This window comes from Rhizobium sp. ZW T2_16, assembly GCF_044987325.1.
GTDB lineage: Bacteria > Pseudomonadota > Alphaproteobacteria > Rhizobiales > Rhizobiaceae > Neorhizobium > Neorhizobium cellulosilyticum.
Map to the genome: position 1 here is coordinate 338330 of NZ_JBJDRG010000002.1, position 450099 is coordinate 788428.

Annotated in this window: 452 protein-coding genes, 2 tRNA genes, 2 pseudogenes, 2 riboswitches and 1 other annotated feature (2 of these 459 only partly in view); of the genes and pseudogenes, 234 read left to right on the plus strand and 222 right to left on the minus strand. The window is 59.4% G+C overall.

All coding sequences use genetic code 11. The annotated features are described in order from the left end of the window. A protein-coding gene (locus ACI3K0_RS07110; RefSeq protein WP_183822800.1) for a YihY/virulence factor BrkB family protein crosses the window boundary here: on the plus strand, window positions 1-23 show its final stretch. The gene continues 994 nt to the left of window position 1, outside the view; 23 of the gene's 1017 nt are visible here — the last part of the coding sequence; the start codon falls outside the window, past its left edge; it ends in the stop codon at window positions 21-23. Between the two features lie 141 nt (window positions 24-164). Then, on the plus strand, window positions 165-554 hold the full coding sequence (locus ACI3K0_RS07115) for a hypothetical protein (protein ID WP_148143979.1): 390 nt from the start codon (window positions 165-167) through the stop codon (window positions 552-554). A gap of 42 nt (window positions 555-596) precedes the next feature. On the opposite strand, the gene ACI3K0_RS07120 is transcribed toward ACI3K0_RS07115, so the two are convergent. Further along, window positions 597-1133: a hypothetical protein gene (locus ACI3K0_RS07120; RefSeq protein WP_404945162.1), complete on the minus strand. Its 537-nt coding sequence runs from the start codon at window positions 1131-1133 to the stop codon at window positions 597-599. A 515-nt stretch (window positions 1134-1648) separates the two neighbouring features. Here ACI3K0_RS07120 and corA point away from each other — a divergent pair. Next, a complete protein-coding gene (gene corA, locus ACI3K0_RS07125; protein WP_183822798.1) occupies window positions 1649-2683 on the plus strand; it encodes a magnesium/cobalt transporter CorA in 1035 nt (344 codons plus the stop codon). 78 nt (window positions 2684-2761) lie between these two features. Here corA and ACI3K0_RS07130 read toward each other — a convergent pair whose 3' ends face one another. Then, window positions 2762-4687 (minus strand): methyl-accepting chemotaxis protein, encoded by a 1926-nt coding sequence (locus ACI3K0_RS07130; protein WP_404945163.1) that lies wholly within the window; start codon window positions 4685-4687, stop codon window positions 2762-2764. A gap of 405 nt (window positions 4688-5092) precedes the next feature. Here ACI3K0_RS07130 and ACI3K0_RS07135 point away from each other — a divergent pair, with 405 nt between their 5' ends. Then, window positions 5093-6058, plus strand: a complete 966-nt coding sequence (locus ACI3K0_RS07135; protein ID WP_404945164.1) for a YiiG family protein — start codon at window positions 5093-5095, stop codon at window positions 6056-6058. 77 nt (window positions 6059-6135) lie between these two features. Here ACI3K0_RS07135 and ACI3K0_RS07140 read toward each other — a convergent pair whose 3' ends face one another. The 5 genes from ACI3K0_RS07140 to ACI3K0_RS07160 all read right to left on the minus strand — a co-directional run bounded on the left by ACI3K0_RS07140 (window position 6136) and on the right by ACI3K0_RS07160 (window position 11484). Further along, on the minus strand, window positions 6136-7443 hold the full coding sequence (locus ACI3K0_RS07140; RefSeq protein WP_404945165.1) for an alpha/beta hydrolase family protein: 1308 nt from the start codon (window positions 7441-7443) through the stop codon (window positions 6136-6138). A gap of 165 nt (window positions 7444-7608) precedes the next feature. After that, window positions 7609-8178: an RES family NAD+ phosphorylase gene (locus ACI3K0_RS07145; protein ID WP_404945166.1), complete on the minus strand. Its 570-nt coding sequence runs from the start codon at window positions 8176-8178 to the stop codon at window positions 7609-7611. A gap of 91 nt (window positions 8179-8269) precedes the next feature. Further along, the gene (locus ACI3K0_RS07150) at window positions 8270-9097 is read right to left on the minus strand and encodes an aldo/keto reductase (RefSeq protein ID WP_404945167.1); all 828 of its coding nucleotides are present in this window, start codon (window positions 9095-9097) and stop codon (window positions 8270-8272) included. Window positions 9098-9237: 140 nt separating this feature from the next. Then, window positions 9238-10275 (minus strand): aldo/keto reductase, encoded by a 1038-nt coding sequence (locus tag ACI3K0_RS07155; protein ID WP_404945168.1) that lies wholly within the window; start codon window positions 10273-10275, stop codon window positions 9238-9240. A 21-nt stretch (window positions 10276-10296) separates the two neighbouring features. Next, window positions 10297-11484, minus strand: coding sequence for an MFS transporter (locus ACI3K0_RS07160; RefSeq protein WP_404945169.1), 1188 nt, complete (start codon window positions 11482-11484; stop codon window positions 10297-10299). Window positions 11485-11883: 399 nt separating this feature from the next. Between ACI3K0_RS07160 and ACI3K0_RS07165 the strand changes: the two genes are divergently transcribed. After that, window positions 11884-12777, plus strand: a complete 894-nt coding sequence (locus ACI3K0_RS07165; protein ID WP_404945170.1) for a LysR family transcriptional regulator — start codon at window positions 11884-11886, stop codon at window positions 12775-12777. Window positions 12778-12798: 21 nt separating this feature from the next. Here the strand turns inward: ACI3K0_RS07165 and ACI3K0_RS07170 are convergent, their stop codons facing one another. The 3 genes from ACI3K0_RS07170 to ACI3K0_RS07180 all read right to left on the minus strand — a co-directional run bounded on the left by ACI3K0_RS07170 (window position 12799) and on the right by ACI3K0_RS07180 (window position 15576). Continuing rightward, complete coding sequence (locus ACI3K0_RS07170; protein WP_183822780.1) at window positions 12799-14295, minus strand: phospholipase D-like domain-containing protein; 1497 nt, start codon at window positions 14293-14295, stop codon at window positions 12799-12801. Between the two features lie 63 nt (window positions 14296-14358). Next, window positions 14359-14601 (minus strand): hypothetical protein, encoded by a 243-nt coding sequence (locus tag ACI3K0_RS07175; protein ID WP_183822778.1) that lies wholly within the window; start codon window positions 14599-14601, stop codon window positions 14359-14361. A gap of 207 nt (window positions 14602-14808) precedes the next feature. Beyond that, the gene (locus tag ACI3K0_RS07180; RefSeq protein WP_183822776.1) at window positions 14809-15576 is read right to left on the minus strand and encodes a gamma-glutamylcyclotransferase; all 768 of its coding nucleotides are present in this window, start codon (window positions 15574-15576) and stop codon (window positions 14809-14811) included. Between the two features lie 490 nt (window positions 15577-16066). Between ACI3K0_RS07180 and ACI3K0_RS07185 the strand changes: the two genes are divergently transcribed. Next, the gene (locus tag ACI3K0_RS07185) at window positions 16067-16954 is read left to right on the plus strand and encodes a branched-chain amino acid aminotransferase (RefSeq protein ID WP_148143966.1); all 888 of its coding nucleotides are present in this window, start codon (window positions 16067-16069) and stop codon (window positions 16952-16954) included. A gap of 348 nt (window positions 16955-17302) precedes the next feature. Then, the gene (locus tag ACI3K0_RS07190; RefSeq protein ID WP_183822774.1) at window positions 17303-18286 is read left to right on the plus strand and encodes a hypothetical protein; all 984 of its coding nucleotides are present in this window, start codon (window positions 17303-17305) and stop codon (window positions 18284-18286) included. A 12-nt stretch (window positions 18287-18298) separates the two neighbouring features. Here ACI3K0_RS07190 and ACI3K0_RS07195 read toward each other — a convergent pair whose 3' ends face one another. The 4 genes from ACI3K0_RS07195 to ACI3K0_RS07210 form a co-directional block, all read right to left on the minus strand. After that, window positions 18299-18916, minus strand: coding sequence for an alpha/beta hydrolase (locus tag ACI3K0_RS07195; RefSeq protein WP_183822772.1), 618 nt, complete (start codon window positions 18914-18916; stop codon window positions 18299-18301). Between the two features lie 196 nt (window positions 18917-19112). Further along, complete coding sequence (locus ACI3K0_RS07200) at window positions 19113-20861, minus strand: putative bifunctional diguanylate cyclase/phosphodiesterase (RefSeq protein ID WP_404945171.1); 1749 nt, start codon at window positions 20859-20861, stop codon at window positions 19113-19115. 94 nt (window positions 20862-20955) lie between these two features. Continuing rightward, complete coding sequence (locus tag ACI3K0_RS07205) at window positions 20956-21579, minus strand: hypothetical protein (protein ID WP_183822770.1); 624 nt, start codon at window positions 21577-21579, stop codon at window positions 20956-20958. A 105-nt stretch (window positions 21580-21684) separates the two neighbouring features. Next, complete coding sequence (locus ACI3K0_RS07210) at window positions 21685-22008, minus strand: hypothetical protein (RefSeq protein ID WP_183822768.1); 324 nt, start codon at window positions 22006-22008, stop codon at window positions 21685-21687. A gap of 263 nt (window positions 22009-22271) precedes the next feature. Between ACI3K0_RS07210 and ACI3K0_RS07215 the strand changes: the two genes are divergently transcribed. Next, entirely contained in the window at window positions 22272-22874 is a 603-nt protein-coding gene (locus ACI3K0_RS07215; RefSeq protein ID WP_183822766.1) for a superoxide dismutase, read from the plus strand. A 93-nt stretch (window positions 22875-22967) separates the two neighbouring features. Here ACI3K0_RS07215 and ACI3K0_RS07220 read toward each other — a convergent pair whose 3' ends face one another. Next, window positions 22968-23582 (minus strand): L,D-transpeptidase, encoded by a 615-nt coding sequence (locus ACI3K0_RS07220; RefSeq protein WP_394353640.1) that lies wholly within the window; start codon window positions 23580-23582, stop codon window positions 22968-22970. A 267-nt stretch (window positions 23583-23849) separates the two neighbouring features. On the opposite strand from ACI3K0_RS07220, the gene ACI3K0_RS07225 reads away from it, so the two are divergent. Continuing rightward, window positions 23850-24692, plus strand: coding sequence for a metallophosphoesterase (locus ACI3K0_RS07225; protein ID WP_183822764.1), 843 nt, complete (start codon window positions 23850-23852; stop codon window positions 24690-24692). A gap of 381 nt (window positions 24693-25073) precedes the next feature. Next, window positions 25074-25664, plus strand: coding sequence for a cytochrome b (locus ACI3K0_RS07230; protein WP_148143958.1), 591 nt, complete (start codon window positions 25074-25076; stop codon window positions 25662-25664). 57 nt (window positions 25665-25721) lie between these two features. On the opposite strand, the gene ACI3K0_RS07235 is transcribed toward ACI3K0_RS07230, so the two are convergent. Then, window positions 25722-26411: a helix-turn-helix transcriptional regulator gene (locus tag ACI3K0_RS07235; protein ID WP_404945172.1), complete on the minus strand. Its 690-nt coding sequence runs from the start codon at window positions 26409-26411 to the stop codon at window positions 25722-25724. 131 nt (window positions 26412-26542) lie between these two features. Between ACI3K0_RS07235 and ACI3K0_RS07240 the strand changes: the two genes are divergently transcribed. The 3 genes from ACI3K0_RS07240 (at window position 26543) to ACI3K0_RS07250 (ending at window position 28778) form a co-directional block, all read left to right on the plus strand. Then, complete coding sequence (locus ACI3K0_RS07240; RefSeq protein ID WP_183822760.1) at window positions 26543-27181, plus strand: LysE family translocator; 639 nt, start codon at window positions 26543-26545, stop codon at window positions 27179-27181. A gap of 161 nt (window positions 27182-27342) precedes the next feature. Continuing rightward, window positions 27343-27783 carry a c-type cytochrome gene (locus ACI3K0_RS07245; protein ID WP_404945173.1) on the plus strand — a complete coding sequence of 147 codons (441 nt, stop codon included), beginning with the start codon at window positions 27343-27345 and terminating at the stop codon, window positions 27781-27783. 83 nt (window positions 27784-27866) lie between these two features. After that, window positions 27867-28778, plus strand: a complete 912-nt coding sequence (locus ACI3K0_RS07250) for a c-type cytochrome (RefSeq protein WP_404945174.1) — start codon at window positions 27867-27869, stop codon at window positions 28776-28778. Window positions 28779-28790: 12 nt separating this feature from the next. Here the strand turns inward: ACI3K0_RS07250 and ACI3K0_RS07255 are convergent, their stop codons facing one another. From ACI3K0_RS07255 to ACI3K0_RS07270, 4 genes are all read right to left on the minus strand, one after another. Then, entirely contained in the window at window positions 28791-29360 is a 570-nt protein-coding gene (locus ACI3K0_RS07255; protein WP_404945175.1) for a type 1 glutamine amidotransferase family protein, read from the minus strand. 41 nt (window positions 29361-29401) lie between these two features. Continuing rightward, entirely contained in the window at window positions 29402-29980 is a 579-nt protein-coding gene (locus tag ACI3K0_RS07260) for a GNAT family N-acetyltransferase (protein WP_404945176.1), read from the minus strand. 135 nt (window positions 29981-30115) lie between these two features. Then, window positions 30116-30532: a helix-turn-helix domain-containing protein gene (locus ACI3K0_RS07265; protein WP_404945177.1), complete on the minus strand. Its 417-nt coding sequence runs from the start codon at window positions 30530-30532 to the stop codon at window positions 30116-30118. Window positions 30533-30637: 105 nt separating this feature from the next. After that, window positions 30638-31162, minus strand: coding sequence for a hypothetical protein (locus tag ACI3K0_RS07270; RefSeq protein ID WP_404945178.1), 525 nt, complete (start codon window positions 31160-31162; stop codon window positions 30638-30640). A gap of 147 nt (window positions 31163-31309) precedes the next feature. Here ACI3K0_RS07270 and dmeR point away from each other — a divergent pair, with 147 nt between their 5' ends. Both dmeR and dmeF read left to right on the plus strand, forming a co-directional pair. Next, complete coding sequence (dmeR, locus tag ACI3K0_RS07275) at window positions 31310-31582, plus strand: Ni(II)/Co(II)-sensing transcriptional repressor DmeR (RefSeq protein ID WP_148143949.1); 273 nt, start codon at window positions 31310-31312, stop codon at window positions 31580-31582. A 61-nt stretch (window positions 31583-31643) separates the two neighbouring features. Then, window positions 31644-32624 carry a CDF family Co(II)/Ni(II) efflux transporter DmeF gene (gene dmeF, locus ACI3K0_RS07280; protein WP_404945179.1) on the plus strand — a complete coding sequence of 327 codons (981 nt, stop codon included), beginning with the start codon at window positions 31644-31646 and terminating at the stop codon, window positions 32622-32624. Window positions 32625-32715: 91 nt separating this feature from the next. On the opposite strand, the gene ACI3K0_RS07285 is transcribed toward dmeF, so the two are convergent. Beyond that, window positions 32716-32976 carry a hypothetical protein gene (locus ACI3K0_RS07285; RefSeq protein ID WP_404945180.1) on the minus strand — a complete coding sequence of 87 codons (261 nt, stop codon included), beginning with the start codon at window positions 32974-32976 and terminating at the stop codon, window positions 32716-32718. Between the two features lie 377 nt (window positions 32977-33353). Then, the gene (locus ACI3K0_RS07290) at window positions 33354-35462 is read right to left on the minus strand and encodes a S9 family peptidase (RefSeq protein ID WP_183822740.1); all 2109 of its coding nucleotides are present in this window, start codon (window positions 35460-35462) and stop codon (window positions 33354-33356) included. A gap of 239 nt (window positions 35463-35701) precedes the next feature. Between ACI3K0_RS07290 and ACI3K0_RS07295 the strand changes: the two genes are divergently transcribed. Beyond that, entirely contained in the window at window positions 35702-36088 is a 387-nt protein-coding gene (locus tag ACI3K0_RS07295) for a DUF930 domain-containing protein (RefSeq protein ID WP_404945181.1), read from the plus strand. A gap of 46 nt (window positions 36089-36134) precedes the next feature. On the opposite strand, the gene ACI3K0_RS07300 is transcribed toward ACI3K0_RS07295, so the two are convergent. Further along, the gene (locus ACI3K0_RS07300; RefSeq protein WP_206824419.1) at window positions 36135-37301 is read right to left on the minus strand and encodes an AI-2E family transporter; all 1167 of its coding nucleotides are present in this window, start codon (window positions 37299-37301) and stop codon (window positions 36135-36137) included. Between the two features lie 117 nt (window positions 37302-37418). Next, entirely contained in the window at window positions 37419-38285 is an 867-nt protein-coding gene (locus ACI3K0_RS07305) for a VOC family protein (RefSeq protein WP_404945182.1), read from the minus strand. A 205-nt stretch (window positions 38286-38490) separates the two neighbouring features. Between ACI3K0_RS07305 and ACI3K0_RS07310 the strand changes: the two genes are divergently transcribed. The 4 genes from ACI3K0_RS07310 to ACI3K0_RS07325 all read left to right on the plus strand — a co-directional run bounded on the left by ACI3K0_RS07310 (window position 38491) and on the right by ACI3K0_RS07325 (window position 40787). After that, on the plus strand, window positions 38491-38901 hold the full coding sequence (locus ACI3K0_RS07310) for a universal stress protein (RefSeq protein WP_148143942.1): 411 nt from the start codon (window positions 38491-38493) through the stop codon (window positions 38899-38901). Between the two features lie 137 nt (window positions 38902-39038). Beyond that, the gene (locus ACI3K0_RS07315) at window positions 39039-39707 is read left to right on the plus strand and encodes a hemolysin III family protein (RefSeq protein ID WP_404945183.1); all 669 of its coding nucleotides are present in this window, start codon (window positions 39039-39041) and stop codon (window positions 39705-39707) included. A gap of 84 nt (window positions 39708-39791) precedes the next feature. Next, window positions 39792-40301 carry a GNAT family N-acetyltransferase gene (locus tag ACI3K0_RS07320; protein ID WP_183822734.1) on the plus strand — a complete coding sequence of 170 codons (510 nt, stop codon included), beginning with the start codon at window positions 39792-39794 and terminating at the stop codon, window positions 40299-40301. 75 nt (window positions 40302-40376) lie between these two features. Further along, entirely contained in the window at window positions 40377-40787 is a 411-nt protein-coding gene (locus ACI3K0_RS07325; RefSeq protein WP_183822732.1) for a cupin domain-containing protein, read from the plus strand. On the opposite strand, the gene ACI3K0_RS07330 is transcribed toward ACI3K0_RS07325, so the two are convergent. Further along, window positions 40747-41685: a LysR family transcriptional regulator gene (locus ACI3K0_RS07330; protein WP_183822730.1), complete on the minus strand. Its 939-nt coding sequence runs from the start codon at window positions 41683-41685 to the stop codon at window positions 40747-40749. The genes ACI3K0_RS07325 and ACI3K0_RS07330 overlap by 41 nt on opposite strands. Before the next feature lie 124 nt (window positions 41686-41809). Between ACI3K0_RS07330 and ACI3K0_RS07335 the strand changes: the two genes are divergently transcribed. The 3 genes from ACI3K0_RS07335 to ACI3K0_RS07345 all read left to right on the plus strand — a co-directional run bounded on the left by ACI3K0_RS07335 (window position 41810) and on the right by ACI3K0_RS07345 (window position 44488). Then, window positions 41810-42640: an SDR family oxidoreductase gene (locus ACI3K0_RS07335; RefSeq protein WP_183822728.1), complete on the plus strand. Its 831-nt coding sequence runs from the start codon at window positions 41810-41812 to the stop codon at window positions 42638-42640. A gap of 203 nt (window positions 42641-42843) precedes the next feature. Next, window positions 42844-43713 (plus strand): aldose 1-epimerase family protein, encoded by an 870-nt coding sequence (locus ACI3K0_RS07340; protein ID WP_148143933.1) that lies wholly within the window; start codon window positions 42844-42846, stop codon window positions 43711-43713. Window positions 43714-43804: 91 nt separating this feature from the next. Then, the gene (locus ACI3K0_RS07345) at window positions 43805-44488 is read left to right on the plus strand and encodes a hypothetical protein (RefSeq protein WP_183822726.1); all 684 of its coding nucleotides are present in this window, start codon (window positions 43805-43807) and stop codon (window positions 44486-44488) included. Here ACI3K0_RS07345 and ACI3K0_RS07350 read toward each other — a convergent pair. Both ACI3K0_RS07350 and msrB read right to left on the minus strand, forming a co-directional pair. Continuing rightward, window positions 44485-45507 carry a queuosine salvage family protein gene (locus ACI3K0_RS07350; RefSeq protein ID WP_183822724.1) on the minus strand — a complete coding sequence of 341 codons (1023 nt, stop codon included), beginning with the start codon at window positions 45505-45507 and terminating at the stop codon, window positions 44485-44487. The two genes, ACI3K0_RS07345 and ACI3K0_RS07350, sit on opposite strands and share 4 nt — an antisense overlap. Window positions 45508-45726: 219 nt before the next feature. After that, on the minus strand, window positions 45727-46137 hold the full coding sequence (gene msrB, locus ACI3K0_RS07355; RefSeq protein ID WP_148143930.1) for a peptide-methionine (R)-S-oxide reductase MsrB: 411 nt from the start codon (window positions 46135-46137) through the stop codon (window positions 45727-45729). Window positions 46138-46296: 159 nt separating this feature from the next. Between msrB and ACI3K0_RS07360 the strand changes: the two genes are divergently transcribed. The 11 genes and pseudogenes from ACI3K0_RS07360 (at window position 46297) to ACI3K0_RS07410 (ending at window position 55030) form a co-directional block, all read left to right on the plus strand. Then, window positions 46297-48627, plus strand: a complete 2331-nt coding sequence (locus tag ACI3K0_RS07360) for a putative monovalent cation/H+ antiporter subunit A (RefSeq protein ID WP_148143929.1) — start codon at window positions 46297-46299, stop codon at window positions 48625-48627. Further along, complete coding sequence (locus ACI3K0_RS07365; protein WP_148143928.1) at window positions 48624-49070, plus strand: Na+/H+ antiporter subunit B; 447 nt, start codon at window positions 48624-48626, stop codon at window positions 49068-49070. Before ACI3K0_RS07360 ends, ACI3K0_RS07365 begins: the two co-directional genes overlap by 4 nt. Continuing rightward, a complete protein-coding gene (locus ACI3K0_RS07370; RefSeq protein ID WP_148143927.1) occupies window positions 49070-49447 on the plus strand; it encodes a Na+/H+ antiporter subunit C in 378 nt (125 codons plus the stop codon). Before ACI3K0_RS07365 ends, ACI3K0_RS07370 begins: the two co-directional genes overlap by 1 nt. Before the next feature lie 63 nt (window positions 49448-49510). Next, complete coding sequence (locus ACI3K0_RS07375) at window positions 49511-51082, plus strand: Na+/H+ antiporter subunit D (RefSeq protein ID WP_183822722.1); 1572 nt, start codon at window positions 49511-49513, stop codon at window positions 51080-51082. Next, a complete protein-coding gene (locus tag ACI3K0_RS07380; RefSeq protein ID WP_183822720.1) occupies window positions 51079-51552 on the plus strand; it encodes a Na+/H+ antiporter subunit E in 474 nt (157 codons plus the stop codon). The genes ACI3K0_RS07375 and ACI3K0_RS07380 overlap by 4 nt, the downstream gene beginning before the upstream one ends. Before the next feature lie 11 nt (window positions 51553-51563). Continuing rightward, window positions 51564-52046 (plus strand): cation:proton antiporter, encoded by a 483-nt coding sequence (locus ACI3K0_RS07385; RefSeq protein ID WP_183824056.1) that lies wholly within the window; start codon window positions 51564-51566, stop codon window positions 52044-52046. Next, complete coding sequence (gene mnhG, locus ACI3K0_RS07390) at window positions 52043-52384, plus strand: monovalent cation/H(+) antiporter subunit G (protein ID WP_148143924.1); 342 nt, start codon at window positions 52043-52045, stop codon at window positions 52382-52384. The genes ACI3K0_RS07385 and mnhG overlap by 4 nt, the downstream gene beginning before the upstream one ends. A 437-nt stretch (window positions 52385-52821) precedes the next feature. Next, window positions 52822-53253 (plus strand): MucR family transcriptional regulator, encoded by a 432-nt coding sequence (locus tag ACI3K0_RS07395; protein WP_148143923.1) that lies wholly within the window; start codon window positions 52822-52824, stop codon window positions 53251-53253. Window positions 53254-53726: 473 nt separating this feature from the next. Next, window positions 53727-53786, plus strand: a pseudogene (locus ACI3K0_RS07400) (hypothetical protein); the annotation flags it as partial. After that, window positions 53770-54144 (plus strand): helix-turn-helix domain-containing protein, encoded by a 375-nt coding sequence (locus ACI3K0_RS07405; RefSeq protein WP_246436011.1) that lies wholly within the window; start codon window positions 53770-53772, stop codon window positions 54142-54144. The pseudogene ACI3K0_RS07400 and the gene ACI3K0_RS07405, both read left to right, overlap by 17 nt. Beyond that, entirely contained in the window at window positions 54137-55030 is an 894-nt protein-coding gene (locus tag ACI3K0_RS07410) for a DUF6456 domain-containing protein (RefSeq protein ID WP_404945184.1), read from the plus strand. Before ACI3K0_RS07405 ends, ACI3K0_RS07410 begins: the two co-directional genes overlap by 8 nt. 5 nt (window positions 55031-55035) lie before the next feature. Here the strand turns inward: ACI3K0_RS07410 and ACI3K0_RS07415 are convergent, their stop codons facing one another. The 3 genes from ACI3K0_RS07415 to ACI3K0_RS07425 all read right to left on the minus strand — a co-directional run bounded on the left by ACI3K0_RS07415 (window position 55036) and on the right by ACI3K0_RS07425 (window position 56747). After that, a complete protein-coding gene (locus ACI3K0_RS07415; protein ID WP_148143922.1) occupies window positions 55036-55458 on the minus strand; it encodes a SufE family protein in 423 nt (140 codons plus the stop codon). Window positions 55459-55621: 163 nt separating this feature from the next. After that, window positions 55622-56056 carry an Imm50 family immunity protein gene (locus ACI3K0_RS07420; RefSeq protein ID WP_183822718.1) on the minus strand — a complete coding sequence of 145 codons (435 nt, stop codon included), beginning with the start codon at window positions 56054-56056 and terminating at the stop codon, window positions 55622-55624. A 259-nt stretch (window positions 56057-56315) separates the two neighbouring features. Continuing rightward, window positions 56316-56747: a DUF5330 domain-containing protein gene (locus tag ACI3K0_RS07425; RefSeq protein ID WP_148143920.1), complete on the minus strand. Its 432-nt coding sequence runs from the start codon at window positions 56745-56747 to the stop codon at window positions 56316-56318. A gap of 507 nt (window positions 56748-57254) precedes the next feature. Here ACI3K0_RS07425 and ACI3K0_RS07430 point away from each other — a divergent pair. Together ACI3K0_RS07430 and ACI3K0_RS07435 are read left to right on the plus strand one after the other, a co-directional pair. Then, entirely contained in the window at window positions 57255-58820 is a 1566-nt protein-coding gene (locus ACI3K0_RS07430) for a sensor histidine kinase (protein WP_404945185.1), read from the plus strand. Beyond that, the gene (locus tag ACI3K0_RS07435; RefSeq protein ID WP_183822714.1) at window positions 58792-60021 is read left to right on the plus strand and encodes a peptidoglycan-binding domain-containing protein; all 1230 of its coding nucleotides are present in this window, start codon (window positions 58792-58794) and stop codon (window positions 60019-60021) included. The genes ACI3K0_RS07430 and ACI3K0_RS07435 overlap by 29 nt, the downstream gene beginning before the upstream one ends. 125 nt (window positions 60022-60146) lie before the next feature. Here ACI3K0_RS07435 and ACI3K0_RS07440 read toward each other — a convergent pair whose 3' ends face one another. Then, on the minus strand, window positions 60147-60611 hold the full coding sequence (locus ACI3K0_RS07440; RefSeq protein WP_404945291.1) for an SRPBCC family protein: 465 nt from the start codon (window positions 60609-60611) through the stop codon (window positions 60147-60149). Between the two features lie 6 nt (window positions 60612-60617). Continuing rightward, window positions 60618-60926, minus strand: a pseudogene (locus ACI3K0_RS07445) (ArsR/SmtB family transcription factor); the annotation flags it as partial. A 91-nt stretch (window positions 60927-61017) separates the two neighbouring features. On the opposite strand from ACI3K0_RS07445, the gene ACI3K0_RS07450 reads away from it, so the two are divergent. After that, on the plus strand, window positions 61018-61365 hold the full coding sequence (locus ACI3K0_RS07450; protein ID WP_404945186.1) for a DUF1491 family protein: 348 nt from the start codon (window positions 61018-61020) through the stop codon (window positions 61363-61365). A 3-nt stretch (window positions 61366-61368) separates the two neighbouring features. Here ACI3K0_RS07450 and ACI3K0_RS07455 read toward each other — a convergent pair whose 3' ends face one another. Next, a complete protein-coding gene (locus tag ACI3K0_RS07455) occupies window positions 61369-62439 on the minus strand; it encodes a DUF2336 domain-containing protein (protein WP_404945187.1) in 1071 nt (356 codons plus the stop codon). Window positions 62440-62859: 420 nt separating this feature from the next. After that, the gene (locus tag ACI3K0_RS07460) at window positions 62860-63078 is read right to left on the minus strand and encodes a hypothetical protein (RefSeq protein ID WP_148143914.1); all 219 of its coding nucleotides are present in this window, start codon (window positions 63076-63078) and stop codon (window positions 62860-62862) included. 29 nt (window positions 63079-63107) lie between these two features. Here ACI3K0_RS07460 and ACI3K0_RS07465 point away from each other — a divergent pair, with 29 nt between their 5' ends. Next, the gene (locus ACI3K0_RS07465; protein WP_148143913.1) at window positions 63108-63296 is read left to right on the plus strand and encodes a hypothetical protein; all 189 of its coding nucleotides are present in this window, start codon (window positions 63108-63110) and stop codon (window positions 63294-63296) included. A 130-nt stretch (window positions 63297-63426) separates the two neighbouring features. On the opposite strand, the gene ACI3K0_RS07470 is transcribed toward ACI3K0_RS07465, so the two are convergent. The 3 genes from ACI3K0_RS07470 to ACI3K0_RS07480 all read right to left on the minus strand — a co-directional run bounded on the left by ACI3K0_RS07470 (window position 63427) and on the right by ACI3K0_RS07480 (window position 66974). Next, a complete protein-coding gene (locus ACI3K0_RS07470; RefSeq protein ID WP_404945188.1) occupies window positions 63427-64038 on the minus strand; it encodes a DUF1254 domain-containing protein in 612 nt (203 codons plus the stop codon). Continuing rightward, window positions 64031-64618 (minus strand): DUF1214 domain-containing protein, encoded by a 588-nt coding sequence (locus tag ACI3K0_RS07475; protein ID WP_148143911.1) that lies wholly within the window; start codon window positions 64616-64618, stop codon window positions 64031-64033. The genes ACI3K0_RS07470 and ACI3K0_RS07475 overlap by 8 nt, the downstream gene beginning before the upstream one ends. Before the next feature lie 103 nt (window positions 64619-64721). Continuing rightward, window positions 64722-66974, minus strand: a complete 2253-nt coding sequence (locus tag ACI3K0_RS07480; RefSeq protein ID WP_404945189.1) for a transglycosylase domain-containing protein — start codon at window positions 66972-66974, stop codon at window positions 64722-64724. 193 nt (window positions 66975-67167) lie between these two features. Between ACI3K0_RS07480 and ACI3K0_RS07485 the strand changes: the two genes are divergently transcribed. The 9 genes from ACI3K0_RS07485 (at window position 67168) to ACI3K0_RS07525 (ending at window position 74363) form a co-directional block, all read left to right on the plus strand. Further along, entirely contained in the window at window positions 67168-67629 is a 462-nt protein-coding gene (locus tag ACI3K0_RS07485; protein ID WP_206824468.1) for a YcgN family cysteine cluster protein, read from the plus strand. Between the two features lie 158 nt (window positions 67630-67787). After that, window positions 67788-68894 (plus strand): helix-turn-helix transcriptional regulator, encoded by a 1107-nt coding sequence (locus ACI3K0_RS07490; RefSeq protein WP_404945190.1) that lies wholly within the window; start codon window positions 67788-67790, stop codon window positions 68892-68894. A 107-nt stretch (window positions 68895-69001) separates the two neighbouring features. Further along, a complete protein-coding gene (locus tag ACI3K0_RS07495; protein ID WP_404945191.1) occupies window positions 69002-71512 on the plus strand; it encodes a heavy metal translocating P-type ATPase in 2511 nt (836 codons plus the stop codon). After that, entirely contained in the window at window positions 71509-71985 is a 477-nt protein-coding gene (gene cueR / locus ACI3K0_RS07500; RefSeq protein WP_404945192.1) for a Cu(I)-responsive transcriptional regulator, read from the plus strand. The genes ACI3K0_RS07495 and cueR overlap by 4 nt, the downstream gene beginning before the upstream one ends. Window positions 71986-72051: 66 nt before the next feature. After that, window positions 72052-72252: a heavy-metal-associated domain-containing protein gene (locus tag ACI3K0_RS07505; protein WP_183684993.1), complete on the plus strand. Its 201-nt coding sequence runs from the start codon at window positions 72052-72054 to the stop codon at window positions 72250-72252. Window positions 72253-72277: 25 nt separating this feature from the next. After that, on the plus strand, window positions 72278-72709 hold the full coding sequence (gene nudI, locus ACI3K0_RS07510; RefSeq protein WP_183822693.1) for a nucleoside triphosphatase NudI: 432 nt from the start codon (window positions 72278-72280) through the stop codon (window positions 72707-72709). A gap of 181 nt (window positions 72710-72890) precedes the next feature. Then, entirely contained in the window at window positions 72891-73340 is a 450-nt protein-coding gene (locus ACI3K0_RS07515; protein ID WP_183822691.1) for a hypothetical protein, read from the plus strand. 50 nt (window positions 73341-73390) lie between these two features. Next, on the plus strand, window positions 73391-73930 hold the full coding sequence (locus ACI3K0_RS07520) for a GNAT family N-acetyltransferase (RefSeq protein ID WP_404945193.1): 540 nt from the start codon (window positions 73391-73393) through the stop codon (window positions 73928-73930). Between the two features lie 79 nt (window positions 73931-74009). After that, entirely contained in the window at window positions 74010-74363 is a 354-nt protein-coding gene (locus tag ACI3K0_RS07525) for a hypothetical protein (protein ID WP_183822687.1), read from the plus strand. A gap of 23 nt (window positions 74364-74386) precedes the next feature. On the opposite strand, the gene ACI3K0_RS07530 is transcribed toward ACI3K0_RS07525, so the two are convergent. Beyond that, a complete protein-coding gene (locus ACI3K0_RS07530) occupies window positions 74387-74722 on the minus strand; it encodes a hypothetical protein (protein ID WP_404945194.1) in 336 nt (111 codons plus the stop codon). Window positions 74723-74914: 192 nt separating this feature from the next. On the opposite strand from ACI3K0_RS07530, the gene ACI3K0_RS07535 reads away from it, so the two are divergent. Together ACI3K0_RS07535 and ACI3K0_RS07540 are read left to right on the plus strand one after the other, a co-directional pair. Next, window positions 74915-75388 carry a VOC family protein gene (locus ACI3K0_RS07535; protein WP_183822683.1) on the plus strand — a complete coding sequence of 158 codons (474 nt, stop codon included), beginning with the start codon at window positions 74915-74917 and terminating at the stop codon, window positions 75386-75388. Window positions 75389-75591: 203 nt separating this feature from the next. After that, the gene (locus ACI3K0_RS07540; RefSeq protein ID WP_183824052.1) at window positions 75592-76509 is read left to right on the plus strand and encodes a DMT family transporter; all 918 of its coding nucleotides are present in this window, start codon (window positions 75592-75594) and stop codon (window positions 76507-76509) included. A gap of 53 nt (window positions 76510-76562) precedes the next feature. Here the strand turns inward: ACI3K0_RS07540 and ACI3K0_RS07545 are convergent, their stop codons facing one another. The 4 genes from ACI3K0_RS07545 to soxR all read right to left on the minus strand — a co-directional run bounded on the left by ACI3K0_RS07545 (window position 76563) and on the right by soxR (window position 79325). Further along, window positions 76563-77174 carry a hypothetical protein gene (locus tag ACI3K0_RS07545; RefSeq protein ID WP_183822681.1) on the minus strand — a complete coding sequence of 204 codons (612 nt, stop codon included), beginning with the start codon at window positions 77172-77174 and terminating at the stop codon, window positions 76563-76565. Between the two features lie 30 nt (window positions 77175-77204). Continuing rightward, complete coding sequence (locus ACI3K0_RS07550; RefSeq protein WP_404945195.1) at window positions 77205-77774, minus strand: GNAT family N-acetyltransferase; 570 nt, start codon at window positions 77772-77774, stop codon at window positions 77205-77207. A 274-nt stretch (window positions 77775-78048) separates the two neighbouring features. Beyond that, entirely contained in the window at window positions 78049-78684 is a 636-nt protein-coding gene (locus ACI3K0_RS07555; protein ID WP_148143896.1) for an outer membrane protein, read from the minus strand. A 170-nt stretch (window positions 78685-78854) separates the two neighbouring features. Beyond that, window positions 78855-79325, minus strand: a complete 471-nt coding sequence (gene soxR, locus ACI3K0_RS07560) for a redox-sensitive transcriptional activator SoxR (protein ID WP_183822675.1) — start codon at window positions 79323-79325, stop codon at window positions 78855-78857. A gap of 99 nt (window positions 79326-79424) precedes the next feature. Between soxR and ACI3K0_RS07565 the strand changes: the two genes are divergently transcribed. After that, the gene (locus ACI3K0_RS07565; RefSeq protein ID WP_183822673.1) at window positions 79425-80873 is read left to right on the plus strand and encodes an MFS transporter; all 1449 of its coding nucleotides are present in this window, start codon (window positions 79425-79427) and stop codon (window positions 80871-80873) included. A gap of 3 nt (window positions 80874-80876) precedes the next feature. On the opposite strand, the gene ACI3K0_RS07570 is transcribed toward ACI3K0_RS07565, so the two are convergent. Continuing rightward, complete coding sequence (locus ACI3K0_RS07570; RefSeq protein WP_404945196.1) at window positions 80877-82265, minus strand: PLP-dependent aminotransferase family protein; 1389 nt, start codon at window positions 82263-82265, stop codon at window positions 80877-80879. Window positions 82266-82427: 162 nt separating this feature from the next. Between ACI3K0_RS07570 and ACI3K0_RS07575 the strand changes: the two genes are divergently transcribed. Beyond that, entirely contained in the window at window positions 82428-83303 is an 876-nt protein-coding gene (locus tag ACI3K0_RS07575; RefSeq protein ID WP_183822669.1) for a DMT family transporter, read from the plus strand. Window positions 83304-83456: 153 nt separating this feature from the next. Here the strand turns inward: ACI3K0_RS07575 and ACI3K0_RS07580 are convergent, their stop codons facing one another. From ACI3K0_RS07580 to ACI3K0_RS07590, 3 genes are read right to left on the minus strand one after another with little or no spacing between them, the layout of a single operon-like run. Then, window positions 83457-84464 carry a TRAP transporter substrate-binding protein gene (locus ACI3K0_RS07580; RefSeq protein ID WP_404945197.1) on the minus strand — a complete coding sequence of 336 codons (1008 nt, stop codon included), beginning with the start codon at window positions 84462-84464 and terminating at the stop codon, window positions 83457-83459. A gap of 37 nt (window positions 84465-84501) precedes the next feature. Beyond that, entirely contained in the window at window positions 84502-85770 is a 1269-nt protein-coding gene (locus ACI3K0_RS07585) for a TRAP transporter large permease (RefSeq protein ID WP_404945198.1), read from the minus strand. Beyond that, window positions 85770-86399, minus strand: a complete 630-nt coding sequence (locus ACI3K0_RS07590) for a TRAP transporter small permease (protein WP_183822663.1) — start codon at window positions 86397-86399, stop codon at window positions 85770-85772. Before ACI3K0_RS07590 ends, ACI3K0_RS07585 begins: the two co-directional genes overlap by 1 nt. 92 nt (window positions 86400-86491) lie before the next feature. Here ACI3K0_RS07590 and ACI3K0_RS07595 point away from each other — a divergent pair, with 92 nt between their 5' ends. The 10 genes from ACI3K0_RS07595 (at window position 86492) to ACI3K0_RS07640 (ending at window position 93564) form a co-directional block, all read left to right on the plus strand. Then, a complete protein-coding gene (locus ACI3K0_RS07595) occupies window positions 86492-87151 on the plus strand; it encodes a GntR family transcriptional regulator (protein WP_183822661.1) in 660 nt (219 codons plus the stop codon). A gap of 499 nt (window positions 87152-87650) precedes the next feature. Further along, on the plus strand, window positions 87651-87860 hold the full coding sequence (locus ACI3K0_RS07600) for a cold-shock protein (RefSeq protein WP_148143885.1): 210 nt from the start codon (window positions 87651-87653) through the stop codon (window positions 87858-87860). A gap of 225 nt (window positions 87861-88085) precedes the next feature. Beyond that, window positions 88086-88289: a hypothetical protein gene (locus ACI3K0_RS07605; protein WP_183822659.1), complete on the plus strand. Its 204-nt coding sequence runs from the start codon at window positions 88086-88088 to the stop codon at window positions 88287-88289. Window positions 88290-88365: 76 nt separating this feature from the next. Then, complete coding sequence (locus ACI3K0_RS07610; protein WP_404945199.1) at window positions 88366-88680, plus strand: hypothetical protein; 315 nt, start codon at window positions 88366-88368, stop codon at window positions 88678-88680. A 62-nt stretch (window positions 88681-88742) separates the two neighbouring features. Further along, entirely contained in the window at window positions 88743-89054 is a 312-nt protein-coding gene (locus tag ACI3K0_RS07615; RefSeq protein WP_286194197.1) for a YkgJ family cysteine cluster protein, read from the plus strand. Between the two features lie 288 nt (window positions 89055-89342). Beyond that, on the plus strand, window positions 89343-89855 hold the full coding sequence (locus tag ACI3K0_RS07620; protein WP_404945200.1) for a GNAT family N-acetyltransferase: 513 nt from the start codon (window positions 89343-89345) through the stop codon (window positions 89853-89855). Window positions 89856-90155: 300 nt separating this feature from the next. Continuing rightward, window positions 90156-90365, plus strand: coding sequence for a hypothetical protein (locus ACI3K0_RS07625; RefSeq protein ID WP_404945201.1), 210 nt, complete (start codon window positions 90156-90158; stop codon window positions 90363-90365). Window positions 90366-90740: 375 nt separating this feature from the next. Next, window positions 90741-91775: an ABC transporter substrate-binding protein gene (locus ACI3K0_RS07630; RefSeq protein ID WP_404945202.1), complete on the plus strand. Its 1035-nt coding sequence runs from the start codon at window positions 90741-90743 to the stop codon at window positions 91773-91775. Window positions 91776-91960: 185 nt separating this feature from the next. Next, complete coding sequence (locus ACI3K0_RS07635; protein ID WP_183684998.1) at window positions 91961-92749, plus strand: ABC transporter ATP-binding protein; 789 nt, start codon at window positions 91961-91963, stop codon at window positions 92747-92749. Further along, the gene (locus tag ACI3K0_RS07640) at window positions 92746-93564 is read left to right on the plus strand and encodes an ABC transporter permease (protein ID WP_404945203.1); all 819 of its coding nucleotides are present in this window, start codon (window positions 92746-92748) and stop codon (window positions 93562-93564) included. The genes ACI3K0_RS07635 and ACI3K0_RS07640 overlap by 4 nt, the downstream gene beginning before the upstream one ends. Window positions 93565-93621: 57 nt before the next feature. Here the strand turns inward: ACI3K0_RS07640 and ACI3K0_RS07645 are convergent, their stop codons facing one another. The 3 genes from ACI3K0_RS07645 to ACI3K0_RS07655 form a co-directional block, all read right to left on the minus strand. Continuing rightward, entirely contained in the window at window positions 93622-94629 is a 1008-nt protein-coding gene (locus ACI3K0_RS07645) for an aldo/keto reductase (RefSeq protein WP_404945204.1), read from the minus strand. Between the two features lie 26 nt (window positions 94630-94655). Further along, a complete protein-coding gene (locus tag ACI3K0_RS07650) occupies window positions 94656-94961 on the minus strand; it encodes a putative quinol monooxygenase (protein ID WP_404945205.1) in 306 nt (101 codons plus the stop codon). Between the two features lie 168 nt (window positions 94962-95129). Next, the gene (locus ACI3K0_RS07655; RefSeq protein WP_148145569.1) at window positions 95130-95927 is read right to left on the minus strand and encodes a type 1 glutamine amidotransferase domain-containing protein; all 798 of its coding nucleotides are present in this window, start codon (window positions 95925-95927) and stop codon (window positions 95130-95132) included. 133 nt (window positions 95928-96060) lie between these two features. On the opposite strand from ACI3K0_RS07655, the gene ACI3K0_RS07660 reads away from it, so the two are divergent. After that, complete coding sequence (locus ACI3K0_RS07660; protein WP_404945206.1) at window positions 96061-96963, plus strand: LysR substrate-binding domain-containing protein; 903 nt, start codon at window positions 96061-96063, stop codon at window positions 96961-96963. 246 nt (window positions 96964-97209) lie between these two features. Further along, a complete protein-coding gene (locus tag ACI3K0_RS07665; protein ID WP_404945207.1) occupies window positions 97210-98193 on the plus strand; it encodes a GGDEF domain-containing protein in 984 nt (327 codons plus the stop codon). Window positions 98194-98197: 4 nt separating this feature from the next. On the opposite strand, the gene ACI3K0_RS07670 is transcribed toward ACI3K0_RS07665, so the two are convergent. Beyond that, window positions 98198-99070 (minus strand): LysR family transcriptional regulator, encoded by an 873-nt coding sequence (locus ACI3K0_RS07670; RefSeq protein WP_183822642.1) that lies wholly within the window; start codon window positions 99068-99070, stop codon window positions 98198-98200. 104 nt (window positions 99071-99174) lie between these two features. On the opposite strand from ACI3K0_RS07670, the gene ACI3K0_RS07675 reads away from it, so the two are divergent. After that, the gene (locus tag ACI3K0_RS07675; RefSeq protein ID WP_148145566.1) at window positions 99175-100503 is read left to right on the plus strand and encodes an aspartate aminotransferase family protein; all 1329 of its coding nucleotides are present in this window, start codon (window positions 99175-99177) and stop codon (window positions 100501-100503) included. Between the two features lie 230 nt (window positions 100504-100733). Here ACI3K0_RS07675 and ACI3K0_RS07680 read toward each other — a convergent pair whose 3' ends face one another. Beyond that, window positions 100734-101765, minus strand: a complete 1032-nt coding sequence (locus tag ACI3K0_RS07680; protein ID WP_404945208.1) for an acyltransferase family protein — start codon at window positions 101763-101765, stop codon at window positions 100734-100736. Window positions 101766-101926: 161 nt separating this feature from the next. Between ACI3K0_RS07680 and ACI3K0_RS07685 the strand changes: the two genes are divergently transcribed. The 3 genes from ACI3K0_RS07685 to ACI3K0_RS07695 all read left to right on the plus strand — a co-directional run bounded on the left by ACI3K0_RS07685 (window position 101927) and on the right by ACI3K0_RS07695 (window position 103774). Then, on the plus strand, window positions 101927-102115 hold the full coding sequence (locus ACI3K0_RS07685; protein WP_404945209.1) for a hypothetical protein: 189 nt from the start codon (window positions 101927-101929) through the stop codon (window positions 102113-102115). Window positions 102116-102294: 179 nt separating this feature from the next. Further along, entirely contained in the window at window positions 102295-103458 is a 1164-nt protein-coding gene (locus ACI3K0_RS07690; protein WP_404945210.1) for a pilus assembly protein TadG-related protein, read from the plus strand. 91 nt (window positions 103459-103549) lie between these two features. Beyond that, on the plus strand, window positions 103550-103774 hold the full coding sequence (locus ACI3K0_RS07695; RefSeq protein ID WP_148145562.1) for a hypothetical protein: 225 nt from the start codon (window positions 103550-103552) through the stop codon (window positions 103772-103774). 92 nt (window positions 103775-103866) lie between these two features. Here the strand turns inward: ACI3K0_RS07695 and ACI3K0_RS07700 are convergent, their stop codons facing one another. After that, a complete protein-coding gene (locus ACI3K0_RS07700; protein WP_162713894.1) occupies window positions 103867-104034 on the minus strand; it encodes a Thivi_2564 family membrane protein in 168 nt (55 codons plus the stop codon). 193 nt (window positions 104035-104227) lie between these two features. On the opposite strand from ACI3K0_RS07700, the gene ACI3K0_RS07705 reads away from it, so the two are divergent. After that, a complete protein-coding gene (locus ACI3K0_RS07705) occupies window positions 104228-105700 on the plus strand; it encodes a protein adenylyltransferase SelO (RefSeq protein ID WP_404945211.1) in 1473 nt (490 codons plus the stop codon). Here the strand turns inward: ACI3K0_RS07705 and ACI3K0_RS07710 are convergent. Then, the gene (locus ACI3K0_RS07710; protein ID WP_404945212.1) at window positions 105697-106599 is read right to left on the minus strand and encodes a dihydrodipicolinate synthase family protein; all 903 of its coding nucleotides are present in this window, start codon (window positions 106597-106599) and stop codon (window positions 105697-105699) included. The genes ACI3K0_RS07705 and ACI3K0_RS07710 overlap by 4 nt on opposite strands. A gap of 331 nt (window positions 106600-106930) precedes the next feature. Between ACI3K0_RS07710 and ACI3K0_RS07715 the strand changes: the two genes are divergently transcribed. Next, the gene (locus ACI3K0_RS07715) at window positions 106931-107500 is read left to right on the plus strand and encodes a hypothetical protein (protein WP_404945213.1); all 570 of its coding nucleotides are present in this window, start codon (window positions 106931-106933) and stop codon (window positions 107498-107500) included. Continuing rightward, entirely contained in the window at window positions 107451-108977 is a 1527-nt protein-coding gene (locus tag ACI3K0_RS07720; protein ID WP_404945214.1) for a DNA-packaging protein, read from the plus strand. Before ACI3K0_RS07715 ends, ACI3K0_RS07720 begins: the two co-directional genes overlap by 50 nt. 48 nt (window positions 108978-109025) lie before the next feature. Here the strand turns inward: ACI3K0_RS07720 and ACI3K0_RS07725 are convergent, their stop codons facing one another. Both ACI3K0_RS07725 and ACI3K0_RS07730 read right to left on the minus strand, forming a co-directional pair. After that, window positions 109026-109361: a hypothetical protein gene (locus tag ACI3K0_RS07725; RefSeq protein WP_404945215.1), complete on the minus strand. Its 336-nt coding sequence runs from the start codon at window positions 109359-109361 to the stop codon at window positions 109026-109028. A gap of 27 nt (window positions 109362-109388) precedes the next feature. Further along, the gene (locus ACI3K0_RS07730; protein ID WP_281422902.1) at window positions 109389-109511 is read right to left on the minus strand and encodes a hypothetical protein; all 123 of its coding nucleotides are present in this window, start codon (window positions 109509-109511) and stop codon (window positions 109389-109391) included. A gap of 173 nt (window positions 109512-109684) precedes the next feature. Between ACI3K0_RS07730 and ACI3K0_RS07735 the strand changes: the two genes are divergently transcribed. From ACI3K0_RS07735 to ACI3K0_RS07790, 12 genes are all read left to right on the plus strand, one after another. Continuing rightward, window positions 109685-110353: a hypothetical protein gene (locus ACI3K0_RS07735; protein ID WP_183822626.1), complete on the plus strand. Its 669-nt coding sequence runs from the start codon at window positions 109685-109687 to the stop codon at window positions 110351-110353. Window positions 110354-110390: 37 nt separating this feature from the next. Next, window positions 110391-110699 (plus strand): Dabb family protein, encoded by a 309-nt coding sequence (locus tag ACI3K0_RS07740; RefSeq protein ID WP_183822624.1) that lies wholly within the window; start codon window positions 110391-110393, stop codon window positions 110697-110699. Window positions 110700-110729: 30 nt separating this feature from the next. After that, window positions 110730-111935 carry a phage portal protein gene (locus tag ACI3K0_RS07745; protein ID WP_404945216.1) on the plus strand — a complete coding sequence of 402 codons (1206 nt, stop codon included), beginning with the start codon at window positions 110730-110732 and terminating at the stop codon, window positions 111933-111935. 56 nt (window positions 111936-111991) lie between these two features. Beyond that, complete coding sequence (locus ACI3K0_RS07750; protein ID WP_148145553.1) at window positions 111992-112282, plus strand: CopG family ribbon-helix-helix protein; 291 nt, start codon at window positions 111992-111994, stop codon at window positions 112280-112282. After that, window positions 112282-112590 (plus strand): type II toxin-antitoxin system RelE/ParE family toxin, encoded by a 309-nt coding sequence (locus tag ACI3K0_RS07755; protein WP_183822617.1) that lies wholly within the window; start codon window positions 112282-112284, stop codon window positions 112588-112590. The genes ACI3K0_RS07750 and ACI3K0_RS07755 overlap by 1 nt, the downstream gene beginning before the upstream one ends. Window positions 112591-112837: 247 nt before the next feature. Next, on the plus strand, window positions 112838-113164 hold the full coding sequence (locus tag ACI3K0_RS07760; RefSeq protein ID WP_183822615.1) for a DUF6107 family protein: 327 nt from the start codon (window positions 112838-112840) through the stop codon (window positions 113162-113164). 10 nt (window positions 113165-113174) lie between these two features. Then, window positions 113175-113336 carry a hypothetical protein gene (locus ACI3K0_RS07765; RefSeq protein ID WP_404945217.1) on the plus strand — a complete coding sequence of 54 codons (162 nt, stop codon included), beginning with the start codon at window positions 113175-113177 and terminating at the stop codon, window positions 113334-113336. Window positions 113337-113484: 148 nt separating this feature from the next. Beyond that, window positions 113485-114090 carry an HK97 family phage prohead protease gene (locus tag ACI3K0_RS07770; protein ID WP_148145549.1) on the plus strand — a complete coding sequence of 202 codons (606 nt, stop codon included), beginning with the start codon at window positions 113485-113487 and terminating at the stop codon, window positions 114088-114090. Further along, a complete protein-coding gene (locus ACI3K0_RS07775) occupies window positions 114087-115370 on the plus strand; it encodes a phage major capsid protein (protein ID WP_183822611.1) in 1284 nt (427 codons plus the stop codon). Before ACI3K0_RS07770 ends, ACI3K0_RS07775 begins: the two co-directional genes overlap by 4 nt. A 132-nt stretch (window positions 115371-115502) precedes the next feature. Continuing rightward, window positions 115503-116072: a head-tail connector protein gene (locus ACI3K0_RS07780; protein ID WP_183822609.1), complete on the plus strand. Its 570-nt coding sequence runs from the start codon at window positions 115503-115505 to the stop codon at window positions 116070-116072. Next, a complete protein-coding gene (locus tag ACI3K0_RS07785) occupies window positions 116072-116404 on the plus strand; it encodes a phage head closure protein (protein WP_394353638.1) in 333 nt (110 codons plus the stop codon). The genes ACI3K0_RS07780 and ACI3K0_RS07785 overlap by 1 nt, the downstream gene beginning before the upstream one ends. Continuing rightward, complete coding sequence (locus ACI3K0_RS07790; protein ID WP_183822607.1) at window positions 116401-116799, plus strand: DUF3168 domain-containing protein; 399 nt, start codon at window positions 116401-116403, stop codon at window positions 116797-116799. Before ACI3K0_RS07785 ends, ACI3K0_RS07790 begins: the two co-directional genes overlap by 4 nt. Here ACI3K0_RS07790 and ACI3K0_RS07795 read toward each other — a convergent pair. Then, window positions 116780-118003, minus strand: coding sequence for an MFS transporter (locus ACI3K0_RS07795; protein WP_183822605.1), 1224 nt, complete (start codon window positions 118001-118003; stop codon window positions 116780-116782). The two genes, ACI3K0_RS07790 and ACI3K0_RS07795, sit on opposite strands and share 20 nt — an antisense overlap. 109 nt (window positions 118004-118112) lie before the next feature. On the opposite strand from ACI3K0_RS07795, the gene ACI3K0_RS07800 reads away from it, so the two are divergent. From ACI3K0_RS07800 to ACI3K0_RS07895, 20 genes are all read left to right on the plus strand, one after another. Next, entirely contained in the window at window positions 118113-118520 is a 408-nt protein-coding gene (locus tag ACI3K0_RS07800; protein ID WP_183822603.1) for a phage major tail protein, TP901-1 family, read from the plus strand. Then, window positions 118520-118882: a gene transfer agent family protein gene (locus ACI3K0_RS07805; protein ID WP_183822601.1), complete on the plus strand. Its 363-nt coding sequence runs from the start codon at window positions 118520-118522 to the stop codon at window positions 118880-118882. The genes ACI3K0_RS07800 and ACI3K0_RS07805 overlap by 1 nt, the downstream gene beginning before the upstream one ends. A 20-nt stretch (window positions 118883-118902) precedes the next feature. Further along, window positions 118903-119166: a rcc01693 family protein gene (locus tag ACI3K0_RS07810; RefSeq protein ID WP_343062382.1), complete on the plus strand. Its 264-nt coding sequence runs from the start codon at window positions 118903-118905 to the stop codon at window positions 119164-119166. A 26-nt stretch (window positions 119167-119192) separates the two neighbouring features. Next, window positions 119193-119729, plus strand: a complete 537-nt coding sequence (locus tag ACI3K0_RS07815; protein ID WP_183822599.1) for a phage tail tape measure protein — start codon at window positions 119193-119195, stop codon at window positions 119727-119729. Between the two features lie 26 nt (window positions 119730-119755). Then, window positions 119756-120394: a DUF2460 domain-containing protein gene (locus tag ACI3K0_RS07820; protein WP_183822597.1), complete on the plus strand. Its 639-nt coding sequence runs from the start codon at window positions 119756-119758 to the stop codon at window positions 120392-120394. Next, window positions 120391-121266 (plus strand): DUF2163 domain-containing protein, encoded by an 876-nt coding sequence (locus ACI3K0_RS07825; RefSeq protein ID WP_404945218.1) that lies wholly within the window; start codon window positions 120391-120393, stop codon window positions 121264-121266. The genes ACI3K0_RS07820 and ACI3K0_RS07825 overlap by 4 nt, the downstream gene beginning before the upstream one ends. Beyond that, window positions 121263-121706 carry an NlpC/P60 family protein gene (locus ACI3K0_RS07830; RefSeq protein ID WP_183822594.1) on the plus strand — a complete coding sequence of 148 codons (444 nt, stop codon included), beginning with the start codon at window positions 121263-121265 and terminating at the stop codon, window positions 121704-121706. Before ACI3K0_RS07825 ends, ACI3K0_RS07830 begins: the two co-directional genes overlap by 4 nt. 327 nt (window positions 121707-122033) lie before the next feature. Further along, window positions 122034-125828 (plus strand): glycoside hydrolase/phage tail family protein, encoded by a 3795-nt coding sequence (locus ACI3K0_RS07835; RefSeq protein ID WP_404945219.1) that lies wholly within the window; start codon window positions 122034-122036, stop codon window positions 125826-125828. 18 nt (window positions 125829-125846) lie between these two features. Continuing rightward, entirely contained in the window at window positions 125847-126077 is a 231-nt protein-coding gene (locus tag ACI3K0_RS07840) for a hypothetical protein (RefSeq protein ID WP_183822590.1), read from the plus strand. A gap of 107 nt (window positions 126078-126184) precedes the next feature. Then, window positions 126185-126448, plus strand: coding sequence for a hypothetical protein (locus ACI3K0_RS07845; RefSeq protein WP_183822588.1), 264 nt, complete (start codon window positions 126185-126187; stop codon window positions 126446-126448). Between the two features lie 102 nt (window positions 126449-126550). Beyond that, window positions 126551-127222, plus strand: a complete 672-nt coding sequence (locus ACI3K0_RS07850; protein WP_148145533.1) for a response regulator transcription factor — start codon at window positions 126551-126553, stop codon at window positions 127220-127222. A gap of 28 nt (window positions 127223-127250) precedes the next feature. Next, entirely contained in the window at window positions 127251-128657 is a 1407-nt protein-coding gene (locus tag ACI3K0_RS07855; protein WP_183822586.1) for a sensor histidine kinase, read from the plus strand. A gap of 228 nt (window positions 128658-128885) precedes the next feature. Then, window positions 128886-129317 (plus strand): hypothetical protein, encoded by a 432-nt coding sequence (locus tag ACI3K0_RS07860; protein WP_148145531.1) that lies wholly within the window; start codon window positions 128886-128888, stop codon window positions 129315-129317. Window positions 129318-129511: 194 nt separating this feature from the next. Further along, the gene (ccmI, locus tag ACI3K0_RS07865; protein ID WP_183822582.1) at window positions 129512-130693 is read left to right on the plus strand and encodes a c-type cytochrome biogenesis protein CcmI; all 1182 of its coding nucleotides are present in this window, start codon (window positions 129512-129514) and stop codon (window positions 130691-130693) included. Beyond that, complete coding sequence (gene ccmE / locus ACI3K0_RS07870; RefSeq protein ID WP_183822580.1) at window positions 130690-131214, plus strand: cytochrome c maturation protein CcmE; 525 nt, start codon at window positions 130690-130692, stop codon at window positions 131212-131214. The genes ccmI and ccmE overlap by 4 nt, the downstream gene beginning before the upstream one ends. Further along, the gene (locus ACI3K0_RS07875; protein WP_183822578.1) at window positions 131211-133199 is read left to right on the plus strand and encodes a heme lyase CcmF/NrfE family subunit; all 1989 of its coding nucleotides are present in this window, start codon (window positions 131211-131213) and stop codon (window positions 133197-133199) included. Before ccmE ends, ACI3K0_RS07875 begins: the two co-directional genes overlap by 4 nt. 140 nt (window positions 133200-133339) lie before the next feature. Beyond that, on the plus strand, window positions 133340-133795 hold the full coding sequence (locus ACI3K0_RS07880; protein ID WP_343062446.1) for a cytochrome c-type biogenesis protein: 456 nt from the start codon (window positions 133340-133342) through the stop codon (window positions 133793-133795). A 166-nt stretch (window positions 133796-133961) separates the two neighbouring features. Continuing rightward, entirely contained in the window at window positions 133962-135536 is a 1575-nt protein-coding gene (locus tag ACI3K0_RS07885) for a Do family serine endopeptidase (RefSeq protein WP_183822574.1), read from the plus strand. A 119-nt stretch (window positions 135537-135655) separates the two neighbouring features. After that, a complete protein-coding gene (locus tag ACI3K0_RS07890; RefSeq protein WP_281388726.1) occupies window positions 135656-136414 on the plus strand; it encodes a response regulator transcription factor in 759 nt (252 codons plus the stop codon). Further along, the gene (locus ACI3K0_RS07895) at window positions 136414-137838 is read left to right on the plus strand and encodes a HAMP domain-containing sensor histidine kinase (protein WP_183822572.1); all 1425 of its coding nucleotides are present in this window, start codon (window positions 136414-136416) and stop codon (window positions 137836-137838) included. The genes ACI3K0_RS07890 and ACI3K0_RS07895 overlap by 1 nt, the downstream gene beginning before the upstream one ends. A gap of 168 nt (window positions 137839-138006) precedes the next feature. Here the strand turns inward: ACI3K0_RS07895 and ACI3K0_RS07900 are convergent, their stop codons facing one another. Continuing rightward, entirely contained in the window at window positions 138007-139401 is a 1395-nt protein-coding gene (locus ACI3K0_RS07900) for a gluconate:H+ symporter (protein ID WP_148145524.1), read from the minus strand. Window positions 139402-139635: 234 nt separating this feature from the next. Between ACI3K0_RS07900 and ACI3K0_RS07905 the strand changes: the two genes are divergently transcribed. Then, a complete protein-coding gene (locus ACI3K0_RS07905) occupies window positions 139636-142596 on the plus strand; it encodes a bifunctional [glutamine synthetase] adenylyltransferase/[glutamine synthetase]-adenylyl-L-tyrosine phosphorylase (protein ID WP_183822570.1) in 2961 nt (986 codons plus the stop codon). 56 nt (window positions 142597-142652) lie between these two features. Here the strand turns inward: ACI3K0_RS07905 and ACI3K0_RS07910 are convergent, their stop codons facing one another. Together ACI3K0_RS07910 and pepN are read right to left on the minus strand one after the other, a co-directional pair. Continuing rightward, a complete protein-coding gene (locus ACI3K0_RS07910; protein WP_404945220.1) occupies window positions 142653-144998 on the minus strand; it encodes a PAS domain-containing sensor histidine kinase in 2346 nt (781 codons plus the stop codon). A gap of 290 nt (window positions 144999-145288) precedes the next feature. After that, entirely contained in the window at window positions 145289-147937 is a 2649-nt protein-coding gene (pepN, locus tag ACI3K0_RS07915; RefSeq protein WP_183822566.1) for an aminopeptidase N, read from the minus strand. Window positions 147938-148291: 354 nt separating this feature from the next. On the opposite strand from pepN, the gene ACI3K0_RS07920 reads away from it, so the two are divergent. Then, window positions 148292-149230: a DMT family transporter gene (locus ACI3K0_RS07920; RefSeq protein WP_183824038.1), complete on the plus strand. Its 939-nt coding sequence runs from the start codon at window positions 148292-148294 to the stop codon at window positions 149228-149230. 183 nt (window positions 149231-149413) lie between these two features. Here the strand turns inward: ACI3K0_RS07920 and ACI3K0_RS07925 are convergent, their stop codons facing one another. The 4 genes from ACI3K0_RS07925 to ACI3K0_RS07940 all read right to left on the minus strand — a co-directional run bounded on the left by ACI3K0_RS07925 (window position 149414) and on the right by ACI3K0_RS07940 (window position 152801). Further along, window positions 149414-149605, minus strand: coding sequence for a hypothetical protein (locus tag ACI3K0_RS07925; protein WP_148145520.1), 192 nt, complete (start codon window positions 149603-149605; stop codon window positions 149414-149416). A 177-nt stretch (window positions 149606-149782) separates the two neighbouring features. Next, the gene (locus ACI3K0_RS07930; RefSeq protein WP_404945221.1) at window positions 149783-150664 is read right to left on the minus strand and encodes a uracil-DNA glycosylase; all 882 of its coding nucleotides are present in this window, start codon (window positions 150662-150664) and stop codon (window positions 149783-149785) included. A gap of 38 nt (window positions 150665-150702) precedes the next feature. After that, window positions 150703-151995 (minus strand): Hsp70 family protein, encoded by a 1293-nt coding sequence (locus ACI3K0_RS07935; RefSeq protein WP_404945222.1) that lies wholly within the window; start codon window positions 151993-151995, stop codon window positions 150703-150705. Between the two features lie 266 nt (window positions 151996-152261). Beyond that, complete coding sequence (locus ACI3K0_RS07940) at window positions 152262-152801, minus strand: TetR/AcrR family transcriptional regulator (RefSeq protein WP_404945223.1); 540 nt, start codon at window positions 152799-152801, stop codon at window positions 152262-152264. 20 nt (window positions 152802-152821) lie between these two features. Here ACI3K0_RS07940 and ACI3K0_RS07945 point away from each other — a divergent pair, with 20 nt between their 5' ends. Further along, window positions 152822-153877, plus strand: a complete 1056-nt coding sequence (locus ACI3K0_RS07945) for an SDR family NAD(P)-dependent oxidoreductase (protein ID WP_404945224.1) — start codon at window positions 152822-152824, stop codon at window positions 153875-153877. Between the two features lie 9 nt (window positions 153878-153886). Beyond that, entirely contained in the window at window positions 153887-154384 is a 498-nt protein-coding gene (locus ACI3K0_RS07950; protein ID WP_404945225.1) for an RICIN domain-containing protein, read from the plus strand. Window positions 154385-154517: 133 nt separating this feature from the next. Here the strand turns inward: ACI3K0_RS07950 and ACI3K0_RS07955 are convergent, their stop codons facing one another. After that, window positions 154518-155228: a hypothetical protein gene (locus ACI3K0_RS07955; protein ID WP_404945226.1), complete on the minus strand. Its 711-nt coding sequence runs from the start codon at window positions 155226-155228 to the stop codon at window positions 154518-154520. A 231-nt stretch (window positions 155229-155459) separates the two neighbouring features. Between ACI3K0_RS07955 and blaOXA the strand changes: the two genes are divergently transcribed. Further along, entirely contained in the window at window positions 155460-156284 is an 825-nt protein-coding gene (gene blaOXA / locus ACI3K0_RS07960) for a class D beta-lactamase (RefSeq protein ID WP_404945227.1), read from the plus strand. Between the two features lie 44 nt (window positions 156285-156328). Here blaOXA and ACI3K0_RS07965 read toward each other — a convergent pair whose 3' ends face one another. The 3 genes from ACI3K0_RS07965 to ACI3K0_RS07975 all read right to left on the minus strand — a co-directional run bounded on the left by ACI3K0_RS07965 (window position 156329) and on the right by ACI3K0_RS07975 (window position 158330). Then, window positions 156329-157042, minus strand: coding sequence for a DNA helicase (locus tag ACI3K0_RS07965; RefSeq protein ID WP_183822556.1), 714 nt, complete (start codon window positions 157040-157042; stop codon window positions 156329-156331). A 157-nt stretch (window positions 157043-157199) separates the two neighbouring features. Further along, complete coding sequence (locus tag ACI3K0_RS07970; RefSeq protein WP_183822555.1) at window positions 157200-157403, minus strand: hypothetical protein; 204 nt, start codon at window positions 157401-157403, stop codon at window positions 157200-157202. A 138-nt stretch (window positions 157404-157541) separates the two neighbouring features. Then, window positions 157542-158330 (minus strand): SDR family oxidoreductase, encoded by a 789-nt coding sequence (locus tag ACI3K0_RS07975; RefSeq protein ID WP_183822553.1) that lies wholly within the window; start codon window positions 158328-158330, stop codon window positions 157542-157544. Between the two features lie 399 nt (window positions 158331-158729). Between ACI3K0_RS07975 and ACI3K0_RS07980 the strand changes: the two genes are divergently transcribed. The 3 genes from ACI3K0_RS07980 to ACI3K0_RS07990 all read left to right on the plus strand — a co-directional run bounded on the left by ACI3K0_RS07980 (window position 158730) and on the right by ACI3K0_RS07990 (window position 162105). Then, window positions 158730-160394 (plus strand): electron transfer flavoprotein-ubiquinone oxidoreductase, encoded by a 1665-nt coding sequence (locus ACI3K0_RS07980; protein ID WP_183822551.1) that lies wholly within the window; start codon window positions 158730-158732, stop codon window positions 160392-160394. A 330-nt stretch (window positions 160395-160724) separates the two neighbouring features. After that, window positions 160725-161381 (plus strand): pentapeptide repeat-containing protein, encoded by a 657-nt coding sequence (locus ACI3K0_RS07985; protein ID WP_394353642.1) that lies wholly within the window; start codon window positions 160725-160727, stop codon window positions 161379-161381. Between the two features lie 112 nt (window positions 161382-161493). Further along, window positions 161494-162105 (plus strand): L,D-transpeptidase, encoded by a 612-nt coding sequence (locus tag ACI3K0_RS07990; RefSeq protein WP_148145509.1) that lies wholly within the window; start codon window positions 161494-161496, stop codon window positions 162103-162105. 58 nt (window positions 162106-162163) lie between these two features. Here the strand turns inward: ACI3K0_RS07990 and ACI3K0_RS07995 are convergent, their stop codons facing one another. The 3 genes from ACI3K0_RS07995 to ACI3K0_RS08005 all read right to left on the minus strand — a co-directional run bounded on the left by ACI3K0_RS07995 (window position 162164) and on the right by ACI3K0_RS08005 (window position 165035). Beyond that, entirely contained in the window at window positions 162164-162589 is a 426-nt protein-coding gene (locus tag ACI3K0_RS07995; protein ID WP_183685004.1) for a DoxX family protein, read from the minus strand. Between the two features lie 92 nt (window positions 162590-162681). Next, entirely contained in the window at window positions 162682-163698 is a 1017-nt protein-coding gene (locus tag ACI3K0_RS08000) for a zinc-binding alcohol dehydrogenase family protein (protein ID WP_183822547.1), read from the minus strand. 113 nt (window positions 163699-163811) lie between these two features. Next, window positions 163812-165035, minus strand: a complete 1224-nt coding sequence (locus ACI3K0_RS08005) for an MFS transporter (protein ID WP_183822545.1) — start codon at window positions 165033-165035, stop codon at window positions 163812-163814. Window positions 165036-165300: 265 nt separating this feature from the next. On the opposite strand from ACI3K0_RS08005, the gene ACI3K0_RS08010 reads away from it, so the two are divergent. Continuing rightward, window positions 165301-166239, plus strand: coding sequence for a diacylglycerol/lipid kinase family protein (locus tag ACI3K0_RS08010; protein ID WP_404945228.1), 939 nt, complete (start codon window positions 165301-165303; stop codon window positions 166237-166239). Between the two features lie 6 nt (window positions 166240-166245). On the opposite strand, the gene ACI3K0_RS08015 is transcribed toward ACI3K0_RS08010, so the two are convergent. The 3 genes from ACI3K0_RS08015 to ACI3K0_RS08025 form a co-directional block, all read right to left on the minus strand. Next, window positions 166246-168594, minus strand: coding sequence for a mechanosensitive ion channel family protein (locus tag ACI3K0_RS08015; protein WP_183822540.1), 2349 nt, complete (start codon window positions 168592-168594; stop codon window positions 166246-166248). Window positions 168595-168705: 111 nt separating this feature from the next. Continuing rightward, window positions 168706-169452 carry a GGDEF domain-containing protein gene (locus ACI3K0_RS08020; RefSeq protein ID WP_183822538.1) on the minus strand — a complete coding sequence of 249 codons (747 nt, stop codon included), beginning with the start codon at window positions 169450-169452 and terminating at the stop codon, window positions 168706-168708. Between the two features lie 180 nt (window positions 169453-169632). After that, window positions 169633-170964, minus strand: a complete 1332-nt coding sequence (locus ACI3K0_RS08025) for a glutamine synthetase family protein (protein ID WP_183822536.1) — start codon at window positions 170962-170964, stop codon at window positions 169633-169635. 79 nt (window positions 170965-171043) lie between these two features. On the opposite strand from ACI3K0_RS08025, the gene ACI3K0_RS08030 reads away from it, so the two are divergent. Continuing rightward, window positions 171044-172426 (plus strand): aspartate aminotransferase family protein, encoded by a 1383-nt coding sequence (locus ACI3K0_RS08030; RefSeq protein WP_404945229.1) that lies wholly within the window; start codon window positions 171044-171046, stop codon window positions 172424-172426. 3 nt (window positions 172427-172429) lie between these two features. Here the strand turns inward: ACI3K0_RS08030 and ACI3K0_RS08035 are convergent, their stop codons facing one another. From ACI3K0_RS08035 to ACI3K0_RS08045, 3 genes are all read right to left on the minus strand, one after another. Continuing rightward, complete coding sequence (locus ACI3K0_RS08035; protein ID WP_404945230.1) at window positions 172430-173971, minus strand: ArnT family glycosyltransferase; 1542 nt, start codon at window positions 173969-173971, stop codon at window positions 172430-172432. A gap of 32 nt (window positions 173972-174003) precedes the next feature. After that, window positions 174004-175377 (minus strand): ArnT family glycosyltransferase, encoded by a 1374-nt coding sequence (locus ACI3K0_RS08040; protein WP_404945231.1) that lies wholly within the window; start codon window positions 175375-175377, stop codon window positions 174004-174006. A gap of 121 nt (window positions 175378-175498) precedes the next feature. Continuing rightward, complete coding sequence (locus ACI3K0_RS08045) at window positions 175499-176518, minus strand: glycosyltransferase family 2 protein (RefSeq protein WP_183822528.1); 1020 nt, start codon at window positions 176516-176518, stop codon at window positions 175499-175501. Between the two features lie 99 nt (window positions 176519-176617). On the opposite strand from ACI3K0_RS08045, the gene ACI3K0_RS08050 reads away from it, so the two are divergent. Beyond that, entirely contained in the window at window positions 176618-177574 is a 957-nt protein-coding gene (locus ACI3K0_RS08050) for a lysylphosphatidylglycerol synthase domain-containing protein (RefSeq protein ID WP_404945232.1), read from the plus strand. 5 nt (window positions 177575-177579) lie between these two features. On the opposite strand, the gene ACI3K0_RS08055 is transcribed toward ACI3K0_RS08050, so the two are convergent. The 5 genes from ACI3K0_RS08055 to ACI3K0_RS08075 form a co-directional block, all read right to left on the minus strand. Then, on the minus strand, window positions 177580-177969 hold the full coding sequence (locus ACI3K0_RS08055) for a PIN domain nuclease (RefSeq protein WP_183822516.1): 390 nt from the start codon (window positions 177967-177969) through the stop codon (window positions 177580-177582). Then, window positions 177966-178196: a type II toxin-antitoxin system VapB family antitoxin gene (locus ACI3K0_RS08060; RefSeq protein WP_183822514.1), complete on the minus strand. Its 231-nt coding sequence runs from the start codon at window positions 178194-178196 to the stop codon at window positions 177966-177968. Before ACI3K0_RS08060 ends, ACI3K0_RS08055 begins: the two co-directional genes overlap by 4 nt. Before the next feature lie 60 nt (window positions 178197-178256). Beyond that, on the minus strand, window positions 178257-179759 hold the full coding sequence (locus ACI3K0_RS08065; RefSeq protein WP_183822512.1) for an AMP nucleosidase: 1503 nt from the start codon (window positions 179757-179759) through the stop codon (window positions 178257-178259). 74 nt (window positions 179760-179833) lie between these two features. Next, window positions 179834-180004: a hypothetical protein gene (locus tag ACI3K0_RS08070; RefSeq protein WP_183685008.1), complete on the minus strand. Its 171-nt coding sequence runs from the start codon at window positions 180002-180004 to the stop codon at window positions 179834-179836. Between the two features lie 188 nt (window positions 180005-180192). Then, window positions 180193-180531: a DUF2147 domain-containing protein gene (locus ACI3K0_RS08075; RefSeq protein ID WP_183822510.1), complete on the minus strand. Its 339-nt coding sequence runs from the start codon at window positions 180529-180531 to the stop codon at window positions 180193-180195. A 497-nt stretch (window positions 180532-181028) separates the two neighbouring features. Between ACI3K0_RS08075 and ACI3K0_RS08080 the strand changes: the two genes are divergently transcribed. Then, window positions 181029-181295: a sel1 repeat family protein gene (locus ACI3K0_RS08080; protein WP_148145493.1), complete on the plus strand. Its 267-nt coding sequence runs from the start codon at window positions 181029-181031 to the stop codon at window positions 181293-181295. A gap of 104 nt (window positions 181296-181399) precedes the next feature. On the opposite strand, the gene ACI3K0_RS08085 is transcribed toward ACI3K0_RS08080, so the two are convergent. After that, entirely contained in the window at window positions 181400-182521 is a 1122-nt protein-coding gene (locus ACI3K0_RS08085; RefSeq protein ID WP_404945233.1) for a pyridoxal phosphate-dependent aminotransferase, read from the minus strand. A gap of 203 nt (window positions 182522-182724) precedes the next feature. Here ACI3K0_RS08085 and ACI3K0_RS08090 point away from each other — a divergent pair, with 203 nt between their 5' ends. Then, a complete protein-coding gene (locus ACI3K0_RS08090) occupies window positions 182725-183006 on the plus strand; it encodes a hypothetical protein (RefSeq protein ID WP_148145491.1) in 282 nt (93 codons plus the stop codon). Window positions 183007-183048: 42 nt separating this feature from the next. Here the strand turns inward: ACI3K0_RS08090 and ACI3K0_RS08095 are convergent, their stop codons facing one another. Beyond that, window positions 183049-183405: a hypothetical protein gene (locus ACI3K0_RS08095; RefSeq protein ID WP_246435909.1), complete on the minus strand. Its 357-nt coding sequence runs from the start codon at window positions 183403-183405 to the stop codon at window positions 183049-183051. Between the two features lie 223 nt (window positions 183406-183628). On the opposite strand from ACI3K0_RS08095, the gene ACI3K0_RS08100 reads away from it, so the two are divergent. The 6 genes from ACI3K0_RS08100 to ACI3K0_RS08125 all read left to right on the plus strand — a co-directional run bounded on the left by ACI3K0_RS08100 (window position 183629) and on the right by ACI3K0_RS08125 (window position 190202). Next, complete coding sequence (locus ACI3K0_RS08100) at window positions 183629-184846, plus strand: NAD(P)/FAD-dependent oxidoreductase (RefSeq protein WP_404945292.1); 1218 nt, start codon at window positions 183629-183631, stop codon at window positions 184844-184846. 58 nt (window positions 184847-184904) lie between these two features. Then, window positions 184905-185705, plus strand: a complete 801-nt coding sequence (locus ACI3K0_RS08105) for an aldolase/citrate lyase family protein (protein ID WP_404945234.1) — start codon at window positions 184905-184907, stop codon at window positions 185703-185705. A gap of 133 nt (window positions 185706-185838) precedes the next feature. Then, window positions 185839-185929: transfer RNA gene (locus ACI3K0_RS08110), tRNA-Ser, on the plus strand. A 397-nt stretch (window positions 185930-186326) separates the two neighbouring features. Then, window positions 186327-187463, plus strand: coding sequence for a porin (locus ACI3K0_RS08115; protein ID WP_404945235.1), 1137 nt, complete (start codon window positions 186327-186329; stop codon window positions 187461-187463). A 281-nt stretch (window positions 187464-187744) separates the two neighbouring features. Continuing rightward, entirely contained in the window at window positions 187745-188881 is a 1137-nt protein-coding gene (locus tag ACI3K0_RS08120) for a porin (RefSeq protein ID WP_404945236.1), read from the plus strand. A gap of 208 nt (window positions 188882-189089) precedes the next feature. Then, window positions 189090-190202, plus strand: coding sequence for a porin (locus ACI3K0_RS08125; protein ID WP_404945237.1), 1113 nt, complete (start codon window positions 189090-189092; stop codon window positions 190200-190202). A 112-nt stretch (window positions 190203-190314) separates the two neighbouring features. On the opposite strand, the gene ACI3K0_RS08130 is transcribed toward ACI3K0_RS08125, so the two are convergent. Further along, window positions 190315-192432: a lytic transglycosylase domain-containing protein gene (locus ACI3K0_RS08130; protein ID WP_183822496.1), complete on the minus strand. Its 2118-nt coding sequence runs from the start codon at window positions 192430-192432 to the stop codon at window positions 190315-190317. 228 nt (window positions 192433-192660) lie between these two features. Here ACI3K0_RS08130 and dapA point away from each other — a divergent pair, with 228 nt between their 5' ends. The 3 genes from dapA to ACI3K0_RS08145 all read left to right on the plus strand — a co-directional run bounded on the left by dapA (window position 192661) and on the right by ACI3K0_RS08145 (window position 195469). Further along, window positions 192661-193545: a 4-hydroxy-tetrahydrodipicolinate synthase gene (gene dapA / locus ACI3K0_RS08135; protein WP_404945238.1), complete on the plus strand. Its 885-nt coding sequence runs from the start codon at window positions 192661-192663 to the stop codon at window positions 193543-193545. A 235-nt stretch (window positions 193546-193780) separates the two neighbouring features. Beyond that, the gene (gene smpB, locus ACI3K0_RS08140) at window positions 193781-194257 is read left to right on the plus strand and encodes an SsrA-binding protein SmpB (RefSeq protein WP_148145483.1); all 477 of its coding nucleotides are present in this window, start codon (window positions 193781-193783) and stop codon (window positions 194255-194257) included. 243 nt (window positions 194258-194500) lie between these two features. Further along, window positions 194501-195469 (plus strand): YbhN family protein, encoded by a 969-nt coding sequence (locus ACI3K0_RS08145; RefSeq protein ID WP_183822492.1) that lies wholly within the window; start codon window positions 194501-194503, stop codon window positions 195467-195469. Window positions 195470-195473: 4 nt separating this feature from the next. On the opposite strand, the gene ACI3K0_RS08150 is transcribed toward ACI3K0_RS08145, so the two are convergent. Together ACI3K0_RS08150 and ACI3K0_RS08155 are read right to left on the minus strand one after the other, a co-directional pair. Further along, window positions 195474-196529: a bifunctional transcriptional activator/DNA repair enzyme AdaA gene (locus tag ACI3K0_RS08150; RefSeq protein WP_183822490.1), complete on the minus strand. Its 1056-nt coding sequence runs from the start codon at window positions 196527-196529 to the stop codon at window positions 195474-195476. Between the two features lie 80 nt (window positions 196530-196609). After that, window positions 196610-197185 (minus strand): NYN domain-containing protein, encoded by a 576-nt coding sequence (locus tag ACI3K0_RS08155; protein ID WP_112511088.1) that lies wholly within the window; start codon window positions 197183-197185, stop codon window positions 196610-196612. Window positions 197186-197653: 468 nt separating this feature from the next. Between ACI3K0_RS08155 and rpoZ the strand changes: the two genes are divergently transcribed. From rpoZ to ACI3K0_RS08195, 8 genes are all read left to right on the plus strand, one after another. Continuing rightward, a complete protein-coding gene (gene rpoZ / locus ACI3K0_RS08160; protein ID WP_148145480.1) occupies window positions 197654-198058 on the plus strand; it encodes a DNA-directed RNA polymerase subunit omega in 405 nt (134 codons plus the stop codon). A 219-nt stretch (window positions 198059-198277) separates the two neighbouring features. Further along, a complete protein-coding gene (locus ACI3K0_RS08165; protein WP_148145479.1) occupies window positions 198278-200536 on the plus strand; it encodes a bifunctional (p)ppGpp synthetase/guanosine-3',5'-bis(diphosphate) 3'-pyrophosphohydrolase in 2259 nt (752 codons plus the stop codon). Between the two features lie 143 nt (window positions 200537-200679). Further along, complete coding sequence (locus ACI3K0_RS08170; RefSeq protein ID WP_183685010.1) at window positions 200680-200988, plus strand: hypothetical protein; 309 nt, start codon at window positions 200680-200682, stop codon at window positions 200986-200988. 221 nt (window positions 200989-201209) lie between these two features. Then, entirely contained in the window at window positions 201210-201425 is a 216-nt protein-coding gene (locus tag ACI3K0_RS08175) for a DUF982 domain-containing protein (RefSeq protein ID WP_404945293.1), read from the plus strand. 247 nt (window positions 201426-201672) lie between these two features. Next, window positions 201673-201882, plus strand: coding sequence for a cold-shock protein (locus tag ACI3K0_RS08180; RefSeq protein ID WP_148145477.1), 210 nt, complete (start codon window positions 201673-201675; stop codon window positions 201880-201882). Between the two features lie 111 nt (window positions 201883-201993). Beyond that, a complete protein-coding gene (locus ACI3K0_RS08185; protein ID WP_148145476.1) occupies window positions 201994-202278 on the plus strand; it encodes a cold-shock protein in 285 nt (94 codons plus the stop codon). A 25-nt stretch (window positions 202279-202303) separates the two neighbouring features. After that, window positions 202304-202549: a 30S ribosomal protein S21 gene (gene rpsU / locus ACI3K0_RS08190; protein WP_148145475.1), complete on the plus strand. Its 246-nt coding sequence runs from the start codon at window positions 202304-202306 to the stop codon at window positions 202547-202549. Window positions 202550-202648: 99 nt separating this feature from the next. After that, a complete protein-coding gene (locus ACI3K0_RS08195) occupies window positions 202649-202846 on the plus strand; it encodes a hypothetical protein (RefSeq protein ID WP_148145474.1) in 198 nt (65 codons plus the stop codon). Window positions 202847-202972: 126 nt separating this feature from the next. Here ACI3K0_RS08195 and ACI3K0_RS08200 read toward each other — a convergent pair whose 3' ends face one another. The 3 genes from ACI3K0_RS08200 to ACI3K0_RS08210 form a co-directional block, all read right to left on the minus strand. Further along, on the minus strand, window positions 202973-203806 hold the full coding sequence (locus ACI3K0_RS08200; protein WP_183822486.1) for an undecaprenyl-diphosphate phosphatase: 834 nt from the start codon (window positions 203804-203806) through the stop codon (window positions 202973-202975). A 296-nt stretch (window positions 203807-204102) separates the two neighbouring features. Continuing rightward, entirely contained in the window at window positions 204103-205053 is a 951-nt protein-coding gene (locus tag ACI3K0_RS08205; protein ID WP_183822484.1) for a DUF3829 domain-containing protein, read from the minus strand. Between the two features lie 460 nt (window positions 205054-205513). Next, window positions 205514-206557, minus strand: a complete 1044-nt coding sequence (locus ACI3K0_RS08210; RefSeq protein WP_148145471.1) for an SMP-30/gluconolactonase/LRE family protein — start codon at window positions 206555-206557, stop codon at window positions 205514-205516. A 381-nt stretch (window positions 206558-206938) separates the two neighbouring features. Here ACI3K0_RS08210 and ACI3K0_RS08215 point away from each other — a divergent pair, with 381 nt between their 5' ends. The 10 genes from ACI3K0_RS08215 to ACI3K0_RS08260 all read left to right on the plus strand — a co-directional run bounded on the left by ACI3K0_RS08215 (window position 206939) and on the right by ACI3K0_RS08260 (window position 218502). Next, window positions 206939-208861: a methyl-accepting chemotaxis protein gene (locus ACI3K0_RS08215; protein WP_148145470.1), complete on the plus strand. Its 1923-nt coding sequence runs from the start codon at window positions 206939-206941 to the stop codon at window positions 208859-208861. Between the two features lie 454 nt (window positions 208862-209315). Then, on the plus strand, window positions 209316-211259 hold the full coding sequence (locus ACI3K0_RS08220) for a methyl-accepting chemotaxis protein (RefSeq protein WP_404945239.1): 1944 nt from the start codon (window positions 209316-209318) through the stop codon (window positions 211257-211259). 368 nt (window positions 211260-211627) lie between these two features. Next, entirely contained in the window at window positions 211628-213571 is a 1944-nt protein-coding gene (locus tag ACI3K0_RS08225; RefSeq protein WP_404945240.1) for a methyl-accepting chemotaxis protein, read from the plus strand. 268 nt (window positions 213572-213839) lie between these two features. After that, window positions 213840-213995, plus strand: coding sequence for a DUF3563 family protein (locus tag ACI3K0_RS08230; protein ID WP_148145467.1), 156 nt, complete (start codon window positions 213840-213842; stop codon window positions 213993-213995). Between the two features lie 276 nt (window positions 213996-214271). Beyond that, window positions 214272-214796 (plus strand): DUF2062 domain-containing protein, encoded by a 525-nt coding sequence (locus ACI3K0_RS08235; protein ID WP_404945241.1) that lies wholly within the window; start codon window positions 214272-214274, stop codon window positions 214794-214796. 16 nt (window positions 214797-214812) lie between these two features. Next, window positions 214813-215217 carry a holo-ACP synthase gene (gene acpS, locus ACI3K0_RS08240; protein ID WP_206826485.1) on the plus strand — a complete coding sequence of 135 codons (405 nt, stop codon included), beginning with the start codon at window positions 214813-214815 and terminating at the stop codon, window positions 215215-215217. Window positions 215218-215342: 125 nt separating this feature from the next. Further along, window positions 215343-216092, plus strand: coding sequence for a signal peptidase I (gene lepB, locus ACI3K0_RS08245; RefSeq protein WP_183827463.1), 750 nt, complete (start codon window positions 215343-215345; stop codon window positions 216090-216092). Then, window positions 216092-216802 (plus strand): ribonuclease III, encoded by a 711-nt coding sequence (gene rnc / locus ACI3K0_RS08250; protein ID WP_183685013.1) that lies wholly within the window; start codon window positions 216092-216094, stop codon window positions 216800-216802. Before lepB ends, rnc begins: the two co-directional genes overlap by 1 nt. 10 nt (window positions 216803-216812) lie before the next feature. Then, the gene (era, locus tag ACI3K0_RS08255) at window positions 216813-217757 is read left to right on the plus strand and encodes a GTPase Era (protein ID WP_148145463.1); all 945 of its coding nucleotides are present in this window, start codon (window positions 216813-216815) and stop codon (window positions 217755-217757) included. Between the two features lie 229 nt (window positions 217758-217986). Continuing rightward, the gene (locus ACI3K0_RS08260) at window positions 217987-218502 is read left to right on the plus strand and encodes a PAS domain-containing protein (RefSeq protein WP_183685014.1); all 516 of its coding nucleotides are present in this window, start codon (window positions 217987-217989) and stop codon (window positions 218500-218502) included. A 56-nt stretch (window positions 218503-218558) separates the two neighbouring features. On the opposite strand, the gene ACI3K0_RS08265 is transcribed toward ACI3K0_RS08260, so the two are convergent. Continuing rightward, complete coding sequence (locus tag ACI3K0_RS08265; RefSeq protein WP_183827461.1) at window positions 218559-218951, minus strand: hypothetical protein; 393 nt, start codon at window positions 218949-218951, stop codon at window positions 218559-218561. 178 nt (window positions 218952-219129) lie between these two features. On the opposite strand from ACI3K0_RS08265, the gene recO reads away from it, so the two are divergent. Beyond that, window positions 219130-219885, plus strand: coding sequence for a DNA repair protein RecO (gene recO / locus ACI3K0_RS08270; RefSeq protein ID WP_148145460.1), 756 nt, complete (start codon window positions 219130-219132; stop codon window positions 219883-219885). A gap of 4 nt (window positions 219886-219889) precedes the next feature. Here recO and ACI3K0_RS08275 read toward each other — a convergent pair whose 3' ends face one another. Next, window positions 219890-221128, minus strand: a complete 1239-nt coding sequence (locus ACI3K0_RS08275) for an MFS transporter (protein ID WP_404945242.1) — start codon at window positions 221126-221128, stop codon at window positions 219890-219892. 39 nt (window positions 221129-221167) lie between these two features. Beyond that, complete coding sequence (locus ACI3K0_RS08280; RefSeq protein WP_183827559.1) at window positions 221168-221434, minus strand: hypothetical protein; 267 nt, start codon at window positions 221432-221434, stop codon at window positions 221168-221170. On the opposite strand from ACI3K0_RS08280, the gene ACI3K0_RS08285 reads away from it, so the two are divergent. Further along, window positions 221433-223112, plus strand: coding sequence for a flagellin (locus tag ACI3K0_RS08285; protein ID WP_404945243.1), 1680 nt, complete (start codon window positions 221433-221435; stop codon window positions 223110-223112). The two genes, ACI3K0_RS08280 and ACI3K0_RS08285, sit on opposite strands and share 2 nt — an antisense overlap. Before the next feature lie 28 nt (window positions 223113-223140). Here ACI3K0_RS08285 and ACI3K0_RS08290 read toward each other — a convergent pair whose 3' ends face one another. The 16 genes from ACI3K0_RS08290 to ACI3K0_RS08365 form a co-directional block, all read right to left on the minus strand. Further along, window positions 223141-224037, minus strand: a complete 897-nt coding sequence (locus tag ACI3K0_RS08290; RefSeq protein WP_183827455.1) for a DMT family transporter — start codon at window positions 224035-224037, stop codon at window positions 223141-223143. Between the two features lie 212 nt (window positions 224038-224249). Further along, the gene (locus ACI3K0_RS08295; RefSeq protein ID WP_183827453.1) at window positions 224250-225101 is read right to left on the minus strand and encodes an MOSC domain-containing protein; all 852 of its coding nucleotides are present in this window, start codon (window positions 225099-225101) and stop codon (window positions 224250-224252) included. Between the two features lie 27 nt (window positions 225102-225128). After that, window positions 225129-225785, minus strand: coding sequence for an HD domain-containing protein (locus ACI3K0_RS08300; protein WP_183827451.1), 657 nt, complete (start codon window positions 225783-225785; stop codon window positions 225129-225131). Next, window positions 225782-228502 carry a DUF2339 domain-containing protein gene (locus ACI3K0_RS08305; protein ID WP_183827549.1) on the minus strand — a complete coding sequence of 907 codons (2721 nt, stop codon included), beginning with the start codon at window positions 228500-228502 and terminating at the stop codon, window positions 225782-225784. Before ACI3K0_RS08305 ends, ACI3K0_RS08300 begins: the two co-directional genes overlap by 4 nt. 361 nt (window positions 228503-228863) lie before the next feature. Continuing rightward, complete coding sequence (locus ACI3K0_RS08310) at window positions 228864-229697, minus strand: mechanosensitive ion channel family protein (protein WP_183827449.1); 834 nt, start codon at window positions 229695-229697, stop codon at window positions 228864-228866. 108 nt (window positions 229698-229805) lie between these two features. After that, window positions 229806-230342: a tyrosine phosphatase family protein gene (locus ACI3K0_RS08315; protein ID WP_148145455.1), complete on the minus strand. Its 537-nt coding sequence runs from the start codon at window positions 230340-230342 to the stop codon at window positions 229806-229808. Then, window positions 230339-230920, minus strand: coding sequence for a YfbR-like 5'-deoxynucleotidase (locus tag ACI3K0_RS08320; protein ID WP_183827546.1), 582 nt, complete (start codon window positions 230918-230920; stop codon window positions 230339-230341). The genes ACI3K0_RS08315 and ACI3K0_RS08320 overlap by 4 nt, the downstream gene beginning before the upstream one ends. 44 nt (window positions 230921-230964) lie before the next feature. Continuing rightward, window positions 230965-231807, minus strand: a complete 843-nt coding sequence (locus ACI3K0_RS08325; RefSeq protein WP_183827447.1) for a folate-binding protein YgfZ — start codon at window positions 231805-231807, stop codon at window positions 230965-230967. Between the two features lie 72 nt (window positions 231808-231879). After that, window positions 231880-232965 (minus strand): siderophore-interacting protein, encoded by a 1086-nt coding sequence (locus tag ACI3K0_RS08330; RefSeq protein ID WP_343062589.1) that lies wholly within the window; start codon window positions 232963-232965, stop codon window positions 231880-231882. 114 nt (window positions 232966-233079) lie between these two features. Beyond that, window positions 233080-235278 carry a TonB-dependent siderophore receptor gene (locus ACI3K0_RS08335; protein WP_246436314.1) on the minus strand — a complete coding sequence of 733 codons (2199 nt, stop codon included), beginning with the start codon at window positions 235276-235278 and terminating at the stop codon, window positions 233080-233082. Between the two features lie 145 nt (window positions 235279-235423). Then, window positions 235424-236308: an AraC family transcriptional regulator gene (locus tag ACI3K0_RS08340; RefSeq protein ID WP_183827442.1), complete on the minus strand. Its 885-nt coding sequence runs from the start codon at window positions 236306-236308 to the stop codon at window positions 235424-235426. Between the two features lie 121 nt (window positions 236309-236429). Next, the gene (locus ACI3K0_RS08345; protein WP_183827439.1) at window positions 236430-238145 is read right to left on the minus strand and encodes an ABC transporter ATP-binding protein; all 1716 of its coding nucleotides are present in this window, start codon (window positions 238143-238145) and stop codon (window positions 236430-236432) included. Window positions 238146-238353: 208 nt separating this feature from the next. Beyond that, window positions 238354-239139 carry a hypothetical protein gene (locus tag ACI3K0_RS08350; protein ID WP_183827436.1) on the minus strand — a complete coding sequence of 262 codons (786 nt, stop codon included), beginning with the start codon at window positions 239137-239139 and terminating at the stop codon, window positions 238354-238356. Window positions 239140-239153: 14 nt separating this feature from the next. Further along, complete coding sequence (locus ACI3K0_RS08355) at window positions 239154-239411, minus strand: hypothetical protein (RefSeq protein ID WP_112457080.1); 258 nt, start codon at window positions 239409-239411, stop codon at window positions 239154-239156. Between the two features lie 116 nt (window positions 239412-239527). Beyond that, window positions 239528-239965 (minus strand): TIGR02301 family protein, encoded by a 438-nt coding sequence (locus tag ACI3K0_RS08360; RefSeq protein WP_246436312.1) that lies wholly within the window; start codon window positions 239963-239965, stop codon window positions 239528-239530. A 73-nt stretch (window positions 239966-240038) separates the two neighbouring features. Then, window positions 240039-240455 carry an NUDIX hydrolase gene (locus ACI3K0_RS08365; protein ID WP_148145450.1) on the minus strand — a complete coding sequence of 139 codons (417 nt, stop codon included), beginning with the start codon at window positions 240453-240455 and terminating at the stop codon, window positions 240039-240041. Between the two features lie 115 nt (window positions 240456-240570). Here ACI3K0_RS08365 and ACI3K0_RS08370 point away from each other — a divergent pair, with 115 nt between their 5' ends. Genes ACI3K0_RS08370 through ACI3K0_RS08390 form a run of 5 tightly spaced genes read left to right on the plus strand, consistent with a single transcriptional unit; the run spans window position 240571 to window position 242952 of the window. Beyond that, the gene (locus tag ACI3K0_RS08370) at window positions 240571-240831 is read left to right on the plus strand and encodes a type II toxin-antitoxin system ParD family antitoxin (RefSeq protein WP_148145449.1); all 261 of its coding nucleotides are present in this window, start codon (window positions 240571-240573) and stop codon (window positions 240829-240831) included. Next, on the plus strand, window positions 240812-241129 hold the full coding sequence (locus ACI3K0_RS08375; RefSeq protein WP_148145448.1) for a type II toxin-antitoxin system RelE/ParE family toxin: 318 nt from the start codon (window positions 240812-240814) through the stop codon (window positions 241127-241129). Before ACI3K0_RS08370 ends, ACI3K0_RS08375 begins: the two co-directional genes overlap by 20 nt. 6 nt (window positions 241130-241135) lie before the next feature. Continuing rightward, window positions 241136-241462 (plus strand): YnfA family protein, encoded by a 327-nt coding sequence (locus ACI3K0_RS08380; protein WP_183827433.1) that lies wholly within the window; start codon window positions 241136-241138, stop codon window positions 241460-241462. 54 nt (window positions 241463-241516) lie between these two features. Beyond that, a complete protein-coding gene (locus tag ACI3K0_RS08385; protein ID WP_183827430.1) occupies window positions 241517-242281 on the plus strand; it encodes an SOS response-associated peptidase in 765 nt (254 codons plus the stop codon). Window positions 242282-242328: 47 nt separating this feature from the next. Further along, on the plus strand, window positions 242329-242952 hold the full coding sequence (locus ACI3K0_RS08390) for a LysE/ArgO family amino acid transporter (RefSeq protein WP_183827427.1): 624 nt from the start codon (window positions 242329-242331) through the stop codon (window positions 242950-242952). 5 nt (window positions 242953-242957) lie between these two features. Here the strand turns inward: ACI3K0_RS08390 and ACI3K0_RS08395 are convergent, their stop codons facing one another. From ACI3K0_RS08395 to ACI3K0_RS08405, 3 genes are all read right to left on the minus strand, one after another. Then, window positions 242958-243095 carry a hypothetical protein gene (locus ACI3K0_RS08395; RefSeq protein ID WP_183685015.1) on the minus strand — a complete coding sequence of 46 codons (138 nt, stop codon included), beginning with the start codon at window positions 243093-243095 and terminating at the stop codon, window positions 242958-242960. 200 nt (window positions 243096-243295) lie between these two features. Beyond that, complete coding sequence (locus ACI3K0_RS08400; RefSeq protein ID WP_148145582.1) at window positions 243296-244108, minus strand: phosphatidylcholine/phosphatidylserine synthase; 813 nt, start codon at window positions 244106-244108, stop codon at window positions 243296-243298. Window positions 244109-244135: 27 nt separating this feature from the next. Continuing rightward, complete coding sequence (locus ACI3K0_RS08405) at window positions 244136-244834, minus strand: phosphatidylserine decarboxylase (protein ID WP_183827538.1); 699 nt, start codon at window positions 244832-244834, stop codon at window positions 244136-244138. A 336-nt stretch (window positions 244835-245170) separates the two neighbouring features. Between ACI3K0_RS08405 and ACI3K0_RS08410 the strand changes: the two genes are divergently transcribed. Then, window positions 245171-245296, plus strand: a complete 126-nt coding sequence (locus ACI3K0_RS08410) for a hypothetical protein (protein ID WP_281388852.1) — start codon at window positions 245171-245173, stop codon at window positions 245294-245296. A 373-nt stretch (window positions 245297-245669) separates the two neighbouring features. Next, complete coding sequence (locus ACI3K0_RS08415; protein ID WP_183827556.1) at window positions 245670-245933, plus strand: hypothetical protein; 264 nt, start codon at window positions 245670-245672, stop codon at window positions 245931-245933. 73 nt (window positions 245934-246006) lie between these two features. Here the strand turns inward: ACI3K0_RS08415 and ACI3K0_RS08420 are convergent, their stop codons facing one another. After that, on the minus strand, window positions 246007-246141 hold the full coding sequence (locus tag ACI3K0_RS08420; RefSeq protein ID WP_280518249.1) for a hypothetical protein: 135 nt from the start codon (window positions 246139-246141) through the stop codon (window positions 246007-246009). Window positions 246142-246183: 42 nt separating this feature from the next. Then, the gene (locus ACI3K0_RS08425) at window positions 246184-248088 is read right to left on the minus strand and encodes an ABC transporter ATP-binding protein/permease (protein ID WP_183827424.1); all 1905 of its coding nucleotides are present in this window, start codon (window positions 248086-248088) and stop codon (window positions 246184-246186) included. 325 nt (window positions 248089-248413) lie between these two features. Between ACI3K0_RS08425 and ACI3K0_RS08430 the strand changes: the two genes are divergently transcribed. Beyond that, window positions 248414-248656, plus strand: a complete 243-nt coding sequence (locus tag ACI3K0_RS08430; protein WP_148145442.1) for a hypothetical protein — start codon at window positions 248414-248416, stop codon at window positions 248654-248656. Between the two features lie 106 nt (window positions 248657-248762). Next, window positions 248763-249059, plus strand: a complete 297-nt coding sequence (locus ACI3K0_RS08435) for a hypothetical protein (RefSeq protein WP_404945244.1) — start codon at window positions 248763-248765, stop codon at window positions 249057-249059. A gap of 152 nt (window positions 249060-249211) precedes the next feature. On the opposite strand, the gene ACI3K0_RS08440 is transcribed toward ACI3K0_RS08435, so the two are convergent. After that, window positions 249212-249622 (minus strand): DUF5086 family protein, encoded by a 411-nt coding sequence (locus tag ACI3K0_RS08440; protein ID WP_183827418.1) that lies wholly within the window; start codon window positions 249620-249622, stop codon window positions 249212-249214. Between the two features lie 98 nt (window positions 249623-249720). Next, on the minus strand, window positions 249721-250359 hold the full coding sequence (locus ACI3K0_RS08445; RefSeq protein WP_183827414.1) for a hypothetical protein: 639 nt from the start codon (window positions 250357-250359) through the stop codon (window positions 249721-249723). 24 nt (window positions 250360-250383) lie between these two features. On the opposite strand from ACI3K0_RS08445, the gene ACI3K0_RS08450 reads away from it, so the two are divergent. After that, entirely contained in the window at window positions 250384-250602 is a 219-nt protein-coding gene (locus tag ACI3K0_RS08450) for a hypothetical protein (RefSeq protein WP_183827411.1), read from the plus strand. A 367-nt stretch (window positions 250603-250969) separates the two neighbouring features. Here ACI3K0_RS08450 and ACI3K0_RS08455 read toward each other — a convergent pair whose 3' ends face one another. Continuing rightward, a complete protein-coding gene (locus ACI3K0_RS08455; protein WP_206826446.1) occupies window positions 250970-252658 on the minus strand; it encodes a LysM peptidoglycan-binding domain-containing protein in 1689 nt (562 codons plus the stop codon). Between the two features lie 158 nt (window positions 252659-252816). Here ACI3K0_RS08455 and ACI3K0_RS08460 point away from each other — a divergent pair, with 158 nt between their 5' ends. Further along, a complete protein-coding gene (locus ACI3K0_RS08460; protein WP_404945245.1) occupies window positions 252817-253434 on the plus strand; it encodes a TIGR00730 family Rossman fold protein in 618 nt (205 codons plus the stop codon). A 131-nt stretch (window positions 253435-253565) separates the two neighbouring features. Here the strand turns inward: ACI3K0_RS08460 and ACI3K0_RS08465 are convergent, their stop codons facing one another. Together ACI3K0_RS08465 and rarD are read right to left on the minus strand one after the other, a co-directional pair. Next, the gene (locus ACI3K0_RS08465) at window positions 253566-253895 is read right to left on the minus strand and encodes a DHCW motif cupin fold protein (RefSeq protein WP_148145435.1); all 330 of its coding nucleotides are present in this window, start codon (window positions 253893-253895) and stop codon (window positions 253566-253568) included. A gap of 32 nt (window positions 253896-253927) precedes the next feature. Next, window positions 253928-254854, minus strand: a complete 927-nt coding sequence (gene rarD / locus ACI3K0_RS08470) for an EamA family transporter RarD (RefSeq protein WP_148145434.1) — start codon at window positions 254852-254854, stop codon at window positions 253928-253930. A 215-nt stretch (window positions 254855-255069) separates the two neighbouring features. Between rarD and ACI3K0_RS08475 the strand changes: the two genes are divergently transcribed. Together ACI3K0_RS08475 and ACI3K0_RS08480 are read left to right on the plus strand one after the other, a co-directional pair. Then, a complete protein-coding gene (locus ACI3K0_RS08475) occupies window positions 255070-255945 on the plus strand; it encodes a protein-L-isoaspartate O-methyltransferase family protein (protein WP_404945246.1) in 876 nt (291 codons plus the stop codon). 137 nt (window positions 255946-256082) lie between these two features. Next, window positions 256083-256703 carry a pyridoxamine 5'-phosphate oxidase family protein gene (locus tag ACI3K0_RS08480; protein ID WP_183827399.1) on the plus strand — a complete coding sequence of 207 codons (621 nt, stop codon included), beginning with the start codon at window positions 256083-256085 and terminating at the stop codon, window positions 256701-256703. Here ACI3K0_RS08480 and ACI3K0_RS08485 read toward each other — a convergent pair. After that, the gene (locus tag ACI3K0_RS08485) at window positions 256700-257608 is read right to left on the minus strand and encodes a LysR family transcriptional regulator (RefSeq protein ID WP_404945247.1); all 909 of its coding nucleotides are present in this window, start codon (window positions 257606-257608) and stop codon (window positions 256700-256702) included. The two genes, ACI3K0_RS08480 and ACI3K0_RS08485, sit on opposite strands and share 4 nt — an antisense overlap. Window positions 257609-257714: 106 nt before the next feature. Here ACI3K0_RS08485 and ACI3K0_RS08490 point away from each other — a divergent pair, with 106 nt between their 5' ends. Then, window positions 257715-258683 carry an alpha/beta fold hydrolase gene (locus ACI3K0_RS08490; RefSeq protein ID WP_183827393.1) on the plus strand — a complete coding sequence of 323 codons (969 nt, stop codon included), beginning with the start codon at window positions 257715-257717 and terminating at the stop codon, window positions 258681-258683. Window positions 258684-258826: 143 nt separating this feature from the next. After that, window positions 258827-259408, plus strand: coding sequence for a hypothetical protein (locus ACI3K0_RS08495; protein ID WP_183827390.1), 582 nt, complete (start codon window positions 258827-258829; stop codon window positions 259406-259408). A 3-nt stretch (window positions 259409-259411) separates the two neighbouring features. Here ACI3K0_RS08495 and cimA read toward each other — a convergent pair whose 3' ends face one another. The 10 genes from cimA to ACI3K0_RS08545 form a co-directional block, all read right to left on the minus strand. Continuing rightward, window positions 259412-261031 (minus strand): citramalate synthase, encoded by a 1620-nt coding sequence (gene cimA, locus ACI3K0_RS08500; protein WP_183827387.1) that lies wholly within the window; start codon window positions 261029-261031, stop codon window positions 259412-259414. A gap of 236 nt (window positions 261032-261267) precedes the next feature. Then, the gene (gene pip, locus ACI3K0_RS08505) at window positions 261268-262227 is read right to left on the minus strand and encodes a prolyl aminopeptidase (protein ID WP_183827384.1); all 960 of its coding nucleotides are present in this window, start codon (window positions 262225-262227) and stop codon (window positions 261268-261270) included. Next, window positions 262224-262715 carry a GFA family protein gene (locus tag ACI3K0_RS08510; RefSeq protein ID WP_183827381.1) on the minus strand — a complete coding sequence of 164 codons (492 nt, stop codon included), beginning with the start codon at window positions 262713-262715 and terminating at the stop codon, window positions 262224-262226. Before ACI3K0_RS08510 ends, pip begins: the two co-directional genes overlap by 4 nt. Next, window positions 262712-263221 carry a GFA family protein gene (locus tag ACI3K0_RS08515; RefSeq protein ID WP_246436310.1) on the minus strand — a complete coding sequence of 170 codons (510 nt, stop codon included), beginning with the start codon at window positions 263219-263221 and terminating at the stop codon, window positions 262712-262714. Before ACI3K0_RS08515 ends, ACI3K0_RS08510 begins: the two co-directional genes overlap by 4 nt. Then, window positions 263218-263709 carry a GFA family protein gene (locus ACI3K0_RS08520; RefSeq protein WP_183827378.1) on the minus strand — a complete coding sequence of 164 codons (492 nt, stop codon included), beginning with the start codon at window positions 263707-263709 and terminating at the stop codon, window positions 263218-263220. Before ACI3K0_RS08520 ends, ACI3K0_RS08515 begins: the two co-directional genes overlap by 4 nt. Further along, window positions 263706-264125, minus strand: coding sequence for a type II toxin-antitoxin system VapC family toxin (locus tag ACI3K0_RS08525; protein ID WP_343062587.1), 420 nt, complete (start codon window positions 264123-264125; stop codon window positions 263706-263708). Before ACI3K0_RS08525 ends, ACI3K0_RS08520 begins: the two co-directional genes overlap by 4 nt. After that, the gene (locus ACI3K0_RS08530; RefSeq protein ID WP_183827375.1) at window positions 264122-264394 is read right to left on the minus strand and encodes an antitoxin; all 273 of its coding nucleotides are present in this window, start codon (window positions 264392-264394) and stop codon (window positions 264122-264124) included. Before ACI3K0_RS08530 ends, ACI3K0_RS08525 begins: the two co-directional genes overlap by 4 nt. Window positions 264395-264451: 57 nt before the next feature. Next, window positions 264452-265849 carry a cysteine--tRNA ligase gene (cysS, locus tag ACI3K0_RS08535; RefSeq protein WP_404945248.1) on the minus strand — a complete coding sequence of 466 codons (1398 nt, stop codon included), beginning with the start codon at window positions 265847-265849 and terminating at the stop codon, window positions 264452-264454. 204 nt (window positions 265850-266053) lie between these two features. Continuing rightward, window positions 266054-267151: an AbrB family transcriptional regulator gene (locus tag ACI3K0_RS08540; protein WP_183827368.1), complete on the minus strand. Its 1098-nt coding sequence runs from the start codon at window positions 267149-267151 to the stop codon at window positions 266054-266056. Window positions 267152-267158: 7 nt separating this feature from the next. Beyond that, entirely contained in the window at window positions 267159-267716 is a 558-nt protein-coding gene (locus ACI3K0_RS08545; protein WP_404945249.1) for a hydrolase, read from the minus strand. Window positions 267717-267874: 158 nt separating this feature from the next. Between ACI3K0_RS08545 and ACI3K0_RS08550 the strand changes: the two genes are divergently transcribed. Further along, a complete protein-coding gene (locus ACI3K0_RS08550) occupies window positions 267875-268489 on the plus strand; it encodes a TetR/AcrR family transcriptional regulator (RefSeq protein ID WP_183827362.1) in 615 nt (204 codons plus the stop codon). Window positions 268490-268507: 18 nt separating this feature from the next. Here the strand turns inward: ACI3K0_RS08550 and ACI3K0_RS08555 are convergent, their stop codons facing one another. The 6 genes from ACI3K0_RS08555 to alr form a co-directional block, all read right to left on the minus strand. Next, window positions 268508-269098 carry a DedA family protein gene (locus ACI3K0_RS08555; RefSeq protein ID WP_246436308.1) on the minus strand — a complete coding sequence of 197 codons (591 nt, stop codon included), beginning with the start codon at window positions 269096-269098 and terminating at the stop codon, window positions 268508-268510. A gap of 99 nt (window positions 269099-269197) precedes the next feature. Continuing rightward, window positions 269198-269938 (minus strand): SDR family NAD(P)-dependent oxidoreductase, encoded by a 741-nt coding sequence (locus tag ACI3K0_RS08560; RefSeq protein WP_148145419.1) that lies wholly within the window; start codon window positions 269936-269938, stop codon window positions 269198-269200. A 110-nt stretch (window positions 269939-270048) separates the two neighbouring features. Further along, window positions 270049-271551, minus strand: a complete 1503-nt coding sequence (gene purF, locus ACI3K0_RS08565) for an amidophosphoribosyltransferase (RefSeq protein WP_183827359.1) — start codon at window positions 271549-271551, stop codon at window positions 270049-270051. A gap of 138 nt (window positions 271552-271689) precedes the next feature. Next, the gene (locus ACI3K0_RS08570; protein WP_148145417.1) at window positions 271690-272277 is read right to left on the minus strand and encodes a CvpA family protein; all 588 of its coding nucleotides are present in this window, start codon (window positions 272275-272277) and stop codon (window positions 271690-271692) included. Window positions 272278-272391: 114 nt separating this feature from the next. Further along, a complete protein-coding gene (radA, locus tag ACI3K0_RS08575) occupies window positions 272392-273807 on the minus strand; it encodes a DNA repair protein RadA (protein ID WP_183827356.1) in 1416 nt (471 codons plus the stop codon). A 104-nt stretch (window positions 273808-273911) separates the two neighbouring features. Continuing rightward, window positions 273912-275084, minus strand: a complete 1173-nt coding sequence (gene alr, locus ACI3K0_RS08580; RefSeq protein WP_183827353.1) for an alanine racemase — start codon at window positions 275082-275084, stop codon at window positions 273912-273914. A gap of 234 nt (window positions 275085-275318) precedes the next feature. Between alr and ACI3K0_RS08585 the strand changes: the two genes are divergently transcribed. Together ACI3K0_RS08585 and ACI3K0_RS08590 are read left to right on the plus strand one after the other, a co-directional pair. After that, a complete protein-coding gene (locus tag ACI3K0_RS08585; protein ID WP_183827351.1) occupies window positions 275319-275831 on the plus strand; it encodes a ClbS/DfsB family four-helix bundle protein in 513 nt (170 codons plus the stop codon). A 98-nt stretch (window positions 275832-275929) separates the two neighbouring features. Continuing rightward, window positions 275930-276125, plus strand: a riboswitch (cobalamin riboswitch). Between the two features lie 33 nt (window positions 276126-276158). After that, window positions 276159-276836 (plus strand): energy-coupling factor ABC transporter permease, encoded by a 678-nt coding sequence (locus ACI3K0_RS08590; protein WP_183827348.1) that lies wholly within the window; start codon window positions 276159-276161, stop codon window positions 276834-276836. A 52-nt stretch (window positions 276837-276888) separates the two neighbouring features. Here ACI3K0_RS08590 and ACI3K0_RS08595 read toward each other — a convergent pair whose 3' ends face one another. From ACI3K0_RS08595 to ACI3K0_RS08630, 8 genes are all read right to left on the minus strand, one after another. Continuing rightward, window positions 276889-278391 carry a replicative DNA helicase gene (locus ACI3K0_RS08595; RefSeq protein ID WP_183827345.1) on the minus strand — a complete coding sequence of 501 codons (1503 nt, stop codon included), beginning with the start codon at window positions 278389-278391 and terminating at the stop codon, window positions 276889-276891. 308 nt (window positions 278392-278699) lie between these two features. Continuing rightward, complete coding sequence (gene rplI, locus ACI3K0_RS08600) at window positions 278700-279275, minus strand: 50S ribosomal protein L9 (RefSeq protein WP_148145411.1); 576 nt, start codon at window positions 279273-279275, stop codon at window positions 278700-278702. Between the two features lie 21 nt (window positions 279276-279296). Next, complete coding sequence (locus ACI3K0_RS08605) at window positions 279297-280274, minus strand: DUF2232 domain-containing protein (protein ID WP_183827342.1); 978 nt, start codon at window positions 280272-280274, stop codon at window positions 279297-279299. Window positions 280275-280436: 162 nt separating this feature from the next. Further along, entirely contained in the window at window positions 280437-280685 is a 249-nt protein-coding gene (gene rpsR / locus ACI3K0_RS08610) for a 30S ribosomal protein S18 (RefSeq protein WP_112457119.1), read from the minus strand. A gap of 24 nt (window positions 280686-280709) precedes the next feature. Then, entirely contained in the window at window positions 280710-281174 is a 465-nt protein-coding gene (rpsF, locus tag ACI3K0_RS08615; protein WP_148145409.1) for a 30S ribosomal protein S6, read from the minus strand. Window positions 281175-281433: 259 nt separating this feature from the next. Then, the gene (locus tag ACI3K0_RS08620) at window positions 281434-281931 is read right to left on the minus strand and encodes a hypothetical protein (protein ID WP_183827339.1); all 498 of its coding nucleotides are present in this window, start codon (window positions 281929-281931) and stop codon (window positions 281434-281436) included. Between the two features lie 11 nt (window positions 281932-281942). After that, window positions 281943-283475, minus strand: coding sequence for a hypothetical protein (locus ACI3K0_RS08625; RefSeq protein WP_404945250.1), 1533 nt, complete (start codon window positions 283473-283475; stop codon window positions 281943-281945). Between the two features lie 168 nt (window positions 283476-283643). Then, window positions 283644-284687, minus strand: a complete 1044-nt coding sequence (locus ACI3K0_RS08630; RefSeq protein ID WP_183827333.1) for an aldo/keto reductase — start codon at window positions 284685-284687, stop codon at window positions 283644-283646. A 265-nt stretch (window positions 284688-284952) separates the two neighbouring features. Between ACI3K0_RS08630 and fabD the strand changes: the two genes are divergently transcribed. From fabD to gmk, 7 genes are all read left to right on the plus strand, one after another. Further along, window positions 284953-285897 carry an ACP S-malonyltransferase gene (gene fabD, locus ACI3K0_RS08635; RefSeq protein ID WP_183827330.1) on the plus strand — a complete coding sequence of 315 codons (945 nt, stop codon included), beginning with the start codon at window positions 284953-284955 and terminating at the stop codon, window positions 285895-285897. Between the two features lie 16 nt (window positions 285898-285913). Next, window positions 285914-286651: a 3-oxoacyl-[acyl-carrier-protein] reductase gene (gene fabG / locus ACI3K0_RS08640; RefSeq protein WP_148145404.1), complete on the plus strand. Its 738-nt coding sequence runs from the start codon at window positions 285914-285916 to the stop codon at window positions 286649-286651. Window positions 286652-286937: 286 nt separating this feature from the next. Further along, on the plus strand, window positions 286938-287174 hold the full coding sequence (locus tag ACI3K0_RS08645; protein ID WP_003502080.1) for an acyl carrier protein: 237 nt from the start codon (window positions 286938-286940) through the stop codon (window positions 287172-287174). A gap of 117 nt (window positions 287175-287291) precedes the next feature. After that, a complete protein-coding gene (gene fabF / locus ACI3K0_RS08650) occupies window positions 287292-288554 on the plus strand; it encodes a beta-ketoacyl-ACP synthase II (RefSeq protein WP_183827327.1) in 1263 nt (420 codons plus the stop codon). Between the two features lie 127 nt (window positions 288555-288681). Continuing rightward, the gene (gene mltG, locus ACI3K0_RS08655; RefSeq protein ID WP_183827324.1) at window positions 288682-289938 is read left to right on the plus strand and encodes an endolytic transglycosylase MltG; all 1257 of its coding nucleotides are present in this window, start codon (window positions 288682-288684) and stop codon (window positions 289936-289938) included. A gap of 52 nt (window positions 289939-289990) precedes the next feature. Beyond that, the gene (locus ACI3K0_RS08660) at window positions 289991-290878 is read left to right on the plus strand and encodes a YicC/YloC family endoribonuclease (RefSeq protein WP_183827321.1); all 888 of its coding nucleotides are present in this window, start codon (window positions 289991-289993) and stop codon (window positions 290876-290878) included. Between the two features lie 3 nt (window positions 290879-290881). After that, window positions 290882-291556: a guanylate kinase gene (gene gmk / locus ACI3K0_RS08665; protein WP_183827318.1), complete on the plus strand. Its 675-nt coding sequence runs from the start codon at window positions 290882-290884 to the stop codon at window positions 291554-291556. On the opposite strand, the gene ACI3K0_RS08670 is transcribed toward gmk, so the two are convergent. From ACI3K0_RS08670 to ACI3K0_RS08690, 5 genes are all read right to left on the minus strand, one after another. Beyond that, window positions 291557-292336 (minus strand): class I SAM-dependent methyltransferase, encoded by a 780-nt coding sequence (locus tag ACI3K0_RS08670; protein WP_183827315.1) that lies wholly within the window; start codon window positions 292334-292336, stop codon window positions 291557-291559. A 9-nt stretch (window positions 292337-292345) separates the two neighbouring features. Next, complete coding sequence (locus tag ACI3K0_RS08675) at window positions 292346-293107, minus strand: ABC transporter ATP-binding protein (RefSeq protein WP_183827526.1); 762 nt, start codon at window positions 293105-293107, stop codon at window positions 292346-292348. A gap of 8 nt (window positions 293108-293115) precedes the next feature. Further along, on the minus strand, window positions 293116-294069 hold the full coding sequence (locus ACI3K0_RS08680) for an iron ABC transporter permease (RefSeq protein ID WP_183827520.1): 954 nt from the start codon (window positions 294067-294069) through the stop codon (window positions 293116-293118). 74 nt (window positions 294070-294143) lie between these two features. Then, window positions 294144-295157, minus strand: coding sequence for an ABC transporter substrate-binding protein (locus ACI3K0_RS08685; protein WP_183827523.1), 1014 nt, complete (start codon window positions 295155-295157; stop codon window positions 294144-294146). 78 nt (window positions 295158-295235) lie between these two features. Beyond that, window positions 295236-296255, minus strand: a complete 1020-nt coding sequence (locus tag ACI3K0_RS08690; protein WP_183827310.1) for an ABC transporter substrate-binding protein — start codon at window positions 296253-296255, stop codon at window positions 295236-295238. 145 nt (window positions 296256-296400) lie between these two features. Next, a riboswitch (cobalamin riboswitch) is annotated at window positions 296401-296598 on the minus strand. 127 nt (window positions 296599-296725) lie between these two features. Between ACI3K0_RS08690 and zigA the strand changes: the two genes are divergently transcribed. Continuing rightward, window positions 296726-297931, plus strand: a complete 1206-nt coding sequence (gene zigA / locus ACI3K0_RS08695; RefSeq protein WP_183827307.1) for a zinc metallochaperone GTPase ZigA — start codon at window positions 296726-296728, stop codon at window positions 297929-297931. Window positions 297932-297966: 35 nt separating this feature from the next. Here zigA and rsmA read toward each other — a convergent pair whose 3' ends face one another. From rsmA to ACI3K0_RS08725, 6 genes are all read right to left on the minus strand, one after another. Then, on the minus strand, window positions 297967-298812 hold the full coding sequence (gene rsmA, locus ACI3K0_RS08700) for a 16S rRNA (adenine(1518)-N(6)/adenine(1519)-N(6))-dimethyltransferase RsmA (RefSeq protein WP_183827304.1): 846 nt from the start codon (window positions 298810-298812) through the stop codon (window positions 297967-297969). Continuing rightward, window positions 298812-299852 (minus strand): 4-hydroxythreonine-4-phosphate dehydrogenase PdxA, encoded by a 1041-nt coding sequence (gene pdxA / locus ACI3K0_RS08705; protein ID WP_183827301.1) that lies wholly within the window; start codon window positions 299850-299852, stop codon window positions 298812-298814. Before pdxA ends, rsmA begins: the two co-directional genes overlap by 1 nt. A gap of 22 nt (window positions 299853-299874) precedes the next feature. Further along, complete coding sequence (locus tag ACI3K0_RS08710) at window positions 299875-300807, minus strand: SurA N-terminal domain-containing protein (protein WP_394353680.1); 933 nt, start codon at window positions 300805-300807, stop codon at window positions 299875-299877. A gap of 140 nt (window positions 300808-300947) precedes the next feature. Continuing rightward, a complete protein-coding gene (locus ACI3K0_RS08715; RefSeq protein ID WP_148145392.1) occupies window positions 300948-303281 on the minus strand; it encodes an LPS-assembly protein LptD in 2334 nt (777 codons plus the stop codon). Continuing rightward, the gene (gene lptG / locus ACI3K0_RS08720; protein WP_148145391.1) at window positions 303281-304369 is read right to left on the minus strand and encodes an LPS export ABC transporter permease LptG; all 1089 of its coding nucleotides are present in this window, start codon (window positions 304367-304369) and stop codon (window positions 303281-303283) included. The genes ACI3K0_RS08715 and lptG overlap by 1 nt, the downstream gene beginning before the upstream one ends. Then, window positions 304366-305544 (minus strand): LptF/LptG family permease, encoded by a 1179-nt coding sequence (locus ACI3K0_RS08725; protein WP_148145390.1) that lies wholly within the window; start codon window positions 305542-305544, stop codon window positions 304366-304368. Before ACI3K0_RS08725 ends, lptG begins: the two co-directional genes overlap by 4 nt. A 248-nt stretch (window positions 305545-305792) precedes the next feature. Between ACI3K0_RS08725 and ACI3K0_RS08730 the strand changes: the two genes are divergently transcribed. Together ACI3K0_RS08730 and ACI3K0_RS08735 are read left to right on the plus strand one after the other, a co-directional pair. Beyond that, window positions 305793-307277 carry a leucyl aminopeptidase gene (locus ACI3K0_RS08730; RefSeq protein WP_148145389.1) on the plus strand — a complete coding sequence of 495 codons (1485 nt, stop codon included), beginning with the start codon at window positions 305793-305795 and terminating at the stop codon, window positions 307275-307277. Beyond that, a complete protein-coding gene (locus ACI3K0_RS08735) occupies window positions 307277-307726 on the plus strand; it encodes a DNA polymerase III subunit chi (protein WP_183827293.1) in 450 nt (149 codons plus the stop codon). Before ACI3K0_RS08730 ends, ACI3K0_RS08735 begins: the two co-directional genes overlap by 1 nt. Window positions 307727-307750: 24 nt before the next feature. On the opposite strand, the gene ACI3K0_RS08740 is transcribed toward ACI3K0_RS08735, so the two are convergent. The 5 genes from ACI3K0_RS08740 to ACI3K0_RS08760 all read right to left on the minus strand — a co-directional run bounded on the left by ACI3K0_RS08740 (window position 307751) and on the right by ACI3K0_RS08760 (window position 314648). Beyond that, window positions 307751-308623 (minus strand): polysaccharide deacetylase family protein, encoded by an 873-nt coding sequence (locus tag ACI3K0_RS08740; protein ID WP_183827290.1) that lies wholly within the window; start codon window positions 308621-308623, stop codon window positions 307751-307753. A gap of 177 nt (window positions 308624-308800) precedes the next feature. Next, a complete protein-coding gene (locus ACI3K0_RS08745; RefSeq protein WP_183827286.1) occupies window positions 308801-310843 on the minus strand; it encodes a prolyl oligopeptidase family serine peptidase in 2043 nt (680 codons plus the stop codon). 184 nt (window positions 310844-311027) lie between these two features. After that, window positions 311028-312914 carry an ABC-F family ATP-binding cassette domain-containing protein gene (locus tag ACI3K0_RS08750; RefSeq protein WP_183827284.1) on the minus strand — a complete coding sequence of 629 codons (1887 nt, stop codon included), beginning with the start codon at window positions 312912-312914 and terminating at the stop codon, window positions 311028-311030. Window positions 312915-312975: 61 nt separating this feature from the next. Next, window positions 312976-314010: a GGDEF domain-containing protein gene (locus ACI3K0_RS08755; RefSeq protein ID WP_183827281.1), complete on the minus strand. Its 1035-nt coding sequence runs from the start codon at window positions 314008-314010 to the stop codon at window positions 312976-312978. Between the two features lie 125 nt (window positions 314011-314135). Then, window positions 314136-314648: a DinB family protein gene (locus tag ACI3K0_RS08760; protein WP_183827277.1), complete on the minus strand. Its 513-nt coding sequence runs from the start codon at window positions 314646-314648 to the stop codon at window positions 314136-314138. Window positions 314649-314798: 150 nt separating this feature from the next. On the opposite strand from ACI3K0_RS08760, the gene ACI3K0_RS08765 reads away from it, so the two are divergent. Then, the gene (locus ACI3K0_RS08765) at window positions 314799-315491 is read left to right on the plus strand and encodes a glutathione S-transferase family protein (protein ID WP_183827274.1); all 693 of its coding nucleotides are present in this window, start codon (window positions 314799-314801) and stop codon (window positions 315489-315491) included. Between the two features lie 128 nt (window positions 315492-315619). Next, on the plus strand, window positions 315620-316042 hold the full coding sequence (gene ndk / locus ACI3K0_RS08770; protein WP_148145381.1) for a nucleoside-diphosphate kinase: 423 nt from the start codon (window positions 315620-315622) through the stop codon (window positions 316040-316042). Between the two features lie 54 nt (window positions 316043-316096). On the opposite strand, the gene ACI3K0_RS08775 is transcribed toward ndk, so the two are convergent. Continuing rightward, the gene (locus ACI3K0_RS08775) at window positions 316097-316600 is read right to left on the minus strand and encodes a hypothetical protein (RefSeq protein WP_183827271.1); all 504 of its coding nucleotides are present in this window, start codon (window positions 316598-316600) and stop codon (window positions 316097-316099) included. Then, on the minus strand, window positions 316597-317142 hold the full coding sequence (locus ACI3K0_RS08780; protein ID WP_183827268.1) for a CGNR zinc finger domain-containing protein: 546 nt from the start codon (window positions 317140-317142) through the stop codon (window positions 316597-316599). Before ACI3K0_RS08780 ends, ACI3K0_RS08775 begins: the two co-directional genes overlap by 4 nt. A 65-nt stretch (window positions 317143-317207) precedes the next feature. Here ACI3K0_RS08780 and ACI3K0_RS08785 point away from each other — a divergent pair, with 65 nt between their 5' ends. Then, window positions 317208-318104, plus strand: a complete 897-nt coding sequence (locus ACI3K0_RS08785; RefSeq protein ID WP_183827265.1) for a branched-chain amino acid ABC transporter permease — start codon at window positions 317208-317210, stop codon at window positions 318102-318104. A gap of 12 nt (window positions 318105-318116) precedes the next feature. On the opposite strand, the gene ACI3K0_RS08790 is transcribed toward ACI3K0_RS08785, so the two are convergent. From ACI3K0_RS08790 to uvrC, 4 genes are all read right to left on the minus strand, one after another. After that, window positions 318117-318581 (minus strand): molybdenum cofactor biosynthesis protein MoaE, encoded by a 465-nt coding sequence (locus ACI3K0_RS08790; RefSeq protein WP_148145377.1) that lies wholly within the window; start codon window positions 318579-318581, stop codon window positions 318117-318119. Between the two features lie 4 nt (window positions 318582-318585). Beyond that, on the minus strand, window positions 318586-318843 hold the full coding sequence (gene moaD, locus ACI3K0_RS08795) for a molybdopterin converting factor subunit 1 (RefSeq protein ID WP_183827262.1): 258 nt from the start codon (window positions 318841-318843) through the stop codon (window positions 318586-318588). Between the two features lie 10 nt (window positions 318844-318853). Continuing rightward, a complete protein-coding gene (pgsA, locus tag ACI3K0_RS08800; protein WP_148145375.1) occupies window positions 318854-319441 on the minus strand; it encodes a CDP-diacylglycerol--glycerol-3-phosphate 3-phosphatidyltransferase in 588 nt (195 codons plus the stop codon). Between the two features lie 142 nt (window positions 319442-319583). Next, window positions 319584-321650: an excinuclease ABC subunit UvrC gene (gene uvrC, locus ACI3K0_RS08805; protein WP_183827259.1), complete on the minus strand. Its 2067-nt coding sequence runs from the start codon at window positions 321648-321650 to the stop codon at window positions 319584-319586. 582 nt (window positions 321651-322232) lie between these two features. Here uvrC and ACI3K0_RS08810 point away from each other — a divergent pair. Further along, window positions 322233-322871 (plus strand): outer membrane protein, encoded by a 639-nt coding sequence (locus ACI3K0_RS08810; protein WP_183827255.1) that lies wholly within the window; start codon window positions 322233-322235, stop codon window positions 322869-322871. A gap of 74 nt (window positions 322872-322945) precedes the next feature. Here ACI3K0_RS08810 and ACI3K0_RS08815 read toward each other — a convergent pair whose 3' ends face one another. From ACI3K0_RS08815 to ACI3K0_RS08830, 4 genes are all read right to left on the minus strand, one after another. Next, window positions 322946-323935 carry a tripartite tricarboxylate transporter substrate binding protein gene (locus ACI3K0_RS08815; RefSeq protein WP_183827251.1) on the minus strand — a complete coding sequence of 330 codons (990 nt, stop codon included), beginning with the start codon at window positions 323933-323935 and terminating at the stop codon, window positions 322946-322948. 262 nt (window positions 323936-324197) lie between these two features. Beyond that, on the minus strand, window positions 324198-324326 hold the full coding sequence (locus ACI3K0_RS08820) for a hypothetical protein (protein ID WP_281388851.1): 129 nt from the start codon (window positions 324324-324326) through the stop codon (window positions 324198-324200). Between the two features lie 160 nt (window positions 324327-324486). Further along, a complete protein-coding gene (locus ACI3K0_RS08825; RefSeq protein ID WP_148145371.1) occupies window positions 324487-325083 on the minus strand; it encodes a glutathione S-transferase family protein in 597 nt (198 codons plus the stop codon). A 23-nt stretch (window positions 325084-325106) separates the two neighbouring features. Beyond that, the gene (locus ACI3K0_RS08830; protein ID WP_394353677.1) at window positions 325107-325805 is read right to left on the minus strand and encodes a ribonuclease T2 family protein; all 699 of its coding nucleotides are present in this window, start codon (window positions 325803-325805) and stop codon (window positions 325107-325109) included. Between the two features lie 134 nt (window positions 325806-325939). Between ACI3K0_RS08830 and ACI3K0_RS08835 the strand changes: the two genes are divergently transcribed. Beyond that, window positions 325940-326923, plus strand: a complete 984-nt coding sequence (locus ACI3K0_RS08835) for a lysylphosphatidylglycerol synthase domain-containing protein (protein ID WP_148145370.1) — start codon at window positions 325940-325942, stop codon at window positions 326921-326923. A gap of 15 nt (window positions 326924-326938) precedes the next feature. On the opposite strand, the gene ACI3K0_RS08840 is transcribed toward ACI3K0_RS08835, so the two are convergent. Beyond that, window positions 326939-327808, minus strand: a complete 870-nt coding sequence (locus tag ACI3K0_RS08840; RefSeq protein WP_183827249.1) for a 23S rRNA (adenine(2030)-N(6))-methyltransferase RlmJ — start codon at window positions 327806-327808, stop codon at window positions 326939-326941. A gap of 83 nt (window positions 327809-327891) precedes the next feature. Between ACI3K0_RS08840 and ACI3K0_RS08845 the strand changes: the two genes are divergently transcribed. From ACI3K0_RS08845 to ACI3K0_RS08855, 3 genes are all read left to right on the plus strand, one after another. After that, on the plus strand, window positions 327892-330024 hold the full coding sequence (locus ACI3K0_RS08845; RefSeq protein WP_183827246.1) for a molybdopterin-dependent oxidoreductase: 2133 nt from the start codon (window positions 327892-327894) through the stop codon (window positions 330022-330024). A 40-nt stretch (window positions 330025-330064) separates the two neighbouring features. Further along, complete coding sequence (locus tag ACI3K0_RS08850; protein WP_183827243.1) at window positions 330065-330676, plus strand: NUDIX domain-containing protein; 612 nt, start codon at window positions 330065-330067, stop codon at window positions 330674-330676. A gap of 98 nt (window positions 330677-330774) precedes the next feature. Continuing rightward, window positions 330775-331944: an alpha-D-ribose 1-methylphosphonate 5-triphosphate diphosphatase gene (locus ACI3K0_RS08855; protein ID WP_183827239.1), complete on the plus strand. Its 1170-nt coding sequence runs from the start codon at window positions 330775-330777 to the stop codon at window positions 331942-331944. Window positions 331945-331953: 9 nt separating this feature from the next. Here the strand turns inward: ACI3K0_RS08855 and ACI3K0_RS08860 are convergent, their stop codons facing one another. The 4 genes from ACI3K0_RS08860 to purM all read right to left on the minus strand — a co-directional run bounded on the left by ACI3K0_RS08860 (window position 331954) and on the right by purM (window position 334440). Continuing rightward, window positions 331954-332358 (minus strand): type II toxin-antitoxin system VapC family toxin, encoded by a 405-nt coding sequence (locus tag ACI3K0_RS08860; protein ID WP_183827236.1) that lies wholly within the window; start codon window positions 332356-332358, stop codon window positions 331954-331956. Next, window positions 332358-332603, minus strand: coding sequence for a type II toxin-antitoxin system Phd/YefM family antitoxin (locus ACI3K0_RS08865; protein ID WP_183827233.1), 246 nt, complete (start codon window positions 332601-332603; stop codon window positions 332358-332360). The genes ACI3K0_RS08860 and ACI3K0_RS08865 overlap by 1 nt, the downstream gene beginning before the upstream one ends. 71 nt (window positions 332604-332674) lie before the next feature. Next, window positions 332675-333340 carry a phosphoribosylglycinamide formyltransferase gene (gene purN / locus ACI3K0_RS08870; protein WP_183827230.1) on the minus strand — a complete coding sequence of 222 codons (666 nt, stop codon included), beginning with the start codon at window positions 333338-333340 and terminating at the stop codon, window positions 332675-332677. A gap of 26 nt (window positions 333341-333366) precedes the next feature. Further along, on the minus strand, window positions 333367-334440 hold the full coding sequence (gene purM, locus ACI3K0_RS08875) for a phosphoribosylformylglycinamidine cyclo-ligase (protein ID WP_183827227.1): 1074 nt from the start codon (window positions 334438-334440) through the stop codon (window positions 333367-333369). A gap of 197 nt (window positions 334441-334637) precedes the next feature. Here purM and ACI3K0_RS08880 point away from each other — a divergent pair, with 197 nt between their 5' ends. The 4 genes from ACI3K0_RS08880 (at window position 334638) to ppx (ending at window position 340305) form a co-directional block, all read left to right on the plus strand. Then, window positions 334638-335804 carry an AI-2E family transporter gene (locus tag ACI3K0_RS08880; protein WP_183827201.1) on the plus strand — a complete coding sequence of 389 codons (1167 nt, stop codon included), beginning with the start codon at window positions 334638-334640 and terminating at the stop codon, window positions 335802-335804. Between the two features lie 5 nt (window positions 335805-335809). Then, window positions 335810-336517, plus strand: a complete 708-nt coding sequence (hdaA, locus tag ACI3K0_RS08885) for a DnaA regulatory inactivator HdaA (protein ID WP_183827198.1) — start codon at window positions 335810-335812, stop codon at window positions 336515-336517. A 63-nt stretch (window positions 336518-336580) separates the two neighbouring features. Further along, window positions 336581-338779: an RNA degradosome polyphosphate kinase gene (locus tag ACI3K0_RS08890; RefSeq protein ID WP_183827195.1), complete on the plus strand. Its 2199-nt coding sequence runs from the start codon at window positions 336581-336583 to the stop codon at window positions 338777-338779. Window positions 338780-338784: 5 nt separating this feature from the next. Further along, window positions 338785-340305, plus strand: coding sequence for an exopolyphosphatase (gene ppx, locus ACI3K0_RS08895; protein ID WP_183827192.1), 1521 nt, complete (start codon window positions 338785-338787; stop codon window positions 340303-340305). A 51-nt stretch (window positions 340306-340356) separates the two neighbouring features. On the opposite strand, the gene ACI3K0_RS08900 is transcribed toward ppx, so the two are convergent. Continuing rightward, a complete protein-coding gene (locus ACI3K0_RS08900) occupies window positions 340357-340800 on the minus strand; it encodes an SRPBCC family protein (RefSeq protein WP_183827189.1) in 444 nt (147 codons plus the stop codon). A 305-nt stretch (window positions 340801-341105) separates the two neighbouring features. Between ACI3K0_RS08900 and ACI3K0_RS08905 the strand changes: the two genes are divergently transcribed. Further along, window positions 341106-342050, plus strand: a complete 945-nt coding sequence (locus ACI3K0_RS08905) for a DMT family transporter (protein ID WP_183827186.1) — start codon at window positions 341106-341108, stop codon at window positions 342048-342050. Between the two features lie 60 nt (window positions 342051-342110). Here the strand turns inward: ACI3K0_RS08905 and ACI3K0_RS08910 are convergent, their stop codons facing one another. Then, window positions 342111-343469 carry an esterase-like activity of phytase family protein gene (locus ACI3K0_RS08910; protein ID WP_183827183.1) on the minus strand — a complete coding sequence of 453 codons (1359 nt, stop codon included), beginning with the start codon at window positions 343467-343469 and terminating at the stop codon, window positions 342111-342113. 132 nt (window positions 343470-343601) lie between these two features. Then, entirely contained in the window at window positions 343602-344393 is a 792-nt protein-coding gene (locus ACI3K0_RS08915) for an AraC family transcriptional regulator (RefSeq protein WP_246436304.1), read from the minus strand. A gap of 100 nt (window positions 344394-344493) precedes the next feature. Here ACI3K0_RS08915 and ACI3K0_RS08920 point away from each other — a divergent pair, with 100 nt between their 5' ends. Continuing rightward, entirely contained in the window at window positions 344494-344901 is a 408-nt protein-coding gene (locus ACI3K0_RS08920; RefSeq protein ID WP_148145355.1) for a DUF2000 family protein, read from the plus strand. 26 nt (window positions 344902-344927) lie between these two features. Here ACI3K0_RS08920 and rnd read toward each other — a convergent pair whose 3' ends face one another. The 4 genes from rnd to ACI3K0_RS08940 form a co-directional block, all read right to left on the minus strand. Then, window positions 344928-346073 (minus strand): ribonuclease D, encoded by a 1146-nt coding sequence (gene rnd / locus ACI3K0_RS08925; protein WP_183827177.1) that lies wholly within the window; start codon window positions 346071-346073, stop codon window positions 344928-344930. Window positions 346074-346153: 80 nt separating this feature from the next. Then, complete coding sequence (locus ACI3K0_RS08930) at window positions 346154-347392, minus strand: MFS transporter (protein WP_183827174.1); 1239 nt, start codon at window positions 347390-347392, stop codon at window positions 346154-346156. Between the two features lie 212 nt (window positions 347393-347604). Further along, window positions 347605-348060, minus strand: coding sequence for a DUF411 domain-containing protein (locus ACI3K0_RS08935; RefSeq protein ID WP_394353678.1), 456 nt, complete (start codon window positions 348058-348060; stop codon window positions 347605-347607). Between the two features lie 45 nt (window positions 348061-348105). Continuing rightward, window positions 348106-348477, minus strand: a complete 372-nt coding sequence (locus ACI3K0_RS08940; protein ID WP_183827171.1) for a hypothetical protein — start codon at window positions 348475-348477, stop codon at window positions 348106-348108. Window positions 348478-348722: 245 nt separating this feature from the next. On the opposite strand from ACI3K0_RS08940, the gene aspS reads away from it, so the two are divergent. From aspS to ACI3K0_RS08960, 4 genes are all read left to right on the plus strand, one after another. Continuing rightward, window positions 348723-350513, plus strand: coding sequence for an aspartate--tRNA ligase (gene aspS, locus ACI3K0_RS08945; RefSeq protein ID WP_183827168.1), 1791 nt, complete (start codon window positions 348723-348725; stop codon window positions 350511-350513). Between the two features lie 197 nt (window positions 350514-350710). Further along, entirely contained in the window at window positions 350711-352816 is a 2106-nt protein-coding gene (locus ACI3K0_RS08950; RefSeq protein ID WP_404945251.1) for a methyl-accepting chemotaxis protein, read from the plus strand. A 173-nt stretch (window positions 352817-352989) separates the two neighbouring features. Next, window positions 352990-353310, plus strand: coding sequence for a DUF1236 domain-containing protein (locus ACI3K0_RS08955; protein WP_148145350.1), 321 nt, complete (start codon window positions 352990-352992; stop codon window positions 353308-353310). Window positions 353311-353426: 116 nt separating this feature from the next. Next, window positions 353427-353484 (plus strand) — a sequence feature (sul1 is cis-regulatory element that is thought to sense ions involved in sulfur or methionine metabolism; They are found in Alphaproteobacteria). A gap of 67 nt (window positions 353485-353551) precedes the next feature. Beyond that, window positions 353552-355033, plus strand: coding sequence for a SulP family inorganic anion transporter (locus tag ACI3K0_RS08960; RefSeq protein WP_210303803.1), 1482 nt, complete (start codon window positions 353552-353554; stop codon window positions 355031-355033). A 54-nt stretch (window positions 355034-355087) separates the two neighbouring features. Here ACI3K0_RS08960 and ACI3K0_RS08965 read toward each other — a convergent pair whose 3' ends face one another. After that, a complete protein-coding gene (locus tag ACI3K0_RS08965; RefSeq protein ID WP_404945252.1) occupies window positions 355088-356278 on the minus strand; it encodes a hypothetical protein in 1191 nt (396 codons plus the stop codon). A gap of 193 nt (window positions 356279-356471) precedes the next feature. Here ACI3K0_RS08965 and parC point away from each other — a divergent pair, with 193 nt between their 5' ends. Beyond that, window positions 356472-358727, plus strand: coding sequence for a DNA topoisomerase IV subunit A (parC, locus tag ACI3K0_RS08970; RefSeq protein WP_404945253.1), 2256 nt, complete (start codon window positions 356472-356474; stop codon window positions 358725-358727). A gap of 52 nt (window positions 358728-358779) precedes the next feature. Here the strand turns inward: parC and ACI3K0_RS08975 are convergent, their stop codons facing one another. The 6 genes from ACI3K0_RS08975 to hemB form a co-directional block, all read right to left on the minus strand. Further along, window positions 358780-359022 carry an AbrB family transcriptional regulator gene (locus ACI3K0_RS08975; RefSeq protein ID WP_148145346.1) on the minus strand — a complete coding sequence of 81 codons (243 nt, stop codon included), beginning with the start codon at window positions 359020-359022 and terminating at the stop codon, window positions 358780-358782. A 75-nt stretch (window positions 359023-359097) separates the two neighbouring features. Next, entirely contained in the window at window positions 359098-359232 is a 135-nt protein-coding gene (locus tag ACI3K0_RS08980) for a hypothetical protein (RefSeq protein WP_404945254.1), read from the minus strand. Between the two features lie 263 nt (window positions 359233-359495). Continuing rightward, window positions 359496-360368: a DMT family transporter gene (locus tag ACI3K0_RS08985; RefSeq protein WP_404945255.1), complete on the minus strand. Its 873-nt coding sequence runs from the start codon at window positions 360366-360368 to the stop codon at window positions 359496-359498. A 9-nt stretch (window positions 360369-360377) separates the two neighbouring features. Beyond that, the gene (locus tag ACI3K0_RS08990; RefSeq protein WP_183827150.1) at window positions 360378-361148 is read right to left on the minus strand and encodes an arginyltransferase; all 771 of its coding nucleotides are present in this window, start codon (window positions 361146-361148) and stop codon (window positions 360378-360380) included. Window positions 361149-361293: 145 nt separating this feature from the next. After that, a complete protein-coding gene (locus tag ACI3K0_RS08995) occupies window positions 361294-361752 on the minus strand; it encodes an RDD family protein (RefSeq protein ID WP_148145341.1) in 459 nt (152 codons plus the stop codon). An 80-nt stretch (window positions 361753-361832) separates the two neighbouring features. Then, window positions 361833-362843, minus strand: coding sequence for a porphobilinogen synthase (hemB, locus tag ACI3K0_RS09000; RefSeq protein WP_404945256.1), 1011 nt, complete (start codon window positions 362841-362843; stop codon window positions 361833-361835). A gap of 124 nt (window positions 362844-362967) precedes the next feature. Here hemB and ACI3K0_RS09005 point away from each other — a divergent pair, with 124 nt between their 5' ends. Next, window positions 362968-363411, plus strand: coding sequence for a DUF6163 family protein (locus tag ACI3K0_RS09005; protein ID WP_246436298.1), 444 nt, complete (start codon window positions 362968-362970; stop codon window positions 363409-363411). 233 nt (window positions 363412-363644) lie between these two features. Beyond that, on the plus strand, window positions 363645-364157 hold the full coding sequence (gene ldtR / locus ACI3K0_RS09010; protein WP_148145573.1) for a transcriptional regulator LdtR: 513 nt from the start codon (window positions 363645-363647) through the stop codon (window positions 364155-364157). A 147-nt stretch (window positions 364158-364304) separates the two neighbouring features. Here ldtR and ACI3K0_RS09015 read toward each other — a convergent pair whose 3' ends face one another. Next, a complete protein-coding gene (locus ACI3K0_RS09015; protein WP_148145338.1) occupies window positions 364305-364505 on the minus strand; it encodes a hypothetical protein in 201 nt (66 codons plus the stop codon). Between the two features lie 517 nt (window positions 364506-365022). Between ACI3K0_RS09015 and ACI3K0_RS09020 the strand changes: the two genes are divergently transcribed. The 5 genes from ACI3K0_RS09020 to ACI3K0_RS09040 all read left to right on the plus strand — a co-directional run bounded on the left by ACI3K0_RS09020 (window position 365023) and on the right by ACI3K0_RS09040 (window position 370528). Further along, window positions 365023-366351 (plus strand): murein L,D-transpeptidase, encoded by a 1329-nt coding sequence (locus ACI3K0_RS09020; protein ID WP_148145337.1) that lies wholly within the window; start codon window positions 365023-365025, stop codon window positions 366349-366351. A 687-nt stretch (window positions 366352-367038) separates the two neighbouring features. Continuing rightward, window positions 367039-368328 carry a serine hydroxymethyltransferase gene (glyA, locus tag ACI3K0_RS09025; RefSeq protein WP_206826340.1) on the plus strand — a complete coding sequence of 430 codons (1290 nt, stop codon included), beginning with the start codon at window positions 367039-367041 and terminating at the stop codon, window positions 368326-368328. Between the two features lie 9 nt (window positions 368329-368337). Then, on the plus strand, window positions 368338-368829 hold the full coding sequence (gene nrdR, locus ACI3K0_RS09030; RefSeq protein ID WP_148145335.1) for a transcriptional regulator NrdR: 492 nt from the start codon (window positions 368338-368340) through the stop codon (window positions 368827-368829). After that, window positions 368826-369914 carry a bifunctional diaminohydroxyphosphoribosylaminopyrimidine deaminase/5-amino-6-(5-phosphoribosylamino)uracil reductase RibD gene (gene ribD / locus ACI3K0_RS09035; protein ID WP_404945257.1) on the plus strand — a complete coding sequence of 363 codons (1089 nt, stop codon included), beginning with the start codon at window positions 368826-368828 and terminating at the stop codon, window positions 369912-369914. Before nrdR ends, ribD begins: the two co-directional genes overlap by 4 nt. Beyond that, entirely contained in the window at window positions 369914-370528 is a 615-nt protein-coding gene (locus ACI3K0_RS09040) for a riboflavin synthase (protein WP_404945258.1), read from the plus strand. The genes ribD and ACI3K0_RS09040 overlap by 1 nt, the downstream gene beginning before the upstream one ends. Before the next feature lie 12 nt (window positions 370529-370540). On the opposite strand, the gene ACI3K0_RS09045 is transcribed toward ACI3K0_RS09040, so the two are convergent. Then, on the minus strand, window positions 370541-371695 hold the full coding sequence (locus tag ACI3K0_RS09045) for an HD domain-containing phosphohydrolase (protein WP_404945259.1): 1155 nt from the start codon (window positions 371693-371695) through the stop codon (window positions 370541-370543). Between the two features lie 288 nt (window positions 371696-371983). Between ACI3K0_RS09045 and ribH the strand changes: the two genes are divergently transcribed. From ribH to ACI3K0_RS09065, 4 genes are all read left to right on the plus strand, one after another. Further along, window positions 371984-372445: a 6,7-dimethyl-8-ribityllumazine synthase gene (ribH, locus tag ACI3K0_RS09050; protein ID WP_148145333.1), complete on the plus strand. Its 462-nt coding sequence runs from the start codon at window positions 371984-371986 to the stop codon at window positions 372443-372445. Then, entirely contained in the window at window positions 372445-372918 is a 474-nt protein-coding gene (gene nusB, locus ACI3K0_RS09055) for a transcription antitermination factor NusB (protein WP_148145332.1), read from the plus strand. The genes ribH and nusB overlap by 1 nt, the downstream gene beginning before the upstream one ends. A 13-nt stretch (window positions 372919-372931) precedes the next feature. Continuing rightward, a complete protein-coding gene (locus ACI3K0_RS09060) occupies window positions 372932-374155 on the plus strand; it encodes an MFS transporter (protein ID WP_183827133.1) in 1224 nt (407 codons plus the stop codon). Window positions 374156-374343: 188 nt separating this feature from the next. Beyond that, a complete protein-coding gene (locus ACI3K0_RS09065) occupies window positions 374344-376485 on the plus strand; it encodes a sodium-translocating pyrophosphatase (protein ID WP_183827130.1) in 2142 nt (713 codons plus the stop codon). Between the two features lie 72 nt (window positions 376486-376557). Here the strand turns inward: ACI3K0_RS09065 and ACI3K0_RS09070 are convergent, their stop codons facing one another. Beyond that, window positions 376558-377073: an outer membrane protein assembly factor BamE gene (locus ACI3K0_RS09070; RefSeq protein WP_183685073.1), complete on the minus strand. Its 516-nt coding sequence runs from the start codon at window positions 377071-377073 to the stop codon at window positions 376558-376560. A gap of 219 nt (window positions 377074-377292) precedes the next feature. Here ACI3K0_RS09070 and ACI3K0_RS09075 point away from each other — a divergent pair, with 219 nt between their 5' ends. The 7 genes from ACI3K0_RS09075 to ACI3K0_RS09105 all read left to right on the plus strand — a co-directional run bounded on the left by ACI3K0_RS09075 (window position 377293) and on the right by ACI3K0_RS09105 (window position 382526). Next, window positions 377293-377832 carry a ubiquinol-cytochrome C chaperone family protein gene (locus tag ACI3K0_RS09075; RefSeq protein ID WP_183827127.1) on the plus strand — a complete coding sequence of 180 codons (540 nt, stop codon included), beginning with the start codon at window positions 377293-377295 and terminating at the stop codon, window positions 377830-377832. A gap of 19 nt (window positions 377833-377851) precedes the next feature. Continuing rightward, window positions 377852-378418, plus strand: a complete 567-nt coding sequence (locus tag ACI3K0_RS09080; RefSeq protein WP_148145327.1) for a DUF177 domain-containing protein — start codon at window positions 377852-377854, stop codon at window positions 378416-378418. A gap of 145 nt (window positions 378419-378563) precedes the next feature. Beyond that, a complete protein-coding gene (plsX, locus tag ACI3K0_RS09085) occupies window positions 378564-379610 on the plus strand; it encodes a phosphate acyltransferase PlsX (RefSeq protein ID WP_148145326.1) in 1047 nt (348 codons plus the stop codon). A gap of 19 nt (window positions 379611-379629) precedes the next feature. Then, a complete protein-coding gene (locus tag ACI3K0_RS09090) occupies window positions 379630-380601 on the plus strand; it encodes a beta-ketoacyl-ACP synthase III (RefSeq protein WP_404945260.1) in 972 nt (323 codons plus the stop codon). 118 nt (window positions 380602-380719) lie between these two features. Next, complete coding sequence (locus ACI3K0_RS09095; protein WP_139673127.1) at window positions 380720-381058, plus strand: integration host factor subunit alpha; 339 nt, start codon at window positions 380720-380722, stop codon at window positions 381056-381058. A gap of 332 nt (window positions 381059-381390) precedes the next feature. After that, window positions 381391-381927: a MerR family transcriptional regulator gene (locus ACI3K0_RS09100; protein WP_183827121.1), complete on the plus strand. Its 537-nt coding sequence runs from the start codon at window positions 381391-381393 to the stop codon at window positions 381925-381927. 116 nt (window positions 381928-382043) lie between these two features. Next, a complete protein-coding gene (locus ACI3K0_RS09105) occupies window positions 382044-382526 on the plus strand; it encodes a BA14K family protein (RefSeq protein ID WP_183827118.1) in 483 nt (160 codons plus the stop codon). Window positions 382527-382728: 202 nt separating this feature from the next. Here ACI3K0_RS09105 and ACI3K0_RS09110 read toward each other — a convergent pair. The 9 genes from ACI3K0_RS09110 to ACI3K0_RS09150 form a co-directional block, all read right to left on the minus strand. Then, window positions 382729-382805, minus strand: a tRNA-Pro gene (locus ACI3K0_RS09110). Between the two features lie 157 nt (window positions 382806-382962). Beyond that, window positions 382963-383307 carry a hypothetical protein gene (locus ACI3K0_RS09115; RefSeq protein ID WP_183827115.1) on the minus strand — a complete coding sequence of 115 codons (345 nt, stop codon included), beginning with the start codon at window positions 383305-383307 and terminating at the stop codon, window positions 382963-382965. A 182-nt stretch (window positions 383308-383489) separates the two neighbouring features. Next, a complete protein-coding gene (locus ACI3K0_RS09120) occupies window positions 383490-383678 on the minus strand; it encodes a hypothetical protein (protein ID WP_112457211.1) in 189 nt (62 codons plus the stop codon). 93 nt (window positions 383679-383771) lie between these two features. Next, on the minus strand, window positions 383772-383921 hold the full coding sequence (locus ACI3K0_RS09125) for a hypothetical protein (protein WP_404945261.1): 150 nt from the start codon (window positions 383919-383921) through the stop codon (window positions 383772-383774). Window positions 383922-383992: 71 nt separating this feature from the next. After that, window positions 383993-384283: a helix-turn-helix transcriptional regulator gene (locus ACI3K0_RS09130; protein ID WP_183827112.1), complete on the minus strand. Its 291-nt coding sequence runs from the start codon at window positions 384281-384283 to the stop codon at window positions 383993-383995. Window positions 384284-384313: 30 nt separating this feature from the next. Then, window positions 384314-385576 carry an O-antigen ligase family protein gene (locus ACI3K0_RS09135; protein ID WP_404945262.1) on the minus strand — a complete coding sequence of 421 codons (1263 nt, stop codon included), beginning with the start codon at window positions 385574-385576 and terminating at the stop codon, window positions 384314-384316. Next, window positions 385573-387117, minus strand: coding sequence for an undecaprenyl-phosphate glucose phosphotransferase (locus ACI3K0_RS09140; protein ID WP_183827106.1), 1545 nt, complete (start codon window positions 387115-387117; stop codon window positions 385573-385575). Before ACI3K0_RS09140 ends, ACI3K0_RS09135 begins: the two co-directional genes overlap by 4 nt. 77 nt (window positions 387118-387194) lie before the next feature. After that, window positions 387195-388352, minus strand: a complete 1158-nt coding sequence (locus tag ACI3K0_RS09145) for a glycosyltransferase family 4 protein (RefSeq protein WP_183827103.1) — start codon at window positions 388350-388352, stop codon at window positions 387195-387197. Between the two features lie 6 nt (window positions 388353-388358). Then, complete coding sequence (locus ACI3K0_RS09150; RefSeq protein WP_148145317.1) at window positions 388359-388949, minus strand: polysaccharide biosynthesis/export family protein; 591 nt, start codon at window positions 388947-388949, stop codon at window positions 388359-388361. Window positions 388950-389120: 171 nt separating this feature from the next. Here ACI3K0_RS09150 and ACI3K0_RS09155 point away from each other — a divergent pair, with 171 nt between their 5' ends. Then, a complete protein-coding gene (locus ACI3K0_RS09155) occupies window positions 389121-391397 on the plus strand; it encodes an exopolysaccharide transport family protein (RefSeq protein ID WP_183827100.1) in 2277 nt (758 codons plus the stop codon). A 7-nt stretch (window positions 391398-391404) separates the two neighbouring features. Here the strand turns inward: ACI3K0_RS09155 and ACI3K0_RS09160 are convergent, their stop codons facing one another. Both ACI3K0_RS09160 and ACI3K0_RS09165 read right to left on the minus strand, forming a co-directional pair. Then, on the minus strand, window positions 391405-392625 hold the full coding sequence (locus ACI3K0_RS09160) for a GNAT family N-acetyltransferase (RefSeq protein ID WP_183827096.1): 1221 nt from the start codon (window positions 392623-392625) through the stop codon (window positions 391405-391407). A gap of 109 nt (window positions 392626-392734) precedes the next feature. Continuing rightward, window positions 392735-392947: a DUF2842 domain-containing protein gene (locus ACI3K0_RS09165; RefSeq protein ID WP_183827509.1), complete on the minus strand. Its 213-nt coding sequence runs from the start codon at window positions 392945-392947 to the stop codon at window positions 392735-392737. Between the two features lie 206 nt (window positions 392948-393153). Between ACI3K0_RS09165 and ACI3K0_RS09170 the strand changes: the two genes are divergently transcribed. After that, entirely contained in the window at window positions 393154-394254 is a 1101-nt protein-coding gene (locus ACI3K0_RS09170) for a COX15/CtaA family protein (RefSeq protein ID WP_394353681.1), read from the plus strand. Here ACI3K0_RS09170 and ACI3K0_RS09175 read toward each other — a convergent pair. The 4 genes from ACI3K0_RS09175 to ACI3K0_RS09190 all read right to left on the minus strand — a co-directional run bounded on the left by ACI3K0_RS09175 (window position 394244) and on the right by ACI3K0_RS09190 (window position 397430). Further along, window positions 394244-395122, minus strand: a complete 879-nt coding sequence (locus ACI3K0_RS09175) for an aminoglycoside phosphotransferase family protein (protein WP_183827090.1) — start codon at window positions 395120-395122, stop codon at window positions 394244-394246. The genes ACI3K0_RS09170 and ACI3K0_RS09175 overlap by 11 nt on opposite strands. Beyond that, a complete protein-coding gene (gene argC / locus ACI3K0_RS09180; RefSeq protein WP_183827086.1) occupies window positions 395122-396054 on the minus strand; it encodes an N-acetyl-gamma-glutamyl-phosphate reductase in 933 nt (310 codons plus the stop codon). The genes ACI3K0_RS09175 and argC overlap by 1 nt, the downstream gene beginning before the upstream one ends. Before the next feature lie 73 nt (window positions 396055-396127). Next, window positions 396128-397078: an agmatinase gene (speB, locus tag ACI3K0_RS09185; RefSeq protein WP_183827083.1), complete on the minus strand. Its 951-nt coding sequence runs from the start codon at window positions 397076-397078 to the stop codon at window positions 396128-396130. A gap of 7 nt (window positions 397079-397085) precedes the next feature. Beyond that, complete coding sequence (locus ACI3K0_RS09190; protein ID WP_148145310.1) at window positions 397086-397430, minus strand: antibiotic biosynthesis monooxygenase; 345 nt, start codon at window positions 397428-397430, stop codon at window positions 397086-397088. Window positions 397431-397698: 268 nt separating this feature from the next. Between ACI3K0_RS09190 and ACI3K0_RS09195 the strand changes: the two genes are divergently transcribed. Beyond that, window positions 397699-398955: a TadE/TadG family type IV pilus assembly protein gene (locus ACI3K0_RS09195; protein ID WP_183827080.1), complete on the plus strand. Its 1257-nt coding sequence runs from the start codon at window positions 397699-397701 to the stop codon at window positions 398953-398955. Between the two features lie 151 nt (window positions 398956-399106). Here the strand turns inward: ACI3K0_RS09195 and rpsI are convergent, their stop codons facing one another. Then, window positions 399107-399574 carry a 30S ribosomal protein S9 gene (rpsI, locus tag ACI3K0_RS09200; protein WP_148145308.1) on the minus strand — a complete coding sequence of 156 codons (468 nt, stop codon included), beginning with the start codon at window positions 399572-399574 and terminating at the stop codon, window positions 399107-399109. Window positions 399575-399576: 2 nt separating this feature from the next. Further along, window positions 399577-400041 (minus strand): 50S ribosomal protein L13, encoded by a 465-nt coding sequence (gene rplM, locus ACI3K0_RS09205; RefSeq protein ID WP_148145307.1) that lies wholly within the window; start codon window positions 400039-400041, stop codon window positions 399577-399579. Window positions 400042-400559: 518 nt separating this feature from the next. Here rplM and ACI3K0_RS09210 point away from each other — a divergent pair. Continuing rightward, the gene (locus ACI3K0_RS09210; RefSeq protein WP_148145306.1) at window positions 400560-400988 is read left to right on the plus strand and encodes a CoA-binding protein; all 429 of its coding nucleotides are present in this window, start codon (window positions 400560-400562) and stop codon (window positions 400986-400988) included. An 82-nt stretch (window positions 400989-401070) separates the two neighbouring features. Here ACI3K0_RS09210 and ACI3K0_RS09215 read toward each other — a convergent pair whose 3' ends face one another. Next, window positions 401071-401499 carry a DUF6455 family protein gene (locus tag ACI3K0_RS09215; protein WP_206826180.1) on the minus strand — a complete coding sequence of 143 codons (429 nt, stop codon included), beginning with the start codon at window positions 401497-401499 and terminating at the stop codon, window positions 401071-401073. A 117-nt stretch (window positions 401500-401616) separates the two neighbouring features. Here ACI3K0_RS09215 and ACI3K0_RS09220 point away from each other — a divergent pair, with 117 nt between their 5' ends. From ACI3K0_RS09220 to ACI3K0_RS09230, 3 genes are all read left to right on the plus strand, one after another. Continuing rightward, window positions 401617-402903: an O-acetylhomoserine aminocarboxypropyltransferase gene (locus ACI3K0_RS09220; protein WP_183827074.1), complete on the plus strand. Its 1287-nt coding sequence runs from the start codon at window positions 401617-401619 to the stop codon at window positions 402901-402903. A gap of 276 nt (window positions 402904-403179) precedes the next feature. Continuing rightward, on the plus strand, window positions 403180-404100 hold the full coding sequence (locus tag ACI3K0_RS09225; protein WP_343062577.1) for a cation transporter: 921 nt from the start codon (window positions 403180-403182) through the stop codon (window positions 404098-404100). 134 nt (window positions 404101-404234) lie between these two features. After that, the gene (locus ACI3K0_RS09230) at window positions 404235-404645 is read left to right on the plus strand and encodes a response regulator (protein ID WP_183827068.1); all 411 of its coding nucleotides are present in this window, start codon (window positions 404235-404237) and stop codon (window positions 404643-404645) included. Between the two features lie 68 nt (window positions 404646-404713). Here the strand turns inward: ACI3K0_RS09230 and ACI3K0_RS09235 are convergent, their stop codons facing one another. Both ACI3K0_RS09235 and bdcA read right to left on the minus strand, forming a co-directional pair. Continuing rightward, window positions 404714-406291 (minus strand): TerC family protein, encoded by a 1578-nt coding sequence (locus ACI3K0_RS09235; RefSeq protein ID WP_183827506.1) that lies wholly within the window; start codon window positions 406289-406291, stop codon window positions 404714-404716. A 371-nt stretch (window positions 406292-406662) separates the two neighbouring features. Then, window positions 406663-407376, minus strand: a complete 714-nt coding sequence (bdcA, locus tag ACI3K0_RS09240) for an SDR family oxidoreductase (RefSeq protein ID WP_183827064.1) — start codon at window positions 407374-407376, stop codon at window positions 406663-406665. An 84-nt stretch (window positions 407377-407460) separates the two neighbouring features. Here bdcA and ACI3K0_RS09245 point away from each other — a divergent pair, with 84 nt between their 5' ends. From ACI3K0_RS09245 to ACI3K0_RS09255, 3 genes are all read left to right on the plus strand, one after another. Beyond that, window positions 407461-408072, plus strand: coding sequence for a TetR/AcrR family transcriptional regulator (locus tag ACI3K0_RS09245; protein ID WP_343062575.1), 612 nt, complete (start codon window positions 407461-407463; stop codon window positions 408070-408072). A 35-nt stretch (window positions 408073-408107) separates the two neighbouring features. Further along, the gene (locus tag ACI3K0_RS09250; RefSeq protein WP_183827061.1) at window positions 408108-408452 is read left to right on the plus strand and encodes a cupin domain-containing protein; all 345 of its coding nucleotides are present in this window, start codon (window positions 408108-408110) and stop codon (window positions 408450-408452) included. A 104-nt stretch (window positions 408453-408556) separates the two neighbouring features. Next, the gene (locus ACI3K0_RS09255; RefSeq protein WP_148147335.1) at window positions 408557-408796 is read left to right on the plus strand and encodes a hypothetical protein; all 240 of its coding nucleotides are present in this window, start codon (window positions 408557-408559) and stop codon (window positions 408794-408796) included. A 24-nt stretch (window positions 408797-408820) separates the two neighbouring features. Here ACI3K0_RS09255 and ACI3K0_RS09260 read toward each other — a convergent pair whose 3' ends face one another. Continuing rightward, a complete protein-coding gene (locus ACI3K0_RS09260; protein WP_183827058.1) occupies window positions 408821-409294 on the minus strand; it encodes a MarR family winged helix-turn-helix transcriptional regulator in 474 nt (157 codons plus the stop codon). 166 nt (window positions 409295-409460) lie between these two features. On the opposite strand from ACI3K0_RS09260, the gene ACI3K0_RS09265 reads away from it, so the two are divergent. Continuing rightward, the gene (locus ACI3K0_RS09265; RefSeq protein WP_183827055.1) at window positions 409461-410258 is read left to right on the plus strand and encodes an SDR family oxidoreductase; all 798 of its coding nucleotides are present in this window, start codon (window positions 409461-409463) and stop codon (window positions 410256-410258) included. Here the strand turns inward: ACI3K0_RS09265 and ACI3K0_RS09270 are convergent. The 5 genes from ACI3K0_RS09270 to ACI3K0_RS09290 all read right to left on the minus strand — a co-directional run bounded on the left by ACI3K0_RS09270 (window position 410255) and on the right by ACI3K0_RS09290 (window position 415920). Further along, window positions 410255-410953, minus strand: a complete 699-nt coding sequence (locus ACI3K0_RS09270; protein WP_148147338.1) for an LrgB family protein — start codon at window positions 410951-410953, stop codon at window positions 410255-410257. The genes ACI3K0_RS09265 and ACI3K0_RS09270 overlap by 4 nt on opposite strands. After that, window positions 410940-411359, minus strand: coding sequence for a CidA/LrgA family protein (locus ACI3K0_RS09275; protein ID WP_148147339.1), 420 nt, complete (start codon window positions 411357-411359; stop codon window positions 410940-410942). Before ACI3K0_RS09275 ends, ACI3K0_RS09270 begins: the two co-directional genes overlap by 14 nt. A gap of 132 nt (window positions 411360-411491) precedes the next feature. After that, complete coding sequence (locus ACI3K0_RS09280) at window positions 411492-412757, minus strand: cytochrome P450 (protein WP_404945263.1); 1266 nt, start codon at window positions 412755-412757, stop codon at window positions 411492-411494. Between the two features lie 56 nt (window positions 412758-412813). Continuing rightward, window positions 412814-414568, minus strand: a complete 1755-nt coding sequence (ggt, locus tag ACI3K0_RS09285; RefSeq protein ID WP_183827049.1) for a gamma-glutamyltransferase — start codon at window positions 414566-414568, stop codon at window positions 412814-412816. Between the two features lie 104 nt (window positions 414569-414672). Further along, a complete protein-coding gene (locus ACI3K0_RS09290) occupies window positions 414673-415920 on the minus strand; it encodes a GGDEF domain-containing protein (RefSeq protein WP_183827046.1) in 1248 nt (415 codons plus the stop codon). 374 nt (window positions 415921-416294) lie between these two features. On the opposite strand from ACI3K0_RS09290, the gene clpP reads away from it, so the two are divergent. From clpP to ACI3K0_RS09335, 9 genes are all read left to right on the plus strand, one after another. Continuing rightward, window positions 416295-416927, plus strand: a complete 633-nt coding sequence (gene clpP / locus ACI3K0_RS09295) for an ATP-dependent Clp endopeptidase proteolytic subunit ClpP (protein WP_148147343.1) — start codon at window positions 416295-416297, stop codon at window positions 416925-416927. A gap of 279 nt (window positions 416928-417206) precedes the next feature. After that, the gene (gene clpX, locus ACI3K0_RS09300; RefSeq protein WP_148147344.1) at window positions 417207-418484 is read left to right on the plus strand and encodes an ATP-dependent Clp protease ATP-binding subunit ClpX; all 1278 of its coding nucleotides are present in this window, start codon (window positions 417207-417209) and stop codon (window positions 418482-418484) included. A gap of 417 nt (window positions 418485-418901) precedes the next feature. Next, window positions 418902-421322, plus strand: coding sequence for an endopeptidase La (gene lon / locus ACI3K0_RS09305; RefSeq protein WP_183827043.1), 2421 nt, complete (start codon window positions 418902-418904; stop codon window positions 421320-421322). Window positions 421323-421513: 191 nt separating this feature from the next. Continuing rightward, window positions 421514-421792, plus strand: a complete 279-nt coding sequence (gene hupB, locus ACI3K0_RS09310; protein ID WP_112457241.1) for a DNA-binding protein HupB — start codon at window positions 421514-421516, stop codon at window positions 421790-421792. 468 nt (window positions 421793-422260) lie between these two features. Beyond that, complete coding sequence (locus tag ACI3K0_RS09315) at window positions 422261-424324, plus strand: autotransporter domain-containing protein (protein ID WP_183827040.1); 2064 nt, start codon at window positions 422261-422263, stop codon at window positions 424322-424324. Between the two features lie 151 nt (window positions 424325-424475). Further along, a complete protein-coding gene (locus tag ACI3K0_RS09320) occupies window positions 424476-425075 on the plus strand; it encodes an inorganic diphosphatase (protein WP_183827037.1) in 600 nt (199 codons plus the stop codon). Window positions 425076-425249: 174 nt separating this feature from the next. Next, window positions 425250-427439 (plus strand): esterase-like activity of phytase family protein, encoded by a 2190-nt coding sequence (locus tag ACI3K0_RS09325; protein ID WP_183827034.1) that lies wholly within the window; start codon window positions 425250-425252, stop codon window positions 427437-427439. Between the two features lie 112 nt (window positions 427440-427551). Then, window positions 427552-428787, plus strand: coding sequence for a DNA repair exonuclease (locus ACI3K0_RS09330; protein ID WP_183827031.1), 1236 nt, complete (start codon window positions 427552-427554; stop codon window positions 428785-428787). Window positions 428788-428789: 2 nt separating this feature from the next. After that, a complete protein-coding gene (locus ACI3K0_RS09335) occupies window positions 428790-432242 on the plus strand; it encodes an AAA family ATPase (RefSeq protein ID WP_404945264.1) in 3453 nt (1150 codons plus the stop codon). Here ACI3K0_RS09335 and ACI3K0_RS09340 read toward each other — a convergent pair. Then, complete coding sequence (locus ACI3K0_RS09340; protein ID WP_404945265.1) at window positions 432219-433067, minus strand: DUF6030 family protein; 849 nt, start codon at window positions 433065-433067, stop codon at window positions 432219-432221. The genes ACI3K0_RS09335 and ACI3K0_RS09340 overlap by 24 nt on opposite strands. A gap of 362 nt (window positions 433068-433429) precedes the next feature. On the opposite strand from ACI3K0_RS09340, the gene ACI3K0_RS09345 reads away from it, so the two are divergent. The 4 genes from ACI3K0_RS09345 to ACI3K0_RS09360 all read left to right on the plus strand — a co-directional run bounded on the left by ACI3K0_RS09345 (window position 433430) and on the right by ACI3K0_RS09360 (window position 444441). Next, window positions 433430-434608: a polysaccharide biosynthesis/export family protein gene (locus ACI3K0_RS09345; protein ID WP_404945294.1), complete on the plus strand. Its 1179-nt coding sequence runs from the start codon at window positions 433430-433432 to the stop codon at window positions 434606-434608. Between the two features lie 176 nt (window positions 434609-434784). Beyond that, window positions 434785-442215 carry a beta-ketoacyl synthase N-terminal-like domain-containing protein gene (locus ACI3K0_RS09350; RefSeq protein ID WP_404945266.1) on the plus strand — a complete coding sequence of 2477 codons (7431 nt, stop codon included), beginning with the start codon at window positions 434785-434787 and terminating at the stop codon, window positions 442213-442215. 68 nt (window positions 442216-442283) lie between these two features. Next, window positions 442284-443639 carry an aminotransferase class I/II-fold pyridoxal phosphate-dependent enzyme gene (locus tag ACI3K0_RS09355; RefSeq protein ID WP_183827496.1) on the plus strand — a complete coding sequence of 452 codons (1356 nt, stop codon included), beginning with the start codon at window positions 442284-442286 and terminating at the stop codon, window positions 443637-443639. A gap of 16 nt (window positions 443640-443655) precedes the next feature. Continuing rightward, a complete protein-coding gene (locus ACI3K0_RS09360) occupies window positions 443656-444441 on the plus strand; it encodes an SDR family NAD(P)-dependent oxidoreductase (RefSeq protein ID WP_183827018.1) in 786 nt (261 codons plus the stop codon). 18 nt (window positions 444442-444459) lie between these two features. Here the strand turns inward: ACI3K0_RS09360 and ACI3K0_RS09365 are convergent, their stop codons facing one another. Together ACI3K0_RS09365 and ACI3K0_RS09370 are read right to left on the minus strand one after the other, a co-directional pair. Then, entirely contained in the window at window positions 444460-445245 is a 786-nt protein-coding gene (locus ACI3K0_RS09365; RefSeq protein WP_183827015.1) for a metallophosphoesterase family protein, read from the minus strand. Between the two features lie 100 nt (window positions 445246-445345). Continuing rightward, window positions 445346-446107: a DUF6030 family protein gene (locus ACI3K0_RS09370; protein WP_404945267.1), complete on the minus strand. Its 762-nt coding sequence runs from the start codon at window positions 446105-446107 to the stop codon at window positions 445346-445348. 407 nt (window positions 446108-446514) lie between these two features. Here ACI3K0_RS09370 and katG point away from each other — a divergent pair, with 407 nt between their 5' ends. Continuing rightward, window positions 446515-448704 carry a catalase/peroxidase HPI gene (katG, locus tag ACI3K0_RS09375; RefSeq protein ID WP_183827009.1) on the plus strand — a complete coding sequence of 730 codons (2190 nt, stop codon included), beginning with the start codon at window positions 446515-446517 and terminating at the stop codon, window positions 448702-448704. Window positions 448705-448811: 107 nt separating this feature from the next. On the opposite strand, the gene ACI3K0_RS09380 is transcribed toward katG, so the two are convergent. Both ACI3K0_RS09380 and ACI3K0_RS09385 read right to left on the minus strand, forming a co-directional pair. Further along, window positions 448812-448958, minus strand: coding sequence for a hypothetical protein (locus tag ACI3K0_RS09380; protein ID WP_183827006.1), 147 nt, complete (start codon window positions 448956-448958; stop codon window positions 448812-448814). A gap of 145 nt (window positions 448959-449103) precedes the next feature. After that, on the minus strand, window positions 449104-450099 hold the 3' portion of the coding sequence (locus ACI3K0_RS09385) for a UDP-glucose/GDP-mannose dehydrogenase family protein (RefSeq protein WP_183827003.1). 312 nt of this gene lie beyond the right edge of the window; only the last 996 of its 1308 coding nucleotides appear in the window; its start codon lies beyond the right edge, outside the window — the gene reads right to left on this strand; the stop codon is at window positions 449104-449106.

The window sequence follows — 450099 nt, forward strand, 5'->3', positions numbered from 1 at the left end:
CATTGGGAGAAACGCGGGATTGATCGGTGGCGGCGATTAAGCACTTGCGCTGCCATCCCTGGATCGCGAATAACAATGTTCCAATCTCCCGTCATGGCTGGTCTTGCCGTGGCTGAATGTGTATTACTTTGACGTCAACGTCAGAATTTTGAGGAGACATCCTGATGAACGAACTGGTTTCCCGCGTCGCCGACAGCGTCGGCATCACGCCCGATGTAGCCGCAAAGGCGATCGGCATGATGCTCGGCTTCCTGCAGCGCGAGGCCGATGATGGCGCGGTAGCAAAGATGATTGAAGCAATCCCGGGCGCTCCCGAACTGGTGGCCCAGTTCAACGGCGAAGGCGCTGGCGGCGGCGGCCTGCTTGGAGGCCTGATGGCAAGCTTCGGCGGCGGCGTCATGGCGCTTGGCCAGCAGCTCATGTCCCAGGGCCTCGGCATGGGCGAAATCACGGCACTTGCCAAGGAAACCATGGCAGTTGCCCGCGAACATGCCGGCGATGAAGTGGTCGACACGGTTATCGCCTCGGTGCCGGGCCTGTCTCAGTTCGTTTGAGCTATCGTATGGAAGAGGCCGTCCCGATTTCTGAGGCGGCCTCTATTCGACCTCTTCTGCGCGCCCGGCTTCGACTACGAGATGCGGTGCGCCTCCCGTTTTGAAAAAGCGCCAATCCTCACTGCTTGCTCCGCTTGGGAAGAGCTGAAGATTGTATCCCCCAGAGAGCGATAAATCCAATCCGCCGAATTCATCAACCTTGATGGAGAGCACAGCGAAATTATTGGTTGAATTCACGATGCTTCTCGCGGCTTCGTCATAACCCTCCAGAATGTGGAAGAGGCGCGCACGCTGGAGAGTACCTGAACGATTGTTCTCCTCATCAAGCTCTCTATTTTCTTGGGGTGGTTCATAACGATCGAATGAACCGGTCAGGATCATTCCCTCGGATACGATTCTCCAAGGGCACTGAACATGTAGTGCATAGGTTCCGACCGAACCTTTGCCAGATGGTGACAGGTAGATGTCGCCAAAGTGAAACATCTTCATGTCCAGCGCGTCGCGCACTATACTGAGTTGCAGCCCGACGAGAGCGTCAAGTCTGCTCTGAATATGGTTTTTGAAACTGATTCCGGTCATTCGTTTTCGCGGATTAATGAAAGTCACAGTAATTGCATGTGTCTTTTACCCAATCTACTCTGCCTTTTGGCCATTGCGATCAAAACAAAAAGGCCGCCGGTTCCTGTTCCGGCGGCTTTTTTGTCGGGTGGCCAATCGGGGGAATGCCAAGCCGAATAGGGCAGGGGTGTGCCCGGCCGAAGATTGTGCTTCGGACCATCGCCGGTTGATCTGGGAAATGGCGACAAGATGAATTTATATTAGATTAGCCTAATTTACAAGTGATGATTGCTGGCAGCGAGGTCGCATCCTTGCCATTTTTCGACCGCCATCATTCCCATTGACTTTCCGGTGCGACAGGCCCATGTGAGCCTCAAAGCGGCTGCCCGTCCGGGCGTCGCTCTTTCAAAGGACAAACCGAGATGAACCCCGACAGTCGAAGTTCGACGTCAACAGATAGACCTGCCGCTTCGGGGCTCTGATCCGTTCTCTCGGTGATGCGCTCCGGGGACCAGATGGTCCGAAAAGGAGCCGTCATGCTGCGCATCCACGCCTATGACCTTGACCGCCTTGTACCTGCAGCCTTCGACCAATCGTTCGAAGGCGAAAAAGCTGTTGCGCAGACCGAAATTCAATCCGCTGAACGTAGCGCCTCCGTCGTCTGGTACGATCTGATCAGCCCGACCGCAGAAGAAGAACGCCAGGTCGGAGAATGTCTCGGCCTCGTCATACCGACCATGGACGAGATGGAGGATATCGAGCTTTCCGCCCGGCTCTATCAGGAGGACGGCGCCGAGTTCATGACCATGACCGTGCTGATACGCCCGGATGCCGGCACGCCGATCAAGGTGCCGGTCACCTTCATCATCAAGGGGCAGATCCTCGTCACCGTCCGTCATGCAGAACCGCGTCCGTTCGATGCCTTCATGGCGCGTGCCCGCAAGGCAAACGGGCTCGGCACGCATACGGCCACCGGCGAGCTGATCATGAGCGGTCTGGTCGAGGCGATCATCGACCGCATGGCCGATACGCTGGAAAGGCTCGGCGCCGATATCGACCAGATCTCCCGCGACGTCTTCGAAGCCAAAGCCTCGAAGGCCAACAAGAAGCAACGTGACCTGCAGGAACTGATCCGCGCAATCGGCCAGAAGGGCGAGTTCATCACCGTCGTGCGCGAAAGCCTTGTCAGCGTTTCCCGCGTCGTCGCCTATTATGCGGCGCTTGATGGCGTTGACCGCAAGCTTTCAAAGGAAGTCCGCCAGCGGCTGAAGCTGCTGCAGCGGGATGCCACCTCGCTTGGCGATCACTCGGCCTTCATGTCGAACAAGATCAATTTTCTGCTCGATGCGACGCTCGGCCTGATCAATCTGGAGCAGAACCAGATCATCAAGATCTTCTCGGTCGCCTCGGTCATGTTCCTGCCGCCGACGCTGGTCGCTTCCGTCTACGGCATGAACTTCGCCTATCAGCCGGAACTGCAATGGCATTACGGATATCACTCGGCGATCATCATGATGATCTTCTCGATGGCCGTGCCCTATCTCTATTTCAAGCGAAAAGGCTGGCTGTAACGCCGGCCTTGAAATGAAAGAAGGCGGGGCATCGCTGTCCCGCCTTCCTGTCGTCTGGATTGTGCTGAACCGTGAGGCTTAGAATTCTTCCCAGTTCTGCGCCACGGCTGCATTGCCGGAAAACGCGCCTGCGACCTTGCGGGCGAGTGACCGGGCCGGCGAAGCGGCCGGGGCATCGTTTCTTGCCGCGGGGCGAACCGCTGCCGGCGCATGGCCATCGGCCAGCTTGAATTGCGCCAGCAGCGAATTCAGAGACGCGACTTCGCGGGCCAGGCTATGGCTGGCGGCAGTGGATTCCTCGACCATCGCCGCATTCTTCTGCGTGTCCTGGTCCATCTGGTTGACGGCGGTGTTGATCTGCTGGAGACCGGATGACTGTTCCTGCGAGGATTCGACGATCGCCGCGACGTTGCGGTTGATCTCCTGAACTTCAGAAACGATGTTCTTCAGTGCTTTGCCGGTCTCTCCGACCAGTTCCACGCCATTGCGAACCTGCTCGTTCGACGTTGTGATCAGCGCCTTGATTTCCTTGGCTGCATTGGCCGAGCGCTGCGCAAGTTCGCGAACTTCCTGTGCGACGACGGCAAAGCCCTTGCCGGCTTCACCGGCGCGTGCTGCTTCGACACCGGCGTTCAGTGCCAGCAGGTTGGTCTGGAAGGCGATATCGTCGATGACGCCGATGATGTTGCCGATCTCGCCGGAGGACTTTTCGATCTCCTCCATCGCCTTCACGGCGGTCTGGACGACTTCTCCGGACTTTTCCGCACCTTGACGGGTACGGGCGACAAGCGCACCGGCTTCGGAAGCACGCTTGGCGGCATCCTTTACCGTGGTGGTGATCTGTTCAAGTGCTGCGGCCGTTTCTTCCAGCGCTGCGGCCTGCTGTTCGGTACGCTTGGCCAGGTCGTCGGCGGCCGACTTGATTTCGTTGGCACCGGCATCGATGCCGCGGGCATTCTGGGCAACGCCGCGCATGGCTGCCTGCAGCTTGTCGGCTGAGGCGTTGAAGTTGTGGCGCACGCCGTCGAGCGTTTCGGTGAACGGCTTGCCGATCCGGTAGGCAAGGTCGCCGTCTGCCAGATGCGAAAGGCCGTTTGCCAGGTTGTCGACCGCAAATTTCACGTCGGCAGCTTCCTTCGCCTTCTGCTCTTCGCGGGCGGCGCGTTCCTGTTCGGAAAGGCTGCGGTTGGCGCGGGCCTCTTCCTCGAGCTTGGCGCGCTCGATCGCATTGGTGCGGAACACGGCGACTGCTTCGGCCATATGGCCCACTTCGTCCTTGCGGCCGAGGCCCGGAACCTCCTGGCTCGTCTGACCGCCGGCAAGTGACGCCATGCGCTGGCGCAGCATGTCGATCGGACCGGAAATGCCGCGCGAGGCAACGAACAGCGAGGCGGCGATCGCAGCGGCAAACAGCACTCCGAGCGTCGTGATCAGGGTGATGAGGGTTGAATTGATTTGCGCTGTGATTGCGGCACTGTTGTCTAGTACCGTTTTGGTATTGGCAACATTCCAGTCCTTGAAGTCATCGCGGATCTTGGCGATGTCCGGATCGACCTGTGCAAGAACGACTTGTGCATCCTGCATCTGGCCCTGCTCGGTCAAGGCGACAGCCTTGTCCGTCATCGCCGTGATTGCAGCTGCGCGTGTCTCGAACGCCGACAGGTCATTCGCCTGCTCGGGGATAAGCTGCTTGGCCGAACCTAGCAGCGTGCCGATAACCTTCTTGCCGCTTTCATAGTTCTTCTGCGCAACGGCGCGGAATGCGGAACCCTGCGGATAGACCGTCAGCTGATAGGCGCTGTAGGCAACCGAGTTCATCGAGGTCGATGCGCGCGAAACCTGTGTCGCAGCGACGCTGTCTTCCGCGATGAAGGCTGAATATTGGCCGTCCGCCTGCTTGAAACTGTAGGCAGCCACACCAATCCCGGCCACACCGATCAGACAGACCGGCACGATCAGAGACAGTATCTTGGTTCTAATTGTCGCGTTTGAAAGAAAACTCATAGCATGCACCGTGAGAATGGACCGCGTGGACGCAGGTCGCCTGGGACGATCGGACAGGGGAGGGAAGGCACGAGTGGAAGCTATCGAGGCCGGGGAGGCGCGGGCTGGGCTTTCATGCAGGCCTGTCATGGGCTTGGCCGCACGCTATGGCAAGGTTGCTTAATCGCAATTTAATCAAATGCGCATGAAGCGAAAAAAATGTTGCGAAACTGAATATTTGTCAGGAAACAAAGTTGAAATTCTGCAGCGATGCAAATTGAGATTGATATGCGCAGCTTCGCTTCGGATTGACGGCACTCATTGTCTTGTAGATCCGCTATAAGTGCGAATTTTTGCAGTTGACGTTCTCGGCTTGAGCCTCAAATTCAGTCAGTTAATATTCTATGTCTTTCGGGGGTAATCAGAATGCGCATTTTCACGTCGAGGGCGTTTGCCGTCGCCGCGGTTTCGCTTTTGCTGCAGGTGCCGACGATGGCGCCGGTTCTCTCCGGCACGCCTGCTTTTGCCCAATCCTCCACAGCGCCTGAAGCGGAGGTTGACGTTTCCGACGCGGCGATCGTCAAGATGAATGCCTATGTCGAATTCTTGAACCGCTCCATTCGCGCCTCGGAATCGCTCGAGCGTTACGGGAGCTGGGTCGATATGAAGAAGGGGCCGACCGGCAAGGAGAGGGTCATTTACGGCCTCTACTCGCTCTATGACGTGCGCGACGAGATCGCAGCCGTCGAGCAGGCAGCCAAGGCCGATCCGAAAATGCCGGAACTCGATGCAGCCATGCTCGCCTATGTCGAGACCTACCAGAAGCTCGCGCCGGTGATCGAAAAAGCCAACAAATATTACGAGCGGCTGGACTACAAGTCCGACAAGATGGAAGGCGCCAAGGCCTACCATAAGGATATCGCAGCACTTGCTCCGACCTATGGGGAGCGCCGAGACACGGCCGACCTGACGCTGCGGGCGGAAAAGGTGAAGCTCGACCTGGCGTCGCTCAAGGCTCTCGAACAGGCAGAGGGGCGCAAATCCCGCTGGCATGTCCGCAACGTCATGATCCGCGCCGAAGCGATGATGGACCTGATGCCGGACAACGAAAAACCGGTGGTCGACATGGCCGTTTTCAAGGGTGAGCTCGACGCCTATGCAAGCGCGGTGCGCGAATTCGACGACTATGCCATCGATCACCCGGACAGTTTCCACGTCTTCGAAAGCCGCCCGGCTTCGCTTCTTTCCAAACTGCGTGATCTCGACGAACAACTCCGAAAATTCAAGGGCGACGCCCGCAAGGCCGGCGGCAACGACATCGAGTGGATCGTCTCGGACTATAACACCATGGTAACGACCTCGCAGACGGCGACGACCTTTGCCAAGGACTGACTAGATCATTCCGCGCAAGTGCAAGCCGGCCCCCTCTGGCCGACAGGGCAGAGGGGTATCGGCAGGCTCCGGTTTGCTTATTCCACCGCGGGCTCAAATTCCGGCAGCAGCTTGCATGCCTCGTCATAAGTCTTGCGCTTCTCCTCGCAGAGCGCCGCGACGGACTGCTTGGTCGGCTTTTCGTTTCTGTCAATCCAGCTCAGCATGGCGGAAAACAGTGCCGCATATTGTGGCGTAGACAGTTTCGAATGCTCCGCCTCGTCGGAAAAATTCTGCTGCAGCAGGTCGCCATTGCCGGCCTTTTCCACCGTCTGGCGATAGATAGCCTCGTGATTGACGAACACCGTCGGGTCTTTTCTGGCGTGCAGCGTAATCGTCGGCAGGACGATCTGGCCGGTGAGATCGGCGTCGTAGACCATCGCCCGGTGCGCTTGCGGATCGGCCTTGAACCTCTCGACCCCCTTGTTCAGCGCCGCATCGTCATCCGATCCCTTGTACTGAACCTGCGAATTGTCGAACGGATTTTTCCCGTCCAGCCGTCTCCAGACGATATCCTGAAACATCCCCGTCGCCCAGGCGAGATGCGCCACCAGGGTCTTTTCCGGCACATGGGTGACGGCAAGAATATTGGCGAGGTTTCTTGCCTGCTCCGATGATCGCTTATCCTTGGCAAGCGACAGGCCCGTGCATTCGTCGACGCGTTTTTCCAGCTCCTCGCGCTTCATAGATGCGCCCTTTGGAAGTCCCTGCCAGACCGGATATTGCACCTCGTCGGCACGCGGATGGTTCATGCAGTAATACTGGTAGACGGCGCGCAGATCGGCGCGGAAGTCATAGCCGCGGCTTCCGCCTGCAAGGAGCCCGCTGGTCAGCACCACACCGTCGTAATTCTTGTGTCCACGCCAGTCGAGCGCATAAAGTTCGGCGGTCTTGGCGGCCACATTACCGCCCCATGATTGGCCATGCAGTAGCACGGTCTTCGGTTCCCCAAGCAGCCGCTCGGCGATGCGACGTACATTGTCGGTGTCCGCTGCGGCCATCCGCACGCCATAACCCTGTCGGCGATAGTTGGACCCTGCCCAGGCATAACCCTCCTGAACCGTCACGGCGAAACGCTCCAGATCCTCCACCGGATCGTCGGGTTTCGGCTTGGCCGTCCGCGGCCCGCCATGGGCATGGACGACAAGAACGCCGTTCCAGTTCTTCGGCTTGGCGATCCAGTAATAGGCGCCGCGCATATCCCGGCCTGCGAAACACTTGGTGCCGGCGGGCAGGCTTTCGGGGCAATCCTTCGGTGTTGGTTCATCACCTCGCCGTTGTGCCGCAGCAGGCAGGCTTGTTGTGGCGATCACCGCCGCAGAGAGCAATAAGGTTCTGAAAAGCATGGAAAATTCCTCCTTCTCCAGCCCGCTTGGAAAACTATGGCGATGGCCGGGGGAGGCAATGGTTGACCGAAACAGTCCGGCACAATGATGGCCTCTACTTGCCCGGATGGGTGATTTCTTTCCCAAATGCGAAACGAAACGGGTGCTTCCCCACCCATCCTGTCCTCAGTCGGTTCGGCTCCTGTCCCATGTCGGCTCTCCGGCGAGGAGAACGATCTCCACTGGCTCGCCGCATATCTCCACCTTCGGACCACCGCTTTCATTCCAGTAAAACAGGTTGAGATGCCATCCGCCCGGCATCTTGCGGGATCGATCGATGATCCCTCCCGCACCTGCGGCGCGGGCGATATCGGCGTTGCGCCAGGAAGCAGGCTCGCGACCTTCCGCAATCGCTGCCTGCCACGGTTCGTTGGAAAGATCGCGCTCTATGCCGAATGCCCGGCATGCCTCTTCGTTATGCTGGTCGAGCACGAAGGCCTCGCCGATCTGGAGCGGCACCATCATTCGCGGCAGACCATCCTTTCGCATATAGCCGGAGACAGCCGCGATAGCGGATTCGAATGTCGCGCTCGTATAGAGAATTCTCTCGCCGGGACGATGATAACGGCCGGCACTTTTGGGATCGGGCGGATCGAGAATTCTGTCCAGCCGTTCTGTCGGCACCGAACGGAAGAAGCGGCCTTCCACCCGACGCAGGAGCGGATGCGCGGCGGCCGGATTTTTCTCTTCATTCATACGCCTGATACTCACAATCACCCGGACAAAAAAGCTCCGGAGATGTTCTCTCCGGAGCGTCGATCATTCAACCCGAAACTGGGATCTGGATTTACTTATCCCATTCCGGCGCCAGATGGCCCGGATTGACGATGCGGCCGTCCGGGCGGGCAAGTTTGTGAACTGCTGCCATCTCGTCTTGCGAAAGCGCGAAGTCGAAAATGTCGAAATTCTCCGGCAGACGGCTTTCCGTGGCGGTCTTCGACAGCGCGATCACGCCCTTCTGCTGCACGGCCCAGCGCAGCACCACCTGTGCGGCGGTCTTGCCATGCTTGGCGCCGATATCCTTCAGCACCTCGTCCTTCGGCACGGCGCCGTCGGCCATCAGGTAATAGGCTGTCACCGACATGCCGGTCTTTGCCGCTTCCGCCAAAACCTTGGTCTGGTCGAGATAGGGGTGATATTCGATCTGGTTGTTGACGATCGGTGCATCCGACAGTTTTACCGCTTCCGCCATCAGCGTGGTGGAGAAGTTGGAGACGCCGATATTCTTGACCTTGCCGGCCTTTCGCAGCTCGTTCAGCGCTCCGATCCGGTCAGCCAGCGGCATCTCGCTCTGCGGCCAGTGAAGCAGAAGAAGATCGACATGATCGGTCTTCAGCTTGGTCAGGCTTTCATCCACCGACGCGATGAAATCCTTGTGGCCGACACGATCGACCCAGACCTTGGTGGTGAGAAAGATGTCCTGCCGGGCAATGCCCGAAGACTTCAGAACATCGCCGACGGCGGCTTCGTTCTTGTAGATCTGAGCGGTATCGACATGGCGGAAGCCGAGCTTCAGGGCTTCCGGCAGGACGCGATGCACATCGGCATCGGGCATGCGGAAAGTACCGAAACCGAGGGCGGGGATGTTTGCGCCGTTTGCGCTGACGTCGAACATGAAAACTCCTTTGAAAAGCGAAGCCCGGCCGAGACTAGACGAAAAGTGGCCGAGCCAGAAATGAAGCCCACTCTACATGGGCTGTTTGACGGACGGATCAACTGCGAGATTTTGTCGGATACAGATCCGTCCGGTGGTAATCACCCGGCAAGCGGTGGATTGAGCTTCGCGAACCCGTCCTGCCTGTAATAGGGGAAATGCGGATAGGGCACCGTCACGGCGCTTGCCGTGTCCAGCTTTGCGATCTGCTCTTTCGTCAGTGACCAGCCCACTGCGCCGAGGTTCTGCCTCAGTTGTTCCTCGTTGCGGGCGCCGATGATGACCGAAGAAACGGTCGGACGGGATATCAGCCAGTTGATCGCCACCTGCGGCACGGTTTTTCCCGTTTCGGCGGCCACGTCCTCCAGGGCGTCGACTACCCGGTAGAAATGTTCGTCCTCCACCGGCGGGCCGAAACTTGCTGTCTCATGCAGCCGACTTCCCGCCGGGATAGGTTTTGAACGGCTGATCTTGCCGGTCAGCCTTCCCCAGCCGAGCGGGCTCCACACCAGTGCGCCAAGGCCCTGGTCTTCGCCGAGTGGCATCAGGTCCCATTCGTAATCGCGGCCGATCAGCGAATAATAGACCTGATTGGCGACATAACGCGTCCAGCCGTTCTTCTCCGCCGCCGCCAGCGACTTCATGATCTGCCAGCCGGAGAAGTTTGAAACGCCGATGTATCGCAGCTTGCCGTCTCGAACGAGCCGGTCAAGCGTCGACACCACTTCTTCCACCGGGGTCGAAGCATCGAAAGCATGCAGCTGGAAAATGTCGATATGGTCGGTGCCCAGCCGTTTGAGCGCTTTCTCGACGGCTCCGATCAGCCGGGACCGCGACGAGCCCCAGTCGTTTGGCCCATCGCCGGCCGGCAGGCTGGCCTTGGTGGAGATCAGCACGTCGTCACGACGGCCCTTGATCGCCTGTCCCAGCACCTCTTCCGATGCGCCGTTCGAATAGACGTCCGCCGTATCGAACAGGTTGACGCCGGCTTCGAGGCAGATGTCGACGAGGCGTCGGGCCTCTTCGACATCCGTATTCCCCCATGCGCTGAACAGCGGGCCGGACCCGCCGAATGTTCCGGCGCCGAAGGAGAGAACCGGCACTTTCAAACCGGATTTTCCAAGTGTGCGATAATCCATGACCGTCATCCTTGCTAACTGTTATTCTGCCGGTGAAAGCTGGGCGGCATTGCCGCTGCGGCTCTTGTCCATGCGGATCGCGATAAGGGCGACTGCAAGGGCTGCGATCGGAACGAGGCCGGCAACCAGGGTAACCGATCCGAGACCGGGGCCATGGTCGATGACGGCGCCGCCGAGCCATGCGCCGATCGCATTGCCGAGGTTGAAGGCGGCAATGTTGAAGGACGAAGCGAGGCCCTGGCCAGCGCCTTCGGCCTTGGCAAGCACCCACATCTGCAGCGGTGCCACGGTGGCAAAGGCAGCGGCACCGAACAGGGCAATCGCGATCACCATAAGCACAGGCTGGTGGATGACGACAGTCATGGCGAGAAGCACGACGGCAAGTGCGATCAGGCTGCCGACAATGGTCGGCATAAGGTGACGGTCCGCCAGCCAGCCGCCGGCGAGATTGCCGATCACGAGGCCGCCACCGAAGACAAGCAGGATCGGCGAGACTGCCGCTTCAGAGAAACCGGTAATCTGTGTGAGGATAGGCGCGATATAGGTGAAGCCGGCAAAAACACCCACCCAGGAGAGCACGGTGGTCAGAAGGCCGAGAAGAACGGCGCGGCGACCGAGCACGGCAAGCACGCCCTGCGAGGCTTCTTCCTGTGTGTCGGATGCCTTGTCCTTCGGTACCAGAAGCGCGATCACCGCAAATGCTGCGACGCCGATCAGTGTCACGGCCCAGAAGGTCGAGCGCCAGCCATAGGCCTGACCGAGCCAGGTACCGAACGGCACGCCGAGAATGTTCGCGACCGTGAGGCCGGTGAACATGATGGCGATGGCCGACGCCTTCTTGTTCGGCGCGACGAGGCTGGTCGCAACCACCGAACCGACGCCGAAGAACGAGGCATGGGCAAAGGCGGTCAGCACGCGGGCGGCCATCAGCGTCCAGTAGTCTGGCGCGATGGCGCAGGCGAGATTGCCGATGGTGAACACCACCATCAGCGCCATCAGCAGGGTCTTTTTCGACCACTTGCCGGAAATGGCGCCGAGGATCGGCGCACCAATGACGACACCGAGCGCATAACCGGAAATAAGCAGGCCGGCAGCCGAGATCGAAACGCCGAGATCCTTGCTGACATCGATCAGCAGACCCATGATGACGAATTCCGTGACGCCGATGCCAAACGCACCGGCCGTCAACGCATAAAGAGCGAGAGGCATTGGGGGTATCCTTGTCCTGATCCCTTGGGAGGAGGGGGCCAAGGGAAGATCATTCGATGCGCCGCAATATCGTTGCTGGACACTTGCCTGTGTAGCGACATAAATTGATAATCATCTGTGAAATGAAATCACAGGTGATGTCTTGGATAATTATCCTTTGGTTCAATCAAATTCCACGCTGAGTGCTTGTGCCTGGATCCTCGGGTCAAGCCCGAGGATGACGAGTTTGAGGACCCCTTCACCCAAGAATACCATCCCTTTTCGCGCGGTGTTCTCAATGAGGTACTTTCGGCACTCCCTCTCATCCGTCATCCTCGGGCTTAACCCGAGGATCCAGACACAAGCCTGCCAACCTCGCGAGGGCAACAGAGGGTGGCCAAGGCAAGCGGAGGCATGCTGATGGACAACCGCGCCGGAGAAATGGAAGTCTTCGTCCTCGCCGCCGAGCTGAAGAGCTTTTCGGCGGCAGGCCGACGGTTGAAGCTGTCACCCTCGGCAGTCAGCAAGCTCGTCACCCGTCTGGAAGACCGGTTGGGTACGCGGCTCGTCGTGCGTTCCACCCGTTTGCTGCAACTGACGCCGGAAGGCGAAACCTATCTGGCCCGCGCCTCGCGCATCCTCGCCGAGATCGCCGATACGGAAGAGATCGTTTCCGGCGGCGGGCGGGCATTGCCGCGCGGTCCGCTGTCGGTCAATGCCTCCGTCGGCTTTGGTGAACTCTACATCCTGCCGATGACCCGCGAATTTCTGCAGCTCTTTCCGGATGTCCAGCTGGATGTCACGCTGACCGACGATACGGTCGATCTCATCCGCGAGCGGGTGGATATCGCCATCCGCCACGGACCGTTGCGCGACTCCTCGCTGATGGCGCGAAAACTCGGTCAGACCCGCCAGGTGGTGATTGCCTCGCCCGCCTATATTGCCGAACACGGCTTGCCGCAATCGCCGGCCGACCTTGAAGGGCACAACTGCATCAACTTCAATTTCCGCCGATCGGTCGAAGGCTGGCCGTTCCGCGATCCGCTGACCGGCAAGATCGATCTGCGCCCCGTATCCGGAAGCCTTAAGGCCTCAAGCGGTTCGATCATCCGCCAGTTCTGCGTTGATGGTCTCGGTATCGGTCGCGTCGGCCGCTTCCATGTGGAACCGGACATCCAGGCCGGCCGCCTCGTTCCCATATTGGAGGATTTCAACCCGGAAGATATCGAAGACATACACGCTGTTTACGCCGGGCATGAACATCTGGCGGTGCGCATCCGCGCTTTCATCGATTTTCTCGCGGAACGGTTCTGAACGCATCCTGCACGATGGCGTTCAGAGCGCTTTTTTCACCTTGTGCCCGAACTTCCGCTTGAGGAAGCTGGAAGTCCGATAACGCACGCCGGCAGGCCGCTCCGGATCGGCAATGTCGGATTCGGCAATCAGCTCCTCGTCCGCCGTCAGATCTCGCATCGGCACAGGCACAAGCCCGCGTCCACTGTCCCGGTTCAGCGCTTCGATTGCAGCGATGATCGACCCGCCATGGGCCGCGATCGCTGCCGAAACCTCCGACACATCGCGTCCCAGATGCTCGGCAATCAGGTCGTCCCGCGTGGCGATGATCTTGTCCGTGAGATCCGTCTGCCCTTCAGAAGCCTCCAGAATGAGGTCGCATTCTGTGTCATAGCCCATTGACCGGTTGTTCAGATTGGCCGAGCCGATCTTCACGATCCGGTCGTCGGCAAACATCATCTTGGCATGGACATAGATCGGCGTGCGCGCCGCATTGACCGGATAATAGAGGCGGAAACGGTTGTGGACGTCCGCCTCTCTGACCAGCTTCATCAGCCGGATACGTGCGCCGTCCATTGCCTTCGCTTCCAGAAACCCTTCGCAGCCTTCCGGATTGATCAGCACGATCTCCGGGCCGTCCGGTTCTTTCAGGCGCTCGGCCATGGCTTCCGCGATCCGCCGGGAAGCGAAATACTGGCTTTCCACATAGAGCGTCTTTTTCACCGCTGCGATGATCGCAAGCTTGGCGGTCTCGATCTCGACGACCTGTTCGCGACTGTCATATTCCGGTGCGGTGCGCGCAATACCGATGGCGATGTCGCGGAAACCGACATCGAGCCCCTCCGGCCAGGGTGTATCTTTCTGCGCCAGATCACGCGGCTCAGGCAGTTTCTCGTCCGTTGCGCGTTTCCATCGCATCCGCGCGATTTCGCCGAGCGCCCGCGCCGCCTCGCCGGAAAGACACGTTGTTGCATCATGCCAGGGGCCTTGCGCGAAACCCATGGGAGACTTGCGCAACGGTTCGTTTTCCGCATGGTCGCGCGTATCCCAGCGCCCGACCGTCATGTCGATCCCGCCGCAGAACGCCACCTCGTCGTCGATCACCAGCAGCTTCATATGATGCGATGAAATCGATGGATGCGCGCCGTCCAGCTTCAGGTTGATGCGTTTGTCGAACATCCATTTGAGAATGTAGAACGGCGTCTCTCCACGTGTGATCGAGTTGATCAGCCCGATATCCCATTTCAGGATGCGGATATCGAGATTTTCATTGCGCGCGGCGATCGCGTTGAGAAACTTGCCGAGCTGGTCGGGCAGTTCGTCGGAGGCCTTCCGGTTCCGTTGCCTGTCGTCGCCATTGCCAGGTATCAGGTCGATCCGCGTGTCGAAATCCCAGCCGATCAGGTAGATAGAGCGTTGTGCCTTTGCCATGGCGCTCTTGGCGTAACGAAAGAAGTCGGCGGCATCGATGATGATCGAAAGCCTGTCTGCCTGTGCGATCCGCCAGCAGGTCTCGCCTTCCTTCAATATGCTCTGCATCTGCCCCGTTGCCCGCCGTCAATTGATATCGACGGGCGCATATAGGGCGATGGCACAGGTCTTCTATGGGCAGCTGGCGGTGTTTCGAGGATCGGGGTCTTGCGCTGTCTTCTTGCTGCTCCGGCGGCTGGCAATGGCGACTGCGATTATGAGAAAGGGCCATGCAGTGGTCAGCAACAGCCCCGAAAACCGAGCCGCCGTCCACGGAAGGTTGCGCAACGCGCCCTCGATCAGGGTGATGACGAAGAAGATTTTCGCAATCAGCAAATAGAGGATAAGCGCCGTCGTCGTCACAGTTTCTGCCATTCTTTCTTCATGTATACGTATGGCTGGCCCTCTCGTGGAGTGCCCCGAACAGGTTTGTCGAGGGAGCCAGCCATTTCAGTCAAGGGCTGACAAGGCCCCTCAAGCGTTCAATCACGATCGAAGCGTGAGGTCTTCACCCATTTGAGGGATAGTACGCCGGGATGCACAGTGCGATGAGCCTCGATGCGAAGAGTGGAACCGCTGCCGTCAGGTAAGGCGCGCAGATGTGTAAGGCGACAGGGTGCCGGCCGCATTGGTAGGAGCTTGGAAGGCCGAGGCCCCGTGGACTGCTTCCACTTCCTTCGCCACCAGTTCCTGCAGCCGCCAGAGATTGCGGTCGCGAATGCCGAATTCCGCCAGATGGACCACGGTATTATAGAGATATTCGGCGCAGGAACCGCGATGCCCGCAGGCACGCGCCAGAATGGGGGCCACTTCTTCCAGCGGCAGTAGCGGCTTGACGATCCGCGGACTGTCTCCTCCCGCCCAGAATGTCAGGGCCGGGATCGTGCCGCCATCCTCCGTCCTGACCGGCAGAAAACGAAACGTCGACAAGCTGTCCTTATTGCTGAGTTCGCGCCTAAGCGCGCTTTCGATCTGCTCGCGCTTGTCGTGGTCGGCCACCCTGTAGATCAACCCGTCGCAACGTCCCCCGCGCGATAACATCATCATCAGCCCAGGTTGAGCGGGAGAGCCGCGTCCGCGCTCGATACGCAGCGAAAACGATCGGTGCCAGCCATAGGCGGTTGCGCGCTTGCACGCGATGGATGCGAAACCCGGTTTCCAGATCAGCGAGCCATAAGCGAAGATCCACAACGGCTCGTCACCGATTTCCTCGACCAGGCGCTCGGTCAGCGCCGTATAGTCGGCGTCGGTCAGCGGGGTCCAGGCCGCGGGCAACCCCGGATCTTCCTCCTCGCGAAAGCAAAGGTCGACCATCTGCTGGGTCAGTGACATTGGAGATGATTTGGGCATGGCGTTTATAGTGTCTAGACTTGTGGGATAGCAGCGAAGCTCAAAATTGCGCTGCCTTTACAGGCCTGTCAACGCAGTGCCGTCCCATGTTTATTCTTATTGCCGCATAGACGCCCGATTGTTCTGGTGAAAGATCACGGATCATGTCGGTCGATATAGATCCGTGAACGAAATGAAGAGGTGTCCCGTTGCGTTGGCTGTTTATCCTTGTTCTTGGCCTTTTGGTTGCATGCGTGCTGAGCATTATCTGGATGAATGATGCCAATCGATTTCCTGCTGGCGGCCATCTGCAAGGCGCAGACCCGACACAGCAGAACCCTTTGACCGGGCAGCCTCCCACGCCCAGCCAGCCCGGCGCCAATCCCTGATCGGTAATTGACGAAGAAACATCAATTTTTGTGATGTTTCATCTCAGATTATCGCTTGACCTTCCGTCGTCTGAAGCCTTCATTCGCGCCATTTTTCGTGCCTGCTTTGAAGGAGACTGATCATGGCCGTCGATACATCCCCCCGCTCGATCACCTGGACCTATGTGGACGGGGAATGGATTGATGGCAATCCGAAGCTCATTGGCCCGACCTCGCATGCCATGTGGCTGGCCTCGACAGTCTTCGATGGCGCCCGCTGGTTCGATGGCATCTCGCCGGACCTTGACCTGCATTGCCAGCGCGTCAACCGCTCCGCCACCAATATGGGCATGAAGCCGACGATGACCCCGGAACAAATCGAGGCGCTCGCACTCGAAGGCGTCAAGAAATTCGACGGCAAGACGGCGATCTACATCAAGCCGATGTATTGGGCCGAACATGGCACATCCTACAGCGTCGTCGCGCCTGATGCGGAATCGACCCGCTTTGCGCTCTGCCTGTTCGAGGCGCCGATGGGAACCGCAAAGCCCTCTTCACTGACGCTGTCGCCCTTCCGTCGCCCCAGCCCGGAAGTCGCCATGACCATTGCCAAGGCCGGTAGCCTTTATCCCAACAGCGGCCGCATGATCATCGAGGCCCATTCGCGCGGCTTCGACAATGCGCTCGCGCTCGACATGAACGGCAATGTCGCGGAAACCGCGTCCTCGAACATCTTCATGGTCAAGGACGGCGTAGTCATGACGCCGATCGCCAACGGCACCTTCCTTGCCGGCATCACCCGCTCGCGTGTCATTGGCCTGCTGCGTGAATCCGGTTTCGACGTTCGCGAAGTAACGCTGACGGTAAAGGATTTCGAAACTGCCGACGAGATATTCACCTCGGGCAACTATTCCAAGATCGCACCTGTCACGAAGTTTGAGGAACGCTCACTGCAGGAAGGACCGGTCGCCCGCAAGGCTTTGGAGCTTTACATGGACTGGGCTCGATCAGGCGGTCGCAACGACGCCTGATCGTCCGGAAAACCAATGAAAGCTGAGATCGTTATAGGTATAGGCTTTCATGGAAACAAAGACTTAGAGGTTTAGAGTAAATTGTGCCTGCAGTTGAAATAATCCAAGTCGGATATCGCCAATGCTCGGGTAGAATAGTGCCCGGGCATTGATCTTGTTTGCCGTATTATTTATCGAATAAGATAGAGTATTATATAGTTATTTCTGTCAATTGTATTGCGGCGTAGAAAGTATATGCTGAATTGACCTCATATTTTTGCCGCATTGCAGCAAAAATATGCCAAATGAGTTCAGGTAGTATCTGCATCCTCTCTCCCCCTTGGGAATACAGGCCCCTTAGGAGTGGCAATGTCAGTAGACGTATCATCATCGAGTGCATCGCAGCCCACCGACCTTGAGACAATCGCCCGAAATGGCAGCCGGTTTCGCCGGATGGCGGTTAGAATTCCAACCTATCTTGCGGACGTGAAGGAAAATCCGGCCTGGTTGCCGATGTTCATGCTTGCCCGCACGATGCCCGGCCGTCGTGCCCATTGGGCCCTGTCGGCAAAATACAAGCCCTCGGGTAAGCCGCAGCCATCCCTGTTCGGTAGGCTGGATGCAGCCGCGATTGCTGATGCCCTGCGCGGCGACGGTATTTTCACCGGCCTGCAGATGCCTGCCGAGATCCAGCAGGAGATCGGCCGCTTTGCGTTGATGATGCCGTGTTTCGGCAATTTCGACCGGTCTCTCGAATTTGTCGCGCCCCGGCATAAGGAGGCCGAGCAGAGTTTCGGTCGCTCGCTGCTGAGCGGCCATTTCTTCGAGCGATCGCTGAAAAGCCAGGGTGTACGCGCCATCCAGGCCGACCCTTTGCTGATGGATGTCGCAAAACATTATCTCGGCGCCAGCGCCCGGCTTATAACCACTCGCATCTGGTGGAGTTTCCCGACTCAGGCCTCTTCTGAAGCCGACCGCAGCCTTGCGTCGCTCGACAAGTTCCATTTCGATCTCGACGACTGGCGAATGCTGAAATTCTTCTTCAACCTCGTCGATGTCGATGAAGGCACCGGCCCGCATGTCTTCGTCAAAGGTAGTCACAACCGGCGCAAGGCAAAGCACCAGTACACGCTGCTCGTCGGTCATCCGGCGGATGAAGTGCTGGATTATTACGGTGCCGATCAGGCAGTCACGTTGACTGGCCCGGCCGGCTCCGGTTTCGTCGAGGATCCTTTCGGCTTCCACATGGGCACGGTACCGGTAACGAAGCCGCGGCTGATGATGGAAGTCGGCTTCGGCGTATCCAAACCGTCCCGCCGCCGTTTCCACGGCGAGCCGATTATCAGGAAATAAGCCGCCCGGCGCTCAGTTCCGGGCGATGCCTTCCAGGAAATCCGCAGCGCGGTCGACACCGCCGATCGAGATCGTATGGCCGAGGCCCGGCTCGATGACCGTCTCGACGCCCACGCCTGCCGCTTTGAGTTCGGTTTCCGCCTTCTCTGTTTCCCAGGAAGGGATGACCGGGTCGGACGTGCCGTGCACCAGCAGAACTTTGGTTGCTGTCGATGGCGCCAGCGGCTTTTCGGTCGCCAGCCGCCCGGAAAAACCGACGACAGCTGCGACCGGCCAGCGGCCGCTCGCGACAGCATCAAGCGACATGATCGTGCCTTGCGAAAAACCGACCAGCACCACCCGGTCGAGACGCCCGTTGAAACCGTTTTCCTCGATGATGTCGGAAATCACCGTATCGAATGCGGGGCGGGCCGCGGTAATGCGGGCAGGGCGGTTTTCTTCGGTCACGCCGGCAACGCTGAACCACTGGTAACCTGTTCCGAAGCTCGACCGTTCCGGTGCATTCGGTGAAACGAAAACGGCATCCGGCAGGCGCGCTTTCCAGTTTTCGCCGAGCGGCGCGAGATCGGCGCCGTTGGATCCAACACCGTGAAGCAGGATGACAAGAAGGGAATTCTGCAGGGCGGTCATGACAATACCTTATGCGCAAGGGATACGGATCGTCCGCATCAAAGGAAGATCGGTCTACGACAGGAACCGGAAAGGAGCTAGGCCGCAGCCTGTGACCGCTCCGTTCACCGATAGCATATCTGGATGACGATCGGTTCGCGTGGCTTGGATGATCCGACTTATGTCATGCCATGAGGCATAGTGATCCCGCAGCGTTTCAGCGCCGCCGTGATGTCTGCTTTACGTGAAATCCATCCGTGTCGATCTGCGGAAGAGACGGGTTGTCCTCCGCCCCGGTCAGGCCGGCATATTGCGCGATCGGGCCTGCCCGGCCGATCAGGTGGCCCTGCAGGTTCTGGCACTGCGCGTCTTCCAGAAACGCGCGTTGTTCTTCCGTCTCCACACCTTCCGCCACGATCGGAATGTTCAATCCGCGCCCGAGCCCGATCACCGCGCGCACGATCTCGTCGGCGCTCGAGTCGGCCACCAGCTTGGAGGTGAATGACCTGTCGATCTTGATCGTATCGAAGGGGAAGGATTGCAGATAGGAGAGGGACGAATACCCTGTACCGAAGTCGTCCATGGCAATCCGCACACCAAGTGCCTTGAGGCCTCGCAGGATTTGCAGCGCCCGGGCGAAATCTTGTACCAGCACGCCCTCGGTGACTTCAAGTTCCAGCCGGTCGGCGGAAAGCCCCGTTTCCAGAAGCATCGTATGAACGTCGCTAACGAGGCTGTCCTGGCGAAACTGGATCGGTGAGATGTTTATGGCGATCTTGAGCCGGTTCGGCCAGCTTGCAGCTTCACGCCCGGCTTCGTTAAGCACCCAGCGGCCGATTTCGACGATCTGGCCGCTTTCCTCAGCCAAGGGCACGAATTCGTCGGGCGTGATCAGGCCGCGGGTTGGATGATGCCAGCGTAAGAGTGCCTCGAAGCCAAAGATCTCGCCGGTAACGGCGGCCTGTGGCTGATAATGCAGCATCAGTTCGCCACGTTTGATCGCATGGCGCAGGTCATGCTGCAGCACGCGCCGGTCATGCATTCGGCGGTCCATGCGGGAGTTGAACGCACAGAAGCGACCGCGCCCTTCTGCCTTGGCGCGATAGAGCGCCGCATCCGAATTGGCAAGCAATGTCGCGGCATCGGCGCCATCCTGCGGAAACATCGCGATTCCGATGCTGAGGCTCACCCGAAGCGAGCGCCCGTCCACTTCAATTTCCTCTTCCATCACCCGCGTCAGCCGCTCGGCAAGCCGTGTCATCGTTTCCGGCTGGTCGTCACCAACGCTGATCACGGTAAACTCGTCACCGCCAAGGCGCGCAGCCACGTCGTCTTCATCGATCACGCTCTTCAGTCGCCTGGCCAGTTCCGCCAGCACGGTATCGCCGGCTGCATGGCCGAACACGTCGTTGATATCCTTGAAACGGTCGACGTCGAAACTCATCACGCCAAACTGGCGGCGCAGCACCCGGCTTTCCGCAATCAGCTTGGCAAGCTCTGCCGCAAACCGCATGCGATTGGGTAGGTCGGTGAGCGGATCGTGATGGGCGAGATAGGAAACCCGCTGTTCCGCCGTCACCCGCGCAGTAATATCCTGCTGTGTGCTCAGCAGATATTTCCCGTCAAGCAGCACATCCTGGACGTCGATGATCTTGTCGCCGATCTCCACCTGCGTCACGGAAGAGCCTTCTTCGAGCAGCTTGCGGATAAGACGCTCGAAATAGGCGATTGGGTCCTCTTTCCAGTCGGCCATCCGGCCATCGGCAACGACATCGGCGAAAGTCTCGTCCTCGTTGTGCCATCGGCTGTCGAGGTCATGCAATTCCTGGAAGCGACGATTGGCGTAGAGCGGCCGTCCTTCCAGCTCAAAAATGCCGACGGCGACCGGCAGGTTGTCCATTGCCGCCATCACCGCCTGCAGCATTGCCCTGTCGTTTGCAAACCCGCGCGTCTTTGCCGTGGTCATGCCTTGCTCCCGTGGTCCGGAAAACTGTAGGCCTCACGGCTTAAATATTAGATAATCAAAATATATCAAATCCGACAATATCGGTGGAGATGGTTCAGGAGGCGCCAAATGTATGTGCGCTGTTCTCTTCCTTCACCCTCATGATTGCCGTTTCCAATCGTTCGAATGCGATCAGTCCCCGGGACCCGATGGAGCTTGCTGCACGCCGGATCGCCGATAGCGTCAGGGCAAGATCCTCGATCGCCAGATTTCGTTGAGCCGAGCCGTCCAGACGCCGCTGCCTGTCGGCAAAACGAAAGGCTTCTTCAGCCAATGTAGTGAAAAGCCGATCGGCCGTTGAGACGCGGTTCCCGTTATCGTCCACAGCCCGCCATATCGGTGTATGCGTATCCAGGCGATAGCCGGTAAGCGTGCGGAAGAGGATTAGTTCGCTTGTAGAATACCCGCTTCCAGATGCGGCAGCGGTCGCATTGAGCGCAATCGGGGGCGAACCCGCCTTGTCTGTCGTGTCGGAAACCTCAGTGGTATCCGGCACGAACAGATCGACCGAAGAGAGGTCGAGGGCGGGCAAGGGTGTAGCCGTATCATTTGCATCGTCCAGACAGGCGATATCGGAAGCTCGCCTGTCCAATTCATCGGTCACCATGGCCTGAAGAATATGATGATCGGTTTCGCGCATCAAAAATTGCGGAACTGCTGGAATATCGTTGGTGATCACATTGCTCTCATCGGTCAAATGTCAAAATCGCAAACGGAAACGCAAACAATGACCAACCATAGAAATGCAATCCTGCGCGAAGCTGATTGTTGATCGCATTTTGGCTTACGGCTTCACCGCCAGCTTTTCTGCACTGATCTCACCGCCGATTTCGGCCGTTTTTTTCTGCTTGTCGTAGACGCAGATGGTGCTGATCCTGGTTTTCGCACCGACAGCCTTCCCGGTCACGACGGCCATCCCGTAATGTTGGCTGCCATAGGGATCAACGACTGTATTGCCTTTTTCGATCAGTCCCTTGGAAGCCTTTACGCAGGCTCTGGAAACATCCGTCTGGAACTTTGCCCAGGCATCATCCGTGGATGCATGAGCAACACTGCCGGTGATGAGAAAGATGCTCAGCGCGGCAAACGGCGCGGTCGTGATTGTCATCGAATCAAATCCTCCTTTTGGAATGTTCCGATTGCCACCGATTGGCGGCAGTCCTGTGACGCGCCGCTAAATTCAGGTATTGGCGGAGCAATTTCCGGATCGCTGGAACGATGTTCCACGACATGGCGTTACCAAGCAAAGCTGCTGCGCTGCATCTTTGATTTTTGCCATAATTTTGGCATCGGGGCGTTGCCTCTTCTCCGGTCCGCTCCTATGTTCCCGCACGACGATTACCCAAGGTTTTGCCTAAAAGGAGTAGACCAATGGCCTTCGAACTTCCCGCACTTCCCTATGATTACGAAGCGCTCGTTCCCTTCATGTCGAAGGAGACGCTCGAATATCACCACGACAAGCACCACAAGGCCTATGTCGACAACGGCAACAAGCTCGCAGCGGAAGCTGGCCTTGCCGACCTTTCGGTCGAGGAAGTCGTCAAGAAGTCCTTCGGCACCAACCAGGGTCTCTTCAACAATGCTGCCCAGCACTACAACCACATCCATTTCTGGAAGTGGATGAAGAAGGACGGCGGCGGTAACAAGCTGCCCGGCAAGCTGCAGGCTGCAATCGACAGCGATCTCGGCGGCTACGACAAGTTCAAGGCTGATTTCATCGCAGCCGGCACCACGCAGTTCGGCTCCGGCTGGGCTTGGCTTTCGGTCAAGGACGGCAAGCTTGCCATTTCCAAGACCGCGAACGGCGAAAACCCGCTGGTTCACGGCGCATCCCCGATCCTCGGCGTCGACGTATGGGAACACTCCTATTACATCGACTACCGCAACGCCCGTCCGAAGTATCTCGAAGCCTTCGTCGACAGCCTGATCAACTGGGATTACGTGCTGGAAATGTACGAAGCCGCTTCCAAGTAAGCTTCAGCCGTTTCAGTCATCGGAAAACACCCGGCGTCTCGCGGCGCCGGGTGTTTTCTTTTGTGTTTGGAAGGTTTCCCCTCACTGCCGTTTCTAGACGGCTTCGGGCATGAAGCCTTCTCGTGGACCATCCTGCAGAACGACGACGCGGGTGCCATCTGGAACGCGGCGATAAAGGTCGACGATGTCCTGGTTGAGCAGGCGAATACAACCGCTCGAAACTGCCTTGCCGATCGTCCAGTCCTCCGTCGTGCCGTGAATGCGGTAGAGCGTGTCGCGACCGTCTTTGAAAAGATAGAGCGCGCGCGGCCCAAGCGGATTGAGCACGCCCGGCTCCATGCCGGCGGCAAGCGGACCGTAACGTTCCGGCTCGCGGGCAATCATGTCCTGTGTCGGCGTCCAGCGCGGCCACTGGCGCTTGTATTGAACCCTGCCGACGCCTTCGAATTCCAGTCCGGCCTTGCCGACGCCAATGCCATAACGCAACGCCTGGCCGTTTTCCTGAACGAGGTAGAGGTACCGGTTTCTAGTGTCGACGACGATCGTTCCGGGTCGTTCGCGCGTCGGATAGGCCACCTCGCGGCGATAATATTGCGGATCGACGCGTTTCAGGTCCGCGGCCTTGATCGGAAACTGCTCCCCCTCGATCGCGGCATACATGGCCGTATAGTGAGGGTCGACGGACGGCTTGAGGGCGATGGGCTGCACCGCTGATGTTGCGCATCCTGCCACAAACAGGGGAGTTGCGATGAGAAGGGTTCGGCGGGTGATTGCTGGCAAATCGTTCTTCCGGAATAATCAGGCAAAAGAGCGTATCTTCGCGATGACGCGCATGCAGTTCCTCTTACCCGCAATGACCGCGAGACCGGATCACAATGCCGACGATTATGTTCACGTCGTCTTTATCGCGGGTGAGCAGCCAATCTGCATGCCGTCCGTCACACCTCTGTCACAGATCGAGCCTAACTGCGCGCCATGTCTTCTGAAAAAACTCTTCTCCGCTTCGGCGTCATCGCCGATCCCCAGTATGCAGATGTCGAACCGAGGCTGGAATACGACCGGTATTACCGCAACAGCCCGAAGAAGCTGGCGGACGCGATCGATACGCTGAACGGCGAGGATCTCGCTTTCGTCGCGACGCTCGGGGATCTGATTGATCGCGACTGGGAAAGCTTTGACCCTATTCTTTCCGTCTATGAAGGGCTGCGCCACGAGAGCATCCTGCTTCCCGGCAACCACGATTTTTCCATTGCGCCGCAGCGGCTGACAGAGGTTCATGCGCGTCTCGGCATGCCTGCCCCCTGGCATCATTTCTTGCGCGGCGGCATCCGCTTCGTAGTCATCGACGGCAATGAGGTGAGCCTGTTCTCCACTCCGGAAGGGCATGCGCGTCACGCCGAGGCACGCAGTCGTCTGGCCGCACTGGAAGCTGCCGGCGCCATCAATGCCATGCCGTGGAATGGCGGCATCGGCGATGGGCAGTTCGCCTGGCTGGACCAGATGCTTGCCGACGCGCGAGAACGCGGCGAGGCGGTCATCGTCATGGGGCACTATCCGCTCTATCCCGAGAACCCGCATAATCTCTGGAATGGCGAGCGGGTTACCGAATTGTTCGAGCGCTCGGGCAACGTCATCGCCTATCTGAATGGCCATAACCATGTCGGCAATCTCGGACGCACTGGCTCCACCTGGTATGTCAATTTCAAGGGCATGGTCGATACCGAGACGGAAAACACCTTTGCCGTCGTCGAGGTCTACAAGGACCGTATCGAGGTGATCGGCTACGGCCGCGAGGAAAACCGCAGCTTGGCTCTCTGAGTAATTCCGGCTGAGGCGGAAACGCCTCTCGGTGAATTGCCGGCTCAACCCTGGGTGAGGCAAAGCGCCGCGATTGAAGATGGCGCCACAGACGCAGTCAAAACAGAAAGCCTTTCATTGGAAACGGTTTAAGCCGGTTTTCCCTGCCTCTCGTTGAGGTAACGAGGGATATCTTCGCGCGTTCTGCGACACTCTGTGTACTTGGATAAACTGACTTCGATCTGTTTCCTCACAATCGCAAGTAACGGCCCGAATGACTTATGTTATTTGTCAATTTTTGAACTGATTTGAAGAACCATCCAAAACCTATTTATTGATTTTCCGCAGGAAATGTTCGGGCCGTCTTCGCGAGTGTATTCAACTGGGAACGAGCGAAACGACATGGCCAGCACAACAGACACGGGAACCCTGACGCGACCCGGATCGCGGAATTTCAATGCAACCTCAAAATTTCTTCACTGGCTTATGGCGGCCATCATCGTGGTCGCCTGGGGCGTGGGATATTACGGCGGCGCCATGCTGCATTACGGTGTCAGCGACGGCGAGACGGCACAGAAGATCTGGGCCATTACCCTGCACAAATCGATCGCCACCACGACGCTTTTCCTCATCGTCGGGCGTATCATCTGGCGCGCCTATAACCGCCCGCCTGAACTGACGGACATGCCGGCAATCATGAAGACGGCCACCCATCTCGGCCACTTCGCCCTCTACTTCCTGATGGTCGCAGTGCCTGTTTCCGGCTGGTGGAACAGTTCTTCTGCCGGTTATGCAATCCCGGTTGCCGGTCTCTTCACCATTCCCGGCCTCGGCGGAAAGAACCCGGAACTGACGCCCTATCTCGTCTCTGCCCATTTCTACCTCTCCTGGGCGCTGGGCCTCGTCGTCGCCGGCCATGCCGCCTTCGCGCTGAAGCACCACTTCATCGACAAGGACGAAACGCTGACCGCCATGCTGCCGAAAAAAGACTGAGCCTTAATGCGGCACCGGATGCATGAGAGGTGCCAAAACGCCCCATGCATTCGGGTATCAGGCGATCGGTTGCTGCCATCCGTCGATCCAGACCTGGCGTAACCGGTCGCCTTGCCCCGGAAAGAAATCGTCCCTCGCTTCGCAATGCGTCACGCGGTCCGCACGAAAATTGCGGATCGCGTTGCGCAATTCGCACCAGGCGACGATGTTGGCAGTTTGCGAATAGTAGATGAGTGCAATCGGCCGGATCGCCCGATTCGTCAGATTGCCCGGCTCGTCACGATAATCGATCAGCAGCTTCTGCTCGTCACGGATCGCACGGCGCACAAGGGCCAGATCCACCGCGTCCGGGGCAGGGGCAATCGTTCCCCAGGCATGCAGTGCATCTGCCGAAAATGTTCGGGCAAGCGGCTCAGGAACGACCGCTGCGATCTTGCGGTTCACCCGCTTGGCGGCGCGTCTCAACTCGGTATCTCCGGTGCGGTCGAGAAGCGCCAGAGCCAGCACGATTGCCTCGGTTTCCTCGATCGACAGCATCAGCGGCGGCAGCGTGAAGCCGGGCCTCAAGATATAGCCGATGCCGCGCTCGCCTTCTATCGGCACACGCATGGCCTGAAGCGCTGCAATGTCCCGGTAAATCGACCGTATCGTGACTTCCAGTTGCGCGGCGATTGCCGCCGCCGTCACCGGCTTTCTAGCCGGCCTCAGGATCTGGATGATCTCGAACAGCCGCGACGCCTTGCGCATCAGATTTCTCCGTCATCATCGATTCAACTGACAGAACGCTGTCAGTTGCACTGGCTTATAGCGCCTCCTACCGGCCTGAAAAACAAGGGTAACCGGCGAATTTTCAAAAACGGGATGGCGCGACAACTGACATGAGTTACGGCGAAAACCTCTGGCTCTTCTTCACCCTTCTCTTCGGTATCATCATCCTGCCGGGCATGGATATGATATTCGTCCTGGCGAATTCGCTTGCCCGTGGCCGGGCGGCAGGGCTGGCCGCCACAGCAGGCATGATGCTGGGTGGCCTGGTCCATTCTGCCTATGGCGCCCTAGGCGTTGGCCTGCTGGCAAAACTCCTGCCCGTCCTGTTTACGCCGCTGATGCTGGTCGGCGCGCTCTATATGGCCTGGATCGGGTTCACCCTGATCAGAAGCGCTATCGTCGTCGATGATGTCGGGCGTGCCGATACGAAAAGCAATTGGGAGGCCTTTCGTCGTGGCGCCATTACCTGTCTCATCAACCCCAAGGCCTATATGTTCATGCTGGCCGTCTATCCGCAGTTTCTCAAGCCCGAATTCGGTCCGCTCGCGCCGCAGGCCCTCGTCATGGCCGCGATGACCGCGGCAACCCAGCTGGCTGTTTATGGCGCAATCGCTGTCGCGGCCGGTCGGGCAAGAAACATGCTCGTCGGAAATCGCACAGGCACAGTATGGATCGGCCGCTGCTGTGGCGGGATCTTGTTGCTGATCGCCGCCCTTGCTTTATGGGAAGCACTGCATCGGCAGCTGTAATCTGTCTGTCACTGTGCTGTATTTGTGAACACTGTGTTCAATGCAGGGTCCACAGCATTCCGCAATCCTGACAGGAACGTGATTTCTTTCAAACGGATAAGCCGGTCCAATATCCTCGCGCAATTGCCGGCTGTCTTGCCGCATAACGAGGAGACTTCTTCATGAAGATCAGGATGACCGCCATCACCACTGCCGCACTCTGTCTTGGCTTGGCGGCTGCAGCCGTCGCTCAGGACAATCCTGTCGCCAAGCGCGAGCAGATGATGAAGCAGGTCGGCGCCTCCGTGGGCGCGCTTGGCGCTATCGCCAAGGGTGAAAAGCCTTATGATGCGGAGGCGGTCAAGGCCGCTCTGACGACGATTAGCACCGACATGAAGGTCTTCCCGGATCACTTCCCGGCCGGTTCCGAAGTCAATTCTGCAGCTGCCCCGGCAATCTGGGACAACATGGATGACTTCAAGGCAAAGTCCATGAAGCTCGCCAGCGATGCCGATACGCTTCTCGCCTCCATGCCTGCGGATCAGGCCGGCGTGCAGCAGGCGGTGCAGACGCTCGGTGCCAATTGCGGTACCTGCCATCAGACTTACCGCCTGAAGCGATAAGCGAACCGGTTGAGGGATCGGCGCAGTCTCGGCTGCGCTGATCCGCTTCATGAACCTGAAGAACGGATGTCCGGAGACTTGCCATGGCCTCGACCTGGTCGAAGATAGCGGCGGCTGGCGTCGCGGTAATAGGTTTGGGAGCGGTCACCGCATGGGCGCTGACAAAACCTGAGCCGCATCCGGAAAGCTTCTGGGCGAATGCCGGCACGCCGGATCTGGCCCATGGCGAGCAGTTGTTCTGGGCCGGCGGATGCGCCAGCTGCCATGCTGCAACCGGGGCCGAAGGCGATGCGCTGAAGGTCATGTCCGGCGGGAGGGCGCTGCCAAGCCCGTTCGGCACCTTCCATATTCCCAATATTTCTCCCGATCCTAATGTCGGTATCGGCGGCTGGACGCTGGCTCAGTTCGGCAATGCCATGACCCGCGGCGTCGGGCCGAATGGCGAGCATCTCTATCCGTCTTTCCCCTATGGCTCCTATGCGCGCATGTCGCCGAAGGATATCGGCGATCTCTTTGCCTATCTGAAGACCCTGCCGGCAAGCTCCAATGTTGCCCGGCCGCATGAGCTGGGCTTCCCGTTCAATATCCGCATGGCGGTCGGCGGCTGGAAGCTCCTCTATTTCAGCGAGGCACCCCGGGTTGAACTCGCGTCAGCCGACGAAAAGATCCGTCGCGGCCAGTATCTCGTCGAAGGCCCGGGACATTGCGGCGAATGCCATACGCCGCGCAACGCCCTTGGCGGCTTCGAGTCAGGCAAATGGCTCGCCGGCGGTCCCAATCCGGAAGGCGAGGGCAAAGTGCCCGGCATCACCCCGTCAGGCCCGATCGGCTCGTGGAGCGAAGCCGATATCGTCAATTACCTCGAAACTGGCTTTACCCCGGAATACGATTCCGCTGGTGGCGCGATGGTCGAAGTCCAGAAGAACATGGCTCATCTGCCGAAAAGCGACCTGGAAGCCATTGCGGCCTATCTGAAAGCCGTGCCAGCGCCTTGATGGTCTCGAATATTACCTATGCTCGGCGGAAAACGGCAATAATTCCTCTTGCGCCGTCGCATCCCACAGTCCGAGACCTTTCAGGATTTCGACCGTGAATGTGAAGGGTGCGGTTCCAGCAGCTGTCACCACGCCATCGGCAGACACCGCCTTCGGGCCGTCCACATAAAGCTTTTCGCCACTATAGCCCGGGTATTCCTGATGCGAGGCAACCCGGTTGCCGGTATGCTTCACGTCGTTCAACACGCCGGCGCCGGCCAGCATGCTGGCGGCAGCGCAAATGCCGGCCGCCATCTTGTTCTTGTCTCGGAATGACCGCACAAGATCATGCAGGTCTGCGGGCACGCGCTTGTTTTCCCAGGCGAGTCCGCCGGGCACCACGAGCGCATCGAAATCTTCCGGCCTTACCTGCGCGAAAGAAAGGTCGGGTGTCACGTTCAGTCCGCCCATCGAAGTCACGGGACTGCCATCACCTGTCGCAGTCTTCACTGTCACTCCGAGATAGCTGCGTGCCACCGCCATCAGCAGCGCGCATTCCCAATCGGCGAATTCCGGTGTGAGCGCTACCACGATCGCTGTCATCTTTCGGTCCTTTCAAGGCCGCCAAGGGTCGGATTGCGCGCTCAGGTGAGCGCCTGTGTATAGCGCATGCCGGTCACCGGCCGCGGCTTGAATTCCAGATGTTCGTAGAAACGGTGAGCGGCCGAATTGCCCGTCGTGGCGCTGACGGAGAGGTAACCGCAGCCGGCGCCTTTGGCGATGTCGCGGGCGCGCGCCACCAGATGCTGGCCGATGCCGTGCCCACGCTGGCCGTCGCGCACGAAGAGATGATGCAGGTCCATGCCGCGGGTGCCTTCCTGGGCGCGGTAGAGCGGCACGAGAATGGCGTATCCGATCAGTTCCGAACCGGTATCGGCCACAAGCACGGTGATCCATGGCCGATCGCCGAACAGGTCGCGTTCGAGAATATCGGGCGTCATGGCAGAGGCATCATGGTGATGCGCTGCAAGTGCCGCGATCATCCCGTTGAGTTCGGGCAGGTCGTGGCGCTTGGCATGACGGATGGTCAGCACAGCTGGGCGGGGAAGGGATATTTCGCTGTCTTCGAGAAGAACTTGCGGCATTTCGGCATCCTTTGATCTTGTGGTGCCGTCAGGTGCCGTCTGAAACAACAAAGCCGCCTGACGGCGGCTTGTTGACATGATGATCTGTCGAGCCGCCCTTTACAGGTAGGCCCAAAAATACGTTGCGGCGGTGGTCAGGCGCGTATTGATCATGGCAGCTCTCATGCGCCTGTCCGAAAAACTTGTCAAGGGTGTCCTGATCGAGAAGAAGCCTCAATGCTCACTGTCGCAAAGTCCGTGATCTGAAAGCGAGCGGATCACGTAGCAGTCCTCGATTGCGTGATCGCCGTCGCAATGCGAGACGATGCGTGCCAGCTCCTGTTCCAGCTTCTTCAGTTTCTCGATCTTGTCGCGCACGCTTTTCAGGTGATCGCTGGCGATCCGGTCGGCATTGCCGCAGGGCTGGTGCGGATGCTGGCTGAGTGCAATCAACTCGCGGATGGCGGAAATGTCGAGCCCCAGGTCGCGCGCATGGCGGATGAAGGCGAGCCGCTCGAGATCCTGCCGCTCATAACGTCGCTGGTTGCCCTCGGATCGTTCCGCCGCGGCAAGCAGGCCCATCTGCTCGTAATAGCGGATAGTCGGAACCTTTACGCCGGTCCGTCTTGAAAGATCGCCAATCGACAGCATGAAACACTCCAAACCTATAGTCTCTGGAGATATCTAATCGGCGATCCCTTGCTGTTCAAGGTTTTGTACACCGGATCTGAAACGGTCGGGTCGCAACCTGTGCCGTTACAACTGTGTCTCGTCTTCCGCGTTTTTCGCAACGAAGTCGGTTGCATTCGGGACGTTGATGGTGACCGCTATGGCCTGCTTGTCCTCGTTGACGCCCATCGCCTCGAGAATTGCATTGCGGATATCGTCTTCTACCGCTTTGCGGTCCTCGGGCGACATCGCATTGACATCATCTTCGGTCAGGTCGTTATCCTTCAGGTACTGTTCTCGGATCCGTTCAGCGAGCGTCTTGTCGGCAAGATCCATGAATTCCTGTTCGTATTGGCTGTAGGCGCTCTTTTCGGTTCCCGTTTCGCTCGCATCCTTGGCTGTCTCTGCTTCTGGCCTTTCAGGCACCAGGAACATGGCTGCCAGCTTGGCGCTGAACGATGTGTCGCTGCCGGTCAAGGCATTGCCCTGACTGTTGCTGCCACTTCCCTGCTGCCGATTCTCATCCAGCACGAACATGTCGGTCCCATTCTTCGCGGACCTGTCGGTGTAGCCTGCATAGGCACTGGAACTCGAACTTGATGTAACGATCATGGTTGTCTCCTCAACTTTCTGACTAAGGCTTAGAAAGCGGGGCTTGCTCGGGGCTAGAGCTGACCTGCGGCAAGGTGGCTCAATGGTAGATTGCACCTTTGTGATCTTATGATAGTATACCCCCCTACACTATATTTGAGGTGAGACGTGTCGCACACCGTTCGAGACAAGGCAAAACTCCTGGCGCGCGTGCGCCGTATGAAGGGGCAGATGGAAGCCGTCGAGCGCGCGCTGGAGGCGGAGGCGCCCTGCGGCGACGTCCTGCAGCTTCTGGCTTCTATCCGCGGTGCGCTGGCCGGCCTGACCGGCGAGGTCATAGAGGGCCATTTGCACGAGCACGTGGTGCATGCCGAAAACGATGCCGAGCGGGACAAGGCGGCCGCCGAACTCGCCGATGTCCTGCGTACCTACATTCGGTGAGAACGGCCGCTCACAGTTTGAATGCGGCTTCGGCCGTTGATGTTTGGAAATGGAGCCTGTCATGGCAAGCAGTATCGATAGTCTGAAGCATGAACACGTGTTTCTCGGCGCGGATCATGAGCGCAACGAGCGTAAGGTCTGGCTGGTCATTGCGCTGACCGCCTCGATGATGGTAGCGGAAATCGTCGCCGGCTCGATCTTCGGGTCTATGGCGTTGACGGCCGATGGCTGGCACATGTCCACCCATGCCGGAGCCATGTTGATCTCGGCGCTGGCCTATATGTATGCAAGGCGCAATGCGAAGAACCCGCGTTACACCTTCGGTACCGGCAAGCTGGGTGATCTCGCCGGTTTCGCCAGTGCTGTGGTGCTGGCGCTGGTGGCGCTGTTCATCGCCTGGGAAAGCTTCGTGCGCCTGGCAAATCCGGTGGCGATCGATTTCGATCAGGCGATCTTCGTGGCCGCCATCGGCCTGGCCGTAAACTTGCTCAGCGCCTGGCTGCTGCGCGATGACCACGATCATCATCACGGCGGCCACCATGGACATCATGGCAGCCATAGTCACGCCGGTCATCATGGCGATCACGCTCATTCTGGTCATCACGCGCATGTTGGCACCGAAGATAACAATCTTCGCGCCGCCTATCTCCATGTTCTCGCTGATGCGCTGACCTCGGTACTGGCAATCGCCGCACTTATCCTCGGTCGGCTCTATGGCTGGAATGCGCTTGATCCGATCATGGGCATCGTTGGCGGCATTGTCATAGCGCGCTGGTCCTTCGGGCTTCTCCGCGCCACGTCCCGCGTGCTGCTCGATGCGCAGCCGGATGACGGGGATCTGGCGGTCAGGATCAGGAAGGTCATGGAAACGCCCGATGATACGGTCATGGATCTGCATGTCTGGCAGCTTGGTCCTGGGCACAATGCAGCGATCGTTTCAGTCGCGACGACAGTTCCCAAGGCGCCTGCGTCCTATAAGGAAAAGCTGAAATCCATCCCCGGCCTGTCGCATGTGACTGTGGAGGTAACCGCTCTCGGTTGATTGCCTCAACCAGGTTCCGGCAGACCAAAAAAGAAAGGCCCGAAACCGGATCCGGTTCGGGCCTTTTTTGTATCTGGTGTTGCAATGCCCGTCAGGCAAATTCCTGGTAGAGGTTCTGCACCCAGGCTTGCGGTGCTGCGGCCGCACTAAAGCTTGGGCCGGCGTCTTCCGCGTCCATTGTCCAGAGCGCGCTTGCAAGCGAGCTGGAAAGCTGCGTGCTGCTGCCGGTCAAGGCATCCGCGAAACGTGTCGACGAAACGGCGGTAGCTTGAGGCGCTTCCTCAGCCGTGCGCTCCACTTCAACGGTTCGGTTCGGATATTGATAGCCACTCAGGCCGCTATCGATCTTCATCGCTTTGGTCCACGTCCAGTTAGTTAACGAAGGGTTAACGCTGGAACCTTGCGCGAAGCTTGCGTCGGGCTGATGTGGGGACTGAAGAGGGCTTGACAGGCTGAAACATGCTTGTTCGAACCGGTAAAACGCCTGTAAAAGCGCAAGCTTGCGCGATTTCGCTCAGCTTCGCCGCCGCCAGGAAAATATGAACCCATGTCTGGAATTTAACTGTTACGGCGCGCCCTGATTATCAGCGCACCGTTTTTCCGCCTCTCCGTCAGTGTGGGGCGGCATGGTCTGAAGAATCATGCAAGGCGAGGCCCCATTGCAATTCGGGCCAGCAAGATGCTGGCCCGATTGTCAATTATCCGGTTAAGGTGGGTACCCGTATTCGCTTACATCTTGCCCGCCACCTTGATCGCGAATGCATATTCGAACGCGATTTCTTCAAGCCTCTGGAAACGGCCCGACTTGCCGCCATGGCCGGCCGCCATATTCGTTTTGAGCAGGATCGGCGCCGTCCCGGACGTATGCTCGCGCAGCTTGGCCACCCACTTGGTCGGTTCCCAATAGGTCACGCGCGGGTCGGTCAGTCCGGAAATCGCTAGGATCGGCGGATAGGCTTGCGCCGTGACGTTGTCGTAAGGCGAATAGGCCGCGATCCAGCGATATTCCTCCTCGGACTCGATCGGGTTGCCCCATTCCGGCCATTCCGGTGGAGTGAGCGGCAGCGTGTCGTCGAGCATAGTGTTCAACACATCGACGAAGGGCACTGCGGCGATGATGCCGGCGAATTTTTCCGGCGCCATGTTGGCAACCGCGCCCATCAGCATGCCGCCGGCGGAGCCGCCCTCGGCAATGATCCGGTCATACGAGGTAAAGCCGGTCGCAACCAGATGGTCGGCCGCCGCGATGAAGTCTTTAAAGGTGTTCTGCTTGTTCTCCATCTTGCCGTTTTCGTACCAGGCGAAGCCTTTGTCCTTGCCGCCACGGATATGGGCGATGGCATAGACGATGCCGCGGTCTGCAAGCGAAAGCGCATTGGTCGAGAACGACGCCGGGATGGTTATGCCATAGGCGCCATAACCGTAGAGCAGGCAGGGCGACGAACCGTCGAGTGGCGTCCCCTTTTTGTAGAGCAGTGAGACCGGCACCAGTTCGCCGTCATGCGCCCGTGCCATCACCCTGCGGGTGACGTAATCATCCGGGTTATGCCCCGATGGCACTTCCTGGGTCTTCAGCAGCACCCGTTCGCGCGTCACCATGTCGTAGTCATAGAGCTGGGTTGGCGTGGTCATCGACGAATAGGAGAACCGGATCATATCGGAATCGTATTCGGCTGCGCCCGAAAGACCGAGCGAATAGGCTTCCTCATCGAAGGCGATCGCATGTTCTTCGCCCGTCCGCCGGTCACGGATGACGATCTGCGGCAGACCGTCCTTGCGCTGCAGCCAGATCAGATGGCGTGCATAGGCCATGTGCGAGATGATCAGCCGGCCCGGTTCATGCGGCACGACGGGCTTCCAGTTCTCCTTGCCGGGAGCGGAAATCGGCGCCTCGACGATTTTGAAATCCTTGGCGTCGCCATCATTGGTCATGATGTAGAAAACGTCGCCGCCCTCGGTCATCGAATATTCGATGCCCTCTTCGCGCTCCGCCACCAGCTTCGGCTCGGCAGTCAGATCGGAAGTCGGGATCAGCCGGTATTCGGACGTCTCGTGGTCGTGGATGTCGATATAGATGAAGTCGTCGAGCAGCGAGCCTCCGACACCCATGAAGAAGCCTGGATCAGTCTCCTCGAACACCAGCCGATCGGAAGACTGCGGCTCACCGACGATATGGTGGAAGACTTTCGACGGGCGATGGTTCTCGTCCTGCAGCGTGTAGAAGAAGCTCTTGCCATCGGGCGCCCACACGCCGTCGCCAGCAGTGTTCTCGATCACGTCATCGAGGTCCACGCCGGTTTCAAGATTGCGGATGCGCAGGGTGAAATATTCCGACCCCTTGTCGTCATAACCCCAGATGCCGTGGCTATGATCGGTCGAGTGGTCCATGCCGGCCAGCCGGAAATAATCCTTGCCCGCCGCTTCCTTGTCACCGTCGAAAAGCGTCTGCTTGTCGCCGCCGTCACGCGGCGTGCGGAAATAATGCGGCTGCTCGCCGCCGGTCACGAACAGGGAACCATAGGCGTAAGGTCCGTCCTTCGTCGGCACCGAACTGTCGTCTTCCTTGATGCGGCCGCGCATTTCGGAAAACAGGGTTTTCTGCAGCTCTTCCGTATCGCCGAGTGCTGCTTCCATATAGCTGTTTTCGGCTTCCAGATGCTTGCGGATTTCAGGGTCGAGGATCGACGGATCCTTGAACATCGCCTGCCAGTTGTCGGCCCGCAGCCAGGCATAATCGTCCGAACGGGTAATTCCGTGACGCGTGTCGCTGACCGGCTTCTTGGGCGCTACAGGCGCTGTAGGGAGATTGGCGAAAGGCGATTTAGGGGAGGGGGCCAAGGGAGCACTCCGGTATGAAAGGAAGGAGTGCCAGAGATAGGTTGTGGGCGCCTGAGAGGCAAGCAGTGATGACGCCGCGCGTTACTTCTTCTTTGCATCCGAAAGCACCTGTTCAGCCATTTTTCTCCGCTCACCACCTCGTCTGTTCACATCATGGTATTTCGCGCCTTGGTTGGTGGTCAATTGACTGCACGTCTCCTAGTTTCCGCGCCATCCAAGTCGATATGAGTAGGGATCACATGAAGAAACAGCTGTCGGTGATGGCTCTTGTCCTGTTTTCCGCGTCTGCGGCACATGCGCTGGATACGCGCGTTACCAGGCAATTGAACGCTCTGGACCCCGATGAACGTCGCGAGCAGCGTTGCGACATGGAAGCGATGGACCAGATTCGCAAAACCGGCGAATTCCGCCCCGACAAGGTCATCGCCTACACCTTTTCCGATACGATCGAGGACGGAAACAAACTGAAGGCACCAGGCGCCGTCTTCCGCAGCGCGGGGGATTGGTACCGCCTCAAGTTCAAATGCGAAACCGGTGAGGCCGGCCTGAAGATCATGTCCTTCGACTATACGATCGGCTCCAAGGTTACCCGTGACCTTTGGGACAAATATTACCTCTACGACTGATCCTGTGTCGCCGCAGCATCGATAATGCTGCGGTGCTTCTCCAGCCTCAACCCGGCAGGTTTGGCGTTGCCTTACGCTCGGGAAACAGTTCCGCCAGCACCGTCATGAGGATCAGCGAAAGTGGCAGTGCCAGCATCGCGCCGACAGCTCCCCACATCCAGGTCCAGAACAGGATGGCGAGGAAGACGACGAAGGGATTGATCTCCCACTGACGCCCCATCACCGCCGGAAAGATCAGGTTTTCCATCGCGAGATGCACGGTGAAAAACAGGAAGGCCGGCAGCAGCGCCAGGAGAATGGCGTCATGGGTGAGAATGCCGGCAATCGCCACCGAGATCGTCATCAGCGTGATCCCGAGGAACGGGATGAAGCTTGAGAGAAACGCGAACATGCCCCACAGCACTGGCATGCTCAGTCCGCACAGCCAGGCGATTATCGTCATTACGATGCCGAGGCAGAAATACATCACGCTGGCTGTCGCGAAATAATAGCCCAGAACCTCATCGATCGAGTTCAGTATCCGGATTGTGATCAGACGCTGTCGGCGGTTGGGAAACGCCATGATCACGGTTCTGCGAAGCCTCAGACGTCCATAAAGGAACAGCAGCAGCGCAGCAAAGAAGATCATCCCCTGAATGATCGCAGGCGTCAGGCTGGCCGTTACCACGCCCAGAATGTTGGTGGAGTTTTCCAACAGCTTGTCCATCGACATCGTACCGGTCTGGAACCTAGCCGGCGAGATGTTCAGCCAGTGCTGACGTTCCAGAAAAGGCATGAGGCGATCGTAGGAGCGTTCGACGAATGTCGGCCCCTCCCGCATGAGCGTTGCAACCGGTTCCGCCAGCGCATTGGCGATCACGAACAGTACGAGAAACACAAGGGTCGACAGGATTACGGCAATGCCGAAACGCGGCACGCCCGCCCGGCCGAGCTTGTCTGCCACAAGCCCGAGGATCAGTCCCACCACGACTGCAAGTGTGATGGGGATGAGGATCAGCGCCATATAATGAAGGATGGCAAAGAAGATGATCGCAAATATGCCGATCACGGCCCAGGCCATGGCCACATTGAGTGCGTCACGTCCCAGCGGGACATCCTCGGCCGAGCTCAGATCTTCTTCCTCGACGACAGCGAATGCCTCGCGCCGACGCGACGAAAAATCTACGAAATGCTTCTTCGGCTTGCCGCTGCCGCGCGCGCTGGTCGTTGTCATGTGTTTCCTGAGTGCCCCGAGCCTGCGACAAAACGCAAAAACGGCACTCCGGTTCCGGAGCGCCGAGTGTTTATTAGCTTTCTGGTAATCCTGCCAAACAGGTCGATACTGGAGGCCTTAAGCTGCCAACGTCAGGCCGATACCCCACGGGTCTTTCAGCGCATGTCCTTCGGCTGTCTTCGTCGTTGAGATTTCCTGGGTTTTTAGCGCTGCGAGTGCCTTGGAAAGTGCTTCCTTGTCGTTGAAGCGCACCGTGTAATCGGAAAGGCCGGTCATGTTGTCTTGGCGTGGCTGAGCGCCCCGGCTGTTCCAGATATTGGCCGCGATATGATGGTGGTAGCCGCCGGTGGCAAAGAAGCTCGCACCCGGATAGCGCGCCATGATTTTCAACCCCAGCACGTCGCGATAAAATGCGTCCGCTTGCGGAATGTCGCCGACCTGCAGGTGGATATGACCAACGGATGTGCCCGGTGCCATGCCGTTCCAGTCGCTCTTTGGCGCCGAGTCGTAAAGCGCCTGGAGGTTCAGCCGGTCGGTTGCCATCTGCACCGTTCCATCCGGAAAATAGGTCCATTCATCCGGCGTGCGGTCACGATAGATCTCGATACCGTTGCCTTCCGGATCCGACAGATAGAGTGCTTCCGAGACCAGATGGTCCGACGCGCCGTCGAGCTGCACGCCCTTGTGCGCCGCATTCGCCAGCCAGTGGGCAAGTTCCAGACGGTTCGGCATCAGAAACGCGGTGTGAAAAAGACCTGCAGCCTGGCGCGGTGCGCGAGTAACAGTGCTGTCGGTCGTAAGCTGCAACAGAGGCAGGCCATGGGCGCCAAGCAGCACGCCGCTGGCACTCTTTTCCAACACCGACAGGCCGATGATCTCTTGATAGAATTTCGATGTGGTATCGAGATCGGTAACCACCAGATGCGCGCGGTCCACATGAGCCGGGCGTGTCAGGGCGAAAGCTGCTTCAGAAGAATTGCTCATTGATACTCTCCGGGGCGAGTTTGCATCGCCGCAGACGTCTGCGGCGGCAAAGCCGCGATGCCGAAATATCGCCCATTCTCATCGTTCACGAAAGTCGAAAAATGAGAGAAGCTTCGTTCTTAAAAGGTGAACAATGAAGCTTGATGCGAATCAAGGCGGTAGGTGTAAGCTGGGCAAAAATGCTGGACAGTTGAAGGAGATTGAAATGTACAAAACGATCCTTGTAGCAGTCGATATAGCCCAGGCGGAAAAGGCTGAACGTATATTGAAGCAGGCCGCACAGCTGTCTGCTGCAGGTGGCCGCATTCTGATGATCAACGTCGTCGAGGAACTGCCGGCCTATGTCGTGTCGGATCTGTCCATCGACATGCTCGTCGATGCCCGCAAGCGGGCTGAAACAGAACTGACCGAACTTCGCAACACGGCCGGAGTCAAGGCCGATATCGAAATCCGCCAGGGCGCGCCGGCGCGCGAAATACTGGCCGCCGCCGAAGACGCAAAGGCCGATCTCATCATCGTTGCCTCGCATGTTCCCGATCTCAGCAACTACATTATCGGCGCCACTGCCGACCGCGTCGTCCGCCACGCAAAATGCTCGGTGCTGATCGACCGCTGAAATCATGACGTCGCACGGATAGACGGATACTCCGATCTTACGGCTTTAAACCGAATGTGAGGCGGTACTCGCCTCACAAGTCTTGCCTTAACCGGCGACGCCAAGCATTCTGTCGTCGGACGGAGACGGCTTTTGGAATGAGTGAACTCTTCAACTTCGGACGGCGTTACGATCTGCACGAGGTCATCGCGGACGGTATTGTCCACGGGATCGGGATAGTTTTTGCCCTCGTTGGTGCCACAGCCCTGATCTTTTATGCCACCGTCTGGTCGAGCTATGGCGAACTCGCCGCAGCCTGGATCTATGGGCTGGGGCTGATCCTCTGCCTGTCGGTCTCTTTCACCTACAATATCTGGCCGCATTCGCGCACCAAATGGATACTGCGCCGGCTTGATCATTCGGCGATCTTCATCCTGATTGCCGCCACCTACACGCCTTTCCTGCAGCGCGGTGCGGCTCACGATACCTGGATTGCCGCAATGCTGGCGGCCATATGGATCACCGCCATCGTCGGCGTATCGCTGAAATGCCTCTTCCCCGGCCGCTACGACAGGCTCGCCATTCTGCTTTACCTTGCAATGGGCTGGAGCGGTGTGGTGGTGATGGAAGAGGTCTCGCAATATCTCCCGACGGTCACCACACTTCTGATCGTCATCGGCGGGCTGATCTACTCGCTCGGCGTCATCTTCCATGTCTGGGAAAAGTTGCGTTTTCAGAACGCAATCTGGCACGGCTTTGTCGTTGCCGCCGCCGCGGTCCATTATGGTGCCGTGATGACCTGTTTCAGCCTGACCGGCAGCATCTGAACAGTGAGCCCTGTCGCTGACAGCCCTCGACAGATAGATGCCGTCTGCTAAGGTGGATGAAATTGTAATATAGTGGACAAGGCAATGAGCAATACCCCGATCATCCGCGACGCAGATGAGGCCGACCTGCACGGCATCATGGAGATTTATAACGACGCGGTTCTCAATACGACTGCGATCTGGAACGAGACGCTGGTTGATATCGAAAACCGCCGCGCATGGTTCGATGCCCGTAAGGCGAAGGGTTTTCCGGTTATCGTCGCGCAGCTCGATGGCGACGTTGCCGGTTACGCCTCCTATGGCGATTGGCGTGCCTTCGACGGTTATCGTTTCACCGTCGAACATTCGGTCTATGTCCACAAGTCCTTCCGCGGCCACGGTCTTGGCCGCAAGCTGATGGAAGAACTGATCGCCCGCGCCGCCTCGAACGGCGTGCATGTGATGATCGCCGCGATCGAAGCCGAAAACCAGGCCTCGATCGCGCTCCACAACGCGCTCGGCTTCCGCATCGCCGGCAAATTCTCCGAGGTCGGCACGAAATTCGGCCGCTGGCTGGACCTGACCTGCATGGAGCTGAAACTCACTAAGGTCTGAACTGTCCAGCGTATTCTGCGTTTCCATCCAACACCCTACATTGCCGGCGATACTTGGAAGCAAAGGACACCCGAAATGGATATCAGGCGCAGCGGCTCACAGGCCTCGAAGAAACAGCCGGCGGATTATTTTACCGGCACGGTGCGGCTCGACCCGCTGATGGAGGCGCCGGAACCGGCGCGGGTGCGCGCCGCAAGCGTCACCTTCGAACCCGGTGCCCGTACCAACTGGCACACCCATCCGCTCGGCCAGACGCTGATAATCACCGCAGGTTTCGGCCGCGCCCAGACTGAAGGCGGCCCGGTCAGGGAATTGCGTCCGGGCGATGTGGTCTGGTTTTCTCCGGGCGAAAAACACTGGCATGGCGCAGGCGTCGAAACGGCCATGACCCATATCGCCATCCAGGAGGCGCAGGATGGCGTCACCGCCGACTGGCTGGAGCCGGTCAGCGACGTGGATTACTCGCGGCCAGTCGAGAAGGACTGAGCTTTCCGTCGATCTCCTTCAATATGTCGATGAAGGCCCGCAATCCGGTCGGCACATGCCTGTGCCCCGGATAATAGAGGCAAAGGCCGTCGATCTCCGGGCACCAGTCGGAAAGTACGGCAACCAGCCTGCCTTGCCGGATATAGTCTTCCGCCACATGCTGCGGCACATATGCGATGCCGAGACCCGCCGCGGCAGCCTTTGCCATCAACTCGGTATCGTCGAGCGTCAGCGGACCGGAAACATCCACGACAATCTCTTCGCCGCGCCGTTCGAATTCCCACCTATAGAGCTTGCCGCTCGGCATCCTCAGCCGGATGCAGTTGTGCCCTGAAAGATCCTGCGGCGTCAAAGGTTCGCCACGGGTGGCTATATAATCCGGCGAGGCCACCGTGATGAAGCGGGCAGGGCCGCCGAACGCGATGGCGATCATGTCCTGCGGCACGCTCTCGCGCAGCCTGATCCCGGCATCGAACCCGTCTACGACGATATCGACCAGCCGCCCGTCGCTGACCAGATCCAGCGCCACGTCCGGATAACGGGCGAGAAATGCCGGAACCGCATTGTCCAGCAGCCTGCGAATGACGATGCTGCTGGTGTTGATCCTGACCGTGCCGCTCGGCCCGCCGCGAAAATCATCGACCGCTTCCAGTGCCGCATCGAGTTCGCGCAGCGCCGGCCCGAGCCTTGCCACCAGCCGCTCACCCGCCTCGGTGGGCGAAACGCTGCGTGTCGTTCGGTTGAGCAGGCGCACGCCCATCCGCGCCTCCAGCCCGCGCATCATGTGACTCAGCGTCGAGGGCGAAAGCCCCAGTTCCTCTGCCGCCCTGCGAAAACTGCGATGCGCGATAATCGCCGTGAAGGCCGCAAGGTCATTGAGCGTCGGCTTTTCATTCATGGGGAAATTTCACCAGCTTATGCAGGATTGAACTGCTTATAGCATGAATTGGCAAGGGCTATCTTCCCTGCAGAAACTCCGGCTTCGAAAAGCTCGGCAAGCCGCAGAACGAAGGAGAAAGATCATGTCCAGAACCTGGTTCATCACCGGCACATCCTCCGGCTTCGGCCGCCTGCTCACCGAAAAGCTTCTGGCCCGCGGTGATCGCGTCGCCGCCACCCTGCGGCGCATCGATGCGCTGGACGATCTGCGCCAAACCTATGGCGACCGGTTGTGGATCGCAAAGCTCGACCTCACCGATCAGGATGCGATACGCGCCACCGTCGACCGCGCATTCGCAGAACTCGGCCCTATCGATGTCGTCGTCAACAATGCCGGCTATGGCCTGTTCGGTGCGGCGGAAGAGTTGAGTGACGAGGAAATCCGCCGCCAGATCGACACCAACCTGATCGGCTCGATTCAGATCATTCGCGCGGCGCTGCCGCATCTTCGCGCCCAGGGTGGCGGGTTGATCCAGCAGGTCGCGTCCGAAGGCGGGCAGATCACCTATCCCAGCTTCTCCCTCTACCACGCCACCAAATGGGGTATCGAAGGTTTCGTCGATGCCGTTGCCAAGGAAGTCGCACCCTTTGGCATCGGGTTTACGATCGTCGAACCGGGGCCGACGCGCACCGATTTCGCCAAGGGTCTGTCCATCGCCGCGCCAATGGATATCTACGCCGATACGCCCGCAGGACAGGTTCGTCACGCCATCTTCAATGGTGGTTTCGATATCAAGGGCGACCCGGACAGGATGGCGGAAGCGATGATCGACTATGCCGGCCATGAAAATCCGCCGCTCCGCCTGGCCCTTGGCGGTGCCACCTATCCGTCGATAAAGGCAGCACTTGAGGGGCGTCTCGCTGAACTGGAGGCGCATAAGGCGACGACACTTGCCATGGATTTTACCGACTAATCGGCATGAAGCGATCCGGATGTTCAAGTCGTCATTGAACGTCAACGCATGTCGGGCAAATATGTCGCACCGATTCCACGGCATGTCTCCCGAAAGCGGTCACCGGTTTCGGGAAGAAGACATGCGCAAAAACAAAGAGCTAAAACACGGCAGGCAAATCTGAAAGATTGCGACGTGTTTTAGCGTGCCGGAGGAACAGCAGCATGCCCGATATCGTCCGTATAACCAGCGATGAACTCGTCGCCGAGATTTCTTCGCTCGGCTCCGAAATGCAGTCGCTGCAGACGACCGATGGCCGGGACTGGTTGTGGAACGGCGATGCTGCCTTCTGGACCGGCCGTTCCCCGATCCTGTTCCCGATCGTCGGCAAGGCGCCCGGCAACCACATTGCCGTCGATGGCGTGCCCTACGAAATGGGTCAGCACGGCTTTGCCCGAAGGGCCGAATGGGTGCTGGCCGACGCCAGCACCTCCACTTGCCGTTTTGAACTTGAAAGCTCACAGGACACCCTGAAAACCTATCCTTTCGCGTTCCTGCTTTCGCTCACCCATTCACTCGAAGGCCACAGCCTGACGGTGACGGCCGAAGTCGAAAACCGCGACAGTCGTCCGATGCCCTTCGGCCTGGGCTATCATCCGGCCTTCCTCTGGCCGCTGCCGGGTGGAGAAGGCAAGCCACATACGATAACGCTCGACAATGGCGCAGAGCCGCTCCTGACCCGGCTTGAAGACGGGCTTGTCACAAGGGACAAGCTGCCGTCACCCTTTTCGAAAGGGCATCTCACCCTTTCCCATGACCTTTTCGAAGCCGATGCGATGATCTTTGCCGAAGGTGCAGGCAAGGGGCTGACCTATGCAGCCGAGGGCGGCCCGAGCCTCAAATTCGCGTTCGACAACCTGCCTAACCTGGCGCTCTGGCAAAAGGTCGGCGCGCCGTTTCTTTGCGTCGAACCCTGGCATGGCACTGCGGCAGAGGCGGGAGGTTCGGCCGAAATGGCAAAACGCCCCTACACCACAATTTTGCCTGCAGGCGAGAAGGTGCGCTTTACCTTTTCGGTTTTGGTAACTGGTTGATCCGGCAGTTGGTTTTCCGGCATCCCAGCCCTTGACGAGTGAGCAACGCAGAGTTGATATCCCCATGTTAAATCAATAATGGGGATAGGAAGTGACGCCCACTTTTTTCGACAGTTGCAATTGGATTTTTCCGTTTTTCTTTTTCTGCAAGCCAGCCGTTTCTGCCCTTTCGGACACAAGTTCCACGAGCTGGTGGAACATGGCTGCGACGATAGCTAGCGTGGTTTCGGCGGTAGCAGCAGCTATTGCCGCAGTCGCCGCCTATTTCACGATCCGCTCCACTAAAAGCGAACGGCGTGTATCGGCACTCGTCACCATCAAGGAGTGGTATAGTCGCAGCCACGAAAAGTTTGGAGATGTGACGAAGGAGCTGGATTACGGCACAATTGTCTACGATCCATTTACGCGAGAAAGCAAGAAGGAAGGGCAGTTGCTAAGCTTCCTCAGCACGCTCAACGAGGTTGCCTTTCTCGTGGAAATTGGTCATGCCACTGCGGAAGATATTCGTAAGACCTCGCTGGGATACTGGTTTACGGCCGCTCTGAGCGACGGCGCAACGGTTGCTGCCCTCGCCAAGTTAATCGTAGCCGACAAGGCGCGTGGGTATGAGTCCAGCGTGTTTCCGTTCCTGACGCAAATAGGCCCGAAGATAACCGGAAATAAAGCGCATGAGTTGGTGGAAGTGCGGGCAAAAGCCATGTCCGAAGACAAGAGCTTCAACGACAAGGTTCTCAGCGTGATCCGGCCCGCGTCTGGCGGCACGGTTGCCCCTTAATAAGCGATCGTCCGGCACATATGCCGTCGCATGGATGGCCTGCGAAACTCCGGCTCGTGGGAAACATCCCAGAGGTAATGGTCGATTTCCAGTATCGTCGACCATTTCCGCTCGGCCGCCAGTGTCTTTTGCAGAATGTTTCCTGCAATCACGGACGCTGCCCTAATTTCGTTTTCGGCGCGCTCTCCCGCCTCCAGGTATTCGCCCGCATCGATGCGCGCGGCAAGACGGTCAGAATAGACCAGAACGCCGAGCTGGCGAAGAACATGCGCGACCGCATTGTCGGCAAAAATAGTCAGGCGCTCGAGCCCGACCGTATTCCACCAGCCGAATTCGCGGCCGACGCGCGCCAGATCCGCGATCAGCAATTGCGCGCGTTTGTAATAGTAGATTTGTTTGTTGTCGTAGAGCGATACGTCCTCGAACCGCTTCATCCGCAGCAATGACTGCAGCATTGTATGCGTCGAGCGCGTATCGTCGATCACGGCGTCCAGATCGTCGTCATACCGGTCGATGAGCCAGTGACCGAGTTCGTTGAGGCTCAGCCTGAACTGCGCCATCAGTTCCGTGGCCCGGGGGTTGTCATTACCCGCCTGGCCGAAAAGCTCCCGCACCTCTTTCATCGTCAGGGCAATCAGCCTCTGCGAAGACACGATCTCCGGATCGCGCGTGACCGCATCCTTCAGCAGGCTTGCAATCGTATAATATGTGGAATTGGGCACAGACCGGATAAGATCGTGCGCATAACCCGATCCGAAATTGATTGCTCCGATGCAGAGCACATAACGAAGGGTCAGGGATTCTTCGCCGGTATAATGATGTCTTCCGGAAAATTGCCATGCGACTTTTCCGTTGCGCGGCATTGTCCGGGCAAAATGCGAAAGGGCATTGTCGTCGATTGCGACATCCCGGGCATTGTCGACTACGAAGGAACAGCTCGATATGACTTTCGAGAACGGGTCATTCGACCTGTTGTTGTCCGTTTGTCCAACTGGCATCTTCAAGGCTATATCGGTCATGTTGCGCCCGCTAACCATCTCGCTGACGTCACGAGATCAGACTCGTGCACGAAAGCCGACCATAATACCACGTCATCAACAAAAAAGTTGCATTTTCGTAAGCGTCTTGGCCTGTGCCGTCAACCTTTTGCGCGTTTGCTGATATGTACGGGGCGCGTTTTGCCGCCTCCCGGAGAAATTGCACCCGTCAGGAAATGCCCCGCCGGGTGCCTTGGCGGCTTATTCCACCGGCGTAAAATTCATCGCATGGCCGTTGATGCAGTAGCGCAGGCCGGTCGGCGGCGGGCCATCGGGGAACACGTGGCCGAGATGGCCGCCGCAATTGGCGCAGCGCACTTCGGTGCGTACCATGCCATGCGACGTGTCGCGGATTTCGGTAATGACATCCGGCTTCACCGCCTCGAAATAACTCGGCCAGCCGCAGCCGGAATCGAATTTCGTGTCGGAGACGAACAGGTCTTCGCCGCAGCCGGCACAGCTGTAAATGCCCTTTTCCCTGGAATTCCAGTAGGGGCCGGTAAAGGCGCGTTCGGTGCCTGCCTGCCGCAGGATGTAATACTGTTCCGGCGTCAGTTCTTCGCGCCACTCGGCGTCGCTCTTTGAGGTCTTTGGGGTGCTGATCGAGGACATGACCGTTCCTTTCGTTTGCTCCCTAGATAGGCGTCGTGATGCTGTGAATAAAGATGCATGTCACAGCCTTGTGCCCGGTTGAGCTTGAGGCAACTGCCCGTTTCACTTAAGACGATCACACGCGTTCGATGATCGACCGTGTGGGGGGTAGGAGAGATTATGGCCGCAGCCGCGCCGGCATGGACGTTTATTGCGCTCTTCCTGCCGTTCCTTGCCGCCATTCTGGCACCATTCCTCGTTTCGCGCCTCGGCGACAGGGCCGCCTGGATCGTTGCGCTCGCGCCTGCACTGTCCTTTCTGCATTTCTGCGGTTTTCTGTCGGAAATCTCGGCTGGTGAGGTCGCGACCGGCGGATATGCGTGGGCGCCCAGCCTCAACCTGTCGTTCTCCTGGTTCATCGATGGCCTGTCGTTGACCTTCGCGCTGCTGATCACCGGCATCGGCACCCTGATCGTGATCTATTCCGGCGGTTACCTGAAGGGGCACCGGCATCTGGGAAGGTTCTTGTCCTTCATCCTCCTGTTCATGGGTGCGATGCTCGGCCTTGTCGTCTCCGACAGTTTCCTGATGCTCTTCGTCTATTGGGAGCTGACCTCGATCGCCTCCTTCCTGCTGATCGGTTTCGATCATGAGCGGGAGGCCGCAAGGCGTGCCGCGCTGCAGGCGCTGGTCGTCACCGGGGCAGGCGGGCTGTCGCTGCTGGCTGGCCTCGTTTTCCTCTGGAACGTCACCGGTGTGACCCAGCTGTCGCTGCTCGTCCATCTCGGCGATGCGCTGCGGATGAGCCCTTTCTATCTGCCGGCCCTGTTTCTCGTGCTCGGCGGTGCCTTCACCAAATCGGCGCAGTTCCCGTTCCACTTCTGGCTGCCGAACGCCATGGAGGCGCCCACACCCGTCTCCGCCTATCTTCATTCGGCAACCATGGTAAAGGCCGGCGTCTACCTGCTGATGCGGCTCAATCCGGTTCTGGGCGGCACGCCGGCCTGGGAAATCCTGCTTCCCTTTTTCGGTGGCGTGACGCTGGTTGCGGGAGCGCTGATCGGCATTCGCCAGACCGATCTCAAGCTGATGCTCGCCTATACGACCATGGCCTCGCTCGGCCTGCTCACCATGCTCACCGGTTTCGGCTCGCCGCATGCCATCGAGGCGGCGGTACTCTATCTTGTCGCCCATTCGCTCTTCAAGGGCGCCCTGTTCATGGTTGCGGGCGCGGTCGATCACGGGACAGGCACGAGAGAGCTGCCGCTCCTGGGCGGTCTTCGCCGCGCCATGCCGATCACCTTCGTAGCCGCATTTCTGGCGGCCTGCTCGATGGGAGGACTGCCGCTTTTCGCCGGTTTTCTCGCCAAGGAAGAAATCTACGCAGCCCTTGCCACCGGCAATCCGCGCGCCGTCTTCTTCACGGCTGCGGCGCTTGTCGGCAATGCGCTGATGTTTGCCATCGCCCTTGCCGTCGGCCTGAAACCCTTTGTCGGAAAAGGTAATCAAACACCGCTGACGCCGCATGAGGCACCGGTCGCGCTCTGGCTTGGCCCCGTGATATTGGCCGCGCTCGGCCTCGTCTTCGGCATATTTTCGCCGCTGCTTCACGCTTACCTGACATCGCCCATGGCAAGCGCGGTCATCGACGAACCGACGGTGATCACGATCGGCACGATGCCGCATTTGGGCTTGCCATTCGGCCTTTCGCTGCTCACCGTGACGCTCGGCATCCTTGTCTATCGGGAGCTCGACCGGGCTCGCGCTCTGGCTGCGCAGATGCTGGAAGGCCTCGGCCCCGGCCCGGATCGCTGGTTCGATCAGTTTGTCAGCGGCCTTGTCCGTTTTTCCGCGCGCCTCGTCCGCATCATCCAGCCGGGACGGCTGGAAATCTATATCACCGCAACTTTCATCGCCGTGGCGGCAACCCTGCTTGTGCCGCTTTTCCTTTTTGACGAACTCCCCGCCATGCCGTCAGGGCCGGCCGGAGCCCTCGTGCAGGAAATCGCCTTTTTCGTCATTGCAGCACTCGGCATCGTCACCGTCTTGCGCGCCGCCGACCGCCTGACCGCGATCGTTTCACTCGGCATCCAGGGATTTGCGGTCGCGGTGATCTTTCTGCTGTTCGGTGCGCCGGATCTCTCCTTCACACAGTTCATGGTGGAAACGCTGTCGGTCGTCATCCTGACCCTGGTGATGACGCGGCTCAGGCTGTCGGTCACCGATCACCGCCCGCCAGGGCAGATCCTGCTGGACGGGACGATCGCAATTGCCTGCGGCCTCGGTTTTGCCCTGATGCTGCTGAAGGCGGTCGGCACGCCCTTCGATCCGTTCATGACGGATTTCTTCAACACCTATTCCAAGGCGATCGCTCACGGCGCCAATGTGGTCAACGTCATCATCGTCGATTTCCGCGGCACCGACACATTGGGCGAGATCGCCGTGGTGATGGTCACCGGCCTTGCGGTTCTGGCGCTGATCAAGCTGCGGGTCGGGAGGCGCGCCTCATGAATACCCTTATCCTGCGCACGGTCGCGCCCGTCATCACCGCCCTGATGCTGCTTTTTTCCGTCTTCGTCCTGCTGCGCGGCCATAACGAGCCGGGCGGCGGTTTTATCGGCGGGCTGATCGCGGCCTCGGCGCTGGCAATCTTCGGCATCGCGCATGGACCGGGTGCGGTGCAGCGGGCAATCCGGTTTCATCCGATGGCGATCGCCGGTGCCGGCCTGGCCCTCGCGGCCGTCTCCGGCCTCGTTTCGATCGCAGCCGGCGTTCCCTTCATGAGCGGGCTGTGGATCTATCCGGATATTCTCGGCGCAGAAGTGCCACTCTCGACGGTCATGTCCTTCGATATCGGAGTTTATCTCGTCGTGGTCGGTTCAGTCACGGCGATTGCGCTCGCACTGGAGACCGAGCCGGATGGCGGCGCGGGCGAAGGCGAGGGAGGTGGCTGATGGAAATCCTGTTCACCGGGCTCATCGGCCTGTTCTTCGCCGCCGCCGTCTATCTCATGCTGTCGAAATTCACGATCCGCATCCTGCTCGGCATCGTGCTCCTTGGTAACGGCGTCAATCTTCTCCTGTTTACCGCCGGCCGCATCACCCGCGAAGTTCCTCCTATCATCCCCGCAGATGCGTCGACGCTCGGTTCCGTCGCCGCCAACCCTCTGCCGCAGGCGCTGATCCTGACGGCGATCGTCATCTCGTTTTCCTTTTTCGCCTTCCTTCTGGTGCTGACCTGGCGCGCCTTCGAGGAACTTGGCACCGACAGCACCGACGAAATGCTGCTCGCAGAACCACGCGATGAACCGCTTCCGCCGACGGGGTATTGATTTGATGCATGTGCCCCAACCCGCTCCCCGCCGACATTTGCCGACACAGGGAGGCCAGCCCTGATGGCCTCACCATCAACCCCCGTAGATCTTGCCGCCGCCATGGTCACGACGGTCCCGGCGCTCGCCGACTGGCTCGTCATCCTGCCGACCGCGCTGATGATCCTTGCGGGCGCGGCTCTGATGATGATCCGCAAGTCGGTCCGCCTTCATGCGGTTATTGCCATCGCAGCGCTGGTCTTGCTCGTCCTCATTGACGCGCTCCTGCTCTGGCAGGTTTCATCAAGCGGGCCGGTCACCATGACCATGGGCGGCTGGTTGCCGCCTTTCGGCATATCCTTCACCGCCGACATGTTCGGAGCCGTCATGGCGCTCGTTTCGGCGCTCGCGGCTCTGTCGGCGGCGGTCTATTCGCTACGCGATATCGATGCGAGCGGATTGCGCCACGGCTTCTTCGCCTTCCTGCTGCTCCTGATGGCCGGCGTCTCCGGCGCCTTTCTGACCGGCGATATCTTCAACCTCTATGTCTGGTTCGAAGTCCTGCTGATCTCGTCTTTCGGCCTGCTCATTCTGGGCTCCGAGCCGAAGCAGATCGAAGGGGCGCTGAAATACGCAATTCTCAACCTCATCGGCACGACGCTGTTTCTCATTACTGTCGGTTATCTCTATGCGATCTTCGGCACGCTCAACATGGCCGATATCGCCCGAAAGGCTGGCGCGCTGCGTGGCGTGACCGAAAACGCGCCGCCGCTGATGACGCTGACGGCACTGTTCGTGCTCGCCTTCTGCATGAAGGCGGCAGCCTTCCCGGTGAATTTCTGGCTGCCTGCCTCCTACCACACGCCGCGCATTACCGTATCGGCATTGTTCGGCGGCCTGCTCACCAAGGTCGGCATCTACGCCCTGATCCGTGTGACGATCATGCTTCTGCCGGTCGAGCGGGAAGCGATCAGCCTCGTCGTTGCCGCATCCGCCGTTCTCACCATGATCCTCGGCGCGCTCGGTGCGCTTGCCCAGAACGACCTGCGCCGCATGGTCGGTTACGTCGTCATCGTCGGCATCGGCAACATGCTGGCGGGTGTAGCAATCGGTTCGCCGGCCTCCGTCAGTGGCGCAATCCTTTATGCGCTGCATTCGATCGTCACCATGACCGCGCTTTATCTGGTGGTCGGCGAGGCAGGGCGGCTGGCCGGCACGTTCGAACTGTCGCGCCTCGGCGGCCTTTGGAGCCGTGCGCCCTGGTTTTCCTTTGCGTCCCTGGCGCTGATGCTCGCCGCGGCCGGCCTGCCGCCGCTTTCCGGCCTCTGGCCCAAGGTCATGCTGTTGAAGGCATCGCTGGATATCGGCGCCTGGTGGCTGGCCATCGCCATTCTCCTATCTGCCTTCCTCGTCACGCTGGCGCTCGCCCGTGTTTTCCTGCTCGCCTTCTGGCGGCCGGCGCCGGACGGGATGGATCAATCCCTGCCTGAAACGGACTGGCGTTCGGTTTTGCCGATCGGCCTGCTCTCGGCCCTCGTTCTGGTTTTCGGTGTTTATCCCGAACCGCTTCTGGCGCTCGGCCAGGCCGCCGCCGATGGCCTTGCCGATCCGTCCGCCTATATCCGCTCGGTGTTTCCAGAAGGGGCAGCGCCATGATCATCTATGTCCTGTCATTGATGATGGCGATCATCTGGGCCGCGATCACCGGCAGCGCCACGATCCACAATCTGATCTTCGGTTTCCTACTGTCGGCTGTGGCCCTGTGGATCGTTCGCGACGAGATGAGCGCGACCGGTTATCTCCTGCGTCTTGGCCGCATCCTGTCGCTGCTGCTGCTCTTCTTCAAGGAGCTGGCTCTGTCGGCCTGGAAGGTGGCGGTGCTCGTCACGCGGCGGAAGATGCAGGTAAAACCCGGCATCTTCGCCTTTCCCTTGACCGTGGACAGGGATTTCGAGATCACGCTTCTGGCCAATCTCATCACGCTCACCCCCGGCACCATGTCGGTCGACGTGTCGAAGGACAGGAAGTTCCTCTACGTCCATGCCATCGATTGCTCCGATGTCGAGGCGACGAAGCGCGAGATTGCCGAAGGTTTCGAGCGCAAGATCATGGAGGCGTTCCGATGAACATGTCGGGCATGACCTTTGAGCAGGCGATCCTCCATGCCTCGATCTGGATTGCGCTTGCCGTTCTCGCCGTTGCCTTCCTGCTCACGGTCTGGCGGGTGGTCAAAGGTCCGACATTGCCCGATCGTGTCGTGGCGCTCGATATGCTGGTGGGCATCGTCATAGGCTTCATCGCCCTGATCGCCATCCGGACCGGCTTTACACTCTACATTGACATCGCCATAGCACTTGGACTTGTCGGCTTTCTGGCAACTGTCGCTTTCGCTCGCTTCATTCTCGCTGGTGCGGCAGGGCAGGCCGGCGCCATTTTGGCGGACGGGCCTGGAGAAAAGGTCAGCAAACTCGGCGGCAAGGCGCGCAAAGTTTCGACGAAGAAGATCGTCGATAGCGACAGCAAGTCGGCTTCGAAACGCTCCGGCAAGCCCGTAAGGCCAGTAAAACCGGAAAAATCGGCCCCATCCGTCAAATCGCCCAAGCCGGGAAAGGGGAAGTGATGCAGCTTGTTCTGGCAATACTGACTTCTGCTTTGATCCTTGCCGGCGCGGCATTTGCCCTGGTTGCGGCAATCGGTCTCAACCGGCTGCCCGATATCTACTCAAGGATGCATGCCGCATCCAAGGCCGGGACGGTCGCTTCGGGGCTTCTACTGCTCGCCGTTGGGCTCCAATCAGGCGATATCGCAGTGCTTGCACGGGCACTCGCCGGCTTCTTTTTCTTCGTGCTGACCGCCCCGGTATCTGCGCATTTGCTGGCTATGGCGTCGTTGAAAGCGGGATATTCAATGGCGAATCAGTCTGTCTGCAACGAAATGCCAGTGGTCAACAATGAATAATATTTTTCAGACGGTATTTATAAGCGCGCGATGATTGTAAAATCGCCTTATTGCCAGCAATAAATGTCAGAAATATGCGATATTCGTTGAGAAACCACTCGGCATTACTAGATTTCGCAATTGGACTTTCCTGATTGTAGTGATAATTGAATAGAAGTAGAGCAATGATGCTGTTGTAGACTAACGTTTTACCGCGTATTTATCTGAATTAGATCGGCCTTGATAAGGCCGCTTCGGATAAACTGGACGAATATGCGGTTTACGGAGGCTACATGCAGCATCTGGTGACGATCCGTTTTTCTCGCAGGAAGCTTAGGGGTAGGCTTCTGTCCTTGGACGCTGTGCGAAGGTTGGGTTCTCGTCGCCATCGCTCGACTACGGAAGAAGCCGCGGAGGTCGCGGCTGGCTCCGTATATAAGTCGAACAGGAGACCGGAAATGACAGATATGGCACTGGGCAAGGGTCCCGAGCTGCTGGTGGAACTCACCGCAGATATCGTGGCTGCCTATGTGAGTAACCACGTAGTTCCCGTCGGCGATCTCTCCAACCTGATTGCAGACGTACATACCGCATTGAGCGGCACATCTTCCCCGACCCCGGTCGTCGCAGCGGTTGAAAAGCCGAAGCCGCCGGTGCCGATCAAGAAGTCGATCGAGGACGATTATCTGATCTGCCTCGAGGATGGTCAGAAGTTCAAGTCGCTGAAGCGCCACCTGATGACCCATTACAACATGACGCCGGATGAATACCGCGAGAAGTGGGGCCTGCCGGCCGATTATCCGATGGTTGCTCCGGCCTACGCCGAAGCTCGTTCGCGTCTGGCGAAAGAAATGGGCCTCGGTCAGCGCCGCAAGCGCACCCGTAACTGATTTGTAGAGACTGGCCGGGCTTCGTCCGGCCAAAAGCAAATCCAGCCAGAAGCCACTTCGGGCGAGAGCCGCCTTGTGGTGAGCCAATGCCCGCGCGCTTCTGCATAGGAATTGGGTCGGAAATCAAAGCTTGAGCAATGGCTGTGATCTCTCTTAGCCAGTCTGCTTTGGTAAAATGCGCGCCCTGAGGCGCCACGAAAAGCCGGGCTGTCGCTCGGCTTTTGCGCATCCGGCCCATGTCCGAATGCTGGTCCTGATCTGCTTTTTGCCGGAAAACGGGGATGAATTGAGGAAATAAATCCTATTTCCGCACAGAGAAATCAAAAAAACATAAGCATTATCAATGTTTCTGTAAGAAGCTGCTCTTGCCTGCATTCCCCGTTAGCGCTCAAGGTGTATGAATTAATTCCTATTTAAGAAGGAGTTGTCATGCCTTTTGAGACTTCGACCAAACAAGAGGGGCCGACGAACGGGAGACGCTCCGATACGCTTGCTTGCAATATAGGTGCGGTTCCTCTGGTTGCCGACGCTAAGCCCGTCTACCCGGCAAGCCTTCCTGCGCGTATCGTCTGCCGTATCGTCAGCCAGATCACGGCGGAAACGATCTCGCTTCTGAGCGACCGGGTGATGGTGCGCAACGAGCGGCGCCGGCCTTCCTGCCATGTGCGGCAGATTTCCATGTATGTCTGCCATGTGGCGCTGCGAATGTCGTTCAGCGATATCGGCGCGGCTTTCGGCAGGGACCGCACCACTGTCGGCCATGCCTGCCATGTCGTCGAAGACCGGCGAGACGATCTGGCCTTTGACGAATTCGTCTCGGCGATCGAACGCATGGCGACGGCAGTCTTCCAGTCCTCGGACCTTTTCGGACGCGAGGGTGGTCATGACTGAAGGATCGAGGCGTGACCGTTCAGTGCAGCCGGGGTCGTCCACAACATCGGGGCGGGCCGTATCCGTCAAAGGTCTCACGCGCCTGGTGCGTCACGCCGTCAGTGCCGGAAAGGCCGGGCTGGTGATCGCGAACGGCTCTGCCGGTACCGTTCACCTTGGCGAGGAGCGTCGTTGTTATCCCGAGACGGTGCTGAGACAAGCCGTTTCGCTCGGCCTTGTCACTCGCGCAGCCGGCCTCGTGCAGGCATCAGCCGAAGCCCGCAACTTCCTGCGCCGCGCGCTTGCTGCAGCGGGGATGGAAGGTGAGGGTGGATTTGCCGGGCAGCATGGCGAGATCGTCAGGACGGAGGTGGAAATCGACGGTGCGCGCCAAAATGTCAGTCGCAATCTCGATGATACGCCGCTTTCCAGCCTGGCGCGCCTGAAGGACAAGGCCGGCACCCCTTTCTTTCCCTCCGAGGCGCTTGGCGCCGGCGAAAAGCTGCTGGATGATTTCACTCGCGGTCAGTTGCAGCCGCGTATCACCTCGTCCTGGGAGCCGCGCCTGTCTTCGCGCGGCAAAGGCGAGGCGGGCGGCCTTGCCGATATCGCGACAAGCGCGCTGGAAGCGCGCCGGCGTTTCGGCCGCGCGATGGAGGCGATAGGACCGGAGCTTTCGGGTGTAGCAGCCGATGTCTGCTGTTTCGGCAAGGGGCTGGAACTGGTTGAGCGGGAACGGCAATGGCCCGTGCGCTCCGCCAAGCTTATGTTGAGGACGGCGCTTCTTGCCCTTGCCCGTCATTATGCCCCGCCGCCGCGTCATGCGCAGAGGCGCCACAGCCATCATTGGGGCACGCAGGATTTTCGCCCCGCCGCCGAGTCTTACGGCAGCAGCGGGTCGTCGTAGATCTATCAGGCAGCAGCTTTCAAACGCGCCTCTTCGCGGATGCGCTTAACCATCGAGCGCAGTCCGTTGGCGCGTTGCGAGGAAAGATGTTCGACAAGCCCGATCTGGTTGAAGATGTCGATCGCATCGGTCGCCACGATTTCCGAGGCGTGCTTTCCAGAATAGGTGGCCAGTACGATGGCGACGAGCCCGCGCACGATATGGGCATCGGAATCACCTTCGAATGTCATCACCGGATCGGCGCTTGCATCCTTCACATGGCTTACAAGCCACACCTGGCTGGCGCAGCCCTGCACCTTGTTTTCAGCCGATTTCTGCGCCTCCGGCAGGTCGGGCAAAGCCTTGCCGAGTTCGATCACATACCGGTAGCGATCTTCCCACTCGTCCAGGAAGGCGAAGTCGTCGATGATCTGGGAAAGCTCTGCCATGGTCTCGTCCGGTGTTTTTCTGTTTTCTCCATATAGGTATTTTGCGCGCCGATAACAGAAAAAACTGAATAGATGCAGGCAAGAGGTGCGGCGGCGTCCCGCATCATTCCGAATTGGCTGAACGGCTGGCGTGCAAGCTTTCGCAACCGAAACCCTCAAGGCGTCAAACCCGTTTCTCTTGTTCGTATGGAACGAGGGATATCGCCACAGTCTTTGCCCGGATGAAGCCGTCCAGGCCGTAGCAGGGCAAAAGTTCGATCTCGATATCAAGCTCATCCTGAGGCAGTGCGTAATAATCGGATCGGCCTCGATCGGTCGCGCGCTGGAGCAAAAGCCCGCCGATTACATTTTGACCGCTGAAGCCATCCAGTTGCAGGTCCATGATGCCTTCCAGAGTGAAGGTCACGATGGCATGTTTGTCGAGTTTGATGAACCCGTCAGAATCGACTGCATCGGTCATGATCCAGCCATGTATCTTCAGCTCGCTGGCTCCGCTTCTGTTGAGGGACAGGCTGATAATCTCGGCATCGTGGAATGTTGGCAGTTCTCCAAACCATGCCAGCAATTCCTTTCCGCCCGCAACATCTTCGTAAATCATCGATCATCCCGCGCCCGACCCGGTTGTATTTCACAATAGCCGGCCGCAGGCGCCTTGCAACGTGCCCGGTCAACCCATCGGTCGAGTGCCGCGCAGGGTGGCGGTGTCCTGAAAGCCGGGATCCCATGCAAAAAAATCGCCGCAAGGAGTTTCTTCCTTGCGGCGTCAGCAGTTGCTGAATTCAGGGCGGGCAGTCAGGCGCCGGGAACCGTTGGCTGTGGGGCCAGGCGCAAGTCGTAAAATGCAAGGAATGGTCCGTTTATTGCGCGGGGCGTTTCAGCGGCAGCGGCACGGAACCGGTATGGACCGGGGCGGAAGGGGCGATCGACTGAGTCTTGACCGCATCTCCCGGGAAAGGCGTCGGCTCGGGATCCTGTTTCAGCGCCACATCGGCGGGATTGGCGGCAGGCTTGTTGTTGAAATGGCTGTCGAGTAGTTCAAAGGCGACATGCGCGCCTTCGGCAGCGCGCACGCCGAGAACGGAAAGCGTCTCCGCGCCTTTTGCACAGACATCCGGCTTTTCGGCGCATAGACCAGAAATATAGCTGTAGGCACCTGTCGCAGCCGAGATTGCGTCGCCCATCTGTACGGCGCCGGCACCCTCGCTGACCTCAAGCGGCCTGTTGCTGAAGTATGAAAGCACCACCAGCACGGCTGCGAAGAAGATACTTCCCTTGATCAGAAACCACATTGCCCTATTCCGTCCGACCTGGCCTGTCCCACCCTCGGGTCCGGCTTCGCCACTTGTTTTTTCCACAGCAGAGTATTTCTGCCGGGCGTCGGTCTGTGCCGCTCTTGAACACCACCGTACCGGGGGGAAGCAAATACCCCTTTGACGCGACCGCTCGGATTTATCTAAAATTTGATCTAAATCGACACACGCCCCGCATTTTCGCCGTCCAGCGCGGCATTTGTCTCAAACTTTAGCGAATGCCGTTAAGCATAAATGGGGCGGCGGTTCGAAAGGCAAGGCGTTTTGCCCGGCCCGTTCTGCCACAATCATTAACAGCACGCGAAAAATCGAGATAAATCCATCGCTTACCTGTCGTTAACTACGATTGCAGATGGGTGTCCGATTATGTGCCAAAGCCGGAAGACCCGGCTTCTGACAGAGTGTCGAATCGCGCATCCTTAGCCTTTCTTTAAGTCGCGGAAGCCTAATGTGACCGCGTAAAACGAGTTCGTGTCAGGGTATTGAGTGCGCGTATTGGGTAACATTGCCGGGAAGGCTGTTGAGGTAGTCGACAAGACCGCCGAACGCTGGCTGGCGCGCCTTGGTGGCGAAGTGGTTCGGGGAACCGACATCACGCTGCTGCGCCGTATGGTGCTGACCGCCGCCGTATCGCTCGTCGCGATCCCGATGGCTTTGACCGCTCTGCTGCGTCCGGTTCTGGCGCTGCCTGTCGGTGTTGCGATCGCCGCCTCGGCTTTCCTTGTCGCCGCTGCGATCGCCTTTTCGCGTCCCCGCCCGCTGCCGCAGCCGGCAGCCAGTGAAGATCTTTCTTTCGATGCATGCCCCGGCCTGATGTTGTCGCTGGATGCCCAGGGACATGTGCACAGGGTCGGCGGCCGTGATGCCCATTCGTTTCCCGCAACGATCCGTGATTGCGCAGGCGTAACGCTCGCCGAGCGCGTTCATGTTTCGGATCAGATCGCGCTACTCCAGGCTTTCGACATGCTGCGCCAGGGCGCATCGCGGGCCGAGACGGACGTTCGGGTGCAGAAGACGTTTTCGGTTGCCGATGGACGCCAGTTCGTTCTCGTCCGTTTCGATTTTACCGCCATCCGCGACGGCGAGGGTAGCCTTGTCCAGGTAATCGCCCAGGCGCGCGATGTCTCCGAATACGATGCGCTGAAGCGCGAGGCCGAGCGTCGCCAGGAAGAGGCCCGTTCCGCCCACGAGACGAAGTCGCGCTTCCTTGCGGCCGTCAGCCATGAGCTGCGCACGCCGCTTAATGCCATTCTTGGTTTTTCCGACGTGCTGGCCGGTGAATATTTCGGCAAACTGGCAAACGACCGCCAGCGCGAATATGTCGGGCTTATCCGCCAGTCGGGCGGTCATCTTCTTTCCGTCGTCAATACAATGCTCGACATGTCGAAGATCGAGGCCGGCCGCTACGAACTGCTGATTGAGCCCTTCGCGGCATCGGAAGCGATCGAGACCTGCCGCGCCATGCTGGACCTGCAGGCCCGCGACAAGGGTATCACGCTGACGGCGCGCGTCTCCCGCGCCCTGCCGGAAGTGCAGGCCGATCGCCGCGCTCTGCAGCAGATCCTTATCAATCTCGCCGGCAACGCCATCAAGTTCACCGAGCGCGGCGGCGTGGTGTCGATGGATGCTGCGGTCCGTGGTCGCGATCTCGTCGTCACAGTCAGCGATACCGGCATCGGCATCGCGCCGGAGAAGCTCGGCACGCTCGGCCAGCCTTTCACCCAGGTGGAAAATGGCTATAGCCGCAATTACGAAGGCACCGGCCTCGGCCTGGCGCTGACAAAGGGACTGGTTGCGCTCCATCGCGGCACGTTCGCGATTGCCAGCAAGCCGGGCGAGGGCACCGTCGTGACGATCACCTTGCCGATGGGCGGCCCCGATACGGCCGATGCCGACGAGCCGATGGCGGAAACGGTGGAGTTCCCGCCGCGGCTGAGGACCGTGCAGTTGAAGAATTCGGATGAAAAGGCCATGATGGAAGGGTCCGCGATGGAGCGGTCCGAAATTCAGCTGGGATGTGTAAATGACCACGCGGAAGCGAAAAGCGCCTAAGGGGCGACGGACAGCGAAGGAGCAAAGCCTTCCGTCCCGCATCCTTGCGGGCACGGGCTCCGCCGTGCTTTACGGCGCGACCGGTTCCGCACGCGGTATCGGCGGCGCCATCGTCCGCAATCCCAAGGCCACTCTCTACGCCACGACCTTCATCGTTGCTTTCTCCTTCGTTGCAGCCAATGCGCTCTGGTATCAGCCGGGTGGCCATCCGGCCCCTTTCCTTGCCACGCGTGATGCTCACGATCCAAACGCGATTGCCGGTTATCGCCAGTTTCGCCAGGCCGATCCCGCTGACGTGACCACTTTCCGGATCGAGCGCGCGCCGGCAGGCGGGCAGACTGCGCCTGAAAGATCCGCCGCCCGCCCGCCTGCTTCTCTACAGACGGTGGCCTCACCCGCGACACAGCCAGTGACGACGGCACCCGCGGCAGCACCCATGGAAGCACCCGCTGACGACATCCGTTCGATCATCGCAGGCCAGACGCCGGCGGCGCAGTCCGCGCCCGGCACGACGACGGATGCGGAGCTGGTTGCAGGCATCCAGCGCGAGCTTGCGCGCCGTGGTATCTATCAGGGCACCGATGACGGCCTGATGGGCCCCCGCACCGAAAGCGCCATTCTCTTCTTCGAGGAAGCCTCTGGCCTTCCGCAGCGCGGTAAAGCCACGCCGGAACTTCTGGCCGTTCTTCAATCGCAGTCCGGAAGTCGGAGCCAGGCTCAAGCACAGGCCACGGCCGCGCCGTTGCCGATCCCGCGCCAGGCTCCAAGAGCGGATGCATCCAGAGCCGAGGCGCCGAAGGCTGAGGCGCAAAGAACTGCGGCTCGACCCGCGACCCAGCCTGTCGTCCAGCAGATAAAGGCTCCGGCCCGCAACGAAGATCCGGTCACGGCTGCAATCCGTTCCTCCGAGCGTCAGCCGGGCATGATGCCGCCGGCTGAAATTCCGGGCGCGCGCCGGGCCGCTGCTGCGCCCGTACAGGCCGCCGCCAGACGATCCGATCCACTGCCCGCCTCGCAGATGGTGCTGCAAATCCAGAAGGGCCTGTCGAACATCGCCTATACCGATGTCGAGATCGACGGCGTCGCCGGCACACAGACCAAGGCCGCCATCCGTCGTTTCCAGAAGCACTACCGCCTGCCGGAAACCGGCGAGCCCGACGAAGTCGTGCTGCAGAAGCTGAAGGCGATCGGCGCGCTTTAGGGGGGAGGGGTCATCCGCCGGCGGTCACTCAGACGGGCAGGAAGATGAAGGCACCGTCGAGCTGGCAGCATTAAAGACAGCCAATCGGGCAAACGCCATTCCGCCGATCTCCTTTCGTTGCCCCATCATCCGTGCATGGGAGCAGCTATGTAAAAAGGCTCGCCTGTTTCTGCGAGCGTCTTCAGCCGCGACAGGGCTTCGGGCCATCCGCCACCAACCGCCTTGCTTGTGGCGGTGTCACCGCCGAAATCGTCGTGTGTCAGCGTCAGCTTGCAGGCATTTTCCCCGACAGCCTCGATGAGCCAGGTGACGCGCGAAGCCGGATCAACAGCGACATCCGGCGACCATTGGGCGCTGAAGGAATGTACGAAGCGGTGCGGAGGATCGATCTCCAGGACCTTGCCGACAATCATTTCGCGATCTCCGACAAAGAATGTGATCGCGCCGCCTACGACCCATTCCGTTCGTGAGGTCATGTTGAAGTGTTGCCAGAGCGGCGTTTTCTCATCATCCGCGAGAAGGGCCCACACATCTTGCGGTGTGGCACGAATGAACATTTCCCAGACGTGCTTCGGTATTGCTGATGCCATGGTTGCGTCCCTTTTCTCGGCGATAGCTTTGATGTCGTTTATCGTTTGAGCAAACGGTGCGGCAAAGCGCGAAATCCAGCGATCCGCGATCTCCTGGACGGGAAGCGGATTGAGGTAATGCAGCTTTTCCCGGCCGATCTTGCGGGTCACTATGAGATTGGCGTCTTCGAGTATGTTGAGATGTTTCATAACCCCGAAACGGGTAATGGACTGACTACGCCCAAGTTCGTTTAACGTCTGGCCATCTCGTTCACGGAGATGGTCTAGAAGTTCGCGCCGGAGCGGATGTGCCAAGGCATTGAAGATATCATCCATGCAGATGAATAGGTGACCAAGTGGTCACCTGTCAAGATGTGGCCATTTCGTATCATTTGCCTCCGCCGCCAATCCATCCTATTCACTCCCCATGCGCCTCCGTTCCGATATCTATGTCTCCGCTCTCATTCGCCGCGTCTATGGTCTCGGCGGTTTTGCGGCTGTCGAGCACAAGGGGGCGGACGCGGCGGGGGCGATTTTTATCCGGCAGCGGTTTCGCGACGGGCTGGAGAGCCTCTATGCTCCGGCACCGCAGAACTTCTTTTCAAGTGAGGATGACGGCAGCCGTAAGTTCGAGATGCGGCTTGAGCGTGCCGAGCCGGATCTCATGCGCGACGCGCTCGACAGGGAACTGCGTTTCGATCCCGATCTTTGGCTGGTCGAGCTGGAGATCGACGACATCGGTGATCTCTTCCCGGTGGTAAAGCCGGATCCCTGATCCTCAGCGGATACTGAAACCGGAGGCGCTTCTGCGCAGTGTAGCCGAGGTCCGCACGGACCTCTCCTCGATATCGGCTTCGGCTTGCGTTGTGTCGGTATCTGCGCCGGAAAACAGTCTGGAAGCAGCCTGGTCCGCACCATAGGTGTAACGATCGGCCCTGCGCCAGGCTTCCACACGCGCATTGCACTCTTCTTCGTCCAGTGACTGCCACAGGCTTTCTGCCTCCGACACGCCATCTTTCGCTTCCGCCAGATGGCCGTAGAGGCGGGTAAGGATATAGGTCGCGTCCGCCGATTGCATGCCGAGGCTCTTCAGCACGGTGGCAAGCTGGCGGCCGGAGAGATCGAGCAGGATACGTTCGGCCAGCCAGCGGCTGGTCGTCAGGATGTCCGAAAGCGCGGTGACGAGAAAGGTCGCTTCACGGTTGCGAGCAAACCGCACCAGAAGCGCTTCCTGCACTTCCGAAAGGCTGCGCAGGCCGAGACGATCGCCTTCGACCCGTTCCACATGGCCGGCAAGCAGCTTGATCCGGCGGCGCAGATCTTCTTCACGCGCACGTTTGTCGGTATCGATGGACGTGTCGACTTCCGCCGTCGGCATCTCCACGGGCGCCGAACCGGGATAGGGCTCGGCGGTGGCGCTTCTGGCCTGCCGGGAAATATCGGGACGCAGGCCTACCAGCGCATCGATGACTGTCGGAGAGAGCGCGGCACGGCTCACGATAGCGCGCGCATGCTCGGTGCCCTGGCAGCGGGCGATGGTGACCAGCGCCTCGTCGGAGAGGCAGGTCGATGTCATCAGGAACGGAGCTGCGACGGCGATCGGCTGGCTACCGAGAAAGAAGGCGACGGCGGCAGGAACGTTGGGAGATTGCGCAAGGGCGGCGACCGCCTGCCGGCGCGCCTCGTCGGATGAAGCGGAAAAGATCGGCATGAAGAGTTCGGCGAACTGCCGCAGCTCCGAACGCGTCGGATGGGACAGCGCTTCAAAGCTCGTCACCGTTGCCATCAGCACGACGTCCTTCCTGCGCAGCGCCTGCGGTCTCTCAAGGTCTCGAAACTCACTCGTCACGGGCAAACTCTTCGAACGCAATACAAACAGAGGTGCCGACAAACGCGTTTGGCCGCCGCAGGGCAGCCGACACGTCATCTACCTTACCTTGGAAACTCCCGGTGGGCGGGCAGTATCAGCCGGCGTTTCCGCCGGTTTCGTCACCCGCTCAAGGTCGATTTGATGCTAGGCTCAATAGGGTTAATGTCTGGTGAAGACGGCTCGTTTTGGGACATCCTGTCCACAGCCGATATGCTGGCCAGCGACAGGTCCGCATCCCGCCAGCTGGCCTCGGTCGCTGCGCCGTTCGCGGATAAATAGAGAAATCTGAATTCTGTGGCCCTGATAATGAACCAAATCTGCAACACCGCGTTAATGATCCGATCTTGAAAGCGGATTTCCAGCGGGCGCTACTTTAGCGTTAATATCTCGTTAACCGTCTTATGGCTGAATTTCAGCAATGACCGGCAATAAAGCCGGAAAGGGCAGTAGACTTGATTGTTGCTGCAGCTGCTGGTTCAGGCGGAACGGGCAGGTGAAATGTCGCAGCGTCTGGCAAAAAGACGCTTTGACGAGAAAGACGCGGATGTCCGTGAACCCTTCGGGGCAGGCACGGGCGCGTCGGCCCAGTTGGGCAGGATGAAATAGAGCCGCCTTCATCCCTCTCGATCCCTTGATTGGAGACGAGCATGGCAGAGATAGTGGTAATGAATCTATGGCGTGATCGGAAAGGCCGAAAGGTTTCGAGCCCGACGGATGCTTCCAACCTTGCTCTTGCGGGTGAAATCGTGATGTTCACCGGCGTGCGTTACGAACGCTTTGACGATCGCATGGACCGCAAGGCCGAAAATCACGCTGTCCGTATCGAACAGAAGTGAATTCAAAAACCTGATCTTGTGAGATGCTGAGGAATGCTGCGCAAAGACGCACGGCGGCATTGGTTTCAAGGCACGCGAGGAATACGGTGACCCCAGACGTCGCGAGCGGATCCGGACGATCGAGACGCGCTTAGAACTGGACCCTGGTTCTCCACTGGAATGGAGCACAGGTCGCCTGATCGAGAAATTTCGATATGACCGGAACGACGCTTTTATGCGTCACGAAACTTCTCAAGACCGCATAGCCCTCCGTCTGCTGCGCCTCGACCAGCACGGTCTGTGAAAAGCCTCTCGGCAGGCTCTTTCGAAGAGCGGCAAGTTGTGCCGGCGTTCCCACGACTACATCCAGAACATGATCCGCCGATGTGCGGTCGTTGATCGAGAATATTTCGTCGGACGAAGCATCGAACACGCCGAGCGACCAGAACGGAACACCGCTGTTCGGCGCCGTCAGTCTCACCGGTGTTTCGCTTATGTCGAATGAACAGACCGACATCTCCATCATCGGATCTTCCTTGGAAAGCCCGGCGCGGTCCGGCTGCTCGCCCAGACGATAGAAGCGGTGGCTCTCTCCCTCGGCAATGATGCGCGTATAGGCGTCCCGCTGGGAAAACTGCGGCAGCGAAAAGACGATGATCAGGTGCAGCAGGGCTGCACCCACAAGCCCGGTGAAGATCGCAAACAGAATCTTCAGCCACAGGAAGCCGCGTCGCAGCGAAAGGAAACTGAACAGCCTAGACATTGCCGCATCCGATCCTGCGGATGGCCGGCATGGAAAGGTCGATCAGGCCGGAGCTTCCAGCCGCCGGCGTATCGAGCAGGGTCAGTGTCAGGCGAAACTGGCCTTGCTGAGGGCTTGCCAGCCAGTTGCCGGGGCGGGCGCGCGAGGCGATCGTGATGTCGAGAGAACCATCCGGTTGTCGCCCCACCATGCGGGAATTGAGCGAAGAGGGCAGGTCCGCATCCGCAGCCGGTGGACGGCCGTCCGGTCCTGTTGCAAACAGCGTCCAGAAGCGCGCGGTCGGCGTCTGTCCGGTCAACTGATAGGTGCAGCTTCCGGAAAGTCTTGCGCCGCTGTCATCGGTCGTTGCCGTGAAGCTCAATCCTTCCGCCGTGGCATAAAGAAGCTTGCCTGCATTGGCGCGGTGAGACTTGGCATAAGGATCCGCATCCGCCGTCTGCGCCTCCGGGAAGGCTTCCCAGGAGCCGAGCTTGATCGCGCCGAAACCGATCGTGGCATCGAGCGCCAGCCGGGTCGACCAGATCCCGCCTCCGAAGGCGATGGCAAGCGCGATTGCGACGAGAAAGGGAACACGGAACACGAGCAGTCTGGGTCCTCGGCAGAACGGTGCAGGGAGGATTAGCATTGATTCTTTTGTGGGGAAATGCCGAGATGCCATTCCGTTGTGGGGAGCGTAAGTCCTCTCACGGTATCGAATTCGTCACCACCGGGCTTACGGTCGCCGTACCCTTGCGCAGATCGCTGGCGGAACCCTGTCGCAGGCCTGCTGCGGGTCTCGTGGCTTCGGCAACCTTTTCGACACCCGCCACCAGCGGCGGTGCGGCCTTCAGCGCCTGTGCCAGTTGCTTCAGAACGCGGGTCGATTCGCCCGAGAGCGAACGCGGGCGCGTCAACGCCATCAGTGCCGGATCCTCTTGGCGTTGCTCGGCCGGCGTATCGCCCTTTTTGTGGTTCCCCGTCGGAAGCGGATTTTCGATGCCGGGAATGGGTCTGAGTTCAATGCCCTGATGCGCATAGTCCATCAGCTTCTTGAACGTCATCGCCGGCAGTGCGCCGCCGGTCATGTTGTTCATCGAGGTGAAGTCGTCATTGCCGAACCAGACGGCAGTCGTGTAATTCCCGGTAAAGCCGATGAACCAGGCGTCGCGATAGCTCTGCGACGTACCGGTCTTGCCGCCGGTGACAATGCCGCCGTCAAGCGCTGCACGCCGCGCCGTGCCGATCACCGGGATCTGCGTCAGGATGCGGTTCATCGACGACATTGCCTTTTCCGAAAGCACGCGGTTGGCAGGCATCTCGTCACGGTTGAAGTCGTAGAGAACCTCACCGCCATAACCCAGAACCTGTTCGATCCCGTGGCGACGCGATTGCATGCCGCCTGCCGGCATCACGGCATAGGCGGTCGCCTGGTCGAGCACGGTCACTTCCGAGGTGCCGAGCGGAATGGTCTTGTCCATGCGCAGCGGCGTCTCGACGCCCATTGCCTTTGCCGTTTCGACGATCACCTTGGTGCCGAGCACATCCTTGGCAAGCCGCACGGGCACGGTGTTGAGCGATTGCGACATGGCCGTCAAAAGCGACACGCGGCCCTTGTAGGAGCGGGCATAATTCTGCGGTGACCAGCCGCGCCAGGTGATCGGCGCGTCGGAAATCATCGTTTCCGGCGTCATGCCGTGTTCCATCGCGGCCGAATAGGTGAACAGCTTGAACGACGAACCCGGCTGGCGCAGTGCCTTGGTGGCACGGTTGAACTGGCTCTCGCCATAATCCCGACCGCCGACCATGGCGCGAACGGCACCGCCGTTCTCGATCATCGCCATGGCGCCCTGCTTGACCTTGTAGCCCTCGCCAAACTCGCGCAGGCTGGATTCCATGGCCGCGTCGGCTGCCTGCTGCAGGCCCATATCGACAGTGGTACGAACCACGACCGAATGTTCCTTGATCTTGCCTTCCTTGGCCAGCTGCTGCACCTCATCGAAGGCCCAGTCGAGGAAATAGTCGGGAGATTTCACGTCGGCGCGGTCGATAGCGGTTGCCGGGTTGCGCCGCGCGCCGATCACCTGGCCTTCCGACATAAGCCCGCTCTGCACCAGATTGGACAACACGTCGTTGGCGCGGGCGCGCGCTGCCGGCAGGTTGACATGCGGCGCGTATTTCGCCGGCGCCTTGAACAGACCGGCCAGCATTGCGCTTTCCGCCAGGCTGACATCGGTGATCTTCTTGCCGAAATAGAATTGCGAAGCCGCCGCCGCCCCGAACGTGCCGCCGCCCATATAGGCGCGGTCGAGATAAAGCGACAGAATCTCCTTCTTCGACAGGTTGGCCTCCAGCCATACCGCCAGAAAGGCTTCCTTGATCTTGCGCTCGATCGAACGCTCGTTGGTCAGGAACAGGTTTTTCGCCAGCTGCTGGGTCAGCGTCGAACCGCCCTGCACGACGCCGCCCGCCTTGGCGTTTTCCGTCAGTGCCCGGCCAAGCCCGATGAAGTCGATGCCGTAATGGTCGAAGAAACGTCGGTCTTCGGTTGCCAGAACCGCCTTCATCAGGTGATCCGGCAATTCGTCGATCGGCACTGAATCTTCATGGATAATGCCGCGATGGCCGACCACATTGCCGTAACGGTCGAGAAAGGTGACGGCAAAATCGCCGCGGTTCTTCCAGTCTTCCTTGGTCTCTTCGAAGGCGGGAAGTGCCAGCGCCAGAAGGACGACAAAGCCTGCCGTGCCGAGCGTCATGGCCTCGCCGGCCACCTCGAAGGCGAGTTTTTTCCAGCCACGCACGCGAAAACGACGGAAGAATATGGTGATCTCTTCCCAGGCTTCGGCGAGTTTGAAGCCAAGGTTCCAGACGGTGGAATCGATCCAGCTGTCGACACGCAGCAGGATGTGGCGCTTCTTGCGCGGCCGGCCCTCGGGTGCTTTGGGTTCGTCCTGCAATCTTTCCTCCCGTCCGCAATGCCATTATTTTAGCTTTTGCGTTTGGCTTGACGTAGCCCCTGACAACGATCAAGAGCATAAGCTGGCCACGGTTAATCAGCATTAGCTGACAATTGGTTGATGCGCGATTGTAAAATCGCAACGTGAAAAGGGCGGCCGACACGAATTGTATCCGACTGCCGCAAAAGTGATGATGAACGACGTACCTTTCTGGAAACTGAAGTCCCTCGACGAGCTGACGCCGGGCGAATGGGAAAGCCTGTGCGATGGCTGCGGCCTCTGTTGTCTCAACAAGCTGGAGGATTGGGACACCGGTGATGTGGTCTTCACCTCGGTCGCCTGTCGCCTGCTGGACGGCACGACCTGTCGCTGCAGCGACTATCCCAACCGCCAGAAAACCGTACCCGACTGCATCCAGCTGACACCGCAGGAAGTGCGCGAGATCCACTGGCTGCCGCCGACCTGCGGTTATCGCCTGGTTCGCGATGGCGAGGATCTGTACTGGTGGCATCCGCTTGTCTCGGGCGATCCGGAGACCGTACATCAGGCGGGAATTTCGGCGCGCGGACGCACGGTCAGCGAGGTCGAAGTCGACGTGGACGATTTCGAAGACTATGTCGTCAGCTGGCCGCTGCATGTGGGGTCTGAGCGTTAAATCGAGGCAAACCACAGGTTTCCGATACGGGTGTACGATACCGTACAAAGCATTCCGCGTGACTAAGACGCCATTCATCTATGTTGTTTGGCGCATATATAGTCTATTGAACTGCTGATATGTATCGTTGCAACTGTCGAAAGCCGTGATTTCACTCGATGAATGCTCAAAGCACTCTGGCAGATCGCCTTTACGAGGCAGCCCTTGTCCCCGAACTCTGGACGGAGACTTGCGAGCGGCTGGCGATTGAGGCGGGGTCTTCTACCGCTTCGATCTTCACAGTCGATGCCAGCGGCAATCATCGTTACGTCACTACCCCCAATATCGCCGACCTGTTCGCCAAGTTCGTTGCCAGCGATCTGAGATTTCAAAACCCGCGCCCGGCGCGCGCCATGCAGGCTTCGCCCTTTTCCTTCGTACGCACCTCCGACATCCTGACGCCGGAAGAGATGCAGGGCGATATCATTGCGCGCGAATTCTTGAAGCCGCATGGTATCGACTGGGAAGCCGGCTGGGCCTTCCAGGAGCCGACAGGCCATGTGATCGTGATCACCCTGATGCGCAAGACCGGGCTCGACAATTTCTCCCACGCGCAGATTGCCAAGCTCAATCACCTGAAACCGGATCTGGCGCGCGCTGCCTATATGGCCTCGAGGCTTGCCTTCAATGAAGCGCGCTCGATGACGGAGACCTTGTCCATGCTGGGCCTTCCGGCCGCCGTGATCGGCGATGGTGGTCAGATGCTCGCCTCCAATCCGGAACTTGAAGCACTTTCGCCGCGTATCCGCACTGGCGCAGGCGACAAGATCCTGCTCGAAAGCCCGGGGGCTCGCGCACTGCTCGACGACGCGATCGAGCGCTACAAGGCGCAGGCGGTGCCGACCGTCCAGTCGGTGCCGATAATTTCTCGCGATGAGCTGCCGCCTCTTATCCTGCACCTTCTGCCGATCCGCCGCGCGGCACGCGATATCTTCTCGCGCTCCATGGCCGTGCTTTCAGTCACCCAGGTTGGCCAGGTCGGGCCGCCGGATATGCGGGTTCTCTGCGGCCTCTTCGATCTGACGCCCGCCGAAGCCAAAGTGGCGCGCGGCATTGCTATGGCCCATACGCCGGAAATGGTCGCCGCATCCCTTAACATCTCGCTTGAGACAGCGCGCTCGCACCTTAAGCGCATCATGCAGAAAACCGGCACGACCCGGCAGGCTGAACTCGTCCTGCTTCTCTCCGGCCTCAACGCGCCGGGCGTCGGGCAAGGCGGGCGTTAGGCAGAAGTTCGGCCCGTGCGTTTTCGTCGCTGCGAAATTATCTCGTTCTGTCCTTGACCTTCCCATCATGGGAAGCCTTACATGCGGATGCGAAAGGATCGCATCTCATGAATCAGCACCTTGGACATACCCATTCCGGTATCGCCGAACCTTTGACCATTCCCGTAGAGGGCATGACCTGCGCCTCCTGTGTGCGCCGGGTTGAGACCGGCGCTGCCAAGCTGCCGGGCGTTAAGACGAGCGCCGTCAACTTCGCGACGAAGAAGCTCACCGTCGAAACGGGCGAGGGGTTTGATCCGCAGGCGCTGGAAAAAGCGATCCACAAGCTTGGTTATGAAGTACCGGCGGGTGCGATGGAACATGCATTGCGCGAGGCGGGAAGGGTGGTGACAACCGCTCCGCCGGAGGCTGCCCCTCACCCTAACCCTCTCCCCGTGAACGGGGAGAGGGGACGTGGCCCACGCAAGGGCGCGGTGGATGAAGACGGTGCGGCATATCCCTTCTCCCCGTCAGAACGGGGAGAAGGTGGCGGCAGCCGGATGAGGGGCAGCGCCGCAGACCACGCTCACCACCATCACAAGTCTCACTCCACCCACGACCACGCCCATATGCACCAGGGCGAAGAGGCAGCGCTGAAGCGGGATCTGGCGATCGCCTTCATCCTCACCCTGCCGCTGTTCGTGCTCGAAATGACCGGCCATGCCTATGAACCGTTCCATCACTGGCTGATGGGCGTCATCGACCCCCAGACCCTCTATTATCTGTATTTCGTGCTCGCCACCGCGGTGATCTTCTGGCCCGGTCTGCGCTTCTTCAGAAAAGGCCTCCCCGCGCTTTTGCGCGGCCACCCGGAAATGAACTCTTTGGTCGCGGTCGGCGTGGCAGCCGCCTACGGTTATTCGCTCGTTACCACCTTTGCCCCCGGCCTGCTGCCGGAAACCGCCCGCTATGTTTATTACGAAGCCGCCACCGTCATCGTCACGTTGATCCTGTTCGGCCGCCTGATGGAGGCACGCGCCACCGGCCGCACCGGTGCCGCGATCGAAAAACTTGCAGGCCTGCAGGCAAAGACCGCCCGCGTCGAACGCGATGGCCGCGAGATCGATGTTCCGACGGCAGATGTCGTTCCAGGCGATATCGTCGTCATCCGTCCGGGCGAGCGGATTCCGGTCGATGGGACTGTGCTCGACGGCCAGTCGAATATCGATGAATCGATGATTTCGGGCGAACCGATCCCGGTCGCAAAGTCCGCAGGCGCCACCGTCATCGGCGGCACGGTCAATACGACGGGCACGCTGCGGTTTACGGCGGAAAAGGTCGGTCGCGATACGATGCTCGCCAGCATCATCCGCATGGTCGAGCAGGCCCAAGGGGCAAAGCTGCCGATCCAGGCGCTGGTTGACCGCGTAACCGCCTGGTTCGTGCCGGCGGTCATCGTGCTCGCTATCATCACTTTCGCTGTCTGGTACCTTGTCGGCCCCGATCCGAAGATCACTCATGCGCTGATTGCGGCGGTCGCCGTGCTCATCATTGCCTGCCCCTGCGCCATGGGGCTTGCCGTGCCGGTCTCGATCGTCGTCGGCGGCGGCCGTGCAGCCGAGCTTGGCGTTCTGTTCCGCAAGGGCGACGCGCTGCAGGGCTTGGCTGACGTCTCGACCGTCGTCGTCGACAAGACCGGCACCGTCACCAAGGGACGGCCGGAACTCACCGATTTCATCACCGCCGAAGGTTTCGATGAAGCCGAAACTCTGGCAATGGTTGCAGCCGTCGAGGCTCGTTCCGAACACCCGATCGCCGATGCCATCGTCAAGGCTGCAAGGGCGAGGGGGCTTGAAGCCGCGAGCGCCGAGGACTTTTCTTCCGTCACCGGTTACGGCATCCGCGCGCGTGTCGGTGGCCATGAGGTGGCGGTCGGCGCCGACCGTTACATGCAAAAGCTCGGCGCTTCAGTCGACACATTCGCCGACGTCGCGAAACGCCTCGGCGGCGAAGGCAAGACACCGCTCTACGCCGCCGTCGATGGAAAACTTGCCGCCATCATCGCCGTTGCCGACCCGCTGAAACCGTCGAGCGTCGAGGCCGTCCGCGCCCTGAAGGCGATGGGCGTCGAGGTCGTCATGGTCACCGGCGACAACCGCCGCACCGCAGAGGCGATTGCCGCCCAAGTCGGAATTCACAAGGTCGTTGCCGAAGTGCTGCCCGAGGGCAAGGTCAAGGCGATCCATGGCCTGCGGGCCGACGGCCGCAAGCTCGCCTTTGTCGGCGACGGCATCAACGACGCCCCCGCACTTGCCGAGGCCGATATCGGCATTGCCATCGGCACCGGCACGGATGTGGCGATCGAAAGCGCCGATGTCGTTCTGGTCGGCGGTGAACTTACCGGCGTCGTCTCGGCAATCGCCGTCAGCCGCGCAACGATGAAAAACATCCGCCAGAACCTGTTCTGGGCCTTCGGCTACAATGTGGCGCTCATCCCTGTTGCCGCAGGCGCGCTCTATCCGGTCTTCGGCCTGACTTTGTCGCCGATGATCGGTGCCGGCGCCATGGCGCTGTCTAGTGTTTTCGTGCTCGGCAATGCGCTGCGGTTGAAAACCTTCAGCGCGGAGGATCATGCATGAATATCGGTGAAGCATCGGGCGCATCCGGCGTCTCGGCCAAGATGATCCGTTATTACGAGCAGATCGGCCTGATCGCGCCGAAGGGGCGCACGGAAAGCAATTACCGGGTCTATGGCGCCGAAGAGGTGCATGTGCTGCGCTTCATCAAGCGGGCGCGCTCGCTCGGTTTTTCGCTGGAAGAGACCGAGACGCTTCTAAAACTCTGGCAGGACAAGAGCCGCACGAGCGCTAGCGTCAAGGAAATCGCCACGACCCATATCAACGACCTCGAACGCCGTATCGCCGAAATGCAAGGCATGGTGAAGACGCTGAAACATCTTTCCCATTGCTGCGGCGGCGACCACCGGCCGGATTGCCCGATCCTTGATGATCTAGCGGGCGAGAGCCCTGCCAAGGGCGAACGCGCCGCATCGGGCGAGAGCCCTGCCAAGGGCGAACGCGCCGCATCGGGCGAGAGCCCTGTTAAGGGCTAAAGCGTCGCATAGCCAAACACGATATCGAACACGCATAACCAAACCAGCTACCAAGGAGCTTTTCAGATGACCGCCATATTCACCGTAGCCGACATGACCTGCGGCCATTGCGAAAAGACTGTCCGCGCCGCCCTTTCCGAAGCCCTGCCGGGCGCTGCCGTCACCATCGACCTGCCGTCCCACAAGGTCACGGTAGAGGGCGACAGGGCAAAGGCCGAAGAAGCAATTCGCGAGGCTGGCTACACGCCGGAAACCGCAGCCGCCTGAGCAGCTCGAGTTGGGGGACGGGACCATGAGGCAACGGATCATCGTATGTCCGCTGATCGAAAATGACGGCGCTTACCTCATTTGCAAGATGCCCTCCGACCGGGGTGTGTTTCCGGGCCAATGGGCGCTTTCCGGCGGTGGAATGGAAGCCGGAGAAAAGATCGAGGAGGCGCTGCGGCGTGAGATCCGCGAGGAACTGGGCGAGGGACTGACGATTGCGGAAGTCACTCCCTGGACTTTTCGCGATGACGTCAGGACCAAGACTTATCCGGATGGCTCGACCGAGGAGATTTACATGATCTACCTCATCTTCGACTGCCGCGCGGTTAGTCGCGACATAACCATCAATGACGAGTTCGAAGACTACGCCTGGGTGCAGCCCGGCAAGTTCGAAGCCTATGACCTGAATGCCGCGACGCGGGTGACGTTAGCGGCGAAGGGTTTTCTGTCGGATTGATATGTGTTTTGGCCGGTCCATGTGCACTTTGTTTGCGAATGAATAGCTGATTGGCCGGTCTGCCCGCTGCCGTCCACAATCACGGGATCCAAGAGATGTTGAGGTTCAAAGCCGAGTGGGAACGTTTTCATGGTAACACGCCCCCTATAGCCTTTATGCTGAGGGACGTTGCAGGAAAGCCATGGGTTCGTTTTCACGCATTGCCGGCTCCGTCCGATACGCCAAAACCAGGCAAGAGCAGGACGAGATCCGGCGAAGAGCGGCTGTATTGGCTAACGAAACGCTTGAGAAAGGCTCCGATTGCTGGCTGGTTCAGTCTTGGCGCGAAGAGGATTCTAAACCCTCAAACAGCATTTCCGATTGCGAAATCCGGTACCGTGAAGATGGCGACGAATTTCAATGGGTAAGCTCGGCATCCCGCGTCCGATGTCACCAATACGCATTTGGCGATCTTCTGGGAGACATTGCGGAAGATAGCACCGGGCCAACGCTCTGGTTTGATGGCAAGACAGGAAAGGTCTTTGCACCTTACGATGGCGGGTTCGATCTTTTTCTGACTTCGGTGGAAGAGGTCCGCGAGTTTGAGAAGCGACATGAGGGGTGGCTATCTTCTCATCCGTCCGGCCTCTAAGAATACCTCGTCGCCGTTCTTCCCACCCATCCCTTAAAAGCCTCGCCATCATGCTCACCTACCGCCCGGCGGTCCCGTCCGACGCTCAGATGATCATCGACCTGCACGTGTCGATGAGCCAGAGCGTGTACGCGCATATCCTGCCGCAAGCCTATCTGAAGGAGGTTCTTCCGGCTGAAAAGCAGGAGCTTTGGAAAACGCGATGCGCCGAGCTGCCATCTCCCGATCACCTCGTCATCATTGCCTGCAACCGGGCGGAAATCGCGGGTTTCTGCTGCTTCGTCTTCAATGAGGAAACCGAATTCGGCACCTATCTGCACAATCTCTACGTATCGCCGTTTTTCCAGGGAAAGGGCGTAGCGAAAACGCTTCTCCGCGAGGCACTCTCCAGCTTCGAGAATTCGCGAAAAGACCTGCCGGTCCATCTTGTCGCCTTCGCGAAAAATATCCCGGCGACAGCCGTCTATGACCGGCTTGGCGGTTTGGTGATCGAAAGGCGGGAGGTCACACGGGCGGGCAATCCGGGCGTGGAACTGGTGCGCTATCAATGGCCCACAGCGCACGACATTCTGGAAAAGCTTGCGGCTTGAATGATGTCGTCGGCCCATAACCGACGCATTCCGGTGCCAGACAGCCCGCCACCGAAATCCATGCAGGGAGAACCATCCGATGAACGATAGCTGTCCCGTCCTGACCCCGGTAGAGAGGCAATATATGGAGATCGACGAGAAGGCCCGGCATGCCATGATGGCCAGGATTTACAAGGCGATCGAGGATGCGACAGCGCAGGCGGCCGAAGAACTGAAATCGACCGAATGGACGAACGCGCCGCCGGCCTACGAATATTTCGTCTCGGTCGCCCACCAGAAGCTCTTCGTCCACCTCTGCGGCGGTGATCCCGAAACCTTTCAGGGCGGCGATCCCGAACTGGCCGCCCATATCCTGAAGAACGGCCAGAAGATCGTCGATCATTATTTTATCGGCGCAAAGGCGGACCCCGGTGCAGATAGATCTACGGCCTGAAGAAGCTTGGCCGCAGGTGGATATCAACGCCCCTGCATCACCCTTATCATGTTGGGAGTGGGCGTGCTCCAGACAGACTTCACATCTTCATAGGTGATGCGGCCGCTCGCCAATCCGCCGTGCAACCTGTTGCAGAATGTCGATTTCGCCTGCTTTTCCTGCACGTTCATCAGCTTGGCCAGATTTCCGGTTCTTTCCGAAGACCAGTGCCTCTTCGTGCAATCGGCAATTGCCTGCGCACGCACCTGGGGGCTGCCTTCAAGCGTCGTCTGCAGCGCATCGTATTGCGCGCGCGTAGGCGCACAGGCACTTAAGGCAGCAACCAGCGATATTGTTGTCAAGATATTGATAAATCTCATTATATCCCTCGATTCTATAGATCGTGCGATAATCCTTCAAGCGAACGGCCGCAACATCGCCGATCAATATTTTATCGGAAAAAACCAAACCTGCTGTCGGATCGGCGATCAGCCCTACGTCTTCAATGCGAGATGGACCTGCGATCCGCCCGAAGAGGAAGAGCCGGACGCAACAGCAACGGGAGGCCTGCCATGAACAAGAACACAATCTGCCTTTGGTACAACAAGGATGCCGAGGACGCGGCGCGGTTCTACGCCGAGACGTTTCCCGATAGCGCGGTCGGTACGGTGATCCGTGCTCCCGGTGACTATCCGGATGGCGTCGAGGGCGATGTTCTAGTCGTCGAATTCACCGTCGCCGGTGTCGCTTGCGTCGGGCTGAATGGAGGCCCCCATTTCAAGCACAATGAATCCTTCTCCTTCCAGATTTCCACCGAGGATCAGGAGGAAACGGACCGCTACTGGAATGCCATCGTCGGAAACGGCGGCGAAGAGAGCGAATGCGGCTGGTGCCGTGATCGCTGGGGCATTTCCTGGCAGATCACGCCGCGCACGCTGATGGAGGCGCTTAAAGTTGGCGGCGCCGAGGCCAAACGTGCTTTCGATGTGATGATGACGATGAAAAAGATCGACGTTGCCGCAATCGATGCTGCGCGCCGGGGTTGAGGCAGGTCTCTGTCGGCTCTGGCCCTGATTGCCGCAGGACAATATGACGTCCTGCTTTAATATCCCTTGCAATCAGGTTGGCCCGAGGAGTATGGAGCGCCCATTCCAACAGGTATCGAGACGATCCCGGTATGGCTCGGGGTCTTTTCCCCGGCGTAATCCCGGCCGCCATCGAAAATGGCGTCGCGGAGCGCCGAAAGATCATGAAAGCAACAACGGCTTATGCCGTCGGCGGCAACGCCATTCTGGCCGGCATTCTTCTTATGTTGCTCGGCGACCTGATGTTCGCCCTGAACGATGCCATGGGCAAATGGCTTGTCGCCAGTTTTTCCGTCGGCCAGGTCCTGCTGCTGCGCTCGCTCGGTGCTTTTCTGGTTCTAGGGCCGCTTTTGGCCCGCAGTTCGACAACCTCGCTTTTCAAGGTCGAAAAACCGGGCCTGCAGTTTGCCCGTGTGGTCATGGCAACTGCCGATACCGGCCTGTTCTACGCCGCCGTGGTCTATCTGCCGCTCGCCGACGTGATGACTTTCTATATGGCCGGACCGATCTATGTGGCGGCGATCTCGCATTTCTTCCTTGGAGAGCGGATCGGCTGGCGGCGCTGGCTGGCGGTCCTGATCGGCTTTGTCGGTGTCATCATCGCGCTTCGCCCGTCGGAAGCCATGCTTTCGTGGCCATCGATGTTCGCCCTGGTCGGTAGCCTCTCCTTCGCTCTGTCGCTTGTGCTTGGCCGCGTGCTGCGCTCGACGCCCGACGTGACGCTGGTGACCTGGCAGACACTCGGCGCCCTTGTTGCAGGCATCTTCTTCAGCGTCGGCAACTGGAGCCCGTTTACCGGCCAAGAGCTTTTCGCGCTCCTGCTGCTCGGCGTCGTTTCCTGCTCGGCGCATCTGCTGATCACCCGCTCGCTCAAGCTCGCGCCGGCCTCGGTTCTCGCGCCGCTGCAGTATACGCTGCTTTTATGGGCGATCGTTTTCGGCTGGGCCTTTTTCGGTGATTTCCCCGATGCGCAGACGCTTGTCGGCGCCGCCATCATCGTCATTGCCGGCATGTTCATCTTCCACCGCGCCAAGGTGAAAAAGGTCGAACCCGTCGTGCCGAACAATTCCAGCCACGGGTGAGGGAAGGGATGCAGATCGACCGCTTTTGAGGTCGATCTCCTGTCTTTTGAACGTCAGCCATAATCCAGCGATGCGATAAACGCATCGAATGCGCTGATATCGTAGCGGAGCGGGTTGGTGGTGATGGAGCCAAGCGAAAGCCCGGTTTCCGGCAGTCCCCAGCGCACACGACCCGCCAGTATTTCGCCCATCCGCGTGTACCAGCGCAGAAGCGATGGCTGCAGCTGTACATTGAGATCGAACCGGTCCCGCGATTTTGACCTGTCGCCGTCACGCTGCTGCCGGGCTATGGCGGGATCGATGGCCTTGACGAAATAGGCATCGGCGAAGCCGAGCCGCTTTTCGGCAAATGCCGCGCGGCACGTCTCGAGTTGCAACCGCCATTGTGATTCCGGCAGAACACCGAGCTGAAACATGCCCCAGTTGTAGTGCAGTTTCTGCGGGTCGGTGTCGCAGATGGCATGGCCGGTTGCCTCTTCCATGGCAAGCGCATCGCCCCACCGCTTGGCATTCCAGTTCGTCCAGTAAAGTGCCGTCGCCAGTCCCGTCTCGGGCTGTTCCCTGCGATCTGCCGGATAACTCTCGCGGATCAGATGGGATTGTGCATGCTCCCGGCACCAGGTGGTTTTTCCCGCGGCGCTGATGCCCTCTATGACGATGATCATTCTGCCCTCCCTTGTGCTTTTCCGGGTCAGCTATCCTTCAGGCGAACCCGTTCGGTCATCCGCGTCATTGATCCGCGCTGTCAGCACATGGTCGCGCCATGCTCCGTTGATCTTGAGATAGTCCCGGGCGAGCCCTTCCACCTCGAAGCCGAGGCGCTTGAGCAGCGCACCGCTTCTTTCATTCTCGGGAATGTAATTCGCCATCACCCGGTGCAGTCCATAGCTGCCGAACACATGCGGGATCAGCCTGTCGAGCACTTCGAACATCAGGTTTTTGCCCTGCATGTCGTGGTCGATCGAATAACCGAGATGGCACGCCAGAAATACGCCCCGAATGACGGTGGTGAAATTCGCTACCGCGATAATCTTGCCGCCTGTCTCGAGCCTCACGACATATCGATAGGCAAAACCCTTGAGCGCCTCGCCGGCGAAATCCCTTGCCCGGTCCTTCCATGCGTCGGCCGAGTGATAGCCCTCCTCGCGCAACGGTTCCCAAGGGCCGAGATGCTCGGCATTGCGCAGGTAATAGGCGGACAGATCATCCGCATCGTCGGCGCGGACGAGGGTGATGAGCGTTCGTCCCGTTCTTATCGGTTGCATCTTGCTGTCCGCAATTTTGACGCTTCGGATGACCGGCCTGCGATCTATGGCGTGTCGTCGCTATCGTGCCTCGCATCCGCCAAGTCAACCTTTCCCCGCGCGGCCGGCGTCTACCGCTCGCTTGGCTGGGGCAATGCGCAGGATATCGGCAGCGCCGATATCCGTCTGACCAAGCACCGTAATAGAAGAGCCGCATAGGCTCCGGTGCGCACAAAAAAGCCGCCCGCACAGATCGTGCGGACGGCTTCTCCTCGTGCCTTGGCAGGCGGTATTCCTAGAACTTTACACCCACGCCGACCTGGAAGACATGCTGGTTGAAATCGACGTCCAGTCCGCCGATATCGCCGTTGCCGTAATCGTTGTAACGGTATTCCAGCCGGCCGAAGATGTTGTCGGTAAAGGCGTGGTCGACGCCCGCGCCGATCGTCCAGCCATGCAGGGTGTCGTCGTCGTTGAAGCCGGCAGGCCCGTTGACCTCGACATTTGTCGCAGTCCAGCCGCCAGCCGCATAAACCAGCGTGCGGTCGAAGGCGTAACCGACACGGCCGCGAACGGAACCGGAGAAGCCGCTCTCGGCATCGAAGCCGGCGCCGATGTCTTCGTTGTTCCAGTCGTAGTTCACGTCACCTTCGATACCGGCGACGAAACCGTTGGAGAACTGCCAGTTATAGCCGGTAAACGCGCCGAGACGCCATCCATCGAAATTATCCGAGCCGACGCCTTCGAGATCGCCGTCACCCCAGCCGTAACCGGTATGAGCGCCAAGATAGAAGCCTTCCCAGGTAAACGACGGCGCCATTTCAACGGCGACCGGCGCGGTCGGGATCTGCTCCACAGCGTCTGCTGCGTAGGCTGCGGTCGATGCGCTGAAAGCGGCGACGGAAGCGGCGAGAATGAAAAGACCCTTCATGGATTTTCCCTCCATAAGCATTGCGTGATGAGATGGCATGTAGGAGCGATTGCTGAAAAGGCAGTAGCAAAAATGTCACATGCTGAAAAATCGATCATTGACTGCCGATAGATTGGTCTTTGTGCCTTCTATTTGCGCGTCGATTGATCTCTTTCGAGGCCGGATGCAAATCAGGAGTCGACCCTGCCCGAAAGCAGGATTGGGCCACTTCCGCCGATAGCCAACTGGTCGCCAGGATTGCGCAAGGGGCAGGCCTTCAGCGACAGGCAGCCGCAGCCGATACAGCCGGTCAACTCGTCGCGCAGCCGCGTCAGCGCCTCGATCCGGGCATCCAGCTCGGACTTCCAGCGGGCAGATAACCGTGCCCAGTCCTTTGCGTTCGGCGTGCGCTTTTGCGGCAGGGTTTTCAGCGCTTCGGCAATCTCCTTCAACGGCACGCCGGCCCGTTGCGCCACCCGGATCACCGCGATGCGTCGCAGAACGTCGCGGCTGTAGCGCCGGTGGTTGCCGCCATTGCGCCAGCTTTCGATCAGCCCCTCCGCCTCGTAGAAATGCAGTGCCGAGATCGCCACGCCGGAGCGTTCCGCGACTTCTCCCACACTCAAACCCTGAAGTTCTTTGATCTTTTCCGATTTCGTCATTTTTGCCGTTGACCTCAACCAAGGTTGAGCTTTTACGGTGCCGATCCTGAAGAGAAAAGGCCTGGCTGAAGCAGGCGTGCATGAAAAGGTTTAAGTGGCATGACGGAATTGATCGGGGAGCGGGACGGCCCAATGGGGGATATCAGGCGGGATGGAGCGCCGGCGGAAGACGAAGCCTTGGGTTATGCAAGCCTTTTGAGCGGAGAAAGCGGCCGCATGCTGGCGCTGATCTCCAGCGGCATCGGCCTGCATGCCTTCAACCAGTTCGCCATCGTCGCCGCCATGCCGCTTGCAGCGGCAGAACTTGGCGGGCGTGATTGGTACAGCTGGGTCTACAGCCTCTATTTCATCGGCTCGATCGCTGGCGGCACGGCGGCCGCCTCCATCCGCGACCTGCTCGGCGTGCGGCGGGCTCTTGCCCTCTCGTCTCTCTTCTTTGCCCTCGGCGGGTTGAACGCCTTTGTCGCACCCGATTTTGGCTGGATCGTCTTCGGGCGCTTTCTGCAGGGCGTCTCCGACGGCCTGATCGTGGCGATCTGCTACAGCCTCATCCCGGCGAATTTTTCGTCTTCCTTGATCGCCCGTGTCTTTGCCGTCGAAGCGACCGTCTGGGCGGTAACGGCACTGCTCGGGCCGCTGATCGGCGGGTTGATGACCGAGGCGATCTCCTGGCGTTTCTCCTTCCTCGCGGTCACGCCTTTTCTCCTGACGCTGGTGTTGTTCACTTTTCTGACCGAGCCGAAGACCGGTGAGGGCAGGGCGGCAAGTTTCGCGCCCGTCTCCGTCGGGCTCTGCGTTGTCACCGCGCTCATCTTTGCGTTCTCCTCAGCCAGTGGGCAGCCGATTTGGCAAGCCACGCTACTGGTTTTCGGTATTCTGTCGCTGCTCTCGGTCGTCACCCTTGATGGCCGTTTCGGTTCGCCGCTCTTCCCGGTCGGCACCTTCCGCTCCGGCTCGGTGCTCGGCCGCGCCTTCGCGATGCTGTTTCTGATGTCGGCCGGGCATTCGGCCGGCAGCACCTATCTGGCTCTGCTGGTCAGCGAGGTATTCCGCCTCAGTCCCGCGGTCGTCGGCTATATCGTCGTCACCATGGCGCTGGTCTGGAGCGTCGTCGCGATGTTCGCCAGCCGCTACGAGGCCTTCGCATGGCGGCATGCGACCATGTGGCTTGGGCCACTCTTCCATCTCTCCGGTTTTATCGCGCTGGCAATCGCCATCGGCCTGCAATCACTGCCGCTGGTAATCTTCGGCCAGATCCTGATCGGCATCGGCTTCGGCCTCGCCTGGGCCAATGTCAACGAAGCGGCGATGTCTGCGGCCGAAGGAGCGGAGCGTGATCGCGCCAGTGCGCTTCTGCCCACCATGTCGACGGCAGGTTATGCAGTCGGCGCCGCACTCTCCGGCACGATCGCCACAGCAACCGGCCTGACGGCAAGCCTTGCAACGGGAACCGCCGGCGACACAGCCGCATGGCTTTATGGCACAGCCGCCCTCGGCGCACTGGTGAGCTTCGTCCTCGGCTTCGGCGTGAAGCTCAAGTCCACCTGATCGTCAGGCCTTCAATGCGCTTTTCAGCGTCTCGAAAATACGCGGATCGAGCGTTTGCGAGACGTTGAAACGCATGCAGTTTTTCGCCGATTGCGACAGGCTGAAGGCATTGCCGGGCGCAAGCACGATCTGCTTCTGCAGGCAGGCGCGCGCCACCTCGGCGGCATCGGTCTCACCGGGAAGCCTGCACCATAAAAACATGCCGGATTGCGGATGCAACACCGGCTCGATGCCGATTGCCGCGAGCTTCTTGGTCACCTCCGCCATCGCCTTGGAAAGCCGTGCCCTCAGCGCATCGAGATGCTTGCGATAGCCGCCGTCCGAAAGGGCGGCATGAACAACCTCCTCGGTCATCCGCCCGCCGGCAAAGGATGTGGCGATCTTGAGATCCGTCAGCCCCTCGATCCAGTCCGGCCTTGCCGCGATGAAACCGCAACGCGCCGCAGCCGACAGCGTTTTCGAAAAACTGCCGATATGGATCACCCGCTCCAATCCATCGAAAGCCGCAAGCCTCGGTGCCGCAACCGTCTCGAAATCGGCAAAGATATCGTCTTCCACGATCGTCAGGTCGAACTCCTCGGCGATCTTCAAAACCCGATGCGCCGTGACCGGCGAAAGCACTGCCCCGGTCGGATTGTGGATCGCCGAATTGGTGATGTAGAGCCGCGGCCGATGCTCGGAGACGATTGCGGCAAAAGCCGCAAGGTCCGGCCCGTTTGCCGTATAGGGCACGCCGACGATCTTTGCCCGGTGCGCCCGCAGAAGGGCATGGAAATTGAAATAGCAGGGATCGTCGACCAGTACGGTATCGCCCGGCTCGATCAGGAAGCGGCAGAGAAGATCGATCGCCTGCGTGCCGGATTCGGTCAGCATGATCTGTTCCGGTGAGGCTTCTATGCCGCGCTCGCCCATCCGCCGCGAAATCAGCCGCCGCAGCGGATAAAGTCCCAGCGGCGTGCCGTAATCGGCCAGCGATGAAGGCTCTGCGCGGGAAAGTGTTCTGAGCGACTTGCGCATCGCCTCTTCCGGAAGCCATGAAGGCGGCAGCCAGCCGCAGCCGGGTTTCAGACTGTCTTCGCTGCTTTCCAGCGATTGCCGCGAGATCCAGAACGGATCGACCGCCCGATCCAGTTTCGGCCCGGCCTCGGCGGGCGAAAAGGGCGCGGCCTGGTTGGCCACGTAAAACCCCGACCCCGGCCGCGAAACGATCGCGCCTTCCGCCACCAGCCGCTCATAGGCATCGACGACCGTGGAGGTGGAAACCGAAAGAGTGCCTGAAAGCGAGCGCACCGAAGGCAGCTTCGCCCCCGGCGTCAGCACGCGCCCGGTGAGCCGCTGCCGGATCACGCCCATCACCATCGCCGCCTTGGACGAGGTTGCCGATAAATCCATTCCCCAAATCTCCTGACTGTACTGCTGCATGAAGCATAACAGTTTGTCGAAATCGTATCAGACCGTTTCTGGCATGGCCATGCTGAAAAGAGCATAACGCAGCCATTGGAATGCCTGAAACAGCGCCCACGGATTGACCCTGTGCGGCGAGGGGAGAATGACATGGATCGCAGTCTGTCGGGTTGGCTCAACGGGTTTATCGGCGTGCTGATCTTTTCCGGTTCGCTGCCGGCCACAAGGCTGGCGGTGATCGGTTTCGACCCGCTGTTCCTGACCGTCGCCCGCGGCACGATTGCCGGTCTTTTGTCACTTCTGCTGCTCCTGGCCTTCCGGCAGAAACGGCCGCAAAGCAGCGAGATCTTTTCCCTCGTCATCGTGGCGCTTGGCTGCGTCGTCGGCTTTCCGCTGCTCACCGCACTGGCGCTGCAGCACATCTCGTCTGCCCATTCGGTCGTCTTCATCGGCCTGCTGCCGCTTGCCACCGCCATCTTCGGCGTCATTCGCGGCGGTGAACGCCCCAAGCTCGCCTTCTGGGCTTTCGCCATCCTCGGCAGCCTGCTCGTCACCGGTTTCGCGCTGGCGCGGGGCGGCACGGCTGCCTCGATTGGCCTCTCCTTCGGTGACTGGCTGATGCTGGCGGCAATCATTGTCTGCGGTCTGGGTTATGCCGAAGGTGCTGCTTTGTCGAAGCGGCTCGGCGGCTGGCAGGTCATCTGCTGGGCGCTGGTCATCTCGCTGCCGGTCATGTTGGTCGGCGCGCTGGCGCTGATGCCGGAAACATTTGTAGGCGTCGGCGGCTCTGCCTATGCAGGCCTTGCTTATGTCTCGCTCTTCTCGATGCTGATCGGCTTCATCTTCTGGTATCGCGGCCTTGCCCAAGGCGGCACCGCGACAGTCGGCCAGCTGCAGCTCATCCAGCCATTTTTCGGTCTGGCGCTGGCAGCGCTCCTGCTCGGCGAGCAGGTAACCTCATCCATGTTCATCGTCACCCTCGGCGTCATCCTCTGCGTTGCCGCGGCGAAGAGGTTTGCTCGGTAGGTAAGGAAGGGCGATGACGTAGCGTCTGGCTGATCTCCCCGACAAGGGGGGAGATCATTAGGAGCGCTCGGCACCGACAGCAAGAAAAACGGCGCGCCCCCAATCGGAGACGCGCCGCATAAAGCCCTCGTCAGGCCTCCTCGAAATTGAGCCTTAAAGCGTCGCGCCCAGCTTGCGCAGGTCGGCGAGGATCGGGGCCTTGGGCAGCCAGATCTTGTCGTATTCGGCAATCACCTTGCCGGCGTCCGCCACCTGCACGTCCTTGACTGCGATGACCTTGCCGAACTCGTCGAGCAGTTTTGCTTCGTTGGCGACGGTCGCGTCGATCTGGGCGTCGAGCGCTTCCTTGGTCAGCCTGGTGATCAGCTCGCGATCCGAGGCAGGTACATCCTTCCAGACGCGGCCCGAGGCGAGCGCGACGCAGGGCATGAAGATCGCGTTCATCTTCAGCATCGTCTTCGAAACCTTGTCGAAGCGCTGGTTCCACGAGAAGTCGAGATCGGCCTCGAGCCCGTCCACCTGGCCGTTCGACATGGCGTCGAACACTTGCGGCGTCGGGATCGGGGTCGGGGCGGTGCCGAGCAGCTGGTAGAAATCGCGATAGGCCGGCGTCGTATTGATGCGAAGCTTCATGCCGTTCAGATCGTTAAGCCCGCCGATCTCCTTGGCGGTGAAGACGACGCGCATCGTGGTGATGCCCCAGGCAAGACCCAGCGTGCCGGTTTCCTTCGGCAGCACGTCGAGCATCTTCATGGCCAGCGGATCACGCACGAGCTTGGCCACCTTTGCGGTGGAATCGACGACGTAAGGCGCGTTGATCGCCGCGATCGAGGGAATGCGCGAGCCGAGTTCGGCGGTCATGATCCAGCCGAAATCGAGCGAACCGGCCTGCATCTGCTGCATCATCACGGCTTCGGTGCCGAGCTGGTTGGCCGGGAAAACGGCGAGGTCGAGACGGCCCTTGGTCTCGGCCTTCAGCATCTCGCCAACCTTCAGCGCCGCATTGTTCCACGGATGGCCGGGCGGCGTGGTGATGCCGAGACGGAAGGTTTTGGCCTCCTGCGCGCGCAGCACGTTCGGCATCGAAAGCGTGCCGGCGGCAACGGCGCCGGCTGCAGCCATCGTTGAATTGCGGAGGAATGATCTGCGGGAAATTGTCATGGTCTAATCCTCTGGAGTTTTATTGTTGTGGTTACGGTTACTTGACGAAGAAGGTCGACAGGATCGGGAAGATCGAAAGCAGCACGAGCAGCACGCAGGAGGCGAAGAAGAAGGGCAGGGTGACGATGAACATCTTGCCCGGTTTCGCCCCCGTCACCGCCGAGGCGACGAAGAAGCACAAGCCCACCGGCGGCGACAGGAAGCCGAGAACGAGGTTGACGGTGACGACGACGCCGAAATGGATCGGGTCGATGCCATAAACCTCCGTCGCAATCGGAAGCAGGATCGGCACCGTCATGATCAGTCCCGGCGCGCCATCGATGACGGTGCCGATAACGAGCAGGATGACGTTGACGAGAAGCATGAAGGTGATCGGGTCGGATGCGATCGTCTGCACCCAGGCGGCGACATTCTGCGGCACCATGCCGTAGACCAGAACCCAGGAGAACACGGCCGCGGCCGCGACCAGCAGAAGCACGACGGCGGAATAGATCCCGGCCTTCAACAGCATCATCGGCAGGTCGGAGAATTTTAGATCCCCGATCCAGTAGCGCCCGACGAGAACCGCAGCGACCACGCCGACGGCGGCTGCTTCCGTCGCATTGGCAATCCCCGCCATGATCGAGCCGACGATGATGATCGGGATGGAAAGCGTCGGCAGTGCGCCGAGCACGATGCGCACACGCTGTTTCAGCGTCATCACGTCGCCGCGCGGATAGTCATAAACGAACCAGCCCATGCCGGCGATGACGACGCAGAAAATCGCGGTCAGAAGAATGCCGGGCAGCATGCCGGCCGTCAGCATGTCGCTCACCGGCACCTGTGCCAGAACCGAATAGACGACGAACATGATCGATGGCGGAATGATCGGCCCGAGCATGCCGGCGTAAGCTGTCAGCCCCGCCGCAAAGGTCTTGTGATAGCCCTTCTTTTCCATCTCTGGCACCATCATCTGCGCCATGATGGCGACCTGCGCGGTGGCCGAGCCGAGGATGGAGGAGACGAACATGTTGGCGAGCAGGTTCACATAGGCGAGCCCGCCCTTCATCGAACCGACAAAGGCCATCGTCATGTTGATGATCCGGCGGGTAATGCCGCCGCCGTTCATCACCTCGCCGATCAGCACGAAAAGCGGAATGGAAATAAGGCCGTAATTGTCGACCCCGCCGAAAAGCTGAACCGGAAAGCTGGCGAACAGAAGCGTATTGCCGGTCGCCCAGATATAGACGGCGGCGGCCATGCAGAGGCAAAGTCCGATCGGCACGCCGACCAGCATGAAGAAGGTGAAAAATGCGGTCGTGACCATCAGTTGACCCCTTCCGCATTGGCGAATGCAAGCCGCTGTCTTTTGGGAGCGAACTTCATCTCTTCAAGCAGATTGGCGGCGGTATGGATCGTCATGGTGACGGCAAACAGCGGCACAACGAGGCTGATTGCCCAGACCGGCCAGTTCAGCGTCTGGGTGTATTCGGTATAGAGGAAGTTGAAGCTCTCACCGGCATATTCCTTGGCGTCGAATCCTGCGGCTGCGATGCCGATCGGGTCCATCCAGTTCCAGCACATCACGCCGAGCCCGATGGAAAACAGCATCGCGAGAAAGGTCGCGAAGGCCTGCAGTCGCTCGGCATTCTTCTTCTGCAACTTGTCGCTGATCAGCGTCACGGCGAAATCGAGCCGCAGGCGTGTCAGTGCCGAACCTCCGATGAAGGTGAGCCAGACCATGGCGTAAACTGCCGCCTCATCCACCCAGTAGAGCGGCATGCCGCCATAACGGGTGACGACATTGAGCAGGATGAGGAAAAGCACGAGTGCCATGAAAAATCCGACGAGGAGCTTTTCCACGGCAAGCACGCCTTCCGACAGTCCGATGATCGCGCGTGCGGCAAAGGAAGGCGAACCGGGCGGCAGCCCGTCCTCCGTCAAGGCAGTCGTCATAATTTCAGTTCCCTCTTTGTTGGGTATAATGTAGATTTTATACATTTCGAGAGTCAACTGGCTTTTCGACGGAAATGGTGTAGCGGGGTTGCATGGCCTTAAAACTGAAACACAAGACGCTTTCGGGCGCCCTCATCACCGAAATCCGCCAGGCGATCCTGTCGGGAAAATATGCCGGCGGCACGCAGCTCAGGCAGGATGCATTGGCGGAAACCTATGGCGTCAGCCGCATTCCGGTGCGCGAGGTATTGTTCCAGCTGGAAGCGGAAGGGCTGGTAAAGATCCTGCCGCAGAAAGGCGCGATCGTCTCGGAACTGTCGCGTGCCGAAATCGACGACGTGTTCGACTTGAGGATCATGCTGGAGCCGCGGCTGCTTCTGGCCTCCGCCCCGGCCTTGAACGAGAAGGATCTGGCCGAACTCGATGAGCATCAGGCAAATTACGTCAAGGCGATAGCATCTGGCGAGCGGGATGATTACGGCCGGCTCAATGCCGACCTGCACATGGCCATGTATCACCGCGCAGACATGCCACGAAGCCAGCAGATCGTTGCCTCGCTTCTGCAGACCAGCGACCGCTATACCCGCCTGCAGCTGTCCAACGAGGCCGCAATGGAAAAGGCGATGTTCGAACATGCCGAACTGATCGGCCTGATCCGCGCCCACCGCTTCGAAAAGGCCGGCGAGCTGCTCGCCACCCATATCGGCTCCGTCCGCGAAGACCTGATCAAGGTCGTCGAGGGCAGGGGATAAGAAAAGTCGGGAATTTAAAGCGTGTCTCCCGAAAGTGGTCACCGGTTTCGGGATGAAGACATGCGCCAAAAACAAAAAGCGAAAGTACGGCCAGCGAATCTCAACGATCGCGAAGTGCTTTAGCGGACGGCCAGCGTGATCTCGCGGCAACGACGTGACGTCAATCTATCGCCCGACCCCGTTCTAAAGTTAACGGCAGTCGCGTCCGGTGGGGCTTGTGGCAGAACGGGACCGATAAGTCCAATCGTAAAGCTATCGGTCGTGCCTGGCTAGCCGATTGCGCCCGGTTACGGTCATCAACTTCGGCTGCGCGAAGACTGGAGTTTGACTTTGGGCGTTCGGTGTACTATCTGAGGTATATCGATATTTTTCTTGCCGAGATTTGGTTACTGCGCGAGTGGCACCGCGTATTGAACGACACTCCCTTTAAAGCATCGTTATCATCATCCGCGGCGCTTTTGCGCAGCGGTCCCTCTATGTTGCTATGAAAGGGTTCATCATGACCACTGGCACAGTTAAATGGTTCAATTCCACCAAGGGCTTCGGCTTCATCCAGCCTGACAACGGCGAAGCTGACGCATTCGTCCATATCTCCGCTGTCGAGCGTTCGGGTATGCGTGAACTCGTAGAAGGCCAGAAGGTCTCCTTCGATCTGGAGCGCGACCGCAAGTCTGGCAAGATGTCGGCCTGCAACCTTCAGGCTGTCTGAATTGGTATCCGCTTTCGTGTGACCACGGATGTACTGGCACTGTCGAAAGCATGGGACCACAGGAGGTCAGGCAGCCGCCTGGCCTTTTTTTATTGCCGTTGAAGAGCGGATCACGCTGTCGATGGTGCTCAAATGGCGCTGTAGCAGTTTCAGGTCTGCACATCCTGCTTTGCGAAAGTCCGGACTTCTGATCGAAGCGCCGGCGCGCACAAACCGAGGAAGACAATGACCGAGCAACACAGCAAAGCGCGACAGGTTGCCGAAAAGGCATTCGACAAGACACAGGCCTCAAGTGCTGCCGGCGACCGTGCCCGCGATGAGGTCGATGCCGTTACTAAGGCGCGTCAGGAAAAGACGTCCCGGTTGCGCGAAGCGCGTCTCGCCATGGAGGCGCAAAACGCGGCCGATGTGTCCGTCAGGAAAACCTGAGCGATTTCGAAACGGACCTGCTTGAAAGCGGCAGTGAGCGGCATTGACGCCTGTTGCGAAGAGAAAGAACAAAGACATGAACAGCACGACAACTGCTGCGCTGACCATTGAATTGACGCCAACCCAGATCAGGGGATTGAAGCTCGCAAAACTCGGCGACCTCCACCCCCAGGGCGGGAACCGCTGGACCCATCTTGGCGCCACCGAGACCTACGCAAAATCCGATCGCTTCAAGGAGCGGCCGCTGAAGGTGAAGTTCGCGACGACCGCCACACTCGAACAGCTTACGGGCTACGGCCTTCTCAAAGGACTTGACCCCGATGCCGAGGCCGGCGAAACCCCACATGGAATAACCATGGCGGGCAAGATGTGGCTGCTGAAGCACAAATGATGACAGGCGGCGCCTCATCAGGGCGCGGGGGGCGGGATTTTGATTACGCCCTTGACGATGATCTGTCTTCAGGCGATCAGGGCGCTGCTGACCTTCCGGATTGCCAGGCCTGTGGTGCCTGCTGTTCCTATTCGTCCGAATGGCCGCGCTTCACCACGGAAACCGATGAAGCTCTCGACTTGGTTCCGCCGCAGTTCGTTGCTGCGGACCAGCGAGGCATGCGGTGTGAGGATCAGCGATGTTCGGCGCTGTCCGGCCGTGTCGGTGAGAGTACCTCATGTCTGGTCTACGAGGTTCGTCCCGATGTATGCCGTGCTTGCGCCCCCGGAGATCCCGAATGCAGAACCGCCCGCTGGGCTTTCGGTCTGAAATAGGCGCAGTCAGGTCGATCAGGGTCAGTTGATCGGCCGAAAGCCAGTGTCGAGTGCCTTGATGAGCGCCGCGCTCCTCACGCTTCCCGATATGCCCATCCGGTTCAGGCGTTTCTTGATCCGCCAGTCGCTGACCTTGAAAAATCCGCCGAAGAAGAACAGTGCCACGGACCCGATGACACGGGCGTCCGAAGACGCTTCAACGTGGCGCGGATATCGAGCGTCTTGCCTTAAGTCGCCCGTAACGGATAGCTGCCAATGGTATGGGAAATATCGTCCAGAGGCCGTTTCATGTCCATTTCGCAAGATGATCCGAACAGGGCTGCGGCCCGCATCCGCCTCTTGCAGGAACATGATGCATCGCTGCCGCGGCTGGCGGTATTGATGGAGGAGATGCAGGCTCACTATGAGGTGCCGTGTCCTGCGCGCGCGGAAATCATTGCCGGGCTGCAGGCGAGGCCGCAAGGGGCAGAAATTCTGGTTGCCGAGCAGGAAGAAAGCGTGATTGCCTTATGTGCATTCAGTGCGATCTATCCGGGGCCGGGCTTGAAACCGGGCATTTTCCTCAAGGAGCTGTATGTCGGCAGAATGTCTCGCGGTCTCGGCGTCGGGCGGGCCCTGATGCGGGAACTCGCCGCCTTCGCCGGCCGGCGGGGGTTGTCCAGAATAGACTGGACCGCCGACGCGCAGGACGACAGGCTTCTTGCATTTTATGATGAGATAGGTGGCGTCGCAAAACCGGAAAAACTGTTCTACCGGCTGGATGGCGAGGCGCTGGCAAGGCTCGGCGGCGAGGCGTCCTGAAAACGCGTGGCGGGGCCTGGGGTTTCCGGTCTCAAGCCGCTTCCCGTCCCGCATCGACCTATATTCCCCCTGCAAGGCGGCGATTCCGCCATGTGCGTATTCCTTCGCGCGGGTTGATCGTCTCCATCGCCCGAATGCGCTTAATCCGGGCTTTAACGATAGAGCGTTGCTGTGCCTCGAACGGGCGGTGCGGGTGGATAAACGGTGCTTCGATGATTCGAAGCAATATCCCTCATATGGGGTATGCCCTGTCTGCAATATAAGGTATGGTTAACTTCCGGTTAACTCTTGGAGTGGCGCATGGAAAAGCTTTTTCGTCACCTTCAGCTGCCTTGCGGTTTCCTGAAGATGCTGCTCGCGTCTGCTTTTGTTGCTTGCGCTAGTCTGATTTCAGGCGATGGGGCGTGGTGGGCTGCCGGCTTTGGTGTCGCCTCTCTCGTCTTCATGCAGGTCGGCTACTTCGGTGCCGTCGTCGTCCTGTCTTTTGCGGAAAAAAGCCGTAGAAGATAATTTCCGGCTTCAGAACAGAGACCATACGAGTGCAAAAAGGCCTGTAAGCCAAGCTATGGTCAAAACCGCGACGCAGACCAGAAACAGCTTTATGCGCATTCTTCGTCCTCCAGTTGGAGAAAATAGGCCAAATGCCCGGCTCGGCAAATCTATTTTAGAATCCGCTTTTATTCTTTTCCGTCACAGTTAACCGACAGCTGATGATAGGGCGTGTTTTCCGCGCCAGGCTGCGGGAACGGCTGGCTCAAAGCCAATGTCTCCAGAATTGTGATTTGAAAATAAGCACGCGAAATATTGATGATAAAATGTGCAGGGATACTTGCGCGGTTGGCGATTTGTCGTTTTCTATGGGTCAATAACAACCAGCAGGGGAACATGATGCTGACTCGTAGATATCTGACTAAATTGGCCGCCCTGGCCACGGTGGCCTTGGGCACCGGTTTCTCCGGCGCGGCCTTTGCCGAAACCAACATCAAGTTCACGCTCGACTGGAAATTCGAAGGCCCGGCCGCCGGCTTCCTGCTTGCCGTGGACAAGGGATATTTCAAGCAAGAGGGTCTGAACGTCACCATCGACACCGGCAATGGCTCGGTGGAGGCGATCCCGCGCGTCGCGACCGGCACCTACCAGATGGGTTTCGGCGACATCAACTCGCTGATCAAGTTCCTCGACGAGGATCCGTCGCAGAAGGTCAAGGCGGCGATGATGATCTACGAGCGCCCGACCTTCGCGGTCGTCGGCCGCAAGTCGCTCGGCGTCACCACCGATCCGAAGTCGCTGGAAGGCAAGAAGCTCGGCGCACCGCCGCCGGATGGCGCATTCGCCCAGTGGAAGGCCTTCAAGCAGGTGGCAAAAATCGACGACAGCAAGATCACCATCGAGTCGATCGGCTTCCCGGTGCGTGAGCCGATGCTGGCCAAGGGCGATGTCGATGCCGTCTTCGGTTTCGCCTTCTCGGTCATCCTCAACCTGAAGGCTCAGGGCATCGCCGATGACGATATCGCGACCATCCTGATGGCCGAACACGGCTTGAATCTTTATGGCAACTCGGTCCTGGTAAATACCGATTTTGCCAAGGAAAACCCGGAAGCCGTGAAGGGTTTCATGAAGGCGCTGGCCAAGGGCTTTGCCGCCGCTGTCGCCAACCCGAAGGAAGGCGTCGATGCCGTGTTGAAGCGCAACGAGACGCTTAACCCGGATATCGAGATCCAGCGCCTGAACATGGCCAACGCCATGAACATCAAGACGCCTTACGTCGTTGAAAACGGTTTCGGCGGCGTCGACATGGCAAGGCTCTCCGCTTCGATCGATACGCTCAAAATCTCGATGGGCCTCAAGGGCGCTGTCAAGGCCGAGCAGGTCTTCGACGGCAGCTTCCTGCCGGCAAAGGCGGAGCGGATGCTGCCGTAAGGACAGAGGAAAGTCCCCGCCCCAACCCCCTCCCCACAAGGGGGAGGGGCTTAACCCGGCCGCACCCTCTACGCTTGATTTTGCCGGTCGTGGTGCCGCGTGTTCAACCCTCCCTCTTGTGGGGAGGGTGGCCGGCAGGCGGGAGGGGTTTTCGCGACAAGATTGTTCGATCAAGGAAATTCTGATTGGCACACCTCGTTTCCATCGATGATGTCGACATGCGTTATGGCGGCGCGGAAGGCACGCTTGCTGTTTCCGGCCTCACCATGCGCGTCGACAAAGGCGATTTCGCCGCCGTTGTCGGCCCGTCCGGCTGCGGCAAGTCCACGCTGATGAAGCTCGTCACCGGCCTGCATATCCCGCAGGTCGGCACGGTTATCGTCGCCGGCCAGCATGTGACGCAACCCGTCTCGATCGTCGGCATGGCCTTCCAGAACCCCACCATGCTGCCTTGGCGCACGACGCTGGAAAACATCCTCCTGCCGCTCGAAATCGTCGAAAGGCACCGCCACCGTCTGCGCGCCAACAAGAAGGAATACGTGGAGAAAGCCGAGCATCTGCTTGAACTCGTTGGCCTCAAGGGGTTTGGCGAAAAATTCCCCTGGCAGCTTTCCGGCGGCATGCAGCAGCGCGCCAATCTGTGCCGCGCCCTCATCCACGAGCCGGAACTCCTGATGCTTGACGAGCCTTTCGGCGCGCTCGATGCCTTCACCCGCGAGGAGCTGTGGTGCGTCATCCGCGATCTTCACGCGGCACAGGGCGTCACCATTGTGCTCGTCACCCATGACCTGCGCGAAGCGGCCTTTCTTGCCGACAAGATTTTCGTCATGAGCGCGCGGCCGGGCCGTATCCTGAAAGAGCATCGCGTGCCCTTCGAGCGGCCGCGTGATCTCGAGATCATGTATGAGACGAGGTTCAACGACCTCGTGCACCAGCTGCACGGCGAGATCGCGCAGGCGAGGGCGGTAGCATGACCACCACGACAGAGAATTCCAACCCTCCAGCGGTCGTCGCAAAACAGCCCGCCCGCATCAACTGGGTCAAGGCGGCACCGTGGCTTTTCACGCTTGGGCTGTTTCTCTTCTGGGAACTATTGGTGCGCGGCCTCGGCACGCCGGTCACCATCCTGCCTGCCCCGAGCCGCATCTTTCAGGCCGTGGTGCAATACTGGTCGCCGCTTCTGAAAAACTCGGCCCAGACGCTGTTCACCACCACGCTCGGTTTCGGCCTGGCGGTGGTCGGCGGTCTGGCGATCGGTCTGTTCATCGGCTGGTCGAAGACCATCTATGCCGGGCTTTACCCGATCATGATCGGCTTCAACGCCATCCCCAAGGTCGCCGTCGTGCCGATCCTCGTCATCTGGTTCGGCATCGGCACCATTCCTGCCGTCATCACCGCCTTCCTGATCTCCTTCTTCCCGATCGTCGTGAATGTCGCGACGGGTCTGGCGACGATCGAGCCGGAGACGGAGGATGTGCTGCGGGCACTCGGAGCAAAGAAGCTGGACATCATGCTGAAGGTCGGTATTCCGCGCTCGATGCCCTATTTCTTCGGCTCGCTGAAGATCGCTATCACGCTTGCCTTCGTCGGCTCGGTCCTGAGTGAAACCGTCGCCTCCAATTACGGCCTCGGCAACATGATGGCCTCGGCCCAGAGCCAGTTCAACGTGCCGCTGGTGTTTGCCGGTCTGCTCGCACTCGCAGTCGAAGGCATCGCCATGTATTCGCTGATGGCGTGGATCGAACGCCGCATGACCGGCTGGGCGCATCGCTCGACCATGGCCAACTGAGAATAAGGAATGCCCCAACGGAGACCTGCCGGGGCATGAACTTCAAGGCTATGCGGCTCAGACCGGCAGCGGTGCCGCGGGGTTCACCAGCTTTTCCGCCCGCAATTCCTGCCAGAAATCGGCCGGTATGGCCTCCTTCAAGGCCGCGCTGTCCTCGGCGATGCGCGAGGGCTGGCTGGCCCCGGGAATGACGGCGGCAACGGCCGGGTTGGCGAGTGAGAACTGCAGGCCGGCGGCCTTCATGCTCACCTGATGGCGGTCGGCAATCGCCTTGATCTTCGCGATCTTCGCAGCCATGTCAGGCTTGATCGGCGCATATTCGAAATTCGGTCCGCCAACCAGAGCGCCCGAGCTATAAGGCCCGCCGACGACGACACCCAGGCCCCGCTCTGCCACCATCGGCATCACCCGCTGCAAGGCCTTGTCATGGTCGAGCAGCGTGTAACGGCCGGCAAGCAGGAAGGCATCGGGCTTCGGTTCGTCCAGTTCGAGCACCAGTTCGATTGGCTCGACCTTGTTGACGCCAAGTCCCCAGGCCTTGATCACCCCTTCGTTGCGCAACCGGTCGAGTGCCTTGAAGGCACCATTTCGGGCCTCCTCGAACTTTTCCAGCCACCGGTCGCCCCAGAAATCCTGCGCCAGATCATGCACGAAGGCGATCTCGATATGGTCGGTCTTCAGTCTTTCCAGGCTCTGCTCGATCGAACGCAACGTGCCGTCATGGCTGTAGTCGTTGACCACCTTGTTCGGCAGACCGTGGCTGAACACGCCGGCCTTTTCGCCCTGCTCGCGGGCGCTGACATCCTCGATCTCGTCGAGAATGTAGCGGCCGACTTTGGTCGAGATCACATACTGGTCGCGCGGCTTGTCCTTGAGCGCATCGCCCATGCGGATCTCGGCAAGGCCCGCGCCATAGAAGGGAGCGTTATCGTAATAACGGATGCCGTCGGTCCAGGCGGCTTCCACCGTGGCGCGCGCCTCATCCTCGGGAATATCGCGAAACATGTTGCCGAGCGGGGCTGCGCCAAAACCGAGCCTGCTCGGCAGAATATCCTTGAGTGCCATGGGGTCTATCCTTCTTTTCAGGGGTGTCAGCCGAGATTGACGGGAGTGACCACATAGGCGGACCGCTCGGCCAGGCTGTTGATCTTTGAGGCGTAGTTTTTGAAATGGGGCGTCTCGCGATGCGCTTCAACCGCATCCGCATCGATATAGAGTTCATCGAGGATAAAGCGTTCGGGGTTCGCCCGGTCCTGCCAGACATCCCAGCGCAGATTGCCCGGCTCGGAACGGCAGGAAGGTGCGGTGTCGGCAAGCAGCGCCCGTAATTCAGCGGCCTTGCCGGGCAGGGCGGTGAGTATGGCGATGATTTTGGCATTGTTGGTTTCGGTGCTCATGGCGTGTTCCTTTGGGTGAGCCGTCGCGCGTTTAAAAAGTCCCCTCCCAACCCTCCCCACAAGGGGGAGGGCTTAACCCGGTCGACCCGCCGTGGCTTAATTGGGACAGGCGGTCGCCCCAGGAAAGCCGGCAGGCCAGAGGGGTATTTCTGCCAAGTATGTTTACTGTCACGCAGCCAGCCTGCGATCCAGTGCCTCGATCAGTGCTGCGGCGATCGGGTGGTCGGAACGCGGGTTCTGGCCGGTGATCAGTTCGCGGTCGATGACGACATTCGGTTCGAAATCGATCTTGGTCTTGCTTACATCACCACCTGCCGCCGTCAGCGCCTCGATCATGTTGAAATAGAGTTTGGCGTGTAGAACATAGTCCTCGACGACCTTTTCTTCCGTGTCGGAAAAGACTGTCATCTTGTAGCCCGCATATTGCCAGCCCTTGGCCCATTCGCGCGCCTTGGCCTCATCGCCTGCCACCAGTGCCGAGCGGAATTCGCGGGCATGCGGCATGGCGGCGACAGTCGCTATCGGGCCGTGGCACAGATAGGCGGAAGGCTTGCCCTTTTCGTGGAAATGCCTTGCGATTTCGCCCATGTCGGGGTCGATCATCAGGTCGACAACCGGGCCCTGGCCGCCGGGAACGAAGATAGCCGCAAAATTGTCGAGCCCCTGTTCTATTGCGCCGCGCAGCGTCAGGCCGCTGTTCATCGACGTGTCGTTTGCCCAGAAGGCCTTGGCCTTTTCGTAAGCCGCGACATCGCCACCGAAATGCTCCGCACTGTCGGATGCCTCGTCCATATGCGGCTTCGCTCCGTTCGGCGTCGCCAGCACGACCTCGTAACCGGCATCGATCAATGCCAGCATCGGCACCACGGTTTCGTTGAGATATTGACCGGTCGCACCCGTGCGGCCGTCTTTGGTTTCGATCCGGGTCGCATTGGACCCGATGACCAGTACCTTGCCCTTGCTCATCGTCTCTCTCCTTCGAGTTGTGTTGTCCGTTTTGGACAGCCTGACGATGCGCCATCTCGACACATTTCGGAAATTTATTTAATTTATTCCAGACATAATCAATGCGTTATAACTGAATAGGCGTTGTGTTTGAATGAGATACGACCTCAACCTGTTGCCGGTCTTCGTCGTGCTGATGGAGGAGCGCAATGTCACCCGCGCCGCTGAACGCCTCGGCATCACCCAGCCGGCGCTGTCCAACACGCTCAACCGGTTGCGCGAGACCTTTCGCGATCCGCTTTTCGTACGCGAGCGATATGGCATCCGGCCGACGGAACTCGCAGAAGAGATCGCCCCTGCGATTGTGGAGGCGCTGGCGAAGCTGGATGATGTCATACTCGGCCAGCAGAACTTTGACCCGCTGACTGCCGAGCGGCTGTTCACCATCGCACCCAACGATTATGTGGAATTCGTGCTGGTGCCGGCCATCGTCGAGCGGCTGCGCCAGGTGGCGCCTGGCATCCGGCTGCGGCTCACTGCCTTCGGCAGCGATATCGCCGAGACGGGCGTGATGTCCGGCACGACGGCAATGGTGCTGGGAAGGCTCACCGATCCTCCGGATAATCTCGTCGTCCAGCATCTGATGGAGGATGGACTTGCCTGCGTTGTCCGTGCCGATCATCCCGATATCGGCGACAGCATCTCCAAGGAGCAATATGAGCGGCTGAAACATGTCAACATGCTGCCGCCCGGCCGGTTGCGTGCCGGCCTGTTCCAGTCTCTGGAGCGGCAGGGGCTGAAGCGTGAGGTGGCGGTGTCCGTCACGCATTTCCTCTCCATTCCGGAACTTGTCGCCGTCACTGATTACTGCACCACGCTTCCGGCATTGATCTGCCGGCGTATTGCGCTCGATCCGCGGCTGAAGGTGCTTCCCCCGCCAGTGGATCTCGGCACCTTTCCCGTCCAGATGGCCTGGCATGTCCGCCACCGCAACGACCCGGCGCATCGCTGGCTGCGTGGGTTGATCGGTGACGTTGCCAGGGAGTTGGCGCGCTGAATATCAGCTATGCCTTCATTCGAATTCTGAATACTGCGGATATCTATATCAACGAGAAGCGACATATGTCCGAAAGGGTCGCTGTGTGACTGTCCGGGCTGCCTATCGGAATGGTTATTTGGCGAAAGCAATATGGCCATATCCTGCCCTAGGCAGACCCGCAGAAACTGACGATAATCCAAAAGATTGCAGAGATGAGGGGCTGAACCCGCCATAACCGATCTTTCATAGGTATCGGATATACCGATGCCGACCAGTTACACTATTCCTGAGGGCATGAAGGCCTTGGACGACGACAAAACGATGTTGCAGGCCGTCCGGCTGATGGAAGCCGCTGACGTCTGCGTGGCGCTCTATGACGACCAGGATCGGCTGCGTTATGCCAACCGTGCGTTTCGTGCGGCATGGTTCATCGAAGAAGGTGAACATCCGCTCTGGTCGGAGTTGATGCGTCGAAATTTCCACGCAAGGCGCGGCACCGTCATCAAGGTCGAAAATTTCGAGGCATGGCTGGCGTCCACCATCTCCCGGCGCGGCAAGGCAGGTTTTCGCGCCTTCGAAACGGACCTCCACGATGGCCGCTGGTTGTGGATGACGGAGACGACGCAGGATGATGGCTGGATGCTCTGCGTGGCGAGCGACATCACCTCAATCCGCCCCGACGAGCGTGCCTTGCGGCAGGACCGCGACGACGCGATCAAGGCTTCCCATACCGACGAACTGACCGGTATTCCGAGCCGCCGTTTCGTCATGGCAAAGCTCAACGATCTTCTCGCTATGCGTGACGAGGGTAACGTCAACGGGCTGCATTGGGGGCCCGTAGGCTGTATCGCCGTGCTCGACATCGACAATTTCAAATATATCAACGACCGTTTCGGCCATTCGGTCGGGGATGCGGTGCTGAAGGATTTCGCCGCCACCTTGCAGAGCTACGTCCGCAAGACGGATGTCCTCGGCCGTGTCGGCGGAGAGGAGTTCGTTCTCATCCTTCCCAATACCACCGCGGAAAATGCCGAGGTGATCGTCGGGCGCATGCTTGAGGCAGTCAGGCTGTCTCGGCCTCTGCCGGATCAGGTCAGTTTTCGCTACACGTTCTCCGCCGGCATCGCCTGCGCCGAAAGAAACGAGAAGGCTGACGACCTCTATCGCCGTGCCGACCTCGCGCTCTACGCCGCCAAGATGCGCGGTCGCAACCAGATCAGCCTCGATACGGCGGCGCGAGTGGGGTGAAAGATCAAAGACCCCGCACCGTCGCCGCAGGATCCCTGAGCGATGGCAGGTGACGGCGGATATGCTCTCCCAGCATCGCGGCAGCGGAGGACGGGCGGCTTTCGGAAAACTCAAGCGCTATACCGATCGTCGGCAGACGCGGCAGCCCATGCTCGATGATGTGAAGGTCAGGCGGCACCGCCGTTTTTGTCAGTACGCTGACCGCATGGCCTGCGCGAGTAATCGCGATCAGCCCAGCAAGACTGTCGCTGGCAAACGCTACTCGATAACGGCGGTTGACGGCCTCCATCGCGTCACAGGCGGCGCGGTAATCGAGTGTTGTCGGTGCCGATAGCGCCAGCGGCAGGATCTCGTTGGACAGCAGCTGCGTATCCGGCCTGTCCGCCACCCAGACGAAGCGCTCCTGCCGGATCACCGCGGCATCATCCGCATCGGGCAGCGATACCAGCGCCATGTCGATCTGCCGGCGCTGGATGAGCGGCCGAAGCCCGATCGTCGGAGCGCAGACAAGCCTCAGCTCCACTTGCGGATTGGCAGCGCAAAAGCGTTTCAGCAGCTCCGGCAGGAAAGCGATCGAATAATCCTCCGGACATCCGAGGCTGACCGCCCCCTTCAGCGCCAGCCCGCCCATATCTGCCAGGATCTCGTCATGCCGCGCGATCAGCTGTTCGGCATGGGCCAGCAGTCTCTCGCCTGCCGCAGTCAACCGCATGCCGGCGCCGGTGCGCTGCAGAAGCGGCTGACCGACCTCGGCCTCCAGCCGCTGCATCTGCATGCTGAGTGCGGATTGGGTGCGCCCGACTTGGTTGGAGGCAAGGCTGATCGAACCCGTGCGGGCAACGACGACGAAGTTTTTCAGAAGCGCGAGATCAAGCATGGCAATATCAGGAAAATGGATATCGGATTAAAATACTATCAATTGGACTGAGGTGCCAGTGGCTTGTTACCCTCCCGGCCAATCAATCACAATGGGGAACCGTCATGGAAAACGCCGCCAGAAACCTCACGTCGCGCAATGACGATCCGGCCTTCTGGGCCGATGCCGACAAGCACCTGACCCGTTACGGGCCGGCCTTCGAGGACGTCATCATCGAACGCGCTGAGGGCAGCTTCGTCTACGATGCCGATGGCCGCGCGATTCTCGACTTCACCTCCGGCCAGATGAGCGCCGTGCTCGGCCACACCCACCCGGATATCGTGGCGACGGTAAACCGCCAGATGGCCTCGGTCGCGCATCTGTTCTCCGGCATGCTGTCACGTCCGGTGGTGGAGCTGGCTGCAAGGCTCGCCGCGCTCGCCCCGGGCCTCGACCGTGTCCAGTTGCTGACAACGGGTGCCGAATCCAACGAGGCGGCCATCCGCATGGCGAAGCTCGTGACCGGCGGGCACGAAATCGTTGCCTTCGCCCAGAGCTGGCATGGCATGACCGGAGCTGCGGCTTCCGCCACCTACAGTGCAGGTCGCAAGGGATATGGTCCGGTCTCGGCCGGCTCCTTCGTCATCCCGGCACCGAATGCCTATCGCCCGCGCTTCAGGAACCCGGACGGATCGAACGACTGGCAGGCCGAGCTAGACGATGCGTTCCATCTGATCGACAATCAGTCGACCGGCAATCTCGCCGCCTTCATCGCCGAACCGATCCTGTCTTCCGGCGGAATTCTCGAACTGCCGCTCGGTTATCTCGCGGCCTTGAAGAAGAAGTGCGAGGAGCGCGGCATGCTGCTTATCCTCGACGAGGCACAGACCGGCGTCGGCCGCACCGGCAACATGTTCGCCTTCCAGCGTGACGGCGTGACGCCCGATATCATGACGCTGTCGAAGACGCTCGGCGCCGGCCTTCCGCTTGCCGCTGTCATGACAAGCGCGGAAGTGGAGCAGAAAGCATTCGAGAAGGGGTTCCTCTTCTACACGACCCACGTATCGGACCCGCTGCCGGCTGCTGTCGGTGTGACCGTGCTGGATGTGATGGCACGTGACAATCTGGTCCAGCAGGCGATAACGCGCGGCAAACGCCTGAAGGACGGGCTGTTGGCGCTTCAGCAGCGTTTCGAATGCATCGGCGACGTGCGCGGCCGCGGTCTTCTGCTCGGGCTGGAAGTGGTGACCGACCGCCACACCAAGGCGCCCGGTTTCGAGCTTGGCGCGAAGATCATGGAAGAAGCGATGGTTCGTGGCCTTTCTATGAACATCGTCAAGCTGCCCGGCATGGGCGGCGTCTTCCGCATCGCTCCGGCGCTAACCGTTTCGGACGCCGAGATCGACCGCGGCGTCGAGATCATGGCGGACGCGATCGTGGCGGCTCAAGGATAGCCGATAGACGGAAGACCGCTCGGAGACACGGCCGGGCGCAAACCTCCAAATGACGAATATCGACCGTATCCTGCCCATGCGGCAGGATACGGCATGAGGGCTGATGAGCCGCGGGCCTAATCTATTCGGCATCCTCAAGGGGGCGTTTCACACAAAGTGCCACCCTCGCCATTACTTGGTTCTGAGTATCCTCCCAGTGCAACCATCGTGCTTCTGGATGGATGAGGCGATCACGTCTTTATCGTTTTCGGTGACCTGCGGAGGAATGGCCGTTCCACGAGGATCCAGCTGAAATAACCAGCCATATAGGCCAAGGGCAGGCTCAGCGCGATCATCATCGCTGGCGATTGGACACCAACGAAATAGAGAAGGGTGCCCGAAATCGGCCAGCCATATAGATACACTCCGTAGGAAACGTCGTCGTCAGCGTTTATCCGCGATATCGCCTCTGATTTTACTGCAAAGGAGAACCAGAAGATCAGATAGCCGCCAAAGACGGCGAAGGATGCGATTTCGAATTGTTCAAGGAACATCATCACGACCAGAGCGGTGGTGCTGGCAATGGCAAGGGTATTGGTGAACGGAATTTCCCGGCGGAACAGATAGAAGCACGCGCCGACAGAGAAGTTTGCAAACAGACGAACGCTTTCGGAATAATAACCGGTGAAAAATGCGATCCTGTTCGGGATCTGGATATCCAAAGGCATCATCGTCATGAGAAGCAGTGCCGCCGATATCGCAGCAAAGGCAAAGCGTTTTCGGCTCAGACCGACGAGGCCGACGAGCAAGGCGAATATGTAGCAACGGAATTCGTAAGAGATCGTCCAAAGCGAACCGTTCAGGATTTCATAGGGTAATCCTATGAAGCCGGGTTGCGAGGGGCCGTGAAGTGTTACGATTTCCAGGGTGAGACGAAACAGATCACCCATCCCGTAATAACCGATTGCAGCGCCTGTCAAAGGTGCAAGCGCCAGGCAAATAAAGACCGCAACCAGATAACCCGGATAGATACGCAAAGCGCGTTTTTTCAGAAATGAAATTGGGTTGCTGGAGCGGTCGTAACTCTGAGTGATCAGATAACCGCTAAGAAGAAAGAACCCGTCCACAGCAAGCTCCGCGAATGTCCGCGCTCCAAGCGCGCCAGACAATATTTCTCGGGATCTATTGCCGTCGATGATCTCTGACGCGTGAGAGACTATTACGAGAGAAGCAAACAGCAGTCGAAGAAAACCAATGTTGTTGGCATGCAGTGTCTGTTGCATAATATACCCGCTTCATTAATAATATAAATTCTTATTGTTTTGCGGGCTGAAAGTGTCAAGTTCAGTATACAAAATCCTTTTTATAGCATTAATGCCGGTGCCCTGAGCTGCGTCAGCTTGTGAGCCGGGCCGGTTTCAGCATGCTTTCGAGGAGGGCGGCCATGATGGCCGAAAGCGTCATTGCTGCGGGAGATATCCTGATGATCCGGCGTGTCTATTGCCAGCTTCGGGCGGAAGGGTGGGAGGACGCGGGCGATCCACGGCGTCTGGCCGCCAATCTCATCTATCTCTACAAGATCGGAGTGAGGCAGGAAAAGCAACTGCTTGAGCTTGCGCCCTATCTCACCTGAGGTGGCCGGGAGCCCGGTATTCCCATTGCAGAACAACGTCTTGAGTTCCGATTATCTTTAATTAAGCAAGTTTGAATGTATGGCGACACGAATAACGCTTCTTTGCGTTAAATGCCGTCATGCTAATATTCGATAGAGCCAATCACAGCATCGTTTCCGACCCGGCTGGCAACTTCGGGATGATGACTGCGCTCATCCTGCCCATGTTGCTGGGAGGCGCCGGGCTGGCGGTCGACACCGCCAATCTGATGGTTTCGAAACGCCAGTTGCAGGAGGCGACGGATGCCGCAGCCCTTGCCGTTTCAGGTGCCATGGCCAACGGTTCCGATACCGCGGCCGGCCAGAAGCTCGGCAAGGACTTTCTGGCGGGCCAGTTAGCCAATTATATGAACACCACCGACACCGCGACGATCAAGAACGCGACGACGGTGGTAATCGTCACCAACACGGATGCATCGACGGGGGCCAAGAGCTATTCGGTCTCGGTAACCTCCTCTGCCGATATTCCGCTGACGCCGCTTACCAGTTTTTTCGCCGGGCGAACCTATCCCGTAAATGCCTCGAGCAACACGATATCGGGCACCGGAAGCGGTACTGGTGCTGACGGAGCGGCTGCGGCAAGCAACGGCATATCGATGGAAATCCTGCTCGATGAATCGGCTTCGATGGCGGAGAACACGACGACGGTGAAGGGCACGAAATGCGTCATCAACCTGCTCGGCATCTGTATCGGCCAGCAGACTGTTTATGTGACCAAGGTGGAAGCGCTGAAACAGGCTGCAGCCACGATGTTTGACGCCCTCGACAAATCCGATCCCAAGACCCGCTTCGTCCGCACCGGCACGATCTCCTATACCAACGGCATCAAGGGCCAGTCGGCGGTCGCCTGGGGAACGACGGCTGCAAGGAACTACGTCAATGCCATGACGCTTAACCCGGTTGGTGGAACGGACGCGACGGCGGCGGTGACCACCGCGACCTCCAACATCAAGAGCAACATCTACGGCACCGATACCGAGAGCGTCGAGCAGGCCAAGAAAGGCAACAAGACATCGGATCGCATCATGATCCTGATGACCGATGGTGATATGACCGGCAATAGCGTGGACTGGAGCCAAAGGCTGGACCAGAACGTACGTGACGGATGCGCGGCCGCAAAGACGGCGGGAATAAAGATCTACACCGTCGCCTTCATGGCGCCGCCCAAAGGGCAGGAACTGTTGAAATACTGCGCCTCTGCCGCTGGCAACTATTACGAACCCAACACGATGGAAGCCCTGGTTGCATCGTTCAAGTCGATTGCCGACAACGCGATCAAGCCGGTGAACCGACTGACCAACTAGCCTGCCTTTAGCATTTCCTCCCGCGTCACGCGGGAACCGGACGGCGACCTTCCTGTTCTAACCTTCAGAGGCACAAAGGAAAGGGATGCATATGGTTGAGGCACATGGAGAAAAGACGCAGGCTCTGGAACTGGCCGAGGAATATCGCAGGCTCGGCGGAACGCGGCTTGCCAAGCTCGACGATAATTTCGTCACCACCCGAAAGTGGGAAGACGAACCTGAGGAGGCATCACGCTTCTGGCACGACCGGGTGGAAATTCTCGATGACAAGCGTCAGGCGGAGGTCGTCACCCATCTGAAATCCATGAATTCCTGACATTTCGAGATAGCAGGCTCCCAAGGCGAAAGCCGCCATTGCCCGGGCGGACCCAAGTGATCCGTCCGGGCAAGTGGTTCGGTCGGGAAGGGCTAGAACACCGCCAGATATTTCAGAAGCGAAATGATGCCGATGATGATGACGACAACCCGCACGATCTGGCGGACCTTTGCGTCAAGCGGCAGCATGTTGACAAGATAAAGTACCAGCACGATCACGAGGAAAGTGATCAGGATGCTGATCAGAAGCGACAAACCCATAGCCCCAGTCTCCATAATTTGCGGCGCGTCCTGCGCCGATCACGAAACTGTAATTATGAGACGATGCGGAAAAGGAAAGGGTGCTCAATAAGATAGTGTGAGCGCTTTATCATTCGGTCCGGACAGGCACAGATGTTTCGGCTTGTTCCTCGCCTGCTATTTCCCATATTGGGCGAAAAGGCCCATATGCCCGATGGAGACATGCTTGTTCCACTTCGACAACTCCTATGCCCGTCTGCCCGACAGGTTCTACGCTTCGGTTTATCCCGAGCCGGTCGAGGGGCCGAAGCTGATCATGTTCAACGAGGCTTTGGCGAAAGAGCTTGGCGTCGAGGCCGATCTTTCCGATCCGGATCGGCTGGCGGCGACATTTTCCGGCAACGTGGTGCCGCAAGGGGCGATGCCGCTTGCGATGGCTTATGCCGGCCACCAGTTCGGCAGTTTCGTGCCGCAGCTCGGCGACGGCCGTGCGATCCTGCTGGGCGAAGTGGTGGATCGAGGCGGTATTCGTCGCGATATCCAGCTTAAAGGCGCAGGCCCGACGCCATTTTCACGCCGTGGCGACGGCCGTGCGGCTTTGGGACCAGTACTGCGGGAATATATCGTCTCCGAGGCCATGGCTGCGCTCGGCATTCCTGCGACACGGGCGCTGGCGGCGGTGACGACCGGCGAGCAGGTCTATCGCGAGACGGTGGAGCAGGGTGCGGTCTTCGTTCGTGTCGCGGCAAGCCATGTGCGGGTCGGTACCTTCCAGTTCTTTGCTGCGCGCGGCGACACGGATGGCATAAGTGAACTGGCCGACTATGTTATCGACCGGCATTATCCCGAGTTGAAGGCCGCCGAGAACCCGTATGCGGCACTGTTGCAGGCCGTGGCATTCCGGCAGGCGGAGCTGATCGCGCGCTGGCTCGGCGTCGGTTTCGTCCATGGGGTGATGAACACCGACAACATGACCATATCGGGGGAGACGATCGACTTCGGCCCTTGCGCCTTTCTCGACGAATATCATCAGATGAAGGTGTTCTCCTCGATCGATCATGGCGGCCGTTACGCCTATCGCAACCAGCCGGGTATCGGCCAGTGGAATATCGCCAGACTGGCGGAATGCCTGCTGCCGGTAATCGACGCGGATCAGGACAGGGCAGTCGACGCGTCGAACGAGGTTCTGAGAGAGTTCGGCGAGCGGTTTCAGGCGGAATGGATCAAGGTGTTCAGGGCCAAGATCGGGCTTTCGAGTGAAGCCGATGATGATGGAGAACTGGTACAGCAGCTGCTTTCGGCAATGCAGGATCAAGAGGCGGATTTCACGCTTGTTTTCCGTGGTTTGGCGGATGCGGCAGAAGGGCTGGACGAACGGTTCCTGAGCCAGTTCGCCGATCCTTCCAAGGCTGCGGAATGGCTGGGACTGTGGCGCGATCGGCTGGCGCAGGAGCCTCAAGGTGACGCTGGCCGTGCCGACGCGATGCGGGCCGTCAATCCGGCGATCATCCCGCGCAACCACCGCATTCAAGAGGCGATTTCGGCTGCCAATTATGGCGACTTTTCCTTCTTCACCCGACTGCTCGCAGCACTCGAAAAGCCCTATGAGGAGCGTCCCGGATTTGCCGATTACATGACGCCGCCAACACCTGAAGAAAGGGTGACGCGAACCTTCTGCGGGACCTAGTCCTTCAGAAGTGAGATGGCTGCTTCGATATCCCGAACGGCCTCCGAACCCAGCGGCAGGACGGGGCGCGGCGGCTGGGCTTTGGTGATGCCCATGAGGTTCGCGGCCGCATAGACCACGCGCAGGCTGCCATGCGTCTTGAACAGCTGCCAGAGAGGGTGGAAGGAGGTATCCAGCCGCTTCGTTTCTTCCGCGTTGCCGCTGATCGCCGCGCGGGTCAGGGCCAGCGCGGGCTTGGGGAACAGACCGGCGACGACGCTGTACCAGCAATCCGCACCGGCCAGCAGTGCATGCGGGCACTCCCAGTCACCGCTATAGCCAATGGCGAAATTGGCCGGTGTGGCGGCTCTCAATCGAGCGATCTCGCCTGAAAAATCGCCGCCCTTCGGCAGCGGCATTTTCACCGCGCTGACATTGGCAAGGCCAGCCAGGCGCCCGATCAGTGCCTCGCTGAAAGAAAAATGCGTGGTTGACGGGTTGTTGTAGATCGAAAGCGGCAGATCGGTTGCGGCGGCGACCGCTTCGAAATGGCGAAACGCCTCTTCCTCGGTGAGCGGCGTGTATGAGACCGGCGCAAGAAGCAGCGCGTGGGCGCCGGCTGCTGCCGCATCGCGGGCAAGCGCCACCGCATCGTCGGTGCGCAGAGTGCCGACGCCGACGATCAGCGGGAGCTTGCCGCCAACGCATTCGACCGCGGCTCCCACCGCCCGGCGGCGTTCCTCGCGGGAGAGGTACATATAGGTTCCGGTGCTGCCGAGAAGACCGATCGAATTCGTCTTCGCTTCGACAATGCGCGAAAGCAGTCGCTGCAGGGCATCGGTATCAACGCGGCCGGCTTCGTCAGCAGGCGTCAGCGGGAAGGCGGAAAGGCAGGTAAAGGCGGGCGGTGTGGTCGGCATCGAATTCTCCGGCGAAACGAATGGGTGGCCACTATGAGCGATTGCACCACGATCGCAAGGGCTTAAGACGACAGGGCAGAGAGCGTCTCCGCCTATTTATGAAAAATACCAAGATAGGAAAATAATCCTTGACGGCGTAACGGTGCTTTGATAGGGTTCAGGCATAGTCGAAGAACTGCGCTTGAGGGCGGGGGGCTTCGAAGGGTGCGCGCCTATAGTTGAGCGCGCCAGGTCTTGAGCAACATTCTAATCCCACATTGCGATACGGGAACGAAACGCTGCAGCCGAAGAGGCTGGCGGCGATTTGCCTGTGCGCTTCATGGAGCCTGCCATGGATGAATTCGACAGTTTCGATCCGGGCCTGTTCGGCATCTGGCGGGATCGACCGGCCTATGGCGACGAGATGCCAACGGAGGATGCCGTGCTGGCGGATGAAGTGCGGATTGCGCTGGAGATCAAGTCGGCGGATGGCGGCGTTTCTGCGAGCGACGAACTGCGCAAGCTATTAAACGACATGACGGTGGAGATGCGCGAGCAGTTTTCCACCTTCCGCAAGATGCGCGAGAGCGCGGCGGGCGCTCTGACGGATGGCGACGAGGCGGCGCAGAAGCTGGCGCGCGCCGACGTGAAGGCGGCGACCGACGCCATGAGCCTGATCGTGCGCACGCTCGAAAAGGTCGACAGTCTTCAAAGGCAGCTGGCGCGGGATCGCGAGATCGAGGCCGAGCGCGTGGCCGATGAGGGCGGCTATGGAGAGGCGAAAGACCGCCTTCAGCGGCTGATAGCGGACAAGGCGGATGAACGGGCCAAAAGTCTTCTTGCTACCTGGATCCGAAACGGCGCTGCCTCTGATGCCGAGCCTCGACGAGCGGGCACCGATCCGCCATCGGGCACGGGCTGAGCGTCGTGCACGGGCATCCGACGCGAGGCGTCTCGCCAAGCAGAAAAGTCGTATCGCTGCCCAACATCAGGCAGGCATGCAGGGTATCGACGAGCAGCATGAGAGTGAATGCATGGCGGTCACCAGCGCGGAAAACATATTGGCGCGAGGGGCAAGCCATGCGCATGAAATAGAAACGGCTGAAGCATCTTCGACAGCGGCGACGCAACCTTCCGCGGTCGTCGAGGTGGAGGGGCTTGTCGTACCGGCACGGTTCGTCTCTCGCTATGAACGGGACTGGGACGTCAACGGTCGACCGGAACAGAGGCCGCCCGCAGGTGACTGGCGCACGTGGCTGGTCATGGGCGGACGCGGATCGGGCAAGACGCGGGCCGGGGCCGAATGGGTGCATAAGCTGGCTTCTGCCGGGGAGCGGTCCGATCTGAGGATCGCGCTGGTGGCGGAAACGCTGGGTGACGCCCGCGAGGTGATGATCGACGGCGTATCCGGTATCTGCCGGATTGCGCGCGACAAGTCTCCGGACTTTGAAATCTCGCGGCGCCGGCTTGTCTGGCCGAACGGGGCGGTGGCGCAGATATTTTCCTCCGAGGACCCGGAGGCGCTGCGCGGGCCGCAGTTTCATTATGCGTGGTGCGACGAGATCGGGAAATGGAAACATGCCGAAGAGACTTTCGACATGCTGCAGTTCGGCCTGCGGCTGGGCAACGATCCGCGGCAGCTGGTGACGACGACGCCGCGGCCGGTGCCGGTATTGAAGCGGCTGATCGCCGATCCTTCGACGCGGCTGGTTAAGATTGCCACCGGCGACAACCGGCAAAACCTGGCGCCGGGTTTTATCGAGGCGCTGGAGCGCCGGTATGGCGGCACGAGGCTGGGCCGGCAGGAACTGGCTGGCGAGCTGATCGAGGACCGCGAGGACGCGCTGTGGCGCCGCTCGGAGATCGAGGCCTGCGTGATCCGGGTCATGCCGGCCTTAAGGCGGATCGTCGTTGCGGTCGATCCGCCCGCAGGCATAGGACAGAATTCCTGTTGCGGCATCGTCGTGGCCGGGCTGGAGCCGGAGGGGCGGGCCGTTGTGCTGGCGGATTGTTCCGTTGAGGGCGCAACGCCTGCCCAGTGGGCGCAGTCTGTCGTGAGGGCCTATCGGCGCTTTGCCGCCGACAGGATCGTCGCCGAGGTCAACCAGGGCGGTGAGATGGTGACGGCGATGCTCCGAAGTGTCGACGTGGCGCTGCCGATCACCATGGTCAGGGCGACGCGGGGAAAGTTTCTGCGGGCCGAGCCGGTGGCGGCGCTCTACGAACAGGGAAGGGTGGCGCATGCAGGACGGTTTATCGAACTGGAGGACCAGATGTGTGATTTTGGTCCCGATGGGCTGTCATCGGGGCGTTCACCTGACAGGCTGGATGCGCTGGTCTGGGCGCTGACGGCGCTGGTTCTGGAAGGGCAGGGCGAACCGCGGGTACGGGGGATATGATGCAATGCGCTTTAGGGTCAAAACTCAATCAGGATAGGGGTTTTAACCCTAGAGCGTGCAGCTTTCGGCAAGGTCCTTGTAAAGCCGAGCCTCGGTCTGCCTTCTCAGCGCTTCACCGTTGCGGCCCGGCCCGAAACACCGATCGCCGGGTCTTATCTGTTCGGCAATGAGCGCGGCGCGCTCGCGATAGAACAGGCATTGTTGGTTTCGCGGCAGTGATGACAGCCGCAAGAGAGTTTGTTCGGATTGCTGCATTCGGCGTGAATGCTCGGCTTGTCGCGGAGCGCAGGATGGATCTATGGCCACCCTGACCAGCATGCTTGCACCAAACAAAAGCACCGTTCCCATAAGGACCGGTGCCACGTAGTTACGCCATCCGGACATCGGCGATATCCGGATGGGTTATATGGCTCAGCGCTGGTTCGGCTGGCGGGAATTGTTTTCCTGCATCTGCTTCCATTCGGATTCCATGCGATCCAGAACTTCCTGCGGGATCGGTTTCGAAGGGGCTGCCTGAGCGGGCTGCGGCATCATCATGATCTCCTTTTTTGTTGCGCTGCACCATCATGGAAAAGCGTCGACATAACGTCGCATGGCCATATTGGTTCCATAGCTCGAGACAAAAGTAAATTAGCCTTTAAGTCGTTAAAACGATTTAGTTTTCTTAAACCGATTGAAAGTCGCAACACGGTGAAGGCGAGCGGTAAATGGGTAAGCTTAACAATGCGGCGGAACGTCGCATTTTCTTCGACGAGGTGCGCAAGAGCCTGTTTTCCGGGTGTCTGAAGCAGCGCGAGGTTAACGGGCTCAATACGATTCTCGACGGATGGACGAAACTGAGCGTGGCCGTTCGAAAGTCTGCAGGTGGCGACGATGCGCTGGCCTATGTGCTGGCGACAGCCTTCCATGAGACGGCGGCGACGATGCAGCCGGTGCGCGAGACGCTGGCGCTCAATGATGAGGAAGCGATTGCCCGGCTGGAAAAAGCCTTCAAGGCGGGTCGGCTTCCCGCGGTGAAGACACCCTATTGGCGGCCGGATGCCGAGGGCAGGACCTGGCTTGGCCGCGGCTTCGTGCAACTGACACATCGGAGAAATTACGAGGCGATGTCGGCACTGACCGGGATCGATCTCGTTTCCGAGCCTGGGCGTGCGATGGAGATGGGCGTTGCGGTCGCGATCCTTGTCAGTGGCATGCTCGAGGGCTCGTTTACCGGCCGCAGGCTCGGCGATTATTTCGCTGACGGCAGGAGAGACTGGACCGATGCGCGAAAGATCGTCAACGGAACGGACCGGGCGGAACTTGTGGCCGGATACGCCAAGGCATTCCGGCTGGCTTTGCCGAGGCGCATTGATGCGGGCGGGGACGCGTGTTAGCAGGCAGCTTGTCTGAATGAGGTGCTGCGGAGTTTCGATGATACGCCATATCGTGTTTTTCACGGCCACGTCCGAAAATCTCGAGGATGTCCGGGCAGGGCTTTCAATGCTGACCGCAAACCCGCATGCATCGCTTCTGGAAATCGGCACGAATGTAAAAACCGACCAGTGGGACCGGGAAGTCGACTTCGTCGTCTACGGCGAGTTCGAAAACGAGGCGGCGCTGGCAGCCTACAAGGCGCATCCGATCTATCATAAATCGACTGAAACCGTGCGGCCGCTTCGCGAGATGCGCATTGCTGCAGACTATGACAGCGACAAGGCGGTAAAGACGCCGCTCAGGTAGGCTCAGTCTTACCCAAAAAGGATCACCGTAATGAAATCTCCTTTTCGCCTGCCGTGGCTTTCCACGGGGGAACGCAAAGCCGTGTCTGCAGATCAAGGGAAGGGCGGTGCGGCCGTGGCCGAGGTGAAGATGGCGGCGGGCGTCGCGTCCGCCTTTGCGGTGCTTGCCAGCGAGGGAACGGCGCATTGGTCCGGCAGGTCTTATGCGGCGCTGGCGCGGACAGGGTTCATGCGCAATCCGGTGGCATATCGGGCGGTGCGGATGATTGCGGAGGCTGCAGCCGCTGTGCCGTGGCCGGCTTACGAAGGTGTTGCGGAGGTTGCGGATCATCCGGCGCTGGCGCTGCTTCTGCGTCCAAACGGACGGCAGGGCGGACCGGATTTTTTCGAGGCGCTCTACGGGCATCTGCTCCTGTCCGGCAATGCCTATGTCGAGCCGCTGGCGATCGGCGGATCGTTACGGGAACTGCATCTGCTGCGGCCCGACCGGGTGAGCGTCGTCGAGGGGCGCGATGGCTGGGTGACGGGGTATGATTATCGCGCCGGCGGGCGAACGCGCAGGCTGGCGGCTGAAGCAGAGGATGGGCGGCTTTCGCTGTTGCACTTAAAGCTGTTTCACCCGCTCGACGACCATTCTGGCTTTTCGCCGCTTGTGGCGGCGGGGGCAGCACTCGATCTCTCCAATGCGGCGGCGGGTTGGAACAAGGCTTTGCTCGACAATTCGGCAAGACCTTCCGGCGCGCTCGTCTATCAGCCGAAGGATGGCGGCAATCTTTCGGCCGACCAGTATCAGCGGCTGAAGGACGAGTTGGAGGCAGGCTATTCCGGTGCCGTCAATGCGGGGCGGCCCTTGCTGCTCGAGGGAGGGCTAGACTGGAAAGCGATGGGGCTTTCGCCGAAGGACATGGATTTCATCGAGGCGCGCAATGGCGCCGCAAGGGATGTCGCGCTGGCGCTTGGCGTGCCGCCGATGCTGATCGGTATTCCCGGCGACAATACCTATGCCAATTACCAGGAGGCCAACCGCGCCTTCTACAGGCTGACCGTGCTGCCGCTGATTGCGCGGACTGCCGCGAGCTTTTCCGCCTGGCTGTCCGAGATCTACGGGGAATTACGGCTGGAGCCGGATCTCGACCGGATTGCGGGGCTGAGTGCCGAGCGTGAAGCGCTGTGGGCGCGGGTCGGGGCGGCGGGTTTTCTGACCGACGACGAGAAACGCGAGGCAGTGGGATATTGAGCGAATGGCCGCATGGGTGTAATTTGTAATACGTCGTATTACAAATGGAGGCTCCTTTGGCTGACAAAAAGAACGCCGACAAATCGGCCGACAAGCCGGTCCTGTCCGATCCGATCACGCTGCGTGTGCCGCAAGACATTCTCGAGGATATCGAGAGGATTGCCGAAACTGCCGATCGCAGCCGCAGCTGGGTGATTGTGCGGGCGTTGAAATATTACCTGATCAATGAGGGCAGCGATCTGCTCGAAATTAGGCAGGGGCTAGACGATGTGAAGGCCGGTCGCGTCCACGACGCCGAAGAGGTTTTTGCCGAACTTGAGCGCCTTTCTAGAGAAGACGCCGCCTGATGAAAATTCGCCTTTCGGATCGAGCTTTGGCCTATCTGAAACGTGAGCAGGGCTATCTGGCGAAATTCGATAAGCGTGTCGCTCTTGCCGTTGTTCGGCAAATCAGGGCCGCGACCAAACTGATTGGCGAGCATCCGCAGATCGGACCTGTCATCGATGGTGCTAAAGGGGTTCGGCGTTATATCTCCGCGCCCTACCAGATCGATTATCAAGAAGACGACGTGGGGATCATGGTGGTTGCCATTCGTCACGGAAGACAAGCCCCGAGAGAGGTCGAGGCAGAGTACCCGCAGTTCAAGCTCGACTGAGCGTTGAGAAGGCAGGTATCGGCTGCAGCTTTCAAGCTTCAGCCTCTCACGCAACCTCCGAAGCGTCGGACTCAACCTCTCAAGGCTTCTCTACAAGCGATTCTGAAAGTTGACCAATATCCGCCTGCGCTCGCGGTAACACGGCGCCGCAATTGTCCGAAGGTGCTGTGGGTACACGCCTTTCCGAGATGCGCCTGATTGGGATCTCGACTGACTGCCCCCCTCTCTAACCGACAAGGGATTAACTATGGCAGACCTTGGACATGATCCGGGCGCGATCATCGGCGTCTGGGCGGCGAAGACGGCGGGGGCTTTTGCAGGTGCCGGCGTGTCGCTGATCTACCTTCTGCCCAAAAGCAGGCGCGAGGCGGCGAGCCGGTTTGCGACGGGCGTGACATGCGGGTTGATTTTTGGCGGACCGACGGGGCTGTGGCTGGCAGAAAGGCTCGGCATTTCCGGCATGCTCTCGGGAGCGGAAACGATGCTGGCGGGGTCGGCTGCGGCGAGCCTCTGCGCCTGGTGGGTGCTGGGCGCGTTGTCGCGGGTGGCAGAGAGATATGGCGGTCGACGTTAGGTGGTCAGCTGTGGCTGCCACCACCGCCACCTTCATCGGTGCCGGTATACATGACCGCGTCTCCCAGGGCGTGATCCGCTCTTTCGAGGGCATCGGCCAGAAGTGGCTTTCGGAAAATGGCTGGTGGATGCAGGGCAAGGCCAACTGCTCCAGCTATCACTGCCGTGCCTGAGATGAGACCGAGTGCGATGAGCATCAACGTCTGCATGGCGCGCTCCATTCAAGGACCCGTGCTCCGAATATAGTGCGGCTCGCACGGGGCTTCAACTCAGCCAAGAGCGCACGCCGAGCCGTTCGCTAAGTTCATTCAGGAGATTTCCATGCACGCTTACCGCGGGCATCGCGCCCCCATGCGTATTCCTTTGCGCCCGACGGCCCGAAAATTCGCCAATCTGGAACTGGCCGGGATTACCGGCGACGGCACCTTTTCCGGTTATGCCAGCGTCTTCGGCGAGGTCGATCTCGGCAAGGACAAGATCGAGCGCGGGGCGTTTCTGAACTCGCTTGTCGCCCGCGGCGCGGATGGCGTGCGGATGCTTTACCAGCATGATCCGAACGAGCCGATCGGCGCCTGGAAGACGATCCGCGAGGATGCCCGCGGGCTTTTTGTCGAGGGCGTGTTGTCGCCGGGCGTGGGCCGCTCGCGCGAGGTGTTTTCACTGATGAAAACGGGTGCGCTGGACGGGCTTTCGATCGGGTTTCGGACCGTCAAGGCGCGCACCGATGCCAAGACAGGGGTGCGGCGCATCCTCGAAGCCGATCTTTGGGAAATTTCCGTCGTGACCTTTCCGATGCTGCCATCGGCCAGGGTTTCCGACGTCAAGCATGCCCGGTTCTTTCGAGATCGGGAAACAGAACTCGTCCGCCAGATGCGGCGGGCGGCGAAGATGATGTTCACCTCAAGCTTCAAGGGAAAATCGATATGACGGAGCAGGTTATGCAGGCAAACAAGGTGGCGCCCGAAGTGAAGGCCATACCCGAGACGGTAACGGCGGCTTTCGACGAGTTCATGGAGGCGTTCGAGGCCTTCAAGGATGTCAACGACCGCAGGCTCGGCGAAATCGAGCAGAAGCTGACATCGGATATCGTCACTCGTGACAAGGTCGACCGTATCAACCGGGCAATGGACGACCAGAAGAAGGTTCTCGACCAGCTTGTTCTGAAGAAGGCACGGCCGCAGCTCGGATCGGCCCGTGCCAATACCCATGGAGGAGCCGAGCTGTCGCCGGACGTGGCGGAGCACAAGGCCGCCTTCGATGCCTATGTCCGCCGTGGTGACGAGGCGGGGTTGCGCGAGCTGGAAGCCAAGGCGATGTCGGCAGGCAGCGGTGCGGATGGCGGTTATCTCGTGCCGGACGAGACGGATAGCGAGATCGGCAGGCGGGTTGCCGTCGTCTCGCCGATGCGGGCGCTTTCGACCGTGCGCACCGTCTCGACCGCGGTATTGAAGAAGCCGTTCGCGACGACCGGTCTTGCCACAGGCTGGGTGGCTGAGACAGCGGCGCGGCCGCAGACCAATGCGCCGCAGCTTGCCGAACTGTCGTTTCCGACCATGGAACTTTACGCCATGCCGGCGGCAACGCAGGCGCTGCTTGACGATGCCGCGGTCGATATCGAGGCCTGGATTGCCGGCGAGGTGGATATCGTCTTTGCCGAACAGGAGGGCGATGCCTTCATCCGCGGCGATGGCGTCAACAAGCCGAAGGGATTTCTGTCCTACACAGCGGTGGCCGACAGCGTCTGGACCTGGGGCAATCTCGGCTATATCGCGACCGGGGCCGCGGGCGCCTGGAAATCCACCGGACCATCGGACACGCTGGTCGACGCGATCTATTCGCTGAAGGCGGGGCATAGGCAGAACGGCACCTTCATGCTGAACCGCAAGGTGCAGGCCGATATCCGCAAGTTCAAGGACGCCGACGGCAACTACATGTGGCGCCCGCCGGCATCTGCCGGTCAGCCGGCAACGCTGATGGGCTTTCCGGTGGCGGAAGCCGAAGAAATGCCGGATGTGGCGGCGGGTTCGCTGTCGATCGCGTTCGGCGATTTCCGTTCGGGTTATCTGGTCGTCGACCGGGCGGGAGTGCGTATCCTGCGCGATCCCTATTCGGCCAAGCCTTACGTCCTGTTCTACACCACCAAGCGTGTCGGTGGCGGGGTGCAGAATTTCGAGGCGATCAAGCTGGTGAAGTTTGCGGTGAGCTGATGCTACCGCGAAGCGAATAGGGAGTGGCGAATAGCGAATGGAGGGGCGGACGCGACCGCTTTCTCCCATCGCTACAAGCCATCTCCCTATTCGCCACCCTCAATTCGCTATTCGCTTACCCAAGGGATTTCCATGACCTATGCACTGATCGATCCGCCACTGGCGGAACCGCTGACGCTTGCCGAGGTGAAGGCGCATCTGCGGCTTGATGGCGGTGAAGAGGATGCGCTTCTCCTGTCGCTGATCACGACCGCCCGCACGTTTCTGGAGAGCGAGACGGGGCTTTGCCTGATCGCGCAAAGCTGGCGGCTCTATCTTGATCGATGGCAGACGGACGGAGTGATCCCAATCCTCAAGTCGCCGCTGCAAGCGATTCTATCCGTTACGATTTATGATGCCGATGGCGCAGCCGTTGATGTTTCGCTTGAAGACCATCTGCTCGACGGTGTGGGGCGTCCGGCACGGCTCTGGCTGCGTGAACCACCTTCTCCGGGCCGGGCCGTGAATGGTATCGAGATCGATTTTTCGGCCGGTTATGGTGAGGCGGGAACGGATGTGCCGGACACGCTGAAACGGGCGATGCTGATCCATATAGGCCACATGTTCGCTTTTCGCGGCGTCATCTCGGCAGAGCAGCAGCCGGCCGGTGTTCCCGACGGCTACGAGCGGCTGATCGCGCCGTTCCGGATGCGGAGGCTCTGATGGTGGTCTTCTTCGACCCCGGCCAGATGACGGCGCGGCTGTTGCTGGAAGGCCCGGTCAGAATACCGGACGGGCAAGGGGGCGCGACGGTGAACTGGACCGAGACCGCCGCCATGTGGGCCAAGGTCGAACCGGTATCGGCAAGCCTTGCCGAACGGGCCGGTGCCGAGATCGGCACGATTACACATCGCATCTGGCTGCGGTTTCGCAGCGATGTTTCTGCTGGACAGCGTTTGCGCAAGGGTGCTCGGCTGTTTGCGGTGAAGCTGGTCCAGGACCCGGATGAGACCGGGCGCTATCTGACCTGTCTTTGCGAGGAGGGCGCGGGATGAGTGCGGCAAATGCACTTCTGAGTTCTATCCATTTGCGGCTTGCCGGCGATGCGGTGCTGACGGCGCTGATCGGGCCGGATGGCATTCGTGATCGCCTGCAGACGCGGCCGAAACTACCCGCAATCGTGATCGGCGAAATGGAGACCCGCGATCTTTCCACCGTGACCGAGGCCGGCGAGGAGCATCTTATCACACTGGAGGTCTGGTCAGAGGGAGACGGACGGCGGCAGGCACTGGAGATTACGGCGAAGGTGACGGCGCTGCTCGACAATGCGGATCTGGCGCTCGACGGTGCCCTTCTGGTGAACCTGCTCAGGATCAGTGCGCGAAGCCGTCGCGAGCCGAAGACCAGATATTATCTCAGCGAGATACGTTTCAGGGCCGTGACGGAGTGACGATGCTGGCCGTTCGGCGCGCTTTTCTGACAAGCGAGATCAAAAGGATGACCGAGCAGAGAGCGACAAGCGTGAGCAGGATTGAAATGATGAGTGCGGTTGACACCCCTGTTCGGTCAAGCAGGGCGGTAAACAGGATCGGGGCGATGGCGTTGGCGATATTCTGCGGCATCATCAGCCGTGACGCCTGACGGCCGTATTCGCTCGGCGAAAACAGCGCCAGCGGCAGCAATGCGCGGGCGACGACCAATATGCCCGAGCCGAAGCCGTAAAGTGCGACAAAGATCCAGAGGCTGACAGTTGACGGTGGCAACAGGAGAAGGCTGCTAAAGCCGGCAATCATCAGGCTGATCCCGCTGACCGAGGTGAGAAAGGGATTACCGTGCTTGCCGAGCAGCATATCGAAACCGCGTGCCGAAATGCCGAGCACGCCGCGTGCTGCGGCAAGCTGCAATGCGAGTTCAGGCGTGGCACCGGATTGTTGCAGCACTTCCAGAAGGGAAGGCGACAGGCCGAAGGTGACGAAGGAGGCGATTGCCGTTGAGAGCGCCACGAAGATGAAGGCTGCCTTTTTGCCGGCCGCAGTCAGCGGTACTGGTGCGGTGTTGGCCGATATGCGTGCGGTTTCCCGGGCGACCGGTTTCGGCAGGCCGAACAGATAGAGCGGCAGGCAGACGAAGACCTGCAATCCGGCGGCCCAGAGGAAGGTCGAACGCCAGCCGATCAGATCATGCAGCAGGTTGAGCAGCGGCCAGGAAATCGTCGGCGACAGGCCGGTGAACAGCATGAGAATGGCGATCGTGCGCTTTCCCTCGACGCCTTCGCGTTCGACCACGGCGGTGAAAGCCGGGGCATTGAGGGCAAGCGCTGCACCAAGACCGAGGATGATCCAGGCAGTTATGTAGCCGATCACCCCTTGTGCGCTGGCCAGAACGCAAAGTCCTGCGGCGAAGAACAGGGTTCCGATGGAAAGCACGCGTGAGGCGCCGAAACGCTCCAGCATCCTGCCCGTCAACGGGCTTGCGAAGGCGCTCGTGATCATCATGACGGATAGGCCCGCAAAGACGATCTCGTTTGCAAGGCCAAGATCCGAGCCGAGCTTGCGGCCGATCGCCCCGACTGCTTCGAATGTCGTTCCCCATCCGATCAATTGCCCAACGGCGAGGACGCTCACGGTTCTGACCGAACTGGGGGGATGAGGCATGGCGGGACATCGCGAAGGGAACTGGCGGTAACGGCTGTAGCAGGTCCTCGTAACAGCGGGAAGTGGCCTTTCGGGCGAAGACGACAACCAATCGAAAAGGAATGGTAGAATGGCAGCGCAGAAAGGCAGGGACCTGCTTCTGAAGGTCGACGATGGCGGAACGTTCATGACGGTGGCGGGGTTGAGATCGCGTCGTCTCGCATTCAACGCGGAGACGGTGGATGTAACGGATGCGGAAAGCGTCGGGCGCTGGCGGGAATTGCTGGGCGGCGCGGGTGTCCAGCGCGCATCGCTGACAGGCGCCGGGATATTCAAGGATCAGGCGAGCGATGAAAAGGTAAGAGCCGCCTTCTTCGCCTCCGCGATCTTGAACTGGCAGGTCGTCGTTCCGGGTTTCGGTACGATCGCCGGTCCGTTTCAGGTGAGCGCTCTCGAATATTCCGGCGAGCATAATGGCGAGGTGCGCTTTGAACTGGCGCTTGAATCCGCCGGCGCAATCACCTTCGGTGCGCTGTGATGGCCGGGGCGACGATAACCGGCAGCCGGGCCAACCGGCACCGCGGCGAGGTGGAGGCGGTGCTGAACGGCGAGCGTCGTATCCTTTGCCTGACGCTGGGCGCATTGGCGGAACTCGAGACGGCATTTTCCGCGGAAGACCTGAACGGGCTGGCGGCGCGTTTTTCCTCCGGCAGGCTGAAGTCCGCCGACATGATCCGTATCATTGGCGCGGGCCTGCGCGGCGGCGGAAATCTGCTTTCGGACGACGAGGTGGCGGCAATGAGCGTCGAGGGAGGGATCGCGACCTATGCCGGTATCGTTGGCGACCTGCTGACAGCGACCTTTTCCGGGCGCGGGGAGGGTGCTGCAGCAAACCCTTGAATGCCGCAGCGGGAAAGAATGTGCGTCACGACAGGGCAGGCGCGTCGGCGCCATTTCCCTGGGACGTGGTGATGCATGTCGGCTTCTACCTGCTGCGGCTTTCTTCACGGGATTTCTGGGCGCTGACGCCGGTGGAATTCCTTCTCATGACAGGTGCCGCGCGGCCACGCGAGATGGCGGCTGGCAGGGCCGAACTGGATGCGTTGATGCGAGCGTTTCCGGATGTGGGCGTCGGCGCAGCAATGTCTGACCTTCATCCTGGTCCTCTCCCCGCAGGCGGATGAGGAACTGTGGCTCACGGAGAACAACAATGGAAAACGACGATACGGATGTCTCTGCAACGCTTGCCGGTGCAGAGGCGCTTTCGGACGTGATGGCGGATCTGGAGGCCAGGTCGCAGCGGTTCGGTACGGCGCTGACCGGTGCGCTGAGATCGGCAACGACCGGCAGCAAGGGGCTGGAGGACGTGCTGCGCGGATTGGGCAACCGGCTGACGGATATTGCGCTGAGTGCCGGCCTGAAGCCGCTTGAAGGCCTGCTCGGAAATGCCGTGGGATCGCTGATCGGATCCGTGACGCCGTTTGCCGATGGCGGGGTCGTACGGGCACCAAGCTATTTTCCGATGAATGGCGGCACCGGCCTGATGGGCGAGGCGGGGCCGGAGGCGATCTTGCCGTTGAAACGCGGACCGGATGGCTCGGTCGGCGTGGCTTCGGCTGGCGGCGGGGCAGGGCCACAGATCGTTTTCAACGTGACGGCGACGGATGTCGCGAGCTTTCGCAAGAGCGAGGCGCAGGTTTCGGCCATGCTCGCACGCAGCGTGATGCGTGGGCGCAGAGGGCTTTGAACCGGACACTTTAGGGGGAAATCGGCATGAGCGGGTTTCATGAAATACGTTTTCCGTTGCGATTGGCGCTCGGCGCGAGCGGCGGGCCGGTGCGGCGCACGGATATCGTCAATCTCTCGAACGGGCGGGAACAGCGCAACCAGCGCTGGCGCGATAGCCGCCGCAGCTATGAGGTCGGATCGGGTATCCGCTCGCTCACCGATCTTTATGCAGTGCTGGAGTTCTTCGAGGCGCGGCGGGGGCAACTGTATGGTTTTCGCTTTCGCGATCCGGTGGATTGGGCCTCCTGCTCACCGGGCGGGGTAGTGTCCGCAAACGACCAGATCATCGGCACCGGCGATGGCGTGACAGCCGTGTTTCAACTGGTAAAGGCCTATCAGGATGCGGGTGGCAGTTGGACGCGGCGGATCACCAAGCCGGTTCGGGAGAGCGTGCTGGTTGCCGTGGAAGGCGTGGCTGTCACGGATGCGACCTATACGGTCGATGCGACGACCGGGATGGTGACCTTTGCTGCGGGGCATGTGCCGGTGGCCGGCGCGCTGATCGAGGCCGGATATGAATTCGACGTGCCGGTGCGTTTCGACATCGACCGGATCGACGTCAACCTCGCGCATTTCGATGCCGGGCGTATCCCGACCATTCCGCTGACGGAGATATTGGCATGAGGACAATCCCGCAGGCGTTCAAGACGCATCTCGACGGGCAGGCGACGACGACCTGCCATTGCTGGCGGGTGACGCGGCGCGATGACGTCGTGATCGGTTTTACCGACCACGACCGCGACCTTAGTTTCGACGGTACGAATTTTCTGGCGGCGAGCGGCTTTGAAGCGAGCGAAAGCGAGCAGGCCGCAGGACTTGGCGCGGAAGCTGACGAGGTGGCAGGTGGGTTTTCAAGTGCGGCGATCGAGGAAGAGGATCTGGCGGTCGGACGATATGATGGTGCCCGGGTGGAACTGTTTCTCGTCAACTGGGCCGCGCCGGATGAGCGCATGCTGCTGAATATACGCGAAATCGGGGAGGTCGTGCGGGCCGGCGGCCGGTTTCGTGCGGAGCTGCGCAGCATGGCACACCGGCTGAACCAGCCGCAGGGCAGGCTTTACAATCGCCGTTGCGACGCGAGCCTGGGGGATGGCAGGTGCAGGATGAATCTTGCCGCCTGGCGTGGCGAAGGATCGGTCGTCGAGATGATCGACAGAAGCAGGTTGCTCGTATCGGGGCTGTCCGGTTTCGCCGATGGTTTTTTTCGGCAGGGCAGGGTCGTGTTTTCGTCAGGCCTTTCCGCCGAGCTGGATGGACATGGCAGGCGCCAGGACGGGACTGCTGTCCTTTCACTCTGGTTGCCGCTGGAAGAGGAGGTCGAGCCGGGCCGGGCATTCACCGTGACGGCCGGCTGCGACAAGACGTTTTCAATGTGTCGGGAGCGTTTCGCCAATTCGCTGAATTTCCGTGGCTTCCCGCATGTGCCGGGTTCGGACTTCGCCTATTCCTATGCAGACGGGGAGCGGGTCCATGACGGCGGCCCGATTTTCGAATGACGGGGCCGGGTGATCGGATCGTCGCGCTGGCGGAAAACTGGATCGGCACGCCCTATCGCCATCAGGGCGCAGTAAAAGGCGTGGGCTGCGATTGCATCGGCCTGATCCGTGGCGTCTGGCGCGAGCTTTATGGCCAGGAGCCGGAAGTCGTACAGCCCTATGCGCCGGACTGGGCCGAGCGCAGCGGCGAGGATAGACTGATGCAGGCCGGGCGGCGATTGTTCGGACCGGCCTTGCCATTGGCAGAGGCGAGGCCGGGAGATCTGCTTCTGTTTCGCTGGCGGCCGGATTGTGCGGCAAAGCATGCCGGTATTCTGGCTGGGTCGACGCATTTCATTCACGCCTATGAAAAGGCTGCGGTGATACGCTCAGCGCTGGTGGCTTCATGGCGGCGCAGGATTGCGGCCGTGCATCGCTTTCCGGAAACCCGGATTGATTGAAAACGGCTGTCAGTTGGCGTATATTGTCGGAGTGGTGAGCGCGGTTGCAGCCCCGCCCACCGTTTTGCTTATCTATTGAAATGTACCCGGACGGTCATTGACCAGCCCGTCCGGGTTACTCTCCAGATAAGTGTAAGGCTAATCGGCCGAAGCTTCATAACTTTACCTCCATGTTCGAAAGCAGGGCTTCTGCCGAAGTCAGCGTAGCCAACCTTCGCTGATGCGCCGGGCTGGCTCGGCGCGTGCTGCTTTTGCTCTCAAACATACACACGCTATCACAATTTTAGCGCGCATCCAGTCGTAAGGGCCGGTGCGTGGGGAGAGATCATGGCTACTCTTCTTTTTCAGGCCGCGGGCGCGGCGCTCGGCGGTGTTCTTGGTCCCATCGGCGCGATTGTTGGTCGGGCTGCTGGCGCTTTGGCCGGGAGTATGGTCGATCGGGCCTTGATCAACGGAAACACTACAATTTCGGGCGTAAGGCTCGGTACGGCGCGGATTCCGGGTGCCGATGAGGGGAGTGCGATCAACCGGCTTTATGGCACGGCGCGGATCGGCGGTACGCTGATATGGGCGACGCGTTTCGAGGAGGAGGTGACGAGTGAACGCACCGGTGGCAAGGCGACGGGCCCGCGTATCGAGACGTTTCGCTACTTTGCCAATTTCGCCATCGGGTTGTGCGAAGGGCCGATCGCTTCGGTGAGGCGTGTCTGGGCCGATGGCCGGGAAATCGACCTGACCGCGATCGAAATGCGCGTCTATCGCGGCGACGAGGAACAGCTGCCCGATCCGCTGATCGAGGCGAAACAGGGAGAGGGATTGGCGCCGGCCTATCGCGGGCTGGCCTATGTCGTCTTCGAAAGGCTGCCGCTCGATGCGTTCGGCAATCGTATTCCGCTGCTGCAGTTTGAGGTGTTGCGACCGGTTGGCAGGCTGGAGGCGCAGATCCGGGCGGTGACAATCATTCCGGGGGCGACGGAGCATGGCTATCAGACCGGTGAGGTAACGGAGAGCACCGGTGAGGGCAGCGGCCGCATCATCAACCGGCATACGACGACGGCGCTGACCGACTGGCAGGCCTCGATCGATGAATTGCAGGCGCTTTGCCCGAACCTTCAGCGGGTGGCGCTGGTCGTTTCATGGTTCGGCACGGATCTCCGTGCCGGGCATTGCCGGATCAGGCCGGGTGTCGAAGTGGAGGCGCGGCGCGATGAAAGCGATCCCTGGTCGGTAGCGGGCATCGGGCGAGGTGAGGCCTACCTAGTCAGCCGGCGCGACGGCGCGCCTGCCTATGGCGGTACGCCGAGCGACAGGAGCGTCAGGGCGGCAATCGCGGATCTCAAGGCGCGTGGGTTGAAGGTCTATCTCTATCCGTTCGTGATGATGGATGTTCCGGCTGGAAACGGTTTGCCCGATCCTTATGGCGGCAGTGAACAGGCGGCCTATCCCTGGCGGGGCAGGATCACCTGTCATCCTGCCCCGGGAGAAGCCGGGTCGGTGGACCGGACGGCGGTTGCTCGGGCCCAGGTGGAGGCCTTCAGCCAAGACAGCGAAGGTTATCGTCGCATGGTTCTGCATTATGCGGATATGGTGGGCGATGCGGGTGGTGTAGACGGCTTTATCATTGGCTCTGAACTGCGCGGGCTGACGCAATTGCGCGATGAGGCGGATCGGTTTCCCTTTGTTGATGAACTGGTCGAACTTGCCGGGGATGTCAGGGCGAGGGTCGGAGCGGAGACGAAGATAACCTATGGTGCCGACTGGAGCGAATATTTCGGCTATCATCCGCAGGACGATAGCGGCGACGTTTTCTTTCATCTCGACCCGCTCTGGGCCTCTCCGGACATCGATGCGGTTGGCATCGACAATTACATGCCGCTCGCCGACTGGCGCGACGATGACCTCATAAAGCGTAACCCGGATGGCTTTGTTGCGCGCGACGACGTGACGGGGATGGCAGGGCAGATTGCAGCCGGTGAAGGGTATGACTGGTATTATGCCAGTGAGGCTGACCGGCAAAATCGCCTTCGCTCCCCCATAACCGACGGGCTGGCGGGCAAGCCCTGGGTCTTTCGTTACAAGGATATCGAAAGCTGGTGGTCTAGTCTGCATTTCGACCGTGTAGACGGTGCGGAGCGGACGACGCCGACGATCTGGATGCCGGGACAGAAGCCCGTGTGGTTTACCGAACTGGGATGTCCGGCAGTGGACAAGGGCGCCAATCAGCCGAATGTCTTCGTCGATCCGAAATCGGCAGAAAGCAATCTGCCGTACTTCTCTTCGGGTGGAAGATCTGACAGCCAGCAGCGGCGTTTTCTTCAGGCGCACCACGATCATTGGCAAGGCAATACAGCACCGCAGGGCATGGTCGATCCGGACCATGTTTTTGTCTGGACATGGGACGCGCGCCCGCAGCCGGCCTTTCCGGATGACCTGTCGTTCTGGAGCGACGGCAGCAACTGGCGGACCGGGCACTGGCTTAACGGGCGTATTGGCGGCACCACGCTTGCCGATGCGATTGCCGCGATCCTTGTTGACCATGGCATCGAGGATTTCGATGTTTCCGCGGTCAGCGGTGACCTGACCGGTTTCGTGCAGGCGGACCTCACTTCGGCGCGGGCCTTGATCGAGCCGCTGATGGAGGCCTTTCAGATCGATGCGGTCGAGGACGGCGGACGGATACGGTTTCGCTCGCGATTGGCCTCGAGCCTTGAACCGCATGAAATCAATGTTCTGGCCGATATCGAGGATGAACCGCTATGGACGGAAAACCGGGGGCACGACAGCGATTTCCCTGCCGAGACCGCATTGGGTTTCTTCAATCCGGTGCTGGACTACGAGCAGGCAAGCGTGCGCTCGCGCCCGGTTGTGGCCGCAGGCAAGCGGGTGCTGGGCTACGATCTGCCGGCGACGCTTTTTGAGGAGACGGCGCTTGCTGCGGTTGAAGCTGCCCTGCGGGCAAACCGTATTGCCAGGCGGACCGTGAATTTTGCGATTTCACCGGCCGACCAGGCAATCGGGACGGGTGACGCGATCCGGCTCGTTGATGGGCCTGATGGGATATTCGTGGTTGAGCGTATCGAAGAGGGCGCGATCCGCCGGATCGAGGCGAGCCATCATGTGGCGGTGCCGCCTTCCGGTTCGCATGTGGCGACCAGCCGGGGCCACACAAGCGGCGGAGGCGTTTCCGATGCCTTTCAGCCCCTCCTGCACTTCATGGACCTTCCGCGCCTGACCGATGCCGCATCGGAAAGTTTCGCCTGCGTTGCCGGTTACTGCCGGCCGTGGCGGCGCATGGTGATCTCCTCCTCGGCAACCAGCGAGGCATATCGCACACGGGTGACGATTGATCGCCCTGCACGGCTCGGGTCGCTGTATTCGCCGCTGCGGCCCGGCGTCTCTGGCCGGTTCGATCATGCGAATGTACTGGAGCTGGATCTTCATTTTGGCGGGCTGGCATCGGTCGATGAAGTCGCGGTTCTTTCCGGCGAAAACCGGATCGCGGTGAAGGCGCAGAATGGTGCCTGGGAAATCATTGGCTTTCTGTCGGCGCAGGAAATCGCGCCAAAACGCTGGCGGCTGTCCGGTCTGCTGCGGGGGCTTGCCGGCACGCAGGATGCGACTGGGGCCGGTGCCGTGGCTGGCAGTCCGTTTGTCGTGCTGGATGAAGCGGTGGTGTCGCTTGGGCTTGGCAGCGAGGAACGCGGGCGGTCGCTGAACTGGCTCGTCGAGAGCCTTGGCAGCGGTGGCGGTCAGGCCGGACCTCGTGTGTTTACGGGTGGTGAGCGCGCCGAAACTCCGTTGGCACCTGTGCATCTTTGGGCCGACAGGAGAGCTGATGGAGACATCGTCATAGGCTGGACACGATGCGGCCGGGTGGACGCAGATGGCTGGGAGGCCTTGGACATCCCGATGGACGAACCACAGGAGCGATATCGAATCGATCTGATGGCACATGGCGATGTGGTGAGGAGCGTTGAAGTGACTGAGCCGTCCTTTTCCTATGCCGCAGAAGACGAGCTTACCGATTTCGGTGAACGGCAAACAAGTATCGATTTCGCAGTCAGGCAGATGGGACGCGCGGCTCCTTTGGGCATTCCTGCGCGATCTTCGATCAATCTTTGATAACAAGGAGATGAACAGATGGATTTGATGAAGAACTGGTATCAGTCGAAGACGATCTGGGGCGCCCTGATTGCTGTTGCGGCCTCCGCGCTACAGCTTGCTGGCCTTGAGATCGGGGCTGCGGATCAGGCGGAGCTGGCCGATATCGCAGTGACGCTTACGGGGGCGGCGGGTGGCCTTCTGGCGCTTTACGGACGCCTTGTGGCAACCGGCTCAATCGGTGGAAAAGCCCCCTCCAGGCCATCCTGAAGGGGAGGATTACGGAGCATTCATTTGCCATTCAGCCGTCATCCGATACATAATCCATAACATGCATTGGACATGACCTTTCGTCGGTTGAGTGGAAACAGGTAAACATGGCGCGACTGCCGATCATAGCGATTTTGGCTGCCGGCACTGCATTCGCAGCATTGCCTGGGAAGCCTGCGACTGCTCGAGACTATCTCGTTCTTGTTGCGGGCGACTGTGGCACAGCCGCCTCGCGCGTTGTCCGTGACACTGGTGGACAGCTTCTGTCGGCCCAGCCGTCCTCGGATGGCCAGACCTGCATTGTGACGGTCCTTGTGCAGGGCAATGGCAGCGAACGGCCGCGCAAGGTCACCGTCCGGGTGCCGATGTAGGCGAGGTATACTAGACATCAGCGCCTTTTTGGATCCGAAACCGGGTGCGGTTTTCGGGTTGATGCGCTAGATACTTGCAAGATTTTATGCAGGGGACGGTTCATGCGCATTCTCGTGGTCGAAGACGACGTCAATCTCAATCGCCAGCTTTCGGACGCATTGAAAGAATCCGGCTATGTCGTCGATACCGCATTCGACGGCGAGGAGGGTCATTTCCTTGGTGATACGGAACCTTACGACGCGGTGATTCTCGATATCGGCCTGCCTGAAATGGACGGCATCACGGTCGTTGAGAAATGGCGTTCCAACGGCAAGGGCATGCCGGTCTTGATGCTGACGGCGCGTGATCGCTGGAGCGACAAGGTGGCCGGCATAGACGCCGGTGCTGACGACTATGTGGCAAAACCCTTCCATGTCGAAGAGGTGCTGGCGCGAGTGCGGGCGCTGATCCGTCGCGCGGCTGGTCACTCGTCGTCAGAGATCGTCTGTGGCCCGGTACGCCTCGACACCAAGGCTTCCAAGGCAACGGTCGATGGCATTGCCCTGAAGCTGACCTCCCACGAATTCCGCCTTCTGTCCTATCTCATGCACCACATGGGCACGGTCGTATCGCGAACCGAACTGGTCGAGCATATGTATGACCAGGATTTCGATCGCGATTCCAACACGATCGAAGTGTTTGTCGGTCGACTGCGCAAGAAGATCGGTGTTGATCTGATCGAGACCGTGCGTGGGCTTGGCTACCGGATGCAAGCGCCGGCCGATGCCCAATAGTCTCCCCAAACAGCCTCCGAGCCTTGGCATGGGAGGATTTCGGTCACTCACCGCACGCGTGCTTCTGCTTGCGACCGCATGGTCTGCCGTAGCGCTGGTGGTGATCGCGATCGTCATCTCGCAGCTCTACCGGCAATCGTCGGAGCGGGCTTTTACCGATCTTCTGCGTGCGCAGCTCTATAACGTCATCAACTCGATGACGATTGGTGAGGACAACAAGCTTTCGGGCAATCCGCAACTCGGTGACCTGCGTTTCTCGCAGCCGGAGACTGGCTGGTACTGGATCATCGAGCCGCTCGGCACTTTCGCGGCGACACCGCTTTCTTCGTCTTCCCTCGGGACCTCGAACATCAAGGTGCCGACCATTCTGAGCGTGCCGTTCAACAATCGGTACGAACGGTTCTACCGCACCAATGATGCTTTCGGGAATACGGTGCTCGTGGCCGAGACCGAAGTGGTTCTCGACGGCGAAGGGCGTGCGGCGCGGTTTCGCGTTTCGGGAAATCTGGCCGTCGTGGAAGATGACGTGCACGGATTTTCGCGCAATCTCTATATCACGCTTGCCGTGTTCGGCGTTGGCAGCCTGATCGTCAATGGCCTGGCGATCCTTTTCGGCCTGTTGCCGTTGAAGGGCGCACGCCGTTCACTGGAGCGGGTGCGGCGCGGCGAAGTCGAACGACTGGAGGGACGTTTCCCTCGCGAAATCATGCCCTTGGCCAACGACATCAATGCGCTGATCGAAAGCAATCGGCGTATCGTGGAGCGTGCGCGCATGCAGGTGGGAAATCTTGCCCATTCGTTGAAAACACCGATTGCAGTGCTGCTCAACGAAGGGCGGCTGGGCGAGAAGGTGCCGTCCGATCTGGTGCGCTCCCAGGCCGAAGCGATGCAGACCCAGGTTCAGTCCTATCTCAATCGCGCCCGGATCGCGGCCCAGCGCGACTCGCTTCTCGCCAGAAGCGAGGCCGAACCGGTGATGGAGCGGTTGGTGCGCGTCATGCGCAGGTTGAACCCGGACACGAAGTTCCATCTTTCCGTTTCACCGCCGTCATTGGCGGTGGCGCTGGAACAGCAGGACCTTGAAGAGACGGTTGGCAATCTTCTGGAGAATGCCGCGCGTTTTGCCAAGACCGATATCTGGGTAGCGATCGCTCCGTCGTCTCCGCCGCCGGGTTCCGAAGGCGAGGCTGCCCGAAGGGCATGGGTAGAGCTGATTGTAGAGGATGATGGTCCCGGTCTCGAGCCGGAGCAGATCACCATAGCGATGAAACGCGGAAAACGGCTGGACGAAAGCAAGCCCGGTGCCGGTCTCGGCCTTTCGATCGTCAGTGAAATCGCCTCTGAATACAATGGTACTTTCAATCTGGACCGTGGTGCGCACGGAGGATTGCGAGCAAGACTTCTGCTGCCCGGCGTGACCCGTGACGCAGCCTGACGCCGCTCATGAAACCTGTGGCCAATGAGCAACTGCTAAAGACTTGCTGTCATATCTTCTGGACGATCGCATCGCCTGCTATATCATTGAAGTGAAAGGCGGACGAACAAGGCTCTGCAACGGTCTCGATCAACCTAGCCAGGGAATTATTTCCCAAGGCGGGCGGAGATGCTGATGTGAAGACCTCGTTTTCTGCCGAGCATGCAAGTCGGAGACCATAAGCAAGCGATGCGCCCCACGAGCTTTTCAACCGTGCTGTTGACCCTTTGCGGAATAGCTGTCGTTTCCGGCTGCACGTCGACGTCGCGTTCTGCGGCCGGTGCGCGAGGGCTCTTGTCTCCAAAGCCGTCTGCCTCGGCAGGCTATATTACCGCCCTGCAGGGCGGTATCGTTGGGCGTAGTGGTGCAGAGCTTTCATCCAGCGACCGCTCGCGCGCATTGGAAGCTGAATACCGTGCTCTGGAAGAGATGGCCGGCGGGCAGTCTGTTCAATGGAAGGGCGATAACGCCAACGGGACGGTCGTCGCCAACGCACCTTACCAGGTAGGCGCACAGAATTGCCGGCAATACCGGCACACGGTTACTGTCGACGGTCGGGACATGCTCGCGAGAGGCGCCGCCTGCCGCAATTCCGACGGGACCTGGACGCCGCTCAACTGAATTCGTGTCGGATATGCCCGCACGGATTCGTGAATTTGATACAGGTCATAGTAGTCGATAGACATTCCCATCAGTCTTGAAACGTTCTAAAGACCTGGCCCGTGGCGTGGCCATGGGCCACGGAGATCTCTCAAATTCACGTCAACGGCATGGGACCGATTGGAATGTCACCGCCGTTGCAGTAATTGGCGAACATGATTTTATGGATCCTTCTTGCGCTCATGACGGCAATCGTCGCTGCAGCGCTGCTTTATCCGCTCTATCGGCGTCCCGAGGCCCTTGCGCCTGACAATGCCGGAGAGATCGAGGTCTATCGTGACCAGATGAAGGAACTCGACCGGGATCGTGCCGGCGGCCTGATCAGCGCCGAGGAAGCCGAATATGCGCGCGCCGAGATCGGTCGCCGGTTGCTGGCCGCTGCGGGTAAGGAAAATGTAGATGCTGCGGACGCGGTAAAGACGAGCGGATTACGCAGGATGGCGATCGGTATCGTGACTGTCGCGCCGCCTGCTATCGGGCTCTGTCTCTACGTCATGCTGGGCAGCCCAGGTTTGCCCGATCAGCCGCTGGAAGCGCGGCTGGCGAACCCAGGCAATGACATGTCGCTGCTGGTGGCGAAAGCCGAGCGGCATCTGGCGCAGAATCCGAACGATGGTTCCGGCTGGGATATTCTGGCTCCGATCTATTTCCGCACTGCACGGCTTGGGGACGCCGAACTTGCTTATCGAAATGCGATTCGCTTGATCGGACCCAGTGCGGCACGTCTGTCGGGCCTCGGCGAGACGCTGGTCGTTGCCAATGATGGTATCGTGACCGAGGACGCCCGCTCTGCCTTCGAGCAAGCGGTTCGGCTGGAGCCGGGTGATGTGCGCGCGCGCTTTTATGTTGGCGTGGCACAGGAACAGGCCGGCAAGGCGACTGACGCGAAAGCGACCTTCGAGGAGATCGCCAAGGCTTCGCCCCGAGATGCTCCGTGGATGGGCCTGATCAACGAACATATCGCCAAAAATGGCGGCACCGTTGCGGCACCTGCAGCGCCGCCTTCTCTGGGCGGCCCGAACGCTGATGATGTAGCCGCAGCGCAGGATATGTCGCAGGGTGATCGCCAGGACATGATCCGCGGCATGGTCGACAGCCTCGCATCAAAGCTGGAATCGGATCCGAACAATATCGAGGGCTGGCTGAGGCTGGTAAGATCCTACATGGTGCTCGGCGACAGGGAGAAGGCTGAAGCCGCCTTGAAGACCGGGCTGGAGCATTTCCCCGCCGATGGAAACGAGGGCAGACAATTGATCGCGCTCGCACAGGAAATAGGACTGTCGGCCGAAGGCGCGGCAAATCCGGGAGCCACCCCCAAGATGGGAGTAACCCAATGACGCGCAAGCAGAAACGATTGGCCGTAATCGCCGGCGGCATGAGCTTTATCATCATCGCCGTCTTCCTCGTGATGTTCGCCTTCTCGCAGTCCGTCGCTTACTTTTTCATGCCGGGCGATCTGGCCACGGCCAATCTGCAGCCTGGAACCCGCATCCGGCTCGGCGGTCTGGTGGAGGATGGATCGGTGAAGCGCGGGCAGGGGTCTACTGTGAGCTTCACCGTGACCGACGGCAAGGCGACCGTGCCTGTGAGCTATACCGGCATCCTTCCCGACCTGTTCCGCGAGGGGCAGGGGGTTGTCACCGAAGGTTCCTTCGATGCCGCGACGCATGCTTTCGTGGCTGACAGCGTGCTTGCCAAGCATGACGAGAACTACATGCCCAAGGAAGTTGCTGACCGGCTGAAAAAGGATGGTGTCTGGGAGGACGGAACCGGCAAGGGCATGGCGCCGGCCAAGGACGACCAGAGTAAGAAGGCTGGAGCCAAAAGCGGACAGGTTGTCGGGAGCACCACGCCATGATCGTCGAGATCGGCCATTTCGCGCTGGTACTGGCGCTTGCGACCGCAATCATCGTCTCGCTCCTGCCGCTGATCGGCGTGCATCGGCGTGACGCTAGCATGATGGCGGTGGCGACGACCGGTTCGCTCGTCATGTTCGGCCTCGTGGCGCTGTCATTCGCCGCGCTGACCTGGGCCTATGTCGTTTCCGATTTTTCGGTGAAGAACGTCTGGGAGAATTCCCATTCGCTGATGCCGCTGATCTACAAATATTCCGGCGTCTGGGGCAATCACGAGGGCTCGATGATGCTCTGGCTGCTGATCCTCGTTTTCTTCAGCGCGCTGGTCGCCGTCTTCGGCCGTAATATTCCCGAAACGCTGAAAGCCAATGTTCTGGCCGTGCAGGCCTGGATCAGCCTGGCCTTCCTGCTGTTCATCCTTCTGACCTCCAATCCGTTCCTGCGCCTCGATCCGGCGCCGGCTGAAGGGCAGGATTTGAACCCGATCCTGCAGGATTTCGGGCTCGCCATCCATCCGCCGCTTCTCTATCTCGGTTATGTCGGCTTTTCCGTCTGCTTCTCCTTTGCCGTGGCGGCGCTGATGGAAGGCCGCATCGATGCGGCATGGGCACGTTGGGTGCGCCCATGGACGCTCGCCGCATGGACCTTCCTGACCGCCGGCATCGCCATGGGCTCCTACTGGGCCTATTACGAACTCGGCTGGGGCGGCTGGTGGTTCTGGGATCCGGTCGAAAACGCCTCCTTCATGCCCTGGCTTGCCGGCACGGCCCTCCTGCATTCGGCACTGGTCATGGAAAAGCGCGAGGCCTTGAAAATCTGGACCGTGCTTCTCGCGATCATGACCTTTTCGCTATCGTTGCTCGGTACCTTCCTTGTGCGCTCCGGCGTGCTGACCTCGGTCCATGCGTTTGCCACCGATCCGTCGCGCGGTATCTTCATCCTCTGCATTCTGGCGATCTTTATCGGAGGAGCGTTCATGCTGTTTGCATGGCGAGCGCCGACCTTGAAGGCTGGTGGCCTGTTCGCGCCGATATCGCGAGAAGGTTCGCTGGTGCTGAACAACCTGATCCTGACGGTTTCGACTGCGACCGTCTTGACCGGAACGCTCTATCCGCTGGTGCTGGAAACCCTTACGGGTGAAAAAATCTCGGTTGGTGCACCGTTCTTCAACATGACCTTCGGCCTGTTGATGCTGCCGCTTCTGATCGCCGTGCCGCTCGGACCGATGCTTGCCTGGAAACGGGCTGATCTTTATGGGGCGCTGCAGCGGCTCTGGGTTTTCGCCGGCCTCGCGCTGCTTTTAGGCCTGCTGCTCTGGTATATGCAGAACGGCGGCCCGGTCCTTACGATCTTCGGACTGGCAATCGGTTGCTGGGGCATGCTCGGCGCGATCGCCGACCTTTGGTATCGCGGCAACTTCGGTAAACTGCCGGTGATGACCTCGCTGCGCCGCTTGAAAGGCCTGCCGCGCTCGGCCTGGGGCACGGCATTCGCCCATTTCGGCCTCGGCGTGACCGTTGTCGGTATTGTTGCCGCATCGGCTTTCAGCACCGAACATGTCGTCGAGATGAAGCAGGGGCAGACGGCGGACGCCGGCGGTTATTCGCTGACCTTCGACGGTTTTCGCGAAGCTGTCGGCCCGAACTTCACCGAGGAGCGGGGGCATTTTGCGGTGAGCTCCGGTGGCGCTGTGGTCTCCGATGTCTGGTCGTCCAAGCGGCTTTATACAGCGCGTCGCATGCCGACCACGGAAGCCGGCATCCTGACCTTCGGGCTTAGCCAGCTCTATGTCTCTCTCGGTGATCCTATGGATGGCGGTGGCATCGTCGTGCGCATCTGGTGGAAGCCTCTGATCCTGTGCATCTGGGGCGGCTGCCTGATCATGATGGTCGGTGGTTTCGTGTCTCTGTCGGATCGACGCTTGCGCGTGGGCGCACCGTCGAGGAAGGCCAAGCAGGTCAAGGCTGTGATGGAGCCGGCGGAATGAATTGTCAAAACCCCTCCCCAACCCCTCCCCACAAGGGGGAGGGGCTTTATGGCCCTGCCCTCGACTCTAGATCCGGGCAAGACGGTGCCACGGGTTTTCTCCCCCCTTGTGGGGGAGATGGCCGGCAGGCCAGAAGGGGAATTATCACCAAACTCCTGATCGCTCTTTTCCTCCTCCTCACCCCCATCCAAGCCTTCGCCGTCAATCCGGACGAGGTGTTGAAAGATCCGGCACTCGAACAGCGTGCGCGGCAGATTTCGGCGCAGTTGCGCTGCATGGTCTGCCAGAACCAGTCGATCGACGACAGCAATGCCGAGCTTGCCAAGGATCTGCGCGTGCTGGTTCGCCAGCGGCTGACCGATGGCGATACGGACAAACAGGTCGTAGATTACGTCGTGTCGCGTTACGGCGAGTTCGTGCTGCTCAATCCGCGGCTCAGCAGCAAGACGATCATTTTGTGGTCCATGCCGATCGGACTTCTGATCGCGGGTATTTTCGCTCTTGTCATTTTTGTCAGGAGCAGGCCTGCGCGGCGTCCTTCCGAGGTGTTAAGTGCCGAAGAGAAAGCCAAAATCGACGAACTGCTCGGCAAGTAGGTTTTGGACCACGGGCCGGATATTTCGAAATATTACGAACATTTCATGCTCTAGCCACCTGCAGTTAAGGTGACGACGCCTATATCTCTGTCATCGAACAACGGCGGGTTGCCCATCGGCAGCCTGACCAAGATTGAGTGACGAAGAGAAGAAGGTAGCTTTCACCATGACGTTTGGACGTCCCTCCCTCAAGACAGTGCTGAAGACCTCGACCGTTGCCGGCCTTGCCGCCGTCATGCTGTCCACCGGCATCTCAGGCCAGGTCATGTCCTCCTTTGCCGCTCCGGTTTCCGTGACAGCGCCGCAGGCACCTAGCTTCGCGGATGTCGTGTCTGCAGTTTCCCCCGCGGTCGTTTCGGTTCGTGTCCAGTCCGACGCACAGCCGGTCTCCGACGACAACAGCAATTTCTCCTTCAACTTCGGCGGCCGCGGCTTCGACCAGCTGCCGGATGATCATCCGCTGAAGCGTTTCTTCAAGGAATTCGGCGGCCAAGGTGGTCCCGGTGGCCCGGGCCCGGGCGCAGGCCCACGTGACCGCGCAGAGCGCGGTGGCCCCGGTGGGCCAAATCGTCCGCACCACCTGCGTCCGACTGCCCAGGGCTCCGGCTTCTTCATTTCCGAAGACGGTTACATCGTCACCAACAACCACGTCGTTTCCGATGGACAGGCCTATACGGTCGTGCTGAACGATGGCACCGAACTTGATGCCAAGCTGGTCGGCAAGGACAGCCGTACCGACCTAGCGCTCCTGAAGGTCGATGCGCCGGCCCGTAAGTTCACCTATGTCTCCTTTGCCGATGACAGCAAGGTTCGCGTCGGTGACTGGGTTGTCGCAGTTGGCAATCCGTTCGGCCTCGGCGGCACCGTGACTGCCGGTATCGTTTCGGCCCGTGGCCGTGACATCGGCTCCGGCCCATATGACGACTATATCCAGGTCGACGCAGCCGTGAACCGCGGCAACTCGGGCGGCCCGACTTTCGACCTGAACGGTCAGGTTGTCGGCATCAATACCGCGATCTTCTCGCCGTCGGGCGGCAATGTCGGTATCGCCTTCGCGATCCCTGCCTCCACCGCCAAGGACGTGATCGCCGACCTGATGAAGGACGGCAAGGTCGAGCGCGGTTGGCTCGGTGTGCAGATCCAGCCGGTAACGCAGGACATTGCCGACTCGCTCGGCCTGAAGGAAGCTTCCGGTGCGCTGGTCGTTGCTCCGCAGGAAGGCTCTCCGGGCCAGAAGGCAGGCATCAAGCAGGGTGACGTCGTTCAGGCGGTCAACGGCCAGCCGATCAAGGATGCCCGTGATCTCGCCCGCCGTGTCGCAGCCTTTACGCCGAATACCAAGGTCGATGTCGATCTGTGGCGCGACGGCAAGAAGCAGACCATTCCGGTGACGCTCGGCAACATGGCAAGCGATGAGGCTGCTTCCGCTGAGCCCACGCAGCCGGACGATCCGGCTCCGGCAAGCGAACAGGCGCTGGCAAGCCTCGGCATCACCGTTGCCCCGGCTGAGGACGGCTCCGGCCTTTCCGTGACCGATGTCGATCCGGACAGCGAAGCAGCCGCCCGCGGCCTGAAGAACGGCGAGAAGATTCTTTCGGTCAACAACAAGAAGGTCGAAAGCGCAGCCGATGTCGGCAAGGTTCTCGAACAGGCTAAGAAGGACGGTCGCACCCGTGCGCTCTTCCAGGTCGAGGCCGATGGTTCCAGCCGCTTCGTCGCTTTGCCGATCAACGAAGGCTGATGCCGCGCAACCATCTGAGTGACACTGCGGGGGTGGTACCTCCAGGCCCAACCGCAGGATCAAGCTCATCAAGGGGCGCCGCCGGAAACGTCGGCGCTCTTCTTGTAACGGAGACCAGCATGCAGACCTCGTCGTTTTCCTCGGTAAAGACAGAAGATTCCGATAGTGTAAATGTTTCCGCCGAGGCTATTGTCCCGCACATGAAGATTCTGGTTATCGAAGACGATCTCGAGGCGGCAGCCTACATGACAAAGGCCTTTCGCGAGGCCGGCATCATCGTGGACCACGCCAGCGACGGTGAAAGCGGCCTGTTCATGGGCTCGGAAAACTCCTACGACGTGATGGTCATCGACCGCATGTTGCCGCGCCGCGATGGCCTGTCGGTGATCAGCGAATTGCGCAAGCGCGGCGTCAACGCCCCGGTGCTGATCCTGTCCGCGCTCGGCCAGGTGGATGACCGCGTCACCGGCCTGCGCGCCGGCGGCGACGATTACCTTCCGAAACCCTACGCCTTTTCCGAGCTTCTGGCGCGTGTCGAAGTGCTCGGTCGCCGCAAGGGCACGCCGGAACAGGATATGGTCTACCGGGTCGGCGATCTGGAGCTCGATCGGCTTTCTCACGAGGTCAAGCGCGCCGGCAAGGATGTGCTGCTGCAGCCGCGTGAATTCCGCCTGCTCGAATACCTGATGAAGAATGCCGGTCAGGTCGTGACCCGCACCATGTTGCTCGAAAACGTCTGGGACTATCACTTCGACCCGCAGACGAATGTCATTGACGTGCATGTCTCGCGCCTGCGCTCCAAGATCGAGAAGGACTTCGACAAGCCATTGTTGAAGACCATCCGCGGCGCCGGCTACATGATCAAGGACGAGGGGTAATGCTTTCCCGCATCGCCAAGCGCGCCCGCCTCATGTTCCGCTCGACGGCCGTGAGGCTGTCGGCGCTGTATATCCTCCTGTTCGCGATCTGCGCCGGGTTTCTCGTCATCTATGTGACGGCGCTTTCGGAAAAGACGCTGGTACAGCAGACACGCCAGACGATTACCGAGGAAGTCGCCGATATCCAGCGCGCCTATGAACGCGGCGGGGTGAACCTTCTCCTGCGCATCATGGAGCGCCGCGCCCGCCAGCCGGGCGCAAATCTCTATGTCATCGCCGGACCGAACGGCGAGATGCTGGCCGGCAATGTCTCCTCCGTCCAGCCTGGCGTGCTCGACCAGGAAGGCTGGACGAATATGCCTTTCTCCTACGAACCCTATGCCGAGATCGGCGGTTCGCGCAAACATCTCGCCATCGCCAATGTCCTGCGCGTCGATAACGGATTGCGGGTGATGATCGGTCGCGATCTCGGTGACCCGAGCCGTTTCCGTTATATCGTGCGGCAGGCGCTGATGGTGGCGCTGGCGATCATGGGACTGGGCGCACTGGTCATCTGGTTTGGTATCGGCCGCAATGCGCTGAAGCGCATCGACCGCATGTCGGCTGCGAGCCAGAAAATCATGGCCGGCGACCTGTCTCAGCGACTTCCCGTCGGCCGCTCCGGTGACGAGTTCGACCGGCTGTCGGGATCGCTGAACGCCATGCTAGGCCGGATCGAAAAGCTGAACGAAGGCCTGCGGCAGGTTTCCGACAATATCGCCCATGACCTGAAGACGCCGCTGACACGGCTGCGTAACAAGGCTGCCGACGCTCTGGGCGAGGATGATGAAGATGCGCGGCGGGCGGCGCTTGAAGGCATCATTGCCGAATCCGACCAGTTGATCCGCACCTTCAACGCGCTGCTGATGATCTCCCGTGTTGAGGCCGGATCAATCGCGGCGGAGATGTCGAGCGTCGATCTCTCTGCCGTTTCCGCCGACAGCGCCGAGCTTTACGAGCCTGTCGCAGAAGAGGCGGGCATAACACTGATCACCGGGATCAACCCAGGCATCTCCGTCAACGGCAACCGCGAACTGATCGGCCAGGCGATGTTCAATCTGCTCGACAACGCGATCAAATATGCCAGCGAAGGCAGCGAGACGCCGGTGATACGGGTGAAACTGTCTTCCGAGGCGGGTGAGGTTAGGCTTGCCGTTAGCGACAACGGCCCAGGGGTGCCGGCCGACAAACGCGGTGAGGTGACCAAGCGTTTCTTCCGGTTGGATGCCAGCCGTTCCAAGCCGGGAACAGGCCTTGGCCTGTCGCTGGTCGAGGCGGTGATGGAGCTGCATGGCGGCAGGCTGGAGCTTTCCGCCACGGACGAAGCGAAGACGGAGACTCCGGGCCTGACGGTGACGATGGTGTTTCCGGTGGTGAAGGGGTGAGAGGGTAATAAAGACCCCTCCCAAACCCTCCCCACAAGGGGGAGGGCTTAACCCGGCCTTACTGTTGAAGGATGATTGAGGCAGGTGGTTGCAGCGGTTTTTCTCCCCCTTGTGGGGGAGATGGCCGGCAGGCCAGAGGGGGACGTCCTCCCCATCATCTGTGGCCGGTCACACCAGCGGCGGCGCCAGGTTCATCAGTAGCACCATCACCAGCCCGACCACCGAGACGATCGACTGGATGATCGAGATGGTTGCTGTTGCTTCACCCATCGTCATGCCGAAGGATTCCTTCACCAGCCAGAAACCTGCATGGTTGGCATAATTGAAGAACAGCGAGCCGCAGCCGACTGAGAGCGCCAGGAGCGAGGCATTGAGCGACGGGTCATGTCCGACAAGCGGCGCGAGCAGTCCCGATGCGCCAACGATGCCGACCGTGGCGGACCCTGTCGAGACCGAGAGCAGCATCGAGATGATCCAGCCGAGAAGCAGCGGCGAAAGCGAGAACTGCTGGCTCAGATGCATGATCGCATCCCCGACTTTCGCATCTCCCAGAACATGCTGGAACGCCCCGCCGCCCGCAATGATCAGCAGAACATTGGCGATCGGCTTGACGCTGGCGGACAGCTGCGTGCGCAGAAGCTCGCTGTTGCCGCCGCGGCTGATGATCAGGGTCCAGGCGGCAAACAGCACGCCGACCAGCATGGCGATGCCCGGATCGCCGAGGAAATCGGTGATCGACAGCAGCGTTGAACCCTTCGGCAGGAGAAGTTCGGCAATCGCATGGAAAAGCATCAGCAGCGCCGGCAGAAGCGCTGTCAGCAGGCTGAGACCGAGGCTAGGCGGTGCCTGGCCCGTCGATGCGCCCTCCGCTGCGTCCTGCGAGAACTGGTCGATCAGCCCCTGATCTGGCTTGACCTTGAGGCGCGGGGTAACGATCGCGCCATAGACCGGTCCGCCAAGGATGATTGCCGGAATGGCGGCGATGAAACCGTAGAGCATGGTCGCGCCGATATTGGCGTTGAGCGAGGCGATCGCCGTCAGCGGGCCGGGATGCGGCGGCACCATGCCGTGCATCGACGCAAGTGCGGCAATGACCGGAACGCCGACATAGACATAGGCCGAGCCCTTGATGCTCCCGGTCTCGTCAAGCTTGCGCGCAACGCTGAAGATCAGCGGCAGAAGCACGACGAGGCCGACTTCGAAAAACATCGGAATGCCGATGATGAAGGCGGCACCCGCCATTGCCCAGGGCAGCATGCGGGTTGAGGTTCTGGTGATGATGAGATTGGCAATGCTTTCAGTCACGCCGCCGGCGGCCAGGATGCGGCCGAGCATGGCGCCGAGCGCCACGACGAGGCCGACAGCGCCGAGCGTGTGGCCGGCACCGGCCTCGATCGACTTGATCAGCTTTTCGCCCGGCATGCCGGTGACAAGGCCGACGCCGATGGAGGTGATGATCAGCGCCAGGAGCGGATGCAGCCGGATGCGCGATACGATCAGCACGACGAGGAAAATCACGCTGCCGAGCGCTGTCGCAAGAAGCGCGATGTCTGAGGAATTCATGGTTTCTCCCGAGGGTGTACGCGGGAGCGCAAGGCAATTCGGATGACTCCACGCAACCGAAGAGCGGGAAGCGACCCGCTAAGGCATGGAGTACGAAAGTCTCCAAATAGATAGCGCCCTAATTAGATTGCGTCACTTGATAAACCGCAATCGTTCATGGGTTGTGGTTTCCCCTCGTTCCGGTTTGTCTTCTCCGTCTGCGCAAACTAAAAGCTGCATGAGGGAGGAAACGGCATGAAAAGCGTAAAACGGCTCGATACCGTATCAGCGGATGTCATCCGTCCCCTATCTCAGGCGGAAGCTAAGACTGCTCTGGCGGCGCTGAAAGATATTGGAAAATCCGAGGCTTCCGTTGCGCAAATGTTGAAAGAAGGCGGCGCGCTGAAGGATTTTCTCGTCGCGGCATTCAGCCTGTCGCCCTATCTGCGCGACACGGCTTCGGTATCTCCCTCATTTCTGGCGCAGGCTATCGGCGAGCCGGTAGAGCCGGCGCTGTCTTCCCTCATCGACAAGGCGCGGAGTGCGTGGCGGCCGGTTGACGGAAAAATCCCGTCCGAGGGCGAGGTCATGACCGTGCTTCGGTCGGCCAAGCGCGCCTTCAGCTTCATCCTGGCACTGGCAGATCTCGCCCGCATCTTCTCTGCGAAGGAGACGACCTGCTGGCTGAGCGAATTTGCGCAAGCCTCCGTTGCCTCCGCGGTCGACCATCTCCTGCTCGCGACCCATGAGAGCGGCAAGCTCAAGCTTGTCGATCCGGAAGAGCCGAGCCGTGGCTCGGGCCTCATCGTGCTCGGCATGGGCAAGCTCGGCGGGCGCGAACTCAACTATTCCTCCGATATCGATATCGTCGTTTTTTTCGATCCGGAGGTGGGCATTCTTGCCGATCCGCTCGATCCGTCGGAGATCTATGGCCGGATGATGCGCCGGCTGATCCGTATCCTGCAGGACCGCACGGCCGATGGCTACGTTTTCCGAACCGACCTGAGGCTGCGGCCTGACCCCGGCTCGACGCCGCTCGCCGTCTCCATGGATGCAGCCCTGATCTACTACGAGGGCAGGGGACAGAACTGGGAGCGTGCCGCCTACATCAAGGCGCGTCCGGTGGCGGGTGACATGGCTGCCGGCGATAATTTCCTGAAACTGCTGACGCCCTTCGTCTTCCGCAAATATCTCGATTATGCGGCGATCGCAGACATTCATTCAATCAAGCGCCAGATCCATGTCCACAAGGGCCATGGGGCGATCGCAGTAAAGGGCCACGACGTCAAGCTTGGCCGCGGCGGCATCCGCGAGATCGAATTTTTCGCCCAGACGCAGCAGCTGATCGCCGGCGGTCGCATGCCGGCGTTGAGGACGCGCGAGACGGAAGTAGCACTTGGGGCGCTGGCTGAGGCGAAGTGGATCAAGCCGGAGATCGCCACGGCGCTGACCGAGGCCTACTGGTTCTTGCGCGATGTCGAGCATCGCATCCAGATGGTGCATGACGAGCAGACACATCGCCTGCCGGACAGCAATGCGGAACTAAAGCGCATCGCCTTCATGCTCGGCTTTGCCGATGTCGCAGCCTTTTCCGCGCGGCTGGAAAGCACCCTGAAGACGGTCGAGAGACGTTATTCCCGGCTGTTCGAGCAGGAGGAGGGGCTTTCAGGGGGCGAAGGTAATCTTGTTTTCACCGGCCAGAAGGACGATCCCGATACGCTGAAGACGCTGGCTGAACTCGGCTATGAGCGGCCCGCCGACATGTCGCGGATGATCCGCACCTGGCATTCCGGTCGTTATCGCGCGACGCAATCCGTCGAGGCGCGCGAGCGGCTGACGGAGATGATGCCGGCTTTGCTCAAGGCCTTTGGCGAGAGCCGGCGTGCCGACGAGGCGCTGCTGCGGTTCGACAGCTTTTTGAAGGCGCTGCCGGCTGGCATCCAGCTTTTCTCGCTGATCGGCAAGAACCCACCGCTTCTCTCCCTCATCGTCACCATCATGGCGTCTGCTCCGCGCCTCGCCGATATCATCGCCTCGAAGCCGCATGTCTTCGATGGCATGCTCGATCCCGGCCTGATGTCGGAAGTGCCGACGCGCGACTATCTGTCGAAGCGGCTGGACACGTTTCTCTCGGGCTCGCGCCACTACGAGGACAGGCTGGATCGGTTGCGCATCTTTGCCGCCGAGCAGCGTTTCCTGATCGGTATCAGGTTGCTCACCGCAGCGATCTCCGGCGACGATGCCGGCCGCGCCTTCACTCATCTGGCAGATCTGTTGATCGATGCTGCGCTGACAGCGGTGAAAGGCGAGATCGAGACCGCGCATGGCACCTATCCGGGCGGCCGGGTGGCCGTGATGGGCATGGGCAAGCTCGGCTCGTTCGAGCTGACGGCCGGATCGGATGTCGATCTCATCCTGCTCTATGACTATGACAGCGAGGCTTTCGAAAGCCTTGGTCCGAAGCCGCTCGACGCCCAGCGCTATTTCACCCGACTGACGCAGAGATTGATCGCGGCCCTTTCCGCGCCGATGGCGGAGGGTGTTGTCTTCGAGGTCGACCTGCGCCTGCGCCCCTCCGGCAACAAGGGGCCAGTCGCCTCCCGCATCATCGCTTTCGGCAAATATCAGCGAGAAGAGGCCTGGACCTGGGAGCATATGGCGCTCACCCGCGCACGCATCGTCTGTGGCGACGAGAGCCTTGGTAATGAGGCAAAGGCGATCATAAGCGAGGTTCTGGCGACCAAGCCGGACGTGAAGAAGATCACGACGGACGTGGCCGAGATGCGGGCGCTGATCGCGGAAGAGAAGCCGCCGCGCGATATCTGGGACTTCAAGCTCATTCCTGGCGGATTGATCGATATTGAGTTCATCGCCCAATACCTGCGGCTGATCGCGCCGACGCGGGCAGGGAGCAAGGATCTACTGGTCGACACCTATGGCCTGTCGACTGCGCAAGCACTGAAGGCACTGGGCGAAGACCTGCCTGAACGCGCCGATCTCGATACATGCCTTGAAGCCTTGCGTCTGTTCACCGAACTCTCGCAGATCATCCGCCTCTGCGTGGATGGTCCTTTCGATGCCAAGGATGCACCCACGGGCCTTGTCGAGCGGATCTGCCGCGCAGGAGACTGCCCCGATCTCTTGACGCTGGAGGGAGAGGTGAAGCGGTTATCGGGTGAGGTCCGGGGAGTGTTTGAACGGGTTATGAAAAGGTGAGGTAGGGTGAGGGGCTTTCGCCAAGGTGAATGCGGCGAAGGTCAGTTGTGATCGCCTTACGCCGCCCTTTTCCGTGCTTCCACGAAAGGCCGGTCGGGAATGAACAGCGACACGGCGGTGCCTTTGCCGCATTTCGAGCGGATACGCATCCTGCCGCCATGCAGCGCCACCAGCGAGCGGGAGATGGCAAGCCCGAGGCCCGAACCGCCCTTGCTCTTGGCATACTGACTCTGCACCTGTTCGAAGGGCTGGCCGATCTTCGGCATTGCATCCTTGGGGATCCCGATGCCGCTGTCGGCGATCGTCAGCATCAGGCCTTTTTCCATTCGGTGAGCGCGCAACTCGATACTGCCGCCTTCGTCGGTGAATTTAACGGCGTTGGAGAGGAGATTGAGCATCACCTGCTTCAGCGCGCGTCTATCACCGACCATGTCGAGTACTTCGGGTAGCCGTTGATGGATCGTGATCTGCTTGTCCTGGGCGGAGATAGAGGTCAGGCGCAGGCTCTCTTCGACCAGGGGCACGAGATCGATCTTGTCCGCCTGGATGCGCATGTGGCCGGCTTCGATCTTCGACATGTCGAGAATGTCGTTGATGACGTTCAGCAGGTGCTTGCCGCTGTCGTGAATGTCCTTGGAATATTCGCCGTATTTCGGCGAGCCGAGCGGGCCGAACATGCCGTTCATCAGGATTTCGGAGAAGCCGAGAATGGCGTTGAGCGGCGTGCGCAGCTCGTGGCTCATATTGGCGAGGAATTCTGACTTCGCCTGGTTGGCGGCCTCCGCGCGTTCCTTTTCCGCCTGATAGTTGGCATTGGCGACGGAAAGTTCTGCTTTCTGCTTTTCCAGCGTCTTTTGCGAGGCTGAAAGGTCCCCAATCGTTGCCATCAGGCGGCGCTCGCTGTGGCGCAGGCGATCCTGGTGGCGCTTGAGAAGCGTGATATCGGTGCCGACAGAAACCGTGCCGCCGTCGCGGGTGCGGCGCTCGTTGATCTGCAGCCAGCGTTCGTCGGCAAGCTGAACCTCGGTGGTGCGGGAGAAACCGCTGCCATCCGCATCTGCGATGCGACGCTCGATCACCGGCCGTGCCGCTGCTGCATTGACCGTAGTACGCTCGGTTCCCGGCACCAGCACACTTTCAGGCAATCCGTAAGCTTGCTGGAAGTGGGTGTTGCACATCACGAGACGGTCGTTCTTGTCCCACAGCACGAAGGCTTCGGACGTGCATTCGATCGCGTCAGCGAGGCGCTGATCGGCCTCGGCATAACGTTGTGCCAGACGGTGCTGTTCGGTGACGTCCATGGCGATGCCGATCACGTGGATACGACCGGAAGCGTTGCGAATGACCTGTGCCCGTGCGCGCATCCAGACATAATGTCCCGCCGCGTGGCGCATGCGGAATACCTGGTCGACCTGCTTGCCATTGCCGCGGCCGATGGCACGCGCGAGAGCGTAGATATTACCGTCCGACGGATGCATCATCCTTGCGGCATCGGAAAACGAGATGATGCTGCCGGCAGCAGGCAGGCCAAGCATTTCGTACATCGAACCGGACCAGAAGAGCCTGCGATTGGCAACATCGAAATCCCAAAGTCCGCAACGCCCATGAGACAATGCGGCTTCGATCCGTAGATTGGATTCAGCAAAGATCTCGTCGGCGTCGTGCGCACGCCTAACCTGCGTGTAATAGGCATAAAGGATGACGAGAAGAATGGCGGAAATGCCGGTAAAGAGAGTGACGTTGAGCGAGATCTCGCCACGCAGGAAATTGTTCGTGGTGTCGAGCGAATGCGCCGAGACGATCAGAGCGCCGTCATCACCGATCGGCTGAATGGCAGCATAGTGCGGAATGTCGCCGAGATAGGTCTCGATCACGCCGCCGAAGCGCCGAAGTGTTGCGGTCTCGGGCAGAAGCGAAGCAAGGCGGCGGCCGATATAGGCGGAAGAGGCTCCTTTCGAGCCACCGAAAACGACACCGGACTTGTCGATGAACAGCGTGAAGGAACCATGCGGCTGTGGATCGGAAGAGAGATAGGATGAAAGCCGTGCTTCGGCGGCAGCGCGGTTGGCCTGGGCGAAAAGGGTTTCCTGGCCGGTGAAAATCGCCTGGGTGGTTGCTGCCATCAGCGCAGTCGATTGCCGGGCGGCATCTTCCATACGGCTGTTCTCGCCCATGATGCCGAGAATGCGCGACGCTGCCACGACCATAAGGAATGCGATGATGAGAAGGGGAATGGATCGCTTAAGCACCAGTTCCACCTTCGGCGTTTGACGTGCGATCGGCTTGACCGCGAAATTGCTGTCTTTCGAAAGCGCTTTCTGCAGGCCCGAAACCTTCGGAAATTTAGGGCGCAGCCAAGCGCCGGCCGCGGTTTCCCGCTGCACGTCCGATACCGTATTCATCTAGTCCCTCGTGATGATCCGGTACGCCGCCCGTCCGAATCTACCCTAATGAATCATAGAGTGATTCTTCGTGTCCAGAGGGTTGGTAATATTTTGTTAACTATTTGAAAAATGCTAGAATTTGCAGGTTTATGTGGCGCAAATCAGCTGCGGCTTCAGTCGAAATCCGGATGCGAGATTTCAGGGCGCGTCAAGCAAAGTGTTTCAAAATGTGTCAATCGCGGCCAAAAATGTGGCAGGCGCTTAAATGTGACCCGCAGCGCTTAAAGTGCTGCGGGTCACCAAGGCTATCAGTCCTTCAGCATGCGTCCGACGATGTCGCTGACATCCGTCGAAAGGCCGGCTGCCTTGGCGATCTTCGAAAGCGCCAGCCGTGCCTGTTCGGCACGGACAGGCTCAAGCGAACGCCACGAGCGCATCGAGGTGAGGATGCGTGCGGCGAGCTGCGGGTTCTTCGGATCGATCGCAAGGATCTGGTCCGCGAGGAAATCATATCCCTTGCCGTCGACGCGGTTGAAGCCGGTCGGGTTGCCGAAGGCGAACGTGCCGACAAGCGAACGGACGCGGTTTGGATTGCCTGGGTTGAAACGCGGATTTTCCATCAGCGCCTTGACCCGTTCGAGCGCATCAACGCCGGGGATCGTCGCCTGGATCGAGAACCACTTGTCGATGACCAGGGGATTGCCGTCGAAACGGGTGAGGAAGCTGGCGAGAGCAGCCGTTGCTTCCGAAGCATCCGGGAAGCGATGCGCAAGCAGCGTCAGTGACTGCGCAAGATCCGTCATGTTGTCGGCAGCGGCAAATGCTTCGGCGGCGCGCTGCGGGCTGTTTTCAGCATACATGAGATAGGAGAGGGCAACGCCGCGGAGCGAACGCTTGCCGGCATCCCCGGCTTTCGGCGAATAGGCGCCTTCGACCTTCATCTCGTTATAAAGGCGGACGAAGACTTCCTCTCCAGCCTTGGCGATCGCCTCATGCACGGCCTTGCGGCCGGCATGGATCGCATCGGGATCGTTATTGCCACCGAGCGCGCGAGCAATGTCGGCCTCGCTCGGCAGGTTCAGCGCCTGCGCCCGGAAGGCGGGCTCCAGCGATGCATCGCCGGCGCATTCCAGAAGAGCGGCAACAAAAGCCGGATCGCAGGTCACATCCTTGCCGTCGCGCGCATCGCGGGCGGCCTGCGCCAGGTTCGGCATGGCAAGGTCGGTCAGAGCCTGCCAGCGCGAGAAAAGGTCGCTGTCATGGCGGGCGATATGGACGAGGTCTTCCAGCGACTGTTCGAATACCAGATTGACCGGTGCCGAGAAGGACCGGTTGAGCGACACCACCGGCCGGGACGAGACGCCCGAGAATGTGAAGCTCTGGCTGCGCTCCGTCAGGTGCAGCACGTCGCCCGTTATTTCGCCGCCGGTGACCGATGTCGGTTCGGCAATCGAACCATTATCGAGGATCAGCGCGAAGGAGAGCGGGATATGCAGCGGCTCCTTGTTCGGCTGGCCGGGTGTGGCCGGTGTCGTCTGCTCGAGCGACAGCGTGAACGTGCCGGCGGCAGCGTCATAGGCGCCTGAGGCGGAAACCAACGGCGTGCCGGCCTGAACATACCAACGGAAGAACTGGCTGAGGTCGCGACCGCTCGCATCCTCGAAGCATTTTACATAATCCTCGACGGTGACGGCCTGTCCGTCATGGCGCTCGAAATAGAGGTCCATGCCTTTGCGGAAGTTGTCGCGTCCAAGAATGGTCGCGATCATCCCGGTGATCTCGGCACCCTTCTCGTAGATCGTCATCGTGTAGAAGTTGTTGATCTCGCGATAGCTGTCCGGGCGCGGCGGATGCGCCAGCGGGCCTCCATCCTCCGGAAACTGATCGGACTTCAGATGACGCACGTCGGCAATCCGTTTGACCGGGCGCGAGCGCATGTCGGAGGAGAATTCCTGGTCGCGATAGACCGTGAGGCCTTCCTTCAGGCAAAGCTGGAACCAGTCGCGGCAGGTGATGCGGTTGCCGGTCCAGTTGTGAAAATATTCATGCGCGATTATGCGCTCGATATTCGCATAATCCTGGTCGGTGGCGGTTTCCGGGTCGGCCAGCACGTATTTGTCGTTGAAGACGTTGAGACCCTTGTTCTCCATCGCCCCCATGTTGAAATCGGAGACGGCGACGATCTGGAATATGTTCAGATCGTATTCGCGGCCGAAATGCTCTTCGTCCCACTTCATCGAGCGCTTCAGCGCATCCATGGCATAGGCCGCACGCGGCTCCTTGCCGTGCTCGACATAGATCTTCAGCGCCACTTCGCGGCCGGACATCGTTTCGAACGTGTCTTCGATGACGCCGAGATCGCCTGCGACCAGCGCGAAGAGATAGGCGGGCTTGGGATGCGGATCGAACCAGGCGGCAAACGAGCGGCCCTCGTCATAACCGGCGCCGCCAAGGAAATTGCCGTTCGACAGCATGACCGGGTTGGCTGCCTTGTCACCGATGATCGTGATTGTGTACGGCGCCAGAACATCCGGACGGTCGGGGAAATAGGTGATGCGGCGAAAGCCCTCGGCCTCGCACTGGGTGCAATAGACGCCGTTGGTCCGGTAAAGACCCATCAGCTGGGTATTGGCTTCCGGATTGATATAGGTAGTGATCGTAAGCTCGAACGGGCTTTCCGCCGGCAGGTCGCGGATCGTCAGGCTTTCCGGCGTCGCGTCATACTGGCTTGCCGACATTTCCTTCTGGTCAAACAGCAGGCCGGAAAGCTTAAGTTCGTCACCATCCAGGACCAGCGGCAGCGATGCGTCGACGCCTTCGCGCCGATGGAAGATCAATCGGGCCTCGATCTTTGTATTGGTCGGATCGAGTTCGAACGTCAGGTCGACCCGTTCCAGAACAAAGTCAGTGGGGCGGTAATCCGCCAGATGCACGATCTGGCCCGTATCTGTTCGCATGATGTTTCCTGAAACGGCTTAACGACTGGACGTGACGACGTGAGACCTGTCCCCGAAAAGACTGGTTTGGCCCCCACGCCGCGGGCATATTTACATTCAATGCTAAACGATTGTTGAACCGCGGCTAAAATAAAGTGTCGCACTGTCAGTATAGTGATCGATTTTCATACAGTGCTATTTCGGAGCTGTAGGCAAAAGATCGCAAATCCGATTGTCGGCTGCGTCGATTGGCGCACTGGCGAACTTTCGTCAATTTTCACACACGGCGCTCCACTTTTGCGTTAATGTCCTTGCGAATCCACCCCGCCTATTTCCGGATCAAGGCCCAAGGCCTGAACCCCAATGAGTTCCCTTATGGCCCCCGATGCCCGAAATCCCCTGCACGGGATTATGCTGAAAGTATTGTCTGTTGTCGTATTCGTGATGATGCAGACCTGCATCAAGGCGGCCGGGCCGGATCTCCCTGCCGGGCAAGTCACCTTCTACAGATCGGCTTTCGCGCTTGTTCCGATCATGGGATATCTGGCTTTTCGCCGGGAATTGTTTCACGCCTTCCACACCAATAGCCTGTCGGGTCATCTCAAGCGCGGCGTGCTCGGCATTATGGGCATGATATGCGGCTTTTATGGCCTGGTGCATTTGCCAATGCCCGATGCAATAGCACTCGGTTATTCGATGCCGCTGATCGCCGTCGTCTTTGCCGCGATATTTCTCAAGGAGACCGTAAGGCTCTATCGCTGGACCGCGGTTGCTATCGGCATGGTCGGCGTTGTGATCATTTCATGGCCCAAGATGACCATGTTCAGTGGTGGTGGCATGGGGTCAGAGCAGGCAATGGGCGCGATGGCAGTGCTCCTGGGCGCCGTCATGGGCGGCTTTGCGATGATCCAGGTACGCCAACTCGTTCAGACGGAAAAGACCGCAACAATCGTGCTCTATTTCTCGCTGACCGCGGCGATCTTCTCAATCATCAGCCTGCCCTTCGGCTGGTCTTCTCTGAGTGGTTATGCGCGCCTATGCCTGATCGCCTCGGGATTTTTCGGAGGGCTGGGGCAGATCCTGCTGACGGAAAGCTATCGCCACGCGGACGTCTCGACGATCGCGCCGTTCGAATACACATCCATCATTCTGGGAATTGCGATTGCCTACACGCTGTTCGGTGATATCCCGGCGATCAATACCTTGATCGGTACCGCAATCACCGTCTCGGCCGGCATCTTCATCATCTACCGCGAACACCAGCTTGGGCTGGAGCGCAGGGCTGCGCGCAAAGCCTCTCCGCCGGGTGCATGAAGATCAGGGAAGGGAAAATCAGAGCGGGATGCCGGAAAGCGGACTGACGGACCCGATCGCTTCGCCCCGAGTTCTGCTTGCCTCGGAAAATTCGCGCGATGCGTTTACGGCGGCGTTTATCTGACGCAAGTTTTCACGGAGAGTGCGAAGAGGACTGAATATCGATCTCATCGCACATCCTCCTCAACGTTCGCGAAAATCGGCAAACATGGCCGAGGGACGCGAAATGCCGCCCGGACGCACCATGGCGCGCGATGTGATCTGCTCGTTGGTTGCCGAGCCGAAGCGGTGGTAGCCCTGCGTCGAGCGCGGGCCGACGCCTGCGGCGCGGAGTGTTTCGAAGCCCGAATGTATTGGGCGAAAGCGGCTGGTCATTACCGTGGTCCTTTGTCTGGGTCCCTCCCAAGACATTACTAATATTGCTTAAAATGCTCTGATTCAGCAATGTGGCAGAACGCCACGCTGCCATGCGTTTCTCGCATGGGTTGCTTCATATAATGGTAATAATTTGCATTTCGTCAGGTTGATTGCACGAAATATGTGCAATTCCGGCTATTGAAGACCGTGTCGAAAGGCCAGCAGATCTTGCCAGGTCAGGGCTTTGTTGGCGGGGGCGGCAAGAAGCTCCTGCGGGTGAAATGTCGCAAGCGCAGGGATTTCCATCCCTGCAAAGCTCACGGTCTGCCACTTTCCACGCATCGTGTGGATCGTGCCGTTGCCGCCTATGAAGAAGCGGGCCGGGAAATTGCCGAGCAGCAGCAGCGCCTTCGGTCGGGCAAGCACGATCTGGCGCTCGATAAAAGGCTGGCAGATATCCATCTCGGCCGCCGACGGCATTCTGTTGCCCGGTGGGCGCCAGGGAATGATATTGGTCATCAGCACGCCGTCGCGCGAAAGGCCGATTGCTGCAAGCATCCGCGCGAGAAGATCTCCGGCCCGACCGGAGAAGGGGGCACCATCGCGATCATCATCCGCATTCGGCATCGGCCCGATAATCGCGATCCCGGAAGACGGATCGCCGCTGGCAAACACAGTCGAGCGGGCGCTGTTTTTCAGGTTGCAGCCGTGGAATGTCTCGATCGCCGCCTTCAGCTCAGCCAGTGAACCGGCAGCGCCCGCCGCCAAACGTGCAGCTTCCACCGCCTGTCCGGCCGGCACGGAGACCGGTGCCGTGGTTGCCGGGGGAGGGGCGGTAGCACCCGGCCGCCGCGAGGGCGCACTCCCACCATTCGAAGCCGAAGATACGCCGTCCTGCGGACTGTGCTCCCGCGCACTTGCCGGGGCCTTTGCCTGAGCCCTTGCGGCCTTCTGCGCCTCGAACTGGGCAATCCGATCGACCGGTTCGTCGTCGACGAGCCATTCCACGCCGGCATCCGCATAAAAATGCAGAAGCGCGGCAAGCTCGGCCGGATTGAGATCTGAGGCGGCGTTCATGCTTTCACCTTAACGAAGCCGAACTTCGCGGGAAAGCCTTAAGCCGCCCATTCACCGACATTCTCGCTCTCTCCGATCAGAGCCAGACCATGAGCAATCGACAGAAGCTCTCCGCCGCTTTCGATCTTCGATGCGTCGAAACGCCGGGTAAAGATCTGGCGCACTGCGGGAACGAAGGAAGTGCCGCCGGTGAGGAACACCTTGTCGACTTCGGCCGGTGCGGTATTCGTCTTGGTCAGCACATCGTCCAATGCGCCTTCGATCTTTGCCAGATCGTCTGCGATCCAGGTCTCGAAATCCGCACGCTTGACCATCTTCTTGCCGGCCCTGCCGAGCGGTGCGAAATTGAACTCGGCTTCTTCCGCGGAAGAAAGCGCCATCTTGGTGGCCGAGATCGCCTGATAGAGCGGATAGCCTTCGTCATGCTCGACCAGTTCGATGAACAGTTCCAGCTTGTCCGGGTCCATCGCCGAGCGCACCAGCGATTTCAGGTCGTTGAACTCGCGGGTCGTCTTGAAGATTGACAGCTGGTTCCAGCGCGCAAAATTGGCGTAGTAGTTCGATGGTACTTCCAAGAGCTTGTCGAAGCTCTTGAAGAACGTGCCCTTGCCGATTTCCGGGGCTACCAGATGTTCGATCATCTTCGCATCGAAATGGTCGCCTGCAATGCCCACGCCGGAATGGCCAATCGGCTTGGCCGTCAGCTTGCCGGCCACGCGTTCGAAGCGGATCAGCGAATAGTCCGTCGTGCCGCCGCCGAAGTCGGCGACCAGAACATTGGCATCGGTCTTCAGCGTCTGGGCGAAGTAATAGGCGGCTGCGACCGGTTCATAAACATAATGGATCTCGGGAAAACCGAGCCGTGTCAGCGCTTCGTTATAGCGATCCGTCGCAAGCTTCTCGTCCGGGCTGGCGCCGGCAAAATGCACCGGCCGGCCAGCGACAAGGCGCGAGACTTCGGCGGGCCAGTGCCCGTCCGCATAAGTCTTCAACCGCTTGAGGAAGACCTCCATCAGATCTTCGAATGTGTGGCGACGGGCAAAGACCAGCGTACCCTGGAAGATCGGGCTTGCGGCAAAGGTCTTGATCGACTGCAGGAAACGGGCGTCACCCGGATTGTCTATGAACTGGCGGATCGCCGCCTGTCCGGCCTCGACCTTTAGTGCCTGAGCGCCGAGCTGGGCATCCTTCATGAAGGAGAGCGCCGTGCGCATCGAGTCCGTCTCGCCTGCGCTGCTCGAAAACTGCATCGAATGGGTAGTGCTGCCGCTGTCTGCCAGCGCCAGAACGGTATTGGTCGTGCCGAAATCAAGCCCGAGCGCCCGTGCCATGGCCGTGCTCCTTGTGGTCTGCAAAAATGATTGAGCCGGGACGCTCCCGGACGCGATAAGGGCGAAGCCGCTGCCTCGCCCTTTTTGAGAGCGCGCCTGATGCCACAGGCTCGGCGCCAAAGCAAGCGGGAAGGGGGCGGTGGATGCTGAATTACGTGACGAACGCCACCAGTCGTGAGCGCTGCGGCGCTGGCGGGTTCGATCGTAAATTTAGCCAGAAGTAGATGTCCGCAAGGCGCCACTCGCGGTCGTGAGTGCGACGATAATCAACGACAAAAGCGGCTTATTAGTAGGTCAATCCGCGCCTTGAGTTTGGATACATCCGGTTCATCCCCGATCTGACCATCTAGCGCCAGTAGGAAGACGTCAGCCGAGGCCTTGTCACCTATCAGCGCCTCAAAGCTTTCCAAGGCTACCTTACGGTGGAGGGCGTCAATCTCCGGGTCTAGCCGCTCGCAGACTTCATAGAATTCTCCGGCCATAGGTGCCCCGATCATGTCGGCCCAAGGCTCGATCATCATAATGCGGCAAACTTCAAATAAGCGCTGTTGAGGCGACCCCTCGCCATGCACAGCTTGCCGCGCAGCAGGGTGCCTGGACACCAGCCAGTGCCGGAACACGGCAGTGTAGATATCTTCCTTGTCAGCAAAGGTCTTGTAGAGCAGCGTCCGCGATATATTCGCGCGCTTGGCAATGTCATCGAGAGATGTTTTTGCGTAACCGAAATTGAGGAAACACCAACGCGCCGCCAACAAAATGCTGTCGCGGCGCTGGGCTGCTTCTTCTGGGGTAATTTTCGGTGCCATATCGCTTCGTGACAATATTCGTGTTTTTTGTCAACGAAGTTGCGGATGACGCCTTGTTTTCGAATGCCCATGCAAATAACGTGACAAAAAGAACTAAAAATGTCAAAGTGTTTGCATTTGAAGCAGCCGGATCGTCGGCAACCCACAAAATCACAAGGCAACAGGTCATGACCTCGAAATGGACACCTGCAGAAATCCCGTCGCAGGCAGGCAAGCGAATTATCGTCACGGGCGGCAACAGTGGCATCGGTTGGTACACGGCCTTGGAGTTGGCCCGTGCCGGTGCACAAGTCACAATCGCGTCTCGGAGCGTCGAAAAAGGCGAGGATGCCGTGCGCCGCATCCGCGAAATCCTACCGAACGCGGAGGTGCGTGCCGGAGTTCTAAACCTGTCGGATCCGGCATCAGTGAAGTCGTTTGCCGAAAACTGGCTTGCGGACGGGCAGCCGCTCGACACTCTGATTAACAATGCCGGTGTGATGGGCCTGCCAAAGCGGGAAGTTAGCGTTGACGGACATGAGCTGCAATTTGCCACTAACGTCTTGGGGCCGTATCGCCTGACCGCCTTACTGCTGCCCGCGCTGCTGCAGTCACGTCACCCGCGTGTGGTGACTGTGGCGTCAAACACCCATAAGATGTTCAAGCCCGGCCCGATCACGGATTTCGAGAACAGGACCAAGTACGTTCCGATGCAGGTTTATGCCAAGACCAAGCTAGCGAATGTGCTATTTGCCCGTGAGCTGCAGAACCGGGCGGGCAATCGCCTCATGTCCACCATCGCACATCCTGGTGGCGCACGGACGAATCTCTTCGCCGCGACCACCTTCAGCACGAAGGTCGCGGGCATCCTCACCTATCCTCTGTTGCAAGACGCAGAGCACGGCGCTTGGCCAACTCTAATGGCTGCCACACTCCCGAATGCTCGCCCAGGCGGTTACTACGGCCCGAGCAAGATATTCGAGCTGCGCGGCAATCCCAAGGAGACAATGACCGCCCCTTATGCCGACGATTCGGCTGCAGCTCGTGCACTGTTTGAGGACCTAGAGCGCATTACCGGCGTGCACTACGATCTTTGAGGGCTTTAAATGAGAAAGATCTTAGCCGCACTCATGTCGCTTGGGATGCTTGCCGGAAGTGCGGAAGCCCGCGAAGTGGGGGACACTTTCGCGATCCAGAACGTCCAGACCGGAAAGAACATACGGCCATTTCAAGCCAAAAAGACCGATGGGAACCGTATTGTTCAATACACCCATTGGTCCTGGAAGTGTATGACGTGGCAACTTATCGAGAGCGGTCAGGATACGTATCAGCTCCGCAATCTGTGGACGTCGAAGACGTTGCAGCCGTCTTCCCTGGCCGTAGCCAATACGACGCTGTGGCAGCAACCTCTGAGCAGAGGCCTCGATGAGCAGGCTTGGACGTTTATCAATGCCAGCGGCGGCACCTACTTCATCAAATTGAAAACGGCTGACCTTTACCTCAGTGTGGACGGAAGCGAGACAAACGACCCAGTCGTGCTGCGGACTTTTGAGAAAAACGACGCGCAACGTTGGCGTCTCGTCGCCCAAAACCCTTGGTTTTAATGATTTCAGAAATGGCAATCCTTTTCTAACAACGTCCGCAATGGGCCGATGGCAGACATCGACTGCATTTGCGGATAGCAAAAGGGGCGCAGATGCTGCGCCCCTTGCTTCGGCCCGATCCCGATCGTGTCGGTCAGGCTTCGGCGTACCAACGGGCGGGCAGGGATTGCGTTTGTTCGGCTTCCTTGCTTTTGAACAGCTGCGTCGACGAAGCGCCGGTGTCCGTTGCCGAGATCTGGTCGAGCATCTGCCGGATCATCTGGTCATGTACATTGGCCGCAGCGCGCCGCTGGCTGGCCGAGACGTCCTCATTGGCCTTCGCAGACGAACGTTGGCTGATCGCCTGAAGATCGGCCAGCAGCGGGGTGACGAAATCACGGACACCCGAACCTGCCGCGGGCGCGCTTGTTGATGCTGAACCGTCCGCCTGGCCGGCAGATGAATCCGCATCCGGCTCGCTGCCCGATATGCTATCGTCCTCGGTCGATGCCGAAGCTTCATCAGATGTGGAGTGCTCGGCGACGGCTTCATCTGGTGGAACATCGCCGTCTGCCGCATGGGGCGCCTCGGCGGTCTCGGTCTCGTCCCCAGGCTGAGAGGCGCTCTCGTCTACCGGCTCGTCCGTTCCCGCTTCGGCAGGCGGCGTCGGGCCATAGGTGCCGTCATCGGTTTCTTCCGGCGAGTAGTTTTCGACTGTGTCGGACTGGCTGCCGCTTGATAGTGCCGTGTTGTTTTCACCAGTCGTCGTTTCGTTGTCCGCCGCATCGGAAGAACCGGACGATGGCGATGATTGGCTCGGTGAGCTGGACTGGCTTCCGCCACCGAAAATACCTTCGAGAAACACTATATTCTCCGCTGTTAACGAATGCGGAGCGGCCTCTAGCAGCTGCGGATTGAAGCGGGGTCAACGCGCGAATGATAAATAAAATCAATATTTAAGCATCTGAAAATATGATTGAATGATAGATTTCTCATGTTGGTGAAATCATGGCCCGGATGTCCATGCCGCCATGTTTTGGCCGGGTCGCTCATGTCTATCGCAAGGCCCTTGTCGAACGTATGGAGTTGATCTGCCTTGACCCCTGGAAAACTCTCCTTTCTCGCTCTTTTCGGTGCGGCCGTTATTGCCGTTGCGGCTCCCGCCCGGGCCGCTGAGCCAGTGCGCTGCACCGTCATTCTCGACGTCGACACCGGTATGGCAATCCACCGGGAGGGCGGATGTGATAGCCCCTTCTTTCCGCAATCGACCTTCAAGCTGCCGCTGGCGATGATGGGCTACGACAAGGGTATTCTTGTGGATGACCATAATCCCCGCTGGGAATACCAGGCGAAGTTCAAGCGCTCTGAGCGCGAGCAGAAGACGACCGACCCGACGATATGGGAGAAGGACTCGATCGTCTGGTATTCGCAGGAAATCACCCGCCGTCTCGGAAAGGAGGCCTTCGCCGATTACGTCCGCCGGTTCGACTACGGCAATTGGGACGTTAATGGCGGGCCGGGCGGCACCGACGGGCTGACGGAATCCTGGCTCAGTTCCTCGCTGAAGATATCGCCCGACCAGCAGGTGGGTTTTCTGCGGCGTTTCATCACCGGCAAGCTGCCGATTTCGGCAAAGGCAGTGACCATGACACAGGCAATCGTGCCGACTTTTGAGGCCGGTGACGGCTGGACGGTTCATGGCAAGACCGGCGCAGGCTCTCTTCGAAACGCCAATGGCAAGCTGGACGGCAGCCGCCCGCTCGGCTGGTTCGTCGGCTGGGCCGAGAAGGGCGACAAGAAGGTCGTCTTCGCCCGCATGCTGGCGGACAACAAGCGGCATCCCGACAAGCCGATCAGCTTCACTGTTCGTGACGGCCTGATTTCCGACCTGCCGAAGCTGGCTTCCGGCCGGCCGAATTGAAATCAGATGCGAGCCGGGCGTATCGACCCGGCTCGCATATTCTCTCAGGCGTTTGCCTGAAAACGCACGCCGCTTTCGTTGAGGAAGCAGGTCTTGTCGAATGCTGCCAGATCCACCGGATTGGCAAGTCGCACATCGTCGAGCGTCGGAAACGGCTTGTCTTTCGGATCATAGCTGCGGCTGATCTGCGATACGAAAACGATGATCAGGCCTTTCGATCTCGCGAAGGATTGCAGCGCCGAAATCTGCTGGTCGAGCGGTGGGGTCGAACGTTGCTGATCCAGCAATTGCAGATAGTCGACCACGATCAATGTGCCGGGGGCGGCATCCTCCGTGGCCTTGATGATGTAATCGGCGCAGACCCCGTCGGAGCAATCCGAAACGAAACGGTCGCCATAGCGGGAAAGCTCTGTTCCCAGCCGTAAGAGCCGCTCGGCGATCTGCGCTTGCGTATATTCCAGCGTGAAGAAGAAGGCGCGGCTGCCGCCCTTCATCGCCTCAAGCGCCAGTTCCAGCGCCATCAGCGTCTTGCCAAGTCCCGGCCTTGCGCCGATCAACACCAGATCGCCATGCTTCAGTTGTTGATATAGTTCACTGGCTGGAGACGCGGCGGCGTGGCGCGCCGCAAGCAAGCTCCAGCTTTTGCAGCCTTCGGTGCGTGCGATACGGTCGAGCGCGGCATTGAGAGGGATGGATTGTTGGCGCGACAGGGCCTTGGCCTTACGCTTCAGGTGATATATGGGGGCCGAAAGTTTCATCGACGAAAACCTCCTGATGCGAGCAATATTCGCAATCCCTCCTTTTGCTTCTGCCCGGACAGTCGGTTGAAATCGCCAGTGCCCGGCATGAAATCTGCTTTCCCGATCGGAGGGGGAGGCGCGGGCCGCGCCGGAATCAGATGATAGCCGAAGCCCGTCAAATCCGGAAGCGGCGTGATGCCCAGACGATCAGCACGCCTATGACGGTTGCCAGCAAGCCCCAGAAGATCCAGGGCGTCTGGTTTATCATGAAGCTGGAGCGCGGGTAGGGAAACACGCCCGTGCCCTGACCGATCCAGACAAGCCCGATGATGCCGACGAGAAAACCGAAAATACCGGCGATAAGCCTGATTAAATGCATTGCCGCTCTCTCATGTCGTTGAGGTCACGAGGAAGATAAGACGAATGCCGCTGCCATCAATGCCGGATGGTTGCCGCGGATGCGGCAAACCGATCCCCGCAAATGAAAGGACCCGGCTGTTCACCGGGCCTGATATTGTCAGAGCGACTTTGCCGCGCCGCCGTCGACGCGCAGCATCGTGCCGGTAATGTAGCTTGCCGGTTCCGAGCAGAGGAAGGCGCCGGCGGCACCGAATTCTGCGACCGTGCCGAGGCGACCGGCCGGAATGGTCTTCACCGAAGCTTCGCGGACTTCTTCCATGCTCTTGCCGAGCCGCTTGGCATTGGCGCCATCCAGTTCCTCGATACGGTCCGTCAGGATACGGCCCGGAAGCAGCATGTTGGCGGTCACGCCGGAGCCGGCGACTTCGGTTGCAAGCGTCTTGCTCCAGCCGACCAGCGCTCCGCGCAGCGTGTTGGACAGTGCCAGGTTGGGGATCGGTTCGAGGACGCCGGAAGAGGCGACGGTCAGGATGCGGCCCCAGCCTTGTTCCTTCATCTGCGGCAGGAGCGCGTTGGTTAGCGAAATCACCCTTAGCACCATCGACTGGAAGAAGCTGTCGAGCTTGTCGGCGCTCATGTCCTGCGTGCCGCCGGGCGTCGGGCCTCCGGTGTTGTTGACAAGAATATCGATGCCGCCGAGCTTTTGGCTAACCGCTTCAACCATGGCCTCGACGAAATTCTCGTCGGCGAGGTCGCCCCAGACCCAGTCAGCCTTGCCTTTTCCGGCGGCGTTGATCGTCTTGCAGTTTTCGGCAAGCTTGTCGCCCGAACGTCCCACCAGGAGAACATTGGCGCCTTCATTGGCGAGCGCCGTTGCGATCCCGAGGCCCAAACCGCGCGAAGAAGCGAGGACAAGCGCCCTTTTGCCCGAAATTCCCAGATCCATTCCGTTCTCCTGTGACGATGTTGTCTGTGCATGCGGTTATAATGGCCGCGGCTCACATTGGAAGCCTGATCCGGTCTTTGGATCGGCTCGATCAGGCGCAGACGAAGCGGGGCGGCGTTAGGACGCAATCATGCATGAGGCCTTGGCTTGTGGTGCGGTTTGACTTTACGGATATCCTGTTTCGAAGAGAACTTGCAGCTTGTCAGGTTGTATGACAACAAGAGCTTGGAGATTTGTGCGACATTTTGACGTTGACGTAAACGTTATTTGTCCTGCAGATAAGGGAGTGGGTCTTCGTGTCTGGTCAGCGGGTGTCGCATCTCGGCTCGACAACCATCCTGGCATTTGCCAAGGAATAGTTTGACAAAAGGGGATCCCGCCAAGGCGGAGGCATATGGAATGAGCGAAGAGATGGAACTTCCCGAACGGGAGATGATGGAATTCGACGTCGTGATTGTCGGTGCTGGCCCGGCCGGCCTGTCCGCTGCAATCCGGCTGAAGCAAATCAATCCCGACCTCACCGTGGTGGTGCTGGAAAAGGGCGCGGAAGTCGGCGCCCATATTCTCTCCGGCGCGGTGGTCGATCCGGTCGGCATCAATGCGCTCCTGCCTGGTTGGCAGGAGGAGGAGGGGCATCCGTTCAAGACCAAGGTCACCGACGACCAGTTTCTGTTCTTGGGGCCAGCCGGCTCCGTTCGACTGCCGAACTTCGCCATGCCGCCGCTGATGAACAATCACGGCAAGTACATCGTCTCGCTCGGCAATGTCTGTCGGTGGCTTGCGACCAAGGCGGAGGAACTCGGTGTCGAGATCTATCCGGGCTTTGCCGCAAGCGAAGTGCTTTATGACGATGCAGGCAACGTTATCGGCGTAGCGACCGGCGACATGGGCATCGAGAAGAACGGCGAGCCCGGCCCGAATTACACCCGCGGCATGGCGCTCTTGGGCAAATATACGCTGATCGGTGAAGGCGTGCGCGGCTCGCTTGCCAAGCAGCTGATCGAGAAGTTCGAGCTGTCGAAGGATCGTGACGTCCAGAAATTCGGCATCGGCATCAAGGAACTCTGGGAGGTCAAGCCCGAGAACCACAAGCAGGGTCTCGTCCAGCACTCCTTCGGCTGGCCGCTCGACATGAAGACCGGCGGTGGTTCCTTCCTCTATCACCTGGAAGACAATCTTGTTGCCGTCGGCTTCGTCCTGCACCTGAACTACAAGAACCCCTATCTCTTTCCCTTTGAGGAGTTCCAGCGGTTTAAGACTCATCCGGCAATCGCGCCTACCTTCGAGGGCGCCAAGCGCATTTCTTACGGCGCCCGTGCAATCACCGAGGGCGGTTACCAGTCGGTGCCGAAGCTTTCTTTCCCCGGTGGCGCGCTGATCGGCTGCTCGGCAGGCTTCGTCAACGTGCCGCGCATCAAGGGTTCGCATAATGCCGTTCTCTCCGGCATGCTCGCCGCCGACAAGATCGCGGCAGCAATTGCCGACGGCCGCGCCAATGACGAACCGGTCGAGATCGAAAACGAATGGCGTTCCGGCCCGATCGGCAAGGACCTGAAGCTGGTCCGCAACGTCAAGCCGCTCTGGTCGAAATTCGGCACCGTCATCGGCATCCCGCTCGGCGGGCTGGACATGTGGACCAACCAGCTGTTCGGCTTCTCTTTGTTCGGCACGCTGAAACACGGCAAGACCGACGCCCAGTCGCTCGAACCGGCGGCAAAGCACAAACCTATCGACTATCCCAAGCCGGATGGCGTGTTGACCTTCGACCGCCTGTCGTCCGTCTTTCTGTCCAACACAAATCACGAGGAGGATCAGCCGGTCCATCTCAAGGTGAAGGACATGGAGCTTCAGAAGCGCTCCGAGCATGACATCTATGCCGGTCCGTCTACGCGTTACTGTCCGGCAGGCGTCTACGAGTGGCGCGAGCAGAATGGCGAGGAGGTTTATGTGATCAACGCGCAGAACTGCGTCCATTGCAAGACCTGCGATATCAAGGACCCCAACCAGAATATCAACTGGGTGCCGCCGCAGGGCGGCGAGGGACCGGTCTATCCGAACATGTGATCTTCGGTCCGGTTGCGAGAATGTCTCGTGCAACATCAATGATGAACGGCAGCTTTTAAGTTGCCGTTTTTCAATTTCATCCGCCGGATATTATCCGGGGCTGAAAAGGTCTTGGTAACGCTGAGTTCATTCTTATATCTGATCACATCTGGCTGATTGCCTATCTCTTTCGTGTCGCGTGAAAGAAGAATAGGTATGGTTCAGGATAAGAAATCGGCTTCGTTCGCGCCAACAGGTCAGCATGTGATGAGCAACAGAGATATCGTCTTCGGCGTCGCCTCCGTCATCGGGGCCATCAGGCGTATTTTTATCTTCGCCGCGATTGCGATCATGCCGGCATTCTTCTTTGCGGGTGAAGCGGCCGCGGTCGATTGCCGTGCCTATCCGACGCCGGGTGTTGACTGGAGCAACTGCAAGAAGCGGCTGCTGATGCTGGACAACAGCAATTTCGAGGGAGCCAATCTCTCCGGCGTTGATTTCAGCATGACCGATCTCAGCCGTACGAACATCAAGAATGCGAATTTCAGCAAGGCCATGCTGGTGCGTGCCTCGCTCGCCGGTTCGGATGCGAGAGATGCCAATTTCGAGCGCGCGGAAGGCTATCGCAGCAATCTCTCCGGCATTTCTGCTGCCGGTGCGACGTTCGTGTCGGCCGAAATGCAGCGATCGAATTTTTCCGATGCCGACCTGACCAATGTCGACTTCACCAAGGCCGAGCTCGGTCGCGCGATCTTTTACAAGGCAAAGCTGGCGAACACTCGTTTTGCGCTGGTCAATCTTTCTCGCGCAACCTTCCATAATGTCGACATGAGCGGGCCGGTTGATTTCAATAACGCGTTCCTTTTCCTGACCCGGATCGAAGGTGTTGATCTGTCCAAGGCGACGGGCCTCGAGCAGGACCAGATTGCGCTGGCTTGCGGCGACGACAGGACGAAATTGCCGGAGGGACTGAAGATGCCGCCCTCATGGCCCTGCGAAGACGAGTGACATCAAACACGATTGTTACCAGCCGAGGCTTCGGCGACACACGTCATTAGCGAAGCATTAACCATAACGTCCTTAGCTTGCGTCATCTTTTCGACGCATCAAGGACACGATCATGCCGATTTCACGCCGCGGCCTTCTGGCTGGCTTGCCGCTTTTGCTGGCCGGTTGCGCTTCGACCTATAACGAGCAGCAAAATTACGCTGCCGTGCCGGAAGAAGAGTTCCCCCTTCACCGCGTGCCGATCGACAAGATCAAGCCGGAACTGCGCCGCCAGCAGGTTGCCTTCTCCGGCAACTATGCCCCCGGCACCGTTGTGGTCGATACCCCTGCACGCCGCGCCTATTACGTCCTCGGCGGCGGTCAGGCGATCCGTTACGGCGTCGGCGTCGGCCGCGCTGGCATGGCGCTTTCCGGCAATGCCTATGTCGGTCGCAAGGCCGAATGGCCGTCCTGGACCCCGACGCCCGCCATGCAGCGCCGCGAGGAACGTTATCGCAAGCTCGCCGGCGGCCTGCCGGGCGGCCCGAACAACCCGCTCGGCGCCCGCGCCATGTATCTGTACCGAAACGGCAACGACACGATGTTCCGCCTGCACGGCACCAACCAGCCGGAATCGATCGGCCACGCCATGTCGAGCGGCTGCATCCGCATGATGAACCACGACGTGATCGATCTCTACAACCGCGTTCAGGTTGGCGCGAAGGTCGTCGTCATCCAGGCCTGAACCCGGAGGCTCAAATTCAGTCAGGCCCGTTGCGTCCATCGCGGCGGGCTTTTACATTTCAGGTCCGCGCTTTCCAGGCGACCACCATCAGCGCGCCGATCACCGTGATATGCTCCATCACCACATAGAATTCGATCGTCTTGAACGGCTCCTCCATCGTCCAGAAGTGATGCACGAGCGGTATCGTCAAGGCGGTGAAAACTGCCAGAGCGCCTGCGCCGAGCCAGGTCCAGCGATTGAGGATGATCAGGATCGAGCCGCCGAGCTGGGTGACGATCGTCGCGATGTTGAAGGCGACCGCCGGTTCCAGCCCGAAATGCGCCATCTCGGCGACGCCGGCATTGAAGTCGATCAGCTTGGAAAGCCCACTTGCCCAGAACATGAAGGTCAGGATGGTGCGCGCCAGATAACCGAACCAGGTGGAGCCGGTCAGAGCGCTGATCGGGTTCGGATTGCCATATGATGATGTCTGAGATGTCGCCATGATGTCCCCCCATAGGCTTAAGGGGACAATCATAGCGAGAAATTTGCGCTTTGGTAAGTATAGGAAGAGTTCGGACAGAGCTGGCTGCGTTGTCAGAATCCCGAGAGAACCAGCTTGCCGCGGGTTTTGCCACTTTCGATCAAGGCATGTGCCGCCTTCAGGTTGGTCGCATTGATCGGACCTAGGACGTCAGACAGCGTCGTCTTGATCTTCCCGGCATCGACCAGTTCCGCGACCTGCGTCAAAAGCTTGTGCTGCTCGATCATGTCTGCCGTCTGGAAGACCGGCCGGGCGAACATCGTTTCCCAATGGATCGAAAGCGCCTTGCGCTTGAACTGGCGCACGTCGACAGGCTCTTTCGGATCGTCGATCAGGCCGAGACGACCCTGCGGGGCGATGAGTTCCAGAATATCGCCGATATGCTGCGAGGTTTCCGTGATCGAAAAGACAAAGGCCGGTGCACCGATCGCCAGTTCTGCGATCTGCCGGGCAAGCGGCTTGGAATGGTCGAGCACATGATGCGCGCCGAGCTGTCTGATCCAGTCCTGCGTCTCGGGTCGTGAGCCGGTGGCGATCACTGTGACGTCTGAAAGCTCGCGCAGAAGCTGGATGGCGATCGAGCCGACACCGCCAGCGCCGCCGATCAGAAGGACGGCGTTCCAGGCGCTTGCCACCTTGTCCTGCACCCGCATCCGGTGAAACAGCGTCTCATAGGCGGTGATTGCGGTCAGCGGCAGCGCGGCGGCCTGTTCGAAGCTCAGCGTCTTCGGCTTAGGCCCGACGATCCGTTCATCTACCAGATGGAACTCGGCATTGGTGCCCTGGCGGTTTATCGCGCCGGCATAATAGACCTCGTCGCCCGGTTTGAAGAGTTTGACATCCGGGCCGACCGCCTTGACCACACCGGCCGCGTCATAGCCCAGTACCTTGTACTGGCCGGGTTCGAGAACCGCATTTTTGCGGGTTTTCGTGTCGACGGGATTGACCGAAATCGCTCTGATCTCGACCAGCAGGTCACGCCCCTTGGCCTCCGGCATCGGCAGGTCGATGTCGACCAGAGCTGTTTCGGACGAAATCGGCTGGTTCTGGTTGAAACCCACGGCGCGCATCGATCATCTCCCTTGCTGTATCGAGGACTAGAGATGGCGCGGACTTGGGCGTGGCGCAAGGAGCGATGGGCCGCACTCGGTACGGCCCCTATCAAATCCTGTGGTGGCAGATCTCAGGCGTGACCGGTCTTGCGTTCGAGCCAGATCGAGACGGAGAATACGCCGAGCCCGAGCAGCGAGAACAATACGCCGACATAACCGGTTGCCGCAAAACCCCAGCCCCAGGAGATCACGAGACCACCGAGGGCCGCACCGAGTGCATTGGCGATGTTGAAGGCCGAGTGGTTGGAGGCAGCGGCGAGCGTCTGCGCATCGGCGGCCACATCCATAAGGCGTGTCTGCAGTGCAGGCGCGGGTGCAAAACCGCAGCCAACAAGGAAGACGGTGATATAGAGCACGATCGGATATTGCGCGAAATTGGCGAAGATCAGCATGACGATGATGTAGAACACCATTGAACCGCCGATCGTACCCTTCAGCGAGATATCGGCGAGCCGTGAGCCGACGATATTGCCGACATTCATGCCGATGCCGAACAGCGCCAGCACTACGGCAACCATGCTCGCCGACAGGCCGGCCGTCTCGGTCGTCGTCGAGGCGATGTAGCTGAACACCGAGAACATGCCGCCAAAGCCGACGGCTGCGACGCCGAGCGTCAGCCACACCTGCGGTTTGGCGAATGCGCTGAGTTCGCGCAGGATGCTCGCACCTTCCTGCACCTTATCCTTCGGCTTGAAATACCAGACCAGCGCGACCGTCAGGGCGCCGATGCCGCCGACCAGATAGAAAGCGGCGCGCCAGGAAAGAAGCTGGCCCATGAACGTGGCAAGCGGCGTGCCTAGGAGCGTCGCGATGGTGAGGCCCAGCATGACCCGGCCGACGGCGCGTGCGCGCTTGTTCGGCGGCACCATCGACGCTGCCACCAGCGAAGCGACGCCAAAATAGGCGCCGTGCGGCAGGCCGGTCAGGAAGCGCAGGAAGGTAAAGCTCCAGAAGTCGGGCGCCATGGCGGACAGGATATTGCCCGCCGCAAATACGCCCATCAGCCAGAGCAGCAACGTGCGGCGCGGCACCCGTGCCGAAAGCACCGCGATGATCGGCGCACCGACGACGACGCCCAGCGCATAGGCGCTGATGACATAGCCTGCCATCGGAATGCTGACATCGAAGGTCTTCGCCACGTCCGGCAACAGCCCCATGATGACGAATTCGCCGGTACCGATGCCGAAGCCACCCACTGCAAGGGCGAAGGTTATAAGCAGCACCGCGAGGGGAGAAAGGGTCTGATGGCTGGATGCAGCGCGTGCGGCATCCATGGAATGTACGCTGTCGGTCATGATGTCGGATCGTCTTGAAGAATGGGACAGGCAGGAACCGTCCCGCCCGATTGGCCGTTGCGGCCGCAAATCCGCCCGCGGATATCAGCTTACCATGTCATTGTGCAGTGCGGTAGATGAACATTGTATTTCGTCAAATTTTCACATGCGATCGACATATCTTCTGCTCATCTATCAACGCGGCGCTCTTGATAAGACCGCGTCCCGCAACCATTTCCTGATCCACCCGTTGTCTCGCCGCCTCAAATTTCAAACCGGATAGTTCATGAACCTTTATGCAGTGTTCAACCGCGATGGCGGCACCTTCCGAACCACCGACATGGACGCCTATTGCGCCCATGCCCTGCGGGCGTTCGAAGGAGCGGGGCATGAGATCGAGTGCCATGTCGTGTCCGGCGACAAGGTTGTCGAGACGATGGAGAAGGCCGCAGCCTTGAACGGAGTTGACGGCCTGATCGCCGGCGGCGGTGATGGCACCATTTCCGCCGCATCCTCGATCGCCTGGAAGAGCGGCATCGCGCTCGGCATCGTGCCGGCCGGCACCATGAACCTGTTTGCCCGTTCGCTGAAGATCCCGCTGGATATCTGGGATGCCATCGATGTTCTCTCCCATTCGGATGTGCGCAATGTCGATATCGCCAGCGCCAATGGCAGGAGCTTTGTCCACCAGTTCTCCGCCGGGCTGCATGCCCGCATGGTGCGCTACCGCAACTCGATGAGCTATGCCTCTCGTCTGGGAAAAATCCGCGCCAGCGCCCGTGCCGCGATCGGTGTGATGCTGAACCCGCCGGAATTCGAGGTCGAGTTCAATGCCGAGGGCAAGACTGGTGTGCGCCGGGTTTCGGCGATCTCGGTATCGAATAATGAATTCGGCAGCGACGCGCTGATGTATGCCGATGATGTCACCCGCGGCCATCTTGGGTTCTACATTGCCGATCCGCTGACGCCTGCCGGTGTCGCAAAGCTCACGCTCGATATCCTGCGCGGCCGGCTGAAAGACAATGAAGCGGTGACGGCGATGACCGTGACCGAGCTGGAACTGCATTTCCCCCGCCACCGCAAGGATGTCCGCTGCGTCATCGATGGCGAACTCCTGCCGATGGATCGCGATATCCTGCTCAAGATCCATGCCGGCGAGTTGAAGGTCCTCGTCGACCATATCCCGCAGAAGGAAGTCGCCGAACAGCAGGGCAGCGGCATCTGATAGGACTCATGCAGACGATGCGACCGGTGCCAGCGGCTGAAGCATGGTCGCAGCCGCCGCATCGTCATGCATCTCACCGCGTGATTTCACCGTAACGGCATTGGACGCAAATTCCAGCCCCGCAGCCTTGCAGGCGGAAATCAGCCGCTTGATCGCCTCGCGCTTGATAATGCTCGGATTGCCCGGCAGCGAGGTGAACTTGAAGCGCACCACGATCGACGTTTCGGTAATGTCCTGAATGCCCTGCATCTTCAGGGGGACTAGGAAATCCGCTCCGAATTCGGGATCGTCCAGCATGGCGATGCCGACCTTCTTGGCTGTCTTGCGGATCAGTTCGGGATCGCTCTCCCGCTCGAACTTCAGCTGGAATTTGATCGTGCCCCAGTCACGGCTGTAATTGCTGACAGAGCTGATCTGGCCGAAGGGCACTGTATGGATCGGCCCGTTATGGTGGCGCAGCCTGACCGAGCGGATGGCGATCTGTTCCACCGTGCCCTGCTGGCTGCCGGTGCTGATATATTCGCCAATGCGGAATGCGTCCTCGGCGATGAAGAAGATGCCAGACACGATATCCTTTACCAGTGCCTGCGAGCCGAAGGAGAGCGCCAGGCCCAGCACGCCGAAGCCTGCAAGAAGCGGCGCCACATTGACCCCGAGAGCGCTCAATATGACCAGCGCACCGACGGCAAGCACCGCTCCGAGCGCCAGATTGCGCACGACGGGCATCGCCGTCGAGAGCCTGCTGGTCTGGCGCTTCTCGTTCTGGTCCTCATGTCCCGGCAGCATGATGGCCGGCGAAGGGGCAAGCGCTTCCGAATAGTGCCAGATGAAACTCGCCACAGCCCAGCTTGCCACGATCGCAAAGCTCAGTCTTTCGAGCCAGAGAATCCAGCCCGTCGCGTCCGCCGCCTGTCCGCCCATGAACGGCGACCATATGGCGGTGATCAGATGCAACCCGCCGATCCACACGGCACCCGCGCAGAGCACCCTGAGGCTTGCGAGAAGTGAAGAACCAAGACCAGCACCTCGCACCCGCTCATGGTGCCGCGTAAAATCATCGACCAGCGCATGTGCGCCGAGTGCAAGGATCGGCAGTGCCAGCAGGGCCATCTGCGTCGTGCCGGCGGCGAAGATCCAGCGGGCGCTGTTCGGCGTTCCGGCAAACAGCACACAGATCAGCCACAGCGCCAGCGCCGTCACGACGTAAAATTCCGGCAGAAGATTTCCGGCAACCCGGCGTACAATGCCTGGATTGTCGCTGATGAAGGCGTCGCGAATATCGTTGCGCCCACCGATGAACCAGTAGAGCTTCAACAGTGTCAGCAGCGTATTGCCGGTCAGGAACCAGCCGTCGATAATCAGGCTGTCTATCCCGATAGCGCCTGCAAGCCTTGCCATTTCGGCAATCGCCGCGCTGATCAGGCCGTAGGTCACCAATATGCGGAAATGCCATTCCGGCCTGTTGATCGGCACCAGGCTGCGCCCGCCGTGGTTTTTCTTGAACAGCAGCCGCGCAAGCGAGACATAGAGCGACGCCACGATAATGGCCGTCACGATGCTCCTCACCATGCGGGTCGTTGCTTCCCCTTGCGGTCCGAGCAGATCAAACACAAAGCGTGTGGCGACAAGGAAAAACGCCACCGAGGCGAGATCCCCGATCATTCGCCTCAGGCTTTGACCGATGATCCCGGTCATTCGTCCGCCCTGCGGCACTTCCCGCGTGAATGCAGCCGCAATCAGCCGCCGCAGAATGAGTGTCGCGGTGGCCGCGGCTGCGATCGTCGAGAGCGCAAGAAGCAGGACCCGGCCATGGCTGCTGCCTTCCTCGGTCAGCTTCTCGTCTGCCATCACCATCGCCGTGGGCAGGCTGCCGACGCCGGAGAGAGCTGTCGTCGCGCCGCGCATGAAGGCGGCGGAAAACTGGCTCCACTTCGCCATACCCATGTCTGTCGCCATCATTTCGGGCGTCGGTGTCATGGGGGCAGGCGCGGGTGCTGGTGCGGCTGCGGCAGGTGCCAGTGCCGCAGGTGGCGAAGATGCGGGTGCCTGGGATACAGCTTGGGTGGATGTGACTTGCGAGAATGTCGCGGGCGTTGTGCCGGTATTGCCTGCTACCGCTGCCGGAATAGGTATCGCAGTCCCGGGTGAAACCGTCGTCGCCTGTCCGACCTCGATCGCCACAGGCCTGCCGCTTCGTGCCGCGAAATCGAGGATCTGCTCGACATCGGCATCGCTCTGGCCGGGATGGACGATGATCTTCAGTGGCGCGTCATCCGCCATGGCAGAACCGCCAAGGGCGATCGTCACGACGATGGCGGCGAATGTGGTGCGGAGGAATGCGAATATCATGTCCATGGCCAACGTCCTCAACGACGCTGTCGCCTTCCGTACAGACCGGTGCGACAATCCGTACCTGCGATTTATATCAGCAAGATGGCCCGGCGCGAATGGGGACTTTTGCGAAGCCTATATCGACGCGACAGCCTGGTTTCGCCCGCGTGACTTTGCCTGGTAGAGATACTCGTCGGCCCCTTTCAGGCAATCGTCCGGATCGAATCCGGGGCTGCACATCAGCGCTCCGATACTGGCCGAGAGCGGAATACGGGCGCCGGATGAGGAGCGCAGGTCGATCGCCTGTATCGCCTGCCGGACATCCTCGCAGCGCCGTGCCAGCGCCTTCGACGTCAGCCCCACCTGGAAAAGCGCGAATTCCTCCCCGCCCAGCCGGCCGGAAATGTCGTGCTGTTCCATCCGGTGGGCAGCCAGCAGCTTGCCCGTCAGGCGCAGTGCCTCGTCGCCGGTGGCGTGCCCGTACCGGTCGTTGATCGACTTGAAGTGGTCGAGATCGAGAAACATCAGTCCGCCCGTCACTCCCTGCCGGCTGAGGGAGGCCAACTCATCGAGAAATGACGTGCGGTTGAGCAGGCCGGTCAACCCGTCATGGCGAGCAAGCTGCTTTAAGTCTTCATAGGCGACTGCGAGCTTTTCCAGAGCCTCCGTCGTCTCCGCCTTGGCGCGCCTGATCCGGTCGGACTGCCACAGATGCAGGATCGAGGCGGGAATGGAGATCACGAAGGGGCAGACGATCGTCATGATCAGTCCGGCGCCGGCCACCTGCCCACCGAGATGCGGCACGATCGCAAAAGACAGCCCAAGCGAGGCAAGCGTCGCCAATATTCCGATCAGTATCGATTTCACTAGAATAACGCGCATGCGCCGCCCTCAAACCAATCAAATATGGTGATGTGATTAGAGGTCTGAATTTTAACGAGGGCTGAATGAAACGATTAAAGACTGGTCGTATTCTTGCTGTTTGTCAGGATGGGCGAGCAATAATAGGTATATGCGCAAAGACTAACGCTGCCTTGTGCGCATTCCTTACCTGCTGCCGGGTCAAATCCTCGGCAGATAGGTCTGGTAATCGAAGTCGCTGACCGTGCGCAGATAGGTGATCGCCTCCTTGCGCTTCGTGTCGCCATAGAGCTTACGGTAACGCTCGCCGAACACATCGCTAATGAAGGGCGAGGCAGAGAAATCCTCTACGGCGGTCAGAAAATCATGAGTCAGCCGCTTCGTGCCTTCGGGCGGTTCCTGACCGGGTTCTGTTGCCGGACCGGGATCGAGCACCTCGTCCAGTCCCGCCAGCATGCCGCCTAAAATGGCCGTGAGCAGCAGATAGGGGTTGGCGTCGGCGCCTGCGACCCGGTGCTCCACGCGTGCAGCCGGCCCATTGGCGTCGGGAATTCGCACCGCCGTGCCGCGATGCCCGAAACCCCAGTCGATATCGACCGGCGCAAATGACCCCGGCTGGAAACGGCGATAGGAGTTGGCAAAGGGAGCAAAGATCAGCTGTGCATCGCGCATCGTCTTGAGCATGCCTGCCGTCACCGACTTCAGCTTCACCGGATCACCGCCCTTGGCATCCAGAATGTTGTTGCCGTCGCGGTCGATGATGCTGGCATGCACATGCAGGCCGGAGCCTGCCTGATCGCCATACGGCTTGGCCATGCAGGTGGATTTCATGCCGAACTTGCGCGCAGCCTGTTCGGCAATGCGCTTGAGATAGATGCAGTCATCGGCGGCGGCGAGCGCGTCCGCCCGGTGCAGGAGATTGATCTCGAACTGGCCGGGGCCGAATTCGGCTGTCGTCGCGTCAGCGGGAATATCCTGCAGCTTGGCCCAGTGGCGCACCGTCTGCAGGTACTCGTCAAGCGCGTCGACGGCGCTCATGTCATAGAGCTGGAACCCGTTCGGCTGGTCTCGGTACATCAGCTTTTCAGGCGGGCGAGGGCGGCCGGTCTCACGCCAGTCGTCCTGCATCACGTAAAATTCAAGTTCGGTCGCCACCACCGGTGTCAGCCCGCGTTCCTCGAAACGCTTCAGCAGGTTGGCGAGAATGGCGCGCGGGTCCATGAAGCTCGGAGAGCCATCCATCTCGTGCATGGTGGCCAGAACCTGTGTCGAGCCTTCAGGCCCCCATGGCATCGGCGCCGCACTGCGCGGGTCTGGAACGCACTGCCCGTCGGGGTCGCCGATCGTCAGCGACAGGCCGGTAATATCGTCATTGTCGTCGCCCCATATGTCGAGCGACTGGGTGGAGGAGGGCAGCCGAACAAGCCCGTCCCACACCTTCTTTTCCTTCGATTTCGGAATGCGTTTGCCGCGCAGATCCCCGTTCATGCCGACGAGCAGGATTTCGGTATGGGGCTCAATGCGATCGGTCATGAAGCATCATCTCTAAGGTTGCGGAACCTCGTTCGTAGCCGATAAGAATTGACCGCACAATCTTCAGGAGAGCGACGCGATGAACGACAAGCCGGCCATTTCCAATCCTGGCATTTCCAATCTTCAAGCCATCGATGCCGCCCACCACATCCACCCCTTCTCGGACATGAAGGAACTGAACGCCAAAGGCACGCGCATCATCGAACGCGCCGAGGGCGTCCATATCTACGATTCCACGGGGAAGAAATATCTCGATGCCTTTGCCGGGCTGTGGTGCGTCAATGTCGGTTACGGCCGCAAGTCGATCGCGGAGGCAGCCTACAGGCAGATGCAGGAACTGCCCTATTACAACACCTTCTTCGGCACCACGACGCCGCCGGCGACGCTGCTTGCACAGAAGATCGCTTCGAAGACCGGTGGAAGGATGAACCACGTCTTTTTCACCAATTCCGGCTCGGAAGCGACCGACACATGGTTCCGCATCTCCCGCGTCTACTGGAAGGCGCTCGGCAAGCCGGAAAAGACGCAGGTCATCGCCCGCAAGAACGCCTATCACGGCTCCACCGTCGCCGGCGCCTCGCTCGGTGGCATGAAGCACATGCACGAACAGGGCAACCTGCCGATCGAAGGCGTCCACCACATCGGCCAACCTTATTGGTATGCCGAAGGCGGCGATCTGACGCCTGCCGAATTCGGCCTGAAAATGGCCCGCGAACTCGACGCCAAGATAGATGAACTGGGCGAAGATCGCGTCGCCGCCTTCGTCGCCGAACCGATCCAGGGGGCAGGCGGTGTCATCATCCCGCCCGACACCTACTGGCCGGAAATCGCCCGCATCTGCAAGGCCCGCAACATCCTCCTGATCTCAGATGAAGTTATCTGCGGTTTCGGCCGTCTCGGCTCATGGTTCGGCTACCAGCATTTCGGCGTCGAGCCGGATCTCGCACCGATCGCCAAGGGCCTCTCCTCCGGTTATCTGCCGATCGGCGGCGTGCTGGTATCGGACCGTGTGGCTGAGGTAATGATCAGCGAATTCGGCGATTTCGCCCACGGCTATACATATTCCGGTCATCCGGTTGCCGCAGCAGCCGCGCTGGAAAACCTTCGCATCATCGAGGAGGAGGGGCTGGTCGGGCGGGTGCGCGACGATATCGGCCCGTATTTCGCCTCCGCCTGGAAAAGCCTCGAGGATCACCAGGTCGTCGGCCAGGCGGAAAGCATCGGCCTGATCGGCGGGCTTCAGCTGGCGGCCGATAAATCTACCCGCCGCCGCTACGCAAAGCCCGACGACATCGGCACGCTGGTGCGCAATCACTGCGTCGAGAACGGTCTGATCATGCGCGCCACCGGCGACCGCATGCTGGCCTCGCCGGCGCTGACGATCACGCGATCGGAGATTGACGAGGTGATCGAGAAGCTGGGCCAAGCACTCGATCATCTGCGCCATACGGTGAAGGAATAGATTTTAACGCGGCAGATCCATCACCGCATAACCGAAGCGGTACTGGTCCATCGGCCGGCCCCATTGATAGGGGTAGCCGACGATCGCGACATCCTGCGGTGCGGTGGTGATCCCTTGTTCAAGCAGATATCCGGAGAACTCCTTGTCGAAGGCGACCGGCATGCTGCCATCCTTCGTGCGCCAGACGAAAACGACCCGGTCGAAATCTGCAAGCGGCCGGTTTTTCAGTCCCGGCGGCGGCGGTTCCACGGCAACCGGCTGTTCGGGCAGGCTGAAATGCAGGTTGCCGGCAAGCTGCCTGTCCGAGGCGACGACGACCGTATCGGCGCCTGCGGCCTTTTCCGCCACGGTCTTTGAAAGAGCCGCGAATGGAATGTTCACATAGCCGTAATTGCCGTTGATGCGGCCCATATTGGCGCGAAGCGCCAGCGCCGCCGGGATCAGCACCATGATCACGATCGCCACGCCCCAGAGCCGCTTGAAACTCACCTCGACCGGGATTTTTGCTGCATCCACCTTCAGCGCGAGATAGAGCGGTGTGGCGAGCAGAAGTGGCGTCAGCCAGCGATCACGCACGTTCTCGAAACCGGCAAACAGGATCATCAGCACGATCAGCGCAAGCGAGAGCACGAGAATGCGGCCGACAAGCCGCGTCCAGCGACTATGAGCGCTAAAGATGGCTTTCAGGTGCTCGCGATAGACGGCTGCAAAGATGATCAGCGTAAGGGCTGTGAAACTGAAAAAGCCGATCGTCAGTGAGCCGAGGCCGCTGGCAATCCCGCCGATCAGCCCTGCATCGTCACCGCCGAGTTTCTTGAGCGTGCTCTGGCTCGCATCGCTGAAATTGTCGACAAGCCATAGCGCATGCGGTGCGACGATCGCCAGAGCCAGGACACCGGCGGGTATCAGCTTCCAAGAAAGCATCGTACGGCGGATGTCGCGGTCCATCAGCACGGCAAGTCCGGCGGCAACCGGCAGGACGGCAAAATTGTATTTCGTGATGCCACCGATGCCGATGGCAATGCCGAACAGCAGGAAGGCCTCGAGCGTTGGCCGGGAAATGACCCTCAGCAGGGTAAAAAGAAACAGGCATGCGCCGAAAATGGCAGCGACCGTATGTGAAAGGTCGCGCTGCGCCTCGAAGGATACCTGCGGAATGGTGAGAAGCCCGAGTGCGGCAACGACCGCCAGCCGCTTGTCTTCCAGCACCTGCCGTGCAGCGAGATAACAGAAGATGTAGGACAGGAAGAGCATCAGCGCCTTCATGCCCGAGAGAGTGATGATCGAGATGCCGAAAATCTGGATCGCGCCGTGCTGCAGCCAGTTATAGAAGGGCGGTTGCGCGCCATAGCCGGCAAGCAGCCATTGCGACAGATAGACCTGCTCGGACTCGTCGAGTTCCAGCCCGTGCGGAAGCACGAAGCGCACGATGACCTGGATAACGAAATAGGCGGCAAGCACCAGAGCAAGAGTTTGCCCGCTACCGAGCCGGTCGGAAAAAGCTGGTGCGGCATACGCCTGTGTCGGTGAGGAAATCTTCGGCAAATTTGTCTCCGGCATTCTGCCTTGACGGCTCGTCAGTTTTGACCTGACGGATCTGCGGTCCAAGCGTAGTTGAATTGTTCCGTGTCGCGCCCGCCCGAGAACGGGTAGGCAACCGCCATCGTTTTGGTGATGAGTGCGGCGGTGTCAATGCCGTTGGAGCGAAGAAACTCTCCAAGTGCGGGAGGCAGGTCCGGCCCATTGGCGCTATTCCAGATCACCAGTCCGCGGTTTTGCGGAGAGATGAACGTTCTGGAACGGGCAAATCCGGGTTGTGCTACTCCGGCTTGTGGGGCGTTGACCCGTGCCGCTGCGGCTAGCGTCATGCCGTCTGCCACGATGAAGTCCAGCGGGGTATCCGCCTCCGCCAGCACTTGGCGAACGAAAGGCACCGAAGGAAAACTGTCCTTCTGGTATTTGCCGTGGAGTGGCCCAAGCAAATTGCCGGCTGTCAGGTAGAGCAGGAAACCAAACATCAGTATCGATGTTGGCACAGCCAGAACTGCGACCGCATGGGGATGTCGATCGAAGCCGCCTGCGGCTTCGATCTTCAGGCAGAGATAAACCGGCAGGAGCAGCAGAAAGGGTGACAACCATTTCTGGCTGATCTTCGTCGCCCCCATAACAAAGGAAATCAGGCCGACAATCAAAAGACAGAGCAGAAACATCCGGCCGATCGCACGCGTCCAGACCGTTCCCGCCCGCCTGCCGGCCCAGATCTCACGACCAAAGGCAATTGCCATGAAAATGATGAGTGGAAGTGCGCCCTCTACGGCTGAGGTGACCAGCGAAATCAGGCCTTCCAGGCGATCGGCGATGAAATTCCCCGAAGGACCATCGCGCATCTCGTCGATCGTATCGGTGGTGGCCGCGTCGATGTTGTTGAGGAACCAGAGTGCATGCGGCATGCAGATGAGCCCCGCAACCAGGATGGTTGCGATCAGCCTACGGTCGAACAGGCGGCGGCGCAGGTCCGGATCAGGCAGAATAGCGAGAATTGCTGCGATCGGAACGACTACGAAATTGTATTTCGAGATCACCCCGATGCCTATTGCAAACCCCGTCAGCGCATATCGCCAGAGCGTGGGCTGTTTCAGCGCGCCGATGAAGCCGTAGAGAAACAGGGAGACGCAGAAAAGCAACGCCACCGCATGACTGAGATCACGCTGAGACAGAACCGAGACCGCTGGAAGGGCCAGCACGCCAAGCATGGCCGCCGCCACGACATCTTTCCGGTCACTGACCTGCCTGACCGCAAGACCGATAAATACACAGGAGAGAAACAGGAGGCTGTTCTTCAGCAGTGTCAGCGCCAGAACCGAGGGACCGATCAGATGGATTACGCCGTACTGAAGCCAGTTGTAGAACGGCGGCTGTCGCCCGTAGCCCAGGAGCAGAAATTGCGACATGAAGATCTGCTCGGACTCGTCCGCTTGCAGGCCTTCGGTCCGCAATACCCTCAGCACGATTGCGGCCAGGCAATAGGCCGCAATCAGCCAAAGAACACGCTCCGGTTTCCGGGTTAGGATATCACACGGCCGGTGCATCAGCCTGATAGACTTCCCTGACGATGTAGCTGAGGGCGCTATCCTCGCGGTAGTAGGTGCGAGCTATCATTTCCGCGATAATACCTGTCGTGATCATCTGTACGGACGAGAGGAACAGCATCACGCCGATCAGGAACAGCGGTCGCGTGCCGATGTCGTTGCCCATGATGAACTTGTCTATGAACAGGTAGAACAGGATCAGTGCCGAGATCGCGCCGAGGCCAAGGCCGAGCGAACCGAAGAAATGTCCCGGCCGCGCCTTGAAGCGCATGAAAAACATCACCGACAGGAGGTCAAGAATAACCCGGAACGTCCGGGAAATGCCGTATTTTGATACACCGTGCTGGCGGGCGTGGTGCGTTACCGGCATTTCGCCGATGCGCGAGCTCGGTACGACACCGGCGACCCAGGCAGGGATGAAACGGTGCATTTCGCCCATCAGCTTCACCTGCTTGATGACCGTCGAACGGTAGATCTTCAGCGAGCAGCCGTAATCGTGGAGGCGCACGCCGGTGATGCGGCCTATCAGCCGATTGGCGATGAAGGATGGAACCTTGCGCAAAAGCAGGCCGTCCTGGCGGTTTTGGCGCCAGCCGACGAGCAGATCGAGTTCACGGCGCTCAAGTTCAGCGACCATCGCAGGGATGTCCTTTGGATCGTTCTGCAGGTCTCCATCGAGCGTGGCGATAAGCCGGCCCTCAGCCTGGTTGATGCCTGCCTGCATGGCGGCCGTCTGGCCGAAATTGCGCTGCAAAGCAACGATCTTCAGGTCGAGGCCGGGGCGATTGAGCGCAGTTCGGGCATTGGCGATCGTGGCATCCGTGCTGCCGTCATCGACCAGGATCAGCTCCCATGAGGCTGCATAACCGGCCATCGACGTCACGATCCGCTCGATCAGGGGCTTGACGCTTTCCTCTTCATTGAAAAGCGGCACGACCAGCGACAGTTCGACCGGGCTGGTCGTCTCGATGAGGCGGGTGACCGACTCTGCTGTTGTACCCACCGTGTGTTTCTCCTAGAAGTGCGGGCTTATACGGGCGGCGCGCCATGGCGCAGCATCGTCGCATAGACCCGAATTTATCGCATTGGGGCCACTTACTATATGAAGAATTATTCCGTTGCCAGCCAGAGAGCGTGGATAATTCGTAACGCCATGACGCTGCTGACGCTGGCGACCGTCGCGCTTTATGCAATCTTCATACAGTGGGTTTGGGGCTGGGCGACCGTGCTGGCTCTATGGAAAAGTGCCGGCCTCGGTTCGGCTTTTCTCGCGCTTGCCGCACTGCTTGGCACCTATGTCCTGCGCACCTGGCGTATCTATGATTATTTTCCGACAGAGACCGGCGGCCGCTTCGGAACGCTGCTGCGCCTCACCCAGGTGCACAATCTTTTGAACATCATGCTGCCCTTCCGTTCGGGCGAGGCAAGCTTTCCGCTGCTGATGAAACGCGAATTCGATCTGTCGCTGGCAAGAAGCACCGCCGCTCTTTTCGTTATGCGGCTTTTCGATCTTCATGCTCTGCTTGCTGCAGCCGGCATCGGACTGGTCCTGCAGCATCATTCGTCATGGGCCTGGGCGCTCTGGTTCGGCTTCCTTGTCCTGCCGGTCGCAGGTTTTGTCCTGCGCGGCATCGGCATTCGGTTTGCTGCAAGGGTACTGCCGGCAAAGGCGGAAAGATTGCTTGCCGAAGTCGAAGCAGGCCTTCCCGTCGATGCCGCAGCCTTTGCGAGGGCCTGGGGCGCAACGCTGATCAACTGGTTCACCAAGATCGCAGTCCTTGCCTGGGTGCTTGGCCTGCTCGGCGGCGTTTCGATGGCACCCGGTTTCGGCGGCGCGCTCGGCGGGGAACTGTCCTCCGTCCTGCCGGTCCATGCGCCCGCCGGTGTCGGAACCTATCCCGCCGGCATCAGCGCCGGTGCCGTCGCCTTCGGCGCAGCAGCCTCGGGGCCTGCTTTCGAAGACCTCGCTCAGGCTGCTGTCAACACCCACCTGCTCGTCATCGTCTCTTCGCTGATCGGCACGGCGCTGTCGCTGTTTGCTGCGAGAGGGAAGGGGTAAAGGGATCAGGCTAATTTTAGCCCGAGGTGTTCGGCCATCGGCAAGTAGTCCTTGTCTCGCTGTAGCTGAGTATATCCGTTTTCTATGCAATAGGTTCCGATGATGAGATCGGGCGCCTTGCTTGTCGTGAAGCCGCGGGCGCGCGGGGTCCTGTAGTTTGACGCTGCCTTGATTGCCAGTTCGCCGGATAACATCTGCGGGATGGGGAAATCCCTGAGGTGCTGTTCTATCCAGCGGGCCTGATGACTATCCCGTGCCCCCTGAAGCACTTCCTTCAGGATGACGTCGCCGAGCAGGACAACTCCGCGCGGTATGAGTGATCTGAGCGTGGAGGCAACCTCGGCATCATCTTTTCGAAAGAGCGATATCCAGACGGAGCTATCCGCGACGATCATTCGCCCTCCTGAAAGCCCCAGCTCGAATATCTAACGGAATTCTCTCTTGAGGCGTCAAGGTCGCATTCCCAGCCGATACCCTCGAGATTGTCGATCGCGCGCAATTGCCTCTTGATCCGCACGAAATCTCTCCGCGCCTGATCAACTGCGGCCTTCTTGGTAGGCAAGCCCCCAAGTTCCATGGCCTCGGCGATAAGGTCGTCATCCAATTCGATATTGGCGCGCATGCTGACCCCATGGTGTATGAATTTTGAAATCATACACCATGGGCATGGTGGCTGGAATTATTACTGGAACGCCGTCTCGTAGAAGCTTCTGAGCTTACGGGAATGCAGCGTTTCGGTCGGCATGGCGGCGAGCTTCTGCACGGCGCGGATGCCGATCTGCAGATGCTGGCTGACCTGTGTGCGATAGAAGGCGGTCGCCATGCCCGGCAGTTTCAGTTCGCCATGCAGCGGACGGTCGGAAACGCAAAGCAGCGTTCCGTATGGCACGCGGAAACGGAAGCCGTTGGCCGCGATTGTCGCCGATTCCATATCGAGTGCGATAGCGCGCGACTGGGACAGCCGCTTCACCGGCCCGCGCTGGTCGCGCAGTTCCCAGTTGCGGTTGTCGATCGTCGCGACCGTGCCTGTGCGCATGATCCGCTTCAGCTCGAAACCTTCATAACCGGTCACTTCCTCGACGGCGCTTTCCAGCGCCTGCTGAACTTCCGCCAGCGCCGGGATCGGCACCCACACCGGCAGGTCGTCGTCCAGCACATGGTCCTCGCGCACATAGGCATGGGCAAGCACATAGTCACCGAGACGCTGGCTGTTGCGAAGCCCGGCGCAATGGCCAACCATCAACCAGGCATGCGGCCGCAGCACGGCGATATGATCGGTGGCGGTCTTGGCGTTCGAAGGGCCGACGCCGATATTGACCAGCGTGATGCCGGAATGGTCGTCCTTCTTCAGGTGGTAGGCCGGCATCTGCGGCATGCGGGTAATCGGCGTCGTCTCCGGCGTATCCTTGCCGGCAAGCGTGATGACATTGCCCGGTTCGACGAAGGCCGTGTAGCCACCGCCACCCTCGGCCATCAGCTTGCGGGCCCAGGCGGCAAATTCGTCGATATAGAACTGGTAGTTGGTGAACAGCACGAAGTTCTGGAAATGCTCGGCACCCGTGGCCGTATAGTGGCTGAGGCGAGCCAGAGAATAATCGATGCGCTGTGCGGTAAACGGTGCAAGCGGCGCCGGTTCTCCCGCCGGAGCTTCATATTCGCCATTGGCGATCAGATCATCGGTATTGGTGAGATCCGGCGTGTCGAACAGGTCGCGCATCGGTATATCGGCCATCGCGTGACCGGCCGAAGCTTCCACATGAGCGCCTTCGCCGAATGCGAAATGCAGCGGGATGGGCGTAGTCGATTCCGACACGGTGACGGGAATGCCGTGATTGCGCATCAACAGATCCAGCTGTTCGATCAGGTAATGGCGGAACAGTTTTGGCCGCGTCACGGTCGTCGTGTAGATGCCGGGGGCCGCGACATGGCCGTAGGAAAGCCGCGAATCGGCATGGCCGAACGAGGTCGTTTCGATCGAGACCTGCGGATAGAAGGCGCGATAACGGCCGGTCATCGTGCCGCTCTTGGCCAGCGCGCCAAAACTGTCGATCAGGAATTTCGTATTACGCTCATAAAGCGCGGTCAGGGCATCGACAGCCGCCTCGGCATTGTCGAAAGCCTGCGGTTCCACCGCGCTCGGGCTGATGTAGGAAAGCGGAGAAAAGGGAGAGATTCGTGTGTTCATGAGCCATTATAAGGAGAACTCCATGACAATCAAACGGCGATCATCGTCCCACTTTTTAGCTTGATTGTGCCTCTTCAAAGCGTGGCAACGCATTCGCCGCTGTTGGAGTAGACACACAGGCTGCCCGTGTTGATGTTGAAGCCCAACGGTCGCTTGGACGGTTGCACGGCAAGTGCGGCAAAGGACAATGCGAAGATCGTCATCATCAAGGTGACGATGGTCAGGCGGCGTGCAATGGTCATCATGATCCTGCTCCCGTAATGTCAGGTTCCGATCGGTTCCTGGCTGAATGAGGGCAGAATAATGGCGACCGGCTGTATGAAGGCTGAGAGCCCTTTTCATCTGGCGTTCAGGGTGATTAACGGGCCGGGCTCCAGATTCCGGGTAGAAAAAAGCCGGCTGTGACAGCCGGCTTCGTATCGGGGGATTAAGGTTAGAGCCGCGTCCATGTCTGCGACTTGCACAGAACCTTCAGCACGCAGCCCTTCATCTTCAGCGTATTGCCGGCAACGGAGCCGGAGCCGCTATAGGTCTTGTCGTTTTCTGGGTCGGTGATCTCGCCGGAATATTCGTCGCCGGTGCCGGACATTTTTCCGATCTGCTTGCCGGCATGTTTGCCGGTTCTCAGCGTTACGCAATAAGCCGATCCGCATTTGCCGATCTCGGCGGTCGCGCCACTCTGGGTCTTCCAGTTGCCCTCGATCGGCTCCGCGGCGTGGCCCGCCGCAGCACTCACCAGCAATGCCGCCGCCGCGGCAAAAGTCTTCAGCATGAGATCCCTCCTCAGATCCTCGTTATTGCGGCGTTCGACAGCCCTCCAGCAATCGACGCCCCGTGTCTAAATTAGCTTACCAGTACGTAAAGGTAAAGTTGCGGAGTGCTGGTAGTAGGCCCGTTTTTCAGATGTTTTCAGCTGACTGGGTGGCGGGCGACTTTCTCTTTCCTGAAACGGAAGCGGAAAACATGGTTAACAAAGAGTTTCGATCGAAATCCTAACGTTTCGTAAACGAAAGCCGAAAACCCTTAACGTGCAGGCATTGTAGTGCTTAACGAAAACTCAAATTTACGAAGCATTTGAACTTTGTTTTCCGCAAGTTAAGCATTCTTTTTAGTCGGATTTTCGAACCTTGGGATCATATTGGTCTCATCAAACGAGCGGGAAAAACCGCCACCCTGATGGATTAACAAAGCCGCATAAGACGGTGGTCCGGAAGGGAATGATGAACAGGGCAGAAGAAGAAACAAGGTCTTAAACAGGGATCAAAACCGATGGCACGCTTTGAAATTTCGATGACTGAAATGGCCACCATGGGTGGCGATGCCCGCGCAGAAGTCTTCTGCGATATGGGCCTGATGTATGCAACGGGCCGCGGGGTCGAAATCGACCTCGTGTCCGCCCACAAATGGCTGAACATTGCCGCCATCAAGGGCTCCGACCGCGCCGCCGAACTGCGTGCCGATCTGACCCCGCAGTTGACGAAGATGCAGCTTGCGGAAGCATTGCGCGCCGCCCGCGAATGGATGACGGTGCACTGAGCAGAACCACTTCGCAGAAGAGCCTGCACTTATCCGGCTTTTCGTAATCAAACCGCGACCGGCAGAGACAAGGCCGGCGCGGTTTTGCCTGGTTCCTATTCAGCTCAGAGCGATTTCAAAACCTGAGGCAACGCGGCCTCCAGAAGCGCCATGTCGGGCTCTTTTCCGGCGCTGATGCGGATGCAGCGGTTGAGAGGCTCGACACCCGGCATGCGAATGAAGACGCCGTGGCCCAAAAGTCCATCGACAATCGCGCGGGCGTAAGCCGCATCGCGTCCGCAATCGATCGCGACGAAATTGGTGGCCGAAGGCAGCGCCTTGAGACCGTTGGCGGCCGCGATCGCTCCAATGCGCTCGCGCGATGCCTTGATGTTGCCGACGACTTGCTTGAGATAGCCCGTGTCTTTCAGGGCCGCGATTGCGCCTGCAACGGCTATCCTGTTCATGCCGAAATGGTTGCGGATCTTGTCGAACGCTTTCGCAGTGCCTTCTGTCGTGATCGCGTAACCGACGCGTGCGCCAGCCATTCCATAAGCCTTCGAGAACGTGCGCGTGCGGATGACGTTCGGCATGTCGATCAACGCCTCGATCGACGGCGTCGAGCTTGCCGGTGCCGTTTCGCAATAGGCCTCGTCGAGCACGAGAAGCGTGGTTTCCGGCAGTGCCTTTGCAAAGGCCACGACCTCATCGGCCTCCCACCAGCTGCCCATCGGATTGTCCGGATTGGCGAAATAGACCAGCGGCGCATTTTCCCGGCGCACGGCGTCGAGCAGCCCGTTCAGGTCTTCCCGGTCGTTCACGTAAGGCGTGGTGACCAGTCGGCCACCAAAACCGGCGACGTGGAAATTGAAGGTCGGATAACCGCCGAAGGAATTCACCACCGGCATAGGCGTTGCCGCTGCCGGGTCGATGACGAGCCGCACGATCTGGCCGAGAAGGCTGTCGACCCCTTCGCCGATCGCCAGATTTTCCGGCTTGCAGTTGAGATGGGCAGCAAGCGCCGCCTTGAGGTCGAAATTTTCCGGATCGGCATATTTCCAGATGCCCGTCGCGGCTTCCGTCATGGCTGCAATTACGGATGGCGCCGGGCCGAAGCCGTTTTCATTGGCGCCGATGCGCGCCTTGACGACCGCACCGCTCTTTCGCTCCAGCGCTTCCGGGCCGACAAAGGGCACGGTCGAGGGCAGTGAATTGATCAGTGGAGTAAAACGAGAAAATGCAGGCATGTGGGATAAGTCCGGTTGAAAGCCGAGACACAATAGAAAGCTTTCGCTGCTGTGCAAGGGTAGGAGTTTGACCGGCAGCCTTCCGGACGACGATTCGCGGAATGCCGGACACCTCGATGCATCCTGAGGTTTTGTGATCCGGAATATGCAATTTTAGGAATTGCTGAAGCGAGCAATCAATCTTTTCCGCCCATCTTCGTGGTATGAGCAAATTCGTGCTGATTGTTCTTGGAGCCGCGACCGCGAGTTTCCTCGCCACGGGCGGGCATACGCTGCTTCCGGGCATTCCCCGTTACGTCGAGGCGAATATCGGCACCTCATGCCGGATCAAGGGCAATATCTCGATCAACTCCGGTGAGCGCATTTATCATGTGCCCGGCCAGGAATATTACGATGAAACCAGGATCAGCGCTCAATATGGTGAGCGCTGGTTCTGCTCCGAGGCGGATGCCCAAGCGGCTGGATGGCGCCGAGCGCGGCGCTGATTTTTGCCGGAACCGCCTGCGGCACCAACTCCGTATTCCGACTCAGTGGCTCGTCTCGAAGCTCAGCCGAATGACATGGTGGAGGAATTCGGGGTTGATCAGCATGTTGAAGCCGACCGTCACCTTCTCCTCTTCGCGCGCCATGACCGTGCAGCCGATCTCGTCGCGTATGCCCAGGATGGCGAGGAAGAAATGAGACGGCACCGGAATGTGCGGGGTGACCTCAAGCTCGGCTCCCTGCAGAGAGATCGTACGGATCAGGCAGCGAATACTCGTCTTAGTGCTTAAATGGTGTTCGACGAGCACGATCTTACCCGGCCGATCAATCGTGAATTTTTCAAAGACACGGCGCAGGCCCGCCGGTTCTTGCGTGTTGGTCCCGTCCATCAATGGGGCCATGGTATCCTCCTGACTTGTCCCGCGAATATGATTTTATTCCTGCAACTCTGATGCATTCTAAAGTTGATTGGTAAATTTTTCTCGATCTATGGTGTCCTTATCCGCCTCATTCCGCTCACTGGACACAATGTCGCGTTGTTGACGCCCACGCGTCGCGACGATACGCCTTTGCGGCCGTTCGAGGTGCTATCTCTTGGCGGTCGAACAGGAATGGAGCGAGCAAGTGACAGGCAGGCTGGTAATCGTCGGGGCAGGGCAGGCGGGCTTTGCGCTTGCGGCGAAACTTCGGGCATTGAAGGATACACGGCCCATCACGATGATCGGCGCTGAAGAGGTTTATCCCTACCAGCGGCCGCCGCTTTCCAAGAAATACCTTCTCGGCGAGATGAGTTTCGATCGCCTGACCTTTCGCCCGGATAACTGGTTTGCCGAAAACGACGTGCAAGTCCGGCTCTCCACCTATGTCGAGGAAATCGACCGCGAGAAAAAGACCGTCCGCATGCAGGATGGTTCGGTTCTCGAATATGAAACCCTGGCGCTGACGACGGGCTCCACCCCGCGTACCTTGCCCGCCAGCATCGGCGGCGAATTTAAGGGTGTATATACTGTCCGCGACAAGCGTGACGCGGATCAGCTGGCCGATGAAATGAAGGCCGGTCGTCGCCTGCTGATCATCGGTGGCGGTTATATCGGGCTGGAAGCGGCGGCCGTTGCACGCCATCTCGGTCTCGACGTAACGCTGATCGAAATGGCCGACCGTATACTCGCCCGTGTTGCCTCGAAGGAGACCGCAGACATCATGCGCGCGATACATAAAGAGCGCGGTGTCGTGATTCGCGAAAAGACCGGCCTTACCCGCCTGATCGGCGAGGATGACCAAGTACGTGCCGCCGAACTTTCCGATGGCACGGTCATTAATGTGGATTTTGTCATCGTCGGCATCGGTGTCACCCCGAACGACCGTCTGGCGCAGGATTGCGGCCTCGATGTCGGCAACGGCATCATCGTCGACGAATTTGCCCGCACCTCCGACCCGTCGATCTTCGCCATGGGCGATTGCGCCCTGTTGCCTTGGGAAGAGGGGCGCATTCGCCTAGAATCGGTACAGAACGCCGTCGACCAGGCCGAATCTGTTGCCGCGACACTTGCCGGCGACGCTAGGCCCTATTTGCCAAAACCATGGTTCTGGTCCGACCAGTACGATGTGAAGCTGCAGATCGCCGGCTTTAATCTCGGCTATGACGAGACGCTGGTGCGCGCAGGCAGCCGCGAGGGAGCCGTCTCGGTCTGGTATTTCCGGAACGGCATGCTGATTGCTGTCGATGCGATCAATGATGCGAAGGCCTATGTAACCGGCAAGAAGATGCTGGAAACCGGCATCAACCCGGACAGGTCCCGCCTGGCCGATCCGGCCACGGATCTCAAATTGCTGTTATCTTGATTATATATGGTCTGCATTTCGCGGCCGGGATTTATGACGAAAAGGCATAGGAGGAGAAATGCCGGTACCGAAGAATGACTTCAAGGCTGCGATCAGTGCCGGCCGCCAGCAGATTGGCCTGTGGCTGAACACCGGCGAGGCGCTTCCGGCGGAGATTGCTGCAAGCGCGGGCTTCGACTGGCTGGTGATCGATTCGGAACACGGGCCGAATGATCTGCGCAGCATTATCGCCCAGTTACGGGCGCTGGCTCCCTTTGCCGTCGAACCCGTCGTGCGCCCGCCTTCAGGCGAGACATGGTTCATCAAGCAGTTGCTGGATGCCGGTGCGCGAACGCTCCTCATTCCCATGGTCGATTCGCCCGAACAGGCCAAAGCGCTGGTCCAGGCCGTGCGTTATCCGCCGCGCGGCACGCGCGGGCTCGGTGCCGCCGTCGCACGCGCTTCGGGTTTTAATGCTATTTCCGATTATGCGCAGACAGCCGATGACGAGATCTGCTTGCTGGTTCAGGCCGAAACGCGTGTCGCCATCGACAATATCGAGGCGATTGCCGCGATAGACGGCGTTGACGGCGTCTTCATCGGCCCGGCGGATCTCTCAGCCGACTTGGGTTGCCTCGGCCGAATCGAGGCGCCGGAAGTGCAGGACGTCATCGAATCGGCGATCGGCCGAATCATCGCCGCCGGCAAGCCCGCAGGCATCCTGACCTTCAACGAAACCCTCAATCGTCGTTACCTCGAACTCGGTGCAAGCTTTGTTGCCGTTGGCGCAGACGTCACCGAGCTTGCCGCAACGCTGAAAAAACTTGCCGGCCGTTACGGGCGCGGCCCGGGCGCAGGCCCGGCAGGCTCGGGTTATTGAGCCGCCAATCTCGTGGATTCGTCCGCTCCGCGCCGAAATAATGCTGCGGCTGGGGTTCATCCCCAGCCTGCGACGCCACTTTTTGCTAAAAGACCTTGCATTCGGGATTTATCCGCAATAATCAGGCCGCACCGGAGAGGTGGCCGAGTGGTCGAAGGCGCTCCCCTGCTAAGGGAGTATACGTCAAAAGCGTATCGTGGGTTCGAATCCCATCCTCTCCGCCACTATCCTTCATGAAATCGCTGGATCATTAGCGTGAGCGCACGAAGCGCCTGCGAGTTATGCCTGTTGCCTGTCGGCAACATTCTCGCAAAGCTACGTATTCGAATGTGACCTTTCCTTAAGTTGCTGTCTCAAAACCGTTTTCTTAACGAAAACTAAATTTTTAATGACCGCGGACTGCGGTTTTGTGTCCTTTCGGCAACATGGTTTTGGGAAGCTGCCTTGAAACTCTCGCTCATCCCCAGTTCGGCATTGCGCAGCTCACGGCGATTTGTATTTTCAACTCCGAAGCGCGGCGGTGGTTCGTCAGCTTTCAAACACGGGGATGGGCCCAAGGAATTTTTGTCCTTCGGTAAATCAAGACCTAGACCCATACGTAACTTTGACTGGAGGTCAAAAATGAACATCAAGAGCCTTCTTCTCGGCTCCGCTGCTGCCCTCGCAGCAGTTTCTGGCGCACAGGCTGCCGACGCAATCGTGGCTGCTGAGCCCGAGCCGCTGGAATACGTTCGCGTTTGCGACGCTTTCGGCACCGGCTACTTCTACATCCCGGGCACCGAAACCTGCCTCAAGATCGGTGGTTACGTCCGCGTTCAGGTTGACGGCCGTTCGGACTTCGATCTGACCGGTGCACAGGGCGGTTACCGCACCAACACCCGCGGCCAGATCGCTGTTGAAGCAAAGAACGACACCGAGTTCGGCACGCTGTCCTCGAAGGTTACCCTTCGCGCAAACACCAACGTTTCGAACAGCTATTCGGTTACCGTTCCTACCGAAACGGCTCCGGGCGTGATTGAAGACGTTACCTACAGCGTTTCGCAGGCTAACAACGACTTCTACCTGGAAGAAACCTACCTGCAGCTCGGCGGTCTTCGCGTTGGTTACTTCTACAACTACTTCGATAACGGCCTTCCGGGCGAAACCGTTCTTTCTGACGGCGGCCCTGGCTTCGGTGGCGGCGGCTTCGGCGGCGACACGCTCAACAACTCCATCCGTTACACCTACGACGCTGGTTCGTTCTCGGTTTACGGTCAGGTTGACGCGTTCAACTCGCAGGCTGGTTGGAAGACCGACAACGGTTCTGACGACGAAATCGGCATCAACGGCGTTGTTACCGGCAAGTTCGGTGGCGTAACCGTCGACTTCTTCGCCGGTTATGACTTCGATCGTGAAGAAGCTGCCTTCGCTTCCACGCTGACGGCTGCTATCGGCCCGGGTTCGCTCGGCGTCTTCGCCGCCTACGCAACCGGTGTTAACCGTTACTTCGACTTCGCTGAATGGACGATCGGCGCTGAATACGCCATCAAGGTCACCGACAAGTTCTCGGTTGCTCCTGGCGTTCAGTACTGGGACAACATCACTGTTGTTGACGGCGACTTCGATGCTGGTGACGCATGGCGCGTTGGTGTAACGGCTGATTACAAAATCACCACCAACCTCGCTGCTAAGGCAACCATCAACTACACCGACGTAGACTCCGGTACGGACTCTGCTGATCGTTGGGACGGCTTCCTCCGTCTGCAGCGCTCTTTCTAATCTGATCTTTCAGATATGAACGGAAAGCCCGGCCCTGTGCCGGGCTTTTTGTTTCTGTTGATTCGGTGCAGACGCAGAATTCCCGCAAGAATTAGTGGATGCAAATGCACGGACAGGCGGCTTTAAGCCCGGTTTACCCGTTAAATTTGTGACAAATAAGTAACGACCGCGTTGCAACTGCCTGATGTTCGCCGGCCGCAGATGCGGAAATGCTTGTAAGCACCCGCCGCCCGCCTGTAACTTGACGGTTGTAAAGCCTAGAGTTGACCGGGGAACCCCAAATGAAAATCACGAGCCTTCTCATCGCATCGACCGCGGCGCTTGCAAGCGTCACCGTCGCCCAGGCTGCAGACGCAATCGTCGCTGCCGAACCTGAGCCGCTGGAATATGTTCGCGTCTGCGACGCGTTCGGAACAGGCTATTTCTACATTCCGGGTACCGAGACCTGCCTCAAGATCGGCGGTTATGTCCGCGTTCAGATCGACGGCCGCAGCGACGACGATTTTGGTGGTGAGGGCGGTTACCGTACCAATACCCGTGGTCACCTGACCATCGACGCTAAGTCGGACACAGAATACGGCACCTTGGCTGCTACCATTAATCTCGAAGCCAACACCAATTCTTCGAACACCTATTCAGTCACGATCCCGGATGCTGCCGGTGGCGGTTTTACGACCTATGAAACGTCTGCGGCCAACAACGACTTCTTCCTCGATGAAACGTTCATCGAACTCGGCGGCCTGCGTATTGGTTACTTCTACAACTACTTCGATACCGGACTTCCGGGCGAAACCGTCCTGTCTGACGCTGGTCCCTATGGTAACGGCGGCTTCGGTGGCGATACTCTGAACAACTCCATCCGTTACACCTACGATGGCGGTGCATTCTCCGTTTACGGTCAGGTTGACGCCTTTGATTCGCAGGACGGCTGGAAGGACGACGTTGCGGGCACTGGTCGCGGCCAGGATGAAATTGGCATCAACGGCGTCATCACCGGCAAGTTCGGTGGCGTAACCCTCGACTTCTTCGCCGGTTATGACTTCGATCGCGAAAATGCAGCGCTCGCTTCCACTCTGACGGCTGCCATCGGCCCGGGTTCGCTCGGCATCTTCGCAGCATACTCCTTCGGTGATAACCGTTACTTCGACGCTTCCGAATGGACTATCGGTGCGGAATATGCTTTCGCTGTGAACGACAAGTTCTCCATCACCCCCGGTATCCAGTACTGGGATAACGTCGTTCTCGACGTCGATGGCGACTTCGATGGTGGCGATGCATGGCGTGCAGGCCTGACGGCCGACTACAAGATCACCACCGGATTGACTGCCAAGGCAACCATCAACTACACCGACGTCGATAACGATGTTGAGTCTGCCGACCGTTGGGACGGCTTCCTGCGTCTGCAGCGTTCGTTCTAATTCAGTTGACGATCTAATTTGGAAAGCCCGGCCTTGTGCCGGGCTTTTCTTGTTCTGGCGACGTCGAAATTCGTCCGTGATAAATTGGTAACTGTCAGTTTCCAACTGCGTGATGTAGTGGATCTGAATGTACGATGCCGCTTGCACTTATCCTGATCGCGAGTAGCGTTTTTTCAATGTGCGAATGCAGCTCACCGAGGAAATCCCAATGAAGCTGACCAGTTTTCTCATCGCATCGGCAGCAAGCCTGGTTGCTACATCTGTTTCCCACGCCGCTGATGCCATTGTCGCTGCCGAGCCGGAACCGCTGGAATATGTCCGCGTCTGCGACGCTTTCGGCACCGGCTATTTCTATATCCCTGGCACGGAGACCTGTCTCAAGATCGGCGGTTATATTCGTCTGCAGCTGGATGGCCGCAGCAATTACGACATCGACACAAGTGCTGGCGCGGTCGAACTCGACGATGATGCTGGCTATCGCACAAATACGCGTGCGCAGCTCCGGTTCGAAGCCAAGTCCGACACCGAGTTCGGCCCCCTTGGTTCACGCGTCACGTTGCGCGCCAACAATAACTCCGACAGCTCGGACTTCGCGCTGAACGAGACCTATATCGAGCTGGGCGGTTTCCGCATCGGCTACTTCTACAATTACTTTGATACCGGCCTGCCGGGTGAGACCGTGCTGTCGGACGAAGGCCCGCTTTCGGGCAGCGCAACCGATATTTTCGGGGACTATATTGGCGGAGATACGCTGAACAATTCCATTCGCTACACGTTCGAATCTGGAGCATTCACTGCATACGGTCAGGCTGATTTCTTCAATTCGCAGGCGGGCTGGAAGACCGACGCCGATGGCAGCGCTGACGAGATCGGTCTCAGCGGTCTCATAGGCGGCAAGTTTGACGCGTTTTCCATCGATCTGTTCGGCGCCTATGAGTTCGACCACGAAGACGGCGTCGTCGCATCCACTCTGTCGGCCGAGATCGGACCGGGCAAACTGGGTGTTTTCGGTGTCTATTCTTCCGGCCCGACCCGCTACTGGGATTATTCGGAATGGACGATTGGCGCCGAGTATGCCTTCGCTGTTTCCGAAAAGTTCAAGCTCACGCCCGGCGTCCAGTATTGGGATAACATCATTCCCACGAGCGACGACTATACGGGCGGCAGTGCCTGGCGCGTCGGCGTGACGGCGGATTATCAGGTCACGCCGAACCTCCTCGCCAAGGCGACCTTCAACTACAACAATGTTGACATTGACACTGCCGGTTATGGCGATGGCGACCGTTTCGACGGCTTCCTGCGTCTGCAGCGGGATTTCTAATCACAGAAGTTGAAAAGCCCGGCTAGGCCGGGCTTTTCGTGCTTATCAGGGTATCTTGCTATCGAACTGTTCGAGAACCGGGGTAAGGCGCGGCTGTCTATGGCTCTCGGTCTCACCGCCTGCCGAACCGCAGATCGTCAACAATATCGGCCTTCTGCCCCAGCCGGGTCTTGTAGACCTGATAATTCTCTAAGACGCGCTGAACGTAGTTGCGCGTTTCGGGGAAGGGGATGCGTTCAACCCAGTCGATCACCTCTTCGAGCGACTTGCCACGCGGATCACCATAACGAGCAATCCATTCCGGCACACGCTTCGGTCCGGCGTTGTAAGCTATGAAGGTCAGTACATAGGAGCCGCCGAAAGCGTCGATCTGCTCGCCGAGATAATGCGCGCCAAGTGTGGCGTTGTAACCAGCGTCACTGGTCAGCCGGTCCGCCTTGAAGCTCATCCCGTGCCGCTTGGCAACGCCCTGTGCCGTCCCGGGTAAAAGCTGTAGAAGGCCGCGGGCATTCGCTGCGGAAACGGCTGACGGGTTGAATGCGCTTTCCTGCCTTGCGATCGAATAGGCAAGCGCCTTGCCGGAACCGGCAATATTGGCGCCGGCCGGAATGACGCCGATAGGATAGGCGAGTGCCGCCACATCGACACCGCGGGAAAATGCCGACTTGCCGATTCGCAGCGATAGTGCATGGTCGCCTTGTGCTTCCGCGCGTGCGGTCAAAAGCGAAAGTTCGCCCGGGCTGTCGATCTGCTCGCCGAGTGCCGCATAAAGTGCTGCTGATCGCCGGTCATGGCCGACGGCGTCAAGCCGAGCGATGGCACGGACCACCTCACGCGAAGCGAAGCGCTCACGGTCCTGCGCCGTGGGGGAGGGGTAGCTTACATCGAGCGTCGATTTGCCGAGTTTTGCTGCGGCCAACTGCCCGTAGAACGTGCCGGAATAACGCGCCGCCTGTTCATAAAAGTTACGCGCCTCTCCCGGTCCGCCGGCCTCAGCCGATCGGCCGAGCCAGTAGAGCGCCCGCGACGCGGAAAGCGGCCGGTTGGAAGCTTCGTAAATCTTGCGGAAATGCGTCTCGGCCGTCGCCGGATCCTGAAGCGCCCTCAGCGCATACCATCCAGCATGGAATTCCGCATCGGCGCGATCGACGGTAGACTGAGCCACATGATTTGCGACCAGCCTGTAGGCGGCGCTGAACTGACCTAGATCCGCAAGCCCGCGCGAGACGATCCGTTGCTCGTTCCACCATTCCGTTGGATAGACGAGTTTTGCCGGATCGCGCGGTATGCGCTCAAGCAGCTTTGCCGCTCCGGCATAATCGTTCTGCCGCCTTGCATATTCTATTTTGACGAAGAGATAAGCGGGATCGCTCGCCCACGAGCCTGCAACGGCATTGATCAGCGCATCGGCATTCCTGGCATTATTCGCAACGGCCGCCCACGCGTTATAAAGCGACTGCGCATTGCCGAGACTGGAAAACCGCTTTGCTTGCGCCACGCGGCCGCGATACATGAGATAGTCCATGCGGGCCTTGTGATCGGCTGCGGTGAACAACCCGCCGAATTCGCCAAGCAGCTTGTCTTCGGTCGCCACATCGAGTGTCTCGGAAGACCATAGACCACGCAGGGTCCGGGCGGCCTCAGCGGTTTTCCCAGCTGCCGTCTGCGCGCGGGCGAGGATCATTGCACCTTCCGGCGTCTGCGGGCGTGAATTGCCCATGGCGGAAAGCACGGCTGCAGCAGGTGGGTTTTCGCGATAAAGCGCGCGCTCTTCCCGCTCGCGCAATCCGCCGAGCCCCGGCCAGCCGGTCAGCTCGCGTGAAGCGCTGGCAATCTCGCGATAGGGCACATCCTTCATTCCCGAACTGGCAATCGCCCAGGTGAGGATTTTACGGTCGAGCGAGCCTGCCGGCAGGCTGTCGCGCGCAGCAATCGCCTGCGCTGCATCATTGCCGGAAAGCGCGTCGAGCCCGGTTTTGAGTGCAGAAGATGCAAGCGGTCGGTCGAGCCTCGGAATGGAGCCGGTAATCTCGGGAATGGGCATGGCCGTTGGCGTGGGGATAGCCTGGGGGCCCGGTTGCGTTGGCACAGGCGCGCTCATCGGTGCGTTCGGTCGGGCAAAGGGAAGCGGCACGATGCCGCTACCAGCGCCACCGCTCTGGGCGAGCACAAGGCTCGATATGCTGGCTGCACCCAATCCTAAGGTGAGGATCAGAGCGGGCTTCTTCATCCGGCGACTCGCGAAAAAGACATATACCCCTATCGGGTTCTCCCATTAGGCTCCGGCGGCATTAACGAAACCTTACCACGACCTCTAAAATACGCATCAATGAGCGGTGGCCGGCGATCAGTTTCCCGTGAGCTTTGCGCTTGTCGGCGATCTGCCTCCGCTTTATGGTGCGCCACCTTAGTCATTGATTACGGCCGAAGCATGGACTGCGGCCATTGGGAGTTTTGCATGTTCAAGGGATCGATCCCCGCGCTCGTAACGCCGTTCACCACTGGCGGGGCTGTCGATGAAAAAGCGTTTGCAGATCATGTCGAATGGGTGATTGCAGAGGGCAGCTCGGGCCTTGTCCCGGTCGGCACGACGGGTGAATCGCCGACGCTTTCCCATGATGAGCACAAGCGCGTGGTCGAACTCTGTGTGGAGGTCGCTGCCAAGCGCGTGCCGGTCATCGCTGGTGCTGGTTCCAACAATACGACAGAAGCGATCGAGCTCGCACAGCACGCAGAACAGGCCGGCGCCGATGCTCTGCTTGTCGTCACGCCCTATTACAACAAGCCGACCCAGAAGGGGCTTTACGCCCATTTCTCGGCAATCGCTGATGCGGTTTCCCTGCCCATTTTCATCTACAATATTCCCGGCCGCTCGGTCATCGACATGAGCCCGGAAACCATGGGCAAGCTTGCGAAGGCGCATAAGAATATCGTCGGCGTTAAGGACGCGACGGGCAAGATCGAGCGCGTCTCGGAACAGCGCATCTCCTGCGGTACCGATTTCATCCAGCTTTCCGGCGAGGACGCTACGGCGCTTGGTTTCAATGCGCATGGCGGTGTCGGCTGCATTTCGGTCACGGCCAATGTCGCGCCGCGCCTCTGTGCCGAATTCCAGACGGCGACGCTGGCCGGAGATTACAAGAAGGCGCTCGAATACCAGGATCGTCTTATGCCGCTGCACAAGGCAATCTTCATGGAGCCGGGTCTCTGTGGCGCCAAATACGGTCTGAGCCAACTGCGCGGCATGGAGCGTACCGTGCGCTCGCCCTTGTTCTCCGAGCTTGAGCCGACAACCGAAGCCGCAATCGATGCGGCGCTGCGCCATGCAGGCCTGTTGAACTGAGGCATTGCCTTGGCGCTCGAAGTCGCTGACGCATAAGCTTCACATTCGGTCCTGACCGCATTATATCAATGCTTAACCCCGCTCATTGCTTTTGGGCGGGGTTCTTATTTGGAAAAGCAATTCCAGCAAAAGTGGGAACCGGTTTTGTGTCCGGAATTGCGTCAAACAGAGTATTGGAGCCTTTTCGCCTTTCGAAGAAAAGCGGATACGCTCTAAGCGGAATGGAATTCGTCTGATGGCACCCAAAGGCAGCCAGCGCGTGGTCAACAAGGTCGTTGCGGAAAACCGCAAGGCCCGGTTCAACTACGAGATCATCGACACCTATGAGGCAGGCCTGGTGCTGACTGGTACCGAGGTGAAGTCTCTGCGCGACGGCAAGGCCAATATCGCCGAATCCTATGCGTCGGACGAAGGCGAGGAGATCTGGCTGATCAACAGCCACCTGCCTGAATATCTGCAGGCCAACCGCTTCAACCACGAGCCGCGCCGCCGCCGCAAGCTGCTCCTGTCGAAGCGCGAGATCGGTCGTCTGCGTAACAGCATCAACCGCGAAGGCATGACGCTCGTGCCGTTGAAAATCTATTTCAACGAAAAGGGCAGGGCCAAGCTGGAGCTCGCACTCGCCAAGGGCAAGAAGCTGCACGACAAGCGCGAGACCGAGAAGGAACGCGACTGGAACCGGCAGAAGTCGCGGCTGTTGAAGAACGGCTGAGACTGATCAAAAGCGCATTCGGCGTAATCGCTGACCCTCTGCCCCCAAGCGGGGCGAAGGGAACGTGCCCTGTTCGAGATCTGCGACGCACGGTAACGGCGTGGCTTGGGTCCTTTTCCCCGCCTGCGGGCAGAAGGTGCTGGCAGGCAGATAAGGCGTTGAAGCTGGCGCCGAGGTAAACCTCCACCGGAACCAAACTCATCCCCCGCCGTTTCCCCGCACGTTCATGCGGGTAAGCGGATAATGACGAAGAAGCAGTTTTTCACCTACCTGATGCTGGTTGTGGGCTTCGGCCTTGCCGTCTGGCTCCTTTATCAGGTTTTTCGCGAGCACTCGTTCTCCGAGATCGCCCAGTCGGTCCGCGATATCCCCGCTGCCAATCTGGCTCTGGCACTCCTCTTCGCCTTCGGCTCCTATCTCTGCCTCACCGGCTTTGACTGGTGCGGCGTGCGTTATGTGAAGAACGATCTGCCCTATCCTAAAATCGCGCTCGCGTCTTTCATCGCGCTCTCCATCGGCCAGAGCGTGGGCATGTCGGGCCTCAGCAGCGGTGCGCTGCGCTATCGCTATTACGCCCACTGGGGCATGACGACTGAAGATGTGGCGAAGATCGTGCTGCTCTCGGGCGTCACGGTAGGGCTCGGCATGGCCGTGCTTGCCGGCATCGTCATGGTGCTCAACCCGCAGGATGCCGCCGCAGTGCTGCGTCTGAGGCAGGGGGGCGTGATTGCCATCGGCGCAGGCTGCCTTGCCGCAACGGCACTATACATCGCGCTTGCCGCCTTCCTGCGTGCGCCGCTGAAAATCCGCAGCTGGACCTTCCAGATGCCCACCTGGAAAATTGCCGTCGCACAAGTGGTCATCGGCACGGTCAACTTCGCTCTTGTCTCTGCCTGCCTGCGCGAGGTCATGGCGGCGGGCGCCGATGTCAGTTATCTCAAGGCCGCAACCGCCTTCGTGCTCGCCAATGTTGCGATCCTCATCACCCATGCGCCAGGCGGCCTCGGTGTGTTGGAGGCGACCGTCCGGCATGTCATGGGCGATCAGGCATCGATCGGCTCGCTGGTCGCCTTCCGGGTGATCTATTTCTTTATCCCGCTCTTCATCGGCCTGCCGCTGTCGCTCGTCGTCGAGGCCATCTTCCGGGCAAGAAAGTCGGGCAGTAGCCCGCAGCCGAACGGCGATCAACGCGCAGCGGTCTCTGCCGGATAGAAAGTCAGCGTTCCGCCATTCGGCGCTCATGTTCGATCAGCCAGCGTTTGCGCCACAGGCCGCCGCCATAACCGGTCAGGCCGCCATCGGCTGAAAGCACCCGGTGGCAGGGGATGACGATGGCGATCTGGTTGGCGCCGTTGGCACCCGCAACGGCGCGGGTGGAGGAGGGCCTGTTCATGTCGCTCGCAAGTGCGCCATAGGTGCGAAGCTCCCCGGCCGGGATATCGCGTAGCGCCTGCCACACCTGCCGCTGGAACGGCGAGCCATGCTCGGCAAGCCGCGTCCTGAACCCCTTGTTTTGGCCGGAAAAATAGGCCTTCAGTTCCGCCTCGATCTCGTCGATTGGCGGATACCGTCCCATGACGATACCGCTGCCGCTCGCCTCCTGCAGTCTGCGGATCTCTGCCGGTAGCGCCTTGCGCTCGGCAAATTCCAGAATATGCAGGGCGTGCGTGTCGGCGATCGCGATCATCGGGCCGATCGGCGTATCGATCCAGTCGGCACGCAGAAGGCCCTTGCCACGCAGTCTCACCGGAGCTTCCCCGAACAGTCTTGCGATCGCGGCACGAAAGCCGCTACCGGATTCGTAACCCGCATCGAGCTGGGCGTCGATCACATTGGCGCCGTCATTCAGCACTTCCGCGGCCTTGCCCATTCGTCTCAGGCGCGCCATTTCCAGAAAACTCATGCCGAATTGCCGCTTGAACGCACGTCGAACGGTGGATGGATCGACGCCTAAGGCGCTCACGTCGCCTTCGCTCCAGCGCCGCATCGGATCGGCATCGAGTGCATCGATCAGCCTTGTGACCACGGGATCGGTCTCGCCAAGCTTCAACATCGGCCGGCATCGATTGCAGGGGCGAAAGCCGGCTTCGAGGCATTCGGCGATCGTCTCATAGAAAGTTGAATTCTCGCGCTTCGGCTTGCGGGCAGGGCAGGTGAGGCGGCAGAAAATGCCGGTTGTCTTCACGGCCACCCAGACAAAACCTTCATAGGAAGGATCGCGGGCGATCAGCGCATCATAAAGAATGTCGTCGGAAGGGCGTTGAAACAGCATGACACTCTTCTAGCCCGAAACGAAAATAGGCGCCGCCGAAAAACGGGCGCCTATTTTTCTGATTATGTCTGCTTCGACAGTTACGCGTCGGCCGGCTCTGTGGGCTCGGTCGGGCGTACCGCGCGTTCGCTCGGGTCGCGGCCGACCTCCGCCTTCAGCGTCATCAGGTCGATGAAGTGATCGGCCTGACGGCGTAGGTCGTCGGCGATCATCGGAGGTTGCGTCTGCATCGTCGAGACGACCGAGACCTTACGGCCACGACGCTGCAACGCTTCCACCAGGTTGGTGAAGTCGCCGTCGCCGGAGAAGATCACCAGATGATCGACGGTTTCCGACTGTTCCATCGCATCGATGGCCAGTTCGATATCCATGTTGCCCTTGATCTTGCGACGACCAAGACTGTCCGTGAATTCCTTCGCGGGCTTGGTCACGACCTTGTATCCGTTATAGTCCAGCCAGTCGATCAGCGGGCGGATCGAGGAATATTCCTGGTCTTCGATAAGCGCCGTGTAATAATAGGCGCGAAGAAGGTAGCCGCGTTTCTGGAAAGCCTTCAGAAGCTTTCGATAGTCTATATCGAAGCCGAGGCTTTTTGAGGCGGCGTACAAATTCGCGCCATCGATAAAGAGAGCAATTTTCTCTCTCGGGTCAAACATATGTCTCCATCCCTTTTTATGCCCGTTTTCCGAGCAGATCGGTAAAACGAAATATGTACCGACGATATCGGAATAATTCTTACATTACGAACTATTCATATATCTGTCATGTAAGTTACGATTCGCAATATTCCAAGCACGTGCTGATTGAATATATTCCTCCATCCCAAGCACTTTAGTCTTAATGTCCAAGGCGCGGACCATTCGACTATGAGTTCTCGGGCGCAGCGCTTGCCGGATTTGGTATCCGGATAAACAGGTGAACCTCACCCGTTTCTTCGCCGCCAGGCTTTGACAGAGATCATGCTGTCAGTGCTTTGCGCCTTCGAATGGAGCGTTTTCTCCTCAGTAAACGCCCCGTAACTCACCACTCGATTGGCCCCGGGTTTAGGAAAAACTTGAATTTCCCGTCCGATGGCTGTATCGGGCGTATCAATTCCGGAAATCCAGGACCGCAAAGGACAGGCAATGGCCCGCGTCACAGTAGAAGATTGCATTGACAAAGTCGACAACCGTTTCGAGCTGGTTCTGCTCGCAAGCCATCGCGCTCGCCAGATTTCGCAGGGCGCTGCGATCACCATCGACCGCGATAATGACAAGAACCCCGTAGTCGCTCTTCGCGAGATTGCCGATGAGACACTGTCTCCCGACGACCTGAAGGAAGACCTGATCCACTCGCTGCAGAAGCATGTTGAAGTTGACGAGCCCGAGCCCGATCCGGCAGCTCTGATTGCCGCTGGCGGTGTATCGGTTGCCTCCGACGTTGAAGATGAAGATGCTCCGGAAACCGTCAATTTCGACCAGATGTCGGAAGAAGAACTGCTGGCCGGTATCGAAGGTCTGGTCCCGCCGGAAAAGAGCGACGACTACTGATCGGCATAATGTGCCTGAGCGGATTTCAATCGATATTCGCTTGGCGCGGATAAAACGGTCGGAATAATCGCTCCGGTCGGAACGATAGTGCGCTGCGGCAAGGTATCGTTCATCCTATCGCCCTAATCTGGTTGTCTCAATAATGATGGCTGCGCTAACCGATGGTTGGCGCGCCATTTTCTTTTGTCGCCACACCGTATTTGAAGGGCATTTCCGGGAATGATGAGGCAGTACGAGCTTGTTGAGCGGGTGCAGAAGTACAAGCCCGACGCCAATGAAGCTCTTCTCAACAAGGCCTATGTTTACGCCATGCAGAAGCATGGCCAGCAAAAGCGCGCCTCTGGTGATCCCTACATTTCCCATCCGCTCGAAGTAGCGGCCATCCTCACCGACATGCATCTCGATGAGTCGACCATCGCGGTCGCGCTTCTGCATGACACGATCGAGGATACGACAGCCACCCGCGCCGAGATCGACGAACTGTTCGGCGAGGATATCGGTCGGCTCGTCGAAGGCCTGACCAAGCTGAAACGCCTCGACTTGGTGTCGAAAAAGGCCAAGCAGGCCGAGAACCTTCGCAAGCTGTTGCTCGCCATTTCCGATGACGTCCGCGTCCTGCTGGTGAAGCTCGCCGACCGCCTGCATAACATGCGCACGCTCGACCACATGAAGGCCGAGCAGAAGGCGCGCATTTCCGAAGAGACGATGGATATCTATGCGCCGCTCGCTGGCCGCATGGGTATGCAGGACATGCGTGACGAACTGGAGGACCTGTCCTTCCAGTACATCAACCCGGAAGCCTACGAGACCGTCACGCAGCGCCTGGCGGATTTGTCCGCCCGCAACGAAGGCTTGATCAAGAAGATCGAGGACGAGCTGCGCGAGCTTCTGGTCGCCAACGGCCTGAATGGAACTTTCGTCAAGGGCCGGCAGAAGAAACCCTATTCGGTCTTCCGCAAGATGCAGTCGAAGTCGCTCTCTTTCGAACAGCTCTCGGATGTATACGGTTTCCGCATCATCGTTGACGACGTTGCCTGCTGCTACAAGGCGCTCGGTATCGTCCACACACGCTGGCGCGTCGTTCCCGGCCGGTTCAAGGATTACATTTCGAACCCCAAGCAGAACGATTACCGTTCGATCCACACCACCATCGTCGGTCCGTCCCGCCAGCGTATCGAGCTGCAGATCCGCACCCAGCTGATGCAGGAAATCGCCGAATACGGCATCGCCGCTCATACGCTCTACAAGGACGGCCAGTCTGTTGCAGGCAAGGGACCGGCCAAGAGTGACGAGCTTTTGCCGAAGGAGAGCAACGCCTATTCCTGGCTGCGCCACACGATCGAATCGCTGGCCGAGGGTGATAATCCCGAAGAGTTCCTCGAACACACCAAGCTCGAACTGTTCCAGGACCAGGTTTTCTGTTTCACCCCGAAGGGCAAGCTGATCGCGCTGCCACGCGGTGCAACCCCCATCGACTTCGCCTATGCGGTTCATACCAACATCGGCGACACCACGGTCGGCGCCAAGATCAACGGCCGTATCATGCCGCTCGTAACCCGGCTGAACAACGGCGACGAAGTCGAGATCATCCGTTCCGGCGTCCAGGTCCCGCCAGCCGCGTGGGAAGAGATCGTCGTCACCGGCAAGGCGCGCTCGGCGATCCGCCGCGCTACCCGCATGGCGATCCGCAAGCAATATGCCGGCCTCGGCCACCGCATTCTGGAGCGCACCTTCGAACGCGCCGGCAAGACGTTTTCCCGCGACGCGCTGAAGCCGGCGCTGCACCGTCTGGCGCAGAAGGATGTCGAGGATACGATCGCCTCCGTCGGTCGCGGTGAGCTTTCTTCGCTCGACGTGCTGCGCGCCGTCTTCCCTGATTACAAGGACGAGCGCGTAACAGTGAAACCGGCAGCCGATCAGGGCTGGTTCAACGTCCCGAGCGCAACCGGCATGATGTTCAAGCTGCCGGCGAAATCCCAGACCGATCTGGAAAACGCCCAGGCAGCAGATCTCGTGGCGACCCTATTGCCGATCCGCGGCCTTGCCGCCAATACCCAGGTGCGCTTCGCCCCGAGCGGCGCGGTCCCCGGCGATCGAATCGTCGGCATCATGGATGCGGGCAAGAGCAAGGGCATCACCATCTATCCGATCCAGGCGCCTGCGCTGCAGAAATTCGACGACGAGCCGGAACGCTGGATCGATGTCCGCTGGGATCTCGACGAAGCCAACAAGTCGCGCTTCCCGGCAAAGATCGAGATCAACACGATCAATGAACCGGGCACGCTTGCAACCGTCGCCACGACGATCGGTGCGCTCGACATCAATATCCGCACCATGTCCATGGGCTCCAACCGCGCCGACGACTTTTCCGAGATCGCGATGGAAATCGAGGTCTGGGACCTGCGTCAGCTCAACCAACTTCTTTCGCAGTTGAAAGAACTGGACTGCGTGGCCAATCTGAAGCGGGTTTATGATTGACGTGCGGCTGATGATTTAGGCCGATTTGACCTTCGAGGCTCGACATTCGCCTATGCTGCACTATCTCACTTTGATCGTCGTGTCGGAACGAGCAGCGACGGCTGAGGGATGAGATGGGCTCTCGCTCAAGGCGGGAGGCTCAATTGCCCCATACCTCTCACGATTTGCAGGCAATATTCGACCATGGATGGCGGGACGCTGAGGATGGAAAAGGCCTGAGTGCCAACCCCTATCTGCGCGACGAAAGCAATTACCGCCTCTCTGCCTGGGTTGAGGGCTATCGCGAGTTCGCGGACGGTATGAGTGCCGCATACAGAGATCAATTGGTCGATGAGGGCAAGCAGGCAGGTACCCTTCTCCTCGACAACCGGGCCTGCCCGTACATCCTCGACCAGAGCAGTCTGCGCTATGATGCCTGGCTGTCGGGGTATCAGTCTCCCGGCGCGCAATGATCTTTCCGCATCGGACAGGTGGCCATCTGCAGGATCGCACAATTCAGGTCTGCTCGCGCTCGAGATCAGGCGTGAATTTATCGTCTGGAAGCATTTGGAAGACACCGGCGATCGACAATCTCCGCTTCGACTTGGAGCATATTCGGTCGACGCCACGGAAGGATCATGCATTGCTCACCGTTATCCAAATCGACTTTCGTACACGATGGGAATATCCCGTCATGGTAGCAAGGCGCAGTGGAAATTCGGTCGCCATAAATGGTCCTGGACAGGCGTTGAATTACCTGCGTAACGACTTCGTTTTTCAGTCCGGGCGATCTTATTTGTCTGCCGTGTGGGCGTGTCAGTCGGTCCTGCGCTGCAGGGGAGACGCCGAGACCGCGCGACAGCATTTTATCGCCGCTTATGCTGACTACATGATCAAGCTCCATCCTTAGCCAATTCTCTGCGCAGGGTGATCTGAGCTTCCTATGCAGCCGGCGTCGTGCAGCAAGGCCCCGCAATCTCCATGCAAAGCCTTTATTTTCGCGCATGCCTTGTTGTTGGCCCATTAATCGCTATTTTAGATTTTATCGAACCTTGCTAGCGACTCTCGTCGGCAGCCTAACGGCTCTTCTTGATTTTCTCTCATCGTCGATTTAGCGCCGGGCAACCGGCTTACACAGCGATTGAAAGGAAATCGTTATGAGCACTGGTACAGTGAAGTGGTTTAATAGCACGAAGGGCTTCGGATTTATCCAGCCGGACAATGGCAGCGAGGATGTGTTCGTGCACATTTCTGCCGTGGAGCGTGCGGGTCTGCGCGGTCTGAACGACGGGCAGAAGATCAGCTACGAGCTCGTGCAGGACAATCGCTCCGGCAAAAGCTCCGCAGACAACCTGCGCGCAGAATAATATGTCATCGCCCTCGCGTGACCACGGATGTACTGGCACGCGAAAGGCTTGATGATAAACGGAGGTCGGGCGTCAAACTCCGGCCTTTTGTTTTGACCCTTGGAGGTCATGATGAGCAAGCACCGTTATGATGCCGGCGACGTGGTCGTCTTGAAGAGTGGTGCATTTCGCTTCGGCGAAACCAATGGCTCATGCCGGATTGTTGCTGTTTTGCCGGATGCTTACGGGCTGACGCAATATCGCGTCCAGTTTGACGGTGAGAATTGCGAGCGCCGCATTACGCATGGCGATATCAGTCATGAGGGTTCCGTGGATGTCTCGAAGACATCGACCGCGACACCGCTTCCATCTGGTAGTTCGTGGATCAACGTGAATACGATCAAAATCAAGAAATAGTGGCTTTGCCGCGTCAGGAGATATTTTGCAGGTACTTGTAAGAGACAACAATGTTGATCAAGCGCTTCGCGTTTTGAAGAAGAAACTGCAGCGTGAAGGCCTGTTCCGGGAAATGAAGGCGCGCAGCGCATATGAGAAGCCGTCGGTAAAGCGCGCCCGCGAAAAAGCCGAGGCGATCAGGCGCGCCCGCAAACTGGCGCGCAAGCAGATGCAGCGTGAAGGGCTGTTGCCTGCTCCGAAGAAGAAGGTCATTGCTCCTCGGGCTCGCTGATTGCCGGTTCGATATCGGTTCCCCGCGGCACCCGTCGCCGGAGGCATGGTTTTCAGATTGTTTTAGTGCGCTTTTGACCTGAAACGCAGGAGGACTGACATGACTGTGACGAAAGACCGTTTCTTCAAACCGACGAAGCTTTCAGCCGATGCAAAGGCGAAAACGACCAATTCCATCGTCCGCGACATTCTCGATTCCGAGGTCGCCGAGAGGGAAAAGAAGACGCAGAAACTTCGCGCTCTGCGCCTTGCGCAAGTCTCTGCAAGCCCATCCGGCACCTCCCGTTTCGGCAAGTAATTGGGTCGGCCGGGGCTAACCTCTCCGTTAAGCGTCACCTAAAACAAAACCCGCCGACAGCGTCGGCGGGTTTTGTTTTTCGTTTGATCGGAACCGCTCTTCTGTTCGACGGCCGAATCTCCAAGCTCAGATCGGGCTGACATAGCCGAAGCCGAGCAAGCCAAGCAGCGCCACGCCGATCACCACGCGATACCAGACAAACGGCATGTAGCTCTTGGTCGATACGAGTTTCAGGAACCAGACGATGACGCCGTAACCGACGACGAAGGCGATCAGCGTTGCAAGCGCGGTCGGACCGGCCGCGACCGCCGTGTCTTCCCCCATCGTCTTCAGGAGCTGGTAGAAGCCCGAGCCGAATACGGCAGGAACAGCGAGCAGGAAGGAATAACGCGCTGCCGCCTCGCGCGTGTAGCCAAGGAGAAGGCCGGCAGTGATCGTTCCGCCGGAGCGGGAGACGCCGGGGATCAGCGCCATCGCCTGGGCAAAACCGAAGATAATGCCGTCGCGCCAGATCAGCTGCCTAAGCGCATATTTCTTCTTGCCGATGCGGTCAGCCCAGCCCAGGATAAGACCGAAGGCGATCAGCATCACGGCGGTGATATACATGTTGCGCAAGCCGTGTTCGATCTGGTCCTTGAAGCCAAGCCCCAGGATGATGATCGGCAGCGAGCCGATGATGATGAGCCAGCCCATGCGGGCCGCGTCCCTGTCGTAATCGCCGATCCTGAACACCTGACGTAGCCAGGCGGTGGCGATATTGACGATGTCTTTCCAGAAATAGACGAGAACCGCAGTCTCGGTGCCGAGCTGGGTGATGGCCGTGAATGCCGCGCCAGGATCGGTGCCAGAGGGCAGGAATTCGCCGAGAATGCGCAAATGCGCACTGGAGGAAACCGGCAGGAATTCGGTCAATCCCTGGACAAGTCCAAGAATGGCGGCATCAGTCCAACTCACGCTCATGGCAGCTCCGAAGGTTGGGGAAAGGATTTAAAGGGTAAAAGGGATTTCTGAAGGCAGGCTGAAGGTCATGTTTGCATAGGTCTGGCAGCTTGCGATCGTCAAGCTGCAAAGCTTGGAACCGCTCAATGTGACGATTCTACGGTAGACCGTCCATGTCTCAAACATATCACGGCTATTCTTGGCATCTGCGCTATGCCTGCGAATGCCCCGTCATGAACGCGAACGGGCCGGATTTCTCCGGCCCGCCATGTTTTTTCACAAACGGGGAGATGCGGCTCACCTGACGCCGCGTCACCTCAGCACTTGTTGAAATTGATCGCGTTGATGACGTTGTTATAGTCCTGCAGCAACTGCGTTGCGTCCTGCCGTTCCGCCGACATCATCTGGAACTGCGCTTTCTTGTCTTCCTGATAGCGGCCGTTCTCGGTCCGCAGGATGATCTGGCGGCCGGTGGAAAGATAGGCATTGACGTTGAGCATCATCGACGAGCATCCGGCATGGTTCTTCTCGCGCACCTTGGCGTCATAACCTGTCGCCATCGTGTTGAACTGATCGAGCGAGGTCTTCAGCGCATCCTTCCTGTCGCCCAGCCCCTTGCCCTGCAGAAAGCCGTCGGCGGCGTCCATGCTTTCCTTGATGTGGTAGATCATGCCGATGCGGAAATAGTCGCGGGTATCCTTCTGCGCACTTTCGAACTCGGTCTTGATCCGGGCGCGGTCCTTGGCGTCGATGGCGCTGATGAAATTGCCCTGCGCGGCGGCAAGCGCCTCCATGGCGGCGATGAAGGCGGGCCCGATCTCGCGACCATGCACGCCCTTGTCGCTCAGATAGGTCTTGGCGGCGATATAGTTACCCATGTCCCGATCGAGCGGTTCGGCCTTCTCGGCCGCGTCGCGATAGGCATCGGCCGAACCGTCGAGCTCGGCCATGTCGGGCTTCATCTCACGGGCCTTGGCAAGGGCGTTCTTCAGCCTGTCCAGATTGTTGGTCGAGTAGAACAGGTTGTCATTCTTGTCCTTGCCGTCGAGCACGGGCTGGACATAGCTCTGGAAGGTCGCCAGTTCCTTGGCATAGGAGCGTTGGAACGAGTTCGCCACTTCGACATAGGCGTTGTATTTCAGCACTTCGGCCTGTTCGGCGGATGGCTGGCTCTGTTCCTTATTGCTGGTCTTGCTTTCGTCGCAGGCAGAAAGCGTCAGGACGCAGGCCGCAACGGCCAGCGACCGGATCATGTTTCCGGTGTTCATCAAATTGTCCTCGTTTGAAATATCAGCTTGAAACCGCAGGATCGGCAGCCGCGACTGGCAGCCCGCATATCAGGATCGCTATATCGGGATCACTTGGTTGGCGTCTCGGACCGATCAGGTTTCATCCTGTTTCGGGTCTGGTATCCGCTCCAACTACCTCCTCTTCACTGGTGGCGTCCGATGGCTCACAACAAGCCATGGTTATCAGGCGCACACACCGTTCTCCCCTCGATCTGTTGAAATGCCTGGGGACTTATTCATCTGCGCCCTAAGTCCGCTCGGGAAAGGCGGCGATCATCTGAAAATACATGATCTGCAGAATGTGAGAATGTTTCCTATTGGCGCAATCCCGGCTTGTCACCCCGAAAACGGCTTCCGCTGATATTTGCTATCCGGTGAAACGGAAACGGGCCGGATTGCTCCGGCCCGCTTCTCAATTCAATGATGCTGGTGAGAGCGATCAGACGGCGCCGCGGGTCTCGACATAAAGTGCGTAGACCGAGTGGCTCGACGCCATGTAGAGGCGGTTCTTCTTCTTGCCGCCGAAAACAAGGTTCGGGCAACGCTCCGGCAGCTTGATGAAGCCGATCGCCTTGCCTTCCTTGTTGAACACCTTGACGCCGTTCAGCTCTTCCGGCTTTGCGCCGGCAGCACCGGACGAACCCCAGCCGCACCACAGATTGCCGTCGACATCGACCTTGAAGCCGTCGAGACCGCCATTGTCGTCAGCTGTGATCAGCGCCTTCTTGTTGGAAACTGTCTTGCCGTCCTTCGAGACGTCGTAAGCCCAGACGATACGGTAGGGCTGCGCGCGGCCTTCGACGATATAAAGCTTCTTCTCGTCTTCGGAGAATGCGATCCCGTTCGGGCCCTTCAGTTCGTCGGTGATCAGCGACAACTCACCTTCGGCTGAAATGCGGTAGACAGAATGTGGCAGTTCCGGGTCTGCCTTTTCGCCCTCCCACATGCCGCCGATGCCGAATGGCGGATCGGTGAACCACAGCGAGCCGTCCGACTTGCAGACGATGTCGTTCGGCGAATTCAGCTTCTTGCCCTTGTAGGTGTCGGCAAGAACCGTGATCGAGCCGTCATGCTCCGTGCGGGTGACGCGGCGGGTCAGGTGTTCGCATGCAATCAGGCGGCCCTGCAGGTCGCGGCAATGGCCGTTGGCATAGTTGGAATTGGCGTCGAACACGCTCCATGTCTCGTTCGTTTCGTCGAACTTCATGACGCGGTTGTTCGGAATATCGCTAACCAGCAGATACTTGCCGTCACCGAAATAGACCGGACCTTCCAGCCAGCGAGCGCCGGTGGCAACCTGTTCCAGAGAAGCGCTGGCAACACGGTATTTCGCAAAGCTCGGGTCGAGAACCTGAATGGCCGGATCGGGATAGATCGGGGAGGGGGTGAAGCTGATCGCCTGGGCGGAGGCGTTTTTGATGGTGACGGCAGTTGCGGCTGCGACGGCACCGAATGTCATGAGGTTGCGGCGGCTAAGATCCACGGGAAAATTCCTTCGATAATAGTCGTTGATTTCATATCAATCTGCCCGTTCTGCGGGAGGCGGCAATCATCGCCTTGGTGCCCTGTTAACTTCGTAACATTGTGCGCTGCAATATAAATCTGATGCATTCTCCCCCCATGATTAAGGAGGCATGAAGGCCGATGATCGGAGAGCAAGGGCAGTTTTCTCGCCTTTGTCAAAAACTATAATGCAGTGCAGCAAATGTAAGATTTTTTTATGAAATTCGCCCTAGGGTGCGACAAGGACACAGAGATCGCCTTAGTCGATCCTTCACGCGCATGATGCGCGCCGTCAAAACGGTTCCTGCATTTTCCTCCTCCCCCGAATGCGTGTTTTCAGTCTTCCTGAGAAGGTCCCCCCATGCTCAAGAACTTAAAAATCAAGACCAAGTTTTTGATGGCGATCGCCATCCTTGGCGTCATTTCGCTTGCCGGTCTGTTATTCGTGACCCAGCGTTTCAGCGCCGCCAATGAATCCTATTCGAATTTCTTGCATAACGAGAGCACGGCTGCGACCTTCGTACCGCGCGGTGCCGCAGGCATGTGGACCGCCACCACCTGGCTCAGCCGCGCTCTTGCACAGGACCCGCAATCCGCTGCGTTCAAGGATTTGTCCGAGCGCTTCGGCAAGGAAATCACCGGTGCGCGCGCACGTCTGGCACAGGTCCCCGGTCTTGTGCCGAGCCGCCAGGCCGCAACGGACGAATTGCTCGCAGGCGCAGATAAGCTCAAGGCAATCGGTGATGATCTGCTGAAGGCTCATGTTGCTGGCGACGAAGCGAAGGTCACCTCTCTTTCGGGTGATCTCGACAAGGCTATTGTTGAACTGTCCCCGAAGTTTGGTGCCAGCAACGGCGCCATGGCGGACCTGATCAAGAACGGCGGCGATCAGCTGTCGGCTGAAGTCTCATCCACCATCAAGTTCACGATTGTCGGCATGCTGATCGGTATCGCCGTTGCTATCGTGTTGGCGCTGACGATCGCCCAGAAGGGTATCACAGCTCCGATGGCGCGCCTTCGCGAACGTATGGCGTCGCTTGCCGCCGGCGATGCCCGCGCTGCAATCGATGGTCTCGACCGAAAGGACGAAATCGGCCAGATGGCCGAAGCCGTCGAAGTCTTCCGTCACAACGCTCTCGAGCGCACCCGCCTGGAACAGGAAGCCGACGACAACCGCAGCCTGTCGGAAAAGGAACGCATCGAGCGCGAAGCCGCCAAGGCCCGCGAAGCTGCCGACGTCAAATTCGCCGTCGACAATCTCGCTCAGGCGCTGAGCCAGCTTTCCGATGGCAACGTCTCCTACCGTATCGAAAAGCCGTTTACGGCAGCGCTTGATGGTGTCCGCGGTGACTTCAACGCCTCGGCTGCAAAGCTGCAGGGTGCATTGGAACAGGTCGCAGAAAATGCCCGCAGCATCGAGGCCGGTTCGGCCGAGATCAAGTCGGCTGCCGACGATCTTGCCAAGCGCACCGAGCAGCAGGCTGCTTCCGTCGAGGAAACCGCAGCCGCTCTGGAAGAGATCACCACCACGGTGAAGGACGCCGCCCGCCGCGCCACCGAAGCAGGCAACCTCGTTGCCCGCACCCGTCAGGGCGCAGAAAAGTCCGGCGAGGTCGTCCAGAAGGCTGTTCAGGCCATGGAAGCGATCGAAAAGTCCTCCGGCGAGATCGGCAACATCATCGGCGTCATCGATGACATTGCCTTCCAGACCAACCTTCTGGCACTCAATGCCGGTGTTGAAGCCGCGCGTGCGGGTGAGGCGGGCAAGGGCTTTGCAGTCGTCGCTCAGGAAGTTCGCGAATTGGCCCAGCGTTCCGCAAACGCCGCCAAGGAAATCAAGACCCTGATCAACGCGTCGAATGAGCAGGTCCAGAACGGTGTGCATCTCGTTGGCGAAACCGGCAAGGCGCTGCAGACGATTGTCGGCGAAGTCCAGGAGATCAACCGCAACGTCAACGCGATTGTCGAAAGCGCTCAGGAACAGTCTTCAGGCCTGCAGCAGATCAACACCGCGGTCAACACGATGGACCAGGACACGCAGAAGAATGCTGCCATGGTCGAAGAGCAGACCGCAGCAAGCCATGGTCTTGCCCGCGACGCTGCTTCGCTGAACGCGCTTCTTTCCCAGTTCAAGCTTTCGGTTCAGACCTACCAGTCGACCGTTCGTGCGGTGAAGGCAAATGAAACGCCCGCGGCCTCGCCGGCACGCGCCCTTGGCCGTAAGCTGGCCGGCGCCTTCTCTGGCAATGCTGCCGTCAAGAACGAAAGCTGGGAAGAGTTCTAAGTCCGGCTCGTCCTGAGGACGATCATTCCCAAGATCAGGAAAGGCCGCAGGCAACCCGTCTGCGGCCTTTCCTTTGGGCAAAATCTCTCCGAAGTCGCCTTCCACCGGTATCGTGATAGGCGTTTGAACGGACGGTGCGGCATTTTGCCGTGAGTTTTATAAAATTCGATACAACGTAAGATTTTATTATCGGACCGGGTTCTATGCTCTGCCCGGGACATTCGAGATACCCCCTTGTTCTCAAGCGCGCATGATGTGCGTCGTTCCTCCAGATCACATGGTTGGACGGCTCCTGTTTGGTTGGCTCTTTCGTCGGGAGTCTGCACTGTTGCACCAAGCGCGGGATCCCGCGGCGGCTGGTGCTGCAGCAAATAGACTTGCGCATAGTGTCTCCGAGAACCAAGCCCGGTTCCCGGCTCAATGCGCTGAGTTCATCGCGTTGTGGAGGTATCCGATGCTCAAGAACCTAAAAATAAAGACCAAATTTCTGATGGCGATTGCGATCCTGGCGTTCATTTCGCTGGCGGGCCTGGCTTTCGTCACTCTACGCTTCGAAGAGGCGAACAGCACATATTACAATTTCCTCCAGAACGAGAGCACCGCGGCTGTCTATGGGCCTCGTGGTGTTGCCGGCGCGTGGACGGCTATCAACTGGCTGAACCGTACCGTAAGCCAGGATCCACAGTCGGACAAATTCACGGAATTCGCTGCCCGCTTCAATAACGAATTGAGCGGCGCCCGCGGCCGTCTGGAGCAGATCCCGGCCATCGTTCCCAGCCGAAAGGCCGCAATCGACGAATTGGTGAGCGCCATAGACGCCATGCGGCAGATCGGCGGGGAAATGATCAAGGCCCATGCCGTCGGTGACAAGGCACTGTTCGACAGCATGACGGTCAAGCTCGAACAGGCCACCATCGACTTCTCGGCAAAGTCGGGCGCCAACAATACTGCCATGGCGGACCTGATCAAGAATGGTTCGGACCAGCTCAATGCGCGTGTTACCGATGCAATTCTGGTCACGATCGTCAGCATGTTGATCGGGATTGCCGCTGCCATCGCTTTCTCCATGTTGATCGCGCAGAAGGGTGTCACCACGCCGATGGCGCGCTTGCGGGAACGCATGGCGTCCCTGGCCGCCGGTGAGACTGAAGCTGAAGTCGACGGTCTCGACCGCAGGGACGAGATCGGCCAGATGGCCGAAGCCGTCGCTGTTTTCCGCGACAACGCGCTGGAACGTCAGCGTCTCGAACAGGAGGCTAACGACAATCGTAGCCTCTCGGAAAAGGAACGCATCGAACGCGAAGCAGCGAAGGCCCGCGAAGCCGCCGACGTCAAATATGCAGTCGACAATCTCGCCGAGGCACTGAGCCAGCTCTCCAACGGTGATGTCTCCTATCGCATCGAGCAGCCTTTCACGGAAACACTCGATGGAGTGCGCAACGACTTCAACAGTTCGGCATCCAAGCTCCAGGAAGCGCTCGAGCAGGTTGCAGGCAATGCCCGCAGCATCGAAGCCGGTTCGGCGGAAATCCGCTCCGCAGCCGACGATCTCGCCAAGCGCACCGAACAGCAGGCCGCTTCCGTCGAAGAAACGGCTGCCGCTCTGGAAGAGATCACCACCACGGTGAAGGACGCAGCCCGTCGCGCCACCGAGGCAGGCTCGCTTGTCACGCGTACCCGTCAGGGTGCGGAAAAGTCAGGTGAAGTCGTGCACAGCGCTGTCAAGGCAATGGAGGAGATCGAAAAGTCCTCCGGCGAAATAGGCAACATCATCGGTGTCATCGATGACATCGCCTTCCAGACCAATCTTCTGGCGCTGAACGCTGGTGTCGAGGCCGCACGTGCAGGTGAGGCGGGCAAGGGGTTTGCGGTTGTCGCACAGGAAGTGCGCGAACTGGCACAGCGGTCCGCAAATGCCGCAAAGGAGATCAAGACGCTGATCACCGCGTCCAACCATCAGGTCCAGAACGGCGTGCATCTGGTTGGCGAGACCGGCAAGGCGCTGCAGATGATCGTGGCGGAGGTCCAGGAGATCAACCGCCACGTCGCCGCCATCGTCGAGAGTGCGCAGGAGCAATCCTCGAGCCTCCAGCAGATTAACACGGCCGTCAACCAGATGGACCAGGATACGCAGAAGAACGCGGCAATGGTCGAGGAGCAGACGGCGGCAAGCCACGGCCTTGCCCGCGACGTTGCATCGCTCAATGCCTTGCTGGCTCAGTTCAGGCTTTCCGGAGCCTCGGCAGAACGTTCGGCAAGGTTGCCGACCAAACCTGTGCGCTCTGCGCAGGTTGACGAAGCGCCCACCGCTTCGCCGGCGCGCGCTTTGGGCCGCAAGCTGGCCGGTGCCTTCTCCGGCAACGCGGCACTCAAGAACGACAGTTGGGAAGAGTTCTGAGCGTCTGATCGATAGCGGTTTCTGTAACCCGCTATCTCCGAAATAAGCGGTAGCGGCCGGGGACATGGAGTCCTCGGCCGCTTTCGTTTGGTGAGCAATGCTGTCTCGTTGCCGATAAGCCGCATGTTCGTGGTTGATTAGGAGGGGCGCGGCAATCGCATGTTGCAATATTTTATCGGAACAATATTCCGATGATCGAAACGTAACTGTTTATTATAGCCCGTCGCCCTACACATTGTTCCGGGAAATTTGAGATATGCCCCGCTCTTTGCGCGTATGACACGCGCCGCCTTCGTCCGGCGGTTCCTGCGTTCGTTCGTTCATCTGTCCTCTTGCATGGATTTTCCAGCACGTATCGAGGTTTCCCTATGCTCAAAAATCTACGGATCAAGACCAAGTTTCTGATGGCGATTGCCATCCTTGGGATCATTTCTCTGACTGGCCTACTGCACGTTACAAGTAAATTCAGCGCTGCCAACAGCGCCTATTCCAACTTCCTGCAGAACGAGAGCAACGCAGCGACCTTGAGCCCGCGCGCTGCTGCCGGCATGTGGACGTCAACCACCTGGCTGGGGCGTGCGCTCGTGCAGGATCCCAAGTCCGAAAAATTCAAGGAACTGTCTGAGCGCTTTGGTCAGGAATTTGCCGCAGCGCGTGATCGCCTGACCAAAATTCCCACGATCGTCCCAAGCCGTAAGGAAGCAATCGATGAATTGCTTGTCGGTGTCGACAATCTGAAAGCGGTAGGCGATGGCCTGCTGAAAGCTTACGTTGCCGGTGATGCGGCTGGAGTTCACGATTTCTCGGCCAAGCTCGACGGGGTGATCGTTGCATTGCCATTGAAGTTCGCCGCCAATAACGTTGCCATGACGGAGATCCTCAACAACGGTGCCATCCAAATGTCGGCGTCCGTTTCGTCAACGATCCTTTACGCGATCTGCGGCATGGTCGTCGGCATCTTGTTGGCTATGGGTGCCGCCATGATGATCGCTCAGACGGGCATAACCGCACCGATGGCCCGGCTTCGAGAGCGTATGGCTTCGCTTGCAGTCGGCGAAACGGAAGCTGAAATCGTTGGTCTCGACCGCAAGGACGAGATAGGCCAGATGGCCGAAGCTGTGGCCGTCTTCCGCGACAATGCACTGGAGCGCATTCGGCTTGAACAGGAAGCCGACGACAATCGTAGCCTCTCGGAAAAGGAACGTATCGAGCGTGAGGCAGGTAGGGCGCGTGAAGCCGCCGACGTCAAGTTTGCCGTCGACAGTCTCGCTGAGGCGCTAAGCCAGCTGTCCGATGGCAATGTTTCGCATCGTATAGAAGCGCGGTTCACCACGGCGCTCGATGGTGTCCGCAACGACTTCAATGCCTCTGCCGCCAAGCTCGAGGCTGCACTTGAGCAGGTCGCGGGAGACGCCCACAGCATTGAAGCAGGCTCGTCCGAGATCAAGTCGGCCGCCGATGGTCTTGCCAAGCGTACCGAACAGCAGGCCGCAGCTGTCGAGCAGACGGCTGCCGCGCTCGAAGAGATCACCACCACGGTGAAGGATGCCGCAAGGCGTGCACAGGAAGCCGGTGATCTTGTCACCCGCACCCGTCAGGGTGCGGAAAAGTCCGGCCATGTCGTACAGAACGCCGTCAAAGCGATGGAGGAGATCGAAAAGTCCTCTGGCGAAATAGGCAACATCATCGGTGTCATCGATGACATCGCCTTCCAGACCAATCTTCTGGCGCTGAACGCCGGTGTCGAGGCCGCGCGTGCAGGTGAGGCGGGCAAGGGGTTTGCGGTTGTCGCACAGGAAGTGCGCGAATTGGCCCAGCGGTCCGCGAATGCCGCCAAGGAAATCAAGGCGCTGATCACGACTTCGAACGAGCAGGTTCGCAACGGCGTGCATCTTGTCGGCGAGACCGGCAAGGCGCTGGAGACGATCGTGGCGGAAGTCCAGGAGATTAACCGGCACGTCGTCGCCATCGTCGAGAGTGCGCAGGAGCAATCCTCGGGCCTCCAGCAGATCAATTCTGCGGTCAACACGATGGACCAGGATACGCAAAAGAACGCGGCAATGGTCGAGGAGCAGACGGCGGCAAGCCACGGCCTTGCCCGCGACGTTGCATCGCTCAATACCTTGCTTGGCCAGTTCAGGCTTTCCGGAGCCTCGTCAGAACGTTCGGCAAGGGGGGCGACCAAACCTGTGCGCTCTGCGCAGGTGGATGAAGCGCCCGCCGCTTCGCCGGCGCGCGCTTTGGGCCGCAAGCTGGCCAGTGCCTTCTCCGGCAACACGGCACTCAAGAACGACAGTTGGGAAGAGTTCTGAGTGTCAGACCTGTGATGAGCTGAGGGGCATTTGCTCCTCCGGCTGCGACGATATGTCCAACCGCGGGGGCTTGCCGGCTCCTGCGGTTGTTTTTTGAACATTTTTGCCGTGTCGCGCTCGTTGTCGCCAGTTATTTGGTCAATTTGACGGCCGTCAAAGCGCTTGCCATGCATTGGGAGCAAGCCTGCACCGCTTCCCAGGCGTTGGTAAAAGAGCCGAGGAAGTCGTATTTTAGCATCAGCAAAGTAACTGAACGAAAGATAAGACGATGTTTGACACAGTACGCAAGTTTGCACGCGCCCTGCGCGTTCCCTCGGCCCAGGATCGCGAAATGGCCTATCTCAATGAATCGCGTGATCGGATCGATCTCGAATACCGTATGCGCCAGGTCGACCGCGGTATGTTCCGCAAGTCGCAGTTCTAAATCTTGACCGCCGTCGTGCCTTTGGCCAGCGAGCCGGGGCACGAGATGTTGGATAGGGTGAAAGCCTTATGGCGACCCTTCGGGATTTCCTGGCGCTGGTTGAAGCTTGGCGCGGATCTTTATCCCCAAATTCGCCACGATTTTCGGTTTCCGCTATAATATCGCTTGATCATATATAGCCAGAACGGCCGGCCCTGTCCGGATCGATTGGACAGGTTAACTGGAATGCCCTTTCGCCGTCGTACTCCTCTTTCACTCAGGCAGAGGCTTTTCGGGATGTTCGTTCCGAAAAGAGGGTTTCGCCGTACGCTCGGTTATTATCGCCTCAAGGTCATGCGCATCGGTGGTTCTCCCCATGCCGTCGCCGCTGGCGTGGCGGTCGGCGTGCTGAGCGCATGGACTCCTTTTCTGGGATTTCACGTCCTGTTCGCCATCCCGATCGCCTGGCTTCTTGGCGGCAGCATGATCGCTGCCGCAATCGGCACGACATTCGCAAATCCCCTGACCTGTCCGATCATCTGGCCGCTGACCTGGGAAGTGGGTCAGTTCATGCTCGGTGCCGAGCCTACCTCGCGCCATATCGATCTTGAAGCCCTGTTCGCCCATCTTGACGTCTCGCAGCTCTGGGGACCGGTGCTTGAACCGATGCTTGTCGGCTCGCTGCCTCTGGGCCTGCTCTGTGCGCTTTTCTTCTATGCCGTGACCTATCTTGCCGTGCGCGGTTTTCGCGATCGTCGCGTCGGCCGCTTGACGGAGAGGGCAAGACACCTCAAGTCAGCCGAAACCGGATCGGCAATTTAGGTATAGGATCAGCTTGATGATTATCGGCATGGGGAGCGACCTCATAGACATAAGGCGCGTGGAAAAATCCATAGAGCGGTTCGGCGAACGCTTTACCCACCGCTGTTTTACAGAGATCGAGCGGGCAAAATCGGAGCGCCGCAAGAACCGGGCCGAATCCTATGCCAAGCGTTTTGCCGCCAAGGAAGCCTGTTCCAAGGCGTTGGGCACCGGTCTTGCCAACGGCGTGTTCTGGAAAGACATGGGTGTCGTCAACCTGCCCGGCGGAAAGCCGACAATGGTTCTCACCGGCGGTGCCGGCGACCGGCTGGCCGAACTGATCCCTGCCGGCCATGAGCCCGTCATCCACATCACCATCACCGATGAATATCCTTACGCCCAGGCTTTCGTGATCATCGAGGCGAAACCGATATCCGCCTGATGCCGGCGCGGAAATGCATGCTTCCGACAATGCATGAAGGTTTAGTAATCTCACCACCATTGCCGCGGCTTGGCTAAGCGTTTAGACAGTTCAGCCACTCGCCCCGAGATAGAAAGAATTTAGACGTGTCCGATAAAGCCGAGACGAAGCAACCGAATGCCATTTGGGAAAACATCAAGGTCATCATTCAGGCCCTGCTGCTTGCCATGGTCATCCGTACGGTTCTGTTCCAGCCCTTCACCATCCCGTCCGGCTCGATGATGCCGACTCTGCTCGTCGGCGATTACATCTTCGTCAACAAGTTCGCTTATGGCTATTCGAAATATTCGCTGCCTTTCTCGCCGGACCTGTTCGATGGCCGTATTCTGGAATTCAGCGAGCCGAAGCGCGGCGACGTCATCGTCTTCCGCCTGCCGCAGCAGCCGGATATCGATTACATCAAGCGCCTCATCGGCCTGCCGGGTGACAAGATCCAGATGCGTGACGGCATTCTCTACGTCAACGGCCAAGCGATTCCGAAGCAGGCTGACGGCAGCTTCACCTCGGATTATCGCCTCGATCCCGGCTCCAACGTTCCGGTCTTCCGCGAAACGCTCGACACCGGCAAGACCTACGACACGCTCGACCAGATCCCCAATTCCCGCGGTGACAATACGCCGGAATTCGATGTTCCGGCGGGCCATTACTTCTTCATGGGCGATAACCGCGACAACTCGCTCGACAGCCGTTTCGACGTCGGTTTCGTTCCGGCTGAAAACCTGGTCGGTCGCGCCAGCGTGATCTTCTTCTCGCTCGGCAACGACACCTCGTTCCGCGAAATCTGGAAGTGGCCGTCCAACATGCGTTGGGATCGTCTGTTCAAGGGCGTCAACTGATGAAGATGAAACCATTGTCGGCGGAAGAGCGAGGCCAGCTGGAAACGGTGATCGGTCATGTCTTCGCCGACAAGCAATGGCTTGACCGGGCGCTGACCCATGCCAGCACCGGCACCGCCAAGAATGCCAATTACGAACGGCTTGAGTTTCTCGGCGACCGCGTGCTTGGCCTGTGCGTCGCCGAACTCCTCTTCACCACCTTCCGCTCGGCGGAAGAGGGAGAGTTGTCGGTGCGCCTCAACCAGCTGGTCAGCGCCGAAAGCTGTGCCACCGTCGCCGATGAGCTGGAACTGCACCGCTTCATCCGCACCGGCGCCGACGTCAAGAAATTGACCGGCAAGCGCATGCTCAATGTTCGCGCCGATGTGGTGGAAAGCCTCATCGCTGCGCTCTATCTTGATGGTGGTCTGGAAGTTGCCCGTGCTTTTATCCTGCGTTACTGGCAGGATCGTGCCAGCAAGCCCGATGCTGCGCGGCGCGATGCCAAGACAGAGCTGCAGGAATGGGCGCATGCGAAATTCAATACCACCCCCTCCTACAGGGTGGACGACCGTTCGGGACCGGATCATGATCCGCGCTTCACGGTAACGGTAGAAATAAAGGGCGTTGCGCCCGAAACCGGCACCGACCGGTCGAAACGGGCAGCCGAGCAGGTTGCCGCAACGAAGCTCCTCGAGCGCGAGGGCATCTGGCCGAAGAGCCAGGATTGATTGGATCGATATGACCGAAGACCACAACATTGCCGGCGAAGAAAATGAAGCTGCCGGCGGCCCGACCCATTCCGGCTTCGTCGCGCTGATCGGCGCCACCAATGCCGGCAAGTCGACGCTGGTCAACCGGCTCGTCGGCGCCAAGGTTTCGATCGTCAGCCACAAGGTGCAGACGACCCGCGCCATCGTGCGCGGCATCGCCATTCACGACAATGCCCAGATCGTTTTCATGGATACGCCCGGTATCTTCAAGCCGCGCCGCAGGCTCGACCGCGCCATGGTCACGACCGCCTGGGGCGGCGCCAAGGATGCCGACCTGATCGCGCTTCTGATCGACAGCGAGCGTGGCATTCGCGGCGATGCCGAAACGATCCTCGAAGGCCTGAAGGACGTTCGTCAGCCAAAGATCCTGCTTTTGAACAAGATCGATCAGGTCAAGCGCGAGGATCTGCTGGCGCTTGCCGCCGCAGCCAATGAAAAGGCCGACTTCGAGCGCACCTTCATGATCTCTGCGACGACCGGTTCCGGTTGTGACGATCTGATGAATTACTTCGCAACGACCCTGCCGGAAGGCCCCTGGTATTATCCTGAAGACCAGATCTCCGATCTGCCCATGCGCCAGCTCGCAGCCGAGATCACCCGCGAAAAGCTGTTCCTGCGCCTCCATCAGGAACTGCCCTATGCCTCTCACGTCGAGACGGAAAAGTGGGAAGAGCGCAAGGATGGCTCGGTTCGCATCGAGCAGGTCATCTATGTGGAGCGCGAGAGCCAGAAGAAGATCGCGCTCGGCAAGAATGGCGAGGCTATCAAGGCAATCTCGACGGCATCCCGCAAGGAGCTATCCGAAATCCTCGAGCAGCCGGTGCATCTCTTCCTGTTCGTCAAGGTTCGCGAGAACTGGGGCGATGACCCGGAACGCTTCCGCGAAATGGGCCTGGAATTCCCAAAAGGTTGATCGATCAACGATTTTTCTCGTTTCCCGTGCTCTTGATTTCCTTCAGGTCCGCCCGATCTGCATGGAAATAGTCCACAGTCAAACGTGATATATCCTATATATACGCACAACTATACGCGGTGAACTTGACACGACGCAACTGTGGAACTTTGATCTGATTTGTCACTGGTCTGATTCAGGCTGTTGGCTGATAGGGATGGAAAAAAGCGCCACAAGGATTGCGAACCGCATGGCCACCAGCAAATATATGGGACGAGACAAAGGCGTGGATTTGAAGGACGCTGTCGGGTTCTTCAGCTGGGATTTGAGCGAAAACAAAGTCTTCGCCGACAGTGTTTTCGCCCATATCTACGGTATTCCGCCTCACGAGCTAGAGATCGGAGCTCCGATCGAGCAGGTCATCAAGCATGTCGCGGAAGACGACATGCCCCGGGTGGCCAAGGCGCTGCACGAGACCATCGTCTCCGGCAAGCCGTGTCATCAGACCTACAAGATCAGTCATCCGAGCGGCAAGAGCATTGTCGTGACGGGGCAGGGGCGCTGCCTGCGCAACGGCGAAGGCATGCCGTCGATCTATACCGGTTTGGTGACCGCCGAGGAAAACGGTGTGAAATCTAACGACGCGGATCGGCTGGCTTCGCATTGCATGGAGGCGCTGAAGCTTGCCAAGCGCCGCCGCCATGCCTTGGCTGAACGCTATTTGACTTCGGCGCTGGGAGCGCTTGGCCGACGGGCCGAGAATTAATGGACCCCAAAAAGAAGATCCGGCGGCAAGCGATGGTGTGCCGCCGGCGCTTGCCGTTATTTTTGCCGCGCCATCAGCGCCTTGACTTCCTCGAAGCGGCGGCGGTTGTCGGGTTCCTGCTCGCCCGGGCCATAGCAGGTTTTGGAGATGCAGAAGCGCACCAGCCCGAAGGGCGGTGTCGCCTTGTCGAACTGGCACTCGATCTCATTGTTATAGTCTGTCGGCTTGGCATCCTCGCGGGTGGAATAGGTCAGGCGCGCGCCGGGCGGATCGAGTTCGGGGAAGGACTGCACGATCCCGGTCTTGAGCGATGGTACCAGCAGGAAATTCTTTGCCACCGCCACGCACGCCTGCTCCAGCTGCGGTGATTGCGCCGCAGCCGGCTGTGCCGGCAGGAAACCGGCAAGGGCCGCAGATGCCAAGGTGGCAGCGAAAACGATATGTCTCATGGGAACTCCCTGAACCGGTTCTTGTTTGGCGAGAGAATTCCGCTGACAGTCAATTTGTTCCACTGGAGATGACACCCGATCGCAGTTTTTCGAGATCTGTTGCACATCGCGAAACAGATTCAATCTGAACGACTTATGCGGTAGAATTGAATCGGTTCGGAAAGGTCTTCAAGTATCGATGCAGTGGCAGGACGAGGCGATCATTATTGGCGTCAAGCGGCATGGCGAGACCAGCGTCATCGCCGAGTTGATGACGCGTGAGCGCGGTCGCCATCTGGGCCTTGTCCGCTCTGGTCGCTCTCGCTCCATGCAGCCGGTCCTGCAGCCGGGGAACCGGGTCGAGGCGGTCTGGCGCGCAAGGCTCGATGAGCATCTGGGTGAACTGAAGCTCGAACCTGTGAGGCTTAGGGCCGCAAAGCTGATGGAAACGGCCACCGCCGTTTACGGCGTGCAAGCCATGGGGGCGCTGCTACGCCTTTTGCCTGAGCGCGATCCGCACCCGCATCTTTTCGATGCGCTAGATATCATTCTCGACACGATGGATGACCCCGCCGATGCGGGCGAGCTTTTCGTCCGGTTTGAACTGGCAGTGCTGAACGACCTCGGTTACGGCCTCGATCTTACCGAATGCGCGGCGACTGGTGTGCGGCAGAACCTCAAATATGTCTCGCCAAAAAGCGGCCGGGCGGTATGCGGCGAGGCCGGTGCACCCTATGCCGACCGTATGCTGGCCCTGCCGGCATTTCTCGGGGAGGGGCCAAAACCTGCAGCCGACCGCGACAGCATGCTGGCAGCGTTCCGGCTGACCCAGTTCTTCCTTCACCGTCATGTCTACGAGCCGCGCGGCATCACCGCGAACGACGCCCGTGAAGGGTTCGTTCAGGCAGCCTTGAAGGCGCTCTCTGCGCGCCCTGTGGATCGTCAGGCCGGCTGAACCCTTATTCCGCCGGCTGGATTGCTGCCGGCCGGTCTACAGACTTTTCCTGGATCGGCCAGTGAACGATTGCGGCAAAGATGCCGAGCGCCACGCCGAACCACCAGACGGTATCGTAGGAGCCGAGCTGGTCATAAAGAGTGCCTCCCATCCAGACGCCGAGAAACGAGCCGACCTGATGCGACAGGAACACGATCCCGCCCAGCAGGCCGAGATGCCGTGTGCCGAACATGATCGCGACAAGCCCGTTCGTCGGCGGCACGGTGGAAAGCCACAACAGCCCCATGACGATGGCGAAGATGATCACCGAAAGCGGCGTCTGCGGCAGAAGCAGGAAGGCTGTCACCGCCACCGAGCGCGCAAGATAGATGTAGGCGAGGAAATAGGGCTTTGAATATCGCTGGCCGATTACGCCTGCCGACAGCGAGCCGATGACGTTGAAGAAGCCGATCAGCGCCATGGCGATCACCGCATAACGGGCATCGATGCCGATATCGCGCAAGTAAGCCGGGAAGTGTGCCGTGATGAAGGCCACCTGAAAGCCGCAGACGAAAAAGCCGCTGGTCAGGAGCAGATATCCCTTGTGGCCGAACGCCTCCCTCAGCGCTTCGCCGGCAGTCTGCTTGAACGCGGCTTGCGACTGTGTCCCCGAGCTTGAATTGCCGCGCAGCGGAATGGCGAGCAGCGGGATTGCCAGCATCATCACCGCCATGATGACAAGACTGTCCGACCATCCGTAAGTGGAGATGAGGGCCTGGCTCAGCGGTGCAAAGAGAAACATGCCTGCCGACCCCGCAGCAGTTCCGATACCGAAGGCGAACGAGCGCTGTTCGGGCGTCACGTTGCGGGCGAAAGCCGAGAGGATCGTGCCGAACGAGCCGGCACCTACCGCAAGCCCGACCATTACCCCGCCTGAGAGGTAGAGAATGCTCTCAGAATGCGCTGTCGACATCAGCGCCAGACCCGCCGCGTAAAGCAGACCCGAGAAGGTCAGGACACGGGCAGTGCCCCATTTGTCCGCGATCGCCCCGAAGACGGGCTGGCCCAGACCCCAGGCAAGATTCTGGATCGCCATGGCAAGCCCGAAGGTCGTGCGGTCCCAGCCTGTATCGGCAAGCATCGGCAGCTGGAAGAAACCCATGGCCGAACGTGGCCCGAATGTCAGAAGCGCAACGAGCGCGCCAGCGCAGATGATAAGCCAGGGCATCGTCGCTCGAGCGGAAACGGGCGCAGCTTGAGACATGGGTGTCCTCCATAATGGGAAGATGTTCATATACTGTCATCACGCGTTGGTGAAACGAGTTTTGCGAACGTCATCCATCAGCGCAATTGATGGCGCCAGACTCGAATTGAACACTCGGACACGCGCCGAGCCGGTTTGTACGGTTACGTACGAAGGCTTGAGGCTTGCCAATTGGCAATTTTTTGTTAACCATAACTGACAAAGTTCAAGTCTCGCGATTTCTGCGATCCGGCTCATGACGACGCCATAATTCAATCGATTTATCCGGTACGTCATGACAAGTATTTTAGCGAACATTTCTGCCATGTCGGCGCTTCAGACGCTGCGGGCAGTCTCTTCCGGATTGAATGACACCCAGGAACAGGTTTCCTCCGGTCTCCGGGTGAAGGTGGCTTCCGACAACGTCGCCTATTGGTCGATTTCGACCAACATGCGATCGGACAACAAATCGATTTCTGCGGCAAGCGATGCGCTTGGTGTCGGTGCAGCCAAAGTGGATACCGCTTATGCTGGCACAGGCGCGATAATCGATGTGCTGACCGATGTGAAGGCGACACTCGTCACCGCCAGGGAAGACAGTGTCGACAAGGCTCAGATCCAGAACCAGATCTCGCAGCTGAGCAAGCAGGCCGACAGCATCGTCAGGTCCTCCAGCTTCAGCGGCATTAATTATCTGCAGACCTACAGTGGCGATCACATCAACAATATCAACGAGCTGGACGATGTCGTCGTGGATTCGTTCACCCGTAATGCGGATGGCGCGACGACGATCAACACAAGCAAGGTTGATCTGAGAAAAACCAGCATGCTGAACGATTTCGGCGGCGGCATCCTGCAGAAGGATGATCTGGATTATTACATGCCGCTCGGTGGAATGACCACCAGCAGCTTTTATCACGAAGGGCATGAAGACCATTATTTTGATGGACCGATCACCTTCAGCGGCAGCGATTCCGTGCAGTTCGATCTGCTGATCGACAACAGCCCGGAATCTGCCGGCATGCCTTTCCATATCACGATCGACAAGGGCGTTATCGATGCGGCACTTGGAACGAATGACGGCGAGATAGACAATGTCTTTCAATTGCGCTCGGTCATTCAGCAGGCTTTCACCAATGTCGGCGCCAACGCTTACGCAGACGTCTACGGCACGCAGGCGACTTCGCCCGCGGATGCATACAATTACGAAATCCGCACGCTGGAAACTTCTCCGAATGTTGGATCCAGCATCTTTATCAGCGGCATAACCAGCACATTCGGGCCAACGGTGGCAGAGCGCACGCTTGGTCTCGATTCGGTGCCCCGGATCGACCATGACAACATGATCACCAGCTCTTCGATGAATTTTCTCTGGAGCTTCAAGGTGATGCTGGACGCGACGATCTCATTTGACCTGAGTATCGATAACGCGCCGCTCCAGACTTTCGTGATCGATCGGACCGCCGTTGACGCAGCACTTGGAACAACCGACGGCCGGATCACCAGTGGTGCCGATCTCAAGGCGATTGTCGACTATATCGTTCCAGGTTTCGAAGGCCTTGCCGTATCCGTCTCCGGCAATCGCCTGACATTCCAGGCGGATCAGGCGATCTATCCGGGTTACGGCAACAAGGCGGTGGATTTCTACATCAGCTCGTTCCGGCCGGATCCGCCCTTTACGCTGCGCTTCGATCTTTCCGAAATCGACGTCACCACCGACGATTTCACCATCGACGAATATCTCGAAGGCGTCGAATACATGCTCAGCCAGTCGATCGATAGCGGCGCCATGCTCGGGTCGGTTCAGCAACGCATCGAAATGCAGACTGCATTCTCACAAAAAATGATGGACGAGGTCGAAAGCGGCGTGAGCCGTCTCGTCGACACAGACATGGAAGAAGCGTCGATGCGTCTGCAGGCGTTTCAGACGCAGAAACAGCTCGCGCTGCAAAGCCTGCAGATCGCCAACTCGCAGCCGCAGAATATCCTCAGCCTGTTCAACTGAAACCGCCGCTTGACCGGTTGAGACCCTTTTACAGCGACCCCGGCGGCTGGACCGGCGGACGGCGCTTGCCGAGCTGTGCCTCGCGCAGGATGGTGAAAAGACCTGCACCGATGACGATCACGCAGCCGCCGATCATGTTCCAGCTCATCACCTCGCCGAAAATGAACGTGCCGATCATGCAGACGAGCACGGTCTGCCAGTAGAAGATCGGCTGCACCACGACGGCATCCAGCACGTCGAAGGCACGGATCAGGAGATAGTGCCCGGTCATGCCGGTGACGCAGAGCGCCAGCATCCAGAACCAGTAGTCGGGTGTGATCGTCTTCCAGTAGAACGGCCCGATGAGCGTGATCGCAACGGCTCCCGCAATGCCGGTGTAAAAGAAGCTGGTCTGGGAGGTGTCGGTTCGGCTGACCATGCGGGTCAGAACCGAATAGAGCGCAAACATCAGGGTACAGGTGATCGGCACGATGATGCTGGCGCTAAAGCTTGCATGCAGCGGATCGATGATCAAAAGAATTCCGATGAAGCCGACGCCGATGGCAGCCCAGCGCCGCCATCCGACGGTCTCACCGAGCAACGGCACCGAAAGGCAGGCGACCACCAGCGGTGCGGCCGCGAAGATCGTGTGAGTCTGGGCAAGACCGACATTGGCGAAGGAATAGATCGACACGACGATCTGGAAGACCAGAAGCGCACCGCGGATGATCTGCAGCACCAGCCTGCTGCTCTTGGCTGTTTGCTTGATGCCACCCTGGTTGCGGGTCGCCAGCGCCAGCACGAAGGCGGCGAAAAACCAATAGCGGATCATCGCCACGAAGACCGGCGGATAGGCCTGGCCGAGATGTTTGGAAATACCGTCCTGAACCGCGAAGATCGAAACCGCGGTCAGTGCGAAAAACAGGCCTTGGGTGCGTGGTGTCATGAAATAAATGCTCTTGAGCGTTTTCCGGTCAGAAAGCGCCCAGGAAGCACGATGACAACGCAAGGCCCGAATCTTGATTTTTGAGAATGCAGCCGTTTTTGGCCGTCAGCACGCCATGCAGGCAACATATCATTGCGCATGGCTGCCATGCGTCAAGACGCCTATTGCCGTCCGCGGTACGCTCTTGTTGTGGAATTTCGCCCTGTGCGGCGTCAGGCGCGCCGCTTGATCGCCCAGGTATCGCGTGTGCCGGTAATCGTTGCCGCATCACCGAGCCTGATCGTGCCTTCGCCGCGCGGCACGGCATTCCAGCCGAATAGCGGGCCGGGTACGCGCCGGTCGCCCGACATGCGGATACGGCCCATCGCCGGGATCGGACTTGGCCCCTCGCGCGAACCGGTCTGCTGGTCCTGCGTGGTCATGATGCAGCGGGCGCAGGGTTTGACGAAATCGAACCGGACGCCGGAAATCTCGATGCCTTCCCAGTTGTCTTCGGCCCAGGCCTCGTCATGGTCGAGCACGATATTCGGACGAAACCGGTCCATGCCGACCGCGCCTTCACCGTTTTTCGCCATGTCGGCGTTGAGCGCTGCAAGTGAACCCGTCGTGGTCACCAGCACCTGGTAACCGTCGGCAAAGGTCACCGGCGTATCCGGTCCCGCCCATTCGGCGCTTGCGATGCGTTCGGCATTCTTGTCGAAAAAGGCGAGCTTCACCTCGCGACCGAGCCAAGTGGAGAGGATCGCATTGGTCCCGTCATCCGCGACTGCGGCGCTGACGGGAGATTTCCAGACAACAACGTCCATGCGCCGGTCGGACGGCGGAACCGCAACCAGGATCTCGCCCTTGCCTTCGACCGCGAAGCGGTAGCCGACATCGCGCGGCTCGACCTCTACCTGCGCCAGTTCCTGCAATTCCCGCTGGGTGATGAACTGTCCGGACGGATCAACCACCATCATCTGCCGGTCACCGGGAATACCGGCGGCGGTGATCACCGCATCATTAAGCGAGATGCCGCGGCCGCTCTTCAAGGGGTAGAAATTCAGTTCCGCGACCTTCGTCATATCGTCCTCAAATACTGTTCCCGGATCTCATCCCTGAATTTCGTCCAGGAACATATCCCTTATCTGTTTCAGCCGCTCGTGCCGTTCACCGGCCAGCGCCCGCCCGGCCTCGGTCTGAAACCCGTCGGCGAGCTTGAACAGCTTGACCTCGAAATGGTCGATGGCAAAACTCTTGTCGTCCAGCGCACGCTCTTTGGCAAGCGGATCGATGGGGTCATAAAGGCCTGATCCCATCCGTCCGGCAATGTAGAAGCAACGCGCCGCACCCACCATGCCGATCGCGTCCAGCCGGTCCGCATCCTGCAGGATCTTTGCCTCCAATGTCTCGGGCTGAATGTTGGCGGAGAAACTGTGCGTCGTGATCGCATGCGCGACCGCCTCGATCGCTGCCTTCTCCCAGCCCATGCCGGTCAGGATGCCGCTCGCCTTGTCTGCCGCCAGCCGCGAGGCCTGCGCTCTCAGCGGCGAGTTCTTTTCCACCGCCACGCAATCATGCAACAGCACGGCAGCAGTCAGAACCTCTCCATTGCCGCCTTCCTTCGCATGGATCCGCATCGCATTCCTGAACACCCGCAGGATATGGGCAATGTCGTGGCTTCCGTCGTCGCTGTCGGTCGCGTGCGCAATAAGCTGCCGCGCCAGTTCTTCGTAAGGGGCAAATGCGGCGGCGAGGGTGAGTGTCATGCAGTGCTTTCCTTGGAATCGGGTTCAACGCTCTTCTTCACCAATATCCGCTGGTAGAAAAGCCCGATCCCGATCAGTACCGCACCAAGTCCGATGAAGGAGAGCGCCCTCAAGATGCCTTCGAGGTTCGACATGTCGATCAGGAACACTTTCAACACCGCGATCAGCACCAGTCCGGCAGAGGCAAGCCTTATGCTCTTGGCGTCAAGCTTCGAGCCGAGCGCCAGCAGCCCGACGCCGATGATCAGCCAGACGACCGAATAGGTATAGGTCTCACCGGGAATGAACCCCTTCCAGTCGGCGATATTGGTTCCCTGCCAGAAGCGCCGCACCGAAAGCGTCGCCCAGAGGAAACCGAGCACCGCACCCGAAACCGCGAGCATTGCCACATAAGGCGCCGGCCGCCGCCCGCGGGCGAGATAGGCTACGAACGCGTAAGCCAGAGCCGGTAGGAGATAACCGAGCAGCAGCAGGTTGACGAAGGGCCACGGCCCGGTGTCCTCGCCCGAGAAGAACGGGTTGAGCGCAAACACATGCAGCGAAAGCACATTCGCCGTCGCCACTACGCCGGCGATCATCGAGCCGAAGCGGAAGACCGGCGAGGGCGATTTCAGGTCGAGCGTCATCAATATGCCCGAGAAGCCGATGGTGATCAGCGTATAGATCGACTGTTCGCCAAGCGTCGGCGCATCGCCGGAAAGCTTTCCGCCATTCATCGCGTGATGCACGAGAACCGCAATCGTGATCAGCGCCGAGAGCGACGCGAGCGCCTGCATGATGTTGCGCACGCGGAAATCCGGAGAGTCGCGCAGCAGCCAGGCGGAGATGATCGCAAGCAGGGTAGGGATGCCGTAGCCGATGAGAAGCGCGTTGAAGAACGGTGTCGTGCCGAGGCTGTTGGCGCCGATCAGCGTCGGCTCCCAGGCGACGCGTCCGAAGACGATCACGATTGCCGCCGCCATCATCCAGGGCAGTGCCGGCCAGGTGCGGACCCGCATGGCAATGAGATAGGCAAAGCCGAGAAGCGATACGAGAACGGTGGTGACAATGCCGTTGGTCAGCGCATGCAGCGCCAGCGTCAGGCCCGCGAAGGAACCGGCAACCGCAAGATTGGCCGGCCAGTCGTTTCCGTCGTCCTCGCTCCTTCGAAACAGCCATTCGGCGGCGGCGATGAGCGCCGCACCGATCACCACCCCATAAAGCCCGTGCGTCCAGTCGCGGAAGAAATTGCCGAAGTTGAGGAAGGAGATGAAGCCGAGCGTCACCGGCATCGCTCCCATCAGCAAGGCCCAGACGATCGAATATTCCCTTTTCTCGTTGCGGAAGCGCCTCAGGGCGGCGACACCCAAAAGCGTAAAGATGGCGCCGAGCAGCAGGCTGACCGCAATCTCGTTACCGGAAAGCGGAAGCGGGATCGGCGTGCCGTCCAGACCTTCCGGTGCGATATAATCGAGCAATGAAAGGGCGGTGATAAGCGTGCCGAGAACCGCACCTGCGGCCGACATAATGGCCGGCCAGAATGCATAGGCGCGAGCCGCACCCAGTGCCGCAAGCGTCGCGATGACTGCCAGGAATGCGAATTGCGGGTCGATCCCCGTGCTGGTGCCGCTGGCAACGGTGGCGAGCGCACAAAGCACGATCATGATCGATAGCGACAGGGTGATCTTCAGCGGCGGCCGTTTCAGCAGCGAAGCCCAGCCGGTGCCGGCGGCTGCGGAATACTGCTGGCCTGGCCAGAGGAAGATCGTGCCGGCAATCATCACCAGCATGGTAAGCGTGGGCGGCAGCGGATCGAAACCCGTGCCGATTGCGGCATAGACCAGCACCCAAAGCCCGGTGCCGATATTGGCGAGCATCGGCACGACAGTCCAGCGGCGAATGCGCGAGGCGGCATCGACCGCAAGCCAGGTGATGCCGAGGAAGAGGAACAGCGCATTGGCGTTCGGCGCGTCCGTCGTTACCAGAAGCGGCGTGACGAGCGAACCGAGCAGGCCGAGACCCGCAAGCGCCTGACCGTGCAGCAGCGACAGCGCAATCACCGCAAACGAGACCAGCGCCAGCAGCACGAAGGCCGTACCGGAGCCGATGAACTCGTAAAAGGCATAGGCCGCAAACACTGTTCCCAGCAGCGTCACCGCACCGGCTGCCGTCAGCGCGCCGGGGATCATCGCATTGGCATAGATTTCGGAAATCTTCGGCAGTGCCTTCCGCCGCACGATCTCGCCACCGGCCATTAGCAGCAGGCCGAACATCGATGCCAGCGTCAGCCGTGCCGCGGGGCCAAGCAGGCCGGCCTCGATCGAATAACGCACGAGAAAGATGCCGCCGAATGCCAGCGCCACGCCGCCGACCCAGACAGGCCAGCGGGCACCAAGATAGCTTTCGAGATTTTCCCGTGACGGCTTTTCCCGCACCGGGCGAGTTGGCTCCGATATCGCCTCTTCGGCCTGGGTCTCGGCGGCGATCGGCTCCGGGGCGTCCTGATCCGCATGGGCGGCCTGCGCAGCGTCCGGCTCTTCAGCCCGCATCTCCTCCAGAACCGCGTCGGCAGCCTCTTCGCGCAGCGGTCGCGGCGCAACTGCCGGGTCGAAGCCACCCTCGGCGATCATCTGCTTGAGTGCAGCGAGTTCCTTTTCCACCCCGTCCACACGGGCAGACACTTTCCGGTTCTGCGACACCAGAAAGAACACAAGGATGACCAGCAGGATATCGATCAGGAACACGTTTACTCCCCCTATGCCGGTGCGAGCCCTGTATCGGGCAAGAGTGTCGCAGCGTCAGGCGAAGTCAATGTAGAGGAAGGACCGCGCGAAAAAAGGGGCAGAGTTGGCCTTCCACAGGCCATGACGACGCCCAGGAATAGTCGGAAACCGGTATGTTGCGGAAATCACCGGCATCGCGCCGCTGCGTCAGGATCGGATCGATCCAAAAGGTATCGGGTCCGGTCCTCGTAACCGGACCCGATACATCCTTGCCATCGTCTGCGCCCGGCTCCGGCTCGCCCGCGCCCTGAAAGGGGCAGCGGAGGTCCGCTCGTGCCGGTACTCTGCCAGGCGACACGATGGATAGGGATCCCTGTTAGGCCGTGGCCTCCTCGGAGGATTGAGGCGCTTCGGTTTCCGGCTCCTTGCCGAAAGCGAGCTTGACGGCCTTGGTCATGTCGCGGCTGACATCCCACCACTGCTTGCTGCCGATCCAGTAGCGCAGGGTGATCTTGGCGCTGCCCGCATCGAAATCAGAGATGAAGGCCGCAGGAGCCGGGGATTTCAACACGCGCTTGTCCGCTGCCGCGAGCTTGATGAGCTTGCTCTCGGTCACATCGACATTCTCGTCCGCGCCGATCGAAATGGTGATTTCGTGGCGGCGGGAGGCAAGGCGGCTGTAATTGGTGATCGGCACGTTCCAGAGAGTAGAGTTCGGCGCCAGCCGATAGACCCCTTCGGCTGTCTTCAGCTCGGTCGCAAACAGGCCGACATCGACGATGGTACCGGTGACGGCGCCCGTCTCGATCGTTTCACCGACACGGAAGGGGCGCAGCACCAGCAGCATGATGCCGGCGGCAATGTTCTGCAGCGTGCCCTGCAGCGCCAGACCGACGGCAAGGCCGATCGCGCCGAGAGCTGCGAGGATCGATGCCGTCTGTACGCCGAACTGGCCGAGCACCATGACGACGACGAGGATCAGCGCCGCATAACGTATGATATTGGAGAAGAACTGCGACAGCGTCGCGTCGATGCCGCTGATGCGCGACAGGCCGTTATAGACCCAGCGGCTGAGCAGCCCCGCCACCAGCCAGCCGAGCACCAGAAGGATGAGCGCGCCTATGACGGAGAAGGAATATTGAACGGCCAAGGCCGTCAGCTGGGCAAGCGCCGTTCGTGTCGCGACGACAAAATCGGATGCCTGATCCATTCCGCAAATAACTCCATTTTTCCTTAGCGCCCGTAATTGGCGCAAAGGGCTAAGAGGTCAAGGCAATCGCGGAAGGTTTTCTTCAATTTCAAGAAGATATCATATTATTCAACTATTTGGCGAGGTTTTCTGCTGTGTCTCTATCGAAAATGAAGCGCGACCGTCTGTCTCCGCACCGCGCCCTATCGCTTTCATCGCGGCAATCAGCCGGCCGTCGCGCTGAAGCATCCGGTCACCGATTTCGATCAGCCGCGTATTCGGTGTTGCATGGGGTGCGACCTTTCGCAGGCGCTGCGCCAGTCCGGCATCGTCTTCTTCCGGGTGAAGCGCCAGAATGGCGATGACAGCCGCTGCCGGAGAGCGGGAAACGCCCATCCAGCAATGCACGACAAGCGGCGCCGACTGGTCCCAGCCGTGGACGAATTCGATCAGCTGGGCGACATGCGCCTCGCTCGGCGCAATCAACCCGCCGGTGCCGGCAAAACCGATATCGTTCATCGCCAGCTTCAGGTGCCGCTCGGCACGGATCACGCCCGGCCGGTGAAAATCCTGCTTTTCGGCAATCAGACTCACCATTTCCTTCGCGCCGTGGCGAACGGCCGTTTCGGCAATGCTGGCAAGCGGGCAGACGACGATAGTGCTCACTTGGTCACCGCCTTCGTCCGTTCCGCCTCGATAGCCTCGAACCTTGCGATGAACAGGGCCTGCGCCTCGACGGCCGAAAGTGGCTGAAGCGGCAGCATCTCGCGGGTAATGCCGCGCGGCTGGCCGAAGAATTTGCGCGCCTCTACTGTGGTAAAGCCGGCAAGCTCGGTCGCTTCGAAATAGGCGGCAACCGTATCCGCCTTCTTGATCAGCACCTTCAACTCCCTGGTCGGATGCGGCGGCAGGCCGAAGCGGATATGCACGGCCGCTTCCAGCCGTGCCTCGACCGTCTTGTAGCCACCGCCGACCACCGATTTGAACGGCGAGATCATGTCGCCGATCACATATTCAGGTGCGTCATGCAAAAGCGTCATCTGCAATGCATCGAAAGACGCATTCTCGTTGCAGCGGCGAAAGATTTCTTCCACCACAAGGCAATGCTGGGCAACGGAAAACGCGTGGTCACCGCGCGTCTGGCCGTTCCAGCGGGCAACGCGGGCAAGTCCGTGGGCGATATCGGCAATCTCGACATCGAGCGGCGAGGGATCGAGCAGATCGAGCCGCCGACCCGAAAGCATGCGCTGCCAGGCGCGCGCGCCAGAGGTCGCACCGGTTGTCGCACTCAAGATTCGACCCCTTCGGCCTCGGCAGGGAAGGTAAGCCCGGTCCATGAGGGCAGTTCGATTACCACCGGCACATCGCCAGCCAGAAGCGGCACGCCATTGGCGACCGCATCCCCCACACGGTCGATCCGCACGATGGCAAGCCCGTTCCTGTCTGAGACCGACCCGAGCGTTCCGACCGGTTTGCCGCCCGCCGTAATTTCGGTGCCCGCTGCCGGAAGCGCTGCCTCAGCCGTTACATGCGCCACGCGCCGGCGCGCCGTGCCGCGATGCTGCATGCGTGAGACGACTTCCTGGCCGACATAACAACCCTTGCGGAAGGAAAGTCCGCCATTCTTGTCGAGCAGGATGTCATGCGGGAACGCATCCTGCAGCGCATAGTCATCACCGGACACCACGAGGCCGGCCGTTATCCTGAGCGCCTGATAAGCGTCCATCCGATCATCGGCATGCTGGCCCGGTTTTCGCGAAAGCGCGATCCCCGCCTTGGCGAATGCGCTATCCACGACCGCACCCTGATCCGCCTCGTCATCCCAGAACACGGTCACGCCATCTTCGGGCAGGGCGGCAAGATCGACCGCCGCGCGCAGCTTGTACATCATCAGCCGCTTCATCAGCGCATCGCGCTGGACAGTCTCTGTCTCGACAATAAACCCCTCACCATCCCGCCAGATGACGAAATCGAACAGGATCTTGCCCTGCGGCGTCAGCAGAGCGCCGGGACGCGCCTCGTTTTCCGGCAGTCCCTCGATATCGGTGGTGATCAGCGAATGCAGGAAATCCTGTGCATCCTTGCCGGAAATGCGGATCAGGCTGCGGGTCGGAAGATAGGCTTTGGTCATGGAACGGGAATCCCTCTACTCACCACGGAGATAAGTCTTCGCGGTGAGCGGAGCAAGCCGAATGCGAAACCGTCAGTCCGTGTGACCGCGACGCCAATAGGTGATCGAGGTCATTCGCGTCCGGTCGAGGCCGTTTTCCTTCAGGCGGGCGCGGATTGCCTGAGCCTCGGTCTTTTCGCAGGCCGCCCAGACGATTGTCTCCGGGCCGAGCCCCTCAAGCCGTGCGGCAATCGCCGGTTCCAGCAATCCGGCTGTGCCCGGCTCGGCGCCATCGCGATGCAGCCATTCGATCGAAAAATTATCGGCAGCGCAGGCCAGGACCTGTTCCTCAGCTTTGTTCGCCACTTCGAGGATCGCATGCACCTTCATGTCGGGTGTCGCCAGTTCGATCATCCGCGCAATGGCGGGGAGGGCGGTTTCATCTCCGGCAAGCAAAAGATCCTTCGCTTCCGGCATGCCGCCCGCACCGGGGCCGAGAAGCGCCGCCCGGTCACCCGGCTGCGCGGTAAGGCCGAATTCGGCGCCCGGCATGCGCCGTCCGCAATCCTCATGCACGACGAAATCGATCACCATCTCGCGGCGTTCGAGGTCGATGCTGCGGATCGTGTAATAGCGCACCGCGATCTCGTCCGCGCCCTCCGGCCAGCCGATGCGACCATCGGCCAGCGTCACCGGCCAGATCGGCTCGCGCCCCTTCGGCGGCATGAGCAGCCGCACATGCAGTCCTTCGGTCGTGTCGAAACGGGCCGTATCCGCGCAGGAGACGGTAAGCCGTCGCATCCTTGGCGTCACGTTGATGGCCGAGACCACGGTGATTTCGCTCAGATTGGCAAGCTTTTCCGGCTTCGGCTGGTCGGCCCATTCGAGCGTCAGCGGATCATCGCCGGCAAACATGAAAAGATGTTCGGCAATGATGCCACGCGTCATCGACAGCATGTCCCCGGTCGAGCAGGCAAGCCTGATATCGAGCTGTTCGCTGACCTTTGAAATATAGGCCTCGCCGATCTCGCTCGACAGCGTCACATGATCGCCGTCGCGAAATACGTCCGCATGGTCGATAAAATGCTCGCAGATCTCGCCCAACATCTCGCCCGCATCGACAGGAATGGCCGTGCCGGTGAGGATGAATTCCCGATGTGGAAATGCAGCTGCGTTCACGATCATTCCTCCATGCGGGTGAGAACCTGGCGAAGACAGAAAAAGAAAGGCCCCATCGGGGCCTTCCTGATTAACTTCACTGGAAATGTCAACTTAGCGTTTCAGGTAATGGGTTTACCAGACCTTGCTGAGCTTGACAGTAAACGTGCGGGCATCGCCGTAACCGCAGGCGCCGATCCCGCCGCAAGCCTCGACATATTCCTTGTCGAACACGTTGGTGACGTTGAGCGAGGCGGTCCAATCATCCTTCTTGTAGCGGATCGCCGCGTCGACGACGGTGGAAGAAGGAACCTTGAGAGTGTTGGTGTCGTTGGCCCAGGACTCACCCTTATAACGCAGGCCGGCGCCCAAACTGAGGCCTTCAAGCGCGCCGGTGGTGACCGTGTAGTCGGCCCATAGCGACGCCGTCCAGTCTGGAACGATATAGGGCGACTTGCCGATGAGTGCCGGGTTCGGATCGTTCTTCGTCACTTCCATGTCGGTATAGGCAAGCGAGCCGAGGATCTTCCAGTTCTCATCGATATTGAACTTGCCTTCCAGTTCCACGCCCTTGGATTCCACCTCGCCGAGCTGGTCCACCCACGGAGCGAAACCGACGGAAACCGTGTTGTTGCGCTTCTTGATGTGGAAGACCGAGGCGGTGAAGGAAGCATCCATGAAGGTCGGGTCGTACTTGACGCCTGCTTCGTACTGCTGGCCTTCTTCCGGCTTGAGCGGTCCGGACGCACCCATGCCGATCTGCGGATTGAAGAAGGTTGCGGCGCTGACATAAGGCGTCACGCCATTGTCGAATTCGTAGGCGAGGCCCGCCCGCCCGCTCCAGGCGTGATCGGTATCCTTGTAACTGTCGTCAGCGTCGAAGGCGGTAACCGGCAGCTTATCCTTGAAATCGCTGTCGATATAGTCGAAGCGACCGTTCAGCGTCACCAGCCAGCCGCCGCCGAAGCGGATCTGGTCCTGCGCATAGATGCCAACCTGATGCATCGTGGCATCCTGGTTGTAGAGAGGCCCGGCCGGTGTCTGCGGCAGGCCATAGACAGGATCCGTCGGGTCGATCGTGCTCGCGCCGAAGGTCGAGTTCTGGATGTTCTTGATATTATAATAGCGGTAGTCGACGCCGACCATGACCTTATGGTTTGCGCCGGCGATATCGAAGTCGTTCTCGATACGATTGTCCCACGCCACGTTGTTGACGCTCGTGTCGCCCGAGAAATTGATGCGGTTGAGATCGCCGGTTGCCGTATAGAGATACGGGTAGACGAAATGTTCCCACTTATCGAGATGGCTGTAACGGAAATTCGAAGTCGCCTTCCAGCCGCCTTCGAACTCGTGTTCCAGTTCGTAGCCGAGCATCTGCTGGTCGTAATGGCCGTTATCGATATCCGGCTCGCCGGGGAAGAAGCGACGGGAGATCTTGCCACCGAACGGGCCGTCGACGACCGTGCCCTCGTAAGGCAGGAAGCCGTTGCCGGTATGACGCTGGTTGAGACCTGCAGCATAGGCAAAGACGGTCAGCTTGGTAGCGTCGTCCGGTGAAATGGTCAGCTGCGGCATGATGAAGCCGCGGATGTCGTTGGTATAGTCCGTATAGCCCTCACCACCGGCCAGTTTGCCGGTCAGGCGGTAGCTGTATATGCCGCTGTCGCCCAGCTTGTCGGAAAAGTCGAAGCCGGTGAAGGCATTGCCGTTACTGTTGATGCCGATCTCGGTGTAATAATAGGGGGTGTCCGTCGGCTGCTTGCGCACCAGATTTATGACGCCACCGGCATTGGCGCCGCCGTAGAGAACCGAGGCAGGCCCCTTTAGCACTTCGACGCGCTCCAGCATGAACGGGTCGATCTGGAAATTGCCGAAGGCGTAACCGAACAGGTTAAGGCCGTCCATGTAGAGACCCGTCTGGCTGGCATCGAAGCCACGCACGTAGAACCAGTCCGTATCCGGGTCTGTACCATAGGGCTGTGCGACGACGCCTGGCGTGTAGCGAAGCGCCTCATCGACCTTGTTGACGACAGCGCGGTCATCAAGCTCGCTGCGGCCGACGACTGAGACAGCCTGCGGAAGCTCATTCAGTGGCGTATCCGTCTTGGAACCGGTCGTCGTCTGCTTGGCGACATAGCCCTTGACCGGGCCGGTGCCGCCCTGTTCGCCTTCGCCCTGAAGCACGATCGGTGCAAGCGTCGTGCTGTTCTGGCTCTCAGCCTCTTGTGCCTGTGCGCTCCAGGCGGCAGCAAGCCCGATGGCAGCCACACCCGCCCAAAGGCTGGCCTTTACGACACCCGCTCTCATTGCGGAAGACTTGACGGTTTTCTTCATTTTTGCCCCACTCGCGCCGCTTTTCCTGCGGTAAAATAATAAGGTGAGTGGTTAACTCAGATTTCTTGTCGGCGCTTGTTCTGATGTGCGGGACTTGAACGATATTGGGCAAAGTTCTCACCCCTCGCGCGTTTGCTCGGATGTTTTATTCCGACTGTGACTTTTTCCACTGCGATGGCGCCAGCCCCATATGCTTGCGGAACACGCGGGAAAAATGCGCGTGGTCCGAAAACCCCGTCTCGGCAGCGATTTCCGTCAGCGGCTGGTCACCGGATTTGAGCATGTCCTTGGCGCGCGAAAGCCGCGCATTCATCTGCCATTCGTGCGGCGCCATGCCGGTCGAAGCCTTGAATGAATGCGAGAAATGCGACTGTGACAGGCCGGTCAACACCGCCAGTTCTTCCAGCCTTATATTGCGCAGGCAATGCTGTTCGATGAACTCGCTCGCCCGCTTCAACTGCCAGGGTGCCAATGCACCGCGCTTGCGTGGCTCCGACTTGGCGAGCTTCAGCACGTCGATCAGAAGCGCCAGCGCCAGCCCGTCGCCGTAAAGATCGTGCAGCGGATCGGGATTGGCGATCTCGGCGGCGATCAGTTCGGCAAGCGCCATGACACGGCTATCCGCGAAGACCAGTTGCGGGTCCTTCAGCCGGCGCGGATCGAGATTGTCGCCCAGCCGCCGGCTCATCGTGTCTGCTTCGAAATGGATGTCGAGATGCCGGACATATTGCACGTCCTTGATATCGATCCACAGATCCATCTCGGCGGGGATGTAGGAGATCGGGCTGAGGCTTGCATCCTGCATCAACCCGGTTTCCCGCGGAGAGCGTTTCAGCGCCGGGCGGCCCTGGCCGCGCTGGTCTAAAAGGATGAACAGACGCGGATCGCGCGCAACGTAATAGCCGCCGGCATAAGCGGCGCATTCCACGTCCCACAGATCGGCGGTAATTCCGTTCCAGTATCGCCTACGCAATCCGCCCAGAACCGAAAAACCCTCGATCTGATTACGCATTCTCGGCTGAAACGTCATGCTCCGACCCCGCGGCTCCACCCTCGTGCAAATGACCACGAGAAAACTATTCTTATTTTATCAAGTTTATTGCGCATCTTCAACCGTGGCGAACATGACGCCGATCTTTACGGTTTTTTCGTCAACCGCCGTGCTGGGCCGAATGCAGGCGGTTATAGGCGCCGCGACGTGCGATCAGTTCCTGATGCGTGCCCTGTTCCAGAATGCCGCTTTCATCGATCACGACGATACGGTCAGCACCCTGGATAGTGGCAAGCCTATGGGCGATGATCAGCGTGGTGCGCCCGACGGCAAGCTCCGACAGCGACCGCTGGATCGCCCGTTCCGTCTCGGTATCGAGTGCCGAGGTTGCCTCGTCGAGGATCAGGATCGGCGGGTTTTTGAGGAACATGCGGGCGATCGCCACGCGCTGTTTCTGGCCGCCGGAAAGCTTGACGCCACGTTCGCCGACAACGGTGTCCAGACCCTCCGGCAGGTCGGCGATCATATCTTCAAGACGCGCTCGGCGCGCTGCATCCATGATTTCTGTATCGCTGGCGCCGAGGCGACCGTACGCGATGTTTTCCCGCATCGTGCCGCCGAACAGGAACACGTCCTGCTGCACAATGCCGATCTGCTGGCGCAGCGACGCCTTGGTCATTTGGCGAATGTCGATACCGTCGATCGTGATCGAGCCGCTCGTGACATCGTAGAAGCGTGGCAGAAGCGAGCACATCGTCGTCTTGCCCGCACCCGAGGGGCCGACAAAGGCGATCGTCTCGCCGGGCTGGATCGACAGGCTGACATTTTTCAGGATCGGCTTGTCGGCGCTGTAGCCGAAGGAAATGCCGTTATAGTCGATCGCCCCCTTGAGCGCACCGACAGCGACCGCATCCGGCGCATCGGCGATATCCGGCTCGGTATCGACAAGCTCGGTGAAACGGCGGAAACCGGCAATGCCCTTCGGATAGGTCTCGATAACCGAATTGATCTTCTCGACAGGACGGAAGAACACGGTGACGAGCAGCAGGAAGCCGATGAAGCCGCCGGCGGTCAGTTCGCCCTGCAGCACGAACCAGGCGCCGCTGATCATCACGATCATCTGCGTCAGGCGCATGCTCATGTAGCTGAGCGAGGTGCTGGCGGCCATAATCTTGTAGGCTTCGAGCTTCACGCGGCGATAATTCTGGTTGTCGCGTTCGAACAACGCCCGCTCATGCGGTTCGTTGGCAAAGGCCTGCACGACGCGCATGCCGCCGACATTTTCCTCGATGCGGCTGTTGAAATCGCCCACCCGGTCGAAAAGTCGGCGGAAATTGGCGCTCATCCGCGCACCGTAGCGGCTGGTCACCCAGGCCGTCAGCGGCACCACCAGCGCGGTGATCAAGGCCAGCTTCCAGTTGACCGAGATCATCAGCGCCAGCGCGCCGATGAAGGTCATGATGGCGATGAACAGGTCTTCGGGCCCATGATGTGCAACCTCGCCGATCTCTTCCAGATCCTTGGTCAGCCGCCCGACCAGATGCCCGGTCTTGTGATTGTCGTAATAACGGAAGGAAAGCTTCTGCATGTGGTTGAAGGCTTCCCGGCGCATATCGGTCTCGATATTGATGCCAAGCATGTGGCCCCAATAGGTGACGACAACCATAAGACCGGTGTTCATCGCATAGCAGATGAGAAGCGCGATCGAGGCGATCACGATCAGGAACCACTCCTGTGTCACCAGCAACCGGTCGACGAACAGCTTGACCGCCATGGGAAAGCCGAGTTCCAGCAGGCCGGAAAGAACCGCACAGCTGAAATCGAGAATGAACAATCCCTTGTAGGGGCGGTAATAGGCAAAGAAACGGGAAAGCATTACGGCATCTCTGGAATGTGGTTCGGCGACAGAACGCCAGCAAGGAAGTAGCCAAACTTGAGCCGCATCCTCCATATTCGAAAATGAACGGGTTCGGAAAGTCCAAATATCCGCGAGGGCAGGCCGAAACTGCTCATGGTGTTGCGTTAAGGCGTCTATCCGCTCTCAGAGCGTACGATGCGAGCATGCGAGGCCTAGAGCGAGGACCTCAGTCGCCGCCGGCCATGAACTTCCATTGTCCGTCCGGCGAAATGCCCAGACGGTAGAAATTGTAATTACCGGCCTCTTCCATGCCCATCAGGTCGCCTGCGGTAACGATGCGCAGCAGCTCGACCCGTTCCGGCGCCGTGAGTTCGGAAAGCGGCTTGCCGATGAAATAGGGCCAAACATAGGCTTCGTCCGGCGTTCCCGCATCGACCCTTGCAGCACCCGTTGCCAGAAGATCGAGCATGATTGCGAGGATTTCCTGGCCTTCCGCATCCCCGGAAAAGTTTTTGAGCGTATCGATCGGATCGTCGCTCTCATTATTCATGATCTGCGGCGGTTTCGGCGTGCCTTCGATCAGCGGGCGCAGCCGTTCGATATCACCGGACGCGGCTGCTTCCACCAGCCTTTCGCGCATGGCTTTCACCGGCGCGGGCAGGGCGGAGAGATCGCGGATGATTTCTGCCGAGGGCTGATCGGCAGCAGATGTCGATCCGGCTCCACCCGGATTGGCATTCGTCCCATCACTCTTGGGAGCGGTTTTGTCGTCGGCAGCTGGCGCCGTATTCTCCGCGTCTTGCTGGCGCGCGTCACCTTCCAGCGAAAGTCCGGGGCGCGTCTGGGTTGCGCCTTCAAACGCCTGAAGCAGGGGCGTTTCCTGCGGGCGAATATCCTCGGCGGCAGGCGCCATGCGTCCATCCGAAAGCGCAAACGCGTTTGCTGAAACGCAGAATATCGCCGCCGTTGCCAGCAGCCTTGTCGTGACGGATTTGAAAATGGCGTTCCGCATGGGAAGCTCGAATATTACTGGATGTTGCGTTCGGGAGAAAACTCGCCGGCCAGCATGCGCTGACGAAGTGATTCGAGCAGGGCTTCCGCACCTTCCTCGCCACGCTGGCGGATCGTTTCGCGCATGGCGAAGGCGATTGCTGCGTCTGCGATGATTTCCGGCTCGATACCGTCTGCGCGTCCGTCTGCCCAGGCGTCGTTCTGATACTCGAGCGCGACCTGCATCTTTTCGTGGACGATCATGTCATCGATTTCGTTGCGGCCTGACTGCATACTGAACTTTCCTCGGTGCCGGCCAATGAGGCCGATTTGATTACTGCGCCGTTAAGAACTTTATCAGCCTTTTATCGAAACGACACGCCTTCCTGACGAAAGAGGTAAATAATCCGCTAATTTCCGAAACGCGAGGTTATTTCCGTCGCAAGTGTTGCGCCTTCGTTACGGTATCGCTCCTCAGCCGTGCGCGCCGCAAGCGTGCAGGATGTGTGCACGGCAGCAAAGGAGCGGTATCCACGATTATAGGCGGCCGTCAACCGCTCCCGCCGCGCTGGCTCGTTTGCCGCATCGGAATCGAGCAGCTGCCGCATCGTCCGGCGCCAGTCCTCCTGCGGTGCACCGCACAATTCGCGCAGGTAGCTGATCGAGCCCAGGACCTCGGAAAGCCGCAAAAGCTGGGCATCATAAGGGGCAGGAAGGGAGGTTTCCGCCGGTGCCGGTTGCTGAACCGGAGCCTTTGTATCCGCCGCAGGCTTCTTCGTTCCCTGCGCTGCAAGCGGGGACGCGATGACAAGAAAAAGCGGCAGGGCGAGGCAGGCGGCGGATTTCAAACGGAATTCCTTGGGTTGGCGTCCGAAGTCGATTCGGATGCTCGTGATTCGGCAGCGATCCGACGCGCCAATCTTACCGGTCGGCTGCAAGCGCCGCCAGCTTTTCGGCGCAATCGCGAACGCTCGGCGGGCAGGGCAGGCGGCGGATTTCTTCCGCGGTGTACCAGCCGGGATCGGCCGCATCGTCGGCGGCAACAGCCTCGACATGCCGATCGGCCTCGATCCTGAAGACGGAGAGAAAGAAATGGCTTCCGCCATCCTTCTCGCTCTTCAGGTCATAAGTGGCAAAGAGCGTCGGATTGCGCGCCTGGATCCCGGTTTCCTCGAAGAATTCCCTTAGCGCCGTTTCTGCCGGCGTCTCGCCCGGCTCCGCCCGTCCGCCGGGAAAGGCAAACAGATCGGCCATCGGCGGGTTCTTCCGTCGGATTAGCAGAAAGCGACCATCACGTTCAAGGATTGCGGAAGAGGCGGCCTGGGGGGAGAGGGGCATGTTTTGATATTACTCGGTAACAGGGAGGTTGTGCGGCTGCCAAATCCTAACCTCACATCGCGATATTGTAAAAGTATTGCAAAATACCGTATTGTCGATCTTTAAGGAGCATCCCATGGCGCGTGCGAAGACCTTTTCCCTTGGTGACGCTTATGATGGCATCCTGGCGGATCTCGTAAAACATGGCCGCTTTGGAACGGAAACTGAAGCCGTTCGGGCGGGCATACGTATGCTTGCCGACTACGAGATGCGCGTGCAGTCTCTTCGTCAGGCAATCCAGTCAGCTGAGAGCCAGATCGCAGAAGGCCTCGGGATAGAATATGATACTCATGAATCCCTGCTTGCGGATGTCATGAATGACGACGAAGGGCGGTAAAAGGGCGAAACGGCTTATCGTCTCTCCGCTGGCGCGTGCGGACCTGCGTGGCATTCGTCGCTTTATTGCTGCGACCAGCCCTTATTATGCAGAGGAATTCCTGACGGACCTGACTGCGAAGATCATCTGGATTGCGGAGGCTGATTTTACCGGTTCACCGCGCGACGATATCTCTGCGGGGTTGCGAGCCTTTCCCTATCGGCAGCGCTATATTTATTATCGTTCCTACGCAGATCGGATCGTGATTCTGCGCGTGCTGCACATGGCACAGGACGTCAAACGACAGGATTTCGAATAAAATCCCATGCAGACCTATCTCCTTTACGCCTTCGCTGCCCTTGCCGAAATTGCCGGCTGTTTTGCCTTCTGGGCCTGGCTGAAACTCGACAAGTCGGCGCTCTGGCTGGCGCCGGGAATGGTTTCGCTGGCAGCCTTCGCCTGGGCGCTGGCGCTGGTGCCGGCGGAAGCTGCGGGGCGCGCTTATGCGGCTTACGGCGCCATCTATATCGTCGCTTCGGTGCTCTGGCTCTGGGGTGTCGAGGGCCGTTCGCCCGATCGCTGGGATGTAACGGGGGCCATCGTCTGCCTCGTCGGCGGGGCGATCATCCTGTTCGGACCGCGCAGCGCCTGATGGCGTCCAGTCGAATTTCTTGACCGCTCTCAAACGCGGTGCCATCTAGAGCCCATGTGTGGACGTTACGCCCTGACCCACAAGCCGGACGAGGTTCTCGGCATTCTTGGTGTCGCAGATTTCGAGGATGATTTTCCGCCGCGGTTCAACATCGCGCCGACGCAGCCCGTCCTCGTGGTCGGCCAGGCCGATCGCCAGCCGGGCAGCAACCTGCCGGATCGTCGAGCAACGCTTGCGCGCTGGGGGCTGATCCCCGGCTGGGTCAAGGACATGCGCGACTTTCCGCTGCTGATCAATGCCCGCTCGGAAACGGCGATCGACAAGGCTTCCTTCCGCGCCGCCATGCGCCATCGCCGCATCCTCGTTCCGGCCTCCGGTTTCTATGAGTGGAAGCGTCCGCCGAAGGAAAGCGGCATGAGTTCGCAGGCCTACTGGATCAGGCCGAAGAGCGGCGGTGTCATAGCGTTTGCCGGGCTTATGGAAACCTACGCGTCGGCCGACGGATCGGAAGTCGATACCGCGGTGATCATGACGACCAAAGCCAATCGGGCGATCCGGGGCATTCATGACAGGATGCCGGTCGTCATCCGGCCCGATGATTTCGAGCGCTGGCTGGAATGCAAGACCCAGGAACCGCGCCAGGTCGCCGATCTCCTGAAGCCCGCCGAAGACGATTTCTTCGAGGCGATCCCCGTCTCGGATCTGGTCAACAAGGTCTCCAACATGGGGCCTGATGTGCAGAAACCGGTTGCCGTCGCGGAGCTTGAGGACAAACCTCCGAAACCCGGCAAAGACACATCTCAGATGTCGCTGTTCTAGGCGGATTCCGCTCTCACTGTTTCTTCTCCCACCGGAATGCTTCCCAAATGAATCTTCTGTCTGCCGGTCTGTCCGGCTTTGCCCTCGGCGGGTCGCTGATCGTTGCGATCGGCGCCCAGAACGCTTTCATCCTGCGCCAGGGCCTGCTGCGCCGGCATGTCTTCGTGCTCTGCCTGATCTGCGCCCTGTCGGATGCGACATTGATCGCAGCCGGAGTCGGTGGGATGGGCACGATCGTGTCGCAATCGAAAACGCTGATCCTGCTGGTCACGATCGGTGGCGCGATATTTCTGGGAAGTTATGCGGCGCTGGCTTTCAAGCGCGCCTTGCGGCCCGCGGCCATGGTGGCGGAGAAAACGGAAGGCCTGTCGCTGAAAGCGGCGGTCCTGACCTGCCTTGCCTTCACCTTCCTCAATCCGCATGTCTATCTCGACACCGTCCTGCTCGTCGGCAGCCTGTCTGCCGGCTTCGAAGGACGTGAACGTTTCGCTTACGGGGCAGGTGCCGCCACCGCCTCGTTCGTCTGGTTCTTCGGGCTGGGTTACGGCGCCCGTCTTCTGGCGCCGATCTTCGCCCGACCCGCCGCCTGGCGGGTTCTGGACGGCCTGATCGGCCTTGTCATGAGCGCGCTGGCGCTCGGTCTTTTGTGGAGTGCGTTCAGCGACTTCTGAGCGACTTACCGGACCGGCGTCAGCTTCGGCTTCCGCTTCAGCATCATGGCTGCTGCTGCAACGGCCTTGATGCCGAGCGGACGGAAATGTGCAGTGAAGTCGGGCTTCTGTTCCGGCTTTTCGGTCTTTTGGGTATTGCTCACGTCTTTATCCTCATCACTTCACCCGCATGATTCTTCTGTGCTGCGGGGCGCCGGGAAATCACCGGCAATAGGGGCGGAATAAAGGCTTATCCGCTGCTTTTCGATGAGGTGAGTCTACGCGTGGCAACTTGCCGCAGGCAGGAGCTGCGATGCAGCAATTTCAGTGCATTGCAGCGGGTGCCGTATTGCCTAAGTACGCGTCAGACGTGCGTACGTTCGTCTTCGATGGTGATCGTGCCGTAGCGTCGCTTCCATGCCCTTGCGCTGAATGGCAGCACGCAAAGATAGGCGACGACGGTGACCGAGAGAACTTCCCATGTGTAGCTCATCAGGAGCGCGACATAGAGAACGACGAGAAGCATGATCGGAAACATCATGTCCCGGCGGATCTTGCTCGACTTGCCGGACCAGACAGGCAGCCGGCTGACCAGCAGATAACCGATGCCGACCGTATAGGCGACGCTGCCATAGATGAACAACGGGGTACGCTCGACGCCGAGGAAGCCGAGATAGACCGGCAGCAGCATCAGGAGGGCTCCCATCGGGGCCGGCACGCCGACAAAGAATTCCGACTGCCAGGGCGCCTTGATGCCGCGGTCTTCCATGACGTTGAAACGTGCCAGTCGCAGGCCCGCAGCGATCGCATAGAGCAGCGCCGCAATCCAGCCGAGCGAACGGGCACCGTCGAGCAGGAAGGCGTAGGAGACTAGCGCTGGGGCGACGCCGAAATTGATGATGTCGGCAAGCGAATCCATCTGCACGCCGAATTTCGACGTGGCCTTCAAGAGACGGGCGATCCGCCCGTCAATGCCGTCGAGAAAGGCAGCCAGCAAAACCATGGCGACGGCCAGCTCGTAGCGTGCCTCGAATGCGAGCCTGATACCCGTCAGGCCCGCACAGATGGCCAGAACCGTGATGAGGTTTGGCACCATCAACCGGATGGGGATTTCCCTCAGACGTGGACCGCGGGCCTCGTCGGTCGAGCGGTTCGGCTCTCCTGGGGGCATATCCATCATCCGTTTTCTCCTTGATGCTATCTATCAGCTGCGACGGCCGAGCGACGGGCCTTTGGTCGAGCCGAACTCAGCCAGCACCGTCTCGCCGGCAATGGCAAGCTGTCCGATCGACACACGCGCCTGTCCGCCATTCGGTACGAACACATCGAGGCGCGAACCGAAGCGGATCAGGCCAAAGCGTTCGCCTGCATTGAGCGGCTCGCCCGGCTTGACCCAGCAGACGATCCTGCGCGCAACGAAGCCGGCGATCTGCACGACGCCGACATTGCCATGGCGGCTTTCGATGACGAGGCCGTTGCGCTCGTTGTCGGAGCTTGCCTTGTCGAGTTCCGCGTTGACGAACTGTCCTGCGCGATATTCGATCACCTTGACTTCACCGCGGACCGGCGAGCGGTTCACATGGCAGTTGAAGACGTTCATGAAAACGGAAATGCGCAGCATGGGTTCTGAGCCGAGACCCAGTTCCGACGGCGGAACTACCATGGCGACGTGGCTGATGCGGCCATCGGCCGGGCTGACGATCAGATCGTCATCCTGCGGCACGACGCGCTCGGGATCGCGGAAAAAATAGGCACACCAGAGCGTCAGCACCAAACCGATCCAGAATAGCGGTTCGGCGAAATAACCAAGGATCAGTGACACGACAAAAAAGATCGCAACGAAGACGTAGCCTTCCTTGTGGATCGGCACGAGCGTGTTGCGGATGGTGTCGAAGAGGTTGATCAACTGTTTCTCCCTGGGGCGTAAGGCCTGTGTTAGCGGCACTGACTATCGAAAAACGGTATTCGCGGCAATGCGGTTCCGTGTTCCTCACCAAACCGTATGGGGATTGCAACCATCACGCGACGGATACGTTGGCACATGTGAATGTGAATCAGATTTTTGCTGCAATGCAGCAAAATGGCATGGCTTTTGCTTCGATTTTCATATGGTTGTCACAAAAGTCGGTCAGGAGGCAGCTGACTTACATCAAAGTCGAATGTTACGGATGCGCTTAAACCATTGTTGGGAGCACTTTTCGTATATTCGCTTCGGCTGGAACACGGAAGAGTTGGAGAAATGAGCGTTACTTGGTGCCTGATAGCAGCGGCGGATATTGCGATCGTGATCGCCGCAGTGGCCTATACGGTCTGGAGCCAGCGTCGCTATCGCGAACGCATGCGTTTCGGTTCGTCGCGCCGCTAGAGCGCCCTGCGCCCGAATGGACGCACAAGCATGCTCTGATGCGCAGGTGGAAAGGCTTACTCGAGGTTTCTTCGTCGCTTCGACCACGCCTTTCTGTCAGGTGGATTTGTCTTCCGCCGCCATTGCCGCCACCGCTCTGCCTTGAGCAAGGCCGCCCGTTTGGCGGCTTTTTGCGTTTTATCGCAGTGTTCAGATACCAGCGTTCCGCGGTCAGATATGGGCGATGTTTGAGATGGGATCGCCTGCGTGAATTTGACGCGCGATTTCTCGCATAAGGAGAATTTGCCACATCGAAAATGCCCCTTTTTGGCCGTAGTTTTGCAATGTGACTGTAGTCCACCCCGTGTACAGGTTTTGATAGAGGAGCAAAACCATGAAACGCGACCTGACCATCGAAGATGTCGTATCTGACCCATTAATCGCCCAGCTTCGGCGGGCAGATGGCATTTCCACGCCGGAGTTTGCGCAGCTGCTGCATGCGGCAGCGGAAATCTACGGTGTCGGCAAATCTCCGCGCCGCTCCGACAAGACGACATTCGTGTTGTGCGAGACGGCGGAGTTTGCGCCGGAACGACGCGAAAGCATTCCGGTTGGCAAGACGCAGCCTAAGGCAGGTGTTCCATGTCTTGGCTGGTAGATTGCCATCCGGCAAGTGGCCTTCACAGCATTGGTCCCGTTGCCCGGCGGGCGCCCCTCGGCTTGCTGGGGTTTCAGATTTTTGCCGGGTCGACGAGACCGAGCCAGGTCGTCAGCGCCAGAAGCGGTGAGCCCCAGAAGGTCAGCACGAGAAGGTAGGCGAGCACGAGGCTGCCCGCCACCGCCATCCGTTTCCAGGAATAGTTCATCCGTCGTTTCATCGCTTCGGCCTAACTTTCTGTTGGAACTCGTTATTCCGCCGCCGGCGTGCCGCGCGTGACGACACCCAGATCGTCGCTTTCGCGCACCTGGCGCAGATGTTCTTCCGCCTGTGTGGCTTCGCGCTGACGGTTCCACATCGAGGCGTAGAGACCGTTTTCTGCAAGCAGGCCGGCATGCGTGCCGCGTTCGGCGATCTCTCCTGCGCGCAGCACGATGATCTCGTCGGCGCCGATCACGGTCGAAAGCCTGTGGGCGATGACAAGAGTCGTGCGATTTTCCGAAACCTTGTCCAGCGCCGACTGGATCTCATGTTCAGTCGTCGTGTCGAGCGCAGACGTCGCCTCGTCGAGTATGAGGATCGGCGGGGCCTTCAAAATCGTGCGGGCGATCGCCACCCGCTGCTTTTCTCCGCCGGAAAGTTTTAAGCCGCGTTCGCCAACCCTGGTTTCATAACCGTCAGGAAGCTGCTTGATAAAAGTGTCGATCTGCGCGATCTCGGCTGCCTTCTGCACCTCCGTGTCATCGGCACCCGGTCGGCCGTAACGGATGTTATAGGCGACCGTATCGTTGAACAGCACCGTATCTTGTGGAACCATGCCGATCGCCGCGCGCAGCGACTTCTGCGTCACGTCGCGCACATCCTGGCCGTCAATGGTGATCGAGCCGTCCTGAATATCGTAGAAGCGATAGAGCAGGCGGGAGATCGTCGATTTGCCGGCGCCCGACGGGCCGACGATCGCAACCGTCTTGCCGGCCGGCACCTCGAAGGAAATGCCCTTGAGGATCGGCCGCTCGGGATCGTAGGAAAAACGGACATCCTTGAAGGCGATGGCGCCTTTTTCGTTGCTCGTAGCATTGAGGACGAGCGGCTTTGCATCCGGCCGGTCGGTCACTTCCGCCTCGACTTCCAGAAGCTCGAACATCTGCTCGATATCGGTTAGACCCTGGCGGATTTCGCGGTAGACGAAGCCGATGAAATTGAGCGGCACCGAAAGCTGCATCAAAAGCGCATTGACGAAGACGAAATCGCCGATCGTCTGTTCGCCGCGCTGTACTGCCAGCGCCGACATGATCATGATCACGGCCTGGCCGAGACCGAAGATAACGCCCTGGCCGAAGTTGAGCCAGCCGAGCGAGGTCCAGACCTGTGTGGCGGCCTTTTCGTAACGCGCCATCGACACGTCGAAGCGCCTGGCCTCCATCTCCTCGTTGCCGAAATACTTGACCGTCTCGAAGTTCAAAAGCGAGTCGATCGCCTTGGTATTGGCGTCGGTATCGCTGTCATTCATCGTCCGGCGAATGGCGATGCGCCAGTCGCTGGCCTTGATGGTGAACCAGATATAGGCGGCAACGGTGATCGCCGTGACCGCGAGATAGGCAAAACCGTAAGCCGCCCAGAAGATGATGGCCGTCAGCACGAACTCGATCAGCGTCGGCACCGAATTGAGGATGGTGAAGCGGACGATCGTTTCGATGCCCTTGGTGCCACGCTCGATGATGCGCGAAAGCCCGCCCGTCTTGCGCTCCAGATGGAAGCGCAGCGAAAGCTGGTGCATGTGCACGAAGGTCTTGTGGGCAAGCTGGCGCACCGCATGCTGGCCGACCGAGGCAAACAGCGCGTCACGCAGCTGGTTCAGGCCCACCTGCAGGATGCGGGTGAAATTGTAGGCGATGACCAGCACCACGGCGCCGAGCAGGAAGGCCGGCAGAAGCCCAGCCATATCCAGCTTGCCGTTCAGCGCATCGGTCGCCCATTTGAAGAAATAAGGAACCGAGAGAAGCACCAGCTTGGCGAGGATGAGGAAGAACGTGGCCCAGAGCACCCGCGCCTTGAGGTCCGCGCGCCCCGTCGGCCACATATAGGGCCACAGGTTGACGAGTGTTCCGAGCGGATTGCCGTCATCCGCGGAAACGATCTTCTTCTTGTTCGACATGCAGGTCTCCGGGACGCGCGAAAGAAGCGCCACCCGGCACATAGGCGGCAAAAGAGGCGGATGCAATGTCAGGCCGGGTGTTTCCGCTGGAAATAGGGTGGTTATGGATCGGGGAGGGTGTGGGTCGCAGGTGCGAATGCCATACGGAGCCTTTATCGAGCGCATTCATGACCACAAGAATTGGCCCAGCTGTGGCTACGATCCCATAACGATTGCAGCCCCATATGGGCTTCGGCGGCCTAGTCTCCGCACTTGGACCGAAAATGACCGCGTGAATTCCACCGCGGCGCCCCGTTCGCAACCGGGGGATTTGATAAGGAATAACATGAAAACTTACCTCCTGACCGCCGCTCTCATTATCGCGGCAACTCCCTCATTTGCCTGCACCGCAGAAGATCTGACCGCCAAGGCGACTGAAGTCTCTCAAAAGATGCAGGAACTGGCAGCCAAGGACCCGCAGAGAGCTGCAGCCGTAGCCCAGAAGATGACGGAGGGACAGGCTCAGACTGCAACCGATCCGAATGGCGCCTGCAAGCTCTACGACGATATTCTCGCAGAGCTTCAATGAGCCGCCGAAGCACCGGCAATGCCTTAGACGCTGCTTTGCCGGCCGGAGGCGATTTGCACATACGAGGGGCACGGAAACCGGATTTGATGGAATTGGATGGACTGAAATGGTTTTTATTTGGCGCGGATGGGGGGTTCTCACCATCCCTCTCATCGGAGTTGCAATCTTTGCCGCGCTTTGGGTGACGGAAGCGCTGCAGCTGTCGGACTGGGCGAAGATTTTCGAGTTCGCGGCAATCTTTCTCGTGGCCGGATTGCTCAACTGGAAGCTCGGGCGTTTTCTCAACAGGACAGGATTGCCGGGCGCGCGGCACGACCTGTTTTTCATCCGGATGGAATACTGGTCGGTCCCGGTTTTTCTCTTCGCCGTCGTTTTGCTGGCTTCCGGTTTATACGCTCACTGATTGGTGGCGCTTGTAAAAGCGCTATTCCCCAGCCCGTCGAAACGGTTTCTTTCCCGGCGCCGCTTGCGGCATGAGAAAAAGTCGCAGAAGTGAGGGCGGCGATCGGGGATAAAGGGCACGTACTATGGAGCCGATGAAGCGCTGCGTGAGTGTTATTGCAGCCTTGCGATACAGTTCAGGATATCCGTATCGCAGATGGGAACTTCGGTACGCGCTTCAGAACCATTCAGCCAGCGGCGATAAGCTGCGCGGATCTCAACATCCTTGTAGTTGTAGATTGTTGCCCGCCTGTCAATGCGGCTCGCCTGCAGCGCCTCTGGTGTAACGGCCATATGGAAGATGAGCTGCCTGAATTTCCAAGGCTGCCAACCTTTCCTATGTTCGAAGACACGAACGTGGAAATAGGGATCATCCTCTCGTGCCGGCTGCATCTTGTAGACAGCGGCCCATCGCACCACGTCCCGTTCCACGGAGAGAACAACGTTCTCCTGCGCTTCTTGCGCTTGAAGTGCATTCGTGGCGCTCAAAAAGAACGCGATCGAGAGAAAGAGCGAGCGCAGCATGACGACGACTCCCATAGGCTCTGTTTCAGGCAGGCGACGGAACCTGTGTTCCAGCCGATGCCGGAGTTGTCAATCCGAGTGCGCGTATGTGCTCGGCGTCAGGAATTCGACGTTGCCATCCATGTGAGATAGTAATGCGTTTCACCGATCATACCGAAATACGAACTGGCCCCGCTTGCCTTATCTATATGGCTGGAATCCTGGTTGCGGACAAACCGGCCGTAGGAGTCGCGCAAGAGCGTGTCCCTGAGAAAGCTGCTCCATTCGGATGTCGCGACCTGGATGATCTCACCGGATGTCGTGTCGCCACCCGCCACATCGCGGGCGATGACCTGCTCGCCGGTAACGACATCGGTGACGGTCAGCCGGCCATCTCCAAGCGCCGCCTGCATCGTTTCGGCCATGGCGGATGTATCTTCGTTTGCCTTCAATAGATCGAGCTTCTGCTGCAGAGCCTTCATGAACGCATTCGAGGATATGTCATCGATTGCGCCATCAGTATATCGATCCGCGCTGTTTTCCGTTGCCGTTCGCTGAATCGATCCGAACTGCGACGACAGTTCGTTTTCATATCCATAATCCTCGTCCTCATCGGCGGCTTCGGAATAGAACAGCCGCGAAAGCGATGCGGCGGACGAGCCGGGTGTCGGATTGTCCGGATTACCGGACGTGTCGTTAAAAGCCTTGAACACGACCTGTTGCGGCCAGATCCGGCTGGAGCTGATGCTGGAAATCATTTTGTCCTCGCGAAGAATATCGGCTTGGCGTCAATCGATTCGGGCATTCTCAATGAGGCAAGCGTCCCGCGGCTGGCATGCGCGAAGCTGATCAAGGCTCGCAATCCTCCCGCCGCCATCAATGGGGCAAAGGCAAGCAGCCGCACCGGCAAGACCGGTTCGGTGAAAAGGGAAGGGGCAGGCGGTGGGGTATCGGGTATTTGGTATTTCAGGCTTTCCGCCTGCCCCGGCCGGCTCATTTGATCCTGCGGGACTTGTCAGTTCCCGTTCGATCGCAATCGCGACCATCACCGGAGACCGAGTGGCAACCCGTTGTGAAGGAGGCCGGTTCGCGAACCCGGTTCCCATCCGATGACGACTTGATTATCGGCCTGTCGGTGAGGGCGGGGATGAAGAGGCGTCGACGGAACCGCTAAGCGATTGCGCGTGCTCCGAAGATTTTTTCAAATACCCTTCAGCCATCCCCGCTTTCCCGCGCAGACGCCAGTGCGAAAGTTCCGCACACCAGACTTCGACCCTCAATCCGTCTCTGCACTGCATGCTCTCAGAAACACTTCGGCCGGCGGTCCTGTTGGGACCGCCGGCCGGGGAAATCGACGATGCGGGCCAATCAGCCCTTGCGATGCTGCAGCCGTTCACGATGCAGTTCTTCCGAATCCGGCCGGAACTGTTCCGGCACGCCAAAGATCTGGCCGGGCTGGATGACGTCGGGATTGGCGATCTGCTCCTCATTGGCGAGATAGATGGTCGTATAGCGCACGCCCTGGCCATAAGCGCGCCGCGCGATCTGCCACAACGTGTCGCCGCGGCGGATGATGACGGAGTTGCTGCTGCTCTGGGTCAGCGGAGCCTGCTGGAACGTGCGCGTACCGTCGGCCGAAGCCATGGTCTGTGGTGCGCCGCCGAACTGCTGCGCTAGTGCCGGGCCGACCGTATCGGCAATCAGTTTGGTCAGATTGTCGAGGGCCGCACCGACCGCTGCCACGTCACGCGGCAGGTCTTCCAGCACCTTGCGGGCCGCATTGGCATGGGCGGCCGTGACACCGACAGCCTCGGTCGCATTGATGGAAGCACCGGCCGGCAGCCTGTATTCGCCAAGCGACTGTAGCGCGATCGAGGTTGCCGAACGGGCTGCCGTCATGCTTTCAAGGGTGGGAACCTTGCCTGCGTCGTAAAGGCCCTTGAGCAGCGAGAATGCCTTGGCCACCTGTCCGCGCAAATTGTCGAAGGCGCCACCATCGGCAACCGTGACCGGGCTTGTCGGCGCGGGCGATGCGACGGCTGCAACCTGATCGCCGGCCGGCCGGTTGAACGGCACTTCGACGCGGACCAGAACCTGTCCATTGCTGCCGAGCGCCTCGACGGCGATACGGTGATCCCCGACGGTGAGGTTGGCATTTCCGTCAATGACGAAATGTCCGTCGCCCCCGGCCTGTGCCTGGCCGACGACGGAGCCATCGGCAGAGCCGCGAACCTGACGGCCCGATTTGGTGACGCCGGCGATGAAGATTTTCGAGCCTTCGATCTCGACCGCCGTGATCTGCAGCTCGCTCGACATGGCAGGCGCCGCTGCCGGAGCAGTGGTGCCGGAAGCCGGAGCGGAAGCAACGTTGGTGGATTGGGGAGCAGCAGGGGCGGCCGAAACCTCGACGCCTGCCGCAGGCTGTGTCGCTGCCGGTGCAGCCGCGGCCTTGCCGGCTTCTTCCGGAACGGCGATCAGGCGGCTCGCCTTCCCGGGCTTCGTCACCATGGCGAGAAGCTTGCCGTTCTTGTCGGCGGGCACGGAAACCGTTGCGACCTCTTCCGACGTGAAGACCTTGCCGTCCTTGCCCGTTGCCTTGAGCACGATCTGATGGTCGCCGGGGGGGAGCGGCTTGTCCAGCACGGCGGCAAAATCACCGCTCGGGCCGACATCGACCTTGGCGATGACGGAAGTGCCGTTGGTGATCTCGAGGGTGGAATTCGGCGCCGCATGGCCGGCGATGACCGCGGAGCCGTCCGGCTCGACGCGAAGCACATCGAATGTCGGTGTATCGTTGGACGCAGCCGAAGGCGCAGCGGCGGCTGCAGGCGCATTGGCCGGGGCAGAGGATGGAGCTGTCGTCTGAGGCTCGACCTTCGCTGTCTCCTGAGGCTTGTTACCCTCGGTAACGGCATCCTTGACCGCATCGCCGGCAGCATTGATCGCGGCTGCGACTGGCTTGCTTTCCTGGTTAATCCTCGGCATGACAACGAAGATCATCAGCAACGAAGCAATTGCAAGTACAATCAGTGCGAGCCAGCCGGCACGGTTCTTCATCGTCTTTTGCCTCATAGGGCCTGAGTTTCCGCTACTTTACCGATTAGCCCTTTCCACCCTTCTTAACAAGCTTTTCACGTCATAAAGCCTTGCTCTTGCGGGATTTTCCCGTCAATTTTGTGTGGTGCGACCACAACTGACGCACCTTTGAATGCCCAATGGAGAAAACTGTGCCAATACGATCCATCTGCGTCTACTGCGGTTCCCAGCCTGGCCGTGACCCTGCCTATATCGCCGCCGGCCGCGCGCTTGGAAAATCGATTGCCGCACATGGTCTGCGGCTCATCTATGGCGGTGGCACCAAGGGTATCATGGGAGCAGTCGCTGCCGGCGTCCTGTCGAATGGCGGCCAGGTGACCGGCATCATCCCGGAATTCCTCGTCGACATGGAGGCGACCCGTCATTCGCTCGGCCAGTTGAACGAACTGATCATCACCAAGGACATGCATGAGCGCAAGCACAAGATGTTCGAGCGCTCCGACGCCTTCGTCACGCTTCCCGGCGGCATCGGCACGCTGGAGGAGATCGTCGAGATCATGACCTGGGGCCAGCTTGGTCGCCATGAAAAGCCAATGGTCTTTGCCAATATCGGCGGCTTCTGGGATCCGATGCTGTCGCTCGTAAACCACATGCGCGGCGAAGGCTTCATCCACCGCGCCCATCTCGTCCAGCCGCTGGTCATCGCAGAGGTCGACGACATCGTGCCGGCAATTTTGGAGCGCGACGAGATCACGGCGTCTTCCAGGGGGGAAGAGGCGGTTATTTCAAAGCTGTAAGTGTACGGTCGTCATGCTCGGGCTTGTCCCGAGCATGTGCTACATATCGGCTTTTGCTGCGTGGATAGATCCTCGGGACAAGCCCGAGGATGACGGAAAGACAGGTCCGAGGACTATGTCTGAACGTGTAGTCAGTCGACGATGAACAGCTTTGCGCCGGTCGTCGTCGAGGAGCGGTGCGGCTCTGCCTTGTCGGCAACCTGATAGCTCATGCCGGGTTTCAGCACGAACACCCGCCCGTCGGCGAGTTCCGTCGTCATCTCGCCTTCAAGGCACAGAAGGATATGACCCTTTTCGCACCAGTGGTCGGCCAGATAACCCGGCGAGTGCTCGACCATCCGCACCCGAATGGCGCCGAAATGCTGCGTCCGCCAGGTCGAATGGCCCGTGTCGCCCTTGTGCACGGTCGGTTCGATCTCCGACCAGTCGGTCGTGCCGAAGGGAATGTCTGACATCTGCATGAAGGTCTGTCCTTGAGAACCCGTGGCGAAAATCAGCGGCCGCGCAACTGTCGCAGCATGGCGACGGTGTAGAGCGCCAGCGCCGCCCAGATCAAGACGAAACTTGTAAGCTTTATCGGGCTCAGCGGCTCGCCGAAGGCGAAGATCGCGATCAGGAAGATCATCGTCGGCGCGATATATTGCATGATGCCGATGGTTGACAGTTTCAAAAGCTTGGCGCCGTTGGCATAGATCATCAGTGGCCCCGCGGTCACGATACCGGAAAGCGCCAGCATGCCCATGTCGAAGCCGGTTCCGCCAAGGAAGTGGCCCTGTCCGGTCGCTTCGAGCCAGATGACATAGGGCAGCATCGGGATGCTGATTAAAAGCACTTCGAGAAAGAACCCCTGGTTGGGGCCGATCGGCAGCGTCTTGCGCAAGAGCGCATAGATGCCCCAGGTGAAGGTCAAAGCCAGCGATACCCACGGAAGCCCGCCGGCGCCCCAGGCAAGAATGGCGACCGCCACGACCGCAAGCCCGATTGCCGCCATCTGCAACGGTGCGAGCTTTTCTTTCAGAATGACGGCGGCCAGAAAGATGCTGAACAGCGGGTTGATGAAATAGCCGAGAGCGGCGTCGAGCGCGTGTCCTGCGGCAACCGCCCAGACATAGACGCCCCAGTTGAGGGTGATGAATGTCGCGGTAACGCAGGCCATGCCGAGCATGCGCGGATTGGCGAATGCTGCCCGGACATCCTTCAGCCGGCCGAGAATGATGAGCACGATACCCGCCACAGGGACGGACCAGATCGCCCTGTGCGCCAGCACCTCCATCGGCGGAAGATGAGACACCGCCTTCAGGTAGAAGGGCAGAAAACCCCACATGAAATAGGCAGTCAAGCCGAAGGCGAAACCGCGTGGCGTATCTTCATTGACCGCAACAGGCGTGTTGGCGGGGGACGCGGCGTTTTCGGTGGCCATGGGGTGCTTCCGGCATTCTGTTGTAATTGTGTTTGTAATTATCATGGCGCAATTACAGGATCGTGCCCTGTGCTACCAATTCATTTCTTTGAACCTTGCATTGAGACAAGTCATCCATCCTGCCACCCACGCGCGAAGCTGTTTCGCAAATCTGATCGAGAGGCCAGATCGGGTGGAAAGCGCGGCATGATGGATAACAGACCGGAGAATGACGTATGAACCTGGAAGACCAGCCCGCGCATCGTCGCAACTATGCGCTCCAGCTCCTCGCCAAGGCCGGGGTGGACGACAATGCGCGACTGCTTGCCGCTTTTGCCCGTGTGCCGCGCGAGGACTATGTCGGCCCGCCGCCCTGGATATTCGACGATATCTTCGGTAGCGGATACCGCCCCGTCGCCTCGACCGATCCCATTGTGCTCTATCAGGATGTGCTTGTCGGGCTGAAGACGGAAAAGGGCATCAACAACGGATCCCCCTCGCTGCATGCGGCGGCGTTTGACGCGTTCAAGATCCGCGAGGGCGAGACGGTCGTGCATATGGGCGCCGGCGTCGGGTATTATACGGCGATCATGGCCGAACTCGTCGGCCCATCCGGTCGGGTGATCGGTGTGGAATACGATGCCTCACTGGCGCAAAGGGCAACGGCGAATCTCGCCTCATACGCAAATGTCGAGGTGGTGCAGGGCGATGCCTTCGACTGGCCGAGAGAAGAAGCCGATGTCATCTACGCCAATTTCGCCCTCGACCACCCGCCGGAAGCCTGGATCGAAAAACTCGCGCCCTATGGTCGCCTGATCTTCCCGCTCGGCATTCCGGCGATCGAAAAAAGCCGCATCGGTTTCACCCGTCATGCGGGCTACCTGATGATCGACCGTCAGGCTGAGGGTTTTGGCGCGCGCTTCCTGCAGATCGTCTCCTTCATCTGGGGTGAAAGTACCAGGCCGGTACCGGAAGGTCGTCATGCCGTGCTGGAAGCCGCTTTCCGGGCGCGTGGCCTGCGCAGGGTAAGAAGCCTGCGCTGGAAGACGGAGGCGACAGGCGAGGAATGGTATGGCGAGAAAGACTGGGGCCTGTCATTCGACGAGCCCTGATTTCATCTGCCCATTTTCCGGAGAGATGATCTCCAGAAATGGCCGATTATTACGAGGAATGAAAAGAGGCATATTTCTCCCAACGAACCGCACGGGATCGCCATTGATCCCCGGTTCAGGTTTCAAGGGAGAACGCCATGTCCTACGGATTTCTCGATATCGCCTCGACACCGAGCGTGCGGGCAGCACAGGCGGAAATGGGCATCGATCATTTCTGGTCCGATTTTTCCGGCGACCGCACGATGGATCGCTTCACCGAAGGCGAAAAGGCCTTCATCGGTGAACGCGACAGCTTCTACATGGCTACGGTTTCCGAGACCGGCTGGCCCTATATCCAGCATCGCGGCGGACCGGCAGGGTTTCTGAAAGTCGTCGACGACCGAACGCTCGCCTTCGCCGATTTCCGCGGCAATCGCCAGTATATCTCCACCGGAAATCTGGCCGCCAGCGACAAGGCCTGCCTGTTCCTGATGGACTATCCGCGCCGCGCCCGGCTGAAGATCTATGCGCATGTCGAAAAACTGGCGCTGGACGAAGACCCGGCGATCACCGCTCTCGTTACCGACGCAGGTTATCGCGGCAAGGCCGAGCGCATCTTCAAGGTGCGGCTGGAAGCCTTCGACTGGAACTGCCCGCAGCATATCACCCCGCGCTTCACCGAAAAGGAAGTCGCAGCCGCCGTGCGGCCGCTGCAGGATCGTCTCGCCGAACTTGAACAGGAAAACGCGGCGCTTCGGGCCAAGGCTGGGCCAGCCTAAGCCTCGATCGGGAAGACAGCCCTGAGCCTTGGAAGAGCAAAGTCGAGAAAGCTGCGCATCTTGAGCGGCATCTGGCCCCGTGATGCATGGATCAGGCTCACCGGGACAGGATCGGTCTCGTAATCTTCAAGGATGATCTTCAGGTCGCCGGCCTTCACGGCATCGGCCACTTGATAGTGGAAGAGGCGGATGACGCCGGCATCGCGGATGGCCGCCTGTAATGCCGCTTCGACCGTGGTGACCGACAGGCGAGGGGTAGGCGAGACCGAGAAAGGCGACCGGTCGCCCGCTTCGCGAAATTGCCAGCCGGGTTGGGAGAGTGGTGTCTCGATCGTGACAGAGGGAAAACGGGAAAGATCCAGCGGGGTTTCCGGCATGCCTTGCGCCGCGATGAGCCTTGGGCTGGCGCAGACCACCATGCGGACCGATCCGACTGAAGTCGCGATCATCGAACTGTCCGGCAACCGACCGATACGCACGGCCATGTCGATATGGTCTTCGACCAGTTGCAGGTTTCGGTCCTGCAGCAGCAGGCGGATATCGATTTCAGGGAAGCGGGCGAGGAAGTCGGTGACGACCGGCAGCACATGCAACTGGCCGAACTGGATCGGCGCGGTGACAACCAGCCGGCCTTTCGGTTCGGTGAACTCGCCTGCAGCCTCCCGTTCGGCTTCCTCCACCTGCTCGATGATCCGCCGGGCGGCCGCAAGATAGCTGCTGCCGGCATCCGTCAGGTCGGTTCTGCGGGTGCTGCGGACGAGAAGCTTCGCTCCGAGCGCCGCTTCGAGATCCGAGATTTTGCGCGAAAGCGTGGTGACAGGGACGTTGAGCGATCTTGCGGCCGCCGAAAAGTTGCCGGTGTCGGCAACCCTGATCAGCATCGTCATCGCTTCTATGCGGTCCATCGTCTTCCCGTCCGCCGGCCTTTGCCGGACGCCCATGCAGCCGGTCGAAGGACATCCGGCAGCGTCGAAAGTTTCAATTGTAATGTCAACCACTTGGAGAAGTGAAATGAATCGATTTGTGATCGCCCTTGGATTGTCTCTTGCCGGTCTCGCGCCGCTCCCGGGCGTTGCGACTGCAGCAGACATGATCACGGCTGCGCGCCCTGCACCCGCCGTCATCCATTATCGTTACGCCACGGTGGACGGCGTCAAGGTCTTTTATCGCGAGGCCGGCCGCAAGGATGCGCCGGTCGTGCTTCTCCTGCACGGCTTTCCCACGTCTTCGCACATGTTCCGCAACCTCATCCCGCTGCTTGCCGATCGCTACCGGGTGATCGCGCCGGACTATCCGGGCTTTGGCTATAGCGATGCGCCGGACCACACCCGGTTCACCTACAGCTTCGCCCATTACGCCGATATCGTCGATGATCTCCTTGGCCAGATCGGCGCGACGAACTACGCCCTGTATGTGATGGATTACGGTGCCCCGGTCGGCTACCGGCTGGCGCTGAAACACCCCGAGCGGGTGACGGCCCTCGTCGTCCAGAACGGCAATGCCTATGAGGAAGGGCTTAAGGGATTCTGGGACCCGATCAGGGCCTATTGGGCAAGCGGATCGGAAAAGGATCGCGAGGTTCAGAAGGGCATACTGACGCTGGACGCCACCAAATTCCAGTATACCGACGGGGTGAGGGATGTTTCTCGCATCAGCCCCGACAACTGGCTGCAAGACCAGGCGCTGCTCGATCGGCCCGGCAATAACGAGATCCAGCTCGACCTGTTCTACGACTACCGCACCAATCTGCCGCTTTATCCGCAGTTCCAGAAATTCTTCCGCGACCGCAAGCCGCCGACACTGATCGTCTGGGGCAAGAACGACAAGATCTTTCCGGAAGCAGGTGCGCATCCCTATCTGAAGGATCTGCCGGATGCGGAGATGCATATACTCGACACCGGCCATTTCGCCTTGGAAGACAAGCTCGACGAGATCGCGCCGCTGATGAACGATTTCCTCGACCGGACCCTGCTCAAGTAGGAAACCCTTGTTTTCGGGCGGCGCCTCTCCCACCACCCGAAAACCGTTCCGGTTGTCGCGCCGATAGGCTAGCATCAAGCGCGGGGCGACTGACGTGCGAGGGCACGAATATGAGGCTCCGATGGCAATCGGAAGGGGCGATAATGGGTGTTCGGGGCTTGCTGTTTTTCATCGTGATGGCGTCGGTTCAATCGCTGTCCATTACGCCACCGGTCCATGCGCAGGATGCCCGCGCCGAAGGCCGCGACGGAGCGTCGGATTACGACCAGAGCCTCAACGGTCTTGTCACACAGAGCATCGTGAGGGATCTGGCCTCGGTGCGAAGCGAATGCATGGCGGCGTCTCCCGTCTATCGGCTGGATTGCATTCGCCAGGGGCTTGAATTGACCTCGCGGCGCATACCCTATCACGGCGATTACGGCCCGATGCGAGAGGCGCTGAGATCTGGTGCCGGATCCGTCGCGCCGATCATCAACGCCCATGCTGACGGCGATCAGGACAGGCTGGAAGTCAAACCCGGCGCCAATCCGCGCTTCAAGACACGGCGCTATTACGTAGCCACCAAAGCCGACCGCCATGACGGCACCCGAGCCGACGCCTTCAAGGCCCTCGACGCTACCCAGTCGCGCCTGCTCGAACTCGGCAAACGCTCGCCGGACTGGAACAAAGTCTATACGACAGTGGCAATCGCGGTGGCATCACTGGCGGATGTGCTGCGGCGATAGAGTTCACTCAGCAGCAATCCGGCCCGCCAGTTCCCGGTTCTTCATCAGCTTGTAGATGACCGAGTCCATCAGCGCCTGGAATGAGGCATCGATGATGTTTTCAGAAACACCGACCGTCCACCAGCGCACGCCGCTTCCGTCTGTGGATTCAATGAGGACGCGGGTGATGGCCTCGGTGCCGCCGTTGAGGATACGCACCTTGAAGTCCGCGAGAACCAGATCGTCGATCTCGTTCTGGTATTTGCCGAAATCCTTTCTGAGCGCGAGATCGAGCGCGTTGACAGGGCCGTCGCCTTCCGCCACCGACATATGGCTCTCGCCGTCGATGACGATCTTCACCACCGCCTCGGACACTATCTTGATGCGCCCGAGACTGTCGAAGCGGCGTTCGACCATCACCCGAAACCCGTCGATCGAGAAAAATTCGGGGATCGTGCCGAGCGTGCGGCGTGCGAGCAGTTCGAAGCTCGCATCGGCGCCCTCATAGGCATAGCCGGAGGCTTCGCGTTCCTTGACGATCGAGATCAGGTGATCGAGCTTCGGATCGTCCTTGGCAACCTCTATCCCGCGGCGCTTCAGCGCGTTGATGAAGTTTGATTTGCCGCCCTGGTCCGACACCATGACCTTGCGCAGGTTGCCGACGCTGTCCGGCGTCACATGCTCATAGGTACGCGGATCCTTCAGGAGTGCCGAGGCGTGGATACCCGCCTTGGTGGCGAAGGCGGATGCCCCGACATAAGGCGCCTGATGGTTGGGCGAGCGGTTGAGAAGCTCATCGAAGGCGTGCGACAGGCGCGTCAGCCCCGACAGCCGCTCCGGGTCGATCGCCGTCTCGAAGCGGGAGGCATAGGCCTCCTTCAGACAGAGCGTTCCGATCAGCGTGATCAGGTTGGCATTGCCGCAGCGTTCGCCGATGCCGTTGAGCGTGCCCTGAACCTGCCGACAGCCGGCTTCGATGGCGGCAAGCGAATTGGCCACCGCCTGGCCGGTATCGTCATGCGCATGGATGCCGAGCGACGCGCCGGGAATACCGGTGGCGATGACGGCGGAGACGATCTCGCTCACCTCGTTCGGCTGCGTGCCGCCATTGGTGTCGCAGAGCACGATCCAGCGGGCGCCGGCGTCATGGGCGGTGCGGGCGCAGGCGAGCGCGTATTCCGGATTGGCCTTGTAGCCGTCGAAGAAATGTTCGCAATCGACCAGCGGCTCCTTGCCCGCAGCCTTGGCAGCCTCGACGCTATCGCGGATGGAGGCGAGGTTTTCTTCATTGGTGCAGCCGAGAGCCACCTTGACGTGATAGTCCCAGCTTTTGGCGACGAAACAGACGGCATCGCTCTTCGCCTGCAGCAGTGTAGCAAGCCCCGGATCGTTGGACGCGGAAATGCCGGCGCGCTTGGTCATGCCGAAGGCGACGAATTTTGCTTTGATTGTACGCTTCTCGGTGAAGAAGGCCGTATCGGTCGGATTGGCGCCGGGATAACCGCCCTCGACATAATCGAAGCCGAATTCGTCCAGCATCGCCGAAATCGCGATCTTGTCCTCGACGGAAAAATCGACCCCGGGCGTCTGCTGCCCGTCGCGAAGGGTGGTGTCGAAGAGATATATGCGGTCTCGGGTCGTCATGGATGCTCCTCCCAGAGCGGTATGTATATATTGGCGGCGGCGTTACCCCCCTCTGGTCTGCCGACCATCTCCCCCACAAGGGGGGAGATCACAAGTGGCAGGACCTCCGCTCCCGAAACACGACAGCGCCCAGAAGAAACATCATTTGTGAGTTGGGACCGCGCGCCCAGCTGATCTCCCCCCTTGTGGGGGAGATGCCCGGCAGGGCAGAGGGGGTCGGCTACCGGGTACATGGCTCAAACCTTCCCCGCAAACCGGTCCGTCGCGCGGATCAGCCGGTCGGTGATCCCCGGCTCGGACACGGCGTGGCCGGAACCTTCGACGATGTGGAAATCCGCATCCGTCCAGACCTTGGACAGCTGCCAGGCATATTTGAGCGGGCAGGGCATGTCGTAGCGGCCGTGCACGATGACGCCGGGAATGCCGGCAAGCTTCGTCGCATCCCGCAACAACTGGCCTTCATCCAGCCAGCCGGCATTGATGAAGAAATGGTTTTCGATCCGCGCAAAGGCGAGCGCGAAATGGTCCTCGTCGTGTTTCGAGGCGAGGTCCGGTTCCGGCAGAAGCGTGATGGTCGAGCCTTCCCACACGCTCCATGCCTTGGCGCAGGCGATCTGCTCGGCTCGGTCATTGCCGGTAAGGCGGCGGTGATAGGCGGCCATCATCTCATGACGCTCCGCTTCCGGAATGGGGGCGATGAAGGCCTCCCATTTGTCGGGAAACATTTCCGAGACGCCGAACTGATAGTACCAGTCGAGCTCCGGCTTCGTCAGCGTATAGACGCCGCGCAAAAGAAGCTCGGTGACGCGATCCGGATGCGTTTCGGCATAGGCGAGTGCCAGTGTCGAACCCCAGGAGCCGCCGAACACCTGCCATTGGTCGACGCCGACCATTTCGCGGAGCCGCTCGATATCGGCTACCAGATGCCATGTCGTATTGGCTTCAAGCCCCGCATGCGGCGTCGAGCGGCCGCAGCCGCGCTGATCGAACAGGAGGATGTCGTAAAGTTCCGGATCGAACAGCCGTGCCTGGATCGAAGTGATCCCGCCGCCCGGTCCGCCGTGAAGGAAGACGACGGGTTTTGCACCCTTGTGACCATGGCGTTCCCAGTAGATCACATGCCCGTCGCCGACATCCAGCGTGCCGGTGACGTATGGGATGGAGACGGGATAGAGCGTGCGCAGAATGTCGGTCACAGATGCAAGCCTTTCTCGGGCCAGTTCTCGGTATCGTGGTCGGGATGCTGGAAGGAGATGATCTGCTCCTGCCGGTCGTAATAATCGACGTCGCCATGCACCGGCGCGTCGAAGATCTTTTCGACCCAGGGCAGCTTGAACGCGTGGTTGACCTGAACCTGCGGCGCCAGATCATCGCGCTCGTCGAAGGCGCCGATGGCAATCTCGATGCCTTGCGGGTGGCGATAGGTCAGCGGCGTGCCGCAACGCTTGCAGAAGCCGCGGTCGATATTGACCGACGACTGGAAATAGGTCGGCTCGCCGCGGGTCCATTCGACACCATCCTGCGGTGCCGAGACAAGCGGCCCGAAAAAGCCGCCAAATGCTTTCTGGCACATGCGGCAATGGCAGATCGAGGCACGGCCAAGCTTGCCATGGATCCTGAAGCGCACGGCGCCGCACTGGCATCCGCCGGTTCTCGGGGCGTCTGATCTCGTCGTCTCGCTCATGCATCATCCTCCTTGGTGGTTCCACCTGAGGCCGGAACCGGTTGCCATGTGTCCGTATCGTGGTCGGGATGCTGGTTGGAAACGATATCGGCAAGGAAGGGGGCTTCCGCGATATCGTCCATCGTATGATGCGCCGGCAGTGCGCCGAGGTGATCGACGAACGGCACCTTCGCCTCGACGCCATACTGGATCGATGGCGGCAGCGCCGAAGGATCGTCCAGCGCACCGGCCGATACGGCAATCCCGTCGGCAGCCTCATAGGTGAGCGGCGTGCCGCAATTGCCGCAGAAACCGCGAACGACATGGTTCGACGACGGAAACTGTTTCGGCGCTCCGCGCGTCCAGCGAAAGCTTGCGCCGCGGGTCGAGATCAGCGGCGCGTAATAGGCGCCGAACGCCTTCTGGCACATGCGACAGTGACAGATCGACGACTGGCTCGGCTTGCCTTCTATGACGAAGCGGACCGCACCGCACTGGCAGCCGCCGGTATGGAGATGATGGGTCAAATCCAGAACTCCGATCCGGTCTTCGGCCAATGTTGCGTATCGTGGTCGGGATGCTGCCGGCTGCTTCTGGCAATTTCGACGGCCTGTTGCGGCGTCGTATCCATGCCGGGTTCATGGGGCAGGCTTTCAAGCTCTGCGAACCACGGCATCTTGCGCGCAAGGTTGGTCTGCATGTCCGGCTTGACGCTTTCCGGAGCATCGAGGGAGCCGAGCGTGATGCTGACATGATCGTGCCCGCCGTCATAGAACAGCGGCGTGCCGCAATCGCGACAGAAACCGCGCCGCACGGTGTCGGAAGACTGGAACCATGCCGGCTCGCCGCGGGTCAGCGTGAAGTTCTCATGCTTCACCCCGCCGAACGGCATGAAATAGTTGCCGGCCGCCTTCTGGCACATCCGGCAATGGCAGACATGCGGAAAGCCGATCTCGCCTTCTGCGCGGTAGCGGATGGCGCCACATTGGCAGCCGCCGGTATGGATCTGGGTCATGGCGCAGCCTCCTCCAACCAGTTTTCAACCCTTAGTCCGTCGACGCGGGAAAACTCGCGAATGTTATTGGTGACGAGCGTGAGGTCGAGCGATCTTGCATGAGCGGCGATGAAGAGGTCGACTGGCCCGATCAAGGCGCCTTTTGCTGTCAGATCGTTGCGGATCGACGCGTAATGGAAAGTTGAAACATCCTCGTAGGGAGCGACAGCCAGCCGCCTGATCAGCGCCTCGACAAGATCTATAAGTCTTGCCGAGGCTCTTTTTTCGGCCCCGTAACGAAGTTCGGAAGCTACCAACGAGCTGATGCAGCACAACGAACTTACGTTGAACATGCGTTGCGCGACAGGGCCATCCGGATGACGGATGATCTCGGAAGCAATATTCGTGTCGAGCATGTAGCGCCAGTCCGTGGTCACCGGTCGGCATCCTTGAAGATGTCGGTTTCCTTCGCGTGAGGCTGATCCTCATCGACATCGGGAAATTCCTCATCCCAGGGCTCAATGCTTGTCAGCCATTCGCGAAAGTCATCTTTTTGGCTGACCGGCTCGATCACGAGCCGATCACCTTCCTTGCGCATGACTGCTTCTTCGCCAGCCATCTCGAACTCCGCCGGGATCACGACCGCCTGAGCGCCGCCGTTGCGGAAGAATTTTACATGACGCTCTGCATTCCGTTCGGCACCCATGTCTTCCTCCTTGACGTTTGGTTGCAGCATAGGGCCGCTCGCCCGGAAGCTGCAAGCCTACCGCTTCAGCTCCCATGTCGTGACCCGCTCGCCGGTTGCCGCGTCCTTGCCGTCCTTCAGCTGGATGCCCTTGGCCGAAAGCTCATCGCGGATCTTGTCGGCTTCGGCAAAGTTCTTCGCCTTCAGCATTTCAAGCCGCATCGCGACAAGCGCATCGACGGCACCCGCAAGCGCTTCATCGACTTCCGTTTTCTTCGGGAGCACACCGAGAAGTGCGGCACTGGCTGCAAACATCGGCAACAGCGTCCTGTCGGCATTGGCTTCCTGCGCCAGCGCGTGGATGCGCTGTACGGAGGCCACCGTGTTCAGATCATCGGCAAGCGCTTCGAGCACGATCGGGCAGGGCTCGGTGCCTGCCGGGATCTCGGACAGATCGACCGCCGGCCACTTGGCCAGAAGCCTTTCTGCTTCCTCGAGCCGCTTCACCGAAAAGTCGATCGGTTCGCGGTAATGCGTCATCAGCATGGCAAGCCGCAGCACCTCGCCCGGCCACTTGCGGCCGCCGAAAGTGTCGGTCTCCAGAAGCTGGTTGATGGTGATGAAGTTGCCGTCGGATTTCGACATCTTCTTGCCTTCGACCTGCACGAAGCCGTTATGCATCCAGACATTCGCCATGACTTCGGTGCCATGGGCGCAGCGCGACTGGGCGATCTCGTTTTCGTGGTGCGGGAAGATCAGATCCAGGCCGCCGCCATGGATGTCGAACACCTCGCCGAGATAACGGCCGCTCATCGCCGAGCATTCGATATGCCAGCCCGGACGCCCACGACCCCAGGGGCTCTCCCAGCCGGGTTCGTTATGGGAGGAAAGCTTCCACAAGACAAAGTCACCGGGGTTCTTCTTGTGCGCATCGACGGCGACGCGGGCGCCGGCCTGCTGCTCGTCGAGCGGGCGTTTGGAAAGCTGGCCGTAATCGGTCATCGACTTGGTGTCGAAAAGCACTTCGCCTTCCGCCACATAGGCATGGCCGCGGGCGATCAGCTTTTCGATGATCTCGATCATCTGTGAAATATTGTCGGTGGCGCGCGGTTCGACAGTCGGCTCGAGGCAGCCCAGCGCCGCGACATCGGCATGGAACTGTTTTGCCGTCTTTTCCGTCACCGCATGGATTGCCTCGTTGAGGGCCAGATGCGGAAAGTCGCGCAGGGCACGGGCGTTGATCTTGTCGTCGACGTCGGTGATGTTGCGGGCATAGGTGACATGAGCGTCGCCGTAGACATGCTTCAAAAGCCGAAACAGCACGTCGAACACGATGACCGGGCGGGCATTGCCGATATGGGCGAAATCATAGACGGTCGGACCGCAGACATACATGCGCACGTTATCGGCATCGATCGGCTGGAACGCCGATTTCTTGCGGATCAAGGTATTGTATAGCTTGAGCGTGGCGCTCATCGAAAAATTCTCCCAACGTCAACAAGACATGCCGCAACCGGTACCGGACCGGGGCGTTTGTCTTCAAGGCTTTTCGAGAGACGAAAACGGCCGGACCAGCGCGAACGCTAGCGGATAATGTTCCCACAAATGGAAATCGTCGTTTTCATGGGCTCGGTTATGGCGTGCGTCGGCTGTTTGGTCAAGAGTGGAAGAGCCGTGCGGTCAGCGGGACATATGGCGCACGATCGCCTTGGCGAGCATCGGCCCGGTCAGCACCACGACCAGGAAGCGGCCGATCTGCATTGCCATCACGAAGGGCACGTCGACATTGGTCGATGCGGCGATGATGGCGACCGAATCGGCACCACCGGGGCTGGTCGCCAGATAGGCCGTCAGTGGATCGATGCCGGCGAAAAATACCAGCATGGCGGCAAAGCCGCTGCAGATGAGAAGAAGGCAGGCAATCGAGCCGAGCACGCGCAGGAAGTTGCGTGCCGCGTAAGTGACGACCTCGCGTGTGAACCGCCCGCCGACCGCCCAGCCAACCAGGGCATAGGCAATGGCAAGCATCCATGGTGCAAGCACCAGCGGCATGCCGAAGCCGAACTTGGCGACAAGACAGCCGGCCAGCGGCCCGAGCAGTGCTGCTCCGGGAATACGCATCAGGCCGCAGATCCAGGCCGAGCCGAAGGCGACAGCCAGCGTCGCAAGGACAGAAAGAGGCGAAAGGGCAGGGAACCACTCGACGCTTTGCGAGTCGGCCGGCGTCACGCCGAAGAGACGCGCCACCATGGTCGCGGCAAGCGCCACGCAGACGACGCGCAAATACTGCATGAAGGCGACGAGCCGCATGTCGCCGCCATAGCTTTCGGACATCAGCACCATGACCGAGGCGGCACCGGGCGAAGAACCCCATATTGCCGTCGTGCCCGGAAAGATCTGCGCCCTGACCATCAGCGCGCCGAGCGACGCAGAAGCGATCACGGTTGCGAGGATGCCGACTGCGAAGACCGGCCACTGCGCCGCAAGCTCCGAGAAGATCGACGGCGGCATGTTGGCCGCGATCATCACGCCGATGATCGCCTGCGCGCCGTTGAACGCCACCTTCGGCATGCGGAAACTCATGCCCGAAAGCGCCATGGCGATAGCCATTGCCATCGGGCCGAGCAGCAATGCGGCCGGCAGATGCATGAGTTCGAGAAGCCAGCCGAGGAGCAGCGAACCTGCAATAAGGACCAGCCAGCGCGCCGCCGGCGGCAACGCCGCGACCCGCCTCAGCCAGCGGTGGTTTGACGACACATCGTCGGGCTCCTCGGACATCGGGCGATCAGTCAAGTGAAAGGCCTGCCGTGGTGGTTACGCGTGCGATGCGCGGGAAGATGAATTTGAAAGCCATGTCATGCAATTCGGCGGCAACGCCGGTTGATGCGTCCTCCACGACAACCATGTTGTAGCCGTGCTCCCAGCCGGCGCGGACCGTCGATTCAACGCCGAAATTGGTAGCGATACCTCCGACCACGATGGTTTGAATGCCACGCCGACGAAGCTTGACGTCGAGATCTGTGCCGTGAAAGGCGCCCCATTGATGCTTGGTCACGGTGAGATCTCCCGGCTGCTGCAGGCCTTCGGCCAGCACCGTCCAGTCCTCCGGATAGTTGCGGCCGGCGGCGGTATCGGTGAGGCCGCGCGGCGCATCGCCAAAATCCGGGCCGAAATCGACATTGACCAAAACCACAGGTGCATCCGCCTTGCGGAAGGCATCCGCCAGTTGGCGGCCCTTGGCGAGAACATCGGCGCTGGCATGCGGCGCCGTGTTCATGGCGAGAATACCCTTCTGCAGATCGATGAGAACGAGCGCGGTGGTTTTAGGATCGAGTGCGAGCATAGGATGTCTTTCGGCGAGGAAGCGCGAGTGCGTGCAAGATGAACTGCAGGCCGGATCGGCAGGGCGGCGAGGGAAATCCGCGACGGGATGACGAGAGGTCTGCACCATGTTATGCGAGGATGTACTCGCATAACTCCTATTTGAGGATCGCCTCGCAAATGTCAACCGCGAAGCCGCCAAAGGCGGTGGAACCCAAGCGCAAACGTGGTCATGAACGTGTGGCGACAATCGTCGAGACGGCGATCGGCCTGTTTGCCACGCACGGCTATCGAGCCGTGACCATGTCGGAAGTGGCCGCGCAATCGGGCACGGCGATCGGCTCGCTCTACCGCTTCTTTCCGACAAAGGATGCGCTCGCCCAGGCGATCATGGACCGTTATGGCGCGCATCTTACCGACGAGCTGGAAAAGGTGGTGGCGATCGCTTCAACTGCATCGGTGCGGGACGTGGCTCAGGCGCTGGTGGCGATGATGCGCGGATTGCAGACGGAGAGGGCGGCGGCCCTGGTTCTGGCCGATGCCCGCGAGGATGGTTCCCTTCGCCGCGCCGGCCTGCGCAGCCAGATGCTGGAAAAGCTGACGGCGGTCCTGGCGTTGATCGACGGCAGCCCTATGCCCGCCGACATCGACCAGCGCGCCTGGATGCTGCTTTATGCGTTGAAAGCGATCAGGCAGTTCGATCAGGAACATCCGGCGCTGTCTAAACGGCTGATTGACGATGCCTGCCTGCTGATCGAGCCGCTTGTGGCGGCGGGCCTTACGAAAACCGGATAAGAAAAGACAAGCCCGTCTTCAGCGCGTGACCGACCCTCCGCGCATCTGCCTGCGGATGAGATAGGCGAGAGCAGTGAGTATGACTGCAATCGCGGCGATGGCGATAAGCATATGGAGATGCAGCTTCAATCGCCCGAACAACATCTCAACCGCATTGCCGAACAGATAACCGATCGAGGTGATCAGCACGGCCCAGACCACGGCCGCGATGAAATTGAGGATAACGAAGCGAAGTGCCGGCACCGAACTTAGCCCGATTGCAATCGGGCTGACCGTTCGCATGCCGTAGATGAAGCGAAAGGCGAGGATGAAGCCGGTCGGATGGGCTTCGAGAAGCTGACTGACCTTCTGCGCCGCATCGGTTTTCAGGAAGCGTTGAACCAGCGCCAGCCGGTTGGCATAACGCCCGGCGAAGAACCACGCCTGATCCGCCGCAAATGAACCGATTGCTGCAGCCGTCGCCGCTTCCCACCAGGACATGAAATGCCGGTGCGCAAAGACCCCGCCCAAAAAGACCGCCGTCTCGCCCTCGAAGGCTGCGCCTAAAAACACGGCGAGCACGCCATATTGGGAAATCAGATGTTCAAGCGAGAAATGTTCGAACGGCAAGGACAAGTCTCCGGCATGGCACGATGCTTCAGGTCTGCTCCTTCAAGTTAGGGGAGCCGCAGCCAAAGTCATGCCGGATCTTATCGCCCTGTGCTTTCTTCACTCCGGCAGCCGGTAATCGACGAAGCGGTTTTCGCGCACGACGAACAGCCGGCCGCTGTCGATCGTTTCGGGTGAAGCGAGCGGAAGGATCTTTGCGGCGACCTCTGACGGATGCGGCAGGGTTTCCGGGTCTTCGCCAGGCATGGCCTGGGCGCGCATGGCGGTGCGGGTGGCGCCCGGGTTGACCATGTTGATCTTGAGCGGCGTGTGCGCCATTTCCTCGGCCCAGATCCTGCCCATGGTCTCGACCGCGGCCTTCGACATCGCATAGGCACCCCAGAACGCGCGCGGATTGGTGGCAACGCCCGACGAAAGCAGGATGGCGCGGCCAGCATCAGACTTGACCAGCAGCGGCTCCAGAGAGCGGACCAGCCGCCACATGGACGTGACATTGGTGGTCATGACACGATCGAAGGTCTTCGCTTCAACATGGGCGACCGGTGCGATGACGCCGAGAATGCCGGCATTGGCGACGAGAATGTCGAGCTTGCCCCAGCGCTCATAGATCGACGCCCCCAGCCTGTCGATTGCGTCCATGTCGGAAAGATCGAAGGGAACGAGTGTGGCCGAGCCGCCGGCGGCCTTGATCACGTCATCCAGTTCTTCCAGCCCGCCGACCGTGCGAGCGCAGGCAATCACATGCGCGCCGGCTTTTGCCAGTTCAATCGCCGTGAAATAGCCGATGCCGCGCGATGCGCCGGTGACAAGCGCAATCCTGCCTTTGAGATCGATGGTCATGTTTCCCGCCCCGCTTAGACAATCTGATTTTGAGGCCAAAAAAGAAGGCCGCGTTTCCGCAGCCTTCTAGAATGTTTATCGGTTGTTGGAAACCGGTCTTCGCGTCCGGCTCAACCGTTGCTGGCGAGTAGCGAGACCTTGCGACCGACCGCTTCGCCGTCCTTGTCGAGAAGGCGGGTCGGATAATCGCCGGTGAAATAGTGGTCGGTGAACTGCGGACGTGCGTCGTTGCGGTCCTCGCCGCCGACGGCCTGGTAGAGACCGTTGATCGACAGGAATTCGAGGCTGTCACAGCCGATATATTTGCACATCGCTTCCAGGCTTTCATACTGGTTGGCGAGCAGCTTTTCCCGGTCCGGCGTGTCGATGCCGTAGAAGTCGGGATAATAGATCATCGGGCTGGCAACACGCAGATGCACTTCCTTTGCGCCGGCATCGCGGATCATCTGCACGATCTTGAGAGACGTGGTGCCGCGAACGACCGAATCGTCGACCAGTACGACGCGCTTGCCTTCGATCATCGCCCGGTTGGCGGAATGCTTCAGCTTCACGCCGAAGGCGCGGATCTGCTGCGTCGGCTCGATGAAGGTACGACCGACATAGTGGTTGCGGATGATGCCGTATTCGAACGGAATGCCGCTCTGTTGAGCATAACCGAGCGCTGCCGGTGTGCCGCCATCGGGAACCGGCACGACGACATCGGCATCGACCGGAGCTTCCTTAGCGAGGTTGATGCCCATGTTCTTGCGGGCAACATAGACCGAGCGGCCGCCGACGACCGAATCCGGACGGGCGAAATAAACATATTCGAACAGGCACAGGCGTTCCGGCTGACCGTTGCCGGCCTTGCGGGCGTCGATGCTGATCGAACCGTCCGGCTGCGTTTCGCAGATGATGACTTCTCCGTTTTCGACGTCACGGACGAACTTGGCGCCGATAATGTCGAGGGCGCAGCTTTCCGAGGCGAAGACCGGCTTGCCGTCGAGTTCGCCCATGACCAGCGGACGAATGCCCGTGGGATCGCGCGCTGCAATCAGCTTGGTGCGGGTCATCGCCAGCATCGAATAACCGCCCTCCATCTGGCGGACCGCATCGATGAAGCGGTCGGCAGTGGAGGAATAACGGGAGCGGGCGATGAGGTGCAGGACGACTTCGGTATCGGAAGTAGACTGACAGATGGCGCCACCGGCGATCAGCTGACGGCGAAGCGTCAGGCCGTTGGTGAAATTGCCGTTATGGGCGATCGCGATACCGCCGACTTCCAGTTCGGCAAACAGCGGCTGCACGTTGCGGAGCGCCACTTCGCCGGTCGTCGAATAACGGACGTGGCCGATGGAGATGTTGCCGGGCAGCTTGGCGAGCGTTGCCGGGTCCGTATAATGGTCGCCGACGAGGCCCATGCGGCGTTCCGAATGGAAGCGCAGGCCGTCGAAGGAAACGATACCGGCAGCTTCCTGGCCACGATGCTGAAGGGCATGCAGACCAAGCGCCGTCAGCGTTGCCGCATCCGGGTGCCCGAGGATGCCGAACACGCCGCATTCTTCATGCAGCGTATCGTCTTCCCACTCATTGGAGTGGTTGATGTCGAAGGATTGTGAAGCCGACTGGTCCATCGTGAGCCTGTGCCCTTGATCTTAAAATGGAAAGGCCGGCCGGGGAGTTTTCGTCCCCGGTGCCAGCCCGCTCTCTACCTGAATTCAAGTCATACCACAAATGGTGACGAATTGCGCTGCATCAAGCGCAACACAGCGTCAATTATTTGTAGCAGGTGCGTCGCCTACCGGCGGCAGTTCCTGGCCGGGCTGAACATCGGCCGGCGCTTCTTCCTTGCCGGTGATGCGCGCGCGGATCTGCGGCTCGATATCCTCGGGCAATACGGCTTCAAGACGGCCGACAAGCGTATCGAGGAAAGGCTTCGACTTGGCGTCCACCACCCAGGTCGGCTGCGCCTTGACTGGCACCAGCCAGTTCCAGAAGGCCGTTGCGATGACGAGTAGCAGGATGCCGCGGGCAGCCCCGAAGAGGAAGCCGAGCGTACGGTCCAGCGCGCCGATGCGGCTGTCGATGATGAAATCAGCAATCCGCGAGGTGATGAAGGAGATCACGATCAGCGCGATCAGAAAGATCACGCCTGCAGAGGCGGCAATCGCGATACGGTGATCGGACGTGTATTTTTCCGCATAAGGCACAGCCAGCGGATAAAGATAATAGGCGGCGGCAACCGAGCCGGCCCAGCTGGCGATCGACAGCACTTCGCGGGAAAAGCCGCGGACCATGGCAAGCACCGCAGAAAACAGGGTGACGCCGATGACAATACCGTCGAAGATCGTAATGGGCATGTAAACTCTACTCCAGAACCTGCCGTTCCACACCTGCCGGAGGAACCGGCATTTTCGCCCGGCATTCCAGCATTGGGCGCAGTGTCTTACATCAGCCAACTCATTAACGGAAGATCAATCATCTTCTCCGGCATTTTCATGGCCTTTCCCCAGTTTCTTGGCGGATCCGGCAATGCGGGCGACAAGATCGGGAAGGTCCTCGATCATCGTCCAGCGGGCGCTGCCGTTCTTCGGCAGTTCCGCCGAGGTGGCAGGCAGCATGGCGCCGGCAAAGCCGAGTTTTTCCGCTTCCTTCAGGCGCTGGGATGTCTGCGACACCGGGCGTACGGCGCCTGAAAGGCTGATTTCGCCGAAGAAAACACAATCGGCAGGCAAAGCCGCGCCGGCAAGCGAGGAGACGAGCGCCGATGCGATCGCCATGTCGGCTGCCGGTTCCGAAATGCGGTAGCCGCCTGCGACATTGAGATAGACATCGTGCTGGCCGAGCCTGACCCCGCAATGGGCTTCGAGCACGGCAAGGATCATTGCCAGACGCGAACTGTCCCAGCCGACCACGGCGCGGCGCGGCGTGCCGAGCGAAGTGGCTGCTACAAGCGCCTGTACCTCGACCAGAACCGGCCGTGTGCCTTCCATGCCGGCAAAGACGGCGGCACCCGGAGATTTGGCATTGCGCTCGCCGAGAAACAGTTCGGACGGGTTGGAAACATCGCGCAAGCCGTTATCGGACATTTCGAACACGCCGATTTCGTCGGTCGGCCCGAAACGGTTCTTGACCGTTCTGAGGATGCGATAGTGATGGCCGCGATCGCCCTCGAAATAAAGCACGGCATCGACCATGTGCTCGACGACGCGCGGACCGGCGATCTGGCCTTCCTTCGTCACATGCCCGACGAGAACCATGGCGGCACCCGTCTGCTTGGCAAAGCGGATCATTGCCTGCACGCCGGTGCGCACCTGGGTGACGGTGCCAGGGGCCGAATCTGCCGTATCGCTCCAGAGCGTCTGGATGGAATCGATGATCACCAAATCGGGGCGTTTGCCTTCGGAAATTGTGGCAAGGATGTCTTCCACATTGGTTTCCGCAGCAAGCAGCACGTCCGAATCCGCTGCACCGAGGCGCTGGGCGCGCAGGCGCACCTGGGCCACCGCCTCTTCGCCCGAGACATAGATGATCCGGTGGCCGCGGCGTGAAAGTGCTGCTGCCGCCTGCATCAGCAGCGTCGACTTGCCGATGCCGGGGTCGCCCCCAATCAGCACGGCGGAGCCGCGCACGAAACCGCCACCGGTGGCGCGGTCGAGTTCGGAGATGCCGGTGAAAATACGCGGTGCCTGTTCGGTTTCGCCCGACAGCGTGGTCAACGCAACGGCACGGCCCTTCTTCGGGGCCTTGCCGGGACCGCCGCCGATGCCGCCCATCGGGTCTTCCTCGACGATCGTGTTCCACTCGCCGCAGCCGTCGCACTTGCCGGCCCAGCGGCTATGCACCGTGCCGCAGTTCTGGCACACGAATTGGGTTTTGGTTTTTGCCATAGATTTGATCGCCGCCTTGAATATCTCGGATACCCGCAAGAACAAAAGCGGAACCAATGGCCTTTTAAGCGAAACTGGCGGGTGATGACAAGACGGCGGTGATATCAATCGTCCGGATAAATGTAGCGCCGTTCATAACGCAGCCCGAGCGCGGTCAGAAGTTCGTAACCGATCGTGCCGCCGGCGCGTGCGGTGTCGTCGAGTGCGATGTTCGGGCCGAACAGTTCGATATAGTCACCGGTGCGGATTTCGTTTTCGGGTACGTCGGTCACGTCGAAGATCGTCAGATCCATCGTGACCCGGCCGATCACGGGCACGCGCCTGTTGGCGATGAAGCCAAAAGCGCCGGGTGCGCCTCCAGCCCGAAGCGGTACGCCGGAACCTGACAGCGAACGCAGGTAGCCGTCGGCATAACCGGCCGACACAACGGCAAGCCTGCTGTTGCGCGACAGCTGATGGGTGGCGCCGTAGCTGACGGTCGAACCGGACGGCGCATCACGGATCTGGATGATGCGTGCCTCCGCCTTGGCCACGGGTTTAAGCGCCTTCATGCCGTTGACCGCCTCGCCGCCATAGGCGGCAATGCCGGGACGGGTGAGGTCGAAGTGATATTCCGGGCCGAGAAAGATGCCTGCGGAAGCAGACAGACTTGTCGGAACGCCTTCGAAAGCCGCAGCAACCCGTTGGAAAGACTCAAGCTGTGATCGGTTGAGCGGAGAGGCCGGCGAATCGCCGCTGTGAAGATGCGACATGACGAGAACGGGTGAGAAACTTGCCGGCCGCGAGACATCCTCGGCAAAGGCGATCGCTTCTTCCGCGGGAAGGCCGAGCCGGTTGAAGCCGGTATCGATATGTAGCGCACAAGGATGGTCGCCATGTTCGGCGGTGACCGACATCCAGAAGGCCAGCTGTTCCTCGGAGATGATCACCGGGACCAGATCGTTTTCGTAAAACATCCGTTCCTGGCCCGGCCATATGCCGGAAAGCACGTAGATGCGGGCATCCGGCGCGTAGGTGCGCAAGGTTACGCCTTCCTGCACCGCGGCAACGAAGAAATCCCGTGCGCCGGCTTCATAGAGCGCGGTACCGCAATCCTCAAGCCCGAGACCATAGGCATCCGCCTTGACGACTGCGGCGGTTGAAGCCTTTCCACAGCGGCGCGCCATTTCCTTCCAGTTGTCGACAAGTGCGCCGAGATCGACCGTCAATCTCACGGGCGCGATATCGAAATCATCCGGATAGGTTTCGTCGCTGTCAAAATCGGTCTGTTCTGTCATGGCGGTCTCAATTGAATATGCTTTTGAAAGGCGGAGTGGCCGATCCTAACCTTTTTGCCGGCTGGAAAAAGGCCGCGGGTGAAGAATAAGGTTCTCCGTACAGGCTTTTGACACCACAATAATAGTGCAGCAATCCTAGGGTCGGTGTCCGGCTGCGACAGCCGGACGGCTTCATATCCTGTGGACAGAAGCGTAGCTTAGATGCTGTATTCGAACAGCATCTGAAGGCGCTCCATGGCTGTACCCGGTTCCAGGCAGGAACTTCTTGCGGCGATCTCCACGACCTTCAACAGGCTTTGGGACGATCTTGCCAGCGTTCCGAAGGTCCGGGCGAGAGAGGCATCCATGCAGGGCCACATGGCAGGCTCGATGATGAGCCCGGCGGATCTCGTCGCATACCTCATCGGCTGGAACGAACTGGTGCTGAAATGGCTCGATCGGGATGACCGGGGTGAAGCGGTCGATTTTCCGGAGATGGGGTTCAAGTGGAACGAACTGGGGCCGCTTGCCCAAAAATTCTATGCAGACCATGACGCACTGGACTGGCCCGAGCGGTTGGAACGACTGAGGACGGTGAAAGAGCAACTGGTCTCGACAATCAGCAACCGGTCAGATGACGAGCTTTACGGCAAAGGCTGGTACGGCAAGTGGACCAAGGGGCGCATGATCCAGTTCAACACCGCGTCGCCCTATGCCAATGCAAGAGCGCGCATTCGCAAATGGCTGAAGGCCCAGGAGTGCGCGTAGCAACGCCGATGACCCATTCTTGCTGCATGCGACCCTATGACAGCGGTAGATTGGTGCGATTTCGGCTGCGGTTGTTTGCTGCCTCTGCGGGAAATTGCTACCCCATTCCCGCACATGGTGCGGCCGACATCCGTTGACCGCATGGGAACAAGGGCAGCATCTGTTGAACCCGACCGCCCCCGCGACTGTGAGCGGCGAGCTTTGCGAAACACCACTGTGGCCTCGCGCCATGGGAAGGTTCGACAAGGCATCGACCCGCGAGTCAGGAGACCGACCGTGTGTATCTTATCAATCAACGACCGTCGGGTGTGACGGACAGGAGCACATATGCATATCGAACCGGGCCTCGTAGACGGGGCCAAAATCATTCTGAGCTACGCCACTGCAGCAGGGGCGGGACTTTTCACGTTGAAGTTGGCGCGAGACACGATCCGGCAACAGGGTCTCGCATCATTGGCCGCGCGTACGGCCATCACCGCTGTAGCAGTCTTTTCCTTCTTCGAACTTCTGCCGCATTATGCGGTCGGCGTGTCCGAGGTGCATTTCATTCTCGGATCGACATTGTTCCTGCTGTTCGGCGCAGCACCGGCGGCAATCGGGCTGGCGCTTGGTCTGGCGATACAGGGACTGTTCTTTGCGCCGGCCGACCTGCCGCAGTTTGGAATGAACGTCACGACGCTGCTGGTGCCGTTGTTTGCGGTGAAAGCGCTGGCGGATCGTATCATTTCGCCAGGCACGGCCTATGTCGATCTCACCTATAGGCAGGCGCTCCAGCTATCGACCGCCTATCAGGCCGGTGTCGTCGCCTGGGTGGCTTTCTGGGCCTTTTATGGTGCCGGTTTCGCAAGCGAAAATCTTGTGGCGATCGGCACGTTCGGTATTGCCTATATGTCGATCGTGCTGATCGAGCCGCTGGCGGACCTGGCCGTACTTGCCATCGCCAAGACCCTGAATGCTCTGAACGGTTCAGGCTTCGTTACGCGACGGCTTTACAACGCGGCCTGAGTTAGCCCGCGACTCTCAGCCTCGCCGGTGTACTGCCGGCGAGGCTGTTCGATCACGGTTCTTCGTATTGCGTGAAGCTCGGCTCGGCGAGGTCCGCAAAGCGCGTGAATTCGGACTGGAAGGCGAGCTTGACCGTGCCAGTCGGTCCGTGACGCTGCTTGGCGATGATGACGTCGGCCGTACCCTTGACGCGCTCCATATGTGCTTCCCATTCCGGGTATTTCGGATCGGCCAAGTCGCGGGGCTCCATGTTCTTTACATAATATTCCTCACGGAACACGAAGAGCACGACGTCGGCATCCTGCTCGATCGAGCCTGATTCGCGAAGGTCGGAAAGCTGCGGGCGTTTGTCTTCACGGCTTTCGACACCGCGCGATAGCTGTGACAGCGCGATGATCGGCACGTTGAGTTCCTTGCCGAGCGCCTTCAGACCCGTGGTGATCTGGGTGATTTCCTGCACGCGGTTTTCACCCGACTTGCCCGAACCGGTCATCAGCTGGATATAGTCGACCACCAGGCAATCGAGGCCGCGCTGGCGCTTCAGGCGGCGGGCGCGCGCCGATAGCTGGGCGATCGAGATACCACCGGTCTGGTCGATAAACAGCGGCACCTTCTGCATCATTTGGCTACAGGCGACCAGCTTTTCGAAATCGGCCTCGGTAATGTCACCGCGACGGATCTTTGACGACGAAACTTCCGTCTGCTCGGAGATGATACGGGTGGCCAGCTGTTCGGACGACATTTCGAGCGAGTAAAAGCCGACGACGCCGCCATTCTTGGCCTTGAACGAGCCATCGGGGGCGATTTCCTGCTCGTAAGCCGCGGCGATGTTGTAGGCGATATTGGTGGCAAGCGAGGTCTTGCCCATACCGGGGCGTCCTGCGAGCACGATCAAGTCGGAGCGCTGCAAGCCGCCCATCTTGCCGTCGAGCGACATGATGCCGGTTGAGATACCAGAGAGCTGGCCGTCACGCTCGAAAGCCTGGCCCGCCATGTCGATGGCGATCGCAACAGCATCGTTGAACGACTGGAAGCCGCCGTCGTAACGGCCGGTTTCCGCCAGTTCGAAAAGGCGGCGTTCGGTATCCTCGATCTGGCTTTGCGGCGGCATGTCGAGCGGCGCATCATAGGCGATGTTGACGACATCTTCGCCAATGGTGATCAGCGCCCGGCGAAGCGCCAGGTCGTAGATCGCCCGACCGTAGTCTTCCGCATTGATGATAGAGACGGCATCGGCGGCAAGACGTGCGAGATACTGCGCAACAGTCAGGTCACCCACCTTGTCATCGGCCGGAAGAAAGGTCTTCAGCGTGATCGGGTTGGCAGTCTTGCCCATGCGGATGATGTCGCCGGCAACCTCGTAAATCTTGCGATGCAGCGGTTCGTAGAGATGCGGCGGCTTCAAGAAATCCGAGACGCGGTAATAGGCGTCGTTGTTGACCAGGATCGCGCCGAGCAGCGCCTGTTCCGCCTCGATATTGTTCGGCGCCTCGCGATAGTGCGGCGCTGCATCCTTGTTGCTGAGCGACCCCATGTTGCGCGGAACTTCGTTCATGATCTTCTACCCGTCCTGTCCGTTCAAGGCCTCGGTTCTAGTGATAACTGGACCGCACCGAAACCGTGCATTTTGCCTTCGGATGTTACCCACAGATATCCACAGCGGGCGTCATTTACGCGAAACAAAAAACGTAATGAAGCGACAAATCCGGTTGACTGTGCCTCATTCGGGCCGACGTCGCAGGAGTGGTGCGAACAGGCCGCGACTCACCGGAGCAAACGCTATCTTACCCGCAAAAAGAGACAAAAAAACGCCCGGCCTTCGTGAGGCCGGGCGCTGTCGCAGACGAATCTGCGAGAGGTCTATTATTCTTCGTCGCCGTCGCGGTCAGCTTCCGGATCGAAGAAGTCTTCCGGGCGCAGTGCGTCTTCGTCAACGCCGTAGATGGCGTCAGCGGAGGTGAGGCTTTCGCCCTGTGCCTGACGTTCTGCTTCTTCGGCCGAACGGGCAACGTTGACCGAGATCTGGATCTCGACTTCCGAATGCAGGTGGAGCGTTACTTCGTGCAGGCCGATTGCCTTGATCGGGTGGTTCAGGTCGACCTGGTTGCGGCCGACGTTAAAGCCTTCTGCAGCCAGTGCGTCCATCACGTCGCGAGCAGCAACAGAACCGTAGAGCTGACCGGTTTCGCCAGCCGAACGAACGATGACGAAGGTCTTGCCGGCGAGTGCGTCGGCAACCGTCTGGGCTTCGCCCTTGCGCTCGAGGTTACGAGCTTCGAGCGTTGCGCGCTCGTTTTCGAAGCGCTTCTTGTTGGCTTCGTTGGAGCGAAGTGCCTTGCCCTGCGGCAGCAGGAAGTTACGAGCGTAACCATCGCGAACCTTTACGGTTTCGCCCATCTGGCCGAGCTTCGGTACGCGTTCAAGCAGGATGACTTGCATGTTGGAGTTCCTTTCTAGTTCTCAATTGTCTGGATTGGTTGTGTTCTGATCCGTGCTGCCCTTTGCCGGCGTCAGCGCGATGGTCCGGCGGGTGTCCGTGAGACCGAGAGCGAGGATCGCGAAGGCAGGAATGACGAGCATGGAGGAGAGGTATGCGAGCACGAGGACCGGCAGGCGCCAGTCCTTGCCCTGACTGCGGAAATGGATGGCGGCGAAACCCGACATCAGGAAACCTGCGCCGAATGTACCGCAGATTGTGGCGCCGATCATTGCCGGTACGCCGCCCAGAAAGGTCATGACGATGCCGGCGAGGAAAATGTAGATCGCATGGCGGTTCATGCGCAGCGCCGACGGCATGTCTTCACGCGGGCGAAGCGCGCGGCCCGAGCGCGAGACGATGCGCATGGCGAAATAGAAGGCTGCAAACAGCAGGATGACCCATATGCCGCCCTGAACCATCGGCAACGTGAGCAGCATCGTGCTTTTCAATTGCCCGATATCGGCAGCGGTAAGCGACAGGCCGGGTTCCTGCGTCTGCAGCGCGGAGCCGAGCACGTCGACGATCTGCCCGACAAGTTCCGGTCCGTAACCGATGGCGACGCCAAGCGCGATGACGGCGATCGTCACGAGGCCGCACAGATGCAGCAGGATGTCGGAGATCGGATACCAGGCGAGCAGATTGTCGGGGCCACCGAGTTCGGAGGCCGGACGCGCCAGATTGGCGAGATGCGACAGCCAGCCGGCCGGGATCAGCGTAAAGATCGCCATGGTGACGGCGAAGATCGGCGAGATGAGAACTGCGCCGAGAATGCCCGACGTGACGATGCCGGTAATGGCTGCGCGGTTACCCCAGCCAAGGCCGGCGATGAAGATCGGAAGAGCAGAGGCGGCATAAAGAACGGCGGCAAAAGACGATTGCGTGCCGGCACCCATCACGAGGAGGGTGGCAACGACGCCGGCCAGAATGCCGGTGGGCAGCACTGTCTGTGTCTTGTTCATTACGCTCTCGCTGTCCTGCCGGATGAAGCAGTTAGGGGACGGGCCTGAATCACTTTCACAGGCACTTCATCCCCAACATGGGGTTTGTAGTTCGTTTCCGATCCGCGCCCAACGCGGAAGGGAGTAGACCCGCTGATTTTTGATCAGCGGGTCCGGTATCAATTACGATACGACGTACGGCAGCAGGCCGAGGAAACGGGCGCGCTTGATGGCCTGGGCCAGTTCGCGCTGCTTCTTCTGGGAAACTGCGGTGATACGCGAAGGAACGATCTTGCCGCGCTCGGAAATGTAGCGCTGCAGGAGACGAACGTCTTTGTAATCGATCTTCGGTGCGTTTGCGCCCGAGAAGGGGCAGGTCTTGCGACGACGATGGAAAGGACGGCGTGCCGGGGACGAGGATACGTCAGCCATTGTGTTTTCTCCTTGAGGCCCAGATTAGGATTCGCGCGGAGCGGACGGGCGCGGTGCGCGCTCGAAGCCGCCTTCACGCGGAGGACGATCGCCGAATTCGCGGCGCGGGCCACGATCGCCGAAGTCACGGCGCGGGCCACGATCGTCACGCGGACGGTCGTCACGGTCACGCTTCTGCATCATGGCAGACGGGCCTTCTTCGTGCTTCTCGACGGAAAGCGTCATGTAGCGAAGAACGTCTTCGTTGATGCGCATCTGACGTTCCATTTCGTGCACGGCAGCAGCCGGAGCATCGATGTCCATCAGGGCGTAGTGAGCCTTGCGGTTCTTCTTCATGCGGTACGTCAGGGACTTGAGGCCCCAGTTTTCGACGCGCCCGACCTTGCCGCCGTTAGCTTCGATGACACCCTTGTACTGTTCGACGAGGGCATCAACCTGCTGAGCGGACATATCCTGCCGGGCAAGGAATACGTGTTCGTAAAGAGCCATGTAAGCTTTGCCTTTTCTTGCGGTTGTTTTGCACCCGGGTTCGGCGGCTAAGCCTCAACGACTGCTCCTGATGGCCAAAAGGCCGGCAAGAAAAGTTGTTGTTTCGAGACGGTCGAGAGCGGAGACACGGGAGGCCGGAACGCTTTCGTCCCTGAGGCTCGCCTGAGCGAACCTGCCCTCCGTACAGCCACCAGCCAGAAGACCGGGTGTTTCGAACAGGGCGGCTTATACGGATTTTTAGGCGAAAGGCAAGGGGCGATCATTTTCCGTCACAAAACAACTGCCCGGTAATGCCTTCTCCATCGCTTGTTTCGCCTGAAAACGTATAGGAGTTCTGTTTCAGAAGCTGCTCAAGGTAACCCGTGCAGCGTTTGTGCTGTACATATTCGGATTGGGTTATGTAGTTACCGTAACAGCCTATCTGGGGCCATACCTTTTTCAGGGCGACGTGCCCCGACTGCATTCCCTTCACGCTGATCCAGCGATTGTTTGGCGACATTCCCGTCTGCAGAACGCCACTTGGCATATAGGGCTTCATGAATTCGATCAGCTTCTGCTCCAGCCGGGCCAGTTCCTCGTCACCGGGCTTCTTGTTGAAATAGCAGATTGGATAGGAGCGTGTGACAACGGGTGCCTGGGCCGCGGTGTTTTCGCCGCAGGAGCAACGGGTGCCTTTGCCCGCTTCGGGCATGTCGGCCGCCTCGGTCGCAGAGGTGGCCGACAATATCAAGACAACGACTTTCGCCAGCAAACGCATCTTTGCGAACCTCAGTCGAGGAGCTTTTCTGTCGCGATTTTCAGCAGCTTGTTTTTTCTTTTTTCGGCAGATGTATCTACTGCAGAACTCCACGTTCCAAGGGATGAAATAGCCTTGTCATCGGGGCCGACCTCGTCGATGTAAGGGGATGCGGCAAGAGCAAACTCTTCAGCCCCATCGAAGAGCTTGTCGACCCTAAATCCGAGCAGCCGGGTATGTGCTGGATCGTCGAGAAAGGTGACGCTCTTCTTGTCTTCGGACTCGCGGGTGTTCAATTTGTAATCCGACATCGAACCGGACGTAGCCGGAATATTCATGCCGAAAACGGAAAATGAGCCGCTCGCCGACGCCGTGAATTTCGACCACTCGGAGAATGTCGACACCTTGTCGAAATGCAAGGTCAGCTCCAGGCCGCGGCCAAGGATTACGGAGGAGATGGCATGTCCGAGGAGACCGGCATAAATCGGATTTGCGGCAAGAACCTCGCGGATCCTCTTGTATGCAAAAACGCCCGACGAGAACCACGGGCCGCGATTGACCCAGTATTCCGCCAGATTCTCGAAAGCCATCCCGACCCTGTTGGTCGCCGCAATGGTTTCCTTGAGGTGGCTCTCGCTCGAGACACTGGCACTTGCCTTGAAAAAGAACCACTTCCGGGCCGTTCCGGAGGCGCTCCAGCTGACATCATGCTGGTGGGTCGCAGCCGCGGTCTTTTCGATCGACACGGAGCGCTTGCCGATATTTGTCAGGAATTTCGGTAGATATCCGGACGGACGGATTTCGACGGATGGCTCGAAATAGTTCAGGTTGTTGTAGATGTATGCCTGCCCCAATCGGATCGGGTCGTATTTGTTGATCTCTTCGAGTATCGGATCTTTTGGCCGCGGCATCAGATATTGGTCGAGCGTTGCGTATTTGAGCAGCGAGGATATGTGCCTCGCCTCCACATCCGGATATTGTGCGTCGCGCAGGATGTGCATGCGGACAAGGCCGTCAGAGATGATGTTCTTGTAATAGCTGATCTGTTCGGCGAAGTTATTCGTGTTGAAAAAAGCCGTTTGTTTGTCGAGGTAGTAGGCGTCATCTGCGGCGACGCCATTCTGCGTGGCATAGGAGTTCCAGGCGGTGAACATTGTCTGGTAGAAGAGCTGAAGTTCCTGCCGGCTTTGGCGGACTTCCCTGTCTATAAGGTCGATCTTGTCGACGATGTCTTGCCGCAGCGCGGTGTCCAGCTTGAATACGGCCTGTTTCAGAACTTCCGTGAAGAAGAATGAATACCTGTCGTTCGTGTTGGCTACACCCAGGGCGACGGGACCATATTCGGTGGGGGAAATCGTCACCGTCCTGTCGGCAAAGGCGCGGAAAACATATTCCGTGAACATCGGCGCCTGGGGAATGATGTCGAAGGTGACGAGGCTGCTGTTGAGCGCGATCTTTTGTTCCGTTTGCGGATTCAAGATCTCGTATAGTTGGCTGTAATACAGATCCACCGCGTTCGAAATCGGCGAATCTTCTGCTTTGATTTCGACGTTTACGTCTACCATGGCGTGATCCTCCCGTTATATGCAATCATAGATAATGGTTGCATATAGCTTGCGCAATCAATCATAGATTGCATAAAGAGGGGTCGCCAATTGTAGCGGGTTGAGTAGTCCTCGGGCACTTCCACGACACGACCGGCGACCTTGTCGTGGAGGTTGGCATGGGGTGGATCAGATCGGCATCGGGTACTGCCGGTGGATTTCGGCGATGTCTTTCATCACTTCATCGGAAAGCGAAACATCTGCCGCGCCGATATCCATCTTCAACTGCTCCATGGAGGTGGCGCCGATGATGGCTGCAGTCATAAAGGGGCGAGCGAGGCAGAAAGCCAGCGCCATCTGCGCGGCGTCGAGCCCATGTTTCGCTGCCACACCGACATAGGCCTTGACCGCTGGTTCCTGCTTCGGCTGCAGCCGCCCGCCCAGATCGGTATTGACGGTTGCGCGCGTGCCGGCGGGGCGGGCTCCGTTGAGATATTTACCGGTGAGCAGGCCGGCCGCCAGCGGCGAGTAGGCGAGCAGGCCCACATCTCCGTGATGGGCGACTTCGGCAAGGTCGAGATCGAAAGTACGGTAAAGCAGATTGTATTCGTTCTGGATCGACGCGACGCGCGGCAACGCTTTTTCTTCCGCCAGGCGTAGATATTGCATCGTACCCCAGGCGGTCTCGTTAGAAAGGCCGAGCGCGCGGATTTTTCCGGCCTTTACCAGATCATCCAGCGTCTGCAGCTTTTCGATAATGTCGGCGATGGACTTTTCTCGGTCCTGGGTCGAGGCGTCGAAGGTCCAGGAATTGCGGAAATGATAGTGGCTGCGGTTCGGCCAGTGGATCTGGTAAAGATCGATATAGTCGGTCTGCAGCCGCTTGAGGCTGGCATCGACCGCCTCGCGAATGGTCGCAGCCTCGATCGGGCGGCCCTCACGGATATGCGGACGACCGGCGCCGGCGATCTTGGTGGCAAGCACGATATCCCCGCGCTTGGCCCGTTTCTTCAGCCATGTGCCGATATACTGTTCGGTGCGGCCATAGGTTTCGGCGCTGACAGGCGTTGTCGGATAAAGTTCAGCCGTATCGAAAAAGTTGACGCCGTGTTCGACGGCATAATCCATCTGGGCATGCGCTTCGGCTTCGGTGTTCTGGGTGCCCCAGGTCATGGTGCCGAGGCAGATTTCGGACACGGAAAAGTCTGTGCGGCCGAGTTTGTTGTACTTCATCAATGCAGTCCTGGATGAGGAGGCCGGGAGGGAGGGGCCGGGAGTAAAGACAAGGCGGGGGACTTTAGCGCCCGGTTGATGAATCGCAAGGGCATCACGCGATCAACTTCGCGCCCCGGTCTCTATTTCGCCTCAAACCGCTTCGACAAACCACCGCTCCGGGCCGATTTGCTTTGGAATGGCAGGGCCGCCGCAGGGTGTTACCCTTGACTCTCAAGGTTCAAATGTGAATGGAGAGGCAAAACATAAGGGAAGGATTATCCCAATGAGCATTGCATTCACGTTTCCGGGTCAGGGTAGCCAGGCCGTCGGCATGGGCAAGGATCTCGCTGAAGCCTATCCGGAAGCCCGCGCGGTTTTCGAGGAAGTCGACGAGGCTCTCGGCCAGAAGCTCTCCGATATCATGTGGAATGGCCCGGAAGATACGCTGACGCTGACGGCAAACGCCCAGCCGGCGCTGATGGCCGTTTCGATCGCCACGATGCGCGTGCTCGAAGCCCGTGGGCTGAACCTTGCCGACAAGGTCGCTTATGTCGCCGGGCATTCGCTCGGTGAATATTCGGCGCTCTGTGCCGCCGGCACCTTCTCGCTGTCGGATACGGCAAAGCTTCTGCGCATCCGCGGTGATGCCATGCAGTCGGCCGTTCCGGTCGGACAGGGCGCCATGGCTGCGATCATCGGCCTCGAACACTCCGATGTCGACGCCATCTGCGCTGAAGCAAAGGCAGAAGGCGTCTGCCAGATCGCCAACGACAATGGCGGCGGACAGCTTGTCATCTCCGGCTCCAAGGCAGCTGTCGAAAAGGCAGCGGCCCTTGCGACCGAAAGGGGCGCCAAGCGCGCCATCATGCTTCCCGTATCCGCTCCCTTCCATTCCGACCTGATGGCGCCGGCCGCCGACGCCATGCGTCACGCGCTCGCCAAGGTCGAAAAGAAGAGCCCGGTCGTGCCGGTCGTTGCCAATGTGCGCGCCGCCCCGGTTTCCGATGCTGAAGAAATCGCGCAGCTGCTTGTTACCCAGGTTACCGGCCAGGTCCGCTGGCGCGAAACTGTCGAGTGGTTCGGTCAGAACGGCGTGACCACTCTCTATGAAATCGGCTCCGGCAAGGTGCTGACGGGGCTTGCCCGCCGCATCGACAAGAATATCTCTGGCGTAGCCGTCAACACCCCGGCCGATATCGACGCGGCAATCGCTGCCATTCTCGGCTGAAGAAAAGGATTTCGATATGTTTGATCTGACCGGCCGCAAGGCACTCGTCACCGGCGCTACCGGTGGCCTCGGCGAAGAGATCGCTCGCCTTCTCCATAAACAGGGCGCTGTCGTCGGCCTCCACGGTACCCGCGTCGAAAAGCTTGAGGCACTGGCCGCAGAACTCGGCGACCGCGTCCATATCTTCCCGGCCAACCTCTCCGATCGTGCCGAGGTCAAGGCGCTCGGCGAGAAGGCTGAGGAAGTTCTCGGCGGCGTCGATATTCTCGTCAACAATGCCGGCATCACCAAGGATGGCCTGTTCGTGCGCATGTCGGACGAGGACTGGGATGCGGTCCTGGAAGTCAACCTCACCTCGGTTTTCCGCCTGACGCGCGAGCTGACCCATCCGATGATGCGTCGCCGCCACGGCCGCATCATCAACATCACGTCGATCGTTGGCGTCACCGGCAATCCTGGCCAGACCAACTACTGTGCGTCTAAGGCCGGCATGATCGGCTTCTCCAAGTCGCTCGCCCAGGAAATCGCCACCCGTAACGTCACGGTCAACTGCGTGGCTCCAGGCTTCATCGAAAGCGCCATGACCGGCAAGCTGAACGACAAGCAGAAGGAAGCCATCATGGGCGCGATCCCGATGAAGCGCATGGGCGCCGGATCGGACATCGCAGCGGCGGTTCTCTATCTCGCTTCGGACGAGGCAGGCTACGTCACCGGCCAGACGCTTCACGTCAATGGTGGCATGGCAATGATCTGATTGCCGGGCTTTGTTCGTAAAACCAGTGGAGAACAAGGGTTCTGCGCTGTGGGAGGGAACAAATTCTGGCTTTTCGGAACAGTCAAACCGTGTTAATCGGGCCATGACTGTGAAAAGTCACCCTGAAATTCAGGTCGTCATATTGCGTGAGCAATGATGCACGGAACCGGAAAAGGGGTGGCGGGGTTTGCCGGCATCGGCACCCGATAAGGTGCAGTTGAAGGTTTAACAGGACGAGGATGCCTCAATGGGTATCCGGTGAAAGATAAAGGTCGAGGAAACCGACATGAGCGATATCGCAGAACGCGTTAAGAAAATTGTTATTGATCATCTCGGCGTTGATGCCGACAAGGTTGTTGAAGGCGCAAGCTTCATCGACGATCTGGGTGCGGATTCGCTCGACACCGTCGAACTGGTCATGGCGTTCGAAGAAGAGTTCGGCGTTGAAATCCCGGACGACGCTGCTGACTCGATCCTGACCGTCGGTGACGCGGTCAAGTTCATCGAGAAGGCACAGGCCTAATCGACGACATATCTGGGACGATTGCCCGCGTTTTGCGGGCATCGATCTCACATGACGGCCCGCTAGTTCGGGCCGTTTCAGCAATTTGATCATGAAATACGGGGTGGGTTGTTGGCGATGAGGCGTGTCGTTATCACCGGTACCGGCATGGTATCACCGCTTGGATGCGGAACGGAAGTTACCTGGCAGCGCATTCTCGCCAGCCAGAGCGGTGCGAGACTAGTCACCGAATTCGAAGTTGACGATCTGCCGGCAAAGATTGCCTGCCGCATTCCGGTCGGCGACGGTTCCAACGGCACATTCAATGCCGATCAATGGATGGAACCGAAAGAACAGCGCAAGGTCGATCCCTATATTCTTTACGGCATGGCCGCCGCCGATATGGCGCTGGAAGATGCCGGCTGGCATCCTCAGACGGATGAAGACCAGATCATGACCGGCGTGATGATCGGCTCGGGCATTGGCGGTCTCGAAGGTATTGTCGAGGCGGGTTATACGCTCCGCGACAAAGGACCGCGCCGTATCTCTCCTTTCTTCATTCCCGGCCGCCTGATCAACCTCGTCTCCGGACAGGTTTCGATCAAACACAAGCTTCGCGGCCCCAACCATGCCGTCGTCACCGCTTGTTCCACCGGTGCCCACGCGATTGGCGATGCCGCAAGGCTGATCATTTTCGGCGACGCCGACGTGATGGTCGCCGGTGGCGCGGAATCTCCGGTCAGCCGTATCGGTCTCGCAGGTTTTGCCGCCTGCAAGGCGCTGTCGACCCAGCACAACGACAATCCGGAAAAAGCATCGCGCCCCTATGACCGCGATCGCGACGGTTTCGTCATGGGCGAGGGCGCCGGCGTCGTGGTTCTCGAAGAACTTGAACATGCCAAGGCCCGCGGCGCCAAGATCTATGCTGAGGTTGTCGGCTACGGTCTGTCGGGCGACGCCTATCACATCACCGCGCCGTCGGAAGACGGCGATGGTGCGTTCCGCTGCATGACCATGGCTCTGAAGCGCGCCGGCCTGTCTGCCTCCGATATCGACTACATCAACGCCCACGGCACATCGACCATGGCCGACACGATCGAACTCGGTGCTGTCGAGCGTCTGGTCGGCAATGCGGCTTCGAAGGTTTCGATGTCGTCGACCAAATCGGCGATCGGCCACCTTCTTGGTGCCGCCGGTGCCGTTGAAGCGATCTTCGCGACACTTGCGATCCGCGACAACATCGTGCCGCCGACACTCAATCTCGACAATCCGGACGTCGAGACCGCAATCGATCTCGTGCCGCATCAGGCCCGCAAGCGTGACGTCAACGTCGCGCTGTCGAACTCCTTCGGCTTCGGCGGCACCAATGCGTCGCTCGTTTTGAAGCGTTACGACGCGTAATTGTGATCGCCTCCATCGTCGGCTGGACGTTACCGTCTAGCCGACATCATATTCTGAACCTGCTTTTTGCCGTATTGCTTGGCCAAACAGCGGGCAATGATTCCGATTAGTGCAAAGGGGGGTGCGGTTGAGCAATTCCGATAATGGTGGCGAGCTTCCGCCCAGCGGTGGCAATGCAGCCAACAACGGCAGCAGCCGCGGCCCGATCATTCCCAAATCACCGAACGAAGCCCTGAAGCCGGAACGCGTGCCGGATCCGCCGCGACGTTCAAAGAAAGCCCGCAGCCAGGTCATCATCTTCTTCAATTTCGTGATGACGATGATCGTGCTTGTGTGCCTCGCCGGTGCCGCGATCTTCTATTATGCGCTGTCCAGCTATCACAGCCCTGGCCCTCTTGCAGCCAATACCAATTTCGTCGTGCGCGAAGGCGCAGGTATTGCCGAGATCGCCACAAGCCTGGAGCGCAACGAGATCATCGAGGATGCACGGGTCTTCCGTTACGTTACCTCGGTCAATCTCGGTTACGCTGGTTCGGCCGAAAATCGCCGTAGCCTCAAAGCCGGCGAATATGAGATCAAGGCCCATGCCACGATGCAGGAGATCGCCGATCTTCTGGAATCCGGCAAGTCAATCCTCTATTCGATCTCGATGCCGGAAGGCCTGACCGTCCGCCAGATGGCGCTCAGACTGAGAGAGGACACAATCCTGGAAGGCAATCTTCCTGCCGACCTGCCGGCGGAAGGCACGCTTCGCCCGGATACCTACAAATTCTCCCGCGGGACGAACCGTTCCGAAATCCTGTCGCAGATGCATGCTGCCCAGCAGAAGCTGATCGACCAGATCTGGGAGCGCCGCGACCCTGACCTGCCGATCAAGACGAAGGAAGAGTTCGTCGTTCTGGCCTCGATCGTCGAGCGCGAGACCGGCAAGGATGACGAGCGCGCCCACGTCGCCTCGGTCTTCTTCAACCGGCTGCAGAAAGGCATGCGCCTTCAGTCCGACCCGACGATCATCTACGGCATCTTCGGCGGTGATGGAAAACCATCCGATCGCCCGATCTACCGGTCCGACCTGCAGAAAGAGACGCCGTACAACACTTACAAGATCAAGGGCCTGCCGCCGACTCCGATTTCCAATCCGGGCCGTGCAGCACTCGAAGCCGTCGCCAACCCGTGGCGCACCAAGGATCTCTACTTCGTTGCCGACGGCACCGGCGGTCACGTCTTTGCGCCGACGCTCGAAGAGCATAATGCCAACGTCAAGCGCTGGCGCAGGATCGAGGCCGAGCGCAAGGCAGGCACCGCTGCTGCAGCAAACGCGGGGGAAGAGGTTGTCGACGGCCAGCCGGACGGCGCGGACGCCGAAAGGCCGACAGGCAACTGACCAGAATTTCTGCCACCGCGCCAAGCGGTGGCACGCTTATGGAGTAGATTGAATGACATTGCAGTCGATGACCGGTTTTGCCCGCAGCGAAGGTGTCAGCGGGCGTAGCCGCTTTGTCTGGGAGCTGCGATCGGTCAACGGCAAGGGGCTGGATGCACGTCTGCGCCTACCGCCTGGGCTCGAGCGGCTGGAGCCGGACACCCGCCGCATGGTCGGTGAGGCGTTTTCCCGCGGCAATATCCAGGCGTCGCTAACGATCTCGGTGGACGAGACGCGCATGGAAGCGGTCGTCAATCGCGACGCACTGGCAGCCGTACTTGCGCTGCGCGAAGAGCTGAAGGACATCATCGATCCGTCGCCGCTGCGCCTCGATACGTTGATCTCGATCCGTGGCCTCGTCGATATCCGCGAGCAGGAGGATGGCGAGGATGCGCTTCTCGCCCGCGACGTGGCGATCCTGTCCGGCTTGACCACTGCGCTTGCGAACCTCAAGCGCATGCGCGAGACCGAAGGGGCGGCATTGCGCGCTGTCCTTGCAGCCCATGTGGCCCGTATCGCTGAACTGACCCATATCGTCGAGACCGATGCGTCGCGCTCGCCCGAAGAGATCGCCCGCCGCCTGAACCTCCAGCTCGACCAGGTCATGCAGGACAAGGCGGCGCTCGATCGCGACCGGCTTTATGCCGAAGTGGCCCTGCTGGCGACCAAGGCGGACCTGCGCGAAGAGATCGACCGGCTGAAGGGCCATGTGGCCGCAGTCGGCGAGCTTCTGGAAAAAGGCGGGCCGATCGGCCGCAAGCTCGACTTCCTTGCACAGGAATTTAACCGGGAATCGAATACCATCTGTTCCAAATCCAATTCTGCTGCTGTAACGGCTGCAGGCATCGAACTGAAAGTCGTCATCGACCAGTTCCGCGAACAGGTCCAGAATCTGGAGTAAGAGATGAGCCCGGCCCCGACATCGTCAGACAAGGCAGATACGAAAATTGCCCGACGCGGGCTTATGCTCGTACTGTCGTCTCCCTCCGGTGCCGGAAAATCGACGATCGCTGGCAACCTGCTCAGAGACGATCATAGCCTGGAAATCTCGATCAGCGTCACGACTCGTGCGAAGCGTCCGAGCGAAATTGCCGGAAAGCACTATCACTTCATCACCATCCCGCAGTTCGAGCGCATGCGCGACAATGGCGAACTGCTGGAATGGGCCGAGGTGCACGGTAATTTCTATGGCACTCCGCGCGAGCCGGTCGAACAGGCGATGGCCGAGGGCCGTGACATGCTGTTCGATATCGACTGGCAGGGTGCGCTGCAGCTTCAGGAAAAGATGAAGGCCGACATTGTTTCGATCTTCGTCCTGCCGCCGACCATGACCGAACTTCAGTCGCGCCTGCATCGTCGCGCGGAGGACAGCGAAGAGGTGATCCGCACGCGCCTGCTGAACTCCCGTGCCGAGATCGAACACTGGCGCGAATATGACTATGTCATCGTCAACGATGATCTCGATGAAGCTTTTGGCCACGTCAACTGCATCGTCAATGCCGAGCGCGTCCGCCGCGACCGCCGGCACGGCCTTTTCGACTTCGTCGCGACGCTGCTGACCGAAGAGCCGAAGCTCTAGTCAGAGCGGCTTTCGGCCGGATATCGCAAAACGGTGCTGCAGCGTCGAGGCAAGGCCTTTGCGCGACAGAAGCTTGATGCCGCGGCTGCGGCGAATGTCGGCGAGATCCGTCTCGATCTTCATTTCGCCGAAGCCCGCGCTCTTGAAAAGTCGCAGCGTATCGTCCGCCCTGATCCCGTCCTTGAAATGCACCCGGCCGACGATCCGCTCGTGATGCGCCCATTGCTCCGGCGTCAACAGGCTGTGGCCATCCTGCTGTTTGCCGAAAACGCGGTCGAGCAGGGGAAGAAGCCTTTCCAGCCAGTGCTGGCGGACGAAATCGCCGTCGATGATCAGCAGGCGGCCGCCGGGTTTCAGGATGCGCAGCCAGTCGGAAAACGCCTTGTCGGGATTAGTGAGCGTCCAGACGAGATGTCGGGCAATGATGACGTCGTAAGTATTATCCGGCTCCATCGTCTCCTCCGCATCGCGCGTCAGGAACCGGATCGCGGCATTCGCCTCGTCAGACTTGCGCCTTGCACGCGCCATCATCGGCTCGGTGAAGTCCAGCCCCGTCACCTTGAAGCCGAGGCCGTGCATCAGCATCGTCATCACGCCCGTGCCGCAGGCGAGGTCGAGCGCTTTTCTGCCTTCCCCGTCGCCAAGATGGCGGCGGATCAACCGGCCCCAGGCGTCGATTTCCGCATGCTTGGCAATTCCGTGGCCGGCGCTGCTGTCATAGGTCTCGGCGCGGAGGCTCCAGTAGTCGCGGATTTCGTCCTTGATCGACCAGTTTTGCATGTCGATGCCTTACATCAGGAATTGGATATGGAGACGGCCGTGATGGGCGGAGGTGGAGACATGCGCCTCGACCCCGAAGACGTCGGCGATCATCTTCTCGGTGAAGATCTCCGCGGGTGGTCCGCAGGTGACGAGCTTACCCTCCGACAGCACAGCGATCCGGTCGCAGAAACGGGCGGCGAGGTTGAGGTCGTGGATGGCCACCACCGTCGTCACCGACAGATCCTCGACCAGCCGCAGGATGTCGATCTGGTGCTGGATATCGAGATGATTGGTCGGCTCGTCGAGGATGAGGACGGAAGGCGATTGCGCCAGCGCGCGGGCAAGCTGCACCCGCTGCCGCTCGCCGCCCGAAAGCGTATGCCAGAACTGGTCGCGCCGGTCGGTCAGTCCGACACGGACGAGCGCATTCTCGACGATCTCGTCGTCGGTACCGGTCCAGGGGGAAAGCGCCGAACGGTGCGGCGTGCGACCGAGCTTCACCACATCGAGCACCGTGACATTCGCCTCGGTCATCGAATGCTGTTCGACGACGGCGACACGGCGAGCAAGCTCGCGGCGGCCGAAACCGGAGATCTTGCGGTTGTCGAGCATGACGTCGCCCTCAGCCGGTGCCCTGAGACCTGCCAAGAGACGGATGAGCGAGGATTTGCCCGATCCGTTCGGACCGATCAGCCCGAGCGTCTGGCCCGGTTCTACCGAGACCGAGACGCCATCGACGATGACCTTGCGGCCGGCGAGCCAGCGCACCGCATTGGCGGCGATCATCAAGTGAGCGCTCATGCGACCCTCCTTGCCCGGTAGAGGATGACCGAGAAGAACGGCACGCCGACCAGCGCCGTGACGACGCCGATGGGAAGTACCTGCGGTGCGATGATGATGCGCGAGACGATATCGGCGACCACCATGAATAACGCGCCGACAAGCGCGCAGGCAGGCAGGAGCCGCATGTGGCCCGGCCCGACGATGAAGCGGGCGGCATGCGGGATGACCAGCCCGACGAAGCCGATCGCACCGACCATGCTGACCATGGTGGCGGTCATCAGCGCGGTGACGAGCAGCAGCACGACGCGAACACGCTGGACCGCGATGCCGAGCGAACGGGCGGCATCCTCGCCGAAAGTGAAGGCGTCGAGCGCGCGGGAATGCCAGATGCAGACGACAAGCCCGATGCTGACCACCGAGGCGGACAGCGCCACATCCGGCCAGCGCACCCCGGCGAAGCTGCCGAGCAGCCAGAACATTACGCTGCGGGCCTGCTCGGCATTCGCCGATGTCGAGACGATGTAGGAGGTCAGCGCATTGAAGAGCTGCGAGGCCGCCACACCGGCAAGGATCGTCCTGTCCGCCGTCTGCCGTCCGCTGACGAGCATCACGACAAAGGCGAAGGCGAGCAGTGCACCGGCAAAAGCCCCCGCCGACAGCGAGATCGCGCCTGCGCCAAAACCGAGCAGCATGACAGAGACGGCACCGGTCGACGCGCCTGCCGATATGCCGAGCACGTAAGGCTCCGCCAGCGGATTGCGCAAGAGCGACTGCAGGATCGCACCGGACAACGCCAGCCCGGCGCCGCAGAAGGCGGCAACCAGCGAGCGTGACAGACGGTAATCCCAGATCACCGCTTCCTGGATACGCGGCACGGCGATCTCCGTGAGGCCGAGACGGTTTGTGACTGCCGCGACCGTGGTTTTCATTGGAATGGTCATCTCGCCGATCGCAACCCCCGCCGTCATGGCGAGGAGAAGGGCGGCGACGACGAGGAGGACGCCGGCAGCGCCGGCGGTCCAGAGCCTGATGCGGGATGCAGTCACTTCAGCAATCCAAAGCTTTCAAGGGATGCGGCGACGGTTTCCAGACCCGTGATCGTGCGGACGGTCGGGTTCATCGCTTGCGCATCCATCTCGACGATATGGCCCTTTTCGACGGCGTCGAGCTTGCTGACGACCGGATCGGTGGTGAGGAACTGCTTCTTGACTGCCGGATCGTCGGCACCCTGATTGCGCCTGTCCATCGTGCCGATGACGATCACCGTCGGGTTCTCGGCGGCGATGGCTTCCCAGCCGACCAGAGGCCATTCCTGCTCGGAACTGACGATATTCTTCGCGCCAAGAACCTGAGTGATGTAACCCGAAGCGCCGTTCTTACCGGCCATCCAGGCATCACCTGCGACTTCCGGTGACGAGAACCAGTAGACGAGGCTGACATCCTTGGCCTTGTCTGCGACGCGCGCCCGTACGGCAGCTTCGCGGGCCTTGATATTCGCGATCAGCTTTTCCCCGCGATCGGCCACATCAAAGATGCGCGAAAGCTCGCCGATCTCCTGATAGAGGAGGTCCATCGAGAACATCTTCTTGCGGCTGCCATCCGAAACCGCGTTATCCGTCACCGCGCAATCGGTAGGAGACACGTAGCTCGGCACGCCAAGATCGGCAAACTGCTGGCGCGTGCCGACGCGGCCCTGCGGTCCGACGGAAGTGAGAAACTGCGCGGCGATGAAATCCGGGTCTCGCGCCACCACAGCCTCGAAATTCGGCGTGCTGTTGGCGATGCGGTGGACTTGCTGATTGTCGGCTGCAAGTTCCGGCAGAACCGGCGAGACCCAGATGGCGCTTCCGGCCATGCGATCGGCAAGGCCGAGCATCAGCAGGATCTCGGTACTGTTCTGGCCGAGGCCCACGGCTTTCTGCGGAGCCTTTTCAATGACGACGTTCGAACCGCAATTATCGATCGTCAGCGGGTATGCGGTCGGGGCGGCGAATGCCGTGGAGGTGAGGGCTCTGAGGGGAAGCGCAACAAGAGCGGCGATCAGGCCGTATTTCATGTCCTGTCCTTTCGGATGACGGATGAGGTGCCGGAAAACACCGCCCGGCCGGATGGCGGGCGGTGCAGGCGGCATGGCTTAGTTCGCAAGTCCGAAGGACTGGATGCCTTTTGCAAGCGTTTCAATGCCGTCGATCGTGCGGATCGTCGGGTTCATCGACTGCGCGTCCATCATCACGAAATGCTTCTTCTTCACCGCATCGAGCTGGCTGACGACCGGGTCGCTTTCGAGGAAGGAAACCTTTACCGCCGGATCATCGGCGGCATAACGGCGGCGATCCATGGTGGCGATGACGATCACGGCGGGATTGGCTTCAGCGATCGTTTCCCAACCGACCAGCGGCCATTCCTCTTCGGTCGTCACGACATTCTTCGCGCCAAGCGTCTTGAGGATATAGGCCGGTGCGCTGTTCTTGCCGGCGATAAAGGCATCGCCCTTGGTTTCCTTGCTGGAGAACCAGAAGACGATCGGCAGGTTCTTCGCTTCCGCGCCTTTGATCGAGGCGACGGCGGCGGCTTCACGGGCCTTCAGGTCCGCGATAAGCGTGTCGCCACGATCCTGGATGTCGAAGATTTCGGCCAATTCAGCGATTTCCCGATAGATCAGGTCCATCGTGAACAGTTCCTTGCGCACGCCATCGCCGCCTTCAAGATTGGTCTTGGCGACACAATCGGCCGGCGAGATATAGGTGTTGACGCCGATATCGGAAAACTGTTCGCGCTTGGCGACGGAGCCCATCGGACCGACATGCCATTCGAATTCTGCGGCGACAAGATCAGGCTCCAGCCCGACGATGGATTCGAAGCTCGGATCGTTGTCGGCAAGCCGTCTGATCTGCGCATTCGCCTCGGCATATTGCGGCAGCACAGGGCCGACCCAGACGGCCGTGCCGGCAACCTTGTCTGCAAGGCCGAGCGAATAGAGAATTTCGGTCATGCCCTGACCGATGGAAACGATTTCGCCGGGTGCCTTGTCGAAGGTCACCTTCTGTCCGCAATTTTCAACCGTCAGCGGATAGCTGGTCGAGGCTGCGAATGCGGTTGCGGGAAGCGCTGCGGTGGAAACCGCAAACAGTGCGGCGATCAAGCCGAGTTTCATGTCCTGTCCTTTCGAAGGAAATGGCTTTGCCGGGATGAAAGGCAGGACGATGCGAGGCCGCTTCTGCGGTCCACATCAAAATGGCGGGCGACGGGGTCGCTTGCGTCATATCATTCTCCCTGCCGGAACACCTCGTCCGGTATTGGTTAGGCCCAAAGCTGACGGCAGGTCTCCTGACTCGCGGCTCGAGCGCCTTGCCGTCTCCTTCCCGGTCAAAAAACCAGTGGATGTGACGAAAGGCTCGCCGCTTACAGTTGCGAGGGCAGTCGCGGGCTCGGTCAAAAAGACCTCACCGCGTTCCCTTTTCATCTGCGAATGCAGAACCGTAGCGTGCCCTTGATAGGAGACACACCGGAGCTTGTCCAGTGAACTTGCGTGATGAGCCGCTTCCAACCCGATGGCTTGACAGCGTCTCGATCACATGATGACGTAATAGTATAACGTAACAAAAGCTGCAATGGACATCTGCGATGAAAAATAGGCTCCCCGTCACCGTGCTCTCCGGCTTCCTTGGCTCCGGCAAGACGACCATGCTCAACCACATTCTCGCCAATCGGCAGGGGATGCGCGTCGCGCTGATCGTCAACGACATGAGCGAGGTGAATATCGACGCAGCCCTCGTGCGCGACGGCGGCGCCAATCTGTCGCGCACCGAGGAACGACTGGTGGAGATGACCAATGGCTGCATCTGCTGCACGCTGCGCGACGATCTCCTGAAGGAAGTGCGTGCGCTCGCAGAGCAGGGGCGGTTCGATTACCTGCTGATCGAATCGACCGGCATCGCCGAACCGCTGCCGGTCGCCGCCACCTTCGATTTTCGGGATGAAAACGGCCAGAGCCTTTCGGACATATCGAAACTGGACACGATGGTGACCGTCGTCGATGCCGCCAATCTTCTGAAAGACTACGGTTCCGGTGACTTCCTTGCCGATCGTGGCGAAACGGCAGGTGAGGGCGATAATCGCACGATCGTCGATCTTCTGGTCGAGCAGATAGAATTCGCCGATGTGGTGGTGCTGAACAAGATCGGCACCGCGACGCCGGACGAACGCGACGCCGCGCGAAAAATCATCGTGGCGCTCAATCCCGATGCCAGGTTGATCGAGACGGATTTCGGCAAGGTGGACCTCAGGGATGTTCTGGGCACAGGCCGTTTCGATATCGACAAGGCGGAACAGCACCCGCTTTGGTTCAAGGAACTGCACGGGTTCAAGGACCATGTGCCGGAGACGGAGGAATACGGCATCCGCTCCTTCGTCTACCGCGCCAGAAGGCCGTTCGACCCGGCGAGGTTCCAGCGCTTCATCGACAGGTCATGGCCGGGTGTCGTCCGTGCCAAGGGCTTCTTCTGGCTGGCGACACGTCCGCATTTCGTCGGCGAAATCAGCCAGGCCGGTGCTCTGGTCCGCACCGGCCGGACGGGACTGTGGTGGTCTGCCGTTCCGAAGGAACGCTGGCCGCAGACGCCTGAGTTTGCTCGGATGATGAAACCCTATCTCGATCCCGTCTGGGGTGACCGGCGACAGGAGGTCGTCTTTATCGGTGCCGACCCTATGAATGAACAGAAGATCAGAACCGAGCTGGATAGCTGTCTCATTGAGGCTCCGGCATTCACTCCGGAACTCTGGACGCACCTTGCCGATCCCTTCGCAAGCTGGGAACGCAAGGCCTCGTGAACTGAGGCTGTGTTGATCGCCGTGGCCGACGCGCCTTAAAGCGCGTTGGCCAATGCAACGAATTCCTCGACGGAAAGCGTCTCTGCGCGGCGCTGGGGATCGATACCGACCTTGTTGAGCAGCGTTTCGCCGCCGACCGGCTTCAGGCTCTGGCGCAGCATTTTGCGGCGCTGGCCGAAGGCGGCGTGGGTGATGCGTTCCAGCTTGTTGGCATCGCAGGGCAGGGGCTTGGCCTTCGGTGTCAGATGCACAACGGTCGACGTCACCTTCGGCGGTGGTGAGAAGGCCTGCGGCGGCACGTCGAACACCATATGTGCATCCGTCCGCCAGCCGCAGATCACGCCGAGCCGGCCGTAGTGATCGTCTTCCTCGTCCGCAACGATGCGCAGGCCGACTTCCTTCTGGAACATCAGCGTCAGGCTTTCCCAGAAGGGCGGCCATTTTCCGTTTTCCGGCAACAGCCAGTTGAGGAGCAGTTGCGTGCCGACATTATAGGGCAGGTTGGCGATGATCTTCACCGGCCCGCCATCGGCCTTTTCTGCCGCAAGAGCCGCGAAATCGGTCTTCAGCGCATCGCCTTCGATGACTTCCAGACGACCGGGGTAGAAATCCGAGACTTCGGCAAGCACCGGCAGCGCCCGCGCATCGCGCTCCACCGCGATCACCTTCTTCGCGCCAAGCGCAAGAATGGAACGCGTCAGGCCGCCCGGGCCGGGACCGACCTCGAACACCGTCACGCCTTCGAGCGAACCGGCCGAGCGGGCGATCTTCTGGGTGAGATTGAGGTCGAAGAGAAAATTCTGGCCGAGCGACTTTTTCGCATCCAGCCCATGGCGCTGGATGACGTCGCGAAGCGGCGGGAGTCCGTCAAGAGTTGCCATCAGACGGTTACGCCGAATGCGGGAATTTTTGCATCTGTATTCACCGCCAGTTCGGCTGCGAGCTTCAGTGCTGCAACGAGGCTCGTCTCGCGCGCCACGCCCTGACCGGCAATGCCGAAGGCCGTGCCGTGGTCGGGAGATGTGCGGATGAAGGGAAGGCCGAGCGTGACATTGACGGACGTGTCGAAGCCCAGCGCCTTCGCCGGGATAAGCGCCTGATCGTGATACATGCAGACCGCGACGTCATAACGCGAACGCGCCTCGTCATGGAACATCGTATCCGCCGGCAGCGGCCCGAACACATGCAGGCCTTCGTCGCGCAGCCTGACGATAGCGGGATGGATGATCTCCTGATCCTCGAGGCCGATTGCACCGTCTTCGCCCGCATGCGGGTTGATGCCGGCGACCGCGATCCGCGGCCGGGCAATGCCGAAGCGGTTCTTCAGGTCCTCGTTGGTGACGCGGCATGTATCGACGATCAGGTCTTCCGTCAGTGCTGTCGGCACATCCTTGAGCGGGATATGGATCGTCACGGGGATGGCACGCAGCTTCGGCCCGGCAAGCATCATCACGGGTAGAAAAGACCGCTTGGTCACTTTCAAAGCAAGGTCTGCCAGAAATTCAGTGTGGCCGGGAAATTTGAAGCCGGATTGATAGAGAATCGACTTTGCTATCGGATTGGTCACGACAGCCGAGGCGCGACCTGAAAAGCAGAGGTCGACCGCTGTCTCGATCGATGAAATCGTGCCGCGCGCGGTTGCCACATGCGGTTCACCCGCGGCGACTTCGACACCTGATGAAATAGGGAGCACGGGAATGGCATGATCAAAGATCGATGCCGCCGTCTCGGGGCTGGCATCGCGAATCTGAATATCAAGATCGAGCAAAGCAGCGCGAGACTTCAGAACCTCAGGATCGCCGATGAAAAGGAAAGGCGGCAGGCCGGTTTCCCGCCGCGCCGCCCATGCAGCCAAGGTAATGTCCGGGCCGATCCCTGCAGGATCGCCCTGGGTCAATGCAAGCGGGCGGTCGGGCGCCATGATAACTCCGGAATGCCTTGGGTCAGCGACGATCGATCTGCGCCTTGGAGCGCAACTCGTCGAGATATTTCTTGTCGTTCGGATTGGTGCCGCTCTTCTCGGATTTGCCAAGGTCTTCGGCACGGAACACGGCTTCCGCGGCAACGTCGTCGGAAACCTGACGCTGGTTGCAGATCGCAAGGAACTCGACGCCACGTTCGGTGATCTTGGTAGCGGTCGTCCCATTTGGAGACGCCTTTTCGATCAGCGGTTTCCAGTCATCCGGCAGGTTGGGTGTCATGACGCGGCCGAGGTCGCGAACGGATACGTCCATCATAGTCGCCGCAAAATCCTTTGCCTGATCGCAGCCCGGGAATTTCGACCGGGATGCTTCCGCTTCCGATTTGCGCTTGTTGATGATCGCATTGCGCTTTGCCGGCGGAACGACGAAGATGATCTGCTTCAGGAAGTATTCGGTGGTGACCGGCTTTTCCTTGCTCTCCATCATCCGGGTGACCAGCTCCTGGCTGGACATGCGGCTGCCGCCGCCGCCATAACGGGCGTTGAGCAGCCGCGGCCAGCTCATCTGCACGGCGATGAAATTCTTGAAATGCTGTGACGTCACGCCAGCCTGATCGAGGATCTTGCCCATCTGGTCAGGTGTCATCTTATTGCTGGCAGCAAACCGCGCGAAGGACGCATCGACATCGTCGGTGCTGACGGACATCTTGACGCGAGCGATCTCCTGACGCTTCAGTGTCTCGTCGATCAGCTGTTCACGCGCAGTATTGCTGTCGGCCTTCTGGCGCTGCAAACGAAGGAAAGCCACCCGACGTGCAACGTCGGCAGTGGTGATCGGCGTGCGGTTGACCACTGCGGCGACGCCGCTGGTCTGGGCCGCGGCCACGATGGGATCGATGACGAGCGAAGCCGCCAGTGCAGCCATGGCTATCGCCAGTCTGCGCGTTCCGATCACTCCAAACATCAGTCCACTCCTCTTGCGCTCGGACTTGTCATGCGACTTGCGGGTCGCCTTTTACTATAAGCGTGCCCGAATGCGCAATCGTTGCGGCAAAACCATGACGGCGCCATCAGAGCGCCGTCAATTCTGCGCGATCAATAACGGAAAGTCTGTTGTTTGTCGTAATCGCTTGTCGATCCGATATTCACGTCGCCGAGCGTTCTGAAGCTCAGGCGTGCGCCGATGCTCCAGTCGTTCGCCTTGCTCGAGTCTGTCTTTTCGGTATAGGCGATCGTGAAGATCGTGCACTCGTCCGCATAGCTGAAGCCCAGCCCACGGCGCGTGACTTCGTTGTCGTCCAGATCCCACGTCGCCTTGCCGGAAATCGACCAGTTCTCGTTGATACGGAAGCTCATCGACTTTTCAAGGATATTGGTCGAGCTGGTGGAGCCATAGTCAGGCTGAGCCTCGACCTTGGTGTAGACGAGCTTTCCGGTCACGCGAGGCGTCTTGTAGTCGAAGCCGACATCGGTACGGCGGATATCAAACGTATCCTTGTCGAACCGGGTGTTCGTGGACAGGCTGAAACCCTGCGGCAGGTCGATCGCCGCCATTGCGACAAAGTCCGACACGTCGTTTTCAAGACCGGAATTGGCGCCAGCATTGACGAGATCGGCGCTGGCGAAAGAGTTCTCGCCGGCGAGCTGATAGGACTGGCCGAAAATGCCGCGCAGGCCCACACCGTTATCGAACGAGCCCGTATACCGGATGCCGACATTGGCACGTGTGCCGCCTTCGATCCGGTCATAACCGGAAAATTTGTCGCGTTCGAACAGACTTGTCGCGTCAAAGACGAAGCTCTGTGCATCTTCGTTCGGCAGGCCGCCCGCCATCTGCTCGTCGGGACGGGCATAAATCTGCGCTATCGGCTCGATGATATGGCTGCTGCTGCCGGCCGTGATCAGGAACGGATAGCGAGCTTCAAGACCTGCGGTCGCCATGTAACGCCCGCTCGGATCGTCTTCCAGTGAACCGGAATAGAAGGCGCCGGCGCTGGATGAGGTGCTACGCAAACCGTCGCCGCGCAATGCCAGTAACGGCGTCAGCTGCAGTCCCTGATCCGTAGTGATTGTGCGCTTCCATTCAGCTTCGGTCGTGAAGCGGGTGTAGCTGCCTTCAAGGCCAGGGAAGCGATAGCTATCGACCCCTTCAAGGTAACTATCCTCGGCGCGCCGGGAAAGGTTCGTCAGATTGGCATTGATCGACAGCTGGCCGCCGAAAACGGGTTCCGGTGCGAACCAGCTATAGTCCAGAACCGGATAAACTATTGCCTGCTGACGCTCCAGCAAGCTGGTCTTCGCATCGTCCTGCTCATCGAAGTAATAGCCATGCAGGTCGAAATAGTTCCGCGTGCCAAGACCGGTCAGGTACACGTCATTGGTGAACGTTTCCTGGTCGAAGCCTTCAAGGTTATATGTACGCGAAAAATTGTTGTCGCTCTGCACCATGACGTCCCAACCGAACGTCCAGCGCGGATTGATGTGGAACTCACCCTTGGAGGCGCCCATCACTCGGGTATCGGCATCCCTGTCGGCTGTGCCGAGGTCAAACGAACCGGGATTCTGCTGGTTGATACCGGCGAAACGGAAGGTGTGCTCGCCTGTTTCGAACTTGTTGCGGATCTCACCTTCGACGAGCAGGCCCTGATTGCTGTAATAGGTCGGTGTCAGCGTGGCATCCATGCTTGGCGAGAAGACATGGTAATATGGGACGCTTATCCCGAAGCCGAGATTATCGTCGGCGCTGAACCTCGGGAACAGCAGGCCTGACTTACGCTCGACGGTTTCGTCGGGAACGGTGATCGGGAACGGCAGCCGACCGAGCGACATGCCGAACAACTCAAACTGGGCGTTTTCCAGCCGGATCGTGTGGGTCTGGCCGTTGCGAATCACACGCTGCGCTTTGACCTGCCACAACGGGGCTTTGCCTGGCGTCTGGGCGCAGGGAAGGCAGGCGGTATAGACGGTATTGTTGAGTACCATCACGTCGCCGCTTTGCCGCTCGGCGCTTTCCGCTGCAAGGCGCGTATTATCGGTGGTCTCGACACGCAGGGAATTCAGGAAACCCTGACCGAAATCGTCGGTAACATCCAACTCTTCGGCATAGACGCGCGTTCCGCCCGGCTCGATGAGCTCGATATTGCCGGACGCCATGACGCGTCCGCTCTTCTGGTCATATTCGACCCGCTGGGCGACCATGCGGTAACGATTGTAATAAATCTGCACACCGCCGCGGGCGGTGACGCGTTGAGCATCCTGATTATAGGTGAGCTCGTTGGCACGCAGAAGCATCTTCGCGTCGTCCGATTGGACAGGCACGAGACCTTGCGCATGCACGACATTCGTCGTGAAGCCACATACGAACGCAGACACACCTGTCAGCAGAGCGGCGGCAAGCCGTCTTATATTTCTGCGGTTACTGACCGCCACTAGCCGTCCTCCTGATGAAGCAAGATCGTAGCCCCCAATGCCGTTGCGACGATGACTGGTATCCAGACCGCCACTGACGGAGGAATCGCTCCGCTGCTTCCGAACGCTTTTACAAGCACGCTGACGACATAAAGCACGAAGCCGGAAACTATGCCACCCAGAATCATGGATCGGGACTGGGCGAAGCGACTGAATTTTAACGAAACTGTTGCAGCAATGAGAGTCATGGCCACAAGCAGGATGGGCAGCGACAGAAGCGAGTGGAATTGGGTTTCCAGCGCCTTGGTTGAGATGCCGAATGATCGGCTGATTTCGATCTTTCGGGAAAGATCAAGGAATGCAACGTTTTCAGGCTGCTCAAGGCTCTCCTGAAGGTATTCCTGTTTCAGGTTGGTACGAACCTGTTCCGTCGCCTTGCGCGATGGAATCTCGCCGGGGCGATTCTCCAGGACATCGGTAAGAAGCCAGTAACCATTTTCGAGTTTTGCTGTGCGCGCGTCCTGCCGCATGATCACCGCGCCACCCTTGTCGAAGTGGAAAACCACCACATCGATGAGTTCTGCGCCCTGATCCTTGTAGCTCTTGGCGCCGATGATGACATCCTCATCGTCGCTGATTTGGCGAATCCATGGCACGAACTTACTGGCCTTGGCGCGATTGCTCGCCTGCCGCCAGCTGGCTTCCATGGAAACCGATTCGCGTTGACCCCAAGCACCGACTGGATTGATGACCAGGATCGTGAACAGGCCGAGCAGGAAGGAGCCGACAATGAACGGGAAGATGAACTGCCAGACGGAAATACCGGCTGCTCGCGTGACTACCAGTTCGTAGCGGCGGTTCAGCGCGATCAGCACGGTCATGCCAATGAAGAGGCTGAGTGTCGGTATCGTCTGCTGCAGGATGAGCGGCAGGCGCATGAGCGTAATGCCCAAGGCGCCGAGAACACTGTACTCGGCAAGGCCCGAAAGCTTGCGCGTCGTCTCGCTGAAATCGGCGAGCATGATGATCGCACTCACCCCCAGAAGGAACCAGAAGGTGGTCACGACATACCGCTGGAAGAAATATCGACCAAGCGTGGAGAAGATCATGATGCACCTCCACCGGAATTGGACGATATCTTCAGGCGACGCATCAGCATGCTGTTCATGCGCCCGATGTTTCGGGTGATGGTGCGCGGCATGTGGAGCTGCCGGTTGGTTGCCAGCATATAGGAAGAAATCACGATCGTGACGAGCGGGATCGCATAAACGAGCGGCATGTAAGACGGGCTGCGCTCCACTAAGTTCGTCGCCGAAAAGCCGAGCCAGCGCAGGCCGAAGGCAACGATCAGCGCATATATCATCGGATGAACGCGCGCCTGCCGATGCGAACGGCTACTGCCGGCGACGACCAGCGAGACCAAGGCAAAGGCAATTGGATAAAGCCAGTCGGAAAGCCTGCGATGAAGCTCGGAGTAGAACTTGCTGGGTGATCGCTGATAGGCAGGATCATTCGGGTTGGGATTAAGCAGGAAGCCGAGGCCACGGTCGCCCGAAGACATAGGCAAGGCTTCGCCATCCGACTTGGTCATGGCTGAGAGATCGAAAGCATATGAAACGAAGCGGATAATCGAAATGCGGCCATCCGGGGTTTTACGGTGAACCTCTCCGTCGCGCATGGTCAGAGACGTGCCGCCCGGATCGACCGAGCCTTCCTTCGCATAATAGATCAGGTCGAAATTCGGGTCCCGATAGTCGACGACGAACAAGCCCTTGAGCAGACGGCCCGAATTCCGTTCGGAAATCTGCACGTAGAGACCCTCTTCGATGCTCCGGAAGGTCTTTTCCTCGATGACGGAAGAGAGCAGGTCGGCATAGGCTGCTGCGATCATCTGGCGCACGCCGAGCCGCGATGCCGGTTCGAGAAAGTTTGTAACCGAAAAGGAAACGATGCCGAGCACGACGGCCAGCCCGATGATCGGCCGATAAATGATGCTGCGGCTGGCGCCTGCCGCGTCGATAACCGGCAGCTCCGAGTCGTTGTTCATCGCTGTCAGCGTCTGGGTGATGCCGATGACGAAGGCAAACGGCATCACGACCGGCAGGATCGTCGGCAGGATATAGCTGGCAAGCAGCATGAACGAGCCCATCGACTGGCCCGTGTCCGTGACCAGATTGATACGCCCCAGCACCTGAATGGTCCAGATGATCGTAAGCACTGGAATGAGTGCCACCAGGAACATCTGGAATATCCGGCGCAATATGTAAGTTTCGAGAAGCTTCATTCCCGTCCGACATTTTGCTGCTCCGCCATCCCATGATGACGCTGAGCCTATCTATGTGATCGATGAGGTCTTTGCGACAGATGCCACGTCACAAAAATGTTGGCTAGCCGACTTTTATTTTTTGTTGTGACATTTCAAAACGGGTGACATTCGCCCGCAGACAGCCAAGCCTTGCCTTGCCGGGGTTGCCTTCGTGGCCGAAAGGGTGAAGATCGGGCCATGTGCGTATAAAAAGACGTGGAGTGCCGATGTCCGTTCAACTGAATATCTCCTTTGCCAAATCTTCTTCCGTGGCTGCTTCTCTGGCCATTCAGCTCAAGCTTTCCGGCGATCTGCCCGCTTCTGGTCTATCCGAGGTCGATCCGCAGGGTGTCGGAGCGCGGGCAGCCGGGATCGCCAAATTTTCCGCAAAGGCGATGACTGTACTCGATGTGATCGCACCGCATGGCTCAGACGCGGATCGCCTGACGGTTATCGGGCTTGGAAAGCCGGATACGCTGACTGTTTATGACTGGCTGCGGGCCGGTGGTGTCGCTGCCGCAAATCTCAAGAACGCCAAAAAGGCCGTCGTATTTCTCGATGTACCGGGCCTCGACGTGAGTGCAGCCCAGGCCGCCGATTTCGCTCTCGGCATGCTGCTGCGTTCCTACGCGTTCGATAGCTACAAGACGGCTAAGAAGGACGACGATAAGCCGGCAACGGTCGACGTGAAGATCGTAATGGCTGGGCATGCCGCTGCAAAGAAGGCATTTGCCGCAACTGAAGCAATCGCCAGCGGCGTTGTGCTTGCCCGTGATCTTGTCAACCTGCCGCCGAACGTACTTGGCCCTGTTGAATTCGCCGACAAGGCCAAGGAACTGAAGGCGCTGGGTGTGGAGGTCGAGGTTTTGACCGAAGTCGAGATGAAGAAGCTCGGCATGGGCGCGCTCCTGGGCGTGGCACAGGGTTCTGTCCGCCCGCCGCGTCTGGCGGTCATGCACTGGAACGGCGGCAAGGCAAAGGACAAGCCGGTTGCCTTTGTTGGCAAGGGGGTCGTCTTCGATACGGGCGGCATCTCCATCAAGCCGGGCGCCGGCATGGAAGACATGAAGGGCGATATGGGCGGCGCCGCTGCCGTCATCGGTCTGATGCATACGCTTGCCGCCCGCAAGGCAAAGGTCAACGCCGTCGGCATTCTCGGCCTTGTGGAAAACATGCCGGACGGCAACGCTCAGCGTCCGGGTGACATCGTCACCTCCATGTCCGGCCAGACGATCGAGATCATCAATACCGATGCCGAAGGCCGTCTCGTTCTGGCTGACGCGCTTTTCTACACCAAGGAACGTTTCAAGCCGCGTTTCATGGTCAATCTTGCGACCCTCACCGGCGCGATCGTCGTGGCTCTCGGCAATGTCCATGCTGGCCTGTTCTCCAACGATGAGACGCTTGCAGGCCAGTTGACGGCAGCAGGAGAGACGACCTCCGAAAAGCTGTGGCGCATGCCGCTTGCCAAGGAATACGACAAGATCATCGATAGCCGTTTTGCCGACATGAAGAACAGCGGCGGTCGTCCCGCCGGTTCGATCACGGCAGCGCAGTTCCTCAAGCGTTTCGTCGGCGACACGCCCTGGGCGCATCTCGACATCGCCGCCACAGCGATGAATTCGCCGCAGACCGAAATCAACACGTCCTGGGCGTCTGGTTATGGCGTGCGCCTGCTGGACGAACTCATCCGGGCGAATTACGAGGGCTGATGACCGAAGTTCTCTTCTACCACCTGACCGAATCGAAGCTCGAGGATGCGCTGCCGGCGCTCCTCGAAAAAAGCGTCGAGCGCGGCTGGAAGGTGGTTGTGCAGACGAATGACGAGGCGCGCCGAGACATGCTCGACGCGCATCTGTGGACCTTTCGCGATGAGAGTTTTCTGCCGCATGGCACCGATGCCGCGCCTATGGCTGAAGCCCAGCCGGTGCTTCTGACTACAGCGAGTGAAAACGCCAACCAGGCGACCGTCCGCTTCATGGTGGACGGTGCCGCCCCACCGCCGCTCGACCCTTACGAGCGCGTCGTCTTCATGTTCGACGGTTACGACCAGAGCCAGCTCGAAGGCGCGCGCGCCGAATGGAAGCGGCTGAAGGGGGAGGGGCATGCGCTGACCTACTGGCAGCAATCGCCCGAAGGCCGTTGGGTGAAGAAGGCCTGAGCGGCCTTCTTCCTAATCCCTCACTCAGTTGGTGGCAAACAGCGGCTTGGTGATCGAGGCGACGAGCATGTCCGAAGAGGGCTTGCCGTATTTCAACTGCACCACCTTGTAGCCCTCGGCCTTGAGTTGGGTCAGCAGCGCCGGCAGCATCGCGGCGGTGCGCGGATGAATGTCATGCATCAGGATGATGCCCTTGCGATGCGAGCGCAACGCCTCCATCGTCCGTGTCGCGACTGCGGCCGGCGTGTCCTTGAAATAGTCCTTCGAATCGACTTGGACATCCATGACAACCATCTTGTGGCTGCCCATCCATTGCCTCAGCTTCTTCGAATCGGCGAGGTAGGGGAAACGAAAGAAATCGGCCTCGACACCGGTTGCTGCCTCCACGGCCTTACGGCCCCTCTCTACCTCGGCAACGGCTTCGTCGAATGACAAATGGGCGAGATCCGGGTGGCGATAGGTATGGCTGCCGATCGTATGACCCTCGGCCACGACTTCCCGGGCAAGGTCCGGATGCGCTTTGGCCATCTGGCCGACCATCATGAACGACGCCTTCACTCCGAACTGATCAAGCGTGGCAAGGATGCGCTCGGTCTTTTTCGGCATTGGTCCGTCGTCGAAGGTAAGTACGACTTCCTTGTCGCGCAGCTTGATCTCTGAGATCGAGCTGACCGTCAGTTCACGTCCGGCAAGTCCGCCCATCTTGTTAAGCCGACCCCAGGCAGCGGGCGTTAGCGCAACCGGCGACTTTGCATCGTCCTTGGGTTTCAGCGACCCGGCGGCTTCACCGGCGGCAAAGGCTGAGCTGAGAGACCCGCCTTCAGAAGGCGGCTTGCCTGCGCAGGAGGAAAGAAGGCTGATGACAACAGCAGCGGCACAGGCAGCACGGACCGGCATAAAAGGTTCTCGATGAAAAATGACGCGTGAATCGGTTCGCGTGATCTTTCGTCGAACATGGTTAATGGGTCGTTATTGCTGAATGTTTGCCCGTCCGCGCTTAGCTCTTCAGCGGTAGTATCCGAATGCTGCAAAAGTGGAAACCGGAAGCGTGCGCCTCCGGTTCTCTTTATCAGGTCAGTCTCTCATGATCGTCTGGCGCAGGAAGCTGTAGCCCATCGCGCGGCGTTCGGCCATTTCGGTCGTGTCGCCGGCGCCGCCGTGACCGCCCGATCCGTATTCCCGGAAGAAGGGCTCGTGACCCGCATCGATCAGTCGCTTGGCGAAACGCCGCGCATGAGAAGGATGCACCCGATCGTCATTGGTCGAGCTTTCGATATAGATCGGTGGATAGGTGATCTCGCTCTTCGGCTTCACCTGATGCAGCGGCGAATAGGTGAGCATCGCATTGAGATCGTCGGCCACGTCCGGATTGCCGTATTCGTCCATCCAGGCGCGTCCGGCCGGGAATATGTGGAAACGCGACATGTCGATCACCGGCACCGAGGTCCACATCGCGCCAAAATCATTCGGGTAGCGCGTTGCCATGACAGCAGTCAGAAGCCCACCATTGCTGCCGCCGTTGCAGGCGATGCGGGATGGCTTGGTGTAACCGCGCTTGACCAGATCGCGGGCGACCGCGACAAAATCCTCGAACGCCTTGTGGCGACCCTTGCCCTTGGCGACCGTATGCCAGTCAGGGCCAAGCTCGCCTCCGCCGCGGATATAGGCCTGCACGAAGGCGCCGCCCTGTTCTAGCAGCATGCCGTAGGCGCCGGAATAGACGGGCGAAAGCGATACGCCGAAACCGCCATAGCCATACATCAGTACCGGCAGTTCGCCTTTGGTCCAGTTGCGGGGTAGGGTGATGTGATAGGGCACTCGGGTGCCGTCTTCCGAGATTGCCTCGAGAAGTTCCGAGGTCATACCCTCCGCATCGAAATAGGCGGGCGAGGTTCCGGTCGGGACGAGCTCGCGTTTGGCATTGTGATCCGTCAGGTCGAGACGGAAGCTGCTGGCGGGTAGAAGAAAGCCCTGGCCGATGACGGTGAGGATTTCCTCGCCGAGCGTCAGGTTGGCATCGAACATCCGGAAGCCGACCGTCTGCAGCTCTTCCGGCAGAGGCAGTTCTTCGGGTTTGGGATCGGGCTTGGTCAGGTCGACCAGATAGAATTTCGGCACCATACGATCAACGACGATGAAGACGGCCCAGGTCTTCAGCAGCGTGAACTGGGAAACCGACTGGCCGTCTTTCGGCGAAAATAGAACGCGTGGGTTTGTCAGCGGCTCTGCCCCGAAAGGATGAAAATCCTGCAGGATGAGCGTGCCGGTCGGATACCGCTCGTTGGTCTTCGCCCGCCAGATCGCATGGGTGTGATTGAGGTCGCTGTCGCTTTCGACGGGCAGGTCGAGGCGCACGATATCTCCGCTCGCGTTGCGGATATGCACGCTCGCCTTGCCGATCTCGTGGCCGACGGTGAAGAACTCGATCTTCGCCTCATCCGGCTTGCCGCCCCAGAACAGCGGATCGATGACGCTGGCTGCGCCATAAACATCGTCCTTGCCTGCCTCGAACAGGATCGGTGCATCCTTGGGATCGACGCCGCGCTTGAGAATGCGACCGACCCGCGGCCAGCCGGAGTGGGTGGCGGAAAACTCGTCGACAGAGCCGAAATAGGCGATCTCGTCCGGGCTCAGCCATGCCGCATGGGCGCGCGCCGTCGGCGTGTCGAAGCCGCCTTCGACGATCGTCCTTGTTTCGGTGTCGAATTCCAGAAGCCGCAACTGATCCGAACCACCGTCGGAGAGGATCAGCAAGACCCGCGTCGGTTCATAAGGAGAGGTGATCGCGCCTGAATAGATCCAGCGCTTGCCCTCTTTCAGACAGAAGGCGTCGAAATCGAAGACTGTTTCCCAGGCAGCATCGTGCCGTGGCTCAACGTCTGCCGGCAACCGGCGCCAGAGCCCAAGCGGATTGTCCTTCGAGCGATGGAAATCGAACAGCCATTTGCCGCGCCGCACCGGCACGATCAGCCGGTCCTCGCGCTCGATCATCGCCTTCAGCGCGTCGCGATCCTTGTCGAATTCCGGTGTCCTGAACTGGCGGTCCGACTTGCTGTTCTGCTCGGTAACGAAAGCGATCGTGTTCTGGTCGTCGTCTGTTTCGAGAAACAGGTTCATCATGGCCTCCTCGTGTGCTCGGGAAGCCTCTACCTATGCATCACGAAGGGCGGTGGCAACCGGCCTGACGGCATTTGTGCTGTCCGTCATCCTTGGGCTTGTCCCAAGGATCTGCTGTCATTCCGGCTGGCTGCAACGTGAGTAGATTCTCGGGACAGGCCCGAGAAAGACGTTGCAATGAAAGTCACCCCGCCATCGCCTCTTCATATTCCGAGGACAGCATCAGCCATTCCTCTTCGGCGGTCGAAAGCTTTGCGGCGGCCTCGCCTCGCTCCTTGGCCTTTTGAGCTGCCTTAGCCGGCGCCTTTTCATAAAGGGCAGGGTCCGCAAGTTCTTTATCAAGCGCCTGAATCAGCTTCTCAAGCTTGGCGGTCAAGGATTCGATTTCGTTGATCTTTTTCTTCAGCGGCGCAAGCGAGGCTCGCTTTTCGGCATTTGCCTTGCGCTGGTCGGCCTTGTTGACCTGTTCGTCTGCTGCAGCCTGCGATTTGTCGTCCTTCTTGCGGCCTGAAGCGATGATCAGCTCACGATACTCTTCGAGGTCGCCCTCGAACGGCTTGACCGTGCCGTCATTGACCAGCCACAGCCGGTCGACGGTCGCCTCGATCAGGTGGCGATCATGGGAAATCAGGATGACGGCGCCGTCATAATCGTTCAGCGCCTCGATCAGCGCCCGGCGGCTGTCGATGTCGAGATGGTTGGTAGGTTCATCGAGGATCAGAAGGTTCGGCGCATGGAAAGCGGCAAGCCCCATCAGCAGGCGTGCCTTTTCGCCACCCGACAGATCCTTGGCGGCGGTATTCATCTTTTCGGTTGCAAGCCCCATCTGCGCGACGCGGGCACGTACCTGCGCTTCCGCCGCCTGCGGCATCAGCCGGCGCACGTGATCGACCGGCGTTTCGTTGGGAATCAGGTCATCCAGCTGGTGCTGAGCGAAGAAACCGATAGAGAGTGACGGCGGCAGTTTCATCTCGCCGCCATCTGTCTGCAGGCGGCCAGAAATCAGCTTGGCGAAGGTCGATTTGCCATTGCCGTTGGAGCCGAGCAGCGCGATGCGGTCGTCATTGTCGATGCGCAGGCTGATATTCTTCAGGATCGACTTGCCGGGTTCATAACCGACCGATCCCTTGTTGATTGCAACGATTGGCGAGGCGGGGATCTTTTCCGGCTTCGGAAAACTGATCGGTTGGACATGGTCCTCGATCACGGCCGCCACCGTACCCATGCGCTCCAGCGCCTTCACCCGGCTCTGGGCCTGCTTGGCCTTGGTTGCCTTGGCCTTGAAGCGATCGATGAAACTCTGCAGATGCTTGCGCGCGGCGTCGTTTTTTGCCTTCGCCTTCATCTGCAATTCGTCGGCTTCGGCCTTCTGGCGCTCGAACTGGTCGTAATTGCCGCGATAGAAGGTCAGCTTCTGCTGGTTGAGATGCACGATCGAATTGACCGCGTTGTTCAGCATATCGCGGTCGTGCGAAATGACGATGACCGTGTGCGGGTAACGGCGCACATAGTCTTCCAGCCACATCGTGCCTTCGAGATCGAGATAGTTCGTTGGTTCGTCGAGCAGAAGCAGATCAGGCTCGGCAAAAAGCACGGCCGCCAGCGCCACACGCATTCGCCAGCCGCCGGAAAATGACGAGGCGGGACGAAGCTGGGCTTCTGCATTAAAACCGAGGCCGGCAAGAATGCTCGCTGCACGCGCTTCCGCCGAGTGAGCGTCGATATCGACGAGCCGCATCTGGATTTCGGCGATCCGGTGCGGGTCGGTTGCCGTTTCGGCTTCCGCCATCAGCGCCGTGCGCTCCTTGTCGGCGGCCATGACGATGGAGATGAGCGACTCTTCCGTGCCAGGCGCTTCTTGTGCAACCTGTCCGATCCGGGCATTCTTCGGGATCGTCACGGATCCGCTCTCGACAATGAGATCGCCGGTGATGACGCGGAAAAGCGTCGACTTTCCCGCACCGTTGCGGCCGATCAGGCCGACCTTGGCGCCCGCCGGGAGCGAGACGCTGGCGTTGTCGAGAAGCAGACGGCCTGCAATGCGGGCGGAAAGGTCAGTAATCGTGATCATGGCGGCGGTTTTGGCCGAAACACGCTGTCAACGCAAGGGATCGCCCGGATCAGATCGCAGATTAGACGCCCGATCGGCCGGTGTCCCCGTGAATGATCACATTGGTGCGCGGATAGGCCCGTGAGGCTTCGGCCGCAAGCACGGCCTGCTGACGCAGTTGCTGCGGTGAAAACGCCTCAGTTGCCATGGAGGCTCCCATGGAAAGCCGGATCGCCGGCGTGCCCTCGGAGGTCGCGAAGACGAGATTGTCGTTGATCGAAGCGGTCAGGCGGTTTGCTATCGGCTTGATCGCATCGCGGCCGACATGGCGGAACAGGAAGGCGAATTCTGCCTTGCCGATGCGCGCGAGGAAATCGTCCTTCTTGATCGTCTTGCGGAAGATAGCGGCGGTTTTCTTGACGATTCGGGTGGCTGCTGCCTCGCCATAGGTATCGGCAATGTCGGAAATGTCGCTGACGGCGACGAGGAAGAGTGCCGTATCGCGGCTCTCGTTGTCGTCCGCATAAAGCGCTTCGAGCTTTTCGGTGAAGGCGGCATGGTTCGGCAGTCCGGTCATCCGGTCGCGCAGCATCACGGCGCGGGCGCTGGAGGCGTCCTGTTCGGCAACGGTGAGAAGATTGGCGCCGGAACGCAGGGCGGCTTCGAGTTCCGTTTCTGCGACCACGGCATCGGAAAGCGAGACGCTGAGATATTCGATTTCGGCAAGGATATCGCCGGGGCCGGCGCCGTTATCCTCGCGCAGACTTTTTGCAACGGCTTCCAGTGCTCGGCTGAAGCCACGCTTCTGCTCGGCGCCGCTCGCCATCTTCTCGCGCAGGCTGGCGATCAGCAGGATATCCGGATTGCGGGATTTCGGCAGGCCGCTGGCAACAAAGCCCGGCAGTTGGTAGCGGATGCCGATCTCGTCCAGCGCCGTCTGGTTAGGTGATACCGGCAGGGCCATGACTTCGCGCGACAGCCCGACATCGGTGCCGCAATGAGCCTCGTAAAAGAGCTCGTAATTGCGCGGCAGGCCGTTCACCTCGATGCGGGCCATATGTTGGCTTACCGCCTGCAATGTCCTGTCCTGAGCTGCTTTTCGGGCCTGGGTCGGCATCCGTCGTCTCCTGATCGTTCGTGCGTGAAGACGATTGATTGCGACAGCGCGTTAACATCCGCTGAAATACGGCCATGGATTGCAATTGAGGCTCGGATTCGTGCGAAAGAGGGTTAAGGCCCAGTTCACGACATCCAGTGTTTTCCATCCGTCCTCAGAAACGCAATCATGTCGAGCACGATGGAGGGCTGGCCGAGCGAGGTCAGGATCGTGTGGATCTGCCCGCGATGGTGGGTCTGGTGGTTGAACACATGTGCCAGCATGCCGGCGAGCGGATCGGTGACCGGAACAGGATTGCTGACCGGCGTATAGGTCACAGCGCGCTCGAAATCTTGCGGTGAAAGCGATTTTGTCAGTGCGACAAAGCGATCGTCTTCTGCTTTCCGCGCTGCGCGAAGCTCGGCAAAATCCTCGAACAGGATGACATTCAGCTCCATCGGCGCCGTGCCGCTACCTGTGATGCGCCTCAGCCAGATCCGGTCGGCGACAAGAAGATGGTTGAGCGTGCGATGCGCAGAGCCGAAAAATGCGCCGCGGTCGGCACGGTAATCCTCCTTGCTCAGTGCTGCGCAGCCATCATAGACACGGTTGTTGGCCCAGTGGTTGTAATCGGCAAGCATCTGGAAATGGCGCTGCATATGGTTCTCCCGCGTGGCCCGTTTCGAGAATTTCCATCTACAGCAAAGCGCATCACGCGGGTCTTATGCAACGCATGAAATCTTCTGATTGGATTGCAGCCAAATTCCTGCTCATCATCAAAATTCTAACGGATGACTAGGAGCCCCTTGATGACCACCCGTATCCTCTATTCTCTTTGCGGTGCCGACGAGAGCCGCCCTTTCTCCCCGCATTGCTGGAAGGTGGTTCTGGCGCTGAAGCACAAGGGGCTTGATTTCATCGAGAAGCCGACGCCCTTCACCCAGATCCCGGAACTGGAAAACGGATTTTCCAAGACGGTTCCGATCCTGCGGGACGGCAACGAACTGATCCGCGACAGTTTCGATATCGCGCTTTATCTGGAGGAGCATTATCCGAACCGGCCGACCTTGTTCGGTGGTGAAGGTGGCAAGGCGCTGTCGCGGTTCGTCGAGCGTTTTTCGCAGAGCATCATCCATCCCGCGATCACCGGCATCGCGGTTGCCGATATCCACGACATGCTGGACGAGACCGACCGGACCTATTTCCGGACGACACGCGAGAAGATGCTTGGCCGGTCGCTGGAAGATCTGCGCGCCGGGCGTGAGGCTGCGGTTGCAGGCTTTGCAGCAAAACTGGAGCCGATGCGCCAGATGCTCGGTTATCAGGATTTCATCGGCGGCGATGGTCCGCTGTTTGCCGATTACATCCTGTTCGGTGCCCTGCAGTGGATGCGGATCACCACCGGCGGGAATGTGCTGGCGGCCGATGACCCGGTTGCAGCGTGGTTCGAGCGCTGCCTCGACCTTTACGAGGGCGTCGGGCGCAGTGTGACGGCGGCGTGAAATTCGGCTTCGCGGGGTGACAATAGCCAAGACAATGGCCGGGACCCCCTTGTTTCCGGCGCTTGAGGCGGGTAAACACCGCCAACTTTCCCCTGGCAAAGTGCCCCTGGAAACAAAGGATAGACAAGATGGCGATTGAACGCACCTTCTCGATGATCAAGCCGGACGCCACCAAGCGCAACCTGACCGGCGCTATCACCAAGGTATTCGAAGACAACGGCCTGCGCATCATCGCGTCCAAGCGCGTCTGGATGTCGAAGCGCGAAGCCGAAGGTTTTTACGCAGTTCACAAGGAACGTCCGTTCTTCGGCGAACTGGTTGAAGGCATGACCTCTGGCCCGACCATCGTTCAGGTTCTGGAAGGCGAAGGCGCCATCCTGAAGAACCGCGAAATCATGGGCGCGACCAACCCGGCTCAGGCTGCTGAAGGCACGATCCGCAAGCAGTTCGCCCTGTCGATCGGCGAAAACTCGGTTCACGGTTCGGATGCTCCGGAAACCGCCGCTCAGGAAATCGCCTACTGGTTCGCAGAAACCGAAATCGTCGGCTAATCGCCACACGATTGATGATTGAAAAAAGCCGGGGCTGACGCTCCGGCTTTTTTGTTATCTAGGGCAGCTGCCGTCACTCGACATGTCTTCGCTTCCATCCGCGTGAAAGACATCGGGATTGGGCGTATAGCCGGGCCCGACGACGAGCGGCTTGGCGGGCAGCACGCTCTGGTCGACATCCGAGGTAATGCTCGTTTCGATCTCCTGCAGCACGTCGCCTGATGCCGACAGGATGCGAATGGTGACCGCATAGGAGCGGTCCTTGCGCACGCATTGCAGATGCGGGCTCTGGATGACGATCTTCTCCTCGATCGGAAAGATTCTTTCCCGAGCCTTAAGGGCATCGCCGCCCTTCGGATTTTCGAACTCTGCCGTAACGACGCTGCCATCCGGCAATGGGCGAAGCTTTTTCAGCGTGACGAGATAATTGGCCGTGGCGACGCGATAGTTGAACACGAATAGACGCCCGGAAAGCTCGACCAGCTTGCCCTCGGTTTCCCGCTGGCAGGAGGCGAGAGCAAGGATTGCGAGAGCGGCCGCGAGCGCCGTGCCCTTCATGGCAGCCGATCCTTCCTGGCATTGTAGTGACGCGCAGCCTTGACCCGGTTGCCGCACACAGTCATGTCGCACCAGATGCGGCTGCGGTTCTTGCTGCGGTCGATGAACAGCCAGCCGCAATTGCCGCAGATCCTGATCCTCTTTTTTTCGGTGTCGGACAACAGCCTCAGAGCCGAATAGGCCGTCTCGGTCTCAAGCGATCCCCTGGCTCCCAGCCGCAGTACCGCGGCTACCGCCTCCAGCAGGGAGGCGAGAAGCAGCGATGTTTCTGCCTCGCTTACGCAGGCCCGAAAATAACCGTCGATTGCCTCACGCATGGCAATGAACGATGCCTCGTTCTGCTTCGGTAGGACAGCAGGCGTGCCGAACAGCGCGCGCTCCGCGGAGAATTCGCCTGCAGCTTTCGCAAATGCATTCAGTTGCGCCGGCTCGGCAAATCGATCCACGCTGCGGGCAGGGTTGAAACGCAGGATGACGCTGTTGGCGACGTCCAGCGCCAGCGCACCCCCGGCAAAACGATGTGGTGTCCATGAAAAGGTCATGAGCGATTATAACTTTCAAAATGGCTTTTACCAGTTATATTCGATCTCACGTATTGGAGCGCCGGATGGCCTATTTCCTGCAGCAGATCGCCAATGCTTTGCCGACCTCATCGCTCTATGCAGCGCTGGCTTTCGGCTATGCGCTCGCCTTTGCCGTCACCCGCCGCGCCGACATCACCTATGGTGCGATCTTCGCCTTTTCCGGCCACATCTATCTTCTCTTCGCCCATATAGGCTGGGATCGGCTGTGGCTTATTCTGCCCGCTTCGCTGGCGCTTGGTGCGGCGGCCGGATTGATCGGCGGGGTAGGGGCAGGTGCTGCGATCGGGCAGTTCGTCATGCGGCCGCTTTCAGCCGTATCGCCGAATGCCATGATCGTCGCCTCGCTCGGTCTGGTGATGGTGCTGATGGAAGGCGCGCGGCTTGCTTCCGATACGCGCGAACTCTGGCTGCCGCCTTTCCTGAATGGCCGGATCGTCTTCTGGCAGGGTTCTGACTTTTCCGTTGGGCTGACAATGCTGCAAGTGATCAACACGGCGCTGATGTTGGTGATGGTTTTCGCTGGCCATATCGCGCTCTGGCATGGCCGTTTCGGCCGTTGCTGGCGGGCGGTCTCCGACGATGCCTTTGCGGCAGAGCTGTCCGGCGTCAATTCCGCACGGATCTTCGTCTCGGCTTACGCGCTGGCGGCCCTCTATGCCTCAGTTTGCGGCATACTCGCGACATCCTATTACGGGACGATGGATTTCGGTGCCGGCCTGCTTTTCGGTCTGAAAGTCGTGCTGATAGCCGCTGCTGGTGGACATTCAAGCCCGATCAAATCTGCGGCCGGGGCGGCATTGGTCGGGATAGCCGAAACGCTATGGGGCGGATACGGCCCGATTTTCTGGCGCGATCTGGCGGTAATTTCGGGGCTGGTTGTGCTTCTTGTTCTCAGCCGCCGGGAGCGGATAACGATCTGACGGAGGTGGAATTCAGTCCCACTTGTTCTTCGCTTGGTCATCGATGCCCTTGGCCTCGATCCACGCTCCGGCGGTGCCGTCGGTCGCATGTTCCTTCTTCCAGAAGGGCGCCGAGGTCTTGAGGTAATCCATGATGAAATTGGCGCCGTCAAAGGCGGCCTGCCGGTGCGGCGCGGCAGCGATGACCAGCACGATATTCTGGCCCGGCTCGATCCGGCCGTGACGATGAATGGCGGTTGCCCCCATCAGCGAAAAACGCTCGATCGCAAGATCGGCGATCCGCTTCATCTCCATTTCCGCCATACCGGGATAGTGCTCGAGTTCCAGCGCCGAAAGCTTGCCCTGTTCGCTGCGGCAGAGCCCGACGAATGAGACGATCGCGCCGATATCCGTGCGGCCACCGCTCAGGGCATCGACTTCCGCCTGAAGATCGAAATCATGCGCCTGCACGCGGATGGTGGGAGAGGGGACATTCACCGTTTCACCCGCCGGTCATCGGTGGAAATATGCCGATCTCGCGGGCACCGGCGATCGCCTCGTCATGCTCGACATGTTCCTGATTGATCGCCACGCGGATCACATCGGGAAATTCAAGTGCAGCCTCGTATACCTCACCAAAGCCCTTCAGGTGATTCAGCAAATCGCCAACGGTCACGACGCTTTCAGGAAGCTCGATTTCCTCCTCGGTCTTGCCGATACGTTCGCGAACCCAGGCGAAATAGATGAGATTGACCTTCATTCCAAAGTCCTCAATCCGCATCCACCAGATGCTTTACGCCGGCCTTGAAGTAGTCGTAGCCGGTGTAGAAGGTCAGGATCGCAGCAACCCAGAGAAGCGCGATACCCATTTCGGTTATATAAGGTACGACCTTGTCGCCGGCGGGACCGGCGAGCAGGAAGGCGATCGATACCATCTGGATCGTCGTCTTCCATTTGGCGACCCGTGTGACCGGCACGGAGACTTTCAGCGCGGCGAGATATTCACGCAGGCCCGAGACGAGGATTTCACGGCAAAGGATTGTGATCGCCGCCCAGAGCGACCAGCCGGCAATCGTTCCATCCGCTGCCATCAGCAGCAGGACCGAGGCGACCAGCAGCTTGTCGGCGATCGGATCGAGCATGCGGCCGATATTCGACGTCTGGTTCCAGATGCGGGCGAGATAGCCGTCGAGATAGTCGGTCAGCGAGGCGATGACAAACAGCCACAGCGCCGTCCAGCGGGCAGTGTCAGAGCTTTCCAGCTTCCCCTCGACGAAAAAACAGAGAACGATCACCGGCACGGCAACGATGCGCGCATAGGTGAGAAGATTGGGGATATTGTATGCGCGGGAAGCCATATCGTACCTATGCTTGCGTGTTGTTCCCTAGTTGATGCGTCCAAGGCCAAGCGTCAACCGGTTTCGCGGCTTTTTTACAGACGATTGTGACAGGCGATCCGCCGAGAGTTGCGAAAGGCCAGATCGAGGCTCGGAAGCGGGATCAATTGGCCCTCGTTTCGTGAAAATGGTTATAGACCTGCTTGGCCACAGCCTCTGAAATCCCTTCGACGGCCATGAGATCGTTGAGGCCCGCGCGTGATACGGCCTTGGCCGTGCCGAAATGCTGCAGGAGCTTGCGTTTTCGGCCCGGTCCGATGCCGGAAATCTCGTCCAGCGGGTTCTTGATCATCTCCTTCTTGCGTCGTGCCCGGTGCGAGCCGATCGCAAACCGATGCGCCTCGTCGCGCATGCGCTGGATGAAATAGAGAACCGGATCGCGCGGCGGCAGCGAGAAGTCGCTTTTGCCATCGGCAAAGAATCGCTCGCGGCCGGCATCGCGGTCGACGCCCTTGGCGACGCCGATGGCGGTCACGACATCGCGAATGCCGAGTTCATCGAGAATGGCGCGGACAGCCGTCATCTGCCCCTGGCCGCCGTCGATCAGGATCACGTCGGGCCATGCCGGGAAGGCGGCGTCATTGATATCGTCGCCGGTCGTTTCCATTGCGGCCTCGGCATTCGTGCCAGCCGAAATGCTGCGGTCCGGAATCCCCTCTTCCTTGATGAGGCGGGAGAAGCGCCGCGTCATCACTTCCTTCATCATGCCAAAATCGTCGCCAGGGGTGATGTCGGTCGATTTGATGTTGAACTTGCGATACTGGCCTTTCACGAAACCTTCCGGCCCCGCCACGACCATGCCACCCACGGCATTGGTGCCCATGATATGCGAGTTGTCGTAAATCTCGATACGGCGGGGCTGATAGGGTAGCGCGAATGTCTCCGCCAATCCCTTGAGCAGTCGCGCCTGCGAGGATGTCTCGGCCTGCTTGCGGCCATGCGCTTCGCGGGCATTGGCGAGAACGTGATCGACGAGATCGCGCTTTTCGCCCCGCTGTGGCACCAGGATCGCCACTTTGTGTCCTGCCTTTTCGGAAAAGGCGAGCGCCAGCAAATCCTGCTCCTCGACCGTTTCGGAAAGCAGGATCTGTTTCGGGACCGGCTTGTCGTCGTAGAACTGCGCAAGGAAAGCGTTCAGCACTTCGGCCGCCGTCATCTGCGGATCGGCCTTGGGGAAATAGGCGCGGTTACCCCAGTTCTGCCCGGTGCGGAAGAAGAAGACCTGGATGCAGGTCAGTCCGCCCTCGTGATGGATGGCGAAGATATCCGCCTCCTCAACGCCGGCTGGGTTGATGCCCTGATGGCTCTGGACATGCGAAAGCGCCGCCAGTCGGTCGCGATAGACTGCAGCACGCTCGAAATCGAGATCTTCCGAAGCTTCCTGCATCTGGGCAGCGATCGTGTTCTTCACATTCTGGCTGCGGCCCGACAGAAAGTCCGATGCTTCCTTGACCAGATCAGCATACCCCGCATCACTGATTTCATGCGTGCAGGGGCCGGAACAGCGTTTGATTTGATAGAGAAGACAGGGTCGCGTGCGCGTCTCGAACACGCTGTCGGTGCACGTGCGCAGCAGGAAGGCGCGCTGCAGTGAATTGATCGTGCGGCCTACGGCGGAGGCGGAGGCGAACGGCCCAAAATACTGGCCTTTGCGTGCCCGCGCGCCGCGATGCTTCAATAGAGCAGGAGCGCGGTGATCGCCGCTGATCAGAATATAGGGAAACGACTTGTCGTCGCGCAAAAGCACGTTGAAGCGCGGGCGCAGCCGCTTGATCAGGTTGGCTTCGAGAAGCAGCGCCTCGGTTTCCGTCCGCGTCGTGACGAATTCCATATGCGTCGTCTCGCGCACCATGCGGGTGAGGCGGTTGGAATGCAGCCTCCCTTGCGCATAATTGCCGACGCGTTTCTTCAGGCTGCGTGCCTTGCCGACATACATCACATCGCCGGCCTCATTGAACATGCGGTAGACGCCCGGCGTATTCGGCAGGTGCTTGACGAATTCGGCAATCAGATCGGCACCCTTGAGGCCGCTTTCGTTCTTAAGCGCCTCGTTCCAGTCGATTGTCGCGGCAATCGTGTCGGCAGGCGTATCAGGCGCCGCTGCGTCATCCTCGTCATCATCGATCTCGTCATAGAGAACGCCGCCATCCGGCAGCTTCTTGTCGTTCATTACATATCTCCGCCACGTCGCGCGTAGGCGCCGGGCTCGCCATATCTCGAATCGAAGTCGATTTCTGCTCTCACAGATAGTGTCCGGTGAAGCTGTTTGGAAGCAGGCGCGGTTGTTGCGCCTCAATCGCGGCCGTTGACGAAATGCGGCGGCATTCGGACGGTCGTGCCGGTGTGAGGTCGGGAGCGGTATGCATAGACAGGTATTTCGAAGCATAAACGGGAGGAGCCGAGATGTGATCTGTTTGGTCTAAACTCGAACAACAGGCACATCTTGGGTGCAGCTTGATGATTGTCATCAAATATCGTGTGTATTGACTTGGATATTTTCGCTTGTTAAGAAATAAGAAAGAAATGTAAAGCAGTTAATCAACGAATTAGTATTGTATTAGGGTTAATGAAATACATGTTGCGGTGATGCAACATCAAGATTTAGCCTTCTGTCTGCCGCAAACAATTCACAATTCGGCTCTCTCATTTCCTCAATTGCACTCCAAATTTCTCCTCAGCGAGCAGGGAACAAAGCTGTCGCCAACAATGTTGATGTGACGCCTTCCCGGCAGCATTAAAAGGAGAAAAATGTATGCGTATTCTCATCGCAACTCTGATGGCCTCGGCTGCCAGCTTCATCGCAATTTCCGCGGCCAATGCTGCTGACGCTGTAGATCAGGTCCCGCAGGCGCCGGTCGCCGTTGACGAGCCGGCTCCGGCTGTCGGTAACTGGCAGGGTTACTACCTCGGTGCAACCGGTGCCTACGACTGGGGCCGTTTCGGCGCTGGCGATCGTGATGGCAAGCTTGGTGGCGGTCTCTATACCGGTTACAACTGGCAGAGCGGCCAGATCGTCTACGGTGTTGAAGGCGATGTCGCCTACAACGGCGAAAAGGACGGCACTTATCCGGATCTCGAAGGCAAGGCTGGCTGGAACGGCTCGCTGCGCGGTCGCGTCGGTTACGACATGAACCCCTTCCTGATCTACGGTACGGCCGGTGTCGCCATCCAGGACAACAAGCTGTCTGACGCAACATCGTCGGAAAGCAAGACTGCCGTTGGTTACACGGTCGGTGCAGGTGCTGAAGCCTTCGTCACCAGCAACATCACGGCCCGTCTCGAATACCGTTACACCGACTACGGTTCCAAGGACTACAATCTCGATAGCGGCTCCTTCTCGAAGGGCTATGACGATCACAGCGTCAAGGTCGGTATCGGCGTGAAGTTCTAATCAGACCTATAGCCTAAACAGGCTGGGGAAGCCCGCGGCGTGAATGCCGCGGGCTTTTTTGTATGCGAAAATCTTCAGTCCATCTGGATGTTGGCGGCCTTGACCACCGGGCTCCATTTGGCAAGCTCGGCTGTCACATGCTTGCCGAGTTCTTCCGGCGTGGAGCCGACGATCGTGGCGGAAAAGTCCTTCATCCGACCGGCGACTGCTGGGTCTTTCAACGCAGTATTGGCGGCTTCGTTGAGCTTGGCGACCACTTCCGGAGGCGTACCGGCGGGCGCGAACAGGGCGTTCCAAGTGTAGGTTTCATAACCTGGCACGGTCTCGGCCACGGTCGGCACGTCAGGGAAAGAGGGCGCGCGTTCCTTCGTCGTGATGCCGAGCGCTTTCAGCGTCCCGCCCTTGATATGGCTGGAGGACGAGGGGAGGTTGTCGAACATGATCGAAATCTGGTTGCCGAGAAGGTCGTTGAGAGCAGGACCGGCACCCTTGTAGGGAACGTGCTGCATTTTCACGCCAGCCATGCTGTTGAACAGCTCGCCGGAGAGATGCAGCGGCGTGCCGTTGCCCGACGATGCGTAGGAATATTTGTCCGGGTCCTTCTTCAGGAGCTCGATCAGTTCCGCGACGGAATTGACTTCGAGTTTCGGATTGACGACCAGCACATTCGGCACGATGACGAGCAGTGAAACCGGTGAGAAATCCTTTTCCGGATCGTACGGTTTCTGTTTCAGGATCAAGGGGTTGAGGGCGTGTGTTGCGACGGTGCCCATGAGGATCGTGTAGCCATCCGGGTCTGCGCGGGCCACGCGGTCGGCACCGAGATTGCCGCCTGCGCCGGCAACGTTTTCGACCACCACCTGCTGGCCGAGGATATCGCCCATCTTCTGCGCCACCACGCGGCCGACCACATCCGTGGAGCCGCCGGCAGCGAAGGGCACGACCAGCGTGATCGTCCGGTCGGGAAAGGTCTGGGCATTCGCCTGATGGCCGAACGAGAGCGCTGAAAGTGCTGTTCCGGCAAGAACAAGCGCGGCACGCCGCGTCAATGCAGTGAATGTCATCTGATTTCCTCCATCACGGCCTCCCGCCGTTCGTCTCATAGTAGCGGAGGGAGGGGTGAGGGCAAGCATTTCAGGTGCTTGGGCATATAGGAGGAAAGTCTAAGTATATCGAGAGTTGAACGATCGGCTTGTCGGCTCGTGCCTGCAGGGAGAGATAGCATCCCTTCAGCAAGAAAATTCATCTTCTGCCGGAGACGCTTCAACGTCATCCCGCCAAGTCCCGTCGTCGCCAATGTCGCTGGCCACCGTCCGGTGGCTTGTGTTATTTTTTGGTGATGGAGCTTTCGGAGTTCTTCACCTGAGAACCGAGCGTTTTCGCGACCTTCTCGGCGCCCTTCTCCTTTTTGGGTTTCCGGACTTCCTTGTTGCTTCGCACCTGACCCTTGGCCATCTTTTTCTCCTTTTTCTAGATGACATGTTGTCGATCCGATTGCTTCGGATGGCAAGCACATTCGGTTGCTGCAGGCCGGGCCGGAAGTCAAAATTTCAAGGGGCCTGAGCGGCCCCCTTGATCGTTTCCGATGCATTGAAAAGCAATGTCCGGGCCAGGCCTATGCAGCAGCCTTCATCTCCGCATAATGATAAAACTTCTTGGCAAAGATATCCGGCCAGGAAGCGAGTTCCGGGCGGCCTTCGGCCCATTGGCCGTTAAAGCGCAGGTCGAGATAACCGATCATTGCGGCGAGCGCGAAATGGCCGCCATGCAGTTTCTTGCCGGTCTTCGGCAGGTTCTTTTCCAGATGGTCGAGCGACTTGACCACCTTTGCCCACTGCTTGTCGATCCACGGCTGATAGGCATTTTCCTCGCCGCGGAAACGGCGCTCGTAGACAATCGAGAGAAGGCAGTCCATCACACCGTCGCACAGCGCCTCAAGCACTTCCGCTTCGGTGCGCTTCTCATCCTTTTTTGGATAAAGTTTGCCGCCCGACTTGCGGTCGAGAAAATGCATGATCGCGACGCTATCATAGATCGGCGCTTCACCGTCGCGGATCAGTACCGGGATTTTGCCCAGCGGATTGTTGTCCGTCAGTTCCGCCGGTGCAGTATTGGTATCGGTCTTCACCTCTGTCAGCTCGATACCGAGGTGGCGCGCCGCCATGCGGCACTTGGCCGAGTAGGGGGATGCTGGAGAATATAGAATTTTCATCAGGCTTTCCTCTTTGAAATTTGTCAGCGGGCTGGCGGAAGGGTGACCTGGCTGATCGTGCAGCCTCGGCGGTCGACTTCGGCGCAGTCGCGGAATGCGAGATCCTTGGTGAGGCAGATGCGGATTTCTTCCAACTGGCGTCCCTCGCAGCTCGCGGCGATGCCGCGGTGGCTCATGCCGGGATTGGCGCTGAGGAACTTTTGTTCGATTTCATCCGCGGATAGGCTAAGAGGCCGGTCGCCGCGGGTCAGGTCGGCAGGAATCGCGACACGCTCATAAGCCTGGCGGACCTTGTCGAAATAAGTCTCCTGATTCAGCCCTGAGCAGCTGCCGTGCTTTCGCCACTGATGGCCGACAAGTCCCATCGATGGCATGATGTCGAACATCTTTTCGCCAACCGTACGCGGTACCCGTTCAGGCTCGGAGGTTCGGCAAAAGTCCGGATAACCCTTTTCATATTGTGGCCACAGGCCATGCACGACGAAGCGGAACCGTTTGTCGATGCCGCATTGCTGGTCGTTGCGACCGCCCTTGGCAGTGGCGCAGAAGGTCGGAGACCATGAGAGCGAGAGCACGTAGAAATCGAAATTCCCGGCGCGGTCCGGCTGCCGATCCTGGCGACGTTCCTGCGCATTGACCGGGGACAATGCCGAGACCGCGGTTGCGAGCATGATCGCTGCGGCAAAAAGGACCTCGCGGAGAGCCGACGATTTCTTCATCATGATCACGAATCCTCACCATTGGAACACGAGAGCGTTGTAATTGTTGAATGTTCAGTGTCCAAGCGAATAGAGTGCAAATTCGCTGATGGCTGCGTGCAGTGATCGAGGTGGGGAGCAAAGAGCGAAACAGCTGAATGACATTCAAGAAATACCTGTGGCCTGCCGTTGGCGGCCTTACGATAGCGCTTTCGGCGTGGCTTCTCTACAAGGAATTGAGGGGGCTTTCGCTCGATGATCTGTGGGTAAGCCTTGCGGCAATTCCCAAGACACACTGGTGCCTGGCCGCGGCTTCAAGCCTTGTCGCCTACTGGGCTTTGGCGGGATACGACCGGATAGCCCTCTTGCATCTCGGGCGCAAAATCGACTGGTTTTTCATCACCGTCTGTTCGTTCACCACCTACGCATTGTCGCATAATATTGGCGCCTCCGTCGTTTCCGGTGCCGTTGTCCGCTACCGCGCCTATTCGACGAGGGGCATGACACCGGCGGAAATCGGCGTCCTTATCGCCATGTGTTCCTTCACCTTCATTCTCGGAACGCTGATGCTGATCGGCATCATTCTTGTCATCGAGCCGGAAGTGATTGCGCGTTTCGGTGACCTGATCCCGGTCGAAGCTTCGGCTGCGCTGGGCTATCTGCTGCTGGTGTTGATCGGTCTATACGTCGTTGCCAGCTTCATGAAGCTGAAGCCGTTGACACTCCGGCTGTCGAAACTGGGGACGGTCAATATCGTCTATCCCGCACCACGGGTCGTGTTGCCGCAGCTTCTGATCGCGCCGATCGAGCTGATCGGGGCTGCCGGGATCATCTATTTTGCCCTGCCGGAGGTCGGAAATCCCGGATACATGGTCGTACTGGGAATTTTTCTCGTGTCCTTTTCCGCGGCCCTTCTTTCCCATGCACCGGGTGGTCTCGGTGTCCTGGAACTGGTTTTCGTCATGGGCCTGCCGGACATGAATCCGGCCGATGTCATCGCGGCACTGCTTGTCTTCAGGCTCTTCTACCTGATCATCCCCTTCGTCATGGCGCTGGTGGTGATCTTCGTTTTCGAGCGCTCGCAGTTTCGCCGCGATGAGCCGCTGGATATCCAGCGGGCCAAGCATCAGGAAAAGGCTTAGAGAGCTTCTGGGCGATTATTCCTCGCCGCGTCCGCCCTCTTCGCCACGCAGCCAGAAGGCGCGTTGCGAGGCAAAACGATCCTGACCAAGTACGGTTTTGAGTACCGGCAGTAGCGCATGCAACTCGTCCTTCAGCGTGAAGGGCGGGTTGACGATGATGAGACCGGTGCCGGAAAGCCCGGTCGTTTCGCGATCGCTTTTCACCGAAAGTTCGGCGCAGAGCATTTTAGGGATTTCCAGCGCCTGAAGCTCCTCATGGAAGGATTTGATCGGCGCGCCCTTCTTGATCGGATACCAGAGGCAATAGGTGCCGCCGGAAAAGCGGCGGTAGGCATTAGCAAGCCCCTTCACCAGCCGCTCGTATTCGCCGTTCTCCTCGAAAGGCGGATCGACCAGAACGATGCCGCGCTTTTCCTTCGGCGGTAGATGCGCACCGAGCGCCAGCCAGCCATCGAGCTCCGTCACGCGAACCTGGAAGTCACCCTCGAACAGATTGTGCAGACGGTTATAGTCTTCCGGATGCAGTTCCATCGCCGAAAGCCGATCCTGCGGGCGAAACAGCATGCGGGCAAGCTTTGGCGAGCCCGGATAAAGCTTGATGCCGCCCGCGGGGTTCAATTCCCGGATCGCGGTGAAATAGGGTTCGAGGATTTCGGCCACATCTGCAGGAAGCTCTGCCTCCATCAGCCGACCGATCCCGTCCACCCATTCACCGGTCTTCTGTGCTTCTTCCGACGACAGATCGTAAAGCCCGATGCCGGCATGGGTATCGAGCACGCGAAATGCCTTGTCCTTTTTCTGCTGGTAACGAACCAGCCGCGCCAGAACGGCGTGCTTGAGAACATCGGCAAAATTGCCCGCGTGATAGATATGCCGGTAGTTCATCTGGGCTTGTGTCTCGCTTGAATAAAATTGATGGCTGCCAAATCGCGCTTTTGGCGCGCCTCAGCTTGCAATATAGAAAACCCATGAACATCGCGACCCCCATCTCTGCCAAAAGCAAGCCCGGCCACAATTCAGTCGGCCATACCGTCTGTCCGCACGACTGTCCGAGCGCCTGCGCGCTGGATGTTGATCTGACCGAGGACGGCAGGATCGGCCGCGTGCGCGGGTCGTCGGACAATACCTATACGGCGGGCGTCATCTGCGCCAAGGTCGCGCGCTATTCCGAGCGCATCTACCATCCGGGCCGTCTCATGGTGCCGCAGCGCCGCAAAGGGGCGAAGGGCGATGGCAACTGGCAGGAGCTTTCCTGGCAGGCTGCGCTCGACGAGATCGCCGACGCATTCATCAAGGCTGAAGCGAAACATGGGTCCGAAGCCGTCTGGCCGTATTTTTACGCAGGCACGATGGGGCAGGTACAGCGCGACAGTATCGAGCGGCTGCGGCATGCCAAGAAATATTCGGGCTTCATGGGCACGATCTGCACCAACATGGCCTGGACCGGTTACGTGATGGGCACGGGCGCTCTACGGGGTCCCGATCCGCGCGAGATGGCGAAGTCCGATTGCGTCGTTATCTGGGGCACCAATGCGGTTGCCACCCAGATTAATGTCATGACCCATGCGATCAAGGCCCGCAAGGAACGCGGCGCGAAGATCGTCGTCGTCGACATCTACGACAATCCGACGATGAAACAGGCGGACGTAAAGATCGTCCTTCGTCCCGGCACGGATGCCGCGCTCGCCTGCGCCCTGATGCATATCGCCTTCCGCGACGGTTATGCCGACCGCGAGTATATGGCGAAATATGCCGATGACCCGGCTGGCCTCGAAGCGCACCTGAAATCCCGCACGCCGCAATGGGCGTCGGAAATCACCGGTCTTTCGGTCGAGGAGATCGAGGATTTCGCTCGTCTGATCGGCACGACGAAGAAAACCTTCTTCCGCCTCGGCTACGGTTTTTCCCGCCAGCGCAACGGCACGGCGGCCATGCATGCCGCATTGTCCGTCGCGACCGTTCTCGGCTCTTGGCAATACGAAGGCGGCGGCGCCTTCCATAACAACGGCGAGATCTTTCGGCTGAACAAGTCCGAGCTGATGGGCACGGCCTATATGGACCCCGAGATCCGCATGCTCGACCAGTCGCAGATCGGCCGCGTGCTGACCGGCGATCCGGTGGCTCTGCGTCATCGGGGCCCGGTCACGGCGCTTCTGATCCAGAACACCAATCCGATGAACATCGCGCCGGAGCAGCGCCTCGTGAAACAGGGATTTTTGCGCGACGACCTGTTCACCGCCGTGCACGAACAGTTCATGACCGATACGGCCAAAATGGCCGATATCGTGCTGCCGGCGACCATGTTCCTCGAACATGACGATCTATATCGCGCCGGCGGCCAGCAGCATATCCTACTCGGCCCCAAGCTGGTCGAGCCGCCATCGACCGTACGCACCAATCTCTTCGTCATCGAGGAACTGGCAAAGCGCCTCGGCGTCTATCATTTTGCCGGTTTCGGCAAGGATGAGCGCAGCCATATAGACCGCATTCTCGAAGATAGTGGCTGGGGCTCCTATGAGGATCTGAAGGCCGACAAGTGGATCGACGCCCAGCCGGATTTCGATACCGCCCATTACATCAACGGTTTCGGTTATCCGGATGGAAAATTCCGCTTCTCGCCGGACTGGATAAACGGCCCTTCGCCCGACCGCACACCGGATAGCGTCGGTCCGCTCGGCCCACACACGGAACTGCCGCGTTTTCCGGACCATGTCGCGGTAATCGAGACGGTCGATGCCGAACATCCGTTCCGGCTGGCGACCTCGCCATCGCGCAGCTTTCTGAATTCCAGCTTTGCCGAGACGAAAAGCTCGATCCAGAAGGAAGGCCGGCCGGAAGTGATGATCGAACCGACCGATGCCGAACGTCTGGGCGTCGTCGATGGCGATATCGTCTGTCTTGGCAATCTACGTGGCGAGATCCGCCTTCATGCGAGGCTGGTGCCGGGCGCAAAGCCGGGGGTGTTGATCGCCGAAGGTCTGTGGCCGAACGACGCACATCTCGATGGGGAGGGGATCAACGTCCTGACCGGCGCCGATCCTGTCGCTCCCTTCGGTGGTGCCGCCGTTCACGACAACAAGGTCTGGCTCCGCAAGAGCTGATCCTGCATCATCGACAAGAATCAGAAGTACAGGAACGGACATGATCGACATCGACACTTCCGAAGCAGAGCGGGTGCGCCTCGTATCGAGAAAGACCCTGTGGAAGGGGTTCGTGACGTTGGAGATGCTCACCTTCGAACAGCGCATGCCGGACGGGCGCGTCGTTACGGTCGATCGCGAGGTCCATGATCACGGTAGTGCCGCTGCCATCCTTCTGCATAATCCAGTCGACGATACCATCACTCTCGTCCGCCAATTCCGCTCCGGCGCATTTGCAAATGGCGACCCGGCCTACATGCTGGAAATCCCGGCGGGCCTCGTGGATGCAGGTGAAATCCCGGCCGAAGCCGTGGTCCGCGAGGCGATGGAAGAGACCGGTTTCAGCATAGAGAAGGCGCGCTATATCTGTGATGTCCATGCGAGCCCCGGCGCGCTGACGGAAAAGCTGTCGCTCTTCATCGCCAGCGTCGATGCGGACAGGCGGACCGGTCTCGGCGGCGGCCTTGCAGGTGAGGCGGAGGATATCGAAGTCGTCACACTCGGCCTCGACGACGCCTACCGGATGATCGCCACCGGCGAAATCACCGATGCCAAGACGATCATCGCATTGCAGTGGGCAATGCTGCATCGTGCGGAGCTGGCTTCGGCCTGAGACGCACGCTCTTTGTGAAATCTTCGCGGTTTCATACGAATGTCACGAAACGCGCCTAACGGCTCCAGCCGACAGACCGAAAGCATTAGGAGATGATCATGTGGCTCGGCAATTTCACCCTCGTTTTGCCGGACCAGATCGTTGAAGGCGGATCGGTTCGGATCGAGGACGGCGCGATCGCCGAAATCCGTGATGAAGCGGTTGCCGATGCGGTGATCGACGGTGGCGGGCGTTATCTGATGCCGGGTTTCGTCGATCTGCACGGCGACATGATCGAGCGCGAGATTTCCCCGCGCCCCAAGGCGGAGATGCCGATCGATTTCGGCATCCATGAGTTGGACAAGAAACTTGCGGCTCATGGCGTGACGACTGCTTATGCCGCCGTCTCCTTCGCCACCGAAAGTGTCTACGGCAATGTCCGTTCGCTGGAAACGACCTCAGCGGTGATCGAGGGCATCAACCGGCTGCGCGAGGATCTCCTGATCGACCATCGCGTCCATGCCCGTTACGAGATCACCAATGTCGGTGCAGCAGCAACGCTGGAGCGGCTGCTGGAGGCAGGAGAGATCGACATGGTATCGCTGACCGACCACACGCCGGGGCAGGGCCAGTATAACAATATCGAAGCCTATGTGCTGAGCATGTCGGAGCGCCGTTCGATCTCGATCGAGACCGCGCAGGCGATGATCAACAAGCGTATCGAGATGCGCAGTAACCCGGAAATCGAGACACGATTGAAGGAAATCGTCGCGCTCTCGAAAAAGCACGGACTGTCGCTTGCTTCGCATGATGACGACAGCGCCCAGAAAGTCATCGAGATGTTCGATCTCGGCGTCACGATCAGCGAGTTTCCGGTGACCATGGCTGCGGCCGAGGAAGCCATCCGTCGCGGCCTCCATACGCTGATGGGCGCGCCGAATGCTCTGCGCGGCAGCTCCATGTCAGGCAATCTGAGTGCGCTCGATGCGGCCAGCGCCGGCCTTCTCTCTACGATTGCAGCGGACTATCACCCGGCCGCCTTCGTTCCCGCGATCTTCAGGCTCGCCGACATCATGACGATCGGCCTGCCCAAGGCCGTCGCCATGGCAACGTCGAATGCTGCCCGTGCGGCAGGCCTCACCGATCGCGGCGAGATATCGATTGGCCAGCGCGCCGATCTCGTCGCCGTCGAGACCGGCGATGTCCACCGCATCCGCGCCACCTTCCGCGACGGCCGCTTCGTCTATAGCGATGGGACCTTGCACCCGTTGCAGATGATGGCGGCTTGAGGCTATCGGCTACGCGAGCAGCAGCACGTTTCCCTGTGTCGCTGCGGTAATCAATTGCTTGTCGAGAGTTGCGAGCGGCAACTTGGTCTCAAGAGCCAAGGCCAGATAGGCCGCATCATACGCAGTGAGATTATGGCGCTCGGCGAGTGTGAAGATCGGTTGATCATGCGGTTGACCAAGTGTGCGAATAGGTAGCATGCGCAGCATTGCCATAGCTGTCGCGACCATGGCAAAATCGATACGCTTCGGCCTATAGGTCATCATCAGCACGTTTCGCGCTTCATGCCAGAACAAGTCAGGAACCAGCGCTCTATTGGTCTGAAGTCGCGCATATGCTGTGTCGCCGATTGTTGATGCTTCGTCCGGCAATACCCAGCTACACGCGACGGAAGCGTCAACGACAAAGTCCGTCATTAGCGCCTACCTATGGCTTTCCATTCGGCAATTTCTTCTTGGGTTACTCGTGGCATCGTGTCACGAAAGGCCTTCACCTCTTCCAAGACTTTCATCCGCGCCTCGCGATCGAACGTTTCTTCCGCTAGAGACGTCAATCGTGCCATCGGCACGCCGTCACGCGTGAGGACGACATCCTCGCCTGCTTCCAGTTTTGCAAGCAACTCGTTGAGATCGGCATCGCCGATATTGACTGTAATCGTCATGGCAAGGCTCCGCCTGTCTCGTACAGGATAAGGCTGGTCAAAACGACGGTCAATCAGGGAGGGGCTTGGGCTTATAGACCTGCGGAGACGATCCGTTGATCGGCAATAGCCGCGTCATCTGCAGGTGTGAATTCCGCCCGTCCCCTTTCCATCCGCACCTTGCCCTCGGCAAGCAGCTTCAACGCCATCGGATAGAGCTCGTGCTCAACCGTCAGCACCCGCCCTGCCAGCATGTCGGCGGTGTCGTCGGTGATCACCGGCACGGCAGCCTGCGCCACGATCGGGCCTTCGTCCATGCCTTCGGTGACGAAATGTACGGTGCAGCCGGCGATCTTCATGCCGGCGTCGATGGCACGCTGATGCGTGTGGAGACCGGGGAAAAGCGGCAGCAGGGAAGGGTGGATGTTGAGAATGCGGCCCTCATAGGGGCGGATGAAATCGCCTGAGATCAGCCGCATGTAACCGGCAAGACAGATGATGTCCGGATTGATATCGGCAAGCGTCTCAAGGATTGCATTCTCATGCTCTGCCTTGCCGGCATAGGCCTTGCGTTCGAACACGTAAGTCCTGATGCCGCGCGCCTCGGCCTTGGCGAGCCCGCCGGCAGTCGGCTTATCGGAGATAACCGCTACGATCTCTGCAGGAAAACCGGGTTCAGCACAGGCATCGGCCAGCGATACCATGTTGGAGCCGCCGCCAGAGATGAAGACGACGACGCGCTTTTTGGCCGAGTTCATGATCTCATCCTCAAGACATTGAGAAATTACAGGCCGAGCGTACCCTTGTAGATGACGCCGGCACCGCCCTCAGCGCGCTCTACCATGCGGCCGAGCTGTACGACCGTCTCGCCTTCGGCGGAGAGCACGTCGGTCACCGCCTTGGCGTTCTCTTCAGACACGACGATGATCATGCCGATGCCGCAGTTGAAGGTGCGCAGCATTTCCTTCGGCTCGACACCGCCGGTTTTCGCCAGCCATGAGAACACGGCCGGAACTGGGATGTTGCCAAGCTCGATCTCTGCTGCGAGATGCTTCGGCAGGACGCGCGGAATGTTTTCCGGAAAACCGCCGCCAGTGATGTGGGCAAGCGCCTTCAAGGCATGCGTCTCGCGGATCGCCTTCAGAAGCGGCTTCACATAGATGCGGGTCGGGGTTAGCAGCGCTTCGCCGAGCTTCTTGTCTGCCGCGAACGGGGCAGGGGCATCCCAGCCGAGGCCGGAGAGCGAGACGATCTTGCGCACCAGCGAGAAACCGTTGGAATGAACGCCGGAAGAGGTGAGACCGAGAATGACGTCGCCGGGAGCGATATCGCCGGCCGGCAGAAGCTGGCCGCGTTCGGCAGCACCGACTGCAAAACCTGCAAGGTCGTAATCGCCGTCGGAATACATGCCCGGCATTTCGGCCGTCTCGCCGCCGATCAGCGCGCAGCCGGATTCGACGCAGCCCGCTGCAATGCCCTTGACGATCGCAGCACCCTGATCGGGATCGAGCTTGCCGGTAGCGTAATAATCGAGGAACAGAAGCGGTTCCGCACCCTGAACGACGAGGTCGTTGACGCACATGGCAACGAGGTCGATGCCGACCGTGTCATGGAAATCCGCGTCGATGGCGATCTTCAGCTTGGTACCGACGCCGTCATTGGCGGCAACCAGGATCGGGTCATTGAAGCCTGCTGCCTTCAGGTCGAAGAGGCCGCCGAAACCGCCAATCTCGCCGTCAGCACCAGGGCGCCGGGTGGAACGCACCGCCGGCTTGATCTTCTCGACCATCAGGTTACCGGCATCGATATCGACGCCTGCATCGCTATAGGTGAGACCGTTCTTGCCTGCCTCGCTCATAATCCATCTCCAGTCCGGACCCAAAGGGAACTATAAGCTGCCGCCAATTGCACGACGCGCCCGGATATGCAAGCGTTTCGGCCATGTTTTGAAGGCATTTCACAGGCATGCTCGCTAACCGGGATGTGAACTTGACCTCGTCCGGCAAGCCCCTCATATGCCATGGAAACGCGAATAGCGATCGACAAGGAGCAGACATGCCGTATCACGTCAGTGGCGCAAGCCTGAAGCGCCACATCCTGTTCTGGCTAGGCGTGCTTGTCGGCTTCATTCTTTTCTTGTGGTTTTTTTCGTCCATCCTTCTGCCCTTCGTGGCCGGCATGGCGCTCGCCTATTTCCTGGATCCGGTTGCCGACTGGCTTGAACGGCGGGGCCTCAGCCGCACCATGGCGACGATCGTTATTCTCGTCTGCTTCGTCACCATATTCGTGCTGGCATTGATGCTGGTCATCCCGATCATTATCAGCCAGTTCACCCAGTTTGCGGCGGCACTCCCGGGCTACCTCACAGAACTGCAGCAGATCATCTCCAGCCCGCAGACATCCTTCCTGCCGCCCTGGGTCTCGACCCAGATCGAAACGGTGAAGGAGAACTTTTCCCAGGTGCTGAGCCAAGGGGCAGGTTTTGTCGGATCCTTACTGGCGCAGATCTGGAATTCCGGCAAGGCGATCGTCGACGTCATGTCGCTGCTGGTCGTCACCCCGGTCGTCGCCTTCTACATCCTGCTCGACTGGGATCGCATGGTGCGCAAGGTCGATAGCTGGATCCCTCGGGATCAGGTGCAGATCGTGCGCCAGATCGCCCGCGATATGGACCAGTCGGTTGCCGGCTTCATCCGCGGCCAAGGCTCGCTCTGCCTCATCCTCGGCATTTATTACGCAGTCGGCCTCTCGCTCGTCGGGCTGAATTTCGGCCTGCTGATCGGCTTCGTCGCCGGCATGATCTCGTTCATCCCCTATATCGGTTCGCTCATCGGACTGGTGATGGCGATCGGCGTGGCGCTCGTGCAGTTCTGGCCGGATTTCCCCTGGATCCTCGCGGTAGCCGCCGTCTTCTTCTCCGGCCAGTTCCTTGAGGGCAATATCCTGCAGCCTAAGCTGGTCGGCCAGAGTGTCGGCCTTCATCCGGTCTGGCTGATGTTTGCCCTGTTTGCCTTCGGCGCGCTTTTCGGCTTTGTCGGCCTTCTCATCGCCGTACCCGCGGCTGCGGTGGTTGGCGTGCTTGTCCGTTTCGCCTTGGCACGATATCTTGATAGCGATATCTATTATGGCCGCTCCGCCGAACTCCCCTGGGAGGAGGGCGCAGCCCACGCAGTCGATCACCAGAACGACCCGCGTGAAATCGAAGCTCCTAAGAATAACTGAAATTGATGACTGACCCTATGGACCGCCCGCAAGGCAAGGGCGAACAACTGCCCCTGCAATTTTCCCATGATGCCGCCCGCGGTAGGGACGACCTCATGGTTTCCGAACGCATGGCCGCAGCCGTGTCGATCGTCGACGAATGGCCCAACTGGCCGTCGCCGGTCGTGGTGCTCGCCGGCCCGGTCGGATCGGGCAAGTCGCATCTCGCCCATATCTGGCGCGAACAGTCGGGTGCGCAGGAAATTCATCCCGTCTCCGGTTCCAACGCATCGCAGATTGCCGCAGGTGGTCCGGTGCTGTTCGAGGATGCCGATCGCCGCGGTTTTGACGATGCCGAGCTTTTCCATGTCATCAACGCCGTGCGCCAGCATGGCCAGACATTGCTGATGACATCACGGCTCTGGCCGACCTCATGGGCCGTGGACCTGCCGGACCTGAAATCGCGTCTCAAGGCCGCGACGGTGGTGGAAATCGGCGAGCCTGACGAGGAACTTCTCGCTCAGGTGATGATCAAGCTGTTTTCCGACCGGCAGCTTAACATTGATGACAAACTGATCAGCTATATCGTCAACCGGATGGAGCGTTCGCTCGATACGGCGCAGCGGGTGGTCGAACAACTGGACCATCTGGCTCTTTCACGTGGCACCCGTATCAACCGGGCGCTGGCGGCAGAAGTGCTGGAGAGTTTCGGTCAAGCCGACGCAGGAGATTGACTGTCACAGTTCCGTCGTCAAAACATTATACGGCCGAAAGGCTTAACACTGAGGATGGAGCTCATGGACCAGATCGCCGAAACACCGGAAACCAAAGAAGTCGTTGTTGACGCGATCCCGAGCTTCGAGGAGCAACTTGCAAGCTCCGACCGGTTCATCAATCGTGAATTCTCCTGGTTGCAGTTCAACCGCCGCGTTCTGGAAGAAACGCTGAACACAGCCCACCCGCTTCTCGAGCGGGTTCGCTTCCTGTCAATTTCCGCCGCCAACCTCGACGAATTCTTCATGGTACGCGTTGCCGGCCTCGAAGGTCAGGTGCGCCAGGGCATCGTAATCCGCAGCCCCGACGGGAAGACGCCGGCCGAGCAGCTCGATTCGATCCTGCAGGAAATCGACAATCTGCAGATGGAACAGCAGGCGTCGCTCGCCGTGCTGCAGCAATATCTGGCGCAGGAAGACATCCTTATCGTTCGCCCGAACGCCCTGTCTGCAGAAGACAAGGCGTGGCTTGCGACCGATTTCGAGGAAGACCTGTTCCCGGTTCTGACGCCGCTCGCCATCGATCCGGCGCATCCGTTCCCCTTCATTCCCAATCTCGGCTTCTCCATGGGCCTGCAGCTGCACAGCCTGCATGGCAAGGAGCCGATGACGGGGCTGCTTCGTCTTCCCACCACGCTCGACCGCTTTGTCCGCCTGCCTGACGAAGGGACGACAGTCCGTTACATCACCCTCGAAGACGTGGTCGGCATGTTCACCGACCGGCTGTTCCCCGGCTACGAGGTCAAGGGCGCCGGCACCTTCCGCATCATTCGAGACAGCGATCTTGAAGTGGAAGAAGAAGCCGAAGATTTGGTTCGTTTCTTCGAGACGGCCCTGAAGCGCCGCCGCCGCGGCAAGGTCATCCGCATCGAGACCGATAGCGAAATGCCGGCATCACTGCGCCAGTTCGTGGTTCAGGAACTCGGCGTGCCGGAAAACCGCGTTGCGGTTCTGCCGGGCCTGTTGGCGCTGAACACGATGTCGGAAATAACCAAGGCGCCGCGCGAGGACCTGCGTTTCGAAAGCTACAATGCCCGATTTCCGGAGCGGGTTCGCGACCATGCTGGCGACTGCCTTGCAGCCATCCGCGAAAAGGACATGGTGGTCCACCATCCGTATGAAAGCTTTGACGTGGTTGTGCAGTTCCTTTTGCAGGCCGCCCGCGACCCCGACGTGCTTGCCATCAAGCAGACCCTCTACAGAACCTCGAACGACAGCCCGATCGTCCGGGCGTTGATCGACGCGGCCGAAATGGGCAAGTCGGTGACGGCTCTGGTCGAGCTGAAGGCGCGCTTCGACGAAGAGGCGAATATCCGCTGGGCGCGCGACCTTGAACGCGCCGGCGTGCAGGTCGTGTTCGGCTTCATCGAACTGAAGACCCACGCCAAGATGTCGATGGTGGTTCGCCGTGAAGACGGCAAACTCAGGACCTATTGCCACCTCGGCACCGGCAACTACCACCCGATCACCGCCAAGATTTATACCGACCTGTCCTTCTTCACCTGCAATCCGAAGATCGCCCACGACATGGCGAATATCTTCAACTTCATCACCGGTTACGGCGAGCCGAAGGAAAGCATGAAGCTGGCGGTTTCGCCCTATACGCTGCGCCCGCGTATCCTTCGCCATATCGAGGAGGAGATCGCGCATGCCAAGGCCGGTCGTCCGGCCGCGATCTGGATGAAGATGAATTCGCTGGTCGATCCGGAAATCATCGATGCGCTTTATCGCGCCAGCCATGCCGGTGTTGACGTCGAGCTTGTCGTGCGCGGCATCTGCTGCCTGCGCCCGCAGGTCCCCGGATTGTCGGACAAGATCCGCGTCAAGTCGATCGTCGGCCGCTTCCTCGAACACAGCCGCATCTTCTGCTTCGGCAACGGCCAAGGCCTGCCGTCCGACAAGGCGCTCGTCTATATCGGTTCCGCCGACATGATGCCGCGCAATCTCGATCGCCGCGTCGAGACGCTGGTACCGTTGCTCAACCCAACGGTGCATGAACAGGTTCTATCACAGATTATGCTGGGCAATCTGATTGACAACCAGCAGAGCTACGAGATACTGCCCGATGGGACGTCGAGGCGCATGGAGGTGCGGCAGGGTGAGGAACCGTTCAACGCCCAGCACTATTTCATGACCAACCCCAGCCTTTCCGGCCGCGGGGAAGCCTTGAAGTCAAGCGCACCGAAACTGATTGCCGGAGTAATGTCTGGCCGTAAGAAATAGGCAGTATGGTAAGTTCTGAAGCTCAGGGGCGGCTCCCGGGCATCGCCCCTGTTTCCGTTATCGATATCGGATCCAACTCCGTTCGTCTGGTTGTCTACGAAGGCTTGACCCGGGCTCCAACGGTCCTTTTCAACGAGAAGGTCCTGTGCGGGCTGGGCAAGGGCCTTGGCGCGAATGGTCGCATGGATGACGAGGGCGTCGAGCGCGCCCTGGTTGCGTTGCGGCGCTTCAAAGCGCTTTCCGATCAGGCGCGTGCCACGGATATCTATATTCTGGCGACTGCGGCAGCCCGCGAAGCCAGCAACGGTCCCGATTTCATCCGCAATGCGGAAGAAATCCTCGGGCAGGAAATCCAGGTTCTTTCCGGCGAGGAAGAAGCCAAATATTCCGCCCTCGGTGTCATCAGTGGTTTTTATGATGTCGATGGCATTGCCGGCGACCTCGGTGGTGGATCGCTTGAGCTCATCGACATCAAGGGGCACGAATTCGGCCGTGGGATCACTTTGCCGCTGGGTGGCCTGAGACTGTCGGAATCCTCCGGCAACTCGCTCGCCAAGGCGCGCAGTTTCGCCCGCAAACAGGTCAATACCGCCCGTTTCCTCGAAAAAGGCGAAGGCCGGACCTTCTATGCCGTTGGCGGCACATGGCGTAACATCGCCAAGCTGCACATGGAGATGACCAATTATCCGCTGCACATGATGCAGGGCTACGAACTGTCTCTCGAGGAAATGCAGAAGTTCCTCGACGAGGTTATCGCGGCCAAGGACAGTAAAGACGGCGCGTGGCAGGCGGTTTCCAAAAACCGCCGCTCGCTTCTTCCCTATGGCGCGATCGCCCTGCAGGAAGTGCTGAGCGTCATGAAGCCCGCCAGGATCACCTTCTCGGCGCAGGGCGTGCGCGAAGGCTATCTCTATTCCCGGCTGCCGGACAGTGAACGCGATGCGGATCCGCTTCTGGTTGCCGCCGACCAGCTCGCGATCCTGCGCGCCCGCTCTCCGGAACATGCCCGAGAGCTTGCCGACTGGACCGGTCGCATGGTGCCGTTTTTCGGCATCAACGAGACGGAAGAGGAAAGCCGCTACCGGCGTGCCGCCTGCCTCGTCGCCGATATCAGCTGGCGTGCACACCCGGATTATCGCGGCGCGCAGGCGATGAATGTGATTGCCCATTCGTCCTTCGTCGGCATCAGCCATCCCGGCCGCGCCTATCTTGCGCTCGCCAACTATTACCGCTTCGAAGGCGTCGGCGATAATGGCGATACGGACGCGCTGGCGACCATTGCAACGCCGCGCCTTTTGGATCTGGCCAAGCTCCTGGGCGGACTGCTGCGCGTGGTTTACCTGTTCTCGGCCTCCATGCCAGGCCTCGTCCACCACCTGACTTTCCGCCAGTCGACAACTCCGGACCTCGATCTCGAATTCGTTGTTCCACACGAATACGCGAATTTCGCCGGCGAGCGTCTGGATGGACGTCTGCAGCAACTGGCGAAGCTGACCGGCAAGCGACTGGCTTTCAAGTTCGAATAATCAGGCAAGGTCGGCGCGCTTTTCGTCGCCGACCTTCGTTTCCGTGCTGCATCATTCCTCTATATTCGGCTCCACCAGCCTTGCGAGATTGCGCAGGCATTCCTGCCAGCCGAGGTAACAGGCTTCAGCCGGGATGATGTCGGGCACACCCGCCTGGGTGATGTCCAGATCGGTTCCGACAGAAACCTTCTTCAACAGGATCGTCACCTGCATCTCGCCCGGCAGGTTCGGGTCTTCGAACCGGTCCGTGTAACGGATTCGCTCGCCGGCAACGAGTTCATGAAACTCGCCGCCGAAGAAGTGGCTCTCGCCGGTGGTGAAGTTGCGGAAGGACATCCGGAACGTGCCGCCGACCTTCGCATCGAGATGATGGACGGTGCAGGTAAAACCGTTCGGCGGAAACCATTTGGTCAGCGCATCGGCCTCGATAAAGGCACGATAGATCTTCTCAGGGCTGGTTGCCAGGACGCGGTGCAACTTGATCGTGCTCGGCATGGTCGTTTCCTCCTGTTTTGCCGGATCGATGCCCGAAGGACGCACGGGAAGGACTGATTGCGACAGTCACTTCGTCCCGCAGCCAAAAAAAGGTATTGCAACTACACGTGATGATAGGGGCGGCAGAGAGGAGACAACATGCACAGCATCGGTGAGTAGTGGGCGATCTCGGAAAACGTTGCCGCGGATGACGGCGGTATGCCTAGTGCAGCGGCAAATTGGCCGAGATAGGCAATTTCATTTTCTTGAATCAACCAAAGGGTGCAATGATTTTCGGCCACTATGCTTTTTCAAAGGTTGAGGGAATGTTTCAGCGGTCTGCGGCCAAAGGGGTGGTTTTATCATTCGGCAGCCTTGTTCTTTTGGGCATCATGCCGGTCATTTCGAATAGTCGCCCTGTCGCCATCGATGCGCTGACTTTTGCCTTCGCCCTGTCGCTCTGGCAAACGATCTTCGCGGCGCCTGTTTTCGCGCTTGAAAGAAGAAGCGGACAAAAGGGTATTTTCGGCGCAAGCATGCCGCCGCGTGAGGCAAGGCGTGTCGCTGTCGTCGGCCTGATCACGGGCATGATGTTCGGGCTCTCCACCTATCTGTACGTGCTTGGTACCGAAAAGGCCGGTGCCGCCAATGCTGCCATAGCGCTGCAGGCCTACCCGCTTTTTGCAATCCTCGTTGAAACGATCTTCCTTGGCCGCCGCAAAAACTTGCTTGAACTGGGCCTGACATCGGCGCTGTGCATCGCCCTCTATTATATCGCCACCGCGGGCACATTCCGGATGGCGGGGATATCCTACTGGTTTCTGCTGTCGCTTGGCGTACCGTTTCTGTGGAGCATCGCGCATGTTCTGATCAAGGAGGAACTGGGACGAACGCCGATAACGCCGGCACAGGTAACCTTTTTCCGGGTCGCCATTTCAACCGTTTTCCTCGCCCTGATCCTCATCCCGGCAAACACCGTGCCCGGAATGGGCAATATTGTGGGGGCACTGTTCCAGCCGATCTCGATCCTGATGGGACTGGTCTATTACCTGGAGCTGATGATCTGGTTCTACGCCGTACGCCATATCGACGTGTCGCTGGCAAGCTCGATCACCACCCCGTGGCCGGCTCTGACAATGGCTGTCGCCTTTGTCGTTCTGGGGGACCGGATCGAAGTCTATCAGATTGCGGCATTCGTCGTCGTGGTGATCTGCGTTTACGGCTTGAGCTGGGCTGGTATTGCGAAGCAGAAGATGGTGATCCAGGATTGACGAACGGCGAAAGGCGCCCGGTTTGACCGGACGCCTTTGCAATCAGTGTGTCGAACGCCGTCACTTTGCAGACAGGAATTCACCGACTTCCAGCAGGCTGAACTCGTTGTCGTCGGCTTTGTCGACTGCACGGCCGGCAGAGAAGGGCAGGTTGTTGTCATTGCCGATGACGATATGCGTGGCGTCGACCTGATCGACATTCTCGATCGTCACGAAGGGCATGTCATAGATGCCGGCCTTGCCGCCCGCAACCTTCTTCTTGTTGTCCGGATCCTGGATATTCAGCAGGTCGATATAGCCGATCTTGCGGACGGCCTTGCCGACATTGGCATCGTTGAACTCGATCTTGTAGACGCGCTTCCATTCAGCCGGAGCCTCGAAGCAATCCGGCTTCGGCTGTTTCGGATCGGCGCAGGCCTTGTCCTTCGAGCCAGCGCCGTTGTCGCGCTCGATGACGAGAGCAGTCGTTGCGTCGAGCATGTTGAAGTCGCCGATCGCAACGCCCTTTTCCGCCAGCGGATAGAGCCAGGAACGGCCGGTCCAGTTCTTCGAGGCGATATCGAATTCGATGACGCGAAGCGCGGTGCGGCCATCGACCTGTTCGACCTTGCCGTCTTCGAGGAAGAGCGGGCCTTCCAGCAGGCCGTAAAGCTTGGAGCCGTCCTTCGACATTGCCATGCCTTCATAACCGCCAGAACGCTTCAGGTTGAAGACCGGCATCTTGGCGGCCGGATTGGCCGGCATGGAAAGCGTCGGATTGTCAGGAGATTTCACCGGCTTGCCATCGACAACCGTGGCGATAACGTCGGTCAGCTGGCCGAGCGCATCGACCTTGATCAGGTAGGGGCCGAATTCCTCGCCAAGCCAGAACCCGTCGGCAACCGGCTGGATCGACTCGATGTCGAAATCGGCGCCCGTCAGGTAACGCTTCTCGGAGCCTTCCATGACGATCGGGAAGGGAGCAATCTTGTTCGGGTCGGACAGGAAGATATTCTTGACGACGTCCACCTTGTTGGTGGCCCAGTCGAACTTTACCTGATGCAGGAAGAGCATGGCGTCGGAAGAATTTGCCTTGGAGCCGAAACCGTTGTCTGACAGTGTCCAGAACGTGCCGTCAGCCATTGCCTTGATGCCGGAAAAGCCCTGGATCGGCTGGCCATCGAGCGGCAGCTTCACATCGGTAACACGAGCGCCGTCCTTGCCGTCGACCGTGCCGAGTTTCTCGACGCGCTTGCCCGCTGTCGTGAACTTGCCGGAGGTCTTCAGAAACGCAGGTGCATCTGATGGAGCAGTCGTCATTGTGTTCGCGGGCAGGATCGCCTGGCCGGCGAGCTTGGCCGGAAACTCCTTGTCGTCCGCGAATGCGGAGCCGGCAAGCAGAGCGGCCATGGCAACGGAAGTGATAAAGGTTTTGGTCATGAAACACCTGATCGTTTCGCATTAAACATGCGAGCGTCGATAGAATGCCCGCATGACGGGCAGGTGATGGTGTGATGAAGATTTGATGACTGGAGTTCTCGACGGGCCAAATCGCCGTAGATTTGCACGCGATTATCGCGATCCGGTGCGTAATTCGTTCCAGCGGCCCGGCGTCATGCCGAAGGCCTTGCGGAAGTGCCGGGTAAAATGCGCCTGATCGGAAAATCCCGCGGCGGCTGCTGTTTCGGCAAGCCCGGTACCGATCGACATCAGCCTTTTGGCCTGTTCCAGTCGGCGCATGACGAGATAGCGGTGCGGGCTGGTGCCGAGCAGCCGGCGGAACTGCCGAGCCAGTTCGTAGCGGTCGATGCCGGTAATTGCCTCCAGATCCTCCGAACGCACCGCCTCGCTGCAGCGATCCTCAATGAAATCGCGGGCGGAGAGGACCGCAATCCGAGCCGTAGCAGTCACTCCCTTGCGGGGTATGCTTGCCTGTTGCGTGAGACTGGTAGCGATCCGCATCACCGCGTCGTCGAGCGCGAGGTCATCCGGTTCATGATCCAGATCGCCAAGAATATCGGCGAGCGCTTGCCAGAGGCCGGCATCCGCGACGACGGGATTTCCGACGAAAGGCAGGGCGCTTCGATGCCCGCCAACGGCCCCGATCCGTTCGGGCGGCAGATAGATCATCCGGTAGATCAGCCCGTCATCGGTACCGGCCGCACCGTCGTGCACTTCGTCGGGATGCAGTACGATGACATTGCCCGGATTGCTGAAACGTTCCGCGCCACGATAACGAAAAGTCTGCACGCCATGAAGCGTCAGCCCCAGCGCATAGGTATCGTGGCGGTGTGGTGAAAAGCCGTTTCCGTGAAAGCGCGCCTCGATACGTTCGACGCCCCGGCTCGGCGTGGCAACGCGCATCCCGTCGCGAAATTGCCCTTTGCACGAACGTTCAAGACCGCCTGTACCGGCAGCCGCTAAGTGTTCTGCTCTTTCGATACCCCGAATGGAGTTTTCCTGCATGTTCGATACCAAGATCGCGATTGTTGTCCGCGAGGACCTTGCCACTTGGCAGAAGCTCAACGTTACCGCATTTTTGACGAGCGGCATTATCGCTCAGTCACCGGCGATCATTGGCGAAGCATACCGGGACATGGTGGATAATGTCTATAATCCGCTATCGATTCAGCCGATTGTTGTGCTTGGCTCCGATCAGGAGACGCTGCGTGTAATCCACAAGCGCTCTCTGGAGCGCGAAGTCATCACATCAGCCTACATCGAAGAGATGTTCGCGACCGGTCACGATGCTGCCAATCGCGAGGTCTTCTCGCGATTTGGCCCTGACGATGCCAAGCTGGTCGGCATCGCGCTGAGAGCGGAAAGGAAGCTGGTCGACAAGATCACCAAGGGAGCGAAGATGCATCCCTGATGGCGGGAGTGTCCAGGCGTCAGAGCTTAAAGCTCGACCGCCTCGACCTTCTTGTCGACGAAGCGCAGCGCTACGCCGCCTTCGATCAGCTTCAGTGCGGTATCGCCGAAAAGTTCTTTCCGCCAGCCTGAGAGAGCGGCCACGTTGGCATTCTCGCCTTCGGAAGCGATCTTTTCGAGATCATCCGTATTTGCGATGACCTTCGCTGCCACTCCCTGCTTGTCGGAGATGAGCTTGAGCAAAACCTTGAGCAGTTCGACAGCGGCAGCCGTGCCTTCGGGCACGTGGGCGTGCTTGGGCGGATGCGGCATCTCGGCCTTCGGTAATGCGAGCGCGGCATTGACCGCTTCGACGATGGCGGTTCCCGAGGCCGAGCGCTCCCAGCCCTTGGGGATGGTGCGCAGGCGTCCGAGGGCTTCGTTATCCTTCGGCTGCTGCTGGGCGATTTCGTAGATCGCATCGTCCTTCAAGACGCGCGAACGCGGCACATTGCGACTGCGGGCTTCCCGCTCGCGCCATGCGGCGACGAATTTCAGGATGGCAAGTTCGATCGGTTTGCGCAGGCGGGCTTTAAGCCGCTGCCATGCGTCGTCCGGGTGCAGGTCGTAGGTGGACGGGTTTTCGAGGATCGCCATTTCCTCGGTCAGCCACAGGGCACGGCCTTCGCGATCCAACTGCTCTTTCAGGAACAGATAGACGTCCCTGAGATGGGTGACGTCGGCCAGCGCATAATCGAGCTGCTTCTCCGAAAGCGGCCGGCGGCTCCAGTCGGTGAAGCGGGATGACTTGTCGATATGGACGTTCTTGATGCGGCTGACGAGCTGGTCATAGGAGACGCTGTCGCCGAAACCGCAGACCATGGCTGCCACCTGCGTATCGAAGATCGGATGCGGCACCAGCTTGCCGAGGTGATGGACGATTTCGATATCCTGCCGTGCGGCATGGAAAACCTTCACCACCGCGGAGTTCGCCATCAGCTCGAAGAAGGGCGCAAGATCAAGCCCTTTTGCCAGCGGATCGACGAGAACCTCCAGGTCCGGGCTTGCCATCTGGATGAGGCAGAGTTCCGGCCAGAACGTCGTTTCCCTCAGAAACTCCGTGTCGATGGTGATGAAATCCGATTGCGCCAGCTTGGCGCAGGCGTCTTGAAGAGCTGCGGTTGTTTCGATCATTGGTCCGTTCACGTGCGGTGTTCAACCTTCCTTTCCCTTTGAGCCGCGCATGTCAAGACCGGGAGAGGCTCGCTAAGGCGTTAGTCCCTGTCATCTTTTTCAGGCGGTGCCGCCAGCCGGTTGAAATAGGCGGATGTGCGCAAAAGGGCGCGGAAGCGGGAATGCCGTTCCGATGGCGGCACGGGCGGCCTTACCCCCATGCGCATGATGGTGAAGATCAGAAAACCGGCAAAGATGAAGGACGTATAGGCAAAGAATGCGCGTGGGCCGAGATACTGGAGTAGCGTCGCGGCCAGCAGCGGGCCGACGATCGCGCCGACCGACCAGAAGAACAGCAGACCGGCGGCAACCAGCGCATATTGTCCCGGCTTGGCGTGGTCGTTTCCATGTGCCGAACACAGCGAGTAGAGCGGCATGGAAAATGCGCCGAAAAGGAATACGGCAATGATATTGGCCGTCTCGTTCGTGCCTGCACCAAAGGAGAGATAACCGCCGGTCAGGATCGAGCCGATCGTTGCCCAGACAATGACGCGCCGCCTGTCCAGCTTGTCGGAATAAAGCCCGAGCGGATATTGCAGCACCACGCCGCCGATGATGCCGGCGCTCATGAAGGTAGCGATCGAGGTGATATCCATGCCGATCTCATGCGCATAGACCGGCCCGATATTGCGGAAGGCGGCCATGGAGAGGCCGACGGCGACAACGCCGACGACGGCAAGCGGTGAGATCTGCCAGACGGCCTTTAGATCGAATGCCACGGCATCCGGCGGTGCGGGGCTGGATTTGTCGGCGACCGAAATCGGCACCAGCGACAAGGTCATGGCGATCGAGATGATGGCGAAGAGCGCCTGTCCTTCTATGCCGACTGTCGGGATGAGATATTGGGCGAAAGTGACGGAGCCGAGATCGACGAAACGGTAGATCGACAGCGTTCTCGCCCTGTTTTCATTGGTGACCTTTGCGTTGATCCAGCTTTCGACCGTGGCAAACAGGCTGGCGACCGCAATGCCGATCAGGAAACGCAGAAATGCCCATGCGACGGGATCGATCACCTGCGCCATGACAATCGAACAGGAGGCCCCGATCGCGGCCATCGCGGCAAATGTGCGGATATGGCCGATCGATCGCAGCAGTCGCGAAACGTAGATGCAGCCGACGGCGAAACCGACGCTGTATCCGGCACCGATCATGCCGATGACCGTGGGTGAGAAACCCTCGGCTGTGCCGCGCAGCGCGATATAGGTTCCCTGAAGCCCGTTTCCGCCGATCAGGATGCCTGCGGTGACGAGAAGGGGCACGAGGGGGCGTATATGGGACATGAGGGGAATCTTTGCGCGGGGGTGTCCGCCAAGCTGTAGCGTGCCGCGCATGTAAACGACAGACCGGAAATGGCTAAAGCAGGGCGCATGATGCGAAAAACTTCGCCGCCTCGGAAATGGTGGTTGGGAAACAATGCCACCCGCCCTTGGCCTCTTTAAAGCAGGCGGGAGCGGGTGGTGGCCGCGGGAGGACCAAGGTTCGAAGGCGGTAATTACGGCCTGATTTCCATATAGACCGACTGGCCGCCATCCTTGTTAAACGCAATCACGTCATAGGATGCCGACGGGTCCTCGCCCATTCCCAGCGAGCCACTCGGCATGCCGGGAACGGCGATGCCGGCAATGTCGGGACGCTCGGCCAGCACGCGGTTGACTGCTTCGAGTGGTACATGGCCTTCGAACACATAGCCGCCTGCTACCGCCGTATGGCAGCTCCAGGCGTCCTCCGGTACTTTGTACCCGGCCTTTAATGCGTCCATATCCTCGACATTTTCCATGCGAAGCGCGATGCCGGATGAGGTAAGCGCTTCGGCCCATGCTTCGCAGCAGCCGCAATAGGGGCTTTTGTAAACCACCATTTCCGCGGCCATGGCGCCGGTGGCAATAAAGGACGCAGCACTCATCAGTGCGAAGGCGAGCGATCTCGCCGCAAATGTCTGTCTGTTCACGATAATCTCCTTGGGATCGGCGAACGAGTGTTTCGGTTCGGGCGGTCAGGCCGCCTGCACGTGATCGATCGGAGATTTTGGAGGAGGTGGGGGAGGTCCGTTACGCAGGGACGAGAAGGCCGCGTCGTCAGTATGGGGGTAGGCAGGTGCAAGAAATACCGGAACGGCAATCTGGCTATCTGGAAGGATCGCGGCCGTGACCGACAGCACCTGGCAGGCTGCAAGGGCGCATCCGGCCTTCGAGCACTGTGTCCCGGCTTGAGGGCCGTCCATCGGCGTATGCCCACGATGCATGGCCAGTTCTGCATGGCTGAGATGGACATGACCCGGTGCCGGCTGCGCGCCATAGGCAACAGGTCCGCGCGCCAGAAAAAGCGCGGCCAGAACCATCAGCATGACGCGGGCAAACTTGACCATGGATCTATAATCGCATTGCCGGCCTCGATATTGAAGAGGTGACGAAGGGACATAAGCACGCAGCCCCTTGGCGGCAAAGAGGCCGGCAGATGCCCACTATCATGTGCTAAGCGGCCCTGTCGAAGCATTGCAACCTTGACAAATCGGCCTACCCATGCGCTTTTCGCGCCGATTTTCCATGATTTCGACCGGGCTGCTTCGCATGCCGTAAAAGGTCGTTCAAGCATCAGTCCAGGATAAAAGACATGCATCGTTACCGCAGCCACACCTGTGCAGCCCTCCGCAAGTCGGATGTCGGCTCCAATGTCCGCATTTCCGGCTGGGTCCATCGTGTGCGAGATCATGGCGGCGTTCTCTTCGTCGACCTTCGCGACCATTATGGCATGACCCAGGTCGTCTGCGACCCGGACAGCCCGGCCTTCAAGACGGCTGAAGTCGTGCGCGGCGAGTGGGTCATCCGTATCGACGGCACCGTCAAGGCTCGTTCGGAAGACACCGTCAACAAGAACATGGCGACGGGCGAGATCGAACTCTACGCCAAGGAAATCGAGGTTCTGTCGGCTGCCAAGGAACTGCCGCTGCCGGTCTTCGGTGAGCCGGAATATCCGGAAGACGTGCGCCTGAAGTATCGCTTCCTCGACCTTCGCCGCGAAACGCTGCACAAAAACATCGTCAAGCGCACCCAGATCATCGCCGCCATGCGCCGCGAAATGACGATCGGTGGCTTCACCGAATATTCCACGCCGATCCTGACCGCATCCTCGCCGGAAGGCGCACGCGACTTCCTCGTGCCGTCGCGTATCCACCCCGGCAAGTTCTTCGCCCTGCCGCAGGCGCCGCAGCAGTACAAGCAGTTGATGATGGTTGCCGGTTTCGACCGCTACTTCCAGATTGCACCGTGCTTCCGCGACGAAGACCCGCGTGCTGACCGCCTGCCGGGCGAATTCTACCAGCTCGACCTCGAAATGAGCTTCGTCACCCAGGAAGAAGTCTGGGAAACGATGGAGCCGGTCATGCGCGGCATCTTCGAAGAGTTTGCCGAAGGCAAACCGGTCACCAAGGAATTCCCGCGCATCCCGTATGACGTCGCGATCCGCAAATACGGTTCCGACAAGCCGGACCTGCGCAACCCGATCGAGATGGAAGCGGTTACCGAGCATTTCGCCGGTTCCGGCTTCAAGGTCTTCGCCGGCATGATCGCTTCGAACCCGAAGGTTGAAGTCTGGGCAATCCCGGCAAAGACCGGCGGCTCCCGTGCATTCTGCGACCGCATGAACGCCTGGGCGCAGCAGCAGGGCCAGCCAGGCCTCGGCTACATCTTCTGGAAGGAAGAAGAAGGCAAGGTTGTCGGCTCCGGTCCGCTCGCCAAGAACATCGGCGAAGAGCGCACGGCAGCTATTGCAGCACAGCTCGGTCTGGAAGCGGGCGATGCCTGCTTCTTCGTCGCCGGCGAACCGGAGAAGTTCTACAAGTTCGCAGGCGAAGCCCGTAACCGCGCCGCCGACGAACTGAACCTCTCCAACAAGGACCAGTTCGCGCTGTGCTGGATCGTCGACTTCCCATTCTTCGAATATAACGAAGAAGACAAGAAGATCGACTTCGCCCATAACCCGTTCTCGATGCCGCAGGGCGGTCTCGAAGCACTGGAAAACCAGGATCCGCTGACGATCAAGGCTTACCAGTATGACATGGTCTGCAACGGCTTCGAAATCGCCTCGGGCTCGATCCGTAACCAGCTGCCGGAAGTCATGGTCAAGGCCTTCGAAATGGTCGGCCTGTCGCAGCAGGACGTGGAAGACCGCTTCGGCGGCCTCTACCGCGCCTTCCAGTACGGTGCACCTCCGCATGGCGGCATGGCAGCCGGCGTCGACCGCGTCGTCATGCTCCTGACCGGTGCCAAGAACCTGCGCGAAATCACGCTGTTCCCGATGAACCAGCAGGCGCAGGACCTCCTGATGGGTGCCCCGTCGGAAGCCACCCCGACGCAGCTGCGCGAGCTGGCAATCCGCCCGATCCCGCCGGTGAAGAAGGACTGATTTCAGTCTCCAGAACTGGCGATTTTCAAGCAAGTTCAACGGCGGCCCTCGGGTCGCCGTTTTGCATAGCTGTGCAATGCGAAGTTGCATTGCTGCATTGCAAAACTGGTTGTGAATTTTAACATTCCCATTGAGGTTTATTTAAACCCTGACAGGCAGTTATCCGGGCATATTCATCTGCCACGGGATTTTTTGACTTGGCCTTTTTCTCTAATCTGCGCATTTCCCATCGTGTGCTGCTGCTCGCCATTCTCGCCTTGGTCGGTATCGTCGCAATCTCGGCAATCTTTCTCGGTCAACGGCAGATCGAGAGGGGATATCGGGCGACAGCGGATGCGCTGACGGAAAGACAGGCGGAAGTTTCGATGATGTCCGCGGGCGTAAGCGACAGCCTGCTTTGGGAGCAGTATTTCCTGCTGAACAAGGACATCGTGGCTGTAGAGAAGTTTCAGTCGGTGATTGCCGGCGTTCACGCCCGGCTCGGCAGACTGAAGTCTTCTGCGACCGGTGGGCTTACTGCTAATCTTGACCGGTTGGGTGAGGGGCTTGCGGCCTATGAGGCCGCCTTTGCGACGCTGGTAAAAGACAATCAGGATCTCGGACTAGACCAGAATAACGGCCTTGAGGGTGCCATGCGCTCCGCCGTGCACTCGATCGAGGATCGCCTTCAGTCTGTCGAGGATGCAGCCATTCGCGCCAGTATGTTGATGATGCGGCGACACGAGAAGGATTTCATCCTGCGTCGAGATGCTGGCTATCTCCAAAAGCATGCAGCAGAGGCGGAGACCTTTACCGTTCTGGTCAAGCAGGCCTTTCGTCCGGGCGCGCAGCGCAGCCGCGTCATGGATGCATTGGAAGTTTATCGGACGGCTTTCAAACTCTATGCCGATGGCAGCTTGAAGGAAGCAAAGTCGGAAGCTGATGTGTCTGAAGCCTACCGGGCGCTCGAACCGCAGGTCGCAGCCGTCCGAGCAGCTTATGAGACGCAGCGGACTGAAGCGCTGGCCGAGAACGAGCTGGTTGCGGAACGCAATCTCTTCATCGTCGCAGCACTTCTTCTTGGCGCCATCGCCACATTGACCGCGGGCGTCTGGCTGATCGGGCGTTCCATCACCGGCCCGGTCGTCGCCATGACGGGAGCCATGCGCAGGCTGGCCAATGGCAAGACGGACATCACCATCCCGGCACTGCACTGTCGCAATGAATTCGGTGCAATGGCTGGGGCACTCGATACCTTCCGTGAGGCTGCGATTGCCAACATGCGGCTTGAGCAGGAGGCCGCGGCGGCTCGTGCAAATGCCGAGGACGAACGCAAGCGCATGCACGAGGAAGCTGAAGCCGAGGCGCGCAGGATATTGCAACAGGCGACACGCGGTCTGGCTGGTGGTCTGCAACGCCTGGCCGAGGGGGATCTTTCGTTCACACTCTGCGAGCCTTTTGCTCCCGATTTCGAAGCGCTGCGCAGCGACCTCAACCAGACCGTGGCACGCCTTGCGGATGTGATGACGGAGATCGCCCATGCGAGCGGCTCGATAGAAGGCGGAAGCCGCGAAATCGCGGGCAGTGCCGATGATCTTTCCCGCCGCACGGAACAGCAGGCGGCTTCGCTTGAGGAAACCGCGGCGGCTCTGGATGAGATCACCGCCAATGTCGGCAATTCGTCGCGCCGCTCGCAGGAGGCACATGGCCTTGCAAGCGAGGCGAACAAGGCGGCGGAGCATACGCGGGGCCTCGTCTCGGATGCGCTACAAGCCATGCGGCGTATCGAAGGATCCTCCGCAAGGATTTCCGGTATCATCGGGGTGATCGATGAAATTGCTTTCCAGACCAACCTCTTGGCGCTGAACGCCGGTGTCGAGGCGGCAAGGGCAGGGGATGCAGGTCGCGGCTTCGCAGTCGTGGCGCAGGAGGTGCGGGCACTCGCCAGCCGCTCGGCCGATGCCGCACGCGAGATCAAGCAGCTCATTCAGATTTCGGCGGACGAGGTGAAGGATGGTGTCCGTTCCGTGCGTGATACCGGCGAAGCACTGACCGGTATCAGCAGCCGCATCGAGGCGATCAATGTTCAGGTCGAGGCGATAGCGGTTTCCGCTCGGGAACAGTCGGTTGGGCTGGGGGAGATCAACAGTGCCGTCAATCTGCTCGATCAGGGCACGCAGCAGAACGCGGCGATGGTCGAGGAAAACAATGCTGCCAGTGCGCTTCTGATGACCGAGGCACAGCGGCTGCGCGAACTCGTCGGCATGTTCCGCCTGACGCCCAAGCAGCAAATGGATCGGCGTCTCGACAGCCGCGCCGCCTGACCGTATCCAAGTCTCCGGCGAAGTTCAGACTGTTCGAAATACTCGTTCGGGCAGGAGCGTATGTATTGCTGCAGTTTTGCCATAGTTTCTGCCACAATTAAGGCAGTTAAAAATGCGGAACCATCTCATCCCGACCGGGTTGTTACTGCCAGCAGAAGCAAGGGAGAAACAACATGCGTAAGTTCCTGCTGGCCGTGTCCGCGGCCTCGATGGCTTTTTCCGGTGTGGCTTTCGCCCAAACCACCGTGATCACCCAGGATCCGGTGACCACCAATTCCACGGTCGTGCTGCCCGGTGAAGTCCGTACCTATGTAATGGAACAGCCGATCGAATCCGTGCCTTACGAGGGCGATGTACTGGTAGGGCGGGTATTGCCCGATACGGTCGAAGTTCGCCCGGTTCAGGGCTATGACAATTACGGTTACACCATCGTCAATGAGCGACGTGTGATCGTCGATCCCCAGACCCACACGGTGATCCAGGTTCTCGAGTAAAATCGATAATACCGTTTCAGATTGAACGGAAATCAAAGCCCGGAAGGTTGAAGCCTTCCGGGCTTTGTCATTTTTTGTTGCTGCTTCTCGCAGCCGCGTCTAAACAGCACACACCACAAGGACTCGGGTGAAACTCCCGGGTGGCTCTTCCGGCCGCCGATCCGCCGGACAACGCAAAGCATCAGCCGTTTTCACACCCCGGATATTTCCTGCGGCGATGCGCGAATGTGTGCGATTTTCCATGACAAGTTTGACCAATTACCGCCGCGAGTGGTTTTCCAACATCCGTGGCGATGTCCTTTCCGGCGTCGTCGTCGCTCTGGCCCTTATCCCGGAAGCTGTCGGTTTTTCCGTGATTGCCGGTGTCGACCCGAAGGTCGGTCTCTTCGCTTCCGTAGCGATCGCCTGCACCACCGCCATTACCGGCGGTCGCCCTGCGATGATTTCCGCCGCAACCGCAGCAACGGCCGTCCTTATGGGGCCGCTGGTGAAGGAGCACGGCATCGAATATCTGTTTGCCGCAACGCTCCTGATGGGCGTGCTGCAGATCATCGCCGGCATGCTGAAGCTCGGCCGGTTGATGCGCTTCGTCTCCAAGTCGGTCATGACAGGCTTCGTCAATTCGCTGGCGGTCCTCATCTTCACAGCGCAGCTGCCGCAGCTGATCGGGGTTCCCGCAGTCACCTATCCGCTGATCGCGCTGGCGCTGGCGGTCATCTATCTCTTTCCCTATCTGACCAAGGCCGTGCCATCGCCGCTTGTCGCTATCGTCGTCGTGACGATCGTGACGTTGAGTTTTGGCATCGATGTCCGGACAGTTGCCGATCTCGGCGAAATGCCGACCGCCTTGCCGGTCTTTGCGCTTCCCATGGTGCCGCTGACATTCGAGACGCTGCAGATCATCTTCCCCTATTCGCTGGCGCTTGCTGCGGTCGGATTGCTGGAGTCATTGCTGACCGCGCAGATCGTCGACGATATGACCGATACGGTCAGCAGTAAGAGCCGCGAATGCGTCGGGCAGGGCACGGGCAATATCGTCTCCGGTCTGTTCGGCGGCATGGGGGGCTGCGCAATGATCGGTCAGTCGGTAATCAATGTCTCTTCGGGCGGCCGCGGACGTCTCTCCACCTTCGTTGCCGGTGCCTTCCTGCTGATCCTGCTTCTGGTCCTTGATGATGTCCTGCGCATCGTGCCGGTCGCGGCGCTGGTGGCGATCATGATCATGGTGTCGATCGGCACCTTCTCATGGAAGTCGATCGTCGATCTGAAGCGCCATCCCGGTACATCGTCCATCGTCATGCTGGCGACAGTTGCCGTCGTGCTTTTCACCCATGATCTGTCCAAGGGCGTGATCGTCGGCGTGCTGCTGTCGGGCGTGTTTTTCGCCGGCAAGGTGGCGCGTATGTTCAAGGTGTCGTCCAGGCTGGAGGACGCCACGCGTATCTATGAAGTCGAAGGACAGATCTTCTTCGCCTCGACCCACTCCCTGCTTCAGGCCTTCGATTTTGAAGAGAAACTCGAGCGTGTGGCGATCGACGTCAGCCGCGCTCATCTCTGGGATATTTCAGCGGTCGATGCACTCGACCAGATCGTCCTGAAATTCCGCCGCCGGGGTGCCGAGGTCGAGGTGAGGGGAGCCAATGAGGCCAGTGCCAGCATGATCGATCGCTTCGCTCTCCACGACAAGGAACATGCCTCTCTCGCGCCATCTCCGGCGCACTGACGGAAAAAGCCCGGCAGTCACCTGCCGGGCTTTTCGATTTCCGAGGCGATGATATCAGTCGTTCGCCTTCACCGTCACGCCAAGCACCTGCGGCAGTGTGTTCGGGGCGCCCATGCCGGCACCGAGGATCATCGGGAAGGGAACCGGGCTCGGCGGCTGGGCGGTGATCGTCAGGCTGCCGGGGTTGTCCAGGTAGGTGTTGACCGCCTGGCTGAGCGCGTTCTGCAATTCCGGAATGTTGTACTGGGCAAGCACGATCGGTGTCATCGCCTTGATCATCTGGGCGAGCTGGTCGCCGCTCGTGCCCTGCTGCTTGCCGACGACATCCAGTGCCTTTTCGGTAATTCCGTCATCCGCAAAGCTGATCATTGCGCTGTTGAAGGTCAGGCGCTGCATCAGACCGAGCATTGCGAGGTTGGCGGCCTGTTCTGCCTGCTCCTTGTTCGGATTGGCTTCCATCGCACGTGCCGTCTCATTGGCGGAACGAACGAAATCGAGCGTGTAGCCGGAGAGGCTGAATGCCATGTCGAGCCTGCCGATATTGGCGAAGTCGAACGCATATTCCTCGATTGCCAGCGTGCCGGGTTCCAGGTCCCAGCTTCCGGTCATGCTGACCTTGCCGTCGAGCGACGTGATGCCGAGATCGGAGATCGTCTGTTTCGTCGCCGGATCGTCGATCGTGGCGAGATCAGCCTTGATGTCCGCGACCTGCAGATCGAAGCTGATTTTCTTGTCGTCGTCCGAGACGTCGGTGGTCAGCTTTGAGGATCCGATCGATGCGACGCTCTTGCCGTCGACCTTGATCGCCATCGGGCCGGTCGTCGCCTCGTCGTAGAGCAGTACCGAGTCCAAAGAATTGCCGGTCGTGTTCGCCGGCACGGTAACGCCGCTCATGACGATGTCGGAGGCGCTGATCTCGGTCTTGTCCTGTCGCAGGTCGACATTCTCGAATGTCACGGTCTCGATCGTGTAACCGCCGGCATCCTCTTCCACGCCCTCCATCTCGATCGTGCCGAGCGGCAGGCCGCCCTGGCTGGCGCCGGCTTCGAAACGGCTGTTGCGAAGCGTGACGTTGGAACCGTTGACCTCCACGGAACCCGGCACGATGCCTTCGCCCTGCTGCATGTAGAGAGCGATGTTGAGCTTCTTGACCAGATCGTTTCCATCGAGCGCCAGGGCAGGTGTGCCGAGTGCAATGAGGGTCGTTCCGGCTGCAAGCAGCCTGATTGTGGAAGAATAACGCATGAAAAGCCTCCTGCGGCAGAAAACTGCCCGTGAAATCAATCGCATTTATAGGTCTGGCGGATGAAACGTCCATCGCTTTGTGACGAAGGGCTTGAGCCATTTTTGTGACGCCCTTATCAAAGCGTTAGTTTCTCCACAGGCTGATATCCCCGGCTTTGTTGCTGAAAACCGGGCTTTGAGCTAGTCAAAGCCCATGGGACAGATCGTGAATCCGCCCGGCGACGACGGCGGCGACAATATTTTACCGGTGGACCTCAAGGCAGCGCTCGAAGAGCGCTATCTCGCCTATGCGCTGTCCACCATCATGCACCGCGCGCTGCCGGACGTCCGTGACGGACTGAAGCCGGTCCATCGCCGTATCGTCTATGCGATGAGCGAGATGGGCCTCCGGCCGAACACCGCCTTCCGCAAATGCGCCAAGATTGTCGGCGAAGTGATGGGTAACTATCATCCGCACGGCGACCAGTCGATCTACGACGCGCTGGCGCGCCTGGCGCAGGATTTCTCGCTGCGCTATCCGCTGGTCAACGGCCAGGGCAATTTCGGCAATATCGACGGCGATAGCCCCGCCGCCATGCGTTACACCGAAAGCAAGATGACGTCGGTGGCCGAACTCATGCTGGAAGGGATCGATCAGGACGCCGTCGATTTCCGCGACACCTATGACGAAAGTAATTCGGAGCCGACGGTTCTTCCAGGCGCTTTTCCGAACCTGCTCGCCAATGGCGCAACCGGGATCGCGGTCGGCATGGCGACCTCCATTCCGCCGCATAACGCCCACGAGCTTTGCGACGCGGCACTCCACCTGATCCGGCATCCGGATGCGACGGTCGAGAAGCTGGTCGATTTCGTGCCCGGCCCGGACCTGCCGACCGGTGGCATCATCATCGACAGCCGTGAATCGATCATCGAGAGCTACAAGACCGGCCGCGGCGGTTTCCGTGTCCGCGCCAAGTGGGAAGTGGAAGATCTCGGCCGCGGCGGCTACCAGATCGTCGTCACCGAAATTCCCTATCAGGTGCAGAAGTCGCGTCTGATCGAAAAGATCGCCGAACTGCTGATCGCCCGCAAGCTGCCGCTGCTCGACGATATCCGCGATGAATCGGCGGAAGACGTGCGCATCGTCATCGTGCCGAAGAGCCGTACCGTCGATGCGACGCTCCTGATGGAATCGATGTTCAAGCTGACCGAGCTTGAAAGCCGCATTCCGCTCAACATGAACGTTCTGTCGATGGGCCGCGTGCCCAAGGTCATGGCGCTGAACGAGGTGCTGATCGAATGGCTGGCGCATCGCAAGGACGTGCTCGTTCGCCGCTCGCGTCATCGTCTGGCCGCGATCGACCGGCGCTTGGAGATCTTGGGCGGCTTGCTGATCGCCTATCTCAACATCGACGAAGTGATCCGCATCATCCGTGAAGAGGATGAACCGAAGCCGGTCATGGTCGAGCGCTGGTCTCTGACCGATCTTCAGGTGGAATCGATCCTCAACATGCGGCTGCGCAATTTGCGCAAGCTCGAGGAATTCGAGATCCGCACCGAGAACGACAAGCTGACCAAGGAAAAGGCAGACATCGAGGCACTGCTCGCATCCGACGACAAGCAGTGGCGGATGATCGAGGTCGAGATCCAGGACGTCAAGAAGACCTATGCCAAGGCGACCGAACTCGGCCGCCGCCGCACCCAGTTTGCCGAAGCGCCGGAAGCCGACATCGAAGCCATCCAGCAGGCGATGATCGAGAAGGAGCCGATCACCGTCATCATCTCGCAGAAGGGCTGGATCCGCGCGCTCAAGGGCCATGTGGCCGATACGTCGGGTCTCACCTTCAAGGAAGGTGACGGACCGAAGATCGCGTTTACGGCCCAGACGACCGACAAGCTTCTTCTCGTCACGACCGGCGGCAAGGCTTACACGCTTGGTGGCGATAAGCTGCCGGGTGGCCGCGGTCACGGCGAACCGATCCGCATCATTGTCGACATGGAAAACGATCAGGACATCCTGACCGCCTTTGTCCACGATGCAAGCCGCAAGATGATCATCGCCTCGACGGCGGGCTATGGTTTCGTCGTTGCCGAAAGCGAGATGGTCGCCAATACCCGAAAGGGTAAGCAAGTGATGAATGTCGGCATGCCCGACGAGACGAAGCTCGTGGTGCCGGTTTCTGGCGATCATGTCGCAATCGTGGGCGAGAACCGCAAGATGGTGGTGTTTCCGCTGGAGCAGCTGCCGGAAATGACCCGCGGCAAGGGCGTGCGCCTGCAGCGCTACAAGGATGGCGGCATTTCCGACATCAAATGCTTTGCCATGGACGCCGGTCTTTCCTGGGAAGACAGCGCCAGCCGCGCGTTCAATCGCACCAAGGAAGAACTTCGGGAATGGATGGGCGATCGCGCTTCGGCCGGACGTACCGTTCCCAAGGGTTTTCCACGCAGCGGTAAATTCGCCGGCTGATGTGAGGTCACTGAAATCTGGCGCCGTTCATCCTTCCTGATGGGCGGCGCTTTTAGTGTCTGGCCAGTTCCTTGAGTGCCGTGAGATAATTTCTCATCGCGGTTCCATGCGTCAGCGAAAAGGATCTCGCGGCTTCGCTATAGTCGCCATTCGGTGCGGTGAATTCGATATGAACCTGATCGGAGCGGATCTCGACACGATCCCCTTCCTTCCAGCCTAGCTTATCAAGATGCTCCTGCGGCAGCATGATGCCGCACCTGTCCCCGATCCTCTGGATCGTCACTGTCTCGCCCATGCCGCCCTCCACGGATTGAAGTGAGACGATATCATGTTTTCAGGGCGAGCGATATCGTTTCGGCTGAGGCCGAAGTTACGCGGGGTAGGGAACGCAGTGGTCGCGAAGGAAGCGAGTTGCGCCATTCTCGTCTATCTCTCCGGCGGCGAGTGAGAGAACGAAGGAGAACAGAGTTGCTTCAACAGTTTCGATGGCGAAACTGTTGTCCATCAGGAACACACCCGCGGCAACAATGGCGATCCTTTTGTTCCCATCGATAAAGGCAGATAGGCACGCCAACCTCTACGATATTCGTTGATCCGTAACTGTCGCGCGAAATCGCCTTCCATCGGTTACAGCACCATTTGATCCGATTATTCACGGATACCGACCTCATCTCCCGCCTTCAAGCCCAGTCGATCAAGGATCTCTTTGGGATGATGACGCCTTCGGAATTGCCGATCTTTCGAATGGTCGTCTGCCCGGCAAATAGCTCAGGAGAGACCCAGGCGCTGGTTGCCGCGCCGCATCTGCCAGAGCGCGTGGCTGATCAGCGAAAGGATCAGGATCGCTCCGCCCAGCATCGTCCGTGCCTCCATTTCCTCGGCAAAGATCACCCAGACCCAGATCGGTGCCAGAACCGTTTCAAGCAGGTAGCACATGCCGACTTCAGCGCCGGTCAGGTATTTCGGGCCGGTCGCGAGACACCAGAAGGCGACGGGTAGCATCACCAGCCCGTCGAGCAGAACCCACGACGGGGAGGGGACCGATGTCAATCCGCCCGGCGGCATCATCGCCAGGCCGACGATTGCGGGGATGATGGTCGCGGCGAGCGGCACCAGTCCCAGATCGATCTTCGTCTTGCGCCCGATGCTTATCGCGCCTGCAAGCAGAAGCGTAGTTGTCAAGGCGAGCATATTGCCAAGCAAATCGCCGCCGGACAGGCCGCCGGAGACGATGATCCCGATCCCGACGATCATCGCGATCATGGTGATCCATGTCGATCGTGAAAGGCTTTCGCGGAGCAGCAGCCAGCCGAACAGCGCGGCGAACATCGGTGTGAAGGCGACGATGAAGACGACATTCGCCGTTGTTGTGTTGAAGACGGCGCCAAGGAAGGTGATTGTCGAAAACCCGTAGAAAAGACCGGCAAGCAGGCCCGCCTTTCCGGGCCAAAGGACGGGATTGCTTGGTTGAAGCCGGGAGAGCAGGGCCCAGATGAGAACGCCCAGCGCGAAAGTCGAAAGCGAGCGTAGCGCCAGTGTCTGCCAGAGCTCTCCGCCGCCCAGCCGCACCAGCGGCACGTCGAAAGAGAGCGCGATGCCTCCGGTGATGGTTACAACAAGTCCGCGTCGATGGTTGTTCATCGACGGCCGCTAATCGTCGCTATCTGTTGCCGGAGGCAGAGACCGTTCCCACCCGCGCGCCATCAACTGTTCCTGCGGCTGATAGCGGGTCTTGTAATCCATCTTCGGTGATCCCTTGACCCAGTAACCGAGATAGACATGCGGCAGGCCGAGCGAACGCGCCCGGTTGATGTGATCGAGGATCATGAACGTCCCGAGCGATCGCTTCTCATATTTCGGGTTGAAAAAGGAATAGACCATCGAAAGCCCATCGCTCATCATGTCGGTGAGCGCGACGGCAATCAATTCTCCCTGCGGCTGTTTGCTGAGACCGGATCCCGGCTCGCGGATCCGGTATTCGATCAGCCGCGTGTTGACATGCGTGTCTTCCACCATGATCGCATAATCGAGGGCGGACATGTCCGACATGCCGCCATGCTGGTGGCGGTCGTCCAGATAGCGTCGGAACAGCGCGAACTGCTCGGTCGACGGTTGGGCCGGCTGAACGGTGGCGATTAGGTCGCGATTTGCCGAAATGACGCGTTTCATCGAACGCGTCGGCTCGAACTCACCTGCAAGTATGCGCACCGACACACAGGCGCGGCAGGCCTCGCAGGCTGGTCGGTAGGCGATGTTCTGTGATCGGCGGAAGCCACCCTGCGTCAGGAGGTCATTCATTTCCGCTGCACGGGGGCCGACGAGGTGGGTAAACACCTTCCGTTCCATTTCACCCGGAAGATAAGGACAAACTGCCGGAGCCGTCAGATAAAACTGCGGGGAAGGCGTTGTCTGGGTATTCATGGAGGTATGGCCAATCCCGTCATGGAGTGAGAAATGTCATACCATGGCGCATAAATGGAAAACGTCAACCATGCGCTTTTCGGGGCCTGGTTTTAAGCGCGGCCAGTCACCAAAATCGGATAACTGGCCGCACCTGGAGTAGTGGTCAGGATGTCCTGACGATGACCGTGCCGAGCAGCATATCATGTACCAGCCGCGACCTTTCGGTGAACAGGCCGACAAGCAGGATAAGCGGTGTCAGGATCGAGTTGATCAGCCAGAACAGCACCGTGTGGACCATTGCCGTCATGAAATCCAATCGCCTCCCATCGGTCCGCATCAGTGTGATGCCCATGGCGCGCATGCCGGGCGAGGCTTGCGACGGGCCGCCCAGCGTCATGCCGAAATAAAGAAGCGCCACGATGACGAACAGCGCCGGATAAAGCATAAAGCCGAGGCCGAGCGTGATGATGCCGAGAAAGAAGACGATCACCGCCGCCGGAATGCAGAGCAGAAGCACAATCAGATAGTCGAGAATGAAGGCGAACACCCGGCGTGAAAGAACGCCGCTATAGGCGCGCCAGTCTTCCGGTGCGGCATAGGTCGGGTTCGGGTCGAGGCTCATTGATACTCAGTCTCCTGTTTCTCCCCAATCATATGGGGAGACGTTGCAACCTTAGCAAGTCTCGGCGCAAATGCCCGGTCTCAGTCCTTGGCTAGCTTTTTGGCCACGTCGACGGCGAAGTAGGTGAGGATACCATCGCATCCTGCGCGCTTGAAACAGAGAAGCGTTTCCATCATCACCCGGTCGCCATCGATCCAGCCGTTCATGGCAGCCGCCTTGATCTGCGCGTATTCACCGGACACCTGATAGGCATAGGTCGGAAGGCCGAAGGCTTCCTTCACGCGCCAACAGATATCGAGATAGGGAAGGCCGGGCTTGATCATCATCATGTCGGCACCTTCCTCGACGTCGAGTGCGGCGTCGCGCAGGGCTTCGGTGCCGTTGGCCGGAGAGATGTAATAGCTGTTCTTGTCGCCCTTCAGCAGGCCGCCGGTATTGATTGCCTCACGATAGGGACCGTAGAAGCCCGACGAGAACTTCGTCGCATAGGACATGATGCCGACATCCTGATGGCCTGCCGCATCCAGGCCGCGGCGGATGGCGCCGATGCGGCCGTCCATCATTTCCGACGGTGCGATGATGTCGGCGCCCGCATCCGCCTGCATGACGGCGGCCTTCACTACGTGATCGACGGTCTCATCATTGACGATGATGCCTTCGCGCAGAATTCCGTCATGGCCGTGGCTGGTGAACGGGTCGAGCGCCACATCAGTGATCAGGCCAATATTAGGCACGGCCTTCTTGGTCTCGCGAATGAACCGGTTCATCAGGTTGTTGGCATCGAGGATATGCGAGCCGGTCGGATCGCGCAGTTCCATCTCGATGTCCGGGAACGGAGCGATGGCCGGAATGCCGAGATCAGCCGCTTCCTTCACCGCTTCTACCGCCTTGTCGACGCTCATCCGGTTGACGCCCGGCATGGCCGCCAGCGGCTCGGAAATGCCGGTGCCGTGGGTGATGAAGATCGGCCAGATCAGATCGTCAACGGTCAGCCGGTTTTCCTGCACCATGCGGCGGACCCAGTCCGCCTTGCGATTGCGCCGCATCCTGCGGTGCCCGGTGATCTCGTCGACGAGATGCGTCTTATCCATGACGGTGTCTCCATTATTTTTGTTGGCCGGTCCTTAGCATGCGACAAGTTGTTTATGAATGGTCAGGATCAAGCATTGCTGCCATGCGTGTGGCTGGCGGCTGGCCTGATGCGCCTATATATCGATGTCCATGGAACCTGATTCACCCACGACGCCACGGCGCACGCTGACTGAGCTCCTGTTCGTCTTCTTCATGAGGATGATTGCCGCCACCTGTTTCTGGTTCGGCATGCAATATTGGGCGATGCTCGTCGGGTATTCGCTCGAAGGCAGGGCTCGCTTCGATCTGCTGGACTTGCCTTGGCGAGTTACCGCTCCGGCTCTTGCTGTTCTTTTCCCGGTTGCTTCTCTTGGTTTGTGGCTTGCCGTGCCCTGGGGCGCTGTCCTGTGGACAATGGCGGCTATCATCCAAATTCTCATGTATGTCGTCTGGCCCGAAATTTTTGGCGAGAACCATCTTGTCCCGCTTCTGAACGTCCTTGTGGCCAGCCTTTATGTCGTATTTCGTCTCGCATTATGGCTGGAAGGCAGGCGCAAAGAGGAGAAGGTAAGGATTGATTCACCTTGATCCTAAAGGCATTTAGCTCGAATTTTAGTGATTTTTTCGAGCTAAGATATTGATTTTTATAGGCAGAAAAACTGCGGGGAAGGTCTTCGCCACAGTGCCGACAAAATCCGAAAATGCCGGTAGGCTTTTGTTAAGCAAGTGTTTTAAGTCGAATTTTATGCGCATTCGATAGGGTCTGTCTCAAGGCGGGAAGAAACAAACACACCGCCAAACAAAACAGTGAGGCAGTTATGATGAACACGAAGCTCAAGCCGCAGGCACCGGCAGTCGCAGATCCGCACGAAGACACGATCCGTGGACTTTACATGGAATCGCTGCACCTGGTGGAACGTCTCCACCGCCGTCTCCTCGACGTCATCAAGGACGAGTTCGACCGTCAGGGTCGCGACGACGTCAACGCCGTTCAGGCTCTTCTTCTCTTCAACATCGGCAATTCCGAACTGACGGCCGGTGAACTCCGCTCCCGCGGCTACTATCTCGGCTCCAACGTTTCCTACAACGTCAAGAAGCTGGTCGATCTGGGCTTCATCAACCACGCCCGTTCGCGCATCGACCGCCGTTCGGTTCGCATCAGCCTGACGCCTGCTGGCCAAGAAATCGCCGAAACCGTCGCGAAGCTTTACGAGCGCCACATCGGCTCGATCGAAAAGGTCGGCGGCATCGGCGAAGGCGAATTCTCACAGATGAACCGCCTGCTGCAGCGCCTGGATCGTTTCTGGAACGACTCGATCGCTTACCGGATGTAATCGGACCGGAACCGCGATCTGCCTTTAAACCACTAAGGGCTTGGCGTTCCCCATTGCCTCCAGTCATGCGGTAACGCACAAAAGCAAACCGGAGCGTAAGGCCTACGCTCCGGTTTGCTCGTTTTATATCCGGAAATGGTGGAGAGTTCAGCCGCCGATGGCCTTGATGCGGGTCAGGTCCACAATCACTTCCTGCCAGCCTGTCGGACGATATCCGCGGACTTTGTCAGGCCATTCGCAAATACCGTCTTCGTTGACGTAACCGACCCACTGAGCGCTCTCAAGATGATCGAACAATAGAAAGACCAGCTTGTTTGGAATGAGAGTGTTTACCGGCTTCCACTGCATTTAATTTCTCCACCCCTATATTTATAAGTCATAGAATTTATTGCTGTCGCCTTGCTTGAAACTGGCGCTTTGTTGCGAAAATTGCTCGCTCGAGCGATTGCTCGTGCCGAGGGTGATTCTTCAATGGTCGCCTGTTTTGCGGAAAGCGATTAAAAGGGCAAGACTGTAAAATGGGCGCGCACGCTTGATGCTCCTGTGTCGGGTGCCTCCAGGGTACGGCGAATTTCCTGGCCAAACGAAGATCCAGCCAGTTGCCACATGCGCCCAACCGATGGGTGATTTTTTGCGTTTGCGATACGGCAGAAAAGTCACAGCGCAACACAGGCTTGTGACCCTTCGCCTGGTGACACGAATTGGCCATATTGCTATGGGACCGGGCATGTTCAAGCAATCGGTAAAAAGGGGCTTTGCCGATTGAGGCAGAGCGGGCCGAAAAGGGCACCTGCTTGGCTTTTGCGCCTTTTTAACCATATCCCTGTAGCGCTGTTCTGTTGACCGGGATCAGATGGATTGAATGATGTCGAAGAAAATCGGACTTGAAGTTTTGTCTCGCCGCGCGCTGCTGCGGTCTGCTGTTTCGGCAGGTGCCGCGGCATTGGCCGCACCGGCGCTTGCACAGAGCCCGATTGATTCCCTCATCAATGCCCCGCGGCGCGGCAGTTGGGACGATCAGTTCGATGCGCGGGGCTCGCGCACTGCTGTTGGTGTTGTCTCGAACAACCCGATCCTGGGCACCGAAGGTCCTGCAAATATCCAGCAGGCAATTTACACCTACCAGTCGATCGTTTCCAACGGCGGCTGGCCGGAAGTGCGTCCGTCGACCCGCCTGCAGCTCGGCGTCGCCGATTCGAGCGTTCAGCAGCTTCGCCAGCGCCTCACCATTTCCGGAGACCTTGACGAGGGTGCAGGCATGTCGACGGCTTTCGACAGTTATGTCGATGGCGCCGTGAAACGTTTCCAGGCTCGGCACGGTCTCCCGGCAGATGGTGTACTTGGCGAATTCACTGTGAAGGCGCTCAACGTTCCGGCACAGACGCGATTGATGCAGTTGCAGACCAACCTCGTGCGGCTTCAGTCCATGTCAGGTGATCTCGGCCAGCGTTATCTCATGGTCAATATCCCCGCCATGTATATAGAGGCCGTAGAAAACGACCGTGTTGCCCTGCGCACCAATGCCGTTGTTGGCCGTATCGACCGTCCGACCCATGCGATTAACTCCAAGATCTATGAAGTAATTCTCAATCCGTACTGGACAGCACCTCGCTCGATCGTCGAGAAAGATATTGTCCCGTTGATGCGCAAGGACCCGACCTACCTGACCCGCAACCAGATTCGACTGTTCGACGGTCGTGGCCAGGAAGTGGCGCCGGAAACCGTAGACTGGAACGCACCCAAGGCACCAAACCTGATGTTCCGTCAGGATCCAGGCAAGATCAATGCCATGGCTTCGACCAAGATCAACTTCCATAACCCGAACAACGAATATCTGCATGATACGCCGCAGCAGGGCCTGTTCAACAAGCTGATGCGTTTCGAATCCTCCGGTTGCATGCGCGTCCAGAACGTTCGCGACATGATCACCTGGCTGCTGCGTGATACGCCAGGTTGGTCGCGTCAGGAGATTGAACGCGTCATCTCGACCCGGCAGAACAATCCGATCAAGCTCGCCCAGGAAGTGCCTGTCTATATCGTCTACATCACCGCATGGTCGGCCAAGGACCGTGTTGTCCAGTTTCGCGACGACATCTACCAGAAGGATGGCAATCAGGAACTGGCGCTGCAGACGACCACCGGCATTGAACAGCGGCAAGGGGCGCTTACCGAAAGTGACATGCTGCCGCAGTAAAGTGACGGAAATATCTTGATGAAAGGCCGGGTCGTATTGCCCGGCCTTTTTACGTTGCCACGATCGCAGCAACCAATTCGACCGCTCCGTTTTTCTATTGTTTGCAGTTGAGGCGGCGCTAATCTGAAGCTTCCGATGGGTGCGGAGACCGCGGATTAACAGATGCCTGTTGCATGCCGCAGGTGTTGCCGTGGCGCCAGCCGCCTCGTTGCTGAAATGTCCCTCGGTTGCGGCCCGCTTTGCCCGTGCCTCCTTTTACGTCGATCCCATGTCGAACTTCGAAGACCAGAACCGCTCTCTCGCCAGCGTATTCAGCGTTATCCGCAACGTTTACCTTCCCTCCGGGCTGAAGAGCCTGACATTTCTTCGACCCCGCTCTGACGTCGAATACTTTCTGGGTCGATCTCAAGGCGATCGATCTTTCGGCCGATACGGGCAAGGTCATTGAGGCCCGATCTCGGCTCAAATCAGGATCACATCTATTCGAGCAATGTTACAAAGAGTTTCAAGCCGACGCCCGCTTTCCAGTTTCTCGGCCTTGAAGCCTGAATGAATGGAAAGAGGTGGGATACAGTGTCTCCTACACCGCGCCGGAGCGTGCAAATGTCGCTCTTTGTCTTGCCCTTCAACGGGCAGAGCGCTAAGACGCGTCACACCGCTTTCTTACCTCTCCCAGGAGCCTTGCTCATGTCGAATACCGAAGCATTCTTCTCCCGCCCGCTCGCCGAAACCGACCCGGAAATCTTTGGCGCGATCGAGAAGGAACTCGGTCGTCAGCGTCACGAGATCGAGCTGATTGCATCGGAGAATATCGTCTCGCGCGCCGTGCTCGAAGCCCAGGGCTCGATCATGACCAACAAGTATGCCGAAGGCTATCCGGGCAAGCGCTATTACGGTGGCTGCCAGTTCGTCGATATCGCCGAAGAGCTTGCCATCGAGCGCGCCAAGAAGCTGTTCGGCGTCAACTTCGCCAACGTTCAGCCCAACTCGGGTTCGCAGATGAACCAGGCCGTCTTCCTCGCGCTCTTGCAGCCGGGCGACACGTTCATGGGTCTCGACCTGAATTCCGGGGGTCACTTGACGCACGGTTCGCCGGTCAACATGTCCGGCAAGTGGTTCAATGTCGTTTCCTACGGCGTGCGTGAAGACGACAACCTGCTCGACATGGACGATGTTGCCGCCAAGGCACGCGAACACAAGCCGAAGCTGATCATCGCTGGCGGTACCGCTTACTCCCGCATCTGGGACTGGAAGCGTTTCCGCGAGATCGCTGACGAAGTCGGCGCCTACCTGATGGTCGACATGGCCCATATCGCCGGTCTCGTTGCCGGTGGCCAGCATCCGTCGCCGTTCCCGCACTGCCACGTTGCCACAACCACGACCCACAAGTCGCTGCGCGGCCCGCGCGGTGGTGTAATCCTCACCAACGATGAGGATCTGGCAAAGAAGTTCAACTCGGCCGTATTCCCCGGCCTGCAGGGCGGCCCGCTGATGCACATCATCGCCGCCAAGGCCGTTGCCTTCGGTGAAGCACTGCAGCCCGATTTCAAGGAATACGCAGCCCAGATCGTCAAGAATGCCAAGGCACTGTCGGAGACGCTGGTTGCCGGTGGCCTCGACATCGTTTCGGGCGGTACCGACAACCACCTGATGCTGGTCGACCTGCGTAAGAAGAACGCCACCGGTAAGCGCGCCGAGGCCGCTCTCGGCCGCGGTTACATCACCTGCAACAAGAACGGCATTCCCTTTGACCCGGAAAAGCCCTTCGTTACCTCGGGTATCCGCCTCGGCACGCCAGCCGGCACGACCCGCGGCTTCAAGGAAGCTGAGTTCAAGCAGATCGGCAACTTCATCGTCGAAGTTCTCGATGGCTTGAAGGCTGCCAATTCCGACGAGGGCAATGCAGCTGTCGAAGCTGCCGTTCGTGAAAAGGTCGTCGGCCTGACCGATCGTTTCCCGATGTACCCCTACCTCTAAGGAGAGCAGATGCGCTGCCCATTCTGCGGCTCTGAAGATACCCAGGTTAAGGATAGTCGCCCGGCGGAGGATTTCACCTCCATCCGCCGGCGCCGCATCTGCCCGGATTGCGGCGGTCGTTTCACCACTTTCGAACGCGTCCAGTTGCGCGAGCTGATGGTGTTGAAGAAGACCGGCCGCAAGGCGCCTTTCGACCGCAACAAGCTCGTGCGTTCCTTCCAGATTGCGCTTCGCAAGCGGCCGGTGGATGCCGATCGCATCGAACGTGCCGTGTCCGGCATCGTTCGCCGGCTGGAAAGCTCCGGCGAGGCGGAAATCTCGTCCGAGCAGATCGGTCTGCAGGTGCTTGAAGCCCTGAAAAGCCTCGATGACGTCGCCTTCGTTCGTTACGCCTCGGTTTACCGCGATTTCTCTCATGCGGAGGATTTCGAGAAGGTGATCGAGGAAATCAACGCCAAGCTTGCCCGTGATCCGGGGCTGGAATCTGGAGAGGGCGCTTGACGAGCGCAGCCGAAGACCGGCGCTTCATGGCAGCCGCCCTGCGGCTGTCGCGATGGCATACCGGTCTGACGGCAACCAACCCTTCCGTCGGCTGCATCGTTGTCAAGGACGGTGCGATCGTCGGTCAGGCCGTTACCGCCGTTGGCGGCAGGCCCCATGCCGAGACGCAGGCGCTTGCGGTTGCCGGCGAGCGGGCGAGGGGAGCAACGGCCTATGTCACGCTCGAGCCCTGTTCCCATTACGGCCGCACGCCCCCCTGTGCCAACGCCCTGGTTGCCGCAGGTGTCGCCCGTGTCGTCGTTTGCCTCAACGATCCTGACCCTCGCGTTTCCGGTCGCGGCTTCGGCATCCTGCGCGAAGCCGGTATCGTCGTTGAGACCGGGCTGCTGCAGGACGAGGGGCGTCGCGTGCTTTCGGCCTACCTCTCGCGCCAGACGAGGGGATTGCCCTATGTGACTCTCAAGCTTGCAGTTTCCGCCGACGGCATGCTTGGCCGTCGCGGCGAGGAACTGCTGATCACCGGGCCGCAGTCGCGCGCCCAGGTGCATATGATGCGCGCCGAAAACGATGCCATTCTCGTCGGCATCGGCACGGCACTGGTAGACGATCCGGAACTGACGGTTCGCCTGCCGGGACTGGAAAGCCGCTCGCCATTGAGGATCGTTCTCGATCGTCGTCTGGAACTGCCGCTGACATCCAAGCTGGTGAAATCGACCGGTACCGTCCCGGTCGTTGCTGTCACGGATCCCTTCTGCGAAACGCATCCATCCAATGAAGAACGCCTGCGCGCCCTGATGTCTGCAGGCGTCGAAGTTCTGCAGGCAAGCAGCTTGCGTGACCTTCTGGCCAATCTCGCCACGCGCGGAATTTCTTCGTTGATGGTCGAGGGCGGAGCCCGTGTCGGCCGCAGCTTCCTTGAGGCCGGATTGGTCGATCGTCTCGTGCTTGCCCAGTCCGAGCTGGTTGTCGGTGCAGGTGGGATTGAATCACCGGCAACGCCTTCCGATATTCCAGCAGGATTTCAGTGCGTGCGGCAGGAGTGTTTCGGCGCAGACCGCAGCTTCGAATATGAAAGAGGCCTTTGATGTTTACGGGTATTGTCACCGATATCGGCACGGTTTCCGAACTGACTGCTCTGGATGAAGGCGTGAAGCTGCGCATCGCCACCAATTACGACCCGAAGACGATCGATATGGGCGCTTCGATTGCCCATGGCGGTGTCTGCCTGACCGTGACCACGCTTCCCGAAGACGGCAGCAACGAGCGCTGGTTCGAAGTAGAAGCCTGGGAAGAGGCGCTGCGCCTGACGACGATCGCATCGTGGACCAAGGGTACGCGGATCAATCTCGAACGGGCGCTGAAAATCGGTGACGAACTTGGCGGTCACATCGTGTCCGGTCATGTCGATGGCAAGGCTGAAATTCTGGCGGTCGAGGCGGAAGGCGAGGCGGTTCGCATCACCCTGCGTGCGCCTGAAGATCTCGCTCGTTTTGTTGCGCCCAAGGGCTCGGTTGCGCTTGATGGCACGTCGCTCACCGTCAATGCCGTTAACGGTACCGATTTCGATATCTTGCTGATCCGCCACACGCTGGCTGTGACCACCTGGGGTGACCGCAAGCCGGGCGATTTCATCAATTTCGAAGTGGACACGATGGCGCGATATGCAGCCCGTCTGGCGGAATTTCCTGCCAAGGCCTGAGGTCTTTCAGCGTCAGATCGGCTGTGAAAACTGGCGGTGGATTTCCGCAAACTGCGGAGCCACCTCGTCGAATGCCGCGACGACAGCCGGATCGAAATGCTTGCCGCTTTCGCCGGTGATGATGTCGACGGCTTCGTTATGGCTCATCGCGGGTTTGTAGACCCGTTCCGATACCAGCGCATCATAGACGTCTGCGACGGCCATGATCCGGCCGGCAAGCGGAATGTCTTCTCCCTTCAAACCGCGCGGATAGCCCGTGCCATCCCATTTCTCATGGTGGCAGTGGGCAATTTCCTTGGCGAGGCTGAGAAACGGATTGCTCGATCCGATATAACGCTCGGCGGTGGCGATCGCCGTGCGCCCGAGATCGGCATGGGTCTTCATGATGTCGTATTCCGCCCGGTTGAGCCGCCCCGGCTTCTGCAGGATGCGGTCAGGAATGCCGACCTTGCCGATATCGTGGAGCGGAGCCGACTTATAGAGCAGGTCGACAAATTCTTCGTCGAGTCCCGTCGTTTCCGGTTCGCGCCGGTTGAGTGCCTCGGCAAGCACGCGGACATAATGTTGCGTGCGACGGATATGGTCGCCCGTCTCGTGGTCGCGTGTTTCGGCAAGTGATGCCATGGCTAGGATCATCGCGTCGCGGGCGCGTGCCGCCTCATCCCGCGCTTCGGCAAGCGAATTGGTCAGTGCCACATTGGCCATCGCCACCGCCGCCGTATTGGCAATACGCTGCAAGCTGTAGACGCTGTCGTCCGGTGGCGTGCCGACGGTTGACCAGTAGGCTCCAATCGCGCCAAACGGATCGCCTGGCCTCAATGGCACCATGGCGAGGCTTTTGACGAAAGTCGGGCGATAGGCATCCTGCGGAACACGAGGGTCCTTGGTGATGTCGTCTATGACGACCACTTCGGAATGCTGCATTGCCCAGCCGGAAATGCACGCCTCCATAGGAAAACGTTGTCCTTTCCACAGCGGCTTGATGGCGTCTTCATCGACATAATAGCAATCGTCCTTGTCGCGCAGGATGAATGCGAGACCATCGGCGCCGATCAGGCGGCGCGCGGATTGCCTGACCACGGTCATGATTTCTTCAAGACCACGGGCCATTGATATGTTCAGCAGCAGGTCGTCCATCTCATCCATTTGGAAGCGGTGCTTTTCCATTATCCACCTGCATCTCTGCGTCGAATAATAGATCTCTAATAAAACGAAGGTGGCAAGAGTGATACGCTTTGTCTGCTTAGTTTAACAGATAATTAATTACTGGCTATGGAGATGATCCGAACCGGGATTGATTAAGTATTGTGGCGCGTCTTGAGACGATCCTATTCCCGGCATGCAGGCCTCGTTCCCGCAAAATCGCTTGCCAAGCGCCTCCGGGCGTGTTTTGACCGCGCCCATGCTAGAAGTCCGCCACTTGCCGGACCGAATACACGTATCTTAAGGTGATCCATGTCGCTCGAAACCGCTTCACACATCCTGATCGTAGAGGCTCGCTTCTATGATGATATGGCCGATGCCCTGCTTGACGGTGCAACTTCGGCACTCAAGGAGGCGGGAGCGACCTACGATGTAATTACCGTTCCCGGTGCGCTGGAAATTCCGCCGACGATCGCCATGGCGCTCGACGCTTCCGAAAACGGCGGCACCGAATATGACGGTTTCGTCGCCCTCGGCATGGTCATCCGCGGCGAGACCTATCACTTCGATATCGTTTCCAATGAATCCTCGCGCGCATTGATGGATCTTGCCGTCTCGGAATCGCTTGCCATCGGCAACGGCATCATGACCGTTGAGAACGACGATCAGGCCTGGGCGCGTGTGCGCCGTTCGGACAAGGACAAGGGCGGCTTCGCAGCCCGTGCGGCACTGACAATGATCGCCGTGCGCGAAAAGCTGAACGGTGCACGCTGATGTCTAACGAAGAAAAACAGATCAAGCCGGTCAACCAGCGCGGTGCAGCCCGCCTCGCAGCCGTGCAGGCGCTCTACCAGATGGATATCGGTGGTACGGGGGTGCTTGAGGTCGTGGCTGAATATGAGGCCCATCGCCTGGGCCAGGAACTCGACGGCGACACCTATCTTAAGGCCGATCCGTCCTGGTTCCGCTCGATCGTCTCCGGCGTCGTGCGTGACCAGACCAAGATCGACCCGATCGTGCGCTCCTCGCTGCAGGAAGACTGGCCGCTCTCGCGTCTCGATTCGACGCTCCGCGCCATCTTACGTGCCGGCACGTTCGAAATCCTCGAGCGCAAGGACGTCCCGGTTCCGGTCATTGTTACCGAATATGTCGAGATCGCACGCGCCTTCTTCGAGGAGGACGAGCCGCGCATCGTCAATGCGGTTCTCGATCGGATTGCCAAACAGGTTCGTGGCGACAAGAAGTAACAGGTAGGCAGACATGGACGGTGTGGTGGACGGCCTTCAGACGCAAATGCGCGCCGCCCGCCGCAACGTCGCATTACTTGCGGTAAGCCAGGCAATCCTTGGATCCGCAGCGCCTCTTTCGATCGCAATCGGCTCGCTTGCCGGATATCAGTTGCTCGGCGACGATAAGTCTCTCGCCACGGCCCCCATCACCGCCTTCAATGTCGGAACGGCCTGCGGCGCAGTCGTCATCGCCATTCTGTCGCGCTTTCTCGGTCGCCGTGAAGCCTTCATGGCCGGTTGCCTGATCGGGGCTGCCGGCGGTGCTTTCGCCGCGATCGCACTTTTTCGCGAGAGCTTCTGGCTCTTCGCCCTGGCGCTTCTGTTCATCGGCACGTCCTCCGGCTTCACGCAAAAAATCCGCTTTGCCGCCGCAGATGCTTCGCCGTCCTCCTACAAGCCCAAGGCGATTTCCTGGATTCTCGGCGCGGGCATCGTCTCGGCGGTTCTCGGCCCCCAGATCGTCATCTGGGCGAAGGACTTGTTTGCCCCGGTGACCTTTGCGGGAGCCTTCATCGCGCTCATTCCGCTCTGCCTCGCGGGGATCGGCATATTCTCCTTTCTGAAGCTTCCGCAGACGAAGACGGCCCCCCAAAGCTCTGAGCCGGCACGGCCGCTGAAAGAGATCGTTCTGACGCAGCGCTTTCTAACCGGCATGATCTGCGGCATCTGCATCTATGCCCTGATGACCTTCGTCATGACTGGGGCGCCGCTTGCCATGGTGATCGGTTGCGGTTTCCCGCCCGAAATGGCGACCCTTGGCATCCAGTGGCATGTGCTTGCCATGTTCGGCCCGAGTTTCATCACCGGCTCGCTGATCTCCCGCTTCGGTGCCGAAAAGGTCGTTGCAATCGGCATTTTCGTGATGATGGGCTGCGCCGTCGTCGCGCATCTCGGCATCGAGCTCTGGAATTTCTGGGGCGCGCTTGTCCTGCTCGGCATCGGCTGGAATTTCGGCTTCATCGGGTCGACCGCGATTGTCGCATCCAGCTACCGGCCGCATGAAGCCGACAAGGTTCAGGGGTTTCACGATATCGTGCTGTTCGGCACGGTGGCATTGTCGTCATTCTCCTCAGGCAAGGTCTTCGTCACCTGGGGTTGGTCTTTCATCAATATGGTGATCTGGCCGGTTGCGGTGATCTGCCTTCTTTTGATCGCCGCCCTGCTGTTCAGGCGCTCTTCGGCGAAGTCGCTGTAAGGCGAGTATTAACTCATATTACAACCTGCGTCCATTTGAGCCCTTGTCCCCGCAGGGCTTGACGTCATTTCATCTCCACCGCAATCTCGCTTCGCATGGCGGAAACGCTTCCTTGGGAGGGGAGAGCATCCGCAGGGAAATGCGCAGCCGGGATTTTTCGTCCCGGCGATCAGGGAGAGGAAAATAGTATGACAGTCATTTTGGGTGTGATCGTCTGCGGTCTGCTGTCGATCATCTATGCCGTGTGGGCGACGCGTTCCGTAATGGCCGCCGACCAGGGCAATGAACGCATGCAGGAAATTGCTGGCTATATCCGTGAGGGGGCTCAAGCCTATCTGACGCGCCAGTACATGACGATTGCCGCAGTCGGCGTCGTCGTTGCCATACTTGCATGGCTGCTTCTGTCCGGCACGGCTGCCTTGGGCTTTATAATCGGCGCGGTACTGTCCGGCGCTGCAGGTTTTATTGGCATGCATGTTTCCGTCCGGGCCAATGTTCGTACGGCGCAAGCGTCTTCGCACAGCCTTGCCGCGGGGCTAGATATCGCCTTCAAATCGGGGGCGATCACCGGCATGCTGGTTGCCGGTCTCGCACTTCTCGGTGTCTCCATTTATTACTGGGTGCTGACCGCAGGCCTCGGCCACGCAAGCAGCTCTCGTGAGGTCGTTGACGCGCTTGTCGCGCTCGGCTTCGGCGCTTCGCTCATCTCGATCTTCGCTCGTCTCGGCGGCGGTATCTTCACCAAGGGTGCCGATGTCGGTGGCGACCTTGTGGGCAAGGTCGAGGCCGGCATTCCCGAAGACGATCCGCGCAACCCGGCAACGATTGCCGATAACGTCGGCGACAATGTCGGCGATTGCGCCGGCATGGCGGCCGACCTGTTCGAGACCTATGCGGTGTCGGTCGTTGCGACCATGGTGCTTGCCGCGATCTTCTTTGCCGGCGCTCCGGTGCTCGAATCGGCGATGCTCTATCCGCTGGCCATCTGCGGCGTCTGCATCGTCACGTCGATCATCGGCACCTTCTTCGTCAAGCTCGGCAGCAACGGCTCGATCATGGGGGCTCTCTACAAGGGCCTGATCGCAACCGGAGTCCTGTCCATTTTTGGCCTTGCCATCGCCACGTCGATGACGGTCGGCTGGGGTGTGATCGGCACCGTTGCCGGCAAGGAAATCACCGGCACCAGCCTTTTCGTCTGCGGTCTTGTCGGTCTCGTCGTCACGGCTTTGATCGTCGTTATCACCGAATACTATACCGGCACCAACAAACGCCCGGTCAATTCGATTGCCCAGGCGTCGGTCACCGGTCACGGTACAAACGTCATCCAGGGTCTCGCCGTCTCACTCGAATCGACGGCGCTTCCGGCAATCGTCATCGTCGGCGGCATCATTGCCACCTATCAGCTGGGTGGTCTCTTCGGCACGGGTATTGCCGTGACCGCCATGCTCGGCCTTGCCGGCATGATCGTCGCGCTCGACGCCTTCGGGCCGGTCACGGACAATGCCGGCGGTATCGCCGAAATGTCTCATTTGCCGCCGGAAGTTCGCAAGTCGACCGACGCGCTCGATGCCGTCGGCAACACCACCAAGGCGGTCACCAAGGGCTACGCCATCGGTTCCGCCGGTCTTGGTGCACTCGTATTGTTTGCCGCATACTCCAACGACCTGCAGTATTTTGCCGCCAATCCGCAGCAATATCCGTACTTCGAAGGGGTAGGGCCGATCTCGTTCAGCCTTGCCAATCCTTACGTCGTCGCTGGTCTGATCTTCGGTGGTCTTATTCCCTACCTGTTCGGCGGTATTGCCATGACCGCCGTGGGCAAGGCAGCAAGCTCGATCGTCGAAGAGGTTCGCCGTCAGTTCCGCGAGAAGCCGGGTATCATGCAGGGGACCGATCGGCCGGACTACGGTCGTGCGGTCGATATTCTGACGCGTGCCGCTATCCGCGAAATGATTATTCCGTCGCTGCTTCCGGTCCTCGCCCCTATCGTCGTCTATTTCGGCGTTCTGCTGATCTCCGGGGGCGACAAGGCGTCTGCCTTTGCGGCACTCGGAGCCTCGCTTCTCGGCGTGATCGTCAACGGCCTCTTCGTCGCCATCTCGATGACGTCTGGCGGCGGCGCATGGGACAATGCCAAGAAGAGTTTTGAGGACGGTTTCGTCGACAAGGACGGCCAGCGTCACCTGAAAGGTTCCGATGCTCACAAGGCCTCGGTCACCGGTGATACGGTCGGCGATCCCTACAAGGATACGGCAGGCCCGGCGGTCAACCCGGCCATCAAGATCACCAATATAGTGGCCTTGCTGCTGCTGGCGATCCTCGCTGGCTGAACTGCCTGCCACCTCTTCAAATGAAAGAAGCCCGCGGAGCGATCCGCGGGCTTCTGTGCATTCGATGATTGTTTAGTTGCTGAGCAGGCTGCGCATTGCCGCCGCACCCGCACCGGGGCCGGAGCCGCCGGAGAGGATTTGCTGCAGGAAGGTCAGGTCGCGACCGCCGGTTGGCGTGGTGCGCGAGATCGTGTCGAATACCTTGCCGTCCTGGAGCGTGTAGTTCGCCTTGCGCGCGACAACGCCTTCCTTGTTGAGGTAGATGGCGAGAACCGACTGCTCGACCAGCTTCGGCTTCATGAAGGCGGCGGCGCGCTCGCGCTTCTGTGAAATGTAATAGAGCACTTCCGAATCGAAGGTTGCCGTTGTCGATGGCGTGCCCATTGTCAGCAGCACCTGTTCGCGGCTCGAACCTTCCGGGATCAGGGCAAGCGACTTCTGGTCGATCACGTAGCCGTTATACATGGTGTCGCCGATATCCATCGACGTGCAGCCAGCGGCGGTGACAGAAGCGACAAGCACAAGGCTGATGGCAGTTTTATTCAGAAAATTCATACCGTACTCGACAGTCCGCTTCTTCAACGGGATCCCCCAGGTAAACGAGACCGGCGCTTGAGACCGGACTTCTGCTGTTCATCACCATTGTGGCTATTCCGGGGAAGAGAACCCTGCAATGCCAAACCTTTTACGGATCGAACGCATCCCGTCTGCGGCCCCGGCCGAACGGCATTGCAATTCGCGCCTGCTTCGGTAAACCAGCTTTCGTCTCCATGCAACATTGGGCCCGGACATTCGCGGGACTTATCGATGATCTTCGGGCTGTTCAAAAAGAAAAAACACAATCGGGTCATTGTCGACCGGCAATATGCTGCCCTTACCTCGGCTGCCCGCACGCCTGTGTTCTACACCGATCTTGGTGTGCCCGACACGGTCATGGGCCGCTACGAAATGCTGTCGATCACAATGATCCTGTTTTTTCGCCGGACCGCGAAGTCTCCGACCAGCGGGCAGGAACTGGCACAGGAAATTGTGGATGCGTTTTTCCAGGATCTCGACCATTCGATCCGCGAGCTCGGGATCGGTGATCAGGGCGTTCCTAAACGCATGAAGAAACTCGCCGGCATGTTTTACGGGCGGCTGGAGACCTATGCCAAGGCGCTCGATGCGGGCGATCTTGGAGAGCTGGCGAAAGGCCTTGCCCGCAACATATATCCGGAAAACCAGTCTGCGCCTGATATGGCGCGGCTGGCCGCATGGATGGCCGAGGCGGAGCGGCATCTCGCTGTAACGCCGGAAGACGATATCGCTCGCGGCAACGCGGTTATCCCGCAGCCCTTGGCCGGCTGAAACGGGAAAGTGAGGAAAGATGAAAAACGACAACAATTCGGCGGGAAAGCCGCCATTCTCCTATCCGGTCAAAGTCGGAAACATTTCGGCCAATGCCGTTACAGTCAAGGTGTCTGCCGATGACCGTGAGCGCAAGGACCTCGCCGAGATATGGCAGGTTCTGGAGGTGAAGTCGCTGCAGGCGGAAGTCTATCTGTCGCGCTGGAAAAAGGACGGCGTGCGCGTCAAGGGGCGCGTCGAAGCCGAGATCGTCCAGGCCTGCGTGCTGACGCTGGAGCCGGTCGAATCACGCATCAACGAAGATTTCGAGCAGATATTCGTTCCCGAGGGATCCAAGCTCGCTCGCGTCGTCGCCAAGGACGCGGCCGAGATGGTGCTTGATCCGGACGGTCCCGATCTTCCTGAGGAATTCGCCGGAGACACTATCGATATCGGCGAGGCGATCACCGAGTTTGCGGCACTGGCGATCGATCCCTATCCGCGCAAGCAGGGCGTCGAGTTTTCGGACCATATCGAGAGCACGGCTGATGCCAAGAGCGATCGGCCGAACCCGTTCGCGGCGCTCAAGGACTGGAAAAAAGACTAGGCCTGTTGTAAGCGGCGGCGAAAACTATATTTTGGCCACGATTTCGCCGACAGGGCCAAGCATGAGCATGGCCGGAACGCCGGCGACGACCGCTGGACGGGTTTAATGGCCGGTCCGTTCGGTCGAAGATAAGGATCAGATACGCGTGATCAGAATTTCTGTGGATGCCATGGGGGGTGATTTCGGTCCCGAGGTTGTCATACCCGGTACTGCAAAGGCTCTCGAACGGCACCCCGAGGCGACCTTCATCATCTATGGGTTGAAGGGCGAATGCGAGCCGTTGCTGGCCAAGTACCCGAAACTGCGCGACCGCTCGATTTTTCACGAGTGCGAAGTCGCCGTCTCCATGGACGAAAAACCGAGCGCAGCTCTGCGGCGCGGCCGTTACGTTTCATCCATGTGGCGCTCCATCGAGGCGGTGAAACTCGGAGAGGCAGATGTCTGCGTTTCTGCTGGAAACACCGGCGCCCTGATGGCCATGGCCAAGTTCTGTCTGAGGACGATGGCCAATATCGAGCGCCCGGCAATCGCCGGCATCTGGCCAACCCTCAAAGGCGAAAGCATTGTTTTGGATATTGGGGCGACGATTGGTGCTGATAGCCAGCAGCTTCTCGATTTTGCCTTGATGGGCGGAGCGATGGCGCGCGCCCTGTTCGAGATCGACCGCCCGACGGTTGGCCTTCTCAATGTCGGCGTTGAAGAGGTGAAGGGACAGGAAGAAGTCAAGGAAGCCGGCCGGTTACTGCGCGAGGCTAACCTTCCGACGATCGCCTACCACGGATTTGTCGAAGGAAACGATATCGGCAAGGGTACGGTCGACGTGGTCGTCACTGAAGGTTTCACCGGCAATATCGCGCTGAAGACGGCTGAAGGCACTGCCAAGCAGATCGCGACGCTGCTTCGCGAATCGATGTCCCGCACATTACTTGCCAAGATCGGCTATCTTTTGGCTAAACCCGCGTTTGACCGGCTGCGTGAGAAGATGGATCCGAACAAGGTCAACGGCGGCGTATTCCTTGGCCTTAACGGCATCGTTATCAAAAGCCATGGCGGCACTACTGCCGATGGCTTTGCCGCGGCGATCGATGTCGCTTATGACATGGCGCGCAACGACCTGAACGCGAAGATCGCGCAGGATTTGACACTTTATCATGCCAAGCATCAGCCTCCGGCTGGTCCTGAAGCTGCATGACGACAGGATGTGATTGAGAATGATCCGATCAGTAGTTCGCGGCTATGGGGCAGCGCTCCCGAAACGGGTAGTGACCAATCGTCAGTTGGAAGACATCGTCGATACGACCGACGAATGGATCGTCCAGCGCACGGGCATCACGCAGCGTTATATCGCCGGCGAAGGCGAAACCACGGCCTCGCTCGGAGAGCAGGCTGCACGCGCAGCACTCGACAATGCCGGCCTGACAACGGACGACATCGATCTCATCCTGGTTGCGACCTCGACGCCGGACAACACGTTCCCGGCAACGGCTGTCGACATCCAGCGCCGTCTCGGTATGGAACACGGTTATGCCTTCGACATGCAGGCCGTCTGCACCGGTTTTGTCTATGCGATGGCGACGGCCGATCTGCATATTCGCGGCGGCATGGCACGCCGAGCGCTGGTAATCGGCGCTGAGACCTTCTCGCGTATCCTCGATTGGAAAGATCGCACGACTTGCGTTCTGTTCGGCGACGGTGCGGGCGCACTCGTGCTCGAGGCCCAGGAAGGCGAGGGGACCATGAGTGATCGTGGCATCCTGACGGCCAAGCTGCGCTCTGATGGCTCCCACAAGGAAAAACTCTATGTCGACGGTGGGCCGTCCTCGACCGGAACGGTTGGCCACCTGCGCATGGAAGGCCGCGAGGTCTTCAAGCACGCTGTCGGCATGATCACGGACGTTATCGAAGGCGCGTTCGAAGCGACTGGAACAACAGCCGAGGATATCGACTGGCTTGTCCCGCACCAGGCCAACCGCCGTATCATTGATGCGTCTGCCAAAAAGCTCGGCATTCCGCCAGAGAAGGTTGTCGTGACTGTGGATCTTCATGGAAACACGTCCGCTGCATCGATCCCGCTCGCACTTTCAGTAGCGCTTTCGGACGGCCGGATAAAAAAGGGCGATCTGGTGATGCTCGAGGCGATGGGCGGTGGATTTACTTGGGGTTCTGTTCTCGTTCGCTGGTAGGAATGCCACGGCCTTCCGGAACAAATAACTGATTGGCGACAGGTGCTTGACCCTGATCGCCAAGCAAAATAGTCTTGTGTGGCTTTGACGAGATCAATTTGCAAACTGGGCGGGGATCATGGCCGGAAAGACAGTGACGCGTGCAGACTTGGCGGAATCGGTATTTCGCAAGGTTGGGCTCTCCCGGACTGAGTCGGCGGAGCTCGTAGAGACAGTAATTGATGAGATCTGCAACGCGATCATTCGCGGCGAGGTCGTAAAGCTTTCCTCCTTCGCGACCTTCCAGGTCCGCTCGAAAAACGAGCGTATCGGACGTAACCCGAAAACCGGTGAGGAAGTGCCGATTTCTCCGCGCCGGGTCATGACCTTCAAGGCTTCCAATGTCCTGAAGCAACGGATCTTGAAGTCCCATACCAGCCGCAAGGCCAAGCAGAAGTCTGCGGCTCCGGTCGCCTGAGCTTGAAGCAATTGAAGCCAAACTAGGCACGGGTTTTCCGTCCGGAATTGCGTCAAGATAAAGAGATAGAGCGATTTAGCGTTTTGAAGAGAAGCGGAAACGCTCTGCATAAGCTCCTGTTTTATCTCATTCCTGTGAACATGCTTGAATCCTTGCTCTCAACCCATTGAGATAAGTGGGAATCCGAGCGTAGTCTGTCGCATCGTCACGAAAGCCGGAATCGGCATGCGATACCAGGATTATGAATCGTCACCCGGTTGTTCTCGCGTCAGATCTGAAGCGAGGTGGCGTGGCTTGGGTCGGCTTCACGGCCGCTGTTTGGAGGTTTGAGCGTGGACAAGAGCCCGGATGCATTCCGCACGATCAGCGAAGTCGCAGATGATCTCGATCTGCCGCAGCACGTTTTGCGCTTCTGGGAAACCCGTTTCACGCAGATCAAGCCAATGAAGCGTGGCGGTGGTCGTCGTTATTACCGGCCTGAGGACGTCGAGCTACTGAAAGGCATCCGTCATCTGCTCTACGATCACGGTTATACGATCAAGGGCGTGCAGAAGCTTCTGAAGACGAATGGCAACAAGTTCGTTGCGGCCATCGCCTCGGGCGATGTTGCCACCATGGACGCCATTATTGCCTCAAGCAGCGAGAAGCACGCCGAGCCGAAGGTTGGAGCAACCGAGGAAGATCAGGTTCTGGGACGGCCCAAGGTCAAGCCCAGCGGCCGCTTTTTCGGCTTCGGTTCATCTGGGGACGACGGCACTCCGGAAGTGTCGATCGGAAAATCGAGTGTGGGCAAGGAAGATCGCGCATTGCTGCAGGAAGCGCTGTTCGATCTCCTGGAATGTAAGCGGTTACTGGACCAGGTACGCTGAAACAATCAACGCCGGTCACCACAACTATATGTGATCACCCGAATTTTACTGTTCACCTCTGGTTCAGCACGCAAATCAGATCATTTACCTCAGGGAGACATTCCGAGGAGAATGAAATGAAGAAGAAACTTGCAATTATCCTGGTGTCCGCCGTTACCGCATTGACCGGCGTCGTACCGGCCAATGCATTTCCGATGGTACGCGCCCCTTCGGTTCAAGCCTCACAGCAGGTTGAGAAGGTTCAATGGCGTGAAGGCCGTCATGACTGGCGACGTTATGGACCACGTTATTCCGATCGCCGCTGGCGTGACGAGCGTCGCTGGCGTGATGATCGCCGGTATTACAGTGACCGTCGCTGGCGTCACCATCGTCATCACGGCGGCTCTAATACAGGTGCGATCATTGGCGGGCTTGCTGCCGGTGCTATCATCGGCGGCGCACTGGCCGCGCCTCGCTACGCTCCGCCGGAGCGCCGTTATGTCGGCGGCAACAGCCATGTGAACTGGTGCTATGCTCGCTATCGTTCATATCGAACATATGACAACACTTTCCAGCCCTATAATGGTCCCCGCCAGCAGTGCTACTCGCCCTATCGTTAAGGTGCTCGATCTTTCCGCGATTACCGATGCCGCTCCGTCCAACGGGGCGGCATTTTTTATCGGGTTGAAAAAAGGGGAGTTGCGATTTACCGGGAGGAGCTGTTGTTGAGGTAGGCGGAAAACGCAAGAGCCTGCCCTTCGACGATGCCATCGTGCGAAGCGCAAGAGAGAAAAATCCAACTGATTTTAGATGGGGGATAATTGGTCGGAATGGCGGGATTCGAACCCACGACCCCTTGACCCCCAGTCAAGTGCGCTACCGGGCTGCGCTACATTCCGACCTGCTTCGAGAGCAAGACTTCCATACTGGCATGACATTGCTGGCGCAAGCGAAAAATCCCGGTCTTGATGCTGGTTGCACATGATCCGACGAAAAAGTCCTGCCGCACGCGCAAGGTAGGGCAGGACTAGATTAATTTTGGAAAAAGCATCCCAATCAGATGATTGGGCAACCGCGCCGATTTGCGAAGGTGATGCGATCCGGACCGCTTCGCGTCATGCCTTCAACGGTCACGCTACGGGATGTCACGCGAACCACCTCGGGGCGACGAAGCCCTTCGTCACGTGCCGCGGCACGTGCCTCGCCGGGGCTGCAGCCGCGGTCCCGGTCCCGGTCGCGATCGCCGTAACGATCCCGGTCGCGGTCCCGTATAACCGGGCGTACCCCATCCGGTCCGATGCGAAGCTCCATATCCTGTGCCGCGGCCGGCATGGCAAAGACCGAGCACGTGGCCACAGACAGGGCCGCCGCAAGTCCGAATTTTGAAACCATCTTGAACATCTCTTCTCCTCCGCGCGTAAGTCGTGACGTCGCGCATAAGTTATAAATCCACGGAGAAGTAACCCGCTGGTGGATCAAAAAGTTCCGCCGCGGTGAGAGTTTGCTTTTAAGTATAGGGAAATAATCAAACGCAGGACAGGAAGCACTCAATCAATGAGTGCTTCGCTATGTTTTGCCTGGTGTTATCTGAAGCGAGGAGCCCGGCTGGCGTTCATCAGCAGTTCCTGCTGGGTGGCGAAAGGCCCAAGAAGCTTCAGAAGTCTTGCTTCCTCTTCGGTATCGAGGCGGTAGCGGCGCGAAAAATCGGCGACGCTCCATACTTTCCTCAAACCTTTTTCCTCGATGTCAGCAGTGCTGAGATGCGATGTCATGTGAACCCCTCTTCGTGTTCAGCGACTTTGCCAAAGGTAATGTGAAATAAAGAATGCGCTTATGTAGTTAAGTTTATATACGCAATTTTACCTTTATTGTCCTTCAACTTTCACGCCATTCTCCCCGATGCTGATTGATACGCCTTCAGGCTTTGTTTCTTCGCGGAATAGATAGAAACTAAGGCCAGCGACCACGACGATCAGTGCGCCGATGATGAGATAAAGGTTGTTGCTGCGTGTCATGCATGTCCCCGATGTAGATTTCGGCGGAGAAACGCGTTTCAACTCAAATGGTTCCAGAAAATTTATGGAATCTAGTCGTCATTGGTCGAATTCAGATTCTGGGGTCTGATGCCTTCGTCTATTGGCTGGTGATGCAGGCGGACGCCGGGACCGGATGCGTCCTGCTGACCGGCGGAAACAAAGATGATGCCGCGGGATTCAAGCACCCGCTTCAGTTTTCTTGAAAGCTCCGGCTCGGCATTGCCTGTTGAAGCCTCGGCATCACGAATGCTGTTGCCGGAGACGCCGGCCGCCTTGGCAAGCTCTTCGATCGAAAGCCCGATCATGGCGCGGGCTGCGCGCAATTGCGATGTGGTAATCATGCTTATGAATTGGAATGACTCCGGCCGAAGTCAAGCGCCTGCAGCACCTGCCGTAGCGTCTATGGCGCGTTGCCGCCGCATATGTTTATGCTCGAGCGCGTAGCAGCCCCACAGGAGGCCGAGAAGCAGATAGAAGTGTCGCCAGTGGTCGGTGTCGATGACGTTGCCGATGAGCGAATGGCCAAGGATCATGACCCAGCAGATCATCAGATAGGGCTGCCATGGTCGCTCCCGCAGGAGATAACGGAAACCCATCCAGATCGTGGACCAGATCATGATCTGGTAGGTCACCGCACCCAGCCAGCCGTAGGTCGTGAGTGATTTAAGCCAGATATTATGCTCGTCCTCGCCATAGATCTTGCCGAATGCCATTGGGCCCAGCCCGAAGGGCCGCTCCATAGCCATCAGGAAGCCGATCCGGTGCCGTTCGAAACGGCCGAACCTTGCTCCGTCGTATGACTGCACCAGCTTGGCACGGTTGGTGAAAAGGTCTGAGATCTGGGGAATCTGAAGCGCGATGACCAGGGCAAGAATGAGCGCCAGCGCTGCAATGGCTGAGATGATCAGGATCTTCAGCCGGAATGCGGTTGTCCGCTCTTTCAAAAGCATTGCAACGACAAGCGCAATGCCGCTGAAAAGCAGTAACCCCCAGGCTGCACGGGAAAACGAAAGGAATACGCCGATGACCAATACCAGTATGCCGGCGATCAGAAACGGCGCTTCCATGATGCGACCTGTCAGCAGCCGGTAGAGCATGTAGAGGATCGGGGCGATGAGATAAGGCCCGAACACGTTCGGATCCTGAAACGCACCCATGGCGCGATCGTAGCGGGTAAAAACATGGGCGCCCGGAAAGGCGTTGAAATAGCCGAGGATACCGAGAAGCGCCGTGATGATCGCCGCCACCACCCAGACCCGAAAGATCAGTTCGAATCTGCCCGGATCATCCTCGATGATCGCGGCATAGAAGACCGAACTTAACGCAAGAAAAATCGAGACGGCGATATACATCGGCGCGCCGCTCATATCCTTCATGACGGTGATGGAGAACATGCCGCCAATATTGAAGACCATAAGCAGCGCAAGCAGAAGGCAGATAGTGCGCGAAATGCGCAGGCCAAGCAGGAACCAGATGGCGATCTGAATCACCATGACGAGTTCGTATGGGGCAGGTTCCGAGATGACAAAACCCGACAGGAAGACACCGAACGCCAGCAGGCAGGCCCCGAGAAGCCGGGCAATCTGTGCTGCGGAAAGGCGCTGGGCCCGGGTTTCGAAATTCGCCGTACTCAATACGCGTTGTCCGTGTTGAACAGGCTGATCGGGGTCAGAAACAGGATTTTCAGATCAAAGAGCAATGACCAGTTCTCAATATAGTCCAGGTCATGCTCGGTACGGGCTCGGATTTTTTCATCCGAATCGAGTTCGCCGCGCAGGCCCTTGACCTGTGCCCATCCGGTGACGCCGGGCTTGACCCTGTGTCGGGCGAAATAGCTTTCGATGACATCGACATATTTGCGTTCGCCCGTTTGAGCGTGAACGGCGTGAGGACGCGGGCCGACCAGGGAAAGTTCGCCCTTCAGCACGTTGAAGAGCTGCGGCAGTTCATCGATCGATGATTTGCGCAGGAAGCGTCCCACCGGGGTAACGCGCGGGTCACCCTTGGTGACCGCTTTGACAGCCGTCTGGTCGCTCATGTTCGTATACATGGAACGGAACTTGAGGACCTTGATGGTCTCGTTGTTGAAACCGTGCCGGTTTTGCCGAAACAATATCGGTCCTTCGGACGTCGTTTTGACCGCGATCGCGGCAGCCAGCATGATCGGCCACAGAAGTACGATAGCAATGAGTGTGAAAACGATGTCGAAGGAACGTTTTGCAACGGAATCCCAGTCGCGGATCGGTTTGTCGAAAATGTCGAACATCGGCACCGAGCCGACATGCGAGTAGGAGCGGGGCCGGAAACGCAGGCGGTTCGCATGAGCCGCGAGCCGGATGTCGACGGGAAGCACCCAGAGTTTGCGAAGGAGCTGCAGGATTCGCGCCTCTGCGCTTGCCGGCAAGGCGATGATCAGCATGTCGATGCGCGCGAGGCGCGCGAATTCGATCAGTTCGGCGAATGTGCCAAGTTTGGGGTAACCGGCCACGACGCTCGGAGAACGGTCGCTGCCGCGGTCATCGAAGATGCCGCAGATGCGAATGTCGTTGTCTGGCTGCTGTTCCAATGCGCGGATGAACTGCTTCGCAGGCTCGCCGCCGCCGACGATGACGGCACGGCGCTCCATCACGCCGTTGCGCGCCCAGTGGCGGATCGCATAGGCGGTCAGAAGGCGTTCGCCTAGCAGGAAGGCGCAGCCGCAGAGGAACCAGATCGTTGCGGCGCCGACGGGGTAAAGCACACCCTCGGCGATCGAGATGCCGAGATAGGTCAAAATGAAGCCCATCGCCCAGGCGGCGAGTACTCGTCTGGCATTCCGTCGTGCTGCGCGGATAGATGGGATGAGATAAGTATCGGCAAGCTGCAGGAACAGCACCGTCAACGATGCGCCAACGGCAGTTACAACGAAACGAGTGAGGAAATGACTGTCAGCGGGAACCGGCTGCAAATAGCACGCAAGCAGGCCTATCGCGAGAAGCGATACGAATTCGAACAGGCGAAACTGTCCGATCAGCATAGTCGGTGAATAATTGTTGTCGCTAAACTGGTCGGCTATCTGTTTGGCGAACGGATTGAGCTCGACGGGAGTTGCCGGTCCGTTATGTGATCCGCCCTCCGCGACGCTGCGGCGCAATGCCTCGAGGTCCAGGTCCGGCCGATTGCCCAAGTCGCTCATGAAACGGTCCCTTGTCTCCCGGTTGTCAACGGAGAGATCATGAGAAATCGCTTATCAGGAAGATGCTAAGGAAGCCTTTAGGCTGGCTTTCCATTGCCGGCCTGCAGGGCATCCCGATAGAGGCCGAGCATGTCGCGCGCCATCACCTGTGCGGAGAATACTGATTTGAAGGCGGAGGGTTTCGGCATGGTGCGGATACGCCAATCAGGCTGTGTAGCGGCGGCTGTCATGATGCTGGAGAGGTCCTGAGCGTCACCTGGAATGGCAAGCGCCTCGCTGCTTTCACCCAGCACTTCCGGTATGCCGCCAACCCTGGATGCAATAACGGGTTTGCCTGCCGCGAGTGCTTCGAGCACGATATAGGGCATCGCCTCCGCACGGGACGGAACCACGATTGTTCTGGCCAGCGCAAAAGCCTTGCGAGCAGGCATGGCGGGCAACATCTGCATGCGTCGATCTAGCCCGAGCTCCGAGATCATGGCCCGGTATTTGTCTTCATCGGGACCGTCGCCGATCATCATTGCGGTCAAAGGCCGGCCGATGCGGCGTTCGGTGCGCAGAAAGGCGTCGATAAACACGTCCGGCCCCTTCATGTCGCGCATCATGCCGATGAAGAGAAAGTCCGTAGCCTGCGGCTCCAGCGAGACGGGCGCGAATTCGGCTTCGTTTATACCGTTATAAATGACCTGCGAATGTGGTCTTGGTGTTCCCACCTTGGCCTCGTAGGTCCGCCTCTCGTAATCGCAGACGAAGGCTATGGCATCGCAAAAATTCTCCTGGAGGCGCTCAAGCCTGAGGATAATCTGCCCGGTCGGTGATGACCGGGTAAAATGCAGGCTGCCGCCATGCGGAGAATAGACGCGGGCTACGCGATACCTGTTTACCCGCAACACTGAGCCGATCATCCGGGCCACTGCGCCACCCTTGGCGCCATGTCCATGCAGGATGTCCGGCTGCAAACTTTTTATATGCTGATAGCTCTTGGCAAGAGCGATCATGTCCGAAGGCGAAATGGCTCGCCGCATCGGTAGGCGCGTCAGTCCCAGGGCGAGTTTCGGCCTGATGGTCTCGAACAGCGCGTCCTCGTAGGCGCCGCCCGTAGAACTGTCGCAGAGAATGCCGATCTGATGACCAGCGGCGCTGTGCTCTTCCACCAGATCGCGCACATGCCGAAAGATCCCGCCTATCGGATTGCGGAAGCAATGCAGGATGCGCAAGGGGGGAAGGGGTCGCATCTTGGGTCAGAACAGGCGCTCGCGGACATAGATCGTGTCGCCGGCAAGGATCGGGGCGGTGATTGCCGTGCGGCCGGTCGCCACCTGTCCATTGACCTTGCGTGTCACGTCGACGTCCCGCTCGTTGCCGCGCGGGGTGAACCCGCCGGCAATGGCGATCGCATTTTGCGCCGTCATGCCCGGCACGTAGGAATATTGGCCCGGCCGTCCGACTTCACCCATGACGAAAACGGGGCGATAGCGATCGATTTCGATGCTGACGTCGGGATCTCGCAGATAGCCCTGCTTCAGACGGCCCGCGATAGAGCCTTCGAGCGCCGGCAGGGTCTGGCCGCGGGCCGCGACCTGTCCGACCAGCGGGAATGCGATGTAGCCGGCCTGATCGACCGTGTAGGTGTTTGTCAGTCCCGGCTGTTCGAACACGGTGACGCGCAGACGGTCACCGCTATCCAGCCGATAGGGCTGCAATGCAGCTGCTTCAAAGCCCTTTGCCGGCGGCGGGCTGGAGGCACAGCCACTCAGCAGTGCGGCTGTGACGGCCAACGCCGCTGCCAGCACCTTACGGGTCTGCACTTGTCTGCGTCGGGCAACGACCATGTCCCACTCAGGCTCCGGCTGTTCGTATCATTTTGTTCGTTATGGATCTGTTAGGGTTAATGGCGGGTAAAGGGGGAGTTCAATATAAGCAACTTCGCAAGTATGGGGTCGTTAACCGCAGCGTTACCATGGTCCTTTACCATTCGCTGAATTGAGACGCTGGAGTGTGTGATGTCGGGTGCCAACGGCAATTACCAGGACGTGGATATCGATCTGGGCCGCGTGATCGCCGCGGTATGGGCGCGCAAAGGGCGGATCATTGCTGTTACTGCCTTTGCGGCCGTAGCCACTCTTGTCGTTACCAGCATGATGACGCCGAGCTACAAAGCCGAGACCCGACTTCTGATCGAATCGCGCTCCCCGAACCTTACGGGCGGGGCGGGCGCAGCCGCCGGTAACGATCCGGTTTTGGACAGTCTCAACATCACCAGCCAGGCCCAGTTGCTGCAATCGACCGATCTGATCCGCCGCGTTGCCCGCGATTTGAACCTTGCTCAGTACAAGGAATTCGATCCGGCGGCGCGATCACTTCTGCCTGATCTTCTGGTTATGGTGGGGCTGAAGCCGGACCCCATGGCGCTCGATCCCGAAGATCGGGTCGTGGAAAAATTCCGCGAGAGGCTGGAAGTCTACGCGGTTGAGAATTCCCGCGTCATCGGCGTCGAATTCTCTTCGCACGATCCGATCCTTGCCTCGACCATTCCGAACAAGATGGCAGAGGTCTATCTTCAGCTCCAGAGTGGCGCCAAGCTCGATACGCATTCGGAAACGGCCAAGTGGCTCGAGCCGGAGATCGCCAATCTGACGCAGAAGGTCAGGGAGGCCGAAAGCAAGGTTGCTGAATATCGATCCAGAAATGGCCTGTTTCGGACGAATGAAACCAACAGCTTCTCCAGTCAGCAATTGAACGATATCTCGACCGAACTCACCCGTGTGCGCGGAGAGCGGGCCAATGCCGAGGCGAGAGTGGAAAATGTTCGCACCGCGCTGGGTGCGGGACGCGCACCCGACACAATCGCGGATGTTGCAGGATCGCAGGTCATCCAGCGGCTCAAGGAAGCTGAGACAAATCTTCAGGCGCAGATTTCGGATCAGGCGACATCGCTTCTCGACGGCCATCCCCGGATCAAGGGCCTGCGGGCACAGCTGGCGCAAATCCGACAGCAGATTGCCAGCGAAACCCGTAAAGTTCTGGCGAGCCTCGACAGCGAGGCCGAGGTTTCTCGCCTGCGCGAGCAGCAGCTGATGGCGCAGCTCGATACGTTGAAGGCAGATTCCGCTCGCGCCGGAGAGGAAGAGGTGGGGCTTCGCGCGCTGGAGCGCGAGGCCGCCGCCCAGCGGCAATTGCTTGAGACCTATCTTGCTCGTTATCGTGAGGCGACTTCCCGGCTTGATGGCAATGCTTCGCCAGCCGACGCCCGCGTCGTCTCGAAAGCAGTTGAGCCGTCCGAGCCCTATTTCCCCAAGGTTATCCCGATCGTCACCGTCGTGACGCTCGCTGCACTCATCGTCAGCTGCCTGATTGTGATGATTTCCGAACTGTTCAGCGGTCGGGCACTCCGGCCGATCAATCGCGAGGTTTCGTTGGAGCCTGCGCCGGTTCAGGAACGGGAGAAGATTGCAGAAGCGCCGTTGCCGGCCGCTGCGCCACCCGTCGCCATCGTCTCGCGCGAAACGCGGGTCGAAACCACGGCGCTGGCGGAACAGAGAGCCGTGATTGAACGGAAGGAGGAGGTTCGCACCGCCGTCCTACCGCCCGCACCGGCTGCCGCTCCACCGGCAAAAGAGATCAATGTAGCCAGCCCGCAACCTGTCGGATCCGACGAGACTGAAGTCGCTCCCGTCGTCGATACCGGCTTCACGATCGGCTCGGTTGCTCATTACCTCCAGCGTCACGCTGTCCCTGTTGCTGTCGCCGTATCTCCGAATGGTGATGGCGGCTCGACGGCCAGCGTCATGCTGGCGCGCGCAGTGGCTGAAGCCGGCCGAAACGTGATCCTTATCGATCTGACCGGATCGGCCTGCCCGACGCGTCTGATGGCCGAGCATGACCGGCTACCAGGGATCACTGATCTTCTCTGCGGAGAAACCGCCTTCGGCGAGGCTATCCATCCTGATCGACTATCGGAAGCCCATATCGTGCCGCAGGGCATCTCCGATCCTGTTCGTGCGATGCGTGCCGCAGATCGCCTGACGATGATCATCGATGCGCTTTCCGACGCCTATGACCTTGTATTGATCGAATGTGGTCCCGCCGATACAGGCAGCCTGAAGCGTCTCGTGCGCACCGATGGAACGGAGATCATTCTTTCTGTTCCGGGCTTTACCGAAGATGCCATTGCCGAGCTTGTCGTCACCTATGCCGATGCCGGTTTCCGCAACCTGCTCGTCATGGCTCAGCCGGACGACAGCCAGTCGCCGTCATCACGCCGCCGCAGCGCCGCTTGAAACTCTGTCAATCCTGACCGTCGCGGCGGGAACGCCAGCGCTGGGCCAGCGCATAGAGCCTGTGGTTCCGTTTGATCGCAGTCTTTATGCCGGTCTGCGCCAGATACAGGCCAGCAAGCACAGAGCCCTTGGTGCTGATTGGCAGCAGCATATCGTGCAGCACGGTTTCCTGGTTGCACCAGCTGTGCTTGTAAGGTTGGTCGCCGATGCCGAAATCGAAAAGCGTCGCCCCGTCTTCGATGCAGCGTTCTATCGCCAGCCAGAAAAGCAGCTCCCCCGGGCTTGCCTCGGCTCCGATGCTGTCGTCGATGGAGCTGAACTGGCAAAGCACGTGACCGCCCTTGCGCGAAAGGCCGGTCACGGCCGCGATATGGCCGTCATGTTTTCCCTTCAGGCGTATCGCATGCATGGATAGCGGCTTGTGATTGCCTTGCGCCGGTGTATCGAGCAGCCGGTGCAGGAAATCACGTGTCGGGGCAGAGGCAAACACATCCGGTAGGCCAAAAGCTTTCAGCCTTTCGCCTTTCTGGGAAAAGAATCGCTCAAGAAGCGTGTGCTGATCGTGCGGCGTAGTGGCCACCACATAATCGAAACCGCCGATCGCCTCCAGCCGGCGTACCTGCACGCGATACTTCTTGCGCCGTGTCTTGGCGTTGATCTGCGCAAGCGTTGCCTCCATCGTGTCGAGAAGCGACAATTGAAACGAATGGTTCTGGTTTTCGATCGAGGCCAGATCGCTCAGCGGATGCATGATGCCTTTCCACGCAAGCGGAACCTCGTCGATTACCAGGAGATCGGCAACATCGCGCAGGATTCGCGCGAGATCGGCCTTGAACCGCCGCAGCTCATTCGCATCCGGCGCGGCGAGCGCGTCGTCGAAAAGCCCTGTATTGAGATTGTTGAAACGCCCGCCCGGAACCCGCGCGACGCGCCCAAGCCGGCCGGCGACGATTTCGAGCGGCAGCACAAACAGAATACGGGCGCCGATGGAGCCCGTGACGGCGAGCAGCTCACTTTGATGCGCCGCCGTCCACGCGCGGCACCAGTCAAGGCCCTGGTTGAGTGAATTCCATTCCCGGCCTTCGAGACGCCGCCATTCGTCTTCGATCGGCGAAATATCGCGCACCAAGGCAATATCGAGCTCGTCGAAATGCACCACTGGCTTCTCCGCCGTCCGGCAGAGAACCGATGGAGCACTCGTCTCGTCCTGATTTGCCCTTGCAGTCATCCATCACCCACATACTTGCAGATATATTGGGCGGTGAGCACGAAGAATGCGTTTATGACGTTGAAGAAAGAGGTGGGAGCGCCGGGTCTGGTTAACCTGCGGTGTACGGCTACCGCTTCGGCCTCGGGCCGGCCATCCACTTGATGATCAGCATCGCCGGCAGGATCCACAGCAGCCCGGACAGAAGGAAATAGAGGAAATGCACCCACCAAGGGGCGGTGGCGAGCGTCAGCGTTGCGATCGTCGTTGCCGCAAGCGCGTAGGTGATCACCAGGATGATGATCAGAATGGTACCGACAAAACTTCTCCAACGCGGCACCAGACGTCCTCCTCAGGCTCCCCATGGCCGCGACCGGATGCCGCAAAGCCTTGGGGCTTGTTTTGCACGGGTCCATGAGGCAAATCAACGCGTAAAACCGAAGGCGATGTGCCGCTGCGGCGCGTTGTCTCACGGGTCTCTTGAAAGACGGGCCGATGCGCACCCCCGATTGCGGCCCGAACGAAGCCATTATGGCAGGAGTCGTCATCATGTCGGCAACGGATACGATCATCATCGAAGCGACGCGCGAAACCGGGCGGATCGAGCGGAACCGCAAGGCGGTCCGCATCTGGCTCGGTGTCGTCATCTTCACGCTCTTCTGTCTGGTCCTTGTCGGCGGCGCCACGCGACTGACCGACAGCGGCCTGTCGATCACTGAATGGAAGCCGATCCACGGCGTCATCCCGCCGCTCAATGCCGCCGAGTGGCAGGAAGAGTTCGAACTCTACCAGCGTATTCCGCAATATCAGCTGCTCAACAGCCATATGACGGTCGATGAGTTCAAGTCGATCTTCTGGTGGGAATGGGCGCACCGGTTCCTCGCTCGCTCGATCGGCATCATTTTCGCGCTGCCGCTTGCGTTCTTCTGGGTGACCGGACGGATTGAAAAGCGGGTACGCCTGCCGCTTCTCGGCACGCTGGCGCTGGGCGGGTTTCAGGGCTTTATCGGCTGGTGGATGGTCTCGTCCGGTCTCACCAAGCTTGTCAGCGTCTCGCAATACCGTTTGGCCACTCACTTGGTCATAGCCTGTCTGATCTTCGCCGCCTGTGTGTGGATCATGCGCGGGCTGGCGTCGCACGCAAAAGACCGTCCGCCGACGGACAAGTCGAAATGGGCGGCGGGTGCGATCGCCTTTCTCGTATTGTTTCAGATCTATCTCGGCGCGCTTGTTGCCGGTCTCGATGCGGGCTTGAGCTACAACACCTGGCCGATGATGGACGGCGCCTTCATCCCGGGCGACCTGTTCATCCAGAACCCCTGGTGGATCAATCTCTTCGAAAACCCGAAGACGGTGCAGTTCGTCCATCGCTGCGGCGCTTACGTTCTCCTCGCAGCCGTCTTCCTGCACATGATCGTGTCTCTGTCGAAGGCGCCGGAAACGACCCATGCCCGCCGCGCCGTGCTGCTTTTTATCCTTGTCGGTATTCAGGCCGCAATCGGCGTGCTGACGCTCGTTTTTCAGGTCCCGCTCGACATGGCGCTTGCCCATCAGGGCATGGCACTGATCGTGCTCGGCTTCGCTATCGCCCATTTCCGCGCCTTCTTCGGCGAATATCAGCGGGAAGCGACGATCGAGGTCAGGGGCTGAAAGCGCGCTCTTCGAGCAGTCGTCTCGCAATGTTCAGGAAGGCAAAGCGCTCCATCGCATTGCCTTCTCCCGAAATCCTGTCGCCGCCCTCTAGAGACCAGCAGATCGAAAGACCTGCATGCGCGATCGCGTAGCGCAGGATCTTTTCCCGCTCGCAGCCGATGGCCGGCGCAAACACGTCGACAAGACGGATGATCCGCCGTGGGTCGATGATATCCGCAAATGCGCCGTCCGGATTGCCGAAGACATTGGCGACATCATAGGCCGGATCGCCGAGAAGTCCCTGAGGGTCGATCGCAAGCCAGCCTCGCTCCGATCCGCTGACAATATTCTCGTGATGCAGGTCACCATGCAACGGGCGGATGTCGCTCTGCGACGAGAGCAGGTCATCGGCAATCGATGCACTATAGGCAAGAGCTGCCGAAAGATCGGGTTTATCTTCCCTGGAGGTCCGCTCGAACAAGGGCTGGAAATGCGACCGCAGCGGAATGAGGCTGTCAGGCGGCGCGTCGACTGATGTCGAATGCAGCTCTCCCAGAACCGACAGAATGATGTTGTTGGCGGCATCCTCGCCATGCTGAAGCCTGTAATCCTTCAACATCAGCGTTCCTGCGTCTTCAAGCAGGCAGGCCGTGTTCCGGCGATCCAGAACCAGCACGCTGCCGCACCCTTTACGCCAGTCGAGAAAGTCGATGCCGGAGAGTTCGTGCAGTCCTTCGGGTTTCAGTTGCTTGGTGATCGCCCGAGAGCCATCGCGTCGAAGAACGCGATGGACGAGGCTCGTGCGCGTATCCGCAATCAGTTCAGAAGACCGGATGCCCCATCGCTCCACAAGATCTGCGGGGAGGGATGGGCCCGCAATTGTCATCAGGCGGACAGCATCAGATCCATGTTCTGCACGGCTGCACCCGACGCGCCCTTGCCGAGATTGTCGAGCAGGGCGACGAGGTTCACATGCGCGCCGCCCGGAGTGCCGAACACGAAGAGCTTCATGCGATCGGTATTGGCCAGTTCTTCCGCATCGACGCGGCCGAGCTTGGTACTTTCCGCAAGCGGCACGACGGTGACGATATCCTGGCCGGCATAATGTGCAACGAGCGCCGCATGGATGCTTTCGATCGTCGTGCCGTCCTTAAGGTCGTCGAGGAAAAGCGGCACCTGCACGATCATGCCCTGCGCGAAGCGGCCGACCGAAGGCGAAAACAGCGGTGCGCGGTCGAGCAGGCCGTGGGTCTTCATTTCCGGTACATGCTTGTGCTTGAGCGGCAGGCCGTAGACGAAATTGTTGGCAGAAATCGAATCCTCGCGGGACTGGTCTTCCATCTGTGCAATCATCTGCTTGCCACCGCCGGTGTAACCGGAGACCGCATTGACGGAGACTGGATAGCCATCCGGCAGGATGCCGGCAGCGCGCAAGGGGCGGATGAGGCCGATCGCGCCGGTCGGATAGCAGCCCGGGTTGGCGACATGCCGGGCGGCCTTGATCTTGTCAGCCTGAGCTTTGTCCATTTCGGCAAAACCATAGGCCCAGTCGGATGCGATCCGGTAGGCGGTCGACGTGTCGATGATCCGAACGCTGTTATTGCCGGACAGCATGCCGACGGCTTCCTTCGAAGCATCGTCCGGCAGGCAGAGGATGGCGATATCGGCGTTGTTAAGCAGATCTTCGCGCATGGCGGCGTTGCGCCGCTCGGCTTCCGGGATAGACAGAAGCTCGACGTCGCGGCGGCCGGCCATGCGGGTGCGAATCTGCAGTCCCGTTGTGCCGTGTTCGCCATCGATGAAGATCTTCGGTGTCATTGCCTTTATCCTGTTAAATCAGTGCCCTGGAGAAGGAGCCGGAATCACTTTACCAGCCCGTTGAATCAGTTTGTTAAAGCCGGGACAGACGCTCGGCCCTGAGCCCGAGCATATACATTGCAACGGTAGCCCCGGCAATGGCGGTAATATCGGCATGGTCATAGGCCGGCGCCACCTCCACCACGTCTGCGCCGCGGATATCGAGGCTGCCGAGTTTGCGCAAAACCGACAGGATTTTCGCGCTGGATGGCCCGCCGGCGACCGGCGTGCCGGTGCCGGGCGCAAAGGCCGGGTCGAGGCAGTCGATATCGAAGGTAAGATAGACCGGCCGGTTGCCGACATGGGCGAGGATCGTATCTGCAATCTGCTGAGCGCCCATGTCCTCCACATCATAGCCGTGCAGGATGCGGATGCCGAAATCCTCCGGCGCATGGGTGCGGATGCCGATCTGGATCGAGTGCGCCGTATCGATCACGCCCTCCCGCACCGCGCGGGCGACGAAGGAGCCGTGGTCGATCCGCTCACCATCGTCATCCCACGTATCCTGATGCGCATCGAAGTGAACGAGGGCGAGGGGGCCGTGCTTTTCTGCATGGGCCTTCAAAAGAGGCCAGGTGACAAAATGATCGCCGCCCAGCGACAACAGGAAGGCACCGGAGGTGATGATCTCTGATGCCGTCTCTTCGATCAGTCCCGGCGTCTTCTGGTGATTGCCATAGTCGAGCAGGACATCACCGTAATCGACCACGGCCATGGCTTCGAACAGGTCGCGTGCGAAGGGATATTGCGGATCATTGTCGAAGATCGCCGATGCGCGACGGATCGCCTGCGGCCCGAAACGGGCGCCGGGCCTGTTGGAGACGGCGGCATCGAAGGGAATGCCGAGCACTACCGCGTCGGCACCCTCGACATCCTTGGAATAAGGCCGCCGCATGAAGGAAAGTGCGCCCGCATAGGTCGGGTCGGTCGCAGCGCCCCGAAAACCTTTCGCCGTAAAGGCGTTGTCGATCGATTTGCTTGCCATCCCCATCCTATCTCTCGAAACCGTATGCCCGTTCCACCCGTGCGATCCGCACCTGGTAATCCTCGTACCAGCGCTCCCTGCCCAGTTTCTGGGCCGCGGCATGCGAGACCACGGCCTTCCATGCCCTGATACTGTCTTCGTCTTTCCAATAGGAGTTGGTTATTCCGAAACCGTCAATGCCACGCGCACTCTCCACGCCGAGAAAGCCCGGTTGCTGGCTGGCAAGCTCGACCATGGCATCGGCCATATTGCCATATCCATTGTCGCCTTCGGTGCGACAGGACGAGAAGGCGACGACATAATAGGGCGGGGCGGGAAGTTGGGCAAAAGAAGTGGCCGGCAGGCTGGACATGTATCGCTCTTTCATCGTTTCGCAATCCGTCACGTTGGCGATCGGGGCGTGATAAGCAAATCTCAAATCTTGATGGATCGGAAGCGGCAAAAGCCGCCACCTTGCTCGCCTCGATTTCTGTATCGGAGCGAGACCTCTTCATCGGTTTCCGGCGTGTCTGATGGTTAAAATGTAGTGAAGCTTAAAATCGGAAATATTTCATTCAGGCACATTTAAAGCCTCCCGCTTATTCGGACATCATATCATGATTTCGGGTTGGGTGTTGATAATGTTAGCGTTTTTGAATGTAGCCTTGACCGGTGTGCGCAGATTGGGCGGCGATCGTAGCGGCAACTTTGCAATCGCCACTGCGGTCATGTTGCCGGTCCTGATTGTGGCCGGTGGCGGTGCTGTTGATGCATCTTCCGCCTACTTCGAGCGAAGCAGGATCCAGGGGCAACTCGATGCAGCCGTTCTGGCCGCGGCCGGTCAGAGCGACAGTGCCAAGCGCCAGTCCACTGCTGCAGGTTTCATGCCTGCATCGGCCGGCACGGGCGAAAACCCTCTTGTCGTCACCAATAACAGCGATGGGAGTGTAACCGGCACCTATACCTACACGATGCCGAATTCCTTTCTCGGTATTGTCGGCATCGACAATTTCAAGCTGGTTGTCACCGCGACGGCCATGGCAACCAGCAAATCTGGAGGGGAGACCGTTAATGAAGGGGCGGCATGTATTCACGTGCTTGCCAACACGTCTCAGGCCGTGCTGATCAATTCCGGTGCGAACGTGAAATCGGAGAACTGTGGAGTGGATGTTCTTTCCACCTCCAACCCGGCCTTCATCATGAATGCCGGAGCCAAGATCGAGACGCCGCGCTTCTGCGTCAAGGGCACGAACTACATCAAGAACGGTGGCACGCTCACCAACCTGAAGACCGGTTGTGCTGCCGCCGCCGACCCTTACGCCGGCAGGTTTGCGGAGCCGACGCTACCATCGAAATGTGAGACGTCCGGCGTGCCGAACGGCTCGACCTTCACCCTGAAGCCCGGCATGCATTGTGACGTGACCTTTAACGGCAGCCCGAAGATCACCTTCCTGCCCGGCCTTCACATCATCAAGGGCCGGATGATCATCAATTCCGGTGCGACGGTGAATGCAGAGGGCGTGACCTTCTATTTCCCCGACGTCAACAGCGAGATTCGCGCCAATGGCGGCCTGACCTTCAATGCGTCAGCACCCACCTCGGGGCCTTATGGCGGGGTGCTGATGTACGAGGCAACCAGCAGCGCCTCGAACAACTCGAACAAGCAGCAGTATATTTTCAACGGATCGGTGAGCGAGACTTTGAGCGGCATCATCTATCTGCCGAACCGCAACGTCACTTATAATTCGAAGACGAACCAGACGAGCCGCATCAACATGGTCGTCAACACGATGATCATGAACTCGTCCAACTGGAATATCGAGCCTTATGAAGGAGGCTCGTCCTCCAGTCAGCCGGGTTCAAGTTCGAGTTCGAGCGCCGTGCGGTTGATCAACTGACCGCGCAAATTGCTGCCTGTCATTCTGGCCGTTGCCTTCCGAAAGGAGGGCGGCGGCTTTTTCATTTATACCGCTTGCTAAGCTGTCGAGCGCCCAAAGAAAAAGGCGGAGCCGAAGCCCCGCCTTTCGATAAGCATAAATCCCGAAGCGATTAGCGCTTGGAGAACTGGAAGGAACGGCGAGCCTTGGCCTTACCGTACTTCTTACGTTCAACAACACGGCTGTCGCGGGTCAGGAAGCCACCCTTCTTCAGGACCGAGCGCAGGCCCGGTTCGAAGTAGGTGAGGGCCTTGGACAGACCGTGACGAACGGCGCCGGCCTGACCGGAAAGACCACCACCGGCAACGGTCGCGATGATGTCGAACTGACCGCTGCGGGCAGCCGAAACCAGCGGCTGCTGCAGGATCATCTGCAGAACCGGGCGTGCGAAATAGGCGGTGAAATCCTTGCCGTTGACAATGATCTTGCCGGAGCCAGCCTTGACCCAAACGCGGGCGACGGCGTTCTTGCGCTTGCCGGTTGCGTAGGAGCGGCCCTGCGCATCGACCTTGCGGACGTGAACCGGTGCTGCCTGGCCTTCAGCCGGAGCGAGGTCCTTCAAAGAGGAAAGATCAGCCATTATCAGGCGCTCCTTGTGTTCTTGCTGTTCAGCGAAGCCACGTCGAGAACGACCGGCTGCTGTGCTTCATGAGGATGGTTCGAGCCGGCGTAAACGCGCAGGTTCTTCATCTGGCGACGTCCGAGCGGGCCGCGCGGAACCATGCGCTCGATAGCCTTCTCGAGAACGCGCTCCGGGAAGCGGCCTTCGATGATGGCGCGTGCGGTGCGCTCCTTGATGCCGCCCGGGTAACCGGTGTGCCAGTAGTACTTCTTGTCGGTGTACTTCTTGCCGGTCAGGACGCACTTTTCAGCGTTGATGATGATGACGTTGTCGCCGTCGTCAACATGCGGGGTGTAGGTAGCCTTGTGCTTGCCGCGCAGGCGGTTGGCAACGATGGTGGCGAGGCGGCCGACAACGAGCCCTTCGGCGTCGATGATCACCCACTTCTTCTCCACCTCTGCAGGCTTCTGAACGAAGGTAGACATGGTTTTCTCTTTCGTTTGATCCCCGAGGCCGGAAACCGGTCGCCGGGGCGTTTCTTGTTGCTTGTATTGGCAGCCTTTCAGGCGCCAAAAAGAATGCGGGCCCGTTAAGGTCCGCAATCTAGCGCGCTTATAGCGTGACGCGCGCAGACGGTCAATGTTGGTGATCCAGGGGTTCGAAAAATAAATCGAGCAAAAACAAATGGTTAATTGTGTGGTATTTTAATACCATAATTTTGTCGGCTTGAGATTGCCGGCCTTTTATCCTTGTAAGGGGACTGAGAGCGGCGGCAATCCATCCATGTCGGTAATCTTTCGTTAGACTGTTAGGCTCCGCTAAAGTGTTGCGAACAAAGCTGGAATGTTCCCGCAACAAATGAGGCAAATTCCTGAATGCATCCCTTGGTTGGTCCTCGCGACTATGTGAAGCGCCGCAACATGTTGGCGATGGCGCAGTCAAAAGACTAGATAGAGCAAACAAACGACCAGATAGGCGGACAGAACCGCCGGGAGAGCCGTGTATGAACCATGACCGTTATGACGACGACTATATAGCCGGGATATTGAAGGAAGCCCGCACGATTGCGCTGCTCGGGGCATCGCCCAAGCCGGATCGGCCGAGCTATGGCGTCATGCGTTTCCTGCTCGAACGGGGTTACAATGTCTATCCGGTCAATCCGGGGCAGGCCGGCAAGGACATTCTCGGCCGCAAGACCTATGCGACGCTTGCCGATATCCCAGAGCCGATCGACCTGATCGACGTTTTTCGCGCGCCGGAATATCTGGATGGCGTGGTCGATGAAACGCTGGCGCTGGAAACGCAGCCGGCTGCGATCTGGGGGCAGCTCGGCGTACGTGACGACGCAGCCGCCGCCAAGGCCGAAGCGGCAGGCATCAAGGTTGTGATGAACCGTTGCCCGGCGATCGAATATCCGAGACTTGTTGGCTGACAAGTTAGAGGCGTGCCGGGATTCCTCGGATCGTCGGCACGCTTTAATTCAACCTCACGGCTCGCATTGAACGCAGCATGTTTCAGCCTTGCAGCAGTTCCGGGTCGGCGCGCATCGTGTTCAGGTTGACCGCATTGCCGCAGTAACCAACGAACTCCTGGCCGGCGATTTCGGCCTCGAGATCGTGGCGACAGCGGCTCTTGGATTTGCATTTGGTGCAGGTCAGCTGCATCTCCCGGTATAGAGCCGGATGTAGGACCGCGACATCGCTTTGATCGATGTTGAGGGCACGCATCATCTCGATCATCTCGTCTGCCGCATGTGGCCCTGCCTTGACCAGCTGCAGAAGATCATCCGGCGCGATCGCGCAATCCTTGGATATCTGTCGGATTGTAGCTTCGTCCAGCATGGCGATTTCCTCTGCTTCCGCGGCAGCCGACCATGCCTCCGCGCACCAGCTCAGGAACCGCCGCGAAATGCTGGTATGTTCCTCGTATGCCATCCTTCCCATGACGTCCTCCTTCGTTTCGAGAAAGATGCGCCCGGCGGAATTATATTCCTTGATCCCCGTCAACGTCCGCGCTTTGCTGCGACAAGATAAAACAAGTCACATTTTGGGGAGGGTCTAATGCCGCCATTCAATCCGGGTTTTTCCACGCTTGCCGTCCATGCCGGTGCGGCGCCTGATCCGACCACCGGCGCGCGGGCAACGCCGATCTACCAGACGACGTCTTTCGTCTTTAACGATGCCGAGCACGCGGCAGCACTCTTCGGCCTGCAGCAGTTCGGCAATATCTATACACGGATCATGAACCCCACTCAGGCCGTCCTTGAGGAGAGGGTGGCGGCGCTCGAAGGCGGCACGGCGGCACTTGCCGTCGCATCCGGCCATGCGGCGCAGATGCTTATCTTCCATACGATCATGCAGCCCGGCGCGAATTTCGTTGCCGCACGGCGTCTTTATGGTGGTTCGATCAACCAGTTCGGCCACGCCTTCAAGAATTTTGACTGGCATGTGCGCTGGGCCGATACCGATGACCCGGCAAGTTTCGAAGCAGCGATCGACGGGGAGACCCGTGCGATCTTCATCGAAAGCCTCGCCAATCCGGGCGGCACCTTCGTCGATATCTCGGCAATTGCCGACATCGCTCACCGCCGCGGCTTGCCGCTCATCGTCGACAATACGATGGCAAGTCCCTATCTGTTGCGGCCGCTTGAGCACGGCGCCGATATCGTCGTCCACTCGCTGACTAAATTCCTCGGCGGCCACGGCAATTCGATGGGCGGCATTCTCGTCGATGGCGGAACCTTCGACTGGTCGAAATCCGGCAAATATCCGATGATGTCGGAGCCGCGACCTGAATATGGCGGCATCGTCCTGCACGAGACCTTCGGCAATATCGCCTTCGCGATCGCTGCCCGTGTGCTTGGCCTGCGCGATCTCGGACCGGCAATCTCTCCCTTTAACGCCTTCATGATCCAGACCGGCATCGAGACCCTGCCGCTCAGGATGCAGAAGCATTGCGACAATGCGCTGGCGGTTGCCAGATGGCTGAAACAGCATCCGAAAATCGCCTGGGTCCATTACGCGGGCCTTGAGGACAATCCCAACCATCTGCTGCAGAAGCATTATTCGCCCAAGGGTGCAGGCTCGGTCTTCACCTTCGGCATCGAAGGCGGCTATGAGGCCGGCAAGAGTTTTGTCGAAGGACTGCAGCTCTTCTCCCATCTTGCCAATATCGGCGACACCCGCTCGCTCGTCATCCATCCGGCATCGACGACGCATCGCCAGTTGACCGAAGAGCAGCAGATCGCGGCGGGTGCCGGACCGGATGTCGTGCGCCTGTCGATCGGCATCGAGGATGCCGCCGATATCATTGCCGACATCGAACAGGCCTTGTCGAAAGTGAGCTGACGCTTCTATAGAAGCCGCTCATGTTATCATTTCTACATGGTCGGCCGCTATCGGCTGACTGTGCGGTTCTGCGAAAGTCCCCTCCCAACCCTCCCCACAAGGGGGAGGGCTAACCCCGTTGCGCCGCAGAGGCTCAAATGAGCCAAGGCGGCTGCGGCGGTTTTCTCCTCCCTTGTGGGGGAGATGGCCGGCAGGCCAGAGGGGAATTGGCAGACTGCAGAGGAAAAATCAGAGAAAGGGCAGGGGCGTGCGCCGCTGCTCCAATGGAGAATACCCGTGAGCGAGCAGTCACTTCTTCGGCTGTCCATCGCCGTCACGGCCTTATTGGCTGCATTCGGCATTACCGTCGGTCTCGTGTCCGGCTCTTTCGCCATCGTCTTCGATGGCTTCTATTCCCTGACCGACGCCTTCATGACGATCTTGGCCCTGCTGGTCTCAAGGCTGATCGTCACGTCGGCGGAGCCGACGGCAAAAGGAAAGCTGATCGATCGCTTCAGCGTCGGCTTCTGGCATCTCGAGCCGATGGTGCTTGGCCTGAACGGTACGCTTCTGATGGGCGCTGCGGTCTACGCTTTCATCAGCGCCGTCGGCAGCCTGCTTTCTGGCGGACGGCCGATCGATTTCGGCCCCGCGGTTATCTTCACGATCGTCACCGTGACTGTCTCCTTCGCCATGTGGCTGTTCTGCCGTCGCGCCAACCGGGCGCTGAATTCCAGCTTCGTCGCGCTCGACAGTCAGGCATGGGCGATGACCGCAGCACTGACCTCGGCTTTGCTGGTCGCCTTTGCGGTCGGCCACGCAATCGAGGGGACGGAGTTCGAATGGCTCAGCCCCTATATCGATCCGGGTGCGCTCGCGCTCATCTGCCTGATCATCGCGCCGGTGCCGTTTTCGAATGTGCGCCAGGCGGTTGCCGACATCCTTCTGGTCACACCGGTCGAGCTCAAACAGCATGTCGATGCGGTCGCAGAAGCCATTGTCGAGCGCCACGGGTTTCTCTCCTATCGCGCCTATGTCGCCCGTGTCGGCCGCGGCCGGCAGATCGAGCTCTTCTTCATCGCCCCATCCGACTGGCCGCCGCGTCATCTCTCCGAGTGGGATGCTATCCGTGACGAGATCGGCGAGGCGATCGGCGGCGAGGGGCCTGATCGCTGGTTGACAATCGTCTTCACCGGCGATCCGGAATGGGCGGACTGAGCGCCATCCCTATCGGTCGCTGAAGTCATTCATTCGCATTTTATTAAACATGTTTCGAATTGGCACAGGCTCTGCCGTAATCCTTTCCCATCCATATGCGTTGATAGGCAGAACCTAGAGCGAGGGCATTGCATATGGACAGCTTCCGGCAGAAGACGATTTTGGTCGTGGAGGATGAGGCGCTTATCCGTTTTGCGATCGCGGATGCGCTTGAGGATGCGGGTTATGCGGTGCTGGAGGCGGGAACTGTTCTGGAAGCCGTCGGCAAGCTCGGCCAGCACGAACATATCGATCTTGTCCTCACCGATATCGATATGCCGGGTGGCCTGAACGGCATCGATTTGGCGAAAATGGTTGCCGAATGCGCACCGAAAATCAGCATCATCGTATCGTCGGCCCGCAGCCACCGTGATCTGGACGGCCTCCCGGATGTCGCGCACAAGCTGGCAAAGCCCTGCACCGCAGCCTTGCTGCTTTCCACCGTCGGAAGTGTGCTGAAGGCCAAGGAGCGTGCCGCCGGGGAGGCGCAGCGTCAGAGCGCCTGATCTTTGTCTCGACAAATGAAAATGCCGCGGAAATCGTTCCGCGGCATTTTTTGTTTTCAGATTTTCGTTTACGCCGTCTCGGCCATTGCGTTGACGGACGATTCCGCCCTGATACGCACCTTGTCGATATTGCGCCCGTCGAGAGAAACGACTTCGTAGGTCAGGCCGCCGAAGGTGAATGTCTCGCCCTGTTCCGGAAGATGGCCGAGGCGCCAGAGGATGAGGCCCGCCAGCGTCGAGTAGCGGTCGGCGTCGTCCACCAGATCGCTGTCGAGAAGACGCGACACGTGGCGGATGTCGATCCAGCCATCGACCAGAAGCGAGCCGTCTTCGCCCCGCTCCACCGTCAACTGTTCCTCGTCGTCATCGGCAAAATCACCGGCAATCGCTTCCAGCAGGTCGGTTGCCGTGACCATGCCTTCTACGGAACCGTATTCGTCGAGCACGATCGCCACCTGCAGCGGCGACTGACGCAGCTGTTCGAGCAGACGCAGCGCATTGACGCTTTCATGTACTACAAGCGGCTGGCGCAGCGAGCGTTCAAAATCGATCTTGCCGGTTTCGATGAAGTCGCGCAGCAGGTCCTTGGCAAGGGCTACGCCGAGGAACTCGTCGAGACTGCCGCGGGCAATCGGGAAGCGGGAATGGCCTGATTCCAGAACCTTGCGGCGAAGTTCCTCGTCGCTGTCTTCGATATCCAGCCAGTCGATGTCGAGCCGATGGGTCATGACCGACTTCGCTGGACGATCGGCAAGCGTCAGGACGCTTTCGATCATCTCGTGTTCGACCGGCGTGAACAGCTCGTTTTCCGAAGCGCGTTCGGCAATCACGTCGGCAGTGTCACCCAGCGAGGTCTCGCTGCGGCGGCTGCCGAGCAGCGAAAGCACGGCGCTGGCCGTACGGTCGCGCAGGTCGCCAGTGCTCATGAAGCGCTCGCGGTTGCGACGGCCGATCTGGTTGAAGGCTTCGATGAGCACCGAGAAGCCGATCGCGGCGTAGAGATAGCCCTTCGGGATATGGAAGCCGAGGCCTTCGACGATCAGCGAGAAACCGATCATCATCAGGAAGCCGAGGCAGAGGATGACGACGGTCGGATGTTTCGACACGAAGGCCATCAGCGGCTTCGAGCACAAAAGCATGAGGCCGACGGCAACGATGACGGCAATCATCATGACGGAAAGATGCTGGACCATGCCAACGGCGGTGATAACGCTGTCGAGTGAGAAGACCGCGTCGAGTACGACGATCTGCACCAGAACCTGCCAGAACACCGCATGTTCGATCTTGCCTTCCTTGTGGCCGGAATGACCTTCGAGCCGCTCATGCAGTTCCATCGTGCCCTTGAACAGCAGGAACACGCCGCCGAACAGAAGGATCAGGTCACGGCCGGAAATTTCGAGGCCGGCGACGGTGAAAAGCGGTGCCGTCAGCGTCACGATCCAGGCGACGGAGGCAAGCAATATAAGGCGCATGCCGAGCGCCAGGCCGAGGCCGATAAGGCGTGCTTTCTCCCGCTGGTGTTCGGGCAACTTGTCGGCAAGGATCGCGATAAACACGAGATTGTCGATGCCGAGAACGATTTCTAGAACAATAAGGGTGGCGAGACCCGCCCATGCGGCGGGGTCGGACATCCATTCGAATATCATGATGACAAGCGGCGCACCGTTTCTGGTGGCCAATCCTTCTGTGGTTGAAAGGGAAAACAAAAAATGCCGCCCCAGAACGGGGACGGCAGCAGACTATGAATAGAGGGGATGGCGTGTTTGGGCGCTCCCGGCTTTCGTCGGGGCGCGGTCGTCTCTCGACCTGGAATGTGGAACGTCCGGTCCGATGTCCTTGCCGATTTCGATTGGACAGTCAGGCCGGACACACGCAATCGGCTGTCCATGGCGAAGCGCTATAGCCGATTATTGCCACAATTGCATCGGGACATTGTTCATTTTTTCGAGAAGACAGGTTCGGCAGGGTGTTCCCACATAGTCGAACACCCTGTTATCGTTGAAGATCAGGCGTCGGGTCAGGCCCCCATGCCGCCGTCGATCGTGTGCATCGCGCCGGTAATGAAGCCTGCTTCCGGGCCGGCGAGATAGGCGGCGAGGCCTGCGATTTCTTCCGGGCGGCCATGGCGTTTCAGCGCCATGAAACCATGCATCGTGTCCTTCATCGGGCCGTCGGCCGGGTTCATGTCGGTATCGATCGGGCCGGGCTGGATCACGTTGACGGTGATGTTGCGCGGACCGAAATCGCGGGCGAGCCCGCGCGCCATGCCCTGAACTGCCGATTTGGTCAGCGCATAGGCAGCACCACCTGCAAAAGGCATCCGGTCGCCGTTTACCGATCCGATGATGACGATGCGGCCACCTTCCGGCATCAGGCGGGCGGCTTCCACCGAGGCATGGTAAGGCGCGCGCACATTGATGTCGATCATCCGGTCGACTGCATCGGGATCGGTTTCGAGCGGATCGCCGAGAACCAGCGTCCCGGCATTGACGACGAGAACATCGATCGGCCCAGCGGCCTTGACCGTCTCGATCGTCTGGCTGCGATCACCTGCATCGGATTTCACTGCTTTGGCACCGGTCGCGGCTGTAAGGGCGTCGGCTGCATCCTTGGATCCGGCATAGGTGAACGTCACCTCGGCACCGTCATTTGCGAAGCGGCGAACGATTGCGGCGCCGATGCCGCGGCTGCCGCCGAGAACCAGTACCTTCTTTCCATGGAAGTCTGTCATTGTCATTCTCCCTGTATCAGGCTTGAGATTTAATGTAGTGGGCATTACATAAATCTACGGATTGACTGCGTCAAGGATTTTGTAGTGAGTGATACAAAAATAAATACCCAGGCAACGGCGAGGCGAGGAAGACCCCGCGCGTTCGATCGTGAAGAGGCGCTAGCCAAGGCTCAGGCCCTGTTTCATGCGAAGGGATACGATGCGCTGAGCGTCGCCGACCTGACGCAGGCACTCGGCATCAACCCTCCAAGCTTTTACGCCGCTTTCGGCAGCAAGCTTGAACTCTATGATGAAGCATTGCGGCGCTACGAAAAGACCGAGGGGCTGGACGTCGATACGGCTCTTGCGCCAGGTACGCCGCTTTCCGATGGCGTGGCAAAGCTCCTGCGTTACGCGGCGGATGCCTATGCAAGCGGAGACGCCTGCGGCTGCATGGTGATCGAGGCGGCGAGGGGCACGGCGGATGCCGCTGCAGGTGAAAAGGCGCGAGGACGCATGGAGGCCAGCCGGTCCTATATCCATCAAAGGATTTCGGGCCTCGATGCAGGCAATGCGGATCTTGCCTCCGACTATGTGATGATGTCTCTTGCCGGCCTGTCGGCCAGCGCCCGCAACGGCATGCCGACAGCCCGCCTGCGTGTCATGGCTGCGATAGCTGCGGAAGGGCTTTCGGGCTATCTGGAGAGCGCAGCCTGACCGTTGGTCGGGTCATGTAGAATCAAGGAGCGACGATGCAGGCCTGGACGACATTCGATCTCGCAGCAATAGAGCCGGAAGACGGCGCTCCGGCACCCGATCGGCTCATCGAGGGAGCCCCGCAGTTCCGCACCTGGAATGTCGATGAGGCCGAAGGCGGCATCTATGCGGGCGTCTGGGAGGCAACGCCGGGAACCTGGCGGATCGTCTATGACGAGTGGGAATATTTCCACATTCTCTCCGGCCATTCCATCGTGACGGAGGAGGGCGGCAAGCCGCTTCATCTTCGCGCCGGCGATCGCATGGTGCTCAGGCCGGGCTTCAAGGGAACCTGGCAAGTCGTTGAAACGACTCGTAAGGATTACGTCATCAGGCTTTAGGCTTGCCACAAGTGGAGGCGAATTGGGGAAAGTCCGGGCCAAGGGTTTTGCCCCGATAGCGATCGCGATAGATATCCGGGATCGATAACAATCCGGACATTGCAATGCGCATTCTGAGACTTCTCCTGACCGTGGTCATAGCCATCTCGGTCGTCATCGGCTTCCGCTGGTACCGGTATGTCGGCAATACCGACAGCCCCTATGACGAGGTCGGCATCGAGATCAACAGCCGCCTTCCGACGCCATTGCGCAAGTGGGGCTGCGACAGGCTGCATGCCACATTCGGCAATGTCCTGCCGCCATACGGCTGCCAGGCCGGTGACGATGGGCGCAGCTGGCTTTAAGTCTCTGAGACTTTGGGCGACAGTTCAGTCGCCCTTCTTGCCCGCAGCCGCATAGGCCTTCGCAAAATCCTCCGAAGCGATGAAGGCAAGCGTTCGGCGAAGCTCGGCGGATTTTTCCGCACCCAGCACGGCGTCGAAGCGCCTCTGGGCCTCCTGCCAGTTTGCCACCATTTCCGCCTGCTTTTCGCGACCGCTTGGGGTCAGTCGCACCCGCTTGGCGCGACGATCCTTCTCGTCCGGCACAAGTTCCACCAGATCGTCGCGGATCAGCGGCTTCAGCGTGTGACCGAGCGCCGACAGGTCCATGACCATCGCCTTCGCCAGTTCCTTCTGGGTTGGCTCTTTGAGGTAGGCTATCTGGGTAATGAGCGAGAACTGCGTGCCGCGCAGGTCGCTCGGACCCATCGCATCGTCATAGAGTTGCCCGAGCTGGCGCGATGCCCGGCGGACGGAACTGCTGCTGCAATGCGCCCAGATACTGTCTTCCTGCTTTTCCATGTTCCGATCATTCCCGACCTTGTCGGTTCAGGCAACGCCTGAGAAGCTCTGTTCCATCCGACGCTCCACGAAATTTCATCTGCCTACTTGCACTCGCAAAATCCTCGCTCAAATATAGTGGCATATACCAGCAAATTCCAGTCATCATCGAAACAGGAGAATTGCCATGACATCCAAACTTGGAACTGCACTCGTAACCGGCGCATCTTCGGGGATCGGCGCAACCTATGCCGATCGGCTTGCCCGCCGCGGTTACGATCTCATCCTCGTCGCGCGTGATGCCGCTCGCCTCGGGGAGCTGGCCGACAAGCTGGCAAAGGCCTACGGCATAAAGGCCGATGTACTGCGCGCCGATCTCAGCGATCGCGCCGACGTCCTCAAGGTCGAGGATCGGTTGAGGACGGATGAGGCGATCACGCTTTTCGTCAATAACGCCGGCATTGGGCCTGTTACGTCATTGCTTGAAAGCGATGTCGATTATCTGGACACGATGGTGGCGCTCAACGTCACGGCCGCCAATCGCCTTGCCGTCGCTGCCGCCCAGACATTTGCCAGGCGCCGGGCAGGGGCGATCATCAACACGGCCTCCGTCGTGGCTCTTGCTCCGCAGATATTCAACGGCACTTATGCTGCGACTAAGGCATTCGTCCTGAGCCTGACTGAATCTCTTGCCGCCGAACTCAAGGACAAGAACGTCCGCATCCAGGCCGTCCTGCCGGGCCTGACGCGCACCGAAATCTTCGATCGTGTCGGCCGCTCCTTCAACGATCTGGATCAGGGAATGGTCATGGATGTAACCGATCTGGTGGATGCCGCGCTCGCAGGTTTCGATCAGGGCGAGATTGTAACGATACCGGCACTTGCGGATGATGGCATCTGGAATGCCTATCTTGCTGCCCGCGGTGCCCTCGGCCCGCATCTGTCGCTGCGCAAGCCGGCTGCCCGTTACGGTCTTTCTGGCTAACGCAGGATATAGGCGAGGATCGGTGCTGCAAGCACGTTGACGAGGCCGACCAGCACCATCACCAGTCCGGCGACCGAGCCTTCCTCGGCGCCGATCTGGTTCGCCTTGGCCACGCCTGCGCCATGCGCTCCCATGCCGAACAGCGCACCTCGTGCCAGCGAGGATTTCAGCGGCAGGATCCGCAACAGCTTCTCACCCAGTGCAGCGCCCGCCACGCCGGTTATGACGACGAACAATGCCGTCAGGTCCGGCACGCCACCCACCTTTTCCGAAATCGCCATGGCGAACGGCGAGCTGACGGAGCGAGGAAGCAGGCTGAGGCGAAGCGTGCCATCAATGGAGAGCAGGCTCGCCAGGGCCCAGGCGGTAAGGATCGCGGTGCCGCTGCCGACCACGATGCCGAATGCAAGCACCGGCCAGTAGCGCATGATCATCGCCCGCTGCTCGTAAATGGGAATGGCAAACGCGACGGTTACCGGGCCGAGAATGGCCATCAGCCAGCGGGTGGCGCCGATATATTCGCTATAGGTCGTGTGCAGTGACAGCGCCAGTGCCGCGAGAAGGACCGGGGTCAAGACCAGCGGCGAGGACCAGATTGCCGGCCAGCGGCGATAGGTTCGCTTGGACAGAAGATAGATCGCGATCGTTGCTGCCGACCAGAAGACGGTGATCAGGATCGTCTCAAGAGACGGCATGTCTGCTCTCCATGCGGAGCATCAACCGGTAGCCGACATCGACCGCCAACGCGGTCATGCACATGACCATCAGCGTCCCGGCAAAGATGACCGCAAGAACCTTCAGCCCGACAAGGCCGAGAAATTCGGAGTGGTCGAGGACGGCAAGAACGGCGGGCACGAAGAAGAGCAGCATGTCTGCCAGCAGGACATTGGCACCGCGCCGCATGGTGGAAAGACGGATAGTGCCGGTGATCAGCAGATAAAGGAGTGCAAACAGGCCAAGCACGCTGCCGGGGATCGGCAGACCTGTGCCGCGCGACACGGCTTCACCGGCAAGCCAAAGAAGCACGATCAGCGCAACCTGTGCGAAACGGTTGCCGTGGAGGCTTTTATGCAGGAAAATCGCGGTCTTGCGCTTGGTCACGGAAGGGGTCCTGTTCAACGATCCTCCCTCAGCCGTACTATAAGGTACTGTTTCCGCTAAACAATCGAACAGATTGCATAAGAGCCATGTGTTTTCGATGTGGCGTACTGTCGCTCGATGCCTGATTTTGCATCACCAGACGAGGTCGAGCCGCTCCAACCCATGGAAATGATAGACATCTTTGACTACGGGTTTGGCCTCTAGCCTCAAATCGGGCAGGCGCCGAAACAGGATCGGCAGAACTGTATTGAGCTCCAGCCGCGCCAGCGGCGCACCGATGCAGAAATGGATGCCCGCTCCGAAAGAGAGGTTCTGAGCTTCCTTTCGGTCCGGCTTGAAGGTTAGCGGATCTGAAAACACTCTCGGATCGAGATTGGCAGCCGCCAGGATCAGGCTGACCTTGTCGCCGCGCTTCAGGCTGACGCCATCGATCTCTAAATCCTCCAGGGCCCATCGCTGAAAGATATGGACGGGTGCGCAGATGCGCAGCGTTTCTTCCACCGTTCGTTCCGTGGCTGTTTCATCTCGAAAAAGCTCGGCCGGAGTGAGGCCGCTTTCGAGAATGACCCGAACCGAATTGCCGATTTGATGCACCGTCGCCTCATGCCCGGCATTGAGCAGCACGATCGTCGTCGATACCAGTTCGTCGTCGGTAAGGTGCTGGCCCCGCCCTGAATCGGAAGACTTGCGCTCGGTGTGGATCATGTGGCTGAGCAGGTCCTCCGCAGGTGTCCTGCGGCGATCGGAGATCAGCGTCTTGACGTAATCGGCAAATTCCTTTGCCGCCCGGTCGGCCGCATATTCGTCCTCTTTCGAGCGCTTGAACATGTACATGCCGACATAGGCATGGCTCCATTTCAAGAGCTGCGGTCCCATCTCGTCCGGAATGCCCATCATCCGCGAGATCATCGTGACGGGAATGATGTCGGCAAAGGAGGAAAGCAGCTCGGTCTTTCCATCTTTCTCGAAACCGTCGATCAGCCGTTCCGCCAGATCGGCAATCTCCGGCCTCAGCCTCTCGATATGACGGGATACGAAGGCGCGGTTGATCAGCGTTCGAAGCCGCGTGTGTTCCGGCGGCTCTATTTCCAGCAGCGAATGGCGCTCTGCGAGATCGAAATTCACAAGATGCGCTTGCGGCTCCGGCAGCCCCAGTTCCTCGCGACTTGCCACATGCAGGATCTGTCGCCCGAAACGCCTGTCACGCAACAGTGCATTCACATGCTCATAGCCGGTAAAGAACCATTGCCGCTGTTCCTCCCAGTAGAAGGTGGGACAATGCTGATGCAGGGCTGAATAGACCTGGTTCGGGTCGCTGTAGAAAGCCGGATTGCGGCCATCAAGCGAAACATGCCGGCTGACGGCATCGATACGGAGAAAATCAGGAAGCGATGTCATTCCCGATGCGTAGCGCGAAATTCCGGCGCAGCGCAATCGGGATAAGCTGGTTGCCGTCACTCGCCGAGAGCAACGCCCTCGCGACGCGGATCGGCACTGCCGACAAGTCCGGTGCCGGTGATCTCGATGGCATGCAGCCCGGAATTCATCTGGCCCGGTTTGACTTCATAGCCAAGCGCCTTCAGTGGCTCGGCGAACCTCTCGGCTGTCGTACCCGCTTCGATGTCGTAGGTACCGAAACGGTTGATCAGATGCGGCTGGGCGACGATCTGTTCCACCGGCATGCCCCAGTCGATATAGGCGATCAGCGCCTGCGCCACATAGCCGATGATCTGGCTGCCGCCCGGCGAGCCGATCGCGAGCAGCGGCTTGCCGTCCTTCATCACGATCGTCGGAGCCATGGAGGAGCGTGGCCGTTTGCCGGGTTCGACACGGTTGGCGACCGCGAGTGCACCATCATGGGTCTTGAAGGAAAAATCGGTCAGCTCATTGTTGAGCAGAAAGCCATGCGTCATCAGCCGAGAACCGAAGCCGTTTTCGATCGTCGTCGTCATCGAGACGACGTTTCCTTCCTTGTCGACGATGACGAAATGGCTGGTGGACGGCAGTTCGATCGCGGCATCCCGGCCGAGCAGCATGGCGTGATCCCATTCGGGTTCGCCTGCCTTGACGGCATCCTTGGCAAGCGCCTTGTCGCCATCCAGAAGCTTTGCCCGTTCGCCGAGATATGTCTTCTCAAGAAGCCCCTTGATCGGCAGCGGCTGGAAATCCGTATCCGCGACGTAACGCTCGCGATCGGCAAAGGCGAGGCGCTGTGCGTCGCCGATGATCCGCCAGCTTTCGACATTCTCCGGACCAAGGCCCTTGAGGTCGAAATTCTCTGCCATGCCCAGCATCTGACCGATAGCAATTCCGCCCGAAGACGGTGGTCCCATGCCGCAGATGTCGAGAGCGCGATAGGTAAAGCAGACCGGCTCCCGTTCCTTGATGTGATAGATGGCAAGGTCGGTCTGGGACAGAATACCGGGATTGTCGCGCGCACCGCGCACCGTCTTGACGATATCTTCGGCGATAGGTCCGCGATAAAATGCATCGGCACCGCCCGTCGCAATCGCCTCAATCGCTTTCGCATATTCGGGGTTTTTCAGGATGTGCCCCGCCTTCAGCGGCGCACCGGTCTCATCGAAGAAATAGTTCCTTGCACCTTCGTAACGTTTCAGCGCGTCGCCTTCCGTCGCAATCAGCGAAGCGAGGCGAGGGGAGACTGCAAAGCCTTCGCGGGCCAGCTTGGCGGCGGGTTTCCAGAGGGCCGGCCAGCTTTGCTTGCCGTAGCGGATCTGGACATCCTCCAGCAGCCGCACCGTGCCGGGCGTGCCGACCGACCTGCCGCCGACAACGGCGTCCATGAACTTCAGCGGCTGTCCTGCATCGTCGAGAAAAAGCTTCGGCGTCGCCTCCATCGGCGCCGTTTCGCGGGCGTCGAATGTGGTCAGCCGTTTCGCGGCCGCGTCGTAATAGACGAGGAAAGCGCCACCGCCGAGGCCGGAACTCTGCGGCTCGACAAGGCCGAGCACGGCCTGCACCGCCACCATCGCATCAATGGCGTTGCCGCCATTGGCGAGAATTTCACGACCCGCCTGCGCTGCCAGCGGATTGGCGGCTGCGACCATGAAGTCTCGCGCTTCCACGCGGCTGGCGCTTGCAGTGCCGGTGGCTTTCTCGGGGGCAACCGTATCGGAGGCCTGCTGCGCAGGTGCGGACGAAATCGATAGCAGGCTGATGACCACAGCCCCGTAAAGTCTCTTCGCCATGTCCCGCTCTCTCATTTTTGTGTGGGAGGGATTTGGGTGATCGGGTGGACGAAGACAAGAGGGCGGCGCCGAAAAACGGAGCCGCCTCCTTCGATGCATAACGCTTACTTGCCGATCGCCACGATCCGTCTCAGTGCAGCTACCTGTTGCGTCATGCTGGCCTGGACCGGTGCATCCTGCGTATCAGCGTGGTCGATCGCGGGAACGATCGATACATCACTCTCGGTGCCGATCGCCGTGCGGTCGCGGCCGTTTGTCTTGGCTACATAGAGTGCGCGGTCTGCCGTGCTGAGAAGCGTGTCCAGGTTGGCCGATCGGATTTCCGCCAGCGCAATGCCGATACTGACGGTAACGGGTATCTGATGGTCTCCGACGTTGATCGGCTGCTGTTTCAGCGTAGTCCTGATCGCCTCTGCGACGCTTGCGGCCTCTATCATGTTGGCGACATACATGATTGATGCGAATTCCTCGCCGCCCATGCGGCCGAATGATCCGCGTCCCCGCTGCGCGGCCGTGCCGATTTTTGCGAAGGCGACCAGCACCTCGTCGCCAGCCTGATGGCCGTATAGATCATTGATCTGCTTGAAACCGTCTAGGTCCAGATGGATCAGAGCGAGTAATCCGCCTTCGCCCGAGTGGATTCGCTTCAGCGTATGGAACTGGTCGATCAATCCGCGGCGATTGAGAAGGTTGGTCAGTGGATCGGTGACGGCGAGCAGTTTCAGCTTGGCTTCATTGCGCTCGTTGATGAGCTTGCTGCCGCTCATGATAGCGGCGATGAAGCACAAGGCGGCGACGAGAAGCAGCAGGAAGGAATTGTTGCCTGCCGCAAAGGATTGCGGCTTGCTGATCAGGGCAAATATCGCGACTACCGTGCTCGACAGAACCTGGACGCCGACACATGCGGCGAAAACCCTGCGGGTCTGCGAGCGGCCGTTCTCGCCCCAAAGAACGGTGGCGATCAGCATCAGATATCCTACCGATGCAGCGCCATGGAACAGGGCGACACGATAGCTGAAATTGGTCCGCACCGGCTCTAGCAGCATGCCGGCGACGAAGATCAGTGATGGAATGGCGATAAACGCTTCCACGCGCCGCTTGTCGAATTGCAGCATTCCGGCAACCCAAAGCCCGATGCCGCCAAGTGCCATGACATTGGCAATCTCGATAGAAACGAAATCGGGCAGGGTGCCGCGCAGCGCGACCATGCCGACGCCGATGCCGTGAAAGAGGAAGCCGGTCCCCCAGGTGAAGTAAAACGGCTGGCGTTCGTAAATCCAGCGTGTCCATAAAAGCACACCGATCGTGCTGGCCTCTGCGGCCCAGATCATGAAACCCGTTACAATATCCAACGCAATGCTCCCCGCCGAACCTCGGCTTGGCGTGTGTATAACCTCGAAAGTTTAAGGTCGGGTTTGCGCCGGGCGCTCGCTTTTGGCGTTATAGTTGGCGTGGGGCGATATTGTCCGGTGTGATTTACCTTCGCTTTACCTTGGCGGTAAAAAAGGCGGTGGGCAGGGCCGCCGTATCATTGAGCCGAAGCGATTTATTCGCGACAGCGCAGATGCGATCAGCCCGGCATGGGTGGCAGGACGATCGTGAGTTAAGGATATCGGGCTCTCCGTCTTGAAGTACCGGGCATTGACACTCTATGTAGGGATTGACCCATTCCAATGATTCCGGAGCGCCACGTTGCCTTCGGCAAGGCATTTGACAAAGGACGGACATGAAAAATCCAGTTGATACCGCAATGGCCCTGGTGCCTATGGTCGTCGAACAGACCAATCGCGGTGAGCGCTCTTACGATATCTATTCGCGCCTGTTGAAGGAGCGCATCATTTTCCTGACCGGTCCGGTGGAAGATCACATGGCGTCGCTCGTCTGCGCCCAGCTGCTTTTCCTCGAAGCCGAAAATCCGAAGAAGGAAATCGCGCTTTACATCAATTCGCCGGGTGGCGTGGTCACCGCCGGCATGGCGATCTACGACACGATGCAGTTCATCAAGCCAGCCGTTTCGACGCTTTGCATCGGCCAGGCCGCCTCGATGGGTTCGCTGCTCCTTTGCGCAGGTGAAAAGGGCATGCGGTTTGCAACGCCGAATGCCCGCATCATGGTGCATCAGCCGTCCGGCGGCTTCCAGGGGCAGGCGTCCGACATCGAGCGTCATGCCCGCGACATCCTCAAGATGAAGCGCCGCCTGAACGAAGTTTATGTGAAGCATACCGGCCGCACCCTCGAGGAAGTCGAAAAGACCCTCGATCGCGACCACTTCATGACCTCCGACGAATCCCTGGAATGGGGTGTCATCGACAAGATCCTGACCTCGCGCCAGGAACTTGAAGGCGGCTCGGAAAGCTGATCGGGTTGTAGCCTTTCCGCCACTGTAACCCTGTTGTGAGCAAAAAGGGGTTTCAAGTCGGTCGGAAAGCGCTATTAGTAACTATTAATGCTGTGTTGAACTTTTATGACATAGCATTCGTTTCTTAGGGGTTTCGTTGCCGCCGGACCGTTATCTGGACCGGTAGAGTACCCCCGGAACAGGGCAGGCACGTGAAGCCCGTCGGTGTCACGTGCCGGCAGCGGTTGAGTGGACTGCGCCCGTCTTTACGTGAGCGCAGAGTGCTGGAAGGAAAGTGATATGAGCAAAGTCAGCAGCGGCAACGGCGGCGACTCCAAGAATACCCTATACTGCTCCTTCTGCGGAAAGAGCCAGCACGAGGTCCGCAAACTGATTGCAGGACCGACAGTATTCATCTGCGATGAATGCGTCGAACTGTGCATGGACATCATTCGCGAAGAGAACAAGACCTCGATGGTCAAGTCCCGCGACGGCGTTCCCACGCCCCAGGACATCATCAAGGTTCTCGATGAGTACGTCATTGGCCAGCAGCAGGCCAAGCGCATCCTGTCGGTCGCCGTTCACAACCATTACAAGCGCCTCGCGCATGCCTCCAAGGGCGGTGACGTAGAGCTTGCGAAGTCGAACATCATGCTCGTCGGCCCGACCGGCTGCGGCAAGACCTATCTTGCCCAGACGCTCGCCCGCATCATCGACGTTCCCTTCACCATGGCTGATGCAACGACGCTGACCGAAGCCGGTTACGTTGGTGAAGACGTCGAAAACATCATCCTGAAGCTTCTGCAGGCCGCCGACTACAATGTCGAACGCGCCCAGCGCGGCATCGTCTATATCGACGAAGTCGACAAGATCTCGCGCAAGTCGGACAACCCGTCGATCACCCGCGACGTATCTGGCGAAGGCGTGCAGCAGGCGCTTCTGAAGATCATGGAAGGCACGGTTGCCTCGGTTCCGCCGCAGGGTGGCCGAAAGCATCCGCAGCAGGAATTCCTGCAGGTCGACACGACGAACATCCTGTTCATCTGCGGCGGTGCATTCGCTGGTCTGGACAAGATCATTTCGGCCCGTGGCGAGAAAACCTCGATCGGCTTCGGTGCATCCGTCAAGGCTGCTGACGACCGCCGCGTCGGCGAAGTGCTGCGCGAACTGGAACCGGAAGATCTGGTCAAGTTCGGCCTCATCCCGGAATTCATCGGTCGTCTGCCGGTTCTGGCAACGCTCGAGGATCTCGATGAGGATGCGCTGATCCAGATCCTGTCCGAGCCGAAGAACGCACTGATCAAGCAGTATCAGCGCCTGTTCGAGATGGAAGACGTGGAACTGACCTTCCACGAGGACGCCCTTCGCGAAATCGCCCGCAAGGCGATCGTGCGTAAGACCGGCGCCCGCGGCCTCCGTTCGATCATGGAAAAGATCCTGCTCGACACGATGTTCGAGCTTCCGGCCCTCGATGGTGTCCGCGAAGTCGTCATCTCCGACGATGTGGTGAAGGGCAATGCCCGTCCGCTTTACATCTATGCGGATCGCCAGGACGAGAAAGCCAATGTTTCGGCCTGAGCCGGGACCAGTAGTATAGATTTGATCGAGGCCCCGTATTGGGGCCTCTTTTCGTAGGTAAGCTGTGGTTGCTCGCTTCGTTCTGGGGAAATTCCCAATGCGGACGGTTGCGCGATATTCAGCTTGCTTTAGACGTGAAGCACGCAGATCATGGTTGTTCTCGCTGCTTCGGTTTTTCGGCTTCTGTGCGAAGTTGAATGCGATTCACGTTTCCGTCGATGGCCGGGGCTGGTTCGGCGGATAATGGCAACGTCAAACATTTATGCGAGTGCTTTGTAATATCCCTGTCATGTTGGCGACGACTGGGCTGCTGCAAGGCTTGAAAATGACATAGGAAAACTCCACCTTGAGCGGGAGTGAAGTGCTTGGGTAATTGCTCAAGCCATCCCGGAAACGGGACGATGGAAAGGAAACAAGATGACAAGTTCAACGTCTGCAGCATCCGGCTCAGCGACCTATCCGGTCCTGCCATTGCGCGACATTGTGGTCTTCCCGCATATGATCGTTCCCCTGTTCGTCGGACGTGAGAAATCCATCCGCGCGCTTGAGGAGGTTATGGGCTCCGACAAGCAGATCATGCTCGTCACCCAGATCAATGCCAGCGACGACGATCCGGAGCCGGACGCGATCTACAAAATCGGCACGGTCGCCAATGTGCTGCAGCTCCTCAAGCTGCCCGACGGCACCGTCAAGGTTCTCGTCGAAGGTCGAGCACGTGCCGAGATCAGCAATTATACGGACCGCGAGGAGTTTTACGAGGCCAAGGCCGACATTCTCGATGAGCCTGAAGAGGACGCCGTCGAGGTTGAAGCCCTGTCGCGCTCGGTCGTTTCCGAGTTTGAGAACTACGTAAAGCTGAACAAGAAGATCTCGCCGGAAGTCGTCGGCGCCGCCAGCCAGATCGAGGACTACTCGAAGCTCGCTGACACGGTTGCCTCGCACCTGTCGATCAAGATCACCGAAAAGCAGGAAATGCTGGAAACGGTGTCGATCAAGCTGCGTCTTGAAAAGGCGCTCGGCTTCATGGAAGGCGAAATCTCGGTCCTGCAGGTCGAAAAGCGCATCCGCTCGCGTGTAAAACGCCAGATGGAGAAGACCCAGCGCGAATATTACCTGAACGAACAGATGAAGGCGATCCAGAAGGAACTCGGTGACGGCGAAGAAGGCCGTGACGAGATGGCCGAACTGGAAGAACGCATCGGCAAGACCAAGCTCTCCAAGGAAGCCCGCGAAAAGGCGGATGCCGAACTGAAGAAGCTGCGCCAGATGAGCCCGATGTCGGCGGAAGCCACTGTCGTGCGCAACTATCTCGACTGGCTGTTGGGTATTCCGTGGGCCAAGAAGTCGAAGATCAAGGCCGACCTCAACAACGCCGAAAAAATCCTCGAGCAGGATCACTTCGGTCTGGACAAGGTCAAGGAGCGTATCGTCGAATATCTGGCGGTTCAGGCGCGTGCCACCAAGATCAAGGGCCCGATCCTCTGCCTCGTTGGCCCTCCGGGTGTCGGTAAAACGTCGCTCGCCCAGTCGATCGCCAAGGCGACCGGCCGCGAATACGTACGCATGGCGCTCGGTGGCGTTCGTGACGAAGCCGAAATCCGTGGTCACCGCCGCACTTATATCGGCTCGATGCCTGGCAAGATCATCCAGTCGATGAAGAAGGCCAAGAAGTCCAACCCGCTCTTCCTGCTCGATGAAATCGACAAGATGGGGTCGGATTTCCGCGGCGATCCGTCGGCGGCACTGCTCGAAGTGCTCGATCCGGCCCAGAACTCGACCTTCATGGATCACTACCTTGAAGTTGAATACGACCTGTCCGACGTGATGTTCATCACCACGGCGAACACGCTCAACATTCCGGGTCCGCTGATGGACCGCATGGAGATCATCCGTATCGCCGGTTACACCGAAGATGAAAAGCGCGAGATCGCCAAGCGTCACCTTCTGCCGAAGGCGATCAAGGAACATGCTCTGCAGCCGAATGAATTCTCGGTGTCCGACGATGCCCTGATGGCGATCAGCCAGCAGTACACCCGCGAAGCCGGTGTTCGCTCCTTCGAGCGCGAGCTGATGAAGCTCGCCCGCAAGGCCGTGACCGAGATCATCAAGGGCAAGACGAAGTCGGTCGCCATCACCGCTGCCAACATTTCGGATTACCTCGGTGTTCCGCGCTATCGCCATGGCGAGGCGGAAGGTGAGGATCAGGTCGGTGTCGTCACCGGTCTCGCCTGGACGGAAGTCGGCGGCGAGCTCTTGACCATCGAAGGCGTGATGATGCCGGGCAAGGGTCGCATGACCGTCACCGGCAACCTGAAGGACGTCATGAAGGAATCGATCTCGGCGGCGGCATCCTATGTGCGCTCCCGTGCCGTCGATTTCGGCATCGAGCCGCCGCGTTTCGACAAGTCGGACATCCACGTCCACGTGCCGGAAGGCGCCACTCCGAAGGACGGCCCGTCTGCCGGCGTCGGTATGGCAACGGCGATCGTTTCGATCATGACCGGCATTCCGGTTCGCAAGGATGTCGCCATGACAGGCGAAATTACCCTGCGCGGTCGCGTCCTGCCGATCGGTGGCCTAAAGGAAAAGCTGCTTGCAGCCCTTCGCGGTAACATCAAGACGGTTCTGATCCCGGAAGAAAACGCCAAGGACCTGGCCGACATTCCGGACAACGTGAAGAACAACATGGAGATCATCCCCGTGTCCCGCATGGGTGAGGTGATCAAGCATGCTCTGGTTCGTCGTCCTGAACCGATCGAGTGGGATGGTACGGTTGAGACACCCGTTATCGCAACGGTCGAGGGGTCCGAGGACGGTGTGACAGGCATCGCCCATTGAGCGATCCCTCGGGTCAACCGAGTTTGAATTGTGGAGAAAGCCGGCGAAAGCCGGCTTTTTTTGTGAAAAATGCATGAAACCCCTTGTTTTTCAGGCGATCTCAGAGCTTTTGGGTTGCCAAGCACCGACGCAAAACTATTGTCGGCGCCGACTAATCGAGTCGTTCCAAAACCGTAGAAAGGGATGGAAACATGAACAAGAACGAGCTGGTTTCCGCAGTTGCCGAAAAGGCTGGTCTCTCCAAGGCTGACGCCGCATCCGCCGTGGACGCAGTATTCGAAACCGTACAGGGCGAACTGAAGAACGGCGGCGACATTCGCCTCGCTGGCTTCGGCAGCTTCTCCGTATCCCGCCGTGAAGCCTCCAAGGGCCGCAACCCGTCGACCGGCGCAGAAGTCGATATTCCGGCTCGCAACGTTCCGAAGTTCTCGGCCGGCAAGGGCCTGAAGGACGCCGTAAACGGCAAGTAAGACTTCACCGGGCAGTATCCCTGCCATGGTCTTAAAACCCCGGATAACTTCCGGGGTTTTTTGTTGCATAACACATCATCTCCACTCCCGGTGGATGCTGCGAACTTGCAACAATTAACGGTTATTGGGCAGTGGTGCCGCCCGGCAACAGTGCTTCCGCTTTGTTGTCATTTGTCAGAGAAACGCCGGCCGGCAGATTTCGAACTACTTGTAAGATCGAGTGCATCACGGCCAATTCGTCAGTGGGGGCACAAGCGATTCTTAATTTAGAAATATGATTAGTTCTTATTTTTATGAGGCATTTCATATCTCGGCGTCGCTGACGGCATCCGTCTTAAACGATCAGCGAGTCATCCAGAAATGTTTCTTAAATCAAAGACCCTTTGTCTTCTTGCGAGTTCTGCTCTCTCGGCTATGGTCAGTGTTGCTTCCGTTGCACATGCTGCCTCCGGACCCGAAGTTATCGGTTTGAGCAGTAATGGTTCGGTCGTACTCAAAACTGATTACGACCAGAATGCCGGGACCTACACCTATTCACTTATATCGACAGCAACCGGCGACATTCAGTCAATCACGCCACCGTCCGGCGTCACCTATCTCAATTTGAGTGGTTTGAGCGCCGACGGTAAGACCGTGACGGGCTACTATTCTGATGCCGTGACCGGTCGCAAGACATCCTTCGTATGGACCGCAGCGAATGGTTTCGTCGACTTGGGTGTAGTTGACACTGACACCACCGGTAGCTTTGCTCAGTCTGTAAGTGGCGACGGAACCGCCGTTGCGGGATACGTAAGCGTCATGAGCTTCATGGCCGAAGCTTTTTACTGGACATCTTCTGAGGGAATGATCGGTCTAGGCACGCTTGGTGGGCGGGATTCGTACGCATACGCTGTGAGCACCGACGGGAAAACTGTTGTCGGCGAGGCCGACACACTAGACGGAAATTATCACGCATTTCGATGGACTGTAGACAGCGGCACGATGGAGAACATCGATACGCTTTATGACAACTCCAGCGCTGACTTTGTCAGCGACGACGGATCGGTGGTCGCCGGATCTGGATATACATCCTCGTCGTCGCCATACCACGTATTCCGATGGACTAAAGAGACCGAGATGGTCGACATCGGAAGCTTGGGCGGTTCTTACACGTTCCTGAACGCAATGAGCGGCGATGGCAATGTTCTGGTCGGCAGTTCCTACCTGACCGGCGACACGTCGTCTCACGCCTACCGGTATGTCGGGTCAACAGACGTGATGACCGATCTCGGAACTCTCGGTGGCACTTCATCCACGGCGAGTGCGGTTAATGCCGACGGCGGCGTCGTGGTCGGATCGGCAACAGACGCCCAGTCCACAAGCCACGGCTTCCGTTGGACGCAGGCGAACGGCATGGTGACTGTCGAGGACTGGCTGGCAGCCGAAGGTGCCACCATCGGCGATGCTATGACGCAAACCGCCGATCTCGTATCGGCTGACGGCAATGTTATCATCGGCGAGACCACTACCGGCTCCACCTATATCGCGCGTGTCATCGAAAGCCAGGGCGAGGAAGGCGGCAACGAATGCAACGCTGACGTCTGCGAAGGCGGAAGCGGTATCATCGATACCGCCGAGTTTTTCCCGACTGTCGCGATGGCCAACAACGTCATCGTTCAGAGCGGTGTCAACAATGCCGACACAATCATGTTCGGTGCGCAGGGAGCGCCAATGCGCAATCTGCTGACCGCCGGCCAGAGATCCGTCTGGGGCACGATCGATGGCGGTTATGACAACAGCGATCACGCCGATGGCGGCCTTGCTCTCGGTGAATTTGGTTTTGGTTACGGTATCGCCGATGGCGTCACAGCCCGCTTCGCAGTTGGTGGAACCTATACCGACCAGGATCTGGATGCCGGTGGCGACGTGCGCCAGCGCGGCTTCTACCTGTCACCGGAAGTCTCTGCCGATCTCGGCAATAACGTTTACGCGACGGTTGGCGGTTATTGGGGACGCAGCAGTGTCGACAGCAACCGCGGTTATCTGAACGGTGCCGTCACCGATTATTCCGAAGGCGACACCAATGCTGAAACCTGGGGCGCAAAGATCCGCTTCGACTGGCTGAATGCGGTGACGATCGACGATACGGCGATCACCCCCTATGTCGGCCTTTCCTATGCGCATACCAGGGTTGACGCCTATACGGAAACCGGCGGCTCCTTCCCGGTCGAGTTCGACGGCAGCAGCGATCATTCGACGATCGCCCGTCTCGGTGCGGATTTCGTTCGCCCGCTGAACGACACTGTCCGTCTGCTGGCCAAGGCCGAGCTTGACTACCAGTTCGAAAACCGCGCGACGGCTACGAGCGGCACGTTGACCGGGATCAGCGACTTCAGTCTCGAAGGTCAGGATCTGCAGCAGTTCTGGGCTCGTGGCGGTCTCGGCGCCGAATTTGATCTCGGCAAGGGGGTCGCTTCCTTCATGGTCAACGCCACGACCAAGGGGCAGGACCCGACCGTCTGGCTGCGCAGCAACTATACGGTCAAGTTCTGAGCCGATTTTTTAAGGAATGCTCGCGATGGACGAGGCCCGGTTTATGCCGGGCCTTTTCAGTATGAGAGGTAAACTTTGTAGACGGGAATCTGTCACGGCGTTGTCACAGAGCTCGCTTAGGTGGGACGTCTCATCATGAAAAGGGCCTGCCATGAAATTGCTTCTGACTGCCGCCGCGTTTCTCGTTACCGCGGGCGTAGCTTCTGCCGAATACGTTTCCTATCTCGACTATCCGCAGAAAACCGATGACGGCAAGGAATTCGCCGTCGCCATCGAGATCCCGCAGGGCAGCTTCACCAAATACGAGATCGACGCCAAGACCGGCCATGTCGTGGTTGACCGCTACCAGTCCATGCCGGTCGTTTATCCGGGCAACTACGGCTCGATCACCTCTTCGCTCGGTGGCGACAACGATCCGCTCGACGCCATCGTCTACACCCGCGAGCCAGTCGTTCCGGGCGCCATCATCAAGGTTCGCCCGATCGGTGTTCTGAAGATGATCGATGGCGGCGAGGTCGATGACAAGATTGTTGCCGTACCGACCAGCAAGATCGACCCGACCTACGATAACATCAAGGAAATCACCGATCTGCCGCAGATCGAGCAGGAACGCCTCCAGGCTTTCTTCCGCGTCTACAAGCAGCTCCCGGCGGGCCGCAAGTCTGTCGAACTGAATGGCTTTGACAACGCTGCCCATGCTGAAGGTGAAGTTTCGGAAGCCATCAAGGCTTACAACGCCAAGAAAAAGTGATCTGCCTCATTGCCGGTTACACGATATCGAAGGCCGGCCTTGCCCGGCCTTTTTTCATGCGTTGAGTGCGGTTGGCTCAATCAGTCGATAACGCAACTCATGATGATGAAGCTGTCATTATCGTGTCACGCATCTGGCCCAAAAGCCCACCTGTGGTTTCACGGAGGGCTTTTCATGACATTCTCGACACGCGCCGCCTTGACGGCAATCCTTTTTGCCTCGGTTGCTGCTCCCGCTAGTGCGGAGCAGGTCTTTAACCGTATCGCCTCTTTCCCGGTTGCCCAGAACCTGCCCAAGGGCGAGGACAAGGCGACATCGTCGGAAATCATCACCGCGACTGCGGATGGCAACACGCTGATCTATTCCGACGCGCCGGGAGGCACGATCGGCTTCATCGACATCACTGACGCCAAGGCCCCGAAGGCAGGTGGATCCATCGCCATCGATGGCGAACCGAACTCGGTTGCTGCAGCCGGTCCGAAGGCACTCATCACCATCGACAAGACCGAAGACTTGACGAAGCCTGCCGGCCAACTGGGCATCATCGATATCGCTTCGAAAAAACTTGAAACGACCTGTGATCTCGGCGGTCAGCCGGATTCTGTCGTCGTGGCGCCTGATGGCACATTTGCCGCCATCGCCATCGAAAACCAGCGTGACGAAGACCTGAACGACGGTGCACTGCCGCAACTTCCGGCAGGCGAACTTCTGATCGTCTCGCTGAAAAACGGCGTTCCTGCCTGCGACAGCATCAAGCGCGTTGGCGTGACCGGACTTGCAACAGTCGCCCCGGAAGATCCGGAGCCGGAATTCGTCAACATCAACGCCAATGGCGAGATCGCCCTGACGTTGCAGGAAAACAACCACGTCATCATCATCGACAGCAAGACAGCCAAGGTCACCAGCCACTTCTCCGCCGGTACGGTTGATCTCGAAGGCGTCGATGCCAAGACCGATGGTTCGCTGAATTTTTCGGGCAAGCTGACCGCTGTTCCGCGCGAGCCTGACGCCGTCAAGTGGCTCGGCACTGATCGCCTCGTCATCGCCAATGAAGGCGATTACAAGGGCGGTTCGCGCGGCTTCACCATCTTCGACCGTACCGGGAAGGTTCTCTACGATGCGGGCATGACGCTCGAGCACGAGATTGCCCGCCACGGTCATTTCCCGGAAAAGCGCGCCAAGAACAAGGGCATCGAGCCGGAAGGCATGGAAGCCGCGATCTTCAATGGCCAGCAGTATTTCTTCGTGCTCTCGGAGCGCGGTTCGATGATTGCGGTCTACAAGGATACCGGTGGCGAGCCGGAGCTCGTGCAGCTTCTGCCGTCGGGCGTATCGCCTGAAGGCGCTGTCGCCATTCCGGGCCGCAACCTGCTTGCATCCGCAAATGAAGCCGATCTCGGCGAAGACGGAGGTCCCCGCTCGCATGTGATGATCTATGAGCTTGCCGAAGGCAAGAAGGCCTATCCGACCATCGTTTCCAAGGATGTCGATGGGAAGCTGATCGGTTGGGGCGCGCTGTCGGGTCTCGTTGGTGACGCCGAGAAGGACGGCATCCTCTATGCGGTGAACGATTCCGTTTATGCCATACAGCCGTCGATCTTCACCATCGACACGACAAGCAAGCCGGCCGAGATCACCAATGTCGTCCGCATCACCCGCAACGGCCAGCCGGCGCAGAAGCTCGATATCGAAGGCATCGCACTCGATGGCAAGGGCGGCTTCTGGCTGGCATCGGAAGGCGATAGCGACAAGCTGGTCGGTCACGGTATCTACAACGTCAATGCCAAGGGCGAGATCAAGGCCGAGATCGGCCTGCCTGCCGAACTTCTGGCCGGCGAAAGCCGTTACGGTCTCGAAGGCGTCACCACGACCGGTTCCGGTGACGACCTGACGCTCTGGATGGCAATCCAGCGCGAATGGAAGGATGATCCCAAGGGCCAGGTGAAGCTTCTTTCCTACAAGCCGAAGTCGAAGGAATGGGCAGCCGTCCGTTATCCGCTCGAAAAGGCTGAAAAGGGCTGGGTCGGTCTCTCGGAAATCACCGCCAATGGCGACCATCTCTATATCGTCGAACGCGACAACTTGATCGGCGACGCCGCCAAGCTGAAGAAGCTCTACCGCGTTTCGCTCAAGGACATGAAGCCTGCCAAGATCGGCGGTGAACTGCAGCTCGTTGCCAAGGAAGAGGTCCATGACTTCCTTCCGGACCTGAAGAACGCCACCAACGGCTACGTTCTCGACAAGCTGGAAGGCTTTGCCTTCGACAAGTCCGGCAAGGCCTTCATGGTCACCGACAATGACGGCGTTGACGACTCATCCGGCGAGACCCTGTTCCTGCCGGTCACCCTCAAGGTCACCAACTGACGGATCTCCATCTTCAACAGGAAAAGGCCGGGTGTTTGCGCACCCGGCCTTTTTTCTTGGGGCCTGCTACCTTAAGTCTGGCGTTCCTGATGTGTTCGCATGAGACGATTCGATGAGTTCCTTCCGCTTCATCCATGCCGCAGACCTGCATCTCGGCAGCCCTTTTCAGGGACTGGCCCTCAAGGATGCCGATCTCGCCGAGCTTTTTGTCGAGGCAAGCCGCAAGGCCTTTTCGGCGCTTGTCGATGAAGCGGTGGAGCGCAAGGTTGATTTCTTTATCGTCGCCGGCGACGTTTATGACGGCGACTGGAAGGACAACAAGATCGGCCTGTTCTTCAACCGCGAAGTGGCGCGGCTGGAACGCGCCGGCATCCCGGTCTTTCTGCTCAAGGGCAATCACGACGCCGAGAGTGTGATCACCAGAACCATCACGCTGCCGAAGAATGTTAGCGAGTTCCCGACCGGCAAGCCCGGCACCTTCCGGCTGGAGCATTTGAAGGTCGCGCTGCACGGACAAGGCTTCGCCGAACGCTCGGCGAATGAAAATCTTGCGCTCGCCTATCCAAGGCCCGAGGCCGGATGGTTCAATATCGGCGTGCTGCACACGTCGCTGACCGGCCGTGAGCCGCACGCGCCCTATGCGCCATGTTCCGTGGAAGACCTGCGCTCGCGCGGTTACGACTACTGGGCGCTCGGCCATGTCCATGATTTCGAAATCGTCGCGGAAGACCCGCTCGTGGTCTTTCCGGGCAACCTGCAGGGCCGCTCGATCCGCGAGACCGGAGCCAAGGGCGCCGTGCTCGTGACGGTCGAGGATGGCCGCATTGCCTATGAGCGCCTGATCACCGACAGCGCCCGCTTTGCCGAACTGACGATCGCAGTGGAAAGCGACGACACGGCTGCAGCCCTGCTGCGCCGTATCGAGGATGCAATCGAGCCTATCGCCGATGCCATGGAAGGCCGGCCGCTGGCGCTGCGTGTCCGCATCACCGGCAAGAGCCGTGTTCGAAAGCAGCTCCTGTCGAAGGCCGAGGATTTTCGCGATGAAGTGCAGGCCGCCTGCCATCGCGGCCATGCCGATATCTGGCTCGAAAAGCTCGACCTGCGTCTTGAGCCCGATGACCGAACATCCGAGCGCAACACCGGCACGCTTGGCCTCGATGGCCTTCTGACCATGGAAGGCTTCCCGCCGGAACTTCTGGAGGAGGCGTCTGCCCGCATAGCCGAAATCGCCGCCAGACTGCCGGGTGGCAGCGGGGCAGGGGATCTGCCGCTTGGCGATGATATCGATGTGCTTCTTGCCGAGGCGCGTGACCTTCTCGTTTCCCGCGCCGCGGAGGCCGGCTGACCATGCGTTTCGATCGTCTCGACATCCTGCGCTATGGCGCGCTCACTGACCGCCAGCTCGTCTTCCGCCCCGGCGCCAAGCTGCATATCGTCTACGGACCGAACGAAGCGGGCAAATCCTCCGCGCTCTCGGCCATCTCCGATCTGCTCTTCGGTTTTCCCGAACGCTCGACTTACGGTTTCTTGCATGATGTCGGTTCCTTGCGCATCGGAGCGCAGCTGACTGCACGCGACGGGCAGGAGCTCTCCTTCCGCCGCCGCAAGGGGCGCAAGAACACGCTGCTCGGACATTCCGATGCGGAAGAGAACCTCGCTGACGATGCGCTCGCACCCTATCTCGGAAATCTTTCCCGCGATGTGTTCGAACGCGCCTTCGGCCTCAATTCGGATTCGCTGCGCGCCGGTGGCGAGACCATGCTTAAAAGCGGTGGCGAGATCGGCAGCCTGCTGTTCTCCGCCGCTTCGGGCCTGACCGGCCTGTCCAGCCTGCGCAAGTCGCTGGATGCGGATGCGGACGCCATCTATTCTCAGCGCCGGTCGAAGGACCGCAGCTTTTATCAGGCTCTCGATGCCCATGATGCAGCCCGCAAGGCGGAGCGCGACAACGAGCTGAAGGCCGGCGACTGGAAGGCGCTGCTTAAGGAGGAGGCGGAACTCGGCTCCGAGATCCACACGCTCCAGCACGGGCGCGAAGAGACCAGGCGCGCGCTCGACCGTCTGCGCCGGCAAATCGCGCTTGAACCTCTATTACGCGAACTGGACCGCGAACGTGCGCTTCTGGCGCAGCACGAGGAGCTGGCCAGCCTGCCGGATGGTTTCGAGGAAAAGCTAGCGACGACGCTTAAAGCCGGGCAGGAAAATGCCGACGCGCTTGTTGCCTCCGAAAACGAGCTGACAAGGCTTCGTGAAGAGATCGACGCCATCAAGGTGGATGACGCGCTACTCGTCGCTGCACCGGACATTCTGGCAGCCTATGGCCGCAGCGGCGTCTATCTCAAGGCGAGGGAGGACATCGCGCGGGTTCGTGCCGAAGTGGACGATTTTGACCAGAAACTGCTGCAGGCTTCGCGCCGTCTCGGCTTCAAGGAATTCTCCGATCTTGAGCGCATGCAGCCGGCCGATGCCGATCTGGTCCGCCTTCGCCAACTGGTGGAGGAGGGCGGTGAACTCGACCGCGAGATGCGGCAGCTTCGCAAGCGTATCGACGAGGAAGCCGATGCGCTGCGCAAGCTCGAAGCCGATGCGCCGGTTGCCCGCATTGTCGATCCCAAGCCTCTGAGTGACCAGCTTGCGGCCCTGCGCCCCGAGATCGAGGAACTGGCCAATCTCGAAACGCTAAAGATCCGCGCTGCCCGCGCCAGGAGCGATCTCGATGCGGCGTCGGCACGCCTCGATCCGCCGGTTCGCGATTTTGCCCTTCTTCTCTCCGTACCACTGCCGGACATTGAGACACTTGCTCATCACCGCCGCCTGATCGAGTCTGCACGACAGGAACATACGCAGGCATTGCAAAAGCTCTTAAGTCTGAAGAATGACGCGGATGAGCTTCAGGCCCAGCTTGCGCTTCTCGAAGGCGAGGGCAGGATCGTTTCGCGCGACACGATCGAGCTTGCACGACAGGAACGCGATGGCCTCATCGAGGCTCTGGCCTCCAACCCTTCAGACGTGGCTTTACAGGCAGCAAAGTCTTCCGTGCAGGACGCGGATCGGCTAGCCGATATGGCGCTTTCCGATGCCGAACGCGTCTCGCGTCATGCACAACTGACACTTCAACAGCGTAAAGTCGCCGATGCGATTGCCGCGGCCGAACGCGCGGCCAAAGAGGCTGCTATTGCCGCCTCCGATGCGGTGACCGAGTTCGAAGATCTCTTCCACGCCGTCCCGGTGACGCCCGGAGCGCCCGAGCGCATGATCGAATGGCGCCGCATGGTCGATGGATTGCTGGCGCTTTCCGCTAACTTGAATGCCGCGGAAGACGACTACGAGATCCTGCGTTCACGGGAAGAGGCGTTGCGGCCGGCATTGGACGCTTTGGCTGACGCTACGGGCGCATCCTCCGGTGTCCTGCCACCGCGTAGCCTTGCACGGGAAATTTCGACTCGCCTGGAGGAAATCAGCCGTCAGTGGAGCGAGGGACGCACCATCGAGCGGATGCGCGATACGGCAAGCCAGACGCTGGCACGACTGGAAGCCGACGAGACGGATCTGCGCAAAAAGGTCGATCTCTGGCGGTCAGGTTTCGCTGCCGCTGCCGCATCAGCCGGGCTTGCCGAAGATGCGACGATCGATATGGCCAATGCTGCGTTGGATATCTGGCGCACGCTGCCGGACCTTCTTTCCGAGAGACAGAACCGCAATCGGCGTGTGCGCGGCATGGCCCGCGACATGGAAGCCTTCCAGGGAGAGGTAACCACCCTGTCGGGCTCGCTTGCGCCGGATCTCTGCTCCATCCCGGCAGATGTTGCGGCTGGCATGCTGAATGACCGTGTGACGAAGGCGCGCGCTGCCGATAACCAGCGCAAGACGCTGACGACTGCTCTGGAGCGCAACGAGCTTGCCCATGCCCGTTACATCACCGAGGCAGTCGGGCTGGATGCCCAACGGCAGAACTTGGCAGGTGCCGCTGCCGTTCCGCCGGATCAACTCGCCGCCGTCCTGGCGGACCTCGTGGAGCGAAGGAGACTGCTTGCCAGCGAAGAACTTTGCCGCAATCGCTTCATCGAGCGGGCAGATGGCCTCGATGAAGAGGCGGTGAGGGTAGCACTCGTCGACTTCGACAGGATATCCGCCGGTGTCGAAATCGAGCGGCTGGAGGCCGAAGACAGCAGGCAGGTCAATCGTCTTGCCGATCTGCGCGCTGGCGAGGCGGATAATCTGCGGCGCAGGCAGGAGCTGGAAAAGGGCACCGGCGCCGAACGCGCCGTCTTCGAAAAACTGGCAGCCGAGCAGGAAGCCAAGGAGCTCGCCCGTCGCTGGTTGGTGCTGAAGCTCGCAGGGTCACTGCTTTCCCATTCGATGGAAACCTACCGCCAGCAGCAGGCCGATCCTGTCATGACACGCGCTGGTGAGGTGTTTTCCGATTTGACGGGCGGCCGGTTCGCTCGCCTCATTCAGGTCTATGATGATAACGATGAGCTGCAACTGGCTGTCGAGCGCAAGACCGGCGAGCAGGTGCCGCTTTCCGGATTGAGTGAGGGAACCGGCGATCAACTGTATTTGGCGCTTCGTCTTGCGTTCCTTCAGGACTATTGCGCTCGCAATGAACCGGCGCCGCTCGTGCTGGATGATATCTTCCAGACATTCGATGATGAACGTACGGCAGCTGGCCTTCGGACGCTGGCAGAATCGAGTGGCGCGTTCCAGTCGATCCTATTCACCCACCAGACGAGTTTGATGGATACCGCGCGGCGTGAACTGGGCGATGATGTTGATCTAGTTAGGCTGGATCGGGCGTGACAAGGTCCGTTGCTGCAAAGGCAGGCATTCGATCGGAAAGCGCACGATCGAGGAATGCATCGCGGCACCATTCGACGATACTGCCGATTGGCCACATGTCGAGGTCTCGGGCAACTGCGTGATCAAAAGGTTGAAACGTCGATCATCGTCCCTCTCGCGCTCGTAGCTGACACGGTAGCCGTCGAATCGCGACGAAAAGCTGAGACCCGTTCTGATCCGGTCATAGAGGTAATGTAGGTTTTCCGGTGCCATTTCGATCCCGAAACGATCGATTGATCGGGCCACCAGCTTGAACATTTCATCGTCCTTTCCTGGGTCGAGTAGGCTGAGCTTGAGACGAAACGTGCGGAACGTGCTGGACGATGCTCCCTTGACTTGGATGAATAGCACCGAAGGCTCCGGCGTTGTGCCGCGTTGCGTCGAAAACAGGCATTCCCAATCACCTCCGGCTGCCTGGAAACTGGAGGCCAAGCCATCCTCACCCAGACGCTCGCATCGCTCGTGGGCTGTCCGATGCGGGAGCATACGCAGCCGGTCGCGCAGGCCGGCAACGGGCCGGATGAGTCGCGGCGGCGCATCGATGAGCAGCGTCGTGCGGCGCGCGTGCAAAGCAGGCGGCGGCGAAGCGGCAAAAGGCCGCGCGAGGTATTTGTCCATTTCAAGCCATGTCACCAGCCGTTGGTAGTTGCGTCCTTCATTGACGGAAAGAACGATACCAAACAGCAGCGCAAGGCCGACGGCCAGCAATGCGCCGAATGCCTTTGCTGCTCGATGCCGTCTTCGAAGGCGCATCAGAGGCGTTAAGAGTTCCGCCTTGTCCGCCAAGGAAATAGCTCCGTTTCAAGTCGATATGCCGACAAGCTTTGGCATATTGGACTGGTTCGTGTCCAAGTATGATTCGCGATAATGGTGAACGGGAAGCGCCATCCTCACATCAGTCACACAAATTCGGAAGCGCCGTTAACCACATTAATTAGTAAGCATTTAAGTCAACTTTTTTAGTTTCGCTTTTGAATATCAGTTCGCTGGTGACTATGGCTTTAAAACCGCACCGGATTTTATTTTCCGGGAAGCCCGAGCCATGCAGCTTGTCGTTCGTCGTCCGGTGTGCTTTCAAGGACGTCAAATTCTGGATCAGGCGGAAGCAGTTCTGTGCCGCGTACGATCCTGACCTGGAGTATCGAGATTTGGTTCGAGTGACTGCGATCGTGATTTGTGCCGCCTTGGCCGGGTGTCAGGCGGTGCCTGGTGAAGGTCCTCTTGCCTCCGCGATCAACGAGGATGCCGGCCGTTCTCCGGCCGACATCGGGCGCGTGAACGCAGCGGTGTTCGATATCGTTGATGTCGACAATCACACTGCAAGACTGGTTTCGGATTATGTTTCGACGGCGTTGAAGCGTCGATTCGGTATCGGAGGAGGTCCGGGCAGGGCTGTCATCGGAATCGGTGACCAGTTGAAGGTCACCATCTTCGAAGCCGGTGCCGACGGACTGTTCTCGACCAGTGAGCAAAAGCAGACTCCAATTGAAATCGTTGTGCAGCCCGATGGCACAGCCGCGATACCATATGTGGGTACCGTGCGATTTGCCGGCCGCACTCTTGAAGAGGCGCGCCAGCAAATTCTGTCATCTCTGAAGAGCAAGGCTGTCGAACCCGACGTCATCATTGCTATGGGAGACACACCATCCCGCTCGGTAACAGTCGCCGGCGCGGTAAATCGTTCGGCGCAGATTTCGCTTAATCTGAGCGGTGAGCAGATCACCGACGTAATTGCCAAGGCAGGCGGTCCGACATCACAGCCATACGAATCCTACGTGACGCTCGTACGCGGCAAACGGACCGGCACGGCGCTTCTGAAGTCGATCGTAGAGAATCCGTCAGAGAACATCTACGTTCAGCCCGGTGACCAGATTTTCGTTACCAAGGATCCTCGAACCTTTACGCTTCTAGGTGCCGTCAAAAGCAATTCTCGCATTGATTTCGGTGCGAACGATCTGAACCTTCTGGAAGCAGTCGCACTCGGCCGCGGCGGTAATGACGAAACTGTCAATGCAAAGGGCTTTTTCCTTTTCCGCTACGAGGATCCGGAAGTGGTCGTCGGTCTCCTGGGTAAGCGCCGTTTCGACGAACTCACCCAGAAGGGAATGCAGGCTGATAAGGAAGGGCGTTATCCGATCGTCTACAGGTTCGATATGAGCCATCCGGACAGCATGCTTGTCGGCCAGACCTTCCCTGTTAAAAGTCGTGACGTGATTTACGCGTCACGACATCCGGCGGTCGACTTGACGAAGTTCCTTCGCGTTATTGGCGCGCCAGTGGGGATCGCCGTCCAGGGTGCCTCGATTTCAAATAATTTGAGTGATTGACGGTGCAGTTGCCGCATCCGCACGGGACATTTGATTGTCCTCAACCTCGTGTAGTCATCTAGAAGTAGTGGTTTGTTCTGCTTTTTTGGTGACAAGCGCGGGCAAGTATGTTGTTAAAGTCGGTGTCGGCTTAATCTGCAATAGCTATTATAGCTATGACGAACGTAAGAGTGACGATGACGATAGAAGTAATTGGCCGAGCCTGCGTTGCGCCCGGTGCCAGCTCCATAGAAGAGTTGCAGCAAGTTCTCCGAACCGGTCGTTGCACCGTCACGCAAATCCCAGCTGATCGGTGGGAACTGGCTCGTTTCTGGCATCCTACTCAAGGGACACCCGGGAAGACCTACACCTTTGCAGCCGGTGTCATCGAAGCGGTCTATGATTTCGATCCCGCTGTCTTCGGTCTTTCGCAGCGTGAGGCCATGCAGATGGATCCTCAGCAGCGCATCCTGCTGACGCTTGTTTGGAAGGCACTTGAGGATGCCAACCTGCCGGTAAGTACGCTCTCGAAGCAGAAGGTTGGGGTCTATATCGGAGCCTCAAGCCTCGACAGTGGTAACCTTTCGGCGGAAGATCCCGCTTCCGGCAGCCCGTATTTCATGACGGGCAATACGCTTTCGATTGTTTCCAACCGCATCTCTCACGTTTTTGGCTTGAACGGCCCAAGCATGACAATCGATACGGCCTGTTCCTCCTCGCTGGTCGCGTTGGACCAGGCGGCACGTGCGCTGGAACGTGGCGATATCGACATTGCAATCGTTGGCGGCGTTAACCTTCTCGTCCATCCGCTTTCCTTCGTCGGCTTCGCTCAGGCACGCATGTTGTCGCCGGAAGGCCTCTGCCGTGCTTACGACACCAACGGTCAAGGTTATGTACGTGCCGAAGGCGGCGCTGCCATCGTTCTTCGCCGCAGCGATGTCGCGCGTCAGCAGCATGATCGCAGTTATGCCAGAATCCACGCGACCGGTGTCAATTCTTCCGGCCGCACCAACGGCATCAGTCTTCCGTCGCGTGAGGCACAGGCCGACCTGCTCAATTCCATCTACAAGGGCCACGGCATTGACGTGAACCGCGTGGCCTTCATCGAAGGTCACGGAACCGGCACGCGGGTCGGCGATCCCGCCGAGGTCTGGGCAATCGGTAATGTCATCGGTCAGAAACGCCGCGCTCCGCTTCCGATCGGCTCGATCAAGTCGAATATCGGTCACACTGAGCCGGTTTCCGGTTTGTTTGGTCTGTTCAAGGCCATGCTGGCTCTGGAGAACGATTATCTTCCTGCCACGCTGCATATTGAAACGGCGAATGAGGATATCGATTTCGATGCACTCAACGTCAGGGTCAATACATCCGCCATCAAACTGCTTCCGGCAAAGGAAGCGCGGCTCGTGGGGATCAACTCCTTCGGTTTCGGTGGTACCAATGCACACGTCGTTATCGGTGATCCGGAGCCTGCAACACAGGCGGATTCGCCGGCCAAGGGGGACAATCTCCTGTTCTTGGCGAGCGCGCACAGCGCAGGTGCGCTCGAAAGCCTGTTAAAGGACTACCAGGCACGTCTTTCCGCCGCCACGCCCGAAAAAGCACGCCGCATCATCGCCGCGACGACGACGAACCGTGATGCGTTGAAATATCGGTTTGCAGTCGATACTCGAGGTGAGCGCGGTGTTCTCGATGCGATAAAGACGCATCTTGCCGGCGATGCTTCCGATGGAGAACGGGGCGAAGCTCCGTCCCTGCTTGGCAAAATAGCCTTCGTGTTTTCCGGAAACGGTGCGCAATGGGCCGGTATGGGTGTGGAGGCCTACCGCGCAAACCCTCATTTCCGCCAGTATTTCCAGTCCTTTAGCGCCTTGTTCGAATACCACCTCGGTGAGAAGTTGACGGACCTCATCGTCGCGGACAATCTCGGGGTTCGTTTGGCTGATGCGACGATTGCGCAGCCGCTGCTGTTTGCCGTGCAGGCTTCGCTTTCGGACAGCCTCAGCGCCTACGGTATCAGGCCCGATGTTGTGTTCGGTCACTCCGTCGGCGAGATTGCCGCGGCCTATGCGTCCAAGGCGTTGACGGCTGCCGAAGCCGTTGCGATCGTCGCCAAGCGTTCGCACTCACAGCATCTGTTTGCCGGGCAAGGCAAGATGGCTGCGGCTGTAATGGGCGAAGAGGCGGCAGTGGCCTTCGCCAAGAATCACGGCTTGGACGGCATTCATGTGGCGGCGATAAATGCGCCGAATTCGGTTACGATTTCTGGGCCGGCCTCGGAAATTCAGGCCTTTCGGGATGCTGCTCGCAAGTCTCAGACTGTCGTTCATATTCTGGATATCAATTATCCGTTTCACCATCCGATCATCGACAGCGCCCGTGAAGGTTTCCTTTCGGAACTGCCGGCGATTGAGCCGCAGGCGGCCGGTTGCACATTCATTTCCACCGTTACCGGTGGAATATATGACGGCCGTGGCCTTGATGCCGAATACTGGTGGCACAATGTGCGCGAACCAGTGCTCTTCCGCTCGGCGACAGAAGCTGCGCTCGATCTCGGCTGTAATCTGTTCATCGAGATCTCACCGCGCACGATCCTGTCGAACTACGTCTCGGAAATCGCCAAGAGCAGGGCTCAGCCCGCCACGGTAATCGGTTCGCTCCAGCGCGAAACGCTTGTCGAGGGTCGGGACCCGATCGCTCGCGCGTTCGCCCGCGCCATCGCCCACGGCGCGGTTCCAGCACAATCCAGACATTCGGGGAAACGCAGCCCCGTTATCGATCTGCCGCCGTTGCCATTCGAACCGACCGAGCTGAAAGTGCCGGCCACCACGGATGAGATCGACATTTTCGGTCGGGATTTCAAGAACAGCTACACGCTGCTCGGCTGGCGGAATGATCCGAACGGTTCGCATTGGAAGAACCATGTCGACGCCTTGCTCTTCCCGGATCTGGCGGAGCATGTGGTCGATGGCCGCGCGATCCTTCCGGGAGCCGGGTTCCTGGAGATTGCGGTTACCGCTGCCCAAGCCCATTTCGGCACCGACGAGGTCGAGGTTTCCAATATGGAAATCGTTCGGCCATTGGAGCTACGCCCAGATCGGATGCTGGAGCTTTCGACGCTTCTTTCTCCGGAAACCGGTAATATCGAGATCCGCTCCCGCGAACGGTTGAGCAGTGATGACTGGACCATTCATGCCGTTGGCCGTTGTCGGCGGCCGGTGGATGAAGAAATCCATCAGGTTGAAATCGCGACATCTGCCGAAGGCGGTGATAGCCTCTCGTCTGTTCAGGTTTATGAAACAGCCGAACGCTTCGGCCTGCAATATGGGCCTCGCTTCCAGCTTCTGTCGAGAGCTGTGGCTTTGGGCGATAACGTTGTCGACGTTGAACTCAGAGAAGCGGCAGAACCTGCGCATCCATATATCGGCTACAACCTCAATCCGTTCTCTGTCGATGCCGCCTTCCATGGCCTTGTTGCACTGTTTGACCGGCTTTCCGGCACGGAGACTGGCTCTCCCTATATTCCGGTTCGCTTCGGCTCGATCCGGGTCACGGGCAAGGGACGAGCGATTGCCAGGGCAAGGATAGAGATCGAACGGTTCAGCAGCTTCTCGATCAAGGTGAATTTCCGCCTGTTCGATGCTGCCGGTCAACAGATTGCCATCCTCTCGGATTGCCGTTTCCGCCGCACGTCTCTGCGTCGCCATCATACTTTGGATACCGTCGCTTTCCATTTCGACGCCGTCCCGAGCGCGCTTCTTGCAATATCCGAACCGCCAACTACAAAATTGCCGGCCCTGACCGATTTTGCATCCTCGGATGCGAAGGACAATGCATCGTTGATGATCGATGCAGCCATCTATCGGGCATGCCACGAGATTGCCTTGTCGCTCGCCGGTGACAATGGGGCGCTCCTTTCCGCCACTTTGCCGGGAGACACGGATTTCCGTGCATTCCTGACATCCTGCCTGTTCACGTTGGAGGATGCTGGTATCGCGGTCTCCTCCGGAGAAGGCTGGACGGTGCCCAGGGAGTTCTCTTTCCCGAGCATCGAAGAACTGATCCAGGAAATATACCGGGAGGACTCTTCGCGTGTCGCTGAGGCCGTCCTAGTCAACGACGTCTACCGTGATGCGCTCGAACGTCTTTCCCTGTCCGGAAAATCAGTCGATGCTGAAGATGAACATGCGCACAATGTCAGCGAAGCAACACTGGATCACGTTCTCGTTCACTCTCCACTCGGTCATCGCCGTGCTGAAACCGGCTTCGATCTGACGCAGCGTTTCTGTGAAGAGAACCACGGAAAAATCAGCTTTATCGTCGAACTCGGCACAACCAGCCAGTCTGCCAGCACACAGCTTGCCGGTCTGGCGGCATCCATCGGCGCGACGCTGGTGATCGCGGAACCGAAGGAAAATGCGCGTCGCATGCTGGAACTGGCGTTCGAGCGGAATGTGCATGTTTCCGTTGTGGAACCTCGGGCTCTCGCCAGCCTTGAGCGCGTTGATCTGATCGTTGCCGGCGGATTGTCCAGCCAGCTTATGCTGACCGGTGACGAAGATGTTCGCCAGGCTCTTCGTTCCGCTGCAGCAAAAGGAGCAGCGATCGTTTTCGCCGATCGCGCTCCCTCGGCGTTCAACGACTTCGCATTTGGGTTGTCGGACGGATGGTTCGCGGCAAGTCAGTCTGCGGATTTTCCCGTTGGTCAACTTGCCACCGCAGCGCAGGTCGAGACACTTCTGTCTGATCTCGGCTTTGAGGCTGCGTCGGTGAAGGATATGCAGCTGGACGAGGGGGCTCTTGTCCTCGCTATTGCCCAATCCCGCGCCAAAACCGAGGCTGTGCTGACGGAAGCGGACAGGGGCAGGCTGATCGTTGTTGCCGAACAGGCATCCGAACAGATGCTGGCGTCTTCCTTCGTCGATGCCGCTATCGTTCAGGCGACCGAGGCTGAACGTGCGCTGGAACTGGTGCCGGAAGACTCTAAATCACCCGTTTGCATGGTTTATCTTGCCGATCGCGGCATCGAGCAAGCCGTTTCGGCACTCGAGATTGCAAGACTGTCGCGCTTCAAGGCTCTTGCCGAGGGTATGACGCGGCAGGCGAATGGTTCTACGGGCAGGCCACGGCTTATCGTGCTTGCACCGGGTGGCTCTCCGCTTGCGGGAGAAAACAGTGATGCGGCTAACGCCGGTTTGTGGACATTCGCGCGTGTTCTGCAGAACGAGTATGATGCCGTCGACATTCACATGATCGATGCCGAAGGCGATGAAGCGGTTGCCCTTGTTGATCGGATCGCCACGCTCACAAGCGCCAATCGCGAGTGGCTTCTGGGTGAAAATGGCCTCCTGGAAATCCGCGCGGCCTCCGGCCCGTCCGCTGGCCGCGATGGAACCACGTTCGATTTCGAGGCTGCGACCATCCACCAGCTCACCAACGGTCGCGTCGATAGCATTATCTGGCAAAGCTGCGCGCTTCAGGAACCTGGTGCGGACGAGGTCATCATCACTGTTGAGGCTGCTGGTCTCAACTTCCGAGATGTCATGTGGTCCATGGGCCTGTTGCCTGAAGAAGCGCTTGAAGACGGTTTTGCCGGAGCGACGATCGGGATGGAAATGGCCGGTCGCGTCGAGCGCGTCGGCTCAGCCGTCGCGGACTTGAAGCCCGGCGATCGCGTAATGGGCATCGGCCCCGCCGCTTTCTCGACCCATGTTCGTGTCCGCCGCGATGGGGTTACGAAATTCCCGGATAGGCTCGATTTTGCCGCCGCCGCAACTGTACCCGTCGCGTTCCTGACAGCCTATTATGCCATGGTCCAGCTCGGCCATATCGAACCGGGCGAGACGATCCTCATTCACGGTGCTGCCGGCGGTGTCGGTCTTGCCGCGCTGCAGATCGCTAAGCTGAAAGGTGCAAAGGTCATCGCCACGGCCGGTACGGTCGAAAAACGCCGCTTTCTTGAAGCGCTCGGCGCAGATCATATCTTCGACAGCCGCTCGCTGGATTTCGTATCTCGCGTTCGTGCGGTCACGAATGGCGAAGGTGTCGATCTCGTCTTGAACTCGCTCTTCTCCGAAGCGATGGAGCGAAGCCTCGAGCTGGTAAAGCCCTTCGGCCGCTTCCTTGAACTCGGCAAGCGCGACTATTATTCCGACCGCAAGATCGGCCTGCGTCCGTTCCGCCGCAACATCAGCTATTTCGGCATCGATGCCGATCAGCTTCTGGTCAATTTGCCGAAGATCACGAAGCGGATCTTCGCCGAGATCGGTGAACTGTTCCAGAGCGGCGAACTTGTGCCTCTGCCTTATCGTGCCTTCGGTTACGACGAGATCGGCAGTGCCTTCCGGCTGATGCAGAATGCCGGCCAGATCGGCAAGATCGTCATTCGTCCGCCAGTTCGTGGCAAGGATCGGGTGGTTGTTGCCAGCGACCGGACATTGCGCTTCAGTGGCGAGGGTGGCTTTCTCGTTGCTGGTGGCATCGGTGGTTTCGGCCTCGTTGCAGCCGATTGGCTCGTCAACAGGGGCGCGCGCCGCATTGCGCTCTGCTCCCGCCGTGGTATCGCCGATGAGGCGACGATCAAGGCGATTGAGAAGTGGGCTGCCCTCGGCGTCGTCGCAACGCTGCATGCCTGCGATATCACCAATGAACAGGCTCTCTCCGCTCTTCTGTCCGAATTGCGCGCCGCAGCTCCGATCAAGGGTATCATCCACGCCGCCATGGTGCTGGACGATGCCTTGCTGTCGAACCTGACCGATGACCGCAATCGACCGGTCGTGGACGTCAAGGTTCGCGGTGCTGAACTGCTGGACAAGCTGACCCGTGACGATGATCTTGAGCTTTTCCTGTTGTTCTCGTCTGCCACGACCATGCTCGGTAACCCCGGACAGGCCAACTATGTTATCGCCAACGGCTACCTCGAAGGGCTTGCACGCATGCGCCGCGCGGCCGGCCGTCCGGCTCTGGCCGTCGGTTTCGGTGCGATTGCCGATACGGGTTTCCTCGCTCGCAACGCCGAGGTCAACGAGCTTCTTTCGAAGAGGATAGGCAAGACCGCAATGAAGGCGCGTGATGCGCTCGAGCAGGTCGAGAACTATCTGGTGAGCGAGACTGGGAGCATCGATGGTGCGGCGGTAATGATCGCCGAAGTGGACTGGAACGCAGTCCGCATGCTGCCGATCGCGACGGCAAGCGTGTTCGAGACCGCAATGCGGGCCGCTGGCAATGCGCAATCATCTGCCGATGGTGATCAGATAGATCTCGAAGCGCTGATCCACGGCAAGTCCGCCGATGAGGCTCAGTATATCCTGCACAAGATCGTGGCTGCGGAGATCGCCGCGATCCTTCGTGTTACCGAAGACAGTATCACGCCGGAAAAGGTCCTCAAGGATGTCGGCCTCGACAGCCTGATGGCGATGGAACTCGGTATGAGCTTCCAGCAGAAGACCGGATTTGATATTCCCTTGAGCGGTGTTGGTGAGGACACGACGGTAAGTGACGTTGTCACGCGCCTGCGCGAGAGGGTTTCGAAACGTAGTGGCGGGGAGGAGGAGGCTCCGCAGGACGAGGTGCTCGACCGTCTGGTCAAGAGCCACTCGACCCAAAGCCAGAAAGCAGCTGCTCAGTGACAGAGAAAGACAAGCCGGAAACGACAGTGCCTCCCGTGGGGGGCGCGAAGCTTGGTTTTCTGGAAAAAATGCGGCAGACCAGTGAAGTGTCCGGCCGCAATCGCGAAGCGCGCCTGAACCGTCAACCACAGGCTCCGCTTCGCCAGAACCTGAAATTCGATCAGCTTCCCGAATACCAGCGGGTATTGACCCAACGGAAGGTCGGGGAAGTGATCGGGGTGGACAATCCCTTCTATCGCTCCCACGACGTGGCGGCTGGTGCCACCACCGTCATGGCTGGCAGGAACTTTGCCAACTTCGCCTCTTACGACTATCTCGGGACGAATACGGATCCGAAGGTCACGAGCCGAGCCAAGGAAGCGATCGATCGTTACGGCATTTCCGCTTCCGCCAGCCGCCTCGTTGCCGGCGAGCGTCCCGTCCACACAGAACTTGAGGCAACCCTGGCCGAGGTTTATGGCGTCGAGGCGGCAGTTTGCTTCGTCAGCGGCTATCTGACCAATGTTGCAGCCATCAGCTGCATCGTTGGCCCGCAGGATCTCGTCGTGCATGACGAGTTCATCCACAACAGCGCGCTTGCAGGCATCAAGCAGTCGGGTGCAACGCGCCGGCTCTTCCGTCACAACGATGTCGATAATCTCGAAACCGTGCTGAAGACGCTGTCGTCGGAGTTCCGCCGGGTCCTCGTCATCGTCGAGGGCGTCTATTCGATGGACGGCGATATTGCCGACCTGCCGAGACTGTTGGAATTGCGCAGTCGTTACGGTTTCTGGCTGATGGTGGACGAGGCTCATGCGCTAGGAGTTCTGGGCAAGACGGGCAGGGGCACGTTCGAGCATTTCGACGTCGATCCGCAGGAAGTCGATATCTGGATGGGAACGCTGTCCAAGACGACGTCCAGCTGCGGCGGCTATATTGCCGGCTCGCAGGCACTTGCGGATATCCTCAAGGCCGAGGCAGGAGGATTCGTCTACAGCGTCGGGCTCGCACCTGTCTTGGCAGCAGCAGCAAAGGCTGGTCTCGACATTCTGCGCAGCGAGCCGGAACGGACTGAAGAGCTTCATCGCAACGGCGCGCTGTTTCTGCAAGAAGCCAGGAAGGCTGGCCTCGACACAGGTCTCAGCGTCGGATTTTCGGTTGTTCCGGTTCTCGTGGGCGACTCGCTTAGGGCAGTGCAGTTGTCTAACGAGCTTCTGGACGATGGCGTCAACGCACTGCCGATCATCCATCCGGCCGTACCTGAGGGGCAGGCGCGCCTGCGTTTCTTCATTACCTGCAACCACACTGACGATCAGATTAGACACGCCGTTGAAGCAACTGCGCGTCGGCTGAAGGCCTTGCAGGAACGTAATTTCGGTCTGGCATCGCTGAACATGGAGCAGATGATGCAGCTTTCACCACTGCTTCAATCGCCCAACAGCTGACTTCGGGGGCACGGCCATGCATGTCGTCGTAACCGGGGGATCGAGCGGCATCGGACTTGAAGTTGCGAAGGTATACGCCCGGCGTGGTGCGTCCGTTTCATTGATCGCCCGCAACCTCGATCGTCTGGAAACGGCTCGTAGCGAGATAGAGAAATCTTCCGGGGGAAGGGTAAAGGTCTTTTTCGCGGCCGCCGACGCAGCTGTCTGCACTGAGATGTCGTCTGCAATCATGGCCTGCGAGGCAGCCAATGGGCCATGCGATATTCTTGTCGCCTCGGCCGGCGTGGTGGAGCCGGGCTGGTTCCATGAGCAGGCGCCTGACCTGTTCGAGAGCCAATGGCAGACCAACTTTGTGGGGGTGGTCAACGCCGTGAGGGCCGTTTATGCGGGCATGAGAAGCCGCGGAGCAGGGCGCATCATGATCGTTTCCTCAGCTGCTGCCTTTATCGGCATCCCTGCCTACGCCGCCTATTGCAGCTCAAAATCAGCCCTGGTGGGGTTTGCGGATTCCCTCAGACTGGAAGCAATGCCGAAGGGCATAACGGTCGGCGTCTGTTTCCCTCCGGATACCGACACGCCTCAGCTTTCCCGTGAGCTTGAAAGCCGGCCGAAGGAGGCCGAATTGCTGATGGGTCGTATCAAGCCGAGACAAGCGCAAGAGATTGCGGAAAGACTCGTTTCCGGCATCGACCGACGCAGTGCTCACGTTTATTTCACGGCGTCGATCTCAGCGCTTGCCCTGTTTGGTCCTCTCGCAAGACCATTTGTCGAGATCTGGTATCGGCTGAGATTGGGCAGATAGGACAAAGCGCCGTCACCCTCAGACGAAAGCCTTTTGGCTGCCATCTATCTTGAGCACGGTCAGTTTGCCTGAGTAATAGGCGCCCGTGTCGATGCCGATGCGGCCCATGCCGATATCCGGCGTCGGTTGCGGCGTGTGTCCGTGAACGATCAGCAACGGCTGACCCGGGCCTTGGCTCAGAAACGGTTCCCGGATCCACATCAGGTCTTCGTCACTCTGTTTTTCCATTGCCACCCTTGGCCGCAGACCCGCATGGACGAAAATGATATTGCCGATCTTCAGGCAAATGGGCAGGTTGGCCAGGAACTGTCTGTGGTTTGCCGGAATGGCCTCGGCAAGTACCCCTTTAAGATCGGTCAATCGCCCTTTTCTCCTGGCGGTAAGGTGATGGATATCGATACCGTAGGAGATTAACGTCTGTTCGCCGCCAAGGCTGAGCCAGTCGGTATAAAGCTCGGGTTCTTCGATGAACTTGCTGAAAATGTCGTCGTGATTGCCGCAGAGCGCAAGCCTGCGCAGGCCCAGATCACTGGGTTTCTGTAGATGTTCGATCACCTGATAGGAGCTTGGTCCACGGTCCACATAGTCACCAAGCAATACGATCAGGCCGGGACGGCCCGTTCTGGCTATGTCTGCTGCGATGCGGGCTTCGGCTTCCTGGAGTTCTTTCAGACAGCCATGCACATCGCCGATCGCGTAGATCGGATAGCTTGCGGGTTCGTCACCCAGATCTATCCGGCGTCGGGAAGGCGGAGAAGGCTGGCCCATCGGGCGCCCCTTCATCCAGCCAATAAGTTTGCGCATTTAGTGCCGCCAATCACAGACAGGTAAGTCCCATAGACAATGGGAACCCGCCCCTAAAGGAGGGTTAACATACTGTCGATATTCGCAAATCAGGCTGTCTTCAATCGTTTACTGCAGGCAGGGTTAAGAGACGCGGGACCCTTGCCGTCTTCGTTGCCTGTTTGGGCATGCCCGTTTCTTGTTTTGTCGGCCAAAGTCTTGGATGATCCGCCGGGATTTTCGATGTCCGGTCTGTGCCGATCAGATTATATCGACCAGGGTTGCCGAGTTCCTGTCGAAACGTCAGGCCTTGATAGCCTGCGTAGAAGTAGAAGTCCGCCTGGGTCGTGAGCATTTTCGTCAGTGTTTCGGAAAGAGCCGGGTCGCGCGGCATGGCGGCAGCCAGATGGAAAAAGGCGAGAGCCTGCGTCGCAAGCTCGCCATCCAGTTCGCCACTGGCGAGATTGAACTTCACGCGGATATTATCTGCTGGTTCATGAATAAGGCCACGGGCCTGCAGGAAAAGTGAGGCAGAGCGGTTCGCTCCGAGACCATCCCGCAGCATCGAACACTCCCAGCCGCGTTGCTCCGATTCGGCAAAAGCCGGTATTTCCTGCGCGCCTGCCGCCTGTCTGCTGCACATATCCGCCGGGGTAGGGTTGGCCTCGATAAGGCCGGGCGCGATGGTGAACCCGGGCCAAGGCCACCGGGAGATGGGTTTCGAAATCCTCGCCACCTCACTCGAGGTTGATACCGTCGCTACGCTTGTTGCCGGTACCGGAAGGGGAATGCCGAGAAACAGAGAAAGCGTCTTGAGGTTTCGTTGATCGTTGGCAAACAACACGGTTGCGGCAACCCCGCCGATAACCGCAAGAATCAACACGATCAGGGGCCAGCGTTTCGCCGGTCTAGGTGGTGAAGCGGCCATCCGGGAGTAAGGACGAGGGGCCATTGGATCCATGGCTCGGGGTGAATTTGCGGGTTCGGATCCGACGCGGCTGAGACGTTTGCCACGAAAATCTCCTCGCCATACTTATATCATTGAATTTCAGTAAGTTCAAAGTGCGCCACGCATCCCTCTCGCATATCGGCAATCCTTTATTTCGATATCTTTTTCCTATCGATATTATATTTAAATCCAATTTAAAACTATCGGTAAATCCGTTTATTTGATTTGCCGAAGAGAGGATCTGCACCAGCTTAACCTCATGCAACACAATGGAGCGCGAGGGCGATCTCACTCGATCCCGTCCTTCGCCAAGATATAACAATGACCGGAAGGAGATCGTCATGGATGCCAAGTCTAGCGAAAACAGTGGTAAGTGTCCCGTCGCCCACGGCAGCACGCCGCGTGGACGTTCGAACCGTGACTGGTGGCCCAGCCATCTGAACGTACAGATCCTTCACACCCACTCGTCGCTTGCCGATCCGATGGGCAAGTCCTTCGATTATGCCGAGGAGTTCAAGAAGCTCGATCTCGACGCGCTGAAGCAGGACCTTCACGCGTTGATGACCGACAGCCAGGATTGGTGGCCGGCCGATTTTGGTCACTACGGCGGCCTGTTCATCCGCATGGCCTGGCACAGCGCCGGCACCTATCGCATCACCGATGGACGCGGTGGCGCCGGCATGGGGCAGCAGCGCTTTGCGCCTCTCAACAGCTGGCCCGACAACGTCAACCTCGACAAGGCCCGTCGCCTGCTATGGCCGATCAAGCAGAAATACGGCAACAAGATCTCCTGGGCCGACCTGATGATCCTCACCGGCAATGTCGCGCTGGAATCGATGGGCTTCAAGACCTTCGGTTTTGCCGGTGGCCGTGCCGACGTTTGGGAGCCGGAAGAGCTTTATTGGGGACCTGAAGGTACCTGGCTGGGCGACGAGCGCTACAGCGGCGAACGTGAACTTGCCGAACCGCTCGGTGCCGTGCAGATGGGCCTCATCTACGTCAATCCGGAAGGCCCGAACGGCAATCCGGATCCGCTCGCCTCTGCCCGCGACATCCGCGATACCTTCGCCCGCATGGCGATGAATGACGAGGAAACAGTGGCGTTGATCGCCGGCGGCCACACCTTCGGCAAGACCCACGGTGCAGGGGATGCGTCCTTTGTCGGCATCGATCCGGAAGGCGGCGAACTGGAAGCACAGGGCCTCGGTTGGTCCAGCAAGTTCAACAGTGGCGTCGGTACCGATGCGATCGGCAGCGGCCTGGAAGTCACCTGGTCGCAGACGCCGACGCAGTGGAGCAACTATTTCTTCGAAAACCTTTTTGGTTTCGAATGGGAACTGACCAAGAGCCCGGCCGGTGCCCATCAGTGGGTGGCCAAGGATGCGGATGCCTCCGTGCCAGATGCATTCGACGGTGCAAAGAAGCATCGCCCGACCATGCTGACCTCCGACCTCGCTCTTCGTTTCGACCCGATCTACGAAAAGATCTCGCGTCGTTTCCTCGAAAATCCGGCCGAGTTCGCCGATGCCTTTGCCCGCGCCTGGTTCAAGCTGACCCATCGCGACATGGGACCGAAGGTTCGCTATCTCGGCCCGGAAGTCCCGGCCGAAGACCTGATCTGGCAGGATGTCATTCCGGCCATCGAGCATCCGCTGGTCGATGATGCCGATATCGCCAGCCTGAAGGAAAAGGTCCTGGAGACCGGTCTTTCCGTCCAGGAACTGGTCTCGACCGCCTGGGCCTCTGCCTCGAGCTTCCGCGGTTCGGACAAGCGCGGCGGTGCAAATGGTGCCCGTATCCGTCTGGAACCGCAGAGGAACTGGGAAGCCAACCAACCTGCACAGCTCGCCAAGGTGCTTGGCGTGCTCGAAGGCATCCAGCAGGGCTTCAATGCCGCCAATACGGCGGGCAAAAAGATCTCGATGGCTGACTTGATCGTGCTGGCTGGTGCCGCCGGCGTCGAAAAGGCCGCAAGGGCCGCAGGCCACAGCATCGTCGTGCCCGTCACGCCCGGTCGTGCGGATGCCGCGCAGGAGCAGACCGATGTTGCGTCCTTCGCTGCATTGGAGCCGCGTGTCGATGGCTTCCGCAACTATGTCAACACCAGGCGCCTACAGTTCCTCAAGGCTGAAGAAGCCCTGGTCGACCGTGCGCAGTTGCTGACGCTGACGGCCCCGCAGATGACGGTACTGCTCGCCGGCCTCCGTGTGCTGAAGGCTGGGGCACCGGAACATGGTGTATTCACCGACACGCCGGAAACGTTGACGAACGATTTCTTCGTCAATCTCCTGGACATGGGAACTGTCTGGGCACCTAAGGCTGGCGAGACCGGCGTCTACGAAGGACGCGATCGCCATTCGAACGAACTGAAATGGACCGGCACCCGCATCGACCTGATCTTCGGTTCGCACTCGCAGCTTCGGGCAATTGCGGAAGTCTATGCCCAGTCGGACGCGAAGGAAAAGTTCATCAGGGACTTCGTCAGTGCCTGGGTGAAGGTGATGAACGCCGATCGTTTCGATCTCGTCTGATGAGACCTTGGTTCCGGGCGGGTTTCTCGCCCGGAACTTTTTATCTCTTGGCCGCTGCCGGGCTGCAGTCGATGTCCCTGAGTGGAGACATCGTTTCTGTTGTTGGATTATTTGTCGACGCTGGCCGTCGTCATCGTATCTGTCGATGATCCGGAAAAGCCGGCGTAAAGCGCCAGCGTGCCATGAAGCAACCCGGCCCACATCATGATGGATACGGCAAACACCACGATCATATTGCGAAGGCGAGACGACATTGGGACCTCTTCAATGAGATCCCAATGTGCCACCTGAAAGTTTGCGCGACGTGAACCGGAATGGTTAGCAATCGGCAACGAAAATACCGCAGGTTTTAATAACCGGGCGGCTGGCGGTCGCAACAGGGGCCTGTCTACGGCTACTTCAACCGCTGTTCTTACCTATGCTGTGATATGCAAACCCGTGCGGTTCGACCTCATGAGCGCGATAGACATTGCGCAGGTCGACGAACACCGGAGTGTTCATGATCGTCTTCAGCCGGTCGAGATCGAGCGCCCTGAACTCGTTCCATTCTGTGACGAGCACCGCGACATCCGCACCTTCCGCCGCCTCGTAAGGATTGGCGGTAAAGTCGATCTCCATCATCTGACGTGCGTTGTCCATGCCCTCCGGATCGTAGCCGGCAACGATCGCACCGGCATCCTTCAGCGTCTGGACGATGGCAATCGCCGGACTGTCCCGCATGTCGTCTGTGTTCGGCTTGAAGGTCAGGCCGAAGATCGCAACCTTCTTGCCGCGCACATCGCCGCCTGCGGCTGCAATCACCTTGCGGCCCATGGCCCGTTTGCGGTTGTCGTTGATCGCAATCGTCGTCTCGATCAGGCGAACCGGGCTTTCATAATCCTGCGCGGTCTTGGCAAGCGCCAGCGTGTCCTTCGGGAAGCACGAGCCGCCGTAGCCGGGACCTGCATGCAGGAATTTCGAACCGATGCGGCCATCGAGACCAATGCCGCGCGAGACGTCTTGTACATCCGCACCAACCCGCTCGCACAGATCCGCAATCTCGTTGATGAAGGTGATCTTCATCGCGAGGAAGGCATTGGCTGCATACTTGATCAGTTCGGACGTGCGGCGGCTGGTGTAAAGAATTGGCGCCTGGTTGAGATAAAGCGGCCGATAGACCTCGTTCATGACAGGGCGGGCACGTTCGTCTGAAATCCCGACGACAATGCGGTCCGGCCGCTTGAAGTCCTCGATGGCAGCGCCTTCGCGCAAAAATTCCGGGTTCGAGACCACGGCAAAATCCGCATCCGGATTGCTTTCGCGAATGATTCGCTCGACCTCGTCGCCGGTGCCGACCGGTACGGTCGATTTGGTGACGACAACCGTAAAACCCTTCATCGCCTCGGCGATTTCCTT

Excerpts from the sequence above, each read along its gene's own strand:
- ACI3K0_RS08520 (WP_183827378.1), bottom strand. The coding sequence starts at position 263,709 with ATGACCCAGATCCATACCGGCGGCTGCCAATGTGGCGCCATCCGCTAC.
- ACI3K0_RS07565 (WP_183822673.1), top strand. The coding sequence starts at position 79,425 with ATGACGGAATTGATCGGGGAGCGGGACGGCCCAATGGGGGATATCAGG.
- ACI3K0_RS09095 (WP_139673127.1), top strand. The coding sequence starts at position 380,720 with ATGGCCGGAAAGACAGTGACGCGTGCAGACTTGGCGGAATCGGTATTT.
- ggt (WP_183827049.1), bottom strand. The coding sequence starts at position 414,568 with ATGGCGAAGAGACTTTACGGGGCTGTGGTCATCAGCCTGCTATCGATT.
- ACI3K0_RS08225 (WP_404945240.1), top strand. The coding sequence starts at position 211,628 with ATGCTCAAAAATCTACGGATCAAGACCAAGTTTCTGATGGCGATTGCC.
- ACI3K0_RS09270 (WP_148147338.1), bottom strand. The coding sequence starts at position 410,953 with ATGCCGTCTCTTGAGACGATCCTGATCACCGTCTTCTGGTCGGCAGCA.
- ACI3K0_RS08860 (WP_183827236.1), bottom strand. The coding sequence starts at position 332,358 with ATGACGGACTTTGTCGTTGACGCTTCCGTCGCGTGTAGCTGGGTATTG.
- ACI3K0_RS07215 (WP_183822766.1), top strand. The coding sequence starts at position 22,272 with ATGGCCTTCGAACTTCCCGCACTTCCCTATGATTACGAAGCGCTCGTT.
- ACI3K0_RS08930 (WP_183827174.1), bottom strand. The coding sequence starts at position 347,392 with ATGTCCCATATACGCCCCCTCGTGCCCCTTCTCGTCACCGCAGGCATC.
- ACI3K0_RS07245 (WP_404945173.1), top strand. The coding sequence starts at position 27,343 with ATGAAGATCAGGATGACCGCCATCACCACTGCCGCACTCTGTCTTGGC.
- ACI3K0_RS08550 (WP_183827362.1), top strand. The coding sequence starts at position 267,875 with ATGTCAACCGCGAAGCCGCCAAAGGCGGTGGAACCCAAGCGCAAACGT.
- ACI3K0_RS08365 (WP_148145450.1), bottom strand. The coding sequence starts at position 240,455 with ATGCCCCTCTCCCCCCAGGCCGCCTCTTCCGCAATCCTTGAACGTGAT.
- ACI3K0_RS08755 (WP_183827281.1), bottom strand. The coding sequence starts at position 314,010 with ATGCCGACCCAGGCCCGAAAAGCAGCTCAGGACAGGACATTGCAGGCG.
- ACI3K0_RS07305 (WP_404945182.1), bottom strand. The coding sequence starts at position 38,285 with ATGAGCAATTCTTCTGAAGCAGCTTTCGCCCTGACACGCCCGGCTCAT.
- ACI3K0_RS07450 (WP_404945186.1), top strand. The coding sequence starts at position 61,018 with ATGCGCCTCCGTTCCGATATCTATGTCTCCGCTCTCATTCGCCGCGTC.
- ACI3K0_RS09280 (WP_404945263.1), bottom strand. The coding sequence starts at position 412,757 with ATGACATCGCTTCCTGATTTTCTCCGTATCGATGCCGTCAGCCGGCAT.
- ACI3K0_RS07720 (WP_404945214.1), top strand. The coding sequence starts at position 107,451 with ATGCCGAGCCTCGACGAGCGGGCACCGATCCGCCATCGGGCACGGGCT.
- ACI3K0_RS09140 (WP_183827106.1), bottom strand. The coding sequence starts at position 387,117 with ATGAGCGACTTGGGCAATCGGCCGGACCTGGACCTCGAGGCATTGCGC.
- ACI3K0_RS08275 (WP_404945242.1), bottom strand. The coding sequence starts at position 221,128 with ATGTCTCAAGCTGCGCCCGTTTCCGCTCGAGCGACGATGCCCTGGCTT.
- ACI3K0_RS09145 (WP_183827103.1), bottom strand. The coding sequence starts at position 388,352 with ATGCGACCCCTTCCCCCCTTGCGCATCCTGCATTGCTTCCGCAATCCG.
- ACI3K0_RS07670 (WP_183822642.1), bottom strand. The coding sequence starts at position 99,070 with ATGCTTGATCTCGCGCTTCTGAAAAACTTCGTCGTCGTTGCCCGCACG.
- ACI3K0_RS09040 (WP_404945258.1), top strand. The coding sequence starts at position 369,914 with ATGTTTACGGGTATTGTCACCGATATCGGCACGGTTTCCGAACTGACT.
- ACI3K0_RS07175 (WP_183822778.1), bottom strand. The coding sequence starts at position 14,601 with ATGGCAGAAACTGTGACGACGACGGCGCTTATCCTCTATTTGCTGATT.
- ACI3K0_RS07620 (WP_404945200.1), top strand. The coding sequence starts at position 89,343 with ATGTCCATTTCGCAAGATGATCCGAACAGGGCTGCGGCCCGCATCCGC.
- ACI3K0_RS07440 (WP_404945291.1), bottom strand. The coding sequence starts at position 60,611 with ATGGCATCAGCAATACCGAAGCACGTCTGGGAAATGTTCATTCGTGCC.
- ACI3K0_RS07845 (WP_183822588.1), top strand. The coding sequence starts at position 126,185 with ATGGCGCGACTGCCGATCATAGCGATTTTGGCTGCCGGCACTGCATTC.
- ACI3K0_RS07730 (WP_281422902.1), bottom strand. The coding sequence starts at position 109,511 with ATGATGCCGCAGCCCGCTCAGGCAGCCCCTTCGAAACCGATCCCGCAG.
- ACI3K0_RS07265 (WP_404945177.1), bottom strand. The coding sequence starts at position 30,532 with ATGCTGTCGATTGGCGATCTTTCAAGACGGACCGGCGTAAAGGTTCCG.
- ACI3K0_RS07135 (WP_404945164.1), top strand. The coding sequence starts at position 5,093 with ATGCGCATTTTCACGTCGAGGGCGTTTGCCGTCGCCGCGGTTTCGCTT.
- ACI3K0_RS07625 (WP_404945201.1), top strand. The coding sequence starts at position 90,156 with ATGGAAAAGCTTTTTCGTCACCTTCAGCTGCCTTGCGGTTTCCTGAAG.
- ACI3K0_RS08120 (WP_404945236.1), top strand. The coding sequence starts at position 187,745 with ATGAAAATCACGAGCCTTCTCATCGCATCGACCGCGGCGCTTGCAAGC.
- ACI3K0_RS07260 (WP_404945176.1), bottom strand. The coding sequence starts at position 29,980 with ATGTCAACAAGCCGCCGTCAGGCGGCTTTGTTGTTTCAGACGGCACCT.
- ACI3K0_RS07985 (WP_394353642.1), top strand. The coding sequence starts at position 160,725 with ATGCCGGCATTCTTCTTTGCGGGTGAAGCGGCCGCGGTCGATTGCCGT.
- ACI3K0_RS07470 (WP_404945188.1), bottom strand. The coding sequence starts at position 64,038 with ATGTCTAGGCTGTTCAGTTTCCTTTCGCTGCGACGCGGCTTCCTGTGG.
- speB (WP_183827083.1), bottom strand. The coding sequence starts at position 397,078 with ATGGCAAGCAAATCGATCGACAACGCCTTTACGGCGAAAGGTTTTCGG.
- ACI3K0_RS07160 (WP_404945169.1), bottom strand. The coding sequence starts at position 11,484 with ATGCCTCTCGCTCTTTATGCGTTGACGGCCGGTGCGTTTGGCATCGGC.
- ACI3K0_RS07535 (WP_183822683.1), top strand. The coding sequence starts at position 74,915 with ATGAACAAGAACACAATCTGCCTTTGGTACAACAAGGATGCCGAGGAC.
- ACI3K0_RS09170 (WP_394353681.1), top strand. The coding sequence starts at position 393,154 with ATGTCGGCAACGGATACGATCATCATCGAAGCGACGCGCGAAACCGGG.
- ACI3K0_RS08475 (WP_404945246.1), top strand. The coding sequence starts at position 255,070 with ATGAACCTGGAAGACCAGCCCGCGCATCGTCGCAACTATGCGCTCCAG.
- ACI3K0_RS08765 (WP_183827274.1), top strand. The coding sequence starts at position 314,799 with ATGACCACCCGTATCCTCTATTCTCTTTGCGGTGCCGACGAGAGCCGC.
- ACI3K0_RS08400 (WP_148145582.1), bottom strand. The coding sequence starts at position 244,108 with ATGGATATGCCCCCAGGAGAGCCGAACCGCTCGACCGACGAGGCCCGC.
- ACI3K0_RS07710 (WP_404945212.1), bottom strand. The coding sequence starts at position 106,599 with ATGCCGACCACACCGCCCGCCTTTACCTGCCTTTCCGCCTTCCCGCTG.
- ACI3K0_RS08680 (WP_183827520.1), bottom strand. The coding sequence starts at position 294,069 with ATGACGGCGGGGGTTGCGATCGGCGAGATGACCATTCCAATGAAAACC.
- ACI3K0_RS09060 (WP_183827133.1), top strand. The coding sequence starts at position 372,932 with ATGGACGGTGTGGTGGACGGCCTTCAGACGCAAATGCGCGCCGCCCGC.
- ACI3K0_RS07660 (WP_404945206.1), top strand. The coding sequence starts at position 96,061 with ATGAGATACGACCTCAACCTGTTGCCGGTCTTCGTCGTGCTGATGGAG.
- ACI3K0_RS07115 (WP_148143979.1), top strand. The coding sequence starts at position 165 with ATGAACGAACTGGTTTCCCGCGTCGCCGACAGCGTCGGCATCACGCCC.
- ACI3K0_RS07650 (WP_404945205.1), bottom strand. The coding sequence starts at position 94,961 with ATGAGCACCGAAACCAACAATGCCAAAATCATCGCCATACTCACCGCC.
- ACI3K0_RS09320 (WP_183827037.1), top strand. The coding sequence starts at position 424,476 with ATGAAATTGCTTCTGACTGCCGCCGCGTTTCTCGTTACCGCGGGCGTA.
- ACI3K0_RS07495 (WP_404945191.1), top strand. The coding sequence starts at position 69,002 with ATGAATCAGCACCTTGGACATACCCATTCCGGTATCGCCGAACCTTTG.
- ACI3K0_RS07555 (WP_148143896.1), bottom strand. The coding sequence starts at position 78,684 with ATGAAGGGTCTTTTCATTCTCGCCGCTTCCGTCGCCGCTTTCAGCGCA.
- ACI3K0_RS07460 (WP_148143914.1), bottom strand. The coding sequence starts at position 63,078 with ATGAAGGCGGCTCTATTTCATCCTGCCCAACTGGGCCGACGCGCCCGT.
- ACI3K0_RS07655 (WP_148145569.1), bottom strand. The coding sequence starts at position 95,927 with ATGAGCAAGGGCAAGGTACTGGTCATCGGGTCCAATGCGACCCGGATC.
- ACI3K0_RS08510 (WP_183827381.1), bottom strand. The coding sequence starts at position 262,715 with ATGAGCGAGACGACGAGATCAGACGCCCCGAGAACCGGCGGATGCCAG.
- rplI (WP_148145411.1), bottom strand. The coding sequence starts at position 279,275 with ATGCAAGTCATCCTGCTTGAACGCGTACCGAAGCTCGGCCAGATGGGC.
- rpsI (WP_148145308.1), bottom strand. The coding sequence starts at position 399,574 with ATGGCTGATCTTTCCTCTTTGAAGGACCTCGCTCCGGCTGAAGGCCAG.
- ACI3K0_RS07775 (WP_183822611.1), top strand. The coding sequence starts at position 114,087 with ATGACGGAGCAGGTTATGCAGGCAAACAAGGTGGCGCCCGAAGTGAAG.
- ACI3K0_RS09250 (WP_183827061.1), top strand. The coding sequence starts at position 408,108 with ATGCAGGCCTGGACGACATTCGATCTCGCAGCAATAGAGCCGGAAGAC.
- ACI3K0_RS07525 (WP_183822687.1), top strand. The coding sequence starts at position 74,010 with ATGAACGATAGCTGTCCCGTCCTGACCCCGGTAGAGAGGCAATATATG.
- ACI3K0_RS07990 (WP_148145509.1), top strand. The coding sequence starts at position 161,494 with ATGCCGATTTCACGCCGCGGCCTTCTGGCTGGCTTGCCGCTTTTGCTG.
- ACI3K0_RS07705 (WP_404945211.1), top strand. The coding sequence starts at position 104,228 with ATGGAGACATGCTTGTTCCACTTCGACAACTCCTATGCCCGTCTGCCC.
- ACI3K0_RS08345 (WP_183827439.1), bottom strand. The coding sequence starts at position 238,145 with ATGCTTTCCCGTTTCTTTGCCTATTACCGCCCCTACAAGGGATTGTTC.
- ACI3K0_RS08985 (WP_404945255.1), bottom strand. The coding sequence starts at position 360,368 with ATGAACAACCATCGACGCGGACTTGTTGTAACCATCACCGGAGGCATC.
- ACI3K0_RS08920 (WP_148145355.1), top strand. The coding sequence starts at position 344,494 with ATGTTCGATACCAAGATCGCGATTGTTGTCCGCGAGGACCTTGCCACT.
- ACI3K0_RS08585 (WP_183827351.1), top strand. The coding sequence starts at position 275,319 with ATGGCTGTACCCGGTTCCAGGCAGGAACTTCTTGCGGCGATCTCCACG.
- ccmI (WP_183822582.1), top strand. The coding sequence starts at position 129,512 with ATGATTTTATGGATCCTTCTTGCGCTCATGACGGCAATCGTCGCTGCA.
- ACI3K0_RS07715 (WP_404945213.1), top strand. The coding sequence starts at position 106,931 with ATGGATGAATTCGACAGTTTCGATCCGGGCCTGTTCGGCATCTGGCGG.
- fabG (WP_148145404.1), top strand. The coding sequence starts at position 285,914 with ATGTTTGATCTGACCGGCCGCAAGGCACTCGTCACCGGCGCTACCGGT.
- ACI3K0_RS07800 (WP_183822603.1), top strand. The coding sequence starts at position 118,113 with ATGGCAGCGCAGAAAGGCAGGGACCTGCTTCTGAAGGTCGACGATGGC.
- ACI3K0_RS08070 (WP_183685008.1), bottom strand. The coding sequence starts at position 180,004 with ATGATGACCATTGCACGCCGCCTGACCATCGTCACCTTGATGATGACG.
- argC (WP_183827086.1), bottom strand. The coding sequence starts at position 396,054 with ATGACACCGAAGATCTTCATCGATGGCGAACACGGCACAACGGGACTG.
- ACI3K0_RS08620 (WP_183827339.1), bottom strand. The coding sequence starts at position 281,931 with ATGCGTTTGCTGGCGAAAGTCGTTGTCTTGATATTGTCGGCCACCTCT.
- ACI3K0_RS07745 (WP_404945216.1), top strand. The coding sequence starts at position 110,730 with ATGAAATCTCCTTTTCGCCTGCCGTGGCTTTCCACGGGGGAACGCAAA.
- ACI3K0_RS08075 (WP_183822510.1), bottom strand. The coding sequence starts at position 180,531 with ATGCTGAAGACTTTTGCCGCGGCGGCGGCATTGCTGGTGAGTGCTGCG.
- ACI3K0_RS07830 (WP_183822594.1), top strand. The coding sequence starts at position 121,263 with ATGACGGGGCCGGGTGATCGGATCGTCGCGCTGGCGGAAAACTGGATC.
- ACI3K0_RS09220 (WP_183827074.1), top strand. The coding sequence starts at position 401,617 with ATGCCGCCATTCAATCCGGGTTTTTCCACGCTTGCCGTCCATGCCGGT.
- ACI3K0_RS07785 (WP_394353638.1), top strand. The coding sequence starts at position 116,072 with ATGGTGGTCTTCTTCGACCCCGGCCAGATGACGGCGCGGCTGTTGCTG.
- ACI3K0_RS08980 (WP_404945254.1), bottom strand. The coding sequence starts at position 359,232 with ATGGACAACAGTTTCGCCATCGAAACTGTTGAAGCAACTCTGTTCTCC.
- ACI3K0_RS08460 (WP_404945245.1), top strand. The coding sequence starts at position 252,817 with ATGGAGAAAACTGTGCCAATACGATCCATCTGCGTCTACTGCGGTTCC.
- ACI3K0_RS09090 (WP_404945260.1), top strand. The coding sequence starts at position 379,630 with ATGATCCGATCAGTAGTTCGCGGCTATGGGGCAGCGCTCCCGAAACGG.
- ACI3K0_RS07375 (WP_183822722.1), top strand. The coding sequence starts at position 49,511 with ATGGCCTCACCATCAACCCCCGTAGATCTTGCCGCCGCCATGGTCACG.
- ACI3K0_RS09380 (WP_183827006.1), bottom strand. The coding sequence starts at position 448,958 with ATGTCGTCTCGCCTTCGCAATATGATCGTGGTGTTTGCCGTATCCATC.
- ACI3K0_RS08990 (WP_183827150.1), bottom strand. The coding sequence starts at position 361,148 with ATGAATACCCAGACAACGCCTTCCCCGCAGTTTTATCTGACGGCTCCG.
- ACI3K0_RS07545 (WP_183822681.1), bottom strand. The coding sequence starts at position 77,174 with ATGATCATCGTCATAGAGGGCATCAGCGCCGCGGGAAAAACCACCTGG.
- ACI3K0_RS07760 (WP_183822615.1), top strand. The coding sequence starts at position 112,838 with ATGGCAGACCTTGGACATGATCCGGGCGCGATCATCGGCGTCTGGGCG.
- ACI3K0_RS08080 (WP_148145493.1), top strand. The coding sequence starts at position 181,029 with ATGGCACGCTTTGAAATTTCGATGACTGAAATGGCCACCATGGGTGGC.
- ACI3K0_RS08125 (WP_404945237.1), top strand. The coding sequence starts at position 189,090 with ATGAAGCTGACCAGTTTTCTCATCGCATCGGCAGCAAGCCTGGTTGCT.
- ACI3K0_RS09105 (WP_183827118.1), top strand. The coding sequence starts at position 382,044 with ATGAAGAAGAAACTTGCAATTATCCTGGTGTCCGCCGTTACCGCATTG.
- bdcA (WP_183827064.1), bottom strand. The coding sequence starts at position 407,376 with ATGACAGACTTCCATGGAAAGAAGGTACTGGTTCTCGGCGGCAGCCGC.
- cueR (WP_404945192.1), top strand. The coding sequence starts at position 71,509 with ATGAATATCGGTGAAGCATCGGGCGCATCCGGCGTCTCGGCCAAGATG.
- ACI3K0_RS08545 (WP_404945249.1), bottom strand. The coding sequence starts at position 267,716 with ATGCTCGCACTCGATCCTAAAACCACCGCGCTCGTTCTCATCGATCTG.
- ACI3K0_RS08995 (WP_148145341.1), bottom strand. The coding sequence starts at position 361,752 with ATGAGCCTCGACCCGAACCCGACCTATGCCGCACCGGAAGACTGGCGC.
- ACI3K0_RS09125 (WP_404945261.1), bottom strand. The coding sequence starts at position 383,921 with ATGACACGCAGCAACAACCTTTATCTCATCATCGGCGCACTGATCGTC.
- ACI3K0_RS08175 (WP_404945293.1), top strand. The coding sequence starts at position 201,210 with ATGGTAGCAAGGCGCAGTGGAAATTCGGTCGCCATAAATGGTCCTGGA.
- era (WP_148145463.1), top strand. The coding sequence starts at position 216,813 with ATGACCGAAGACCACAACATTGCCGGCGAAGAAAATGAAGCTGCCGGC.
- ACI3K0_RS08220 (WP_404945239.1), top strand. The coding sequence starts at position 209,316 with ATGCTCAAGAACCTAAAAATAAAGACCAAATTTCTGATGGCGATTGCG.
- ACI3K0_RS07940 (WP_404945223.1), bottom strand. The coding sequence starts at position 152,801 with ATGGCACCGAAAATTACCCCAGAAGAAGCAGCCCAGCGCCGCGACAGC.
- ACI3K0_RS08300 (WP_183827451.1), bottom strand. The coding sequence starts at position 225,785 with ATGACACTCACCCTCGCCGCCGCATTTGCCCCTTACGAAGAACTGGCG.
- zigA (WP_183827307.1), top strand. The coding sequence starts at position 296,726 with ATGAAAAATAGGCTCCCCGTCACCGTGCTCTCCGGCTTCCTTGGCTCC.
- ACI3K0_RS07425 (WP_148143920.1), bottom strand. The coding sequence starts at position 56,747 with ATGTGGTTTCTGATCAAGGGAAGTATCTTCTTCGCAGCCGTGCTGGTG.
- ACI3K0_RS07335 (WP_183822728.1), top strand. The coding sequence starts at position 41,810 with ATGTCCAGAACCTGGTTCATCACCGGCACATCCTCCGGCTTCGGCCGC.
- ACI3K0_RS08760 (WP_183827277.1), bottom strand. The coding sequence starts at position 314,648 with ATGCAGCGCCATTTCCAGATGCTTGCCGATTACAACCACTGGGCCAAC.
- ACI3K0_RS07645 (WP_404945204.1), bottom strand. The coding sequence starts at position 94,629 with ATGGCACTCAAGGATATTCTGCCGAGCAGGCTCGGTTTTGGCGCAGCC.
- nusB (WP_148145332.1), top strand. The coding sequence starts at position 372,445 with ATGTCTAACGAAGAAAAACAGATCAAGCCGGTCAACCAGCGCGGTGCA.
- ACI3K0_RS07295 (WP_404945181.1), top strand. The coding sequence starts at position 35,702 with ATGAAGAAACAGCTGTCGGTGATGGCTCTTGTCCTGTTTTCCGCGTCT.
- ACI3K0_RS07130 (WP_404945163.1), bottom strand. The coding sequence starts at position 4,687 with ATGAGTTTTCTTTCAAACGCGACAATTAGAACCAAGATACTGTCTCTG.
- smpB (WP_148145483.1), top strand. The coding sequence starts at position 193,781 with ATGGCACCCAAAGGCAGCCAGCGCGTGGTCAACAAGGTCGTTGCGGAA.
- ACI3K0_RS08150 (WP_183822490.1), bottom strand. The coding sequence starts at position 196,529 with ATGCTGTTTCAACGCCCTTCCGACGACATTCTTTATGATGCGCTGATC.
- ACI3K0_RS09115 (WP_183827115.1), bottom strand. The coding sequence starts at position 383,307 with ATGTTCAAGATGGTTTCAAAATTCGGACTTGCGGCGGCCCTGTCTGTG.
- ACI3K0_RS08955 (WP_148145350.1), top strand. The coding sequence starts at position 352,990 with ATGCGTAAGTTCCTGCTGGCCGTGTCCGCGGCCTCGATGGCTTTTTCC.
- ACI3K0_RS08265 (WP_183827461.1), bottom strand. The coding sequence starts at position 218,951 with ATGAGACATATCGTTTTCGCTGCCACCTTGGCATCTGCGGCCCTTGCC.
- ACI3K0_RS08380 (WP_183827433.1), top strand. The coding sequence starts at position 241,136 with ATGCAGACCTATCTCCTTTACGCCTTCGCTGCCCTTGCCGAAATTGCC.
- ACI3K0_RS08410 (WP_281388852.1), top strand. The coding sequence starts at position 245,171 with ATGAGCGTTACTTGGTGCCTGATAGCAGCGGCGGATATTGCGATCGTG.
- soxR (WP_183822675.1), bottom strand. The coding sequence starts at position 79,325 with ATGACGAAATCGGAAAAGATCAAAGAACTTCAGGGTTTGAGTGTGGGA.
- ACI3K0_RS08115 (WP_404945235.1), top strand. The coding sequence starts at position 186,327 with ATGAACATCAAGAGCCTTCTTCTCGGCTCCGCTGCTGCCCTCGCAGCA.
- aspS (WP_183827168.1), top strand. The coding sequence starts at position 348,723 with ATGCATCGTTACCGCAGCCACACCTGTGCAGCCCTCCGCAAGTCGGAT.
- ACI3K0_RS07895 (WP_183822572.1), top strand. The coding sequence starts at position 136,414 with ATGCTTTCCCGCATCGCCAAGCGCGCCCGCCTCATGTTCCGCTCGACG.
- nrdR (WP_148145335.1), top strand. The coding sequence starts at position 368,338 with ATGCGCTGCCCATTCTGCGGCTCTGAAGATACCCAGGTTAAGGATAGT.
- ACI3K0_RS07920 (WP_183824038.1), top strand. The coding sequence starts at position 148,292 with ATGGCCCCCGATGCCCGAAATCCCCTGCACGGGATTATGCTGAAAGTA.
- ACI3K0_RS07195 (WP_183822772.1), bottom strand. The coding sequence starts at position 18,916 with ATGACCGCCCTGCAGAATTCCCTTCTTGTCATCCTGCTTCACGGTGTT.
- ACI3K0_RS08385 (WP_183827430.1), top strand. The coding sequence starts at position 241,517 with ATGTGTGGACGTTACGCCCTGACCCACAAGCCGGACGAGGTTCTCGGC.
- ACI3K0_RS07890 (WP_281388726.1), top strand. The coding sequence starts at position 135,656 with ATGCAGACCTCGTCGTTTTCCTCGGTAAAGACAGAAGATTCCGATAGT.
- ACI3K0_RS07835 (WP_404945219.1), top strand. The coding sequence starts at position 122,034 with ATGGCTACTCTTCTTTTTCAGGCCGCGGGCGCGGCGCTCGGCGGTGTT.
- ACI3K0_RS08235 (WP_404945241.1), top strand. The coding sequence starts at position 214,272 with ATGTTCGTTCCGAAAAGAGGGTTTCGCCGTACGCTCGGTTATTATCGC.
- ACI3K0_RS08055 (WP_183822516.1), bottom strand. The coding sequence starts at position 177,969 with ATGATCGTCGCGGATAGCTCCGTCTGGATATCGCTCTTTCGAAAAGAT.
- ACI3K0_RS08900 (WP_183827189.1), bottom strand. The coding sequence starts at position 340,800 with ATGCCGAGCACGATCAAGTTGCACCGCGTCCTGGCAACCAGCCCTGAG.
- ACI3K0_RS09330 (WP_183827031.1), top strand. The coding sequence starts at position 427,552 with ATGAGTTCCTTCCGCTTCATCCATGCCGCAGACCTGCATCTCGGCAGC.
- ACI3K0_RS08840 (WP_183827249.1), bottom strand. The coding sequence starts at position 327,808 with ATGAACTACCGGCATATCTATCACGCGGGCAATTTTGCCGATGTTCTC.
- ACI3K0_RS08280 (WP_183827559.1), bottom strand. The coding sequence starts at position 221,434 with ATGGCAGAAATGTTCGCTAAAATACTTGTCATGACGTACCGGATAAAT.
- ACI3K0_RS09325 (WP_183827034.1), top strand. The coding sequence starts at position 425,250 with ATGACATTCTCGACACGCGCCGCCTTGACGGCAATCCTTTTTGCCTCG.
- ACI3K0_RS07980 (WP_183822551.1), top strand. The coding sequence starts at position 158,730 with ATGAGCGAAGAGATGGAACTTCCCGAACGGGAGATGATGGAATTCGAC.
- ACI3K0_RS07905 (WP_183822570.1), top strand. The coding sequence starts at position 139,636 with ATGAAAAGCGTAAAACGGCTCGATACCGTATCAGCGGATGTCATCCGT.
- ACI3K0_RS08025 (WP_183822536.1), bottom strand. The coding sequence starts at position 170,964 with ATGACCGATCGCATTGAGCCCCATACCGAAATCCTGCTCGTCGGCATG.
- pdxA (WP_183827301.1), bottom strand. The coding sequence starts at position 299,852 with ATGGCGCCCGACCGCCCGCTTGCATTGACCCAGGGCGATCCTGCAGGG.
- ACI3K0_RS07740 (WP_183822624.1), top strand. The coding sequence starts at position 110,391 with ATGATACGCCATATCGTGTTTTTCACGGCCACGTCCGAAAATCTCGAG.
- ACI3K0_RS07630 (WP_404945202.1), top strand. The coding sequence starts at position 90,741 with ATGATGCTGACTCGTAGATATCTGACTAAATTGGCCGCCCTGGCCACG.
- rpoZ (WP_148145480.1), top strand. The coding sequence starts at position 197,654 with ATGGCCCGCGTCACAGTAGAAGATTGCATTGACAAAGTCGACAACCGT.
- ACI3K0_RS07520 (WP_404945193.1), top strand. The coding sequence starts at position 73,391 with ATGCTCACCTACCGCCCGGCGGTCCCGTCCGACGCTCAGATGATCATC.
- ACI3K0_RS07930 (WP_404945221.1), bottom strand. The coding sequence starts at position 150,664 with ATGAACGCCGCCTCAGATCTCAATCCGGCCGAGCTTGCCGCGCTTCTG.
- parC (WP_404945253.1), top strand. The coding sequence starts at position 356,472 with ATGGGACAGATCGTGAATCCGCCCGGCGACGACGGCGGCGACAATATT.
- pgsA (WP_148145375.1), bottom strand. The coding sequence starts at position 319,441 with ATGGCTTCCCGCGCATACAATATCCCCAATCTTCTCACCTATGCGCGC.
- ACI3K0_RS09155 (WP_183827100.1), top strand. The coding sequence starts at position 389,121 with ATGTCGGGTGCCAACGGCAATTACCAGGACGTGGATATCGATCTGGGC.
- cimA (WP_183827387.1), bottom strand. The coding sequence starts at position 261,031 with ATGACGACCCGAGACCGCATATATCTCTTCGACACCACCCTTCGCGAC.
- ACI3K0_RS07210 (WP_183822768.1), bottom strand. The coding sequence starts at position 22,008 with ATGACAATCACGACCGCGCCGTTTGCCGCGCTGAGCATCTTTCTCATC.
- alr (WP_183827353.1), bottom strand. The coding sequence starts at position 275,084 with ATGACAGAACAGACCGATTTTGACAGCGACGAAACCTATCCGGATGAT.
- ACI3K0_RS08785 (WP_183827265.1), top strand. The coding sequence starts at position 317,208 with ATGGCCTATTTCCTGCAGCAGATCGCCAATGCTTTGCCGACCTCATCG.
- ACI3K0_RS08430 (WP_148145442.1), top strand. The coding sequence starts at position 248,414 with ATGAAAACTTACCTCCTGACCGCCGCTCTCATTATCGCGGCAACTCCC.
- ACI3K0_RS08960 (WP_210303803.1), top strand. The coding sequence starts at position 353,552 with ATGACAAGTTTGACCAATTACCGCCGCGAGTGGTTTTCCAACATCCGT.
- ACI3K0_RS07935 (WP_404945222.1), bottom strand. The coding sequence starts at position 151,995 with ATGGCACGGGCGCTCGGGCTTGATTTCGGCACGACCAATACCGTTCTG.
- ACI3K0_RS09150 (WP_148145317.1), bottom strand. The coding sequence starts at position 388,949 with ATGGTCGTTGCCCGACGCAGACAAGTGCAGACCCGTAAGGTGCTGGCA.
- ACI3K0_RS07435 (WP_183822714.1), top strand. The coding sequence starts at position 58,792 with ATGACCACGCGGAAGCGAAAAGCGCCTAAGGGGCGACGGACAGCGAAG.
- ACI3K0_RS09265 (WP_183827055.1), top strand. The coding sequence starts at position 409,461 with ATGACATCCAAACTTGGAACTGCACTCGTAACCGGCGCATCTTCGGGG.
- ACI3K0_RS07240 (WP_183822760.1), top strand. The coding sequence starts at position 26,543 with ATGAGTTACGGCGAAAACCTCTGGCTCTTCTTCACCCTTCTCTTCGGT.
- ACI3K0_RS08740 (WP_183827290.1), bottom strand. The coding sequence starts at position 308,623 with ATGCCGGTCCGTGCTGCCTGTGCCGCTGCTGTTGTCATCAGCCTTCTT.
- ACI3K0_RS07185 (WP_148143966.1), top strand. The coding sequence starts at position 16,067 with ATGGCCGTCGATACATCCCCCCGCTCGATCACCTGGACCTATGTGGAC.
- ACI3K0_RS08910 (WP_183827183.1), bottom strand. The coding sequence starts at position 343,469 with ATGACCAAAACCTTTATCACTTCCGTTGCCATGGCCGCTCTGCTTGCC.
- ACI3K0_RS07505 (WP_183684993.1), top strand. The coding sequence starts at position 72,052 with ATGACCGCCATATTCACCGTAGCCGACATGACCTGCGGCCATTGCGAA.
- ACI3K0_RS07580 (WP_404945197.1), bottom strand. The coding sequence starts at position 84,464 with ATGACAATTTCCCGCAGATCATTCCTCCGCAATTCAACGATGGCTGCA.
- rsmA (WP_183827304.1), bottom strand. The coding sequence starts at position 298,812 with ATGGCAACTCTTGACGGACTCCCGCCGCTTCGCGACGTCATCCAGCGC.
- ACI3K0_RS09065 (WP_183827130.1), top strand. The coding sequence starts at position 374,344 with ATGACAGTCATTTTGGGTGTGATCGTCTGCGGTCTGCTGTCGATCATC.
- ACI3K0_RS07735 (WP_183822626.1), top strand. The coding sequence starts at position 109,685 with ATGGGTAAGCTTAACAATGCGGCGGAACGTCGCATTTTCTTCGACGAG.
- ACI3K0_RS07780 (WP_183822609.1), top strand. The coding sequence starts at position 115,503 with ATGACCTATGCACTGATCGATCCGCCACTGGCGGAACCGCTGACGCTT.
- moaD (WP_183827262.1), bottom strand. The coding sequence starts at position 318,843 with ATGAAGGTCAATCTCATCTATTTCGCCTGGGTTCGCGAACGTATCGGC.
- ACI3K0_RS08435 (WP_404945244.1), top strand. The coding sequence starts at position 248,763 with ATGGTTTTTATTTGGCGCGGATGGGGGGTTCTCACCATCCCTCTCATC.
- ACI3K0_RS08670 (WP_183827315.1), bottom strand. The coding sequence starts at position 292,336 with ATGCAAAACTGGTCGATCAAGGACGAAATCCGCGACTACTGGAGCCTC.
- ACI3K0_RS07755 (WP_183822617.1), top strand. The coding sequence starts at position 112,282 with ATGAAAATTCGCCTTTCGGATCGAGCTTTGGCCTATCTGAAACGTGAG.
- ACI3K0_RS07585 (WP_404945198.1), bottom strand. The coding sequence starts at position 85,770 with ATGGTCACGACCGCATTTTTCACCTTCTTCATGCTGGTCGGCGTGCCG.
- ACI3K0_RS07145 (WP_404945166.1), bottom strand. The coding sequence starts at position 8,178 with ATGAATGAAGAGAAAAATCCGGCCGCCGCGCATCCGCTCCTGCGTCGG.
- ACI3K0_RS09020 (WP_148145337.1), top strand. The coding sequence starts at position 365,023 with ATGTCGAAGAAAATCGGACTTGAAGTTTTGTCTCGCCGCGCGCTGCTG.
- ACI3K0_RS08465 (WP_148145435.1), bottom strand. The coding sequence starts at position 253,895 with ATGCAGATGTCAGACATTCCCTTCGGCACGACCGACTGGTCGGAGATC.
- ACI3K0_RS07975 (WP_183822553.1), bottom strand. The coding sequence starts at position 158,330 with ATGGATCTGGGAATTTCGGGCAAAAGGGCGCTTGTCCTCGCTTCTTCG.
- ACI3K0_RS07860 (WP_148145531.1), top strand. The coding sequence starts at position 128,886 with ATGCGCCCCACGAGCTTTTCAACCGTGCTGTTGACCCTTTGCGGAATA.
- ACI3K0_RS08295 (WP_183827453.1), bottom strand. The coding sequence starts at position 225,101 with ATGACGAAGGTCGCGGAACTGAATTTCTACCCCTTGAAGAGCGGCCGC.
- ACI3K0_RS08690 (WP_183827310.1), bottom strand. The coding sequence starts at position 296,255 with ATGAAACTCGGCTTGATCGCCGCACTGTTTGCGGTTTCCACCGCAGCG.
- ACI3K0_RS07550 (WP_404945195.1), bottom strand. The coding sequence starts at position 77,774 with ATGCAACCGATAAGAACGGGACGAACGCTCATCACCCTCGTCCGCGCC.
- cysS (WP_404945248.1), bottom strand. The coding sequence starts at position 265,849 with ATGAGCGCCACGCTCAAGCTATACAATACCTTGATCCGCAAGAAATCG.
- ACI3K0_RS08320 (WP_183827546.1), bottom strand. The coding sequence starts at position 230,920 with ATGCTTTCGGGTCGGCGGCTCGATCTGCTCGATCCCTCGCCGCTCGAT.
- ACI3K0_RS08490 (WP_183827393.1), top strand. The coding sequence starts at position 257,715 with ATGAATCGATTTGTGATCGCCCTTGGATTGTCTCTTGCCGGTCTCGCG.
- ACI3K0_RS08420 (WP_280518249.1), bottom strand. The coding sequence starts at position 246,141 with ATGAACTATTCCTGGAAACGGATGGCGGTGGCGGGCAGCCTCGTGCTC.
- ACI3K0_RS09255 (WP_148147335.1), top strand. The coding sequence starts at position 408,557 with ATGCGCATTCTGAGACTTCTCCTGACCGTGGTCATAGCCATCTCGGTC.
- ACI3K0_RS08625 (WP_404945250.1), bottom strand. The coding sequence starts at position 283,475 with ATGGTAGACGTAAACGTCGAAATCAAAGCAGAAGATTCGCCGATTTCG.
- rpsF (WP_148145409.1), bottom strand. The coding sequence starts at position 281,174 with ATGGCTCTTTACGAACACGTATTCCTTGCCCGGCAGGATATGTCCGCT.
- ACI3K0_RS08940 (WP_183827171.1), bottom strand. The coding sequence starts at position 348,477 with ATGGTCAAGTTTGCCCGCGTCATGCTGATGGTTCTGGCCGCGCTTTTT.
- ACI3K0_RS07790 (WP_183822607.1), top strand. The coding sequence starts at position 116,401 with ATGAGTGCGGCAAATGCACTTCTGAGTTCTATCCATTTGCGGCTTGCC.
- ACI3K0_RS07385 (WP_183824056.1), top strand. The coding sequence starts at position 51,564 with ATGACCTTTGAGCAGGCGATCCTCCATGCCTCGATCTGGATTGCGCTT.
- hemB (WP_404945256.1), bottom strand. The coding sequence starts at position 362,843 with ATGGATAAGACGCATCTCGTCGACGAGATCACCGGGCACCGCAGGATG.
- ACI3K0_RS08230 (WP_148145467.1), top strand. The coding sequence starts at position 213,840 with ATGTTTGACACAGTACGCAAGTTTGCACGCGCCCTGCGCGTTCCCTCG.
- ACI3K0_RS07910 (WP_404945220.1), bottom strand. The coding sequence starts at position 144,998 with ATGAATACGGTATCGGACGTGCAGCGGGAAACCGCGGCCGGCGCTTGG.
- ACI3K0_RS07600 (WP_148143885.1), top strand. The coding sequence starts at position 87,651 with ATGACCACTGGCACAGTTAAATGGTTCAATTCCACCAAGGGCTTCGGC.
- ACI3K0_RS08485 (WP_404945247.1), bottom strand. The coding sequence starts at position 257,608 with ATGGACCGCATAGAAGCGATGACGATGCTGATCAGGGTTGCCGACACC.
- ACI3K0_RS08060 (WP_183822514.1), bottom strand. The coding sequence starts at position 178,196 with ATGCGCGCCAATATCGAATTGGATGACGACCTTATCGCCGAGGCCATG.
- msrB (WP_148143930.1), bottom strand. The coding sequence starts at position 46,137 with ATGTCCTCGATCAGCACCCCAAAGACCTCAAAGAGCGACGCCGAGTGG.
- ACI3K0_RS07230 (WP_148143958.1), top strand. The coding sequence starts at position 25,074 with ATGGCCAGCACAACAGACACGGGAACCCTGACGCGACCCGGATCGCGG.
- ACI3K0_RS08095 (WP_246435909.1), bottom strand. The coding sequence starts at position 183,405 with ATGGCCCCATTGATGGACGGGACCAACACGCAAGAACCGGCGGGCCTG.
- purF (WP_183827359.1), bottom strand. The coding sequence starts at position 271,551 with ATGGACCAGTCGGCTTCACAATCCTTCGACATCAACCACTCCAATGAG.
- ACI3K0_RS08285 (WP_404945243.1), top strand. The coding sequence starts at position 221,433 with ATGTCGGCGCTTCAGACGCTGCGGGCAGTCTCTTCCGGATTGAATGAC.
- clpP (WP_148147343.1), top strand. The coding sequence starts at position 416,295 with ATGAAAAATCCAGTTGATACCGCAATGGCCCTGGTGCCTATGGTCGTC.
- ACI3K0_RS08495 (WP_183827390.1), top strand. The coding sequence starts at position 258,827 with ATGGGTGTTCGGGGCTTGCTGTTTTTCATCGTGATGGCGTCGGTTCAA.
- ldtR (WP_148145573.1), top strand. The coding sequence starts at position 363,645 with ATGAACACGAAGCTCAAGCCGCAGGCACCGGCAGTCGCAGATCCGCAC.
- rpsR (WP_112457119.1), bottom strand. The coding sequence starts at position 280,685 with ATGGCTGACGTATCCTCGTCCCCGGCACGCCGTCCTTTCCATCGTCGT.
- ACI3K0_RS09045 (WP_404945259.1), bottom strand. The coding sequence starts at position 371,695 with ATGGAAAAGCACCGCTTCCAAATGGATGAGATGGACGACCTGCTGCTG.
- ACI3K0_RS07925 (WP_148145520.1), bottom strand. The coding sequence starts at position 149,605 with ATGACCAGCCGCTTTCGCCCAATACATTCGGGCTTCGAAACACTCCGC.
- ACI3K0_RS08440 (WP_183827418.1), bottom strand. The coding sequence starts at position 249,622 with ATGCTGCGCTCGCTCTTTCTCTCGATCGCGTTCTTTTTGAGCGCCACG.
- ACI3K0_RS07540 (WP_183824052.1), top strand. The coding sequence starts at position 75,592 with ATGAAAGCAACAACGGCTTATGCCGTCGGCGGCAACGCCATTCTGGCC.
- ACI3K0_RS08750 (WP_183827284.1), bottom strand. The coding sequence starts at position 312,914 with ATGATCACGATTACTGACCTTTCCGCCCGCATTGCAGGCCGTCTGCTT.
- rplM (WP_148145307.1), bottom strand. The coding sequence starts at position 400,041 with ATGTCTACCTTCGTTCAGAAGCCTGCAGAGGTGGAGAAGAAGTGGGTG.
- ACI3K0_RS09005 (WP_246436298.1), top strand. The coding sequence starts at position 362,968 with ATGTCCATGGAACCTGATTCACCCACGACGCCACGGCGCACGCTGACT.
- ACI3K0_RS07900 (WP_148145524.1), bottom strand. The coding sequence starts at position 139,401 with ATGAATTCCTCAGACATCGCGCTTCTTGCGACAGCGCTCGGCAGCGTG.
- ACI3K0_RS07590 (WP_183822663.1), bottom strand. The coding sequence starts at position 86,399 with ATGACGACTGCCTTGACGGAGGACGGGCTGCCGCCCGGTTCGCCTTCC.
- ACI3K0_RS07875 (WP_183822578.1), top strand. The coding sequence starts at position 131,211 with ATGATCGTCGAGATCGGCCATTTCGCGCTGGTACTGGCGCTTGCGACC.
- ACI3K0_RS08065 (WP_183822512.1), bottom strand. The coding sequence starts at position 179,759 with ATGAACACACGAATCTCTCCCTTTTCTCCGCTTTCCTACATCAGCCCG.
- ACI3K0_RS07320 (WP_183822734.1), top strand. The coding sequence starts at position 39,792 with ATGAGCAATACCCCGATCATCCGCGACGCAGATGAGGCCGACCTGCAC.
- ACI3K0_RS08830 (WP_394353677.1), bottom strand. The coding sequence starts at position 325,805 with ATGATGAAGAAATCGTCGGCTCTCCGCGAGGTCCTTTTTGCCGCAGCG.
- ACI3K0_RS08090 (WP_148145491.1), top strand. The coding sequence starts at position 182,725 with ATGAGCAAATTCGTGCTGATTGTTCTTGGAGCCGCGACCGCGAGTTTC.
- uvrC (WP_183827259.1), bottom strand. The coding sequence starts at position 321,650 with ATGAACGACAAGAAGCTGCCGGATGGCGGCGTTCTCTATGACGAGATC.
- ACI3K0_RS08050 (WP_404945232.1), top strand. The coding sequence starts at position 176,618 with ATGAAGAATTATTCCGTTGCCAGCCAGAGAGCGTGGATAATTCGTAAC.
- ACI3K0_RS09350 (WP_404945266.1), top strand. The coding sequence starts at position 434,785 with ATGACGATAGAAGTAATTGGCCGAGCCTGCGTTGCGCCCGGTGCCAGC.
- corA (WP_183822798.1), top strand. The coding sequence starts at position 1,649 with ATGCTGCGCATCCACGCCTATGACCTTGACCGCCTTGTACCTGCAGCC.
- ribH (WP_148145333.1), top strand. The coding sequence starts at position 371,984 with ATGTCGCTCGAAACCGCTTCACACATCCTGATCGTAGAGGCTCGCTTC.
- ACI3K0_RS08200 (WP_183822486.1), bottom strand. The coding sequence starts at position 203,806 with ATGAGCGTGAGTTGGACTGATGCCGCCATTCTTGGACTTGTCCAGGGA.
- ACI3K0_RS07410 (WP_404945184.1), top strand. The coding sequence starts at position 54,137 with ATGACTGAAGGATCGAGGCGTGACCGTTCAGTGCAGCCGGGGTCGTCC.
- ACI3K0_RS08425 (WP_183827424.1), bottom strand. The coding sequence starts at position 248,088 with ATGTCGAACAAGAAGAAGATCGTTTCCGCGGATGACGGCAATCCGCTC.
- ACI3K0_RS07595 (WP_183822661.1), top strand. The coding sequence starts at position 86,492 with ATGGCCTTAAAACTGAAACACAAGACGCTTTCGGGCGCCCTCATCACC.
- glyA (WP_206826340.1), top strand. The coding sequence starts at position 367,039 with ATGTCGAATACCGAAGCATTCTTCTCCCGCCCGCTCGCCGAAACCGAC.
- ACI3K0_RS08205 (WP_183822484.1), bottom strand. The coding sequence starts at position 205,053 with ATGAACACCGGAAACATGATCCGGTCGCTGGCCGTTGCGGCCTGCGTC.
- ACI3K0_RS08375 (WP_148145448.1), top strand. The coding sequence starts at position 240,812 with ATGACGACGAAGGGCGGTAAAAGGGCGAAACGGCTTATCGTCTCTCCG.
- ACI3K0_RS08155 (WP_112511088.1), bottom strand. The coding sequence starts at position 197,185 with ATGTTTGACCCGAGAGAGAAAATTGCTCTCTTTATCGATGGCGCGAAT.
- ACI3K0_RS07255 (WP_404945175.1), bottom strand. The coding sequence starts at position 29,360 with ATGACAGCGATCGTGGTAGCGCTCACACCGGAATTCGCCGATTGGGAA.
- ACI3K0_RS09335 (WP_404945264.1), top strand. The coding sequence starts at position 428,790 with ATGCGTTTCGATCGTCTCGACATCCTGCGCTATGGCGCGCTCACTGAC.
- radA (WP_183827356.1), bottom strand. The coding sequence starts at position 273,807 with ATGGCAAAAACCAAAACCCAATTCGTGTGCCAGAACTGCGGCACGGTG.
- ACI3K0_RS08030 (WP_404945229.1), top strand. The coding sequence starts at position 171,044 with ATGAACGACAAGCCGGCCATTTCCAATCCTGGCATTTCCAATCTTCAA.
- ACI3K0_RS07885 (WP_183822574.1), top strand. The coding sequence starts at position 133,962 with ATGACGTTTGGACGTCCCTCCCTCAAGACAGTGCTGAAGACCTCGACC.
- ACI3K0_RS07795 (WP_183822605.1), bottom strand. The coding sequence starts at position 118,003 with ATGCCTCATCCCCCCAGTTCGGTCAGAACCGTGAGCGTCCTCGCCGTT.
- ACI3K0_RS07120 (WP_404945162.1), bottom strand. The coding sequence starts at position 1,133 with ATGACCGGAATCAGTTTCAAAAACCATATTCAGAGCAGACTTGACGCT.
- ACI3K0_RS08540 (WP_183827368.1), bottom strand. The coding sequence starts at position 267,151 with ATGTCCGAGGAGCCCGACGATGTGTCGTCAAACCACCGCTGGCTGAGG.
- ACI3K0_RS09215 (WP_206826180.1), bottom strand. The coding sequence starts at position 401,499 with ATGGGAAGGATGGCATACGAGGAACATACCAGCATTTCGCGGCGGTTC.
- ACI3K0_RS07380 (WP_183822720.1), top strand. The coding sequence starts at position 51,079 with ATGATCATCTATGTCCTGTCATTGATGATGGCGATCATCTGGGCCGCG.
- ACI3K0_RS08085 (WP_404945233.1), bottom strand. The coding sequence starts at position 182,521 with ATGCCTGCATTTTCTCGTTTTACTCCACTGATCAATTCACTGCCCTCG.
- ccmE (WP_183822580.1), top strand. The coding sequence starts at position 130,690 with ATGACGCGCAAGCAGAAACGATTGGCCGTAATCGCCGGCGGCATGAGC.
- ACI3K0_RS07225 (WP_183822764.1), top strand. The coding sequence starts at position 23,850 with ATGTCTTCTGAAAAAACTCTTCTCCGCTTCGGCGTCATCGCCGATCCC.
- ACI3K0_RS08010 (WP_404945228.1), top strand. The coding sequence starts at position 165,301 with ATGAACCTTTATGCAGTGTTCAACCGCGATGGCGGCACCTTCCGAACC.
- ACI3K0_RS07330 (WP_183822730.1), bottom strand. The coding sequence starts at position 41,685 with ATGAATGAAAAGCCGACGCTCAATGACCTTGCGGCCTTCACGGCGATT.
- ACI3K0_RS08480 (WP_183827399.1), top strand. The coding sequence starts at position 256,083 with ATGTCCTACGGATTTCTCGATATCGCCTCGACACCGAGCGTGCGGGCA.
- ACI3K0_RS09120 (WP_112457211.1), bottom strand. The coding sequence starts at position 383,678 with ATGACATCGCATCTCAGCACTGCTGACATCGAGGAAAAAGGTTTGAGG.
- ACI3K0_RS08335 (WP_246436314.1), bottom strand. The coding sequence starts at position 235,278 with ATGAAGAAAACCGTCAAGTCTTCCGCAATGAGAGCGGGTGTCGTAAAG.
- ACI3K0_RS07325 (WP_183822732.1), top strand. The coding sequence starts at position 40,377 with ATGGATATCAGGCGCAGCGGCTCACAGGCCTCGAAGAAACAGCCGGCG.
- ACI3K0_RS08605 (WP_183827342.1), bottom strand. The coding sequence starts at position 280,274 with ATGAACAAGACACAGACAGTGCTGCCCACCGGCATTCTGGCCGGCGTC.
- ACI3K0_RS09015 (WP_148145338.1), bottom strand. The coding sequence starts at position 364,505 with ATGCAGTGGAAGCCGGTAAACACTCTCATTCCAAACAAGCTGGTCTTT.
- ACI3K0_RS08880 (WP_183827201.1), top strand. The coding sequence starts at position 334,638 with ATGCCGTATCACGTCAGTGGCGCAAGCCTGAAGCGCCACATCCTGTTC.
- ACI3K0_RS09195 (WP_183827080.1), top strand. The coding sequence starts at position 397,699 with ATGTTAGCGTTTTTGAATGTAGCCTTGACCGGTGTGCGCAGATTGGGC.
- rnc (WP_183685013.1), top strand. The coding sequence starts at position 216,092 with ATGAAGATGAAACCATTGTCGGCGGAAGAGCGAGGCCAGCTGGAAACG.
- rnd (WP_183827177.1), bottom strand. The coding sequence starts at position 346,073 with ATGATCGAAACAACCGCAGCTCTTCAAGACGCCTGCGCCAAGCTGGCG.
- ACI3K0_RS07725 (WP_404945215.1), bottom strand. The coding sequence starts at position 109,361 with ATGTCCGGATGGCGTAACTACGTGGCACCGGTCCTTATGGGAACGGTG.
- ACI3K0_RS08775 (WP_183827271.1), bottom strand. The coding sequence starts at position 316,600 with ATGAAGGGCACGGCGCTCGCGGCCGCTCTCGCAATCCTTGCTCTCGCC.
- ACI3K0_RS07665 (WP_404945207.1), top strand. The coding sequence starts at position 97,210 with ATGCCGACCAGTTACACTATTCCTGAGGGCATGAAGGCCTTGGACGAC.
- ACI3K0_RS07605 (WP_183822659.1), top strand. The coding sequence starts at position 88,086 with ATGACCGAGCAACACAGCAAAGCGCGACAGGTTGCCGAAAAGGCATTC.
- ACI3K0_RS08560 (WP_148145419.1), bottom strand. The coding sequence starts at position 269,938 with ATGACCATCGATCTCAAAGGCAGGATTGCGCTTGTCACCGGCGCATCG.
- ACI3K0_RS08130 (WP_183822496.1), bottom strand. The coding sequence starts at position 192,432 with ATGAAGAAGCCCGCTCTGATCCTCACCTTAGGATTGGGTGCAGCCAGC.
- ndk (WP_148145381.1), top strand. The coding sequence starts at position 315,620 with ATGGCGATTGAACGCACCTTCTCGATGATCAAGCCGGACGCCACCAAG.
- rarD (WP_148145434.1), bottom strand. The coding sequence starts at position 254,854 with ATGGCCACCGAAAACGCCGCGTCCCCCGCCAACACGCCTGTTGCGGTC.
- ACI3K0_RS09230 (WP_183827068.1), top strand. The coding sequence starts at position 404,235 with ATGGACAGCTTCCGGCAGAAGACGATTTTGGTCGTGGAGGATGAGGCG.
- ACI3K0_RS08260 (WP_183685014.1), top strand. The coding sequence starts at position 217,987 with ATGGCCACCAGCAAATATATGGGACGAGACAAAGGCGTGGATTTGAAG.
- ACI3K0_RS07570 (WP_404945196.1), bottom strand. The coding sequence starts at position 82,265 with ATGGATTTATCGGCAACCTCGTCCAAGGCGGCGATGGTGATGGGCGTG.
- ACI3K0_RS07465 (WP_148143913.1), top strand. The coding sequence starts at position 63,108 with ATGGCAGAGATAGTGGTAATGAATCTATGGCGTGATCGGAAAGGCCGA.
- ACI3K0_RS07285 (WP_404945180.1), bottom strand. The coding sequence starts at position 32,976 with ATGAAGATCGATAGCGGCCTGAGTGGCTATCAATATCCGAACCGAACC.
- ACI3K0_RS07820 (WP_183822597.1), top strand. The coding sequence starts at position 119,756 with ATGAGCGGGTTTCATGAAATACGTTTTCCGTTGCGATTGGCGCTCGGC.
- ACI3K0_RS09235 (WP_183827506.1), bottom strand. The coding sequence starts at position 406,291 with ATGATATTCGAATGGATGTCCGACCCCGCCGCATGGGCGGGTCTCGCC.
- lptG (WP_148145391.1), bottom strand. The coding sequence starts at position 304,369 with ATGATCTTCTCCACGCTTGGTCGATATTTCTTCCAGCGGTATGTCGTG.
- ACI3K0_RS07250 (WP_404945174.1), top strand. The coding sequence starts at position 27,867 with ATGGCCTCGACCTGGTCGAAGATAGCGGCGGCTGGCGTCGCGGTAATA.
- lon (WP_183827043.1), top strand. The coding sequence starts at position 418,902 with ATGACAAGTTCAACGTCTGCAGCATCCGGCTCAGCGACCTATCCGGTC.
- gmk (WP_183827318.1), top strand. The coding sequence starts at position 290,882 with ATGAGCCCGGCCCCGACATCGTCAGACAAGGCAGATACGAAAATTGCC.
- ACI3K0_RS08570 (WP_148145417.1), bottom strand. The coding sequence starts at position 272,277 with ATGCCCATTACGATCTTCGACGGTATTGTCATCGGCGTCACCCTGTTT.
- ACI3K0_RS09365 (WP_183827015.1), bottom strand. The coding sequence starts at position 445,245 with ATGCGCAAACTTATTGGCTGGATGAAGGGGCGCCCGATGGGCCAGCCT.
- dmeF (WP_404945179.1), top strand. The coding sequence starts at position 31,644 with ATGGCAAGCAGTATCGATAGTCTGAAGCATGAACACGTGTTTCTCGGC.
- ACI3K0_RS07165 (WP_404945170.1), top strand. The coding sequence starts at position 11,884 with ATGGACAACCGCGCCGGAGAAATGGAAGTCTTCGTCCTCGCCGCCGAG.
- clpX (WP_148147344.1), top strand. The coding sequence starts at position 417,207 with ATGAGCAAAGTCAGCAGCGGCAACGGCGGCGACTCCAAGAATACCCTA.
- ACI3K0_RS07340 (WP_148143933.1), top strand. The coding sequence starts at position 42,844 with ATGCCCGATATCGTCCGTATAACCAGCGATGAACTCGTCGCCGAGATT.
- ACI3K0_RS08340 (WP_183827442.1), bottom strand. The coding sequence starts at position 236,308 with ATGACGTTTCAGCCGAGAATGCGTAATCAGATCGAGGGTTTTTCGGTT.
- ACI3K0_RS09360 (WP_183827018.1), top strand. The coding sequence starts at position 443,656 with ATGCATGTCGTCGTAACCGGGGGATCGAGCGGCATCGGACTTGAAGTT.
- ACI3K0_RS09075 (WP_183827127.1), top strand. The coding sequence starts at position 377,293 with ATGATCTTCGGGCTGTTCAAAAAGAAAAAACACAATCGGGTCATTGTC.
- ACI3K0_RS08185 (WP_148145476.1), top strand. The coding sequence starts at position 201,994 with ATGAGCAAGCACCGTTATGATGCCGGCGACGTGGTCGTCTTGAAGAGT.
- ACI3K0_RS08180 (WP_148145477.1), top strand. The coding sequence starts at position 201,673 with ATGAGCACTGGTACAGTGAAGTGGTTTAATAGCACGAAGGGCTTCGGA.
- ACI3K0_RS07395 (WP_148143923.1), top strand. The coding sequence starts at position 52,822 with ATGACAGATATGGCACTGGGCAAGGGTCCCGAGCTGCTGGTGGAACTC.
- ACI3K0_RS08865 (WP_183827233.1), bottom strand. The coding sequence starts at position 332,603 with ATGACGATTACAGTCAATATCGGCGATGCCGATCTCAACGAGTTGCTT.
- ACI3K0_RS08020 (WP_183822538.1), bottom strand. The coding sequence starts at position 169,452 with ATGCGCGTTATTCTAGTGAAATCGATACTGATCGGAATATTGGCGACG.
- ACI3K0_RS08290 (WP_183827455.1), bottom strand. The coding sequence starts at position 224,037 with ATGACACCACGCACCCAAGGCCTGTTTTTCGCACTGACCGCGGTTTCG.
- ACI3K0_RS08390 (WP_183827427.1), top strand. The coding sequence starts at position 242,329 with ATGAATCTTCTGTCTGCCGGTCTGTCCGGCTTTGCCCTCGGCGGGTCG.
- ACI3K0_RS08890 (WP_183827195.1), top strand. The coding sequence starts at position 336,581 with ATGGACCAGATCGCCGAAACACCGGAAACCAAAGAAGTCGTTGTTGAC.
- ACI3K0_RS09210 (WP_148145306.1), top strand. The coding sequence starts at position 400,560 with ATGAACCATGACCGTTATGACGACGACTATATAGCCGGGATATTGAAG.
- ppx (WP_183827192.1), top strand. The coding sequence starts at position 338,785 with ATGGTAAGTTCTGAAGCTCAGGGGCGGCTCCCGGGCATCGCCCCTGTT.
- ACI3K0_RS08810 (WP_183827255.1), top strand. The coding sequence starts at position 322,233 with ATGCGTATTCTCATCGCAACTCTGATGGCCTCGGCTGCCAGCTTCATC.
- ACI3K0_RS07850 (WP_148145533.1), top strand. The coding sequence starts at position 126,551 with ATGCGCATTCTCGTGGTCGAAGACGACGTCAATCTCAATCGCCAGCTT.
- ACI3K0_RS07180 (WP_183822776.1), bottom strand. The coding sequence starts at position 15,576 with ATGCCCAAATCATCTCCAATGTCACTGACCCAGCAGATGGTCGACCTT.
- pepN (WP_183822566.1), bottom strand. The coding sequence starts at position 147,937 with ATGCGAACAGATACGGGCCAGATCGTGCATCTGGCGGATTACCGCCCC.
- ACI3K0_RS07200 (WP_404945171.1), bottom strand. The coding sequence starts at position 20,861 with ATGACCACGGCAAAGACGCGCGGGTTTGCAAACGACAGGGCAATGCTG.
- ACI3K0_RS07515 (WP_183822691.1), top strand. The coding sequence starts at position 72,891 with ATGGGTTCGTTTTCACGCATTGCCGGCTCCGTCCGATACGCCAAAACC.
- ACI3K0_RS08195 (WP_148145474.1), top strand. The coding sequence starts at position 202,649 with ATGACTGTGACGAAAGACCGTTTCTTCAAACCGACGAAGCTTTCAGCC.
- ACI3K0_RS07840 (WP_183822590.1), top strand. The coding sequence starts at position 125,847 with ATGGATTTGATGAAGAACTGGTATCAGTCGAAGACGATCTGGGGCGCC.
- ACI3K0_RS07300 (WP_206824419.1), bottom strand. The coding sequence starts at position 37,301 with ATGACAACGACCAGCGCGCGCGGCAGCGGCAAGCCGAAGAAGCATTTC.
- dapA (WP_404945238.1), top strand. The coding sequence starts at position 192,661 with ATGTTCAAGGGATCGATCCCCGCGCTCGTAACGCCGTTCACCACTGGC.
- ACI3K0_RS07365 (WP_148143928.1), top strand. The coding sequence starts at position 48,624 with ATGAATACCCTTATCCTGCGCACGGTCGCGCCCGTCATCACCGCCCTG.
- ACI3K0_RS09080 (WP_148145327.1), top strand. The coding sequence starts at position 377,852 with ATGAAAAACGACAACAATTCGGCGGGAAAGCCGCCATTCTCCTATCCG.
- ACI3K0_RS08325 (WP_183827447.1), bottom strand. The coding sequence starts at position 231,807 with ATGACCAAAGCCTATCTTCCGACCCGCAGCCTGATCCGCATTTCCGGC.
- ACI3K0_RS07270 (WP_404945178.1), bottom strand. The coding sequence starts at position 31,162 with ATGATCGTTACATCAAGTTCGAGTTCCAGTGCCTATGCAGGCTACACC.
- acpS (WP_206826485.1), top strand. The coding sequence starts at position 214,813 with ATGATTATCGGCATGGGGAGCGACCTCATAGACATAAGGCGCGTGGAA.
- ACI3K0_RS07700 (WP_162713894.1), bottom strand. The coding sequence starts at position 104,034 with ATGGGTTTGTCGCTTCTGATCAGCATCCTGATCACTTTCCTCGTGATC.
- ACI3K0_RS07855 (WP_183822586.1), top strand. The coding sequence starts at position 127,251 with ATGGGAGGATTTCGGTCACTCACCGCACGCGTGCTTCTGCTTGCGACC.
- ACI3K0_RS08845 (WP_183827246.1), top strand. The coding sequence starts at position 327,892 with ATGAACATCGCGACCCCCATCTCTGCCAAAAGCAAGCCCGGCCACAAT.
- ACI3K0_RS07640 (WP_404945203.1), top strand. The coding sequence starts at position 92,746 with ATGACCACCACGACAGAGAATTCCAACCCTCCAGCGGTCGTCGCAAAA.
- ACI3K0_RS07420 (WP_183822718.1), bottom strand. The coding sequence starts at position 56,056 with ATGATTTACGAAGATGTTGCGGGCGGAAAGGAATTGCTGGCATGGTTT.
- ACI3K0_RS08000 (WP_183822547.1), bottom strand. The coding sequence starts at position 163,698 with ATGCGCGCCGTGGGTTTCAACCAGAACCAGCCGATTTCGTCCGAAACA.
- ACI3K0_RS08005 (WP_183822545.1), bottom strand. The coding sequence starts at position 165,035 with ATGACCGACAGCGTACATTCCATGGATGCCGCACGCGCTGCATCCAGC.
- ACI3K0_RS07490 (WP_404945190.1), top strand. The coding sequence starts at position 67,788 with ATGAATGCTCAAAGCACTCTGGCAGATCGCCTTTACGAGGCAGCCCTT.
- ACI3K0_RS08595 (WP_183827345.1), bottom strand. The coding sequence starts at position 278,391 with ATGAACGAAGTTCCGCGCAACATGGGGTCGCTCAGCAACAAGGATGCA.
- ACI3K0_RS07970 (WP_183822555.1), bottom strand. The coding sequence starts at position 157,403 with ATGCATTTAATCAGGCTTATCGCCGGTATTTTCGGTTTTCTCGTCGGC.
- ACI3K0_RS08725 (WP_148145390.1), bottom strand. The coding sequence starts at position 305,544 with ATGAAGCTTCTCGAAACTTACATATTGCGCCGGATATTCCAGATGTTC.
- ACI3K0_RS08445 (WP_183827414.1), bottom strand. The coding sequence starts at position 250,359 with ATGATTTCCAGCATCAGCTCCAGCCGGATCTGGCCGCAACAGGTCGTG.
- ACI3K0_RS08350 (WP_183827436.1), bottom strand. The coding sequence starts at position 239,139 with ATGCGGAACGCCATTTTCAAATCCGTCACGACAAGGCTGCTGGCAACG.
- ACI3K0_RS07235 (WP_404945172.1), bottom strand. The coding sequence starts at position 26,411 with ATGCGCAAGGCGTCGCGGCTGTTCGAGATCATCCAGATCCTGAGGCCG.
- recO (WP_148145460.1), top strand. The coding sequence starts at position 219,130 with ATGCAGTGGCAGGACGAGGCGATCATTATTGGCGTCAAGCGGCATGGC.
- ACI3K0_RS08455 (WP_206826446.1), bottom strand. The coding sequence starts at position 252,658 with ATGAAGAACCGTGCCGGCTGGCTCGCACTGATTGTACTTGCAATTGCT.
- ACI3K0_RS08965 (WP_404945252.1), bottom strand. The coding sequence starts at position 356,278 with ATGCGTTATTCTTCCACAATCAGGCTGCTTGCAGCCGGAACGACCCTC.
- ACI3K0_RS08530 (WP_183827375.1), bottom strand. The coding sequence starts at position 264,394 with ATGGGTGCCGAACGGAATGCAGAGCGTCATGTAAAATTCTTCCGCAAC.
- ACI3K0_RS08630 (WP_183827333.1), bottom strand. The coding sequence starts at position 284,687 with ATGAAGTACAACAAACTCGGCCGCACAGACTTTTCCGTGTCCGAAATC.
- ACI3K0_RS08015 (WP_183822540.1), bottom strand. The coding sequence starts at position 168,594 with ATGGACATGATATTCGCATTCCTCCGCACCACATTCGCCGCCATCGTC.
- ACI3K0_RS08835 (WP_148145370.1), top strand. The coding sequence starts at position 325,940 with ATGACATTCAAGAAATACCTGTGGCCTGCCGTTGGCGGCCTTACGATA.
- ACI3K0_RS09130 (WP_183827112.1), bottom strand. The coding sequence starts at position 384,283 with ATGATTACCACATCGCAATTGCGCGCAGCCCGCGCCATGATCGGGCTT.
- ACI3K0_RS08780 (WP_183827268.1), bottom strand. The coding sequence starts at position 317,142 with ATGACCTTTTCATGGACACCACATCGTTTTGCCGGGGGTGCGCTGGCG.
- ACI3K0_RS08855 (WP_183827239.1), top strand. The coding sequence starts at position 330,775 with ATGTGGCTCGGCAATTTCACCCTCGTTTTGCCGGACCAGATCGTTGAA.
- ACI3K0_RS08905 (WP_183827186.1), top strand. The coding sequence starts at position 341,106 with ATGTTTCAGCGGTCTGCGGCCAAAGGGGTGGTTTTATCATTCGGCAGC.
- ACI3K0_RS08590 (WP_183827348.1), top strand. The coding sequence starts at position 276,159 with ATGCATATCGAACCGGGCCTCGTAGACGGGGCCAAAATCATTCTGAGC.
- ACI3K0_RS09190 (WP_148145310.1), bottom strand. The coding sequence starts at position 397,430 with ATGTCCAGCCTGCCGGCCACTTCTTTTGCCCAACTTCCCGCCCCGCCC.
- ACI3K0_RS08820 (WP_281388851.1), bottom strand. The coding sequence starts at position 324,326 with ATGGCCAAGGGTCAGGTGCGAAGCAACAAGGAAGTCCGGAAACCCAAA.
- ACI3K0_RS08975 (WP_148145346.1), bottom strand. The coding sequence starts at position 359,022 with ATGGGCGAGACAGTGACGATCCAGAGGATCGGGGACAGGTGCGGCATC.
- ACI3K0_RS07150 (WP_404945167.1), bottom strand. The coding sequence starts at position 9,097 with ATGTTCGACGTCAGCGCAAACGGCGCAAACATCCCCGCCCTCGGTTTC.
- ACI3K0_RS08215 (WP_148145470.1), top strand. The coding sequence starts at position 206,939 with ATGCTCAAGAACTTAAAAATCAAGACCAAGTTTTTGATGGCGATCGCC.
- fabD (WP_183827330.1), top strand. The coding sequence starts at position 284,953 with ATGAGCATTGCATTCACGTTTCCGGGTCAGGGTAGCCAGGCCGTCGGC.
- katG (WP_183827009.1), top strand. The coding sequence starts at position 446,515 with ATGGATGCCAAGTCTAGCGAAAACAGTGGTAAGTGTCCCGTCGCCCAC.
- ACI3K0_RS08915 (WP_246436304.1), bottom strand. The coding sequence starts at position 344,393 with ATGCGCGTTGCCACGCCGAGCCGGGGCGTCGAACGTATCGAGGCGCGC.
- ACI3K0_RS08370 (WP_148145449.1), top strand. The coding sequence starts at position 240,571 with ATGGCGCGTGCGAAGACCTTTTCCCTTGGTGACGCTTATGATGGCATC.
- ACI3K0_RS08040 (WP_404945231.1), bottom strand. The coding sequence starts at position 175,377 with ATGTCGCAATTTCTGCTCCTGGGCTACGGGCGACAGCCGCCGTTCTAC.
- ACI3K0_RS07315 (WP_404945183.1), top strand. The coding sequence starts at position 39,039 with ATGAGTGAACTCTTCAACTTCGGACGGCGTTACGATCTGCACGAGGTC.
- ACI3K0_RS08815 (WP_183827251.1), bottom strand. The coding sequence starts at position 323,935 with ATGACATTCACTGCATTGACGCGGCGTGCCGCGCTTGTTCTTGCCGGA.
- ACI3K0_RS09175 (WP_183827090.1), bottom strand. The coding sequence starts at position 395,122 with ATGACAATTGCGGGCCCATCCCTCCCCGCAGATCTTGTGGAGCGATGG.
- ACI3K0_RS08105 (WP_404945234.1), top strand. The coding sequence starts at position 184,905 with ATGCCGGTACCGAAGAATGACTTCAAGGCTGCGATCAGTGCCGGCCGC.
- ACI3K0_RS09355 (WP_183827496.1), top strand. The coding sequence starts at position 442,284 with ATGCGGCAGACCAGTGAAGTGTCCGGCCGCAATCGCGAAGCGCGCCTG.
- ACI3K0_RS07155 (WP_404945168.1), bottom strand. The coding sequence starts at position 10,275 with ATGGATTATCGCACACTTGGAAAATCCGGTTTGAAAGTGCCGGTTCTC.
- ACI3K0_RS09160 (WP_183827096.1), bottom strand. The coding sequence starts at position 392,625 with ATGACTGCAAGGGCAAATCAGGACGAGACGAGTGCTCCATCGGTTCTC.
- ACI3K0_RS07530 (WP_404945194.1), bottom strand. The coding sequence starts at position 74,722 with ATGAGATTTATCAATATCTTGACAACAATATCGCTGGTTGCTGCCTTA.
- ACI3K0_RS08660 (WP_183827321.1), top strand. The coding sequence starts at position 289,991 with ATGACATTGCAGTCGATGACCGGTTTTGCCCGCAGCGAAGGTGTCAGC.
- ACI3K0_RS07350 (WP_183822724.1), bottom strand. The coding sequence starts at position 45,507 with ATGACCGATATAGCCTTGAAGATGCCAGTTGGACAAACGGACAACAAC.
- ACI3K0_RS07190 (WP_183822774.1), top strand. The coding sequence starts at position 17,303 with ATGTCAGTAGACGTATCATCATCGAGTGCATCGCAGCCCACCGACCTT.
- hdaA (WP_183827198.1), top strand. The coding sequence starts at position 335,810 with ATGACTGACCCTATGGACCGCCCGCAAGGCAAGGGCGAACAACTGCCC.
- ACI3K0_RS07815 (WP_183822599.1), top strand. The coding sequence starts at position 119,193 with ATGGAAAACGACGATACGGATGTCTCTGCAACGCTTGCCGGTGCAGAG.
- ACI3K0_RS07675 (WP_148145566.1), top strand. The coding sequence starts at position 99,175 with ATGGAAAACGCCGCCAGAAACCTCACGTCGCGCAATGACGATCCGGCC.
- ACI3K0_RS07575 (WP_183822669.1), top strand. The coding sequence starts at position 82,428 with ATGGATCGCAGTCTGTCGGGTTGGCTCAACGGGTTTATCGGCGTGCTG.
- ACI3K0_RS07680 (WP_404945208.1), bottom strand. The coding sequence starts at position 101,765 with ATGCAACAGACACTGCATGCCAACAACATTGGTTTTCTTCGACTGCTG.
- ACI3K0_RS07485 (WP_206824468.1), top strand. The coding sequence starts at position 67,168 with ATGAACGACGTACCTTTCTGGAAACTGAAGTCCCTCGACGAGCTGACG.
- ACI3K0_RS07770 (WP_148145549.1), top strand. The coding sequence starts at position 113,485 with ATGCACGCTTACCGCGGGCATCGCGCCCCCATGCGTATTCCTTTGCGC.
- purN (WP_183827230.1), bottom strand. The coding sequence starts at position 333,340 with ATGAACTCGGCCAAAAAGCGCGTCGTCGTCTTCATCTCTGGCGGCGGC.
- ACI3K0_RS08310 (WP_183827449.1), bottom strand. The coding sequence starts at position 229,697 with ATGGATCAGGCATCCGATTTTGTCGTCGCGACACGAACGGCGCTTGCC.
- ACI3K0_RS09260 (WP_183827058.1), bottom strand. The coding sequence starts at position 409,294 with ATGGAAAAGCAGGAAGACAGTATCTGGGCGCATTGCAGCAGCAGTTCC.
- ACI3K0_RS08415 (WP_183827556.1), top strand. The coding sequence starts at position 245,670 with ATGAAACGCGACCTGACCATCGAAGATGTCGTATCTGACCCATTAATC.
- ACI3K0_RS07415 (WP_148143922.1), bottom strand. The coding sequence starts at position 55,458 with ATGGCAGAGCTTTCCCAGATCATCGACGACTTCGCCTTCCTGGACGAG.
- ACI3K0_RS07610 (WP_404945199.1), top strand. The coding sequence starts at position 88,366 with ATGAACAGCACGACAACTGCTGCGCTGACCATTGAATTGACGCCAACC.
- ACI3K0_RS07965 (WP_183822556.1), bottom strand. The coding sequence starts at position 157,042 with ATGAAACTTTCGGCCCCCATATATCACCTGAAGCGTAAGGCCAAGGCC.
- ACI3K0_RS07950 (WP_404945225.1), top strand. The coding sequence starts at position 153,887 with ATGAGAAAGATCTTAGCCGCACTCATGTCGCTTGGGATGCTTGCCGGA.
- ACI3K0_RS08735 (WP_183827293.1), top strand. The coding sequence starts at position 307,277 with ATGACCGAAGTTCTCTTCTACCACCTGACCGAATCGAAGCTCGAGGAT.
- ACI3K0_RS07995 (WP_183685004.1), bottom strand. The coding sequence starts at position 162,589 with ATGGCGACATCTCAGACATCATCATATGGCAATCCGAACCCGATCAGC.
- ACI3K0_RS08685 (WP_183827523.1), bottom strand. The coding sequence starts at position 295,157 with ATGAAATACGGCCTGATCGCCGCTCTTGTTGCGCTTCCCCTCAGAGCC.
- ACI3K0_RS07825 (WP_404945218.1), top strand. The coding sequence starts at position 120,391 with ATGAGGACAATCCCGCAGGCGTTCAAGACGCATCTCGACGGGCAGGCG.
- ACI3K0_RS08745 (WP_183827286.1), bottom strand. The coding sequence starts at position 310,843 with ATGAACCTGTTTCTCGAAACAGACGACGACCAGAACACGATCGCTTTC.
- ACI3K0_RS08730 (WP_148145389.1), top strand. The coding sequence starts at position 305,793 with ATGTCCGTTCAACTGAATATCTCCTTTGCCAAATCTTCTTCCGTGGCT.
- ACI3K0_RS07685 (WP_404945209.1), top strand. The coding sequence starts at position 101,927 with ATGATGGCCGAAAGCGTCATTGCTGCGGGAGATATCCTGATGATCCGG.
- ACI3K0_RS08165 (WP_148145479.1), top strand. The coding sequence starts at position 198,278 with ATGATGAGGCAGTACGAGCTTGTTGAGCGGGTGCAGAAGTACAAGCCC.
- ACI3K0_RS08645 (WP_003502080.1), top strand. The coding sequence starts at position 286,938 with ATGAGCGATATCGCAGAACGCGTTAAGAAAATTGTTATTGATCATCTC.
- ACI3K0_RS07370 (WP_148143927.1), top strand. The coding sequence starts at position 49,070 with ATGGAAATCCTGTTCACCGGGCTCATCGGCCTGTTCTTCGCCGCCGCC.
- ACI3K0_RS08145 (WP_183822492.1), top strand. The coding sequence starts at position 194,501 with ATGACGAAGAAGCAGTTTTTCACCTACCTGATGCTGGTTGTGGGCTTC.
- ACI3K0_RS08825 (WP_148145371.1), bottom strand. The coding sequence starts at position 325,083 with ATGAAAATTCTATATTCTCCAGCATCCCCCTACTCGGCCAAGTGCCGC.
- ACI3K0_RS07690 (WP_404945210.1), top strand. The coding sequence starts at position 102,295 with ATGATGACTGCGCTCATCCTGCCCATGTTGCTGGGAGGCGCCGGGCTG.
- ACI3K0_RS07140 (WP_404945165.1), bottom strand. The coding sequence starts at position 7,443 with ATGCTTTTCAGAACCTTATTGCTCTCTGCGGCGGTGATCGCCACAACA.
- ACI3K0_RS07360 (WP_148143929.1), top strand. The coding sequence starts at position 46,297 with ATGGCCGCAGCCGCGCCGGCATGGACGTTTATTGCGCTCTTCCTGCCG.
- ACI3K0_RS07695 (WP_148145562.1), top strand. The coding sequence starts at position 103,550 with ATGGTTGAGGCACATGGAGAAAAGACGCAGGCTCTGGAACTGGCCGAG.
- fabF (WP_183827327.1), top strand. The coding sequence starts at position 287,292 with ATGAGGCGTGTCGTTATCACCGGTACCGGCATGGTATCACCGCTTGGA.
- ACI3K0_RS08850 (WP_183827243.1), top strand. The coding sequence starts at position 330,065 with ATGATCGACATCGACACTTCCGAAGCAGAGCGGGTGCGCCTCGTATCG.
- nudI (WP_183822693.1), top strand. The coding sequence starts at position 72,278 with ATGAGGCAACGGATCATCGTATGTCCGCTGATCGAAAATGACGGCGCT.
- ACI3K0_RS07310 (WP_148143942.1), top strand. The coding sequence starts at position 38,491 with ATGTACAAAACGATCCTTGTAGCAGTCGATATAGCCCAGGCGGAAAAG.
- purM (WP_183827227.1), bottom strand. The coding sequence starts at position 334,440 with ATGAGCGAGGCAGGCAAGAACGGTCTCACCTATAGCGATGCAGGCGTC.
- ACI3K0_RS08355 (WP_112457080.1), bottom strand. The coding sequence starts at position 239,411 with ATGCAGTCAGGCCGCAACGAAATCGATGACATGATCGTCCACGAAAAG.
- ACI3K0_RS07170 (WP_183822780.1), bottom strand. The coding sequence starts at position 14,295 with ATGCAGAGCATATTGAAGGAAGGCGAGACCTGCTGGCGGATCGCACAG.
- ACI3K0_RS07805 (WP_183822601.1), top strand. The coding sequence starts at position 118,520 with ATGGCCGGGGCGACGATAACCGGCAGCCGGGCCAACCGGCACCGCGGC.
- hupB (WP_112457241.1), top strand. The coding sequence starts at position 421,514 with ATGAACAAGAACGAGCTGGTTTCCGCAGTTGCCGAAAAGGCTGGTCTC.